At 62.3% G+C, this 454,121-nt stretch carries 440 protein-coding genes, 4 tRNA genes, 1 pseudogene and 4 riboswitches (2 of these 449 only partly in view); of the genes and pseudogenes, 208 read left to right on the forward strand and 237 right to left on the reverse strand.

Annotation, left to right across the window (positions count from 1 at the left end; all coding sequences use genetic code 11):
- A protein-coding gene (locus ACVZUB_RS22630; RefSeq protein WP_003940252.1) for a hypothetical protein crosses the window boundary here: on the reverse strand, positions 1-12 show its beginning. The gene continues 405 nt to the left of window position 1, outside the view; 12 of the gene's 417 nt are visible here — the first part of the coding sequence; it begins with the start codon at positions 10-12; its stop codon lies beyond the left edge, outside the window.
- 109 nt (positions 13-121) lie between these two features.
- On the opposite strand from ACVZUB_RS22630, the gene ACVZUB_RS22635 reads away from it, so the two are divergent.
- The 6 genes from ACVZUB_RS22635 (at position 122) to ACVZUB_RS22660 (ending at position 5,732) form a co-directional block, all read left to right on the forward strand.
- Positions 122-445, forward strand: coding sequence for a helix-turn-helix transcriptional regulator (locus tag ACVZUB_RS22635; protein ID WP_003940147.1), 324 nt, complete (start codon positions 122-124; stop codon positions 443-445).
- Positions 438-983, forward strand: a complete 546-nt coding sequence (locus ACVZUB_RS22640; RefSeq protein WP_003939943.1) for a hypothetical protein — start codon at positions 438-440, stop codon at positions 981-983. Before ACVZUB_RS22635 ends, ACVZUB_RS22640 begins: the two co-directional genes overlap by 8 nt.
- Positions 984-1,026: 43 nt before the next feature.
- Entirely contained in the window at positions 1,027-1,923 is an 897-nt protein-coding gene (locus ACVZUB_RS22645) for an ABC transporter ATP-binding protein (RefSeq protein ID WP_003939757.1), read from the forward strand.
- The gene (locus tag ACVZUB_RS22650; protein ID WP_003940506.1) at positions 1,920-3,113 is read left to right on the forward strand and encodes an ABC transporter permease; all 1,194 of its coding nucleotides are present in this window, start codon (positions 1,920-1,922) and stop codon (positions 3,111-3,113) included. Before ACVZUB_RS22645 ends, ACVZUB_RS22650 begins: the two co-directional genes overlap by 4 nt.
- A 94-nt stretch (positions 3,114-3,207) precedes the next feature.
- Positions 3,208-4,695, forward strand: coding sequence for an acetyl-coenzyme A carboxylase carboxyl transferase subunits beta/alpha (locus ACVZUB_RS22655; RefSeq protein ID WP_217017744.1), 1,488 nt, complete (start codon positions 3,208-3,210; stop codon positions 4,693-4,695).
- Positions 4,692-5,732: a hypothetical protein gene (locus ACVZUB_RS22660; RefSeq protein ID WP_007733419.1), complete on the forward strand. Its 1,041-nt coding sequence runs from the start codon at positions 4,692-4,694 to the stop codon at positions 5,730-5,732. Before ACVZUB_RS22655 ends, ACVZUB_RS22660 begins: the two co-directional genes overlap by 4 nt.
- A gap of 4 nt (positions 5,733-5,736) precedes the next feature.
- Here ACVZUB_RS22660 and ACVZUB_RS22665 read toward each other — a convergent pair whose 3' ends face one another.
- A complete protein-coding gene (locus ACVZUB_RS22665; RefSeq protein WP_482627785.1) occupies positions 5,737-7,008 on the reverse strand; it encodes an MFS transporter in 1,272 nt (423 codons plus the stop codon).
- Between the two features lie 178 nt (positions 7,009-7,186).
- On the opposite strand from ACVZUB_RS22665, the gene ACVZUB_RS22670 reads away from it, so the two are divergent.
- The 3 genes from ACVZUB_RS22670 to ACVZUB_RS22680 all read left to right on the forward strand — a co-directional run bounded on the left by ACVZUB_RS22670 (position 7,187) and on the right by ACVZUB_RS22680 (position 10,852).
- Positions 7,187-9,103: a propionyl-CoA synthetase gene (locus ACVZUB_RS22670; protein ID WP_482627786.1), complete on the forward strand. Its 1,917-nt coding sequence runs from the start codon at positions 7,187-7,189 to the stop codon at positions 9,101-9,103.
- Positions 9,104-9,195: 92 nt separating this feature from the next.
- A complete protein-coding gene (locus ACVZUB_RS22675; protein ID WP_165639099.1) occupies positions 9,196-10,041 on the forward strand; it encodes a mycofactocin-coupled SDR family oxidoreductase in 846 nt (281 codons plus the stop codon).
- A gap of 301 nt (positions 10,042-10,342) precedes the next feature.
- Positions 10,343-10,852, forward strand: a complete 510-nt coding sequence (locus tag ACVZUB_RS22680) for a hypothetical protein (RefSeq protein WP_223304422.1) — start codon at positions 10,343-10,345, stop codon at positions 10,850-10,852.
- Positions 10,853-10,859: 7 nt separating this feature from the next.
- Here ACVZUB_RS22680 and ACVZUB_RS22685 read toward each other — a convergent pair whose 3' ends face one another.
- A complete protein-coding gene (locus tag ACVZUB_RS22685; protein ID WP_003939752.1) occupies positions 10,860-11,246 on the reverse strand; it encodes a DUF1304 domain-containing protein in 387 nt (128 codons plus the stop codon).
- Positions 11,247-11,333: 87 nt separating this feature from the next.
- On the opposite strand from ACVZUB_RS22685, the gene ACVZUB_RS22690 reads away from it, so the two are divergent.
- Positions 11,334-11,918 (forward strand): TetR/AcrR family transcriptional regulator, encoded by a 585-nt coding sequence (locus ACVZUB_RS22690; RefSeq protein WP_482627787.1) that lies wholly within the window; start codon positions 11,334-11,336, stop codon positions 11,916-11,918.
- A 57-nt stretch (positions 11,919-11,975) separates the two neighbouring features.
- Positions 11,976-12,596 (forward strand): GNAT family N-acetyltransferase, encoded by a 621-nt coding sequence (locus ACVZUB_RS22695; protein ID WP_482627788.1) that lies wholly within the window; start codon positions 11,976-11,978, stop codon positions 12,594-12,596.
- On the opposite strand, the gene ACVZUB_RS22700 is transcribed toward ACVZUB_RS22695, so the two are convergent.
- Positions 12,554-13,144 (reverse strand): TetR/AcrR family transcriptional regulator, encoded by a 591-nt coding sequence (locus ACVZUB_RS22700; protein ID WP_007733425.1) that lies wholly within the window; start codon positions 13,142-13,144, stop codon positions 12,554-12,556. The two genes, ACVZUB_RS22695 and ACVZUB_RS22700, sit on opposite strands and share 43 nt — an antisense overlap.
- Positions 13,145-13,257: 113 nt before the next feature.
- Between ACVZUB_RS22700 and ACVZUB_RS22705 the strand changes: the two genes are divergently transcribed.
- From ACVZUB_RS22705 to ACVZUB_RS22715, 3 genes are all read left to right on the forward strand, one after another.
- Complete coding sequence (locus ACVZUB_RS22705) at positions 13,258-14,496, forward strand: MFS transporter (RefSeq protein ID WP_003940229.1); 1,239 nt, start codon at positions 13,258-13,260, stop codon at positions 14,494-14,496.
- Between the two features lie 134 nt (positions 14,497-14,630).
- Positions 14,631-15,077, forward strand: coding sequence for a hypothetical protein (locus ACVZUB_RS22710; RefSeq protein WP_047270917.1), 447 nt, complete (start codon positions 14,631-14,633; stop codon positions 15,075-15,077).
- 156 nt (positions 15,078-15,233) lie between these two features.
- Positions 15,234-15,602: a VOC family protein gene (locus ACVZUB_RS22715; RefSeq protein ID WP_003939994.1), complete on the forward strand. Its 369-nt coding sequence runs from the start codon at positions 15,234-15,236 to the stop codon at positions 15,600-15,602.
- Between the two features lie 4 nt (positions 15,603-15,606).
- Here ACVZUB_RS22715 and ACVZUB_RS22720 read toward each other — a convergent pair whose 3' ends face one another.
- Both ACVZUB_RS22720 and ACVZUB_RS22725 read right to left on the reverse strand, forming a co-directional pair.
- Complete coding sequence (locus ACVZUB_RS22720; protein WP_482627789.1) at positions 15,607-16,953, reverse strand: cryptochrome/photolyase family protein; 1,347 nt, start codon at positions 16,951-16,953, stop codon at positions 15,607-15,609.
- 10 nt (positions 16,954-16,963) lie between these two features.
- A complete protein-coding gene (locus ACVZUB_RS22725; RefSeq protein ID WP_047270920.1) occupies positions 16,964-17,551 on the reverse strand; it encodes a TetR/AcrR family transcriptional regulator in 588 nt (195 codons plus the stop codon).
- A gap of 76 nt (positions 17,552-17,627) precedes the next feature.
- Between ACVZUB_RS22725 and ACVZUB_RS22730 the strand changes: the two genes are divergently transcribed.
- Positions 17,628-18,005 carry a DUF952 domain-containing protein gene (locus tag ACVZUB_RS22730; protein WP_482627790.1) on the forward strand — a complete coding sequence of 126 codons (378 nt, stop codon included), beginning with the start codon at positions 17,628-17,630 and terminating at the stop codon, positions 18,003-18,005.
- Here the strand turns inward: ACVZUB_RS22730 and ACVZUB_RS22735 are convergent.
- Entirely contained in the window at positions 18,002-18,997 is a 996-nt protein-coding gene (locus tag ACVZUB_RS22735) for an ABC transporter permease (RefSeq protein WP_482627791.1), read from the reverse strand. The two genes, ACVZUB_RS22730 and ACVZUB_RS22735, sit on opposite strands and share 4 nt — an antisense overlap.
- An 89-nt stretch (positions 18,998-19,086) precedes the next feature.
- On the opposite strand from ACVZUB_RS22735, the gene ACVZUB_RS22740 reads away from it, so the two are divergent.
- The 3 genes from ACVZUB_RS22740 to ACVZUB_RS22750 are packed head-to-tail and all read left to right on the forward strand — an operon-like array spanning position 19,087 to position 21,747.
- A complete protein-coding gene (locus ACVZUB_RS22740; RefSeq protein WP_029256004.1) occupies positions 19,087-19,662 on the forward strand; it encodes a TetR/AcrR family transcriptional regulator in 576 nt (191 codons plus the stop codon).
- 40 nt (positions 19,663-19,702) lie between these two features.
- Positions 19,703-20,407 carry a response regulator transcription factor gene (locus tag ACVZUB_RS22745; RefSeq protein ID WP_003939853.1) on the forward strand — a complete coding sequence of 235 codons (705 nt, stop codon included), beginning with the start codon at positions 19,703-19,705 and terminating at the stop codon, positions 20,405-20,407.
- Complete coding sequence (locus ACVZUB_RS22750; protein WP_003939972.1) at positions 20,404-21,747, forward strand: sensor histidine kinase; 1,344 nt, start codon at positions 20,404-20,406, stop codon at positions 21,745-21,747. Before ACVZUB_RS22745 ends, ACVZUB_RS22750 begins: the two co-directional genes overlap by 4 nt.
- A 5-nt stretch (positions 21,748-21,752) precedes the next feature.
- Here the strand turns inward: ACVZUB_RS22750 and ACVZUB_RS22755 are convergent, their stop codons facing one another.
- Positions 21,753-24,029 (reverse strand): SulP family inorganic anion transporter, encoded by a 2,277-nt coding sequence (locus ACVZUB_RS22755; protein ID WP_482627792.1) that lies wholly within the window; start codon positions 24,027-24,029, stop codon positions 21,753-21,755.
- A 324-nt stretch (positions 24,030-24,353) separates the two neighbouring features.
- Between ACVZUB_RS22755 and mgrA the strand changes: the two genes are divergently transcribed.
- Complete coding sequence (mgrA, locus tag ACVZUB_RS22760) at positions 24,354-25,385, forward strand: L-glyceraldehyde 3-phosphate reductase (RefSeq protein ID WP_007733451.1); 1,032 nt, start codon at positions 24,354-24,356, stop codon at positions 25,383-25,385.
- A gap of 13 nt (positions 25,386-25,398) precedes the next feature.
- Here mgrA and ppk2 read toward each other — a convergent pair whose 3' ends face one another.
- On the reverse strand, positions 25,399-26,364 hold the full coding sequence (gene ppk2 / locus ACVZUB_RS22765; protein WP_003940295.1) for a polyphosphate kinase 2: 966 nt from the start codon (positions 26,362-26,364) through the stop codon (positions 25,399-25,401).
- A gap of 210 nt (positions 26,365-26,574) precedes the next feature.
- Here ppk2 and ACVZUB_RS22770 point away from each other — a divergent pair, with 210 nt between their 5' ends.
- Positions 26,575-28,992, forward strand: a complete 2,418-nt coding sequence (locus ACVZUB_RS22770; protein ID WP_007733454.1) for a lysylphosphatidylglycerol synthase transmembrane domain-containing protein — start codon at positions 26,575-26,577, stop codon at positions 28,990-28,992.
- Positions 28,993-29,001: 9 nt separating this feature from the next.
- Here ACVZUB_RS22770 and ACVZUB_RS22775 read toward each other — a convergent pair whose 3' ends face one another.
- The 4 genes from ACVZUB_RS22775 to ACVZUB_RS22790 all read right to left on the reverse strand — a co-directional run bounded on the left by ACVZUB_RS22775 (position 29,002) and on the right by ACVZUB_RS22790 (position 31,873).
- Positions 29,002-29,292, reverse strand: coding sequence for a hypothetical protein (locus ACVZUB_RS22775; protein ID WP_063315916.1), 291 nt, complete (start codon positions 29,290-29,292; stop codon positions 29,002-29,004).
- Positions 29,293-29,303: 11 nt separating this feature from the next.
- Entirely contained in the window at positions 29,304-29,753 is a 450-nt protein-coding gene (locus tag ACVZUB_RS22780) for a flavin reductase family protein (protein WP_007733458.1), read from the reverse strand.
- 49 nt (positions 29,754-29,802) lie between these two features.
- Positions 29,803-30,969: an LLM class flavin-dependent oxidoreductase gene (locus ACVZUB_RS22785; RefSeq protein WP_007733459.1), complete on the reverse strand. Its 1,167-nt coding sequence runs from the start codon at positions 30,967-30,969 to the stop codon at positions 29,803-29,805.
- Positions 30,970-31,063: 94 nt separating this feature from the next.
- Entirely contained in the window at positions 31,064-31,873 is an 810-nt protein-coding gene (locus tag ACVZUB_RS22790; protein ID WP_007733461.1) for a helix-turn-helix transcriptional regulator, read from the reverse strand.
- Between the two features lie 85 nt (positions 31,874-31,958).
- On the opposite strand from ACVZUB_RS22790, the gene ACVZUB_RS22795 reads away from it, so the two are divergent.
- Positions 31,959-33,170 carry a low temperature requirement protein A gene (locus ACVZUB_RS22795; protein ID WP_482627793.1) on the forward strand — a complete coding sequence of 404 codons (1,212 nt, stop codon included), beginning with the start codon at positions 31,959-31,961 and terminating at the stop codon, positions 33,168-33,170.
- A 10-nt stretch (positions 33,171-33,180) separates the two neighbouring features.
- Here the strand turns inward: ACVZUB_RS22795 and ACVZUB_RS22800 are convergent, their stop codons facing one another.
- The 7 genes from ACVZUB_RS22800 to ACVZUB_RS22830 all read right to left on the reverse strand — a co-directional run bounded on the left by ACVZUB_RS22800 (position 33,181) and on the right by ACVZUB_RS22830 (position 40,761).
- Positions 33,181-34,419, reverse strand: a complete 1,239-nt coding sequence (locus ACVZUB_RS22800) for a helix-turn-helix domain-containing protein (RefSeq protein WP_482627794.1) — start codon at positions 34,417-34,419, stop codon at positions 33,181-33,183.
- Between the two features lie 106 nt (positions 34,420-34,525).
- Complete coding sequence (lpdA, locus tag ACVZUB_RS22805; protein WP_042451192.1) at positions 34,526-35,923, reverse strand: dihydrolipoyl dehydrogenase; 1,398 nt, start codon at positions 35,921-35,923, stop codon at positions 34,526-34,528.
- Positions 35,924-35,929: 6 nt separating this feature from the next.
- Positions 35,930-37,447, reverse strand: a complete 1,518-nt coding sequence (locus tag ACVZUB_RS22810) for a 2-oxo acid dehydrogenase subunit E2 (RefSeq protein ID WP_161120138.1) — start codon at positions 37,445-37,447, stop codon at positions 35,930-35,932.
- 2 nt (positions 37,448-37,449) lie between these two features.
- Entirely contained in the window at positions 37,450-38,499 is a 1,050-nt protein-coding gene (locus ACVZUB_RS22815; RefSeq protein WP_007733466.1) for an alpha-ketoacid dehydrogenase subunit beta, read from the reverse strand.
- 10 nt (positions 38,500-38,509) lie between these two features.
- A complete protein-coding gene (locus tag ACVZUB_RS22820; RefSeq protein ID WP_051649553.1) occupies positions 38,510-39,433 on the reverse strand; it encodes a thiamine pyrophosphate-dependent dehydrogenase E1 component subunit alpha in 924 nt (307 codons plus the stop codon).
- A gap of 236 nt (positions 39,434-39,669) precedes the next feature.
- Complete coding sequence (locus tag ACVZUB_RS22825) at positions 39,670-40,131, reverse strand: hypothetical protein (RefSeq protein ID WP_058226115.1); 462 nt, start codon at positions 40,129-40,131, stop codon at positions 39,670-39,672.
- 63 nt (positions 40,132-40,194) lie between these two features.
- Positions 40,195-40,761, reverse strand: coding sequence for a hypothetical protein (locus ACVZUB_RS22830; RefSeq protein WP_058226116.1), 567 nt, complete (start codon positions 40,759-40,761; stop codon positions 40,195-40,197).
- A 253-nt stretch (positions 40,762-41,014) separates the two neighbouring features.
- Here ACVZUB_RS22830 and ACVZUB_RS22835 point away from each other — a divergent pair, with 253 nt between their 5' ends.
- The 4 genes from ACVZUB_RS22835 to ACVZUB_RS22850 are packed head-to-tail and all read left to right on the forward strand — an operon-like array spanning position 41,015 to position 44,191.
- Complete coding sequence (locus ACVZUB_RS22835; protein ID WP_233272331.1) at positions 41,015-41,671, forward strand: hypothetical protein; 657 nt, start codon at positions 41,015-41,017, stop codon at positions 41,669-41,671.
- Positions 41,664-42,227 (forward strand): hypothetical protein, encoded by a 564-nt coding sequence (locus ACVZUB_RS22840; protein ID WP_007733471.1) that lies wholly within the window; start codon positions 41,664-41,666, stop codon positions 42,225-42,227. Before ACVZUB_RS22835 ends, ACVZUB_RS22840 begins: the two co-directional genes overlap by 8 nt.
- 12 nt (positions 42,228-42,239) lie before the next feature.
- Positions 42,240-42,917, forward strand: coding sequence for a response regulator transcription factor (locus ACVZUB_RS22845; RefSeq protein WP_003939990.1), 678 nt, complete (start codon positions 42,240-42,242; stop codon positions 42,915-42,917).
- Positions 42,914-44,191: a HAMP domain-containing sensor histidine kinase gene (locus ACVZUB_RS22850; RefSeq protein ID WP_333823396.1), complete on the forward strand. Its 1,278-nt coding sequence runs from the start codon at positions 42,914-42,916 to the stop codon at positions 44,189-44,191. Before ACVZUB_RS22845 ends, ACVZUB_RS22850 begins: the two co-directional genes overlap by 4 nt.
- 67 nt (positions 44,192-44,258) lie before the next feature.
- On the opposite strand, the gene ACVZUB_RS22855 is transcribed toward ACVZUB_RS22850, so the two are convergent.
- The 3 genes from ACVZUB_RS22855 to ACVZUB_RS22865 all read right to left on the reverse strand — a co-directional run bounded on the left by ACVZUB_RS22855 (position 44,259) and on the right by ACVZUB_RS22865 (position 48,423).
- Complete coding sequence (locus ACVZUB_RS22855; protein ID WP_058037824.1) at positions 44,259-45,974, reverse strand: glycerol-3-phosphate dehydrogenase/oxidase; 1,716 nt, start codon at positions 45,972-45,974, stop codon at positions 44,259-44,261.
- Between the two features lie 48 nt (positions 45,975-46,022).
- A complete protein-coding gene (gene glpK / locus ACVZUB_RS22860; RefSeq protein WP_003939742.1) occupies positions 46,023-47,531 on the reverse strand; it encodes a glycerol kinase GlpK in 1,509 nt (502 codons plus the stop codon).
- Positions 47,532-47,595: 64 nt separating this feature from the next.
- Positions 47,596-48,423, reverse strand: coding sequence for an MIP/aquaporin family protein (locus tag ACVZUB_RS22865; RefSeq protein ID WP_003940085.1), 828 nt, complete (start codon positions 48,421-48,423; stop codon positions 47,596-47,598).
- 239 nt (positions 48,424-48,662) lie between these two features.
- Here ACVZUB_RS22865 and ACVZUB_RS22870 point away from each other — a divergent pair, with 239 nt between their 5' ends.
- On the forward strand, positions 48,663-49,646 hold the full coding sequence (locus ACVZUB_RS22870; protein WP_007733475.1) for a sugar-binding transcriptional regulator: 984 nt from the start codon (positions 48,663-48,665) through the stop codon (positions 49,644-49,646).
- On the opposite strand, the gene ACVZUB_RS22875 is transcribed toward ACVZUB_RS22870, so the two are convergent.
- Complete coding sequence (locus ACVZUB_RS22875) at positions 49,581-50,384, reverse strand: TetR/AcrR family transcriptional regulator (protein WP_007733476.1); 804 nt, start codon at positions 50,382-50,384, stop codon at positions 49,581-49,583. The two genes, ACVZUB_RS22870 and ACVZUB_RS22875, sit on opposite strands and share 66 nt — an antisense overlap.
- 93 nt (positions 50,385-50,477) lie before the next feature.
- On the opposite strand from ACVZUB_RS22875, the gene ACVZUB_RS22880 reads away from it, so the two are divergent.
- Positions 50,478-51,431: an ATP-binding cassette domain-containing protein gene (locus tag ACVZUB_RS22880; RefSeq protein ID WP_482627795.1), complete on the forward strand. Its 954-nt coding sequence runs from the start codon at positions 50,478-50,480 to the stop codon at positions 51,429-51,431.
- Positions 51,428-52,189: an ABC transporter permease gene (locus tag ACVZUB_RS22885; protein ID WP_007733480.1), complete on the forward strand. Its 762-nt coding sequence runs from the start codon at positions 51,428-51,430 to the stop codon at positions 52,187-52,189. Before ACVZUB_RS22880 ends, ACVZUB_RS22885 begins: the two co-directional genes overlap by 4 nt.
- A gap of 92 nt (positions 52,190-52,281) precedes the next feature.
- On the opposite strand, the gene ACVZUB_RS22890 is transcribed toward ACVZUB_RS22885, so the two are convergent.
- From ACVZUB_RS22890 to pdxH, 5 genes are all read right to left on the reverse strand, one after another.
- Positions 52,282-52,644 carry an FKBP-type peptidyl-prolyl cis-trans isomerase gene (locus ACVZUB_RS22890; protein ID WP_003940440.1) on the reverse strand — a complete coding sequence of 121 codons (363 nt, stop codon included), beginning with the start codon at positions 52,642-52,644 and terminating at the stop codon, positions 52,282-52,284.
- 38 nt (positions 52,645-52,682) lie between these two features.
- Positions 52,683-53,981, reverse strand: coding sequence for a citrate synthase (locus ACVZUB_RS22895; protein ID WP_020908786.1), 1,299 nt, complete (start codon positions 53,979-53,981; stop codon positions 52,683-52,685).
- Between the two features lie 358 nt (positions 53,982-54,339).
- Positions 54,340-55,287: an aldose 1-epimerase family protein gene (locus ACVZUB_RS22900; protein ID WP_003939677.1), complete on the reverse strand. Its 948-nt coding sequence runs from the start codon at positions 55,285-55,287 to the stop codon at positions 54,340-54,342.
- A gap of 41 nt (positions 55,288-55,328) precedes the next feature.
- The gene (locus ACVZUB_RS22905) at positions 55,329-56,594 is read right to left on the reverse strand and encodes an MFS transporter (RefSeq protein ID WP_021332219.1); all 1,266 of its coding nucleotides are present in this window, start codon (positions 56,592-56,594) and stop codon (positions 55,329-55,331) included.
- Positions 56,591-57,304: a pyridoxamine 5'-phosphate oxidase gene (gene pdxH / locus ACVZUB_RS22910; protein ID WP_007733483.1), complete on the reverse strand. Its 714-nt coding sequence runs from the start codon at positions 57,302-57,304 to the stop codon at positions 56,591-56,593. Before pdxH ends, ACVZUB_RS22905 begins: the two co-directional genes overlap by 4 nt.
- Positions 57,305-57,548: 244 nt before the next feature.
- Here pdxH and ACVZUB_RS22915 point away from each other — a divergent pair, with 244 nt between their 5' ends.
- From ACVZUB_RS22915 to ACVZUB_RS22930, 4 genes are all read left to right on the forward strand, one after another.
- Positions 57,549-58,676, forward strand: a complete 1,128-nt coding sequence (locus ACVZUB_RS22915) for a citrate synthase 2 (RefSeq protein WP_003940025.1) — start codon at positions 57,549-57,551, stop codon at positions 58,674-58,676.
- A gap of 63 nt (positions 58,677-58,739) precedes the next feature.
- Positions 58,740-59,861 carry a phosphoserine transaminase gene (gene serC, locus ACVZUB_RS22920; RefSeq protein WP_482628548.1) on the forward strand — a complete coding sequence of 374 codons (1,122 nt, stop codon included), beginning with the start codon at positions 58,740-58,742 and terminating at the stop codon, positions 59,859-59,861.
- A gap of 200 nt (positions 59,862-60,061) precedes the next feature.
- On the forward strand, positions 60,062-61,021 hold the full coding sequence (gene sepH / locus ACVZUB_RS22925; RefSeq protein WP_058037820.1) for a septation protein SepH: 960 nt from the start codon (positions 60,062-60,064) through the stop codon (positions 61,019-61,021).
- 52 nt (positions 61,022-61,073) lie between these two features.
- A complete protein-coding gene (locus ACVZUB_RS22930) occupies positions 61,074-61,859 on the forward strand; it encodes a DUF6928 family protein (protein WP_482627796.1) in 786 nt (261 codons plus the stop codon).
- Between the two features lie 20 nt (positions 61,860-61,879).
- Here ACVZUB_RS22930 and ACVZUB_RS22935 read toward each other — a convergent pair whose 3' ends face one another.
- The 4 genes from ACVZUB_RS22935 to ACVZUB_RS22950 all read right to left on the reverse strand — a co-directional run bounded on the left by ACVZUB_RS22935 (position 61,880) and on the right by ACVZUB_RS22950 (position 64,699).
- Entirely contained in the window at positions 61,880-62,140 is a 261-nt protein-coding gene (locus tag ACVZUB_RS22935) for a DUF2537 domain-containing protein (protein ID WP_003940569.1), read from the reverse strand.
- Complete coding sequence (locus ACVZUB_RS22940) at positions 62,137-62,943, reverse strand: TrmH family RNA methyltransferase (protein WP_482627797.1); 807 nt, start codon at positions 62,941-62,943, stop codon at positions 62,137-62,139. Before ACVZUB_RS22940 ends, ACVZUB_RS22935 begins: the two co-directional genes overlap by 4 nt.
- Positions 62,944-62,991: 48 nt before the next feature.
- The gene (locus ACVZUB_RS22945; RefSeq protein ID WP_482627798.1) at positions 62,992-63,999 is read right to left on the reverse strand and encodes an IS481 family transposase; all 1,008 of its coding nucleotides are present in this window, start codon (positions 63,997-63,999) and stop codon (positions 62,992-62,994) included.
- A gap of 109 nt (positions 64,000-64,108) precedes the next feature.
- Positions 64,109-64,699: a TetR/AcrR family transcriptional regulator gene (locus ACVZUB_RS22950; RefSeq protein ID WP_482627799.1), complete on the reverse strand. Its 591-nt coding sequence runs from the start codon at positions 64,697-64,699 to the stop codon at positions 64,109-64,111.
- A gap of 70 nt (positions 64,700-64,769) precedes the next feature.
- Here ACVZUB_RS22950 and ACVZUB_RS22955 point away from each other — a divergent pair, with 70 nt between their 5' ends.
- A complete protein-coding gene (locus tag ACVZUB_RS22955; RefSeq protein WP_003940103.1) occupies positions 64,770-65,318 on the forward strand; it encodes a hypothetical protein in 549 nt (182 codons plus the stop codon).
- Here the strand turns inward: ACVZUB_RS22955 and ACVZUB_RS22960 are convergent.
- The 3 genes from ACVZUB_RS22960 to ACVZUB_RS22970 form a co-directional block, all read right to left on the reverse strand.
- Positions 65,302-66,609 (reverse strand): MFS transporter, encoded by a 1,308-nt coding sequence (locus tag ACVZUB_RS22960; RefSeq protein ID WP_007733487.1) that lies wholly within the window; start codon positions 66,607-66,609, stop codon positions 65,302-65,304. The genes ACVZUB_RS22955 and ACVZUB_RS22960 overlap by 17 nt on opposite strands.
- A gap of 104 nt (positions 66,610-66,713) precedes the next feature.
- Positions 66,714-67,145 carry a MarR family winged helix-turn-helix transcriptional regulator gene (locus tag ACVZUB_RS22965; protein ID WP_003939901.1) on the reverse strand — a complete coding sequence of 144 codons (432 nt, stop codon included), beginning with the start codon at positions 67,143-67,145 and terminating at the stop codon, positions 66,714-66,716.
- A 65-nt stretch (positions 67,146-67,210) separates the two neighbouring features.
- Positions 67,211-68,665 (reverse strand): NCS2 family permease, encoded by a 1,455-nt coding sequence (locus tag ACVZUB_RS22970; protein ID WP_003940242.1) that lies wholly within the window; start codon positions 68,663-68,665, stop codon positions 67,211-67,213.
- 102 nt (positions 68,666-68,767) lie between these two features.
- Between ACVZUB_RS22970 and ACVZUB_RS22975 the strand changes: the two genes are divergently transcribed.
- Both ACVZUB_RS22975 and ACVZUB_RS22980 read left to right on the forward strand, forming a co-directional pair.
- Positions 68,768-69,025 (forward strand): DUF2530 domain-containing protein, encoded by a 258-nt coding sequence (locus ACVZUB_RS22975; protein ID WP_007733492.1) that lies wholly within the window; start codon positions 68,768-68,770, stop codon positions 69,023-69,025.
- Between the two features lie 90 nt (positions 69,026-69,115).
- On the forward strand, positions 69,116-70,156 hold the full coding sequence (locus tag ACVZUB_RS22980; RefSeq protein ID WP_482627800.1) for an iron-siderophore ABC transporter substrate-binding protein: 1,041 nt from the start codon (positions 69,116-69,118) through the stop codon (positions 70,154-70,156).
- Here the strand turns inward: ACVZUB_RS22980 and ACVZUB_RS22985 are convergent.
- The 3 genes from ACVZUB_RS22985 to ACVZUB_RS22995 all read right to left on the reverse strand — a co-directional run bounded on the left by ACVZUB_RS22985 (position 70,146) and on the right by ACVZUB_RS22995 (position 74,266).
- Positions 70,146-70,697, reverse strand: coding sequence for a phosphatase PAP2 family protein (locus tag ACVZUB_RS22985; RefSeq protein WP_030535362.1), 552 nt, complete (start codon positions 70,695-70,697; stop codon positions 70,146-70,148). The two genes, ACVZUB_RS22980 and ACVZUB_RS22985, sit on opposite strands and share 11 nt — an antisense overlap.
- A 6-nt stretch (positions 70,698-70,703) precedes the next feature.
- Positions 70,704-73,376, reverse strand: coding sequence for a sacsin N-terminal ATP-binding-like domain-containing protein (locus tag ACVZUB_RS22990; protein ID WP_116057981.1), 2,673 nt, complete (start codon positions 73,374-73,376; stop codon positions 70,704-70,706).
- Between the two features lie 68 nt (positions 73,377-73,444).
- Positions 73,445-74,266, reverse strand: coding sequence for a DUF3027 domain-containing protein (locus ACVZUB_RS22995; RefSeq protein WP_030535360.1), 822 nt, complete (start codon positions 74,264-74,266; stop codon positions 73,445-73,447).
- 38 nt (positions 74,267-74,304) lie between these two features.
- Between ACVZUB_RS22995 and ACVZUB_RS23000 the strand changes: the two genes are divergently transcribed.
- The 3 genes from ACVZUB_RS23000 to ACVZUB_RS23010 all read left to right on the forward strand — a co-directional run bounded on the left by ACVZUB_RS23000 (position 74,305) and on the right by ACVZUB_RS23010 (position 77,393).
- On the forward strand, positions 74,305-75,135 hold the full coding sequence (locus tag ACVZUB_RS23000; protein ID WP_073512664.1) for a glutaminyl-peptide cyclotransferase: 831 nt from the start codon (positions 74,305-74,307) through the stop codon (positions 75,133-75,135).
- A 69-nt stretch (positions 75,136-75,204) separates the two neighbouring features.
- Entirely contained in the window at positions 75,205-76,899 is a 1,695-nt protein-coding gene (locus ACVZUB_RS23005) for an MFS transporter (protein WP_223304424.1), read from the forward strand.
- Complete coding sequence (locus ACVZUB_RS23010) at positions 76,899-77,393, forward strand: DUF2771 domain-containing protein (RefSeq protein ID WP_207624414.1); 495 nt, start codon at positions 76,899-76,901, stop codon at positions 77,391-77,393. Before ACVZUB_RS23005 ends, ACVZUB_RS23010 begins: the two co-directional genes overlap by 1 nt.
- Before the next feature lie 88 nt (positions 77,394-77,481).
- On the opposite strand, the gene ACVZUB_RS23015 is transcribed toward ACVZUB_RS23010, so the two are convergent.
- Positions 77,482-77,895: a cold-shock protein gene (locus ACVZUB_RS23015; protein WP_007733502.1), complete on the reverse strand. Its 414-nt coding sequence runs from the start codon at positions 77,893-77,895 to the stop codon at positions 77,482-77,484.
- A gap of 215 nt (positions 77,896-78,110) precedes the next feature.
- Between ACVZUB_RS23015 and ACVZUB_RS23020 the strand changes: the two genes are divergently transcribed.
- Together ACVZUB_RS23020 and ACVZUB_RS23025 are read left to right on the forward strand one after the other, a co-directional pair.
- Positions 78,111-78,338, forward strand: coding sequence for a hypothetical protein (locus ACVZUB_RS23020; RefSeq protein ID WP_003940194.1), 228 nt, complete (start codon positions 78,111-78,113; stop codon positions 78,336-78,338).
- Positions 78,339-78,371: 33 nt separating this feature from the next.
- The gene (locus ACVZUB_RS23025; RefSeq protein WP_003939919.1) at positions 78,372-78,761 is read left to right on the forward strand and encodes a YccF domain-containing protein; all 390 of its coding nucleotides are present in this window, start codon (positions 78,372-78,374) and stop codon (positions 78,759-78,761) included.
- 94 nt (positions 78,762-78,855) lie between these two features.
- Here ACVZUB_RS23025 and ACVZUB_RS23030 read toward each other — a convergent pair whose 3' ends face one another.
- A complete protein-coding gene (locus tag ACVZUB_RS23030; RefSeq protein WP_482627801.1) occupies positions 78,856-80,253 on the reverse strand; it encodes a YncE family protein in 1,398 nt (465 codons plus the stop codon).
- Positions 80,254-80,648: 395 nt separating this feature from the next.
- Positions 80,649-80,858: riboswitch (cyclic di-AMP (ydaO/yuaA leader) on the forward strand.
- Positions 80,859-80,866: 8 nt separating this feature from the next.
- Between ACVZUB_RS23030 and ACVZUB_RS23035 the strand changes: the two genes are divergently transcribed.
- A complete protein-coding gene (locus ACVZUB_RS23035; RefSeq protein WP_003939675.1) occupies positions 80,867-81,430 on the forward strand; it encodes a transglycosylase family protein in 564 nt (187 codons plus the stop codon).
- A gap of 83 nt (positions 81,431-81,513) precedes the next feature.
- Here the strand turns inward: ACVZUB_RS23035 and ACVZUB_RS23040 are convergent, their stop codons facing one another.
- Complete coding sequence (locus ACVZUB_RS23040) at positions 81,514-81,702, reverse strand: hypothetical protein (protein WP_019744939.1); 189 nt, start codon at positions 81,700-81,702, stop codon at positions 81,514-81,516.
- A gap of 60 nt (positions 81,703-81,762) precedes the next feature.
- Between ACVZUB_RS23040 and ACVZUB_RS23045 the strand changes: the two genes are divergently transcribed.
- Together ACVZUB_RS23045 and ACVZUB_RS23050 are read left to right on the forward strand one after the other, a co-directional pair.
- Entirely contained in the window at positions 81,763-84,087 is a 2,325-nt protein-coding gene (locus ACVZUB_RS23045) for a helicase-associated domain-containing protein (protein WP_030535357.1), read from the forward strand.
- Positions 84,088-84,174: 87 nt separating this feature from the next.
- A complete protein-coding gene (locus ACVZUB_RS23050) occupies positions 84,175-84,300 on the forward strand; it encodes a hypothetical protein (RefSeq protein ID WP_003940363.1) in 126 nt (41 codons plus the stop codon).
- 423 nt (positions 84,301-84,723) lie between these two features.
- Here the strand turns inward: ACVZUB_RS23050 and ACVZUB_RS23055 are convergent, their stop codons facing one another.
- Positions 84,724-85,374 (reverse strand): TetR/AcrR family transcriptional regulator, encoded by a 651-nt coding sequence (locus tag ACVZUB_RS23055; protein WP_065455299.1) that lies wholly within the window; start codon positions 85,372-85,374, stop codon positions 84,724-84,726.
- A 54-nt stretch (positions 85,375-85,428) separates the two neighbouring features.
- Complete coding sequence (locus ACVZUB_RS23060; protein ID WP_030535356.1) at positions 85,429-85,740, reverse strand: hypothetical protein; 312 nt, start codon at positions 85,738-85,740, stop codon at positions 85,429-85,431.
- A gap of 215 nt (positions 85,741-85,955) precedes the next feature.
- Here ACVZUB_RS23060 and ACVZUB_RS23065 point away from each other — a divergent pair, with 215 nt between their 5' ends.
- The 5 genes from ACVZUB_RS23065 (at position 85,956) to ACVZUB_RS23085 (ending at position 92,979) form a co-directional block, all read left to right on the forward strand.
- On the forward strand, positions 85,956-87,149 hold the full coding sequence (locus tag ACVZUB_RS23065; protein WP_054781685.1) for an LLM class flavin-dependent oxidoreductase: 1,194 nt from the start codon (positions 85,956-85,958) through the stop codon (positions 87,147-87,149).
- On the forward strand, positions 87,146-88,222 hold the full coding sequence (locus ACVZUB_RS23070; protein WP_030535354.1) for an alcohol dehydrogenase catalytic domain-containing protein: 1,077 nt from the start codon (positions 87,146-87,148) through the stop codon (positions 88,220-88,222). The genes ACVZUB_RS23065 and ACVZUB_RS23070 overlap by 4 nt, the downstream gene beginning before the upstream one ends.
- A gap of 180 nt (positions 88,223-88,402) precedes the next feature.
- Positions 88,403-90,061: a DNA repair helicase XPB gene (locus tag ACVZUB_RS23075; protein ID WP_003940219.1), complete on the forward strand. Its 1,659-nt coding sequence runs from the start codon at positions 88,403-88,405 to the stop codon at positions 90,059-90,061.
- A gap of 102 nt (positions 90,062-90,163) precedes the next feature.
- Positions 90,164-92,242, forward strand: a complete 2,079-nt coding sequence (locus tag ACVZUB_RS23080) for an amidohydrolase family protein (protein WP_081558299.1) — start codon at positions 90,164-90,166, stop codon at positions 92,240-92,242.
- Between the two features lie 74 nt (positions 92,243-92,316).
- Positions 92,317-92,979 (forward strand): DUF3239 domain-containing protein, encoded by a 663-nt coding sequence (locus tag ACVZUB_RS23085; RefSeq protein ID WP_007733514.1) that lies wholly within the window; start codon positions 92,317-92,319, stop codon positions 92,977-92,979.
- A 9-nt stretch (positions 92,980-92,988) separates the two neighbouring features.
- Here ACVZUB_RS23085 and ACVZUB_RS23090 read toward each other — a convergent pair whose 3' ends face one another.
- From ACVZUB_RS23090 to ACVZUB_RS23115, 6 genes are read right to left on the reverse strand one after another with little or no spacing between them, the layout of a single operon-like run.
- The gene (locus ACVZUB_RS23090; protein WP_064073973.1) at positions 92,989-93,975 is read right to left on the reverse strand and encodes an LLM class F420-dependent oxidoreductase; all 987 of its coding nucleotides are present in this window, start codon (positions 93,973-93,975) and stop codon (positions 92,989-92,991) included.
- A 13-nt stretch (positions 93,976-93,988) separates the two neighbouring features.
- Positions 93,989-95,221, reverse strand: a complete 1,233-nt coding sequence (locus ACVZUB_RS23095) for an MFS transporter (protein WP_482627802.1) — start codon at positions 95,219-95,221, stop codon at positions 93,989-93,991.
- A complete protein-coding gene (locus tag ACVZUB_RS23100; protein WP_482627803.1) occupies positions 95,218-96,564 on the reverse strand; it encodes an LLM class flavin-dependent oxidoreductase in 1,347 nt (448 codons plus the stop codon). The genes ACVZUB_RS23095 and ACVZUB_RS23100 overlap by 4 nt, the downstream gene beginning before the upstream one ends.
- A gap of 31 nt (positions 96,565-96,595) precedes the next feature.
- A complete protein-coding gene (locus tag ACVZUB_RS23105; protein ID WP_007733521.1) occupies positions 96,596-97,468 on the reverse strand; it encodes an ABC transporter permease in 873 nt (290 codons plus the stop codon).
- On the reverse strand, positions 97,461-98,282 hold the full coding sequence (locus tag ACVZUB_RS23110) for an ABC transporter ATP-binding protein (protein WP_064114452.1): 822 nt from the start codon (positions 98,280-98,282) through the stop codon (positions 97,461-97,463). Before ACVZUB_RS23110 ends, ACVZUB_RS23105 begins: the two co-directional genes overlap by 8 nt.
- Positions 98,279-99,358 (reverse strand): ABC transporter substrate-binding protein, encoded by a 1,080-nt coding sequence (locus tag ACVZUB_RS23115; RefSeq protein WP_003940132.1) that lies wholly within the window; start codon positions 99,356-99,358, stop codon positions 98,279-98,281. The genes ACVZUB_RS23110 and ACVZUB_RS23115 overlap by 4 nt, the downstream gene beginning before the upstream one ends.
- Before the next feature lie 277 nt (positions 99,359-99,635).
- Here ACVZUB_RS23115 and ACVZUB_RS23120 point away from each other — a divergent pair, with 277 nt between their 5' ends.
- On the forward strand, positions 99,636-100,598 hold the full coding sequence (locus tag ACVZUB_RS23120; protein WP_482627804.1) for a sigma-70 family RNA polymerase sigma factor: 963 nt from the start codon (positions 99,636-99,638) through the stop codon (positions 100,596-100,598).
- Here ACVZUB_RS23120 and ACVZUB_RS23125 read toward each other — a convergent pair.
- A complete protein-coding gene (locus ACVZUB_RS23125; RefSeq protein ID WP_482627805.1) occupies positions 100,574-102,295 on the reverse strand; it encodes an FUSC family protein in 1,722 nt (573 codons plus the stop codon). The two genes, ACVZUB_RS23120 and ACVZUB_RS23125, sit on opposite strands and share 25 nt — an antisense overlap.
- A gap of 187 nt (positions 102,296-102,482) precedes the next feature.
- Here ACVZUB_RS23125 and ACVZUB_RS23130 point away from each other — a divergent pair, with 187 nt between their 5' ends.
- Entirely contained in the window at positions 102,483-103,661 is a 1,179-nt protein-coding gene (locus ACVZUB_RS23130) for an acyl-CoA dehydrogenase family protein (protein WP_054781686.1), read from the forward strand.
- Between the two features lie 4 nt (positions 103,662-103,665).
- Here the strand turns inward: ACVZUB_RS23130 and ACVZUB_RS23135 are convergent, their stop codons facing one another.
- Together ACVZUB_RS23135 and ACVZUB_RS23140 are read right to left on the reverse strand one after the other, a co-directional pair.
- Entirely contained in the window at positions 103,666-104,292 is a 627-nt protein-coding gene (locus tag ACVZUB_RS23135; protein ID WP_030535343.1) for a TetR/AcrR family transcriptional regulator, read from the reverse strand.
- Positions 104,289-104,945 carry a TetR/AcrR family transcriptional regulator gene (locus ACVZUB_RS23140; RefSeq protein ID WP_231782463.1) on the reverse strand — a complete coding sequence of 219 codons (657 nt, stop codon included), beginning with the start codon at positions 104,943-104,945 and terminating at the stop codon, positions 104,289-104,291. The genes ACVZUB_RS23135 and ACVZUB_RS23140 overlap by 4 nt, the downstream gene beginning before the upstream one ends.
- 183 nt (positions 104,946-105,128) lie before the next feature.
- Between ACVZUB_RS23140 and ACVZUB_RS23145 the strand changes: the two genes are divergently transcribed.
- From ACVZUB_RS23145 to fadD11, 7 genes are read left to right on the forward strand one after another with little or no spacing between them, the layout of a single operon-like run.
- Positions 105,129-106,685, forward strand: coding sequence for a flavin-containing monooxygenase (locus ACVZUB_RS23145; RefSeq protein ID WP_482627806.1), 1,557 nt, complete (start codon positions 105,129-105,131; stop codon positions 106,683-106,685).
- On the forward strand, positions 106,685-107,617 hold the full coding sequence (locus ACVZUB_RS23150) for a metal-dependent hydrolase (protein ID WP_256082628.1): 933 nt from the start codon (positions 106,685-106,687) through the stop codon (positions 107,615-107,617). Before ACVZUB_RS23145 ends, ACVZUB_RS23150 begins: the two co-directional genes overlap by 1 nt.
- A complete protein-coding gene (locus tag ACVZUB_RS23155; protein ID WP_312638184.1) occupies positions 107,614-108,705 on the forward strand; it encodes a 2Fe-2S iron-sulfur cluster-binding protein in 1,092 nt (363 codons plus the stop codon). Before ACVZUB_RS23150 ends, ACVZUB_RS23155 begins: the two co-directional genes overlap by 4 nt.
- Positions 108,702-109,202, forward strand: a complete 501-nt coding sequence (locus ACVZUB_RS23160) for an SRPBCC family protein (RefSeq protein WP_312638185.1) — start codon at positions 108,702-108,704, stop codon at positions 109,200-109,202. The genes ACVZUB_RS23155 and ACVZUB_RS23160 overlap by 4 nt, the downstream gene beginning before the upstream one ends.
- Positions 109,199-110,632 (forward strand): aldehyde dehydrogenase family protein, encoded by a 1,434-nt coding sequence (locus tag ACVZUB_RS23165; RefSeq protein WP_482627807.1) that lies wholly within the window; start codon positions 109,199-109,201, stop codon positions 110,630-110,632. Before ACVZUB_RS23160 ends, ACVZUB_RS23165 begins: the two co-directional genes overlap by 4 nt.
- Positions 110,633-110,636: 4 nt before the next feature.
- Positions 110,637-111,599, forward strand: a complete 963-nt coding sequence (locus ACVZUB_RS23170) for an SDR family oxidoreductase (protein WP_030535339.1) — start codon at positions 110,637-110,639, stop codon at positions 111,597-111,599.
- Complete coding sequence (fadD11, locus tag ACVZUB_RS23175; RefSeq protein WP_063315895.1) at positions 111,596-113,398, forward strand: fatty acid--CoA ligase FadD11; 1,803 nt, start codon at positions 111,596-111,598, stop codon at positions 113,396-113,398. Before ACVZUB_RS23170 ends, fadD11 begins: the two co-directional genes overlap by 4 nt.
- On the opposite strand, the gene ACVZUB_RS23180 is transcribed toward fadD11, so the two are convergent.
- The 5 genes from ACVZUB_RS23180 to ACVZUB_RS23200 form a co-directional block, all read right to left on the reverse strand.
- Positions 113,374-114,459 carry a sulfate/molybdate ABC transporter ATP-binding protein gene (locus ACVZUB_RS23180; protein ID WP_231782467.1) on the reverse strand — a complete coding sequence of 362 codons (1,086 nt, stop codon included), beginning with the start codon at positions 114,457-114,459 and terminating at the stop codon, positions 113,374-113,376. The two genes, fadD11 and ACVZUB_RS23180, sit on opposite strands and share 25 nt — an antisense overlap.
- Complete coding sequence (locus tag ACVZUB_RS23185; RefSeq protein ID WP_231782468.1) at positions 114,456-115,265, reverse strand: ABC transporter permease; 810 nt, start codon at positions 115,263-115,265, stop codon at positions 114,456-114,458. Before ACVZUB_RS23185 ends, ACVZUB_RS23180 begins: the two co-directional genes overlap by 4 nt.
- Positions 115,262-116,071, reverse strand: coding sequence for a molybdate ABC transporter substrate-binding protein (gene modA, locus ACVZUB_RS23190; RefSeq protein ID WP_231782469.1), 810 nt, complete (start codon positions 116,069-116,071; stop codon positions 115,262-115,264). Before modA ends, ACVZUB_RS23185 begins: the two co-directional genes overlap by 4 nt.
- Before the next feature lie 25 nt (positions 116,072-116,096).
- On the reverse strand, positions 116,097-116,492 hold the full coding sequence (locus ACVZUB_RS23195) for a TOBE domain-containing protein (RefSeq protein WP_003940157.1): 396 nt from the start codon (positions 116,490-116,492) through the stop codon (positions 116,097-116,099).
- A 125-nt stretch (positions 116,493-116,617) separates the two neighbouring features.
- Positions 116,618-117,196 (reverse strand): carboxymuconolactone decarboxylase family protein, encoded by a 579-nt coding sequence (locus ACVZUB_RS23200; protein WP_482627808.1) that lies wholly within the window; start codon positions 117,194-117,196, stop codon positions 116,618-116,620.
- 135 nt (positions 117,197-117,331) lie between these two features.
- Between ACVZUB_RS23200 and ACVZUB_RS23205 the strand changes: the two genes are divergently transcribed.
- Together ACVZUB_RS23205 and ACVZUB_RS23210 are read left to right on the forward strand one after the other, a co-directional pair.
- On the forward strand, positions 117,332-118,522 hold the full coding sequence (locus tag ACVZUB_RS23205) for a pyridoxal phosphate-dependent aminotransferase (protein ID WP_231782470.1): 1,191 nt from the start codon (positions 117,332-117,334) through the stop codon (positions 118,520-118,522).
- Positions 118,519-119,529 (forward strand): AraC family transcriptional regulator, encoded by a 1,011-nt coding sequence (locus ACVZUB_RS23210; protein WP_030535335.1) that lies wholly within the window; start codon positions 118,519-118,521, stop codon positions 119,527-119,529. Before ACVZUB_RS23205 ends, ACVZUB_RS23210 begins: the two co-directional genes overlap by 4 nt.
- Here ACVZUB_RS23210 and ACVZUB_RS23215 read toward each other — a convergent pair.
- The gene (locus tag ACVZUB_RS23215) at positions 119,526-119,951 is read right to left on the reverse strand and encodes a VOC family protein (protein ID WP_003940409.1); all 426 of its coding nucleotides are present in this window, start codon (positions 119,949-119,951) and stop codon (positions 119,526-119,528) included. The two genes, ACVZUB_RS23210 and ACVZUB_RS23215, sit on opposite strands and share 4 nt — an antisense overlap.
- A 57-nt stretch (positions 119,952-120,008) precedes the next feature.
- On the reverse strand, positions 120,009-120,449 hold the full coding sequence (locus ACVZUB_RS23220; protein ID WP_020970517.1) for an Lrp/AsnC family transcriptional regulator: 441 nt from the start codon (positions 120,447-120,449) through the stop codon (positions 120,009-120,011).
- A 79-nt stretch (positions 120,450-120,528) separates the two neighbouring features.
- Between ACVZUB_RS23220 and ACVZUB_RS23225 the strand changes: the two genes are divergently transcribed.
- From ACVZUB_RS23225 to nicT, 3 genes are all read left to right on the forward strand, one after another.
- Complete coding sequence (locus tag ACVZUB_RS23225) at positions 120,529-121,266, forward strand: AzlC family ABC transporter permease (RefSeq protein WP_003940360.1); 738 nt, start codon at positions 120,529-120,531, stop codon at positions 121,264-121,266.
- Complete coding sequence (locus ACVZUB_RS23230) at positions 121,259-121,588, forward strand: branched-chain amino acid transporter permease (RefSeq protein ID WP_003940007.1); 330 nt, start codon at positions 121,259-121,261, stop codon at positions 121,586-121,588. The genes ACVZUB_RS23225 and ACVZUB_RS23230 overlap by 8 nt, the downstream gene beginning before the upstream one ends.
- A gap of 140 nt (positions 121,589-121,728) precedes the next feature.
- A complete protein-coding gene (gene nicT, locus ACVZUB_RS23235; RefSeq protein ID WP_211920778.1) occupies positions 121,729-122,874 on the forward strand; it encodes a Nickel transporter NicT in 1,146 nt (381 codons plus the stop codon).
- Between the two features lie 22 nt (positions 122,875-122,896).
- Here nicT and ACVZUB_RS23240 read toward each other — a convergent pair whose 3' ends face one another.
- On the reverse strand, positions 122,897-123,265 hold the full coding sequence (locus tag ACVZUB_RS23240; RefSeq protein WP_030535333.1) for a hypothetical protein: 369 nt from the start codon (positions 123,263-123,265) through the stop codon (positions 122,897-122,899).
- A gap of 136 nt (positions 123,266-123,401) precedes the next feature.
- Between ACVZUB_RS23240 and ACVZUB_RS23245 the strand changes: the two genes are divergently transcribed.
- Positions 123,402-123,776, forward strand: a complete 375-nt coding sequence (locus ACVZUB_RS23245) for a hypothetical protein (RefSeq protein WP_118603315.1) — start codon at positions 123,402-123,404, stop codon at positions 123,774-123,776.
- 53 nt (positions 123,777-123,829) lie between these two features.
- Here ACVZUB_RS23245 and ACVZUB_RS23250 read toward each other — a convergent pair whose 3' ends face one another.
- Complete coding sequence (locus tag ACVZUB_RS23250; RefSeq protein WP_447000763.1) at positions 123,830-124,294, reverse strand: hypothetical protein; 465 nt, start codon at positions 124,292-124,294, stop codon at positions 123,830-123,832.
- 83 nt (positions 124,295-124,377) lie between these two features.
- Complete coding sequence (locus ACVZUB_RS23255) at positions 124,378-125,169, reverse strand: MerR family transcriptional regulator (RefSeq protein ID WP_151098135.1); 792 nt, start codon at positions 125,167-125,169, stop codon at positions 124,378-124,380.
- A 248-nt stretch (positions 125,170-125,417) separates the two neighbouring features.
- Between ACVZUB_RS23255 and ACVZUB_RS23260 the strand changes: the two genes are divergently transcribed.
- On the forward strand, positions 125,418-125,645 hold the full coding sequence (locus ACVZUB_RS23260; protein WP_020970523.1) for a hypothetical protein: 228 nt from the start codon (positions 125,418-125,420) through the stop codon (positions 125,643-125,645).
- Between the two features lie 94 nt (positions 125,646-125,739).
- On the opposite strand, the gene ACVZUB_RS23265 is transcribed toward ACVZUB_RS23260, so the two are convergent.
- Positions 125,740-126,156 (reverse strand): DUF7144 family membrane protein, encoded by a 417-nt coding sequence (locus ACVZUB_RS23265; protein ID WP_151098136.1) that lies wholly within the window; start codon positions 126,154-126,156, stop codon positions 125,740-125,742.
- Positions 126,157-126,303: 147 nt separating this feature from the next.
- On the opposite strand from ACVZUB_RS23265, the gene ACVZUB_RS23270 reads away from it, so the two are divergent.
- Positions 126,304-126,936: an alpha-ketoglutarate-dependent dioxygenase AlkB gene (locus tag ACVZUB_RS23270; protein WP_007733562.1), complete on the forward strand. Its 633-nt coding sequence runs from the start codon at positions 126,304-126,306 to the stop codon at positions 126,934-126,936.
- Here ACVZUB_RS23270 and ACVZUB_RS23275 read toward each other — a convergent pair.
- Both ACVZUB_RS23275 and ACVZUB_RS23280 read right to left on the reverse strand, forming a co-directional pair.
- Positions 126,929-128,467 (reverse strand): AMP-binding protein, encoded by a 1,539-nt coding sequence (locus ACVZUB_RS23275; protein WP_047270979.1) that lies wholly within the window; start codon positions 128,465-128,467, stop codon positions 126,929-126,931. The genes ACVZUB_RS23270 and ACVZUB_RS23275 overlap by 8 nt on opposite strands.
- Positions 128,464-129,291 (reverse strand): crotonase/enoyl-CoA hydratase family protein, encoded by an 828-nt coding sequence (locus ACVZUB_RS23280; protein WP_047270980.1) that lies wholly within the window; start codon positions 129,289-129,291, stop codon positions 128,464-128,466. The genes ACVZUB_RS23275 and ACVZUB_RS23280 overlap by 4 nt, the downstream gene beginning before the upstream one ends.
- Positions 129,292-129,396: 105 nt before the next feature.
- Here ACVZUB_RS23280 and ACVZUB_RS23285 point away from each other — a divergent pair, with 105 nt between their 5' ends.
- Positions 129,397-130,170, forward strand: coding sequence for a hypothetical protein (locus ACVZUB_RS23285; RefSeq protein ID WP_065351305.1), 774 nt, complete (start codon positions 129,397-129,399; stop codon positions 130,168-130,170).
- Positions 130,171-130,192: 22 nt separating this feature from the next.
- On the opposite strand, the gene ACVZUB_RS23290 is transcribed toward ACVZUB_RS23285, so the two are convergent.
- The gene (locus ACVZUB_RS23290; protein WP_161120130.1) at positions 130,193-130,885 is read right to left on the reverse strand and encodes an SDR family NAD(P)-dependent oxidoreductase; all 693 of its coding nucleotides are present in this window, start codon (positions 130,883-130,885) and stop codon (positions 130,193-130,195) included.
- Positions 130,886-131,019: 134 nt separating this feature from the next.
- Here ACVZUB_RS23290 and ACVZUB_RS23295 point away from each other — a divergent pair, with 134 nt between their 5' ends.
- The 8 genes from ACVZUB_RS23295 to ACVZUB_RS23330 all read left to right on the forward strand — a co-directional run bounded on the left by ACVZUB_RS23295 (position 131,020) and on the right by ACVZUB_RS23330 (position 140,834).
- Entirely contained in the window at positions 131,020-131,937 is a 918-nt protein-coding gene (locus ACVZUB_RS23295; RefSeq protein ID WP_050654836.1) for a LysR family transcriptional regulator, read from the forward strand.
- A 139-nt stretch (positions 131,938-132,076) separates the two neighbouring features.
- Positions 132,077-133,453, forward strand: coding sequence for an MFS transporter (locus tag ACVZUB_RS23300; RefSeq protein WP_003939851.1), 1,377 nt, complete (start codon positions 132,077-132,079; stop codon positions 133,451-133,453).
- Positions 133,454-133,516: 63 nt separating this feature from the next.
- A complete protein-coding gene (locus ACVZUB_RS23305; RefSeq protein ID WP_482627809.1) occupies positions 133,517-134,398 on the forward strand; it encodes a shikimate dehydrogenase in 882 nt (293 codons plus the stop codon).
- A gap of 44 nt (positions 134,399-134,442) precedes the next feature.
- The gene (locus ACVZUB_RS23310; RefSeq protein ID WP_234551915.1) at positions 134,443-136,395 is read left to right on the forward strand and encodes an oxidoreductase; all 1,953 of its coding nucleotides are present in this window, start codon (positions 134,443-134,445) and stop codon (positions 136,393-136,395) included.
- Positions 136,392-137,216, forward strand: coding sequence for an aldo/keto reductase (locus tag ACVZUB_RS23315; RefSeq protein WP_234551913.1), 825 nt, complete (start codon positions 136,392-136,394; stop codon positions 137,214-137,216). The genes ACVZUB_RS23310 and ACVZUB_RS23315 overlap by 4 nt, the downstream gene beginning before the upstream one ends.
- Positions 137,216-138,310, forward strand: a complete 1,095-nt coding sequence (locus ACVZUB_RS23320) for a Gfo/Idh/MocA family protein (protein WP_161120126.1) — start codon at positions 137,216-137,218, stop codon at positions 138,308-138,310. The genes ACVZUB_RS23315 and ACVZUB_RS23320 overlap by 1 nt, the downstream gene beginning before the upstream one ends.
- A complete protein-coding gene (locus ACVZUB_RS23325; protein WP_042451278.1) occupies positions 138,307-140,034 on the forward strand; it encodes an FAD-dependent oxidoreductase in 1,728 nt (575 codons plus the stop codon). The genes ACVZUB_RS23320 and ACVZUB_RS23325 overlap by 4 nt, the downstream gene beginning before the upstream one ends.
- A complete protein-coding gene (locus ACVZUB_RS23330) occupies positions 140,031-140,834 on the forward strand; it encodes a sugar phosphate isomerase/epimerase family protein (RefSeq protein WP_042921750.1) in 804 nt (267 codons plus the stop codon). Before ACVZUB_RS23325 ends, ACVZUB_RS23330 begins: the two co-directional genes overlap by 4 nt.
- Positions 140,835-140,888: 54 nt before the next feature.
- On the opposite strand, the gene ACVZUB_RS23335 is transcribed toward ACVZUB_RS23330, so the two are convergent.
- Positions 140,889-141,977 carry a 3-deoxy-7-phosphoheptulonate synthase gene (locus ACVZUB_RS23335; protein WP_030535319.1) on the reverse strand — a complete coding sequence of 363 codons (1,089 nt, stop codon included), beginning with the start codon at positions 141,975-141,977 and terminating at the stop codon, positions 140,889-140,891.
- Positions 141,978-142,350: 373 nt separating this feature from the next.
- On the opposite strand from ACVZUB_RS23335, the gene ACVZUB_RS23340 reads away from it, so the two are divergent.
- The 3 genes from ACVZUB_RS23340 to ACVZUB_RS23350 all read left to right on the forward strand — a co-directional run bounded on the left by ACVZUB_RS23340 (position 142,351) and on the right by ACVZUB_RS23350 (position 144,354).
- Complete coding sequence (locus ACVZUB_RS23340) at positions 142,351-143,400, forward strand: ABC transporter substrate-binding protein (RefSeq protein WP_482627810.1); 1,050 nt, start codon at positions 142,351-142,353, stop codon at positions 143,398-143,400.
- A gap of 166 nt (positions 143,401-143,566) precedes the next feature.
- Positions 143,567-143,857: a CD225/dispanin family protein gene (locus tag ACVZUB_RS23345; protein ID WP_003940575.1), complete on the forward strand. Its 291-nt coding sequence runs from the start codon at positions 143,567-143,569 to the stop codon at positions 143,855-143,857.
- A gap of 50 nt (positions 143,858-143,907) precedes the next feature.
- On the forward strand, positions 143,908-144,354 hold the full coding sequence (locus tag ACVZUB_RS23350) for a DUF2752 domain-containing protein (RefSeq protein ID WP_165639070.1): 447 nt from the start codon (positions 143,908-143,910) through the stop codon (positions 144,352-144,354).
- A gap of 11 nt (positions 144,355-144,365) precedes the next feature.
- On the opposite strand, the gene ACVZUB_RS23355 is transcribed toward ACVZUB_RS23350, so the two are convergent.
- From ACVZUB_RS23355 to ACVZUB_RS23365, 3 genes are read right to left on the reverse strand one after another with little or no spacing between them, the layout of a single operon-like run.
- Complete coding sequence (locus tag ACVZUB_RS23355) at positions 144,366-145,466, reverse strand: DNA alkylation repair protein (protein ID WP_064688104.1); 1,101 nt, start codon at positions 145,464-145,466, stop codon at positions 144,366-144,368.
- Positions 145,466-145,783 carry a nuclear transport factor 2 family protein gene (locus ACVZUB_RS23360; protein WP_007733586.1) on the reverse strand — a complete coding sequence of 106 codons (318 nt, stop codon included), beginning with the start codon at positions 145,781-145,783 and terminating at the stop codon, positions 145,466-145,468. The genes ACVZUB_RS23355 and ACVZUB_RS23360 overlap by 1 nt, the downstream gene beginning before the upstream one ends.
- On the reverse strand, positions 145,780-147,450 hold the full coding sequence (locus ACVZUB_RS23365; RefSeq protein WP_047270998.1) for a PucR family transcriptional regulator: 1,671 nt from the start codon (positions 147,448-147,450) through the stop codon (positions 145,780-145,782). Before ACVZUB_RS23365 ends, ACVZUB_RS23360 begins: the two co-directional genes overlap by 4 nt.
- A gap of 195 nt (positions 147,451-147,645) precedes the next feature.
- Here ACVZUB_RS23365 and pruA point away from each other — a divergent pair, with 195 nt between their 5' ends.
- Together pruA and ACVZUB_RS23375 are read left to right on the forward strand one after the other, a co-directional pair.
- Entirely contained in the window at positions 147,646-149,307 is a 1,662-nt protein-coding gene (pruA, locus tag ACVZUB_RS23370) for an L-glutamate gamma-semialdehyde dehydrogenase (protein ID WP_058037794.1), read from the forward strand.
- Complete coding sequence (locus ACVZUB_RS23375; protein ID WP_482627811.1) at positions 149,307-150,272, forward strand: proline dehydrogenase family protein; 966 nt, start codon at positions 149,307-149,309, stop codon at positions 150,270-150,272. The genes pruA and ACVZUB_RS23375 overlap by 1 nt, the downstream gene beginning before the upstream one ends.
- Here the strand turns inward: ACVZUB_RS23375 and ACVZUB_RS23380 are convergent.
- Positions 150,269-151,567: an NtaA/DmoA family FMN-dependent monooxygenase gene (locus ACVZUB_RS23380; RefSeq protein ID WP_042921756.1), complete on the reverse strand. Its 1,299-nt coding sequence runs from the start codon at positions 151,565-151,567 to the stop codon at positions 150,269-150,271. The two genes, ACVZUB_RS23375 and ACVZUB_RS23380, sit on opposite strands and share 4 nt — an antisense overlap.
- A 113-nt stretch (positions 151,568-151,680) precedes the next feature.
- A complete protein-coding gene (locus tag ACVZUB_RS23385) occupies positions 151,681-152,226 on the reverse strand; it encodes a CGNR zinc finger domain-containing protein (protein ID WP_482627812.1) in 546 nt (181 codons plus the stop codon).
- A gap of 68 nt (positions 152,227-152,294) precedes the next feature.
- Here ACVZUB_RS23385 and ACVZUB_RS23390 point away from each other — a divergent pair, with 68 nt between their 5' ends.
- The 7 genes from ACVZUB_RS23390 (at position 152,295) to metE (ending at position 160,176) form a co-directional block, all read left to right on the forward strand.
- Positions 152,295-153,242, forward strand: coding sequence for an EamA family transporter (locus ACVZUB_RS23390; protein ID WP_209909687.1), 948 nt, complete (start codon positions 152,295-152,297; stop codon positions 153,240-153,242).
- Between the two features lie 45 nt (positions 153,243-153,287).
- Positions 153,288-154,244 (forward strand): ABC transporter ATP-binding protein, encoded by a 957-nt coding sequence (locus ACVZUB_RS23395; protein WP_482627813.1) that lies wholly within the window; start codon positions 153,288-153,290, stop codon positions 154,242-154,244.
- Complete coding sequence (locus ACVZUB_RS23400) at positions 154,244-155,038, forward strand: ABC transporter permease (RefSeq protein ID WP_019745005.1); 795 nt, start codon at positions 154,244-154,246, stop codon at positions 155,036-155,038. Before ACVZUB_RS23395 ends, ACVZUB_RS23400 begins: the two co-directional genes overlap by 1 nt.
- The gene (locus ACVZUB_RS23405; RefSeq protein ID WP_054831249.1) at positions 155,039-156,163 is read left to right on the forward strand and encodes a sensor histidine kinase; all 1,125 of its coding nucleotides are present in this window, start codon (positions 155,039-155,041) and stop codon (positions 156,161-156,163) included. It begins immediately after the preceding gene.
- Positions 156,160-156,789 (forward strand): response regulator transcription factor, encoded by a 630-nt coding sequence (locus ACVZUB_RS23410; protein WP_054827155.1) that lies wholly within the window; start codon positions 156,160-156,162, stop codon positions 156,787-156,789. The genes ACVZUB_RS23405 and ACVZUB_RS23410 overlap by 4 nt, the downstream gene beginning before the upstream one ends.
- A gap of 219 nt (positions 156,790-157,008) precedes the next feature.
- The gene (locus ACVZUB_RS23415; RefSeq protein ID WP_482627814.1) at positions 157,009-157,446 is read left to right on the forward strand and encodes a helix-turn-helix domain-containing protein; all 438 of its coding nucleotides are present in this window, start codon (positions 157,009-157,011) and stop codon (positions 157,444-157,446) included.
- Between the two features lie 81 nt (positions 157,447-157,527).
- Positions 157,528-157,752, forward strand: a riboswitch (cobalamin riboswitch).
- Between the two features lie 159 nt (positions 157,753-157,911).
- Entirely contained in the window at positions 157,912-160,176 is a 2,265-nt protein-coding gene (gene metE / locus ACVZUB_RS23420) for a 5-methyltetrahydropteroyltriglutamate--homocysteine S-methyltransferase (protein WP_482627815.1), read from the forward strand.
- Between the two features lie 58 nt (positions 160,177-160,234).
- On the opposite strand, the gene ACVZUB_RS23425 is transcribed toward metE, so the two are convergent.
- Positions 160,235-161,833, reverse strand: coding sequence for an ABC transporter substrate-binding protein (locus tag ACVZUB_RS23425; RefSeq protein ID WP_063315878.1), 1,599 nt, complete (start codon positions 161,831-161,833; stop codon positions 160,235-160,237).
- 173 nt (positions 161,834-162,006) lie between these two features.
- Entirely contained in the window at positions 162,007-162,621 is a 615-nt protein-coding gene (locus ACVZUB_RS23430; protein ID WP_003939912.1) for a TetR/AcrR family transcriptional regulator, read from the reverse strand.
- Positions 162,622-162,725: 104 nt separating this feature from the next.
- Here ACVZUB_RS23430 and ACVZUB_RS23435 point away from each other — a divergent pair, with 104 nt between their 5' ends.
- From ACVZUB_RS23435 to ACVZUB_RS23455, 5 genes are all read left to right on the forward strand, one after another.
- The gene (locus tag ACVZUB_RS23435; RefSeq protein WP_312638089.1) at positions 162,726-163,277 is read left to right on the forward strand and encodes a MarR family winged helix-turn-helix transcriptional regulator; all 552 of its coding nucleotides are present in this window, start codon (positions 162,726-162,728) and stop codon (positions 163,275-163,277) included.
- A 108-nt stretch (positions 163,278-163,385) separates the two neighbouring features.
- Positions 163,386-164,585 carry a homogentisate 1,2-dioxygenase gene (locus ACVZUB_RS23440; protein ID WP_030535304.1) on the forward strand — a complete coding sequence of 400 codons (1,200 nt, stop codon included), beginning with the start codon at positions 163,386-163,388 and terminating at the stop codon, positions 164,583-164,585.
- Positions 164,582-165,451, forward strand: a complete 870-nt coding sequence (locus tag ACVZUB_RS23445) for a hypothetical protein (protein WP_482627816.1) — start codon at positions 164,582-164,584, stop codon at positions 165,449-165,451. The genes ACVZUB_RS23440 and ACVZUB_RS23445 overlap by 4 nt, the downstream gene beginning before the upstream one ends.
- A complete protein-coding gene (fahA, locus tag ACVZUB_RS23450; RefSeq protein ID WP_003940530.1) occupies positions 165,448-166,638 on the forward strand; it encodes a fumarylacetoacetase in 1,191 nt (396 codons plus the stop codon). The genes ACVZUB_RS23445 and fahA overlap by 4 nt, the downstream gene beginning before the upstream one ends.
- A 78-nt stretch (positions 166,639-166,716) precedes the next feature.
- Positions 166,717-166,810: riboswitch (SAM riboswitch) on the forward strand.
- Positions 166,811-166,814: 4 nt separating this feature from the next.
- Positions 166,815-168,707, forward strand: a complete 1,893-nt coding sequence (locus tag ACVZUB_RS23455; protein ID WP_223304426.1) for an FAD/NAD(P)-binding protein — start codon at positions 166,815-166,817, stop codon at positions 168,705-168,707.
- A gap of 50 nt (positions 168,708-168,757) precedes the next feature.
- On the opposite strand, the gene ACVZUB_RS23460 is transcribed toward ACVZUB_RS23455, so the two are convergent.
- The 4 genes from ACVZUB_RS23460 to ACVZUB_RS23475 all read right to left on the reverse strand — a co-directional run bounded on the left by ACVZUB_RS23460 (position 168,758) and on the right by ACVZUB_RS23475 (position 173,922).
- Positions 168,758-171,181 (reverse strand): ATP-dependent Clp protease ATP-binding subunit, encoded by a 2,424-nt coding sequence (locus ACVZUB_RS23460; RefSeq protein ID WP_007733608.1) that lies wholly within the window; start codon positions 171,179-171,181, stop codon positions 168,758-168,760.
- A gap of 114 nt (positions 171,182-171,295) precedes the next feature.
- Positions 171,296-171,811 carry an Rv2253 family sensor-like surface protein gene (locus ACVZUB_RS23465; RefSeq protein WP_019745018.1) on the reverse strand — a complete coding sequence of 172 codons (516 nt, stop codon included), beginning with the start codon at positions 171,809-171,811 and terminating at the stop codon, positions 171,296-171,298.
- Positions 171,812-171,823: 12 nt separating this feature from the next.
- Positions 171,824-173,023 carry an MFS transporter gene (locus ACVZUB_RS23470; protein ID WP_482627817.1) on the reverse strand — a complete coding sequence of 400 codons (1,200 nt, stop codon included), beginning with the start codon at positions 173,021-173,023 and terminating at the stop codon, positions 171,824-171,826.
- The gene (locus ACVZUB_RS23475) at positions 173,020-173,922 is read right to left on the reverse strand and encodes an NAD(P)-dependent oxidoreductase (protein ID WP_003939725.1); all 903 of its coding nucleotides are present in this window, start codon (positions 173,920-173,922) and stop codon (positions 173,020-173,022) included. The genes ACVZUB_RS23470 and ACVZUB_RS23475 overlap by 4 nt, the downstream gene beginning before the upstream one ends.
- A gap of 108 nt (positions 173,923-174,030) precedes the next feature.
- Here ACVZUB_RS23475 and ACVZUB_RS23480 point away from each other — a divergent pair, with 108 nt between their 5' ends.
- The gene (locus tag ACVZUB_RS23480; protein WP_482627818.1) at positions 174,031-174,609 is read left to right on the forward strand and encodes a CGNR zinc finger domain-containing protein; all 579 of its coding nucleotides are present in this window, start codon (positions 174,031-174,033) and stop codon (positions 174,607-174,609) included.
- Here ACVZUB_RS23480 and ACVZUB_RS23485 read toward each other — a convergent pair.
- Positions 174,606-175,235, reverse strand: a complete 630-nt coding sequence (locus ACVZUB_RS23485; protein WP_003940262.1) for a TMEM175 family protein — start codon at positions 175,233-175,235, stop codon at positions 174,606-174,608. The genes ACVZUB_RS23480 and ACVZUB_RS23485 overlap by 4 nt on opposite strands.
- A 216-nt stretch (positions 175,236-175,451) precedes the next feature.
- Between ACVZUB_RS23485 and ACVZUB_RS23490 the strand changes: the two genes are divergently transcribed.
- From ACVZUB_RS23490 to ACVZUB_RS23500, 3 genes are all read left to right on the forward strand, one after another.
- Positions 175,452-176,702: an MFS transporter gene (locus tag ACVZUB_RS23490; RefSeq protein WP_007733614.1), complete on the forward strand. Its 1,251-nt coding sequence runs from the start codon at positions 175,452-175,454 to the stop codon at positions 176,700-176,702.
- A gap of 16 nt (positions 176,703-176,718) precedes the next feature.
- Positions 176,719-178,386 (forward strand): amidohydrolase, encoded by a 1,668-nt coding sequence (locus tag ACVZUB_RS23495; RefSeq protein ID WP_482627819.1) that lies wholly within the window; start codon positions 176,719-176,721, stop codon positions 178,384-178,386.
- 93 nt (positions 178,387-178,479) lie between these two features.
- The gene (locus ACVZUB_RS23500) at positions 178,480-179,139 is read left to right on the forward strand and encodes an LppP/LprE family lipoprotein (RefSeq protein WP_003940243.1); all 660 of its coding nucleotides are present in this window, start codon (positions 178,480-178,482) and stop codon (positions 179,137-179,139) included.
- A gap of 94 nt (positions 179,140-179,233) precedes the next feature.
- Here the strand turns inward: ACVZUB_RS23500 and ACVZUB_RS23505 are convergent, their stop codons facing one another.
- The gene (locus tag ACVZUB_RS23505) at positions 179,234-182,689 is read right to left on the reverse strand and encodes an indolepyruvate ferredoxin oxidoreductase family protein (protein WP_042921773.1); all 3,456 of its coding nucleotides are present in this window, start codon (positions 182,687-182,689) and stop codon (positions 179,234-179,236) included.
- Positions 182,690-183,010: 321 nt separating this feature from the next.
- On the opposite strand from ACVZUB_RS23505, the gene ACVZUB_RS23510 reads away from it, so the two are divergent.
- The gene (locus tag ACVZUB_RS23510) at positions 183,011-183,766 is read left to right on the forward strand and encodes a MerR family transcriptional regulator (RefSeq protein ID WP_030535291.1); all 756 of its coding nucleotides are present in this window, start codon (positions 183,011-183,013) and stop codon (positions 183,764-183,766) included.
- 6 nt (positions 183,767-183,772) lie between these two features.
- Here the strand turns inward: ACVZUB_RS23510 and ACVZUB_RS23515 are convergent, their stop codons facing one another.
- On the reverse strand, positions 183,773-186,292 hold the full coding sequence (locus ACVZUB_RS23515) for a helix-turn-helix transcriptional regulator (RefSeq protein WP_482627820.1): 2,520 nt from the start codon (positions 186,290-186,292) through the stop codon (positions 183,773-183,775).
- Between the two features lie 364 nt (positions 186,293-186,656).
- On the opposite strand from ACVZUB_RS23515, the gene ACVZUB_RS23520 reads away from it, so the two are divergent.
- Complete coding sequence (locus ACVZUB_RS23520; protein ID WP_322942293.1) at positions 186,657-187,658, forward strand: AraC family transcriptional regulator; 1,002 nt, start codon at positions 186,657-186,659, stop codon at positions 187,656-187,658.
- A gap of 50 nt (positions 187,659-187,708) precedes the next feature.
- Positions 187,709-188,017 (forward strand): hypothetical protein, encoded by a 309-nt coding sequence (locus ACVZUB_RS23525; RefSeq protein WP_482627821.1) that lies wholly within the window; start codon positions 187,709-187,711, stop codon positions 188,015-188,017.
- Positions 188,018-188,290: 273 nt separating this feature from the next.
- Here ACVZUB_RS23525 and ACVZUB_RS23530 read toward each other — a convergent pair whose 3' ends face one another.
- Both ACVZUB_RS23530 and sthA read right to left on the reverse strand, forming a co-directional pair.
- The gene (locus ACVZUB_RS23530; protein ID WP_003940348.1) at positions 188,291-189,193 is read right to left on the reverse strand and encodes a hypothetical protein; all 903 of its coding nucleotides are present in this window, start codon (positions 189,191-189,193) and stop codon (positions 188,291-188,293) included.
- Positions 189,194-189,344: 151 nt separating this feature from the next.
- The gene (gene sthA, locus ACVZUB_RS23535; protein ID WP_007733953.1) at positions 189,345-190,757 is read right to left on the reverse strand and encodes a Si-specific NAD(P)(+) transhydrogenase; all 1,413 of its coding nucleotides are present in this window, start codon (positions 190,755-190,757) and stop codon (positions 189,345-189,347) included.
- A gap of 470 nt (positions 190,758-191,227) precedes the next feature.
- Between sthA and ACVZUB_RS23540 the strand changes: the two genes are divergently transcribed.
- The 6 genes from ACVZUB_RS23540 to ACVZUB_RS23565 all read left to right on the forward strand — a co-directional run bounded on the left by ACVZUB_RS23540 (position 191,228) and on the right by ACVZUB_RS23565 (position 197,474).
- The gene (locus tag ACVZUB_RS23540; protein WP_064073509.1) at positions 191,228-192,724 is read left to right on the forward strand and encodes a condensation domain-containing protein; all 1,497 of its coding nucleotides are present in this window, start codon (positions 191,228-191,230) and stop codon (positions 192,722-192,724) included.
- Entirely contained in the window at positions 192,657-194,123 is a 1,467-nt protein-coding gene (locus ACVZUB_RS23545) for a condensation domain-containing protein (protein WP_042922229.1), read from the forward strand. The genes ACVZUB_RS23540 and ACVZUB_RS23545 overlap by 68 nt, the downstream gene beginning before the upstream one ends.
- Positions 194,123-195,505 (forward strand): condensation domain-containing protein, encoded by a 1,383-nt coding sequence (locus ACVZUB_RS23550; protein WP_003940563.1) that lies wholly within the window; start codon positions 194,123-194,125, stop codon positions 195,503-195,505. The genes ACVZUB_RS23545 and ACVZUB_RS23550 overlap by 1 nt, the downstream gene beginning before the upstream one ends.
- 78 nt (positions 195,506-195,583) lie before the next feature.
- A complete protein-coding gene (locus tag ACVZUB_RS23555; RefSeq protein ID WP_042451335.1) occupies positions 195,584-196,045 on the forward strand; it encodes a MarR family winged helix-turn-helix transcriptional regulator in 462 nt (153 codons plus the stop codon).
- Positions 196,042-196,470: an organic hydroperoxide resistance protein gene (locus tag ACVZUB_RS23560; protein ID WP_003939720.1), complete on the forward strand. Its 429-nt coding sequence runs from the start codon at positions 196,042-196,044 to the stop codon at positions 196,468-196,470. Before ACVZUB_RS23555 ends, ACVZUB_RS23560 begins: the two co-directional genes overlap by 4 nt.
- Positions 196,467-197,474, forward strand: a complete 1,008-nt coding sequence (locus ACVZUB_RS23565) for an NADP-dependent oxidoreductase (RefSeq protein WP_019745038.1) — start codon at positions 196,467-196,469, stop codon at positions 197,472-197,474. Before ACVZUB_RS23560 ends, ACVZUB_RS23565 begins: the two co-directional genes overlap by 4 nt.
- A gap of 78 nt (positions 197,475-197,552) precedes the next feature.
- On the opposite strand, the gene ACVZUB_RS23570 is transcribed toward ACVZUB_RS23565, so the two are convergent.
- The 3 genes from ACVZUB_RS23570 to ACVZUB_RS23580 all read right to left on the reverse strand — a co-directional run bounded on the left by ACVZUB_RS23570 (position 197,553) and on the right by ACVZUB_RS23580 (position 199,826).
- A complete protein-coding gene (locus ACVZUB_RS23570) occupies positions 197,553-198,428 on the reverse strand; it encodes an oxidoreductase (protein WP_042922232.1) in 876 nt (291 codons plus the stop codon).
- A 50-nt stretch (positions 198,429-198,478) separates the two neighbouring features.
- Complete coding sequence (gene yidC, locus ACVZUB_RS23575; RefSeq protein ID WP_003939695.1) at positions 198,479-199,432, reverse strand: membrane protein insertase YidC; 954 nt, start codon at positions 199,430-199,432, stop codon at positions 198,479-198,481.
- A 112-nt stretch (positions 199,433-199,544) separates the two neighbouring features.
- A complete protein-coding gene (locus ACVZUB_RS23580) occupies positions 199,545-199,826 on the reverse strand; it encodes a DUF6412 domain-containing protein (RefSeq protein ID WP_003939922.1) in 282 nt (93 codons plus the stop codon).
- Between the two features lie 414 nt (positions 199,827-200,240).
- Between ACVZUB_RS23580 and ACVZUB_RS23585 the strand changes: the two genes are divergently transcribed.
- A complete protein-coding gene (locus tag ACVZUB_RS23585) occupies positions 200,241-200,780 on the forward strand; it encodes a C40 family peptidase (RefSeq protein WP_482627822.1) in 540 nt (179 codons plus the stop codon).
- 190 nt (positions 200,781-200,970) lie between these two features.
- Entirely contained in the window at positions 200,971-201,207 is a 237-nt protein-coding gene (locus ACVZUB_RS23590) for a PhlB family protein (RefSeq protein ID WP_058226163.1), read from the forward strand.
- Here ACVZUB_RS23590 and ACVZUB_RS23595 read toward each other — a convergent pair.
- Positions 201,182-203,539: an ATP-binding protein gene (locus ACVZUB_RS23595; protein ID WP_058226164.1), complete on the reverse strand. Its 2,358-nt coding sequence runs from the start codon at positions 203,537-203,539 to the stop codon at positions 201,182-201,184. The genes ACVZUB_RS23590 and ACVZUB_RS23595 overlap by 26 nt on opposite strands.
- A gap of 196 nt (positions 203,540-203,735) precedes the next feature.
- Between ACVZUB_RS23595 and ACVZUB_RS23600 the strand changes: the two genes are divergently transcribed.
- The 3 genes from ACVZUB_RS23600 (at position 203,736) to ACVZUB_RS23610 (ending at position 206,878) form a co-directional block, all read left to right on the forward strand.
- Positions 203,736-204,461, forward strand: a complete 726-nt coding sequence (locus ACVZUB_RS23600; protein ID WP_007733938.1) for a GntR family transcriptional regulator — start codon at positions 203,736-203,738, stop codon at positions 204,459-204,461.
- 108 nt (positions 204,462-204,569) lie between these two features.
- Entirely contained in the window at positions 204,570-206,144 is a 1,575-nt protein-coding gene (locus tag ACVZUB_RS23605; RefSeq protein WP_007733936.1) for an NCS1 family nucleobase:cation symporter-1, read from the forward strand.
- A 5-nt stretch (positions 206,145-206,149) separates the two neighbouring features.
- The gene (locus ACVZUB_RS23610) at positions 206,150-206,878 is read left to right on the forward strand and encodes an aspartate/glutamate racemase family protein (RefSeq protein WP_007733934.1); all 729 of its coding nucleotides are present in this window, start codon (positions 206,150-206,152) and stop codon (positions 206,876-206,878) included.
- Here the strand turns inward: ACVZUB_RS23610 and ACVZUB_RS23615 are convergent.
- Positions 206,845-208,020, reverse strand: coding sequence for an MFS transporter (locus ACVZUB_RS23615; protein ID WP_482627823.1), 1,176 nt, complete (start codon positions 208,018-208,020; stop codon positions 206,845-206,847). The two genes, ACVZUB_RS23610 and ACVZUB_RS23615, sit on opposite strands and share 34 nt — an antisense overlap.
- Positions 208,021-208,118: 98 nt before the next feature.
- Entirely contained in the window at positions 208,119-208,430 is a 312-nt protein-coding gene (locus ACVZUB_RS23620) for an ArsR/SmtB family transcription factor (RefSeq protein ID WP_007733929.1), read from the reverse strand.
- A 338-nt stretch (positions 208,431-208,768) separates the two neighbouring features.
- Here ACVZUB_RS23620 and ACVZUB_RS23625 point away from each other — a divergent pair, with 338 nt between their 5' ends.
- Both ACVZUB_RS23625 and ACVZUB_RS23630 read left to right on the forward strand, forming a co-directional pair.
- Entirely contained in the window at positions 208,769-210,019 is a 1,251-nt protein-coding gene (locus tag ACVZUB_RS23625; RefSeq protein WP_202425829.1) for an MCE family protein, read from the forward strand.
- Positions 210,020-210,101: 82 nt separating this feature from the next.
- Positions 210,102-210,857 (forward strand): class I SAM-dependent methyltransferase, encoded by a 756-nt coding sequence (locus tag ACVZUB_RS23630; RefSeq protein WP_030535277.1) that lies wholly within the window; start codon positions 210,102-210,104, stop codon positions 210,855-210,857.
- A gap of 43 nt (positions 210,858-210,900) precedes the next feature.
- Here ACVZUB_RS23630 and ACVZUB_RS23635 read toward each other — a convergent pair whose 3' ends face one another.
- From ACVZUB_RS23635 to ACVZUB_RS23670, 8 genes are all read right to left on the reverse strand, one after another.
- Positions 210,901-211,653, reverse strand: a complete 753-nt coding sequence (locus ACVZUB_RS23635; protein ID WP_030535276.1) for a MerR family transcriptional regulator — start codon at positions 211,651-211,653, stop codon at positions 210,901-210,903.
- A gap of 75 nt (positions 211,654-211,728) precedes the next feature.
- Positions 211,729-213,216, reverse strand: coding sequence for a flavin-containing monooxygenase (locus ACVZUB_RS23640; protein ID WP_007733920.1), 1,488 nt, complete (start codon positions 213,214-213,216; stop codon positions 211,729-211,731).
- Positions 213,213-214,133, reverse strand: coding sequence for a hypothetical protein (locus ACVZUB_RS23645; protein WP_003939862.1), 921 nt, complete (start codon positions 214,131-214,133; stop codon positions 213,213-213,215). The genes ACVZUB_RS23640 and ACVZUB_RS23645 overlap by 4 nt, the downstream gene beginning before the upstream one ends.
- Position 214,134: 1 nt before the next feature.
- A complete protein-coding gene (locus ACVZUB_RS23650; protein WP_007733918.1) occupies positions 214,135-215,046 on the reverse strand; it encodes an SDR family NAD(P)-dependent oxidoreductase in 912 nt (303 codons plus the stop codon).
- Between the two features lie 169 nt (positions 215,047-215,215).
- Positions 215,216-216,145: an allantoinase PuuE gene (gene puuE / locus ACVZUB_RS23655; protein ID WP_003940421.1), complete on the reverse strand. Its 930-nt coding sequence runs from the start codon at positions 216,143-216,145 to the stop codon at positions 215,216-215,218.
- Between the two features lie 16 nt (positions 216,146-216,161).
- Positions 216,162-217,148, reverse strand: a complete 987-nt coding sequence (gene alc, locus ACVZUB_RS23660; protein ID WP_081558344.1) for an allantoicase — start codon at positions 217,146-217,148, stop codon at positions 216,162-216,164.
- A gap of 3 nt (positions 217,149-217,151) precedes the next feature.
- Positions 217,152-218,396 (reverse strand): DUF6986 family protein, encoded by a 1,245-nt coding sequence (locus ACVZUB_RS23665; protein WP_054780992.1) that lies wholly within the window; start codon positions 218,394-218,396, stop codon positions 217,152-217,154.
- Between the two features lie 62 nt (positions 218,397-218,458).
- Positions 218,459-220,486: a CocE/NonD family hydrolase gene (locus ACVZUB_RS23670; RefSeq protein ID WP_312637951.1), complete on the reverse strand. Its 2,028-nt coding sequence runs from the start codon at positions 220,484-220,486 to the stop codon at positions 218,459-218,461.
- 140 nt (positions 220,487-220,626) lie between these two features.
- Between ACVZUB_RS23670 and ACVZUB_RS23675 the strand changes: the two genes are divergently transcribed.
- From ACVZUB_RS23675 to ACVZUB_RS23685, 3 genes are all read left to right on the forward strand, one after another.
- On the forward strand, positions 220,627-221,550 hold the full coding sequence (locus ACVZUB_RS23675; protein WP_312637950.1) for a pseudouridine synthase: 924 nt from the start codon (positions 220,627-220,629) through the stop codon (positions 221,548-221,550).
- 75 nt (positions 221,551-221,625) lie between these two features.
- A complete protein-coding gene (locus tag ACVZUB_RS23680) occupies positions 221,626-223,161 on the forward strand; it encodes a CYTH and CHAD domain-containing protein (protein WP_007733905.1) in 1,536 nt (511 codons plus the stop codon).
- A 49-nt stretch (positions 223,162-223,210) separates the two neighbouring features.
- Positions 223,211-224,101 (forward strand): universal stress protein, encoded by an 891-nt coding sequence (locus ACVZUB_RS23685; protein WP_063315860.1) that lies wholly within the window; start codon positions 223,211-223,213, stop codon positions 224,099-224,101.
- A 54-nt stretch (positions 224,102-224,155) separates the two neighbouring features.
- Here the strand turns inward: ACVZUB_RS23685 and ACVZUB_RS23690 are convergent, their stop codons facing one another.
- The gene (locus tag ACVZUB_RS23690) at positions 224,156-224,896 is read right to left on the reverse strand and encodes a VIT1/CCC1 transporter family protein (RefSeq protein WP_007733901.1); all 741 of its coding nucleotides are present in this window, start codon (positions 224,894-224,896) and stop codon (positions 224,156-224,158) included.
- 131 nt (positions 224,897-225,027) lie between these two features.
- Here ACVZUB_RS23690 and ACVZUB_RS23695 point away from each other — a divergent pair, with 131 nt between their 5' ends.
- Entirely contained in the window at positions 225,028-225,786 is a 759-nt protein-coding gene (locus ACVZUB_RS23695; protein ID WP_341513723.1) for an SDR family NAD(P)-dependent oxidoreductase, read from the forward strand.
- 3 nt (positions 225,787-225,789) lie between these two features.
- On the opposite strand, the gene ACVZUB_RS23700 is transcribed toward ACVZUB_RS23695, so the two are convergent.
- From ACVZUB_RS23700 to ACVZUB_RS23745, 10 genes are all read right to left on the reverse strand, one after another.
- On the reverse strand, positions 225,790-226,422 hold the full coding sequence (locus tag ACVZUB_RS23700) for a TetR family transcriptional regulator (RefSeq protein ID WP_422662720.1): 633 nt from the start codon (positions 226,420-226,422) through the stop codon (positions 225,790-225,792).
- A gap of 115 nt (positions 226,423-226,537) precedes the next feature.
- Complete coding sequence (gene ftsW / locus ACVZUB_RS23705) at positions 226,538-227,914, reverse strand: putative lipid II flippase FtsW (protein ID WP_434738604.1); 1,377 nt, start codon at positions 227,912-227,914, stop codon at positions 226,538-226,540.
- Between the two features lie 224 nt (positions 227,915-228,138).
- The gene (locus tag ACVZUB_RS23710; RefSeq protein WP_482628549.1) at positions 228,139-229,500 is read right to left on the reverse strand and encodes an MFS transporter; all 1,362 of its coding nucleotides are present in this window, start codon (positions 229,498-229,500) and stop codon (positions 228,139-228,141) included.
- 69 nt (positions 229,501-229,569) lie between these two features.
- Complete coding sequence (locus ACVZUB_RS23715) at positions 229,570-230,964, reverse strand: NtaA/DmoA family FMN-dependent monooxygenase (protein WP_054780994.1); 1,395 nt, start codon at positions 230,962-230,964, stop codon at positions 229,570-229,572.
- A gap of 29 nt (positions 230,965-230,993) precedes the next feature.
- Positions 230,994-232,073 carry an LLM class flavin-dependent oxidoreductase gene (locus ACVZUB_RS23720; protein WP_312637944.1) on the reverse strand — a complete coding sequence of 360 codons (1,080 nt, stop codon included), beginning with the start codon at positions 232,071-232,073 and terminating at the stop codon, positions 230,994-230,996.
- A gap of 4 nt (positions 232,074-232,077) precedes the next feature.
- A riboswitch (SAM riboswitch) is annotated at positions 232,078-232,173 on the reverse strand.
- A gap of 179 nt (positions 232,174-232,352) precedes the next feature.
- Positions 232,353-233,981 (reverse strand): ABC transporter substrate-binding protein, encoded by a 1,629-nt coding sequence (locus ACVZUB_RS23725; protein ID WP_165639053.1) that lies wholly within the window; start codon positions 233,979-233,981, stop codon positions 232,353-232,355.
- Between the two features lie 241 nt (positions 233,982-234,222).
- Positions 234,223-234,299, reverse strand: a tRNA-Phe gene (locus tag ACVZUB_RS23730).
- 70 nt (positions 234,300-234,369) lie between these two features.
- A tRNA-Asp gene (locus ACVZUB_RS23735) sits at positions 234,370-234,443 on the reverse strand.
- Positions 234,444-234,578: 135 nt separating this feature from the next.
- Positions 234,579-234,651 (reverse strand) — tRNA-Glu (locus tag ACVZUB_RS23740).
- A gap of 112 nt (positions 234,652-234,763) precedes the next feature.
- Entirely contained in the window at positions 234,764-235,417 is a 654-nt protein-coding gene (locus tag ACVZUB_RS23745; RefSeq protein ID WP_003940323.1) for a TetR/AcrR family transcriptional regulator, read from the reverse strand.
- A 405-nt stretch (positions 235,418-235,822) separates the two neighbouring features.
- Between ACVZUB_RS23745 and ACVZUB_RS23750 the strand changes: the two genes are divergently transcribed.
- From ACVZUB_RS23750 to ACVZUB_RS23760, 3 genes are all read left to right on the forward strand, one after another.
- A complete protein-coding gene (locus ACVZUB_RS23750; RefSeq protein ID WP_007733882.1) occupies positions 235,823-236,314 on the forward strand; it encodes a MarR family winged helix-turn-helix transcriptional regulator in 492 nt (163 codons plus the stop codon).
- Positions 236,311-237,702, forward strand: a complete 1,392-nt coding sequence (locus ACVZUB_RS23755) for an MFS transporter (RefSeq protein ID WP_054780995.1) — start codon at positions 236,311-236,313, stop codon at positions 237,700-237,702. The genes ACVZUB_RS23750 and ACVZUB_RS23755 overlap by 4 nt, the downstream gene beginning before the upstream one ends.
- A gap of 12 nt (positions 237,703-237,714) precedes the next feature.
- Positions 237,715-237,787, forward strand: a tRNA-Lys gene (locus tag ACVZUB_RS23760).
- Positions 237,788-237,875: 88 nt separating this feature from the next.
- Here the strand turns inward: ACVZUB_RS23760 and ACVZUB_RS23765 are convergent.
- From ACVZUB_RS23765 to ACVZUB_RS23775, 3 genes are all read right to left on the reverse strand, one after another.
- Positions 237,876-238,727, reverse strand: coding sequence for an alpha/beta fold hydrolase (locus tag ACVZUB_RS23765; RefSeq protein WP_054780996.1), 852 nt, complete (start codon positions 238,725-238,727; stop codon positions 237,876-237,878).
- A 62-nt stretch (positions 238,728-238,789) separates the two neighbouring features.
- Positions 238,790-239,098 carry a hypothetical protein gene (locus tag ACVZUB_RS23770; RefSeq protein ID WP_136470805.1) on the reverse strand — a complete coding sequence of 103 codons (309 nt, stop codon included), beginning with the start codon at positions 239,096-239,098 and terminating at the stop codon, positions 238,790-238,792.
- A gap of 219 nt (positions 239,099-239,317) precedes the next feature.
- Positions 239,318-239,860 (reverse strand): TetR/AcrR family transcriptional regulator, encoded by a 543-nt coding sequence (locus ACVZUB_RS23775; protein WP_030535258.1) that lies wholly within the window; start codon positions 239,858-239,860, stop codon positions 239,318-239,320.
- A 121-nt stretch (positions 239,861-239,981) separates the two neighbouring features.
- On the opposite strand from ACVZUB_RS23775, the gene ACVZUB_RS23780 reads away from it, so the two are divergent.
- The 3 genes from ACVZUB_RS23780 (at position 239,982) to ACVZUB_RS23790 (ending at position 242,857) form a co-directional block, all read left to right on the forward strand.
- Positions 239,982-240,455: a DUF4334 domain-containing protein gene (locus ACVZUB_RS23780; protein ID WP_047271067.1), complete on the forward strand. Its 474-nt coding sequence runs from the start codon at positions 239,982-239,984 to the stop codon at positions 240,453-240,455.
- 29 nt (positions 240,456-240,484) lie between these two features.
- On the forward strand, positions 240,485-241,573 hold the full coding sequence (locus ACVZUB_RS23785; RefSeq protein ID WP_047271204.1) for an NAD(P)-dependent alcohol dehydrogenase: 1,089 nt from the start codon (positions 240,485-240,487) through the stop codon (positions 241,571-241,573).
- Positions 241,574-241,657: 84 nt separating this feature from the next.
- Positions 241,658-242,857, forward strand: a complete 1,200-nt coding sequence (locus ACVZUB_RS23790) for a low temperature requirement protein A (protein WP_075834255.1) — start codon at positions 241,658-241,660, stop codon at positions 242,855-242,857.
- 1 nt (position 242,858) lies between these two features.
- Here ACVZUB_RS23790 and ACVZUB_RS23795 read toward each other — a convergent pair whose 3' ends face one another.
- Positions 242,859-243,443 carry a hypothetical protein gene (locus tag ACVZUB_RS23795; RefSeq protein WP_003940111.1) on the reverse strand — a complete coding sequence of 195 codons (585 nt, stop codon included), beginning with the start codon at positions 243,441-243,443 and terminating at the stop codon, positions 242,859-242,861.
- Positions 243,444-243,488: 45 nt separating this feature from the next.
- Positions 243,489-243,866, reverse strand: a complete 378-nt coding sequence (locus ACVZUB_RS23800; RefSeq protein ID WP_020908916.1) for an MmcQ/YjbR family DNA-binding protein — start codon at positions 243,864-243,866, stop codon at positions 243,489-243,491.
- Between the two features lie 99 nt (positions 243,867-243,965).
- Between ACVZUB_RS23800 and ACVZUB_RS23805 the strand changes: the two genes are divergently transcribed.
- Positions 243,966-244,412: a hypothetical protein gene (locus ACVZUB_RS23805; RefSeq protein ID WP_054780998.1), complete on the forward strand. Its 447-nt coding sequence runs from the start codon at positions 243,966-243,968 to the stop codon at positions 244,410-244,412.
- A gap of 99 nt (positions 244,413-244,511) precedes the next feature.
- Positions 244,512-245,102 (forward strand): DUF937 domain-containing protein, encoded by a 591-nt coding sequence (locus ACVZUB_RS23810; protein ID WP_003940105.1) that lies wholly within the window; start codon positions 244,512-244,514, stop codon positions 245,100-245,102.
- A gap of 56 nt (positions 245,103-245,158) precedes the next feature.
- Here the strand turns inward: ACVZUB_RS23810 and ACVZUB_RS23815 are convergent, their stop codons facing one another.
- Positions 245,159-246,343 carry an MFS transporter gene (locus tag ACVZUB_RS23815; protein ID WP_198035717.1) on the reverse strand — a complete coding sequence of 395 codons (1,185 nt, stop codon included), beginning with the start codon at positions 246,341-246,343 and terminating at the stop codon, positions 245,159-245,161.
- Positions 246,344-246,490: 147 nt separating this feature from the next.
- Between ACVZUB_RS23815 and ACVZUB_RS23820 the strand changes: the two genes are divergently transcribed.
- From ACVZUB_RS23820 to phoU, 5 genes are all read left to right on the forward strand, one after another.
- Entirely contained in the window at positions 246,491-247,366 is an 876-nt protein-coding gene (locus ACVZUB_RS23820; RefSeq protein ID WP_081558351.1) for a LysR family transcriptional regulator, read from the forward strand.
- A 131-nt stretch (positions 247,367-247,497) separates the two neighbouring features.
- Positions 247,498-248,457, forward strand: coding sequence for an acyl-ACP desaturase (locus ACVZUB_RS23825; RefSeq protein WP_003940492.1), 960 nt, complete (start codon positions 247,498-247,500; stop codon positions 248,455-248,457).
- An 81-nt stretch (positions 248,458-248,538) separates the two neighbouring features.
- On the forward strand, positions 248,539-249,681 hold the full coding sequence (gene dusB / locus ACVZUB_RS23830; protein ID WP_003939756.1) for a tRNA dihydrouridine synthase DusB: 1,143 nt from the start codon (positions 248,539-248,541) through the stop codon (positions 249,679-249,681).
- 150 nt (positions 249,682-249,831) lie between these two features.
- Positions 249,832-251,862 (forward strand): LCP family protein, encoded by a 2,031-nt coding sequence (locus tag ACVZUB_RS23835; protein ID WP_042451384.1) that lies wholly within the window; start codon positions 249,832-249,834, stop codon positions 251,860-251,862.
- A 72-nt stretch (positions 251,863-251,934) separates the two neighbouring features.
- Positions 251,935-252,630, forward strand: coding sequence for a phosphate signaling complex protein PhoU (gene phoU / locus ACVZUB_RS23840; protein WP_003940130.1), 696 nt, complete (start codon positions 251,935-251,937; stop codon positions 252,628-252,630).
- Positions 252,631-252,705: 75 nt separating this feature from the next.
- On the opposite strand, the gene ACVZUB_RS23845 is transcribed toward phoU, so the two are convergent.
- The 13 genes from ACVZUB_RS23845 to ACVZUB_RS23905 form a co-directional block, all read right to left on the reverse strand.
- Positions 252,706-253,452, reverse strand: coding sequence for an SDR family oxidoreductase (locus ACVZUB_RS23845; RefSeq protein WP_081558352.1), 747 nt, complete (start codon positions 253,450-253,452; stop codon positions 252,706-252,708).
- Positions 253,453-253,542: 90 nt separating this feature from the next.
- Positions 253,543-254,280 carry an urease accessory protein UreD gene (locus ACVZUB_RS23850; protein WP_232329909.1) on the reverse strand — a complete coding sequence of 246 codons (738 nt, stop codon included), beginning with the start codon at positions 254,278-254,280 and terminating at the stop codon, positions 253,543-253,545.
- Positions 254,280-255,023, reverse strand: coding sequence for an urease accessory protein UreG (gene ureG, locus ACVZUB_RS23855; RefSeq protein ID WP_003939705.1), 744 nt, complete (start codon positions 255,021-255,023; stop codon positions 254,280-254,282). Before ureG ends, ACVZUB_RS23850 begins: the two co-directional genes overlap by 1 nt.
- Positions 255,016-255,705: an urease accessory protein UreF gene (locus tag ACVZUB_RS23860; RefSeq protein ID WP_007733855.1), complete on the reverse strand. Its 690-nt coding sequence runs from the start codon at positions 255,703-255,705 to the stop codon at positions 255,016-255,018. Before ACVZUB_RS23860 ends, ureG begins: the two co-directional genes overlap by 8 nt.
- Positions 255,706-255,709: 4 nt before the next feature.
- Complete coding sequence (locus ACVZUB_RS23865) at positions 255,710-257,419, reverse strand: urease subunit alpha (protein WP_030535249.1); 1,710 nt, start codon at positions 257,417-257,419, stop codon at positions 255,710-255,712.
- Positions 257,416-257,886 (reverse strand): urease subunit beta, encoded by a 471-nt coding sequence (gene ureB, locus ACVZUB_RS23870; protein WP_007733849.1) that lies wholly within the window; start codon positions 257,884-257,886, stop codon positions 257,416-257,418. Before ureB ends, ACVZUB_RS23865 begins: the two co-directional genes overlap by 4 nt.
- Positions 257,883-258,185, reverse strand: coding sequence for an urease subunit gamma (ureA, locus tag ACVZUB_RS23875; RefSeq protein ID WP_003939800.1), 303 nt, complete (start codon positions 258,183-258,185; stop codon positions 257,883-257,885). The genes ureB and ureA overlap by 4 nt, the downstream gene beginning before the upstream one ends.
- Positions 258,186-258,465: 280 nt before the next feature.
- A complete protein-coding gene (gene pstB / locus ACVZUB_RS23880) occupies positions 258,466-259,242 on the reverse strand; it encodes a phosphate ABC transporter ATP-binding protein PstB (RefSeq protein ID WP_003939968.1) in 777 nt (258 codons plus the stop codon).
- 58 nt (positions 259,243-259,300) lie between these two features.
- Complete coding sequence (gene pstA / locus ACVZUB_RS23885; protein WP_081558356.1) at positions 259,301-260,209, reverse strand: phosphate ABC transporter permease PstA; 909 nt, start codon at positions 260,207-260,209, stop codon at positions 259,301-259,303.
- 3 nt (positions 260,210-260,212) lie between these two features.
- Positions 260,213-261,304: a phosphate ABC transporter permease subunit PstC gene (gene pstC / locus ACVZUB_RS23890; protein WP_007733846.1), complete on the reverse strand. Its 1,092-nt coding sequence runs from the start codon at positions 261,302-261,304 to the stop codon at positions 260,213-260,215.
- Positions 261,305-261,366: 62 nt separating this feature from the next.
- The gene (gene pstS / locus ACVZUB_RS23895; RefSeq protein WP_482628550.1) at positions 261,367-262,485 is read right to left on the reverse strand and encodes a phosphate ABC transporter substrate-binding protein PstS; all 1,119 of its coding nucleotides are present in this window, start codon (positions 262,483-262,485) and stop codon (positions 261,367-261,369) included.
- Between the two features lie 193 nt (positions 262,486-262,678).
- Entirely contained in the window at positions 262,679-263,578 is a 900-nt protein-coding gene (mshD, locus tag ACVZUB_RS23900; RefSeq protein WP_073512762.1) for a mycothiol synthase, read from the reverse strand.
- 1 nt (position 263,579) lies between these two features.
- Entirely contained in the window at positions 263,580-264,332 is a 753-nt protein-coding gene (locus ACVZUB_RS23905) for a winged helix-turn-helix transcriptional regulator (RefSeq protein WP_003939728.1), read from the reverse strand.
- Between the two features lie 141 nt (positions 264,333-264,473).
- On the opposite strand from ACVZUB_RS23905, the gene ACVZUB_RS23910 reads away from it, so the two are divergent.
- From ACVZUB_RS23910 to ACVZUB_RS23945, 8 genes are all read left to right on the forward strand, one after another.
- A complete protein-coding gene (locus ACVZUB_RS23910) occupies positions 264,474-265,253 on the forward strand; it encodes an LmeA family phospholipid-binding protein (protein ID WP_003939847.1) in 780 nt (259 codons plus the stop codon).
- The gene (locus ACVZUB_RS23915; protein ID WP_073512761.1) at positions 265,250-265,726 is read left to right on the forward strand and encodes a thioredoxin family protein; all 477 of its coding nucleotides are present in this window, start codon (positions 265,250-265,252) and stop codon (positions 265,724-265,726) included. The genes ACVZUB_RS23910 and ACVZUB_RS23915 overlap by 4 nt, the downstream gene beginning before the upstream one ends.
- Positions 265,727-265,736: 10 nt before the next feature.
- Positions 265,737-265,823: a putative leader peptide gene (locus ACVZUB_RS23920; RefSeq protein WP_350318872.1), complete on the forward strand. Its 87-nt coding sequence runs from the start codon at positions 265,737-265,739 to the stop codon at positions 265,821-265,823.
- Positions 265,824-265,954: 131 nt separating this feature from the next.
- Complete coding sequence (locus ACVZUB_RS23925; RefSeq protein WP_073512792.1) at positions 265,955-266,425, forward strand: DUF4395 domain-containing protein; 471 nt, start codon at positions 265,955-265,957, stop codon at positions 266,423-266,425.
- A 74-nt stretch (positions 266,426-266,499) separates the two neighbouring features.
- Complete coding sequence (locus tag ACVZUB_RS23930; RefSeq protein WP_003939859.1) at positions 266,500-267,333, forward strand: sulfurtransferase; 834 nt, start codon at positions 266,500-266,502, stop codon at positions 267,331-267,333.
- Between the two features lie 2 nt (positions 267,334-267,335).
- A complete protein-coding gene (locus tag ACVZUB_RS23935; RefSeq protein ID WP_003939797.1) occupies positions 267,336-267,641 on the forward strand; it encodes a DUF1416 domain-containing protein in 306 nt (101 codons plus the stop codon).
- A 291-nt stretch (positions 267,642-267,932) separates the two neighbouring features.
- Positions 267,933-268,538, forward strand: a complete 606-nt coding sequence (locus ACVZUB_RS23940; protein WP_172827035.1) for a heme-binding beta-barrel domain-containing protein — start codon at positions 267,933-267,935, stop codon at positions 268,536-268,538.
- Positions 268,539-268,682: 144 nt separating this feature from the next.
- On the forward strand, positions 268,683-269,705 hold the full coding sequence (locus ACVZUB_RS23945) for a hypothetical protein (protein WP_482627824.1): 1,023 nt from the start codon (positions 268,683-268,685) through the stop codon (positions 269,703-269,705).
- Between the two features lie 251 nt (positions 269,706-269,956).
- Here ACVZUB_RS23945 and cydC read toward each other — a convergent pair whose 3' ends face one another.
- The 5 genes from cydC to ACVZUB_RS23970 form a co-directional block, all read right to left on the reverse strand.
- Positions 269,957-271,645, reverse strand: a complete 1,689-nt coding sequence (cydC, locus tag ACVZUB_RS23950; RefSeq protein ID WP_482627825.1) for a thiol reductant ABC exporter subunit CydC — start codon at positions 271,643-271,645, stop codon at positions 269,957-269,959.
- Positions 271,635-273,323: a thiol reductant ABC exporter subunit CydD gene (gene cydD, locus ACVZUB_RS23955; RefSeq protein ID WP_118606518.1), complete on the reverse strand. Its 1,689-nt coding sequence runs from the start codon at positions 273,321-273,323 to the stop codon at positions 271,635-271,637. Before cydD ends, cydC begins: the two co-directional genes overlap by 11 nt.
- Positions 273,324-273,381: 58 nt before the next feature.
- A complete protein-coding gene (gene cydB, locus ACVZUB_RS23960) occupies positions 273,382-274,425 on the reverse strand; it encodes a cytochrome d ubiquinol oxidase subunit II (protein ID WP_003939727.1) in 1,044 nt (347 codons plus the stop codon).
- Positions 274,426-274,434: 9 nt separating this feature from the next.
- A complete protein-coding gene (locus ACVZUB_RS23965; RefSeq protein WP_065351344.1) occupies positions 274,435-275,934 on the reverse strand; it encodes a cytochrome ubiquinol oxidase subunit I in 1,500 nt (499 codons plus the stop codon).
- Positions 275,935-276,088: 154 nt separating this feature from the next.
- Entirely contained in the window at positions 276,089-276,952 is an 864-nt protein-coding gene (locus ACVZUB_RS23970) for an aminodeoxychorismate lyase (protein ID WP_007733829.1), read from the reverse strand.
- 79 nt (positions 276,953-277,031) lie between these two features.
- On the opposite strand from ACVZUB_RS23970, the gene ygfZ reads away from it, so the two are divergent.
- From ygfZ to ACVZUB_RS23990, 4 genes are all read left to right on the forward strand, one after another.
- A complete protein-coding gene (ygfZ, locus tag ACVZUB_RS23975; protein ID WP_007733828.1) occupies positions 277,032-278,153 on the forward strand; it encodes a CAF17-like 4Fe-4S cluster assembly/insertion protein YgfZ in 1,122 nt (373 codons plus the stop codon).
- Positions 278,150-278,818, forward strand: coding sequence for an MOSC domain-containing protein (locus ACVZUB_RS23980; RefSeq protein ID WP_030535239.1), 669 nt, complete (start codon positions 278,150-278,152; stop codon positions 278,816-278,818). The genes ygfZ and ACVZUB_RS23980 overlap by 4 nt, the downstream gene beginning before the upstream one ends.
- A complete protein-coding gene (locus ACVZUB_RS23985) occupies positions 278,815-279,768 on the forward strand; it encodes an asparaginase (RefSeq protein WP_003940365.1) in 954 nt (317 codons plus the stop codon). Before ACVZUB_RS23980 ends, ACVZUB_RS23985 begins: the two co-directional genes overlap by 4 nt.
- A 202-nt stretch (positions 279,769-279,970) precedes the next feature.
- Positions 279,971-280,174: a DUF3073 domain-containing protein gene (locus tag ACVZUB_RS23990; protein ID WP_003940337.1), complete on the forward strand. Its 204-nt coding sequence runs from the start codon at positions 279,971-279,973 to the stop codon at positions 280,172-280,174.
- A 150-nt stretch (positions 280,175-280,324) separates the two neighbouring features.
- Here the strand turns inward: ACVZUB_RS23990 and purM are convergent, their stop codons facing one another.
- The 9 genes from purM to purL form a co-directional block, all read right to left on the reverse strand.
- Complete coding sequence (purM, locus tag ACVZUB_RS23995; protein WP_482627826.1) at positions 280,325-281,404, reverse strand: phosphoribosylformylglycinamidine cyclo-ligase; 1,080 nt, start codon at positions 281,402-281,404, stop codon at positions 280,325-280,327.
- A 207-nt stretch (positions 281,405-281,611) separates the two neighbouring features.
- Positions 281,612-282,358, reverse strand: a complete 747-nt coding sequence (locus ACVZUB_RS24000; protein WP_165639040.1) for an AIM24 family protein — start codon at positions 282,356-282,358, stop codon at positions 281,612-281,614.
- Between the two features lie 13 nt (positions 282,359-282,371).
- A complete protein-coding gene (locus ACVZUB_RS24005) occupies positions 282,372-283,049 on the reverse strand; it encodes an AIM24 family protein (protein WP_003939918.1) in 678 nt (225 codons plus the stop codon).
- 3 nt (positions 283,050-283,052) lie between these two features.
- Positions 283,053-283,661 (reverse strand): AIM24 family protein, encoded by a 609-nt coding sequence (locus tag ACVZUB_RS24010; protein WP_003940441.1) that lies wholly within the window; start codon positions 283,659-283,661, stop codon positions 283,053-283,055.
- Positions 283,662-283,805: 144 nt separating this feature from the next.
- A complete protein-coding gene (gene purF, locus ACVZUB_RS24015) occupies positions 283,806-285,383 on the reverse strand; it encodes an amidophosphoribosyltransferase (RefSeq protein ID WP_003940541.1) in 1,578 nt (525 codons plus the stop codon).
- A 170-nt stretch (positions 285,384-285,553) separates the two neighbouring features.
- Positions 285,554-285,943 (reverse strand): sterol carrier family protein, encoded by a 390-nt coding sequence (locus tag ACVZUB_RS24020; RefSeq protein WP_007733822.1) that lies wholly within the window; start codon positions 285,941-285,943, stop codon positions 285,554-285,556.
- Positions 285,943-286,599: a CPBP family intramembrane glutamic endopeptidase gene (locus ACVZUB_RS24025; RefSeq protein ID WP_007733821.1), complete on the reverse strand. Its 657-nt coding sequence runs from the start codon at positions 286,597-286,599 to the stop codon at positions 285,943-285,945. Before ACVZUB_RS24025 ends, ACVZUB_RS24020 begins: the two co-directional genes overlap by 1 nt.
- Positions 286,596-288,380, reverse strand: a complete 1,785-nt coding sequence (locus ACVZUB_RS24030; RefSeq protein WP_162114540.1) for an alpha/beta hydrolase — start codon at positions 288,378-288,380, stop codon at positions 286,596-286,598. Before ACVZUB_RS24030 ends, ACVZUB_RS24025 begins: the two co-directional genes overlap by 4 nt.
- Positions 288,381-288,383: 3 nt before the next feature.
- On the reverse strand, positions 288,384-290,672 hold the full coding sequence (gene purL / locus ACVZUB_RS24035; protein WP_003940379.1) for a phosphoribosylformylglycinamidine synthase subunit PurL: 2,289 nt from the start codon (positions 290,670-290,672) through the stop codon (positions 288,384-288,386).
- A gap of 250 nt (positions 290,673-290,922) precedes the next feature.
- On the opposite strand from purL, the gene ACVZUB_RS24040 reads away from it, so the two are divergent.
- Positions 290,923-291,900, forward strand: a complete 978-nt coding sequence (locus ACVZUB_RS24040; protein ID WP_064073430.1) for a Dyp-type peroxidase — start codon at positions 290,923-290,925, stop codon at positions 291,898-291,900.
- Between the two features lie 25 nt (positions 291,901-291,925).
- Here the strand turns inward: ACVZUB_RS24040 and ACVZUB_RS24045 are convergent, their stop codons facing one another.
- The gene (locus ACVZUB_RS24045; protein ID WP_063315841.1) at positions 291,926-293,245 is read right to left on the reverse strand and encodes a M18 family aminopeptidase; all 1,320 of its coding nucleotides are present in this window, start codon (positions 293,243-293,245) and stop codon (positions 291,926-291,928) included.
- Between the two features lie 73 nt (positions 293,246-293,318).
- The gene (locus ACVZUB_RS24050) at positions 293,319-293,672 is read right to left on the reverse strand and encodes a VOC family protein (RefSeq protein ID WP_020970627.1); all 354 of its coding nucleotides are present in this window, start codon (positions 293,670-293,672) and stop codon (positions 293,319-293,321) included.
- 67 nt (positions 293,673-293,739) lie between these two features.
- Between ACVZUB_RS24050 and ACVZUB_RS24055 the strand changes: the two genes are divergently transcribed.
- The gene (locus ACVZUB_RS24055) at positions 293,740-294,345 is read left to right on the forward strand and encodes a hypothetical protein (RefSeq protein ID WP_064073431.1); all 606 of its coding nucleotides are present in this window, start codon (positions 293,740-293,742) and stop codon (positions 294,343-294,345) included.
- Positions 294,346-294,357: 12 nt separating this feature from the next.
- Here the strand turns inward: ACVZUB_RS24055 and ACVZUB_RS24060 are convergent, their stop codons facing one another.
- The 3 genes from ACVZUB_RS24060 to ACVZUB_RS24070 all read right to left on the reverse strand — a co-directional run bounded on the left by ACVZUB_RS24060 (position 294,358) and on the right by ACVZUB_RS24070 (position 297,703).
- On the reverse strand, positions 294,358-294,954 hold the full coding sequence (locus ACVZUB_RS24060; RefSeq protein WP_042451521.1) for a CatB-related O-acetyltransferase: 597 nt from the start codon (positions 294,952-294,954) through the stop codon (positions 294,358-294,360).
- Between the two features lie 126 nt (positions 294,955-295,080).
- Positions 295,081-296,310, reverse strand: a complete 1,230-nt coding sequence (locus ACVZUB_RS24065; protein WP_007733810.1) for an acyl-CoA dehydrogenase family protein — start codon at positions 296,308-296,310, stop codon at positions 295,081-295,083.
- A 91-nt stretch (positions 296,311-296,401) separates the two neighbouring features.
- A complete protein-coding gene (locus ACVZUB_RS24070) occupies positions 296,402-297,703 on the reverse strand; it encodes an alpha/beta hydrolase (RefSeq protein WP_030535234.1) in 1,302 nt (433 codons plus the stop codon).
- Positions 297,704-297,772: 69 nt separating this feature from the next.
- Between ACVZUB_RS24070 and ACVZUB_RS24075 the strand changes: the two genes are divergently transcribed.
- Positions 297,773-298,384: a phosphoribosylanthranilate isomerase gene (locus ACVZUB_RS24075; RefSeq protein ID WP_058037744.1), complete on the forward strand. Its 612-nt coding sequence runs from the start codon at positions 297,773-297,775 to the stop codon at positions 298,382-298,384.
- On the opposite strand, the gene ACVZUB_RS24080 is transcribed toward ACVZUB_RS24075, so the two are convergent.
- Positions 298,372-299,283 (reverse strand): hypothetical protein, encoded by a 912-nt coding sequence (locus ACVZUB_RS24080; RefSeq protein WP_058037743.1) that lies wholly within the window; start codon positions 299,281-299,283, stop codon positions 298,372-298,374. The two genes, ACVZUB_RS24075 and ACVZUB_RS24080, sit on opposite strands and share 13 nt — an antisense overlap.
- A 209-nt stretch (positions 299,284-299,492) precedes the next feature.
- Between ACVZUB_RS24080 and ACVZUB_RS24085 the strand changes: the two genes are divergently transcribed.
- Positions 299,493-300,266, forward strand: a complete 774-nt coding sequence (locus ACVZUB_RS24085; RefSeq protein ID WP_058037742.1) for an SDR family oxidoreductase — start codon at positions 299,493-299,495, stop codon at positions 300,264-300,266.
- A gap of 18 nt (positions 300,267-300,284) precedes the next feature.
- Here ACVZUB_RS24085 and ACVZUB_RS24090 read toward each other — a convergent pair whose 3' ends face one another.
- Both ACVZUB_RS24090 and ACVZUB_RS24095 read right to left on the reverse strand, forming a co-directional pair.
- Positions 300,285-300,716 (reverse strand): nuclear transport factor 2 family protein, encoded by a 432-nt coding sequence (locus ACVZUB_RS24090; RefSeq protein ID WP_003940510.1) that lies wholly within the window; start codon positions 300,714-300,716, stop codon positions 300,285-300,287.
- Complete coding sequence (locus ACVZUB_RS24095) at positions 300,713-301,636, reverse strand: alpha/beta fold hydrolase (protein ID WP_058037741.1); 924 nt, start codon at positions 301,634-301,636, stop codon at positions 300,713-300,715. The genes ACVZUB_RS24090 and ACVZUB_RS24095 overlap by 4 nt, the downstream gene beginning before the upstream one ends.
- Before the next feature lie 111 nt (positions 301,637-301,747).
- On the opposite strand from ACVZUB_RS24095, the gene ACVZUB_RS24100 reads away from it, so the two are divergent.
- Entirely contained in the window at positions 301,748-302,749 is a 1,002-nt protein-coding gene (locus ACVZUB_RS24100; protein WP_003939765.1) for an NADP-dependent oxidoreductase, read from the forward strand.
- 54 nt (positions 302,750-302,803) lie between these two features.
- Here ACVZUB_RS24100 and ACVZUB_RS24105 read toward each other — a convergent pair whose 3' ends face one another.
- Both ACVZUB_RS24105 and ACVZUB_RS24110 read right to left on the reverse strand, forming a co-directional pair.
- Positions 302,804-303,952 carry a CaiB/BaiF CoA transferase family protein gene (locus tag ACVZUB_RS24105; RefSeq protein WP_482627827.1) on the reverse strand — a complete coding sequence of 383 codons (1,149 nt, stop codon included), beginning with the start codon at positions 303,950-303,952 and terminating at the stop codon, positions 302,804-302,806.
- A complete protein-coding gene (locus ACVZUB_RS24110; protein WP_003939770.1) occupies positions 303,949-305,121 on the reverse strand; it encodes an acyl-CoA dehydrogenase family protein in 1,173 nt (390 codons plus the stop codon). Before ACVZUB_RS24110 ends, ACVZUB_RS24105 begins: the two co-directional genes overlap by 4 nt.
- A gap of 159 nt (positions 305,122-305,280) precedes the next feature.
- Between ACVZUB_RS24110 and ACVZUB_RS24115 the strand changes: the two genes are divergently transcribed.
- Positions 305,281-306,351 (forward strand): LacI family DNA-binding transcriptional regulator, encoded by a 1,071-nt coding sequence (locus ACVZUB_RS24115; protein ID WP_482627828.1) that lies wholly within the window; start codon positions 305,281-305,283, stop codon positions 306,349-306,351.
- A 4-nt stretch (positions 306,352-306,355) separates the two neighbouring features.
- Here ACVZUB_RS24115 and ACVZUB_RS24120 read toward each other — a convergent pair whose 3' ends face one another.
- From ACVZUB_RS24120 to ACVZUB_RS24130, 3 genes are read right to left on the reverse strand one after another with little or no spacing between them, the layout of a single operon-like run.
- Entirely contained in the window at positions 306,356-306,907 is a 552-nt protein-coding gene (locus ACVZUB_RS24120) for an SRPBCC family protein (RefSeq protein WP_003940599.1), read from the reverse strand.
- A 50-nt stretch (positions 306,908-306,957) separates the two neighbouring features.
- Positions 306,958-307,617 (reverse strand): alpha/beta hydrolase family protein, encoded by a 660-nt coding sequence (locus ACVZUB_RS24125; protein ID WP_482627829.1) that lies wholly within the window; start codon positions 307,615-307,617, stop codon positions 306,958-306,960.
- Positions 307,614-308,378 carry an MBL fold metallo-hydrolase gene (locus ACVZUB_RS24130; RefSeq protein ID WP_482627830.1) on the reverse strand — a complete coding sequence of 255 codons (765 nt, stop codon included), beginning with the start codon at positions 308,376-308,378 and terminating at the stop codon, positions 307,614-307,616. The genes ACVZUB_RS24125 and ACVZUB_RS24130 overlap by 4 nt, the downstream gene beginning before the upstream one ends.
- A gap of 19 nt (positions 308,379-308,397) precedes the next feature.
- On the opposite strand from ACVZUB_RS24130, the gene ACVZUB_RS24135 reads away from it, so the two are divergent.
- Complete coding sequence (locus tag ACVZUB_RS24135; RefSeq protein WP_228232235.1) at positions 308,398-309,522, forward strand: alpha/beta hydrolase; 1,125 nt, start codon at positions 308,398-308,400, stop codon at positions 309,520-309,522.
- On the opposite strand, the gene ACVZUB_RS24140 is transcribed toward ACVZUB_RS24135, so the two are convergent.
- Positions 309,458-310,048 carry a TetR/AcrR family transcriptional regulator gene (locus ACVZUB_RS24140; RefSeq protein WP_030535226.1) on the reverse strand — a complete coding sequence of 197 codons (591 nt, stop codon included), beginning with the start codon at positions 310,046-310,048 and terminating at the stop codon, positions 309,458-309,460. The two genes, ACVZUB_RS24135 and ACVZUB_RS24140, sit on opposite strands and share 65 nt — an antisense overlap.
- A gap of 130 nt (positions 310,049-310,178) precedes the next feature.
- On the opposite strand from ACVZUB_RS24140, the gene ACVZUB_RS24145 reads away from it, so the two are divergent.
- The 6 genes from ACVZUB_RS24145 to ACVZUB_RS24170 all read left to right on the forward strand — a co-directional run bounded on the left by ACVZUB_RS24145 (position 310,179) and on the right by ACVZUB_RS24170 (position 314,840).
- On the forward strand, positions 310,179-311,183 hold the full coding sequence (locus tag ACVZUB_RS24145) for a patatin-like phospholipase family protein (protein ID WP_042451435.1): 1,005 nt from the start codon (positions 310,179-310,181) through the stop codon (positions 311,181-311,183).
- 13 nt (positions 311,184-311,196) lie between these two features.
- On the forward strand, positions 311,197-312,729 hold the full coding sequence (locus ACVZUB_RS24150) for a flavin-containing monooxygenase (protein ID WP_482627831.1): 1,533 nt from the start codon (positions 311,197-311,199) through the stop codon (positions 312,727-312,729).
- Positions 312,726-313,604, forward strand: a complete 879-nt coding sequence (locus ACVZUB_RS24155; protein WP_007733788.1) for an SDR family oxidoreductase — start codon at positions 312,726-312,728, stop codon at positions 313,602-313,604. Before ACVZUB_RS24150 ends, ACVZUB_RS24155 begins: the two co-directional genes overlap by 4 nt.
- Positions 313,605-313,623: 19 nt before the next feature.
- A complete protein-coding gene (locus tag ACVZUB_RS24160; RefSeq protein WP_050654796.1) occupies positions 313,624-314,142 on the forward strand; it encodes a GNAT family N-acetyltransferase in 519 nt (172 codons plus the stop codon).
- Between the two features lie 90 nt (positions 314,143-314,232).
- On the forward strand, positions 314,233-314,652 hold the full coding sequence (locus ACVZUB_RS24165) for a hypothetical protein (protein WP_007733786.1): 420 nt from the start codon (positions 314,233-314,235) through the stop codon (positions 314,650-314,652).
- Entirely contained in the window at positions 314,652-314,840 is a 189-nt protein-coding gene (locus tag ACVZUB_RS24170; protein WP_003940277.1) for a helix-turn-helix transcriptional regulator, read from the forward strand. Before ACVZUB_RS24165 ends, ACVZUB_RS24170 begins: the two co-directional genes overlap by 1 nt.
- A gap of 40 nt (positions 314,841-314,880) precedes the next feature.
- On the opposite strand, the gene ACVZUB_RS24175 is transcribed toward ACVZUB_RS24170, so the two are convergent.
- From ACVZUB_RS24175 to ACVZUB_RS24195, 5 genes are all read right to left on the reverse strand, one after another.
- Positions 314,881-315,108 carry a hypothetical protein gene (locus tag ACVZUB_RS24175; protein WP_030535223.1) on the reverse strand — a complete coding sequence of 76 codons (228 nt, stop codon included), beginning with the start codon at positions 315,106-315,108 and terminating at the stop codon, positions 314,881-314,883.
- An 81-nt stretch (positions 315,109-315,189) separates the two neighbouring features.
- Positions 315,190-316,017: an ABC transporter ATP-binding protein gene (locus tag ACVZUB_RS24180; protein WP_234551870.1), complete on the reverse strand. Its 828-nt coding sequence runs from the start codon at positions 316,015-316,017 to the stop codon at positions 315,190-315,192.
- Positions 316,001-317,101: a taurine ABC transporter substrate-binding protein gene (locus ACVZUB_RS24185; RefSeq protein ID WP_234551869.1), complete on the reverse strand. Its 1,101-nt coding sequence runs from the start codon at positions 317,099-317,101 to the stop codon at positions 316,001-316,003. The genes ACVZUB_RS24180 and ACVZUB_RS24185 overlap by 17 nt, the downstream gene beginning before the upstream one ends.
- The gene (locus ACVZUB_RS24190) at positions 317,098-317,955 is read right to left on the reverse strand and encodes an ABC transporter permease (protein WP_064073443.1); all 858 of its coding nucleotides are present in this window, start codon (positions 317,953-317,955) and stop codon (positions 317,098-317,100) included. The genes ACVZUB_RS24185 and ACVZUB_RS24190 overlap by 4 nt, the downstream gene beginning before the upstream one ends.
- Before the next feature lie 244 nt (positions 317,956-318,199).
- Positions 318,200-319,111 carry a class I SAM-dependent methyltransferase gene (locus tag ACVZUB_RS24195; protein ID WP_482627832.1) on the reverse strand — a complete coding sequence of 304 codons (912 nt, stop codon included), beginning with the start codon at positions 319,109-319,111 and terminating at the stop codon, positions 318,200-318,202.
- An 88-nt stretch (positions 319,112-319,199) separates the two neighbouring features.
- Between ACVZUB_RS24195 and ACVZUB_RS24200 the strand changes: the two genes are divergently transcribed.
- From ACVZUB_RS24200 to ACVZUB_RS24215, 4 genes are all read left to right on the forward strand, one after another.
- Positions 319,200-320,045, forward strand: a complete 846-nt coding sequence (locus ACVZUB_RS24200; RefSeq protein WP_482627833.1) for an LLM class F420-dependent oxidoreductase — start codon at positions 319,200-319,202, stop codon at positions 320,043-320,045.
- 105 nt (positions 320,046-320,150) lie between these two features.
- Complete coding sequence (locus ACVZUB_RS24205; RefSeq protein ID WP_064113504.1) at positions 320,151-320,723, forward strand: flavin reductase family protein; 573 nt, start codon at positions 320,151-320,153, stop codon at positions 320,721-320,723.
- A complete protein-coding gene (locus tag ACVZUB_RS24210; protein WP_333823074.1) occupies positions 320,716-321,342 on the forward strand; it encodes a superoxide dismutase in 627 nt (208 codons plus the stop codon). Before ACVZUB_RS24205 ends, ACVZUB_RS24210 begins: the two co-directional genes overlap by 8 nt.
- 185 nt (positions 321,343-321,527) lie before the next feature.
- A complete protein-coding gene (locus ACVZUB_RS24215) occupies positions 321,528-322,619 on the forward strand; it encodes an alpha/beta fold hydrolase (protein ID WP_333823073.1) in 1,092 nt (363 codons plus the stop codon).
- Between the two features lies 1 nt (position 322,620).
- Here the strand turns inward: ACVZUB_RS24215 and ACVZUB_RS24220 are convergent, their stop codons facing one another.
- Positions 322,621-323,889 (reverse strand): vWA domain-containing protein, encoded by a 1,269-nt coding sequence (locus tag ACVZUB_RS24220; protein ID WP_064113501.1) that lies wholly within the window; start codon positions 323,887-323,889, stop codon positions 322,621-322,623.
- A 174-nt stretch (positions 323,890-324,063) separates the two neighbouring features.
- Here ACVZUB_RS24220 and ACVZUB_RS24225 point away from each other — a divergent pair, with 174 nt between their 5' ends.
- Positions 324,064-325,026 carry a sensor domain-containing diguanylate cyclase gene (locus ACVZUB_RS24225; RefSeq protein WP_482627834.1) on the forward strand — a complete coding sequence of 321 codons (963 nt, stop codon included), beginning with the start codon at positions 324,064-324,066 and terminating at the stop codon, positions 325,024-325,026.
- A 90-nt stretch (positions 325,027-325,116) separates the two neighbouring features.
- On the opposite strand, the gene ACVZUB_RS24230 is transcribed toward ACVZUB_RS24225, so the two are convergent.
- Positions 325,117-326,427 carry an HNH endonuclease signature motif containing protein gene (locus ACVZUB_RS24230; RefSeq protein WP_482627835.1) on the reverse strand — a complete coding sequence of 437 codons (1,311 nt, stop codon included), beginning with the start codon at positions 326,425-326,427 and terminating at the stop codon, positions 325,117-325,119.
- Between the two features lie 158 nt (positions 326,428-326,585).
- Between ACVZUB_RS24230 and ACVZUB_RS24235 the strand changes: the two genes are divergently transcribed.
- From ACVZUB_RS24235 to ACVZUB_RS24250, 4 genes are all read left to right on the forward strand, one after another.
- Entirely contained in the window at positions 326,586-327,089 is a 504-nt protein-coding gene (locus tag ACVZUB_RS24235) for a MarR family winged helix-turn-helix transcriptional regulator (protein WP_007731489.1), read from the forward strand.
- Positions 327,090-327,100: 11 nt separating this feature from the next.
- A complete protein-coding gene (locus ACVZUB_RS24240; protein WP_021332078.1) occupies positions 327,101-328,159 on the forward strand; it encodes an LLM class flavin-dependent oxidoreductase in 1,059 nt (352 codons plus the stop codon).
- An 8-nt stretch (positions 328,160-328,167) separates the two neighbouring features.
- Positions 328,168-328,734 carry an FMN reductase gene (gene msuE / locus ACVZUB_RS24245; RefSeq protein WP_007731485.1) on the forward strand — a complete coding sequence of 189 codons (567 nt, stop codon included), beginning with the start codon at positions 328,168-328,170 and terminating at the stop codon, positions 328,732-328,734.
- 179 nt (positions 328,735-328,913) lie between these two features.
- Positions 328,914-329,246: a CD225/dispanin family protein gene (locus ACVZUB_RS24250; RefSeq protein WP_054827127.1), complete on the forward strand. Its 333-nt coding sequence runs from the start codon at positions 328,914-328,916 to the stop codon at positions 329,244-329,246.
- A gap of 36 nt (positions 329,247-329,282) precedes the next feature.
- On the opposite strand, the gene ACVZUB_RS24255 is transcribed toward ACVZUB_RS24250, so the two are convergent.
- Positions 329,283-330,437, reverse strand: a complete 1,155-nt coding sequence (locus ACVZUB_RS24255; RefSeq protein WP_042452699.1) for an alpha/beta hydrolase — start codon at positions 330,435-330,437, stop codon at positions 329,283-329,285.
- Positions 330,438-330,475: 38 nt separating this feature from the next.
- On the opposite strand from ACVZUB_RS24255, the gene ACVZUB_RS24260 reads away from it, so the two are divergent.
- On the forward strand, positions 330,476-330,934 hold the full coding sequence (locus ACVZUB_RS24260; RefSeq protein WP_482627836.1) for a DUF5990 family protein: 459 nt from the start codon (positions 330,476-330,478) through the stop codon (positions 330,932-330,934).
- A 76-nt stretch (positions 330,935-331,010) separates the two neighbouring features.
- Positions 331,011-332,492 (forward strand): flavin-containing monooxygenase, encoded by a 1,482-nt coding sequence (locus tag ACVZUB_RS24265; protein WP_341513728.1) that lies wholly within the window; start codon positions 331,011-331,013, stop codon positions 332,490-332,492.
- Positions 332,493-333,015: 523 nt separating this feature from the next.
- Here the strand turns inward: ACVZUB_RS24265 and ACVZUB_RS24270 are convergent.
- Together ACVZUB_RS24270 and ACVZUB_RS24275 are read right to left on the reverse strand one after the other, a co-directional pair.
- Positions 333,016-333,786 carry an ABC transporter permease gene (locus ACVZUB_RS24270; protein WP_042452705.1) on the reverse strand — a complete coding sequence of 257 codons (771 nt, stop codon included), beginning with the start codon at positions 333,784-333,786 and terminating at the stop codon, positions 333,016-333,018.
- A 50-nt stretch (positions 333,787-333,836) separates the two neighbouring features.
- A complete protein-coding gene (locus ACVZUB_RS24275; protein ID WP_020908979.1) occupies positions 333,837-334,274 on the reverse strand; it encodes a GtrA family protein in 438 nt (145 codons plus the stop codon).
- Between the two features lie 141 nt (positions 334,275-334,415).
- On the opposite strand from ACVZUB_RS24275, the gene ACVZUB_RS24280 reads away from it, so the two are divergent.
- On the forward strand, positions 334,416-335,123 hold the full coding sequence (locus ACVZUB_RS24280) for a TetR/AcrR family transcriptional regulator (RefSeq protein WP_007731468.1): 708 nt from the start codon (positions 334,416-334,418) through the stop codon (positions 335,121-335,123).
- Between the two features lie 49 nt (positions 335,124-335,172).
- Here the strand turns inward: ACVZUB_RS24280 and ACVZUB_RS24285 are convergent, their stop codons facing one another.
- Positions 335,173-336,669, reverse strand: a complete 1,497-nt coding sequence (locus tag ACVZUB_RS24285; protein ID WP_003940566.1) for an MFS transporter — start codon at positions 336,667-336,669, stop codon at positions 335,173-335,175.
- A 99-nt stretch (positions 336,670-336,768) separates the two neighbouring features.
- On the opposite strand from ACVZUB_RS24285, the gene ACVZUB_RS24290 reads away from it, so the two are divergent.
- On the forward strand, positions 336,769-337,428 hold the full coding sequence (locus ACVZUB_RS24290) for a TetR/AcrR family transcriptional regulator (protein WP_080712681.1): 660 nt from the start codon (positions 336,769-336,771) through the stop codon (positions 337,426-337,428).
- A gap of 9 nt (positions 337,429-337,437) precedes the next feature.
- Here ACVZUB_RS24290 and ACVZUB_RS24295 read toward each other — a convergent pair whose 3' ends face one another.
- The 6 genes and pseudogenes from ACVZUB_RS24295 to ACVZUB_RS24320 form a co-directional block, all read right to left on the reverse strand.
- The gene (locus ACVZUB_RS24295; RefSeq protein ID WP_003939828.1) at positions 337,438-337,641 is read right to left on the reverse strand and encodes a PspC domain-containing protein; all 204 of its coding nucleotides are present in this window, start codon (positions 337,639-337,641) and stop codon (positions 337,438-337,440) included.
- A gap of 190 nt (positions 337,642-337,831) precedes the next feature.
- On the reverse strand, positions 337,832-338,680 hold the full coding sequence (locus ACVZUB_RS24300; protein ID WP_020970664.1) for an alpha/beta fold hydrolase: 849 nt from the start codon (positions 338,678-338,680) through the stop codon (positions 337,832-337,834).
- A gap of 543 nt (positions 338,681-339,223) precedes the next feature.
- Entirely contained in the window at positions 339,224-340,186 is a 963-nt protein-coding gene (locus tag ACVZUB_RS24305; protein WP_482627837.1) for a DUF389 domain-containing protein, read from the reverse strand.
- Between the two features lie 175 nt (positions 340,187-340,361).
- A pseudogene (locus tag ACVZUB_RS24310) lies at positions 340,362-340,706 on the reverse strand (transposase); the annotation flags it as partial.
- Positions 340,707-340,729: 23 nt separating this feature from the next.
- Complete coding sequence (locus ACVZUB_RS24315; protein WP_155277909.1) at positions 340,730-340,897, reverse strand: hypothetical protein; 168 nt, start codon at positions 340,895-340,897, stop codon at positions 340,730-340,732.
- 155 nt (positions 340,898-341,052) lie between these two features.
- Positions 341,053-341,406: a winged helix-turn-helix transcriptional regulator gene (locus ACVZUB_RS24320; RefSeq protein WP_007731459.1), complete on the reverse strand. Its 354-nt coding sequence runs from the start codon at positions 341,404-341,406 to the stop codon at positions 341,053-341,055.
- Positions 341,407-341,515: 109 nt separating this feature from the next.
- Between ACVZUB_RS24320 and ACVZUB_RS24325 the strand changes: the two genes are divergently transcribed.
- From ACVZUB_RS24325 to ACVZUB_RS24345, 5 genes are all read left to right on the forward strand, one after another.
- Positions 341,516-342,136, forward strand: coding sequence for a malonic semialdehyde reductase (locus tag ACVZUB_RS24325; protein WP_007731458.1), 621 nt, complete (start codon positions 341,516-341,518; stop codon positions 342,134-342,136).
- A 300-nt stretch (positions 342,137-342,436) separates the two neighbouring features.
- On the forward strand, positions 342,437-343,084 hold the full coding sequence (locus ACVZUB_RS24330; protein ID WP_019745160.1) for an ABC transporter permease: 648 nt from the start codon (positions 342,437-342,439) through the stop codon (positions 343,082-343,084).
- Complete coding sequence (locus ACVZUB_RS24335; RefSeq protein WP_007731456.1) at positions 343,081-344,292, forward strand: ATP-binding cassette domain-containing protein; 1,212 nt, start codon at positions 343,081-343,083, stop codon at positions 344,290-344,292. Before ACVZUB_RS24330 ends, ACVZUB_RS24335 begins: the two co-directional genes overlap by 4 nt.
- Positions 344,293-344,294: 2 nt before the next feature.
- On the forward strand, positions 344,295-345,113 hold the full coding sequence (locus tag ACVZUB_RS24340) for an ABC transporter permease (protein ID WP_003939758.1): 819 nt from the start codon (positions 344,295-344,297) through the stop codon (positions 345,111-345,113).
- On the forward strand, positions 345,110-346,105 hold the full coding sequence (locus tag ACVZUB_RS24345; protein WP_475844337.1) for a glycine betaine ABC transporter substrate-binding protein: 996 nt from the start codon (positions 345,110-345,112) through the stop codon (positions 346,103-346,105). The genes ACVZUB_RS24340 and ACVZUB_RS24345 overlap by 4 nt, the downstream gene beginning before the upstream one ends.
- A 27-nt stretch (positions 346,106-346,132) precedes the next feature.
- Here ACVZUB_RS24345 and ACVZUB_RS24350 read toward each other — a convergent pair whose 3' ends face one another.
- Positions 346,133-346,909, reverse strand: a complete 777-nt coding sequence (locus tag ACVZUB_RS24350) for a trans-aconitate 2-methyltransferase (RefSeq protein ID WP_482627838.1) — start codon at positions 346,907-346,909, stop codon at positions 346,133-346,135.
- A 75-nt stretch (positions 346,910-346,984) separates the two neighbouring features.
- Entirely contained in the window at positions 346,985-348,022 is a 1,038-nt protein-coding gene (locus tag ACVZUB_RS24355; RefSeq protein ID WP_482627839.1) for a phosphatidylinositol-specific phospholipase C domain-containing protein, read from the reverse strand.
- Between the two features lie 190 nt (positions 348,023-348,212).
- Here ACVZUB_RS24355 and ACVZUB_RS24360 point away from each other — a divergent pair, with 190 nt between their 5' ends.
- On the forward strand, positions 348,213-349,751 hold the full coding sequence (locus tag ACVZUB_RS24360) for an acyl-CoA synthetase (RefSeq protein WP_209447942.1): 1,539 nt from the start codon (positions 348,213-348,215) through the stop codon (positions 349,749-349,751).
- 19 nt (positions 349,752-349,770) lie between these two features.
- Here ACVZUB_RS24360 and ACVZUB_RS24365 read toward each other — a convergent pair whose 3' ends face one another.
- The 4 genes from ACVZUB_RS24365 to ACVZUB_RS24380 form a co-directional block, all read right to left on the reverse strand.
- Complete coding sequence (locus ACVZUB_RS24365) at positions 349,771-350,835, reverse strand: acyl-CoA dehydrogenase family protein (RefSeq protein ID WP_030535203.1); 1,065 nt, start codon at positions 350,833-350,835, stop codon at positions 349,771-349,773.
- Complete coding sequence (locus ACVZUB_RS24370) at positions 350,832-351,959, reverse strand: acyl-CoA dehydrogenase family protein (RefSeq protein ID WP_030535202.1); 1,128 nt, start codon at positions 351,957-351,959, stop codon at positions 350,832-350,834. The genes ACVZUB_RS24365 and ACVZUB_RS24370 overlap by 4 nt, the downstream gene beginning before the upstream one ends.
- 58 nt (positions 351,960-352,017) lie before the next feature.
- Positions 352,018-353,166, reverse strand: a complete 1,149-nt coding sequence (locus ACVZUB_RS24375; RefSeq protein ID WP_030535201.1) for a TetR/AcrR family transcriptional regulator — start codon at positions 353,164-353,166, stop codon at positions 352,018-352,020.
- 122 nt (positions 353,167-353,288) lie between these two features.
- Positions 353,289-353,843 carry a TetR/AcrR family transcriptional regulator gene (locus tag ACVZUB_RS24380; RefSeq protein WP_007731448.1) on the reverse strand — a complete coding sequence of 185 codons (555 nt, stop codon included), beginning with the start codon at positions 353,841-353,843 and terminating at the stop codon, positions 353,289-353,291.
- A 185-nt stretch (positions 353,844-354,028) separates the two neighbouring features.
- On the opposite strand from ACVZUB_RS24380, the gene ACVZUB_RS24385 reads away from it, so the two are divergent.
- On the forward strand, positions 354,029-355,252 hold the full coding sequence (locus ACVZUB_RS24385) for a cytochrome P450 (protein ID WP_234551322.1): 1,224 nt from the start codon (positions 354,029-354,031) through the stop codon (positions 355,250-355,252).
- A 6-nt stretch (positions 355,253-355,258) separates the two neighbouring features.
- On the opposite strand, the gene ACVZUB_RS24390 is transcribed toward ACVZUB_RS24385, so the two are convergent.
- The 11 genes from ACVZUB_RS24390 to ACVZUB_RS24440 all read right to left on the reverse strand — a co-directional run bounded on the left by ACVZUB_RS24390 (position 355,259) and on the right by ACVZUB_RS24440 (position 366,755).
- A complete protein-coding gene (locus tag ACVZUB_RS24390) occupies positions 355,259-356,644 on the reverse strand; it encodes a lipase family protein (RefSeq protein ID WP_482627840.1) in 1,386 nt (461 codons plus the stop codon).
- A complete protein-coding gene (locus tag ACVZUB_RS24395; protein ID WP_482627841.1) occupies positions 356,644-357,927 on the reverse strand; it encodes a hypothetical protein in 1,284 nt (427 codons plus the stop codon). The genes ACVZUB_RS24390 and ACVZUB_RS24395 overlap by 1 nt, the downstream gene beginning before the upstream one ends.
- 297 nt (positions 357,928-358,224) lie before the next feature.
- Positions 358,225-359,292: a hypothetical protein gene (locus tag ACVZUB_RS24400; RefSeq protein ID WP_230793104.1), complete on the reverse strand. Its 1,068-nt coding sequence runs from the start codon at positions 359,290-359,292 to the stop codon at positions 358,225-358,227.
- Position 359,293: 1 nt separating this feature from the next.
- A complete protein-coding gene (locus ACVZUB_RS24405) occupies positions 359,294-359,905 on the reverse strand; it encodes a signal peptidase I (RefSeq protein WP_482627842.1) in 612 nt (203 codons plus the stop codon).
- Positions 359,902-360,507 carry a SipW-dependent-type signal peptide-containing protein gene (locus ACVZUB_RS24410; RefSeq protein WP_021332053.1) on the reverse strand — a complete coding sequence of 202 codons (606 nt, stop codon included), beginning with the start codon at positions 360,505-360,507 and terminating at the stop codon, positions 359,902-359,904. The genes ACVZUB_RS24405 and ACVZUB_RS24410 overlap by 4 nt, the downstream gene beginning before the upstream one ends.
- Positions 360,508-360,516: 9 nt before the next feature.
- The gene (locus tag ACVZUB_RS24415; RefSeq protein ID WP_223304718.1) at positions 360,517-361,188 is read right to left on the reverse strand and encodes a signal peptidase I; all 672 of its coding nucleotides are present in this window, start codon (positions 361,186-361,188) and stop codon (positions 360,517-360,519) included.
- A gap of 65 nt (positions 361,189-361,253) precedes the next feature.
- A complete protein-coding gene (locus ACVZUB_RS24420) occupies positions 361,254-361,796 on the reverse strand; it encodes a hypothetical protein (protein WP_019745195.1) in 543 nt (180 codons plus the stop codon).
- A gap of 15 nt (positions 361,797-361,811) precedes the next feature.
- On the reverse strand, positions 361,812-362,321 hold the full coding sequence (locus ACVZUB_RS24425) for an alternate-type signal peptide domain-containing protein (protein WP_019745196.1): 510 nt from the start codon (positions 362,319-362,321) through the stop codon (positions 361,812-361,814).
- Positions 362,322-362,539: 218 nt separating this feature from the next.
- Complete coding sequence (locus ACVZUB_RS24430) at positions 362,540-363,481, reverse strand: Ig-like domain-containing protein (protein WP_003939877.1); 942 nt, start codon at positions 363,479-363,481, stop codon at positions 362,540-362,542.
- Positions 363,482-364,203: 722 nt separating this feature from the next.
- Positions 364,204-365,799 carry an amidohydrolase gene (locus ACVZUB_RS24435; protein WP_482627843.1) on the reverse strand — a complete coding sequence of 532 codons (1,596 nt, stop codon included), beginning with the start codon at positions 365,797-365,799 and terminating at the stop codon, positions 364,204-364,206.
- Entirely contained in the window at positions 365,796-366,755 is a 960-nt protein-coding gene (locus ACVZUB_RS24440) for an EamA family transporter (RefSeq protein WP_165638895.1), read from the reverse strand. The genes ACVZUB_RS24435 and ACVZUB_RS24440 overlap by 4 nt, the downstream gene beginning before the upstream one ends.
- A gap of 51 nt (positions 366,756-366,806) precedes the next feature.
- Here ACVZUB_RS24440 and ACVZUB_RS24445 point away from each other — a divergent pair, with 51 nt between their 5' ends.
- Together ACVZUB_RS24445 and ACVZUB_RS24450 are read left to right on the forward strand one after the other, a co-directional pair.
- Complete coding sequence (locus ACVZUB_RS24445) at positions 366,807-367,364, forward strand: TetR/AcrR family transcriptional regulator (RefSeq protein WP_021332048.1); 558 nt, start codon at positions 366,807-366,809, stop codon at positions 367,362-367,364.
- A 208-nt stretch (positions 367,365-367,572) separates the two neighbouring features.
- Positions 367,573-369,213 (forward strand): ATP-binding cassette domain-containing protein, encoded by a 1,641-nt coding sequence (locus tag ACVZUB_RS24450; protein WP_165638896.1) that lies wholly within the window; start codon positions 367,573-367,575, stop codon positions 369,211-369,213.
- Between the two features lie 68 nt (positions 369,214-369,281).
- Here the strand turns inward: ACVZUB_RS24450 and ACVZUB_RS24455 are convergent, their stop codons facing one another.
- From ACVZUB_RS24455 to ACVZUB_RS24480, 6 genes are all read right to left on the reverse strand, one after another.
- Positions 369,282-369,770, reverse strand: a complete 489-nt coding sequence (locus ACVZUB_RS24455; protein WP_030535188.1) for a nuclear transport factor 2 family protein — start codon at positions 369,768-369,770, stop codon at positions 369,282-369,284.
- A 26-nt stretch (positions 369,771-369,796) separates the two neighbouring features.
- Positions 369,797-371,110, reverse strand: a complete 1,314-nt coding sequence (locus tag ACVZUB_RS24460) for an MFS transporter (RefSeq protein WP_007731424.1) — start codon at positions 371,108-371,110, stop codon at positions 369,797-369,799.
- 76 nt (positions 371,111-371,186) lie between these two features.
- Positions 371,187-372,644 (reverse strand): FAD-dependent oxidoreductase, encoded by a 1,458-nt coding sequence (locus ACVZUB_RS24465; protein WP_482627844.1) that lies wholly within the window; start codon positions 372,642-372,644, stop codon positions 371,187-371,189.
- The gene (locus tag ACVZUB_RS24470; protein WP_482627845.1) at positions 372,641-373,423 is read right to left on the reverse strand and encodes an SDR family NAD(P)-dependent oxidoreductase; all 783 of its coding nucleotides are present in this window, start codon (positions 373,421-373,423) and stop codon (positions 372,641-372,643) included. Before ACVZUB_RS24470 ends, ACVZUB_RS24465 begins: the two co-directional genes overlap by 4 nt.
- Positions 373,416-374,252: an SDR family NAD(P)-dependent oxidoreductase gene (locus ACVZUB_RS24475; RefSeq protein WP_007731420.1), complete on the reverse strand. Its 837-nt coding sequence runs from the start codon at positions 374,250-374,252 to the stop codon at positions 373,416-373,418. Before ACVZUB_RS24475 ends, ACVZUB_RS24470 begins: the two co-directional genes overlap by 8 nt.
- 49 nt (positions 374,253-374,301) lie before the next feature.
- Positions 374,302-374,751, reverse strand: coding sequence for a nuclear transport factor 2 family protein (locus ACVZUB_RS24480; RefSeq protein WP_007731417.1), 450 nt, complete (start codon positions 374,749-374,751; stop codon positions 374,302-374,304).
- A gap of 138 nt (positions 374,752-374,889) precedes the next feature.
- Between ACVZUB_RS24480 and ACVZUB_RS24485 the strand changes: the two genes are divergently transcribed.
- The 6 genes from ACVZUB_RS24485 (at position 374,890) to ACVZUB_RS24510 (ending at position 380,362) form a co-directional block, all read left to right on the forward strand.
- Entirely contained in the window at positions 374,890-375,612 is a 723-nt protein-coding gene (locus ACVZUB_RS24485) for an IclR family transcriptional regulator (protein ID WP_003939719.1), read from the forward strand.
- A 114-nt stretch (positions 375,613-375,726) separates the two neighbouring features.
- Positions 375,727-376,692, forward strand: coding sequence for a pirin family protein (locus ACVZUB_RS24490; RefSeq protein ID WP_482627846.1), 966 nt, complete (start codon positions 375,727-375,729; stop codon positions 376,690-376,692).
- Position 376,693: 1 nt separating this feature from the next.
- Entirely contained in the window at positions 376,694-377,440 is a 747-nt protein-coding gene (locus tag ACVZUB_RS24495; protein WP_003939960.1) for a pirin family protein, read from the forward strand.
- 115 nt (positions 377,441-377,555) lie between these two features.
- Positions 377,556-378,338 carry a pirin family protein gene (locus tag ACVZUB_RS24500; protein ID WP_003940511.1) on the forward strand — a complete coding sequence of 261 codons (783 nt, stop codon included), beginning with the start codon at positions 377,556-377,558 and terminating at the stop codon, positions 378,336-378,338.
- 44 nt (positions 378,339-378,382) lie between these two features.
- The gene (locus tag ACVZUB_RS24505; protein ID WP_064443751.1) at positions 378,383-379,309 is read left to right on the forward strand and encodes a PaaI family thioesterase; all 927 of its coding nucleotides are present in this window, start codon (positions 378,383-378,385) and stop codon (positions 379,307-379,309) included.
- A 66-nt stretch (positions 379,310-379,375) separates the two neighbouring features.
- Entirely contained in the window at positions 379,376-380,362 is a 987-nt protein-coding gene (locus ACVZUB_RS24510; protein ID WP_042452745.1) for a peptidase associated/transthyretin-like domain-containing protein, read from the forward strand.
- Positions 380,363-380,375: 13 nt separating this feature from the next.
- On the opposite strand, the gene ACVZUB_RS24515 is transcribed toward ACVZUB_RS24510, so the two are convergent.
- From ACVZUB_RS24515 to ACVZUB_RS24525, 3 genes are read right to left on the reverse strand one after another with little or no spacing between them, the layout of a single operon-like run.
- A complete protein-coding gene (locus tag ACVZUB_RS24515; protein ID WP_063315807.1) occupies positions 380,376-382,736 on the reverse strand; it encodes an ATP-binding cassette domain-containing protein in 2,361 nt (786 codons plus the stop codon).
- Between the two features lie 52 nt (positions 382,737-382,788).
- Positions 382,789-383,199: a VOC family protein gene (locus tag ACVZUB_RS24520; RefSeq protein WP_003940539.1), complete on the reverse strand. Its 411-nt coding sequence runs from the start codon at positions 383,197-383,199 to the stop codon at positions 382,789-382,791.
- 5 nt (positions 383,200-383,204) lie between these two features.
- On the reverse strand, positions 383,205-383,654 hold the full coding sequence (locus ACVZUB_RS24525; RefSeq protein ID WP_030535180.1) for a helix-turn-helix transcriptional regulator: 450 nt from the start codon (positions 383,652-383,654) through the stop codon (positions 383,205-383,207).
- 112 nt (positions 383,655-383,766) lie between these two features.
- Here ACVZUB_RS24525 and ACVZUB_RS24530 point away from each other — a divergent pair, with 112 nt between their 5' ends.
- Entirely contained in the window at positions 383,767-385,725 is a 1,959-nt protein-coding gene (locus ACVZUB_RS24530) for a M13 family metallopeptidase (protein WP_283568745.1), read from the forward strand.
- Between the two features lie 67 nt (positions 385,726-385,792).
- Here the strand turns inward: ACVZUB_RS24530 and ACVZUB_RS24535 are convergent, their stop codons facing one another.
- From ACVZUB_RS24535 to ACVZUB_RS24595, 13 genes are all read right to left on the reverse strand, one after another.
- Positions 385,793-386,119, reverse strand: coding sequence for a YnfA family protein (locus ACVZUB_RS24535; RefSeq protein WP_482627847.1), 327 nt, complete (start codon positions 386,117-386,119; stop codon positions 385,793-385,795).
- A 16-nt stretch (positions 386,120-386,135) separates the two neighbouring features.
- The gene (locus ACVZUB_RS24540; protein ID WP_007731405.1) at positions 386,136-387,221 is read right to left on the reverse strand and encodes an ABC transporter ATP-binding protein; all 1,086 of its coding nucleotides are present in this window, start codon (positions 387,219-387,221) and stop codon (positions 386,136-386,138) included.
- A gap of 15 nt (positions 387,222-387,236) precedes the next feature.
- On the reverse strand, positions 387,237-388,568 hold the full coding sequence (locus ACVZUB_RS24545; RefSeq protein WP_003940485.1) for an ABC transporter substrate-binding protein: 1,332 nt from the start codon (positions 388,566-388,568) through the stop codon (positions 387,237-387,239).
- 37 nt (positions 388,569-388,605) lie between these two features.
- Positions 388,606-389,508, reverse strand: coding sequence for a carbohydrate ABC transporter permease (locus ACVZUB_RS24550; protein ID WP_042452747.1), 903 nt, complete (start codon positions 389,506-389,508; stop codon positions 388,606-388,608).
- A complete protein-coding gene (locus tag ACVZUB_RS24555) occupies positions 389,505-390,479 on the reverse strand; it encodes a carbohydrate ABC transporter permease (RefSeq protein WP_003940557.1) in 975 nt (324 codons plus the stop codon). The genes ACVZUB_RS24550 and ACVZUB_RS24555 overlap by 4 nt, the downstream gene beginning before the upstream one ends.
- 74 nt (positions 390,480-390,553) lie before the next feature.
- Complete coding sequence (locus ACVZUB_RS24560) at positions 390,554-391,477, reverse strand: L,D-transpeptidase (RefSeq protein ID WP_007731397.1); 924 nt, start codon at positions 391,475-391,477, stop codon at positions 390,554-390,556.
- Positions 391,478-391,693: 216 nt separating this feature from the next.
- Positions 391,694-393,376, reverse strand: coding sequence for an FAD-dependent oxidoreductase (locus ACVZUB_RS24565; protein WP_007731395.1), 1,683 nt, complete (start codon positions 393,374-393,376; stop codon positions 391,694-391,696).
- 81 nt (positions 393,377-393,457) lie between these two features.
- The gene (locus ACVZUB_RS24570; protein WP_042924996.1) at positions 393,458-394,339 is read right to left on the reverse strand and encodes a hypothetical protein; all 882 of its coding nucleotides are present in this window, start codon (positions 394,337-394,339) and stop codon (positions 393,458-393,460) included.
- Between the two features lie 10 nt (positions 394,340-394,349).
- Positions 394,350-394,568, reverse strand: a complete 219-nt coding sequence (locus tag ACVZUB_RS24575) for a dodecin (RefSeq protein WP_003939815.1) — start codon at positions 394,566-394,568, stop codon at positions 394,350-394,352.
- A gap of 15 nt (positions 394,569-394,583) precedes the next feature.
- A complete protein-coding gene (locus ACVZUB_RS24580) occupies positions 394,584-395,795 on the reverse strand; it encodes a serine hydrolase domain-containing protein (protein WP_003940004.1) in 1,212 nt (403 codons plus the stop codon).
- A 108-nt stretch (positions 395,796-395,903) separates the two neighbouring features.
- A complete protein-coding gene (locus ACVZUB_RS24585) occupies positions 395,904-396,419 on the reverse strand; it encodes a DUF6764 family protein (RefSeq protein WP_039973227.1) in 516 nt (171 codons plus the stop codon).
- Positions 396,420-396,497: 78 nt separating this feature from the next.
- A complete protein-coding gene (gene ligD, locus ACVZUB_RS24590; RefSeq protein ID WP_003940248.1) occupies positions 396,498-397,538 on the reverse strand; it encodes a non-homologous end-joining DNA ligase in 1,041 nt (346 codons plus the stop codon).
- A complete protein-coding gene (locus ACVZUB_RS24595; protein ID WP_230359054.1) occupies positions 397,538-398,584 on the reverse strand; it encodes an ATP-dependent DNA ligase in 1,047 nt (348 codons plus the stop codon). Before ACVZUB_RS24595 ends, ligD begins: the two co-directional genes overlap by 1 nt.
- A gap of 109 nt (positions 398,585-398,693) precedes the next feature.
- Here ACVZUB_RS24595 and lppU point away from each other — a divergent pair, with 109 nt between their 5' ends.
- Entirely contained in the window at positions 398,694-399,311 is a 618-nt protein-coding gene (lppU, locus tag ACVZUB_RS24600) for an LppU family putative lipoprotein (RefSeq protein ID WP_007731384.1), read from the forward strand.
- Positions 399,312-399,399: 88 nt separating this feature from the next.
- On the opposite strand, the gene ACVZUB_RS24605 is transcribed toward lppU, so the two are convergent.
- Together ACVZUB_RS24605 and ACVZUB_RS24610 are read right to left on the reverse strand one after the other, a co-directional pair.
- Positions 399,400-400,551 (reverse strand): magnesium and cobalt transport protein CorA, encoded by a 1,152-nt coding sequence (locus tag ACVZUB_RS24605; RefSeq protein ID WP_007731382.1) that lies wholly within the window; start codon positions 400,549-400,551, stop codon positions 399,400-399,402.
- 302 nt (positions 400,552-400,853) lie between these two features.
- On the reverse strand, positions 400,854-401,471 hold the full coding sequence (locus ACVZUB_RS24610; RefSeq protein ID WP_007731377.1) for a TetR/AcrR family transcriptional regulator: 618 nt from the start codon (positions 401,469-401,471) through the stop codon (positions 400,854-400,856).
- A 100-nt stretch (positions 401,472-401,571) separates the two neighbouring features.
- Between ACVZUB_RS24610 and ACVZUB_RS24615 the strand changes: the two genes are divergently transcribed.
- From ACVZUB_RS24615 to ACVZUB_RS24670, 12 genes are all read left to right on the forward strand, one after another.
- Complete coding sequence (locus ACVZUB_RS24615; RefSeq protein ID WP_007731375.1) at positions 401,572-402,486, forward strand: SDR family NAD(P)-dependent oxidoreductase; 915 nt, start codon at positions 401,572-401,574, stop codon at positions 402,484-402,486.
- A gap of 49 nt (positions 402,487-402,535) precedes the next feature.
- A complete protein-coding gene (locus tag ACVZUB_RS24620) occupies positions 402,536-404,137 on the forward strand; it encodes a PucR family transcriptional regulator (protein ID WP_482627848.1) in 1,602 nt (533 codons plus the stop codon).
- A gap of 144 nt (positions 404,138-404,281) precedes the next feature.
- The gene (locus tag ACVZUB_RS24625; RefSeq protein WP_064687688.1) at positions 404,282-405,880 is read left to right on the forward strand and encodes an ABC transporter substrate-binding protein; all 1,599 of its coding nucleotides are present in this window, start codon (positions 404,282-404,284) and stop codon (positions 405,878-405,880) included.
- Between the two features lie 227 nt (positions 405,881-406,107).
- On the forward strand, positions 406,108-407,709 hold the full coding sequence (locus ACVZUB_RS24630) for an ABC transporter substrate-binding protein (protein ID WP_003940335.1): 1,602 nt from the start codon (positions 406,108-406,110) through the stop codon (positions 407,707-407,709).
- 62 nt (positions 407,710-407,771) lie between these two features.
- The gene (locus ACVZUB_RS24635; RefSeq protein ID WP_003940249.1) at positions 407,772-408,785 is read left to right on the forward strand and encodes an ABC transporter permease; all 1,014 of its coding nucleotides are present in this window, start codon (positions 407,772-407,774) and stop codon (positions 408,783-408,785) included.
- A gap of 1 nt (position 408,786) precedes the next feature.
- Positions 408,787-410,667: a dipeptide/oligopeptide/nickel ABC transporter permease/ATP-binding protein gene (locus ACVZUB_RS24640; protein WP_225320135.1), complete on the forward strand. Its 1,881-nt coding sequence runs from the start codon at positions 408,787-408,789 to the stop codon at positions 410,665-410,667.
- Positions 410,664-411,455, forward strand: coding sequence for an ABC transporter ATP-binding protein (locus tag ACVZUB_RS24645; RefSeq protein ID WP_482627849.1), 792 nt, complete (start codon positions 410,664-410,666; stop codon positions 411,453-411,455). Before ACVZUB_RS24640 ends, ACVZUB_RS24645 begins: the two co-directional genes overlap by 4 nt.
- A complete protein-coding gene (locus ACVZUB_RS24650; protein ID WP_230359056.1) occupies positions 411,452-414,811 on the forward strand; it encodes a serine hydrolase in 3,360 nt (1,119 codons plus the stop codon). Before ACVZUB_RS24645 ends, ACVZUB_RS24650 begins: the two co-directional genes overlap by 4 nt.
- On the forward strand, positions 414,808-415,971 hold the full coding sequence (locus ACVZUB_RS24655; protein WP_075834356.1) for a M20/M25/M40 family metallo-hydrolase: 1,164 nt from the start codon (positions 414,808-414,810) through the stop codon (positions 415,969-415,971). The genes ACVZUB_RS24650 and ACVZUB_RS24655 overlap by 4 nt, the downstream gene beginning before the upstream one ends.
- Positions 415,949-416,770, forward strand: a complete 822-nt coding sequence (locus ACVZUB_RS24660) for a GNAT family N-acetyltransferase (protein WP_007731362.1) — start codon at positions 415,949-415,951, stop codon at positions 416,768-416,770. Before ACVZUB_RS24655 ends, ACVZUB_RS24660 begins: the two co-directional genes overlap by 23 nt.
- Positions 416,760-417,893 (forward strand): o-succinylbenzoate synthase, encoded by a 1,134-nt coding sequence (menC, locus tag ACVZUB_RS24665; RefSeq protein ID WP_030535169.1) that lies wholly within the window; start codon positions 416,760-416,762, stop codon positions 417,891-417,893. Before ACVZUB_RS24660 ends, menC begins: the two co-directional genes overlap by 11 nt.
- Positions 417,894-418,016: 123 nt before the next feature.
- Positions 418,017-418,697, forward strand: a complete 681-nt coding sequence (locus tag ACVZUB_RS24670; RefSeq protein ID WP_003940028.1) for a 3'-5' exonuclease — start codon at positions 418,017-418,019, stop codon at positions 418,695-418,697.
- A gap of 28 nt (positions 418,698-418,725) precedes the next feature.
- On the opposite strand, the gene ACVZUB_RS24675 is transcribed toward ACVZUB_RS24670, so the two are convergent.
- Both ACVZUB_RS24675 and ACVZUB_RS24680 read right to left on the reverse strand, forming a co-directional pair.
- Positions 418,726-420,153, reverse strand: a complete 1,428-nt coding sequence (locus ACVZUB_RS24675) for an amidase (RefSeq protein ID WP_003940167.1) — start codon at positions 420,151-420,153, stop codon at positions 418,726-418,728.
- A gap of 115 nt (positions 420,154-420,268) precedes the next feature.
- Positions 420,269-421,135 (reverse strand): helix-turn-helix transcriptional regulator, encoded by an 867-nt coding sequence (locus tag ACVZUB_RS24680; RefSeq protein WP_030535167.1) that lies wholly within the window; start codon positions 421,133-421,135, stop codon positions 420,269-420,271.
- 131 nt (positions 421,136-421,266) lie between these two features.
- Here ACVZUB_RS24680 and ACVZUB_RS24685 point away from each other — a divergent pair, with 131 nt between their 5' ends.
- From ACVZUB_RS24685 to ACVZUB_RS24710, 6 genes are all read left to right on the forward strand, one after another.
- Positions 421,267-422,871, forward strand: coding sequence for an acyl--CoA ligase family protein (locus ACVZUB_RS24685; protein ID WP_003940122.1), 1,605 nt, complete (start codon positions 421,267-421,269; stop codon positions 422,869-422,871).
- A 28-nt stretch (positions 422,872-422,899) separates the two neighbouring features.
- The gene (locus tag ACVZUB_RS24690; protein ID WP_003939674.1) at positions 422,900-423,592 is read left to right on the forward strand and encodes a TetR family transcriptional regulator; all 693 of its coding nucleotides are present in this window, start codon (positions 422,900-422,902) and stop codon (positions 423,590-423,592) included.
- Between the two features lie 159 nt (positions 423,593-423,751).
- Positions 423,752-424,909, forward strand: a complete 1,158-nt coding sequence (locus ACVZUB_RS24695) for an acyl-CoA dehydrogenase (RefSeq protein WP_003939784.1) — start codon at positions 423,752-423,754, stop codon at positions 424,907-424,909.
- Positions 424,910-424,996: 87 nt separating this feature from the next.
- On the forward strand, positions 424,997-425,845 hold the full coding sequence (locus ACVZUB_RS24700) for a 3-hydroxybutyryl-CoA dehydrogenase (RefSeq protein ID WP_020909078.1): 849 nt from the start codon (positions 424,997-424,999) through the stop codon (positions 425,843-425,845).
- 164 nt (positions 425,846-426,009) lie between these two features.
- Positions 426,010-426,903 (forward strand): oxygenase MpaB family protein, encoded by an 894-nt coding sequence (locus tag ACVZUB_RS24705; RefSeq protein WP_063315802.1) that lies wholly within the window; start codon positions 426,010-426,012, stop codon positions 426,901-426,903.
- 24 nt (positions 426,904-426,927) lie between these two features.
- Complete coding sequence (locus ACVZUB_RS24710; protein WP_029256216.1) at positions 426,928-427,320, forward strand: RNA-binding S4 domain-containing protein; 393 nt, start codon at positions 426,928-426,930, stop codon at positions 427,318-427,320.
- A gap of 3 nt (positions 427,321-427,323) precedes the next feature.
- Here ACVZUB_RS24710 and ACVZUB_RS24715 read toward each other — a convergent pair whose 3' ends face one another.
- On the reverse strand, positions 427,324-427,953 hold the full coding sequence (locus ACVZUB_RS24715) for a GyrI-like domain-containing protein (protein WP_007731353.1): 630 nt from the start codon (positions 427,951-427,953) through the stop codon (positions 427,324-427,326).
- A gap of 123 nt (positions 427,954-428,076) precedes the next feature.
- Between ACVZUB_RS24715 and ACVZUB_RS24720 the strand changes: the two genes are divergently transcribed.
- Positions 428,077-429,261: a metallophosphoesterase gene (locus tag ACVZUB_RS24720; RefSeq protein ID WP_064687691.1), complete on the forward strand. Its 1,185-nt coding sequence runs from the start codon at positions 428,077-428,079 to the stop codon at positions 429,259-429,261.
- A 6-nt stretch (positions 429,262-429,267) separates the two neighbouring features.
- Here ACVZUB_RS24720 and ACVZUB_RS24725 read toward each other — a convergent pair whose 3' ends face one another.
- The 9 genes from ACVZUB_RS24725 to ACVZUB_RS24765 all read right to left on the reverse strand — a co-directional run bounded on the left by ACVZUB_RS24725 (position 429,268) and on the right by ACVZUB_RS24765 (position 438,924).
- Positions 429,268-429,954 (reverse strand): TetR/AcrR family transcriptional regulator, encoded by a 687-nt coding sequence (locus tag ACVZUB_RS24725; RefSeq protein WP_007731351.1) that lies wholly within the window; start codon positions 429,952-429,954, stop codon positions 429,268-429,270.
- A 25-nt stretch (positions 429,955-429,979) separates the two neighbouring features.
- Complete coding sequence (locus tag ACVZUB_RS24730; RefSeq protein ID WP_099697547.1) at positions 429,980-430,732, reverse strand: potassium channel family protein; 753 nt, start codon at positions 430,730-430,732, stop codon at positions 429,980-429,982.
- A 46-nt stretch (positions 430,733-430,778) separates the two neighbouring features.
- Positions 430,779-431,696, reverse strand: coding sequence for a diacylglycerol kinase (locus tag ACVZUB_RS24735; RefSeq protein WP_007731349.1), 918 nt, complete (start codon positions 431,694-431,696; stop codon positions 430,779-430,781).
- Complete coding sequence (locus ACVZUB_RS24740; protein ID WP_042452763.1) at positions 431,693-433,273, reverse strand: FAD-binding oxidoreductase; 1,581 nt, start codon at positions 433,271-433,273, stop codon at positions 431,693-431,695. The genes ACVZUB_RS24735 and ACVZUB_RS24740 overlap by 4 nt, the downstream gene beginning before the upstream one ends.
- 92 nt (positions 433,274-433,365) lie before the next feature.
- The gene (locus tag ACVZUB_RS24745; RefSeq protein WP_003940638.1) at positions 433,366-433,905 is read right to left on the reverse strand and encodes a DinB family protein; all 540 of its coding nucleotides are present in this window, start codon (positions 433,903-433,905) and stop codon (positions 433,366-433,368) included.
- 154 nt (positions 433,906-434,059) lie between these two features.
- Positions 434,060-435,988, reverse strand: a complete 1,929-nt coding sequence (gene htpG, locus ACVZUB_RS24750) for a molecular chaperone HtpG (RefSeq protein WP_054781209.1) — start codon at positions 435,986-435,988, stop codon at positions 434,060-434,062.
- A 130-nt stretch (positions 435,989-436,118) separates the two neighbouring features.
- Positions 436,119-437,252: an acyl-CoA dehydrogenase family protein gene (locus ACVZUB_RS24755; protein ID WP_482627850.1), complete on the reverse strand. Its 1,134-nt coding sequence runs from the start codon at positions 437,250-437,252 to the stop codon at positions 436,119-436,121.
- 9 nt (positions 437,253-437,261) lie between these two features.
- Positions 437,262-438,434 carry an acyl-CoA dehydrogenase family protein gene (locus tag ACVZUB_RS24760; RefSeq protein WP_285182080.1) on the reverse strand — a complete coding sequence of 391 codons (1,173 nt, stop codon included), beginning with the start codon at positions 438,432-438,434 and terminating at the stop codon, positions 437,262-437,264.
- Positions 438,435-438,462: 28 nt separating this feature from the next.
- Positions 438,463-438,924 carry a MaoC family dehydratase gene (locus ACVZUB_RS24765; protein ID WP_042453553.1) on the reverse strand — a complete coding sequence of 154 codons (462 nt, stop codon included), beginning with the start codon at positions 438,922-438,924 and terminating at the stop codon, positions 438,463-438,465.
- A 96-nt stretch (positions 438,925-439,020) separates the two neighbouring features.
- On the opposite strand from ACVZUB_RS24765, the gene ACVZUB_RS24770 reads away from it, so the two are divergent.
- Positions 439,021-439,674 (forward strand): TetR/AcrR family transcriptional regulator, encoded by a 654-nt coding sequence (locus tag ACVZUB_RS24770; RefSeq protein WP_214924381.1) that lies wholly within the window; start codon positions 439,021-439,023, stop codon positions 439,672-439,674.
- Positions 439,675-439,680: 6 nt separating this feature from the next.
- On the opposite strand, the gene ACVZUB_RS24775 is transcribed toward ACVZUB_RS24770, so the two are convergent.
- Complete coding sequence (locus tag ACVZUB_RS24775) at positions 439,681-440,127, reverse strand: MarR family winged helix-turn-helix transcriptional regulator (RefSeq protein WP_003940281.1); 447 nt, start codon at positions 440,125-440,127, stop codon at positions 439,681-439,683.
- Between the two features lie 12 nt (positions 440,128-440,139).
- Positions 440,140-440,544, reverse strand: a complete 405-nt coding sequence (locus tag ACVZUB_RS24780) for an EVE domain-containing protein (RefSeq protein WP_030535154.1) — start codon at positions 440,542-440,544, stop codon at positions 440,140-440,142.
- A gap of 145 nt (positions 440,545-440,689) precedes the next feature.
- Here ACVZUB_RS24780 and ACVZUB_RS24785 point away from each other — a divergent pair, with 145 nt between their 5' ends.
- Positions 440,690-441,367, forward strand: coding sequence for a TetR family transcriptional regulator (locus tag ACVZUB_RS24785; RefSeq protein WP_333836956.1), 678 nt, complete (start codon positions 440,690-440,692; stop codon positions 441,365-441,367).
- Positions 441,364-442,284, forward strand: coding sequence for a TIGR01777 family oxidoreductase (locus tag ACVZUB_RS24790; protein ID WP_050656413.1), 921 nt, complete (start codon positions 441,364-441,366; stop codon positions 442,282-442,284). The genes ACVZUB_RS24785 and ACVZUB_RS24790 overlap by 4 nt, the downstream gene beginning before the upstream one ends.
- Here ACVZUB_RS24790 and ACVZUB_RS24795 read toward each other — a convergent pair.
- A complete protein-coding gene (locus ACVZUB_RS24795; protein WP_037125744.1) occupies positions 442,242-443,210 on the reverse strand; it encodes an NAD(P)/FAD-dependent oxidoreductase in 969 nt (322 codons plus the stop codon). The genes ACVZUB_RS24790 and ACVZUB_RS24795 overlap by 43 nt on opposite strands.
- A gap of 94 nt (positions 443,211-443,304) precedes the next feature.
- Between ACVZUB_RS24795 and ACVZUB_RS24800 the strand changes: the two genes are divergently transcribed.
- Positions 443,305-443,814, forward strand: a complete 510-nt coding sequence (locus tag ACVZUB_RS24800; RefSeq protein WP_058037691.1) for a MarR family winged helix-turn-helix transcriptional regulator — start codon at positions 443,305-443,307, stop codon at positions 443,812-443,814.
- A 6-nt stretch (positions 443,815-443,820) separates the two neighbouring features.
- Here the strand turns inward: ACVZUB_RS24800 and ACVZUB_RS24805 are convergent, their stop codons facing one another.
- The 6 genes from ACVZUB_RS24805 to prpD form a co-directional block, all read right to left on the reverse strand.
- Positions 443,821-444,294, reverse strand: a complete 474-nt coding sequence (locus tag ACVZUB_RS24805) for a MerR family transcriptional regulator (RefSeq protein ID WP_482627851.1) — start codon at positions 444,292-444,294, stop codon at positions 443,821-443,823.
- A gap of 10 nt (positions 444,295-444,304) precedes the next feature.
- Positions 444,305-445,165 (reverse strand): SDR family NAD(P)-dependent oxidoreductase, encoded by an 861-nt coding sequence (locus tag ACVZUB_RS24810; RefSeq protein ID WP_042925046.1) that lies wholly within the window; start codon positions 445,163-445,165, stop codon positions 444,305-444,307.
- Positions 445,166-445,225: 60 nt separating this feature from the next.
- Positions 445,226-446,008: an enoyl-CoA hydratase gene (locus ACVZUB_RS24815; protein ID WP_054781517.1), complete on the reverse strand. Its 783-nt coding sequence runs from the start codon at positions 446,006-446,008 to the stop codon at positions 445,226-445,228.
- Positions 446,009-446,197: 189 nt separating this feature from the next.
- A complete protein-coding gene (locus tag ACVZUB_RS24820) occupies positions 446,198-447,319 on the reverse strand; it encodes a bifunctional 2-methylcitrate synthase/citrate synthase (protein WP_020909098.1) in 1,122 nt (373 codons plus the stop codon).
- Positions 447,316-448,233 carry a methylisocitrate lyase gene (gene prpB / locus ACVZUB_RS24825; RefSeq protein WP_042448311.1) on the reverse strand — a complete coding sequence of 306 codons (918 nt, stop codon included), beginning with the start codon at positions 448,231-448,233 and terminating at the stop codon, positions 447,316-447,318. The genes ACVZUB_RS24820 and prpB overlap by 4 nt, the downstream gene beginning before the upstream one ends.
- A complete protein-coding gene (prpD, locus tag ACVZUB_RS24830; RefSeq protein WP_063315793.1) occupies positions 448,233-449,735 on the reverse strand; it encodes a 2-methylcitrate dehydratase PrpD in 1,503 nt (500 codons plus the stop codon). Before prpD ends, prpB begins: the two co-directional genes overlap by 1 nt.
- A gap of 167 nt (positions 449,736-449,902) precedes the next feature.
- Between prpD and ACVZUB_RS24835 the strand changes: the two genes are divergently transcribed.
- Together ACVZUB_RS24835 and ACVZUB_RS24840 are read left to right on the forward strand one after the other, a co-directional pair.
- On the forward strand, positions 449,903-451,324 hold the full coding sequence (locus tag ACVZUB_RS24835; RefSeq protein ID WP_003939891.1) for a short-chain fatty acyl-CoA regulator family protein: 1,422 nt from the start codon (positions 449,903-449,905) through the stop codon (positions 451,322-451,324).
- A gap of 67 nt (positions 451,325-451,391) precedes the next feature.
- Complete coding sequence (locus ACVZUB_RS24840; protein WP_063315792.1) at positions 451,392-452,387, forward strand: endonuclease/exonuclease/phosphatase family protein; 996 nt, start codon at positions 451,392-451,394, stop codon at positions 452,385-452,387.
- 70 nt (positions 452,388-452,457) lie between these two features.
- Here the strand turns inward: ACVZUB_RS24840 and ACVZUB_RS24845 are convergent, their stop codons facing one another.
- Both ACVZUB_RS24845 and ACVZUB_RS24850 read right to left on the reverse strand, forming a co-directional pair.
- A complete protein-coding gene (locus ACVZUB_RS24845; protein WP_063315791.1) occupies positions 452,458-453,696 on the reverse strand; it encodes an HNH endonuclease signature motif containing protein in 1,239 nt (412 codons plus the stop codon).
- 114 nt (positions 453,697-453,810) lie between these two features.
- On the reverse strand, positions 453,811-454,121 hold the end of the coding sequence (locus ACVZUB_RS24850; RefSeq protein WP_063315790.1) for an alkyl/aryl-sulfatase. Its footprint extends 1,597 nt past the window's final position; only the last 311 of its 1,908 coding nucleotides appear in the window; its start codon lies beyond the right edge, outside the window — the gene reads right to left on this strand; it ends in the stop codon at positions 453,811-453,813.

Below are 454,121 nucleotides of genomic sequence, written 5' to 3' on the forward strand. Positions count from 1 at the left end.
CTGTTCGACCACTATGCCAAGCCCCTTCCGTTGCCCGAACCTTATCCGCCGGCACGCCCCAGAAGCGGAACAATCGCGGTTCGTGTTGACAAACTGTTGGGTTTTCACAACACTTTGATGCATGAGCCCAGTCCGGCGGGGAGACGCGCTCCCAATCTTCAATCGCATCGGAGTGCTTCGCGCCGAGCGGAAGATGAGCCGGGCACAGCTTGCGCAACTCGTCGACGTGAATCCGCAGACGGTGGGGGCACTCGAACGCGGTGACCACTACCCCAGCCTGGATCTTGCATTCCGAATCTGCTGGGTGTTCGACCTCCCGGTGGAGGCGGTGTTCTCCCGGACGGAGTTCGGGCCGCTGTCGACGGAGGTCTACCGGAATGCACCGTCGACGGAGGTCTACCGATCTGACCGCACTACCGAGGGGAGTGAAAAGCCAAGTGCCTGAATCAAATCTGATCGACCGCTACCAGGCCCACCGCACTCGGCGGTTCCTGCAGAACGAGGAGACGTTCCGACATTGGCTCCCGAATTGGCGAACCCGTCGACGTCGGCGCGTACTCGTCGTCGCCCTGGCGGTCCTGTTCACCACGATGGTTGCCGTCAGCACAGCATGCCTGTTCAATCCGCTCTTCGCCGTGGCATGGCCGGTCCTCACCCTGCTGTTCCTGCCGACGTGGTCCTCACTTCAAATCGTGTCGGGCCGGCAAGGGGATGCTCCGCGGCAGGCGTTGGACGAATGGGAGATCCAGCAACGCAACGACGCTCGCTCCGTCGGGCTCAGCGTGACCCAAACGTTGGTCTTCATTGTCGCCATTTTCCTCATTTTCACCTCGTCGGTGCAGTGGAATGTAGAGAGGCTGCCTTACACGGGAGGTTTATTGGCACTGACTGCAATGCTGATCGGCGCGTGCACGCCCGCGATGATTCTCTCGTGGACCAATCCAGACCCGGATCCGATTGATTCGGAAGAGTTCGATCTCTGACCCGTATTACCGAAGCGCACCACTCGACCGATGGGAAGGACCCATGTCAGCCACCCTCACGATCGACGGCATCTCGAAACGCTACGGCGACGTCGTCGCACTCGACAACCTGAGTTTCGAAGTGCGCCCAGGCGAGATCTTCGGATTCGTCGGCAGCAACGGCGCCGGCAAGACGACCACGATGCGCATTGCGCTGGGTGTGCTCGGAGCAGATTCGGGAGAAGTTCGCCTCGGCGGCAAACCCGTCGACCTCGACGTGCGTCGCACTATCGGATACATGCCGGAGGAACGCGGCCTCTACCCCAAGATGAAGGTGGGAGCGCAACTTTCCTATCTGGCCGAGCTACACGGACTGTCGAAGGCCGACGCGCACGCGGCCACTGAGCGGTGGACCGAACGTCTGGGCATCGCCGAACGCGTCAAGGACACCGTCGATTCCCTGTCCCTCGGTAATCAGCAACGTGTGCAGCTCGCGGCGGCGCTGGTTCACGACCCATCGGTACTCGTTCTGGACGAACCGTTTTCGGGCCTTGACCCCGTAGCGGTCGATGTCATGAGTGACGTGTTGGTCGAGAAGGCTCGCACCGGTGTTCCCGTAATCTTCTCCAGCCATCAGCTGGATCTGGTGGAGCGCTTGTGCGATCGCGTGGGCATCATCAGCCGCGGCAGCATGCGGGAGATCGGAACCGTCGACGAGCTACGAGGCAAGGGCGACGGCCGAATCGAAGTCTTCGCCCCTGACGCGCCGGTCGGTTGGGCACACCATCTGATCGGTGTCACCACACTGAGCCACCTCGACGGTCGAACGCTCCTGAGCGTCGACGGAACCGCCGACGATCAGCAGATCCTGCATGCAGCGTTGAAAACCGGGCCGGTGCACGAGTTCACGCTACGACGTCCGTCACTGACCGATCTGTTCCGAGAGGTAGTAGCCGCATGAGCAACCAGTTGAGCGGAGGTCGAGCCATCGGGTTGGTCGCCCGACGCGAATTCATGACGCAGATCTCGAAGAAGAGTTTTGTGATCAGCAACGTCATCATTCTGGTCGCGATCATCGGCGGCATCATCGCCTTCTCGCTCTTCTCCGGCGGCGACGAGGACAAGTCGAAGATCGGCTTGGTCGGCAACCAATCACTCAGTGCCACGATGGTGTCCATCGGCGACACCCTCGGAAATCCGGTGACGGTGACGGAGGTTTCCGACGACGGCACCGCGCGTGATCAAGTCAAGGACGGCGACCTCGACGTGGCCGTGATTGCCGGATCGGGCGGCGGCGTCACTGTCGTGACCAAGAAGGAAGTGCCCACGAATCTGCGCGCTGTCATCGAGAGTTCCGTTGCACAGCAGGCACAATCGAATGCGCTGTCCGCTGCGGGGATCGACCCGGCTCAGCTCGCCGAAGCCACGTCCACCGCAGTGGTCACCATCGATGCCATCGATCCCCCGGATCCCGAACAAGGCCAACGTATAGCGATGTCGATCGCTGCTGTGGTGCTCCTGTACATGCAGATCCTGCTGTTCGGAACGTACGTGGCGATGGGCGTCGTCGAGGAGAAGTCCAGTCGCGTGGTCGAGCTGCTGCTCTCCACTCTCCGTCCACTGCAGTTGTTGTGGGGCAAGGTTCTCGGAATCGGTGCTGTCGGCCTGATGCAGATGGCTGCCTATGCCGTCGCGGGCGTCGCCACCGGACTGGCGACGGGCGTCCTGACCGTGACGGGCACCGCAATCGGCGTTCTGTTCGGCACTCTCGGGTGGTTCATTCTCGGCTTCCTCTTCTTCGCCGTGCTGTATGCCGCGGCCGGGTCCATGGTCTCGCGACAGGAGGACGTCAACGCCACCGCGATGCCTCTCGCGCTGCTCGTCATGGCAATGGTCAGCGTGGCTTTCGTTTCGGTGAGCAATCCAGAAGGAACCCTGAGCAACGTGTTGAGTTGGATTCCGCCGTTCTCGGCAATCCTCATGCCCCTGCGCATTTCCGCCGGTGTTGCTTCTCCGTTCCAGATCGTGGGAACGATTCTGCTGATGCTGGTGGTGACCGCTGCGCTGTCGATGATCGCGGCAAAGATCTACCAGCGCTCCATCCTTCGCATCGGCAAGGTCGTTTCGTGGAAAGAGGCGTTCGGACGCTGATTTATCCGGCACACAACTGACGCCACACGATCCCGGCAGCACCCCGTCCAGGTAGGTTCATCCTGGACGGGGTGCTGCTTACTTGGAGGACGTTGTGCGAATCTCGGCCGAAGAACTACTCACTGCGGTACTCGATCCCGAGAGCTTCGTCTCTTGGGACTCCCCGCCCGTCGACGTCGGACCTGGCGCGAAATACGCGGAAGACCTGGCGAAGGCCCGCGAGAAGAGCGGAGTTGACGAGTCCGTCGTCACCGGTGTCGGTACGGTTCGGGGCCGTCGGGTCGCGGTAATTGCCTGTGAATTCAGCTTTCTCGCCGGTTCCATCGGAGTCGCCGCGGCCGAGCGGATCGTGACCGCCGTCGAACGTGCTACGGCAGAACAACTCCCGCTGCTCGCCTCGCCCACCTCCGGCGGAACGCGGATGCAGGAGGGCACCGTCGCCTTCGTTCAGATGGTGAAGATCGCTGCGGCAGTGGCTGTTCACAAAGCGGCACACCTGCCCTACCTGGTTTACCTGCGCAATCCCACCACCGGCGGAGTCTTTGCCTCGTGGGGATCCCTCGGCCACATCACCGTCGCGGAACCCGGTGCTCTGGTGGGATTCCTCGGACCCCGTGTCTACGAATCGCTGTACGGCGAAAAGTTTCCCGACGGTATCCAGACGTCCGAAAACTTGTATCGCAACGGCGTGATCGACGGCGTCGTCCCCGTCGACCGCCTCCGTCTGCTGGTCAATCGAGCGTTGTGCGTGCTCACCGATCCCCCGGCCCCGGCGGCCACGGAGCCGATTCCCTCACCCGAGATTCCCGATGTTCCTGCCTGGCAGTCGGTGATGCTCTCGCGCCGGGCCGATCGACCCGGCATTCGGCAGTTGCTCCGCCATGCCGCAACTGAACAGGTACCGCTCAGCGGCACCGGGCAGGGTGAAACCGACAAGACGATCTTGCTCTCGCTCGCCCGCTTCCGAGGCTTTCCGTGCATCCTGCTCGGCCAGGACCGCAGCGGCCAATCCGCGCTCACCACGATGGGACCGGCAGCGCTCAGGGAAGCGCGACGGGGCATGAAACTTGCCGAAGAACTACAACTCCCGCTTGTCCTCGTGATCGACACTTTGGGCGCGTCGCTGTCCAAAGAAGCTGAAGAACGTGGACTGGCCCCTGAGATCGCCCGTTGCATCGCCGACCTCGTGACGCTGAAGACCCCGACAGTGTCGGTGTTGCTCGGCCAGGGAACAGGCGGCGGGGCGCTCGCGCTGCTGCCCGCCGATCGGGTACTCGCGGCACAGAACGGGTGGCTCGCTCCCCTGCCGCCGGAAGGCGCAAGCGCGATCGTCCATCGCGACATCAGTCACGCACCGGAGATGGCGGCAGCGCAGGGCATTCGTTCGTTGGATCTGCTTCGAGACGGCGTGATCGACGCGATCATTCCCGAAACGCCTGACGCGGCCGACGAACCCGTGGAATTCTCCAAGAGGGTAGGGGCTGCGATAGCGCACGAACTCTTCGTGCTTGCCGAAGAGTCGGACACCGATCGCCAGTCCTCCCGTATCGCGCGCTATCGAAACCTGGGAGTTCCGCAATGACGACGAAGGACCGGAATGCGCTGACGCTGCCGCACAGTTACGACCGCGCGGCACTCGCTCGTTTCGAATTGTTCCTGTTCGCGGGCATCGCCACCGTGCTGATCACCCGCGCATATCTGGCGGCAACGGGCTATCCCCAGATCGGGGGCGGCGCCCTCCACATCGCACACGTTCTCTGGGGCGGATTGCTGATGGCCGTAGCCATCGTGGCGACCGCCATCACCGAAGGCTCTCGCACGCGTGACCTGGCCACGCTCGTCGGCGGAATCGGGTTCGGTCTCTTCATTGACGAGGTCGGAAAATTCGTCACCGCCGACGTCGATTACTTCTACCAGCCTGCCATCGCGATCATGTACGTCGTCTTCGTTCTCTTCTATCTTGCCGCGCGCGAGGTGGTGATTCGGCGCGGAATGAATGATCGTCATCGGCTCGCCATCGGGGCGCGAGCGCTCTCGGACCTCGCTCTCGGTCAGCTCGACGAGATCCAGTACAACCACGCCCTCCGCGTACTCGACGGCGTCGAAGACCGCAGCCTCACCGACCTCGTCGATTCGATCAAAGCCGGCCTGCATTCACAGACTCCGCCGACCGGCGGTATCGAATCGAAGATCACTCGTGGCCGCAACGCGTTCTTCCACCGTGCCGAGGAACTGCTCCGGCACCGGGTCGTCCGCCGACTGGTACTGACCCTGTTCGTACTGCAGGCTCTTCTGGCGATTGTCCAGGTGATCTACGCGTTGGTTTCCGAGAACGTCGTCGAGGCCGACGACGTCTCCGACCTGGTGGTCCAGATCTCCACCGTCGCAACCGGAGTTCTTGTGGTTCTGGGAGTGTGGTTCCTCTTCCGAGGTCCGTACCTGCGAGCATTAAGGCTCCTGCGTGCATCCCTCATCGTGAGCCTCCTGGTGACGCAGGTTTATCTGTTCACACAGGACCAGTTCGGCGCGCTTTTCGGATTCGCGGTGTCACTGTTCATGCTCGCGACTCTCCGCATCGCGATTCGAAGCGAAGAGTCCGCCGCAGCTCTACCGCAGTAATCCTCTACCGCAGTGGGACCGCAGGCCGACTCGGTAGATCGCGGATCCCGCGGAGCGGGCTGAAGAGCAGGACCAATCCGCACGGCGCGATCAGGCAGGCCATGATCCACATCGTCCCGCGCGGATCCACTGCGTCGCCGAGGTAGCCTGCCGTCAGCGCACCGAGCGGAATGCTGCTGTGCAGCAGGAACATACTCGTTGCCACCACTCGTCCGAGGCGGTCCGGCGGACAGTAACTTTGACGGAAACTGCCGAGCACCACGTTGCACGACACGACGCCCGCAACCATCACCATGCCGCCGATGCAGAACCAGAACAGGCCGGCACCGTACGTCGTCAGAGGTGCTAACAGGATGAACGGTCCCGTCACCAACTGACAGATGAGAACGCTTCGGGCAGTGCCGGATCTGCGGCCGAGCGGGCGCGCGATCATCGATCCGACAATTCCGCCCACCCCGGCAATCGCCAAGAGAAGCCCGAGTCCGAACTCCCCCACGCCAAGCGTCTTTTCCAGGAACACGATCTGGATCGTGGAGTACCCGGTGAGACCGAAATTGAGCAGAGTGCCGTAGACGACGATCGACCGCAGATACGGATCACCGGCGACGAATCGCAGTCCGAGCGCAATCTGGCGTCGCAACGGTTCTCGCTGATTCTGTCCGCGATGGACGGTCTCCTGCACACGAATCAGCCAGATGCATACAAAGCAGAAGGCGAACGTGAACGCGTCGACAACCAGACCGGCCGCGAGCCCGACAGTTGCAACCACCAGCCCACCGACGCTTGGGCCGATCACCCGAGTTGCGGCCTCAGCGCCCTGAATCTTCGAGTTCCCTTCGACAAGATCCGCTTCGGCGAGCACCGTGGGGAGATACGAGTGATAGGCCGCCTGGAAGAAGACGGTGGCTGTACCGGTGAGCAGCGCGACCAGGAGCAGGTGGCCGTATGTCATCGCCTCCAGGAAGCCGGCGATCGCGAGGCTCGCGAAGAACAGAGCGCACGCAGCGTTCGCGATCATCATGATCGGGCGCCGAGGCAGCCGGTCGATCCAGGCACCGGCTGGTAGTTCGACGATCAACCACGGCAACCACACTGCTGATGCCAGCACACCGATCTGGAAGCTACTCGCGTCCAGTTCGCGAAGCGCGATCAGCGGCAGTACGACGGTCGTGACACCGTTTCCGATACCGCTGACTGCGTCGCCGGTCCACAGAAGTCGGAAGTCACGCAGAGCGAGGACTCCCCAGAAGCCTGCGCGTTGCGCTGCACCTGTCACATCGATCCCCCCTTTCAGTCCCTGCCCTATCCCACCCCTGCGCGCCACTGGCCGACGGGACAGGCCCGCCCGGCGCAAAGGGACGGTACCCGCACCGCTACTGAGGCGCACCGCACTGACGGTGACCTAAGGTGTTTCAGGTCACCGGTAAGCGAAGTTCACGAGAGGACACACGTCGATGAGCTCTTCCGAGCAGGCGTCCCACACCACGTATGCCGACGCATATCGCGAGAGCATGGATCAGCCGGAGAAGTTCTGGCTCGACGCTGCGCGGGCCGTCGACTGGGATGTCGCCCCCACGAGGGCTCTCGACGATTCTGCCGCGCCGATCTATCGCTGGTTCCCGGATGCTTCGCTCAACACCAGTTTCAATGCCCTCGATCGGCACGTCCGCGACGGCCGCGGCGATCAGACCGCGTTGATCTTCGACTCCGCGATGGTCCCCACCAAGGCCACGTACACCTACGCCGAATTGCTCGAGCAGGTCTCACTCTTCGCCGGCGTCTTGAAAGATCAGGGTGTGGTGGCGGGCGACCGCGTGATCATCTACATGCCGATGATCCCCGAGGCTGCGATCGCGATGCTCGCGTGTGCGCGAATCGGCGCGGTGCATTCGGTGGTGTTCGGCGGCTTTGCGGCCAAGGAGCTCGCAACCCGTATCGACGACGCCGGTCCAGTGGTGCTCGTGACGGCGTCCGGCGGCCTCGAACCCGGACGAACAATCGAGTACCTGCCGATGGTCGAGAAGGCTCTGCAACTGTCCGCCACTCCCGCGCACACCGTGATCGTGAAGAATCGCGAGCAGATTCCCGGTGCAGCTTCCGACTACAAGTCAAGTGCCGCAGCCTGGTTCGACTGGGACGAGCTGATCGCCGACGCCACCCCGGCCGACCCGGTGTCGGTCGCCGCGACGGATCCGCTCTACATCCTCTACACCTCGGGAACGACCGGTAAGCCCAAGGGCGTCGTCCGGGACAACGGTGGCCATGCCGTTGCGCTGACGTGGACCATGAAGAATCTGTACGACATCAGCCCAGGACAGGTGTGGTGGACCGCCTCCGACGTCGGCTGGGTGGTCGGCCACTCCTACATCGTCTACGGACCGTTGCTCGCCGGAGCCACGACGGTCATGTACGAAGGCAAGCCCGTCGGCACCCCCGACGCCGGTGCGTTCTGGCGCATCATTTCCGAATACAACGTGTCGGCACTCTTCACCGCTCCGACAGCGATCCGCGCGGTCCGCAAGGCCGACCCGGACGCAAAAGAGCTTGCCAAGTACGACATCTCGTCGCTCGACACACTGTTCGCGGCCGGCGAGCGCTTGGATCCCGACACCTACGAGTGGGCTACTCGGATTCTCGATCGCCCGGTGGTCGATCACTGGTGGCAGACCGAAACCGGTTGGGCCATCTGCGCGAATCTGCGCGGCCTCGAACCCATGGAGATCAAAGCAGGCTCACCCACCGTCGCCTGCCCCGGATACCGCGTCGAAATCGTCGACGGCAAGGGCGAACTCGTGGGTCCGGGCGCCGAGGGCAACATCGTGATCGGCCTGCCGCTTCCTCCCGGAACACTCGCCGGACTGTGGCGTGACGAGGACCGGTACGTGAAGTCCTACCTGTCGACTTTCGAAGGCTATTACCTCACCGGCGACTCCGGGTACATCGACGAGGACAACTACGTCTTCGTGCTCGGACGAAGTGACGACGTGATCAACGTTGCCGGACATCGCCTTTCGACCGGAAGCATGGAGGCCGTCGTCGCCGGCCACCCGGCTGTCGCCGAATGCGCGGTCATCGGCATTCACGACGAACTCAAGGGGCAACGGCCGAGCGGTTATGTCGTGCTCAAGTCCGGCGTCGACATCGATCCCGAAACACTCCGACAGGAACTGGTCGCGCGGGTGCGAGACCAGATCGGTGCCGTCGCCACGTTCCGGGACGTCACCGTCGTCGCCGCACTACCGAAGACTCGTTCCGGCAAGATCCTCCGCAAGACCATGCGGCAGATCGCCGACAACGAGGAGTACACGGTCCCGTCGACCATCGAGGACGCGAGCGTATTGGACGAGTTGTCCAAACTCCTTCGCGGATAAGGATTCAGCGAATTCCCCTGTCTGTCTGCCTCCGGACGTAGCAGTATGAACACGTTCCAGTTTCGGCGATTCACACGGACAGGGGAAGTTCGATGGGCAATTTGGACGGTCAGGTCGCATTCATCACCGGAGCGGCGCGTGGTCAAGGGCGCGCGCATGCCGTCAAGCTCGCGTCCGCGGGCGCGGACATCATCGCGGTGGATCTCTGCGCGCCGGTCGCAACGGCGGGGTACGACATGGCCACCGAAGCCGACCTCGCCCAGACCGTCGCCCTGGTCGAAGCTCAGGGCCGGCGTATCGTCGCATCCGTCGCGGACACTCGCGACCTCGATGCCCTGAAATCAGCGGTCGACGCCGGAGTCGAGAAACTCGGCCGACTGGACATCGTGATCGCCAACGCGGGAATCGCGGCGTCGGCGAAATTGTCCTGGGACCTGAGCGCCGAAGAGTTCCGCGAGCTGATGGACATCAACGTCACCGGCGTCTGGTTGACGACCAAGGTGTCGATTCCGCACATCATGAACGGCAATCGAGGTGGATCCATCGTGTTGATCAGCTCGATGGCCGGGCTTCGAGGCGTGCCGGGGATTGCACATTACTCGGCGTCCAAGCACGCCGTTCGGGGGTTGGCGAAGTCTCTGGCCAACGAACTCGGCTGGGCAGACATCCGAGTCAACTCCGTACACCCGGGCAATGTGCGTACGACGATGATTGACAACGAACCGATGGTTCGTGCGTTCCGTCCAGACTTGGAGAATCCTGTCCTCGCCGATACCGCTCCGATCATGTCGAAGCTGAATCTGCTGCCCCACCCGTGGGTCGACCCCGAGGTGATTGCGGATGCGGTGTTCTATCTGGTGGGGCCGGCCGGCCGCGGGATCACCGGCATCGCGTTGCCGATCGATCTCGGCACCTCGGAAAAATTCGCCGGCGGCTGAAGGCCCGAACTGATGCAGAATTGCCTCTGCCGGATGGGTCTCGAGCACCATCCGGCAGAGGCAATTCCGGCTTGATCAAGCCTTCGTAGCAACAGAACAAGTAGTCGACAACCTCATAGGCGCTCCTCGTCTGGTGTGGGAAAAACCGTTGTGGGATGCGCAACAAACCCAAGACCCAGCGTAGAAGCATTTGGCCGCAAACGCGCGTCATTCGGCACTATTTTTTTGGATTCGGGCATACTGGACAACGCTCCCACCACGTATTATGGACCCGAGTTCACACTTACAGGGGGTAGGCACAGTGACGGTCAAATACGCCGTAATGGACCCGATTCACGGAAAAGTCGAGATCTCGTTCGATGTCGACACGGGGGTCGTCGACGTCCGAAACGGCAACTCACACGCTCTGTTGACGCGTCGAGTCGATGCCCCGCGCCGTGAAGGCACACCTATCGGAACGCGCGCCGCCGCCGACTTGTTCTTCACTGTCGGTGGCGACGAAGTCGAACTCACTGTCGGCAAAGGGTTTCTGTCCCGTCGCTCGTACTCTGTCTCGGCACTCGTCGACGGCGTGAGTTTGAACTTCGCCCCAGTCGACGACGCGAACAGTGCATTCACCCGCGACGGATTGCGGATCGGGCACTTCTCCAAGAACGAGGAATCCGATCCCAGACAGACCGACGCAGTCTGGTCGAGCACGCCGAGCACCGACGAACTTGTCATCGGTTACGCCCTGGCCGAAGCCTTCGATTGCGGAGCACTCAACGGGGCTTTTGCGTTGATCGAATCACTGGTGCTCGGCGGCGGATAGAGACCACTCAAAGCAGGTGGATTACCAGCAGAACAACGGCAATAGCTGGGAAAAGCATCTGCACGACGGCTGCGCGGGCTTTGTCGGGAGACGAGAGAATCAGCACCAATCCCGCGGCAACCATCGATCCTGTGCCTGCCAGTACGAGGGCAATTCCGACCGACGCGGAGCCGGTCGCCGCAATCACGATGCCGACCGCCGACACGATCGCCAAGAAAAGGTTGTAAAAGCCCTGGTTGAAGGCGAGCGGCTGCGTGGTGATCGCCTCTTCCTCGGACTTCACGCCGAACGTGGCGCGGGTCTTCGGGGCCGTCCAGAGAATCGATTCGAGGACAAAAATGTACACGTGCACTGCTGCGGCCAGTCCCGCGAAGATGTAGCCGGCTACGTTCATCGGTGAGCTCCTGTTGCTTCGAGTGAATTCTGTATCGTTCGGTCCAATATATACTGGACCGAACGATACAGAAAGAGCGAGGCTTTGATGGGCAGATCACAAGAATTCGACACAACAGCCGTGGTCGCTGCCGCTTTGGACGTTTTCTGGGCACGCGGATACGAAGGCGCCTCACTCGGCGACCTCGAATCCGCGACGGGGCTGAGTCGGTCAAGTCTCTACAACTCGTTCACCAACAAGCGCGGATTGTTCGACGCCGCCGTGCAGCTGTACCTCGAACATGTCATCCGGCCACGTCTGCGCAGCCTCACGACAAATCCCGGGGCAGACGCCGTCGACGACTACCTTTCCTCGCTTGCGCACGCGATCGGCACCATGACCGCCGACTCACCTCGGCGCGGTTGCCTACTTCTCAATACGGCTGCCGGACTCGGCGCGCACGACGATGCGGTGGCCGCAGTGATCCGCGCTTACCGCCGAGAGCTCGCCGACGCGATCAACAGTGGATTACACGCCGCGTTTCCAACCGAGACAGACGCCACGCTCTCAGATCGCACTCGAATCCTTCTCTCCTGCAAGGTAAGTGCATTGGTACTCGCACGAGTTGACACCGAAGAGGCCATCGCAACTCTGGAATCTGCGCGCCGACTGAACGCAGAGTGGCAGGGATAATGACCGGAAAGCTCACGCCATTGCCCGCCATCAGGCGGGTAGGCGATGATGCTTCACGTGCCCAAGTTGACCACGCCCGCTATCGCCGCTGGATATCTCCGGGGAATGGACCAACCCTCGATCCACGTCGGGACTTTCGCGATTCTCCGACCCTGGACCCGCGACGACGCACCGGCCGTCATGGAAGCCTTTCGCGATCCGTCGATTCAGCGTTGGCACATCCGCCGCGCCGACTCGATCGACGAAGCACGGGGTTGGCTCACCCAGTGGAGAGACGGGTGGGCAAGCGAATCCGAATACCATTGGGCGATCGCCGCTCCCGAGACAAATGAACTCCTCGGTCGAATCGCAGCAAAGGGGGTGAATTTGTGGGACGGCACTGCCGAGCTCGCGTATTGGGTGACCCCAGCGGCGCGCGGCCGCGGACTGTGCACCCAGGCTGTAACCGCACTGTCCGAGTGGGCATTCCGCGAAGCAGGGTTTCATCGACTGGAACTCGAGCACTCGATCCACAACCCACGATCGTGCCGAGTCGCCACCAAAGCAGGGTTCAGCGAAGAAGGTGTTCGACGAAGCTCCGCCAGGCACGCCGACGGCTGGCACGACATGCACGTCCACGCCCGACTACGTAGCGATCAGCCTTCGGCAACGACTCGCGCCGCGAGGGCAAGCGTCTGATCCACCAATTCCGCAACTCGCTGCGGCACGACCGGTTCGAGGTCGAACAGAATTCGGTAGATGATCGGCGCCACTACATGGTCGACCACCGAATCACCATCCACGCCGGCAGCTTCCGGCCAACGCGCGAGGATCACGTCGATCTGCGTCCGACAGAAGAAGGCACACTTGAACTTCTTCGTACCGTCCGGTGCATGCGTCTGATCGTCGCTCATCAACACGTCACGCAACGAAGCACGACCGACAGGCGCAGACATCTCCTCGAGGTACTCCTGCGCCCAAATCGTCAGATCCCCTCGGAGCGAGCCCGTTTCACGCGGGTCGGCGTCCGGGCGCAATCTCTCGATCGAGACGTCGGCAAAGACTTCGTTGATGTCACCCCACCGCCGATAGATGGTCGACGGGGTCACTCCCGCATCGGTCGCGATCATCGGCACCGTGATCTCGGCTCGATCACGCTGTTCCAACAACTTGCGCGCCGACGCATGCACGGCCTGTTGGATGCGCGCACTACGGCCACCGGGGCGCGGACCTGCGGACGGACTCATAAATCCAATACTAACGCAAAGATGTTGCATTAGGCTACGGCCAGGCGTAGCGTCCCAAACGCAAAGTATTTGCGTTTGAAGTCTTCACCACCCGCACGGGAAGCGCTACGACAATGACAACGACCGTTTCACCACAGACCGAGAGCACTTCACGCCCACGCCTTGGGCGAGGCGTCGCTTTCACACTCATCGCCGTCATCATCGCCACGTTCCTGGGCGCATCCGCGACCCCGACACCGTTGTACGAGCACTATCAACAGTTGTGGGGATTCTCCTCGCTCGCGTCGACGCTCGTGTTCGGCATCTACGCTCTCGCATTGCTCGCCACGCTCCTGACCGCCGGATCCCTGTCCGATCACATCGGCAGGCGCCCGGTCCTGCTCGGAGCACTCGCGCTCGAGGCAGTCTCGCTCGCACTGTTCGCCTCGGCCGACGGTTTGACCATCCTGCTCATCGCCCGGGTCGTACAGGGTGTTGCCACCGGCGCTGCAATCAGTGCTCTGGGTTCGGCATTGATCGACCTCGAACGCACTCCGGGCCGAGGATCGATCATCAACAGCGTCGCTCCGACGATGGGGCTTGCAGTCGGAGCAGTGGGTTCGAGCCTCATCAGCGAGCACCTGCCCCGGCCCACCAGCACTGTCTACCTGGTCCTTCTCGTGCTTGTCATTCTCGAGATCTTCGGAGTATGGGCCGCTCCCGAGACTTCGGGCGGACGCCCCGGAGCCTGGCAGTCCCTGCGCCCCACACTGGCCGTTCCTCGTCAGGCGCGCACGATGATTGCCCTGACCGCACCGTGCCTGATCGCGGTCTGGGCGCTGGGAGGTTTCTACCTCTCACTCGGACCTGCATTGGCGCGCAACGCACTTGACGTTCACAGCTCCCTCATCGGTGCCATCATGGTTGCAACACTGACAGGATTCGGAGCGGCAGCAGTACTCACCTTCCGCAAACTCGGCGGCCGGACCGTGATGCTGATCGGAACCACCGCCTTGGTGCTCGGGGTGGCCGTCACACTCATCGGTGCTGAAACATCCTCTGCCGTATTGATTCTGGTCGGTACGGCTGTTGCAGGTATCGGCTTCGGAGCAGGATTCCAAGGAACTATCCTCACCGTCATGCCGCTGGCCGAGAACCACGAACGCGCGGGTTTGTTGTCCACCGTCTACGTCATCGCATATCTGGCCAACAGTCTTCCCGCCTTGCTGGCCGGCTACCTGGTCGGCAAGGTCGGATTGGTGGATACGACGCGTGGTTACGGAGCACTCGTCATGGTGCTCGCGGCGGCCGCACTGATCGGACTGCTGGTCACCGGCGAGCGAAAGGTCGAAGCCGTCTCGGTGTCGGAGTAGGTGTCCCCCGATCGGTGGACACACCGTTCCGCCTGCACAGGGTCCGGGGAGTGGACATACGACATCGATCTGCTCCGACATAGTTGTCTTCGAGAGAGCCAACCGAACGCTCACCCGGACAAAGGACACCGACGATGACGAACCCACGCTACGTAGTTGCCGCAATCACAGCTCTGGCCGCCGGCGCCCTCACTTTGGGATTGAGCGGAATCGCCAGTGCCGGAACCCTTCCCACAACCGGCAACAGCATCACGATGACGATCAGCAACGACACCGAACAGACAATTCATCTCGAAGGCGCCGACAACCCCTACGGACAGTGGATGCAGAGCCCACGCCAGTCGCTCGCGCCTCACGAGACCGAGATCGTCACGGCATACAACCAGGACCCGCGCGGCCTGACGGTCGACGTCGTCTATTCCACTCCCGACGGCGGACAAGCAGTCTTCATGGCCAACGACTATCCGCAGTTCGACACCGACGGAACTCGCACCACCGACCCTGATCACTACTTCATCTCGAGCTACATCGACGGCTACTACCCGAACCTGAGCGTCGGGTACCACCTCAGTGTGGTGTGACTGCAGCAGTCGTCATAAGTAATCCATCTGCCACTCAGACACACTTGTTCTTGGACATTCGTCCGGCGCGCGGGGATTGTTGAACGCAACCCCGCACGAGCAGGGACACGCCCCGCTGCCGGTGGCCCGAACATCAACGGGAGAGGGAAAACCACAGTGCGACTACCCAACCAGTTTCTGATCTACGTCAGCGATGCCGCCTCCGCAGCAGCGTTCTACGGCGAATTGTTCGACGCGAAGCCTGAGGTCCTCAGCCCTCGGTACATGACCTTCGACCTCGGCGGCGGTGTGGTCCTTGCACTGTGGAGCGGCAAGTCCCGCGACCTCGATCCCGCGACACCGCGCAATTTCGAAGTCGGCATCTTGGTCGACGGTGGGAGCAACGAAATTCGGGCGATCCACGACGAGTGGGTGGCCAAGGGAGTCGAGGTCGTCGAAGAACCCAACGAAGATGTCTTCGGTCTGACGTTCGTCATTTCAGATCTGGACGGAAACCGCGTCCGCGTAGCGCCCGCAGATCACTGAGCACTCAGCCTTTGATCTCGCCGTACCGGCGCAAGGCCTCCTCACGCTCGTGCGCGTGATCGACGATCGGGTCCGGGTAGTCGACTGGGCGCATCGCCTTCAACGAGTGGACGGCCTTCCCGGGAACATCGCGAAGTTCGGGGACCCACCGACGGACGTATGTGCCGTCGGGATCGAACTTCTCCCCTTGCGTGATCGGGTTGAAGACGCGGAAGAAAGGCGAAGCATCCGTACCCGACCCGGCAGTCCACTGCCACCCGTGCTGATTGGAGGCCAAGTCACCGTCCACCAGTTGCGACATGAAGTACCGTGCGCCGCGCCACCACGGAATGTGCAGGTCCTTCACCAGGAATGACGCGACGATCATTCGGACCCGATTGTGCATCCAGTTCTCGGCGGCGAGTTGCCGCATGCCGGCATCCACGATCGGGAAGCCGGTCTTGCCTTCACACCAGGCCGTGAAGGCGGCGTCTGCGTCGACTCCCCCGTCGTGACGTAAACGGTCGAACTTGTCGTCGTAGTTCTTCCGCGCGCTGTCGGGGCGCTGAAACAGGATGTCTGCGTAGAAGTCTCGCCAAGCAAGCTGGCGACGGTACGCCTGAGCGCCGTCTCCGAGTCGCTTGGAGAGATCTGCCAACATGGTTCTCGGATGAATCGTGCCGTACTTGAGCGGGATCGACATCCGACTCGCGGTGTCGAGGTCGGGTCGATTTCGTTCGTCGTCGTACCGGTCAAGATCGTTCTCGCAGTATTCTTTCCACTGTTCGAGCGCACCGGCCTCACCGACGACATCGCTGACGGTGCCGGACGGCGCGGGGATACTCACCCGGCGCGGGCCACCGTCCTTCTCGCTCGGATCGAACCAACGGACCGTCCCCGCATCGGTCGACGCGGGGCCCCGCCAACCATGTTCCATCCACTGACGGAAGTACGGCGTGAACACCTTGTACGGATCACCGTCCGCCTTGGTGACGCGTCCGGGCGCCACGGCATATGGTGACCCGGTGGCGATCAACTCCACCTTCTCGGCCACGGCCGCGTCGCGCCGTCGGCCGTAGGGCCCGTAGTCGGCACTGATGTGAACTTCTTCGGCGCCAACGGATTCCGCCACGCGGGGCACCACGTCTGCCGGATCACCTCGAACAACCATCAGTTTTCCGTCGAGCTGGTTGTCGAGTGCCGACAAGTTGGCGAACAGTTGATTCTGGCGGGGTGAGCCTGCCGGTCCGAGCAACTTCTCGTCGAGGACGAACAAACCCAACGTCTGTCCGCCGGCATCCGCCGCTGCAGTCAGAGTCGGAAGATCACCGACCCTCAGATCGCGTCGAAACCAGATCACAGAGTTACTCACCCAGTCGAGCCTACCGATCAGATCTCAGAACGCATCCCACCGCACGGGCCGCCAGTTGCGCCGCTCTTTCGGCTGTCGGTTCGGAGGTGAGCCCGAGCAGTCGCCGCCGGTGCTCCTCCCCGAGCAGCAAGGTGTACAACTGATCCGCGCACAGCGCAGCCTTCTGGCCGTGCTGATCGATCAATATCTTCTCCAGAAAGGCAATCGACTTGGCCGGGCCGGATTCGTAGAACGCTGCGGCCAATTCAGGGAACTGCACTGCCTCGCCGATCATCATGCGGTGCAGCGCAATCGAGTTGTCGCTGTGCAGGGCGATGACGATGTCCACTGCAGCGGCGAGCAGGTCGGACTGGCCCTCGCCGGCATTGTCGACGTACGCGTGCTGACGCGCAACCGCAGCTGCAAAGACCGCAGACTTGTCGCCGAAGTAGCTGTACACGGTGCGCTTGGCCACGCCGGCCACCGTGGCAATGCCCTCGATGGTCGTTCGGGCGAACCCGACATCTCGAAACGAGTCGACAGCGACGTCGAGAATCTCGTTGCGTCGTTCGGCGCGCTCGGCGTCACTGGTTCTCCCACGTCTGCGCGGTTGCTCCATCAAGTCCCCTGTTACCGTGCCGGTGAATTAATGCTACGTTGGCGTTTCATTAATTCGAATACTACAGGAGCACTGCATGACCGGACAACGACTCGTCCACGTCGCCATCGCCGACGACTGGGAAGCATGCAAGCGTTTCGGTGAGTACGAGGTCTCGACGCGCGGAATCAGTTACGACGAGGCAGGATTCATTCGCGCAACGACCCCGGACGCACTCGCTTCGGTGCTCGATCTGGTGTTCGGCGACCTCACATTGCCACTGGTCGTCGCCGTTATCGATCAGGACGCCCTGACCTCCGCAGGCATCGACGTCGAATGGGAGGCGGGACAGCCCCGAATCCTCCGACCTCTACCGATGGACGAGGACACCGTGGTCGCCGAACTGGCCGTGGAACGCGTTGACGGGGTCTGGCCGATTCCCGACCTGACCCCGTACGCAAGCTGCGCCGACTAGACCAGCGCAGCCTCCGGTTCGATAACCGGCGCCGACGCCTTCTTCCGGCCGGCAGCCACGCACAGCGCGATCCCGACGGCAATCCAGCACACCAGCACCAGAAGTGGCGTGGTGGCGCCATGGCCGTCGAAGAACGCCATCGAACGGACGGATGCTCCTGCGGCGCCGGGTGGGAGCAGCTGCCCCAATGCGCCCCAGCCTGCGGGCAACCACGCGGCAGTTGTCGCCATCCCCGAGAGTGGGTTTCCGATGAACATCATCGTGACGGCGCCCAACGCGAACCCCTTCATCCCGAGCAGGGATTCGAGCCCCAAAATGGGAAGCGAGATGGCCGACATGCCCATGGTGAGTGCGAGCGCGGTGAGCAGGTAGTTTCCGTCAAGACTGTTGGTGCCGAACTGCAGAATGGCAGTCAGTGCAAAACCCGCGACCACCGCGACGCCGGCAGCGCCCAACACTCGCTTGACGATGCTGCGCGGAAACAGTTGCACGAGAACAACAGCGGGCATGATTCCGCCGAACACCAAGGGCAAGGCCAATGCCGTGAGCCCAGCACCTGTCGGGTCGTCCGCAGTCAGCGGCACAACGTCTTCGACGGGCACCTTTGCCCCCGAGGCCTCCGAGAGGCCGTTGGCCACCCCGGTCAGGGTCTGGGCGATCGGGGTTCCGCCTGCAGTCGCGATCAACACGTGAGGACCGTTGGCATCAACGGCGATTCCGCCGACCACGTCGCGATTCCGAATCGCGTCACGCAGGGCGTCGGCGTCGGCGAATTCTCGAGTATCGAAGGCGCCTTGCTTACTCGCCTCGAGCGAGGTGCTGATCTGTTCGGTTGCCGCAGCTGGACCGGTGATGCCCAACTTCAGTTCGTGCGGGCCACTGTTGACCGAGGGCAGCACGAAGGCAAGCAGCATCAGCCCGATCACGGCGGACAAGCCCAACACCACAGCCACCAACTTCTTGCGGTCCCGTGCTTCGACTTCGGCGTTCATAACTACCCTCCCTAAGTGGAAGTTTTTCCTCCACTATTTGTGGAAGATATTCCTCCGGTTATGATGAACTGTCAATACCGGAGGTGGATGTGCGAGCCGATGCACGTGAACGCAGAAACGCAATAGTCGACGCCGCACGAGCGGTGTTCACCGAACGCGGGCACGACGCGCCGCTCGATGCAGTCGCAGAACTCGCGAAAGTGGGCATCGCCACGCTGTATCGAAACTTTCCGACGCGCGAGGACCTCGTGACCGCCGTCGCCGTCGCAACACTGACCGATGTCCGCGAGGCTGCCGACATCGCACTCACGGCAATGTCCACCGATCCGACAAACGCGTGGCACACGCTGGTGGACCGCCTCGTGGAACTGCGCCTGGGTGCGCTCATTCCTGCGCTGGTGGAACGCAGTTTCACCGAGCTGGCGCCCGAAGTTCTGGCGGTGCGTGAGGTGACGAAAACGAAGATGACCGCGACGATCGGCGCCGCTCAGAGCGCCGGACTGGTTCGCGCCGATCTGCAACCGCTCGAATTCGTCATGGCTCTGGCCAAACTGACGCGCCCGCAAATCGAGTTGTCCGACGAGGCCATGCCGAACCTGGTCCCGCGGTTGGTCGCGGTGTTCATGGCCGGTCTGCGTCCGGACGGTACCGACTTGCCGGTCTGATCGGCGAAACCCGACGTACCAGGCAAGGCACAATGGGGCTGTGACCGAGATACCGAAAATCCTCGTAGTCGACGACGACGCAGACGTCCTGACCTCACTCGAACGCGGATTGCGGCTCTCGGGATTCACCGTACTGACGGCGGTGGACGGCGCCGACGCGCTCCGAGTGATCTCCGACAAGCGACCGGACGCGGTAGTCCTCGACATCAACATGCCGGTGCTCGACGGCACCGGTGTGGTGACGGCGCTTCGTGCCGCCGGCAACGAAATCCCGATCTGCGTGCTCAGTGCGCGCAACTCGGTCGACGATCGCATCGCCGGACTCGAATCCGGTGCAGACGACTACATGGTCAAACCGTTTGTTCTTGCCGAACTGGTTGCCCGGATCCGCGCAATGCTCCGTCGCAGCAACACTCCGGCCGGCGATCACTCCGAGGGTACGAATACCCTGCGGGTCGGAAACCTCGACATCGATCTCTCCGGTCGCCGGGTTCGTGTCGACGGCAAGGAAGTACCGCTCACCAAACGCGAATTCGAGCTACTCGAAGTGCTCGCACACAATTCCGGCATCGTGCTCACTCGCGAACGTCTCCTCGAACTGGTGTGGGGCTACGACTTCGTCGCCGACACGAACGTCGTGGACGTCTTCATCGGCTATCTGCGTCGAAAGTTCGAATCCGGCGGTTCACCTCGTCTGCTGCATACCGTTCGCGGCGTCGGGTTCGTGCTTCGGGAGAACCCGTGAAGCGTCGCCGCTTCTCACTACGAACTCGCGTTGCCGCGGCCGCGGCACTGGGGGCGACGTTCATCGTCATCGCACTCGGTGTGGTCGTTGCACTGGCTATCGCACGAAACAATTTGGCGCAGTTGGACCGTCGATTGGAGACGGCATCGACGGTCATCGTGGCCAATGCGGCTACAGCGGGACCTTTTCTCGGCGCGTTCGGAGACGGCGGCGCCTTTTCCGTGACCATCCGCTCCGACACCGACGGAACCGTCAAATCCAGTACCCCGACGCGACTGCCCGAACTACCGGTCGGCTCGGCGACCGTCGACGTGGACGGTACGAAGTACCGGGCATATACCGCCGAGGCCGACGGGATCAATGCCCTTGTCTCGCTGGCGGTTCCCTATGCCGAAGCGCGAGACATCACAGTCGACCAACAGCGACAGGTTGCGTTCTTCGGCGTCGGGGCCGTAGCGGCCGCAGCTGCGTTGGGATGGTTGTTCGGTGGCCCGGCGGTGCGCCCCCTCGTGGAGTTGACCCGCCGGATCGCCAGGCGCGATCCCGATCTCGCCACCGAGGTTTCCGGAATCCGTGAAGCGGACGAGCTTGCCGCAGCAGCAGAATCGATGCTCAGCGACGTCGCTCGAGCGCAAGCCGCAACCAACTCCGCCCTTGCCGCCGCCCGAGATTTTGCGTCCGCCTCGGCTCACGAACTCCGAACTCCGTTGACAGCAATGCGAACCGACATCGAAGTGTTGTCCATTCACGACCTCGATCACGAACAAAGACGCGAGATCCTCACAGATCTGGCCCGCGCGCAGGGCCGCGTCGAGTCAACTCTGAGAGACCTCGAGCGCCTGGCGAAGGGTGAACTCTCGACGGCCGAGGATTTCAAGGACACCGATTTGACCGAGGTCTGCGACATCGCCGCCGACGACGCACGCCGACATCATCCTGGGCTCGACGTCGGCGTCGTCACGGTGGATTCCCCACTCCCCTATTGCATCCGGGCCCTTCCCGGCGGAATCCGGTTGATCCTCGACAACGCGATCACCAATGCAGTCCGCCACGGCGGCGCGAGCGCGGTGCGCATCACCCTCGCTCGCCCGGCAGATTCACCGGACACCGTCACGATCACGATCGACGACAACGGTTGCGGAATACCGGCCGAGGAACGCTCGAGCGTGTTCGAGCGCTTCACTCGCGGATCGACAGCAGGCAAGACAGGCTCCGGTTTGGGCCTGGCGCTGGTGGCGCAGCAGGCGGCCCTGCACGGCGGACGGACGACATTTCACGACAGTCCACTCGGCGGGGCTCGCCTGCTGGTCGAACTCAGGGATCAGCCCGGACCCGAATAGCCCCTTCAGGTCTCGATCAACTGGCCGATCCCCGACGCTGTCACTTCGATGACCCGAGCCGAGCCGATGTCGAAGAACAGTCCGGCGATACGCAGGCGACCATCCACACGGGCCTGACCGACGAGAGGATGGCGTTCGAGAGTCTGCAATTGGACTGCGACATTGACCATTCCGAGCTGATCGACCTCCGAGAAACCTGCCTCGGCCGCAGCACGCGCGACCGGATGGCCACTCGTATAGGCCTGCAAGCTCGTCTCCGCATGCCGCAGCCATTCCCCGACGACTCCCGATTCCGACGGACCGTTGGTCAGGAGTGCTTGCATCGCGCCGCAGCCCGAATGTCCGCACACGACCACCGAGCTGACACCCAACTCGTCGATCCCGAAGGCCAGTGCCGCTTCCACCGACGTATCGCGGCCGCCGGCAGGAACCAGGTTTCCGACATTGCGCACGGTGAACAGGTCGCCGGGGCCACTGCTCGTGATGATGTTCGGCACCACTCGCGAATCTGCGCAGGTAAGGAAAAGAGAGTCGGGGTTCTGCCCGTCGCGCAACTGATCCATGTGCGGCCGTATCGCTTCGGCGCGATGGCGATGATAGTTGGACACCCCGTCGAGAATGGGCCGCAAGGCCGGCGGGCTGCTCAGATTCCTCCCCGAAGACTGTGGTTGCCAACTGCCCCACGGCGCGAGCAAGCCGCGCAGGTCGGTGACTGCGGCGCCGCGCTTCGGCGGACCGGTGGTCGCGCTCTCCATACTCACCGAGCCGACTTCGTCGATGATCACCGAACCACCTGCCAACTCGTACTGCCTCGCCCACTCTTCGATGACGTCGAAGACGGCATGGTCGAGGAAGTCGACTGACAGCTCGACGGTGACGTCCGACCGCGGTGGGATTCCGGCGAGCACCGACGTCAGCTTGGGCAGCACCAGGAAGGTGCACGAGCCTTCGACCAGGACGCGCCACCTCCCGGAATCGTTGTCGCCCAACTCTTCTGCGGTGACAGTTGCGCGGATGACACGCCACACCAGGAGGGCGATGGCCAGCGCCAACCCGATCAGGACGCCCTCGAGCAGATTCAAGAACACGACGCCGACCACCGTGATGCCGTACACCCACAGATCACCGGTCCGTCGCGCCAACCGAATGTGCGCCAGCTTGACCAGTTGAATACCGATGACAATCAACAGTCCGGCCAGTGCAGACTTCGGAATCTGCTGGACCAACCCGGCGAGCGCAGCCGAGAACAGCAGAATCCACAGGCCGTGCATGATCGACGACGCGCGGGACTTCGCCCCGGCCTCGACATTGGTCGCACTGCGCACGATCACCCCGGTGACCGGAAGGCCGCCGATGGCCCCGGACACCATGTTCGCGGTGCCCTGGCCGAGCATCTCGCGATCGAAGTTCGACCGCGGGCCCGAGTGCATCTTGTCCACGGCCACGGCCGAGAGCAGACTCTCCACACTGGCGATCAGGGCGATGGTGAGGATGCCGGTTGCGACGCCGAGCCACTGGCCGTCGGGCAGAGCGGGGAGTCCGATCGAGTCCAGCAAAGATCCGTCGAGAGCAATACGCTCGACGTCGATCGGCAGCGCCAGCGAAGCGAGAGTTGCCAATACGATGCCCACCAACGCCGCCGGAACCTTGCGGACACCGGCAGGGAGATAGCGCCACCCGAGAAGGATGGCGATGACGACGAGTCCGATCATCAGGTCCTCGACATGCAAGGCACCGATCTGTGCGGGCAACTGCCGTAGATTGTCCAGCGCCGAGCTGGCCGAGCTTCCACCCAACAACACGTGAACCTGTTGTAGCGCAATGGTGATGCCGATACCGGCAAGCATCGCATGCACCACCACTGGAGCAATAGCCAGCGCCGCACGGGCAATTCGGCTGAGCCCGAACACGATCTGCAGAATTCCGGCGCCGACGGTGATCAGGCAGGTGACTTTCCACCCGAACTTGCCGATCAGTTCGGCGACCACCACGGTCAGGCCGGCTGCGGGACCACTGACTTGCAGCGGTGAACCTCCCACAGCTCCGGCCACCACTCCGCCGACGATTGCGGCGATCAGACCTGCCATGATCGGCGCCCCGGAGGCGATAGCAATTCCCAATGACAGGGGAAGCGCAACCAGGAAGACGACCAGCGACGCCGGCACGTCGTATCTGATCAGTTGCTCGAGATATCGCCGGCTTCCACCACCCGGCGGAGACGAATCCCCCACGACGCTCTCGTCTGCGGATGATTGTGCGTGCACTACGGACTGCGTCGACATAGATCTCCTCGCCGGACCCCGGATCCGGCTGCTGGGCAACATGTTCGAAGCGAATCGGCGATCGGTATCGCCGATCGACTGTGACCATGGTAACCGCGATTCCTTACCGTTCCCTTAGATGCGAGCCCAGACGTGGTCGACGTCACCGCCGCCCGGCACTGTGACTCGAACCTGAACATCGGTCCAAAAGATCGATCGAATTGCTTTAAACCGCAAGCATTTTGACTGACACACCTCCAGCGGCCGGCACACCTGAGCGCCGTCGGCGATAATGGTCGGGAGTGAACGCTCAACCGCAGACACAACGATGTGAAGGCAGGCACCATGTCCGATCAGTACGTCGCCGCGCAGGACCGCTACGAAGCCATGCCGTACCGCCGAACCGGTCGGAGCGGTCTCAAACTCCCGGCCATCTCGCTGGGCCTCTGGCACAACTTCGGCGACGACGTACCGATCGAGAACCAGCGCGCAGTTCTGCGGCGGGCATTCGATCTCGGAATCACCCACTTCGATCTTGCGAACAACTACGGACCCCCGTACGGAAGCGCCGAGACGAACTTCGGCAGGATCCTGCGTGAGGATTTCTCTTCGTACCGCGAGGAATTGGTCATCTCGTCCAAAGCCGGCTGGGACATGTGGCCCGGCCCCTACGGATTCGGTGGGTCCCGCAAGTATTTGCTGTCGTCCCTCGATCAGTCGCTCGGACGACTCGGCGTCGACTATGTCGACATCTTCTACAGCCATCGCCCTGACGCCGAAACTCCGATCGACGAGACCGCAGGCGCCCTGATCAGCGCTGTCCAGCAGGGCAAGGCCCTGTACGCGGGTATCAGTTCGTACTCGCCGGAGCGCACCCGTGAAATCGCCGCACTGCTCGCCGCTGCGGGGGTTCCGCTCTTGATCCACCAGCCGAGCTATTCGATGCTGAACCGCTGGATAGAGCAGGACCTGCTGTCGGCTGTCGACGATCTCGGCGTCGGCGTCATCGCGTTCTCACCACTCGCTCAAGGCATGCTCACCGATCGCTATCTGAACGGCGTCCCCGAGGATTCCCGTGCAGCTCAAGGTAAGTCACTGGATCCGTCGTGGTTGACCGACGACGCTCTCACCCACATCCGCGCGCTCAACGACATCGCGGCAGACCGCGGCCAGTCGCTGGCTCAGCTGGCACTGAGCTGGGCACTCCGCGATTCGCGGGTCACCTCGGTACTGATCGGTGCGTCCAGTGTCGCCCAACTCGAAGCCAACGTCGGCGCGCTCGACAATCTCGAATTCAGCGCAGCCGAACTGGCCTCCATAGATCAGCACGCCAAGGACAGCGGCATCAATCTGTGGGCAGAGGCCAGTTCGATCTGAGCGATCACCTGCGCTAGAGCTGAGGCAACTCCACGTTCACGTGCTCGCCCTCTTCGAATACGGCCGACGCCGGCCCGACGATCAAGGGATCCGGAGTACCGACAGCCCGGTGATCCTTGTTGGGATAGTCGAAGCTGGCGAGCACGTGACGCATCGCCTCGAGGCGAGCGCGCTTCTTGTCGTTGCTCTTGATCACCGTCCAGGGCGCATCCCCGGTATCGGTGTAGAAGAACATGGCTTCCTTGGCCTGGGTGTAGTCGTCCCACTTGTCGAGCGAAGCCAGATCGGTCGGTGAGAGCTTCCACTGACGCACCGGGTCCGTTCGGCGGGCCGCGAACCGCGCCAACTGCTCTTCGCGGCTGACCGAGAACCACAGCTTGTGCAGATGAATCCCGGAGTTGACGAGCATCCGCTCGAAGTCCGGGGTCTCTCTCATGAACTCGAGATACTGCGTCGGCGTGCAGTAACCCATCACTCGTTCGACGCCGGCGCGGTTGTACCAGGACCGGTCCATCATCACTATCTCGCCGCCGCTGGGTAGGTGTGCGACATAGCGTTGGAAATACCACTGCGTCCGCTCGATGTCGGTGGGCTTCTCGAGCGCGACCACGCGGGCTCCACGGGGATTGAGATGCTCGGTGAATCTCTTGATCGACCCGCCCTTACCGGCAGCATCGCGACCTTCGAAGATGATGAGCACCTTCTGACCGGTTTCCTTGACCCACAGCTGCAGCTTGAGCAACTCGATCTGCAGACGCCGCTTCTTCCGCTCGTACTCGCGGCGCGACATCTTCTTCTCGTACGGATAGCCCTGCTTCCAGGCATCCGCGAACTCCGAAGGCTCCAGCACGCCGAGCTTGTGCTTGAGACTCGACAGCTCGTCGATCTCGGCCGCGTAATCCTCGGTGACGGAAATTCTGGTCGACGGGGTCGGCAGGTCAGGAACCCGACCGTCCACACCGCTGGCGTCGGGGCTCATGAATACGCACTCCCTGTCGTCGAAATGAACGAACGTCCGGAAAGTGAATTTTACGCGCCGAAGCCCGCTCCCGCGGGTCCGAAGAGAATGTTGCTTGGCATCGAGGAGGTAACGACAGGTCCGGCTTCCCAGTCGCCGAACCCTCACGCGGTACCTTGATCGAGGTAACTGAGACGGTCGGTAACCCCGAGAGAAGAGAGTTCTGGCGAGATGCGAGTAGACGGACGGGAGATCCCGGTAACGGGAAGCCTCCTGCCACCACTGCACCGCCGTACGAGCGACATCATGCGGGTTGCGATCGCTGCTGTGCTGCTCGGCGGCGTGATCGCGGGATCTCTGATCACTCGAAGTCAGTGGGACGCCCTCGAAACGTCGGTGTCCAACATCGTCGGTGTTCTCTCGCCGAGCCTGTCCGACACTGTGTACCTGCTCTACGGCATCGCAATTCTGGCGCTACCGTTCGCCATCCTGATCGGCCTGATCGTCGGGCGCCGGTGGAAGTTGCTGGCCGGATACGCCGCCGCCGGACTGTGCGCCGGTGTCGCGCTGTCCTTCACCGGAACAGGCCTGGCGGCACCGAAATGGCACCTCGACGTGCCGGACCGACTCGACGCCACCTTCCTGTCTCAATTCCTCGACGATCCGCGATGGATCGCGATGCTCGCGGCGGTGCTCACCGTCTCGGGCCCGTGGCTTCCGAAGAAGTGGCGACGAGCCTGGTGGACGCTGCTTCTGCTCTTCGCTCCCATCCATCTGATCGTCAGCTCGATCGTTCCCGCACGATCGATGCTGGGTCTCGCCGTCGGTTACCTGATCGGCGCGGTGATCGTTCTCGCCGTCGGCACCCCTGCCCTCGAAGTGCCATTGGACTCGGCAGTACGCGTACTCGCGCGGCGCGGTTACCGCGTCACCGCATTCCGCGTCGTGAGTCCCTCGGGAATCGGGCCTCTTGTCATGTCCGCAGCCATCGACCAAGCACCGGACGACGAACCTTTCGACGAACTCGTCGTCGAGTTGTACGGACAGAACCAGCGAAGCAGCGGAGCAATTCGACAGACGTTCCGTTGGATCTCGTTCCGGAACCGTGAAACTCCGCCGCCCTACGGATCACTTCGTCGCGCCGTCGAACACCGAGCGCTCATGGGTATCGCGTTCGCCGACATCGGTCTGGCCAGTTCCAAGGCCGTCGCAATCTCGGTACTCGATCGCGGGTGGGAGATGTACGCGCGCCCGAGTCCTCGTGGCATCCCCCTTGCCGTCGCCGTCGAGAACCAGGCGGGCGAGGAAGAATCCACCAAACTGATCGACGCGCTGTGGCAAACACTGCATACCGCTCACGTGCACCAGATGGCGCACGGCGACCTGCGCGCTTCCGAAATTCGTGTCGAAGGCGGAACCATCCTCTTCGGCGGGTACGCGTACTCCGAATTCGGCGCCACCGAAGTTCAGATGCAGTCCGACAACGCACAACTTCTCTTCGCCACCGCATCATTGTTCGGGGTCGATGCAGCGGTGGACGCCGCGATTCGAGCGCAAGGCGCAGACACGATTCTCGCCGCCTCCGGCCGATTGACCACCGCTGCATTGCCCAACCGAATTCGGCGGACGGTCACGGATTCCGCGAAACTGATGACCGAGATCCGAGACGAGGTCGGTGCCAAGAACGGGATCGAAAAGGTCGCTCCCGCACAGGTCACCCGATTCAGTCGCAACCAGCTGATCCAGCTCGTTCTGCTCATCGGTCTGGTCTACGTCGCCTACCCCTTCATCAGCCAGGTCCCCGCGTTCATCACCGAACTGAAGACGGCCAACTGGTGGTGGGCACTGCTCGGCCTCGGCGTCTCCGCACTGACGTACGTCGGCGCGGCAGCGGCCCTGTGGGCCTGTGCGTCGTCGATGGTCAGTTACCGCAACCTCTTGATCATGCAGGTGGCCAACACCTTTGCGGCGACGACAACTCCGGCCGGAGTCGGCGGGCTCGCGCTGAGCGTGCGGTTCCTGCAGAAGGGCGGGCTCGGTACCGTCCGTGCAACGGCCGCAGTCGCGCTGCAGCAGACGGTCCAGGTGGTCACCCACGTCGGCTTGCTGATCTTCTTCTCGATCGTCGCCGGACGTGATACGAACCTCTCGCACTTCATCCCGGGATCCACTGTTCTGTATCTGGCAGGCGGCGTCGCGCTCGGAGTTCTCGGTGCATTCATGTTCATCCCGAAACTCCGTGGGTGGCTACGCGACGATCTGCGTCCTCAGATCACCGAGGTGTTGGGTGAACTGAGCCAACTCGCGCGAAATCCCACGCGCTTCCTCATCATCGTGGGCGGCAGCGCCGCAACAACTCTGGGTGCCGCCCTGGCTTTGTGGGCGAGCGTCGAGGCATTCGGCGGCGGAACGACGTTCATCACCGTCACCATCGTGACGATGATCGGTGGGACGCTCGCCTCGGCGGCTCCGACACCGGGTGGCGTCGGAGCCGTCGAGGCCGCCCTCATCGGTGGTCTGTCCGCATTCGGACTGCCGGCAAGCATCGCGGTCCCGTCGGTCCTGCTCTATCGAGTGCTGACCTGCTGGCTCCCGGTGTTCTGCGGTTGGCCGACGCTGCGATGGCTGCAGAAGAACGACATGGTCTGAGCCGTTCCGCTACTTCTGGCGAACGACGTGGGCCTGCAGTGCTTCGCCGTCCTCGTCCACCCAGCCTTTGCTCTGGGCGTAGTCGACCATCGCGGCAACACCTTCGACGTCCGTGGTGCTCTCGCGAACGCGGGCTACCGAGATGAATGCACTACCACCGCTGACGTATCCGTAATCCTGAAGGCGCAAGAGTTCGTCCAGTTCGGCTTCGGAGATGTCGGCACTCACCTCGACGTGAAAGTCCTTCAGGTTGTCCACATCGTGGATGCTGACGCGGCCGTCGTCCACCAGTACATACATGGCTCTCCTTCCTAGAGCACTGACGTCGGTGCGTGCGTACCGAATACACGCCGGTGGTAGGTCAGTGGATTCGACTCGCGGTGCTCGACCTCGTCCACCGATCCTGTCACGATCTTGTGATCACCACCGTCCACGACGGCATCAACGGTGCACGCGATCCAGATGGATACGTCCGGCAGTCTCGGAACACCGAGATGCTCCGCCCACTCGACACCGTCGAACTTCGCACGGCCCTTCCTCGCAAAGGCAACCGCCAGTGAGCTTTGCGCGGTCCCGAGGACATTGATCGCGAACCTCCGCGTTCCTTCGATGAGGCCGAGAACTTCCGACTGTCGATCCAGAGCCACCGCGGTCATCGGCGGGTCCATCGACAACGACATGAATGCGCTGACCGTCGTGCCGTGCGGCCGGTCGCCGTCCATTGCCGTGACGACGGCGACCGGTGAGCACACGTGCGCCATGGCTTCTCGAAAACGCAACGCCCGGTTGCCCTGTGGGACATTCACGATGTCAGCCCTTGTCTGCCAACTCTTGTGCGTACTTCTTCGTCATGTGGTCGACGGCGTCGAGTTGCGCCTTTGCATGCCCTTCCCTGACAGCGCGCGCGTGAGCTGCCGCGTCGAGCGTCGCCTGCGCCTGCCCTTGGAAGTGCGGAAAGACCTCCTGCGCGAACAACTCTGCCGAACGTCGGGTGTCCTGCGGGTTCGCCCAATCGTGACCCATCTGCAGCATGCAGCCGAAACCACCGGACTGGTCCCACAGCCGTTGTACCTGACGTCTGGCCTGCTCCGGTGTGCCGATGACACCGATCCCGGCCTCGTTGATGAAGTCGATCATCTCGCTCAGACGCGCACCGGAGACCGCCATCTGAGGGAAGGCCGCGACGTGCTGGAAATAGTCGAACCACTCCTCGATGCCGTACTCGACCTGCTTGCGTGCTTCCGCCTCGGTTTCGGCGATGTGGAAAGGTCCGGCAAGAGACCACTGCCGACGATCCACCGTCGTCCCGTTGACCTCAGCGCGTTCCTCCATCACATTCCAGTGGTGCGCCAAGGCGTCGAAACCGTCGGCGGACAAGGTTGCTCCGATGGAGAGCAGACCGAGACCGTGCGTACCGGCCAGGCGAGGTCCTGTCGGGGAGGCCACTGCGGCCACGGTGATTTCGATGCCGTTCTCCGAGTACGGAGCGAGCTGCAGCTTGGCGTCGTACAGCTCGTGGGTTCGTGTCTTCGCGGAAACCGTCTCGCCACGAAGAAGGCGCACGACGATGTCGAGGTTCTCCTGCAACAACTCTCGGGTGTCCGTCGGGTTCAGACCGATCATCGCCGAGTCGGTGGGCAACGAACCGGGCCCGACTCCGAAGATGGTGCGCCCCTGAGTCAGGTGATCCAACTGCATGATTCGATCCGCTGCCCACAGCGGGTTGTGATACGACAACGACGTGACACCCGTGCCGAAACGAATCCGAGGTGCGCGCTGCGAGGCTGCAGCGATCATGATTTCCGGCGACGCGATGATCTCGCTTCCGGCAGAGTGATGCTCACCGAACCACGCCTCGTCGTAGCCCAACCGGTCGAGGTACTCGACCAGTTCGAGATCACGCTGCAGTGCGGCGGTGGGATTGCGTCCGGGGACGTGGAACGGTGCCATGAAATACCCGAAACGAAGCCTACTCATGAGTTCTCCTAGTGCTGTGGGCCAACTCCTGGCCGTGCACCGAAAACGCTATCCGTGCCGTGACCGCGGTCACAGTGCACGAAAGTGGACAATCTCAAGCGCGTTGATCGGCAAGTTTCTGCGCGTAGACCAACTTCACGAACTCGGCACGGTTGCGAACGCGCAGAAGAGCAAGGATGCGGCTTACATACTTCTTCACCGTGTCCGGACTCAGCGACAGGATCACCGCGATCTCGTCGTTGGTATGGCCGTCCGCCAACAACTCCGCGAGATCGATCTGCCGGGGCGTCAGCTTCTCTCGCCATCCCGGCTCGCGTTGCCCGGGCAGCGTCTGACACAACAGCGACAATTGCTTGCCCAGAATGCCCAAGCCCACGATGTCGCGCCCCGACAGATCCTTGCCTTCTGAATCGAAAATCCCCACCAGACCGTGACCGCCGTGGGCCAACTGGAGATGCATCACCGACGCGCTGTGAAGGCGTTTGCGATAGAGGAAATCTCGCAGGTACGTCGCCGACTGTGAAGGGACGTCGGCCAACTGAGTGTGCGTGATGGCGGGAGATGCCAACAGCGTTGCCCGCGATTGCGCCGTCGCAAAAACGTCGTCGAGGTACCAGTGCGCTTGGTACTCGTCGAGGATCGGCGTGATCCGCCCGGTCGTCACCGGATCCGGGTCGGCGAAAGCCGTCGTGAAGGTCGGGCCGGCAAGGAAGGTGGTGTTGGGACAGCGGTAGTGATCATGGAGCGCGACCATGAGGAGATCCTTGAGCTGATCGAGCGTTCTCGCGGCCGAGCAGTAGTCGAAGACAGCGAAGACACGGTCGTAGTCCGCAGCGGACAGAGCGACGTCACCGCTACCGTGCACGTCGACCACCTCACCCGAACTATGATCCAGATCACTCATCGGACAGCATATGCATTACTTCGAGAGAACGGACAACTTCGCCGCCTACCAGCACTGTTGATGCCGATAGCCGATACTGAGCTGTATGTCGGAACTCGGAAATGAACCAGACTCGAAGCAGAAGGCGGTGCTCGAGCGACACGCGTCATGGATCGAATTGTTCTTCGACCTCGTCGTGGTTGCCGGTATCGGTCAGCTGGCTCACCTGCTCCACGGTTCGCCGTCGTGGTCGGATGTCGCGCTCTACGCGTTGCTCTATCTCGCGTTCTGGACCGCGTGGGCGACGTTCACGATGTACGGCAACGTTGCCGGTGACCGTGTCCGGATCCCGAGCATGCTGATCGCCATGTTCGGACTGGCCGTCATGATGGCGGCCGTGGCCGGCATCCACGACAACCATGCGCTGGCCTTCGCTGTCGCCTACGTGGCCGTACGTCTGCTGGCGAGTCGGGTGTGGCACAACGGCCAGATAGTCGTGGACTGGCCGATCGCCCAGATGTCTCTCGGTGTGATCCCGTGGATCGTCTCGTTCTGGTTCGAGGGCGAAACTCGGTTCTGGCTCTGGACCGCCGGTGTGACCATCGACCTGCTGATCATGTTCGTCGTCTCCGGCAGCGCGATCATGGAAGACGCGCAGGAAAAGCTCGACCGCATCATCAAGGTTCGGGGGTTCAAGGACGACCGGATGCCCGAACTCGAAGCCCTGCACTCCGATCGGGCTCACCTTGCCGAGCGCTTGGGCCTGTACGTCATCATCGTGCTGGGCGAGGGTGTGATCCTCGTGATTTCTGCGGCCTCGAAGCTCACCTGGGACTCGACGGTGGTCAGCCTCGCAGTCGGATCGTTTGTCCTGCTCTCGGGCATGTGGGCTCTCTCGCTTCTCTACGGCCACGCCGGTGTTCCGCACCTGCAGCCCGAGAAGTTTCCCGCTCGCATCGACATGGCGCTGCACTGTTTCACCACCGGCGCTATCGCGGTTCTGGTCGCGGGGCTCGGAGCGGCAACCGAACACGGTGCGGAGCACACGCCCGCGAACCTGCGGTGGTTGTTGTGCGGAAGCATCGCAGTCTATTTCGGAATCAGCCTGGTGGCAGGGCTGTTCGCGCGATCGGACCGACGGTGGCTGCTCGGCTGGGCGCTCCCGTGCACCGCCGTCCCCATCGTCATGGGCATCGTCGGCACGCACATGAGCGCCACGTGGATCATCTGGGTGCTGGTGGCCACCGTGACCTGGCAGAACGGCTACGAGTACGCGAAGGTGCGGCGTTCGCGCCGCTCTGCTGTGCGCCTTTATTAACCCCCCGCGGTTAATAAAGGCGCACAGCAGGGGCGGTTTTTACCCTCACCGCCGGGTCGAAGCGATAGGGCTGAGCCAACAGGATTCCGGCCAATCGCTTACGCAACCTCGACATCTCGGCCCGGACGGTCACCGTCTTGCGTGGATCGCCGAACAACTGTGAGGCGAGCTGCGAGGCCGTGAGGCCCTCGGGCGCCTGTGTCAGAGCCACGAGGATCTGCGAATGGCGCGGGCTGAGGTCGATACTCCAGCTCCCCATTGCCGAGGAGTACCGCAATTCCATCGCATTCGGATCTTGCACATCCAATTCGACTTCTGCACAAACCGTTCCGGACGCCGGATCCATCTGAGGGCGGACGAGCCAACCACCCGGAAGCGGCTCGCACATACATAGTCCGAGCGACGGGAGCCAATGCTCGCCGCTGCTCATCACTTTCGGCAGTGCGATTCTGTAGATCGGCGCCATCGAGTCCACCGCCGCGACCCAGCCACTGCGGTCCACGACCACTGTCGGCTGACTCGCGCGAGCCAGCGTCGATGCCGAGATCATCCGGAGCTGATCCAATCCGATTCGATGCTTCTCCCGCAGTGCGGATTCCGCCAGCCTGGCCACACTGTCCACCAGAGCGAGAGTCGACGGGTGGACCGTGTCTGCTGCGCCGGCGACGTTCACGACGGCGATGGCCCGGCGACTACGCGGATCTCGAACCGTCGCCCCGGAGCAGGTCCACGGATGCTGCGAGCGCGAGTAGTGCTCGGCCGAGAACACCTGCACTGCCGAACCTGATGCCAAGGAAGTGCCGATCCCGTTGGTACCAACAGCTTCCTCGGTCCACGACGCACCCTCGATCATCCCGAGCCGTTCGGCCCGATCCAGCATTCGACTGGACCCGTGTCGCCAGAGGATACGTCCGTAGCGGTCCGCCACCACGATCAGATTCGCGTCGTCCGGGCCGACGAGTGGTGCCAGACCGTGCACCGCCTCGCCGAAGATCTCCGCCATGCCGGCTGCGCGTCTGCCTTCTTCGATCTCGGATTCGCGGCCCGTCTCGGTGATCGAGCACCGGTCCGGATCGAGTCCGAGCGCACGCAAACGCGACCACGAATTCGCGATGACGGAGCGCGGACGCGCAGGCGGCTTGCGTCCCGACATCGTTGCTTCGTACACGGATTCGAGAACACGTGCGTACTGCGCCGGGTCTTCACCACTGGCCAGGGCCGGTTCGAGTCGATTCGTTTCGCCGATCACACTCCAGTCCTATGTGACGGGGTCTTCGAAAGCGAGCGTTGCACCCGGTTGCAGAGTTGTTCGCGTGCGTGAACGAAAGGACGGCGTTCACGCACGCGAACGGTACTCACGCGTTGAGGGGTCTCCCCAGCGCCGAGAGCACAGACTCGTGCATTGCCTCCGAGAGCGTCGGATGAGCAAACACGACCTCGGCGAGATCCTCGCCGGTGGCTTCGAGGGATCGAGCGATACCGAAACCCTGAATCTGCTCGGTCACATCCGGACCGACCATGTGCGCGCCGAGAAGTTCCCCGGTATCGGCGTCGAAGATCGTCTTGACGAAGCCTTCGGCCTCGCCGATCGCCAGTGCCTTGCCGTTCGCCTGCAGGTCGAAGTGTCCGACCCGCAGCGCGCGACCAGTACCGGCGCACTGCTTCTCCGTCAGACCCAGGCTCGCCACCTGTGGGCGGGCATACGTGCATCCCGGAACGTAGTCGCGATCGAGCGGATGAACGTCGGGCACGCCTGCCAACTTTTCGACGCACAGGACAGCTTCGTGGCTTGCCTTGTGCGCCAGACATGGAGCGCCCGCGACGTCACCGATCGCATAGATCCCGAAAGCGCTGGTACGGCACCACTGGTCGGTGACGATCGCACCGCGCTCGATCTCGACGCCCAGAGCCTCCAACCCCAGATCCTCGACGTTGCCGGTGATTCCGGCCGCCACCAACACCCGGTCCACGGTCAACGACTCGACACCGTCACTCGTCTGCACATTCACCTGGACGGCGTCGTCGCCGACGGTCACCGCCGACACCGAGGCTCCGGTGTGAATCGTGATGCCACGCTTCTCGAACTGCTTGCGAACGAAGGCCGAGATCTCTTCGTCCTCGACCGGCATGATGTGTGGTGCCATCTCGACGATGGTCACCTCGGTTCCGAGATCGCGGTACAGGCTGGCGAATTCGACTCCGATCGCGCCGGACCCGATCACGAGCAGCGACTTCGGCAGTTCCTTCGGGACGAGCGCGTCGAAGTAGGTCCATACCCGATCACCGTCGGGGGCAACGCCGGGAATCGAACGCGGCCGGGCACCGGTTGCAATGATCACGTGGTCGGCTCGATACGTCTGTCCTCCCACGGATACGACGCCTTTGTCCACCAACTTAGCGGCGCCTGAGATGACGTCGACGCCGTTCTTCTTCATCAGATAGGCAACACCGCCGGACAACCTCTCCGAAACCCCTCGGCTGAACGACACCAACTTCGAGATGTCGAACTGGACAGACGCCGAACTGAATCCGTATGTGTCGAGTTCACTCAAGGTATGCGCGACGTCCGCGCCGTGCAGCATCGCCTTGGTGGGGATACAACCCCAGTTGAGGCAGATACCTCCGAGGCGATCACGTTCTACCAGCGCGACGTTCAACCCCAACTGGGCAGCCCGGATCGCCGCCACGTAACCACCGGGGCCGCCACCGATGACAAGAACGTCGTACTTATGCGACGTATTGTTTTCCACCACAGCCCCTTACACCAACATCAGCGCGGGAGAAGCGACAAAGCGCTGGAGCTCCCGAAGGAAGGTCGCACCCAGGGCTCCGTCGATAACCCGGTGATCGCACGAGAGGGTCACGGTCATCACGGTCCGGGCAGAAACACTGTCACCGACCACCACCGCGCGCTTCTCCCCCGCACCTACGGCAAGGATCGCTCCCTGGGGCGGATTGATGATCGCGTCGAATGCCTTGATCCCGAACATGCCGAGGTTGGACACCGTGAAGGTTCCGCCCTGGAATTCTTCGGGACGAAGTTTGCCGGTCTTCGCCTTGGTGGCCAACGAGAGCACCTCACCCGAGATGTCCGCCAACGACTTGGTATTCGCGCTACGCACGATGGGCGTGATCAGCCCGGTCGGAAGTGCAACTGCCACCGAGACATCCGCCGACGCGAATCGAAGAACCGATTCGTTCGCGGCATCGAACTGGACGTTCACGTCCGGCACCTTCATCAGTGCAGCGGCGCAAGCCTTCACGATGAAGTCGTTGACCGACAGCTTGACCGCCGGGACGGTCGAATTGATCTCCTTGCGCAGAGCGAGGAGCGCATCGAGCTCGAGGTCTGCGGTGAGCCGGAAATGGGGTGCCTGCTGCTTGGACGCCTGCAACCTACCGGCGATTGCCGATCGCATGGGGGTGAAAGGAATTGTGTCGTACTCGGGTTCGGCCGCAACAGATTCGGTCTCAGCCGCCGCCTCGGGCAGGAGCTGCGCGGAACGAGCGGCGTCGTGCACGTCGGCGACGCAGACGCGCCCCCGCGAACCCGTCGGACGACAGTCATGCAGGTTGACGCCCAGTGATCGGGCAGTTCTGCGTGCGACCGGGGTGGCAGGCACGGCACTGTCGTCGGCGGTCGATCGCAGCGGGAGGCCGGATCTCGCGGCCGGCACTACCGGCGCAACAGTGCCACCGGCGTCACGAATCGCGTCGTCGATGTCGCGGACACTGATCCGCCCGAGGGGACCGGTACCCACTACGGCGGCGAGATCGATTCCGAGCGATTCGGCACGTCGGAGTGCGCGAGGACTCGCAAACACATCGTCCTGCGTCGTGCCTTGCAGAACGCTCGGTACGACGGTGGAACCGGTTGGTACAGGTTTCGGTGCGACAACCACCTTCGCAGCCGGTGAAGCCGCAGGTGTCACGGGAGCCGCCGGCGCAGGAGCTGGGGACGGTGCCGGCTCTTTCGCCGGCGCGGTTGCGCCGCGGGCGGCGAGGAACTGCTCGATCTCCGCATCCGTCGCGGACGCATCGGCGGACACACCGATCACGGCGCCGACGGGCAGAGTCTGCCCCGGTGTGCCGACGATCTTGCGGAGAACACCGTCGAACGGCGCCTCCAGCTCGTTGGTGATCTTGCTGGTCTCGATCTCACAGATCAACTGGCCCTTGGTGAACGAGTCACCTTCCTCGATGAGCCACGCGTTGACCAACCCCTCCTCCATGGAGAGCCCCCATTTGGGGATGTCGATAGCTTTGATGTCAGCCATGATCAGGCTCTCACCAGCTTGCGAACCGACTCTTCGATGCGCGCCGCGTCAGGCAGCCAGGCAGTTTCGAGGGTCGGGGAGAACGGAACCGGCGTGTGCGGCGGCGTGATCAGTTCGATGGGCGCTTTCAGGTAGTTGAATCCCTTGGTGGCGATCAGCGCGGCTACGTCGTGCCCGAAACCGCAGCGGGCGGCGGATTCGTCGACGATCACGACGCGTCCGGTCGATGCGACGGATTCGAGGATGCCGTCCTCGTCCAATGGTGAGACGGTACGAGGATCGACAACCTCGACCGAAATACCCTCGGCGGCCAGCTTGTCTGCTACGTCGTTGGCGCGGTTCACCATTGCGGACAACGCGATGATCGTGACGTCGTCGCCCTGCCTGGTGTAGTTGGCGACGCCGAACGGAATCGCGTACGGCTCGTCCGGCACTTCGTCCTTGAGGTCGTAGAGAACCTTGTGCTCACAGAAGACGACGGGATCGTCGTCCCGGATGGCCTGGATGAGTAGGCCTTTGGCGTCGTAGGCATTGGACGGAGCGACTACCTTCAGACCAGGCACCGCCGCGAACACGTTGTACGGAGACTGAGAGTGCTGCGCAGCGGCGGAGAACCCTGCGCCGATCATGCCTCGCACCACCAGCGGGGTTCTGGCCTTGCCACCGAACATGTAGCGGAACTTGGCAGCCTGGTTGTAGAGCGCGTCGTAGGAGACTCCGAAGAAGTCCATGAACATCAGCTCGGCGACCGGCCTCAGTCCGGTCAGTGCGGCTCCGGCAGCCATTCCGATGATCGCGGATTCGGTGATCGGGGTATCGATTACACGCTCCGATCCGAACTCCGTCCACAATCCCTTGGTGACACCCAGGACACCGCCAAATGCCTCGATCTTCTTCGTCTCCAGATCGGGATTGGTACCGGCATGCCCACCCCGTACGTCCTCACCGATGAGAACGACGCTCGGGTCGCGTTGCATTTCTTGGGCGATGGCCTCTTTGACGGCCTCGCGGTAGGTCTTCTTCGACACGTTCTCGGCTTCCACGCTTGTCATCTCGGGCTCCTCAGTACGACACGTAGACATCGGTCAGCAGATTCTCGACGGGTGGATACGCCGCGGCACGCGCCTTCGCTACCGCCTCGTCCACCAGCACTCGCGACTGCTCGTCCACCGCGTCCAGATCAGCGGTGCTGACCTTCTTCACATCCACGCTGCTACGGAAATTCTTGAGCGGATCCTTGGTTTCCCGTAGTTGCGCAACCTGTTCCGCCGTGCGGTACAGCTGCGCGTCACCCTCGAAGTGGCCGTGCCAACGGAATGCGGCCGCCTCGATCGTGGTAGGGCCACCGCCGGTCCTGGCTCGCTCGGATGCTTCCGCCATCGCGTCGTAGACCGCGAAGAAGTCGGTGCCGTCCACCTTGACGGCAGGCATTCCGAAGGATGCAGCGCGGGCGGCGATGTCGGGTGCGCCCACCGCGTAGTCGGTTCCGGTGGCCTCACCGAATCCGTTGTTCTCGATCACGAAGACGATCGGAAGATCCAGCACCACAGCCATGTTCATCGCCTCGAAGACGGTTCCCTGGTTGGATCCACCGTCTCCCGTGAACGACGCTGCGATGACGCCGTTTCGAAGTGTCTTGCCACTCAGTGCAGCGCCGATCGCCAACGACGGGGCTCCGCCGACAATCGCATTGGCACCCAGCATTCCCACGGACAGGTCGGCGATGTGCATCGACCCACCCTTACCGCGACACAGGCCGTCGTCCTTGCCGAAGATCTCGGCCATCATGCCGTTCAGATCGCAGCCCTTGGCGATGCAGTGCCCGTGACCGCGGTGAGTGGATCCGATGTAGTCGGCGTCGCTCAGGTTCTCGCACACTCCCACCGCGATGGCTTCCTGGCCCGAGTACAGGTGAATGAAGCCGGGGATGTCACCGGTTGCATTCTCTTCGTGCAATCGATCCTCGAACGCGCGGATGCGCGACATCTTCTCGTACGCCTTCAGCAATGCATCCCGGTCCAGCCCCGAATGAGGCTTGGCGCCGGTCTTTTTCGATCCTGGGGTTGTCGGCTTCTGCGCCGTCCGTTGAACCACAGTCACACTCCTCGTTCTCGATCACTCGTCGCCATGCAGTGTCGTGCAGGTCACGGGCGAAGGGAAAGAGTTGCGTGAGGTTGCCGGGAGTTGCGAAGGGTTGCAGCTGTTGACTTTCGAGCGTTGATTCAGGCGCCGCTCAGGCTGTCGCGTCTGATCTTGGCCAGCGCGCGGTGTTGGGCGAGTTCGACGGCGCTCGTTGTCGTTCTCAGTGACAGCGCCGTCTCGCGCACGTCGAAGCCGACAACGATGCGAGCTACCAAGACGTTGCGTTCTGCGGCCGACAGATCACCGAAGGGCAGAGTGAGTCGACTGGAGGCGGGTAGCGAATCGATTTCGCGACTGATCGCGTCGTACAGATGCGCGAGGAACGCTTCTCCGGTACGTCTACGTCGCCGAATGTCGGACAGGACGGATCGGCAGATACCGACGGCAATACGATCAGCGTCGAGCGGTCGCAGTTCGGCACGACAGCGCCGCGTCACCAGAGGCACGATGCGTTGAAGGAGTTCTGCAATCGCGTCCCGATCCCCTCGGGACGCATCGTCGGCAACACTGTCGATCGAACGTCCACCTGCCCTGCTTGTCATTCCGATCTCCCCCTGCTTCGGCTCTTGGTCGAATTCCCGACTACTGCTCAGGTTTTGAACTCGCTAGGGGCGTATCGGCTCGGGGCAGATCCCGGTTTGTTCCCCGATGATGTTGATCTCGGCGTTGGAACGAGGGTCAGCGCCGTAGTTGATCTGGTCGGTGCACTTCTCGGAGGGCTCGACGGCATCGGGCGGGAGCGGCGCCGGGCATGAACCCATCTGCTCTCCGATGCTGTTGATCTCCGCATTCGAACGAGGGTCACCCACATAATTGATCTGATCGGTGCACTTGGTCGACTCGGTAGCCGGACCAGGGGCCGCAGGGGCAGCCGCGCTGGTCGAGACCGGGGTCCAGGCCGGCGCAGCTCCGCCCGCCGGGACTCCGGGGGTGGATGCGTCCGTACCGCCGCCCACCGAGTTCGAGCCTTCGACTGTCTCCGAAGTGGTCGCTGCGGTCAGCGGCGGTGGGGTCGTAGACGCCGCAACCACCGATGTAGTCGTCGGTTCGTCTCCTGGAGCGCTGTTGTCATCACTCGAACACCCTGTCATCGCGCACACCACCCCGATCGTCAGTACGGCGAGCAGCACTCGCGGACGCCGAGTCTTATTGGTCAGCAATACTTCACGCATTTGCTCTCACACTCCTCGATACGCGGATCAGCTCGTTCCGCCCAAGCGGTGAACACCGACGTGACTCACTCTAGGAGCCTGATTCCATCGGTTTCGTAACAGAATTCCGTCGGTCGCGTACCAACTCTCGACGGTCCTGACATTCATACGATTACGTAACGGTGGGTGGCAAAACTCCGATATCGAGATCACCTGTGATCGTATGAAAACGCACATGCCGATGAGAGGGTTCGCAGCGGCCGGGGAGGGGAACGTGTTGTATCGGAGTGACATCTGCGGCGGTCGATCAGACCGTACTCGCAGCCTGTTCGGTACAGCGCTCGCGGCAGCAACCCTCGGAGCGTCCGTGATCACCGGCTGCGCGTCCACCCAGGGCGTTGTGATCGAAGGCGATGTCGCTTCCACCGGGTTGCCCGTCACACAACCTGCAGACCTGGCCAGACGGGTTGCCGAAAACTCGAGGTTGGGCCGGGCGCTCCTCGACGATCCTGGGGTGTCCGAGGGAGTGAAGACAGAACTTCGGTCGTGCCCTGACTGGTATCCGATCTCGGTCGGGTCCATCCTTCTCGATCCAGGCGCACCGCGTATCGTGCCGGAGACCGAACTCGTCGTCATGAATGTGTATCCGTGCCAACCGGCCCACCAACCCGGGACCGGAGTGTCGATTTCGGTCAACCTTGCCGGCTACGTCTACCGCAGCGGCAAGGCCGGTTCGAGTGAAGACGATCCCGAACTAGGTGAGCGCCTGTTCTCCGTCGAAGAGCGCGGAAAGTTCATCGTCAGCGGTCAACGCGCCGCGAGTTTGTCTGTCCTGGAAACGGATCCGCGGCCACCGGAGTTCGAATGTTGCCCCCGTCCACCGCTGCGGACCGAGTTCTACTGGGATGGAATGGAGTTCATCCGTGATTGATCGCCGTCGGCGCGCGATGCTCGCCGGTGTTTGCCTGCCGGTCGCGTTTGCTCTCGCCTCCTGTTCCACCGAGCCTGAATCAGAACCTACTCCGAATATCGCAGCATCACTCGACCCCTCGGATCTCTCACAGGGCTTGAGCATCGATCCTGTTGCCCTCCTCAGAGCAGACCCGGAAGTGTCCGATGCGGTCAAGGACAGTCTCCGACTGTGCGGTGATGCGAACTTCCCCTTCGAAATCCGGTACTCCCCCGTGACAGGCGCCGTTTGGCAAGATGCCGTCGTCAATGTCTTCACCTGCGAGTCTGTCGGCATCTGGGGACGACCGGCCCCACCGGTCAGCTTCATGGTCGCCGGATTCGTCTACCAGATCGACGAATCGGGCGCTCACAAAGTCTTCGGAGTGCAAGACCCAGGACGCTACGTCGTCGGCTCAACCGGAGGATTGTCGGTCATGGTCGACCTGTGCAAAGACCCCGGCATTCCGGAGTTCTGTCAATCGTCGACTGCATACAAGTGGACCGGTGAAGGGTTTGAGAGTGTTCCGTTCCCATGAAAGCGAAGGCCGATGACCGATCCGTTGATTTTGCTGGTCGAAGACGACGCTGTCATCCGCGAAGCAACGCAATTGAATCTCGAACGCAACGGGTTTCGGGTGATCACCGCATCGGGTGGGTTGACCGGAATGGATATGGCGGTCGACGCCAAGCCGGATATCGCCGTCCTCGACGTGATGCTTCCCGACCTGAACGGAATCAGCCTGTGTCGGCGCATTCGTGAGGAACTGTCGGTGCCGGTCATCATGCTGTCCGCGCGCGACGACCCGGTCGACATCGTTCTCGGATTGGAAGCCGGTGCCGACGACTACGTCACCAAGCCCTTCGACAGCGGTGTCCTGGTGGCCCGTATCCGAAGTGTGCTCCGGCGGGTCGAATCCCATTCCGGTACGGAGAAAGACATCGTGACTCTCGGCGATCTGGAGATCGATCGCGAGTTGGTGACCGTCACGCGTTCGGGCGCCGAAGTGGCTCTCACGCCCACCGAAATGAAGCTGCTCCTGGTCATGGTGAGTGTGCCGCGCAAAGTCTGGTCTCGCTCCGAACTGCTCTCGGACGTCTGGGATTACGACTGGGGCGGCGATACGCGCATCGTCGACGTTCACGTTCAGCGATTGCGCACGAAGATCGGCTCCGAACAGATCCGGACCGTCCGGGGGTTCGGCTACACGATGGACAACCATCGGTGAGATCGCGGGATCTCGCCGCCAAGCTCCCGTCCACCGGGAGGCGGTTGTCGTTTCAGTGGAAGATCGCGGCGGCCATCACGTTCGTGATTGCCGTCGCCTCGATCACGCTCAGTACCGTGATGCATCAAACCTTTTCACACAACCAAGAGGATGCAGCGCGGGCGGCAGCTGATCGCAATCTCCAACTGGTGCTGCAGGACGAAACGGGCAGCATGCGTGCGCTGTTCCGCGCCACCACAGATGGTCTCGACGTTCCGGAAGAGTTGCGTCAGGCCGTGGTGGGCGGCAAACGTGCCACCTACCTTGTCGACAGCGGGGACCAGCCATTTGTCTGGGCTGCTGCCGACGTCAACACTCAGGTGGTGGCGATTCGCGTCCCGTACACCGCGCAGCGGGAATCGATCGCCAGCGTCGATCGGACACTTCGCAACGCCACCATCGCAGTGATCGCAGCGGGTGCCGTCCTGGGTGTGCTGCTTGGACTCGCGATGTCGTATCGATTACGCTCGGCCGCCCGTGCGGCTCGCAAAGTGTCTACCGGAGCGGACATCCGCGTCCGCTCGGTCACCTGGTCGCTTTTCGACGACGAGATCACCGAGCTGGCGGATGCGGTCGACGCGATGTCCGATGCTCTACGGGGACAATTGGACGCCGAGAAGCGCGTGACAGCCAACATCGCGCATGATCTCAGAACACCCATCTCCGGACTGGTCGGCGCCGCAGAGCTCCTGCCACCCGGTAGGCCAACCGAATTGGTGCGCGACGGCGTCCATAAACTCAGGAGGCTCGCCGAGGACGTCATCGAAGTGGCCCGCCTCGACACCACGTCCGAGCAGGCTGACATCCAATCGGTGGAACTGGCACCGGTGGTGCGTCACGCGATTTCCACCACCGGGGTGGAGTGCGAAGTGAGAGTTCACGGGACCCCTGTGTCGCACACCGACGCACGTCGGCTCGAGCGGATCATCGCCAACCTGATCTTGAATGCTCGAAATCACGGAAAGCCGCCGATCAATGTCGACGTCGACCACTCCCGCATCACGGTGTGGGATCGGGGCATCGGGTTCACTGAAGAGTGGCTTCGCCAGGGGCCGAGGAGATTTCAGACCAACTCCGTCGAACGCGGCCCGAACTCAGGCCTGGGTCTCGGCTTGACGATCGTAGTGGGACAAGCGGCGGTCATCGGCGCTCGTATCGACTTCGCGAACCATCCGAACGGGGGCGCGGTGGTGACGATCGACCTCCCCGAATGTTCGGCAGACGAGTTCGATTGACACCGAGGCAGTTCGGTCGATCGGCCGGGACACAGGGTCCCGGCCGATCATTGGTGGTGTCTCGGACTCAAACCTGTCCGACAGCGACTCCGGTGCGAACGTCCGGTGCACCAAGGCGCGCCGCATCAGCGGTCAGGTCATCGGGCTGCTCCTGAGATTCCCGCTCGGCTGCAACACGCAACCGGTAGTGTTCGATCTCCTCGGCAATGTGCTCGGGAGTCCAACCCAGCACCGGCGCAACCAGTTCGGCTACTTCCGCGGCTGCCGCGTCGCCGCGGTCGGTCACCTCGATGGAGATGCGGGTACGACGGGTAAGGATGTCGTCGAGATGCTGCGCACCCTCATGGCTCGCAGCGTAGTGGATCTCCGCCTTGAGGTACTCGGGGGCGGAGTCCAACGGCTGCCCCAGTTCCGGCCTCGCCTCGACGAGTTCGAACAACTCGTCAGCCAGAGTGCCGTACCGACCCAGTAGGTGCTCGATGGTCGAAACGTGCAGTCCCGTGCGCTCAGCGGTGAGATGCCGATTGTTGTGCGCGGCAAAGTAGCCGTCGGCACCCACAAGTTGGATACGCTCGGTGCAGGACTTCGGCACCTTCTGTTCCAATCCGTGCACCGCGGAATCGACAGCGTCCTTGGCCATCACGCGGTAAGTGGTGTACTTGCCACCGGCGACCACCGTCAAACCTCGGACCGGACTCGACACCGCATGCTCACGCGAGAGAGTGCTGGTCGAATCCGATTCGCCGAACAGCAACGGACGCAACCCCGCGTACACACCGACGACGTCCTCGTGCGTCAACTCGTCCTGAAGGAGCTTGTTGACATGTCCGAGGATGTAGTCGATATCGCTTCGGCTCGCTGCCGGATGGGCGAGGTCGAGGTTCCAGTCGGTGTCCGTCGTGCCGATGATCCAGTGGCTTCCCCACGGAATCACGAACAGCAGACTCTTCTCGGTCCGCGTGATGATTCCGGTCGCAGAGTTGATGCGGTTTCGCGGGACGACCAAATGCACACCTTTCGAAGCGCGAACCTGGAATTGCCCTCGCCCACCGACCATTTCCTGAATCTCGTCAGTCCACACACCGGCGGCGTTGATGACCTGACGAGCACGGATCTCGAACGCGCGACCTGTTTCCAGATCCACGGCCTTCACCCCGACTACGCGGTCCTCCTCACGGAGAAAGCCGATTACGCGGGTGCTGTTGACGCACAGCGCGCCGTACTCGGCCGCCGTGCGCGCCAGCATCATCGTGTGGCGGGCGTCATCTACCTGACCCTCGTAGAACTTGACCGAACCCCGGATAGCAGAGCGCTTTCCGGAAGGGAACGACTCGAGAGTCTTCTTCTTGCCCACATGCTTGTGGTGTGAGGGAACCCCGCGGCCTGCGCCCATCACGTCGTAGACGCCGATGCCCAGACCGACGTACGGCCGGTCGATCAACTTCTCGAGTGGGTAGATGAACGGCACCGGCTTCGCGAGATGCGGGCACAGCGAATTCAGAACCAGCGACCGCTCACGCAGTGCCTCGAACACGAGCGCAAAATTGAACTGCTCGAGGTAACGCAGTCCGCCGTGGAACAGCTTGCTCGACCTGCTCGAGGTTCCGGACGCGAAGTCGCGAGCCTCCACCAAGCCCACCTTCAGACCGCGAGTTGCGGCGTCGAGCGCGCTACCCGCTCCGACCACGCCACCGCCGATAACGAGGACGTCGAGTTCGGTTTCTTCCAACTTCTTCAGCGACTCCGCCCGCGAGGACGGACTCAATGCTTGTGCTGTGCTCATGAAAACTGTTCCTTCACTTGAAAATAGGTAGAAATGGGGGCGCCGCGATCAGTCTGCGTCGACCCAGTCGAGTGTCCGAGTGACGGCTTTCTGCCAGCCTGCATACAGGCGCTCACGCTCGGCCGAATCCATCGACGGCGTCCAGCTCTTGTCCTTCGCCCAGTTGCTGCGAATGTCGTCCTCGCTCTCCCAGTACCCGACCGCGAGACCAGCGGCGTACGCAGCGCCCAATGCCGTGGTCTCCGCAACGACAGGGCGGATCACCTCGACGTCGAGCAAATCGGCCTGGAATTGCATGAGGAGTTCGTTCGCGACCATTCCGCCGTCGACCTTGAGAACCTTCAAGTCGACACCCGAGTCGAGGTTCATCGCCTCGATCACCTCACGACTCTGGTACGCAGTCGCTTCGAGCACCGCCCGGGCAAGGTGCCCCTTGTTCACGAACCTTGTCAGACCGACGATCGCACCGCGTGCATCCGCGCGCCAATGCGGTGCAAACAGGCCCGAGAACGCGGGCACGAAGTACGCGCCACCGTTGTCGTCCACAGAGCGCGCGTTCACCTCGATGTCGGCCGCGTTGTCGATCATGCCGAGGTTGTCCCGAAGCCACTGGACCAGCGAACCGGTCACGGCGATCGATCCTTCCAGTGCGTAAACCGTTGGCTGCTCACCGATCTTGTAACAGACCGTCGTCAACAAGCCGTTCTTGCTCATCACCTTTTCGGTGCCGGTGTTGAGGAGCACGAAGTTGCCGGTTCCGTAGGTGTTCTTCGCTTCTCCGGGCGAGAGGCAGGCCTGACCGAAAGTCGCTGCTTGCTGATCGCCGAGGATTCCGGCGATCGGCACGCCGGACAACGTTCCGCGTTCGCGCACGAATCCGAAAGTTTCGGACGAGCTGCGAATCTCGGGGAGCATCGATTCGGGGATGCCCATGTCGGCGCAGATCGCCGAATCCCAAGCGAGAGTGTCGAGATCCATCAACAGAGTGCGCGACGCGTTGGTGGGGTCGGTAGCGTGCACTCCGCCGTCGACGCCGCCGGTCATGTTCCACAGCACCCAGGTGTCCATCGTGCCGAAGCACAACTCGCCTGCTTCGGCCTTCTCACGCGCGCCCTCGACGTTGTCGAGAATCCACTTGACCTTGGGGCCCGAAAAGTACGTGGCCAACGGCAATCCGGTGACTTCGGTGTACTTCCTGGGGCCGTCTTCGCCGGCGAGTGCAGTACAGATTCGATCGGTGCGTGTGTCCTGCCAGACGATGGCGTTGTAAACGGGCTTTCCGGTTGCTCGTTCCCAGACCACTGCCGTCTCACGCTGATTGGTGATGCCGACGGATGCGATGTCGGCCGCGGTCAGATCTGCGTTGGCCAAGGCGCCCGCGGTGACGTTGCGGACGTTGTCCCAAATTTCGATCGGATCGTGTTCGACCCAGCCTGCCTGCGGAAAGATCTGTGTGTGCTCGTGCTGTTCGACAGCGACTACGTGCCCACTGTGATCGAAGATCATGCATCGCGTGGAGGTGGTTCCCTGGTCTATCGCGGCTACGAACTGCGCCATCGTGCTACCCCTTTGGTGTCGAAGAAAGTGCGAAAGATTTACTGTCAGAGATGATGATTCGCCATCAGGCCGGTATCGTGGCCGGCTCCTCGGCTGCCTTCTCCACCGACTCGTCAGGCAGGAATCGACCAATCAGCTTGTCGTAGAGGAACACCCCGATCGGAGCGCCGATCAGCGGCCCCACGATGGGCACCCAGAAATACAGGCTCCCGTACTGATCTCGCCAGGCGCTGCCGTAACCGGTGAGATACGACGCCAGCCGCGGACCGAAGTCACGGGCCGGATTGATGGCGTAACCCGCGTTGGTCGCCCATGCGAATCCGATTGCCACCACGATCAAACCGACGACGAAGGGCGCAAGATTCGCGAGCGGCGGAGTTCCCCGAGTATCGGTCACCGCAACGATGAGGAACAACAGGATCGCCGTGCCGATGATCTGATCTATCAGCGCTGATCCCAGACTGACCGGGAGCGTTCCGTTTCCGGGCATCGTCGAGAAGATCGTCTGAGTCGCCGTTGTGTGTCCGGGATCGATGGCATTGAGCATGTCGTTGTAATTCCACCGGACGATCAGGGCCGCGACAAAGGCTCCAGCGGTCTGCGCCAGCGTGTAGGGCAGGACCTTGCGCCAGGAGAATCCCCGGAAGATCGCAAAGGCGAAGGTCACTGCGGGGTTCAGATGAGCACCCGTCACCCGGCCTGCGACATAGATGCCGAACATGACGCCGAGTCCCCAGGCCCACGCGATACTGTCGTGTCCGCCGAGACCCCCACCGCTCCCGCCGGACACAACCTGCGCCACAACTCCGACGCCGAACAAGATCAAGATCATCGTTCCGGCGAACTCGGCTGCCAACTCGCCTGGAAGCCCTAATCGCTTGGCTTTCTCCATCCCCACCCTCACTCCGTTGTGATGCATGTCATAGTTTGGATTGCTGCACCCGTAGCGTAAGGCCGTTTGCACATTCACGCATAGCTCGTGCACATATGTGCAATTGCCCCATTTGCGCACCGTAACGCGGGTAACAGACACACTTCTGGGACTTTGCGTGATCGAGCGCCTCGGCCTGGGCCTACTCGGATAAGATTCGGTTCAATGCTCTTGCACGTACGTGCAGACAGGACGAACCCATGGAAACTCCCACTTCGGACTCCGCTACCTCCGATCCGGCGGACCCGCGCATCGCCGACGCAGTTCAGGCCGCACGCCTCTACTACTTCCAGGACCAGACCATGGCTGCCATCGGCCGCGACATGGGGGTGTCCCGATCCACCGTCTCCCGATTGATCACCTACGCGCGCACCTCGGGTCTCGTCGAGATCAAGATCAGCACCCCGCACGGCCAGGCTCCTCGCATCGAACGCGAGTTCTCGGAACGGTACGGAGTGCGCGCCCACGTGGTGACCGTGCCGGAACTGGTGGGAGATCTCGAGCGACTCGAAAAGGTCGCAACCTTTGCCGGACGCCTGCTGGCGTCGTTCTTCGACAGCGACATGGTGATGGGGATCGCCTGGGGAACCACTCTCAGTGAAGTCAGCAAGCACCTTGCCCCCAAACGCACGTACAACTCGTACGTCGTGCAACTCAACGGCGCCGCGAATACTCGCACCACCGGGATCTCTTACGCCAGCGACATCATCAGAACCATCGCCGACGCCTACGGTGCTCTGCCACAAGGATTTCCGGTGCCTGCCTTCTTCGACTACCCGGAAACTCGGGAGCAACTGTGGCGCGAACGAAGCATCAAACGCGTCTTGGACATGCAGAAGCGAATGGACCTGGCAGTCTTCAGCATCGGCGTACCGGGCGGCAACGTACCGAGTCACGTCTACACCGCCGGATACCTCGAACCCGATGAAGCAGAAGCACTTCGACGCGACGGAGTGGTCGGCGACATCGCAACCGTCTTCTTCCGGTCGGACGGGAGCTACCGCGGAATCGAACTCAACGAGCGCGCGAGCGGCCCGCGACTGGACCTTTTCGAGAAGGTCGCCAGGCGCGTGTGCATCGTCGCCGGAACAGCAAAACTGCCGGCCCTGGAGGGAGCACTACGGGGCGGGCTGATCACCGATCTGATCATCGACGACGTCAGCGCCACCGCGCTGGTGTCCTGACCGCTGCACCAGCTTCTCGATTCCGTCGAGAAGTAAGCCGAGCGAGAAACTGAAATCGAAGGCATCGTCGCCGGCGGCCTCACCCTCCGGGCTGCCGTCCTCGAAGCCGCCTTCCTCGATTGCGGCACTCAGGTAGGGGAATCCCTCCCGATTGATGACACGAGCAATGAGAGCGCCGTATGCGACGTCGTCGTCTGCCGACTGCGCTGAACGAGAAGCCAGGTCAGCCGAGAATCGAGCGCGGCCGATGACGAACAACGACACGTTGGTCACCACCTGGAACTTCGACGCGGCGCTCAGGGCGACCCCGTCGAGGGCGCTCAGACCCGCGTCGAGCCACGCCATGTTGTTGGGCCCGGTCGGTGGAGCCGTGATGGGCAGCTTGAGCCACCACGGTCGACTCAGCATCGTGGCATACTCCTGATTCGCCCACGCCTCGAGCTTGACGCGCCAGGTCACGCCGTCGGGAATCACCGGCGGCGGCCCGATCACCCGATCCGAAATCAGTTCGATCAGTTCGTCTTTGCTTGCCACGTAGCGGTAGAGCGACATGGTCGTGAACCCGAGCGCTTTGGCCACGCGGCCCATCGACAGAGCGGTGACGCCTTCTGCGTCGGCCAATTCGATCGCGGTGTCGAGAATTTGCTCGAGACTGAGCCCCTTCTTCGGACCCCGCGTTCCCGGCTGGTCCAGTCCCCAGGCCAGTTCAACTGCTCTCGGTAGCGCTCCGCGATCCATAAGCTCCCACTCTTCACTCTTGCCATCATCCTAGAACTGTGTACGCTATAAACACGAGTTTATGACATACACAGTTCTTACTTGGAGGTCTCGATGTCAGGAACGATCCCCGCAATCTCGGTCCGCGGACTCCGTAAGCACTACGGCGATCAACAGGTACTGGCTGGACTCGACCTGTCGGTCCCGGCCGGATCGGTGTACGCCCTCCTCGGCGCAAACGGCGCCGGAAAGACCACGGCCGTAAGAATTCTCACCACCCTCATCCCCTTCGACGGAGGCGAGGTCACGGTCGCGGGGCATTCACTGCCCGGAGATCCACAGAACGTTCGGCGACGCATCAGCGTGACCGGGCAGTACGCAGCCGTCGACACCTTGCTGACCGGATTCGAGAACCTCACCCTACTGGGCGAACTGAATCACCTGGGCCGGAAGAACTCCCGTCGCCGTGCCGAGGAATTGCTCGACCAGTTCGTTTTGACGGACTTCGGCGACAAACGCGCCGGCAACTACTCGGGCGGCATGCTCAGACGACTCGACATCGCAATGAGCCTCGTCGCCCGACCGGACGTCGTCTTTCTCGACGAACCCACCACCGGCCTGGACCCGCGAAGCCGCCACGACATGTGGTCGATCGTTCGAGGACTCACAGCGTCAGGCGTCACCATCTTCCTCACCACCCAATACCTCGACGAGGCAGACGAATTGGCCGATACGGTCGGCGTGCTGAGCGGCGGCCGCATCGTCGCCGAGGGAACACCGGACGAACTCAAACGCCTTGTTCCCGGCGGCCACGTCGCACTGCAATTCGAGAACCTGGCCCAACTCGAACTCGCCGCGGCATCACTGCCGCAGGCGCATTCGAATGCCGAGACCTTGACCCTGCACATCCCTTCCGACGGGGCAGTTCCGTCGATCAAAGCGATCCTCGACTCGATCGACGATCCGTCGATCACCGTCGAGAAGTTCTCCGTTCACACTCCGGATCTGGACGACGTGTTCTTCGCGCTCACCGGATCAGGCCAACCCGAGATTGCGAGCGTTCGATGACCTCCACCATTGCAATCGATTCCGCGGTGATGCTCCGCCGGAATCTCAAACACGTTCTGCGCAGTCCGGATTCGATGATCACCGCGATAGCCCTTCCGGTCATGCTCATGCTGCTGTTCGTCTACGTCTTCGGCGGCGCCATCAACACCGGTAGCGAGTACATCGACTACGTAGTGCCCGGAATCATCCTTCTGTGCGCCGGTTTCGGCGCCTCGACCACCGCGGTCAGCGTCTCGAGCGACATGAAGGACGGGATCATCGACCGTTTCCGGACCTTGGCGATATCTCCGCCGTCGGTCCTGACCGGTCATGTACTGGCCAGCGTCGTCCGCAACGTCCTGACTACGGCGATCGTGGTCGTGGTTGCGCTGATCATGGGATTTCGCCCGACCAGCGATCCGTTGCGCTGGCTCGGCGTCGCCGCTGTGATCGTCGCCTTCGTCTTTGCCATGTCGTACCTCTCGACAGCTTTGGGACTCTTGGCCAAGAACCCGGAGGCTGCAAGCGGATTCACCTTCGCCATCATGTTCCTGCCCTACGTCAGCACTGCTTTCGTACCGGCTGAGACCATGCCGTCCTGGCTGCAGGGGTTTGCCCGGCACCAACCGGTGACTCCGATCATCGAGACTGTGCGCGGACTCCTGATGGGCACGCCGATCGGGAACAGCGCGGCCATCGCCCTCGCGTGGTGCCTGGGCATCGCCGCCGTGGGATTCGTGTGGTCGAACTGGCTCTACCGACGAAAGACCGCGAGCTGACCACACAAGAAAGCCCCACACCTGACGGTGCGGGGCTGCTTGTGCTGTGCGCCTTTATTAACCGCGGGGGGTTAATAAAGGCGCACAGTGGATTACTTGGCGTCCAGCAGATCGATCACGAAGACCAAGGTCTTGCCGGAAAGCTGGTGCCCTGCACCGGCGGGGCCGTATGCCAGCTCCGGCGGAATGGTGAGCTGACGGCGTCCGCCGACCTTCATGCCCGGGATGCCGTCCTGCCAGCCCTTGATCAGGCCACGAAGCGGGAACTGAATGGACTCGCCACGGCTCCAGGAAGAGTCGAACTCTTCGCCGGACTCGAACTCGACACCGACGTAGTGAACGTCGACGGTGCCACCGGGAACGGCTTCGGCGCCTTCTCCGACAACCAGATCCTTGATGACCAGATCGGTCGGCGCGGGGCCTTCCTGGAACTCGATTACGGGCTTGCTACTCATGGGTCCTCCTCGTTGAGGCGAAAATTGGGGGGCAGGGGCTAGCGGGTGGTGATGTCCCGATAGTCACGCTCGGTGTAGCCGGTGTAGATCTGGCGCGGGCGGCCGATCTTCGTAGCCGGATCCTCGTGCATTTCACGCCAGTGCGCAATCCAGCCGGGCAGACGGCCCATGGCGAACAGCACCGTGAACATGCGCGGCGGGAAGCCCATCGCGCGGTAGATGAGGCCGGTGTAGAAGTCGACGTTCGGGTAGAGCTTGCGCTCGATGAAGTAGTCGTCCGTGAGGGCGGCCTCTTCGAGTTGCATTGCGATGTTGAGCAGTTCGTCGTCGCCGCCGAGCTTGGCGAGGATGGTGTGCGCGGTTTCGCGGACCAGCGCAGCGCGCGGATCGTAGTTGCGGTAGACGCGGTGCCCGAAGCCCATGAGCTTCACGCCGTCTTCCTTGTTCTTGACCTTGCGGACGAACTCGGCTGCGGTGCTGCCGCTGGCCTTGATCTCGTCGAGCATCTCGAGCACTGCCTGGTTGGCGCCGCCGTGCAGCGGGCCCCACAGTGCGTTGATGCCGGCCGAGACGGAGGTGAACAGGTTGGCGTCCGACGAGCCGACCATACGCACGGTCGACGTGGAGCAGTTCTGCTCGTGGTCTGCGTGCAGGATCAGCAGCATGTCGAGTGCCTTGGCGACCTCGGGATCACCCTGGTACGGCTCGGCGGGGAAGCCGAACGTCATACGCATGAAGTTCTCGACCAGGTTCAACGAGTTGTCCGGGTACAGGAACGGCTGTCCGACGGACTTCTTGTACGCGTACGCAGCGATGGTCGGCAGCTTCGCGAGAAGACGGATGGTGGACAGTTCCACCTGCTCCGGATCCTCGGGATCGAGCGAATCCTGGTAGTACGCCGACAATGCGTTCACTGCGGACGAGAGAACCGGCATCGGGTGAGCGTTGCGCGGGAATCCGTCGAAGAACCGCTTGAGGTCCTCGTGAAGCAGGGTGTGTCGACGGATGCGGTCCGTGAAGGACTCGAGCTGGGCGTCGGTCGGCAGTTCGCCGTAGATCAGCAGGTAGCTGACCTCGATGAACGTCGACTTACCTGCCAACTGCTCGATGGGATATCCGCGGTAACGCAGGATTCCCTTCTCACCGTCGATGTAGGTGATTGCAGAACTGGTGGATGCAGTGTTCACAAAACCGGGGTCAAGGGTGGTGTACCCCGTTGTGGCCAGCAGCTTTCCCAGCTCGATGCCGTCATTGCCCTCTGTTGCCCTGGCAATGGACATCGTGTACTCACCACCGGGGTAAGTAAGCGTGGGCTTTGTGTCATTGTCAGCGGGCACGAAGGATCCCTCTCAAGCTCGAACCAACGAGTAACTACATGCGATCAACTAGAAACTAGTCGCACGGGAGAGATCGTGCCGAAGGAGGGTCGCTCCACGGCTATTTTTCGGGTACTCACGAACCCGACATACCCACCGAAACTGAAACATGTTCCAGTCTGGGCTTTCCCACTCGCGTGACCGGTACTCCAGTCTACGGAATCGCGCATTTACCCACACTGATCTGCAAATCTCGGCTGCAATTCGCAAATGGGAGCAACGTCGGACCTTCCGGACCACTGACACGGGGTACTGAAAACCGATCGTTATCGGCTGATGCCTACTTGGTGTTACACGATCCCACGGTATGAGAGCCGGATCACAGCGCCTTGATGCCCCAGCTACCCGTCCACGTCTGACCAGGATGAAGCACCAGGAGATCGATGCCCGAGTTGAAGGCGTCAGGCGGGCAGGTCATCGGCTCCAAAGCCAATGCGCGCCCACGGTCGGGATACCCCTTGTCGTTGGCGGGATCTGCGATGAAGGCCTGAATCCACGGGAACTCGCGGTTGGTCCACAGGGCAGTGCCCGTTCCATCCGGAGCCAGCAGCTCGTGTTGCGTGCGACCACTGCCGTCGACGACGTCCAATGCGCTGTACGGAGTGTCCAACTGCACCCCGGCAAGCAGTCTCGGTGTCCGGAAGTCGTAGTCCGTACCGGCGACTGCCTGCGAATACGCGTTCGGCAGCATCCTCGCCGGATCGATCGGCAACCGCGTGCCTGCTGCCAGATGCAGAGCACATTCGTCGAGCGGAAAGTCGCCGGCGCGAATGAAGGTGTGCATTCCGAGCCCGAACGGCGACGAGGTCGCACCCTTGTTCGTAGCCGTGTGCGTGACGGTCAGTCCGTCGGCACCGACCTCGTAGGCGACCGTCAGCTGCAACGGATAGGGCCAACCCTTGTGAAGTCCCACGTCGACCGACAGTTCGACGCGCTCGTACGTGTGGTCCACGAGGCTCCAATTGCGACGCCGGACGAACCCGTGGCTCGCGTTCCCCAGCGCAGGTTCGGTGATCTCGAGTTGATGCTCGATCCCGTCGAACATGAAGTGCCCGTCGCGAATTCGGTTGGGCCACGGCGCGAGAACCAATCCGGCCGACAGCGGTGGCTTCGATCCGAGTGCCCAGGTCTCGGTCAGCGCGCGCTGACCGTTCGGTCCTTCGTGATCGAGTAGCCGCAACCCGGCACCGGCCGCGGCGATCTCGGCTCGATAGCCTCCACCACGGATCTCGAACCCTCCCCTACCCGTGCTGTGCGGCGCAGTCATACGTACCAGTTTCCACCACGAGCGACCGGTTAACCAGGACGTCAGACGGCGCGTCCCACCTTGTAGCGAACGAATGCCGGAAATGCGAGGGCAGAAAGGACAACACCGACAATCACCAGGAAGCCGCCGCCCGCTGCCGCGACACCGGTCCCGAACAGGAAGGCTGCACCGCCGTGCAGCACGTCACCGATACGCGGACCACCTGCCACGACCACGATGAACACGCCCTGCAGTCGTCCGCGCATGTCGTCGGTTGCCACTTGCTGGAGCATCGTGCTGCGGAAAGCCGCCGAGACCATGTCGACGGCTCCGCCGAATGCCAGGAATGCGACCGCCACCCAGAGCAGAATCACACTGGAACCGGGACTCGCGAAGTACACGGCAACGCCGAAGCCGACCATGGACAGCCCCCACAGCGCGATGCAGACCAGAACGGCTCGCCCCTGGTACTGAACCCGTGGCAACCAACCCGAGAAGACTCCGCCCAGAACGGCTCCCACCGACATCGCCGCGAACAGCAGTCCCAGCGCAAAACCGCCGCTGGCGGGGTCACCGAAGGATTCGTGAGCGATCTCCGGGAACAGTGCTCGCGACATCCCGAACACCATCGCGATGATGTCCACCACGAACGACGCGAGCAGAACCTTCTGCGTCGCGAGATACGTGAAACCGCCGAGGACCTCGCTCAATCCGGCTCGCCGAGACGTTCCGGTCGGCGGAATCGCCGGGAGCTTCCATACCGCCCACAGTGTGGCGAGAAGAAAGATCGAGTCGAGCAGGTACAGCAGTTGCAGACCGGCCGACGGTATGAGGACACCCGCCAGTAGCGGGCCGGCTATCGCACCGAACTGCACGACAGTCATGTTCAGCGAGTTCGCGGCAGGTAACTGCCTGCCCGGAATCAACCGAGGGATGATCGCCGCTCGCGTCGGCTGGTTCACCGCGAAGAACGCCTGTTGAACCGAGAACAATCCGAGCACCAACCACACGTTGTTCACGTTCAGGGCAGCCTGGATCCAGAACAGTACCGACGTGACGCCGAGTCCGATCGAGGTGATCATCAACAGCCGTCGTCGATCCATGACGTCGGCCAGTGCGCCGCCCCACAGACCGAAAACGACCAGCGGGACCAGACCGAAGATTCCCGTCAGACCGACGTAGGCCGAGCTTCGGGTGATCTCGTACACCTGTTGCGGTACGGCGACCACGCTGAGCTGAGCGCCGATGACGGTGACGATGCCGGCCGTCCACAGCCGTCGATAGTCGCGATTCTCGAGCGGAGTCGTGTCCGCGAGTAGCCGGCTCACGGCTGGAGACGGACGGCGGACCACTGTCCGTCGACCAGGCTCGTGCGAACTCGATTGTGCATGCGGTTCGCGCGTCCTTGCCAGAACTCGACAGACTCGGGGCGAATCAGAATCCCGCCCCAGTTCGGTGGCACCGGAATCTCACCGTCCACGCCGAATCGAGCAGCGACCTCACGCAGTTGCTCGTCGAGATCGGCACGCGAGTCGATCGGACGAGACTGCGACGACGCCCACGCGCCGAGCTGTGAACCGCGAGGCCTGGTTCGCCAATACTCCTGCGTCAGTTGAGCACTCACCCGCTCGGTGGTGCCGCGGACGATCACCTGCCTGGCAAGGGTCAGCCACGTGAAGTTCGCCGACGCGTACGGGTGGGCGTCGAGGTGACGAGCCTTGTCGGATCCGTAGTTGGTGAAGAAGAGGACGCCGTCCTCGCTGAGCCCTTTGCAGAGCACGGTGCGCGACGCCGGACGGCCACCGTCGTCCACCGTCGACAGAGTCATGGCGTTGGGCTCCGGCGCGTCAGCTTCGACGGCGTCCACGAGCCATTGGCGCATGAGGGGCAGCCAACCGGTTTCGACAACCGAAGTATCCAATTCCGCACTCATGCGGTCCTCGACGGACTCCGATTCGCTGCCTGCTTGCGGATAGCCCACACGCATGGCCGCGAGTTCGTTGTCCACCGCCTGCGGGTCCTGACGTTCATTCGACACAGCCGAGAACGCTACTCCCGGGTACTCACTGGCCAACGGCTACGCGGCACGCGCTAAAGTTTGCCGTGGCTAGACCCGACCCGGACCGCGAGCCGCACCAGCGACAGCGCCGAATCGGGACGAGACGATTGCGCAGTACAAAACACGGTGCGTGCTCATCCCTGCGAGCACCGAGGCGCAGTCACTGAAGCTGAGGCAGTGCGACTGTAGACCTGGCGCACTCGAACGAGGAGAGTCCACGAGAATGGCAGCGAGCGCAGCAATACCGGACGATTTTGTGAGCGGACTCGAAGGCGTCGTCGCCTTCACCAGCGATATCGCAGAACCTGACAAGGACGGCGGCGCACTGCGCTACCGCGGAGTCGACATCGAAGACCTGGTCGGCCAGAGGGTCACCTTCGGCAACGTATGGGCCCTTCTCGTCGACGGCCGCTTCGGCCCCGGCCTCCCGCCGGCCGAGCCGTTCCCCCTCCCCATTCACACCGGCGACGTCCGTGTCGACGTTCAGGCCGGACTGGCGATGCTGGCTCCCATCTGGGGCTACCAGCCGCTCCTCGACATCGATGACGAGACCGCCCGCGACCAGCTCGCCCGCGCATCCGTCATGGCGCTGTCGTACGTCGCGCAGTCCGCTCGCGGCATCTACCAGCCGGCAGTCCCGCAGAGCCGCATCGACGAGGCCAAGACCGTCACCGAACGCTTCATGGTTCGCTGGAAGGGTGAGCCCGATCCGGCACACGTCGAGGCAATCGACGCGTACTGGGTCTCGGCAGCCGAGCACGGCATGAACGCCTCCACCTTCACGGCCCGCGTCATCGCCTCCACGGGCGCCGACGTCGCGGCTTCGCTTTCCGGCGCCATCGGCGCGATGTCCGGCCCGCTGCACGGCGGCGCACCGGCCCGAGTTCTTCCGATGATCGAAGAGACCGAGAAGACCGGCGACGCCCGCGCACTGGTCAAGGGAATCCTCGACCGCAAGGAAAAGCTCATGGGCTTCGGACACCGCGTCTACCGCGCCGAAGATCCCCGTGCACGCGTGCTCCGCGCCACGGCGAAGCGCCTCAACGCTCCCCGCTACGAGGCTGCCGCAGCTCTCGAGCAGGCTGCACTGGCAGAACTGCGTGAGCGTCGTCCCGATCGCGCGATCGAGACCAACGTCGAGTTCTGGGCCGCCGTCATCCTCGACTTCGCCGAGGTTCCCGCGCACATGATGCCCGCCATGTTCACCTGTGGCCGCACCGCCGGCTGGTGTGCACACATCCTCGAGCAGAAGCGTCTCGGTAAGCTGGTACGCCCGGCCGCCATCTACACCGGCCCGGCGCCCCGTACTCCGGAGTCGGTCGAGGGCTGGGACCAGATCAGCCACGCGTAGTACCCCGCTCGAATTCGCCAATCACGGTAGTACAGAACACAAGTGAAGGAACAGAAAGAAGCGATGACCTCCACACCGATCATCCCCGCCGACCTCAAGCCCGCCGACGGACGCTTCGGCTGCGGTCCTTCCAAGGTTCGCCCCGAGCAGCTGCAGTCCCTGGTCGAGGTGGGCGCTTCGGTGTTCGGCACCAGCCATCGCCAGAAGCCGGTCAAGAACGTTGTGGCCAGCATTCGTTCCGGCCTCGCCGATCTGTTCTCACTGCCCGAGGGCTACGAGGTCGTCCTCGGCAACGGCGGAACCACTGCGTTCTGGGATGCGGCCGCATTCGGCCTCATCCGCGAGAAGTCGCTGCACCTGACCAACGGCGAATTCAGCTCCAAGTTCGCTTCGGTCGCCAAGGCCAACCCGTTCATCGGTGACCCGATCGTCGTTTCCGCCGATCCGGGCAGCGCACCGGTGCCGGTCTCCGACCCTTCCGTCGATCTCATCGGCTGGGCGCACAACGAGACCTCCACCGGTGTGTCGATCCCCGTCTCGCGTCCCGCGGGTTCGGAGAACGCACTGATCGCCATCGACGCCACCTCGGGCGCCGGTGGACTTCCGGTCAATGTCGCCGATTCCGACGTCTACTACTTCGCTCCGCAGAAGTGCTTCGCTGCAGACGGCGGACTGTGGATCGCGCTGATGAGCCCGGCCGCCCTCGAGCGCGTCGCGGAGATCAAGGATTCGGGACGCTGGACGCCTGACTTCCTCTCGCTGCCCATCGCCGTGGACAACAGCTCCAAGGATCAGACGTACAACACCCCGGCCCTGGCCACCCTCTTGCTCTTCGCCAACCAGATCGAGTGGATGAACAGCAACGGCGGCCTCGACTGGACCACCGCTCGCACCGCGGATTCGTCCTCGCGCCTGTACAACTGGGCCGAGGCCAGTGACTTCGCAACGCCGTTCGTCGCTGATCCGGCACACCGCTCGCAGGTTGTCGGCACCATCGACTTCAACGACGACGTCGACGCTGCCGAGGTGGCAAAGATCCTGCGCGCCAACGGAATCGTCGATACCGAGCCGTACCGCAAGCTCGGCCGCAACCAGCTGCGCGTCGGCATGTTCCCGGCCATCGACCCCGATGACGTCACCGCTCTCACCAAGAGCATCGACTGGGTCGTTTCTCAGCTCGGCTGATTTTCACATTTGCTTCACCGCTCGGCCCCCGGCATGACGTCGGGGGCCGAGCGTCGTTTGCGCCAGACCTTGTGAGCTACCACACCGGTGGGCGGATCCGAGGTCATCTCGCCCTGCGTGTCCTGCCGAGTCCATGGTCACGAATGAATTACAGTTGAGCGCGGCGCAAAGTCGCGAGCCGGCGCGATAAGGAGGTCAATGTGCGAGAGCTTCGAGTGATCGGACTTGAACCCGATGGATCGCATGTGGTGTGCGCAGATGCTGAAACCGGCCAGAAATTCCGGCTTCCCGCCGATGACAAACTTCGTGCAGCTTCCCGCGGAGACGTGGCTCGACTCGGCCAGATTGAGATCGAAATGGAAAGCCAACTCCGTCCCCGCGAAATTCAGGCGCGCATTCGTTCCGGTGCTTCCGTAGAGCAGGTCGCCGAAGAAGCGAAGATCCCCATCAGCAAGGTCGAGCGCTTTGCGTACCCCGTTCTGCTCGAGCGCTCCCGCGCCGCGGAAATGGCGCAGGGCGGACACCCGGTGCGCGACAACGGTCCGACAGTTCCCACCCTCTCCGAAATCGTGACCCACGCATTCCGCGCCCGCGGCCACAGTATCGACGAGGCCACCTGGGATGCCTGGCGCGACGAGGACAATCAGTGGGTCGCGCAGTTGCAGTGGCAGGCCGGCCGCACCACCAACGCCGCGCACTGGCGCTACCAGCCCGACGCGCACGGCGGAACGATCGTCGCACTCGACGACGCGGCATTCGACTTGATCGATCCCGACTTCGGTCGCCCGCTCCGCGGCCTGGTACCGGTGGTCTCGAACGAGCCGCAGCAGCTCGAACTGTCCCGATTCGACGTCGAACCGGTGGCGGAGATCGAGCCCGAGCCCGCAGCAGTTTCCGAGCGGACAGCAGTTTCCGAGCGGACAGCAGTTTCCGAGCGCACAGTAGTCCCCGAGCGGACGGTGGTGGCGGAACGGATCGTGGCGCCCGAACCGATTGCTGTCGAGCCGGAAACCGTCGTCACCGAAGAGGTTCCCGAACCCGCACCGGATGTGACCCCGAAAACCGCTCCGCAGCAGACGCAGACCAAGGACAAGCGCGGACGGCCTGCTCTTCCCTCGTGGGACGACGTACTCCTCGGGGTCCGCAGCAGCGGTCGCTGACCCGAAGGAAAGTATTCTTCTTTCGAGCGAGGCTGAGGAGAGAGGGCTGCCGGTGGCTGCACGGGTATCGACGATCTGGTTTCTGGGCGGCGCAGACGCTCGCACCGAATTGAGCAGGTACCCACAGCCGGATCAGACCGAGGCCCTGAAAATCGCCATGTCGCTGTACCCGGACAAGGAGTTCGAGTCGCTCGGGCCTCAGCCGCTGTCGATGGCCGCGACGGTGAGCCCCGGCTACGTCTTCGTCGGCGCGTACGGTCGAGTGAGTGTCGTCTGCAGCTCCGAACTCAGCACCTTCGTCCCCTCGAAACTGCCTGATTCCTGGCACCTTTCGGCAGAGGGTGGCTCGACGCTGTTGATCAGCTCCGTCCCCGAAACCGCGCAGGGTTCGTTTGCACTGTGGGAGGACGGCGAGCTACGACGCTCGTTCAGTGCCATCCCGATCGACATCGTCGAAAATCTGGGGATCCCACAGACCTGGGAACTGGAATTCTGGGCCGGCAACCATCCCCTGCGTTACCCGCCCGGGATCCTGCCTGATCCGCAGTCACTTCCGTTCCACCCGCAACAGTTCGCGGAGTCCGCCAACCTCGAGTGGCTGGGATTTCGATACACCGGCGCGCCGCGAGAACACGAACTCGACACAACGCAGATTCTCCTGTGGGGCTTCAAGATTCACCGACCCGGCGAGGCACCCAAACCTGCACCCCCAGCCCCCGCGCCGATGCCCGAGCAGGCGCCGACAGAGGTACCCATGCCCGAAAACATGCCGCCGATCCACGACGCACAGGTGGCCAAGCCGCGCGGCCGCCTCGCTCGGTACTTCGGCTTCAAGTAGCGCCGAGCAGCCTCACAGGTTCACGCGGCTATCGCTGCGATCCACCCGAGCGGTACGCCGACTACCGCGCCGTAGACCACCCATCGCCAGACGGGGACGGCTCGCCAGCGCCAGACGGTCGGCGCAAGTCCGCCTACCGCAATGACATTGACGACAACCGCCAGGAGCACGTTCACGTTGCCCAGCGCGACACAGAACGCCGCGACGGCACTGGTCGAGAGCATGGCTGCGAACACCGACACCGCGATTCCGGTGAACCAGGGCGTGCGGTCCTGAGTCACCGGCCGGTCCTGACACGTTCGTAGAAGGCCATCGCCGCTGCGGTCGCGACGTTGAGCGAGTCGGTGCCGGGCGCCATGGGTATCTTGGCACGAATATCGGTGGCCCGCATCGCATGTTCGGTCAAACCTGGCCCCTCGGCGCCCAGCAGTAGCGCTACCTTCTCCCCCGTCATCGCTTCGGCCAAAGTGACCGCTTCCGGATTCGGAGTCAAGGAAATGAGCTGAAAATCGTTGCCACGCAGCTCATCCAAGTCGTGTGGCCACTTTGCCACATGCGCGAAGGGCACTCGCAGCACGTGCCCCATCGACACACGGACCGACCGCCGGTACAGCGGGTCGGCACAACCCTTCCCGAACAGAACTGCATCGACACCGAGCCCCGCCGCGTTGCGGAACATCGAGCCGAGATTCTCGTGATCGTTGACGCCTTCGAGAACCACGACGGTCTTCGCGTCCTTCAACACGTCCGAGACCGCGAGCGGTGCCGGGCGTGCTGCTGCAGCGAGGACGCCGCGGTTGAGGTGAAATCCGACGACCTCGGCCATCACTTCGGCGCTCGTACGGTAGAACGGCACGTCCACTCCGTCGAGATCGTCAGCGAGCTCCAGGAGCCGTCGTTCGACGCCGAGGAGACTGATCGGCTCGAACCGCGAAGTCAGCAGTCGCTGAGTGACGAACACTCCCTCGGCGATGACCAGTCCCTTGCCCTCCGGGAGGTCGGGGCGCCGATCCGAAGAGTTGAGATCGCGAAAGTCATCCAGCCGGGGGTCGGCGGGATCTGAGATGTCGATGACGTGAACCACGGGTCTATCGTGCCGTACGCACCGCGAGCCCCCACCACTACTCCCGACCTAACTGTAGGAGGAACGGACGTTGGTGACGCGGTGCCGGCGGTAAGCGGCGGGCGGTCGTCCTCCGCGTGCTGAATGCGGTCGGTGATAATTATAGTGAACGTTCCATACCTCGACGGCAATGCGCCGCTGGGCTTCGCTGATGTACTCACGGGAGTACAGCAGTTCTTCGGCGAGGATGCGGTTGTAGCGTTCGACCTTCCCGTTGTGTTTCGGTGTGTACGGCCTGATCCGGTAATGCCGAGCCTCGCGGAGTGAAGCGGTGAAATCTGCTGCGCGATAGCATGATCCGTTGTCGGTGATCACCCGTTCGATACGGGTGATGCCATGTGCAGCGAAGAAGTGTCGGGCGTTGTTCATGAAATCGATGGCTGTTGCGGCGGTTTCGTTATCGCGTGCCTCGGTGTATGCCAAACGGGTGTTGCCGTCGATCGCGGAATGCAGGTATGTGTAACCGATCCGGGGTTGCTTCGCTCGCGCCTTGCGTCGCTGGGATTGTTTGGCCTGTGCGGAGCCGCGGCCGTGAACGCGCCAACCACCACCGTCCGGGATTCGGCCGACTTTCTTGACGTCGACGTGCACCATCTGGCCTGGTCGTTTCGCGACGATGACCTGCGGTTTGCGATTGTTCTCGCCGTTCGGGTCGATGAACCGGCGACGGTGCAATCCCAGGTTCCGCAGAATTTTCGTGACTGTCCGGCGTGCGATGACCGTTCCATCCATTCGGAGTTCGAACGTGATGCGCGCGGCCGACCATTTCCGGGTTCGCCGCATCGCTTCGATCTCGGCCACAAGCCCTGCCGCCGTGGCGGCCGGTTGATGGTGTGGTGTGCTGGATCGATCCTGTAATCCCAGGTCACCGTATTTTCGGTACCGGTTGACCCATTTGGAGGCGCATTGTCGGGAGATGCCCATCTCGGCGGCGACGTGGGTGATCGGACGACTCTGGCACCGCTCGACGAGTCGTCGTCTTCCCTCGACAGTCAGCGGAGCATTACGGTGTGTCACAGGGCTGGTCCCTTTGCTGTTGATGGTCTGTTTCGCAACTTCCATCCTGCCGCGAAGGGCCAGCCCGTCTACTTCAATCCAGCGTCAGCAACGTCCATACCCACAACACCTAACGCAACAGCGTGACAAAATGCGCGTCGAGCACCTGGCTGATCACCTCTGGATTGGTTCGCTCGGGATTGTCGACGCCGTGCGACGCGAGCCCGTCGGCGAGCGCATGCAATCTCATCGCCTCGATGTCGACCGAGGCACCCGGCCGTAGAAAACCCGCTCGATGCGCCGCTTCCACGAACGAACGAAAGTGCTCGAACAAGGTCCGGTCTGTCTCGTCACGCACCGCCGTCAACGCCGAATCGGCCTGGGCGGCAGCAGCAAAGGCCTCCCAAACCTGCATTTCTTCACGCCGATCTTGGTCGAGGGGAACGAACTGATCGGTGAACTGACGGATCGCGCGGCGGATGTCGGGATCGAAGTCGATGCCGGCAATCCTTTGCTCCACCCGGACGGTCACGAGCGTCATCGCGAACAGCAAGAGTTCGGACTGCGTCGCGAAGAAGTGCCGTAGCGACCCCGTCGACATCTTCGCCTCGTCCGCGACCACCCGGACGCTGGCGCTCGCCACACCGTCTCGACGGATCACACGCCACACGGCCTCGGCGATCTCTTCACGCCGCTCATCCGGACTGCTACGTTTCACCACTTCACAAAACTAACACAGCTGTGCTAGTTTTCGATCACTAACACAGTCGTACTAGAAATGAGCTGATGTCATGATCGTCCACTTGATCATCGCGTGCGAAATCATGTTCTGGGTGTTCATCGCCGCAGGTCTCGCGGCCCGCTATCTACTGCGCCGCAAAACGCTGGGCGCCGCACTGCTCATCTGCGCGCCCCTGGTGGATGTCGTACTGCTCGTCGCCACAGCCCTCGATCTTCGTGGCGGTGGCGAGGCGAACTTCACCCATGGGCTTGCCGCGGCCTACATCGGATTCTCCGTCGCGTTCGGACACAGCCTCATCTCCTGGGCCGACGCCAGGTTCGCCTACCGATTCGCCGGCGGCCCGGCTCCCGTCGCACCACCCAAGTACGGGAGTGCGCGAGCACTGCGCGAATGGCGCGAGTTCGGCAAAGCCGCGATCGCCTGGGCCGTCGCGTGCGGACTTCTCGGCGCGGCCATCTTCCTCGTCGACGACCCCACCCGTACTGGAGCCCTCGACGGATGGATCAGCAAGCTGACAGTGGTACTCGCAATCTGGGGAGCAATCGCCCTGAGCTACACGGTGTTTCCCAAGCGTGAGAAGGTCACGGCGCGCGGCTAGCCTCGACTGCCTGTTCGGTCGCGTCGCATACGATCACCGGACGCAGGACGAAAACCGGCAGCCTGCCACCGTCTTCCGGTCGCGCAAGACGAAGTTTCAGCCCTTCGCTGCGTAGCAGGTACACCCCGGCCACAGTGCCCGAGACGAGCGAGATCACTCCGCCCACGATCAAGGGCGCACGTGGGTCCACGGAGTCGGCGAGCCAACCCAGCAACGGGCTTCCCAGCGGTGTGCCACCGAGGAAACTGAGCATGTAGATACCCATCACCCGCCCGCGCATCTCGGAAGGCACCGACATCTGCAGGATGTTCATCGCGGACGTCGTGAACGTCAACGTCAGTGCGCCCGTGGGGATCAACATCAGCGCCACCAACGCGTAGGTGGGCATCAATCCCACCGCGACCTCGAACACACCGAAAGCCACGGCGGCACCGAGGAACGTCCGCAACCGCGGCGCTTCCTTCCGTCTTGCGGCGTACGCAGCGCCGGCAAGGGTGCCCACGGCGAGCGTCGTGGACAGCAATCCGTAACCGTCGGCCTCGAGACCGAACGTGTTGCGCGCCATCACCGCCAGGCTGATCGCGAAGTTCAGGCCGAAGGTCGAGACCATGAAGACCGACACCATGATCACGCGAAGGTCCTTGCGGCCCCATACATATCGGAACCCGTCGCGCACCTGCCCCTTGGTGCGCGGGGCCGGTTCCGACGGGATCAACTCCTTCTTGTTCATCAGGTAGAGCGCGATGAGCACCCCACCGAATGTCGCGACGTTGAGCAGGAACACCCACCCTGTTCCGATCAGGTTGATCAGCACACCCGAGATGGCCGGACCGACGATGCGGGCCGTGTTGAACGTCATGGAGTTGAGCGCGATGGCGTTGGACAGGTGCTCCTTGCCCACCATTTCGATGGTGAACGATTGACGCACGGGTGCGTCGAGCGCCGAGACACAGCCGAGGGCAAAGGCAATCAGGAAGACATGCCACAACGCGACGAGCCCACCGACGTCCAGCAGGCCCAACACGAGTGCGCATACCGCACTCGCCCACTGCGTGAAGATCAGGATCCGACGCTTGTCGTACCGATCGGCCAGCACCCCACCCCACACCGACAAGAACAGCGTCGGGCCGAACTGCAAGGCCATGACGATGCCCACCGCCAGCGCGTTGCCGTCCGAGAGCGTCAGTACCAGCCAGTCCTGGGCGATGCGTTGCATCCACGTGCCGACCAGAGAAACGATCTGTCCGGAAGCCCAAAGGCGGTAGTTGCGGTTGTGGAGCGCGGCAAACATGCCGGAATCGGGGTCTCGGGGCACCCCACTATCTTGCCCCTCGAGTAATTCGTTTGGGCAACGACCTCTGGGTAGCGGAGCTACGCGACCTCTAACTCACGGAGCTACTCCGTCTTGTTGACCATCTCGGTGATGATCTCGACGGCACCGCGCAGCGTCGCGAGTTCTTCGCCACCCAGCCCGGCCAGCTGCTCGTTCATCCACGCCTCGCGCGCATGGGTTTCGTCCGCGAGCAACGCCTGCCCGGCGTCGGACAGATTCACGATGATCTGACGACCGTCCGTGGGATGCGGCGAGCGCTCGACCAGACCGAGCTCGGCGAGAGAAGCAACAACGCGCGTCATCGACGGCGGCTGCACTTTCTCACGTGCTGCGAGTACGCCAGGAGTCATCGGGCCGTACTGATCCAGGCTCGCCAAGGCGGACAGTTGCGTCAGCGATACCTGAGCGTCGACTCTGCGGCCGCGCAGATGCCTGGTGAGACGCACTACAGCCAGGGAAAGATCGCTGGCCAGCGCACGAGTTTCGGTGGTCACGCGTCAGACAATACGTCAAGAGCTGGCCGGTAGCTCACGTAATCGAATACCGGTCAACCCTGATTTCACGTAAGGGCGTCGGTAATGGGTCCGACAGTGAAGTAGGCCACAAAAAGTGCCGCCACGATCCAGAGCAACGGGTGGATCTTCTTGATACCACCGCTGGCAGCGTGCAGGACCACCCATGAAATGAAGCCGACGCCGATGCCGTTGGCGATCGAGTAGGTGAACGGCATGACGATCATGGTCAGGAACGCCGGGAGAGCAACCGAGAACTTGGTGAAATCGATGTCTCGGACCTGCCCGATCATCAGCGCACCGACGACGACGAGGGCAGGCGCAGCTGCCTCGATCGGCACGACGGAGTAGAGCGGCGTCAGGAACATCGCGACGAGGAAGAGCAGTCCGGTCACGACGTTTGCCAGGCCCGTGCGGGCGCCTTCGGCGATACCCGACGCGGATTCCACGAACACGGTGTTCGACGACGCCGAAGCGCCACCGCCCACGATCGCGCCCGCGCCTTCGACGACAAGCGCGCGACCGACGTTGGGGAGGTTTCCGTCCTTGTCGGTCAGGCCGGCTTCCTTACCGAGACCCGTCATCGTGCCCATGGCGTCGAAGAAATTCGCGAGCACGAGGGTGAAGACAAGCAGGCTGGCGGCCAGAACACCGATGCGGGTGAATGCGCCGAAGATGCTGACGTCGCCGACCAGGCTCAGATCAGGCATACCACCGAGCATCTCCGGGATCGCGGGGATGCTGAGGTTCCAGCCCTTGGGGTTGGTTCCGAGCGAGGGTCCGACGTCGGCAACTGCCTCGATGATCGCGGCGAGGATCGTCGTGACGACGATGCCGATCAGCAGTCCACCACGAACCTTGCGCACGACCAGAACACCCATGAGCAGCACACCGAAGATGAACACCACGGTCGGCCACGAAGCGATGGAGCCGTTGATTCCGAGTCCGACGGGAACCGTCGTACCGGCGGCATCGGGGATACGGCGGACGAATCCGGCGTCGACCAGTCCGATGAAGGCGATGAACATGCCGATACCGGCCGCGATCGCGGACTTCAATGCCGAGGGAATCGCATTGAACACCGCAGTTCGGAAACCGGTGAGTGCCAACAGAACGATGATCACACCGTCGATGACCACCAGGCCCATCGCCTCGGGCCAGGTGACCTGAGGTGCGATTGTGACGGCGAGCAGGCTGTTGATGCCGAGACCCGCGGCGATGGCAAACGGATAGTTGGCAACGACACCGAAGACGATGCTCATCAGGCCGGCAACCAGAGCGGTGACCGCAGCCACCTGGTTGACCGGAAGGATGTTGCCGAGAACGTCGGTCTTCGCTGCAGCGTCGTCAGCCGAGAAACTGCCGAGGATCAGGGGGTTGAGGACCACGATGTAGGCCATCGCCACGAAGGTGACGACACCGCCGCGAATCTCGGTCGAGATCGTCGACCCTCGTTCGCTGATCTTGAAATAGGTGTCGAGGATCTTGCCGGGTGCCGCCATGTTTGTTCTTTCCCCATCGCTGTAGGTCGCCGTGTGCCGGCGCACATGAAGCCGGTCGCACTAGGGAGAGTAGGCCACCGGGGTACGGGTAGCGTTAATTTTGTGACGGAGACTCGCAACACAACAGGCCTGATCGGCAAATTGTCCGCACCCGCGCCGGCACTGATCATCGGCACCGCGTTGTGGGTGATCGCCACGATCGTGGTCGCGGTGAGCGGCGATCGTTGGTCGGATGCACTCCCGATCTGTTACGCGGGTATCGGAGTCGGCTTCCTCGGCTTCGCTCTGTTCTCCATTCAACGACGCGCAGCTGTGCGCGGTGACAAGGGCGCACAGCAGGGCGCCGGTCTGGTCGACTGAGCAGGTCGATTCACCCTTTCAGTATGGTAAGCCTACCCTGCACTCCAGTGTCGGTCTTAGCTTGTCAATGCTGAAAGGAACCACGTAGCCGTGAAGATCTCGCACCGAAATCGTTGGAAAAGCCGAGGACGTTGGACGAGACTGACATCCGTTGCTGTGGTCGCCCTGGTCGGCACAGCACTCGTCTCCTGCAGTTCGAACGACGACGCAGCAAGTAGTTCGTCGAGTTCCGGTGGTGGCGCCTTCCCCGTCACGATCGATCACGCTTTCGGCAGCACCACGATCGATTCCGAACCACAACGGATCGTCACCGTCGGTTACAACGACGAGCAGGCTCTGTTGGCTCTGGGCATCAAGCCCGTCGGAATGGTCAACCAGTACCCGGGCGAACCGGACGTCAACCGCACGTGGCCATGGGTCACCGGCCCTTGGGGCGGAACCGAACCGACCGTCGTCGGCAGCAATCCCGAAACCACGATCAGCGTCGAAAAGATCGCTGCGCTCGAGCCCGACCTGATCCTCGCGCTCTACTCGAGCATCGACAAAGACCTGTACAGCACACTTTCCGCGATCGCCCCGATCGTCGCGAAGGATCCGGCCTACGGCGACTACGCAACTCCGTGGCAGATCACGACGAAGACCGCAGCGAAGGCAGTGGGTCGCGAAGCCGACGGCGAGAAGTTGGTCGCCGATATCGACAAGCAGTTCGCCGACGCCAGAAGCGCTCACCCGGAATTTGCAGACCAGACCGCGGTGATCATCAGCGTCGACGCGACCCCGGAGTTCTACGCCTTCTCCTCCGAGGACGCCCGCGGACGGGTTCTCGGCAGTCTCGGATTCAAACCTGCTCCCGCGGTCGAGGCCTTGATGAACGGTGAGTTCTACGCGCCGATCTCCACCGAACGACTGGATCTTCTCGACGTGGACCGTCTCGTTGTCATCGGCAATCCCGATGCCGCACAGGCGGTCCGAAACAACCCTGGCTTCCAGCAACTCGACGTGGTCAAGGACAATCGCGTCGTCTACGTCAACGACGATCAGGCTCCGCAGGTCGGTGCGGCCTTGACCGCAAGCTCGGCACTGAGCTTGCCGTGGGCCACGAGCCAACTACTCGCCGAGCTCACGAAGTAACCAGCGCCCGGCGCTTTCTGATCTGCGCGGTTCCCCAGATCCACACCCCGGCCCACATCATCCCGAACGCCCAACCTGCCAGTACATCGGTCATCCAATGGGCAGCCAGGTAGACGCGGGAGAATCCGACGGCGATCGTGTACAGGCCGAGGCTCGCGAGCATTGCCATCTTCGCGAGCCTCGGCAAGGCAAGACGAAGGATCACGGCGGCAACCGAAGTCGCGAGGATCGCGCTCATCATCGCGTGGCCCGACGGGAACGAATACGAATCGATTTCGATCAACCGCTCCGGCACGGGTGGACGGGTTCGCGTGAAGATGCGCTTCAATCCGCTCATCACGAGCAGACCGGTCAACATCGATCCGGCGATCAGCAGAGCTTCGGTGCGTAGTCCCCGAACCAGAAGCACGATCGTGAGCAGCGTCGCGATCAGCCACGACGCGAGGGTTCCGCCGCTGTCGGTGATGACGTCGACGACGTCCACGAGCCACGCCGTCCGCTGACTCACTGCGCTGTCGAGTACCCACTGATCAAAAGACATCTGCCCTCACATTCCTTGCGGCAGAGTCCACGTACGCATCACGTGATGAACGCCGTCCGAGTCCACCCACCACGGCACGATCACCGTCGTCTCGACCGCCCCCGTCAGTTCCACCGACAGTTCGTGATGGATCACTACCTCGCCGCCGGGAACCTCACGGCCGAGGGCTGCGAAGCCGAGAACTGCCTGCGGTTCGTTCGCCCACGTCGTCACGACGCCGGTGCTGCTCACTCGTCCGTGAACGGATGCAGACGCCGTCGCGACGTCGAGCAGATCTGCCAGTGCGTCGGCCGTCTCGAAGCTGCCGAGCACCACTCGTTGTGCAGGCAGTGCCGCTCCCAGCCACGGTCGGTCGAGAACAAGGGCGTCGCCGGGATCGACCAGATCGCCGGAAAGGCCTCGCACGAACGGCGGCAGGTGCAGTTCCTCCAGGTCGAGAACCCGTCGCTGCGCTGCCTCCCCCAGTAGTCGGTGCGTCCGCGCGACGACGGCGGAGGCCGGCATCCGTAGTGGGTCGGCAAGCCGATCGAGCAGCAGCTGAGCCAGTTCCGGATCGTCGACGGTATCCGATGCCAGCAATCCGGAGAAGAATCCGGCGTCGGGGTGTTCGGCAGCATCGAGCAATCCCTCGAAGGTGCGATCGCCCGGAGCGCGCAGCAAGCCCAGCACCTCACCGCCGAGTTCGGCATTCGAACGCAACCACCACGCCGTGTATCCACGACGGTCGGTGAGCAGCGCCCGCGTCGCCGGCGACTCGACCAGCAGCGACAGCGCCTGCGGCCAGCGGTCTTCGTCCACGAGATCGAGATCGCGCACGGCTTCGATGTATTCGGGGTCCTCGTCGAGGGTGTCCCACCATGCGTCTTCGGCGTCGAGATCGTGATCGGGGCCGGACGGCAATTCCTCACGGACCACCGTGAAACCCCACCCGACACCGACTACCCGTAGCGCCTGCTCCCCCACCCGCTGAACAAAATCAGCGTCGACGATGCCGAAGGGAGAATCCTCGACCAGGACGCTTGCAAGGGGAGCTCCCGGAAGCAGAAGTTGGTCGGCGGACCGCAATTCGCCTTCCGAATCAGGAAGCAGCACTTCACCGATCCACGACGGCAGCGCCCCTGGCGCCACGTGGGCCGCCAATCCGAGCACCACTTGCGCCAACTCCGTCGCTACCGAATCATCTTGGTCCGCAGCATCTTCGATCAATGCGCGCAGCGCCGGATCGGACAGCAGGTCGGTGGCACTCGCGGTCTGCGCTCCCAATCGAGACAGCAACGGGTGAACCGCGACGGGATGAACCAACCTCGTCCACTCCACCGACGGCGCGTCTTCGCCCAGTTCGACGCCGACGACGACGGTCCGCGGCCCGGTCACCGTCCGTCCATCGGAGAGCGGAACCGGCAGTGTTCCAAGCTCTTCCACCGCAAGAGTGTCGATCACCAGAGGCTCGAGAGCCGAATAGAGGCGATTCCACCACTTGGGTTCACGTTCCGAACCGCTGAGCAGTTCGGCGATGCGCGCGAGCCCGATGCGGTGTGTCGACACCGCCGCGAGCGCTCGCTCGTGCTTGGGGCCGGAGAGCTCGGGGACAACCAGGCCACCGATGATGTCGGTGAGCAACTCGGCAAGGTCATCACTGAGCCCGGGCACCACGGACGCTCGCTGCGGCGCGCGGTCGGGCTCACCGACCACCGGAAGCCACTCGTTTTCCTGCAGCTCCTTCAGAAGCGCTTCGCGCAGAAGCGAATCCGTTTCGCTGCGGGCAAAGGCAGGGATCGGAACGAGTGCCGTTCGCTGCCGAGGAGGTAGTGCAGCAAGGAACTTCGCGTACCCCTCGGCAAGCGGAGCGATCGGTGCAGCGGGCATGAGGCGTCGCCGATCGGGTTGCATTGCAATGTCGGCAATGATGATCGCGGGGATCGACAGTTCCTCGTCGGATCGCGTCGGCGCCCGCAGGACGTCGTCTGCGACCGGCTCGACGACCCCGTCGCGGACCGGCACCAACCATCGCGCGTTCGGCGCGGTGTACTGCCACCACGTGCGATCACCGATCGCGATCTCGACGAGGCCGGAATCCAGCACCCGTTCCGATCGCCGAAAAGTCTTCTCACCCAGACGAATTGATCCGAGAGCCGGGAGTTCGAGCAGCAGGTCGACTGCCTCACGTGTCATCTGCGAAAGCAGCGCCGCGGCATCGACGTCCGGCCGAAGCGTCAGCACCACTTCCGAATCAGCACCATCGCTCGGCAATTCGCCAGACGGCCACACCAAACGAAGTACGGGGACACCGGTTTCCGGCACCGGGAGTTCGCGAGACTCGATCTCGCGCAGAGTGTGCGAGGCAGAGAATCGAATCGATCCCGTCGACGAGCGCAGTTCCACCTCGTCACTGACCGAGAGAACTGCCGAGAATCCGACGCCGAACCGTCCCGTCACACCTTCGTCGGCGTCGACCTTGTTCGACGCGCGCAGCGCGGTCAGCGCATGTACACCGGATTCGTCCAGTGGACGGCCCGTGTTCGCCACCGTCAGCGTCCGACCGTCCACATCCACCCACAAAGAGCCCTGGACGCCCTCGCGTGCAGCTGCATCGGCAGCGTTCTGCGCCAGTTCGGTGAGCAGACGGTCGCGGTACCCGGCCTTTGCGAGGTCGGATTCCGCAGCCGCGTCTTCACGCAATCGCGTCGGAGATTCCGACCACGCGCGCAGCGTCGCCTCGCGGAGTGCGTCCGTACCGAACGGATCTTCTACTCGGTGGATACCGAATCCTCAACTGCAACAGCGCTCGACGGGCGAGCGGGCACCGCAATCAGCTCGACGGCCCCGTCGTCGAATGCGTCGAACTGCGGCGAGCCCGCACCGAGCGGCAGGCTGGTGTCCGAGTGCGCGCCACAACCGTAGGACACGCTGACCACACGGCCGTCTGCGGAGAGTTCGTTTCCGCACACACCGAACGCTGCGTGCAGCGAACCGGCGAGTGGAAGGAAGAATCCACACAGTCCACACGTCGACGGCGCGGCCTTCGCCATCTCCGACTCCGGGCCGAAGTCACCGTCGAACCAACGCTGCGCGGCATCGAGTCGGCCCTCGCGGCTCATGACCTGTTTGCGGCCGAGCCCGATTTCGAGAGCTACCTCGTCGACTTCCGGGTCACCGGTGGCGACGTAGCCGGGAACGAGGCGAGGATCCTCGGCCGGCGGGGCGAGTAGGTCACCGACGGACAGATCGCCGGGACGAATCCGCTGATCCCATGGCAGCCATTCCGGCGCAACCAACGCGTCGGGACCCGGCAACAGCGCCAACTCACTGATCGTGGCGTGGGTGTCCTCCGGTCCGGCAGCGACGACAACCGCCCACTGCCAACCGCGGTATCCCGGAATGTCTGCTGCAAATCGATGGGTGGCGGCAAATTCGTCCTCCGACGTCACGCCGAGGTATGCCCCCACACCGCCTTCATGCAGGTCGACGACTGCCTTTCGGGCAAGCTCGACCGCATCGGCCAGTACTGGGCGCGGCACTGCACGCTCTGGAGAAGTAGCAACACTCACTCCTCCAGTTTGCCGCACCACCGCAAGTCCGCAACGCACTGGGCTGCCATGCTGGGCAGATGAGTAGGTCACACGCCAATTCCGTGCGCACTTTTGCAGTGGTCGCCGTGATCGCCTCGGCCTTGGCGGGGTGCTCCGATTCCCCCGGCGCTCCCGACAACCTCACGTCCGAAACCGGCTCCGTCGAGATCGTTCGAGTGTCCGCGCACGATCCCGACGCGTTCACGCAGGGCCTCGAGATCGACGGAAACCGGTTGTACGAAAGCACCGGACGCGTCGGGCAGTCCTGGGTGCGCTCGAGCGAGATCTCCGACGAGCAGTCCCCCGCTTCGGGACCGGAAGTTGCGCGTGCCGATCTCGACCCGCCGTTGTTCGGTGAGGGCATCACGGTCGCCGGAGACACACTGTGGCAACTCACCTGGAAAGACGGCGTTGCCATCGCCCGTGACAAGGACACCTTGACCGAACGGGGGCGGTTCCCACTCGACACCGAGGGATGGGGAATCTGTTCGCTCGGGGATCGGATTGTCTCGAGCGACGGTTCGGCCACGTTGACCTTTCGCGATCCCGAAACCTTTGCGCCGATCTCGACCGTCGACGTCACCAGATCTTCGGAGTCCGTCGGCAAGCTGAACGAATTGGAATGCGCCGAAGACGGCTCCGTCTACGCCAATGTCTGGACCACGGACACCGTCGTCCGAATCGACCCGTCGGACGGCAGCGTCACGAACGTGTACGACGCTTCGCCGCTACGCGAAGAACTCGTCGCGGACGGATCGACCAGCACCGTCGACGTTCTCAACGGCATCGCGCAGATTCCCGGTACCGATCGATTCCTGCTCACCGGCAAGTATTGGCCGCAGATGTTCGAAGTCCGTTTTGTTAACTGAGTCCGACATGACACAGGACTCGCAGGGGTGTGCGTGGTAGCCGCGCCGACACTAGGACAGAATTGAGTGGTGACCGGACCGCGCGAACCCTACGACCCCGAAACTCGGCGAATCCACGACGAGCCGGAGGGGCAACAGGTGCACCCCGGTTACGACAATTACCCACCCGCGGCCCGCCCGGACAATTACCCACCTTCGGCCCGTCCCGCTGCCCGTCGCACGCCTTTGCCACCGCTGCATCCGATTCCCGAATCGCGGGGAGACTCCGAATCCGCGGCCGGTTCGAAGACGCCGGGGGCGGACGCTCCCAAGGCTCCACCGATGCCTCGCAAGCTCACCGTCACTCGCGTCGCAGCGATGCGCAGCCGCGAACTGACGAACAAGGGCATCGCGACCTTCCAGCGCGCGGCGAAGGCCGACGGCGCGGACAAGTCCGGTCTGACCGCTCTCACCTACGCGGTGATGACGAACAACGCGACCGACGCGGCGATCTCCGTCGCTCTGGCCAACACGCTGTTCTTCTCGGCCGCGACGGGCGAGGACAAGACCAAGGTCGCGCTCTATCTCCTGATCACGATCGCACCGTTCGCGGTCATCGCACCGCTCATCGGCCCCATGCTCGACCGGTTGCAGCGCGGACGCCGCATCGCACTCGCGTCGTCGTTCGGAATCCGGACGCTCCTCGCGGTGATCCTGGTCTTCAACTTCGACAGTTGGATCCTCTATCCGGCCGCGCTCGGCATGATGGTGCTCAGTAAATCGTTCTCGGTGCTCAAGAGCGCAGTGACACCACGCGTCCTACCACCGGAAATAGACCTGGTGCGCGTGAATTCGCGTCTGACGGTCTTCGGGCTGATCGGTGGAACGATCGGGGCCGGCGCTGTCGCAGGTGCGCTCGCGCTGGCTTTCGGTTCCACCGGCGCCTTGTGGTTCGCGGTCGCCGTCACCGTGTTCGGCGCATATCTGAGCATGCGAATCCCGTCGTGGGTCGAGGTCACCGAGGGTGAGGTTCCCGCGACCATCACCTACCACCCGGACGAAGCGCATCACGCCGGCAGCGCCCCACCGCAGCCGGACGCCAAACCTGCCAAGGTCCGTCAGCCTCTCGGACGCGCCGTGATCATCGGACTCTGGGGCAACGGCACCATTCGCGTGCTCACCGGCTTCCTGACGCTCTACATCGCGTTCGTCGCCAAATCACGCACCGATCACGAGCCGCTCCAGCAGGCCATGATGCTCGGCCTGGTCGGCGCAGCAGCCGGTCTGGGTAACTTCGCCGGAAATGCCACGGGTGCGCGCCTCAAGCTCGGCCGGCCTGCCTTGATCGTGCTCCGGTGTACTGCGTCGGTGTGGATCATCGCGGTGATCGCAGCTCTGACGGACAACCTCATGACGGCCGCGCTTGCCACGCTCATCGCATCGGCCGCCAGCGCGCTCGCCAAGGTCTCACTCGACGCGTCACTCCAGCACGACCTGCCCGAGGAATCGATCGCGTCCGGATTCGGTAGATCCGAGACGGTTCTGCAGCTGAGCTGGGTACTCGGCGGCGCATTGGGGGTTCTGCTTCCGACCGAATACTGGATCGGGTTCACTGTTGTATCGGTGTTCCTGACGATCGGGCTTCTGCAGACCTTCCTGAGCTACCGAGGAAGCAGCCTCCTGCCCGGCCTCGGCGGGAAGCGACCCGATCTGGCCGAACAAGAAGTGACCGAAGTGATTTACACCGGTAAATCCAACCGAGGACAAGGAAGTACTCCGCAGTGATGATGCGCTCGAGAACAAAGAAGATCGTGGCAGCGATCAGTGTCCTGATGGTGGTGGCACTGGTTGCTTACGTCTCCGTTCTTTTCGTGATCATCAAGAACATCAACGACGACCCCGACAAGCTGCCGGTCATCACTGCATACGCACACGGCAAGACGATCGAAACGAACCCTGCCGGTTTCTGCACCATCGACCTGTCCCAGTGCGCCCAGGTGGGCGACATCTACGCACTCGACGTTCCAGCGGGCTACCCGCTGCAGCTGTCGTTGTCGACGGACGTCTCGGATGCGCAGTGGGCACTGCTCGCCGTCTACGAGGATGCCGACGGCAACCAGACCGGTGAGCCCCGAGTCTTCGAGCCCGGCGAGGCCCTGGCAGTGACGGTCGAGTCTTCGAGCGATCCCGTCAAGCAACTCGTCGGCGTCGAAATCCACCTCGCCGTCGGTGAGGGAAGCGAACAGGGACTGCTGATCTGGTCGATCAAGACCGCCTGATCCCCGGAACGTCGAAAATGCCCTGCACACCGATTGGTGTGCAGGGCATTTTGTTTCGAAGCCGTGTATGGCAGCTCGTATCGAGCGATCAGGTGTCGAGCTCGCGAGCGACGGCCCGGACGACCTCGGAGATCCGCTGAGCGGTCTTGCGGTCCGGGTACTTGCCGTTGCGCAGATCCGGCTGGACCTTCGCCTCGAGCAACGTGATCATGTCCTCGACCATGCCGTGCAACTGATCAGGGGTGTGCTTACGCTCGACGGGCTCACGACGCGTCGCCGTCGCGCCGCGCAACGACGGCGCCGGCTCGAGTACCTTCAGGCTCAGTGCCTGCGGACCGCGGCGGCCCGCAGCCATTCCGAACTCGACGCGCTGGCCGGCCTTCAAGCCTTCGACGCCCTCGGGGAGAGCGGAAGCACGGACGTAGACGTCCTCGCCCTCTTCCTGCGACAGAAAGCCGAAACCCTTTTCGACGTCGTACCACTTCACCTTGCCGGTCGGCACCGCGTTCACCTGCTCATCACTCGACTGGGGCGTCTGCCCCAATGTGCTCGGGAGGCTCTCGGAAGAGCCTCATGGCCTTGCTCGCATCGCTTCCGGTGGAAGAATGCAAAAGAACGCGCCCCACACTTGCTTCAGCGGGGCGCGCAGTCTGTTAACAGTCTACCTGTGACGAACCCGGGTCGGCACCCAGGTTTACAGGCACTATCCTCGTAGGTGTGGACCCTCAACCGAACCCGCGCACTTCCGGCACCGGAAACGGTCTGTTCCGTACGGCGATGGCACTGTTCATCGTCGGATTCCTGGCGATCGTGGCCATCTTCGCAGTCCATATCTTCAGCGACACCCCACCCGGCCTGGCGTTGTACCTGGTAGCACTCGCGTGCCCGATCGGTTTCCTTCTGGCCATCGTCTACACGCTCAGATCCGGTCGACGCGTGCGCTGATCACTCCCGCCTCCAACCGAAAGGTCACTGACCATGAGAATCCTCCTGAACGTGATCTGGCTGGTCTTCGGCGGCTTCTGGCTGGCGTTGGGTTACTTCGCCGCAGGCATCATCTGCTGCATCCTCATCATCACGATTCCCTTCGGAATCGCGGCATTCCGCATCGGCATCTACGCACTGTGGCCGTTCGGTAAGACCGTCGTCGACAAGCCGACCGCTGGTGTCGGTTCGATGATCGGCAATGTCATCTGGGTGATCATCGCCGGTATCTGGTTGGCGATCGGACACATCGTCACCGCCGTCGCGATGGCGATCACGATCATCGGAATTCCGCTCGCGGTCGCGAACCTGAAGATGATTCCGATCTCGCTGATGCCGCTCGGCAAGGAGATCGTCGACGTGGACCGGGTGAATTACGCATAGTCGTGGACCGCGTCGATTACGCATAGCGGGCCCGCGGACCGAAGAACCCGACCACAGCAGTTGCTGTGGTCGGGTTCTCTGGTATCAGGTCGTATCAGCGGCCGAGGCTACCGAGTCCGGGGAGGTTACCGAGCGAACCGGTTCCCGTTCCCGGGTTGCCCGGATCGACGGGGCCGACCGGCCCCTCGGAGACCACGATGATCACGCTCGAAGCACGCGAAAGCACGCTCTTCGCAGTGATCTCGACGGTGACGCTGCCGACAGCGGTGGGGGTACCCGAGATGGTGCCGTCCTGTGCGAGGGACAGTCCGCCGGGCAGAGTGCCACTGGTGAGTGCAAACGTTGCGCGCGCATCGGCGGCAGTGAGCTTCTGCGAATACGCCTTACCTACCTGAGCGGCAGGCAATTCGACGGTCGCGGGTAGCGGGTACGCAGCAACGACTGTCACCTTGCCCCCGTTGGTCGTCGACGCGATGGCGCCGGTCGAGGTGTCGAGCGCGAGGTTTTTGACCTTCTCCAGTGCCGGAACCTTGGTATCGGTCAGAGCGGTGGTGGCGCGGGTCGTCAGATCGACCGACCACAGGTGTCCGTTCATGACGTCCGCGACATATGCAATGCCTGCCGCAGCGTCGACGACCACGCCGTTGGGAATCGCGGTCGGAGACAGCGTGGTCTTCGACAGAACCGCGCCGGCCGGGGTGATCGCCCACAGGTTGGTTGCCCGGGTGTCGGTCATGTAGATGTTGCCGGTGTTCGTGTCGACATCGACGTCGACCGGGTAGAGGTTGTCGGCACGCACGATCGACTTGAGTGCTCCGCCCTTGCGTACGTCCGCCTGCCACAGCGTGCGGCCGTAATTCTCGTCGAAGAAGTTGGTGTCCGCGATGTAGAGGAAGCCGCGGACACTGTCGAAGGCGAGCTTGGTCGGCGTTGCCGACTTGTGGACCAGAATGCTCGACACGGCGTCGGCGGCGTTGGGGTCGACGACTCGGATGTTGCCGGACTTGTAGTCCGAGAAGTACGCGCGGTGTGTTGTGGGATCGACGACGACATCGTTGATCTGCGGACGCGAGCCGTCGGGGTTCTTCTCGCTCAGCGTGACCGTCTTTTCGACCTTCCCGGTCTTCGTGTCGACAATCGAGATCGCGCCGCCGTAGGAGGAGGACACGTATGCGCGTCCGAGGCCTGAGTCGACGGCAAGTGCCGACGGGTAACCGACGACGCCGTCGATGGTGCCGACGGACTTGCCGGTGTTCGTGTCGACGACGGACAACGAGCTGGTCGGTCCGCCGTACTGCGTGATGTATCCGCGGTGGGTTGCCGCGTCGACGACGATGTCGCCGGGCTGGGTTGCGGAATAGCTTCCGACAACACCGTGTGTCGGATCCTCGGGTGAGGCGTGTGCAGCGGGAGCAGTGACGGCCAGGCCGACAGCAGCAGCGGCAACGGCGAGTGACGCGGTGACCGCACGCCGACGGTATTGCAGTTTCATGAGGGGTGCCCTACTTCTTTGGAAGACTCTGCGAAACCTGCCCAAGCGAGGCAAGTCAGGCAAACCTAACCTAAGTTTCATAGTCGATGTTGAGACACGGGCCACAACCTTGGGTCCGGATCGACGCACCTCTCAATCGCCCGAGATTCTATTTCCGCATAACGTGTGACCTTGCTCACATTACGGATGAATAACGGAACGGACACAACCGGACATTCACTCGGGCACCCCCACCTACCTGGGAAGAGTCTCCTGCGCTTTGTGTGACGCGTTGTACGTCTTTCGCCACGCCGCGTTATCAAATGGTGACACGAGCGACTCGAGCCGTTACCGTCGTTTTCGGCCGGGAAACTCGGCCACCTCCGGCCCGCCGCGCCAAGCCTTGTCCCGCGGGTACCGGACTTCCGACAGAGCATTCCAGGGACGAGGACGGGGGACCCAAAGTCCTCTGTGAGAACAGAAAAGTTCTCCAGTGGACACCGGTTCGATCGCAAGACCGAATCTTGGGGTGAAGCCAGACCCTTTCCAGCCAGGAAAGGCGAGGCCGGGCGACCTCTCAGCCCGAACCCGACAGCTGACCTCGCAGGCGCGTGTGGAGAGGATTTCGACCATCATGAGCGGACGCCATCGCAAGCCCACCACCACCGGCCGCACTGTCGCCAAGGTCGCCGTCACCGGCGCCATCATGGGCGTAGCAGGAATTGCAGCCACCGGAACCGCAAACGCTGCCCCCGACTCCGACTGGGATCGTCTCGCCCAGTGTGAGGCCGGCGGAAACTGGGCCATCAACACAGGCAACGGTTACCAGGGCGGACTGCAGTTCTCCCCCAGCACGTGGAACGCACACGGCGGCGGACAGTACGCAGCCACCGCAAACCAGGCCACTCGCGAGCAGCAGATCGTTGTTGCCGAGCGTGTTCTCGCAAACCAGGGTTGGGGCGCATGGCCGTCCTGCTCCTCCAGCCTCGGGCTGAGCAGCGGCGCCACCGAGCGTTCCGCTCCGGCCACGACGGCTCCTCAGGCAGCTCCGGCTCCGGCGCAGCAGGTCGCACAGACCGTTGCACACCCGGTCGCCGACGCCATCGATCAGGCAATCGCATTCGCCGAGGCCAACGGCATCCCGGTCGACCCGCAGATCCTCGCAGTCGCCGACACCGCGAAGTCGTTCCTCAAGTAACACCGGCAAGACTGTCCGCTCGGACGCTCGAACATCAAGAAGGCCCGCACCGATTCGGTGCGGGCCTTCTTCGTGTCGAGTTGTTATCGGTTGATGACGGTGTGCGGGTGTACGTAAGGAAGTGACTCCACCGGAACCGGAAAGGTGGTGTCCTCGCCGAAGGGTGAAAGTCCACCTGCGCGGGTCGATGACAATTCGGTCACTGCGTGATCTCCGTCTGCAGTTTCCGGCCATCCTGGATCTACATAGTGTTGCTTCGAATTGTTGGCCACGAAGTCATTTTGACAGGACGCCGTTACGCCGTACAGACCAGGTCTCTAATCTGATACCTGATGACCGAAACACGTGGCACCCCGGCGGGCAGTTCCGCAGCCGAAAGTCTGACCGATTGGCTCTCGGCGCGCAGTGACGCCGAGTTGACGGAGTTGCTGCGTCTGCGCCCCGATCTGGCCGTACCGCCGCCGAGCACGATGGTGGTTCTCAGCGGTCGGGCACAGCAACGCGCGTCGGTCAGCCGAGCCGCGGACGAACTCGACACCCTCGATTTCGGTCTTCTCGAATTGTTGGCACTGGCCGGCGCCGAGGAAACTCCGATGACGCGGGCGGAGCTCAACAGTGCGATCGCCGAACGCGCCCTGACCGGCAAGGGCAAGGTCACCAAGAAGGCCGTCGACAAGTCTCTGTCGAAGATGCGCGCGTCCGCCCTCATCTGGGGTGTCGATCCCATCAGCGTCGTCCCGGCAGTCATCGGGATGATTCCGTGGCGTGTGGGGCGCGCCCTCGAACCTGCCGAGGCGATGACCGAGACCGAGATCTCGGCTGCGCTCAACGCTCTGGACACCCGCGAGCGGGATCTCCTCGAGACACTCGCCAACTCCAGCCCGATCGGTCGCACCCGCGACGCTGCCCCCGGAACGCCGCCTGAGCGCCCGGTTCAACGACTGCTGGCGGCCGGCCTGCTGCGGTGGCTCGACGAGCAGACTGTCGAGCTTCCGGCGACGGTTCGTCAGGTCATCCGCGGCGAGCCGGTTTTCGATCCGACGACGCTGACCGCACCTGTCATCGGGGGCGACAAACTCAAGCCGGCGGACGTGAACGCCGCAGCAGCCGGCGAGGCGCTCGAGTTGGTACGCCAATGCGAGAACGTGATCGCTGTTCTGGGCGCAGCGCCGGCCCCCGCACTGCGAGCCGGTGGGCTCGGTGTTCGAGAACTACGACGCGTGGCCAAGACGGCCGATCTCGACGAAGCGCGCGTGAGCCTACTTGTCGAGTTGCTCTCGGCAGCCGGACTCATCGCCAGTGGAACACCAGATCCGGCGCCGGTCTCGGACAACGCGGACGAATACTGGACGCCCACGCTTGCGGTCGACGGCTGGCTGAACGCATCCACAGCGCGACGGTGGGAGGTCCTGGCGTCCGCCTGGGTCGACGTACCTCGAGTCCCGTGGATGATCGGGCTGCGCGATTCCACCGACAAGCCGATCGCGGCGTTGTCCGAGGAGGGCCGCGCTCCGGCGGCTCCGCGAGATCGTCAGGCCATTCTGGGGCTGCTCTCCGAACTCGACAGCGGTCAGACCGCGTCGGCCGTCGAGGTAAGTCGGCTGCTGGCGTGGCGACGCCCGCGATGGAGCGGGCGCCTGCGGACGTTCGCGATCGAGCGGACTCTGGACGAGGCCGCCGCGCTCGGACTGGTGGCCCGCGGCGCGTTGTCGTCACCTGGACGAGCCTTGCTGCACGGCGGGGACGCCGAAGCCGAAATGCAGTCCGCGCTACCCGAGCCCATCGACTACATCCTGGTCCAGGCGGATCTGACTCTGGTTGCGCCCGGCCCGCTGGTACCGGACCTGCTCGAGCAGGTGAGCCTGGTCGCAGACATCGAGTCGGCCGGATCGGCGTCCATGTACCGCATCAGCGAGGACAGCGTGCGTCGTGCGCTCGACGCCGGTCTGACGGCCACCGAACTGCATGCGATGTTCGCTTCGAAATCGAAGACTCCTGTCCCCCAATCACTTTCGTATCTGATCGACGATGTCGCCCGTCGACACGGACGACTGCGTGCCGGAGTGGCGGCGTCGTTCATTCGATGTGAGGACGCGTCACTGCTGGCGGAGGTCCTCGCATCCGCAGTGGCTGAGCCGTTGGCACTGCGCGCCTTGGCTCCCACCGTCGCGATTTCGCAGGCCCCTCTCCGCGAAGTCCTGACCGAGCTGCGAGCCGCCGGATTCGCGCCGGCAGGTGAGGACTCCTCGGGCACGTTGGTCGATCTCCGCCCACGTGGGGCACGTGTACCCAACCGTCGCAGCCGACCGGCGTCGAGGATGCCGGCGAGCCCGTCGGCGGATCAGCTGGCGTCGTTGGTCCGCACGATGCGGGCCGGAGACCGTGCTTCCGCCCCCGGCCGCGGCGGAGTGCGAACGGACGGTTCACGGGAGAACAACGCCGCCACCATCGCCTTGCTGGCCACGGCGGCCCGAGACAATTCGAGCGTCAATATCGGCTACGTCGACGCCCAGGGGGTCGCGACGCATCGCATCGTCGACCCCGTCAGCGTGGGCGGCGGACAGCTGGACGCCTTCGACCCCGCGAGCGGCGCGGTTCGCCGTTTCACGTTGCACCGAATTACTTCCGTCAGCCCCGTCGACTCCGGAAAAAAGTAGCAAAAAAGAAGCAACTGGCTTTTTTCTGTAAATGAAGTATGGTCGAGGTCAGTTTGTGATTGCCACTTCGAAAAATGAGGAGCGACAATGGCTGACAAGGCGCCGGGTAAGAACATGAAGAAACCCGCCCAGTCGATCAAGGAACGCCGCGCGGAGAAGCGGGCGAAATCTGCGGAGTCTTCCGAGTTCATCCGTAAGCGGAAGCGGAGCTGACAGCAAAGTCCAGAGAAGACGAGCTGATTGCGAAGCTGACCAATGCCTGCCCCCACCGACACCCTTGTGCACCTGCACGAAACGTTCAACCTGTTCAAGTCACGTAATCGAGGAACTGACGCACGCTCGCGCGGGTACGCAGCGGGCATGACCCTCGCTTCACTCTGCGTCCTCGACGAACACGCTCGGCAATCCGGAATACTTCTATCGGATTTACCGCAGAAAGAGAATCAACCATCGTGAAAAAACAATCCATACCCTGGACCGCATTCAAACGAGACTCGAATCGGAGCTTGATTCCACTCCGGGTGATTCCGAAAAGAATATCGGTTACCGGTCCGGAATTTCCGAAGCTATTACTCATGTAATGGAAATGCGGAAGTCAGTGGTCGCGCAGAAATAGGAGACGCATCGATTAGGCGCTCACCCCAATAACTGCCGCACACCACCGATAAGAAAGACGACCTGGTCCTCGTAGAAGTCGGCAAGCCGCTCCGGCGCGAGCGGCTTGCCACTTCCGCTCCAATCGTCCGCCCGGCTCAACGCCTGGAGGAAGCCCATCAAGGCAATCGCCCAGCGAGTCTCGAGCCGTTCGGGATCGGTAGCAGGAAAAGTACGACGGACCTGGTCGAGAAGATGTTCACGCAAGTGCAGCTCGGTCGCCTCGAGGGCTGGATGGCCCGGTCGTGACATCTGCGGCTGCGAGATCTGCGTGACGATTCTGATCCATCGCATTCCCCGCGTGCGATGGCGAAGGAGCAATGCCTTGTAGGGCGCAGTGACGGCCCGTACCAGCGCCTCCACCGTCGGCGGCGTCTTGTCGGCGGAGAGGGCGTCGACGTTCGCGCTGATCTGATCTCGCACCGACGTTCCCATGTCCAACAGCACCGCTGCGACCAGATCGTCCTTGGTTCCGAAATGGTAGTGGACCGATGACGGCCCGAGACCGGCCGCGGCGTTGACCGAGCGCAGCGAAACTGCATCCAATCCCTCTGTCGCGAAAAGCCGTTCAGCAGTTTTGAGCAAACGCAGACGCGTCGCGTCGCCTTGACGGTTCTGCCGGGAGTCGGTCATACGAACGAGCTTCGCACGGGCTCGACAAACGTCTCAACCGTGGCGAACGCGGAGTCAGAGTGATTCACGGTGTGCTCGCACCCTGTTGTCGCGATCCACCCAGCCGTGGGCGCGTGCGTAGTCCACCATCGCGGAGAACTTCTGTCTCCACTCGGTGTTTCCGATCCGGGCAGCGACGGCTTGCTCCAAGTGGCCGATGTCGAGCCAGACGTGATCCCCCTCGAGTTCCCCCCACGGTTCCAGTACCCGACTCAGAGTCTCGGATCGATCGTCGCCGCCAACGACGACCGAGAGACTGGTGAAGTCGTCGACACTGTTCAGTTCGACGGTCGAGGAGTCGGGGGTGATTGTGACGGCCAGTTGCATACCTCTTCAATACTCCTTCGGAAAGTACTTGGTTCAGTCGATCGACTTGCAACAACGATATCCGACGTCAATGCACCAGATAACGTTGAACTACAGGTGATTACAAATCTCCCACTGTGCGGGAGGCTCAACTTATTGGATCAGTTGATCCATGTTAGACATCTCGATCAGAGCGAGTGATCCAAATCACTCCCCTGTCGACAGGAGTTGTCATCGTGTGGTCCGCATCGTCCATCCGCTTCGGAGCCTTCCTCGCCCCGTACCACCCGCTCGACGCCGATCCCGCCCTGCAACTCAGACGCGATATCGACCTCATGACACACCTGGACCACCTCGGATTCGAAGAAGCGTGGATGGGTGAGCATCATTCGACCGGCGCCGAGATCGTGCCTGCCCCGGACATGTTCATCGCGGCCGCCGCAGAGCGAACCGAGCGCATCCAGTTCGGCACAGGCGTGACGTCTCTGCCCTATCACCACCCGTTGATCACGGCCGACCGCATCACTCAGCTCGATCTGCAGACGCGCGGACGACTCATCTTCGGCACCGGCCCGGGCAAGATCCCCCTCGATGCGCACATGATGGGCATCAACCCGTCGGACCAGCGTCGTCGCCAGGGCGAAGCGCTCGAGGCCATTCTCGCGTTGCTTCGCGGCGAGGTCGTCAACATGGAAACCGACTGGTTCACGTTGCGTGACGCACGCGCACAGCTGCCCACCTACCGCGCGGACGGCATCGAGACAGTGACAGCGTCCACGATTTCCCCCAACGGTTCGGTGCTCGCAGGCAAGAACGGCCTCTCCCTGCTCTCATTGGCGGCGAGTTCACCCAGCGGCTTCGACGCACTGGATCGCAACTGGGATGTGTACGAGAAGGTCTCGGCCGAACACGGCCACCGCGCCGACCGAGCGACGTGGCGTGTGGTCAATCCGATGTTCATCGCCGAGACCCGAGCCGAGGCCGAGCGCGCCGTGAGCCGGCGGATCGGATCGATGGCTTCTTACGTGAATCGACAGACCGGCCAGAACCCGGCCTGGGCAGATACACCTGCCGGAATCATCGATCAGTGGCGAAACGACACGCTCGGCGAGTTCGGTCAGGCGATCATCGGTACCCCCGAAGATGCGATCGCACAGATCGAGCGTCTGATCGAGAAGACGGGAGGGTTCGGCACGTTCTTGATCCTTCACGTCGACATGGCGAGCTGGGAGGACACCAAACGCAGCTACGAATTGTTCGCCTCCGAGGTGGTCCCGCACTTCCGGAAGCGAAATGTCGGGCGTCAGGCGAGCATGCAGTTCGCCGAGGACAATCGCGAATACCTGATCGGCGGGCTGGTCGGAGCGATCACCAAAGCCCATACCGACTACTACGGCCAGCCGGCCGAGACGGGAGCCGTGCGCGCATGAGAGCCGTCCGTTTCCAGCAGGGAGAATTCGCGGTCACCGAGATCGCCGACCCGCCGCCGTTGGCACCCCATCAGATCCGCATCGACGTCGTCGCCTGCGGGATCTGCGGCAGCGACCTGAGCATGTCGAAGGACCCGTGCCGATTCGTCGAGGTCGCGCACGACGGGGGCTACCCGCTCGCCACCTTCGATCCGGACGCGCCAGTGGTACTGGGGCACGAATACGCGGGTATCGTCTCCGAGACCGGTTCTGCAGTAGACGATTTCGCGATCGGCGATCGGGTGGCCGGCATCGGCTTGGCCACCGACACCGCTACCGGGATCCCGACGATCATCGGCTACTCGAACGAGTACCACGGCGCGTTCGGCGATCACATAGTCGTCGACGCGTTCTGGGTCCGCAAAGTTCCCGACCACCTGTCACTCGAGCACGCCACACTTGCCGAACCTCTCCACGTCGGCGAGATGCATCTCCAACAGTCCGGCCTCACCTCGGCCGATTCGGCGCTCGTCATCGGTTGCGGAACGATCGGACTGGGCGCCATCGTCGCCGCGAAAGCGCGCGGAGCGCAGATCGTCATCGCGTCGGAGCCCTCCCCCAAACGACGCGAGCTCGCCGCGAAGATGGGCGCGGACATCGTCGTCGATCCGGCCGAGCAGGATCCGATCGAACTGTGGAATCGAATGATCGCCGAAGGCAACCAGCTTGTCGGCCAGGCCGCGAACGGAGTTCTGATCGCCTACGAATGCAGCGGGCGGGCGGGAGTCATCGGAGAACTTATGCACACTCTGCCGTTCAACTCGCGGATTCAGGTTCTGGCTGCGCCGTTCGGCGACGAGACGATCATTCCCGTCGTCGGGCAGTTCCGGAGGATCTCGATCAACTTCGGTCACGGTCCTTACGAGAATGCCTACGACATCACCCTGCAGAGGCTCGCCGACGGCGAGATCGACGCCGAAGCGATCATCACCGGCAGGGTCGGTCTGGATGGAGTCTCGGACGCTTTCGCAGCTCTGCGCGCACCCGACGAACACGTGAAGATCCTCGTACTACCCGCGGGCCTCCCGGAATAGCAGTCGATCCTGCCCTGTTGACGTAGGGGTGCTCGCACCCGGGCACCTCTACTTCGGGCTGTGCGAGCGTCGCCTGTTGGCGTCTGCGCCCCGATACCAGGACAATGGCAGGGTTGGCGTCAGCCGACAACGCGGCGCAACGCTCTGTGGCTGCCGCGTTTGCTTCACTAGGAGGATTCCGTGACCGACGGACCGTTGATCGTCCAATCCGACAAGACGCTGCTGTTGGAGGTCGACCACGAGCGCGCCGGCGATGCCAGGCAGGCAATCGCCCCCTTCGCGGAACTCGAACGGGCCCCCGAACACGTCCACACGTATCGCATCACTCCCCTGGCCTTGTGGAATGCCCGCGCCGCCGGACACGACGCCGAGCAGGTTGTCGACGCGCTCGTGTCGTACTCACGATTCGCGGTTCCACAACCGCTGCTGGTCGACATCGTCGACACGATGGCCAGGTACGGACGCTTACAGCTGGTCAAGAGCCCGGTGCACGGCCTCATCCTGGTCAGCCTCGACCGCGCAGTCCTCACCGAGGTGATGCGACACAAGAAGATCTCGCCGATGCTCGGTGAGAAGGTCGACGACGACACCGTGATCGTCCACCCGAGCGAACGCGGCCGCCTCAAGCAGATGCTGCTCAAGGTGGGCTGGCCGGCCGAGGACCTCGCCGGCTACGTGGACGGCGAAGCGCACCCGATCGATCTCGCTTTCGAAGAGGGCCACTGGGAACTGCGCGACTACCAGCAGATGGCAGCGGATTCGTTCTGGGCCGGCGGCTCGGGCGTCGTCGTGCTGCCGTGTGGCGCCGGCAAGACGATGGTGGGCGCCGCAGCGATGGCAAAGGCCAAGGCCACCACCCTCATCCTCGTCACCAATACCGTTGCCGGTCGTCAGTGGAAGCGTGAGTTGATCGCGCGTACATCGTTGACCGAGGAAGAAATCGGCGAATACTCCGGCGAGCGCAAGGAGATTCGGCCGGTCACGATCGCCACGTACCAGGTGATCACACGTCGCACGAAGGGCGAGTACAAGCACCTCGAACTTTTCGATTCCCGAGACTGGGGATTGGTGATCTACGACGAGGTACACCTGCTCCCCGCGCCGGTCTTCCGGATGACGGCAGACCTGCAGTCACGCCGCCGTCTCGGCCTGACCGCGACGTTGGTTCGTGAGGACGGACGCGAAGGCGACGTCTTTTCGCTCATCGGACCCAAGCGCTACGACGCTCCGTGGAAGGACATCGAAGCGCAGGGCTGGATCGCACCGGCAGACTGCGTCGAGGTGCGAGTGACGATGACGGACGCCGAGCGCATGTCCTATGCCGTCGCCGAACCGGAGGAGCGCTACAAACTGTGCTCGACGGCTCACACGAAAATTGCGGTCGTGAAGTCGATCCTGGCCAAGCACCCCGATTCTCCGACTTTGGTGATCGGTGCGTATCTCGATCAGCTCGACGAACTCGGCGAAGCCCTGAACGCCCCGGTGATCAAGGGATCCACCAAGAACAAGGAACGCGAGATCCTCTTCGATCAGTTCCGTAACGGTGAGATCCAGACGCTGGTGGTGAGCAAGGTCGCGAACTTCTCGATCGACCTTCCGGAGGCATCTGTCGCCGTGCAGGTTTCGGGAACCTTCGGGTCGAGACAGGAAGAGGCTCAGCGACTCGGACGCCTACTGCGACCCAAGCACGACGGCGGTCAGGCTCACTTCTATTCGGTGGTCTCGCGCGACACTCTCGATGCGGAGTACGCGGCACATCGTCAGCGATTCCTCGCCGAACAGGGCTACGCCTATCGGATCACCGACGCCGATGACCTGCTCGGACCTGCCATCGGCTGAGCATTTCTGCAACACGTTGCAGAATCAAATGGACATACGTCCAGTTATCTGTAGAGTGTCCCCTGTCACAGTTGTGTCCATCGGCCGGGGGTCACCAGCACCATGCGCTCAGTTCCACGTCTACGGGGTCGGCTCGCCGGAACCATCTCGCTGCTGACTGCCGCCGTCGTCGTCGCCGCGACCGGCGTCAGCGCCGCGGCACCGAGTCCTGCTCCTACTGCGCAGAACTCGGTGTACGCACTTGCGAACGGTTGCTTCGCACTTCGTACGGAGTCCGGCGATTTCGTCCGTCGTGACGGGTCGGCGTACCTCACCGACGTAACGAAAGCCGCAGACGCCGAACCGTTCCGACTACATGCGGCCCAGTTGGGTCGATTCATGCTGTACGGCCCGGACGGGTCGATGCTCTCGCACGACGGCGCAGACTCGGTGCTCGCCACTTCCGAAGCAACTCCGTCCACCGACTGGACCGTGATGTCCACTGGCGAGTCCTTCGTTCTGACAGCGACCTCGAACGGCCGACAACTGATCTCGCGAGATTTGATGCTCACGATGTCCGATCCCGGTGACGTTCCCGAATCTGCGTTCACGCTGATCCCGCGCGACGGCTGCGCCGACTTCCCCGAAGCGGAGGTGGGCGCAAACGGCGTTCCGGGAGAAATCGGACCGAACGGTGAAGTCACCGGATTCATCGACACACACGTGCACATGAATGCTTCCGAGTTCATGGGCGGAAACCTGCACTGCGGCCGACCTTTCGATCCTCAGGGCGTCACCGCAGCGCTCGTCGACTGCCCGGACCATCAACCCGACGGGATACCGGCGCTCCTCGAAAATGTTCTGTCGTACGGCAATCCCTTCGAAACTCACGACACCACCGGCTGGCCGAGTTTCACCGACTGGCCGGCGCACGATTCACTGACACACGAGCAGACGTACTACAAGTGGGTCGAGCGGGCCTGGCGTGGCGGTCTGCGAATCTTCACCAACCTCTTTGTCGCCAACCGTGTCCTGTGCGAGCTGTATCCGAGTAAACGAAATCCCTGTGACGAGATGGAGACCGTCCGGATCCAGGCGCAGCAGACACGCGAACTCCAGGACTACATCGACGCCCAGTACGGCGGTCCCGGCCGGGGTTGGTTCCGCATCGTGAGCTCCCCTGAACAGGCCAGGCAGGTGGCCGCCGACGGAAAGCTGGCCGTCACCCTCGGGGTGGAGGTGTCCGAACCCTTCGGTTGCTCTGTGCGCAACGGTATTCCGCAGTGCACCGAGGACGACATCGACCGCGGCCTGGACGAGTTGTACGACCTCGGTGTCCGGCAGATGATCGTCACGCACAAGTTCGACAACGCCCTCGGCGGTGCCCGTTTCGACGGCGGCGTCACCGGAGTGGCCGTCAACATCGGCAACTACCTGGGCACCGGGGAGTTCTGGCAGTCGGAACCATGCACCGGCGTTGCCGAGGACAATGTGCTGCCCACCAAGGTCGACGGCGCACAGAATCTTCTCGCGGTACTCCCACCCGGAGTGACGCTTCCGGTGTACCCCTCTGGTCCGCAATGCAATTCGCACGGCCTGACCGACCTCGGCGCGTACACGATCCGAGGTTTGATGGACCGAGGGATGATCGTGGACATCGATCACATGAGCGTCAAGACCGCCGAAGCGGCTCTCGATATTCTCGAAGCTGCGAATTACTCCGGCGTCGTTTCCAGTCACAGCTGGAGCGACCCGAGCCTGTACAAGCGGATCTACGCACTCGGCGGATTTGTCGCCCTGTACGCCGGACAACTCGACGCATCGGACGAAAAGCCCGAAGAGCGTGGGTTCATCGACCAGTGGCGGGACGCACGGGCGATGCGAAGCGAGAACTACTACTTCGGTTTCGGCTACGGCGCCGACACCAACGGCTTCGGGCCGCAGGCCGCACCGCGCGGCGACGCCGCAGAAAATCCGCTGCAATATCCGTACACCGCCTTCGACGGCACGGTCATGGACCAGCAGCGCGCCGGCACCCGGGTTTTCGACGTGAACACCGACGGCGTTGCCCAGTACGGGATGATTCCCGACTGGATCGCGGACATGCGTATTGCTGCGGGCGCCGACGGCGACACGATCATCGAGGACATGAGCCGTGGCGCCGAGGCTTACCTGCAGATGTGGGAGCGCGCGCGAAACTAGCTACGCTGGTGGACGGTCCCCGGGAGATCGGGGGCCGGTCCTAGATCGTCCGGCACCACCCGAAGGAATTTTTCGTGGCTGACTTCCAGTTCACCGTCGACAAGGCTCACGCCAAGTCGGTCAACGACACACTGGCCGATGTACGCCGCCTGCAGATTTCTGCGGTGATCTTCGCGATCGTCCTCGCCGCGGTCGGGGCCTGGTTGATCAGCATGGGCGAGGTGTGGTCCATCATCATCGGCGCAGTCCTCGCCATCGGTGCGGCCAGTTCCCTGTGGGTTGCCGTGTGGGCACCTCGCAAGGTGGGAAGCGTCGAATCTCTGTATGCGGACAACCCACTGGTTCCCGCGATCGTCACCGAGGTTCACCCTCGAGCGGCGACCTTGACGGCATTGATCGACATCGCGAAGCCTGCGGCCGGAGCACCGCAGTACGCGCTCGTCAGCCGCAACGTTCGACTCAATCCGAAGTGGCGAGTCGGCGACCGCATTCCGTCGGTCGCACTGCGTTCGGATCGTTCCACCCGCAGCAAGGCTGACACGTGGCAGATGGTCAGTCCCATGCCGATCGAGTGGGGGACCAAGGACTCGGCAGTGCTGGCACGCGCGATCGCTGCTGTCAGTGCGAGCGAGTGGAACTTCCTGCAGAGCCGGATTCCCGATTCCGAAGAAGTTCGCACCCACCCCGATCGCCGGGTTCTGATCAACCCGGCCGATCTTCCTGACTCACTGCGCTAGCCCCAACGGTTACGCGAGCGCGGGCAGCACTTCCTTCTCGAACATCTCGATTCCCGACGTGTCGTACGCGGCCTCGGGGAAGTAGAAGATTCCGTACTCGAGTCCCTGTGCCTTGAGCGCCGACAGGTTCTCGATGATCTGCTCGGGTGTACCGACGGCGGGCATTCCGCGGAACGCATCGAGCGACGCATCGGCGGCAGCTTCGCCGACCAACGGCGTCAGTCTGTCCTTCAGTGTCTCCAACCGCTGAGCCACCTCGGATTCCGTCGCGCCGATGGCCACGTTGTAGTTGGCCGAACGGACGATGGCGTCGAAATCGGTGCCGACGGTGTCGCAGTGCTTCTTCAGGATCTCGGACTTGTGCGCGAAGCCGGCCGGGGTGCCGTCGAAGTTCGTGTACTGCGCGTACTTGGCCGCGATCTTGAGTGTGACCTTCTCGCCGCCACCGGCAACCCAGATGGGAATTCCGCCCTCTTGCAACGGAAGTGGACGGCACAGCGCTCCGTCGACCTGGTAGTACTTGCCGTCGAGCGTCGCGCTGCCGGTCGACCACGCCTGCTGCATGATCTGGATTCCTTCGTCGAGGCGGCCCAGACGCTCACCGGCAGAGGGGAAGCCGTAGCCGTATGCGCGCCACTCCTGCTCGTACCAGCCGCCGCCGATGCCCATCTCGACGCGTCCACCCGTGATCAGGTCGGTGGTCGCGGCGACCTTGGCGAGGTACGCCGGGTTTCGGTAACTCATGGCGGTACACATCTGGCCCAGTCGGATACGCGAGGTCGACGCACCGAGTGCGGCCATCAATGTCCACGCCTCGTGAGTCGCTTCTTCCGTCGGCTGGGGAACGGTGTGGAAGTGGTCGTAGACCCACACCGACTCCCACGGCCCTGCCTCCGCGCGCAGCGTGAAGTCCCGCATCACCTCCCACTGCTTCGCGGGGTCGATGCCGACCAGGTCCAGACGCCAGCCTTGAGGTACGAACAGTCCGAATCGCATGTAGCGAGCCTACCTACAGTTTCCCGACGCGCGACCGGGGTGACACCCGCGGAGAGTAGACCGGAATGAAGCGGAACATCATCGCCGCGCCGGCGAACGACGTCGCGCCCAGAGCGGCGAATGCCCACCCGAGTGGGAGCACCGCGGCGAGTAGACCGATCGCGAGCGGCCCACCGAACATGCCGGTGTCGTGCGTCAATCGCCATGCAGCGAGGAACTCGGCGCGTTCTTCGGGCGGGGCGATATCGGCACCGAGGGTCATGATCACGCCGTTGCCCAGTCCGTTGCCGATCCCCATCACGACAGCGACCACGGTCAATCCCACTGCACCCGTCGAGAACGGCAACAGTAGGTACGACACACCGATCACCGTCAGCGAAGGCACCGCGACCAGCCTGCGGCCGTATCGGTCCATGATGTGTCCGGCCGGGTACGAGCACAGCAGGTCCACGGCCGCACCGATACCGAAGATCACACTCACCTGGGCTGCATCCAATCCGAGGTGCAATGCCCACAATGGAAGAACGGCCTCACGCGAAGCGCGGGCGGCGCCCATCAGAAGGGAGCCTGTCCCGAGCGTCGACAGAGCGGCACGATGACGGCGAAGGATCTCCGGGAGCGTAACGTGTCCGTGATCGCTGTTGCCTGCCTGCACCTTTCGTGGCGGGTCGGGAACGCGGGCCATCAGCGCCCCGGCGAGCACGACGCCCACCAACTGGACAAGGAATCCTCCGCGCGCTCCCACCAGGAGAATCACGCCGGCCCCGATGAGCGGTCCCAGGAAGAAACCCAACCGCCACATCGCAGCGAACGACGACATTGCTCGGGCCCGTAGACCGAGTGGCACGGTCTCGGCGAGGTAGCTCTGCCGCGCAAGGCCCCACACCGCATTCGCCAATCCGGTCAACAGTGCGCCGATACCGAGCATCCACGGAGTCTGTGCAAGGAGACAGATCACCACTCCTGTTGCACCCAAGGAACTTCCGCCGATGATCGACCTGCGCTCACCGAAACGCGACACGATCCTGCCGGCGGGGAGGTCACCGAGTACGGCGCCCAAACCACCGAGTGCAACGATCAGGCCGGCGACGGCAACCGAGGCACCCAGGTCGCGCGCGGTGACGGCCATGATGGGGGCAGCCGCACCCTGACCGATCCCGAAGATCGTCGCCGGTACGAAAACCGTTGTGACCAGTGGCTTGAGACCGGCAATCGCCGGCTGTTCCTTGGGCAGTGTTTCCGTCACGCGCTCACTTCTGCCGCGTCAGCGGCCCGCGAGAACCGATTCGCCGGACGATCGAGGCCGTAGTGACCCCGCAGGGTGGATTCCGTGTATTCGGTCCGGAAGAGCCCACGCGCCTGCAGAATCGGCACGACCCGGTCGACGAACACCTCGAGCCCTCCGGGCAGATAGGGCGGCATGATGTTGAAGCCGTCCGCGGCGCCCTTGTCGAACCATTCGGTCAACTCGTCCGCGACCTGCTCCGGTGTCCCGGCAAATGTCCGATGCCCACGGCCACCCCCGAGTTTGCCGATCAGTTCACGGACGGTGAGGTTTTCGCTCTCCGCAAGGTCTTTGACGAGCTGGTATCGACTCTTGTTTCCTTGGATGCGATCGATGTCCGGCAACGGGGGCAACGGGGCATCCAGCGAATGCTCTGTGAGGTCGACGCCCACCATGTTCGAGAGTTGGCGCAGTGAGTACTCAGGTGAGATGAGATCCGTGAACGACTGCTCCAGTGCCTTGGCTTCTTCTTCCGTATCCGCGATGAAGGGAACGATGCCTGGCAGCACCTTGATCTCGTCGGGACTACGCCCGTACTTGATCAGCCGCGCTTTGAGGTCGGTGTAGAAATCCTGCCCCTGCTCGAGTGTTCGTTGAGCGGTGAACACGGCCTCGGCATACTTCGCCGCGAAGTCCTTACCGCTCTCGGAGGAACCGGCTTGCACGAGCAACGGACGTCCCTGTGGAGACCTCGGCGAATTGAGCGGGCCAGCCACCGTGAATCGTTGACCGTCATGGTCGATGCGATGGACACGATCAGGATCGGCGAAGATTCCGGCCTCTTCGTCCAGGACAACTGCCCCCTCTTCCCAGCTGTCCCAGAGTCCGAGCGTCACGTCGAGAAACTCCTCGGCGCGCTCGTAACGACCGCTGTGCGTCGGTACCGCATCGAGGCCGAAGTTCGCGGCCTCGTCGGCGCCGGCCGACGTCACGATGTTCCACCCGCCTCGTCCGCCACTGATGTGATCGAGGGAAGCGAACTTCCTTGCGAGAGTGTATGGATCGCTGTAACTGGTCGACGCGGTTGCAATCAGCCCCACCTTGTCGGTGGCCGCCGCGATCGCCGACAGCAAGGTGACGGGTTCGAAGATCGCCTGGGTGTTGTACTTGACCCGCGGGCCGACTGCTAGACCGTCGGCGAAGAACACCGAGTCCAGCTTTCCACGCTCGGCGATTCTCCCCAATTCCTGGAAGTGCTTGACGTCCAGGAGGTTGGCCGCATTTGTGCGTGGGTGGCGCCACGCCGCCTCATGATGGCCGACGCCCATCAGGAAGGCGTTCAGATGAAATTGTCGTTCGGACATGAGTTCGCAGAATCTTTCCGTGAATGTGTGGTCAGGTGGTGACGCGCCAGCGCGAGAGCCGACGTTCGATCAGGACCAGAATCGCGTTGATTGTCAGACCCAACAACGAGATCGCGACGATGCCCGCGTACATGTTCGGGATCTGGAAGTTGAGTTGTGAAGCGGTGATCAGATACCCGAGACCGGCTTTGGCCCCGACCATTTCGGCGGCGATCAGCACGAGAATCGACGACGCGGCTGCCATGCGGATACCCGTGAAGATCGTGGGAACAGCGGCGGGCAGAACCACCTTCTGGAACAGCCGAATCGAGGAGAACCCCAGCGAGGCAGCGGACTTGATCAGCAGGGGGTCCACTGTTCGCACACCGGAGATCGTGTTGAGCAGAATCGGGAAGGTGCAGGCGTAGATCACCAGGGCGATCTTCGATTCCTCACCGATTCCGAGAATCAGCACGAAGACGGGAAGCAGAGCCAAGGCTGCTGTGTTGCGGAACAATTCGAGAATCGGGTTGAGGAAGTCGGAGACCGGGCGGTACCAGGCGATCGCGATTCCCAACGGAATCGCGATCGCGATGGCCACGAAGAATCCGGTCAGCGCACGCGTCAGACTGGCCGAAACATGCTCTTGCAATTGTCCGTTCTCGGCGAGAGTGAAGAATGCGGACACAACTTCGGTGAAGGGCGGGAGGAAGACCTTGTCCACCAGCCCGAGCCGAGGTGCCGCTTCCCAGATCCCGAGGAAGATCGCGATCGCAATCGACGGCTTGGCAATCCGCCAGGCGGTGGAACGAATGTAGCGCGCCGCCTTGCCGCCGGCCTGGCTCCGCTGCGCAATGTCAGGTGTTTTGTCGGCCAACGGTTTCGGGGTGGCGACCACCTCCGGCGTCGCCAATGCGCTAGACATGTGCAACCTCCTTGGCAGGATCGAGTTCGCCGGCCCGAGCGCGCTCGACTTCACCGTGCAGCAGCGTCCAGATCCGGTGCCGGAACACTCGGAACTCCTCACCTGATCGCACGTCGTCGCCGGACCGGTCGATGTCGATGTCGACGATCGTCTTGACGCGCCCCGGCCGCGAAGTCAGTACTGCAACACGTTGCCCGAGGTAGATGGCCTCGTCGATTCCGTGGGTGATGAACAAGATGGTCTTGCCGGTGGCCTTCCAGATGCGCAGAAGCTCGTCCTGCAGCGACTCTCGCGTCTGTGCGTCCAGCGCAGCAAATGGTTCGTCCATCAGCAACACTTCGGGGTCGAATGCCAGGCTGCGGGCGATCGCGACTCGCTGCTTCATTCCACCGGACAACTCGTGCGGATAGCGATCCGCGAAACCTTGCAGACCGACCAGTTCGAGGTAATGCTCGGCGAGCTCGCGTCGCTCGCTCTTCTTCACGCCCTTCGCTTCGAGTCCGAACTCGATGTTGTGACGTGCAGTTCGCCATGGAAGTAGCGCGTATTGCTGGAAGACGATTCCCCGATCCAAGCCTGGGCCCGTGATCTGCTTGCCGTCCAGAAGGATTCGACCGGAAGTGGGCGAACTGAGTCCTCCGAGGAGGTCCAGCAGAGTCGACTTGCCGCAACCACTCGGCCCGACGAGGACCAGGAACTCCCCCGGCGCCACGTCGATGTTGATGTCCTCGACCGCGGTGAAAACTTCGTCGGCCCCACGAATGTCGAACTGTTTGGTGACGTGCTCGAGCCGTAGTTTCGGTTCTGTGCTCATTTTGCTGCCTCCAGTGCCTGTCCGTCAGCGCCGCTGTCGGGTGAATACGTTCCGTTGGCGTACGGGTTGAATTCGTTGGTGTAGATGTCCGACGGCTTCAACTTTCCTTCTTCGAGTTCGCCGTTACGGGTGAGCCAGTCGATCCACGTGCTGATCTCGGTATCGGTGATCGTTCCGCCTGGACCGGCGACCCCCGGGCTCTTCCAGTAGCTGATGAGCTTGGTGTCCTCGTTGCGTCCGCGGCTGTTGATGATCGACGTCAGCTTCGCGATCACTTCTTCTCGTGGGTGCGTCTGCGTCCAGCGGATGGCCCTCGCTGTTCCCTGCACGAAATCGGCGACCGCCTCCTTGTTCTGCGCGATGTAGTCGTCACGGAACACCAACGTGCCGTAGGTGAACGAGCCGAACAACGATTCGTCCGTGAACAGCTCGCGAAGGCCACCACGTTCGAGCGCGGAGTCACGGAAGACCGAGCCGAGGGTGGCGACGTCGATCTGTCCCTGCCGCAACGCTTGTTCCGTGTTGACCGGCGGAACCACGATCAGTTCCACCTGCTTGATCTCGTCCGGTGTAAGCCCCTCCCGCGCAAGCCATTCACGCACGACGAACTCGTGGTGCGCACCGAGGGTGTTCATCCCGACCTTCTTGCCGATCAGGTCCTTCGCCGATTTGATCGGACTGTCGTCGAGAACGTAGTAACCGTTGAAGCTCTCCTTGTCCGAGCCGTAGTACCCGATGACCGAGGTGATCGGTGAACCCGCGGAAGCCAACTTCACCACCGCACCGTTGAACGCTCCCCCGAACTCGGTTTGACCGGTCGCTGCGTTCTGAATGCTCTGAGGGCCGCTGGTCGTATCGCCGATCCAGTTGAGCTCCACGTCGTTGAAGTAGCCGAGGTCAGCGGCCAGTTCGGGGTAGATGACCTGTCCGGTGCTGCCCTCGTACCGCAGGACGGTCTTGCCGTCGGCGGTCTTGACCACTTCGTCGGAGGAGCCCGAGCAGGCAACGGCAAAACTGGACAGAGTGACAAGAGCGACGACCGCGGCTACCGAGCGCGCGAAACGAGGGCGAATCATGAAGTTGCTTCCTGTAGAAGATGATTGGTTCAGTTCTCGGCTACACCTGTCCGGAGCGCCGTGTGCGGCGCTCGGCACAGGCAGGTGTGGGGAATGTCAGTTCAACGACAACAGTTGAGCGACATGAGCGGGAAAGACCGAAACACGTGAGACTCCAATGAATGTGCAGACAGGATCGAGCCGTGAGCAGTGCCGAAACCATACGTCGGCACCCACTACCTGGGTCAACGGTTACATTCATGCCGGATTTAATGTGTGAGGTCCGTATCATGAGGGCATGCTTTCGCCGACGACTGCGCAGGACTTCGAGCAACACCGTGGCCACCTGACGTCGGTGGCCTACCGTCTCACCGGAAGTTTCAGCGACGCTCAGGATGCGGTGCAGGAAGCGTGGATACGGCTTCAAGTTGCCGAAAACACGCGAGGCGACGAGTTGCAGATCCGCGAACTGCGCGGATGGCTCACCACAGTTGTCGGCCGCATCTGCCTCGATCATCTCAAATCGGCCGCGGTCAGACGAGAAAGCTATGTCGGACAGTGGCTTCCGGAGCCGATCGTCACGCCCGTCGACGCCACCGCGGGCACACCCTCAGCGACACCCGATCCGCTGGAGTACGTCGTGAGGCAGGAACAGAATCGTTTTGCTGCCCTCGTCGTCCTGGACACCCTTACTCCCGCTCAACGCGTTGCCTTCGTCTTGCATGACGGCTTCGACGTGCCCTTCGCCGAGGTAGCGCGCATCCTCGACATCGAAGTAGCCACTGCCCGTCAGTTGGCCTCGCGGGCCCGTAAAGCCGCAGTTTCGGCGCCGGTCCCGGTCAGTAGCGAGGAGCATGCTGCCGCCGTCGAGCGATTGGTGACGGCTATCGCGAGTGGAGATCTGAACGCCGTGATCGATGCACTCGATCCCGATGCCGTCCTGATCGGTGACGCAGGCGGAACTACCCGCACGGCCGTCAACGTCGTTCGCGGCAGTGATCGTGTGGCGCGGTTCTATCTGGGGTTGGCCCGCAAGTACGGACCGGCGGCGTTGTTCTCGATGTCGCCAGTTCTCGTCAACGGACAGCTCGGCGGTGTATTCGCCGGCTCACCGGGGGACGACCAGTACCCGCAGTTCGCCGCTCGCGTTGCCGGCTTCACTGTCCGCGACGGAGTCGTGTGCGCGGCCTACGACATTGCGAATCCAGCCAAGTTCAGCGCTGTGCCGATGCTCGATCACACCGAACCCGAACGCAAGTAGCGAGACTCCCATTCCTCGAGGTGTGATCTGGACACCTGCGTGCCGAACCACAGTCGGTGCAGTACATCCGATCCCAGATGATGCAATTCGGTGTGCGTCCTCCACTGCTGCGACGCCCACTCGGGTTCGTTGTGGGCGGCGTCGATCCCGGCCATCGCGCTACCTCGCAGTTCGAAGTCCAGGTCCCGACGAAGCTCCGAAAGCTCCGACCAATTCGCCTGTGGTGCATAGTGCCTCGCGCGAATTTCGGTCAGCAGCTTGAACAGGACGCTACCCGCCCGTTCGTCGACCCAGATCAGAGTGCGTCGATGCGCACCGCGCCCCACCGTCCACAGGACCACCAACGCCACGACGACGCCGATTGCCGTCTCGAGCATGCGGCTGAGGATCAGATGTCGGACGGTCCCGTGCGCACCACCGGCCGCGCCGAGGAGAATCGCGAGGGCGGTGATGAAGATGACGGCTATCCCGTAATTCCGCACCAGGAACAGCTCGATCCCCGCCATCAGGACTGCAAGTACCGCCACCAACCACAGACCGGTCGGACTCCAGGCGTAGATGGCACCCAACAGAATCAACCCGAGGACGGTTCCGCCGATGCGGTGGATTCCGCGATAGGTGCCCAGTATTCGATCCGGTCCCTGATGAAGGACCATCGCCGCGGCGATCACCGCCCAGTCCGGGCGATCGATGCCGAGCAGGACGGTGAGGGTTCCCGCCGCCATACAGGCAATGGACAGCCGAAGTGCCGTCACCGACGCTCGGCTGGACGGATTGCAGGCGCGGAGGAACCGATATCGGATCGTCGGGTCGGGCAGAGGCGGGTGGGCCCCGACCTCGTCGACGTCGAACGCGGGGTCCGCCATGAGCTCCGGATCGTGGTCGTCGGAGATCGCCCTGGCCATCGAGATCTGCGCTCGTTCGAGTTCACGGGTCAACGGGTGGTCTTTCCCGACGATTGCGCCGCGGTAAAGGCAGTGCCACGCGTCGTGCAGCCGAAGTGCTGCAGCGTGGCGTTTGTCTCGCGTGAGTTCGGGTGGGGCGTACGTCGCCTGAGCGTCCGTGTACTCCGCAACGGCCGAGACGGCTGCCTGTACGGCGCTGCGTTCGACAGCTCTCGGTGCCCACAGGATTCCCGTCATCGAGACGACCACCGCGCTGATCCCACCGATTGCCGTCCACATCGCGACCTCGACCGGCGGCTGACCGGGAGTGGCGATCACGGAACTGATCTCGGTGGTGAGCAACAGAAAGAACGCGCCCGGTGGACCCAATCGAAGCGCGTCGACGGTGAAGGCGCAGGTCGACACCACGACGGCCATGATCAGCACGACAAAGACGAGCAGCACCGTCGGCGCTCCCTCGGCGATGGCTCGGTGGACGGGCTCACCCACCGATGCCCCGACGAAGGACAGGATCGTCAGCGCCGTCGCAGCGATACCGACTGCCTTCCACCTGCTCCGGTACGGACGACCCTCACCGTAGATCGATGCAAATGCACCGAGGCCGACCAGGAGCGAAGCAGACCCGAATCCGAGCAGTGTGGCGATGGCCGCCGGAATCGCCAGGGCGAGGGCGACGCGAACCGCTCCGGGGTACCGGTTTCCCACCGGCGGCAATCCGAACAGGACGCTGCGCGCCGGCCGCGGAGCCGGGAGGTCGGACTCGTGACCCGCTGATGTTTCTTCGGGGTCCACTGCCCATCCTTCGCGCCGGCCTGTTCGTGTCTGTGTCGTCCCATTCTTGCGGGCGGCCGACGTGGAATTCGAGGCGGGTCCGGAGGTCGATTCGACCACCCCTTTATTGACACTATGTCAACAGTGTGGATGATAGGTGGAGTCGGATCCGCTCGCGGGTCGCACTTCATCGATCGGGAGAATCACGATGACGCAAGGATCTACCGCAACCCGGACCGCAGAACGACGGTCCCCGTGGATGGACGACGAATTGGAGGCCGTGGCCGACCTGGCAAGGAACTTCTTCGCCAAACACGTCACACCGCATCAGAAACGCTTCGCGTCCCAAGGTTTTCCCGACAAATCCGCATATCGAGAACTCGGGGCGCTCGGGCTCGCCGGCATGTCGATCCCCACCGAGTACGGCGGCGGAGGAGGAACTTTCGCGCACGACGCCGTGCTGTTCCACGAGCAGGTCATGGCGGGTGATCATTCACTCCAACTCGGCGTGCACTCGGGAATCGTGCCGCACTACCTCAATGCCTACGCCGATCACGAGCACAAACTGCGCTGGCTACCGAAACTGGTGAGTGGCGAGTGGGTGGGCGCAATCGCCATGACCGAGCCCGGCACCGGATCCGACTTGCAGAACATCACCACCCGAGCCGTCCGCGACGGTGACGACTATCTGATCAGCGGCGCAAAGACCTTCATCTCCAACGGTCGCAATTGTGATCTGGTGATCATTGCCGCCAAGACCGATCCCAGCCTCGGAGCGCGTGGAGTGTCGCTCATCGTGGCCGAGGTCGATGACAACACACCGGGTTTCGAGCGCGGGCGAATACTCGAGAAGGTCGGACAGAAGGGCCAGGACACCACCGAGCTGTTCTTCGACCGCTTGCGGGTGCCTGCAACAAACCTGCTCGGGGACCGCGAAGGCACAGGGTTTGCCCAGCTGATGCAGCAGCTACTGCCCGAACGATTGATCTGCGGAGTTGCAGCCACTGCGGCAATGGAGCGTGCAGTCGCCCTCACCGTCGAGTACACCAAATCCCGAAACATGTTCGGGCAAACGCTCTTCGATCTTCAGAACACGCGCTTCGAACTTGCCGAGTGCGCGTCCATCGCTCGTATCTCACGAACGTTCATCGACGACTGCATCGTCAAATACCTTGCCGGCCAGCTCGATGCGACTACCGCCGCGATGGCCAAGTACTGGCTCACCGATCAGCAGTGCGCCGTGATCGACCGCTGCGTGCAACTACACGGCGGGTACGGCTACATACTCGAATATCCCATCGCTCAGATGTATGCCGACGCTCGTATTCAGCGAATCTACGCCGGATCGAACGAAGTCATGAAGGACCTCGTGGCGAGATCACTCTGAGCAATCAGGAATCCGCCTCGCACGCCGGCAGAACGTCACGCACGATGGCGAGCAAACTGCGTACCAGCAGAAGGTGCACCTGTTCGCGGTCGAGCGCTCCCGTCACCAGCCACTGCTTACTGGCGGCCTTCGCCAAGCCTCCGTACGCCACGATCATCGAATGAACAGCAGCCTCACTGCCTTCACTCGGTCGAATCTCGAGCGCATCCATCATGCGTCGCGCAGCAACGTCGTCAGCATCCTGCAGGATCCGATCCATCTCGGGATCACGGCGGAGGTCGTCGGACATGACTGTCGAGATCCACATGTCGCGATGACGCCAGGCGACGTCGAGCCACCGATCGATCACGGCGCCGATCCGCTTCTCCTGGCTCGCCGATCGCGGAATGCGGTCCACCGCCACTTCGGGAATGAAGACGAACCGCCGCACGACGTCGAGATACAACTCCCGCTTGGAGCCGAAATAATGATTGAGCAGCGGACGTCCGACCCCAGCCGCCTTGGCCAACTCGGTCATCGAGACGTCGGCAAAAGACTTCTCCTCGAAAACCTTTGCCGCGCTGACAATGATCTGCTCACGCCGGTCTTCGGGACCGAGACGCCTTCCGCCTGTGGCCGACGCGGACGTCATTCTTTTCTCGCGGGCGTGCTGTTGACCGTCGCCTGCGCCTCGACCATGAGCGAAATGTGCTCCACCAAACGCTTTCGAGAGATCTTGGAGGACGGGGTGTGCGCCTGATAGATGAACGCGAGGGCACCGAACAGCCCCACCGAATTGAGTTCGGAGTTCGCGGAGTCGGTTGCCTCGCCGCCGTACATCAGCTCGAGCGACGCGGAAATCGGATTCGTGAACTCCGCCATCAATTCTCGCCCTCGATCCCACAGCGCAGGTTCCGCCTGGGATTCGACGAACATGATGCGTCCACGTCGAGGATCTTTGAATACGTAGTTGGTGAAGGCCTTCACCACGTGGCGGATCAGGGCCGACGGTTCGGAAGGCGCCGCCTCGAGAGCGTCCAGAATAGTGTCACGCGCACCGAGAACGACCTCGTCGAGCACGGCGACCAGCAGTTCGTCACGGTTGGCGAAGCTCTCGTAGAAGTACCGTTCGGTCAGCGCGGCCTCGCGGCAGGTCGCACGCATGGTCGCGGCGGCCGCTCCCTCGGTGCCCATGATCTGCAACCCGGCTTCGATCAGCTGTGCCCGGCGCGCGGCGCGGCGATCTTCCGGTTCCTGCCCACGCCACCTGCGCGGGCCGGTGCGCCGAGCCTCGGTATCCGTCATGTCCCCATGTTCTCACTGACCGGCAGCGCTCTCGACCTCAGGTTATCGCGGCGACCTCCGCAAGCGAACTGACATCGCCCGATGTCAATCAGTTGAATTCTGACATCAACCGCTGTTGACATCACTTGATGTCAGACTTACTCTTCGTTCAGTTGTTCACGCACCAATCAGGAGGCGTCACACATGGTCGACATCGACCCAACCTCGGGGCCATCTGCCGGTGACGAGGAAACTCGAACTCGCCGAACACGAGTCGTCGTCATCGGAGCCGGTTTCGGCGGCATCGGAACGGCTGTCCGCTTGAAGCAGTCCGGGATCGACGACTTCGTCGTTCTGGAACGTGCCGCGGAGCCCGGGGGGACCTGGCAGGTCAATACCTACCCCGGTGCACAGTGCGACATCCCGTCGATTCTGTACTCGTTCTCGTTTGCGCCCAATCCGAACTGGACGCGGCTGTATCCGCTACAGCCCGAGATCTACGACTATCTCCGGGATTGCGTCCATCGCTTCGGACTGGCCGGTCATTTCCACTGCAACCAGGACGTGACAGAAGCTTCGTGGGACGAGCAAGCCCAGATCTGGCGGGTACACACTGCGGAAACCGTGTGGGAGGCACAGTTCCTGGTCGCGGCCACCGGCCCGTTCAGTGCCCCCGCCACACCCGACCTTCCCGGGCTCGAATCGTTTCGTGGTCAGATGTTCCACACCGCGGACTGGAACCACGACCACGACCTTCGCGGTGAGCGGATAGCCGTGGTCGGCACCGGCGCCTCTGCGGTGCAGATCATCCCCAGACTGCAACCGCTCGCGGACACGTTGACCGTGTTCCAGCGGACACCGACGTGGATCCTGCCGCACCCGGATCAGCCGATGACCGGCTGGCCGAGCGATCTCTTCGAGCGGGTGCCGCTCACCCAACGACTGGCACGCAAGGGACTTGACCTGCTCCAAGAAGCCCTGGTACCCGGATTCGTGTACAAGCCGTCACTGCTCAAAGGGCTGGCCGCACTCGGCCGAGCACACCTTCGCCGGCAGGTGCGGGACCCGGAGCTTCGCGCAAAGCTGCTCCCCCACTACGCATTCGGATGCAAGCGTCCGACGTTCTCGAACACCTACTATCCCGCGCTGGCGTCACCCAATGTGGAGGTGGTGACGGACGGAATCGTCGAGGTGCAGGAGCGCGGAGTCCTCACCGCGGACGGCGCCTTCCTGGAAGTCGACACCATAGTCATGGGAACCGGCTTTCGTATGGGAGACAACCCGTCGTTCGACATCATCCGGGGCAAGGACGGCCGCAGCCTCGCGCAGACGTGGAACGGCAGTGCCGAGGCCTTCCTCGGCACCACCATCAGCGGGTTTCCGAACTTCTTCATGATCCTCGGCCCCAATTCCGTGGTCTACACCTCGCAGGTCGTCACGATCGAAGCGCAGGTCGAGTACATCGTGAGCTGCATTCTTCAAATGGACGAGCGCGGCATCGGCAGTATCGACGTCCGGGCAGACGTGCAGAGAGAGTTCGTGCGCGCGACCGACCGCCGACTCGCCACCAGCGTATGGAACGCCGGCGGGTGCAGTAGTTACTACCTCGTCGACGGCGGCCGCAATTACACCTTCTATCCCGGATTCAACCGATCCTTCCGCACCAGGACCAAACGAGCCGACCTCGCTCACTACGCGCAAGTACAACCCGTCTCGTCCGAATCACTCACCACTGCCCGAGAAACCGTGAGGAGCCGATAATGCTCGGCATCAACGCCTTCCGAGGCACACCCGTCGTCGCACCGTCCGGCGCGCGCCGCTACACCGACGAAGCACATGCGATCGCCGCCCGTGACGTCGAATTCGACTGGGACGGCGTACCACTGCATTACGTGCCGAACGAACCGCTGGTCACCCACGTCATCAACTTCATGCATCTCGTGTTGCCCGAGGGAGAGCGGGCCATGTCCGCAACGCTCGCCGAAGCGCTCCCGCTCATCGAGGACCCCCGCCTGCACGAAGAGGTGGTGGGATTCGTCGGCCAGGAAGCAACACACGCGTCGTCGCACAAAGGTGCACGCGAGCATCTTGCGGACCTCGGCATGGACATGAAACCGATGTCACGCCGGATGGACTGGCTCGTGGACAAGATATTGGGCGACAAAGGATTGACCGGAAAAGCCAAGCACGCCTGGCTCTGTGAACGTCTCGGCTTGTTTGCCGCGATGGAGCACTACACGGCGGTGGTCGGGGAATGGCTGCTCACCGATCCCGCCCTCGAAGATGCCGGCATGCACCCGACGATGCTCGACATGGTCAAGTGGCACGGCGCCGAGGAAGTCGAGCACCGCAACGTGGCCTTCGACGCCTACATGTACGTGGACGGTAGCTACGCCCGCCGCGTTCGCACGGCGCTACTCGCCAGCTTCACGTTGTTCGTGTTGTTCATCGCCTCGATGAACTACCTCTTCCGGCAGGACCCGTCGAAGGCGAAGGGCCGCCTGTGGCCTCTGCAACTGATCAGCGCCACTCGCCGCGGCCTGGTCCCGAACATGAAATTCCTGATCACCGAGATTCCTCCGTATCTGCGGCCGAGCTTCCATCCGTCCCAGATCGGGGACATGGACGTAGCCATGCGCTACCTCGCTCGCTCACCTGCCGCCAATCGTTCTTCCGAAAAGAGTGAAGGATGAACAAGACGACTGCCGACCGTCCTCACGACGCACAAGACTTCACACCGACCCGGTCGTTGAGGATTGCCGCACAGGCGACGAGCGCATACCGTCGAATCTTTGCGTCAAGTCCTGCAGCGCAGATACTTTCGCGTCCCAACCCGGTCCGCTACAGCGGATTCGACATGACGCTGGACGTGAAGTCCGTCCGGTTCGAGTGCGCAGACGTCCTGAGCGTCACCTTGACCCCGAGGGAAGGAATCACCCTGCCGTCGTGGATTCCCGGCGCTCACCTAGACGTCATTCTCCCCTCGGGAAGGCAACGACAGTATTCGTTGTGCGGAGACCCCGACGACTTGACCTCGTATCGGATCGCCGTCCGGCGGATCGACGAGGGCGGGGGTGGCTCCCGCGAGATACACGAGTCGCTGAAACCCGGAATGGTTGTCGACGTACGAGGGCCGCGGAATGCATTTCCTTTTGTCACTGCTCCGTCGTACCTCTTTGTTGCGGGCGGAATCGGGATCACTCCGATACTTCCCATGGTGCAACGCTGTCACCGCCGCGGAGTCCCGTGGCGATTGGACTATCTCGGACGAACTCGGGCAGCTATGCCATTCCTGAACGAGATCGAGGAGTATTCCAGCGGCCGGGTAACCATCCGACCCGACGACGAGCTGGGTCCGACGGATATCGGAACAGTCGTCGCTGCTGCGGATCCCGGTGCCGCGGTGTACACGTGCGGACCGGTTCCGCTGATGAACACGGTGCGTGCGGCAACTTTCGCCGCCAACCCGACCGGATCGGTGCACAGCGAGAGGTTCTCCCCACTCCCGGTAGTCGACGGCAAGGAGTTCACGGTGCATCTGGCGCGCACCGGTCTCACCGTCGATGTGGGCGAGTCCGAAAGCGCCTTGGCTGCAATACGACGCGTACTTCCCGGAGTAGCGTATTCATGCCAACAGGGCTTCTGCGGTACATGCAAGGTCCGGGTGCTCTCCGGGACCGTCGAGCATCGAGACACCCTCCTCACCGAATCCGAACGTACTGGTTCGATGTTGACCTGTCGATCACGTTCCACCGGTGGGTCTTTGGTGGTGGACCTGTGAAGGGAAAATTCTCTCTTTCTGCGGCCGAGGCAGCCTTCATCCGCTCCGCTCCGCTGGTGATCACTCACCGGATCGAATCCGAAGCGACATGTGAAAGCTTGTGGCAGACGTTGACCTCGGACGGAGCGCTCACGTCGTGGGCGCACGGGATCACCGGAGCCGACTGGACCTCGGACAGACCATTCGGCATCGGGACTACGCGAACCGTGCGAGCCGGCGCTTTTGCTGCACTGAACGAGCGATTCTTCCGCTGGGACGAGGGGCGCCGGATGTCGTTCTACGTGGAGTCGGCGTCACTTCCGGGGTTCAAACGCTTCGCCGAAGATCTGGTGTTGGAACCGACTTCGACTGGCAGCCGCCTCACCTGGACGTTCGCTGTGCAAGCGCAGCCGTGGTTCGCCCCCATTCTGACTCTGTCCCGACCGATCCTCCAACGCGTCACCCGCGGCTGGGCCGACGGCGCCGTCCACCACACACTTCAAGGAACTCCACGATGACGGCGACCGAGATCGACACGACCACACAGGCGCCCGACGACACAGTGACACAGGCAGTGCGCGACGCCCGTACTGCTTCCGAATGGTGGGCAGAACTGACATTCGAGCAACGCGCTCGTCGACTGGATCGGTGGCGAGGAATCATCGCTCGTCGCGCATCCGAACTCGCCGACGTCGTGCACCGGGACATGGGCAAGCCGCACCCTGACGCGATGCTCGAAATCGCCATGGCACTAGAACATCTCGCGTGGGCGTCGCAGAATGCCCGAAAGGTACTGGGCAGGCGCAGCGTCCGCTCCAGTTTGTTGACGGTCAATCAGGCCGCCTCGGTGGAGTATCGACCTCTCGGGGTGATCGGTGTGATCGGTCCGTGGAACTATCCGGTCTTCACCCCACTCGGTTCGCTCTCGTTCTCGCTGGCTGCAGGCAACGCCGTGGTCTACAAGCCGAGTGAGTTCGCACCGGCAGTCGGGCAATGGTTGGGCCGCGCCTTCGCCGAGGTCGTCCCTGAACATCCTGTGCTGCAGGTCGTCACGGGCGATGGTTCGGTCGGCGCGGCACTGTGCCTGGCCGGTGTCGACAAGATCGGGTTCACCGGATCGACCGCGACGGGCAAGAAAGTCATGGCAGCGTGCGCCGAGACCCTCACACCGGTGTTGATGGAATGTGGTGGTAAGGACGCGCTCATCCTTGATGCCGACGGAAATGTCGGTGCCGCCGCGGATGCTGCGGTGTGGGGAGCATTGTCCAACTCCGGTCAAACCTGTCTGGGCGTCGAGCGTGTATACGTGCACGAACATGTCTACGGCGAGTTTATCGACAAGACAATCACTTTGGCTGCCCGAGTTCATGCGGGTCCGGATGCCGAAGACAAGATCGGTCCGATCACCATGCCCTCGCAAGTGGCTGTAATCCGGCGCCACATCGACGACGCGATGTCGCGGGGTGGACGTGTCGTTCTCGGAGGGCTCGGCTCGATCTCCGGCCAGTACGTGCAACCGACCATCATGGTCGACGTCCCCGAAGACAGCCTCGCCGTCACGGAGGAAACTTTCGGCCCGACGATGACGATCACCAAGGTCGCCTCGATGGACGAGGCGGTGGAGTTGGTCAATGCGTCGCCATACGCATTGGGAGCAAGCGTGTTCGGCAAGGACGGAGCGGCTGTTGCCGATCGGCTCCGATCCGGAGGAGCGTCGGTGAACTCTTACGTGATGTATGCCGCGGTTCCCAACCTGCCACTGGGTGGGGTCGGAGCATCTGGTTTCGGACGCGTTCACGGCCCAGATGGTCTGAAGGAGTTCACCTACGCTCGTTCGACGACCCGGCAACGATTCCGTTCGCCCCTACCACTGACGACGTTTCGACGGACCGCCCGAATCGACTGGCTGGTCAAGGTTCTCATCCGCGCGCTACACGGAAGGCACTGAAGCAATGACGGGACGCTTGTCCGCAATTGCGGGAACAGTCCGCGATCTGGGCATTCCACTGCCCGGACGCCGAATCGACTACGACGTCGCCGGGAAGGTCGTACTGATCACCGGTGGAGGTGACGGTATCGGTGCAGCGCTGGCGCGCACTCTCCACCGGCGTGGGGCCACCGTCGCACTGGTCGACGTCAACGAGAGTTCATTGGCAACGGCCGAGCGCTCATTCGAGTCACAGCGAGTCGTGACGGTGACGGCCGATGTCCGAGATCGGGACGGTATGAAAGCGGCCGCGCGCACGATCGTCGAGCAGCTGGGCAGAATCGACGTCGTGGTGGCCAACGCCGGAATCACCCCTCCCCCGGCAACATTGCGCCAGATCGATCCCGACGCCTTCGATCGTGTGCTCGACGTCAATCTCACCGGCGTCTTCAACACCGTGCATCCGACCATCGACGAGGTGATCCGCAACAGTGGGCACATCGTCGTCGTGTCATCGGCGGCGTCGTTCGCCCCCGGTTTGGGCGGCGCTTCGTACATGATCAGCAAGGCTGGGGTCGAAGCGCTCGGCCGGGCGCTGCGTCTCGAGGTTGCCGGCTACGGCGCTACTGCCGGCATCGCGTACTTCGGGATGGTGGATACACAACTTGCACGCGCAACACTCGACGACGACGAGATCGGGCGCAAACTCGACGCTCGACTACCTGGTCCCCTCCGTCATCGAATCTCCCCGGACCGTGCCGCCACCGTGATCGCCGACGCGATCGCGCGCCGCGCCGCCCGGACCCTTGCCCCCGCTGCCTGGGAACCCTGGGCGTGGGGACGCGGATTCATCAATGTCCTTGCCGACGGTTACCTGGCAAAAGACAAACAGGCACACGACCTGATCCGCGAACTCGAAGACAGAACCACCGCTGCGGCCCCGACGAATGCATCAGCCCTGCCAAAGGCATCCAGGAGAACATCATGACTACGTTGTGTGCAGCCTTCCAGCGAGTGTCGGCGGTAGCGCCCGACGCGGTGGCTTTGCGAGACATCGGCGATGCGCGAACACTGACGTGGCGCGCGTACGGCGAACAGGTTCGCGATGTTGCCGCGGGATTGGCCGGAATCGGCGTGGGACATGGCGATACGGTTGCATTGATGATGAGTAACCGCATCGAGTTCTACCCGATCGACGTCGGCGCCCAACACCTCGGCGCGACATCCTTCTCCATCTACAACACGTCGGCACCCGAAGCCATCCAGTACATCCTCGCCAATTCCGGTGCGCGAGTGCTCGTCTGCGAGGCCCAGTACGTGGATACCGTTCGCCGATCCGGTGCCACACTCGACACGATCGTGGTCGTCGACGCGCAACCGTCTGCCCAGCAGTCCGGCACCCTGACGCTGGAGCAGATGAAGTCCTCTGCTGCAGCCGATTTCGATTTCGAGAGCACCTGGCGTGCGGTGAAACCGAACGACGTCGCCACGTTGATCTACACCTCCGGCACGACCGGCAACCCCAAGGGCGTCGAGACGACTCATGCCTGTCTGTTGTTCGAAACCACCGCCGTCAGTGCTGTACTCCCCGTCGAGTTCGGTGACCGCATCACCTCGTACATGCCGTCGGCGCACATCGCCGATCGGCTCACCTGCCTGTACATGCAAATGGTGTTCGGCACCCAGATCACTGTCGTGCCGGATCCGAGCCAGGTAGCGGCTGCGCTTCCGGACTGTCGCCCCACGATCTGGGGCAGCGTCCCCCGTGTGTGGGAAAAGCTGAAGGTTGCAGTCGAATCGGCCGTCGCCAACGAACCGGACGACGCGCGGCGAGCGGCATTGCAGTGGGCACTCGACGTCGGTCGCACTCGGCTCGCACACTTGCGAGCCGGTGAAACAGTCCCCGCCGAACTGGAAGCGGACTACGCCCGAGCCGATGCAATGGTCCTCTCCGCTCTGCGTGCGAAACTCGGTTTTGCCGAACTGAAGTGGGCCATCTCTGGCGCCGCACCGATTCCGCCGGACACCTTGGCATTCTTTGCAGCCCTGGGAGTTCCGATCTCGGAGATCTGGGGAATGTCCGAGCTGACATGCATTGCGAGCACCGCACCGGCCGAGCCGACCAAGCTGGGAACGGTCGGAAAGTTGCTTCCAGGCATGGAAATGCGCATCGAGGCGGACGGTGAGCTACTGGTTCGAGGACCGTTGGTCATGAAGGGGTACCGCGGCGAACCGGCAAAAACGGCCGAAGCGATCAGTGCAGACGGTTGGCTTTCGACCGGAGACATCGTCACGGCCGACGCAGACGGATACCTCACGGTGATCGATCGCAAGAAGGAGCTGATCATCAATGCGTCGGGAAAGAACATGTCCCCCGCTGCCATCGAGACCGCAGTGAAGACGTCGTCGTCGTTGATCGGTGAGGTCGTGGCAGTCGGAGACGGCCGAAAGTTCAACACAGCGTTGATCACTCTCAGCGCCGACGCCGCGGTCGGAGCGGCACGCTCACTGGGACTTGCGGCCGAGGCCGCGGTACTCGCCAAGGACGCTCGGATCGTCGACATCGTTGCAACTGCTGTCGCCGAGGGAAACTCGCGTCTGTCGAGGGCCGAGCAGATCAAGCGGTTTCACGTACTCACCACGTTCTGGGAGCCAGGCGGCGACGAGCTGACACCGACGATGAAGCTCAGGCGCAAGCCGATAGCCGAGAAGTACGCGTCCGAAATTGCAGCCCTCTATGCGGATTCGGTCGTAGAGGACGTCTACGAGCCTGCGCCCTGCGCATAGATCAGCGTCTCGGTGGCCTTGACCACAAACGTAGCGGCCGATCCCGGAACCAGATCGAGCTCGGCCGCTGCGCTCGCCGTGATGTCGGCAGACAAGCCCGGCTGGCCGGCTTCGTCCTCGGCTCGGACTCGGACGACATCGCCTCGATTTTCGATCTCCGCGATCGTGACCGCAAACGCGTTTCGTGGGCTCCCGTGAGGCGGATCCAGGTAGACCGACACTGCTCGCGGCTCGAAGACTGCCACGGCGGCACTGCCGGCCGGTAGGTCGGTCTCCGTCTGGCCCGCGATATCCACCCCGACCGGACTTCTGAGCATTCCGTCTCCGGCCATCGTGCCGCTGCGCAAGTTGATCCCTGCGATGCGTGCTGCAAATGCACTACGCGGGCGAGTCAGAACTGTTCGTACGTCACCACGTTCGACGACCCGGCCGCCGTCCAGCACGACAACGGTGTCGGCAAGGGCCAGCGCATCCAGAGCGTCGTGCGTGACGAGCACGGCCGTGCGATCTCCTGTTCGGAGCACTCTACGCAGCAACGACCGCAATGCCGGGGCGGAGGCGACGTCGAGCGCAGACATCGGTTCGTCGAGCAGGAGTAGTTCGGGTTCAGCAGCCAATGCCCTCGCCACTGCGACTCGTTGCGCTTGACCGCCGGAGAGCTGTGACGGCTTGCGGTCAGCCAATTCGGCGGCGTCGACTGCGTCGAGCCAGTGGCGCGCGGAATCGGCGGAATCGCGACGCGACCGCCCTGCACTGCGCGGCGCGAACGCCACGTTCGCGGCCGCACTGAGGTGGGGAAAGAGAAGTGCCTCTTGCGCGAGTAGAGCAGTGCCGCGCCGATGCGGCGCCAACGCGACTCCCCTACCGGTATCGGTGAGAACGCGAGAATTCAGTTCGATCAACCCACGCCGCGGGTGATGTAGTCCGGCAACCGCCGCCAGTACCGTCGACTTGCCTGCGCCGTTCGGTCCGAGGACAGCGGTCACCTCACCGGCCGCGACGTCGAACGCCGCAACGACGTCGCGCTCCGGAATCTCGATGTCGACGTGGAGGCCACTCACAACGAACCCGCCGATCCGCGTCCACGCACCGCAACCACGATGACCACCGCGACTACGACCAACACCAGCGAAAGCGCTACCGCTGCATCCGGATCGGTCTCACGCTGGAGATAGATTTCCAACGGCAGGGTACGCGTGACCCCTTGCAGACTTCCCGCGAACGTCAGCGTTGCACCGAACTCCCCCAGTGCGCGAGCGAAAGCCAGCACTGCCCCTGACGCCAGACCGGGAAGCACCAGCGGCAAAGTCACCCGGCGAAGCACGGTGGTCGGGCGGGCTCCGAGCGTCGAGGCTACGGCCTCGTATCGTGTGCCCGCAGTGCGTAGTGCACCTTCGAGGCTGACGACGAGGAACGGTAGCGCGACAAACGTCTGCGCCAGGACCACCGCGGTTGTCGAGAATGCTATCTGGATGCCGAGCACTTCCAGCTGCTCACCGATCAACCCTTTGCGCCCGAACGTGTACAGCAACGCGATACCGCCCACCACGGGCGGCAGAACCAGCGGGAGCAGGATCAACGATCGAAGAACGGACAGTCCCCGAAAATGACTGCGCGCCAACACCGCGGCCATCGGTACGCCGAACAGGATGCACAGCAGCGTGCTCATCGCTGCTGTCTTCAAACTCAGTTTCAACGCGGCAACCGACGATTCGGAAGTCACGAGTTCCCAGAACTGCGACCACTGCACGGTGGCCAGCATCGCGGCCAAGGGAGCGATGACTAACGCCCCGCCGATCAGCGCGGGAAGGTAAATCCATACCGGCAACCCGAGCGGGGCTCGGGCTGACGGTCGTAGGCGTGTCACGGAGCAGCGAATCCCGCGTCACTCAGAACTGCCAGGCCCTTGGGACCCTTCACGAGATCGACGAACTTGGTTGCCGTTTCCGAATTCTTCGAATCCTTCAGCACCGCAATCTGGTACAGGTTGACCACCGTGGTGGCTTCCGGGAACGCGACGGTCTGAACCTTGTCACCAGCGGACTTCGCGTCGGTGACGTAAACGATGCCGGCATCGGCCTGCCCGGACGTCACCTTGTTGAGAACGTCGGTCACCGACGATTCTTCGCTGACGGGCGAGAGGGTCTCGCCGGTGGCCGTCTCGACCTTCTTCGTAGCCGCGCCACAAGGGACCTGCGGAGCGCAGATCACCAGTTGCGTCCCCTCCTTTGCCAGATCGGCGAACGACGCGATGCCCTTCGGATTGCCCGGCGGTACAACAATCGTCAAGGTGTTGCTCGCGAAGTCCGAGGGCGACCCCGCGACGACACCGGCGTCGGTGGCCTTGGTCATGTTGGCGGCGTCAGCCGAGGCGAACACGTCAGCCGGTGCGCCCTGAGTGATCTGAGCGACGAGGTCCGAGGACCCGGCAAAGCTGAAAGTGACCGATGAACCAGGGTTCTCGGACTCGAATTCCTTGCCGAGTTCGGTGAAGCTGTTCTTGAGTGACGCCGCCGCGAAGACGGTGATGCTTCCCGTGGCACTCTCAGTCGAAGTGGTTGTGGTCGGAGCGGCCGACGACGTCTCCGACGAAGAATTGTCGGAGGAACTACAACCGGTCACCAGGGCAAGCGAAAAGGCACCTGCTGCAACAAGTCCGACTACACGCTTCACGAATTTCCTCCAGTATGTTCAAAAACTACGGCGTTTCCACGATGACCGTGGTGGCCTTCACGATTGCGACTCCGATACTCCCGACCTCGAGTCCGAGCTCCCGAACCGCGTCGGTACTCATCAACGAGACGACAGTGAAGGGCCCACACTGCATTTCGACCTGGGCCATCACCTTGTCGGTGACGACCTTGGTGACGAGGCCGGCGAACCGGTTGCGGGCCGAACTCGCACCCGTGAGCGGATCGGCCGGTGCGGGTCCGGCGTTGGACCGGGCGAAGCCAGCCAACTCGGCACCGTCGATGACCTTGCGGCCGGAGTCGTCCGTCGTCGCGGTGAGAAGCCCACCGTCGACCCACCGCCGGACGGTGTCGTCACTGACACCGAGCAGGCCGGCAGCTTCGCGGATTCGAATGTTGGGCACCAGGTGATCGTAGGTCGCAAGTGCGGACCTAACAAGCCGGAATGCTCCGCAGATGCGTGAACTAGTCAATCATGATCACGTATCTGCGGAGCATTGTCGATAGTTGCCGTAGACGAATCAGCGCATCATTCTTCTGCCCAGGGCACACGGCAGGAGTCGGTGCTGAACCCCTGCTCGGTAATCCCCAACGCCGAATACATCCGGGCGCGCATGTTTTCGAGCCCGATCTGATAGGTCAGTTCCACGACGCCCGCTCGCCCGAACCTGCGCTCGAGATCCGCGACCTGTTCGTCCGTCACCCCGTTCTCCCCATGGGGGTCACCGGTCATGGCGTCGGCGTAGACGATCGCGGCCCGCTCGTCTTCGCTGTACTTCGATGAATCCCGGTAGTTCGCGATCTCTTTCAACTTGTCGATGTCCAAACCGTCCAAGCGCGAGAGCATCGTCCCGAAGTCGACACACCACGAGCAGCCGACAGTCCAGGCGACGCGATAGACGGCCAGTTCACGAATGTTCGACGGCAGCACCTTCGACGCCTTCTGCACAGCCATTTCGTGGCGGGCAGCCGCTACGAACAATTTCCAATGGTTGGCCAGGACGGCAAAGGGCTCGGGGACTTCGTCGTACTGCCTGGCGGCGAATTTGTATGCCACTTTGATCAACGGACTGGCTTCTGACGGTGTCACTGCGGGAATGCGAGTCATGGCAAGCCTCCGTATGTTCTGGGGCACCGGATTCGATGCTCTCTACAGAGTTGGACGATGGCGGCGATTCAAACGTGACAAGCACCGCGTCCGAGCGGATGTGAGGATGCGGTGTCAGCCGACTAAGCTGCAAAGATGCCTTCGACGCCCCGCAACCGCACCGTCTCGCGTCTGCAGCCGTTCGCATCCACGATCTTCGCCGAGATGACAGCGTTGGCCACACTTCACGACGCGGTCAACCTCGGTCAGGGCTTTCCGGATACCGACGGTCCTGCGGCCATGCTCGAGGTAGCGCGCCGAGCCATCGCCGAGGGCGTCAATCAATACCCGCCCGGTCCGGGCATGCCCGTCTTGCGTCAGGCCATCGCGGAGGATCGGCGCATCCGCTACGGACTCGACAGTGATCCCGACTCCGAAGTTCTGGTCACCGTCGGCGCCACCGAGGCGATCAGTGCTGCGATTCTCGGACTGGTCGAACCCGGCGAAGAAGTAGTGCTGATCGAGCCGTACTACGACTCCTACGCTGCATCCGTCGCGTTGGCAGGCGCTGTACGTCGCACAGTTCCGTTGGTAACCGCGGGAGACGGATTTGCGGTCGATCTCGATGCATTGCGCGGCGCGATCACCGCCAAGACGAAGATGCTGATCGTCAACAGTCCTCACAACCCCACCGGCACCGTATTCACCGATCACGAACTTCGAGCGATCGCCGAACTCGCGTGCGAACGCGACCTGATCGTGTTGAGCGACGAGGTCTACGAGCACTTGGTCTTCGACGGCCTCACCCACACACCGATGGCGTCGCTCCCGGGCATGCATGAGCGCACCGTCACGGTGTCCAGTGCCGCAAAGACTTTCAATGTCACCGGCTGGAAAACCGGCTGGGCGATCGGCCCGCGCGAACTCATCGACGGAGTCCGTGCCGCCAAGCAGTTCATGTCATTTGTTGCCGGTGCACCATTCCAACCGGCCGTTGCTTACGCGCTCACCAACGAACAGCCGTGGGTCGTCGAACTTCGACAGAGCTTGCAAGGCAAACGCGACGTACTCGGTAAAGCTCTGACCGACGCCGGTTTCACGGTGCATTCCGGTGGCGGCACGTACTTCCTCCTTGCCGACATCAGACCGTTGGGCGAAACCGATGCGGGAGATTTCTGCCGCGCACTGCCCGAGCGGATCGGCGTCGCGGCCGTTCCGGTCGACGTGTTCGCGGACAACCGCGACGATTGGAAGCACCTGGTGCGCTTCGCCTTCTGCAAGCAGGACCACATTCTGTCCGAAGCTGCACGCCGTCTCCACCTGCTCCAAGGAGCAGCGCACCCATGACAGCGCGGACCATCCCGACCGCATTCGTCCACCGCTATCTCGCGTTCTCGCCGGACAACGACGTCGATTTGTCGGGTGCACTGCGCGCTGCCGGGATCGACCTCGAGACACTGTCCGACCCGCGCGCCCGACTGACCCCGACTCAGGTCACCACGTTCATCCAATCCACGTGGCAGATCACCGACGACGAATTGTTCGGCCTCGGATCCGCCCCGGTCCCCCGTGGCACTTTCCGATTGATCTGCCTGACGTTGATCCATTGCCCTGATCTCGGATCGGCCTTCGCTCGAATGTCCGACGTGATCCGTGCGCTACCGGCTCTGGCCCCACTGTCGATCGAGAAGGGCGAGGAAAGCACTCGGGTGAGTTTCGCTGTCCGAGCTCGCGAAGGCGTCGCCGAACCTGATGTCGCAGAACGTGTCACAACCGATTTCGTCCTGATCTTGCTGCACCGATTTTCCGCATGGTTGATCGGAAAGCGCGTCCGACTTCGGGCGGTCGAATTTCCGTACTCGGCACCGGATGCACGGTTGGCGCAGGACTACGACTACATCTTCGGAGCGCCGGTCACCTTCGGCGCGCAGCGCGCGGCACTGGAGTTCGACAACTCGGCCATGCGTGCACCGATCATCCAAACCGAGGAGACGTTGGAGGAGTACCTCCGAGAATCTCCGATTCAGCTCATGTCCGAACGTGATTACGACAGCACTGCGTCGGCGCAGGTACGACGGGTCCTGGAACTCGGGGTGAAGGGGCGAACCTCCACGGCCGAGGAGATCGCGGAGATGCTCTCGATCAGCGTTCCCCATCTGCGTCGACTGCTGCGGCGTGACGGAACATCACTCAATCAACTACGCGAGGAAGTGCTCCGCGACGTAGCCATCGCTGGTTTGCGGCGCGGAGAATCCGTCGAAGTACTCTCGGCGCGATTGGGGTTCTCCGAGCCCAGCGCCTTCCGTCGGGCCTTCAAACGATGGACCGGCGACACTCCGAGTTCGTACCGCTAGCTGACGCAGAACTCGTTTCCTTCGGGATCGGTCATCGTGATCCACACGCTCGGCCCCTGCGCTCCTCGGTGCAGGATCGTCGCCCCCACCGTCTCGAGGTGCGCTGCGACATCCTCGCGCTTGTCGCCCACTCGTATGTCGAAATGGAGCCGGTTCTTCACCGTCTTCGATTCCGGAACCAGTTGGAACAGAACGCGGGGACGTTCGGGATGCTCCGGATCGCTGATGGCCGCACCTTCGCGCCAGACGAGGACTCCCTCGAATGTCGTGGTGTCGGATTCCTTGGCGTGACCAGCGGCGACGAGGCCCCTGATGAAGTCTTCGTCGCTGGGCTCCGCTGCCCACCCGAGTGCTGCGGCCCACCACTTCGCCTGTTCGTGCGGATGTGCCGAATCTACTGTGACTTGAAATTCGTATCCCATGTTCCGACGTTAACGCCGACCACCGACACCTAGTGAAGGTTCAGCCGAGCCCGGGCATCAGTCGACACTCTTGATGGTCTTCATGGTGATCAACGATGTCACCCGCGAGACAGCCGGAAGCCCGCTGAGCTTGGTGACCATGAAGTTCTCGTACGTCGCGAGATCTTTCACCGCGACGCGAATGAAGTAGTCGGGAATTCCGAACAATCTCCGACATTCGATCACTTCGTCGAAGGCGGCGACCTGGGATTCGAAGTCCTCGATGGTGGCCTGGTCGTTGACTCCGATCTCGGCGGTGACGATCACTTGAAATCCTCGGCCAAGCGCTTCCTGACTGACGATCGCGCGGTACCCGGTGATGATTCCGTCGGCTTCGAGCTTTTTCACGCGGCGCAGGCAAGGGGACGGTGTCAGACCCACCAGATCCGCCAACTCGGTATTGGTCAAACTCGAGTCCTGGCGTAGGTGAAACAAAATTGCGTCATCCATGGCATCCATCGCACTATTATTGCGCACTGTTCAATATGTGGGCATTCTGAGCAATCGATCACCTCGATCTTTGTTATAGATTTGCGTCGTGATCGAACCAGCATCGTCGACGGCCGCACCGGCCGTCGAACTCCCACCGCGAACCCCGGCGTGGCGGCACGCCTTCCAGCTGTCGCTACCGGTTGGATTCGGCCTGCTCCCACTTGGGATCGCACTTGGCGTTCTTGTGGTCCAACAAGGGCTCAGCCCTTGGTGGGCAGTCGCTTTCACCTCGCTGATCTACGCAGGATCGCTGGAGTTTCTCGCGGTCGGAATGGTCGCGGCCATGACACCGCTGCCGTACGTCGCTCTGACCGCACTGCTGGTCAACTTTCGACATGTGTTCTACGCCTTGAGTTTTCCGCTGGAAAAGATTCGCAACCCCTTCGCCCGCTTCTACAGCATGTTCGCGCTGACCGACGAGGCCTATGCGATGTCGGTAACTGCCGATCCCAAGGCACTCACCGGACGCGTCATCGTCTACTCCCAGCTCTACCTGCACGGCTACTGGATCGGTGGCGCGATTCTGGGCGCGACAGCAGGACAGTGGATTCCGGACTCGATCGTCGGCCTCGACTTCGCCCTGACGGCGTTGTTCGTCGTCCTCTCGATCGAAGCGATTCGCGCACAAAACGGATTCGCGGTGCCGGTCGCCGCGGTCACCTGCGCTCTGGTCGCCCGGCTCGCAGCGCCGGACCACATGCTGCCAATTGCGATGGGCGCCTTCGTGCTCTTCCTGATCGGGCGCTTTGTCTACGACTCACGAAAGGCGAAGATCGATGCCTGACACCTCGTACATCTTTGCGGCGGTCGCAGTCATGGCCGTGGTCACCTTCGCGCTGCGCGCAATCCCCTTCGCCGCGCTCATGCCGCTGCGCTCCTCCGCCCTGGTCGGCTACCTCGGCATCTACATGCCGGCAGGCGTCATGTTGATTCTCGTCATGTATTCACTCAAAGGGGTGTCGATCACCGCCCCTTCTCATGGCCTACCCGAACTGATTGCTGTGTGCGCCACGATCGCCGCGCACCTCTGGCGAAAGAATGCCGTCCTGAGCATCGTCGTCGGAACGACGATCTACGTCGCGCTGGTCAATACCGTGTTCGCCTGAGCATTTCCCATCGACGAGCAAAATATCTTTACTCCCGAATGGGCAATTTGTAACCTCCAGGCGCTTATCTGAACAGTTGAACACTTATACGATTTCAGTAGCGTGGCCGCCGGCCGCGACTGAAAGATCGGTGAGGTTCGATGTCCACGACAATGACCACGACGGGCACTCGAATCGCCGGTGCTTGGCACAGTCTGGATCGAGGCCAGCGTCGAAGCATCATCGGGATGACCGTCACCGTCGTAGCGCTCAACGTCGTCGGGTGGGCAGTTCTTCTCGGCCTGGTTGTCCCCGGCCACTACACGATCGAAGGCAGTGTCTTCGGCGTCGGACTCGGTGTCACGGCGTACACGCTCGGCATGCGCCATGCTTTCGACGCCGATCACATCGCCGCTATCGACAACACCACTCGGAAGTTGGTAGCGGACGGCAAGAAACCGATGTCCGTCGGGTTCTGGTTTTCGCTCGGACACTCGACCATCGTCTTCGTACTCGTCGCCCTCTTGGCTTTGGGTGTGCGGCAACTGGCCACCAGCCTTTCCGACGACAACTCCGATCTGGAGAAGTGGACCGGCTTGTTCGGCACCACCATTTCCGGCACGTTCCTGATTTTGATCGGAATCTTGAACCTTGTCTCTCTCATCGGGATTCATCGGGTGTACACGAAGTACAAGGCCGGAACCTTCGACGAGGAACAACTCGAGAAGGAACTCGACAGCCGCGGCGCCTTGAACAAGATTCTGGGCCCGGTGATGAAGATGGTTCGCAAGCCCTGGCACATGTACCCGGTCGGCCTACTGTTCGGATTGGGATTCGACACCGTCACCGAAGTCGGGCTGTTGGTGATCGCCGGCGGCGCGGCGGCGACAGGGCTCCCGTGGTATTCGATCCTCGTTCTGCCGATCCTCTTCTGCGCCGGGATGTCGCTTTTCGACTCGATCGACGGATCGTTCATGAACTTCGCCTACGGTTGGGCATTTGCTCAGCCGGTCCGAAAGATCTACTACAACATGGTGATCACCGGACTCTCGGTGGCAGTGGCACTGCTGATCGGGACCCAGGAAATCATCTCGATTTTCACCGACAAACTCGACATTCACGACGGGTTTATCGGCGCCATCGGGAACTTGGATCTCGGCGCGATGGGCTTCATCATCGTCGGACTCTTCGTCGCCACCTGGCTGATTGCTCTACTCGTGTGGCGGTACGGCCGCATCGAAGAACGGTGGCAGGCTCAGTCCGGTGCAGCAGTAGCACGACGAGCGACAGCAGACGAAGCGATGTGAGTTCGACTCGGTCTACGCAGAATCATGGGCCACCCGAAAGCGAATAGCTGATGTACGTCTCGCCCCATTTCAGGTACGCGCTCGACGTCGCCTGGCCGCGGATCTGGTCGTTCTGCCACTGGTAGACAGCGCGCCACGGAAATACGGAACTCACTTGTTCCAAGGTGTACTGCTCACGATGGCCCTGCGCGAATCGCTGTTCGAGATCTTCACGAGTGCGCGGCGGGAAATTGCTGATCAGGTAGGTCCGGCCGAGAGACTCGATGCGCCCTGGCGGCGCAAAGACATCAGCGCTGCGATAAGTGAAGGCCAGATACAGGTAGGCCGCCACCACAATCGTTGCCAGCGCTACCGCGCCGATCTTGAATGCACGTCGAAGCAGGGTCGGCATGGCTCACAATACAATCCAATTCTCCTGTCGAGCACATTCAGTGCGTTTCTCACATTTATCGAAAGACGCATCCCGCGGAGTTGGCGAGATGCAATAGTGGAGTTCGAACGGGGTCAGCCCCGGCTAGGAGAAAACGGTGCGGATACGTCATGCGGTAGTGGGTGTGGCAATCACGGGACTTGTTCTTGCAGTGGCAGGCTGCGGTAGCGGCGACGGCGAAGCTGCCGAGGGACCAGGGATCGCCGTGGCGGCGGAAACCAAGCAAGTTCCCGACCGGGTGACCGTGCATCGACCTGGCCTCATCGACACCAGCATTTCCCCGTTCGACGTGCCTGCATGGCCAGGGCCGCACCCCTCCGAATTCCTCGAGCCCAACCCGCCGTCGGGCGAGAGCGGTGAGATCGCCGGCGACCAAGCTGCGGCAACGTACGCGGCCTCGCTCGACAACCCCGATGCACTATGGAATGTCGGTGGAACGGTGGAGTGGCTGGTTGTCGAGCCGTTTCCCTGAAGGTCTTCCATCGAGGTCTCCGCTCTGACCGACTCCAGACGATCTTTGCGAGTTCAGTCCCGCGACAACGCTGCACAGAATTCACCGGGTTGATCGACATGCAACCGCAACCCATCGATCAGAGTGGAGCTAGATCCCTTCGACAGCCGTTTCGGGAGCGTGACCGAGACGGGTCGGTCGAAGCCGACGTCCACGACAGTGCCGTCGGGCCCCGGTAGAACCAGGCAGTCGTCGACAATCACGTTTGCGGTCTCACCGAATCTTCGGACCATGCTCACCCGCGAAATCCGTGATCGGTCCACCTCGATACGAACGCCCGTGCCGGAACGAAACACCACCGTTCGAGCGGACACGAGATGTGGGTGCACGACGCGTCCGGCAAGCCAACCGCCAATCGCAATCAGCGACAACACCGTTGCAACGAGCAGCACGACGCGAAGCCACTGCCACGGCACCAGGAAGTGAATCGCCACGGCCTCGATCACACTCGCCGCAACAAATGCCACCGGTATCGACATTGTCCCCCTCGCGTAGCCGAAAGTCGCTGTATCACTGGAACCTCCGTCTCTCCGACCCGTCGAGAGCAACCACAGTGATCGGATCACGCCGTACCGCCTGACATGAGACGTGTTGCGACGCGCGCGACCACTTCACGTTGCGCTGGATCAGGCACCAGATCCGCGATCCCAACCGAGAATCCCACGCCTGCGGAGTCTCCGTCTGCGTACACATCGCCGAGCACCCCGTCCAGTGATTCCTCCAGTTCGTCCGACAAGTACGCGATCTCGTCTACAACCTCGGCTACCTCGCGCCCAGCCAGAGCGGCGAAACGACGGTACAGATCGACAATTCTCTTCCGGTCGCCCTCGTCGGACAGCAATCGCGCAGCCGTGGAGAACAGTTCGTGTGGCGCTGCTCCCGAGATCGCCACCAATTCCCACATGTCGCGTTCACGCTCGAACAGACGCCGAACCGAATCCGTCGGGGACGACGCGATCAACTCGTCGAACGCAGACAGCAACTCCACCGGAAGCGGCGAGACCACCCGGCCGGCGCCACGCGCCGAGAGCATTTCCTGGAGGCGCACTCGCTGGTCTGCGAGGACTCGTTGTTTCCGGTCTATCTCCGCGATCAAGGAGGAAAGATCTTCGGCGAAGTCGTCCGGTTCTCGTGCATCGATCGGCGTCGGTTCGATCATCGCGGCAATGGATCCGAGTGGAACGCCGGCGGCGGTGAGCCAACGAATGCGCATCAGCCTGACCAGATCGGGAAGTTCGTAAGTTCTGTAACCGTTGGACAGTCGTCTCGGCTCGGCCAGCAACCCCAGTCGGTGATAGTGCCGAACGGTCCGCGGAGTGGTGCCTGCCGCACTGGCCACGTCGCTGATTCGCATACGAACAGCATTAACTATGACGCTACGTCATAGTCAAGGCCCGGCATGTCGGGCCTTGAGGCATAAGGTCCTGTTCTTCCTGTGTGGAGTTTCGCAGACGAATTTCGCGGGTATTGATCACTTGCGGCGGCGATTTCCAGAGCGAGGGGTCAGCCGCGCAAGGTCTGCCCCCGGCTGTCACTCGCCGGGCGGCGGGCCGCCAAAACCAGCGGGCCGCCAGAAACTATCTGTGCCAGGCGATGATTTCGATGCAAACGACACGACTCGACACCATCCTGATTCTGATCGTCGGGACGGCAATCGGACTGAGCGTCTGGCTGGCTACGCAGGAACCATTCGCGTCGATCGGACTCGGAATCGCAACGGTAGTGATCTGCTGGATCTCTTGCTCGATGATCCATGGCTTCCCACACCGATCGACGAAGGACATGCGTCCGCGCGAGAACCAGGATCGCGAGTCACCGAAACGGCGCTGACGCCGCGTAGGGATGAGGCCAACCGTGGAGGCCCGGACACAGCGAAGTGAGTGGTTCACCTACCGCAGGTGAACCACTCACTTCGGTCAGAGGATCACACCTCGTCAGGTCGCCAGGTCGTGACGGCCCAGATCACAGCGACGTCGAGGGCGATGATCACGATCGACCACAGCGGGTAGTACGGCATCCACAGGAAATTCGCCACGATCGAAAGTGCCGCGATGACGAATGCCATCCCGCGGGCCCACGCCATGCCGACGAACAATCCCAGCGACACCGCGATGCCAATGATTCCGAGCACGATGTGGATCCAACCCCATGTCGTGACATCGAATTCGAAGGTGTAATTGACTCCGACGATCAGCAGATCGTTGTCCGCGAGAGCCGCGATGCCCTGCAGCAACGCGACGATTCCCGCGACGAAGAGCAGGCATGCTGCCGCCACCGTGGTCCCGATGGCAAAGCCTTGTCGGACAGGGTGGTTCGCATGAGATTGGTGCGGAGCAGTCATGACATCCCCTTCTTCGGCGAAATAGCGTGAGAACAGTATTCAAAGGTTCACGCCGCCGGACATCACCCAGCAAGGATGAACAGCCGTCCAGCACTGCAATCAAATTTCATGGGAACATATGTTCGATTTCGGTGTACGGTGGAGTCTATGACCGCCACGATGCAACCGTCTCTGTTCGACAACGGTGACCTGGGCGTCTCTTTGGGCGATCTCGAGGGCACGGTGCAGAGACGTATCCTCACCGCCGGCGCATGGGTCGACCATCGCCCGGCCTGGCTGACCGGATCGGAGGCCGTGTTCGACAATCTGGAAGCTACGGTGCCGTGGCGTTCCGAACGGCGTCAGATGTACGACCGCGTTGTCGACGTCCCTCGTCTGGTGTGTTTCTACGCAGAGAATCAACCACTGCCGGACGCACTTCTCACCGAAGCCAAAGACGCGCTGAGCAGTCACTACTTCGACGAACTCGGCGAACCATTCGCCACGTCGGGTCTCTGTTTCTATCGCGACGGTTCCGACAGCGTTGCCTGGCACGGGGACGATACGGGACGAAGTCGCACCGAGGACACGATGGTGGCCATCCTGTCTCTCGGTGCGGCTCGCCCGCTCCTATTGCGCCCTCGTGGGGGCGGCGAATCCATCCGCTTCAATCTCGGACACGGAGATCTACTCGTCATGGGCGGATCCTGCCAACGCACGTGGGAACACTGTGTCCCGAAAAGTGCGCGGGCCCTCGGGCCGAGAATCAGCGTTCAATTCCGCACTCGCGGAGTTAGATAGCGTCGCGGAGTTCGTCTCGCAGCGCCTTCCGATTGAGCTTGCCGACGGCCGTCTTCGGTATGGATTCTGCAAAAACAACCCGACGCGGCTTCTTGTACGACGCCAGTCGCTCGCCGACGTGCGCGACCAATGATGCTTGCAGTACGTCGTTTTCGACGGTCCCGTCCTCGAGTACCACCACAGCCGTGACCGCCTCCACCCACTTGGCGTCGGCGGTACCCACCACGGCGACCTCACGGACAGACGGATGCGTCAGGAGTGCATCCTCGACTTCACGGGGGTAGACGTTGTATCCGCCGCTGATGATCATGTCCGAAGCTCGGTCCTTCAAGAACAAGAATCCTTCGGCGTCGAACTGACCGATGTCACGGGTGTGAACCCAGCCGTCTTCGGTGAAGGTGTCCGCATTCAGTTCCGGTGCATTGAAGTATCCGGCGATCGCCGATGGCGAGCGGATCACGATTTCACCCGGTTCTCCCTGGGGCACTTCGTTTCCCTCGCCGTCGAGCAGCCTGATCTCGACGTCGATGGCCGGCTGACCACAGGACAGCAGGCGATCTTCCGTGTGATCTTCGGGCCGTAAGACTGCAATACACAGCGGTGCCTCGGTCTGCCCGTAGTACTGGAGAAAACGGTGTTGCCCCCACGCCTGCATCGCCCGTTCGATGGTGGCCAGCGGCATCGGCGACGCACCGTAGATCACGGATTTCAGACTCGAGATGTCTGCGCTCGCAAAATCAGGGCGTTCGAGGAGCATCTGAATCATCGTCGGCACCAGATTGATTGCCGTAGCCCGATGCTCGGTTATCGAGTCCAAGAAGGTCGACGGGTCGAAACCGGGGAGGATGACGGTCTTACCGCCACGCAGCCAGAACGGAAGCACGAAGACACCGCTGGCATGAATCAGTGATGCCGCGTGCAGCATCGTGTCGTCCTGAGTCGCCGGAAGCAGATTGAGCAGAACATTGCGGCAGATGCCGGCGTAGCTGCGCTGAGTGTGCTGCGCGGCCTTCAATGTTCCCGTGGTCCCGGAGGTGAACAGCGTCAGGATCACATCGTCGGGAGCTAACTCGACGTCCGGTGTGTCCGACGGCATGCTCTGTGCTTGGTCGAGCAGCGAACGCTGCCGCGCCGAACCTGTTTCCAGCCCGATGAACGTACGTTCGGGGAACCTGGCGGACAGTTCAGCGGCGCGGTCGGCGAGGTCACTACCGAAGACGACGTGCGAGGTGTCGGTGTCCTCGAGCATTCTCGCGTGCTCGTCGAGCGAGAGACGCGAGTTGAGCGGAACCCTGTTGATGCCGGCTTTGACACAGGCAAAATCGACGGGGACGCTGGCAAGAGAGTTGTTGACCAGCAATGCAACCCGTGCACCACGCCCGATACCGAGGGCGATGAATGTATGCGCCAATCGGCTGCTGAGTTCGTCCACTTCCGTGAACGTCATCGATCGATCGCCGAAAACGACGGCTGTTCGCGATCCGTGCTGTCGCGCACCACGGGCGATCAGGTCTCTGGTTATGGGCATCATGGTTCAGTTTCCTCGTTCGAATTCGGGTTGTTCTCGAACCGGCCGTGCCGGCCGGCGCCCGCGGCGAACGCAGCAGCGCCGCGCACACCCTCAGCGATGACAATGGGATTTCCCGCGACGCCCTCGGCCCGCAGTGCTTCGGCAAGTGGTAGATCAAAAGATCGGTAGGCCGACGCGCGATCCGCGAGCATGCAGAGTTGAGGGAAAGCGGACAACTGGTGCGCAAGCTCCTTGGCTGCCTGGAGTGACTGCCCCACTGGAACAACACGATTGGCCAGTCCGAAGGCCAGCGCCTCCGGAGCGTCGACCGGGCGACCGGTCAAGATCATGTCGAGCGCTCGCCCCTGCCCGACGATTCGCGGCAGTCGCACGGTCCCACCATCGATGAGAGGAACTCCCCAGCGCCGGCAGAAGACTCCGAACACGGAATCCTCCTCGCAGATCCTCAGGTCCGCGAGCAATGAAAGCTCGAGCCCTCCTGCAACCGCGTATCCGCTGATGGCGGCGATCAATGGCTTGGACAACACCAACCGACTCGGCCCCATCGGGCCGGTGCCGCCGCCTTCCGGATGCAACTCATGCACGCGGGCGGGGTCGGAGACTGCGGTCAAATCCGCACCGGCACAAAATGTGCCGCCCGCGCCCCACAGAATCGCCACCTTCTGACTCTCGTCCGATTCGAACTCCAGGAAGGCATCACGCAACTGCGCCGCCATCGGCCCGTCCACCGCATTCTTGCGATCAGGGCGATTCATCACGATGACGGTGACGCCACCGTCACGCTCCACATAGACATCGCCACCTGGTCGATCGGAGTCGGTCACGATATTTCCTCACTGCTCGCGGATAAGGTTTCCCGGTACCCACCATGTCACTTGTAACAGAATTTGTCAGGAGTTGTTCAAAAGTTGTTACAAACTGATCGAGGAATGTCCGCAACCCGAGTTGTGCTGGACCTCGCAACAGCGAGCCCGGACACCGAGTTCAGCACCGCTGTGCTGACCCGGGCCGGCGAGATCGTCGGCGTCAGCGCATCGAGCATTCGCGTGGCAACGGGCCGCCTGTGCCGCGAGAACAAACTGCGTCGTACCGCTCGTGGAACGTACGTCCTCAACCCGGACGGTATCCCCACCTACAGCGAAGTGGAGGGGTGGCGAACTCGTACCGATCGCATACGCCCCTGGGACGGCACGTGGATAGCCGTCGAGCACTCAGCGCTCAAACGTAGCGACCGCACTGCCGCCCGAAGACACGATCAGGCGCTGCGCCTTGCGGGCTACGAGGAGTGGAAGCCCACACTCGCCGTCCGCCCGAACAATCTGCTCGGCGGCACGGACAGCGCCCGCCGCACTCTCCGCCGACTCGGCGCCGCCCCCGAATCGGCTGTCATGGAAATCGCTCACTTTGCCCCCGAGGATGATTCGACAATCCGCACACTCTGGAACTCGGAAGCACTGTTGGCCGACATCGCCGAGGCCCGTGAAGCACTCACACAGGCGCAAACACGCCTGGCGACAATCAGTCGCGAGGAGGCGGCCCGCGAATCACTTGCTCTGGGCAGCGCGGTGATCGCGGTCATCGTGCGCAATCCGCTCCTTCCGGAAGAACTCGAACCGACACAGCCACTGCGCGAACTGATCTCGCACATGCTCGAGTACCAGGACGCATCTCGCGAACTGTGGCAGTCACTGCTCCGGTTCTGATCGATTTCTCCCAGAAGGTAATTCAGTATGTTGCACGGCCGCCGCTGGCGTCGTACACGGCGCCGGTCGAGTAACTCACCGCCGACGACGACAGCCAGGAGATCAGTTCGGCGATTTCGTCCGCCTTCCCCATCCGTGCCATCGGCGTCAAAGACTGCGAACGGGCGAGGATGGCCGGATCGGTGCCGGCATTCATAGGACTTTCCACGGCCGCCGGAGCTATCGCGTTGACCAGCACACCGGTGGTGGCGACCTCTTTGCCGAGTGATTTCGTCAGCGCGACGACGGCCGCTTTGGACGCGGAATATGCACTCTGATTCGGGTTTCCGTCCTTGGCCGCAATACTTGCGAGGTTGACAACCCTCCCCCACCCCGACGCAACCATCCCCGGCACGAACGCCCGGCACATCAGGAATGTCCCTTCGACGTTGATGCGGAACGTACGCTGCCAAGCCGCGAGGTCGACGTCGACGAGTAGCGCTGATGGTCCGACGATTCCCGCACTGTTGATCAAGATGTCGACTCTGCCGAGCCTGGTTCGAAGCGCATCGACTGCTGTCGGATCACTCACGTCGAGTTGTTCGTCCGCGCCTTCGGCAAGATCTGCCGTTACCACCCGAACTCCCCTCTCCGTCAACAGCTTTGCACTGGCGGCGCCGATTCCGCTCGCACCGCCGGTAACGAGCGCTGTGACACCCTCTGGGTAACCCTGCATCGCATTCACTCCTGAGTTTCTGTGCGCTACGCACTCAATTTATGTTGCAAACAGGCATAATTGCCGTCACACTGTGTAGAAATTCTGAATATATGGCGTTTGTTGTCAACGTCAAATACCTGGAGGCCTTGCCGATGGAAACCCGCTGGTTGCACGCGTTTGTCGCGGTTGCGGAAGAACTTCACTTCGGGCGGGCCGCATCACGGCTCCAGATGGCCCAGTCGCCGCTCAGCCAGATGATCCGAAAGCTCGAAAAGGACATCGGCGTCAAGTTGTTCGAACGAAGCACTCGCAGCGTCGCACTCACATCCGGCGGACATGCCTTTCTCCCCCACGCCTATCGCGTCATCGAGAACATGGAGACGGCACGACACGCTACGCGCGCGTCGTCGGGAGGCGTCTACGGACGAGTCACAATCGGGTTCACCGGAGTGCTCAACTATCAAGCACTTCCGCCACTGACACGCGCGTTGCGTCAGCGTTATCCGGAAGTCGAACTGACACTCCTCGGCCGGATCATGACGCGCGACGCGGTCATCCAACTCGAGAGCGGCGCCCTCGATCTCGCCTTCGTCGGACTACCCGTGGAATCCGCATCACTGTCTACCCGACTCATCCGACGGGAGGCATTCGGCGCTGTGCTTCCGATCGACCATCCCCTCGCAGAGAGGGACGCGATCGACCTCCGCGAATTGGCCGACGACGGATTCGTGACCACCCCGCTCTCGGCCGGCTCGGCCCTCCAGGAAACCGCGATGCGCGCCTGCATGAACGCAGACTTCAGGCCTCGCGTGGTTCAGGAGATCACCGATCCGTACATGATCCTGATGCTCGTTGCCGCCGGCGTCGGTGTAGCGCTGATGACGTCCGGCATGGCTGCTATCACCCCACCTGGCAGTGTGTTCGTCCCACTCACCGGCGAGCCGACGTTCATGAATCACGGAATTGCCTGGTCACCGCGGCACATGTCCGATGCGCTCGCCGTCGCATTGGAGACATCCGAGGAAATTCTGCCGACGCCGGAGATTGAGACCAAAAACGTCATTATCTGAGACTCATTTAGTGTTGGACGCGCCATAGTCCTTCGTGGCACTGTCGTCTCAGCCGCCGAAAGGTGAGGGACGTCACCGATGCGTGGTGCATCTCCAAACGTGCCGCCACGGCCGGCCCATCGGGACGAAAGGACTTCACATGGCACCTCCGATCACCTCCACCGGATCCACGAACTCAACCGAGGAACATCCGAATGCGAACGCGCGCCGCGCCGCCGTTTCGGGCTTCCTCGGCAGCACCCTCGAGTACTACGACTTCTTCATCTACGGCTCCGCGGCCGCGCTGGTGTTCCCCAAGATCTTCTTCCCCGGCGGCGGATCAACGGCAACCCTGCTCTCGATCAGCACCTTAGGTGTCGCCTACGTCGCCCGCCCGCTCGGCGCGGTGCTGTGGGGTCACCTCGGCGATCGGTACGGACGCAAGAACGCGCTTCTCGCCTGCCTGCTCCTCATGGGTGTTGCGACGGTCATCGTCGGTTGCCTGCCGACCTACGACCAGATCGGCATCGCCGCGCCGATCATTCTCGTCTTGCTTCGTCTACTTCAAGGGCTCTCTGCCGGCGGTGAATCACCCGGCTCTTCCGCACTGACGCTCGAACACGCGCCGGATCACCGTCGTTCGTTCTTCACCTCGTTCACCATGAGCGGGATCATGTTCGGCATCGTCGTCTCCAGCCTGGTATTCATCCCAGTGGCGAGCCTGCCCGACGAAGACCTCTACTCGTGGGGTTGGCGAGTTCCCTTCTGGCTCAGCATCATCGTGACCGTCGTTGCCCTGTGGCTACGTCGTGCCCTGGATGAACCCGAGGTATTCGAAGAACTCAAGGAACAGGACGAGACGGCCGGGATTCCCGTCGTCGAGATGTTCCGCTCGCACTGGCGCACCGTGATCCGTATCAGCATGAGCTCGACCTTCGCGATGATCAACACCATCGTCAACGTCTTCGCTCTGGCGTACGCCGTCGAATCCGGCTTCGAGCGCTCCACGATGCTGTGGGCAATCGCGACCGCCAATTTTGTTGCCGTACTGACTCAGCCGCTGTTCGGCATCCTCTCGGATCGCTACGGACGCAAGCCCATCTTCGTCGTCGGCGCGATCGGAGCCGGCCTGATGATCTTCGTCTTCTTCCATTCGATCGGAACCCAAAGCGTCCCCATGGTCTTCGCTTCGGGAATCGTCATGATCGGCATCTTCTACGCCATGCCCAACGGCACGTACCCGGCGTACTTCCCGGAGCAGTTCCCCGCGAAGGTCCGATACACCGGAATGGCCGTCAGCCTCATGCTCGGACTCCTTGTTGCCGGCTTCACACCGGCTATCGCTCAGGCGATTTCAGCCGGAGACAAGAGCAACTGGACACCGGTTGCCTGGATGTGCCTGGGCTTCGCCGTCGTCTCCGCCATCGCGGCAATGACCGGACCGGAAACGTACCGCACGCCCACAGCTGATCTGGGCCAACCGAAGCCGAGCCTGCCGATCAAGCAGGACTCAGAGCTCACCAGCAACAACGCTTGACCGGACCGGCCCCTCGCGCTGAATTGCCGCGAGGGGCCGTCCCCACTTATGCAGGAGAATGTCATGACTACCGAATTCACACGTCACCGAATCGGCCTTGTCGGAGCCGGGATCTCGACTTCCCTCTCGCCCGCGTTGCACGCACACGAAGCAGCAGCACTGGGACTCGACGATTACAGCTACGAACTGGTAGACCTCGAGAACCTGAACATCTCGGTCGAGAAAACCGGTGAGGTGGTGCGTGGCGCCGTCGCGGGCGATTTCACCGGACTGAACATCACCCATCCGTGCAAGCAGGTTGTCGTGGACGCGCTCGACGAGCTGTCCGACAACGCGCGGTTGCTCGGTGCCGTCAACACGGTTGTGGTCGACAACGGCCGTTTGATCGGCCACAACACAGACCACAGCGGATTCCTCACAGCACTGCAGCGCGGTTTGCCCGACGCCGCCTTGGACCGAGTGGTGCTTGCCGGGGCAGGAGGGGCGGGTTCCGCTGTGGCATACGCACTCGCCGCCGCCGGCACCACGGATCTTCGCATCGCAGATATTGATCCCGCTCGCGCTGCCGATGTGTGTTCTCGCGTCGCCTCGGCCTTTCCTGCCACGCGCACAACGGCTTTGGCGATCGATGAGATCGCCGTCAACCTGACGACGTGCGACGGCGTCGTCAACGCATCTCCGATCGGGATGGTCGGCCATCCCGGAACTCCGTTCGACCCCGCGGCGCTCCACGCGGGCTTGTGGGTCGCGGACATCGTCTATCGGCCGATGCGCACCGAATTGCTCGACGCTGCAATTACTCTCGGATGTCGAGTCCTCGACGGTGGCCAGATGCTGGTGGCTCAAGCCTCTGACACCTTCACACTCCTGACGGGTGTCGAAGCCGATACGGATCGCATGCGCAGCCATCTGAGCGAGCTGCTCTCCGAGACGGCATGCGCATGAGCACAACCGAACACCTACTTTCTCGCGAAGTACCAGGAGCACTGATGAATGTGACTGCGCCTTTCGCCGAACCTCTCGATATGGGCAGCGTCCGCCTCCGGAACCGGTTCGTGTCGGCCCCGATGGAACGCAACTACTGCGAAGTCGACGGCACCATGACGGACGAGTACATCGCGTACCTCGCTCGCCGCGCCGAAGGTGGTGCTGCACTGATCTTCACCGAAGCGAGCTACGTGCGTGCCGACGGCAAGGGTCGCATCCGGCAGATGGGCGTCGACGTCGACGAACGGATTCCCGGCATCAAGAAGATGGTCGACGCTATTCACGCGCATGGAGCGCTCGTCGGAGTCGAACTCAACCATGGTGGTCGCACGGCGCAAGGTTCTGTCAGCGGGTTTGTTCCCGTTGCCCCGACACCGATTCCGTGTTTGGTTGTCGGCGGCGAGATGCCAGAACAACTCGACGGCGACGACATCGAGCACATCATCGAGTGTTTCGGTGAAGCCGCAGCGCGCTGCCAGCAGGCCGGCGTCGACGTCATCTCCCTGCACGGTGGCCACGGGTATCTGATCCACCAGTTCCTCTCCCCTGCTTACAATCACCGCGACGACGAGTGGGCCGACCCCACCTTGTTCGTCAACAAGGTCATCGCCTCCGTCCACGAGCACGCACCGGGAATCACTCTGGGACTCCGATTCTCAGCCTTCGAAGGCATCGACGGCGGACTCGACGCCGAGATGACTCGCGCTCGCATCGGCGCCATCGACACCGACCGACTCGATTTCCTCGACGTCTCGGCCGGCAACTACGAAGCGGGACAGTGGATCATCCAGCCCGGTGAATGGTCGCGCGGTCTCCTCGCGCCGTACTCCGAGCAGTACCAGCGCGACTTCGACATCCCGGTGGGAGTGGCCGGACGCATCACGTCGCCGGAGATCGCTGCGCGGATCATCGAATCCGGGCAGGCGAACTTCGTCAGCATGGCTCGTACGCTGCACGCAGATCCGGACTTCCCGAATCGCGCCATCGACGGTGGCCGGTACCGCCCTTGCATTGCCTGCAACTACTGCATCGACAGCCTGGCCGCCGGCCCCATTCCCTGCTCCGTCAACCCGTGGGTCGGCCGCGAACTGGATCAGCCTACAAAGCCGGCTGATGCCACCGTGCGGGTCGCCGTCATCGGTGCCGGGCCGTCGGGAATGGCCGCTGCCCGCGACCTCGCACTTGCCGGTCACCGCGTCGACCTGTACGACGAGCGACCCAGCCTCGGTGGCGACTTCGCTCTGGCATCGAAGCTTCACGAGTATCCCGAATATGGACGGATCGTGGACTGGTACGCCGCGGAACTGGCTGAACTCGGGGTCCACTGCCACACCTCGACCCGGGTAGATGCTGCTTTGCTCTCCGGTGTCGATTTCGACGCCATAGTTCTTGCCGCCGGCGGCGTCGGCCCCGTGGTCGATCTCCCCGGAGCAGCAACCCGTACCGTTCGCGACGTCCGCGAATTCCTCGTCTCCGGCGATCCGGCTCCTGCCGCTGTCACCATCTTCGGCGCCGACCGTGAGGCTGCGGCCGTCGCCGACGATCTCCTTCAGAAGGGCACCCAGGTCGTGATGATCGGCCCGCAGGAAACCATCGCGCACGACGTCGGACGCCGCGGAAAGATCGTGCTGCTGCCGCGCCTGGCCGCAAGTGAGAACCTCACGACCTACCTCAGCTCGATCGTCACCACAGTCGCCGCTGACCGCGTCTCGATTTCGACGGCCGGTGTGCTGAGCGAGGTCGATGCTCCCGGCGAACTGCTGATCTCGCAAGGCGTCGAGCCGCGTTCGGAACTTCTTGCCGAACTCCGTTCACTGGCACCACGACTCGGAGTACATACCGTCGGCGACGCGAGCGGTGACGGCGGGTCCATCCATGCCGCACTCGTGACCGCAGCCGACGTTGCCGTCGCGATCACCGCCGCCGCTGCGGCACGTCAGGAGGTTCACGCATGACCACACAGGCAGCCACACCCGTGGCAACTGCATTGCCGCCCATTGGACTCGGAACCTGGCCCCTGGTCGGTGCCGACGCCACGAACTCGGTTCTCTCCGGCATCGAGGCCGGGTACCGCCTCATCGACACCGCCGCGATCTACGGCAACGAGGGCGCAGTCGGTGTGGCGCTGGCGGAATCAGGTGTGCCGCGAGAAGAACTGTTCGTCACCACCAAACTTCGTGGCAACGACCAGGTTTCCGGCGACATTCGGGGCGCCCTCGAGCAGAGTCTGGAACTACTGGGACTCGACCAGCTGGATCTGTTCCTGATCCACTGGCCACTCCCGCGAATCGATCGCTATGTCGCGTCGTTCGAGTCGATGCTGGCCTGCCGCGACGCCGGACTGGTTCGGTACGTGGGTGTGTCGAACTTCCTGGAGCTCCACCTGCGCCGCGTCGTCGCCGAAACCGGCGAGGCACCGGCAGTCAACCAGATTCAGATGGACCCGTCGCTCGCTCGGATCCCGGTTCGCCGCGCCAACGACGAACTTGGCATCTTCACGCAGTCGTGGAGTCCGCTCGGCCGGGGTGACGTGCTCGACAACGCCGTGGTCGGGGAGATCGCCGGTCGAATCGGTTGCACACCAGCTCAAGTGGTGCTCGCATGGCACGTCGCGCAGGGTGTGGTTCCGGTCGCGCGATCAGCGAACCCGACGCGTCAGGCCGAGAACCTGGCAGCACTCGACGTCACCCTATCCAGCGAGGACATCGAAGCACTGAACAGTCTCGACCGCGGCGAATCTGCGGCGCGGGACGTCGAAGCAGAGGAACATTTCTGATGACGCTGAAAGTCGGAATCGTCGGCTGCGGCAAGATCGCCGGCAACCATGCCCGCGCGCTGCAACAAGTCCCCGGTGTCGAGGTGATCGGCTGCTGCGATCCCGATCTCGGACGCGCCCAGGAGTTCGCGGCAGCGCACGGCATTCCCGCAGCCGTGAGTTCAGTGGAGCAACTTCTCGCCCTCGGACTCGACGCCTGCACCGTTTGCACGCCGCACCCGGTACATGAAGAGGTAGTCGTGGCCGCTGCCGAAGCGGGTGTACATGTTTTGTGCGAGAAGCCCATCGCAGTCGATGTTGCTGCCGCCGACCGCATGATCGAGGCCGCCGACCGCGCCGGTATCACGTTCGGGGTGCTCTTCCAACGCCGATTCTGGCCGGCAGCACGTCGGATCCGCGACGCCATCGACGACGGGCGGATCGGACTACCCATGCTCGGTGAGGCGTCGGTGATCCTGCATCGCCCATCGAGTTACTACTCGGCCGACGCCTGGCGTGGACGCTGGGACACCGACGGCGGTGGCGTGCTCATGACTCAGGCCGTGCACCAGATCGACATGCTGGTCTGGTTCATGGGCGAGGCCGTCTCGGTCAGCGGCTTCATCCGCACCCACACCCACGGTGAGCACATCGAGACGGAAGACAGCGCGTCAGCTGTGATTTCCTTTGCCTCGGGTGGCACCGCCACCGTCACTGCGACAACGGGTGCCAATCACAACCTGGGCAACCGCGTCACGGTGATCGGGCGCACCGGTGCCATCGCCAGTGTCCTCGAGTTCCCCGAGGGGCACGAGGGTGTCAACGAAATCTGGACGGTGCCGGGCGAAGTGGAGTTCCGGTCGCCGTACTCCGCGGACATCGATGCGAATCTTGATGTGGGCGCGGTCAATGCGGCACTGACCGACTTCCACACCCTGCAGGTGCAAGACTTCGCCGACGCCGTCCTGACCGGGCGTGAACCCGCCGTCACCGGCCGGGACGCCCGCGCATCACTTGCCATCATCGCCGCAATCTACGAATCGTCACGAACGGGCAAGGTTGTCGAGCTGACATCGACACCGACCCTCGCAACAACTGCCAAGGAGCAGAAATGAGTAGCAGTACCCCCCTCACCTACGACGTGGTTGTCGTGGGCTCCGGCGCAGGCGGGCTTTCCACAGCAATTGCCGCAGCACATGGCGGCGCGTCGGTACTCGTTGTCGAGAAGGCCGACACCTGCGGCGGCGCAACGGCCTGGTCGGGCGGGTGGATGTGGACCCCACGCAACATGTTTGCCATCGCCGACGGGGTTGTCGAGGATCGCTCGGCACCGCGGACATATCTGGAAAACCGACTCGGCGACAACTTCGACGCCGCCAAAGTTGATGCACTCCTCGACGGCGCCCCGGAGATGGTCGAGTTCTTCGAACGCAAGACTGCTCTGAAGTTCGTGCCCGGAGCCAAGATCGCCGATATTCACGGTGACACACCGGGCGCCGGCACGGGTCACCGTTCCGTCGGACCGAAACCGGTGAGTCTGCGAAAGCTCGGACCCGATGTCGCGGCGCTACTGCGTCGGCAGCTGTACGAAACGTCGTTCCTCGGTATGGGCATCATGGCCGGGCCCGACCTGCAGGCTTTCCTGCACTCGACCCGATCACCAAAAGCCTTTGTGCACTGTGGTGTTCGGGTGACTAAGCACATGTTCGATCTCGCCACCAAGCGTCGTGGTCAGCAACTCGTCAACGGCACTGCGCTTGTCGGCATGATGCTTCGCTCAGCGCTCGATCTCGGCGTCGAGTTTCGGGTGAAGACGTCCGCGACCGCGTTGCAGACCGATGACGACGGCCGCGTTGTCGGCGTCCGCCTCGAAGGTCCGGACGGCGCGTACTCGGTAACTGCCCGACGTGGTGTCGTACTCGCCACCGGCGGCTTCGCACAGGACATCGACCGACGACGCGAACTGTTCCCGCGCACCCCCACCGGCAACGAGCACTGGTCACTCACCCCGAAGACAACCACCGGCGACGGCATCACCCTCGGCGAATCCGTGGGTGGTCGCCTCGACCGCACCCTCGCCTCCCCCGTCGCGTACTGCCCCGTCTCCATCGTTCGCTACCGCAACGGCAAGGAAGGTGTGTTCCCGCACATCCTCGATCGCGGAAAGCCCGGTGTCATCGGAGTTCTCGCGAACGGCAAGCGGTTTGTCAACGAAGCACTCGGCTATCACGACTACACACTCGCGATGGTCGAGCAGGTTCCCGAGGGTGAAGAGGTGTGCTCGTGGTTGATTGCCGATCAACAGTATGTCCGATACCTCCCGCTGGGCATGGCGAAGCCCTTGCCGATCCCGATCCAGCCGTACCTGCGCTCGGGGTACCTCACGCGTGGGCGCACTCTTCGGGACTTGGCCGAGAAGATCGGCGTCGACCCCGTGCAGTTGGAGAAAACCGTCGCAGCTTTCAATATCGGGGCCGTGGCCGGTGAAGACCCCGAGTTCGGTCGCGGTACAACACCGTTCAACCGAGGTTCCGGAGATGCTTCCAATCCGTGGCCGAACCCGTCGCTCGCGCCCTTGCAGAAGGGTCCGTACTACGCGGTGAAAGTCGTGCCAGGGAGTTTCGGCACCTTCGCCGGACTGGTCACGGACTCGTCGTCGCAGGTTCTCGATGACAACGACCGCCCCATCGAGGGGTTGCTCGCCGTCGGCGTCGATCAGGCGAGCGTGATGGGCGGGCACTACCCGTCCGGGGGCATCAACCTCGGACCGGCCATGACATTCGGTTACCTGGCCGGCCGGGAACTGGCCGGAGCCAAGACAGTTGGAGCGCACGCATGACACTCTCACTCGGACTGGCAGCCCTCACAGTGCTCGACACCGCACCGATGCAGCACGTCGCCTTGGCTGAAAAGCACGGCTTCGACACCATCGGTATCCGTCTGATGCCCGCGGCACCAGGTACGACGGCCTACCCTCTGCACGAGGACAAGCAGTCGTTGGACGAACTGGTGCGTCGACTGGGCGATTCACCGGTCGAGGTATTCGACCTCGAAATCATCCGTCTTGCAGCCGACTTCGACCCCACCGACTACGTTCCGCTGCTCGAAGCCGGAGCACAGCTCGGAGCCAAAGCCGTTCTGGTGGGCGGCGACGACCGCGACCGCGCTCGGCTCACGGACTCCTATGCCCGCCTCGCTGAACTGTGCGCGAACTACGGCATCGTCGCTTCCCTCGAGTTCATGCCGTGGACTGCGGTGCCCGATGCGCGTGCGGCCATCGAGATCGTCTCGGCGGCAGACGGTCCGGCTCGCAGTGTCCTCGTCGACGCATTGCACACCGACCGCTCGGCGACAACGCTCGAGGATCTTGCGTCCATCCCGCGCGAGTGGTTGCACTACGCCCAGATGTGCGACGGTTCGACCCCCGCTCCCACTGGGGACGCAGAGCTGATCCGTCAGGCCCGCGAGGAGCGTCTGGTGCCCGGCACCGGCGGCATAGCCCTGGCCGACATCTGGTCGACTTTGCCTGCCGGACTGCCGGTCAGCATCGAACTGCCCAACGAGCCACTGCGTCAGGCCGTCGGCACGGATGCCTGGCTGGAACGCCTGGTCGAGGCCACGCGAGAAGTGTTGGCCTAGCGGCCCTGTGCGCCTTTTTGGTAGTTGGCGCTACCAAAAAGGCGCACGGGGGCGTCAGCCCCTCCGAGCCGCAACGGCCTGCGCCAGACGGTCCAACTGCGCTGCGGTGGTGGACCAGTCGATGCACGCGTCGGTGATCGACTGGCCGTAGGTGAGCTCGTCCGCCTTGCCCAAGGTCAGGTCCTGACGGCCGGCCTCGATGAAACTCTCCAACATGACGCCCGCGATTCCCTGCTCGCCCTCGGTCAGACGTCGGGCAATGTCGTCGAGCACGATGACCTGACGCTCATGGTCCTTGCTGCTGTTACCGTGGCTCGCGTCGATGACCACGCGCTCGGGCAGGTTCGACTTACGCAGGCGGGCAAGGGTGTCCGCGACTGTCTCGGCATCGTAGTTCGGTCCGTCGCTACCGCCACGAAGAATGACATGGCAGTCGGGGTTGCCCGCGGTACGGATCAAGGCAGCCTGGCCGTCGAGGTCCGTTCCGGGGAACACGTGGCTCGCTGCCGCGGCGCGGGTGCCGTCGACGGCTACCTGCACGTCACCTTCGGTGGAGTTCTTGATACCGACGGGCATGGACAGCGCGCTGCACAGCTGACGGTGAACCTGACTGGCGGCGGTCCGGGCGCCGATCGCACCGTAGCTGACCAGGTCGGCAATGTACTGAGGCATGATCGGATCAAGGAACTCGCAGCCGACTGGCAGGCCCAGGCTCGACACGTCCAGAAGCAACTTGCGGCCGATACCGAGCCCGGTGTTGATGTCGAACGTGCCGTCGAGGTGGGGGTCGTTGAGCAGGCCCTTCCACCCGAGTGTGGTGCGCGGCTTTTCGAAGTAGACGCGCATGACGATGTGCAGATCGTCCCGCAGTTCGTCGGCCTTGGCGGCCAACCGGCGGGCGTAGTCCATCGCCGCTTCCGGATCGTGCACAGAGCACGGACCGACTACGACGATCAAACGATCGTCGTCACCGTTGAGGATGTTGATGGTGTCGGCCCGACCGGTGCGCACAGTGGCGGCGGCGACCTCGTCCGGAGCGTGCTGAGCACGAACAGTCGCCGGTGACACGAGCGGACTGATACTCACAGTGCGCTGATCGTCGAGGCTGTCCGAAGCTGTGGTGGTGTCGATGGTGACAGTCATGGGGTTTTCGGTTTCCTGTTCTCAGGCCGACCCCAGAGATGAAGAGAAACTCCAGCGAGCCGGTCTGTAGTCCGGCTCTTGGGTGGAGGTTGTCAGCGCGTGGTTACGCCGGCAGGCCCACCCGGGGCCGGCCTGCTAAACCAGAAATAGACGCGCTGCATGTCGGCCACGATACCTCGAGTTCGGATCAGATGGGCGCGCCCCTCCACGACGAGCCGAATCCGAGGGGAGCGTCCCGTGGCACGAGTCCGTGACGAATGGCCAAATCCGCTGAGCGATTGGCGCTTTCGAGCAAGGCTCCGGCTACGGAATTCGAATACGTTGGTCAGGCACCTGCCAATGCCCGGAACATCAGATGGAGCTGCGCCTTCTCATGCCTGTGATCGAATCGACCGAAACCTTCCACCCGACGGTGTCCCCTTTTGCGACCGATACCCCCTTGCAGTCGACAAGAGATGTGGACGGCGAGTTCACCCGTCTGATCGATTCCTTGACACGACGCGGATTCCTGGCCGGTGCGGCGGCGCTCGGTGCACTAGGCGCGCTCTCTGCATGTTCGAGCGAATCCAGCGGCACCGAAGCCTCGGACGAGTGGGTCGACATCGTCGTCGCGGACCAGGCCTACCGCCTGCCGCGGGACCCCAAGCGTGTCGTGGTGCTCGAAGCTCGAGGTGCCCTCGATTTTGCACTACTTGCCGAGTACCCGATCGTCGCGACCAATTGGGATCCGAAGTCTCAACTCATGCGCCAGGTACCCGCCGGCGCGGCTCGCCTCGGTGGGACGAACAACGAACCGAATGCCGAATCGATACTGAGCCACGACCCCGATCTTTTGGTCGTCGGGAAAGGCTGGTGGAATTACTACCAGGACAAGGGCCTGCTCGGCACTGACATCGCACCGGTGCTCGTCGTCGACGAGGGCACGACGAGCTCGTCGTGGAAGCAGGCCATGACCGCGCAGCTCACGGCTCTCGATCGCCGCGAAGTCGCCGAACGCGTCATCGCCCGATACGACGCCGAACTTGCGCAAGCGCGGGCCAAGATCGGTGGTCTCCTCGAAGGCAAGTCGATTGCGATCGCCGGCGCAGACAGCGGTCAGATCTGGCTGCAGAACAACACGTTCGCCGTGTCGGTTGCGCAGGACCTCGGCTTGAACGTCTTGACCGACGCTGCCCATGCCGCACCTGATCGGAAGGATTCGACTTTCTACAGCCTCGAGGAGCTTGCGATCTTCGACCAGGCCGACTTCGTCTTGCTACAGAACCCCGACGCTGTGGAAGCCGAGTCGCCCACGTGGAAACGAGTCCGCGCTGTCCAGGACGGCCATGTCGGGCATCTGCGATACGACCTCAACAACGGCCTCGCTCTGACTGCGATGGCCCTGGCCGCTGATATCGCCGAGCAGGTACAGGTCATGCGCTGACGTCTTCGGTATCGCCTTCCGAATCAGAAATCAACCGGATTCTCTGTCATACGAACAGTCGATACTGACTCACTCGGAAACGGATTATGTTGTCACCTGCCCGTGCTCTTCGCACGTCAGAGGGTGTTTCTCCGAACGCCCTGTTTCTCCGAACGCTAGGTGACCAATGACGCAGAACCCGTACTACGGCCAGCAACAACCGGTCGGCCCTCCGCCGGACAACAATCTGGTCTGGGCGATTCTCGTGACAGTGTTCTGCTGCCTCCCGCTCGGCATCGTCTCGATCGTCAAATCAAGCCAGGTCAACACTTTGTGGGCGCAAGGTCAGTTCGACGCTGCGCGAAAATCAGCTGACGATGCCAAGAAGTTCGCCTTGTGGTCAGTCGGCGCAGGTGTTGCCGTCGCTGTTCTGTACTTCCTTTTTGTCGTCGTCCTTGCCGGATCGAGTTCCCTGTGACCGCCGACGCCGACCGGCGACACTGATCGACGGCCAAACACCGAACTGCAATGACACCGAATTGTGGTGACACCGAGAACGATGACATATCACGACTCGCCGCACTGAAGGCGCCAGCGGCAGTTGCGTTCACGGCAATTGCGCTGTGCGGCTTCATCTCCTGGAGTGACCCCACCACACCTGGTGGGGTCATTCCCGTTTGTCCGACCAAAGCGCTGTTCAACGTCAATTGTCCCGGTTGCGGTAGCACTCGGATGGTGTACAGCCTCATCCACGGCGATTTCGGTGCAGCGATGCGTTTCAATGCCTTTGGCCTCGTGATGCTGCTTGCACTGGCGTTCACGTACGTCTCGTGGACGACCGCCCGCACCCGTGGAAGACCCGTCGTGCTCTGGCATCAGTTGCGCTGGTCACCGGCTGTGATCTTGACACTCGTGTTGATCTGGACGACGGTCCGCATAGCCCCGATCCCGATATTTGCCAGTCTCCGCGTCTAGGCCGGATCTCCTCACGCGTCCAAACGGAATACACCTCGCACCTGGCGTACGCCGTTGATCTGCACCTCGACGGCATGTTCGCCGGCGTAGTACTTCCGGGTGCTGATCGGTTTGAAGGAATGCCTCTTCGCGATACGGGCCGGCACCCCGGGTTCCAGCGTTCGTGTTGTCAGTTTGAAGACCTTGGGCGTCGTCTGCCCGTTGGCCTTCACGTGGTGGACGATGTAATCGATCACGACGGTGACGGACTCGCTGCCATTGTTCGTGACGGCGAAGTCGAAGGTGAGTTCTCCACCCGCATCAACTGTTTCGCGGTCGATGACGAACCCCTCGACCACGACGTCGGTGGGCGGCGAGAACCCCAAGAGGGACAGAGCATCTGGATCGCCGGCCTTGATCAACGTCCGCAATGCATGTTTGACGATTTTCAGTGTGTTGGCATCCGGTGTCTGCAGCCAACGCTTCGCAGTCGATACTGCGAGCGCAGCGTCAGCACGACTGAGATCGTTGAGATGGTTTGCGACCGAACGTCGTACATATTCCGAATCATCCCGATACAGCTCGTCGAGAATGACGATTGTCGACTCGGGACGCGCCGTCAATTCTTTCACTCGTCTTCCCCAGGGCAAACGAGTACGAGTGCCTTCGGTCGCCAAGCGCCGGACGTGTTCGTCTTCATGGCCGGTCCAGGTGAGTGCGATCGCCAGCGAACGGTCAAGGTTCGTTTCGAGAAATGTGCGAATTGCGAATTCGGCCGTCAGACGCGACGTCAGCTCGGCAAGCAGAGCCATTCCCTCGTCGAAATCCGACTCGGAGCCACTTCGTGTCGCCGTGACGGCGACGGCTTCGGTCACCGGCCAGATCATCCAACCGGTGAAGGTCTCTTCTGAAAGCGCACGGCGGATGATCTCGGCGAAGGCCGGAAGATCCTGAGGCAGTTCGGCAGTCATCGCGTCCCGCACGACGCGCGTACGTTCGCCGAGACTCATACCGTCGAATTCGGATGTACTACCCCGAACGAGGGCGAGGCGTGTGTGACCGGAGGCTCGCTCTAGACAGCCTGCCAGATCGGCGACGACGGATTTCCCGAGCAGTTCGTCAGCGGTGGGCATCAGGGGCACACCGTGAGAGCGGAAATCCGATCACCGTCGAGAGTGAAATGGTGATGTAACTGGACGGGGCTTCCGGGAAAATCACCCTCGACCTTCACCGACACGACAACGGCCGAGCCTGGGGTGTTGACCGACTCGATCTTCTGGGTGAAGGTGAACGCCGTCGACACGGCGGACTTCCACGCCACGATTTCTTCGATCCCGACATACGTCCGGCCGTCGTCACGAACCACTGCGTCTTCGGTGAAAACGCCGCGGACGTCGCCGCCGTCGAAATACGCGCGCGCTGCGCCTGGCACCTTCGCTGAGTCGATCATTCGCGAAGAGTACTGCTGGGGTCCGACAGGTTCGGCGAACTCACTGCCCGAGCAGACGCCGCCAACTGAATCTCCATCAACAGCCTGGCCGACGGCTCGGAGAGGTCGGTATCCGTGATCTCCTCGACCCTCTTGATCCGATACCTGAGGGTGTTCGGGTGAATCCGAAGCTGCTCGGATGCACGTCGGACATCGCCCGAATGTGCGAGGTAAACGGAGATGCTTTCGCGCATGTTCGACCCGTTGCGTCTGTCGTAGACGTCCAGGGCGTCGACTCTCGGATCGTGCAGTTGCTCGTCGGCCGCAATGGTGTCCATGATTTCGCCCAGCAGCACCGGTGTGCGCGAGTCCGCGAGGGTGGTCACACGAACATCACCCGACGTTCCGTCCAAGACCCGATCCACTTCGGCCCGAGCCTGGGCCACCTCCGCAAGCGTCGAAACCGGCGACGAGACCGCGGCCCGTAGCCCCGAAGGCGACACCTTGTCCAAACGCGCGACAACTTCGCGGGTCCACGAGACTGTGGATTTCACGGATTGGGTTCGCGGAAACAGCACATAGATCCGGGTGCCGACGGCACTCACCAGCGATTCACGCTGAAAGGCGCTGGCGTGCAGTCGCAAAGACGACACGAGTTCGCCCGAAGACGGCAGCCCACCGTTTCCGATACTCGCCACTCCGACCACCATCGCCGGTCCGGACATCGGGATGGTCAACGAGGCGGCGAGCGAAGGAACGTCGACACCGCCGCCGCGAACCCCGAGCAACCGCTGAATCTGTATCGCCTCGTTACTCGGCGCGTCTCGGATGCGCGAAATCAGCCGAGCAGCAACGGCCGCGGCACCGCGGAGCACGCTGTCGGCATCGCCGGCAATGGGAACCGGGCCTTCCTGCACCCAGATCGTGCCGAGAAGATCAGAGCTGAAACCGCTCTCCCCCTTGACATTGTCGGATATTCTCCGAATCGGAACCACCAACCGTCGCCTGATCGCAAGGTCGTCGTGAGCGGGCACCTCCACTACGTCGTCGCTTCGCCGCAGGCTCTCGAAGACGCCCCACTCCTGTAGCTTTCGGAGGTATTCGCGAGGTCCTTCGCGGCCGAGGATTGATTGCCGACGTAGCTCGTCCGCAGCATCTCCCGATGCCGAATAGGCCAAGACGTGGGAATGCTCGTCCTCGATGCTGACCATCCCCCGCGTGATTGCGGCGACGTTCTGCGCCAGCTCGAACAAGTCTGTGTCACTACCGAATACGATGTCGTCCGAATCCTGTCGGGACACCGAATGATCGAGCACGCCCCGGATGGTCGTGAACAATCGATCCCAACGAGCATCCGGATGGACCGCTATCAAGGCGATCCCGGCGCGCTGTGCCGCCGCACGCACCGACGTGTCCGAGGCCTCCTTCGACATGACGGCCCGAGGCGCTGATCCCTTCTGATCGAGGCGGTTCAGCCAGGCCGCCAATTCGGCTGCGCCGATACCGACAGCGAGCCAGAGCTCAGAGGATTCGACGGCCGCGGTTCTGGGGCGCGTGAGGTCCCCGACCTCTGCGAACACCACGGAGTCGACGAAGACGTCATCACCTGACGGCGCGAGGACGAGCTCGACAAAAGCTCCGCCCAGCGCCCGAAGGACCGCGTCGAGCCTGACCCCACGGATAGACACGTACCACCCACTCTCCGGACCGTCGCAACGCCTCAACTTCGAGAATAGTGCATTTTCCTGCGAAAACGGTTCAGCCGATCGGACAAACACGGACACCGATGTTTGGCCGCTCAGCGGATTACTCGCCGACGTCTTTCGACTTGACTGGTTCACGACACGACAACTGCCCACTCCTGAGTCTGCCGAAGGATCGTCATGGACGCCGTTACCAATGTCCCCCACCCAGCCAACGAACCGGTGAACAATTACGCGCCGGGAAGCCCGGAACGATCGCGCCTCCGTACGAAACTGACCGAACTGGCCGAATCGCCGACCGACATCAGGCAGGTCATCGGCGGCATCCACCGAACTGCGGAAGGTAAGCGAGAGAGCGTTGTTCAACCACACCGTCACAGTTCGGTGCTCGGATCGTATGCGGGCGCAACCCACTCGGACGTTCGTGATGCCATCGACGCCGCCACACTCGCCGCCCCGGCCTGGCGCGACCTCTCGTTCGACGACCGCGCTGCGGTCTTCCTCCGCGCCGCCGATCTACTTTCCGGCCCGTGGCGCGAAACCATCGCCGCCGCAACAATGCTCGGCCAGTCGAAGACCGCATACCAGGCCGAGATCGACGCGCCCTGCGAACTGATCGACTTCTGGCGTTTCAACGTCGCGTTCGCACGTCAGATACTCGCCGACCAACCCGTTTCCGCTCCGGGAGTGTGGAATCGCGTCGAATATCGTCCACTCGAAGGTTTCGTCTACGCGATCACTCCCTTCAATTTCACCGCCATCGCCGGAAATCTCCCCACAGCACCGGCCCTGATGGGCAACACCGTGATCTGGAAGCCGTCACCCACGCAGGCCGTCGCGGCGTACCTGACAATGCAACTACTCGAAGCTGCCGGCCTCCCGCCCGGGGTGATCAATCTTGTTCTCGGCGACGGCCCCTTGGTGTCCGAGGTCGCGCTTGCCGACCCCCGACTGGCGGGTATCCACTTCACCGGATCCACCGCAACGTTCCAGCGTTTGTGGCGTGAGGTCGGAGCCAACATCTCGAACTACCGGACGTATCCGCGTCTCGTCGGCGAAACCGGCGGCAAGGATTTTGTACTCGCACACAGTTCCGCTGACCCGGACGTACTCACGACGGCATTGATTCGCGGGGCCTTCGACTACCAGGGCCAGAAATGTTCGGCCGCATCACGGGCGTTCATCCCGAAGTCGGTGTGGGCCAAGATGGGCGACACGTTCATCGACACTGTGTCGTCGCTGAAGTACGGAGACGTCACCGACCTGACGAACTTCGGCGGCGCCGTCATCGACCAACGTTCGTTCGACCGAAACGCCGCCGCGATCGTCCGCGCCAAGTCGACCAGCAGCCTCACCATCGCAGCAGGCGGCGACTACGACGACCGCGAAGGATTCTTCATCTCGCCGACGGTCCTGCTCGGTGACGACCCCAGTGACGAGGCCTTCAGCACCGAGTACTTCGGCCCCATCCTTTCGCTTCACGTCTACGACGACTCCGCACCGAATGCCTACGCCGACATCCTCGCTCGTATCGACAGCGGATCCGCTTACGCCCTGACCGGTGCCGTGATCGCCACCGACCGTGCGGCCGTCGATCAAGCTCATCATGGTCTGCGGTTCGCCGCCGGAAACTTCTACGTCAACGACAAGCCGACGGGAGCGGTTGTCGGACAACAACCCTTCGGAGGTGCGCGGGCTTCGGGTACCAACGACAAGGCCGGTTCGCCGCAGAATCTGCTCCGTTGGGCGTCGACACGCACCGTCAAGGAAACCTTCGTTCCTCCCACCGATCATCGTTACCCCCACCAGGACGTCGATCCAGCCGAGAGCGAGAACCGTTGATGAGTGCCGTCTCGCTGAGCAACCCACTGCGCCCGGTGCTCCTCGCGGCGGCACGCTCGTCGCGACTGGAGAAGACAGTCTCCGGGATGACCTTGACCCGCAAGCTTGTAGACAGGTTCGTCGCCGGGGACGCGGAACCCGCAGCGATGTCAGCGGTGCGCGACATCCTCACCAGTGGCCGGTTCGTGACGGTCGACTACCTCGGCGAGGACACCACCGATCCGGCTCAGGCAACAGCTACCGTCGATGCCTATCTCTCCCTTCTCCGCTCGTACGCAACGCTTTCCGAGATTGCCGGGACGCAACACTCCCTGGAGGTTTCGCTCAAGCTCTCCGCGTTGGGGCAGTCACTTCCCGGTGACGGCGAGAAGATCGCCCTGGCGAACGCTCACCGAATCGTCACAGCGGCAGACGAAGTGGGCGCGTGGGTCACCGTCGATGCGGAGGATCACACCACCACCGACTCGACACTGTCCATCGTCGAAGAGTTGCGCCGCGACTTCCCGACGCTCGGCACGGTCCTGCAGGCGTATCTACACCGCACCGAGGCCGACTGCCGGCACTTCTCCGGATCAGGTTCACGAATTCGGCTGTGCAAGGGTGCATACAAGGAACCGGCCGGCGTCGCGTTCCAAAAGGCCGGCGAAGTCGACGCGTCGTACCTGCGTTGCCTGAAGGTCTTGATGGAAGGTGACGGGTACCCGATGGTCGCCTCCCACGATCCCACCATGATCGACGCCGCCCTCGAACTCGCCACATTGACCGAACGCACAGCCGAGGATTTCGAGTTTCAGATGCTCTACGGCATCCGCGACGGCGAACAACGCAGATTGGTAGCCGAAGGCAATCACCTGCGGGTCTACGTTCCCTACGGCAGCCAGTGGTACGGCTACTTCATGCGTCGCCTCGCGGAAAGACCGGCCAACCTCATGTTCTTCATGCGCTCACTCGCTTCCAACAACTAGACACCGGAAACCGGTGGCAGCGGTGGCAACTCGAGGTTTTCGCGAAAGGTACCGCCGACGTAGTCGGATCCCACGATTCCGCGCTTGCGCAGCTCCGGCAGCAGCCCGTTCGTGACGAAATCGCGTGTACGCGGATCGGCAAGGTCACCGAGCGTGATGACGTCGAGTACGCCCGCGTCGTATCGTTCCTCGATCGCGTCCGCGAGCTGTTCCGGGGTGCCCGCCGCTGCCCAGTGGCCGGTGTCCTTGGACGCGATGATCAACTCACGCAGAGTCTTTCCTAGTGATGCGAGCTTGCCGAAGATCTCGACCCGGCCCCGTCGTCGATTCACCGACGACGGGTCCGGCAACAACGACTCCGGGATCGGCCGATCCAGCGGCAATTCCGAGAAATCCACGTCACCGCCGAACATGTCGGCAAGCCTGGTGCGTCCGGCGTCGAAGTCCGTCGATTCCTCGGCTTCTCTGACCAATCGTTCGACTTCGGCTTCGGTAGCGCCGTACGTTGCGTGGAACGAGCTGAAAATCAGTGGCAGTTCGTCCCCACGCCCCAACTCTGCCGCCCTGGCGCGGATCGTCTTCGTGTAGGTGACCGCGTCCTCGAAGGTTGCGAGAGAAGTGAATACGACCTCGGCGAAGCGAGCACCCAGTTCGATACCTCCGGCAGATTGGCCTGCCTGGAATTGGACCGGACGACGCTGCGGCAGGGAGGGGATGTTCAGCGGCCCCTGCACCGTGAAGTACTTGCCTCGGTGCTCGATGGGGACCACCCTCGACGGATCGAGCACCGCTGAGCCCTCTCCCCGGATCAAGGCGCCGGGCTTCCAACTGTCGAAGAGCGCGTTGACCACCTCGAGCGATTCGGCCGCTCGGGCGTACCGCTCCTCCGGACTCGGCAGGTCCAGGTCGCTGTAGTTCTCTTCTCCGAGTGAGGAAGTGACGGCATTCCATGCGGCTCGACCATTGCTGACGTGGTCCAGGGTGCCGAACAACCGTGCCAGGTTGAATGGGTGATGAAACGTCGTCGTGACGGTGGCGATGAGCCCCACATGGGTGGTGACCGCACTCAGCGCGGCAAGGAAGATCAACGGCTCCTGCGCACCGATCGCGCCCTGCGCGCCGAAACTCAGCAGGTCGGCGGCAAACAGTCCGTCGATCTTGTTCGCCTCGGCCGTCTTTGCGACGTCGATCGCGGACGCGACCGTCGACGTCGTCGGATCGATCGCTGCGTCGTAGATACTTACCGCCCCGCTGACACCGGTCACCGTCTTGAGTGGACGCCTACGATCGGCCACCGACCATCCTCCTGGCTTCGCGAAATCTGTTCCGAATTCACAACGCTAGACCGATCCTGGCTCCCGACAAGGAATTCACTCAGCCTGGTTCTATCCCTCCGCACACCGCTTGGTCACGCACCGGATTTACGGGCACGATAGGCGGCGACATGCGCCCTGTTCCCACAGTTTCCGGTGTCGCAGTATCGCTTCGAACGATTGCGCGACAAATCCACGAAGACCGCCTCGCAGTCCGGGGCCTCGCACCATCGCAACCTCGAGAATTCGTCGGTTCGGATCAGATCGAGCACACCCATCGCCGCTTCTGCGGCCATCCGGTCCACCAGTGGCGAATCGTCAGCGGTGACGTGCAGATGCCAGCCGAGGTCGTCGTGCCTGGTGAGCCGCGGCCTCGCGCCCGATTCGAGTAGCAGTGTGTTCACCACCTCGACGGCGTCGTCCACTCCCGCGGCTTCCCAGAACTTTCGCAGTCGTGGACGCAGCGCACGAACCGCCGTCAATTCCTCCTGCGTGCCGTCCCGCCTGCCGGTCCAGCGATCCGCGTCGAGAAACCGTGTCAGCTCCTCTTGATCCGGAAGCAGTTCGGCCCCGCCGCGGGCCGTGTTGACCAACGACGCGGCGAAGACGAGCGCCGATTCCGTGTCACCAGCAAAATGCACTTTGACTCCTGAGCCGTATCAACCTAATGTCAGCATCGTAATCGCTTTTACTCCTGACGGGTGACGACGTGAACTCTCGCAACGGCTTGATCTTCGCTCTGCTGTCCGCGGCAACGTTCGGCGTATCGGGCCCGTTCGCGAAATCTCTCATCGAATCAGGGTGGTCCCCCGGCGGCGCAGTGTTCGCGCGCGTTGCCGGCGGCGCACTGGTGATGATGGTGATCGCCGTAGCCACCCAATGGCCTCGCCTACGACAGGTGAGCACCCACACGCGAACGGTACTGCTGTACGGGGTGTTCGCGATCTCGGGCGTTCAACTGTGCTTCTTCAATGCCGTGCAACATCTTTCGGTCGGCGTCGCATTGCTTCTCGAGTACCTTGCACCGATCATCGTCATCGGGTGGGTGTGGATAACCAAGGGCGCGCGTCCGAGCGTGCAGACGCTTCTCGGTGCGGCGGTGGCCTTGATCGGCGCCGCCGTGGTGATCGACGTCTTCGGATCGGCAGAGATCAGTGCCGTCGGAGTCGCCTGGGGACTGGCCGCCGCGGCATGCCTTGCAGTCTATTTCGTCATTTCCGAACGTGCGGACGGTGATCTCCATCCTGTTGTGCTCGCGGCATCGGGGCTCACGGTCAGTGCAGTGGTCATCGGCGCGCTCGGACTCGTAGGCGTCCTCCCCCTCCAGTTCTCGGCCTCGAACGCCGTCGTGGCAGACCATTCGGCGAACGTGTGGCTGCCGGTGGTGGTCCTGGTCCTGGTCAGCACTGTCATTGCCTATCTCACCGGCATCGCCGCGATCACGCTGCTGGGGCCGACAATCGGGTCTCTGGTAGCGCTGACCGAAGTGCTGTGCGCGGTCGTCGCCGCGTGGATCCTGGTCGGGGAATCCGTCACCGCACTCCAAGCTGTAGGTGGCGCAGCAATCATCGCGGGGTTGGTCCTCGCGCGCCTCGGTCAGGTTGCACCGAAACAGATACCGGCCGACCCGATGACAAATGTCATGGCAGAAGAATGACGGACGGACGAGGGATCACGACCTCGAAGCGAGCAGATTCTATGTATGACCTCAACACAGGCACGGCATTCACCACAGGCACTGCATACACGCACTCAAGGATCGGCACACGACGCCGTCCGGTTGACCGGACTTCGCAAGAGTTTCGGAACCGTCGACGCCGTCAAAGGTATCGACCTGAGCATCCGCCCCGGCGAGATCGTCGCGTTCCTCGGCCCGAACGGCGCAGGCAAGACGACAACCATCGACATGATCCTCGGCCTGTCCCGGCCGACGTCAGGCGAGGTGAGCGTCTTCGGAATGTCACCTCGATCGGCGATTGCCCGCGGACTCGTCTCGGCAGTCATGCAGACCGGCGGACTACTGAAAGAGCTGACGGTTGCCGAGACTGTGCAGCTGACCGCCAGCCTGTACTCCCAATCCCGTCCGGTCGACGAAGTGCTGGGGAGAGCCGGAATCCTCGACATCTCCGATCGCCTGGTCAGCAAATGCTCAGGCGGACAACAACAGCGGTTGCGATTTGCGATGGCGTTGCTGTCGAACCCGCAATTGCTCATTCTCGACGAGCCCACCACCGGCATGGACGTCGAAGGGCGTCGGGACTTTTGGTCCGCCATCCGCGCCGACGCAGATCACGGTCGCACTGTGCTTTTTGCGACGCACTACCTCGAAGAGGCCGATGTCTACACCGACCGCATCATCCTGGTCAGGCAAGGCACCGTGGTCGCAGACGGGACCACCGCCGAGGTCAAGGCGATGGCGTCCGGACGCACCCTGCGCGCGACTGTTCCAGGCATCACCGACGAACTCCTGCGAGCCATACCGAACTCCGACGCCGTCGAGGTGCGCGGTGAGTCGCTGCTCGTGCACTCGGGCGACACCGATGCCGTTGCACGGTTCCTGTTGACCAATACGCAGGCTCGCGATCTCGAAATCGTCTCGCGTGGCCTCGAAGACGCATTCATCGCACTCACGTCGAACAACTCCGAAGGACAGAAGTGATGACCACTGCAACCGAAGCGAATACCTACGGAGCCGAGCGAACCGTCGTACCTCTCGGCGGATTCAACACGACGCTACTGCGACTGGAATTTCGTCGCCTGACTCGCAACCGGCGCACGATGATCTTCACGCTCGTCATGCCGGTTGTCTTCTTCCTCGTCTTCGGTCTCGGTCAAGGCGACGACGACCACGGGATCGGGCACGGCAATGTCGCCGCGTACATCATGATCAGCATGGCCCTGTACGGCGCGATGCTGGCCACCACCAGCGGCGGCGCGATGGTCTCGATCGAACGAGCGTCCGGGTGGAGCCGACAACTTCGGCTGACTCCCCTGACCCCGGTCGCCTACATCGCCGTCAAACTGATCATGGCGATGCTGCTCGGTCTCGTCTCGATTCTCGTGGTCTACGTCGTCGGCGCGTTCACCTCGGCGCAGATGGACGGATCACTCTGGTTCACAACGGCATTGATCGCCTGGCTGGGATCGTCGATCTTCGCGGCCTTCGGCCTGTTCATGGGGTACCTACTCCCCAGTGAGAACGTCATGCAGTTGCTCGGACCGGGACTGGCTCTGCTCGCATTCGGCGGCGGACTCTTCGTACCACTCACCGACGGTTCCGTATGGGCGACCATCGCACAGTTCACCCCGATGTTCGGCATCAACGCCCTCGCCCACGCACCGTTGACGGGCAATAGCATTCACTGGACCTGGATCGTCAATATCCTGGTGTGGTTCGCCATCTTCGCCGGCGGAGCGATCTGGCGGTTCCAACGAGATACGGAGCGTGTGTAGTTGTCGCAAACGACTGACCGAGAAGATTCCGTCGCGCTCCCGCGGCGGAATCGTTTCGGCGTTCTCTTCGCGGCGGTCTGGATGGTATTTCTCGGCGGGCCGCTGATCGAGGGATGGAATCTACGCGACGAACTGCGCGGCTGGACAGGGATTCTCGCGACGATCGCCTTCAGTGCCCTCTACCTCTACACCTTCGCCACAACGCAGCAGCGACGTCGAATGACGATGACTCGGCCGACGATTCGCGAAGCTGCACTGGCTCTGTCCGCCTTGACCGCGTTGGCCGCTGTGATGATCGTGAGCGTCGGGCCGACAGGTTTGGCAGCAGCACCGTACCTCGCGGTGACAGCGGTGACGCTGTTGCCGACCGTCGCCGGCGGCATTCTCGCCTTGGTGTTCGCGGCCTCCGTGGAGATAGTCAGCCTCTCGTCCGGATGGGGAAACTACTCCGGACTCTCACTCGGAGTCTGCGCGGCCGCGTTCGCGACCTGGGGAATCATGTCCCTGATCAGCCGCAACTTCGCCATACTCCATGAACGCGAAGAGCAGGAGCAGCGGGCAATCATGGAGGAGCGAACGAGGATGGCGCGCGATCTGCACGACATCCTCGGGCACTCGCTGACCGTCATCACGATCAAAGCCGAACTGGCCAATCGCCTACTCGATGTCGATATCGAGCGTGCGCGCAACGAACTCGACGACCTCGAAAGACTTTCGCGTGACGCGTTGGCGGACGTGCGCTCGGCCGTCGAAGGATTTCGTGGGATTTCTCTTCCCGTCGAGATAGCCCGAGCGCGAGAGGCATTGCGTGCGGCTGGTATCGAAGACGAGGTGCCGAGCAGTACCGACATGGTTCCCACGCGTCTTCGGGAACTCTTTGCATGGACGATCCGTGAGGGCGTCACCAACGTCGTTCGACACAGCGGTGCGACCCACTGCCGGATCACGGTCGACGAAAATAGTGCGTCGGTCGTCGACGACGGACGAGGGGCCGAGTCGACGTCTTCCGGAAACGGTCTGATCGGATTGCGCGAGCGCGCCGGAGCGTCGGGCGCACGAGTGATCATCACTCATCCCCAGCCGCAGGGGTTTGCACTTCAGGTAGTCGAACAGGAGACAGAGTGAACAGCCAGGGCGATCGAGCAACCATACGGCTGCTCTTGGCGGACGATCAGGCGCTCGTGCGAGGAGCTTTGGCCGCGCTGCTCGATCTGGAATCCGACCTGTCCGTGGTGGCCGAGGTCGGTCGCGGCGACGAGGTGGTGTCCGCCGTTCTCGAACACCGCCCGGACGTCGCGCTTCTGGACGTCGAGATGCCCGGCATGGACGGAATCGCCGCGACGGCGGCCCTTCGCGAGGCAGCACCCGACACCCGGATTCTGATCGTCACCACGTTCGGCCGTCCCGGATTTCTTCGTAAAGCCCTGCACGCCGGGGCCGGCGGGTTCGTCGTCAAGGACACCCCCGCCAGGCAGCTTGCCGACGCGGTCAGGCGTGTCCACGCCGGACTGCGCGTCGTCGATCCCACCCTTGCGGCCGACAGCCTCGTCAGCGGCGAGTCGCCCCTGACGGAGCGTGAGACCCAAGTACTGCGCGCCGCTCACGACGGCGCACCCGTGGCAGCCATCGCAGGGGCGCTCTTCCTGTCTGCCGGGACAGTTCGAAATCATCTGTCATCCGCGATGGGTAAGACGGGTGCGTCGACGCGCGCGGAAGCCGTCAGAATCGCCGAGTCGAACGGCTGGCTCTGATCCGCGCGTCTGGAATCGCCTTCCCCGGCAAATAGTTCGCCGTTCGATTCGTGATGGCGATTTGTCCAGATCACTCAAAGTAGGGACCTTCTACCCTAGGGATTTTCCCTGCAAACGACCGCTTCGCGAGAATCTGAAACAGCTAATCGTTCGATAACTGGCTATGATGCAGTTAATTGAACCGACGGAGCCTGTGCGTAGCGGGGGAAGGGACGTCTCATGTCGAACCAGTTCAACGATCGCTTGAACTCGCTGTTCGAGACTGCCGACTTTCACGTCACCAACGCGATGGTCGTTCGCGGCATGACCGAGTTCGGCTGCCGTATCTCGACGCCGTACCTGTCGCAACTGCGCACCGGCGTCCGAACCAATCCGTCACCCGAAGTGGTTGCCGCCCTCGCCCACTTCTTCAAGGTCAATCCGGACTACTTCTACGCCCCGTCCGATCACACTCCGCCCGCGATCTCAGGTGGCGAGGCAGACCTCTCCCTCCTCGAACAGCTGCACAACGTGCGCCTGCGGAACCTCACCTCCCGTGTCGTCGACCTCTCACCGTCTTCACAGGATCTGCTTGTCGAAATGGCGGAGAATCTACGGTCCTCCGAAAATCTTCCGCGCGTACCACCGGACTCGAATTCCTACATGTCACGCGCATAGCGCCCTTCGCCGACTCTCCTTGACTGCTCAGGGAGGGTTGGCCTTATGCTGGTCGATGCAGCTGGTTCGCCCGGCACGGTCATGAGGAGCCCCGAAGACCGGTCCCGGCGTCGAAGCTCCGTCAGCGCAAGCTGTCGGGGTGAGAGGGAACCCGGTGAAAATCCGGGACTGTCCCGCAGCGGTAAGCAGGAACGACCGCCGTTCATGTGCACTGGGCATCCGCCTGGGAAGCGACGGCCAGTAGGTTCGATCCAACTCGATCGAGTGCCCGCGAGTCCGAAGACCTGCCGACTGTGTCGGGCACGCCGTGCCCGACGGTCCACCGCCTCGTGGAATGGGCGTGTAGATCTCCATCGGACCTCGTGTGCGGTGCGGGCAGTGCTGCCCGCTGAAACTCGGGGTCTCGTGAGGTGTACCCGTCTGCCGGCAGTGGCCATCAATGCATTGGCAATCTGGAGAAACTCCGTGACAACAACATTCACTTCGACCGTGCTGGGCTCACCGCGCATCGGTCCTCATCGAGAACTCAAGCGGGCAACCGAAAGCTACTGGGCAGGGCGCATCGACGCCGACGCCCTGCAGGCTGTCGCCCGTGACCTCCGTCGGCAGGGCTTGGCCGACCTCCGTGACCTGGGCATCGACTCCGTCCCGGTCAATACCTTCTCCTTCTACGACCAGATGCTCGACACCGCAGTTCTTCTCGGCGCGCTGCCCGACCGCGTCGCGTCGGTCGCCGATCCGTTGGACCGCTACTTTGCCGCTGCCCGTGGGACGGACACCATCGCGCCGCTCGAAATGACGAAGTGGTTCGACACCAACTACCACTACCTGGTGCCGGAGATCTCGCCGTCCACCACGTTCGCACTCGACCCGTCCAAGGTCTTGTCCGAACTGGCAGAAGCACTTTCCGACGGTATTGCAGCCCGCCCGGTCGTCATCGGACCGGTCACCTTCCTGCTGCTCTCGAAGGCTGTCGGCACCGACGAGCCGCTGCTCTCGCGACTCGACGAACTACTCCCCCTCTACGCGGATCTACTCGGTCGGCTCGCGAAGGCCGGTGCGAGCTGGGTTCAGCTCGACGAACCGGCCCTCGTAGGCGATCGCACCGACGAGGAAATCGAAGCGGCACGCGCTGCGTACGAACAGCTTTCAGCGCTGTCCGAGCGGCCGTCGATCCTGTTGGCGTCGTACTTCGGTTCGCTGCGTGAGGCGCTGCCCGCGCTTGCGTCCACCGGCGTCGAAGGATTTGCCGTCGACCTGGTGGCCGGTCAGGATTCGATCGGCTCCGTCCCCGAACTCGCCCGCAAACTGGTCGTCGCCGGCGTGGTCGACGGACGAAACATCTGGCGGTCGGATCTGGATTCGGCACTGAGCACGTTGGGTGCTCTGTTGGGCAGCGTGGATAATCTTGCCGTCTCCACATCGTGCTCCCTGCTGCACGTTCCGTACACTCTCGACGCAGAAGCCGATGTCGACAAGGCCCTGCGCTCGTGGCTCGCGTTCGGCACCGAGAAGGTCAAGGAAGTAGTAACTCTCGCAACCGCTCTCACACAGGGCCGGGAGTCGGTGGAAGACGAGTTCGCTCTGGCACGAGCGGCCGCGTCGACCCGCAAGGACGATCGCAGACTCAATGATGCGAGTGTTCGAGGCCGTCTGGACGCGGTGCTGAACTCGGCGACCGGTCGCGCGCCCGCCGCCGAACGTCGCGCTGCCCAGGACGAACTGCTTTCTCTGCCGCCGCTGCCCACGACGACAATCGGTTCGTACCCGCAAACCTCGAAGATCCGCATCGCTCGCGCAGCACTGCGCAAGGGCGAGATCGACGAAGCCGAGTACGTCAACCGTATGCGCGCCGAAATTGCCGAAGTTGTTGCGCTCCAGGAAGAGCTGGACCTGGACGTTCTTGTTCACGGTGAGCCGGAACGCAACGACATGGTCCAGTACTTCGCGGAGCAGTTGGACGGATTCTTCGCCACCGCCAACGGTTGGGTCCAGTCGTACGGCACCCGCTGCGTGCGTCCGCCGATTCTGTACGGCGACGTCTCCCGCCCGAAACAGATGACCGTCGACTGGATCACGTACGCGCAGTCCCTGACCGACAAGCCGGTCAAGGGCATGCTCACCGGACCCGTCACCATTCTGGCCTGGTCGTTCGTCCGCGACGACCAACCCCTCGCCGACTCGGCAAATCAAGTCGCACTGGCCATTCGAGACGAGACCGTCGACCTGCAGGCCGCCGGAATCGGAATCATCCAGGTTGACGAACCGGCTCTACGAGAACTACTCCCACTGCGTGCCGAGGATCAGCGTGCCTACCTGGACTGGTCGGTCGGCGCCTTCCGGTTGGCTACCTCGGGCGTCGCGGATTCCACCGCGATCCACACGCACCTGTGCTACTCCGAGTTCGGAGCGGTGATCGGCGCCATCGCCGGCCTCGACGCGGACGTCACGTCCATCGAGGCGGCGCGCTCACACATGGAGGTCCTCGACGATCTCAGTTCGGTCGGGTTCGACCTCGGCGTCGGCCCGGGTGTCTACGACATCCACTCGCCGCGGGTGCCGAGCGTCGACGAGATTGCCGAATCCCTGCGTGAGGCACTCAAAGCTGTTCCTGTCGAGCGGTTGTGGGTCAACCCGGACTGCGGTTTGAAGACCCGCGGTTCCGTCGAGGTCGAGGCGTCACTGCGTAACCTCGTCGAAGCCGCGAAGTTGGTACGAGCGGAGCTATAGGGGCAAAGCCCCGGTGCGCCTTTTTGGTAGTGGGCACTACCAAAAAGGCGCACAGGGGTCAGCTCAACCACGTATTGCCGAAGAGCAGAATCCCGTCCGCACTCGGGGTCACTCCGTGCACGTTCTCGCGCCACGGGATGAAGACCTTGCCGGAGTTGACCACGGCCATCGGCGCCGTCTCGTTGACCACGGTCTGAATATCGTCGATGACGGCTCGCCGCTCATCCTCGCCCGACGCCGTTTGCAGCTTGCCGAGCAACTCGTCCATCCGAGCGTTCTTGTAACCGAGGATGTTCGACGGCGATTCGCTGAACAGGTTGCCGTACATACGCACGAACGGTGACTCTTCCAGCACGTTGAACGCGAAGTAGGACACGTCGTAGTCATGCTTTGCGTACAGCATGGAAATCAGATCGTTGATGCTGGTTGCGTAGGTGATGTCGACCGTGAAACCCACTGCCTGCAAGAGCGACTGAAACGTCAGTGCGCTGCGCTGCGTCGCCGGATCGTTCATCCCGACGTACGTCAGTTTTCCGTCGTAACCGTCCGCCTTCGCCTCGGCGAGATACTTCTTGGCCGCCTCGGGGTCGAAGCCGTTCCCGGCCACCGATCCGTGCCACTGCGACCACGACGCGAACATGTCGGTGCCGGGTTCGCCGAAGCCGCCCTGAACTCGCTCGTTGAACGTATTCGGGTCCACCGCAGCGACAATCGCCTTACGCACGCGCTCGTCCTTCGCTGCCCGATCGTCGCGCTGATTGATTGCCAGAACTCCGGCCATGCTGGCCGAGTACACAAATCCGGGATCACCGGCTTCGAAAGCCTCGTGAATGAAGTCGGGAGACTTCAGATAGGCAACCTGGATTCCGTCGGTGTGCAATCCTTCCAGTTTGCTCTTCTCGTTGACGATTGCCGGAAAGCGCAACTTCTCGAGGTACGGCGCCCCGTCCCAGTACGTCGGACGGGCAGCGAGCACCAATTCGTCCTGGGAGGCGAACTTCTCGACGGTGAACGGGCCTGCCCCGATCGGGGTGAACGTGCCGGTAGCCATCGACGAGGGCGCGACGATCATGCCGGGACCGGTGGTGAACATGATCGGGAACTCGTCCCACGGCTGCGCCAATGTAAAGACGACCGTACTCGGATCCGGTGAATTCGTCTCGCGCACAGCGGTCTTCCACACCAGCGCGTGAGTTCCCTTCTTCTGCAGATAGTGATCGATGCTCCACAGGACTGCCGCACTGTCCATCGGAGTGCCGTCGCTGAAGGTGACGCCGTCGCGCAATTTCAGTGTCCACACCGTGTTGTCGCCGTTGGCCGACAACGACTGAGCCAAGTGGGGAACATACTCGCCCGCCGACGTATCGAAGCGCATGAGAAGGTCGTAGATGGCTGCCATTTCGCTACCACCGGTAGCGCCGCCGTCCTGACGGTCAGCCGGATCGAGACTGCTGATCCCGTTGTAGGTGGCAAACGACACGGTGCCACCCGATCGCGGCTCTCCCCCGTTGTTCTGGTCACCGACAACTCCGACCGTCACGTCCGATGCATCCGTGGTCGTACCTTGGCTGCTACCGGCGCACCCCGTCACCACCAGCGTCGCCGACGCCAGGACAACCATCCAGATTCGAGCGCGGACTCGGTACGAGCGCTTCATTGCGACTCACTTTCACAGTTCACGGATACGTCGATCCCTGGATCGGACACCCGACATATTTGTAAGTGAATTCTAGGTAAGGTCTCGTCCTGCGTCTTCGTTTTCACAAAGCCGAAGCGATAATTCGCGTTCATGACAGCAGAAACAAGAACTGAATTCTAGGTTGCAACCGTTCAGCGAATTACCAGTCCGATGACGTCTTCGACGTTCCGCTGGGCCTCTGCGAATCCGATCCGGCCACTGGTCCACAGCGCAAGGGCCGTCAACATCGTGCCGCCTATTGCCACGGCCGCAACCCTCGCCGTCTCGGCCGGGACGCCGTCCATCAACTCGAACAGCATTCTCCGATGTGCCGCTGCGCGCAGATCCAACGACTCGATCACGAACTGATCCGAGGACGAATGGAGTTCGATCTCCAACCGAGCGAAGTAGGGCCTACGCTCGAATGCCTTCATCTCGCGGCGATGAAGTGCCAGAACCCGCTCGTACGCGTTGTTCTCACCACCGTCTGCCCGCAACTTCTCAGGACGACGGACCGATTCGAGACCGCTCCACGCCGTCATCGCCGCAGCCAGAAGTTGCTGTTTGGTCGGAAAGTAGCGATACAGCGTTCCGAGTGCGACGCCTGAACGCTCCGAGACGTCTTTCATCTGGATTCGATCCGACGGCATCTCGGCCAGCATCTCGACCACCGCCGTGGTCAGTCGTCCTCTCCGCTCGAGTTGCCCCACCGACATGAGGTCGACGTCCAAGGGAAACTCGTCGCTGCGCGCAGTCACGCGCGTCACGATAGTTCAGAATCCTGACCGCAGTGCCGGGTTGCGAAGTTTCATCGTAACCCCGAGATCTAATACACGGATTAATCAACTGCAGATCGCGCTAGGGTTAGTCCATGACTGACCGGACAACCGATGACCAGCCAACCGTCGGCGTGCTGAACTTCTGGTCGTTCATCGAACTGGCCAACAAGCGACTGGCCACCGAACATGGCTTTCGCGACCAGCTGGCCACCGAGGTACTACTTACACTCAATCGGGCTTCCAACGTGGTCACCTACGATCTCGAGTCGTCGATCCACCGCCCTCGCGGCTGGTCATGGTCCTCCTTCAGGCTGTTGTTCGTCACCTGGCTGGCCGGTCCGATCGAGCCGAAGGCTGCCGCCGAGCTCACCGGCATGAGTAGGGCAGCGGTCTCCAATCTGTCCAAGTCGCTGCTGGCAGACGGATTGATCGATCGTCGGCCCACCGAGAACGACGGCCGTTCCGTCCAGCTGTACCTGACCGCCAAGGGCCGAGGAGCCATGGTCGAAGCCTTTCGCGAGCAGAACGAACGCGAACACGCCTGGGTAAGCGTCCTGAGCGAGGCCGAACAGCGAATTCTTGTCATGCTCCTGGACAAACTGATCACCAACCGCAGCCAGTTCGACGTACGCGGACGTAACTGACATAGACCCGAACCCCTTGGAGGGTTGCACTCATCACATCATTTTAGTTAATGTGTTTACTATCTGGTGGAGGTGAGCCAGGCAGAACAGCACAGAAGGAGCCCCGTCATGGCGTTCTATCGACAACTCGGCAACATCCCACCGAAGCGTCACACCCAACACCGTGACGAGTCCGGCAACCTCTACTACGAAGAGCTGATGGGAGAGGAAGGTTTCTCCTCGGATTCTTCGTTGCTGTACCACCGCGAGATCCCATCGGCCATCGTCGACGCAACGGTCTGGGAACTGCGCGATCAGAGCACAACCCCCAACCATCCCCTCAAACCGCGCCATCTGAAACTCCACACGCTGTTTCCCGAAAGCACCTGGAACGAGACCGACGTGGTAACCGGCCGTCGTCTCATCCTCGGAAATGCCGACGTGCGATTGTCCTACGTCGTTGCGGCAGCGCCATCTCCCCTGTATCGCAACGCAATCGGCGACGAGATGGTCTACATCGAATCTGGCGAGGCGACCGTCGAGACCGTCTTCGGTGCACTCGAGGCCAGTGAAGGTGACTACGTCCTGATCCCGATGTCCACAACGCATCGATGGATCCCCAAGGGTGACAAGCCACTTCGTGCCTACGCCATCGAGGCGAACAGTCATATCGTCCCGCCCAAGCGCTATCTTTCCCGCTTCGGCCAGCTGCTCGAGAACGCACCGTTCTGTGAACGAGACCTGCACGGACCGATCGCGCCCATGATCGCCGAAGGAACCGACGTCGAGGTACTGGTCAAGCACCGAACGTCGGCGGGCATCGTCGGCACCCGAATGGTTTATCCCACGCACCCTTTCGATGTCGTCGGCTGGGACGGCTGCCTGTACCCGTACACCTTCAACATCTCCGACTACGAGCCGATCACGGGCCGTGTTCACCAACCGCCGCCGGCCCACCAGGCGTTCGAGGGGAACAACTTCGTGATCTGCAACTTCGTTCCGCGCAAGGTCGACTACCACCCCCTGTCGATCCCGGTGCCGTACTACCACTCGAACGTCGACTCGGACGAGATCATGTTCTACTGCGGCGGTGACTACGAGGCGCGCAAGGGTTCCGGCATCGGACAGGGTTCGATATCTATTCATCCCGGCGGCCACGCCCACGGACCACAACCCGGCGCCTACGAGCGGAGCATCGGCGCCGAGTTCTTCGACGAGCTCGCCGTGATGGTCGATACGTTCCGGCCCCTCGAATTGGGTGAGGGAGCCCTGGCCTGCGAGGACGAAGCGTACGCCTGGAGTTGGGCAGGGCGGGGGCCTAGGCAATGACGATCATCTCCCCACTCCTGCGCGGCCTGTGCGACGACGCAGCACTTTTCCCACCCGGCAATGCTTCTCTCGCCGAAGCAATTCCGGCCCACGCCGCCTACCTGCAGGCGGACTACGACGCACTGGTCGGGCCTTTCATTTTTCCCGCGCCTCGACTGAGCGAACTGGCTGCGTACGTTTCAGCGGACAGCCCGGTGACGCTGAGTCTGACCGTGCCGGCCGGCCCATCCGATACGGCGGCCGCACTCTCGAACGCGCGAGCCATCCCTGGTGTTCACGTCGCCGCCGTCGAGGTGGGAATTCCAGACGGGTTGGACGCCGATGCGGCCTTCGAGGAACTCTCTCGTGTCCATGCCGCTCATCCCGACGTCGACATTTTTGTCGAGGTGCCTCGAGGTGATCGGCGCGCGGGCTATCTCACAGCTCTCGAAACTGCCGGGCATTCCGCAAAGTTTCGCACCGGCGGGATTGTCGCCGAGGCGTACCCGAACGAGGAAGAGCTCGCCGATGCGGTGATATCCGTTGTCCGAGCGAATATCCCGTTCAAGGCGACTGCGGGACTGCACCACGGTGTGCGCAACACCGATCCGGAAACAGGCTTCGAGCAACACGGCTTCCTCAACATCATGGTGGCCGTCGACGCGGCGAGGCGGGGCGCCGATCGTTCGGAAATTGTTGCTGCACTGTCTCAGCGCGATGGAAAATCGATCGCGCAAGCCCTGGCCGACCTCACCGAGGACGAGGCCGGCGAGGTGCGTCGCCGATTCCTCTCGTTCGGTACCTGCAGCATCTCGGACCCTCTGACCGAGCTGGAAGGCCTCGGGTTGATCGTCCGCTCCGACAAAACCGAAGGAACTCTCGTATGACTGTCACGACCATCGACATTCCCGCCGACTCACTGTTCGGTCTCGACAATCTGCCGTACGGGGTCTTCTCCCCCGCGGGAGGGTTACCGCGTGTCGGTGTGCGCGTCGCCGAATCGGTGGTCGATCTCGCAGCGACACTAGGCGATTCCGTCTTCTCCGAACCGACTCTGAACGCGTTCATGGCTCAGGGACGAGATCAGTGGGTATCGGTGCGAAACCGGATCACGGAGCTCGTGACTAGCGAAATAGACTCGAATGCAGTGTTTTCCGTTGATTCGGTGACAATGCATTTGCCGATCGCAGTGGCCGATTACGTCGACTTCTACGCCTCGGAGAATCACGCAACCAACCTCGGGCGGTTGTTCCGCCCGGACGCAGCCCCCTTGATGCCGAACTGGAAGCATCTTCCCGTCGGATACCACGGGCGCTCCAGCACCATCGTCGTCTCCGGCACCGACATCGTTCGTCCCTGCGGACAGCGGAAGGCACCCGATCAGGAAAGCCCGGACTTCGGACCGTCCCGGCGCCTCGACATCGAAGCCGAGATGGGGTTCATCGTCGGAACTCCCTCGAAGATGGGCGATTCCATCACCCCGGACGAATTTGCCGAGTACGTCTTCGGCGCCGTGGTCGTGAACGACTGGTCTGCCCGAGACATCCAGGCGTGGGAGTACGTGCCCCTCGGTCCGAACCTGGGGAAGAGTTTCGCGACCTCCATCTCACCGTGGGTCGTACCCTTGCTCGCTCTCGAAGCAGCCCGAATCGACACTCCGGTGCAGGATCCCGAACCGCTTTCCTATCTGCGTGGTGAAGAGAAGTGGGGGCTGGACATCGACCTGGCCGTCGAATGGAACGGTCACGTCGTCTCCCGGCCGCCCTACGCCCAGATGTACTGGTCGCCTGCGCAGATGCTCGCGCACACCACCATCAACGGCGCAGCAGCGAGCACCGGCGATCTCTTCGCGTCCGGAACCATTTCCGGACCGGACAAAGATCAGCGCGGCGCCTTCATCGAGCTGACGTGGGGCGGCAAGGAACCCGTAGCTGTGGGCTCCGAGACCCGTACCTTTCTCGAAGACGGCGACACCATCGCCATCTCAGCCACCGCTCCCGGCGTCGGCGGATCACGAATCGGCTTCGGGGATGTTCACGCTCGGATCCTGCCTGCAACGCAAACCGAAAGATAGTGATTGACAACTGTTTGATTCACGCTGATCTGATGTCCGGAATTCCTTGCCTCAAAATTCTCCGAAGATAAGCTGGACTAACCATCCAGAGCGATCGAGAGTCCTGGCTCCGTGACGTCGCAGCAACCCCCTCTGCTGAGGTGCGGGTGCTTTCTGCCAGGTCCGATGGAGGACTCGTGCCAGGCGATCGACCCCGTACCTCAGTGGGGACAGCAGCTGTCATCGTGATCGTGGGCGGTGGACCCCGCGGGACCGGCGTACTCGAGCGGATCCTCGCTCACGAATCGGTGAACGCCGATCCCACACCGATCGACATTCACGTTGTCGACCCGTATCCGGCAGGTGCCGGCCGTATTTGGCGAGGCAGCCAGGCGCCGCTTCTGTGGATGAATTCGACAACAGCGGACGTCACGATGTTCACCGACGAGACCACCGCCGTGATCGGCCCGGTGCTGCCGGGTCCGACCCTCGCGGAATGGGTCGCCGAGCGCTCGGCTGAGCTTGCCGAATTCCCCGAAATCGCAGCAGAAGTTCCGACGCTCACCCCGTCGTCGTTTGCATCGAGGTCACTGCAGAGCCGATACCTGAACTGGGTGTTCGAGACTGCAGTCGACTCCGCGCCAGCGCACGTCGACGTTCGAGTTCATCGACGATCCGTGGTCGACATCGTGAACGTCGGCGAGACACAGACAGTTCATCTGGACGACGGAGCTGTCATCGACGCGACGACCGTCCTTCTCGCACAAGGGCACCCCGATGCGTTGCCTGCCCCACGCGAAACCGCGCTGACCAGCTTCGCGTCCGATCACGGGTTGACGTATGTGGGTCCGGGCTACACTGCCGATCTCGACGCCGATGTCATTCCCGAAGGCGAACCGGTTCTGATCGCCGGACTCGGGCTGGCTTTCATCGACTGGATGGTTCTCCTCGCCGAGAGCCGTGGCGGCATCTTCGAACGCGGTGAAGACGGCGTCCTCACTTACGCTCCCTCGGGTCGGGAACCCCTGTTGTATGCCGGATCTCGTCGCGGAGTGCCGTATCATTCCAAGATTTCGTACTCGATCGCTGACGCGCGGCCACCGCTACCGCGGTTCTTCACCGCTGATCTCGTTCCCGGCGACGGACCGTTGGATTTCCGAAACGACATCTGGCCCTTGGCGTCGAAAGAACTGGCAGGCGCCCACTATTACGAGCTGTTTGCATCTCACCCGGATCGGACAGTGGGCACCTGGGAGGAGTTCGACGCCGAATTCGCCTCGCTGGCTTGGGGATCGCCTCGATTGCAGGAACTGGTCGAGAACGCAGTCCCGAAGCCGGAAGACCGTATCGATCTCGAGCGGCTGAACCGCCCACTCGGCGGTGAGCGCTACGACGGGCTTGCCGAGGTCCAGTCCCGGATCACCGAATACATCTCGGCGGATGTCGCGCGGAGGTCGGACCCGTATTTCAGCGCCGACGCGGCTGTCTTCTCAGCGCTGCTGTCGACGTACATGACCGTCGGAGAATTGTTGCGGCGCGGCAGAATCCCGGCCGAATCCGTCGCCAAGGACGTCGAGGGTTGGCTTCATTCGTTCTTCAGCTTCATCGCCAGTGGTCCGCCGCCCGAGCGTTTGGAACAGTTGGTCGCCCTCAACGAGGCGGGCATCGTCCAGTTCCTCGGGCCGGATTCGGTGTTCTCCACCGAGATCGACCCGGCAACGGGGGCTGGGATCTTTGTCGCGCGCAGTGCGTCGCACACCGACATCGTGGCCGCGAACACCCTCGTCGAAGCACGCTTGCCGGTTGCTTCCATCAGCGCGAGCGGTGACTTGCTCCTGCGGACGCTTCACCGTCGGGGCGAGGCAGTCGAACTTCGTGCGACCGTGGACAGTTCGGCGAAGCTCGCCGTCGACGGTACTTCACGAATTCTCGACCAGAACAACACTGCTCATCCCCGCCGCTTCGCGGCCGGGCCGTGGGTTGCAGGCCATAACTGGTCGGCGGCTTTCCCTCGTCCCCGTACCAATGCAGGGTTCTTCCGGCATAACGATGCCCTGGCGGCGGAGATTTTGGGTGCTACGCGCCTGTGAGCGGTTAGGGAGTCCTGGGACTCCCTAACCGCTCACAGGGGGCTGTGCCCCTAGCTGAACACCAACTCACCCTCGTCAACCGCGACGGTGATACTGCCGCCCTCTTCGAGGAGATCGTCGAGCAGCATGTCGGCGATCTTGTCGTCGACCACACGCTGAATCGAACGACGCAACGGGCGAGCCCCGAACTCGGGTTGATGCCCGTGCTCGGCGATCCAGTCCACCGCGTCGGCAGTGAACTCGATCTCGATGCCCTTGGACTGCAGCCGCTTCCGGCTGTCGTCGAGCAGCAGATCAGTAATCCGGTGCAGTTGCTCGGTGTCGAGCTTGCGGAAGATCACGATCTCGTCGATACGGTTGAGGAACTCCGGCCGCATCGATTCGCGCAACCTGGCCATCACGCGGTCGCGCAGTGGCTTCTCCGCCGACTCTGCGTCACCCGTGGTGAAGCCGAGTCCACCGGACTTGCTCGAGATGATGTCCGAGCCGAGGTTGCTGGTCATGATCACGACGGTGTTCTTGAAGTCCACCGTCCGACCCTGACCGTCGGTCAGACGGCCGTCGTCGAGCACCTGGAGCAAGGTGTTGAACACGTCCGGGTGTGCCTTCTCGATCTCGTCGAGCAGGATCACCGAGTACGGGTTACGACGCACCTGTTCCGTGAGCTGTCCGGCCTCGCCGTAGCCGACGTATCCGGGAGGAGCACCGACCAATCGGCTGACCGTGTGCCTCTCACCGAACTCACTCATGTCGAAGCGCAGCATCTTGTTCTCGTCTCCGAAGAGTGTGGCAGCCAGAGCTTTTGCGAGCTCCGTCTTGCCGACGCCAGTGGGTCCGAGGAACAGGAAGCTACCGACGGGACGATCCGGATCGCTCATACCGGTCCGGCTACGACGCACGGCACGCGCGATGGCGCGAACGGCGTCATCTTGCCCGATGACACGACCGTGCAGTTCCTCTTCCAGACGGCGCAGGCGATCTTTCTCTGCCTGAGTCATCTGGCTTGCCGGAATACCCGTTGCGCGAGCGACAACTTCGGCGATTTGTTCAGCGGTCACGTCCGGCGTTTCCTCGGAAGGAACCGAGGATCCTGCCTTCTCGAGACGCTTTGCGACGCCGTTGATCTCGTCACGCAGGGTCGACGCCTTCTCGTACAACTCGTCGGCGACGGCTTTTTCCTTGTCGCTCTCGAGCTGCTCGAGACGCTGCTGCAGCGCGGCGGTGTCTACCGTGGCCGTCTTCAAGCGAAGCCTGGCGCCGGCCTGGTCGATCAGGTCGATTGCCTTGTCCGGCAAGAACCTGTCGCCGATGTAACGTGCCGACAGCTCCACCGCAGCGGTGATCGCCTCGTCGGTGTAGTGCACCTTGTGGTGATCCTCGTACCGACTGCGCAGTCCGCTCAAGATCGCGATTGCGTCCTCGATCGACGGCTCTCCGACCTGTACGGGCTGGAAGCGCCGCTCGAGCGCGGGATCCTTCTCGATGTTCTTGCGGTATTCGTCGAGCGTGGTGGCGCCGACGATGTGCAGTTCACCGCGAGCGAGCTTGGGCTTGAGGATGTTTCCGGCATCCATCGCACCGTCTGCGCCGCCTCCGGCACCGGCGATGGTGTGCATCTCGTCGATGAAGACGATCAGCTCGTCCTTGTGTGCGGTGATCTCGTCGATCACCTTGGTCAGCCGTTCCTCGAAGTCTCCGCGGTAACGGGTACCCGAGACCATGCTCGAGAGTTCGAGCTGGACGATCTTCTTGCCCACCAACGATTCCGGGACATCCCCGTCGACGATGCGCTGGGCGAGACCTTCGACGATGGCAGTCTTGCCGACGCCGGCCTCACCCACCAGGACCGGGTTGTTCTTGGTGCGGCGGGAGAGGATCTCGATGGTCTGTTCGATCTCGTCGGCGCGGCCGATCACCGGATCGACGCCGCCGTTGCGGGCGCGATCGGTGAGATCGATGCCGTACTTGTCGAGCGTCGGTGTGGTGGACTCGTCTTCGACTGGACCGGCTGCGGGATTCTGAACCGCTGCCTGCAGCTTCTCCGGCGTGATGCCGGCCGAAGCGAGCAGACGACCCGGAACATGATCGGGGTCACCGGCCAGGGCGATGAAGAGATGTTCGGGGTCGATGTACGTCGATCCCAGGGCTCGGGCCAGTTGATGAGCCTCGAGTAGAGCGGTTTTCACGGCACTGCTGAGCGCAGGAGCAGAGTAGGCCCCCTGCTCACGGCCTTGTGGCAGCCGCAGGTCGACGGCGTCGACCACGGATTTCGGGTCGGCTCCGGCGCGCTGCATGAGCGTGCGGACCGGATCCTGCTCCGCCATGACGCGGAGAACGTGCAGTGCATCGAGATCCGAATCACCGCGAGCAGCCGCTACACGTGCAGCGTCAGCCATGAGTTGCTGGGTGGCCCTGCTCATGAGCCGGGAAATATCGATGCGACCGGGACCCTCGGGCCCGAAGAATGCTGGCATTCCGAAGCCTCCTTGCAGAAAGTTGAGCGTTACTGACTCAATTAACGTGCATGGGGCTCGATCAATTCCCGCGGCCTCAGATTTGTTTCAACACCTTCGGGCCACAGATCGTTCTCAACTACCGAAGGATCCGGTAGATCGACCGACCGGGTACGCCTCGACGTGCATGATCACCGATCCCTCGCAGGGACCACTCGCGATGTCGGTACGCCACGAACCTTTCAGACTGCCATCGGGCTGAGGTGTGTAATACGCCTCGGAGTGCGCCGGTGCCCACACCTTGGGCACGCCTTCCCCCTGGTAGCAATCCCACTCCCAGTCATAGGGGTGCACCCAACTGGTTCCGTCCCAGGTGTATCGCGCAGGCTGCGGCAACGTCGGATTGGCGGGAGCCGGACCGCCGACCACTGTGGCGATACAGACTCCGCTCGAGCAATCCGTCTCGAACGTGTATGTATCGGAGAAATCCGGCTCCCACTGGCTGGCGGCCAGACTTGTGCCCGTCTTGGTCGCGGCAAAACGCTTGAGCGAGTAATCACCGGACCAATTCGCATCCGCAGCCCCCGCGGGCATCGCTCCGGCGACAAACCACGTAGCAACGAGAGCAACCACCAACAATGACTTCCGCATGCGTGAAGTGAATCACAAGCTATGTCCGAATTGTCGGATACTGACCACAAGAACACCGACGACGATCAGCACCAGCGAAACCAACGGCAACGCTCCCGCACCCCTGTCCGCCAAGATCAGCCCGCCTACGACGCCGCCCGCTGCGATCGCCGCATTGAAGATCGTCACGAAAACCGATTGCGCAGTGTCCACAGCGTCGCCCGTCGTATCCGCGAGCGCCGTCTGAAGGAGAGTGGGAGCGCCCCCGAATGCCACACCCCACGCCACAACGCTGAGTGCAATCACAGCGAAGCTGTCACCGCCGACGCCCAACGCCGTCAAAGCTGCGGCAAAGACCACCAAGCTCAGCACGGTGAGACTTCGAAGGGCCCGGTCGACAAACACCCCGACCACACCGATGCCCACGAAGGCGAAAAGTCCGAACACGAACAAGACGATTCCCAACCGATCGCCGAAACCGATGCGATCCAGAAACGCCGCCAGATACGTGTACACGATGTTGTGCGCGAGGATCCACAAGAACGCGACAAACAGAATCGGTCGTACGCCAGGCAGGACCAGGACTTTCCGCACCGGCAGCTGCCGATCCGCTTGTTGCCCGGGAAAGTCCGGCATCACCGTGAGTATCCACGCGACCAGAAGTAGCGCAGCAACCGACATCACGGCGAAGACGACGCGCCAATCGGCCAGGGTCCCGAGCCACGCCCCCATCGGAACGCCGATTGCCAACGCGATCGGCTGTCCGACGGAGGCAACCGCAACGGCCCGCCCCTGCAGGTGAGGGGGCGACATCCTGCGTGCGTACCCGGCAAGCAACCCCCACACCACACCTGCCGCCATACCGGCCAGAAACCGAACACCCAAGGTGAGAACAAGATTCGACGAAAGCGCTGTCACCAGATTGAAGACACCGAACCCCAGAATCGCCGACACCAGGACAGCACGCCGTCGCAACCCTCGGGTCAATGCGATCAGTGGTACCGCCCCGACGACGGAACCCAATGCGTATGCGGTAACCAATTGCCCTGCGCCGGAGACTGATACGGACAACCCTGACCCGATCTGCACCAGTAGTCCGGCCGGCATGGTTTCGGTTGTGATCGCTATGAAGCCTGCCATTGCGAGTGCCGACAACCCGGCCAGCGGTAGTGTCCGGACGGAATCGGTCTCCGTCAGTGCCGAAGTCGCCGTCCCGTCCGAGTTCGAGCTCACCTCGTCGGTGTTTCGGGACTGCCTTCACCCGACTGGCCGGAACGGACCAGTTCTGCAATAGACGCCCAGTCCATCTCGCCCTGACCGTTCGCCAGAGCCTGAGCGAGCACGCCTCGAAGTACGCCACCGAACGGCAAATCCAGATCGACGCTGTCGGCGGCGTCGAGCGCAAGCCTCAAATCCTTGAGGCCCAGAGCTGTGGTGAATCCTGCAGGCTCGTACTGACGCGTCGCGACGAGGTTTCCGTAGCTGGAGTAGACCGGCCCCGGGAAGATCGTCGAGGTCAGCAGTTCTACGAGTTGGCTTCCGTCCACACCTGACCTCTCCCCCAATGTGATTGCCTCGCCCAAGGATTGAATCGCGGCGAGGATGAGGTAATTGCCGATGATCTTGACGATGTTGGCCTGCTCCGGACGCTCACCTTGTGGCCACGTGCGAGCACCGATGACGTCGAGGAAGGGTTGCACTCGCTCGAGGAGGGAACTGTCGCCGGCGGCGATGATGTTCAACTGGCCAGCCTGAGCAACAGAAACGCGTCCGAACACCGGCGCCGCGATGTACCCGATACCGTACTCGGCGTGCAGTGCGGCGGCGCGCTTGGCAAGGTCGACGCTGACGGTGGCCATGTTGACGTGCACGGTTCCACTCGGAACGGATGCGAGGACGGCGGGATCCAGAATGGCCGAAGACACGGCCGAATCATCTGCCAACATCGACAGCACAACACCGGACTGGAATGCCTCGGCAACGGTTTTCGCGCCGATCGCCCCTTCCTCGACCAGTTCGGCTACCGCTTCAGGGCTGCGATTCCACACCGTCACGTCGAAGCCTGCGCCCAGTAGATTTCGAGCGATGGGACGGCCCATCGCGCCCAAGCCGACCACGGAAACAGAAGTCATGGATTTCCCTCTCGAAAGTGCTGAACCATCTAAGACGGTTCAAGACTCTCATACGGGTACAGTTGCTGTCGAACCGGTTGAGATGGTTCGCCACGAAGGAGGACGAAAGTGAACGAAGCAGGAGCTGATCAATCCGCTCGGGACGTGTTTCGACTCGACAACGACACGCTCGCCTTCCGCTTCACCGCCACCCTCACCAATCGGAACGGCTCGAGGTTCGAACGACTCACGAGCCCGCAGCGACTCGAATTATGGTTACGCGCCAACGATCTGATGGACGCCCCCGCAACCGCGACAGAAGACGACCTCCTCGGCGCGCAGAATTTACGTGAGGCCATTCATCGCATCGGAACCGCCGTATGCGAGGACCGCCGCGTCTCACGCGCCGATGTCGGGATCGTCAACACCGCATCCGAACTCGGTGATGCCCACCTCGTCCTCGAGAGTGGCCGGGCCCTCTGGAAATCAGCCGGAGACAATCCGATCCGCGACGCTTTGTCGATAGTGGCTGCCGACGCGATCGCGGTGCTCGGTGGACCCGACCGGGACCGCGTCAAAGCCTGCCAGGGCGACGGGTGCACCGGCCTCTACGTCGACACCAGTCGCGGCAACAACCGACGCTGGTGCTCGATGAACATCTGCGGAAACAAAGCCAAGAAATCCGCGATGACCGCTCGCGCCGACTAGCTCATCTCACCTTCACCACGACTCCATTTCGCCGCCACTCGGTTCCACAGCTTCTCGATCGGCGTCGACAGCAGGAGAAGAAACAGCGGGAAGTACGACGTCACCGGAACGAGCACACTGACGAGCAGCGCCACCACCATGATCAGGAAAGTGACGATTTCAGCGGTGAAATGCGGCTTCGCATTCTCTTCGCTCAACGAAGGGTTGCGAACCAGACCCCACGCGACCACCGCCAGGCACGCAGCACTGGCTGCCATTGTCCCGATGTAGAGAGCCCTGGTTCCGAGATCCTGCGACGGCGCTGCAACGAGCGCAGTCGGGAAGGGCAGGAACACGATGGTCATCACCCACAACCCCAGCCCGCGAACGACCACCTTGTCTCCGTCGACCACAAAACGAAGCAGCCGATGCTGCGACCACCAGAGACGGAAGATCACCAGAAAGCTCAGGGCGAACGAATAGAACTGCGCAGCGTGATCGCGCAGGAGTTCCGACGTGGTGCCGTGGTGGTCACTGGTGAGTTCGACCAGCGGCAGGACGAGCAGCGTGATCGCAATGGCGACAATCGCGTCGATGAAAGTGACGTAGCGCTCGAAGTAGCGGGTGCGTTCCGCAATCTCAGCCATTGCGGAAGCATAAGCCTCACAACAGGAAACAGACCGGCGACGCCACTTTCCGGAAGCAGGTATCCGGAAACATACAATTAACGAATCAAATTCGTTAGATCTCTTGACCGTGGCGGAGCTCATCCCCATACTTAACGAATCACATTCATTAAGTGACTCACATCACGACACCAGGGGTCGGTTCAGCCACCCCCTTCAGGACATGGGGTTGCCCTAGTGCCGATCAACGCTTCGACGAATACGCAGTCCGACCGGGTTCCACTCACCGCCAACCGCGGTATTGCCGTCTTCAGTATCGGCGTCATGGGGTTCATTACCGCGAACCTCATCCCCCTGATGATCGTGGCAATGGTCGAGGACCTCGGTGTCACCGAATCCGCTGCCGGTGCCGTTCTGACAGCATCGCTGCTGGTCTGCGCCGTCACCTGCCTCGCCACCACCCGAATCGCCTCGGGCCGGCATCGCCATCTCCTCGGCCGCGTCAGCCTGATCGCGATGGCAGCCGCATTCGGCGTTGCGGCCATCGCACCGTCCACGACGATCGCATGCGCCGCGATCATCGTCGGCGGTATCGGCGCTGGTGGATCCGCATCCGTTGGTGGAGCGGCACTGGCCGCGCTCACGAACCCGGACCGGGCGTCAAGCATCAGCGGCCTCGTGAACCGTGTCGTCGTCACGGCCGTCCTCGCTCTCATACCCATCCTCGGCACACACATGACCAACGCATTCGGCATCGTCGCAGTCCTGGCACTGGCTACCGCAGCAACGGTCACCTGGTTGCCGTCGTCCCCGGTGAAAGAGTCGCCGGAGACGGCGAAGTCCGCCAATACGACCACAGCTCTCCCCGCCGGGGTCAGCGCGAAACGTCTCACTTTTGCCGGAACCGCATTTCTCGCGATGCTTGCAGTCTGGGCGATCAGCGAGGACTCGTTGTGGGCAGTACTCGGCATCATGGGTTCCGAGCACGCCGGGCTCTCGGATCAACAAATGAGTCTCGCACTGAGCGCATCAACGGCGGGTGGTGTGCTCGCGGCTGTTACCTTGACCGCGTTGGGTTCTCGGGTCAGTCGGACAGTATCGATCTCCGTGCTACTGATACTCGGGGCAATTCTGAAGCTGTCTGCCGGCCTCACCACCGATCCCACGATCTACCTGGTAGTGGTCATCGCTTGGAACACGATCTACGCGGCCACGTTCATCGTCCTGGTTGCCATCTCGGCCGCGCTCGACGCGGCCGGCCGATGGTCGGCGCCACTACTGGGCACCTACCTCATCGGCTCCGCGTTCGCGCCGCTGTTCGGAACTTCGGTGACGGCCGGCCTCGGGTATCCGACCTTCGGAGTCATCATCTCGGGGATCAGCTTCGTTCTACTGGTCCCGTTCGCCTTGGTTTCCCGACTCTCCGCACGTACCGAAGGTGCGTATCGTCACCACAGCGCCGCCATCACTACTACCGTCATCGCGTAAGGATCACGTAGAAGTCATGAATGACAGCATCACTCACTACCGCAACGGAAAGATCTTCACGGCTGCCGACGACGGATGGGCCGAGTCGATAGTCGTCGAGGACCACAAGCTCAGATTCGTGGGCGAAACCGTCTATGCCGATATCCTGGCTCCAGACGCCGAGGTGATCGACCTCGAAGGTGCCGTCGTGCTACCCGGTTTCGTCGACGCCCATACACATTTGGTGATGATGGGATTCGCGCTGCAGAAGTTGGATCTGCGTGATGCCACCGATCTCGCCGACATTCAGTCCAGCATCAAGCAATTCGCGGAATCGAACCCGGACGCACCACGACTGCTGGGTCGCAGTTGGTTGTTCTCCGCGCTGGATGGAGGGCACCCGACGCGAGAGATGATCGACGCCGTCGTACCCGATCGCCCGGTGTACCTCGACGCCAACGACGTACATTCGGTCTGGGTGAACACTGCAGCACTGCGAGAACTCGGCATCGACGCGGACACTCCCGATCCGATCGGCGGTCGTATCGGCCGGGATCCGGACACCGGAGAAGCCACCGGAATGCTGTACGAGACCGCCATGATGCTCTACGTCTGGCCGAAACTGGCGGAGCTCGCATCCGACGAAGACCGGGACGCCGCCCTCGCTCTCGCGTTCCGCCACTATCTCGAGGACGGCGTGACCGGTGCGGTCGACATGGCTCTCGGCGCGGACGAATTAGCCTCGCTGGAAAGAGCATTGGACGCAGGAGACGGAATACTGCCGCTGCGCGTCGCGGCTCACTGGCTGATGACCCGCGAGGACAACGAGGCCGACAACGTCCGACAAGTTCACGACGCGATCGAACTCCACGAGCGCGTCCAAGGTCCGTGGCTCCGTATCGCCGGAATCAAGATCATCATCGACGGCGTGATCGACAGCTGCACTGCCGCAATGAAAGAACCGTACTCGGACGGCACCAACGCCGAGCCCATCTGGGATCTCGAATCCTTGATCCCCGTCGTGACAGCCGCCGACGCCGCAGGCCTGCAGATCGCGATGCACGCGATCGGCGACGAGGCGTCGGAGATCGGTTTGACGGCACTCGAGTACGCGATCGCCGCCAACGGAGACATTCCCCGCAGGCACCGAATGGAACACTTGGAGTCCATCACCCGGGACAACGTCGAAAGGCTTGCCCGCCTGGGAATCATCGCCTCGATGCAACCGGTTCACGCTGACCCTGCAATCCAGGAGAACTGGCAGGCGATGCTCGGCGACTACCGGGTCAATCGCGCGTACCCCTGGCCTGAATTCACCGAAGCCGGAGCGGTTCTGGCCTTGGGTTCGGACGCTCCGACCGCTCCCCACCCGCCGCTGCCGAACATGTTCATCGCCACCACCCGTCGATCCGCAATCGATCCGTCGCTGGCACCCAATCTGCCGAAGTACGCTCTACCTCTCGCGGATGCGCTGGCTCACGCAACTCGCGACGCTGCCTACTCGTGCCGGTGGGAAGATGTGACCGGCCAGCTGGTTCGGGGTAAAGCAGCCGATTTTGTCGTACTGAAACAAGATCCGTTCACCGAAGGGGTCGATTCTCTCCTGACCACAGAGATTGCGATGACCGTCGTTGCTGGATCCGTGCGATACGACGCGGCCGGGGCCAAGAGCACCGAAGCACGGAACACCGAGTCCGATAGCTGATCGTTACCGGTTGTTCGATAACGCACGCATGCGGCCCGGCGACAGAACGAAGGAGGGACTTGAACACGTGAACCCATACACTCTGGAGGACGCATGCGCAGGAAAGCTCCGATTTCGGCCGCCGTCGCAGCCGCTGCACTGGTGACGGCCACTGCCCTGACGGTCGCCGGTTGTGGGTCGACCGAAGGAACACCTGAAGCGGCGGCGAGTTCCACGGCAGCCAGTTCAACGGCGTCGGCGACATCGACGGCAAACGAAACCGAGACGACGGTAGCGAGCTCTCCCCCGCCACAATCGAACACCCGCACAAATGCATCCACGACGGCGACTACGACAGCAATCCCCGCTTCGGGTCCCTGTCTCGACGTCGGCTCCTCGCTCGTCACCGACGCCATCGGCACGCTGGGCACCGACATCAACGGGGGCAATTGGATACCGAGATCCGCGAGCGAAGAACAGATCGGGAATTGTCCTGACCTGCTCTGGGTTTCGGTGGACGGCGACGGCGTCGGCGATGCGACTTACCAGTCACACGTCCTGTTCTTCCACGACGGAACATACCTGGGCACGGCTACCAGTGAGCCGTACTCGTACACACACGTCATCGACAGCAACAAGGATTCGGTATCCGTCCAATACCGTTGGCTGCTGGACGACGATGCATTCTGCTGTCCCCAAGGCGGACCGAACATAGTGAACTTCACGTGGAACGGCAGCGCCGTGGTTGCCGACGGCCAGTTCCCACCCTCCTGAACCTGCCTGGGTCCGAGTAGGACCTGAATTCAACTGTGCCCCAGCGACGACGGTCACTGGGGCACAGTCTTGTTCGATCTACTCGCCGGCGCTCCTACTCACCGACACCGAGTTCGCGCAGGCGAGTCTTGTACAGCTCGATGTTGCCGAGCTTGATGTCCTCGTAGCCGCGAACCACGTCCGGCAGTGCCGCGATCTCGACGGCGCGATCGTATCCGTCGGTTGCGAGAGTACGAGAGAGGTCAGCGATCATGGCCTCGTACTCGGCGAGCAGTTCACGCTCGACCTTGCGGACGTGCATGTAGCCGAAGGGGTCGAGCTTGGTACCGCGAAGCTTCTTACCCTTGGCCAGAACCTTCAGTGCAACATGCGACTTGGGTCCGAGACCGATCTTCTTCTTGCGGCCCATCACTCGAAGGATCGGCGGGTGGAGCTTGTAGGTCAGGTTCTCCCCGGCCGGCACCTGAGACTTGACGTCCTCGATGAATGCGGGGTCGACCAGCATACGAGCAACTTCGTACTCGTCCTTGTACGCGGTGAACTTGAACAGGCCGCGGGCAACAGCCTCGCTGAAATCGGTCCGCTCGGTTGCGGCACGTTCTGCGGTCCAGACTGCCTGAACCTGATCGATGTAACGCTGGGCGATCTTGACGGACTGGAACTCGATGAGCTGCGCTGCACGCAGTTCCACCAGTCGCAGGGTTTCACCGGTGAAGGTGGTTCCGGCGAACATGTGAGCCGGTGCGACAACGGGTTCGCGGACGGACTTGGCCGGCGTGGTGACGGCCGAGAACGCTGCGGTGTCGGCAATTGCTGCACGACCCCAACGGAATGCCGCGATGTTCGCGTCCACGGCAACGCCGTTGATGCCGATCGCTTCTTCGATGGCCTCGGCCGGCAGACGAAGTCCACCGCTCTGGTAGGCAGCACCGATCAGCAGGAAGTTGGCCGCTGCGGTGTTACCGAACAACTCCTGTGCCGCGGCGAGTGCGTCGAACGAACGCAGGGTGCGCGACACCTTGTCGAGACGGGCGAGGAGTGACGTCTCCTCGGGGTAGCGAACAGCCTTGTCGTAGACCATGTCTCCGGTCGGCGTCTGCGACGTCGAGGCGATGGAGACCGTCTTCTCGGCGTTGCCGTAGTCGAGGTTCTTGTTGTCCGTCGCGGTCAGCAGGTCGAAGGCGACGATGCAATCCGCGCTGCCCGGAGTGAGGCGGTTGGACGGCTCGAGCGCGCTGGAGCTGAAACGCAGGTGCGAGACAACCGGTCCGGCCTTCTGGCTCAGTCCGATCTGGTCAAGGCTCTCCACCTCGAGGCCGGCGCGCAGTGCAGCCGTTGCGAGCACCTGGTTGACGGTCACGATGCCGGTGCCGCCGATGCCCGCGAGGAAAACGTTCTGCGTGCTGGTGAGCGGTCCGAAATCGGGGTCTGCGACGACGGGCGGGACGGGACGTGCGGCCTTGGGAGCCTTCTTGCCCGGTACCAATTCGACGGTCACGAACGACGGGCAATCGCCGTCCATGCAGGTGTAATCGGTGTTGCAGGACGTCTGGTCGATCTTCGTCTTGCGGCCGTACTCGGTGTCCACGGGCTGGACCGAGAGGCAGTTCGACTTCACACCGCAGTCACCGCAGCCTTCGCACACTGCCTCGTTGATGACGACGCGAGTGTTGCGAGTGGGCAGCGTGCCACGCTTGCGCTGGCGACGAGCGTCGGCCGCACAGTGCTGGTCGTAGATCAACACTGTGACGCCCTTGATCTCGCGAAGCTCCTTCTGGGCCTCGTCGAGGCGATCGCGGTGCCAGAGCTTGGTGCCCTTGGCCAGAGCGCGCTTGTTGTGACGCGAAGGCTCGTCGGCGCAGATGATGATCTGCTTGACGCCCTCGGTGGTCAGCTTGTGGCTGAGCTGAGCAACGGAGAGGGCACCTTCCGCGTCCTGTGCACCGGTCATCGCCACTACTTCGTTGTAGAGCAACTTGTAGGTGATGTTCACGCCTGCGGCGATGCATGCCTGGACAGCCAACTGACCGGAGTGGAAGAAGGTGCCGTCGCCGATGTTCTGGAACAGGTGAGGCACGTCGGTGAACGGTGCCTGCCCGATCCACTGGCTGCCCTCGCCGCCCATCTGCGTCAGGCCGGTGACAGCGCTGTCCTCACGGCCGGACATGGTGACGAGTGTGTGGCAACCGATTCCGCCGCCGCCGATGGAACCCTCGGGAATAGCGGTGGAACGGTTGTGGGGGCACCCGCTGCAGAAGTACGCGGTTCGCTTGGCGGAGAGCACGTTGAGCGACAGCGGGGCCGGGAGGGTGCGCTTGAGTTCGACGTGCGGCTTCAGTACGCGGCGCAACGGGGCGAGCAGCCGGCCTGCGGTCAGTTCACCACTGGCAGGCATGAGCAGACGGCCCTGGCCGTCACGCTTGCCGATGATGCGAGGGGCATCGTCGGTGCCGTACAGGACTTCCCGGATCTGAGCTTCGATGAACGCGGTCTTGTCCTCGACCACGACGATCTGCTCGAGACCTTCGGCGAACTCCTTTATCTTCTCGCCCACGACGGGGTAGCACATTCCGATGCGAAGGAGACGGATCCCGGCGCGGTGCAGCGCGGCATCATCGACGCCGAGGTCTGCCAGAGCTTGTCGGACGGAGTCGAAAGTTGTACCGGTGGCGGCGATACCGATCTTCGCACCGGAGGGGTTGACCTCGATCACATCGAGGTTGTTGGCAGTTCCGTACGCGTGCACAAGATCCCATCGCGGGCCGTACAGATCGGCCTCGGCAATGACACTGTCCGGCGGCGCGGCCATCTGACGCTGCTTGTAGACGAAGGGCTTGCCCTCGAACTGCACTTCCGGAACCACGATGTCGAAGTCCGCGATGCTGCCGTCGATCGTCCAGGCACCGTCTGCGACGTCGGCGACGATCTTCAGCGCTACGACGCAACCGGAGACACGCGAGAGAGCAACGGCGTGCATACCCATCGTGATGATCTCTTCGGCATTGCGTGGGAAGAGAACCGGCACGCCCATCGCGGCAAGCGAGCGCTCGCTGACGGCCGGAACCGTGGAGGACTTCGACGCGGGGTCGTCGCCCACCAGGAGGACGACGCCGCCCTTGGGGTTCACGCCGTACATGTTGGCGTGGCGAATGGTGTCGGTAGCGCGGTCGACGCCGGGGCCCTTGCCGTACCAGACGCCGGTCACGCCGTCGTGGGTCGCGGTTCCGGCGGGGAGATCCGTCTGGCTTCCCCATACCGCCGTGGCGGCGAGCTCCTCGTTGAAGCCAGGGATGAAGGTGATGTCGTGCTCGGCGAGAACCTTGGGCATGCCGTGAAGCATCTTGTCGACGCCACCGAGGGGGCTGCCCTGGTAACCGGAGACGAAGGTGGCAATACGCTTACCTGCCCGAATGTCGCGAACGTGCTGCTCGACGAAGCCGCGTGCAATTGCCTGAACACCGGTCAGCAACACCGGTCCCGATCCCGACCGGTACCGATCATCGAGGTCATAGGGCTTGGCCTGGGCTACGCCCGACACCAGTTCAGTCATCGTGGACCACCGTTCCGTCTGCAGTGCATTTCAACTACCGTGCATTTTCAACAACCGCGTAACTCGATCTGTTCAGATGATCGTGGTCGAGGTATGTGAAAGCGTCAACAGAGGCTTGTTCAACTATTCAAATTGACAATTTGTGAGCCAAATCACGTGACCTAGGTCATCGAATCAATCAGTTGGAGACCCGTTCGTGGCGATACGGCGAAACGGACATAAAACGTTCCCGACAATGCACACCGAGAACTTTCTTGACATTGACGCAACGTCAACTTGCATGCTGAATGAGCACAACCGATCCGAGAGTAGGAACTCCACGTGAGCGAATGGTCCATCCAAGAACTCGCCAAATCCGCAGGTACCACCAGCAGAACGCTGCGTCACTACGGCGATTTGGGACTCCTGGAACCGAGTCGCATCGGCGCCAACGGCTACCGCTTCTACGACGAAGACGCCCTGGTGCGACTGCAACGCATCCTTCTACTTCGGGAACTCGGACTCGGATTGCCGGCCATCGCCGAAGTCCTCACCGGCGAACGCGATACGGCCGCCGCACTGCGTACGCACCTCGAACTCCTCGAGCAAGAGCGCACGCGGATCTCGAGACAGATCGAATCGGTCAACAGGACCTTGAACAAGACGAAGAATGGTGAATCACTCATGCCGGAAGATGTTTTCGACGGGTTCGACCACACCCGATACAAGGACGAGGTCATCGAGCGTTGGGGCAAGGACGCCTACACCAGCGGCGACAACTGGTGGCGGTCGATGTCGGAGCAGGACCGTAAAGCTCATCTGCAAGCTCAAGCCGACATCGCAGCGGCATTCGGAAAAGCACTGACAGCGGGGCTGTCCGCGGAAAGCGACGACGTCCAGACGATTACCCGAAGACAGTTCGAGTGGATAAAGATCGGTTGGCAGGGAAGGACTCCCAGCGCCGACGCCTTCACCGGACTCGGCCAGATGTACGTCGACGATCCCCGCTTCACTGCAAACTACGACAAGTACGGAGAAGGCACCGCTTCACTGGTCCGTGACGCGATGAAGGTCTACGCCGAGCGCAATCTGCACTGACGCCGATCAGTCCTGCCCACTGCCGAGGAGGTTGTGTCGGTGCGCTGCCGCGACAGCCTCTTCCCGGGAATGCGCACCGAGTTTGCGATACAAGGCTCGGAGGTGACTCTTCAGCGTGTTGTTGGATACGAACAACCGCCGCGCGATCTCACCGATCGGAATGCCGAGACCCAGTTCCACGAGAACGTCCATCTCCCGTTTCGTCAATTGGACCCGAACGATGGCCGCCGGATACATCTGCGCCGCTTCGGATTCGAGAAAGGTCGCGACGGCACTGCTCGAGCCCTCGGCCCCATCTTCGAGTTGCCTGATCAGATCACGCGGTATCGTCGCCAGGGCCGACAGGACACCGGAGGTTTCGAGCAGTCCGCGAGCTTCCTCCCATGTACTCGCGGCAGCGGGGATCCTGCCCAGTTCACACAGAGCAGCGCATTCGATCAGCAGGGATTCGAGCCGAAACCTCGTGAGATACTGCCCGCTCCAATCGATTTCGCGGCACAATTCCAATGCCTGGGACGGCGACCCGGTCAGGAGATGCGTCCGCGCCACGGAGACCGTGACAACTGCAAACGTATGTGGCGCAGCGACTGATTCTTCCAGCGCCTTGGTACCCTCCCCGGACGCCAACAGAAGATCGATACGTGCCGCGGTGAGAAGCGCGTCACCGAGCGATCGTTCACACGGATTCACGTGCCCGTGCGTTGCCACTGCGCGCTGGAGGGAAATCAGCCCCGAGAACGGGTCCGATTGCAGCAGTGCAAATCTGGTGTAAGTGTAGGCCGCGAACGCCCACAGGTCGCCCGGCGGTGTGACCTCGGCGAGTGCGTCCATCGCGGCAGCGCCGGCGTGCAGGTCCACGCTGTCGCACGCCACCAGTGCCCGCGCGATCGCTCCCCCCATGTGCGAGGGCGGTCCCAACCATCCCGAAACGTCCGGGTGTGTGCATTCCAGGTGCAGCCAGTCCGTCGCGTGCGCGACGTCCCCGATCAGCGCGGAGTTGAGCGCGGCATTGCCTGCGGCGTGACGCAGGACGAACTCCGGACCATGTTGCACCGCACCTTGATAGGCGAGTCGCAATTCCACCGCGGCATCACCGAGGTCACCGGTCAATTGATGCGAGACCCCCCAGATCAACCGCAGGGCGGGCAGTTGAGACCCCAACGCACCCAACGACTCGTCGCCGAGTCCGTATACGACGTGCGCCAATTTGCGCGTGATCTCGGTAGAGCGTTGGTACTTACCGGACGTTCTCAGCACCACCGATTGGACAGTTCCGACGTTCAACAAGCTGTGCGCATGCGGACTACCACCTATCGCACGCAATTCCGCCGGTTCCGTCGGTAATGAATCGCCGTTGATCAACTGCGGCCGCAGACGTGATTCGAGCAGGTCACGACCCACCAGAATCGAAGGGTTCGAACTGAGTACGTCACCGGGTATGGATTGCAACGCAGTCCGGACCAATCCGGTGTGATCGACCAGAAGATCAGCCCAGTGGCGCTCGAGTATGTCGAGCACCCTGGTCCACTTGCGTCCGTCCAAGGCGTAGTGAACGGCACCGGCTATATCCGAAGTCCCGAGAGCGTGATCGACGAGTACCTGGAAGGGATCTTCGAATCCATCCCCTTGTTCGGCCCGTATCTGTATGAATGCCAGTCGAACTGACGGCGCGAAGTACCAGGACGGTTCTCCCTCGAAACCATTCCGGAAGATCAGACCGAAAGACTCGAGCAAGTCCAGTTTGCCCTCCACGTCAAGATCGTCGGACAAGACACGAGCGATCTCTGGTGTCACCGTGCGGGCAGCGGCGATCGTAGTCGCGAAGTCGAACAACTCGAGCGACTTGCCCGACCGAGGAGCGGTCCGACTGACGTACGCGTGGATCGCCTGGTCCACTCGCTGCTGAACGCGTTCGCGTCCACGGCTCGGTTCACTCAGCCCCGCAACCGCACTCAGAGCAACCTTCATCAGCACGGGAACGCCGGCGACGCGTTCACAGATCGAATGGACGATGCCCGAGGGAAGGTGAATCCCTGCCTCCGCGAACAGAACGGTGGACTCGTCGAGCGTGTATCTGAGGTCGTTCGCGCACAGGTACTCGTCCACGCGGACGTCTTCGAGCAAGTCCGTCGCAGACCGATCCTGCAGCGTGACGATTACTTTCAATCCGGGAAGCCGCACGATCAGATCCACGATTCGGCGTCCCACCTCGTCACCCTCAACCAGGTCGATGCGGTTGAACACCAACACGAATGGTGCGGGCGACGAGTCAAGGAGTGATTCGATCGCGCCCACTGGATCCTCGCGCATTCGTGGCGGGGCCTCGAGTGATTCCAGGGAATCCTGAATTACTGCGAGCGCGGTGTTCCAGTACTCGAGGGGGGTCATCCGATGCGATGGCGCCGGCACCCAGACTACCGGTCTGCTCGGCACCTGCCCGAGAGTCGTGAGCCACAACGCGGCGAGTTCCGTCTTGCCGAACCCAAGCGGCGAATCGATGACAGTCAATCCCGCCGAGCGTTCCATCAATCCGAGGAGGCGGGGACGAATCGCCGTGGCTCCACGCCCGGCAAGCCGCCTTTGCAGCGTGCCCCTTCCTCGAGGATTTCGCTTTGCTCGAGATAGCTGCGATCGATTCGAAGTGGACGTCATGATGGCCGACAAACGAGCAGTCGATCCCCGCCGAACTCGAGATTTCGTTCGAGCATCGAACTCCCAACCTGTCCACCCATAACGAACAACATAGACAGCTTCGCCGCGACACGCGAGCACTGGCCGTCTCACAAATACGCCCGATTTGTCTCATTATGTGGGCTCGGTCACTATTGACGTCTATTTGCGGGAGAGTGACTGCGACCTGCGGGATCTGACATATCATGCCCGCGTGTCGATGAATTCCGCCCGCATCCGCGTGTCGACCCGATCGGTCGATCCTGCGGACGCCGACGACTTCTGGCGCAGTGCCACACGTCCGTTCTTCGTCACCGACCGAATTGACCCTGACACATCTCTCGAAGGCTCGATCACAGCGCTTTCCATCGGAACCTCGTTGATCGGTCAAACTACCTTCAACACACAGAAGTACACCCGAAACAATCGGCTGATCGCCGAGAGCGGACTCGACGATGAATACATGGTCCAGGTCGTCCTCGACGGGCAGTTGAGCGGCAACGCCGACGGAGTCGATTTCGTCGCACGTCCAGGCGATGTCACATTCTTCGACCTCGGGCGTACCTGGACCGCCGACGCGGAGGCGGAATCGACAGGGCGCACCATCACGCTCCTCGCACCGCGTTCCCTCGTCGAGGCCGAGTCGAAGGGTCGTTCTCTACACGGGACGGTACTGCGCGGAGTTCCTGCCGTCGTGCTCGCTCAGTGCATGCAATCGGTCGTACTCGCGCTACCGCATCTCGATCCCGATGCTGCGGCCGGCTACGAGGACGTCGTCGCTTCCCTCCTTCGTGTCAGTTTGGGTATCGCCGAACCTGATCTGTCGCCGCGGCCCGATCACTCTCTCCGCGATCGTGCGTACGCCTACATCGCCGAGCATCTCTCGGAGACCTGGCTCGGCCCGACGAGCATGTGCGCAGCATTGTCCGTCTCCCGGGCACAGCTCTATCGCGCATTCGCATCCGACGGCGGAATAGCTCTTGTCATTCGGCGGAAGCGTCTCGAACTCGTCTACCGCGAATTGACCAGAACCGAGATGCCGAACGAAACGATCGAAGCGTTGGCCCTGCGATGCGGCTTCACCTCGAAATCCCAGTTGGCGCGAGCGTTCAAGGACTTCTACGGGATGACCCCGAGCCAAGCCCGAACCGACGGCAGACGCACGATCGGGGACCCGTCGATCGCACGCCTGCACCGCCGACTCGAGTTCTTCAGCCCCTGAATCCGAGATACTCCACAGCCTCGCGAGCGTGCCTGTGTTCTAGTTGATCCATGAGCTGGGTCGACAAGGAACTGAGTCTGGCTGCACTCACAGGTGCGGTCACAGGTGTCGCCGTGATGATCCCGATAGTCGGCGATGGAGCCTGGTCCTGGGTAGGACTGTTCATGGCGGCTGTCGTCGCTACTGGTGACCCGGTGCGAGATGCCGGAGGATTCCCGACCCCCTTGATCGTACTGGCGGTCATCGCCGCAGTTACGTACGTGTTCTCCTACCTGCTCGCCCCCGCCCAGGCCTCCGAAACCCGTAAGAACCTCTGCTTCATCACGATTCGTCCTCCGAACCGCGGTGGAGATCAATAATTCCATGACAGGCAGCGAGCTCAGATCACTTCAGCTGGAAATGAACCGGAGAACAAACTGCTCGATGCCTTCCGATATGACCTTGGTCAGCGCGGTGAAGTCGTTCGACCAGCGTTGAATATCCAAGCTGCTCATCACTTTCCTCCGTTCTTCGTCCCGCTGCCCGTGACCGCACAACGTATGCGGGACGTTGGGGCGCGCTGGAACTATCTGCGAGAACGCGGTTTCCGTTACCAATTGACCGATCGAACAGCACAGCTTTTCGCTACCGCATCAGACGGTCACTTCTTCGACCGGTTTCTCCTCGTGGCTCGCCGCGCCGAAGACGGCCACGGCGACGGCGCCCGCGATTGCCCCGACGAAGCCGACCACGGCAAGCCATTCCAGGCCCGGTCTCGACGCGTCGCCGAGCACCACGACGCCAACGATTCCCGGAACCACCGTCTCGCCGACAACCAGAGCCGCTGTCGCTCCGTTGACGGATCCCAGTTGCAGCGCCACCGTGTGCAGATAGAAACCGCCCAGGCCCGAAACGAGGATCGCCCAGCCGGCCGGATCGCGGAGCATCGTACCGATTTCGAACGGATCGATTCCGTAGACCACGCGTACGGCAATGGCCAGACAGCCGAACAGCACACCCGAGATCAACCCGGCGACAACTGCTGCGCGTGAGCCCAACCATCGGATCAAACCGATGCCGATCAGCAAGATCAACGCCGAGCCCACGAGGACACCCCAATGGACGACGTCGTTGGAACTCCCACCGCCCGCGTGACCTGACGACAATCCGAGCAGCAGGAGCGATCCGATCACCGCAGCGATCGCGAACCAGTCGCGACGATGCAACTGGATGCCGAGGACCACGGTCCCCAGCACTGCCGTGATGACGAGATTGGCACTGACCACTGTCTGCGACAAGAACAGTGGAATGAGCCGCGCGGAGATGGCACTTCCGGCGAATCCGACCGCATCGAGCACGGTGCCCAGGATGAACGACGCCGTCAGCGCGGCCGCGAACGTCGAACGCAAGGTCGGGCCACCCGACGCCGTCACGTGTCCGGCCTCGCCACGCTGCTCGGCGGCAGCTGCCGACTTGCGCGCGCCGTAGGCTTGCAGCACGGATGCAACGCCGTACCCGACGCAAGCCACGATCGCGGCAATCAGTCCGATCAGCATCGAAATTCCACACGAAGTTCCTGGGCAATGGTCATGGAGATAGACCCTGCCCTATTTCCCCAGGCCTGACATCACCCTCAGGTATTCGAACAAGTGCTACCCGAGAAGTACACCGACCGCCCCTGACCGGTACCTGGGGACACCCCGACCCCTAGTGGAATTGCTTGAGAGCCCTGATCTTGTTCATGACGTCGAGCGCCGCCACCTTGTACGCCTCGGACAGTGTCGGATAGTTGAAGACGGCGTCGACAAGGTATTCGACGGTCCCGCCGCACCCCATCACCGCTTGGCCGATATGCACGAGATCCGTTGCACCCGAGCCGAAGATATGAACACCGAGCAGTTTCAGGTCATCCGTCGACACCAAGATCTTGAGCATCCCGTAGGTGTCGCCTGCGATCTGCCCGCGCGCGAGTTCGCGGTATCGGGAAACGCCAACCTCGTACGGCACCGATTCCTTGGTCAAATCGACCTCGGTGGCGCCCACGTACGACACCTCGGGAATCGAGTAGATGCCGATCGGCTGCAGATCCATCAGCTTCGCGCCTGGTTCGTCGAAGGCATGATAGGCCGCGAGTCGACCTTGATCCATCGACGTCGCCGCCAACGCCGGGAATCCGATGACGTCACCGACGGCGTAGATGTGTTCGACCTTGGTGCGGAAATTGTCGTCGACGTAGATACGGCCACGTTCGTCGGCTTCGAGCCCGGCGTTCTCCAGCGCGAGTGGCGCCGTGAGGCCTTGCCGTCCAGCCGAGTACATCACGGTCTCGGCGGGAATCTGCTTGCCGCTGCGCAGCGTCGTAAGCGTTCCGTTCGCTCCGACGTCGACGGCCGTCACTTCTTCACCGAATCGGAAAGTGACCGCCAGATCGCGTAGATGGAATCGAAGCGATTCGATGACCTCGGGGTCGCAGAAGTCCAGCATCGACGTCCTCTTCTCGACGACGGTGACCTTGGTGCCGAGTGCCGCGAACATCGATGCGTACTCGATACCGATCACTCCCGCGCCCACGACGACCATGGTGGTCGGGATGGAGGTCAGATCGAGGATTCCGTCGGAGTCGAGCACCCGGTGACTGTCGAAGGACACCCCCGCCGGGCGAGCAGGCAACGTTCCGGTCGCGATCACGACGAACTTCGCCGTGATCGTCATCTTGTCTCCGCGCGAGGCGTCCTCGACGAGGATGGTGTGCTCGTCGACGAACGAGCCGACCCCTACCAACAATTCGACGCGGTTGCGCAGGAGCTGAGATCGAACGACTTCGATTTCTTTGGTGATGACATGCTGGGTTCGCGCCAGCAGGTCGGCCGGAGTGATGTTCTCCTTGACGCGGTAACTCGCGCCGTACAGTTCGCGTTGGTTCATCCCGGTGAGGTAGAGAACCGCCTCACGCAACGTCTTCGACGGAATGGTGCCGGTGTTGACGCACACTCCCCCGAGCATGTTGCCTTTCTCGACCATCGCTACCCGTTTACCCAGCTTGGCCGCCGCGATGGCAGCCTTCTGCCCACCCGGGCCGGAGCCGATCACAACCAGGTCGTATTCCATCGGATCAGTCATCGCTTAGAAATACCGTCTGCATACGACCGGCAGATGCCGAGCATGTCAATACTCGGTGAACAATCCGCGCGCCGAAACGACACGACGGCAGTACACGAACCCTGTTGCAATTAAAAGAGATACAGCCGAATCCATACGAAACTTGCTACACATAAACATATTCCGATGTTCGCATGCGCACATGCTTCGTCGCCGACGGAATTCACAACGGTCTGTTGAAATTTGTTTCACCACAGAGTGATTGATCGATCAACTGACAGGTGACCAGGGCCGTAAACCGGATGTCCAGTATTCGAATTGTCCGAAATAACGAGCGGAATGTTCCTCGTCACATCCCGCACCGAAGCAGTTGCGCGGAGCCTCGGGCCGCGTTCTACTTGCCTTGACTAATCATCTGTCACTCTCGGTTACAAACATCCGCCCCGTTCACGATCCCCACCTTTCGCCATCTCGAGAGATCAGGTTTGCCAATGGAATTCACGGAACTTGCCGACTATCCCCTACCTCCAGGGACCGTCACCGAGTGGACTCCCGCCGCGGTGAATCCGCCCGAGCTGTGGCCTGTCGACCAGCGTCCCGCCAGCTACATACACGAGGCACACTTGAAACATGCCCAGCAGGCGAAACGGCAGGTGCACCATCAGACCGACGTGTGCACTCCGTCGTGGCTGGGTACCTCGTTTCGCATCCACGACCGACTCGACCGAAGGATCTGGGCGGCCGCTCTCGATCACTGGATCGATCGCCACGAAGTGCTCCGAACACACGTCGCCGTGGAGGGCGAAACGATAGTCCGACGCACCGCGGCGTCTGGAGACGTCCGGATTCTGGGCACCGAGGTCGGACACCTTGCGTCCTCGATGTCTGTCTTCACGCATCTGCAGCAACTGCTCGACCGATCGACCGATCCACTTGTCTGGCCTGCGTATCAGTTCGCGACGATCGAAGGCCCCAACCACTTCACCGTGGTTTTTGCCGCTGATCATGCTCTGCTGGACGGATATTCGGTGGCGTTGACCGCGCACGAACTGCAGACGATCTACCGATCGTTGAGCGAGGGAAGCCCTCCCTCGCCGCCGGAGACCGGAAGCTACATCGACTTCGGCACCAAGGAACGAGATCTCGTGGGACACGCGGACCGCTCTCACCCGGCAGTGCAGACGTGGCGCGAGTTCTACGCGCAGGGCGAGGCTCCGTACTTTCCAGCGCTACCCGAACCGGTCACCGGACGCCGAGTCCCTCAGCAGAGCCTGTCTGCCTGGCTTCTGAGCGCCCGGGGAGCCGAACGCCTGGCAGAAGCGAGCAAGCGCAGCAACCAAGGATTCCTGGCCGCGATACTCGCGTGCGCGGCCAAGGTGACCGGCGATCTCACCGGTGCAGACGAATTCCGCGTCGTCGTGCCGCAACACACCCGTTCGGAGCTTCGATGGGCCGCGTCGCTGGGATGGTTCATCGGTGTTGTGCCGGTGAGGATTCCGATTGCCCCCGCCGCAACCGTGAGCGATCTGGCCAAGGTTGCCGGCACGGAGATACGGCGCGTCCGCCCCGCCGCGGCACTGCCGTATTCGAAAGTGTGCGAGCTGATCGACTCCCCGCAGCACCTGCCGTTCGTGCTCTCGTACATGGACGTTCGTCACGTTCCTGGTGCCGAGCAATGGACGAGCTGGCAGACCAGGGGCCTTCGTAGTCGAGATCATTCGGGAACCGACGTCTACATCTGGCTCACGCGGACTCCCGAAGGGCTCAATCTGGCCATACGCCACCCGGGCAACGCGCGCACGAGCCGCCACATCCATCAGTTCGCGGGACTCCTACGCCGCGAAATGGAGGACTTTGCCTTCTCGACCGACACTTTCGCACCTCCGACCAAAACCGCTGCACCGATCGAGGAGAACTCTCATGGAAATGACACCCATCGATCTCTGGGCACCGAAAGCCGGGACGCTCACCGAGTTCAGGCCTACTGAACAATCCCTGGCGGCGGCATCCGGGGCACCGCGGAGCGACCAACCGCTCTCGTTCCTACAGGAAGGACACATTCGTACCGCCGATCACAAGCGCGCACAAGGCGTCGACTGGTCACCGTGGATCGGATTCACGTTCACTCTGCCCGGTGATCTCGATCGGGAGGCACTGCGTCGGGCGGTCCAGGCGTTTGTCCTGCGGCACAACACACTGCACAGTTGGTTCGAGGTGAGATCATCCGAAGATCCCGACGGTAGCGGGGTCATCGACCGTCACGTGGTGGATGCGTCGACGATCGAACTCACGCCGCACAGCATCGGTTCTCTGAACACGACAGATGCGGTTCGCGAGCATGTGAGCCGAAGTTTCGCCGGCGATACCAGCCCATTGCAATGGCCCTCGTTCATCAGTGGCGTCGTCGAGCACGGCGCCGGCTTCACCGTCTACTACGGCGTCGATCACTCGCACACCGACGGCCTGTCGTTGATGCTGGGCGTCGAAGAACTTCGTGCGCTGTACATCGCCGAAAGCGCCGGCATCGAGGCTCAACTTCCCTCTCCCGGCAGCTACGTCGAGTACAGCGGCGAGGAACGGACATCCGCGGGGAACCTCGACCTGGCCGCAGCGCCTGTGCAGCAGTGGATTTCGATTCTCGCCGCCAACGCCGGCCAACTCCCGACGTTCCCCCTCGACCTCGGTGTCGCGCGGGGCGAACAGGCCCGGTCGACCCGCACACACATCGACGTTCTCGACAGCGACGAGTCAGCCGCGTTCGCAGCGCTGTGCAAGTCCAATGGCGTCGGCTTCTCCACGGGGATCTTCGCAGCCCTCGCCCTCACCGAGATCGAAGTTGCGGATCGAGCGAACTACTTCGCGCTCAACGCAGTCGGCACTCGCTCCGATCCGAGATACCTCTATTCCCAAGGCTGGTTCATCAATCTCGTCCCGGTCTCGTTCACGCTGAGCGGTGTCACGAACTTTACCGATGCACTCCCCCTTGCCCACGCTGCTCGCGCTGCGGTGAAGGGACTCGCGGACGTGTCCATTCACTCGGTGATCGCCCAGGTGTCGAAGTTGACCGGATCCGACATCGGTGGAACCTCGGTCCCGCCGATGGTGTCGTACATCGACATGCGCCTGATTCCAGGTGCCGAGCACCATGACGAACTCGAGGCGCGGGCACTGGGTGGGCCAGGAACGACGGGTGATCTGTCGATGTGGATCAACCGGAAGGAAGACCGTACGTACGTGATGGTCAGTTTTCCGGACACCGAGCAGGCACACACATCGGTGAATCGGTACCTACGACACCTTCGCAACGTCCTGAGAACGGTCGCTGATACCGGCGACTACCGTGTCGTGCGTCAGGCGGATGCACGTCAGGAAGTGGAGACCGCCTGATGCACATCACGTTTCTCGACAGGTTCGAGGCACGGCCGGGCCGCATTCTGCAGTGGACGCCGAGCGAAATCTCCACCGGAACGACGTATCCGGTTCCCCCGACCTCCAATCAGCAGCTGCATCTTGCCGGCAGCCGCGGCGATACGACTTGGCTCGCTGCCACTTTCGACGTTCCCGGCCCCATCGACACGGACGCACTCAAGGCCAGCTTCGAGGAATGGACGTCCCGTCACGACGCCCTGTCGTGCTCGTTCTCCCAGGCCGAAGAATCGGGTGAATCCTCGGCACTGTTCGTCGACGTCGCCGACGTCGGCGATCTGCGCCTGCGTGAGGAAACAGTGGCTGACGCGCGAACACCGGAGCAGGTGCGAGAACTCTTGGGCGAGCGCTTGGATCGATGGTGCAATCCTTTCGCGTTTCCCGCGTACTTTCTCGGTGCCATCACCCGCGAGGACCAGTCGACAGTGGTCTGCGGGTTCGACCATGCCATCTGCGACGGCTGGTCCATGAGCATCGCAATTACCGAGATCAGCACTCTGTATCGCGAATACACGCGAGCGGACCGTGATCCGATCGCGTCTGATCTCCTTCCGGAGCCCGGGAGTTTCCTCAACTACTGCTTCCGGGAATCGGCAACCGCGGATCCAGAGCCCGGCGACCACCGGATTGCGGGTTGGCGGTCCTTCCTCCGAGCATGCGGGGGTGACACTCCCCATTTTCCCGTAGATCTGGGACTGCCCGCCGGGGCGATGTCGCCCCAGGGCACAGACACCCGAATGCTCCTCGACGCCGACGAAGCAGAGTTGTTCGACCAGAACTGCGCCGATCATCGACACTCGTCGTTCGGTGCAATTCTTGCGTCGATCGGTTTGGCCACAACACAATTGACCGGCAAGAGGGACACGCACCTACTGTTCCCTGTTCACACGCGTCGGGAACCGCGACACAACCACACCTTCGGATGGCTGGTAGCCAATGCGCCCATCACCGTGACGAGCATGGACAATCTTCACAGCACTGCCCGGGCAGTCAATCTCGCTTTCCACGAGTCACTTTCACTGTCGTCCGTGTCGTCGAGGCAGGTTTTGCGGAGCTTGGGGCCCGAGGTTTCGCCCACTCGCAGAGACATCTTCTCGGTGTCCTACGCCGACTACCGAACCATGCCCGGTGGATCTCGCCCCCGTAAATCAAAGTCCAGCGAATCACAGCCTGCGCCGATCAATCCGCAGCAACTCAGTCGCGTCTCGAACGCCGACGACGTTCAGTTCTGGTTCTCACGAACTCACGACGGATTGGCAGTGCGGACCAGGTTTCCTGCGCCCGCTGCCCGGACAGTGCACACCTTCCTCTCGCATGTCTCCGAGATCCTGTCGACGCCGTAGACGAACGGCCGCCTATCCGTAGATCTATTTGACACTTCTTTGTTGTGCACAACTTAACTGTGCGCTACAGTTGTTCTCGTGACCAACCCACTCGCCCTCGAACGCCAGGTCTGCTTCGCCCTCTATTCGGCGTCGCGGGCCACGACGGCCGCGTACCGGGCGATGCTCGACGACCTGGGAATCACGTATCCCCAGTACCTCGTCTTGTTGACACTCTGGGAACGAGACGGCCGCGGGGTGCGTGAGATCTGTGAGGCACTCGATCTCGATACCGGAACTCTCTCGCCGCTGCTCAAGAGGCTCGAGGGTCTGGGATTCATCGAGCGCCGACGCCTCACCACCGACGAGCGTCGCGTCGAGATTCACCTGACCGAGGCGGGTTCCACCCTGCGCAGCAAGGCCGAGGACATCCCAGCCAAACTCGCAGGTGCCACTGGTCTGAGCACCGACGAACTCACCGAACTTCGAGACGTTCTCACTCGTCTCGGCGAGTCGCTCCAAGCATCCAATGCCCACTCCGACGGAAAGAAGAAGTCATGAACATCGTCTACACCGCAGAAGCACTTGCCACCGGCGAAGGCCGCAACGGTCACGCTCGCACCTCGGACGGACGCCTCGATCTCGGCCTCGCCATTCCCAAGGAAATGGGTGGCAGCGGCGAAGGCACCAACCCCGAGCAGCTCTTTGCCGCCGGATACGCAGCATGCTTCCACTCCGCTCTGCAGATGGTCGCCCGTGCCGAGAAGGCCAACGTGGCTGATTCCGCAGTCGGCGCGCGGGTCGGCATCGGCCCCAACGGTGCAGGAGGCTTCGGACTCGCTGTGACGCTGGAGGTTTCACTCCCCCATCTACCCCATGATCAGGCCGTCGAGCTGACGGAGAAGGCACACCAGGTGTGCCCGTACTCCAATGCAACTCGCGGCAACATCGAGGTCACCCTCGAAGTAAGTAAGGACGACGAATGAGCACTACCACTGTCAGCCGGGAAATCCGTCTCGCTTCACGCCCGAACGGTTGGCCCACGTCGGAGAACTTCGCCACCGCCGAAGTAGAACTCCCCGAACTCGAAGACGGCCAGATCCTGGTCCGCAACATCGCCATCTCCGTCGACCCGTACATGCGCGGCCGAATGAACGACGTGAAGTCCTACCTTCCGCCGTTCCAGGTCGGTGCGCCGCTCGACGGTGGTGCCGTCGGCGAGGTCGTCGAATCCAAGTCGGCTGATCGCGCCGTGGGCGACGTTGTCGTCCACGGCCTCGGATGGCGTGAATACGCCATCCTCGACGGATCCGCAGTGACTCCGGCCGACACGTCCATCGCGCCGGCGACGGCCTACCTGGGTGCCCTTGGCATGACTGGCCTCACCGCGTATGCCGGCCTCACCGCGGTTGCGGAGTTCAAGGAAGGCGATACCGTATTCGTCTCCGGCGCAGCAGGTGCCGTCGGATCGCTCGTCGGTCAGATCGCCAAGTTGCTCGGAGCGAAGCGAGTAATCGGTAGCGCCGGTTCACCGGCGAAGGTTGCCCGACTTCTCGAACTCGGATTCGATGCGGCATTCGACTATCACGACGGCCCGATCACCGAACTACTCGCCGCTGCCGCCCCTGACGGCATCGACGTGTACTTCGACAACGTCGGTGGCGAGCATCTCGAAGCCGCCATCGATGCCATGAACCAGGGTGGCCGGATTGCCCTGTGCGGAGCCATCGCTCAGTACAACACCACCGAGAAGCCCACAGCTCCCCACAACCTGGCACTGGTGATCGGCAAGCAGCTCACACTGCGCGGATTCCTCGTGGGCGGCTACCGTCACCTCGGTGGCGAGTTCCGCACCCACATGGCAGGGTGGCTCGCCGACAACAAGATTCAGTGGGACGAGACCATCGTCGAAGGCCTGGAGAATGCACCGCAAGCGTTCATCGACCTGATGCGCGGCGCGAACACCGGCAAGATGGTTGTCACGCTGTAACCCGAACAACATCTTGCTCGAACGGATATGAAAGTGGCCGCGAACTTCTCGAAGTTCGCGGCCACCTTCATATCTGAATCAAATCCCGAACGAGACTCCGGTCAACGTCTCCGACAGTGTCCACAAACCCGAGGCTGTCTTCGTATCGTGTGACTTCTTGTTCGACCCCACGACCTTCGGATACCCTCGCTGCTCGAACGGACCGTCCGGTCCGATGTAACTGCCGCCGAAGGCATCCGGCGCGGTTGCCGCCCACAGTTCGGGAAGGGCGCCCATCTCCGCGGACTGCGCGAAGATCGAATTGCCGATTCCCATCAGCTTGTCCTGGATCGACTCGGTGTGCCCCTGCAGGTTCGTCGACGCGTATCCCGGATGCGAAGCGAGCGCTTTGAGCGAAGATCCCGACGCCGCGAACCTGCGTTGAAGTTCGTACGTGAACAACAGATTGGCAAGCTTGGACTGCCCGTAGGCCAACCATCGGTTGTACTTCCGACGCTCGAAATTGAGATCGTCCAGATCGACAGTTCCGAGCTGATGCAGGGCACTGGACATCGTCACGACACGATCGGTGAGCTTGTCCTTCAGCAATCCGGTCAATGCGAAGTGTCCGAGATGGTTTGTGCCGATCTGCATTTCGAATCCGTCGACCGTCCGGCGGAACGGAACCGCCATCACGCCGGCGTTGTTCACCAGGACGTCGACCTTCTCCGTTGCGTCGGCGAAGGCTCGTACCGACGACAGATCCGAGAGGTCCAATTTGCGGACAACCGCGTTGGGCCCGATCTCGGCGGCTACGGCGTCGGCCTTCGTGGTGTCACGACAGGCGAGGACGACGTCGGCCCCGGCTTTGCCCAGCGCTCGTGCGACTACCTCACCCAGTCCGCTGTTCGCCCCCGTGACGACAAATGTGCGGCCGGTCTGATCGACTACGTCTTCTGCGGTCCATTTGGTCATGCTTTCCAGCGTACGTGCCTTACTCGCCGGTAGGGAGGGGTCGCTTTCCGTCATCGCCTGCGCTTGGCGCGGATGGGCTTGGCGCCCGGCAGCGGCGGTGCAGCCACTCTGGGCGACGGGGGCGCGGTCATTCCGGGAGTCGGCGACGATTCGGCTTCCTTCTGCTCCGCAGCGATGCGTCCGTACACAAAATGCTGTTGTCCCAGCGTCCAGCAGTTGTTACTCACGAAATACAGCAGGATCGCCACAGGCGCGAACGCACCGAAAGCGATCACCCCCACCGGAAACACCCACAATGCGAGCTTGTTCATGATCGCTGTTTGAGGGTTGACGGTTCCGGTGTCCACTTGGCGCGCGATGGATGCCCGCGATGTGAAATGTGTAGCGACGGCGGCAAATATCATCAGCGGTACAGCTACCAGAATGATGGAGATACGGCTGACGTCGCCGAATGCTTCCAGTTGTGCTGCCGGGCTCGAAATCATGGCGGACAACGGTGCGCCGAACAGTTTGGCGTCGAGAAAAGACTGCACATCCGAGGCACTGAAGAAGTAGTTGGCCGTGTTCGCGTTGTCCGCCACCGACATCGGTTCGGTCGGGCTCAGAAACGGGACGTGCGATGCCGCTCCGGTCCGATTGAACGATCGCAGGACGTGATAGAGACCAATGAACACCGGTGCCTGAACCAGCATCGGCAGACAGCCGAGCAACGGACTGTAATTATGTTCTTTCTGCAGCTTGGCCATCTCTACAGTGAGTTTCTGCCGGTCACCCGAATACTTCTTCTGCAACGCCTTGATCTGAGGTTGCAGCTTCTGCATCACCAGTTGAGTGCGGACCTGCTTGACGAAGGGTTTGAACAGCAGGGCTTTGAGCGTGAAGACGAGAAATACGACCGACAACGCCCACACGACGCCGTTGTCGGGTGATCCGGAGACCAGTGAGAAGACCTTGTGCCAGAACCAGAGGATTCCGGACACGGGGTAGTAGACAAAATCGAGCATGACGAATGAACCTCACCGAAAGGCACGCTCAGAGAGATGAGAGCGCGGGAATGGTCGTGGACGCAAGACGTCTGACCGACCTACGACGAGTTCACACCCGTCGACTGCCGATCTACAGACCGATTCCCGGAGCTCGAGGTTGCGGACGACCGGGCGCGTCCGGGCTGCTCTGCCTGCGGAAAGCACCACGCAGGCAGCGTTCGTCATCAGACGGGCCAGTGGCCGAAACCGCGCATAGTTGCAGAAGTTCGTACTTCGAGGAAGTTGCGAGCGCAGCGACCACGAAGACGGCAATCGCAGTTCCCAGCACCGCGGCGCTACCCGAGGAACCAAGCGGAGGCACTGCGAGAAGAGCGATGAACGGCAGCAGAAGCAGCAACAGTGACCGTGTCACCGTTCCTGTGCTCCGCTGTTGCATGACTGCGAGAGTACAGAACGTCTGCCGAATCCAGCCAGACGCTTGCCTCACGTACTTGTTCGCGCAGCCATTTGTGCGCAGGATCGTGGTCCATCCGACCGTGCCACTGTTGAGCGTTCGGCGCTCCCGCTGCGAATCGCCTGACCGGAGCCGGGGGGAGGCCGGCCGCCGTGCCCTCCTTGATTCGGATCACGAAAGTCCGTCGAAGTTCTCGCGATCGATCAACAGACCTTGCACCCACAATGCCACTCGAAACAGGTATGCACCCCGTCCAACTGACCGGTGCGAACACGTCGAGGCGCAACCAGGCTGAGTGTCGCAAGCCGAAGCCCGATCACACCCAGCTGGACACCTGCTTCGGGACGCATCGACGCAAAGGCAACACGAGAAATGTCGCACCACCGATTCACCGACCCCCGCACGAGGAAGCATGCACTCGGAAGGGCGCTTGTTGTCGGTGTTCTTTCCCTGACAACCCTTGCCGTGAGTATCGACACCGCGAACGCTCAGGCCCCCGTGCTTCGGGACTGGAACATCGCCGCAGTTTCCGTCGACACGACTCCGGCGAAGGTGTCAGCTTTCGCTTCCTCGGATACAGGCCGCGTATTGGCAGCCGCAGAGTCCAAGATCGGCACTCCGTACGTCTGGGGCGCGACCGGGCCGGACTCGTTCGACTGCTCCGGTCTCGTTCAATGGGCCTATGCACAAGCGGGCGTTTCGATTCCGCGAGCCAGCTCCGACCAGGCGGTTGGCGGCGCTCCAGTTTCCCGGGACGATCTACAGCCGGGTGACGTGGTCCTGTACTACGGCGGGGAGCATGTGGGGATCTACGCCGGAGGCGGTGAGGTCGTTCACGCCCCGACGTCCGGGGAGTCGGTCGAACGCGCACCCGTGGACTCGATGCCGTACTACCTCGCCCGACGTTACTGACATGAATCCCGCAAGCTCGATGAAACAGCGTGTATCGCGGCGATATTCGAATCGCTCGTCGCGAGCCGAACGATTGACACTCCCCCATTGCGCGGAATGTGATGTCATCCTCTCACCCGCGAGCGCGGTCTGCGCCAGGTGTCGTGGGGCGCGGTTGGACGTGACGAGGTGTTGCGGAGACGGCACTGTCGTGTCCTGGCGAACGGTTCACGGCGACCCCTCGACCGTTCTCGCCATCGTGGAATTGGACGAGGGGCCGTGGCTGTACACTTTCCTCACCGAATCCCCTCGCGCGGATGCGCCTGGACCGCTACGAGTGTCGTTTCAGGGGCGTGAAGAAGGTAAGCGCTACCCGGTGTTCTGCTTGTGCGGCGACGACCGTGGTGAACTGCTATCGGACGTCAACTCCGGCCTGCTGAACCATTGACCTCACGCGAGTCACGCTCCTGCGCGGTCGAGACGTACCACGCTGCGATCTGCGCTCTGGAACTGAATCCCAGTTTTGTCAGTACGTGTTCCACGTGTCCCTGAGCGGTGCGCAGCGAGATTACCAAGTGCTCCGCAATCGCGCGATTGGTCAACCCTTGGGCAACCAGTTCCGCAACTTGTTGCTCACGCGGAGTGAGGTGAGGCCCTTCAGCCGACGACGCAGTCGTGACACTGGAGCGCTTGTCGAGCGCATATGCGACAGCTTCACCTTCGGACATCGCAAACCCGCTGCGAAACGACTTGTCGAAAGCATCGTCACCCATGGCTTTGCGAGCAGTCTCTGCAGCAGTGTCGTGATGAGCTGACAAACCCGGCAGGCCCGCCAGCCGTCCCCCGACCTTCTGCCAATACATGGCTGCCGCGCCGAGCAGAACCGCTGCATGCTTCCAATCACGTTGCGCTGCAGCAATCCACGCCAACGGCTCGATACACCACGCCGAGTTCATCGGGGCATCGAGAATTCTCAGACTTCGAGTCAAATAGTCACTTGCGGCATCCAATTCACCTCGGAGCCAGCTCACGAGCCCGAGAGTTCCCAGCGCAAATGCCTGGAACATCATCTCGTCGGCGGGCACGGTGATCGCGAGAATCTCTTCGTTGCACTCCACAGAGCGATCAAGAGCGCCGGACAGGAAGTACGCGACTCCCAAGGTGTCCAGGCCGATCACCACATGCAGCAGATTCTTGTCGAGTCGAAACAGCGTCAACGCGGATTCCAGCTTGGCCGTAGCGGTATCGAAGTTACCTCTGAAGGTATCGACGTATCCGTCTCCCCACGTCGCCAAGCCGCGCGAGCGCACATCCGCCAAGTCGTTTGCCAGGCGCCAACTCTCGTCGACCAACTCTTCTGCCCGTTCGAGTTCCCCCTGCATCGCGTGATTCACGGCGTCGATGGCCAAGACATCCACTCGGAACGGATCCAGTTCTCGATCCTCTGCATTCAAGGCTCGATCCGTCCAATAACGCGCCTGCACAAGTAATCCACCTGCAAGCCAGAATCTGTACAACGCACCGACCATTCGCGTTGCAGATCGCGCCTCTCCGGCAGTGGAAATCGAGTACTCCAACGCATCGTTGACGTTGCGCTGTTCACGACCGAGCCTTGCGATCCAGGCAGCTTGCCGGCCACTGATCCACTCGGCTTCCGCATGAACGACCAGTGCCTCGAACCAATCACGATGGCTTCGACGCAGAGCGGAATACTCACCGGCGGACTCCAACTTTTCATGTCCGTACTCCCGGAGTAGGTCGAGGAGGTGGTACCGAACATCCCCGTCGGTTTCCTCACGAATCAGGATGGACTTCTCGACCAACGCGGTGACGAGATCGAGCACTTCGGTCGAATTCATGTCCTGCCCACACACGCCCTCAGCGGCGTCGAGGTCGAACCCACCCGAGAACACCGACAACCTCCCCCACAACTGCTGTTCGGTTGGCGAGCAGAGGTCGTAACTCCAATCGATCGACAATCGCAGCGTCTGTTGACGACTCGGAACGTCGCGTCCACCCGTTGTAAGAAGTCGGTATCGATCCGAGAGCCTGTTCATGATCTGCTCAGCAGACATACCACGCAGGCGAGCTGCCGCCAGTTCGATCGGAAGTGGGAGTCCATCCAAGTCGTGACAGATATGCGCAACGGCGCGCTTGTTCTCCTCGGTGAGGGTGAAACCAGGTACGACGGAAGCCGCACGCTCGGTGAACAACGACACCGATTCGTACTGGGCAATTCCCTCGAATTCGGGCGGCTGTTGCTGCGGTGTGGTGAGTGAGGGAACGCGCATCGTCACCTCACCGCCCAGGCCCAGCGATTCGCGGCTCGTCGCCAGGATCTTGACGCCGGCACATCGCCGTAGGATCGCGCCTACGAACACAGCGACGGCATCGACCAGATGTTCACAGTTGTCGAGCACCAACAGCAGACTCCGATCGGCGCAGTAGTCGATCAATGCCTGCAGCGGGTCCGCCGACGAGACCGACCGGACACCAAGGGTCACGGCGACATGATCTTCGAGGAGATCCGAATCTGTCTGCTCCCCCAGTTCCACCAACCAGGCACCGTCTCGAAACACCCTTTGCAACGCGCCCGCAAGTCGGATCGCGAGCCGTGTCTTGCCCACGCCACCGATCCCGGTGAGTGTCAACAAACGGGACGTCTCGAACAATCTCCTGGCGTCGGCCAACTCACGCCGACGACCGACGAAACTCGTCAGCTCCAAGGGCAGGTTGCCGACAACTCGCTGGTCGGCTTCTGAGCGCACAGCGGATGCCATCGACCGACTCGCTTTCTGCCATACCACTACACAACAACGCTACCCCCACGATCGGCCTCCCGAGCAGCACTCACGCGAGCATGTGATCGGAGCCCACTTGTTCTCCCCCGAGTGCGAGATGCACGACGGCCACACCGGTGTCACGCAGACGAAACAACGTATTCCTACTCTGGCAGACAGACGAAGGGAGAGCGACATGCCGCCGCGCCGTAGATCGGTACTGCTGACGCAACTGGTAATCGATGCTCCCGGAAGTCCCCAACAAACGATCCTCGACGAACTGCGGCGAGTGATTCTGTCGGGTTCGGCGCCTCCGGGTACCCCGATTCCTCTCGGCGACGTGGCTGATGTGTTCGGTGTCAGTCGAATACCCGTGCGGGAATCACTGAAAACACTGGTCGGAGAGTCCTTGGTCGACCATCGACATCAATTCGGCTACACCGTTGCTCAGCTGACGCCGGCAGAACTGCGAGAGATGTACATCGTCCGCGAAACTCTCGAATCAGCTGCATTGGCCGTCGCTGTCGAGCAGGCAACCGAAGAGGATCACGAACACGCCGTCGAGGTGAACTCCCGTTTGGAGATCGCATTGCGCTACGACGACTCTCAGTCCTATCACTGCGAGAGCCGAAACTTTCATCTCGCACTGACCCGACCGTCTCAGATGCTTCGACTTCTGCACATGTTCGAAGCTGCCTGGAACATCACCGAACCAGTACAGCCGATGGTCCATGTTGCCGGCGTCGATCGCCAGGTTCTGCACTCCGATCACACCGCGATGCTGGACGCATTCCTGCGTCGGGACGCATCCGCACTTCTGAGCGCTTCCGAAATCCATCATCGCCGACTCGATACCGTGATCGCGACTCTACCGACAGACACCGGTCTATTGGCCGAAAAAGATATACCGATCGCGCAATAGTCGTGCAACACAGCATCGATACCTTTCTCTCAACACAGTTTTCATCACTGACGCTGAGAGCTCGTGGCACCGTCCGCTGATTTCCTGCACTGACGCACAGGAGCTGTCATGACCGACATTCTTCCGTCCCGAACGACCACTACCCCCACTCCCCCAAAGGAAAGCGGATCGGGTGACCTTGTCGAAGCCGCGGGTCACCCTGTCGGAAGCGGCCTGATCAAGCCGGGCTACGACCCTCGTTTGACCAACGAGGACTTGGCGCCGCTTCGCAAGCAGACCTGGTCGTCGTACAACATCTTCGCCTTCTGGATGTCCGACGTACACAGCGTCGGCGGATATGTCACTGCCGGCAGTCTTTTCGCACTGGGATTGGCCAGCTGGCAAGTACTCGTCGCCCTGCTTGTCGGTATCACGATCGTCTACTTCTTCTGCAATCTCGTCGCCAAGCCCAGCCAAGTTACCGGCGTGCCGTATCCGGTGATCTGCCGCAGCGTGTTCGGCGTCCTCGGCGCGAACATCCCGGCAATCATTCGTGGCCTGATTGCCGTGGCTTGGTATGGAATTCAAACCTTCCTCGCTTCAGCAGCCCTCGATGTCGTACTGATTAAACTCTTTCCGTCACTCGCGCCCTATGCCGTCGTCGAAGACTACGGATTCGCCGGACTCTCCGCACTGGGCTGGGGAAGTTTCATGCTCCTGTGGGTACTTCAGGCCTGTGTCTTCTGGCGAGGCATGGAATCGATCCGCCGCTTCATCGACTTCTGCGGGCCGGCTGTGTATGTCGTGATGTTCATGCTGTGCGGCTACCTGATCTACAAGGCAGGCTGGAGCGCCATCGATCTCACGCTCGGCGACGTCAAGTACTCGGGTTTCGACGCCGTGCCGGTCATGCTCGGTGCGATCGCTCTGGTTGTCTCGTACTTCTCCGGACCGATGCTCAATTTCGGCGACTTCTCCCGCTACGGAAAGTCGTTCGCTGCCGTCAAGAAGGGCAACTTCCTCGGTTTGCCGTTGAACTTCCTCGTATTCTCGGTGTTGGTCGTCGTCACTGCATCGTTGACGCTGCCGGTGTACGGCGAACTGATCACCGATCCCGTTGCGACCGTTGCACGAATCGACAGCACCTTCGCCATCGTTCTCGGCGCACTCACCTTCACCATCGCCACGATCGGCATCAACATCGTGGCCAACTTCATTTCCCCGGCCTTCGACTTCTCCAACGTGAGTCCGCAGAAGATCAGCTGGCGCGCCGGCGGAATGATCGCAGCGATCGGCTCGATCCTCATCACGCCGTGGAACTTGTACAACAATCCGGACGTCATTCACTACACACTCGAAACCCTCGGAGCCTTCATCGGTCCGCTGTTCGGAATTCTGATTGCCGACTACTACCTCGTGCGCAAGCAGAAGGTCATCGTCGACGAACTGTTCAGCATGTCGCCGACCGGAACCTACTGGTACAGCAAGGGATACAACCCTGCTGCAGTGATCGCCACCGTGGTGGGAGCCGTCGTCGCGATGGTCCCGGTCCTGGGCAAGGACCTCACCGGGATGTACACCGCAGCGCAGTACAGCTGGTTCATCGGTTGTGGGCTCGGATTCACCGTCTATTACCTACTCGCCGCGCGCTCTTCCTCAGCTGTCCGGAATGCTTCCTCTCCCGACACTGTGACGGTCGACTGATCGTCATGAGAATCAAGGTGATCAACCCCAACACCACGTGGGCGATGACCGCCAAGATCGAGGAATGTGCCCGGACCGTCGCAGGCTCGGGCACATTCGTCGAGGCTGTCAGCCCTGCCATGGGTCCCGCGTCGATCGAAAGCCACTACGACGAAGCTCTCAGCGTCCCCGGAATCCTGACCGAGATCGCCGCCGGAGAAAAGAACGAAGTCGACGGCTACGTCATCGCTTGCTTCGGTGACCCAGGTCTTGATGCAGCCCGAGAGTTGGCCAAGGGCCCCGTCGTAGCTGTTGCCGAAGCGGCAATGAACTACGCAAGTTTCCTGGGTCGCGGATTCAGCATCGTGACCACTCTCGGCCGAACCCGCGGCCGCGCAGCCGATCTGGTGGACCGGTACGGCATGCAGGCTCGGTGCCGGGGTATCCACTCCTGCGAGATTCCGGTTCTGGAACTCGATCGTGATCCCGACGCGCGAAAGGTGATCTTGGAAGCCTGTTTCGACGCATTGGAGCAAGACGACTCGGACGTCCTCGTGCTGGGTTGCGCCGGCATGGCGGACCTGTGCCAGGACTTGTCCGACGAACTGGGTGTCCCGGTAGTCGACGGCGTTGCCGCTGGGGTCACGATGGTTCAGTCGTTGGTCACCCTCGGGCTGTCGACCAGTTCGCGCGGCGAGTTCGCACGCCCACTTCCCAAGAACTACACCGGTACACTGACACCGTTCTCGCTGTGAGCGTGCCTGAGCGAGAGTCGAACACCTGTCACCAGCAGCGCCAGGGTCGCGAACAATACTCCAGCCCAGACTAATTGGCGGGTTTCGAAATGCGCGAGAAACAGTCCACCGACCGCAGTGCCGAGCGTGATCCCCAGGTTGGAGAACGAGATGAAAAGGCTGTTGCCGAATTCAGGCGCGTCGACTGCGTCTCGCCCCATCCAGCTCTGCGAAACCACCAGTCCACCGGAATGCACTACACCCCAAACCAACACGGCTACAACCATCGCGCCGAAGTACGGGCCCGCCAGATAGAGCATCACGTAGACGACGATATACAGCAAGGGAAAAGCCACAACCGTGCGCACCACCCCCTTGGCGAGCAGAGCCCCGAAGACGAAGTTGCCGAAGATCATCACGACACCGAAAGCCAATAGCATCGCGCTGATCCACGATCCGCTCATGCCGGTCACCTCGCCGAGGTATTCGGCAAAGTATCCGTACACCGAGAACATGGCTGCGAAGACGAAGGTGACGGAAAGAATGGTCAACCACACGCGCGGCCGGCGAAGTGTCCCGACCTGTGCACCGTACGACAGGCGTTGTGTCACAGGAGCCGAGGGCAGAAGTACGACAATCCCGAGAAACGCGAGAACGTTGACCACGGCGCCGAACACGAATGCTGTCGACACCGAAAAGTTCTCGGCCAAATAGGACGTCAAGGGCACGCCGAACGCGAATCCGACTGTGACGCCTGCAAATACCTTGGTCACCGCGGCGGTCGCCTGTTCAGGCGATACCAGACGAACCGCACTTGCAAGCGCGACAGCGAAGAAGACCGGATGAACCACGGCGGGGATGATCCGAAATGCAAACATCACCTCGAAACTCGATGTGGTCGCATACACCACATTGGAGACCGCAAAGACTGCAATCGCTACCAACAGAACGGTTCTCCTGTTGATTCCCGAGGTGATCAGCGTTGTGAACGGACCGGTCACCGCCACGACGAGTGCAAACACACCGACCAACCATCCGGCAGTCGACGCGGTGATACCGAACTTTTCGCTGATCTGAGGCAGAACCCCGATAATGCCCATCTCCGTAGTGATGATTCCGAATACACCCAACGCCAGAACCGGTATCAACAATTTCGACTTCACGACACACTCCTCACTACTACGTCACACAAGACAGTTACATATCTAGATATGTAGATATATTTGGTTGAACAAACCGGCCGACGAGGGCAATTCAGCCGCTACAGCTTTTCGCGAACGAATTCCCTGAACTCGCCGATCACGGATTCGTTTCGTCGGTAATACGTCCACTTCCCGATGCGCTCGGACTCGAGCAGACCCACGTCTTTCATGCCCTGCAGGTACCCCGAGATCACCGACTGGGCAAGTCCCGATCGCCCCTGGATGTCACCGACACAGACTCCGATGTGAAACCCGAGATCCTGCTGCGTATACGAGTCCTCGTCGAAATACTTCGCCGGGTGCGCGAGCCACTCCATGATCTGCAGGCGAGTCGGGTTGGACAGCGCCTTGAAGATCGCCAAAGCATCCATGGACCACACCCTTCTGCACGACAACCGGAACGCATCTACTTTTATGGATATGTTTGGCGAAGTCAAGCCCGATCCGGACCGAAAGCCGTCTGCATCACATCGACGCATTCGAAGTGAGCTGCGACACTTACGTTTCGACGACCTGCGGAAATCTCAGCGCCGACTTTCTATCTGTGACGACTTGTTTATAGTTATCGCCAACAACGAATTGCCGGAAGTTTCCGGTTCACCTCAGAACGTCCGTGGGTGAACACAATTCGCTCAACACCAGCCGTACCCGGCTTGTCATTCGGGAGTCGAACCATGAACACACCGCATCAGTTCAGGGTCGTCACCTCATGGTGATGTCGAAGCTCGCCAAATGGCAGCTGGTCGCCCTCGTCGTGGTTGCACTCCTGGGCTTGATCTATGTCGGAGCGAAATACGTACGGCTGGACAATCTTCTGGGATTCGGCCAATACACGGTCAAAACCGAACTGGCGACGTCCGGTGGCATCTTCACCAACGCCGAAGTGACCTATCGCGGTGTACCCGTCGGACGCGTCGGTGACATGTCGCTCACGTCCGACGGAATCGAAGTCGACCTGTTGATCGACAGCAGTGCTCCGCAGATTCCCGCATCCGCGCGGGCCGTGGTGGCCAATCGCTCAGCCATCGGCGAGCAGTACGTCGACCTTCAGCCCGATACCGACCAGGGCCCGTTCCTCGAAGACGGCTCGGTGATCGCCGTGGGCGACACAACCACGCCGATCCCGATCGAGAATGTCTTGACCAGCGCCAACGGTCTGGTGCACTCCGTTCCGGTCGACGCACTCCACACCGTCGCGAAAGAACTCGGCGCGGCATTCAACGGCAAGGGCGAAGATCTGCAGGTACTTGCCGACTCGCTGTCGGGGATCTCCCAGTCGGGCCTCGACACCCTTCCCCAGACCCTCGGACTGATCCGCGACAGCCAGACGGTGCTCACGACCCAGTCCGATCAATCGTCGGCGATCAAGCAGTTCAGCACCGACCTCGACGCACTGACGGCGCAATTGCGCACCAGCGACCCCGACATCCGACGCGTGATCGACAACGGCATACCAGCCAGCGAACAAGTCGGCTCTCTCGTCACCGAAGCCGGCCCCGCGCTCACGACCAACCTCTCCAACCTCTCCGCCGTTGCAGCGGCAGCCGCACCGACACTGCCCTCGCTGCAGCCCTTCCTGCTCTTCCTGCCTGCGCTCGCCGGGGCGGCGCCCACCGTTGCACCGGGAGACGGCACAGTACATCTGGGCTTGGTACTCGAGACCAACAACCCGCTCTCGTGCACCGTCGGTTACGAAGGGACCATGGCGATCCTCGACGAGATGAAGCGCAAGGACCCGAACTTCGACGACACGACGCAGAACTTCCCGTTGAACACTGCCGCCAACTGCCAGGCACCTCAGGGCAGCGAAACGGGGGTTCGTAGCGCCAACCGCATCGCGTTCGCCGACCCGAACACCTCGCAACCGTGGGACGGCAAGCCCAAGGTGGACCCGGACAAGCTCAACCTGAACCCGATTGCCACTCAACTCGCACCGATGCTCGGCGCCACCCCGAAGTAGCCGTAAACAACTGGCACCGTCGACCCTCCGCGACGATGATGATGTGATGTCGGAAGGAACGCCTGAAGGCGAGTCACAGAGCATGTCACGAGGTTTCGACGAACTTGTCGCCGAAGCGGAATCCGCCTCCGTCGACGGGTGGGATTTCTCGTGGCTCGACGGACGCGCCACGGAGCAGCGTCCGTCGTGGGGGTACCAGAGGCTGATGGGTGAACGTCTCGGCCGCGCCGGCGCCGCATTGGACATCCAGACCGGCGGCGGCGAAGTCCTCGCCGCTGCACCGTCACTCCCGCCGGTGATGGCAGCAACCGAATCCTGGCCACCGAACATCGCCAAGGCCACCGCCCTTCTGCGTCCCCGAGGTGTGGTGGTGGTCGCCGATCCGGACGAGCCGCCGCTACCGTTCGCCGATTCGGCTTTCGACCTGGTGACCAGCCGACACCCAGCGACGGTGTGGTGGACCGAAATCGCGCGGGTACTCGAACCGGGAGGAACGTACTTCGCTCAACATGTGGGTCACGCCAGCGTGTTCGAACTGGTCGAGTACTTTCTCGGTCCTCAGCCGCAGGCTCGTCGCGGACGGCACCACGAGGACGAAACTGCCGACGCGATTGAGGCCGGGCTCACCGTCGTCGACCTTCGTTTCGAGCGTCTGCGCATGGAATTCTTCGACATCGGCGCCGTTGTCTACTTCTTACGCAAGGTGATCTGGATGGTTCCGGGATTCACCGTCGCGCAGTATCGGGACCGGCTCCGCGAACTCGATCAGCAGATCCGTCGCGACGGATCTTTTGTCGCGCACTCGAGTCGATTCCTGATCGAGGCACGCAAGAGCTGAGCGCACCGCGACGGGCCGCACATCCCGAACGTGATCGATGCTGCTAGTCGGACTCGTCGGCGTCGCTCCGCGAGCCGATCGCAGCGGCAAGATAGTCGCCGAGTTCACGCTGAAGGTTCGCGTCGAGTGCCCGGGCCAGTGCCGAATGTACCGACGCCACACCGAGTTCACGCATCGTCTGGAGCATCTCGGCTGTTCCGGCAACCTCGTCGCCCTCCGGGAGCCAACCGACCCCGTGCTGATCGACGATGCGATCCTTCGCCGCCTGAATCAGGTCTTTGGCGATCCCGTCCACAGCGTTGTGAAGCTTTTCGTGCACATCGACCAGTTGATCGAGAGTGAAACCGTAGTCGAGGAGACTCGAAAATCCGCTGAGCAAAGCAGGATCGGTGAAAACGCAGTTCTCTCCTTCGATCTGTACCAGTCCGAGATCTACGAGACGATCCAGTTGACCATCTGCATCTCCCCCGAGAAACTCGCGTACGACGGCCATCTCGATACTCACGGTGTCGCTGCGGGACCATGGTTCGGTGACCGCGTGCTGCAGACCCAGCACCTCTGTCAGGTCTTTCCCGCTTTCCCACCCGGTGATGAAGTCGTCGATATGCGCAGTGGTGAAACCTCGTTGAAGAAGCGTGTCGATCAGCTTGAGGCGTTCGAGGTGCGCGTCGCCGTAGATGCCTACCCGCCCACGCTTCTCCGGCGGAGGAAGCAATCCACGTTCCTGATATGCCCGTACATTCCGCGAGGTGGTGCCCGCAGCGCGCGCTAGATCGTCGATGCGGTACTCGGTCACCGCCTCGTCTCCTCTGCCGCGTCGGTCGTCACGATTCCAACTTAGTGGCAACACCAGGCCGATCAGAACCCGGGATCAGGTCTGCGCGGTGTCTTTCTCACGCACAGTGCTCGTGTAGTCCCGAAGATCCACCGATTTCAATTGGTTCACGTACTGGGTCGCGAAACCGGGAAACATAGTGGCATTGAATCCTTCGTCGGTGAGATACCAACTCGAACATCCCGAGTTCCACGTGGTCTTCGACAGCCGACGCTGCAACTCGACGTTGTACGCATCTTCGACATCTTGACGAACATCGAGTGCCTTGAGGTCGCGCTCGAGAACGATCTTGATCGCTTGGGCGAGATAGTCGAGTTGCGCTTCCATGTACACAAGGGCGGAGCTGTGCCCCGGACCCGAGTTGGGTCCGAAGGTGAAATACAGGTTGGGATAACCGGATACCGCAATGCTCTTGTACGCACGCGCCCCGGATTTCCACTCCTGAGCGAGCACACGTCCGTCCCGGCCGATGATCGGGACCGGTGTTCCGGTCTTGCAAACGTCGAAGCCGGTGGCGAAGACGATGCAGTCGAATTGATGCTCGATCCCTTCGACCGTGCGAATGCCATGTGGCGCCAATCTCGCGATCGGCCAGGTCACGAGTGTGCAATTGTCTTGCTGGAGAGCCGGGTAATACTCGCTGGTCATCAGCAACCGCTTGCACCCTGCCCGAAAGTCGGGAGTGAGTTGTCGCCGCAACCACGGGTCCTTCACCTGCATGCGCAGATGAAGACGCCCGACTGTTTCCACCACCCTCGTCAACGGGGATTCCCACACCACCCCGAGAGCTACCGATTCGTGTCCCCAGTACCAAGCCCGACGCGCCAGAGTCTGGACGACCGGATGACGACGGTACAGATCCTTCGTGCGAGATCGGGTGCGTAGGTTTGCTCGCGGCAATGCCCATCCCGGTGTTCGTTGGAAAACCTTCACTGATCGTGCAGTTTTCACGAGTTCAGGGACGATCTGGACGCCACTGGCCCCAGTTCCGATCACTGCGACCCGCTTGTCGGTGAAGTCGTAGTCATGGTCCCAGCGAGCACTGTGAATCTTGTGTCCTTCGTAGCTCTCCAAACCCGGAACAGCGGGAAAGCTGACGTTCGCCAGCGGACCGGACGCCATGACGACGGTCCGGGCAATGACCGCTTCACGGCCCTCGAGCGCGATCGCCCAGACACCTGTCTGCTCGTCCCACTCGACGCCCGTGACGTTGCACCGAAACCGAATCTTCGGCTCGAGACCGAACTCTTTCACCATCGTTCGGATGTAGCCGAGGATCTCCGCGCTGGCCGAGTAGGTGTGCGACCAGTCCGGGTTCGGGGCGAAACTGTACGAGTACAGACGGGACGGAATGTCGCACGCAGCTCCCGGATACGTGTTGTCGCGCCACGTCCCGCCGACCTCCGTGCCGCGTTCGAGAACGACGAAGTCCTCGATACCGTTCTGCTTCAACCGAATCGCCGCTCCGATTCCTGCGAAACCTCCACCGATGATCGCCACTGACAGTGGCTCGGCAGTACTCATGCGAGTGGCTCGTACGTAAGTTCCTTGGCCCAGGTCGGCTCGGAATTTAGCCTGCTGCCGGAAAGTCGGCCAGTGACCTTGACCATCCGATCGGCAAGCAGATGGTAGGGATGGTTGCGATTGATGACCATGTTGCCGTGCCACTTCACCACCCGATACATCGGGACGCGGAGCGCGGCCGGACTCCGTTCGCCTACGTTCCTGAATCGCTTCATCGCGGTGTAGAGCCGTTCCTCGTTCACTCCCATGTCGACGATGTTGTCGCGCATCTTGTTCAGCAGCGGGATGTAGCGAAGTGTCCCGATGATCAACGCCGGATTCATCCAGGCGCCGACGGTTTCGACAACGAGCTTGCGCGTCGTCGAGTGCCCGAGCATCTCGATCACCGCAAAATCGACCGCCAGATGCCTGGACTCGTCTGCATTGATCTTCTTGAACACAGCCTGACAGACCGGATCCTCGATCTCGTCCATGATGAACTTGACCAGGGCTCCGTCGAGCGCCACCTCGAGCATCGGTATGACGGTCCCGAGAATCGAGAGCGACAAACCGTCGGAATGCTTGTCCAGCCAGTCGATGACGAGCTTGACGTTGATGTTGGGCTCGGGCATCTCGTCGCCGTCCAGCATTCCCCAACGACGCATCAGCGCGAGTTCGGCGTTGGCGTGCTTCTGTTCCTCGGCGTGGAAATGCCGATAGATGTCTCGGAGAGTTTCAGTCGGCGCCTTGAGAGCCATCGCAGCGAAGCCACGGGCACCGACGTTCTCGATCCACATCAGGTCCGACATGAACGGTTTCAGCTTCGCATGAAGCTCTGGACTGATCGTCTCGGCGCCCGGAGCATCCCAGTCGATGTCCACCAGAGCCCATTGGCGGTCCTTGATCTTGTGCAGCATGCCGTCGAAATCGAAGGACATGTCACGCTCCTTTCGTGCTCGGCGAGTTCGTCTCCGGCGCCGCCGAAGTTCCAGATGAACCCGACTTCTGTTTCGGTGCAAAGCGATTGAGAACTCCACAGCCCCAGGTGTATGCAACGGGTAGATACCGTTTGAGTCGCCAGATCACCTTCGCATCGAACTGCGGCACCACGTAGAGTCGACCCTTGTCGTAGGCGTCGAGAGTGGTGACGGCGATGCGCTCCGGCGAAAAGCCGGTTCGCCGCATCAACGCTTGCGCCAATTGTGTTGCTTCCGCGGTGATTCGGCCGTCGAGAGCAACATTTGTCTTGACGAAGGTCGGACACAGCACCGTCACCCGCACTCCCGTACCGGCAAGTTCAGCGGACAAGGTCTCCGAGAGCGACATCACGGCGGCTTTACCGACGTTGTAGGGCGCCATCAGTGGCGCAGCCGCAAACCCAGCAGCCGAGGCCACGTTGATGAATCCCCCGGCCCCGCTCGCACGCAGTTGTGGAGCGAATATCTCACAGCCGTGCACGACACCCCACAGATTGATCCCGAGTGCCCACTCCCAATCGTCGAAACCGATCTGGCCCACAGGTTTTCCACCGATACCGACCCCGGCGTTGTTGATCACCAGCGAAAGCGGACCCGCAAGTTCGAGTTCCGCGAACAACGCCAGGTCCTGAACCTGCTCACGAATTGACACATCGCATTTGACGGCGTGCGCGGTACCACCGATCTCATCGATGAGTGCCACTGTTTCCTTGGCCCGTTCCAGCGAGATATCCGCGCAGATCACCTCACCGCCTCTGCGCGCCAACTCCAACGAAAAGGCACGGCCGATTCCGCTGCCGGCGCCGGTCACCACTGCGCGGGCATTGTGGGACACCTTCGATCCGCGGTTCTTGGTCGGTTTCTTGGTCGGCACCGGTCGGCTCACCTTGAAGACGCTTCGACTGCTGTGTGTTTCTCCATCTCCAAAGAGTCATCCACAACCGTGCCAGTTGTCAATGGCCTAGAATTCGATGGCGGAATACGCGGCAGTCGAACCAGTACCCGGACTGCTCGAATGAAGTCTTTTGTCGACCGACCGTGATCTAAACGGGGTGCGCGGTCTTCCAGTGCTCGGCGATGTCGATGCGCCGCGCGATCCAGACCTTCTCGTGTGACTGCACGTGGTCCAGAAATCGCTCGAGAGCGGCCGCACGGGCAGGGCGGCCGACTATGCGGCAGTGCAACCCGATCGAGAGCATCTTGGGCGATCCGGCCGTCCCCTCCGCATACAGCACGTCGAAGGCATCGCGTAGGTGCGCAAAGAACTGATCACCGCTGGGAAATCCTGCGGGAGAGGCGAAACGCATGTCGTTGGTGTCAAGGGTGTACGGAACGACCAGGTGCTTCACCGATTCTGCGCCACGCGGAACGTCGACCCAGTACGGCAGATCGTCGGCGTACGAATCGGAGTCGTAGACGAAGCCGCCGTGCTCGACCACCAATTCGCGGGTGTTCGGTGAATCGCGCCCGGTGTACCAACCGAGGGGCGCCGAACCCGTCAGATCTCGCAGAATCTGCACTGCCTCGGCCATGTCTGCGCGTTCGCGCTCGATGTCCACGGATTGGTAAGACTTCCAACGTAATCCGTGGCACGCGATCTCGTGGCCCAACTCCTGAAAAGCACTGACTGCTTCGGGGTTCCGCTGCATCGCCCGCGCCACCGCAAAGACTGTGAGAGGCAGGTTTCGCCGCTCGAAGGTTCGCAGTACACGCCACAACCCGGCCCGGGAGCCGTACTCGTACAGCGATTCCATGCTCATGTGTCGATTCGGAAATGCCTCTGCCGGAGTCATTTCCGACAGAAATGTTTCCGAAGCCGCGTCCCCGTCCAGGACGTTGTTCTCGGCTCCCTCTTCGTAGTTGAGCACGAACTGAACCGCTATCCGCGCGTCGCCGGGCCAGTGCGGATGCGGCGGATGAGGGCCGTACCCCACCATGTCCCGGGGATAGTCGTCGCGCGGATAGTCGCTCATGCCAACAACTTTACCGTCAGCGCCCGGAGATCACAGCGCGAGCAGCGTCGGTGAGTACGCCGAAGACTCTCAGCCGCGCCAGGCCACCGTCCGGGAAGATGTCCAGACGAACATCGGTGACCTGGACTTCGGAATCGATCGGAAAGCGATGGCGCGTATCCGGACGCAGCGTCGTGCGCGGCAACAGTTCGATCCACTCCCCCTCCGACGTCCGCCCGGTCAGAGCACCCTCACCTGGACTGTTTCCGAGGAAGTACGAGGTGTCGATCTCGACGAAACTCAGTACGCCTTCACCCGCGAGTTGTACTTGCACCCAGTCGTTTCCGTTGTCGCGGCGCCTGGCGGTCTCCCACCCGTCACCCATCGAAGCAGCGCGTCCGGGAAACAGGATGTTCTGCGGTGAGCTGTAGAACATGTTGGAGCAATCGGTCACGCGGCCACCGTTTTCGAGTGCTGCGAGGTCCAACGGCCCGGCATCGAGGAAACGCGGGTCCGGCCGCGCTTCGCCGTGAACACGGAATCTTGCCACGCCGCCGTCCGGGTAAATGGTCAGCTTGACGTGCGTCCACCGCTGCTCCGACGCCACCGCGAACGGATTCTCCGAGTCACCATGCACGATCGAGCGCTCGACGATGGTTGTCCACTCACCGGATCCGGCCAGGTCGGCGGGATCCGGATACCCGTCGACCGAGATTGCTTCCACCGAGATCTCGGGCGGGTAATTGCCCTTGAACCACGCGGTGTCGACCACGACGCCTCGCACCACTCCGGGAACACCGAGTCGGACGATCGCCTCGTCATGGCCTGCCACCCGGCGGCGACGCGTCTCCCAACCGTCGTACACCTGCCCCTTGTGACCGAACGTCGCCGGCTGGTACCCGGCCTTGCCTGGGCGGATCAGGGCCTCACGCTCGGCAAACGCCTCGTCGTTCGCCCAGATGACGGCTCCGCCGAGGGTGCGCAGTGCGAGATCGGGCAGCAAGGTGAATTCGGTGGTGCTCATCGGTCAGTGTTCTCCTGTGATCGGTGTGGTGCGTCCTACGAGGTGACGGAGTGCGTTGGTGTCGGCGCTCGGGGCGAGCCGGAGAACTTCGGATTCCGGATAAGCCCCCGCGTCGAGCCCGCGCAGTACCACCGCTGCGAGCGCCTGGGCGGTTGCAGGTTCGTCCATCACGTCGCCACCTTGGCGCCCCAAGTACGACTGGATGCGCGGGGCAGCGGCGCCGAGCGCGTTGCGATAGAAGCCGAACGTGGCGAGCCAGCGGGTGACCAGATGCCCGGGGTGCATGTCCCACCCCTGGTAGTAACCGCGTTCCAGGGACCGCGTGACGAGGCGATGGTGCCGAGTGATCGCGTCGCGGATCGCCGTAACGCTCCCGACAGGCGCGACCTGAGTCGACCCGTCGCACACCCAGACGCCGGTCTGCGCGGCAGCAGCCAACATGACAGCCTTTGCGTGGTCTGCCACCGGATGTTCGAGCGACTGATGACGCGATGCAATTCCGCAAGCTGCACTGTAATCGTAAGTGCCGTAATGCAAACCGGTCAGACGACCGGCACCGCGATGGATGGCCTGAGCAACTGCCACCGTTCCGTCGGCCGCGATGACCGCCTGCGGGCTCTCGATCTGCAACTCGAACCGAAGCGAACCGAGCTCGAGTCCGTGCGCCTTCTCCAGCTCTTCGCAGAGCAACACCGTCGCCGTGACCTGCTCCACCGCGCGCAGTTTGGGAACGGTGAAGACAAATCCGTCCGGCACTCCGCCGGCCGCGTCGAGCACAAGCTCGAGCGTCCTGATCGAGCGCCGACGCTCACCGGCCGGCAACCCCTTGAACCTGATGCCACTCCAGTTCGGCCCGGCAGGATCAGCGCTGAGCGCGGCAAGCGTCTGTCCGGCCGACGTCGCTGCATCGTCTTCTTCTTCGTCGCTGCGGCGTCCGTACCCGTCCTCGAAATCGATCCGAAAGTCTTGGACCGGCTTGCGGCCGAGTTGAACTCGCACATCAGCGAGCGCATTCTCCGTGTCGAGATCGGCGAACACATGAGCATGGGAATCGAGAAGCGCGATCGCCTGCTCACCCCAGAGTCGAGGGGTGTCGACGGTTGCATCCGCGGCACTGACGTAAATCGTGTGCACGGGTTGGATCTCGTCACGGTTTCCCGGGTACTGCGCCGCGAGCCGCTCGTCCACCGGATCCAGAAGTCCGTCCAGACGATCGTGGACGGCGGCGGAGAGTCGGGATTCTGTCATCGGACGATCTTCTCAGAACGTCCGCGAGCCCGCAGGTTCTCACGCCGCCGATCCAATCCGAGTCAGCGGCCCCCGACGAACGGAACGTTGACGAAGCTCGGCCGGTCTGCAGCCAACTCGATGTGCTGCGGTTTGAGTTGGCTGTCGGCGAGCATCGGGCCGAGCGCCAGGTATCGCGGCACGCTGGCAGCGTAGACGTCGACGCGGAGCCGGTGCCCCGGTTGCAGCACTGCGTCCGTCGGGAGCATGTTGATGTCGACGGTGGTGACCTCACCGGGAACCACCGGCTGACGCGTGTCGATCGTCAGATAGTGGTGCGGTTCACTGTAGTCACCGTTGGCCGAGCGAGTGCTCTTCGAATCGTCGACTGCCCGCAGCGACGCAGTCAAAGCGCCGTTCGTGATCGGTGTCGATGTTCCGTCCGGTGCTACGTCGTTGACCGTCGCTGCCCAGAATCCGTCCGTCGCGTCCAAGACTGTCTCGAGATGGACGTTGATCGGGCCCGAGAGTGAGGTCGGCTCCGTCACTGCCTCACCGGTGAACGTCAGGCCCTCCGCTTCCTGGAATCGGGAATCCTTGGAACACGTCGCACCGAGCACCACGGAGATCCCGGCAGTTCCCTGAGTTCCGTCACCGGAGCAGAAGCCTCGCAGTCCTGGTGCGACTGTCAATCGCGCTGCGGCACTGGGCGGGTCATTCGTCAGCGAACCGTCATACGATGCGTGGGCGGCAGTACCGCTGGGCGCAGAGTTCAGATACATACGTTCGTAGCTCGCACCGGCTCGCGGGAACTGATCGTCCGTGATCCATCCGCCGCCTTGCTGGGACATCGTCACCGGACCGTAACGATCGATTCCGTTGTCGATGCCCTTGAGCCACTTGTCGAACCACGCACGTTCGAGTACGTCGAGGCGCGGTGGCGCACCGTCCTTGCCGAATCCTCCACCGGGAGTGACGTGATAGCCGTTCCCCATGATCAACTGCTTCTGCCCGGGCGGCAGATCGATTCCGTTGTAGATCCGCGGCTCACTGTTGGCGAAGATGTCGTGCCAACCGCCGTAGACCATCGTCGGAACGGCGATGTTGCCGACGTCAGCGGCTCGGTCCTGATAGAACTGCCCGTCTTGCGCGACTTGCAGAGTCGACGGCGACACGTCCTCGATTCTCTGAGCCGTCATCGCTTGCACCAGTTCGGGAATCAGCGTACCGGGATCCTCGAGGCGGCTCGCCAACCACAGGGGATCGAAGTTTCCTTGCAGGATGTCCTGAACGTTCGGGATGAGTTTGAGCCCGTTGACCGCGGTCAACCACAACGGCATGAACCCGACTCCGAGGCCGCCACCGGTTCCGACGATGTCGCGCAGCAGATCGTTGCCAGGTTCGACCGGGAAGATCGCCTTCAGTGCAGATGGATTGTTGCTCGCCGCCTGCACCGAGTTGATCGCGGAGTACGAGATGCCCGCCATCCCTACTTTCCCGTCGGACCATCCCTGCTTGCTCATCCAGTCGATGACCTCGACCGAATCCTGTTGCTCGCGCTTACCGAGCACGTCCCAATTACCTTGGGAGAAGCCGGTTCCACGAGCGTCGACCACTACCTGCGTGTATCCGTTCTGGACCAGATCACGGTTGACGCCGAGAACCCTGGCGCCTCCGCCGGCGATGACGCCCGTCAACTCCGACACGCCGTCGAACGGCGCCGCGAGGTCGAGCGAGTTCGCAACGTCCATCAGCGTCTCACCGACCTGCGGGATCGACAGAGCTGAATCCACCAGTGTGTCCAGCAGTTTCGTGTACGGCGTGATGTTGAGGACCGATGGCGTCTTCGATTCCACGGCCCGCCCGGATGCATCCGCCGGTCGGTACACATTCGCTTGCAGAACTGTGCCGTCACTCATCGTGATGGGCACGTCCCACTCGATCGAGACCCCCGGATACTGCGGCGTCGCCTCCGTTGCCGCGAGCCAGGCCTGCCCGTCCGACCCTCCCGTCGGATCCGCAGAAGCGACGGCGCTCGGCACCGCCAATCCCACGACGCACAGCCCCACCGCAATCGTTGTCGACCTTCGACGTAGAAGTCGTGTCCTCACGAAAACTCCAATTTTCTGTTGTGATGACCCAGCCCTGCCCCCACGACAGTGACCGGTGTCACGAACTTACCGGATAGTAACTTCCGTCCCATATGTCGTCAATAGGTCTGAATGCCGACCGGACGGCTAGCTTTGAAGATGTGTCACGATCACCGCTTCCCGTCCGCGACGGCCTGAACCCCAGTCGCATCCGTCAGCCCGACGACGGCATGTGGGCGACGACGCTCGACTATCTGCTCGAACGGTTTCCCCAGGACGCCGTCCGCCTACGGGAGAAAGTCGCAGCCGGGGAGGTCGTCGACGAGAAGGGTGTCGGAATCACCGAGACGAGCGCTTTTGCTCCCCGGCGGTTCGTCTACCTGTACCGCGACCCTCCCGTCGAAACGCGGGTGCCGTTCGAGATCGACATCCTCTACCGGGACGAGAACATCTTGGTCGTGGACAAACCGCATTTCCTGGCGAGCACCCCGCGCGGGCGATACATCGCCGAATCGGCGTTGGTGCGGTTGCGTCGGGATCTCGATCTGCCGGAGTTGAGTCCAGCGCATCGCCTCGACCGCGTCACGGCAGGACTGCTGCTGTTCACCGTGCATCAGGCGGCCCGGCGCGGCTATCAGACCATGTTCGCCGACCGCCGCGTCACCAAGGAATACGAGGCCATCGCGCGTTACGACGCGCAGGTGAGCACTCCCGTGGTCGTGCGCAGTCGCATCGTGAAAGAACGCGGCGTGCTCAAGGCCGCGGAGATCGAGGGCGAACCCAACAGCGAGTCGCGGATCGAACTGATCGAGACGCGAGACAGCTTCGCGCGGTACCGGTTGACTCCCCATACCGGCAAGACCCATCAACTTCGGCTGCACATGACCTCGCTCGGGCTCCCGATCCACGGCGACAACTTCTATCCCGACTTCTACGACGTTGCCGCGGAAGATTATTCGAACCCGCTGCGCCTGCTGTCGAAGGTTCTCGAGTTCGAGGATCCGAAGACCGGCCGGCTGCAACGGTTCGAAAGTCGGCGGACCCTGTCCTGGCCGGACGAATCAGGCCGTGGCGACTCGCCGTAGGGACCCCGGACCCTTCCACTGCGCCTCCGATACCGGGAGGATGGAAGCGCAGACCGCACCGCAAGAGGAGACCAGATGAGCAAGACCGCCGTCGTACCCGAAGCCGTACGGGAGATCGAGCGCAAGTACGAGGCGCCGGCCGAGCAGGAAGTTCCCGCCTTGGGCGGACTTCCCGGTGTTGTCGGCGAACCGGTCCACGACTCGATACAGCTCTCTGCCACCTACTTCGACACCGCGGACTACCGGTTGCTGGCCGAGAAGATCACGCTGCGCAAGCGTGAGGGTGGCGACGACGCGGGGTGGCACATGAAACTTCCCGCAGGCCAGGACACTCGAACCGAAATCCAACTTCCCCCGGACGAGAGCACCGATGTGCCCTCGCCGCTGTCGAGTCTGATCCGGGCGATCATTCGCGGTCACGATCTGGTGCCGGTCGCCCTGATCATCACCGATCGGGAGCGCACCAGGCTCAACGGCGAAAACGGTGTGCTGCTTGCCGAAGTGGTCTCCGACACCGTCATCGCCTGCAAGGCAGACGGTTCCGGAGAGTCCACGTGGCAGGAAGTCGAGGTCGAACAAGGCGCAGGCGGGCAAGAGCTGGCCGATGCAATCGAGTCGGTTCTACTGGACGCCGGGCTGGAGCGCTCTGCGAGTCCGTCCAAACTCAAACGAGCACTGGGCACGTCGGTCACACCGTACGCCGGTCACGAGGTCACCTCGGGCAAGGCGTCGAATCCGCGGATCTTGTTGCGTAATTACCTCATCGAACAATTGCGCGCACTGGTCGCCGCGGATCTCGGCACGCGTCGGGCCGACGACGAAGCCGTTCACGACTTCCGGGTTGCGGCACGTCGCATCCGCAGCGCTCTGCAGTCGTACGCCGGCCACTCCCCCAAGACCGACGATCTCATCACGGATCTGCGGTGGATCGGTGGAAAGTTCGGTGACGCCCGCGACGTCGAGGTCCAGTGGGAGCGTCTTGTGGAACGCCTCGGCGAAATCGACGAGATGCCCGAGCGAGAAGCTGTGCGAGCTCGAATCGACGAGTTCTTCTCTGCACGTGGTGAAACCGCCCAGGAAACAGCCCTCGAGGCGCTCGATTCCGAGCGATACACCACGCTGCTCGATCGCCTCGACGAGTACGTCGGCGACCTCGAATTCGACACCGCCACCCACCGCGTCGGAAAGAAGGCATCGGCACGAGAGTTGGCCCATACCCTGCGGCACCTGGCACACAAGGTCGGTAAGCGGGTCGATCACGTCTTCGATGCCGATAGCCGCACCGAGCGTGACGAGCGAATGCACCGCGCCCGCAAGGGAGCCAAGCGGATGAAGTACGCGATCGAGGTCATGGAACCCGTGTCGAAGAGCCGAGCGAAGCGTGCACTGAAGCATTTCAGCCACTTCCAGGATGTTCTCGGCGAGCACCAGGATTCCGTTGTCGCCCAACATCATCTACTTGCAATGGCAGCCGAGCAGGAGCATACCTCGCTCACCAGTTTCGGATTGGGCATGGCCTACCGACGAGAACTGGAAATAGCCGACGGGCAATCGACCCTGCTACGCAAGACGTGGAAGGAAGCCGTGAAGTCAGCATCGTCACTCTGGTGACGTCGCTGTAACCAGTCGACCGATCTCGATCATTTCAGAGGGAGTAGACATGAACACACTTGCAGGACACCAGGATGTCGTCGCCGGTATCGACGGATCCGAGGCCTCGACGGCGGCGGCCCGGTGGGCGGCCTCCGTCGCGAACGCGGTGAACTCACGACTGATTCTGGCGCACGCCCTGCCGCAAGAGGGCCCGATCTACAGTCCCGCTGCAGTGATGTTGCAGTCACAGTTCCTCAGCCAGATCCGCGAAGACGGCGAAGCGATCGTCGATGCCGCCGCCGCGGTGATTTCGGCCGAATTCCCCGAACTGACCATCGAATCCGAGATCGCGCCAGGGCCGGCGTCGACGCATATCCTCGAATCCTCGGGTACCGCACGCCTGATCGTGATGGGGTCGACCGGATCGGGTGCACTGCGCTCACGGCTGCTCGGATCGACCGCACTGAAGGTGGCCAATCATGCAACCTGTCCGGTCACCGTGTGGCGTGGTTCGGCGGAGAATCCCGGTCCGGATCAGCGTCCCGTCATCGTCGGAGTCGACGGAAGCGCGTTGAGCAAGAAGGCCGTCGAGTACGCGTTTCGTTATGCCGATCAGTTCGACGCGCCGCTCATCGCGGTCCACACCTGGCAGGGCTCGTCCACCTTCCGCGAAGGCGGAGCGGGAATCCTGATCGACTGGGAGGCTGTCGAGCAGGAGGAATCGGCGCTACTGGCGGAAAATCTAGCCGGTATGGCCGACCAGTACCCGGACGTGCCGGTCACCCGCATCAGTGAACCCGGTGCCGCTGCTCCCGTCATGCTCAAATACGCCGACGACGCACAGTTGATAGTTGTCGGAAGTCACGGCCGCAGTGCGATGGCGGGCGCCGTGATGGGCTCCACCAGCCAGAATCTGCTGCACCATGCGCCAGGGCCGGTCATGATCTGTCGCGCCTGAATTGCTGTGCGCCTTTATTAACCCCCCGCGGTCAATAAAGGCGCACAGCAGGGGTCAGGCGAGACCCGTGCCCACCAACTGACCTACTCCGTACGTCACGGCCATCGCCAGCGCGCCACCGATCACCACGCGTAGCACCGCTCTGGTCTTGCGAGCTCCGCCGAGCGTCGCGCTGATCGTCCCGGTCAGCGCAAGTGCGATCAGCACCGCGAAAAATGCGATGGGGACGCGGATGCCTGTCGGCGGCACCAGAATTGCGACCAACGGGATCGCCGCGCCGATCGTGAACGAGATTGCCGACGAAATCGCTGCATGCCACGGATTGGTGAGATCGTCTGGATCGATACCCAATTCGACTTCTACGTGCGCTGCGAAGGCGTCGTGCTCGGTTAATTCTTCGGCGACGCGGCGGGCCGTCTCCGGACTCAATCCCTTGTTCTCGTAGATCTCGGTCAGTTCCTGAAGTTCAGCCTCCGGGGTCTCGAGGAGTTCCTTCTTCTCCTTCTGCAGGAGTGCGCGTTCGGTATCCCGCTGAGCGCTGACCGAGACGTACTCGCCCAACGCCATGGACACAGCGCCGGCAACCAGTCCAGCAAAACCGGCTGTGAAGATTGCTGAGCGCTCGGTTGTGGCTGCCGCAACACCGACCACGAGGCCTGCGGTCGAGACGATTCCGTCGTTTGCACCCAGAACACCTGCACGCAGCCAGTTCAGGCGATTGTTCAAACTCGGTGCGTGAGGTTCCGATTCTCCACCGGGCGCCCCGTCGGTCAACTGCACACTGTCTCCGGACATGGCAACAGATTAGGACGATCAGTCCGGTTGCGATAGCAATCTGAGCCTGTCCTTCGCGCACTGATATATTCCGATTGGCACCCCAACCAAGCATTTGTTCGGTTTGGAATCGGCAGACATCTGGAGGCATTGTGAGCGCAGTACGCACCGCTTTTGTCAGCGGCGGAACCGGTGGAATCGGGTCGGCGATCGCCCTGACCCTTGCCGAACGCGGACACGACGTCGCCTTCACCTACCGAAACAACAAGGGCGCTGCCGAGCAACTGAGCGAGCAGATTCGAGCGCATGGCGTGCGCGCCCACTCGTACTCTCTCGACTTGACCGACGAGTTGTCGATCAGCGCCGCCGTCAACGATGCGGTCAGTGATCTGGGCACATTGACGACGCTGGTCCACGCTGCGGGACCGCACGTCCCGATGACGCACCTCTCACGTGTGACGCCGGCGTTCTTCACCGAACAACTCAACCAGGAGGCCGCGGCGTTCTTCACCCTCGTCCACACCGCCCTGCCTGCGCTGCGTGCATCCTCGGGTTCGGTGGTGGCGGTGACAACCGCGGCAACGGATCGCTTTCCCGTGCGCGACGGACTCTCCGCTGGCACCAAAGGGGCTGTCGAACAACTTGTTCGCGGATTCGCCGCAGAGGAAGGACGCTACGGCGTCCGGTTCAACGCTGTAGGACCAGGCATGTTGACGGACGGAATGGCGGAGCGCCTGATCAGCTCCGCCGAACTCGACCAGGGCGCGCTCGACGTGACGATGAGCCGAATCCCGTTGAAGCGCTTCGGATCAGCTGCCGACATCGCCGAAGCAGTATGTTTCCTCGCAAGCGACGCGGCCGGATTCATCAGCGGTCAGAAGCTCAACGTCGACGGTGGCTACACCGTCTGAGCGCTATCCGCCCAACTTGCGAAAGACCAGTCGCACGGCAAGTTCCAGGTGCGCCATCACCTCGTCCGTCGTCATCCGGCCCGCAACCCACGAGACGAGACTCGACATCCAGACGTCGTCGATCACCTTCACCGCGTCCAACTGCTGCTGCGAGACTTCCTCGACACCGATCGCCTTCGCGAACATCTCGGTCACGACCCCACCGAGCGCGTTGAGTTCCGGGGTCGCCGACGCGTCCGCGAACATGTACGCCCGAACCAACGCTTCGTAACGGAGGTGATCGGTCTCGAGGACCTCCGTATTCTTGCGCAGCACAAACAGAATTCGGTCCGACGGAGTCTCGCCCGGGATTACAAAGTCCTGGAATCTGTCACGCAAACCCTCGAACATCCACAACAATGCGACGACGAGCATGTGGTTCTTGGACGGGAAATACCGGTAAACAGTGCCGATCGCGACGCCGGCGCGATCGGCGACCGATCGCATCTGCACCGCGTCGTAGCCGCCTTCGGAGGCGGATTCCATTGCGGCGTCGACAATCCGGCGAAAACGCGCTCGCTGCGACGGCGTCGTACGACGTCCGGTCACCGAGCTACGTTCGACCACCGACTGGTCTGTCTTGTCGCCACCTGCCATGTCCACAACCCTTTTTAGACGTCGTTTTGCCGACTCCCAATGTAGCCGCCCAACGCAATTGTCGGGTGCATGACTGCCCGCTTCCGAAACTGCCCGCCAGTGGAACTGGCCCAGATCAGGAAGCGCGCCGCGGCCGATCGGATCGGCCGCGTCTACGTGGATCTTCCGACCAGTCGCGAGAGGGTGCGCGTCGGCCCGGAGCTGGAGTCCGGCGTCTGTCGGGTTGTGGTGCCCGTCGTTCCGGTCGGCGTTGCCCAGTTGGAGCAGGCTGGGCGCGGCGAGCTGGCGGCCTCCGTCGATCGGTCTGTGGCTTCTTGGCAATGCCGAACCGAGGCTTGCCGAAGACCAGCGGTATCCAACCGCGACCGCTGCTCTCGGCCGAGGCGACAGCCTCGGGCTCACGGAAGGCTGCGTGCGCGATGAGCCCGAACATCAGCAGGGTGGTGATCATCGACGTTCCGCCCGCCGAGATGAGCGGTAGTTGCAGACCGGTCACCGGAATCAGGCCGACGACGTAGGCGATGTTGATGAACGCCTGCACGACGATCAACGTCGTTGCCGTCGCTGTCATGACTTTGAGGAACGGATCAGTGGACCGTTTCGCGATCCGCAGCCCGACGATCAGAACCGCGGCAAAGAGAGCGACGACGATCAGCGCGCCGACCAGACCCAACTCTTCACCGATCACGGCAAAAATGAAGTCGTTGTGCGCCTGCGGGAGATAGCTCCATTTGGCGTCGGACTGTCCTAGACCGCGCCCGAAGATGCCTCCGTTCGCCAGTGCGTACTTGGCCTGAGTGCTCTGGAAGTTCAAACCCTGCGGGTCGAGATCAGGATTGAGGAAAGCCTTGATGCGATCCGAGCGGTAACCAGCAGTAAGCCCGAGCACGAGAAATGCGACTGCGGAACCGAGTGTGAGGCTGATGAATGTCTTCATCCGGAACAGCCCGAACCACAGCACCGACATGAAAATGATGCCGATGGTGATGGTGGTTCCGAGGTCCTTCTCCAACACCACCAGAACCAGAACCAGCAACGTCGTACCGCCGATCACCGGCAGCGCGCGGTTGACGTCCATCCGCGCCTTCATGAACGACGCAACCGTCGCTGCGGACCAGATCGCCAGAGCAAGTTTGGCCAGCTCCGACGGCTGGAAGGAAATGCCCGCGATCACGAACCAGCTGCGAGCACCCATCTGTTCCGAGCCGATACCTGGAATCAGCACCAGGACAAGCAGAACAAGACACAGGATCAGCAGCCATGGTGAGGCTCTACGCATCGTTTCGGTCGGCAACCGCACGACCGCCACGAACATCATCAAACCGATCGCTGCGAACATGCACTGGGGCCAGAAGCGGGCGTAGGACGTCCCGGACAGAACATAGGATTCGACGCCCGAAGACGACAGCACCATCAGCAGTCCGAACGCGACGATCAGCACGACCAGACCGACGATCATATGGAAATCGAACAGTGGCCGATTCGTCCACATCGCCGTTCGAGCGCGGAAGGGTGTCGATGTGCGGTCACGTTTGTCCGACGCTCCACGGGGTGAGTTAACTGGCTCTCCACTCCCGCGACCGTTGGGCTTGTCTTCACTGCGACCGGTCACCACACAAGTATCGTCCCACGACTCCTAACCCATGGGTAACACAAGTCCCATGAGTCACACGGGCTCGGCCTCCCGAGGTCCATGGAGACCCACGAAATACCAGGTCACGTCCTTCGCCGGCGTCGGTCTGCCACCGCCCCCGCCAACGAGAGCGTCAACATGACCACGCAGACGGCAAGCGCGATCCCGAACGCACGTCCGTATCCGTCGGGCGAGCATCCGAGTACACCGAGATACAACCCCGATACCGCGGCCAGCGAGATGGTCGCTGACAGGCGCTGAGACAGTTGAAGGAAACCCGCCGCAACACCGTTCGCGCCCGGCGGTGCATATTCGAGAGTCAGCACCCGATTGGGCGCGTCGACCAAACCGCTGGCAACTCCCGACAACACCGCCAGGACCACCAGCACCGGGATCAGATGTTCCCGCGGAATCAGATTGACCGCTGCGATGTACCCGAGGATGACAAGGATCTCGCCGACTATGGCAAAAACCACTGCACTTCGGCCGAACCTGGCAACCAGCCGCCATCCGAGAGCCGACGTCAATGCCATCGCGAGTGAGCTACCGGTCATGATCAACGCCGCACTCAGCGGGGCGAAGCCCAAACCTTCGATCAGATAGAGGCTGAGCACCGCGTTGACGGCGAGGATGGATCCGAACCAGAAGAGTGCAACCGTCGTACCCAGTCGGAAGCCCCGTGAGGCGATCAACGACGGAAGCAGTACCGGCGTCCCGCCGCGCTCGGCGTACCGACGTTCCCAGAACCAGAAGGCAACGGCAGCGCCGAACGCACCGATCAGGAAAGCCGCAGCCACAGTGACACTGGTCCGGGTCACGATGGGCCACAACAGGAGCCCGGTCGTAGTCGCCAGCAGACACAGCCCAACCGGATCGATCGATGCGCCCGATCGGGTAGTTCGATCACGGCGCAGAAAGCGAAACGCCAAAATCAGAGTGATCACGGCAAACGGCACGTTGAGAACGAGAAGCAACCGCCATCCGAAGTCGGCGTCGGAATACTTCAGCAGAACGCCACCGAGGATCGGTCCGGAAACGCCGGCCAGACCACCCGCGGTGCTGTACGCGCCCAACGCCTTCGCCCGAGCCTTTCCGGACACCCGGTCGGTGATGATGCCGAGCACCTGCGAACTGATGGTGCCTGCGCCGATCCCCTGCCCAAGACGAGCCAACACGATCATCGACGGATCCGACGCACATGCTCCGAGGATTCCCATCACAGCGAAAATGCTCAGCCCCGCCAAGAACAAGCGTCGACGCCCGACGACGTCACCGAGTCGGCCCGCCGGCACAAGGGCCAAGCCGAAAGTCAGCGAATAGCTCGCAAGGATCCACTGCACCTCGGAGGTCGACGCGCCCAGCGACGCCCGGATCGACGGAACCCCGATTCCGAGCACCGCCGAATCGAGAAGGGTGGTGAAACCCGCAGCTACGCAGACGACGATTTCCCAGCGGACGGCCGAACCGAGCTTGGTGGATTCGGCCGTCGCTGTGACTGTGTGGGACAGGACCCGTTACCCCGCAGCTTCAGACGTGGCCCGACGCGTGAGCGGCGGTCGCAACCCCAAGTGCTCTCGCAGCGTCGACGTGGAGTACTCGGTGCGGTACGCCCCACGCTCCTGCAGTTCCGGGATCAACCAGTCGACGATCTCGTCGAGCCCGGTCGGCACCAGGTACGGCGAGATGTTGAAGCCGTCCGAAGCTCCGTTGCGCACCCAATGGACCAACTGATCTGCGACCTGCCCCGGAGTGCCCGCAAAACCCGAACGCTGCGAGGTCTCGATAGCGACCTGACGTAGGGACAGATTCTTTGCCTCGGCAAGAGCACGCCATTCACGTGCGATCGCAATGGGGTCGTTGCCGTCCCGCGCGGAACCGCGCGTCTCCGAAACCGGGCGGGCAACCGGATCTTCCTCGGGGAGTGGACCGTCGGGGTCTCGATCGGAAAGGTCCTTACCCCACACCAGTCCGACGAGAGAGAGGGCAGTCTGACCGGTGAACTGGCCTTCGAGGACCCACCGTGCCTTCTCCTCGACTTCGGACTCGTTCTCCGCCAACACGATCTGCGTGCTGGGCAAGATCTTGACGTCGTCCTCCGGTCGCCCGGCTTTACGCAACCGAGCCCGAATGTCGTCGGCGAAGTCGAGCGCGCCGTCGAAATGAGTCCCGTGTCGCGAGAAGATGACGTCGGCATGGGTCGCCGCGAAATCGCGTCCACTCGGGGAATCACCCGCTTGGAAGATGACCGGATGCCCCTGGCGGCTTCGGGGAAGCGTCGGCGTCACGGAGATGTCGAACTGTGAAGTCCGCCTGCGCACGTCGCCGACGGCACCCGGAGTAGACCAGTTCTCGGACGTGCGAGAATCCGAGATCGCGTCGTCGGCCCACGAATCCCACAGTGCCCGTGCAGTTTCGATGAACTGCCCGGCACGCTCGTAACGCAGGGCGTGGTCGAGGAAACCACCGCGACGGAAATTCTCTCCCGTCCAAGCGTTGTCGGTGGTCACCGCATTCCAGCCGGCCCGTCCGTCGGAAAGTAGATCGAGGCCGGAGAGTCGACGGGCGAGGTCGGCCGGTTCGTTGTACGTGGTGTTCTGTGTCGCGACCAGCCCGATCTTGTCGGTGATACCGGCGAGGGCGGCCAACTGCGCAATGGCGTCGGGTCGGCCGGCGATATCCAGATCGAGAATCTTGCCGTTCTGTTCCCGAAGCCGCAGGCCTTCACCGAGGAAGAAGGCGTCGAACAGACCTCGCTCGGCGGTGAGTACCAACCGCCGAAACGTCTCGAAGTCGATCTGGGATCCGCTCGCGGAATCGGACCAGATGGTGGTGTGGTTGACCCCCTGGAAGAAGACACCGAAGTGAACGTGAGCGTCGGGTCGAGGTACGGCGGAGCGTGATGCAGTCATGGCCGAAATATCCTTAGCGCGAAGTCAAGTCAGGAGGAGTGGACGAATCGATTTGCGGGCCGCTGCAGACCGAGGTTGCCCCTCAGAGTCGATCCCGGAACCGGGCGTCGCGTCAACCCGGCCTTGGACAGCGTCGGAAGCACGAATTTGGCCAGCACCGGAAGGTCCTCGTCGATCACGAGAGCATGGAAATGAACACCGTCGAGGTGTCCGGCCAATTCCTTCAGAACCACGGCCGCTTCCCCCGGATCTGCAGCCAGGAGCAGTCGGCCGGTGACGACGGCATTCCCGTACGAGTTCAGCTCGGTCCTCCGCTGCGCCGCAGACAGATTCGGCGTATCGAATGCCACATCGACCTCGGCGAACACCAATGACGCGCCCTCATCGCGCGCCTTGGCAGCCGACTGTGCAATGGTCTCCACCGAATCACCGGAAACGAGAACAACATCCGGCTGGCGTGGATCGATTTCGCCGTAGCGGCCGAACACCACCAACTGGCCTTGAGGCGGCCGCGGAACGATTGCCGGCCCCTTCACCGAGAACGTGTCGCCCTCGAAATTGACGTAATGCAGACGATCACGCTCGAGGAAACGCCCACTGAGATAGTCACGAACGACGGCGTCGTCCTCCCACGAGTCCCAGAGATCGGTCACAACGGTGACCGAATCCCGCTGCTCTTGCTGACGCGCCGACTCCGTTGTTACCGGAGCCCTCCCCCACGCCCTCGCCGCGGCATCGTCTTCGACCGGAACAGCAAGCCAGCCGCCACGCCCACGCGAGGAGTAGTCCAACGTCGCCAATTGCGAGGACGTATGAAACGGTTCGGCGTACGTGGTCCCGACGACGGGGACCAGCCCGATCGTGCTGGTTGTCGCCGCCACGTACGACGCCCTCGAGACGGCATCGATGCGGCCGACGACGTCACCACTCGGGGGGAGGATGGAATCGTCGAACGTCGCGAACGTGAAGCCGGCATTCTCGGCAGCCGCGACGCGATCGCGCACGGCTTTGCCCGTGAGCAGCTGGTCCGGGCGGTGTGAGCTTCGGCGCCAGGCAGCGGGGTGAGTGCCCTCGCCGTCCAGTTCGATACCCACGGCAAATACAGTCATGTGTCCTCCATCGGTCCTGGCGGTAGCACCCACACTGCGGTTAGGTAGCGGGTTGCTGCGGCATCATCGAGCCAGGTCTCTCAGCCACTCTGGATGGTGGATGCAATCTATGCGGGCCACGCTGGGCAAGTCAAATCACGCTTGTCGAATCATATTGACCTACAACATATTTCAATACAATCATCCTGATCGAAAGGGTTGCGCAACGCTAGCCGACGTAGACACGAAAGAGCCCCGCCCGACTCGCGTCGGACGGAGCTCTCGGTGTGCGCTGGAACGCTACTTCGCGCCCATCCATGCCTGATCGAACAGCATGATGCCGGTTGCAGTCGGAACCACACCGTGCACGTTCTTCTGCCAAGCCCAGAACGACGTCAGCCCGCCGATCGGCGCCGACGGAACCGTCTCGTTCCACAGCGTCTGAATTTTGCCGATGATCGCCAGGGTCGACGAATTGTCCTTGGCCTGTTGTAGATCTGCGATCAGCTGATCCATCGCCGGGTTCGCATATCCAGCAGTATTCGCCATCGAGGTGCTGTTGGTCGTGGAGAACAATCCGAGATCGAGAATCGACTCGTACATTCCGATGCCCGCGTGCGCGAGGTCGAAATCGTGCTTGACGTAGACGTTCTGCACGATGTCGCCGGCGTTGTTGGCCAAGATCAAGTTCACCTCGAACCCGACGGCCTGCAACAGTGACTGCACGGCGAGGCCGATCGCGTGGTCCTTCGGCTCACTGAGAACGACGTAGTCGAGGCTGCCGTCGTACCCGTCTGCCTTTGCCTGATTCAGAAGTTCCTTCGACTTTTCGGGGTCGTAGGCAATACCCGGTGTGTCTACATGCCATTGCGACGTCGGACCGAACAACTCCGAGCCCGGCAATCCCTCACCGTTTTCCACTCGCTGATCGATCAACGTGGTGTCCAGCGCGTAGCCGATGGCCTGGCGAACGCGAACATCCGAGCCCGGTCGGCCTTCACGGTTGTTGACGATCTCGGCACTGCCGGCATTGAGCACGTCGATGTAGCCGGGGTAACCAGCGGACTTGGCAGAATTGATCGCCGACGTGAGGCCGCGAATGTAGGCGACATCGAGCTGACCGCTGTTCAATGATTCGAGATTGGCCTGCGGGCCGTTGAGCGCAACCATCCGCAACTTGTCCAGCTTGGGAGCGCCGCCGTAGTAGGACGGGTTGGCTTTGAAGATTCGCTCGACGCTCGGTGTGAAGACATCTTCGGTGAAAGGTCCGGCTCCGACGGCGGTGAACTTGTCGCCTTGCTGCGAACTCGGGGCGACGATCATCCCGTGCCCGAGTGCGAGCATCGACGGAAAGCGCATCCACGGCGTCTTCAGCTTGAATTCCACCGTCGTCGGACCGCTTGCCTGCGCCGATTCCACCGAAGCCAGCCACAGTTCGGCGCCATTGCCCTTGCCCGCGTTGTACCGATCGATGCTCGCGATCACGGCGTTGGCGTCGAGGGTGGTGCCGTCACTGAACTTCACACCGTCGCGAAGTTTCAGCGTCCAGGTGGCTCCGTCGTCAGCTGTCTCGAGCGATTGAGCCAACTTGGGCTCGAACTCGCCGCTCGCAGTGTCGTAACTCATCAGGACGTCGTACACAGCAGCGAAGGCCTCACCGCCGGAACCGCCGCGCGCGGCCGTCTTCGTCGGGTCGAGTGAGGGAACGAGCACCTGTACGCCGTACGTCATGGTCCCGCCGGCCACCGCAGTTCCCGGATCGGGCTGCTCGTTGACCATGCCGGTCACGACGTCCGCCGACGCGGTCGTCGTATCGGTCCCGCTGTCGTCACCGTTGCTCGCGCAGCCCACCAACAGAACCCCGGTGCCGAACAATGCGACGGCGACCCGGCTGACTTTCCCGATGCGCCAAGATCTCGAGTGCGACACGGAGATTCCACCTCACTTTCAGTAGACGCAGCCACGGATCGGCCGCAATCGGCTAATAGTGATGTCCTCTGTGGAGTGACGCCCAGCACGTTCCCGGTGACCGGAAACATTCACGGAGACAAAGGATGCGCATAACTGAGATGATCGGGCCGAGTGGTTGACGGCGACTGACATCCGAATACGAAAAAGCTCCAACCTTATGTTCGAAGAACATGAGATTGGAGCTTGTCGAAAAGAATTATGGTGGCCAGGGCCGGGATCGAACCGGCGACCTTCCGCTTTTCAGGCGGACGCTCGTACCAACTGAGCTACCTGGCCGGACGGCACCCGAACCGAATGCCTATCGCATTGCTTTGTTCTCAACCGATTGATTGAGAACAAAGCTTTGCGACCCTGACGGGACTCGAACCCGCGACCTCCGCCGTGACAGGGCGGCGCGCTAACCAACTGCGCCACAGGGCCTTGCTTTTTCCTTGCTGTGAAACCGTACTACATCTTCGAGCCGCTCCCAAACCACTGTCCTGGCCTGGCATTTGTGCATCTCAAAGCGTGTCGTGCGGGTCAAACCATACTGCATCGTTTCGCCTTCGCAAAACGTACCCCCTACGGGATTCGAACCCGCGCTACCGCCTTGAAAGGGCGGCGTCCTAGGCCGCTAGACGAAGGGGGCCCGCCGGATCTCTCCGAACTAGTACCCCAACGGCGTTCCGTTGGGAGCTTGGATAGCTTATGGCACGGCATTCGGAAATCACAAATCGCCTGTTCACGGGCAGAAAAGTGCACTATTCAGTGTCAGGGAACTCGACTTGGGGCCACCCGTCACGATGGAACGTCTCCAACCACTGCGGCGTAGCCATGGCTTCGAGGACTACTTCGAGAGACTCCTCGAACCACTCGCCCAGATCTCCACTGGAGGCAATCAGGTCTGCCATGTACCGCTGACCGGCAAGGCTCGCTGCCAGTACACGCGTGAATTTGTCCGGGTCGGCGTCCTCTCGGAGCAAACCGTCGTCCTTGGCACGCAATGCCAACTCATAGGCGGTCTTTCCCCAGACCTGCCCACCACCGGACTGCACATCCTTGTAGAACTCGGGCTCGATGATCAGCCGGAATTCCGCCTGCACGATTACCTCGGCACGGAAGACCTCGGCAATGTCGAGCACGAGACCGTGCAAAGCGACGAATGGATCGAGGTCTGTTCTCTTGGCCCAACGATCAGTAATTCCAGTGAAGGTTTCGATAGCCGAGGTCAGAACCGCTCGCGCCAACTCTTCCTTGGACTGGAAATGGAAATACATGGCGCCTTTGGTGGCGCGGGAGCCCTCGAGGATCGTGTTCACCGACGCAGCTGCATAGCCGCGCTTGGCGAATTCGACTGCAGCCGCTTCGACCAGGGCGGCGCGGGTACGCCGCGCACGCTCTTGTTGACGTGCCATTTACGGTGTTGTGCCTCTCGCAGAGTTGGTACGCAGAGCCGCCGTGATCGGCGCCTGTCATCCCCCGAAACTTCACAATATCCCCTCCAACACACCCTACGTAAGGACTAGAGCCATACCCGCCAAAAGTACTAGACGCAATCGGCTGTTCAGGGGACAAGAACCGACTTTATGCCCAAAAGACACCAAGTGGTATGGTTTTGGCCGCTCGGGTGCGCCGCAGGGGGTGCGCATCCGAGCTTTTTCGTGCCCGAGATTCTGATAATTCGACCTCGCAGACGGAACTGCTTCGCCGACCGATGGACAGCAGTCCCAAGGTTTTAAACAACTAGTGCAATTGTTTATTCCCCCTTTTCCGTCGAAACCGTGCTGGCAGCATCGAAACAACACAGTTAGACTGTCTAAATGAACGTTGGAGAGGGTCGCAGCAAGGCTCGAGACGAGATCGACGTACTTTGGGACGATCTGGGTGCCTTCGTCCGACGTCTACGCACCAAACGCAACGACCACAAGCTCACGCCGAGCCAGATCCAGGCCCTCGGCCACCTCGACCGACAAGGTCCGTCGACCGCCAAAGAGTTGGCAAAATTCGAGCGCGTCACACCGCAATCAATCGCAAAGACCGTGGCGGCGCTCGAAGAACAGGGCATGGTGACGCGAAGGGCGGATCCATCGGACGGCCGCGCGGTCTTGGTCACGATGACCGAACTCGGCACATCGACCCTTCACGAAGACCGAACGAAACGAACAGAGTGGCTGGCTGAGGTCATCGACGCCGAGTGCACCGAAGCCGAGCGTGACTTGCTTCTGATCGCCGGCCGAATCCTGCGCAGACTAGGCCAGGGCGAGTCCCCAGCATCGACATCGATATCAGAGGAGTCACTGATGAACTCGTGACCACCGTCGTCGAAACGCCGACCCCCCAAACTCCCGTTCCACTGAAACTGAGTCTTGCTCTCGGCTCCGGAACCGTTCTTCAAGCGCTGAACTCGTCGATGATTGCCGTGGCAATCGTCCCGATCGCCACATACTTCGGTTCCAGTTCAGGCACAGCGTGGGTCATCTCGGCCCTCTACATCGCGACTGCGGTCACGGCGCCGGCGGCTGGTCGACTCGGATCGATCCTCGGCGCCAAACGCGTCTACCTCGCCGGATTGGGCCTGATCGCTGCCGGATCGATCCTCGGCTCGCTCGCCCCGTCGCTGGGCTGGCTGATCGCCGCACGAATCCTGCTCGGAATCGGCACGGCGACACAGTATCCGAACGCAATGACCGTCATCCGCGAATACGCTGACCGCCACCGGACTCAAACCCGTTCAGCTATAGCAACACTCACCATTTGCGCTCAATCGGTCGTCGCGCTGGGGCCCACTCTCGGCGGGTTGTTGGTCGGCACACTCGGTTGGCAATCGATCATGTGGGTGAACCTCCCACTTGTCGTCGTCACTGCCGTATGGGTCTTCTTCGCCGCCCCGAGCGACTCCGCCCTGCCCGACCGGGCCGGCGCCGCTGCGTTGTTCAAATCTCTCGACCCACTGGGCATCACCCTGTTTCTCGCTCTGACGACATCGACGATGCTCTTTCTCCTCTCTCTCGCCGAGCACGCGAAGTGGTACCTCGTCCCGTCGACGGCCCTCTTCGCGTTCCTGTTCGTCTGGTGGGAACGTCGAACGGCCTCGGCGTTCATCGACGTCCGCGCCGTCGTCCGAAACCGCGCACTGAGCATGACTCTCGGCCGGACCCTGCTGACTTACACAGCGTTCTACTGCATCTTCTTCGGACTCCCCCAGTGGCTACAGGTAGCCCGCGGAATGTCACCGATCAGCGCCGGGGTCTTCATGCTGCCTGTCGCTGCGGTCGGGATCTTCGCGACCATGTCCGCGTCCAGGGTGTACGGGAAATTCGGCGCACGGATCACCTTGCTGATCGGCACCGCGGCCTTGGCCGTCGGCGGCGTTCTGATCGCCTTTGTCGAATCGAGCTCGACTCCCCTAGTGGCACTCCTGCTGATTGCGGCGATCCTGGGCATTCCCAACGGCTTCAACAACATGGGAAACCAGAACCTGATCAACTCGGTGACCACCTCCGCCGACGTCGGGACGGCGATCGGTCTGTACCGAACAATCCAGTACATCGGCGCCAACCTTGCTGCCGTCGTCATCGAGTTGACCATGCGCGGAACCATCGACGACGCGGGTCTGCATCGCACGGGCGGGACCATCGCCGTCATCGGAATCGCCCTTCTGGTGGGGGTGGTGTTTTCACGGACTCTGCGGTCCCGTTAGACTCTGCGCCGCGCCCCTATAGCTCAGTTGGTAGAGCTACGGACTTTTAATCCGCAGGTCGTAGGTTCGAGTCCTACTGGGGGCACAAACACAGACCCGGCGCCTCATTCAGAGGCGCCGGGTCTTGTGCGTTCATGCCACATCAATTCGTGCCACATCAATGCATCAGCAGGTCATCGAAGCAGGAACTCGAGGGTCACGCGCTCGAATGCCTCCTTGGCTTCGATCATCACCCAGTGCCCGCAGTTCGGGAATACATGCAGTTCGGCGTTCGGAATCAGTCGCATCGGAATCATCGGCATGTCCGGTGGACACTGCCGATCATCGAGCCCCCATGTCAGCAAGGTCGGGCATTGCACCTTGTGCATCATCGACCAGTACGGCGGCACATCCGAGTTGGACATCATCTGCTGCTGAGCGGCAAAGGCTTTGGATCCGTACATCGCGGTCAATGCCTGGTGCGAGGCCGGATCGTTGGCCGTTTGCCATCGTTCCTCGATCCGCTCCTCGGTGATCACGGATCTGTCGTAAACCATGCACTCGAGCCAGCGAACCAACTTCTCACGGCTGGGAGCGTCGGCGAATTCCTGGAGGAGACGCGTACCTTCGCTCGGGTTCTGACTGAAGATGTTCGGGCCCACGCCTCCGATGGTGACCAATCTGCGGACGCGGTCAGGGAACCTCATCGCGACGTTGACCCCGACAACTCCGCCCTTCGAATTGCCGATCATCGCAGCGGATTCGATTCCCAGCGCATCCATGAATCGAACCACCGCCGAGGTTGCCGTGAGAACTGGATGACCGTCGACGGGATCGCTCACGCCGAACCCCGGGAACTCGAGGAGGTAGCAGTGGAAGTGCTTTGCGAACACCTCGAGGTTCCCCCGGTAATTCCGCCATCCACTCACGCCGATCCCGGAGCCGTGCAACAGGATCAACGGCGGACCATCGCCCGCCTCGTGATAGCGCAAAGTCCCCCTGTCGGTAGCGACTTCGCGTTTGGTCCCTTCGTAAGTCACGTCCATACCGCAAGATTAGAACGTGTTACAGATTTGCGACGGCTGATTGCGGAACTTCGCAATCACTGTCAGAAGCATCCCCCGCTGCCTCGACGCCCACTGCGATTCGTGGACTTCTGCTCGCTCGGTTTCGACTTCCCCGTCCCGGCCTTCACACACCGGTTGGGGCGCCGCACCTGCTCGAAGTGCCCGGCGCTCACCACATGACCGGCCACGCTGACCTTGACCGGCGCATCCGCGCGGGCGGTTCCGACTTGCGCCGATCCCAACGTCAGGGCGCAAGCAGCCACAACGACCAGCGCTACCTTCTTCGAGATCTTCATATGCACGGCCACTTCGACACGGGTCCACTCCAGATGCTGAACAGGTGCGCGCACCGAAGGAACACGCTCGGCGTCGACGATATTCAGTCAGGGTGGCCGGCCGCGATCCTTTTGCTCACCAGCATCTGAACAGTCGACGACAAAAGTTTTGGCGGCACGTCAACATCCCGAGGGCGTCAACGAGCCGACGCCCAACGTACGCACCGTTACTGAGAAATCCGTAAATCCGGGCAACCACACAGCGACGGGCGTGGACGTTCGCGTTTGGACTCGCTACGCCACAATCAAACGCCGAACCGCCTCGACTGCCGCCTCCCGACGTCGAGGGATGGAACGAGACGACTTGAGCGCGAGCATCCGGGCGATATCCGTGATCAGCAGGATCAACTCCGTGGGATTCCACGCGGGGTCGATGTGTCCCTCGAGCTGCCCCTTGCGGATTTCCGCAACTTTAGGCCGGAAGGTCTTGCTTCGTATGTCGTCCTCGCTCATGACGTCCGGCGCTTCGAGATCCGCCCATTGCTGCAATCGGGCGTTCTCGGGATGGGCAACGTAGTTGTCGAAGAGGCGACCTGCATAGCCCGGCAAGTCGTCACCTCGAAGTGCTGTCTCCGCTGTTGTTTCGGACGTCCACTGTTCGGTCACGGCAGCGAACAACTCTTCCTTGCTTGCGAAGTACGCATAGAGGCGGTCTTTGCTGGCACGCGCTTGCGCGGCGATCCGATTGATCCGCGCGCCGGCCAACCCGTACGTGGCAAATTCGTCCTTTGCGGCCGCCAGAATGCGGTCCCTCGTAGCTTCCCCTGCTGAGCGCATGTTCACAGCCTAGAACGAATCGACCGTTGCCGAACCATCCGGTTCGGCGTAGCGTGCAGAGTTGACGAACAATTTGGTTCGCGAACAAGTCGTGCCACTTACCGTCAACTCGAGGAGAGACATGAATCTCGACGAAGCCCGAACTGCTTTCGCCCGGCTCCGTGCTGCGGAAAGTGGTGTATCACCAGCAGAACTCGACGAAGTGTGGGCCGCGCTGGAAACCGTCGCCGCCGAAGAAATCCTCGGCGAGTGGAAGGGTGACGACTTCGCCACCGGTCACCGGCTTCACGAAAAGCTGTTCGCGAGCCGTTGGTACGGCAAGACCTTCAACTCGGTCGAGGACGCCAAGCCGTTGATCTGCCGAGACGAAGACGGCAACCTCTATTCCGACGTCAAGGGCGGCAATGGCGAAGCAAGCCTGTGGAACATCGAGTTTCGTGGCGAAGTCACGGCAACGATGGTCTACGACGGTGCGCCGATCTTCGACCACTTCAAGAAGGTCGACGACTCGACACTGATGGGCATCATGAACGGAAAGTCGGCGCTGGTTCTCGACGGTGGGCAGCACTACTACTTCCTGCTCGAGCGAGCGTGATTCGCGCCGAACAGAATTCGAGATCCTCCATGCAGATGACAGCGGCGCTCTCACACGGCCCGCACTCCCCCTTCACACTCGACACCGTTGAAATCGACGAACCCCGCGCAGACGAGATCCTGGTTCGCATCGTCGCTACCGGCCTGTGCCACACAGATCTGTTCACGAAGTCGGTGCTACCGGAAAGGCTCGGCCCCTGCGTGTTCGGGCACGAAGGGGCGGGGGTGGTCGAGGCCGTCGGCTCGTCGATCGACAGCATTGCGCCCGGTGATCACGTGTTGCTGAGCTACCGCAGTTGCGGTATGTGCAGGCAGTGTCTCAGCGGCCATCGGGCGTACTGCGAAAGCTCACACGGGCTCAACAGCTCTGGCGCACGCACCGACGGCTCGACGCCGGTCCGGCGAAGCGGAACTCCGATACGGTCCGCATTCTTCGGCCAGTCCAGCTTCGCGGAATACGTCATCGCCACTGCCGACAACACCGTCGTCGTCGATCCTGCAGTGGACCTGACCGTCGCGGCTCCCCTCGGCTGCGGATTTCAAACCGGCGCGGGTGCCGTGCTGAATCTACTTCGCCCCGAGCCCGACTCGACGTTTGTCGTCTTCGGAGCCGGCAGCGTCGGACTCGCAGCGCTACTGGCAGCGAGGGCTGCCGGCGTTTCCACCCTGGTCGCCGTGGACCCCGTTGCGCAGCGGCGCGCACTCGCCGAGGAATTCGGCGCCGTCACTGTCGATCCGACCACCGAGGACGCGGTCGAAGCAGTACGCGCCGCCACCGACGGAGGTTCGACACATTCCCTCGACACCACCGGAATCGGCTCCGTGATCAATCAGGCCGTCACATCACTTCGAGCACGGGGAACACTGGCGGTAGTCGGACTCGGAGCGTCCACGGTCGAGATGAACATGGCCGACATCATGCTGAGCGGAAAGACAATTCGAGGATGCATCGAAGGAGAGTCGGAAGTCTCGACGTTCATCCCCGAACTCGTCGAACTCTTCACTGGTGGCCGGTTTCCGATCGACCGCTTGGTGACGCGCTACGCCTTCTCCGACATCAACAAAGCCGTCGAAGATCAAGCGTCGGGGCGCGTCATCAAACCCGTTCTCGTGTGGTGAGGGGCGAAATGTCTCATTCGTCGACCCGACGGAATTCGCCCTAGACTGCGCTCCTGCACTAGACGTCGGAGCAAGGTGGGGACGATGACAGAACACACCAGTACAGGCGCGGGCCACGGCCGGGCCGTAATGCCGATCATCCGGATGCGCGCACGCAGCCGCGACGAGGACCATCGAGCATCGACGCCACTCGAACTGTTCTTCGACCTGTGTTTCGTGGTTGCAGCCGCACAGGCCGGAGTTCAACTGGTGCATGCTGTCGCCGAGGGCCACTACGCCGACGGCATCGCCGGCTATATGTTCGTCTTCTTCGCGCTGTGGTGGGCGTGGGTGAACTTCACCTGGTTCGCGTCTGCCTACGACACGGACGACGTCCCCTACCGGGTCGCGACCTTCGTACAGATTTGTGGCGTGCTCGTCTTCGCCGCCGGAATCCCTGACGCATTCGACGGAACCGACCGTACGACGGCCATCGTCGGCTACCTCATCATGCGAATTGCGCTCACCTGCCAATGGCTTCGAGCCGCCAGCGGTGAATCCGGTGCAGCGCGAACCACTGCTCTGCAATATGCCGCCGGGCTCGTGATCGTCCAGGCCGGCTGGATCGTGCTGCTCCTGATGCCGGCGTCGGCGTGGATTCCGGGCTTCTTCGTTCTCATGATCGCCGAACTCGCGGTGCCGGCGATCGCCGAACGCAACCACCAGACGCCGTGGCACCCGCATCACATCGCCGAACGCTACGGCCTCTTCACCATCATCATGCTCGGCGAAACCATCGCTGCCGCCACCATCGCGGTCCAATCCGGCATCCGGGATTTCGACGCCGCCGATCTACTGATTCCGATTGCCGTCGGCGGAGTTCTGATCGTGTTCTCCGCGTTGTGGATCTACTTCGCCGTCCCGATCCACGAGTACCTCGCAGACCAAGGCAATCGCGCCGTCCTGTTGTGGGGATACGGGCACTACTTCGTATTCGGATCCGCTGCGGCCATCGGCGCCGGCATCGAAGTAGCCGTCGAGGAAGCAGTTGGCGAAGCGCACATTTCGACGTTCGCAGCATCTGCCGCGGTCACGATTCCGGCCGCGATGTTCCTGATCTTCGTGTGGCTCATGCATTCACGCCACTTCAAGCGCGACAGGATCGAGCAGGCCGTTCTACCGGTGAGTGCAATCCTGGTTCTCGCCTGCACATTTGCCGGACACTGGGCTGTCCCGCTCGCCGGACTGGTGGCGGCGGGAACCGTCGGAGTCGGTGTCGGCCTGAGTACTCGGTCGAAGAGCTGACTCAAATTTCCGGAGCCGGAGCCTCGCCCTTGCTCTGCGGCTCGTGCTGCTTGAGCTCACCGCGCATCTTGTCGAGATCCTTTCCACGCTTTTTGTACATGTAGCCGAGCGCGACAAGTCCAAGGAACAACGCAACGCCCAGGACGGCACCGACAACGGATGCTCCGCGGAATCCGGGGCCGTCGACGTCGAGGATCCGCTCGCCGGCATGCGCAGCGTTGTTGTTGCCGAGAACAACTGTCAGAGAGAGCAGATTCGGCAGCGCGAAGATCACACCCAACGCGAGAGCCGTGATCTGCATGATTCGAGCATGCTTGCGCTTGCGCACCTGCCAGACCGCCCGGAAGAAGATGAGCGGGACCAGGGTGCACACGAGACCGAACAGCAGCCCCCACGCGATTCCGGCGCTGAAACTGCCGTTCGCCAACGACGCAATGCGCTGCGCCCACCAACGCGGAAGGAAGGCGGCAAGGATGAAGTAAGCGATGACCAGGACCACCGCCATCACTGCGATCCCGATGGCCTTCTTCGCCCACGGCGGCATGCCCGGTTTTGCGGTGGCCGGTGAAGTTTCCGGTGTCGTCATGACAATTCCTCGTCTAGTCGGCGTCTGTACTGACGAATCTATCCGTTACGGGCGTTCCTCATCCGCATCGAGAACGATCCGGGCAAGCCGCTTCGGCGCAACGAGGGTGAACGAGGTGTAGATCCACTCCTCCAGTTGCGACCATTTCTCCTCGGAAACGTCGGTGCCGATGTCGAGTGCAACCCACCCGTGTCGACCGAGTCCGTAGCCCGCAGCACTTGCGCCTGGTTCGGTGGCCACCACCGCTTCGGCTTCCTCCTTGCTCAGCTTGACGGTCAAGGAGGTGGCTTCGAGGTTGCAGAACACGAAGTTCTTGCCGCGGACCCGGAACGTCGGGTGGCCGTCCCACGCTTCGATGTCGACGCGCTCCGCTTCCGGCAGCGACAGCGAGATCTCTTCGAGTCGACGCATGTTGTCGGGCATGGAGACGATTCTGCACGCTCGATACCGAGCTTGACACCCGCGACACAGCTAGGCTCGGCGACGACCGCGTCACCGAACTCCGAACACAGGGAGACTGGCATGCGCACGTTAGTTCATCTCGTTCTGCTCATTTGTGGAATCGCCGTTGCCGTCGGCTCGTTCACGTACGTACTGGCCGGGGTCAAACCCGACAACGTTCGCCTCGAGGACCTGCGGGACGGCTTTCCGGCAGGGTGGGCAATCGAGCAACTCGGCGATCAGTCCGTGACCTTCTACCGGTCGATGGCGATACTTCTGCTCGCCGCCGCCGTATTGATTCTGATCGCCGCATTGTTCGGTTCTCGCATCGCAGCATGGATCGGAATTATCGTGGGATTGGGGACTCTTGGCACGTTCTACTACCGCGTGAACGATCAGTTCGACAATGTCATCAGGGAAAACTACTCCACGATCCTGACAAATCAGACAGGCTTCATTCTGACGGCCGGCGGACTGATTCTCGCTCTCCTAGCGTGCCTGGTCCCCCGCGAGAAGACCCGAGCCTGACCGCTCGGCAACCAGAGGGTTACCGTCGACGCCGACATTCACTAGTGTCTGCAACAGCCGGGTACTGACGAGTAGTACCCCAGAAGAGGTAGGGCATCAATGGCATCGCTTGACGACCTTCTATCCCAGATCCCCATCGACCAGATCGCGCAGCAACTCGGCGTCGACCAGGCAACTGCCGAATCGGCGGTCAAGACTGCACTTCCGACCCTCGTCGGTGGCCTCGGCGCCAACGCGCAGGATCCCGCCGGTGCAGCCTCGCTGGAAAGCGCGTTGCAGTCTCACGCCGACACCAGCCTTCTCGACGACGGCGTCGACATCAGCAAAGTCGACACCGCTGACGGTCAGAAGATCGTCTCGAACATCTTCGGCGGCAACACCGATCAGGTCGCCAGCGCACTGGGCGGTGTCGGTGGCGGCGGTGGAAACGATCTGGTGAAGCAGTTGCTGCCGATCCTCGCTCCCATCGTCCTGGCCTACCTCGCCAAGCAGTTCACCGGTGGCGGTGCCGGCGCGCAGACTCAGGCCTCCGGTGGCGGCGGGCTCGGGGATCTCCTCGGCGGAATTCTCGGCGGCGGCGGCAATTCCGGCGGCGGCATCGGCGGCGCACTCGGCGGCATCCTGGGTGGATCCGGTGGCGGCGGCCTCGGAGACCTGCTCGGCGGCCTCCTCGGCGGCGGCAAGAAGTAAGACGCTCGACAGAACGCACTGCGGCGATCCCGTTCGGGGTCGCCGCAGTGCTCTGTTCAGTCAATCGTCGAAGATCGAAACATCCTCAGTGACAAGGCAAACGCAACCAACAGCAGCGCGCCCACAAAAGTACTGACCCCGACCCAACCGCCACCCGCGTATGCAAGACCCGCGAGGGCGCCCGCCACGGACGAACCCGCGTAGTAGGCAAACAGATACAACGCCGACGCCTCGGCCCGGTGATCGGTAGCGATCAGCCCCACCCAACCGCTGTCCACCGAATGTGCGGCGAAGAATCCTCCGGTGAAGAGCAGCATCCCCACGAGCGTCAACGCCAGATTGTCCGGAACGGTCAGTGCCAGGCCGATACCGATGACGACAACCGACCCGAGCAGCACGCTGCGCCTACCCAGTCGGTCAGAGGCCCCGCCGGCTACCGCCGAGGTGAAAGTTCCGGCAAGGTAGAAAAGGAACACCAGGCCCACAAGCGCTTCAGGAAGGCCGAAAGGTGCTGCCGTGAGCCGAAACCCGAGGAAGTTGTAAATCGAAACGAAGCCGCCCATCAGGATGAATCCCAAAGCGAAGAGTGTTCGCAGCGACGGGTTCGCAAGGTGGCGTCGTAGATTCGACGCGATCGTGCGCGCCGATATCGGTTGCGGGCGAAAGAACTTCGACGCGGGAAGCCGCCGGATCATGTTGAGCGCGAACAATGCCGACAGCGCGGACGCAGTCAACAGCGCCCAACGCCACGTACTGAAATCGACGACGGCCGACGGCACGAGCCGTCCGATCAGCCCACCGATCGTTGTGCCGGCGACGTACCTTCCCATCGCTGCACCGAGGTTCTTCCGATCGACCTCCTCGGCCAGATAGGCCATCGCCACCGCCGGGACACCGGCCAGAGCCAATCCTTGTGCTGCGCGTCCGACCAGCAGAACCTCGATCGTCGGACTCAGCGGCAGAAGTAAACCGATCACACAGGACGCCGACGCCGACGCGATCATCACCCGCGTGCGACCGAAGCGCTCGGAGAGCGCACTGGCCGGAATGATTGCCAACGCCAACATGCCCGTCGTCGCCGAGACGGACAGCGCAGACACCGCAGGCGAGACGTGGAAGTCTTCGGCGAACGCAGGCAGCAACGCCTGTGCCGCGTACATCGAGATGAACGTCGACAGCCCGGCCGCGAACAACGCAACGGTCACGGTTCGATATCCCGATGTTCCGCGGCGAAGCGGCATCACTTCGGATTCGATCACATTCTCGACAGTCACCACGTACCTCCAGGCATCACTTACCTCCGGCAAGAATCCTCCCGCCCCGACTTGGCAAAAGAAAATGCATAAACTTGGTGTTCTATATGCTCTGGGGGTATATAGATTGGGTTCGTGATGCTGACCGAAGACCTCGAATGGTTTGTCGTGCTCGCCGAAACCCAACAGGTGACCGCTACCGCGAATCTGACTCACCTGTCGCAGCCGACCCTTTCGCGCAAACTCGCTCGCCTCGAACGACAGATCGGCGTGACACTCTTCGACCGTCAGGGACGCCGACTCGAACTGAACCGGTACGGCGAGATCCTCTATCGACATGCTCGCATCGCACTGCGTGCCCTCGACGCCGCGCAGACCGAAATCCAGTCGCTGGCGAGCCCCGAGAGCGGCACGGTCCGACTCGACTTCCTCCACTCGTTCGGCACCTGGTTGGTGCCGCACATGCTGCGCGGATACCGCGTCGAGTATCCCGGAGTGCGATTCGAACTGCATCAGGACAGCGCGCAGTTCCTGGTCGACAGAATCGCCGCCGGCACGTCCGACCTGGCCGTCGTCTCGCCTCAGCCGCGCGATCCGCAGGTGGCGTGGATGCAGATCGCCCAGCAGTCACTGGCATTGGCTGTTCCGGCTGATCATCGCTTTGCGAAGTTGCATTCGGTCGAGCTTGCGGACGCGGCCGACGAACCGTTCATCGGTATGCATCCGAACTTCGGGATGCGAAGAATTCTCGATGAACTGTGCGCGGCCGCAGGATTCACTCCGAATTTCGTCTTCGAGAGCAGCGAGCTGGCAACGGTCGGCGGACTGGTCTCCGCGTCCTTCGGTGTCTCGGTCATGCCGGTTCAGGATCCACCGATCTGGGCCGAAGGAGTCGTCTATGTACCGATCGAAGGAGCACAGCGAAAAATAGGGCTGATCTGGTCGAAGAGTCGCAAGCTGTCCGATCCCGCCCGGACGTTCCGCGACTACGTCGAAAGAACGACTTGGTAGTGAAAGTGCCCCCGGATAACTACGGATCGGTAACATCCCTCGAGGGGAGCAATTTTCATGCCATTCTTTTCAAACCTACGGTGCCGTAGGCTGGGGCGAAGTCGCGCATTCACTCAACATGGAGGCAAGAAATGACGAGGATTCTGACGCAGCTGGAGCTGCTACAAGAGCTGCAGCCGGTTGCCGAGGAGAACGTCAACCGCCACATCTCCATGGCCAAGGAATGGCATCCACACGACTACGTTCCGTGGGACGAGGGCCGTAACTTCGCAGCCATGGGCGGCGAAGACTGGAGTCTCGAACAGTCACAACTCGGCGAGGTAGCTCGCGCCGCGATGATCACCAACCTGCTCACCGAGGACAACCTGCCGTCGTACCACCGTGAGATCGCCGAGAACTTTTCGCAGGACGGTGCCTGGGGAACGTGGGTCGGCCGGTGGACCGCCGAGGAGAACCGCCACGGCATCGTGATGCGTGACTACCTCGTCGTCACGCGCGCAGTCGACCCCGTCGAGCTCGAGCGCTTCCGCATGGAACACATGACAAACGGTTACAGCGCACCCATCGACGAGGGCGACGCCGGCCTGCTGCACTCGGTCGCCTACGTGACCTTCCAGGAACTCGCGACGCGCGTCAGCCACCGCAACACCGGCAAGGCCTGCGACGAGCCGATTGCCGACAAGATGCTTCAGCGCATCGCCGCCGACGAGAACCTGCACATGATTTTCTACCGCAACATCTGCGCCGCCGCGCTCGATCTTGCTCCCGATCAGGCGCTCAAGGCTGTGGCGAACATCGTCCAGAACTTCCAGATGCCCGGTGCCGGCATGCCGAACTTCCGCCGCAACGGCGCCCTCATGGCCAAGCACGGCATCTACGACCTTCGCCAGCACCTCGACGAGGTCGTCTGGCCTGTCCTGCGTAAGTGGAACATCTTCGAGCGCAACGATTTCAGCGCCGAAGGCGAGAACACGCGCGAAGAGTTGGCGGCCTTCCTCGAGACACTCGCCGCCAACGCGACGAAGTTCGAGGAACAGCGCGATCGCATGCTCGCACGCGAAGCCGCCAAGCGCGAACAGCAGGCTTCTTAGTTTCACCAGCTATTCTGTGCCCGGTACCGGATTCGGTACCGGGCACTTCCAATTGTCACAAGTATTTGTTCAGAGGTAGACATGTCATCCCTTCGTATCGGTTCACTCGAGCTGCACAGCCCCGTGGTCCTCGCACCCATGGCGGGCGTCACCAACGTCGCCTTCCGCACGCTGTGCCGTGAACTCGAACTCGAACGTGCAGGCAGCACGTCCGGGCTCTACGTCTGCGAGATGGTCACCGCCCGCGCGCTCGTCGAACGCCAACCCGCCACGATGCACATGACCACGTTCGGTCCGACCGAAACGCCCAGGTCGCTGCAGCTGTACACCGTCGACCCGGATACGACTTACGCCGCGGCCAAGATGATCGTCGACGAGAACATGGCCGATCACATCGACATGAACTTCGGCTGCCCGGTACCCAAGGTGACCCGCAAGGGCGGTGGATCGGCGCTACCGTACAAGCGTCGACTGTTCGGTCAGATCGTCGCGGCAGCCGTGCGCGCCACCGAAGGCACCGACATTCCGGTCACCGTCAAGATGCGCGTCGGCATCGACCCCGAACATCACACGCACCTCGACGCCGGCCGGATCGCCGCAGCTGAAGGCGCCGCTGCCGTCGCACTTCACGCACGTACCGCGTCGCAGCGCTACTCCGGCACTGCTGACTGGAACGAGATCACGCGCCTCAAGGAACACGTCACCGACGTGCCGATCCTCGGCAACGGCGACATCTTCGACGCCTCGGATGCTGCCCGCATGATGAACGAGACCGGCTGCGACGGCGTCGTCGTCGGACGCGGCTGCCTCGGACGGCCATGGCTGTTCGCGGAACTCAGCGCAGCTCTCAACGGACAACAGATCGCCACGCCGCCGACGCTCGGCGAAGTCACCAAGATCATCGCCCGTCACGCCCAACTGCTCGCCGCACATCACGGTGAAATGAAGGGTCTGCGCGAACTTCGCAAGCACGTCTCCTGGTACATGCGTGGGTTCCCGGTCGGATCGGATCTGCGGGTCTCGATGGCTCTGGTCAGCACGTTGTCCGAACTGGACGATCTGCTCGGACAGCTCGACCACGACGTCCCGTTCCCCAAGGACGCCGAAGGCCCGCGCGGACGCCAAGGCTCACCCGGTCAGGTAGCACTCCCGGAAGGTTGGCTCGACGATCCCGAAGACGACCTTGTGCCGGTGGGAGCTGACATGATGCACTCTGGTGGCTAGCGAAAACACGCCGTCGGATTACTCACATCACTTTCTGAGTGAAGCACTCAGGATTCACCAGTAATATGGCTCCAGCTTCGTCGACAACCGGTTGACGCCGGCATCTGAATGACGAGTTACTGACAGTCGACGACGGGACAGGTTGCATCGGTGGGTGATGATCACGATTCGGGCCCACCTCCGCCCGAGAGCCGCGCCCCCTGGGAACGTCCGCTCGCAGACAAGCGCTTCCGCAACGCCCGACCGGACCAACCGGCAACGCCCCAGCGCCCTGCCACACCCCAGCGACCAACACCGCAACCACCCAGTCCCCCGGAGCGTCGCAGCAGTGGACGTACCGGGCGACGGGACTCGCCTCCGACCGACGACTCTGTTTCGGTCGCCGAGTTGGTCCGTCGGGTAGGCGACAAGAAGCCGCCACCAGCCCCGGCTACGCCGCCCAAGCCGGCGCCGAACAAATCCGTACCACCCAAGACTCAATCTTCAGCAGCGTCGTCGCCGCCCCCCGCCCGGCCGATTCCCGCCCGTCCGACCGTTCCGCCCGCCGCTGCGGACTGGATCACCGAAGAACATCCCGTCACCTCCGCAGTGCCGCGGGTAGTCGGTGACACCGGCGCCACTCGTCTGGCGCAAAGCAAGATTCGCCGCCGCCATCGCGCAAAAGTGATCGGCCGATCGGCAGTAGCGTTCCTGGCCGTCATGTCTCTCGCATTGACCGGCGTCGTGTGGGGCTATCTGCGCTCGGTCGAAGGCGGATTCGATCAGATTGCGGCACTCGACACCGAGTCCGACGACATCATCGACGCCGGTGGTCAACTCGGCGACGAGACGTACCTGATCATCGGCACCGATACCCGCGCCGGTGCGAGCGGTGAGATCGGCGCCGGAACCGTCGAAGACGCCGAAGGCGCCCGAGCCGACACGGTAATGCTGGTGAACATTCCCGCGGACCGAAGCCGCGTCGTCGCCGTCTCCTTCCCGCGTGACCTCGACGTCGAACGTCCGATCTGTCAGGGATGGGACAACGACGCCGGCAAGTACACCAGCGAAACCTTCCCGGCAGCGAGCGGCGACAAACTCAATGCGACGTACGCACTCGGTGGCCCCAAATGCCTGGTCAAGGTCATCCAGAAGATGTCCGGCCTGAAAATCGGGCACTTCGTCGGAATGGACTTCGCCGGTTTCGAGCGCATGGTCGACACCGTCGGCGGTGTGAACGTCTGCTCCCCCGGACCGATCGAAGACGGCATCCTCGGAACCGTCCTCGCCTCCGGCGGCACGCAGATGCTCGACGGCCGTACCGCCCTCAACTACGTGCGTGCTCGCCACGTCGAAGCCGAGGGCAACGGCGACTACGGGCGCATCACCCGTCAGCAGAAGTTCCTGTCGGCGCTGCTCCGCTCGGCCCTGTCCAACCAGGTCCTCCTGAATCCGAGCAAGCTCAACGGATTCATCAACGCCTTCACCAGCGACACGTTCGTCGAAAACATCGACACCAAGTCACTGGTCACCCTCGGTCGCTCGCTCCAGAACGTCGACGCAGGCGCGGTCACGTTCTTGACGGTCCCCACGGACGGCACCAACGACTGGGGCAACGAGATTCCTCGCACGGACGAGATCAAGTCCCTCTTCCAGGCGATCATCGACGACGATCCGCTTCCGGGCGAAGAGCGCGAGGACACCACACCGTCGTCGACCAGTTCCACGACAACCGCTCCTACGTCCAGCACGCCGCCGGCCGCCACTTCCGTCGAGGCAATGAGCGCCTACAACATCTCGGTCGACGTCTCCAACGCGTCGGGAATCGCCGGGCAGGCCGCGACGATCGCCGACAGCCTCGCGGCTTACGGTTTCCAGATCTCCACGGTCGGTAACTTCAGCGCAGCCACCGGCCTGGCGAATGCTCAAGCGTCGACCACCGTCGTGCGCTACGCCGCAGGTTACGAGGCTGAAGCGGTGACGGTCGCGTCGTCGATTCCCGGCGCGGTTCTGGTTCTCGCTCCGAGCATGGGAGACATGATCGAGGTCGTCGTCGGAAGCAATTTCGCCGGCACCGTCGTCGCCCCCGCGGACCCGGGAACCATCCTGGCGGCAAATCCGACGTCGGTCGACACCAGCACCTCGACGGCTCTGCCCGCCGACATCGCCAGCGTCAACGCCGGCGACACCACCTGCGACTGACACGCGTTCATTCACCTTGCGTTCACCTGGTGCTTGTGACTTGGTCTTTCACGGCACGTAGGCTCTGACCTCATGCGCGTGGCTTACAACGAACAGATGACCGAGCTTGCAGACACGCTCGGCGAGATGGCAGGACTGGCAGGTGCCGCTATGGAGCGCGCCACCCAGTCCCTGCTCCAGGCAGACCTGTCCCTGGCAGAACAAGTAATCGGCGAACACGACAAGATCACCGAACTCAGCACCATCTGCGAGGAGCGCGCGTTTGCGTTGCTCGCCTTGCAGGCTCCCGTTGCCGGAGATCTGCGCTCGGTGGTCAGCGGAATCCAGATCGTCGCCGACATCGACCGCATGGGCGCACTCGCCCTGCACGTCGCCAAGATCGCGCGCCGCCGACATCCCAACCACGTGCTTCCTGAAGAGGTCAACGGCTACTTCGCCGAGATGGGACGCATCGCTGTCTCCATCGGTGCGGCCGCCAAGGTCGTCCTCGAGACCCGCGACCCCGAGCGCGCTGCCCGTCTGCGCGAAGAAGACGAAGCGATGGACGACCTCCACCGCCACCTCTTCACCGTCCTCATGGACCGTGAGTGGAAGCACGGCGTTGCCGCCGCAGTCGACGTCACGCTGCTCGGCCGCTTCTACGAGCGATTCGCCGACCACGCCGTCGAGGTCGGCCGACGTGTCATCTTCCTGGTGACCGGCAAGCTGCCCGAAGAGCCCGAAACCACCGAGAAGGTCGACAACCTCACCTCGTACCCGGATCTCTGAACTACCCGGATCTCTGAACCCAACCGTCCACGTGAGTAAAAGGCGGCCGCGCACTTGCGCGGCCGCCTTTCCTATTCAGTTCTCGTGCAACCAGGTTTCCAACGTGGGTCCTGCAGTTGTGGATCCCGGCGCGGGCAGCAACGCCCCACCCTTCATCGCCTTACCCGCTCCCGGCATCGAGATCGGGATCAGCCACTTACGTCGGCCACGGTATTTCAAGATCTCGCGCGTCATGGCCGGGATCTCGAGGACCTCGGGCCCGGCCAGGTCCGGAGCCCTCCCGGTCGGACCGTTCTGAGCGCAGGTCACGAGCGCCTCGGCGACGGTCTTCGCTGCCACCGGTTGTGACCGCATCCGGGGAACCATCGCGACCGGCCCCAGCCCGAAGAGCGCGATCGTCTTCTCGCCGAACTCGAACCACTGAGTGGATCGCAGGATCGTGAAGGGAATACTCGACGCTTCCACCGCGCGTTCCTGCGCAGCCTTCCCCTGGTAGTAACCGAAGGACTTCAATCGCGGATCGTCGCAGTTCACGATCGAGAGCAACACGTGGTGCTTCACGCCGGCCCTGGCTTCGGCCGCGGCGATGTTCTTCGCTGCCGTCTCGAAGAACTCGATCGCCTTCCTCGCACCGTTGGTGACATGATCACTCACGTCGACGACCACGTCGGCGCCGGAAAATGCTTCGTCCAACCCGGCACCCGTAGAGATGTCGACTCCCGTCGATCGAGCGGCAGCGACCACGTCGTGGCCCCCTGCCTTTGCCTGCTCGACGACCAGCTTTCCCATCTGGCCGGTTCCGCCCAGAACAACAATTCGCATGATGCCTCCGTCAAACCTGTGCGCCCGGCTCTCTTCGGCCTGGTCACATACTGGACGACGCAGCCTCCCGAAGTGTGACGGTAGGGCGAATCAGTCGGTGTACTCCTGCGAAACTCGCCCACGCCACTGCGACCAGATCGGATCCAACGCTGCGCTCGCCTCGTGTGCGTGATCGGCAACGGCCCGTGCCAGCATCCCTGCTCCCGCCAGCGGCGTCACGTGCCCTTCGACGTCGTCGGTAGTCTTCATCCCCAACAGCATGGTCGTACCGAGCACGCGATGGCCACCGAGAATTCCCGGCAGCGAACGGCCCGGCACGCTACGCAGGTCGAGAGTTTCCACGAGCAGCGCGTCACCGTCGACGGTAATGCGCTGATCCGAGCGAAGGGCACCGCCGGTTTCGCCGGTCCGGCCGAACACGATCATCTCGTCGAGCAGCGCAACCGCATCGGATTCCAGTGAAATATCCACGCGCCTGGTCACATCCGCGCCGCCCGCGACGACAAACGGTGCCGCGCGCCAGATCAGCGCCGCACCGGCGCCGACGCTCGCCGAAGCCGACCACGACGCCCGGCCGCCACGCGCGTTGTACGCGACGGTCCCCGACGGCTCGATCACCTCGAGGCACGTACCCGGAGCGACTACGAATTCGATACGCAGGTCGTCGCCGGCCAGCAGCGTTGCACTGTGCCCTACCAAGGCAATTCGCACGGTGAGCCCGCGAGCGTCGACGAACCGCGGGGCCAAGAAGTCGCCCGAGATCAGCTCTCGCGCAACAGCGGTGTCACCCACTCTCTCGACGACGACCCGCGTAGCTCCAGTGCGCATCAGTGAGCGTGAGAGTGGCTGTGCCCGTGACCGTGACCGTGGTCTTCTTCATCGGCATGGAAGTGCGGCGCCATCGGCCCCGGATCCTGCGGGGTGTGACTACCCGCGCGATGAGATGCGATGACCTGGCGGAGCCACGCACTGAGCTGGTCGATCGTTGAGTGATCCTTCTGGCTGAGCGCGAGAACGGGAAGTCCGTCACGCGCGGCCGTGGCATCGGCAACCATCTGGACCGCGTCGACGTCGACGTACGGGGCCAGGTCGATCTTGTTGACCACCAACAGATCTGCCCGCTCGATTCCGGGACCGCCCTTGCGTGCGACGTCTCCGCCGCCCGCGACGTCGATGCAGAAGATCTGGGCGTCGACCAGTGCCGGGCTGAACGTGGCGGTCAGGTTGTCACCGCCGCTTTCCACGATCACCATGTCGAGGGGATGGAACTGACGCTCGAGGTCTTCGACCGCAATGAGGTTCGGCGTGACGTCGTCACGAATAGCCGTGTGCGGGCACGCACCGGTCTCGACTGCGACGATGCGCTCGATCGGCAGAACGTTGGCCGCGCGCAACAGTCGCGCGTCCTCGTCGGTGTAGATGTCGTTGGTGACCACCGCGATCTCGTACTCCGCCGCGAGTTCGCGGCAGATGGTGGCGATGAGGGTGCTTTTGCCGGTGCCGACGGGGCCGGCAACGCCGAGCCTCAAACCTCTTGCAGCAGTGGTGGTGTTGTTCAGGTTGTCAAGCACGGAAAATCCTCCTGGATCGAGCGTGGTGTTCGAGTGACCATTGTTCGACCAACGGCCCTGTTGTTGCGGGTATATCTGCGACGCCCTCGACGGCTACGGCAGCCGCGGCGACGGTTTCGATGGTCGGGGCTGCTCGGAGCAACCATTCGACCGGTTCTGCCGGATCCACCGGCAGTAGCTTCAATGCCGCCGACGCCACCGTTTGGGCGTCGTCGTACAAACAAGATCTGGCTGCCTGTAGGTCGTCCATCCCGGAGACCGCCGTGAAGACGCCCAACGCGAGCGGACGCATCGGATGCCCAGGCAGCGCCATGAGCATCTGCACCGCGGGGTGCTGCGGCCACAATCGCGACGCCAGTCTCGCCAGCCCACGGCCGAGCTGAATCGACGCCTCACGCAGCGGTGCGCTGGGAGTCCGAGCGAGCAGTTCCCTCGAGATGTCCTCGAGTTCGCCTGCACTACCCTCACTTACGGCCCAGCGGCGCGTGACCACCGTTGAAGCGGCCTCGACAAGTCCGACTGTTTCGAGTCGACCGCGAATGAAGTCAGGGACCTGACTCTGCAGGAGTCCGCCCGCCAGTGCCGGTTCCAACCCCGACGAGTGCGCGTGACCGCCGGTAGGCAGACGCCCATCTGCCAAGAGCATCGATGCTATCTCGGCAGATGCCGTCTCGATCGACATGGTTTCAGAACAGCATGTAGCGCTGAGCCATCGGCACCACGTCAACGGGGTTGGGCGCGATCAGGTCGCCGTTGACCTTGATGGCAAACGTCTCCGGATCGACGTCGATGGACGGCAGCGCCGTGTTGTTCGGCATGTCCGCCTTGGTGAGGTGTCTCGTCGGACGAACACCGGTAAGGGTGCGGGTGAGACCGAGACGATCGGCCAGACCGTCCTCGATGGCCATCGGAGAGACGAACGTCGTGGACAGGTGCGGGGCCGATCCCGGAGTCGCCGCGATGGCCGGGCGAACGAACACCGGCTGCGGGGTCGGGATAGCAGCATTCGGATCACCAAGCGGCGCAGCAACTATCGCCCCGCCCTTGATCACGGCAGAAGGACGGACTCCGAAGAACGCGGGATCCCACAGCACCAGGTCCGCCATCTTCCCGGCCTCGACCGAGCCGATCTCGTGATCGATACCGTGCGCCACCGCGGGGCAGATCGTGTACTTGGCGACGTAACGCCGCGCACGCTCGTTGTCGGCCGGCATGCTGGTGCCCAGCTTGCCGTACTGGGCCTTCATGACGTGAGCCACCTGCCATGTCCGCAGGGTCACCTCACCGATACGGCCCATCGCTTGGGCGTCGGACGAGGTGATCGAGATGGCTCCGATGTCGTGCAGAAAGTCTTCTGCTGCAATCGTTGTCGGCCGGATCCGGGACTCGGCAAAGGCAAGATCCTCCGGAACCCGGGGATTGAGCGCATGACACACGATGAGCATGTCGAGGTGCTCGGCAACCGTGTTGACGGTATGCGGCAACGTCGGATTGGTCGATGCTGGAAGAACGTTCGGCTCACCGGCGGTCACGATGATGTCCGGCGCGTGCCCGCCGCCGGCGCCTTCCGCATGGAATACGTGGATTCCGCGTCCGGCGATCGCGTCCAAAGTGTGCTGTACGTAACCGGTTTCGTTGAGACTGTCCGCGTGCAGCGCTACCTGGAGGCCGAACTCGTCGGCTGCTCGAAGAGCGGCGTCGATCGCGGCCGGAGTGGAACCCCAGTCCTCGTGAACCTTGAATCCGCCTGCGCCCGCGAGAGCTTCCTGGCGCATGGCCTCATGGCTGACGGTGCTGCCCTTGCCGAGAAGAAGGACGTTGAGCGGGATGTGGTCGAGGGCGCGGTGCATCATCGTCAGCGACCAGGCGCCGGGTGTGACGGTGGTTGCCTTGCTTCCCTCGGTGGGACCCGTTCCGCCGCCCGCCACCGTCGTCGTACCGGTCGCGAGCGCCTCCATCATCTCGATTTCACTGAGGAAGTGCACGTGAGTGTCGATCGCACCCGCGGTGAGGATCTTTCCCTCACCGGCGATCACGTCGGTGCTCGGCCCGATGAGCAACTTGGGGTGCACGCCATCCATGATGTCGGGGTTACCGGACTTGCCGATCGCAACGATGCGTCCGTCGCGAATTCCAACGTCTGCCCGGACGATTCCCCAGTGATCGAGAATCACCGTGTTGGTGATGACGACGTCGAGAGCACCCTGGTCGCGAGTGGTCAGGCCCTGGCCCATCGACTCTCGGATGCTCTTACCGCCGCCGAAGACCATCTCGTCGCCGGTCGCGGTGTAGTCGTGCTCGATCTCGATCCACAGATCGGTGTCGGCCAAACGGATCTGGTCACCTGCGGTCGGGCCGTACAGGGAGGCGTAGCCGCGTCGATCGATCCTGCTCATTCGGCTGTCCTCTCAACTGTCGTCGCGGCGTCGTCCGGTGAATCCGCCTCGACTGGAACATCACTCACACGCACGTTCACCGAGGACGCTCGCAAAGGTTCTTCGACCTCGACGCCGGGCGTGCCGAACGGCATGACGGTCTTGGGCTCGCGCGCATGTGTCGGTAGGTCTTCGTCCGGCACGATCTGCAGGCCCGGAACCCTTTTGAGTCCGCCGAGCGCGATCAGTGTCACCGTTCTGCTGACCCCGGGTTCGAACCGAACCGACGTTCCCGAGGGGATGTCGAGCCGGAAGCCGTCTGCCGCTTCGCGATCGAAGGTCAACGCCGGGTTGGCCGCGGGAAGGTGGAGATGTGAACCGATCTGAATGGGGCGATCGCCGTCGTTGACGACGACCATCGTGATCTTCTCCGCGTCCGTGCCGAACTCGAGCGGTTCGGTGGACACACGTACTTCGCCGGGAATCATCGAATGGGCTCCGTCACGGTGACCAGTTTGCGACCGTCCGGGAAAGTGGCCTCCACCTGGACGTTTGCAATCATCTCGGGTACCCCTTCCATCACGTCGTCGCGGGTGAGCACTTGCCGACCGGCGTTCATCAGTTCCGCAACCGTCATTCCGTCACGCGCGCGCTCGAGAATCCAGCACGAGATCAGTGCCATCGCTTCGGGGTAGTTCAGCAGTACCCCGCGCTCGCGGCGGTCACGGGCGACCATGCCCGCGACGCTCAGGAGCAGCTTTTCGGTATCTGAAGGGGTGAGGTGCACTGACAAGCCCTTCCGGTTGTGAAACGACATCGATCGACAGCGTGCTGTCGGGCCGAGATTAGCATTGTCCGAAGCGTCGTCAGTATCCACGAGATTCACGTCGTCGGCTACTTCAGCGCCCACTCGGCGCACTTGCGCTGCTCATCGAATTATTCGGGCGCCCAACGACGCTCAGCTCTGCGCACCGGAGTGGGAACTATCACCACAACCAAAAAGTTTCACCCCCGTCTCCTGTTGGAAACGGGGGTGAAACATGATCGTGCAGGGTTGATCCCGGGACCTATCCGAAGCGGCCGGAGATGTAGTCCTCGGTGGCCTTCTGCGTCGGGTTCGAGAAGATCTTCTCGGTGTCGTCGATCTCGACGAGCTGACCGGGCTTGCCGGTTGCCTCGAGGTTGAAGAATGCCGTCTGGTCACTCACACGCGCAGCCTGCTGCATGTTGTGCGTGACGATGACGATCGTGAAATCCTTCTTCAGCTCGGTGATCAGGTCTTCGATCGCGAGAGTCGAGATCGGGTCGAGCGCGGAGCACGGCTCGTCCATGAGCAGGACGTCGGGCGAGACCGCGATGGCACGCGCGATGCACAGACGCTGCTGCTGACCGCCTGAGAGGCCGCCACCGGGCTTGTCGAGGCGATCCTTGACCTCGTTCCACAGGTTGGCACCGCGCAGCGAACGCTCGGCCACCTCGTCGAGCTTCTTCTTGCTGCGCTCGCCCTGCAACTTCAAGCCCGCGACGACGTTGTCCTTGATGGACATGGTCGGGAAGGGGTTGGGTCGCTGGAACACCATGCCGATGGTCTTGCGAACACCGACCGGATCGACGTTCGAGCCGTAGATGTCCTCGCCGTCGAGCAGCACCGAACCCTCGACGCGCGCACCGGGAATCACTTCGTGCATGCGATTGAGTGAACGGAGAACGGTGGACTTGCCGCAACCGGACGGGCCGATGAAGGCGGTGACGCTCCGGGGCGGGACGGACAGGCCCACATCGGCGACGGCGTGGAACTTGCCGTAGTAGATGTTGACGTCCTTGAGATCCAGACGCTTGGCCATTACCGGCTCCCTACTGAGTTGTTGACGCTGTTGAGTACGAACATGTTCCGAGGCCGCATCACTTACTTCTGACCTGTGAGAAGTGACCGATCAGCTTCGCGACGATGTTGAGGATCGCGATCAGCAGGATCAGGGTCAGTGCTGCGCCCCAGATGCGGTTGGTGCCGGCGTCGGTGGGGTTGTTCATCTCGGCGACCATGACGGAAGGCAGTGTGCCCATTTCGCCGTTGAACAGGTCGAAGTTGATGAACGGTGCGTAGCCGACGAGGATCAGCAGCGGTGCGGTCTCACCGAGCACGCGGGCCAGGGCCAGCATGACGCCGGTGATGATGCCGGGAAGTGCCGTCGGCAGAACGATTTTCGAGATGGTCTTCCACTTCGGCACACCGAGCGCGTACGACGCCTCTCGCAGATCCATCGGGACGATGCGCAGCATTTCCTCGGTGGAGCGGATGACGACCGGGACCATCAGAAGGACCAGAGCCAGTGACACCGCAAACGCGGACTTGGGGAAGCCGAAGGTCGCGATCCACAGGGCGTAGATGAACAGCGCAGCCACGATCGACGGAACACCGCTGAGGATGTCGACCATGAACGTGGTCAGCTTGCCCAGCTTCGACTTCCGGTCGGCGTACTCCACCAGGTAGATCGCGACGAAGATACCGAGCGGGATGGAGAAGACCGCGCACACGATGCCTTGCAGCAGGGTGCCGATCAAGGCGTGATAGATACCGCCGCCGTCGGCCGACGCCGTCAATCCGCTCAGCGAGTTGGTGAACCAGGTAGGCGACGTCAGAGCGGGCAGGCCCTTGGCGATGACCGTGAAGAGCACCCAGACCAACGGGATGAGCGCGATGACGACTGCCAGGCTCACCAGGACGGTCGCGATGACGTCCTTGGCACGACGACGGGCTCCGACGCCTTGGAAAGTGGGGGCCTTGACCGGCCGGTCCAGAGTGGAGGTCATGGGTCAGTCCTTCTTTCCGGCGATCACTGCGCGGGCAGCCGCGTTGACGACGAAGGTCAGTACGAACAGCACCAGTCCGGCTGCGATGTACGCGCCTGCCTGGATGTCGTTGTTGAACTCCGCGTAGCCGAGGGCGATCTTGGAGGCGATGGTCGAGCCGCCGTCGAACAGCGACCAGCCGAAGGCCTGAGAGGTGGTGCGCAGGATCAGGTAGAGCGCCATCGTCTCACCGAGTGCGCGTCCGAGACCGAGCATCGAGCCGCTGATGTAGCCGGACTTACCGAACGGGATGACCGTGGTGCGCACAACTTCCCAGCGCGTGGCGCCGAGGGCGAGTGCGGCTTCGATCTGTGATCGCGGGGTCTGGATGAACACCTCGCGGGTCACTGCGGTGATGACCGGAAGGATCATCACGGCGAGGACGATGCCTGCGGTGAAGATGGTGCCGCCGCCGGTGATCGATCCGCTGCCGTCGGCGAAGAGCGGGAACCAGCCGAGAGTGTCGTTGAGCCACACCGCGACCGGGGTGATCGCCGGAGCGAAGACGAGAAGTCCCCACAGGCCGTAGACGATGGACGGCACAGCTGCCAGAAGGTCGATCGTGTACGACAGTGGCCGCGTGAGCCACTTGGGTGAGTACGAAGTCAGGAAGATCGCGATGCCCAGTGCGATCGGCATCGCGAGCACCAGTGCGAACAGCGAGACCAACACCGTGACCTGGAAAAGATCGAGGACACCGAACGCCATCGCGTTGATGTTCTGCGTGACCCATTCACGGCTGGTCAGGAAGTTGACCTGGTTCCGGCTCAAAGCAGGAACAGCACGCCAGATCAGGAACGCGCCGATCGCCGCGATGACAACCGTGATGAAGATTGCCGAACCGGAGGCGAGCGAGCTGAAGATGCGGTCACCCGGACGGGTCACCGTCTTGCTGTTGCCGCTACCCGGACCGTCACCCTTCGGAGGATGCTCGGTTTCTGGAGCCTTGGTGGAAGTAATCGTGTCCTCCGTGGTGCCGTTCGGACCGCCCACCCCGGCCCCGCTGGTTGCGGGGCCGGGAGAACGAGATGTCGAGGTGATGGGCGCGTCACTCATGCGCGCTCACTTCCTTCACGTCTGAATGTAGATCCATGAGCTTGTCCGCACGAGTCTCTAGGTCAGCTGATTGCCGTGATGGACGCGTTGAGGCGATCCTGGACGTTGGACGGCAGCGGGACGTAACCCTGCTCGGCCAGGTTGGCCTGACCCTCGTTGGCCGCGCTCGTCAGGAACGACTTCACTGCTGCGGAGGTGTCCGCGTCGTAGCCCTTGGAGCAGACGATCGAGTACGTGGCGAGAACCAGCGGGTAGGCGCCGGCTTCGTTGGTCTTGAAGATCGACGCGAGGTCGAGCGTCAGGTCGCCGGTTGCGTCGGACTTGAACTTCGCGCCTGCGATCGACTTCGCGGCCGTGTCGTTGGTCAGTGCGACTGCCTCGGAGCCGGTGTTGATTTCGGCAACCGAGAGCTTGTTCTGATCGGCGAACGACTTCTCGACGTAGGTGATCGAACCCGGTGCCGTGGCAACTGCCTGTGCAACGCCCGCCGAACCCTTGGCGCCCTCACCGACGCCACCGGTGAAGTCGGACCCTGCGCCCGACGTCCAAGCACCGTTCGATGCCGCGTCGAGGTACTTCTGGAAGTTGTCGGTGGTACCCGAGGAATCGGAGCGGATCACGGTGGTGATCTTCTCGTCGGGAAGCGATGCACCGGAGTTGAGCGCGGCGATTGCCGGATCGTTCCACTTGGTGATGCCGCCGTTGAAGATCTTCGCGAGAACCTCTGCGTTGAGAACGAGCTTGTCGACGCCGTCGAGGTTGTATGCAACTCCGATCGGGCCGAAGACGAGGGGAAGGTTCCAGGCTTCGCCGCCGACGCAACGCTCCTTGGCCTTGTCGGCCTGCTCGTCCTTGATGGCCGAGTCGGAGCCGGCGAAGTCGATCTGGCCGGCGATGAACTGTGTACGACCGTCGCCCGAACCGCTGGGGTTGTATGCGACGTTGACCGTCTTGCCCTTTTCCTGGCACACGGAGATGTAAGTGGCGACGAACTGGTCCATGGCGTTCTTCTGTGCCGAGGAACCAGCGGCAGAGAGGTTGCTCTTGCCTTCGCACGTTGCGTTCGATGCGGACGCGTCCACACCCGTCGACGACGAGTTGTTGTCGCTGCCACATGCGGCCAAGGTCATGGCGCCCACGGCCACTACACCGAGCAGGGCACCACTGCGCTTGAGATTCACCAAGATCCTCCGGAAATCGCTACCGCCACGCCCACGATCGGGCGGCGACATGAGACGCAGAATGATTGAAATCTGCATCAGGCAACACGGCGCTGCCCACAGAGAAAAGTAGGCGGGCGCGGTGTCCGGCTGGACCACACATGGTTAACGGAGAATGAACAGACTGGACATTTCTGCGTGTCCGACTGTGACGTCAGAGCGCGCGGGCGTAAGCCATGTCCACGTGGAACCGATCGAAGCCGAGTCGTTCGTACGTGTGGAGGGCGGCCGTGTTGTCGCCTTCGACGTACAGAAGGACGGTTCCGAGGCCGCGATCACGCAGGTAATGCATGCCCGCGAGAGTCAGCACTCGGCCGAGACCTCGTCCCTGCGCCGCGGGATCGATCCCCACGACGTACACCTCCCCCAGCTCCGGATCGTCACCTTCGGGTGCGTGCACCTTGGTCCAGTGAAAGCCGAGAAGAGTATCGGGATCGGTGTCCGCGAACGCCATGAACAGACCAGCAGGGTCGAACCAACCTTCGGCCGTTCTCTCGTCGATCTCCGCCTGGGTCCAGCCACCCTGCTCGGGATGCCAGGAGAAGGCCGCATTGTTGACGCGAAGGATCTCGGAATCGTCTTCGGGTCCACCATACGTCCGAATCGTCACACCTTCGGGCACAACGATTTCCGGAAGCTGCGGAGCATCGAGTGGTCGACGCAGCTGCAGGAGTTCACGAACGCTGACCAGATCGCGGCTCTTGGCGAATTCGACTGCGGCGTCGACGTTTCCGTGCGCCCAGACACGCGTGCCCGGCCGGCCCTCGTCGAATACCGCTGCGGCAAGCCTGGTTCCGATGCCGCGGCGCCGCGCCTGCGGGTCGACCACCAACTCCGCCATGTCGGGATGCTCGTCCGAACCGGCTTGCAGCTGCGCATAACCGACGACTGCATCGCCGTCGAGTTCGAGGAAGTGTCGCGCGCCGCCGCGCCCGGCAACGGCATGGCGCCCCTGTTCCGACACGGGCGCCTTGCCGTCGAACTCGGTTGCGCGATCGAGAAGCGCGGAAACCTGCTCGGCGAATCCAGCCGGCAGTGAATCTGTCCAACCCACGTCAGACCACCGATCCGTCGGCCGCGTCGTAGTCGACGTCCTCGTCGTCCTCGAACTGAACGGGAGCAGCTGCGCCACCCTTGGCCCTGGTCGGACGCACTGCCTTATATCCGACATTTCGGACTGTACCGATCAAGGACTCGTATTCGGTGCCGAGTTTCGCCCGCAGACGACGCACGTGGACGTCGACCGTCCTGGTGCCGCCGAAGAAGTCGTAGCCCCACACTTCCTGCAGCAGCTGCGCCCGGGTGAATACCCGTCCGGCGTGCTGCGCGAGGTACTTGAGCAGCTCGAATTCCTTGTAAGTCAAATCAAGGGGCCGTCCACGCAGTCGTGCCGTGTACGTCCCCTCGTCGATAACCAGTTCGCCCAGCGTGATCTTTCCCGACGCTTCCGGACTGGCCACACCGCCGCTGCGGGCGACCAACAACCGCAATCGGGCGTCCACCTCAGCCGGACCGGTACCGGGAAGCAGGATGTCGTCCAACCCCCAGTCGGCGTTGACGGCAACGAGTCCGCCTTCGGTGAGGACGGCGACCACAGGTACTGCGGATCCTGTGCTTCCGAGCAATCGACACAACCCGCGTGCGGCAGCCAGATCGGTGCGCGCATCCACCAATGCCACGTCCGCGGAACTTGCCTCGAGTAGCGAGGAAACCTCTGTGGGGGCAGGCCGAACCGAGTGCGCCAGCAACGCCAACGCCGGTAGTACAGCTTCCGGGTTGGGGTCGGAGGTGAGGAGGAGCAGTTCCACACGGCCTCCTATCTAGTAGCCCGCGCAACCCGTGAGGGCAACGCTCGAGTAGTTCGACGCTTTTGGTCGGTCCCTACATTAGCGTGCCTGGTACCGGGGCCGTCGCATCGAACCCCGACCGGAGTCCGTCACAATGGTGCGGTGCGCAAACTGATCATCGGCATCGTCTTTCTCCTCGGCCTCGGACTGGTGGCCGATTTCGGCGCGGCCGCGTACGCCGAGTACCGGGTTTCCCGCGAGCTCCGAACCGGCGCATCACTCGAGTCGGATCCGGAGGTCACCTTCAACGGGTTCCCCTTCCTCACCCAGGCACTCGGCGGGAAATACAAGGACGTCTACGTCAGAGCTACCGGCGTCCAGAGCGACGTGGTGGGCGAAGTGACCGTCGAGGCCGATCTGCGCGGGGTCACCGTTCCCTTCTCCGACATCGTGAACGGCAATGTCACCCAACTCCCCGTCGACAAACTCGACGGCCGGATGGGAATCAACGCCACCGACCTCGGAAAGCTGCTCAATATCCCTGACCTGCAGGTATCTTCGCCGCCGGCCAACAAGTCGGATGGCACCGGGGGCAGCGGCGGAACCGGAGCGAGCACCGCGGGCGCCGTCGTGCTGACGGGAACGGTTGCCGTCGGTCCGGTCGAGACTGCAGTGAGCGTGCAGGCCAACCTCGTTCTGGAAGGTGGGCAGGTCAAGATCGTCGCCAGCAATCTGTACTTCGGTCCGGAGGGCAAAGCCGATTTCTCGATCCCCGCAGCACTCGAACCCGTCGTCCTCGGCTTGTTCAGCTACACGATCGATCCGCAGGCACTTCCCTACGGAATTCAGCCGAGCCTGGTCTACGCGGAAGGCGGAAGAATCGTGATCGAGGGCAGCGCCGAAAACACGACGATCGATCTCGCAGAGCTGCAGAACCGATGACCGGGATCACAATTCTGCTGGTCGCGCTGGTGGCCGTCGTCGCGGTCGGGCTCTTTCTCAAGTCGCGCAACGGAAAGGTCCGAGTCACCACGCCGGCCGCGACCGGCGCGGCGGACAGTCGCCTCGAACTGCTCCGCGCCGCTGGAGTCTCTTCGCCGAACGGCGGACCCGTCGTACTGCATTTCTCTGCCGACTGGTGCGGACCGTGCGCCGCAGTACGCCGCGTCGTCGGTCAGGTCGTGATCTCGATGGCCGACGCTCCCCGTCCGCCGGTGGAGATCGAGCTCGACATCGACCAGGAACCGGCTCTGGCACGCGAGATGAGTGTCCTCTCGCTGCCCACCACCTTCATCCTCGACGGTGGCCTGGAGGAACAGTTCCGGGTGTCCGGAGTGCCATCCGCAGCCGATCTGAAAGCTGCACTCGTACCACTATCCGGACCCCACGAGCCAAAATCCGAGAATTCGGGGTAAACTCGCCGACGTGCAAACCCGCCACGAGCTGATGCTCACCCGACGCCGCGCAGTAGACCTGTGCCGCCTCGGGGGCTGTTGCTGTACCTGTTGCTGATCACCACATCCGTCAGATCTCTCTGACCTTCGAGCTTTCGCTCACGTGATCAATCCACCGAGTGGGACTTTGACGTCCCGTTTTCTCGGTCCAGGCACAGCATCATGCAATCCAGCGCAGGAGCACTCCCGATGTCCACAACCACACCCCAGCTCGAGCAGGTCGACGTCCGCGGACCTCGATTCGCCGCGTGGGTCACCACCGGCGTTCTCGTACTCACGCTCATCCTCTCGACCTTCTCACTGCCCGCCGCCACCGTCGTTCTCGCACTGCAGGCCATAGTCTTCGCGGTCGGAGCGGTACTCGGCCCCAAGCGCAGCCCGTACGGCCAGATCTTCGGCAAGCTCGTCGCCCCGCGACTCTCGCCGGTCAGCGAACGCGAACCCGTGGCACCGCTGCGCTTCGCGCAGTTCGTCGGCCTCGTCTTCGCATTGGCAGGCACGGTCGGTTTCCTGGCCGGGTCGACGATCGTCGGCACCGTTGCCACCGGCTTCGCCTTGTTCGCGGCCCTGCTCAACGCCGCGTTCGGCATCTGCCTCGGCTGCCAGATCTATCCACTCGTCGCAAGGCTGCGGAATACCGGCCGCGCTACCACCGCGTGAAAACGCTTGCCCCACAACCCTGCTGAACCCCTGCTAGATAACGACCGATGCAAGACCACATCGAAAGGAACACCATGGCTCGCTCCGACGTCCTAGTCTCCGCTGACTGGGCTGAGCAGAACCTCAACACCCCCAAGACCGTTTTTGTCGAGGTGGACGAGGACACCAGCGCATACGACGGCGGCCACATCGAGGGTGCAGTCAAGCTCGACTGGCGCAAGGACCTCCAGGACGGCGTCCGACGCGACTTCCTGAACCAGGAGCAGTTCTCGGATCTGCTCTCCGCCAAAGGCATTGCGAACGACGACACCGTCGTTCTCTACGGTGGCAACAACAACTGGTTCGCCGCTTACGCGTACTGGTACTTCAAGCTGTACGGCCACCAGGACATCAAGCTGATCGACGGCGGCCGCAAGAAGTGGGAACTCGACGGACGCCCGCTCTCCAAGGACGCAGTCAACCGCGAAGCCACGCAGTACAAGGCCGAGACCCCCGACTTCTCGATCCGCGCTTTCCGCGACGAGGTCATCGACGCCATCGGCAGCAAGAACCTCGTCGACGTTCGTAGCCCTGACGAGTTCTCGGGCAAGATCCTCGCTCCCGCCCACCTTCCGCAGGAGCAGGCGCAGCAGCGTGGCCACGTCCCCGGAGCCATCAACATCCCGTGGAGCACCACCGCCAACGAGGACGGCACCTTCAAGTCGGACGACGACCTCGCCAAGCTGTACGCGGAAAAGGGCTTCGACGACACCAAGGAAACGATCGCCTACTGCCGCATCGGCGAGCGTTCGAGCCACACCTGGTTCGTCCTGCAGGAGATCCTCGGCAAGAACAACGTCAAGAACTACGACGGCAGCTGGGTCGAATACGGCTCACTCGTCGGCGCACCGATCGAATTGGGAGCCTGATCATGTGTGGAGCACCTACCCAGGGCCAGACCCTGCCTGCCGGCGTCGACGTCGAGAAGGAAACGGTCATCACCGGCCGCGTTCTCGCAGCTGACGGCCAGCCCATCGGAGGCGCATTCGTGCGTCTGCTCGACGGCTCCGGAGAGTTCACAGCCGAGGTCGTGGCATCGGGAACCGGCGATTTCCGCTTCTTCGCCGCTCCGGGCGAGTGGACCGTGCGTGCACTGTCCAGCTCGGGCAACGGCACCTCCACCGTCGCTCCCGAGGGCTCGGGCGTGCACAACGTGGACGTGACCGTCAGCAAGTAATTCCTGCTTTGTCAGGCGGCCCCGCACCCCTCCGGTGCGGGGCCTTCTGCATTCCGGCTCCCGATTTTTCCGGTCGGTCGCCGCGGTCTAAGATGTACCCGTGGTCATTTTCTTCGAGGTACTCCTCGCACTCGCATCCGTCATGATCGCTTGGTTCTCCGTGTACGTCGTGTACCGCTTGGTCACCGACGAGTCGTGAGTCAGGCTCCGGATTCAGGGTCCGACGCGACCGCTGACGATTCCGCCGCTGCAGGTGCCGTAAGGCGCGGCAGCGGGGACGAAGCTGTCGCCATCGCCGTCGAGCGCTCCAAGTCGACGGCGTCGCTCAACATTCCGACCCTGCCGGACCTTCCGTTGCCGGAGGACACCGCAAACCTGCGCCTCGGCCCGGACATCAATCCCGAACTCCTCGCGCTTCTCCCCCTCGTCGGTGTCTGGCGCGGCGAAGGTGAAGGACACGACGAGAACGGCGACTACGCCTTCGGTCAGCAGATCGTCATCTCGCACGACGGCGGCCCCTACCTCAATTGGGAGTCCAGATCTTGGCGCCTCGACGCCGAGGGCAAGTACGTGAGCCCCGATCTGCGCGAGAGCGGTTACTGGCGCATGGGCGGCGACGGCATCCCGGGCAGCGTCAACCAGGAAGTGGTCGAACTCCTGCTCAGCCACAGCTCCGGTGTCGTCGAAATGTACTACGGGCGCGCACTCACCCAGGCGTCGTGGGAACTTGCCACCGACGTGGTGATCCGCAGCCAGTCGGGTGCACTGTACGGCGGCGCGAAGCGTCTGTACGGCATCGTCGAAGGCGGCGACCTCGCGTACGTCGAGGAGCGGATCATGTCTGACGGTGGCCTGGAACCGCGTCTCTCGGCCCGCCTGACGCGCTACATCGGCTAGCTCTGCTGTGCGCCTTTATTAACCCCCGGCGGTTAATAAAGGCGCACAGCAGATTTATCCACAGGCACCGACAAATTCCACAGGCGGGCTTCGGAGCGGCATCTTCGACCGATTCTTGTCGGTCCGCGATCTGACGGTATTCGCATGAGCTGCGACTACATCGATCCTGATCTCCGAAGACTCTTCGACTTCCAACACGGACTCGCGACCAATAAACAACTACGCCCTTTCGGCTATTCACCGCGGCGCATCCAACATCTGGTCGAATCGGGTCAATGGACTTCCGTCCTCCACGGCGTTCAATCCAGCACCAACGGCCCGCTCAACCGAGCAATGATTCTCGAGGCCGCCCTTCTGTTCGGCGGCGGAGAGACCTACCTGAGTCACCGGACGGCAGCTGAAGAGTGGGGACTCACGCACATCGAGTCCGAACTGCCGGTCCACATCACGGTCCGATACGGCAGATCCTCGCGCTGTCAGAGTCCGACGGTCAGACCCGAACGCTCCCCGGCGCGCCCCGTTCCGTTGGGGTGGTCCACTGCCCATCCCGGAGTGATCGTTCATCGTTCACGCGCTCAGGCCCACATCGGCGTTGCCACTCAGCCTGCTCGTACTTCGCTGGCCGACACCGCAATTGACCTGGCGGTTGCAGAGCCGTCGGCTCGCGACGCCGCTCGTTCTCTGGTTCGCTCGGCCACGGCGTGCAAAGTGTCACGGATGGAATTGCGCACCCGAATGGAATGCCGACGGCCGAGGCGATATGTCAAAGCGCTGTCCTCGACATTGGACCTGTTGGATCGCGGTGTCCAGTCGGTACTCGAGCATCGCTACGCAATCGAGGTCGAGCGAGCACACGGTTTGCCGGAAGCACGACGGCAATCGCCGGTCCTCGTCGATGGGAGAACTTTCTACGAGGACGTCGACTACCGCAATTGCGGTGTCGCACTGATCGTTCGACTCGACGGATTTGCCTTCCACTCTTCTCGGGCGACTGCGCTGCGGGATCGTCGGCGAGGAAACGCATCCGAACTGTCAGGCAACGCCACACTGGTCTTCGGTTGGGAGGAGGTGGAGGGGGCCTCGTGCCGAACTGCAGCCGAGGTCAGAGCGATCCTCGAGCGCGGTGGATGGTGGGGGCCTAATCCTTGTCCACGCTGTGCGCCTTAATTAACCGCCGGGGGTTGATAAAGGCGCACGGCACGAAGCGACCCCCGAGCCACACCCACGCTTTCGCGCGGATCCCGGTCGGACTGATCGGGGGCTCGGGGGTCGGGTGGCTGCCTGGGATTCGCCGGCCGCTCACGCGGTAAGTGAATTCCATCAGCGATTGCGGCTAGCTGGCAGCCACCTCACGCGTCCGTCTGTACTTCAATTTCAGACCACCTCCTTCCTTGTGTACAGGAGAAAGTACGCCCACTTCACGATGACGGCAACGTATTTTCCACAGAAACTCTTCCGACGCATATCACCTGGTCAGCTGTTGTGCCGTCCGGAAGTTGGTGGGTGACGACAACAACGGTTCGCGAAGAATCGACCAGCGTTGCGTCGCGACTGAGCAACTCGCGGAGCAACTGATCGCCCGCCTCCGCGTCCATGTGCTCGGTCGGCTCGTCGAGCAGCAGCACCTCCGCAGGCGAGACGATCGCGCGCGCCAACAGCAACCGACGACGCTCACCGCCCGAAACCGCTCGCATGCCGCCGACCAGGTAGGTGTCGAGCCCTCCCGGCAGTTCCGACAGCCAGTCGCCGAGACCAACTGCGGCAAGTGCCTTCTCCGCGTCCTCGGCGGTGAGGTCACCCCGCGCAACGCGCAGGTTCTCGAGTACCGACGTCTCGAAGAGGTGTGCGTCTTCGGCGAAGTACCCGACGTGCCTGCGCAGTTCGGCCGGATCGACTTCCGAAACATCCACTCCGCCAACGCGAACTGTTCCCGCGATAGGCGGCAGCAGTCCCGCCATCGTCATCAGCGCGGTGGTCTTTCCGGATCCGCTCTCGCCGACGACGGCAACACGAGCACCGCGAGGAAGATCCACCGACAGCGGTTCGGTCACCTTTCCCCCGGGCCAACCCGCCCGCAACGCGTGCACACTCAGGACCCCGTCCTCCGGCCACGCACGATTTCCTTCAACGTGTTCGGCGTCGGCTCGATCGAGTACCGCCATGATGCGTGCCGACGCCAGCCGCGCCTTGGTCAATGCCACCGCCGCGCTGGGCAGTATCGCGGTTCCCTCGAAAGCCGACAGCGGAAGCAGTACAAGGATTCCCATGGACATCGGTGACATGTCGGTGGTTCCGTACAGCGTAATTCCGATCAACAGGGCACCGAGGACGCTCACGCCGATTGCCAGGGGCGTCGCCGGGGCGGCAAAGGCACTCGGTACCGCCGCGCGATCGGTTGCATCGACCACCTCGTTCTCGGCGGACACAGCCTCGCTCACCGCCTGATCCAAGCGACCCGATACCCGGAGCTCGGCGGAATGGTCGAGGGCGGTCACCGCGGACTCACTGAATCGCGCTGCGGCAGCAGAACTGTCGGCCTCGGCGAGACGAGCAGCACGAGCCGAAAGCCAGGGTGCCGCGATCCCGGACACCGCCAGCGCAACAGCCAGGATGAGCGCGGCCGGAACCGAGATGAACAACAGGATTCCCACCGCAGCAAACGCGAGGACAATCGAGACCGCAATCGGGATCAGTGCTTTGACGACGACGTCGCCCAGTGCATCCACGTCGGCGCCCGTACGTGAGAGCAGGTCACCGCGTCGTAGTCCGGCTGCTGCCGCGGGATCTCCTGCGGCCAACTGCTGGTAGATCCTCGATCGCGCCGCGGTGGTTCCGCGCAACGCGACGTCGTGCGTCGTCAATCGTTCGAGATAGCGGAAGACACCACGTGAGATTCCCAATGCGCGTACGGCAACTACCGCAACACTGAGATCGAGAACGGGGGGCATCTCCCAAGCACGCGTGATCAACCATGCGGACAGCGCGGCCAAGGCGAGTGCGCTACCGAGTGTTGCCACACCCGCCGCTACCGCCGTCAGTACGCGTCGTGGCCGAAGTTCCAGTAGCCGCAGAGCACGCAGAAGCGGATCGTGAGCGTCACTTCTCATGAGCGCGCACCTCGACGATCCGGTCAGCTGCGGCAAGCACACTCGGACGGTGGCCGATCACGACAACGGTGTCGCCACGCTCCGCCCGTGCTCTCAGAGAAGCCAACACTGTCCCTTCCGAATCCGAGTCGAGGTGAGCGGTGGGTTCGTCCAGGACAAGAACTGCGCGGTCCGAGGCAAGCACGCGTGTCAGTGCCAGCCGTTGCCGCTGCCCCAAAGACAGACCTGTACCGCCGACGCCGATCACGGTCTCGACGCCCGCAGGCAGCTCGGCCAGTACCGCGTCGAATCCCGTCGCAGCAGCGGCGTGGGTCAGTGCTTGCGCATCGACGACCCCGGTGAGATCGAGATTTTCACGAACGGTGCCGGGTAGGAGGACCGGATGCTGGGGAAGCCAGGCCAACTGACTCCACCACGCGTGCTCGTCCAGGTCTCGGACATCGACGCCGGCGACCGTCACACGCCCACTGCTCGGTTCGATCAACCCGAGCAGCGCGTGCACTGCCGTCGACTTGCCGCAGCCGTTGGGACCGGTGAGCACGGTGATCGCCCCTGGCGATGCCACGGCGGAAAGTCGAGACGGTGCGACTCCCCCACGAGAGGCCACACCGAGTCCGTCGAAGACGATGTCGGCGCCTCGAGCGACCACCGTCGTGCTACCACCCTCCGGCGCGGCAGAATCCGCCTCGATAACCTCGAATGCCTTGTCGGCTGCCGCCATTCCGTCCTCGGCGGCGTGGAACTGGGTTCCCACCATCCGAAGTGGCAGGTACACCTCGGGGGCGAGGATCAACGCGACTATCCCCGGCTCGAGTGACATGTCGCCGTACACCAGTCGCAAGCCGATACTCACGGCCACCAACGCGACGCAGAGCGTTGCGAGCAGTTCCAGCACCATCGAGGACAGGAACGCGACGCGGAGAGCTGACATCGTCGTTCTCCGATGAGCGTCACCGAGTTCACGGACGCGCTCGGCAGGACCTTGCTGACGACCGAGCGCCCGCAGCGTCGGCAAACCGGCAAGGAGATCGAGCAGTTGCGAAGACAACGTGGTCATCGCTGCCAGCGTCTTCTCCGACTTACCCTTTGTCAGCAGGCCGATCAGAATCATGAAGATGGGGATCAGCGGCAGCGTCACGAAGATGATGACCGCAGACGTCATGTCCTGCACCGCAATGACTATCAGGGTGATGGGTGTCAGCGTCACCGACAAGACCAGGGCCGGAAGGTATCCCGTCAGGTACGGACCAAGGCCGTCGACACCTCGGGTGACCACGGTCGCGATCTCGTCACGCCGCGGATCCAGATCGCGAGGACTCATCGCCGTCGCCGACGTCAGCACGCCGTTCTTGATCTCGGCAACGACGCGAGTCGACGCCCGGTGCGCATACCTGGTCTGCAGCCAGGTCCCCAGAACTCGGACCGCCACAGCTGCGGCGAGAACAACCAATTCGGTTGTCCACGAGGAAACATCCACAGTTCGAGTGGTGATCACTCCGGCCAGCACCCGGCCGATCATGAGCGCCGCGACGATGACCATCACGACGTTCACCATCGACAGAGCAACAGTCAGGATCAGGTAGCCGCGCGCAGAAGCGGAATGTCGCCACAGCCGCGGGTCGATCGGCCCCCGGCGACGCTCCCGAGTGGTGGGAGCGTCGCCTACTTCGATTGTCACGTGAATTCGACCGTCAGTTCTTTCGTGTTTCGAATGTGTCGTGATTCAGGGTTCGTGACTACCACGTCTTCTCCTTGAATCGGAGACCGATCGACGCCGGAATCTGCTTGGAGGAGATGCGCTGTCGGAACACCCAGTACGTCCAGCCCTGGTAGATGATCACCACCGGTGTCATGAATGCCGCGGCCCACGTCATCACCTTGAGCGTGTACGGACTCGACGACGCGTTCTCGATGGTCAGGCTGTACGCCGGATCAAGCGTCGACGGCATGACGTTCGGGAACAGCGAGGCGAACAGCAGCACGACAGTGGCGATGACGGCCACACAGGTGAGAACGAAAGCCCAGCCTTCGCGCTCGGCCCGCGTCAGGAAGACGACGCCGATCAGTGCCGCAGCAGCGGCGGCTACCAGAATCCACGTCCATCCCTTGCCGTAGGCGAGTTGCGTCCAGAGGACGAATCCGCCGGCGACCGGAATAGCCGGAATTGCCAGTCGTGCGGCAATTTTCACGGCGTCTTCACGAACCTCGTCGGCACTCTTGAGTGCCAGGAACACTGCGCCGTGGAGAGCGAACACCAGCGCGGTGGTCAGACCGCCGAGCAGCGCGTACGGATTGAGCAGATCGAAGAATCCCGACTCGACCTGCTTGTCGGCGTTGATCGCCACGCCCCGAACGATGTTCGCGAAAGCCACGCCCCAGAGAACTGCCGGGACCCAGGAGCCGAAGATGATGCCCCAGTCGCAACGCTGACGCCATTTGTCGTCGTCGATCTTGCTTCGCCATTCGATGGCACAGATACGAACGATCAAGGCCACCAGGATGATCAGCAGCGGTAGATAGAACCCGGAGAACAACGTCGCGTACCACTCCGGGAATGCCGCGAACATCGCGCCACCGGCGGTGATCAGCCACACTTCGTTGCCGTCCCACACCGGGCCGATCGTGTTGAGCGCCACCCGTCGACGCGTATCGGCCGGGAGGTCACTGCCTCTGCCGACGATCGGCATGAGCATCCCGACACCGAAGTCGAACCCTTCGAGGACGAAGTACCCGATGAACAGTACTGCGACGAGCACGAACCATACTTCTTGAAGTCCCATGATCGCCTCCTAGTACGCGAACGACAGTTGTTTGGGCTTGTCCGGATCTTCCGGCTCGTCATGATCTGCATCGCCTGGTGGATGCATGTCGTGCTCCAACGGGCCTTCCTTCGCGTACCGCACGATCAGCTTGAACCAGACGACTCCCAGCGCTCCGTACAGCAGGGTGAAGGTGATCAGCGAAGCCCAGACGGTAGCCGACGCGTGGTCCGAAACACCTTGGTCGACAGTAAGTCTGATCATGTCGACGCCGGTCGGGTTGGGATGCACCACCCAGGGCTGACGGCCCATCTCGGTGAAAATCCAACCGGCGCTGTTCGCCATGAACGGAGTGGGGATCGCGACCAGGCTGAGTATTCCGAACCACTTCTGGTCCGGGACCCGCCCCTTACGAGTGACCCACAGTCCCGCGAGAGCCAGTGCTGCCGAACCGGCGGCGAGGCCGATCATGGCGCGGAAAGACCAGTACGTGACAAAGAGATTCGGTCGGTAGTTACCCGGTCCGAAGTCCTGCTCCGCCTGCTCCTGCAGTTGGTTCACGCCTTGCAGTTCGACGCCGGTGAACTTGCCCTCGGCCAACCATGGAAGAACGAACGGCACCTTCAGAACGTGCGTCACGCTGTCACAGTTGTTGTGAGTGCCGATAGTGAGGATCGAGAAGTCCGGATCCATCTCGGTGTCGCACAGCGATTCCGCCGACGCCATCTTCATGGGTTGCTGCTGGAACATGAGCTTGCCTTGGACGTCACCGGTATAGATGATGCCGATTCCGGCCACGATCATGACGAGCAACGCGAATCGTGTTGCCGGGCGGTACATCGTCCGTGCGTCGGCTTCGAGGCGCTCGGCTTCGGCGGCCTCAGCCTGCTTGGCGCGGCGCATGTTCCGCACCATCCACCAACCACTGATGCCGGCGACGAACGTCGCCGCTGTCAGGAAGGCGCCGGCAACCGCGTGCGGGAAGGCAGCGAGAGCGGTGTTGTTGGTCAGCAGCTCCCAGATACTGGTGAGCTCGGCACGACCCGTTTCAGGGTTGTACGTCGCACCGACCGGATGCTGCATGAACGAGTTGGCCGCGATGATGAAGAATGCCGACGCGTTGACGCCGATCGCCACGAGCCAAATGCACGCCAGGTGTACAAGTTTGGGCAGCCTGCCCCAACCGAAGATCCAGAGTCCGATGAAGACGGACTCCATGAAGAAGGCGACGAGGCCTTCCAATGCGAGCGGAGCTCCGAAGACGTCACCGACGAATCGCGAGTACTCGCTCCAGTTCATGCCGAACTGGAACTCCTGCACGATGCCGGTGGCTACACCGAGTGCGAAGTTGATGAGGAAAAGCTTGCCGAAGAACTTGGTGAGCCGATACCAGTGGTCCTTTTTGGTGACCACCCACATCGTCTGCATGATCGCGATCATCGGCGCAAGTCCGATGGTCAGCGGAACAAGGATGAAGTGGTAGACGGTAGTGATACCGAACTGCCACCTGGAGACGTCCAAAGTATCCATTGGCTACTCCGAGAGTAGGGCCCTGGGACAGGCTTCGGGGTTCGAGACGCGGGCAGTCGCTCGGCCCCTGCGGACACGGTACTGCTGTCCGGTTTGGACCGCAGGACTTTGCTACTACCAAATGTAGTAGAGACCTGTCGCGATTCCTATTCGCCTATCGCCCTGCTGAATCCGAATCAATTGCACGTTCAACCAATTCAGCGAATTCCCCGGAGACCTTCGGCTCTGGCAATGTGAGCCCGTCGAGTGTATGGACGCGTGCGGCCAGCGTGACGCTCGAAACCATCCACACTCCGTCGGCCGCAATCAAATCCGCAGGTCGGAGGGTTTCGTATCGGCAATCGAAGCGAGCACTGCCGGCAACGTCGAACAGGGCGCGCTGCGTAGTGCCCATCAAAATGCCCTGTGCGGGAGGCGGTGTGATCAAAGTCCTGTCCCGAACGATCACCACCGTCGAGCGTGGCCCCTCCAACACATTGCCCTCGGAACTGACGAAGATCACATCGTCAGCACCCAAATTCGCCGCATATCGAAGCGCTGCCATGTTGGTTGCGTACGACAACGTCTTCGCGCCCAGTAGCTGCCAGGGTGCCCGGGCAGAGAGATCGACAGAGAAACCTCGCTCGAGAGTCATCACCGACAACCCCGATTCGCGGACCTGTCTGACCCGATCGGCCACCGGACCGACCATCACGAAGGCTGTCGGCTTGTCACCGCTCTCACGGCCGCGGGTCAGAACAAGACGAAGAGCGCCTTCCTTCTCGGTCCCCCACTCCTCGGCAGCCATCTCGATCGCCAGACGCCAATCATCGAGAACGGGAGCGGGCAGACCGAGTGCCCGCGCGCTCAGAACCAGTCGACTCAGGTGTCCCTCGACCACCCGGGCGCGGCCGTCGCGTACCAACAGCGTCTCGAAGACTCCGTCGCCGCGCACCACCGCCAGGTCGTCGGCGTGCAGAAACGGTGCGTCAGCATCGAGCACCTCATGGTCGAGAGTCACCAATACGCGATCAGGCATGCCATCAACCCTAACGATCCGCCAAGCCGCCGGGGCCGCCCTGTAACCGCGATCCCGCCCACACTCCTAGACTGGTCTCGTGGTCGACAACGCTCTTGTGCCCAACAGCCCACTTCTGACTTCCCCCGGCGCGGTCACCGCACCGGACGGTTCGGCCGACATCGGTGTCGCGTGGCACTACGGCGATCCCCTCGGCGAACAGCGAACCGCGCAGCGCGCAGCAGTGGTGGTCGACCGCAGTCACAGATTCGTGATCGCCATTCCCGGCGACGAACGCCTCACGTGGCTGCACACGATTTCGAGCCAGCACATCGCCGCGCTCCCCGACGGCAAGAGTGCCGAGAACTTGAGCCTGGACGTCAACGGACGCGTCGAGCACCACTTCGTGCAGACGGACCTGGCAGGTGTCACCTGGATCGACACCGAGGCGAACCGCGGACCCGACCTTCTCTCCTTCTTGAAGAAGATGGTGTTCTGGTCCAAGGCCGAACCTCGAGACGGCAACGAACTCGCGGTCCTGAGCCTGATCGGACCCGAAGCGTCAACTGTCCTCGCCGCACTCGAGGTTCAGACACCCACCGAGGCCTACGACGCTCACGCCTTGGCCGACGGCGGATTTGTCCGCCGCATGCCGTGGCCTACCGAGAACTCTTTCGATCTTCTCGTCCCACGTGAGCAACTGGCAGCGTGGTGGACCAGGCTGACCGATGCCGGCGCCAAGCCCGCCGGCAGTTGGGCCTTCGAGGCACTGCGCGTCGAAGCGACGAGGCCTCGCCTCGGACTGGACACCGACGAACGGACCATCCCGCACGAGGTCCACTGGATCGGTGGGCCGGCCGAGCACGGCGCCGTCCACCTCGACAAGGGGTGCTACCGCGGTCAGGAAACCGTCGCCCGAGTTCACAATCTCGGCAAGCCCCCGCGCCATCTCGTCATGTTGCACCTCGACGGCAGCGCCGAAGCCGTCCCGGAACCGGGTGACCCGATCACGGCGGGCGGACGGGCCGTCGGACGCGTCGGGACCGTCGTCAATCATCACGAGCTCGGCCCCATCGCACTCGCTCTGATCAAGCGGAACATCCCGGTCGACACCGAACTGATGGCCGGCCCCAGCGCTGCGTCCATCGATCCGGATTCGATCGTCGCGGACGACGCACCCCAGGCCGGACGTGAGGCTGTCAACCGATTGCGCGGAAAGTGACGGGCACGGTCGACGCGGTCTGCGTCGTCCACACCGAACGTGACAGTGGCGTCAGGCGAGTCCCCCGTACCGCGATCGACAAGCGTCCCGTCGACGGCCGCGTCGCGGTAGGACGACTCGGTCTGGGTGGCGACTACGTCTGCGACACCGAGTTCCACGGCGGTGCCTTCCAAGCTGTCTACGCGTATCAGCGCGACGAAGCGCAGCGTTGGTCGGACGAATTGGGCCGACCTCTCGGCCCCGGATGGTTCGGCGAGAATCTTCACATCAGCGGGATGCTCGTCACGGACGCCGTGATCGGCGAGCGTTGGCACATCACCGGAGCCGAGGCGTCGGACGTTCTCGAACTCGAGGTGACCGCGCCCCGCGTCCCGTGCGGCACCTTCGGCATCTGGGCCGCGGAAAAGGGCTGGGTCAAAAGATTCACCGAGCGGACCGACGTCGGCGCCTACCTTCGCGTCAACCGGACCGGCACGATCGCCGCGGGCGATTCGGTCACCCGAGTCCACGTACCGGATCACGGAGTGACTGTTCGAGAGGTCTTCGCCGGAACGGATCCTGAGCGGCTTCGACGGCTCCTCGCAGAACACACCGACCTTGCACCGAACGTCACCGCGCGCGTCCAGAGGTTCATCGAACAAGCAGAAGCGCAGGTGCACTCGTGAGTATCGAATTGGTGGAAGTGGTCCGCTCCGGATTCCGCGAATGCGTGCATCGCGGATCGGCCGTCATTCTCGGCGCCGACGGCGAGGTCGTTGTCGGACTCGGGGAAATTCACACACCCATCTACCCGCGCTCGGCGAACAAGCCGCTGCAAGCCGTCGCTGCGCTTCGTAACGGCTTTGCACCCACCAGCCCGGAAGAGCTGGCCGTCGCGTCGTCCTCACATGCGGGCGAGGCCGATCACATCGAACTGGTCGCAGCGCTTCTCGCTCGCTACCAACTCGGTGTCGACCAGTTGCAGTGCCCCTCCGATCTGCCGGGCAACGAACTGGCCCGAGCCGAACTGATCGCAGCGGGCGAGCTTCCCAGCCCGATCTACATGACCTGCTCGGGCAAGCACTCCGCGATGCTCGCCACGTGCGTCGTGAACGACTGGCCGCTCGAGACGTACATGGAGCCGACTCATCCCCTCCAACTCGCGATCCAGGAGACGATCTTCGATCTCAGCGGCGAGGAAGAGCAGGAACTCGGCATCGACGGTTGTGGTCTCCCGATCGTGCCGCTCTCGCTCACGAACCTGGCTCGGGCATTCGGACGCCTGCCATCGGCTGAGCCCGACTCACCCGAACGAGCTGTGGCCGACGCGGTCCGCGAGAACCCCTTCCTCGTCTCGGGCACCGGCCGCAACGATCAGCGTCTGATGTCCGCAGTGCCGGGTCTGTTCTCCAAGACCGGATACGACGGCATCTACGCCGGAGCGCTTCCCGACGGTTCCGCTTTCGCCCTCAAGATCGACGACGGTCACGAGCGGGCGCTCCTGCCCTTGGCGGCAGCTCTGCTCAAGCGGATGAACACCGAGTGGACCGAGGAGTTGGCGGCTCTCGCATCCGCTCCGGTCTTCGGCGGCGACGCCCGAGTGGGGACGATTCGCGCAATTCCCGGAAACTTCTGAGCAGTTCTCACAAAGTTCTGACGAGTTCTTTCAGCATCCTGGCAGCTCGCGGCCATAGTGAGAGCAATCAGACACGGCGGTGAGGCCTTCGTGGAAGCGGAAGCGACTTTTCCACGCTAGAGTGTGTGTCAGGAAACTTACACACTCAAACGGGGCCGCCAAATTCCCCAGGCCGCCCCGCGAAAGCGCGAGGGGGTCAGCCATGGGCCGCGGCCGGGCTAAGGCAAAGCAGACCAAGGTTGCACGCGAATTGAAATACAGCGTACCGACCACGGATTTCGACAGCCTGCAAAGAGAGCTCGCAGGTGGATCGACCAACTCGCATCGGAGCAGTGTCCGATCGGACCAGACTTCCGATAGGGAAGGGCATGCGCGAGAGGACGACTACGACGACTGGCGGCGTTGACCGCGCACTGCCACCGCGCAGACTGTGAAATGAGGAAGAGCTGATCGCTCTTCCTCATTTTTGCGTTCGATTTTCCGCCTCGCGCCTACTTGTACGGACACACAAAACTGCCCCACCGGATCTCTCCGACGGGGCAGCTGACGTTGCGGTCTAGAAGCGCGGGTGGTCTCCGGCCAGGAACGCACGCTCTGCAGCGGCGTCCGACGCCTTCTTGACGCTACCGAGCGTCCAGCAGTCGATGTGGCGTGCGGTGAGGACGGCAAGTGCGCGGTCGACGTCCTCGGGTGCGACGACGGCGACCATGCCGACGCCCATGTTGAACGTCTGCTCCATCTCGGCGCGCTCGACGCGTCCGCGCTGCGCGATCATGGCGAAGACCGGAGCGGGGCTCCAGGTTCCGCGATCGAGTTCGGCGACCAAGCCCTTGGGCATGACGCGCGCGAGGTTGTTGGCGAGGCCGCCACCGGTGACGTGGCAGAACGTGCGCACGTCGGTCTCGGCAGCGAGTGCCAGGCAGTCCTTGGCGTAGATCTTGGTGGGCTCGAGCAGCTCCTCACCGAGCGTGCGGCCGAACTCGTCGACGTGTGCGCTCAGGTTCATGCGGTCGATCTCGAGCAGGACCTTGCGGGCCAGTGAGTAACCGTTGGAGTGCAGTCCCGAAGAACCCATCGCGATGACGACGTCGCCGGGGCGAACGCGATCCGGTCCGAGCAGCTTCTCTGCCTCCACGACGCCGACACCGGTGGCGGAAAGGTCGTAGTCACCGTCGGCCATGATGCCGGGGTGCTCGGCGGTCTCGCCGCCGAGGAGAGCGCAGCCGGCCTGGATGCAGCCCTCGGCGATTCCGCTGACCAATTCCGCGACGCGCTCGGGGATGACCCGGCCGACGGCGATGTAGTCCTGGAGGAACAGCGGCTCGGCGCCACAGACGACGAGGTCGTCGACAACCATGGCGACGAGGTCGAGTCCGACCGTGTCGTGCTTGTCCATCGCCTGCGCGACAGCGAGCTTGGTTCCGACGCCGTCGGTCGATGCGGCGAGCAACGGCTCCTTGTAGTCACCCTTGAGGGAGAACAAGCCGGCGAAACCACCGAGACCACCCATGACCTCGAGGCGGCTGGCCTTCTTGGCCAGAGGGGCGAAGAGTTCCACCGCCCGGTCGCCTGCGGCGATATCGACTCCTGCTGCCGCGTAGGAGGCGCCTGCGGTGCGGTGACTGTCCTCGGTCATCGGGTTACTACTCCAGCCTTGTATTTCTCGCGAGCACGTATTGCTCGTGCACAGGTAAGTGGTCTTGCAATGTGAAGTGTTTGCAATCCTCGTGACGCGAGATGGATCGTTCGACTCGAGACCCAGAGCGCGCACACAAATACCGACGATTACGCCCATACGCTACCGGACCGGCCCCCTCGGTGAGACCTCGCGTACCCCGAGACGTCAGTTCTGCAGCCGCGCACCGATCGAGGCGTGCAGTGCGCGCAGACTGTTCTGCCCGAGTGCGACCGTCTCGGATTCGATGTGTTTGAGGAGGTGTCCGTCGTGGACGACCTTCTCGCTCGACTGGATCAGTACCGTCCCGGCTCCGGTGAAATCGAACTGGCGTTCTTCGCCGGTATTCGCGCCGAACATGCTTCCGCGAACCGCGCCCAGGAAGCTCTGCATCCAGTCGGCATCGAAGTGGTGGGACGGCGACGGGCAGTCGGCCCAACCCACCAACGCCTGCGGGTCGATGCGCAGCGGCGGCTCCGCGAACATGACCGGGCCATTGGACGACGCCAGGAACTTGCCTGTCCCCAGTAGCGTCAAAAAGCCTGGGACGATGGACTGTTTGAGGTCCAGGCTCGTCTCGAAGGCGAGGAGATTGGCCGCGCGAATCGTGAGGTTGCCGTCGTCGAGGTCGTAGGAATTGATGTTGAATCCGCGGTCCCCGAGGATCAACTTGCCCTGTCCCTGAGCGAGCACCCAGTCGTCCGCGTAGAGCGGTGAAGAAAACCTGGCCGCGACGATCGCCGTCATGCTCGTGCGCCCGAGCGGCTCGAAGTTGATGTTTCCGTAGTACGCGATCATCGCACCCTTGGACGTGAACCACGGTTGTCCGGCCATCTCGACGCAGAAGGCGTAGTCGTTGCCCGGGACGTTGTCGTTGGCGGGCAGAGATGCCGGATTGTGAATTTCGATACCCATGCTCTGTGCCCTCTCAGAACTTCTGCTCGGACGCCTGGACCCAGACGGTGCCGGCGCCGGTCATCTTCAGCTGGATGGACTCCCCCGAGCCCTTGCCGACGGCCTCGCGCCAACCGACGTTCGCGGAGATGTCGACGTTGATCTGACCGATGTGGCACACGTATGCCTGCGGGTCGACGACGACCTGAGGATTGTTCGGACCGACCTGCAACGGAATCGCGCCCCCGTGCGAGAGAACCGCGACGCTTCCCTGGCCGTGCAACTGCGTCGTGAACAGTCCTTGACCGGTCATGGCGCCGCGTACGGCTCCGCGCACACCGCCCTGCGACGTGAGAGCGACTATCGAACTCTGGAGGTAACCGTCGTGTGCGAGGAGTCGGTCGGCTTCGACGGTGAGCATTGACGACCCGTCGAGGTGGATGACCTCGACGTACAAGCCGGCGTGCCCGTAGAAGACCTCACCGTTTCCCTCGGCCGCCATCATGCGTGCGTGTTCGCCGGACATCATGCGGCCGGCCATCCCGGCGATCCCGCCCATGTTCGGCATGGCGCCGGGCCCACCGCCCATGCTGTGCGGGATGAAGCGGACGTCGCCGGTGTAGTAGAGCATCGACCCGGTGCGGGCGAGCACGTTCTGTCCCGGTGCGAGGGTCGACTTGACGACCTTGCTGTTCACCAATTCCAACGGCATGGGTCAGCGCTCCTCAGGCTGGATGTAAACGACACCGGATCCGTCGAATCGCAGCGAGAACGCTTCACCGCTGCCACCGCCGATCGCGGAGCGCCAGGTGACGTCGGTGACGAAGCTCTGGTTCAGCTGACCGCGGTGAGCGACGAAGGCGTCGGGATCGGCAACCAGCGGATACTGCGGGCTGACTTCGAGCGCGATGATCGGTCCGCCCTTCGACAGCACCGCCACCAGACCGGTGCCGCTGACGACCGTCGTGAACAAGCCCTGTCCGGAACCTGCGCCGCGGAGGCCGGCAAATTTCACATCGGTTCGCAGCTGTCCGACCAGTGCGAGCAATTGTGAGGCTTCGACGTGCAAAGCGTCGTTGTTGAGCTCGATGATCGTGATGTCCTGGGCGTCGACCGCGAAGTAGACGGTGCCTTGTCCGCTGACTTCCATCAGGGACAGTGATTCACCTGCCGCCTTCTGTTTCAGCGCGGCACGCAGCCCGCCGCCACCGCCCATTCCGGCGTTCTTGAAGGTGATCGCACCCTCGTACGCCACCATCGAGCCGTTGATCGCTTTGATGGTGTCCCCCACCAGGTCTGCGACCAGGACCCGGTGCCCATCCATTCTCAGTTGCGCCACGGAGGGCACTATGCCAGATGCTCACGACGTATGCCGTGTCGTGGAACAGAAAGTCGTGAACAGAAAATCTGCCGCCCACATGCTGTGGACGGCAGATTCTCGGCTGTCGAATTTCAACGATTCTGATGTTCAGGGGCGGCTGAGCGCGCTCGCATTGTCGTTGTCGCGAGTGGCCGTCGAACCTGCGGTGCTCTCGAGCATCCCCTCGAGGACGTTCTTGCCGATCGAGGTTTCCTTGGGAAGCGCGATCGGGTAGGTCCCGTCGAAGCACGCGGCGCACAGACGGCTGGCCGGCTGCTCGGTGGCGGCGATCATGCCCTCGGTGGAGATGTATCCGAGGGTGTCAGCTCCGATGGAACGACGCACGCCGTCGAGCATTTCCTCGAACGTCGCGTCCTGTCCGCCTGCGCCGTTGGCAATCAACTCGGCCGGTGAGGCGAAGTCGATACCGTAGAAGCAGGGCCACTTGACCGGCGGCGAGGCGATACGGACGTGAATTTCGAGGGCGCCGGCTTCGCGGAGCATCCGGATGAGCGCACGCTGAGTGTTACCGCGGACGATCGAATCGTCCACCACCACAAGCCGCTTGCCGCGGATGACTTCCTTGAGCGGGTTGAGCTTGAGCCTGATACCGAGCTGACGGATCGTCTGCGACGGCTGGATGAAGGTACGGCCGACGTAGGCGTTCTTCATCAAACCCTGGCCGTAAGGAATGCCCGAACCCTGGGCGTACCCGACGGCTGCGGGGGTGCCGGACTCGGGAACAGGGATGACCAGATCACCTTCGGCGGGATGCTCGCTGGCGAGCAGACGGCCGATCTCGACGCGGGTCGAGTGGACCGAACGGCCACCGATGACGCTGTCGGGACGCGCGAGGTAGACGTACTCGAAAACACAGCCCTTGGGAGTCGGATTCGCGAAACGTGAGGAGCGAACGCCGTCGGCGTCGATCGCAAGCAGCTCACCGGGTTCGATGTCGCGAACGAACGACGCACCGACGATGTCGAGTGCTGCCGTCTCGCTGGCGACTACCCAACCGCGGTCGAGTCGACCGAGGCAGAGCGGGCGGATGCCGTGCGGATCGCGCGCTGCGTACAGCGTGTGCTCGTCCATGAAGGTGAGGCAGAACGCGCCCTCCAACGTGGGAAGCAATTCCATTGCGGCCTGTTCGATGGTGCTGTCGCCGGCAGCGTGTGCCAGGAGACCACCGATGAGGTCGGAGTCGGAAGTCGCTGCGTTGGGGCGCTTGTCGTTGACCAGGCCGGCTGCACGGGTGCGGCTCGCGAGTTCAGCGGTGTTGACCAGGTTGCCGTTGTGGCCGAGCGCGATGCCGGTACCGGCAGTGGTGGTACGGAAGATGGGCTGCGCGTTCTCCCACGTCGTGGAACCGGTGGTGGAGTAACGGCAATGTCCGACGGCGACGTGACCTGGCATCGCTGCGAGGGTCTGCTCGTCGAATACCTGGCTGACCAGGCCGAGATCCTTGAACACCAGCACCTGGGAGCCGTCGGCTACCGCAATGCCGGCAGCTTCTTGACCACGGTGCTGAAGTGCGTACAGGCCGTAATAAGTGAGCTTCGCCACATCCTCTCCCGGCGCCCAGACGCCGAATACACCGCATTCTTCGCGGGGCTCGTTCTCGTCCTCGTCGGACGGGTTCGAAGCGAGGAGATTTGGACTGTTGACCGACAGATCGGCACGAGTCACCGGGCGCTCCCTTTGTGGGCAGGGGTTGGGGGGCATCCACAGTCTACGGCCATTTTGGGACTCACTTCCCCTGAGGGCTGCCTTGGGTCTCAGATCACGCCGAAGCGAACCGGATGGTCTCTCTCTGTTACTGCGTCAACCACTCTGTCACTACGCCAACCCCTCTGTTGCTAGGTCAACCGCAGCAGTGGGAGCCAGTGCGCAATTTCGGGAGCGCGGCTACCTGAGGCGTCGACTCGTCCGTCACCTGAGGCCTCGGAGAACTCGAGCAGTCCGGTGACCATCTGCAACCACGTCCGAGCGTCCGTCTCGACGACGTTGGGCGGGGTTCCGCGCGTGTGACGCGGACCTTCGATGCATTGCACCGCAACAAACGGTGGGACCCGCACCTCGACGCTCGATCCGGGGGCGATCTGTTCGAGAGTGCGCGCACTCATCTTCACTGCCGCACCGAGTTCACTGCGCGAAGGCTTCGGCAGTTCCGGATCTCGAAGCCACGGGCCGACGGCCAGGACGGCGGCACGAAATTCGGCGGGGTCGACGGCGCGGCGGGGCGGCATCAGTTCACTCCCTGTCTGCGAGTAGCGATACGAACGGCAAGTGCGCCACCGGCATTCGTGGCCAGGTGCAGCAGGGCGGGGGCAAGTACGCTGCCGCCACGGCGGTGCAGCCACTCGAACAGCAATGCCGAAGCGCCGGTGAACGCCACGGCTGCGGGAACGTTGTCGCCGGCACCGCGGGCGGGGGCGACGTGCCACAGCCCGAAGGTCAGTGCGTGAACAGCCTGCGCGGTCGGCCTGTTCAGTTCGCGGCTCCAGACGGCCGACATCGCGCTACGGAACAACAGTTCCTCGGAGAGCACCGTCCCGAACGGGATGTGCAGGATGATCCATTCGAGGAAGTCTTCGCGGCCGTCTGCTCGCTCGTCGGCAGCGAGAGTCGCGCGCAAGGACGGAACGGCCAAAGCGACGCTGTAGCCGGTGAGGACCGCCCCCGCCGCGGCTCCGCCGAACTGAGCACCACCACGAATGCCGGTGTGCGCCAAGCCGAGTTCCTCGCGGGTGTAACCACGTGCGAGTAGGACTCCGATCGCCGACAGACCGGCCGCGGTGTTGACCACGGCGCGGGCTCGGGGCGAAAGACCGAATGCCGGAAGCACGACGTTGCTCCAGGTGATCGCGGTAGCGGAGAGCGCGATCGAGGCGACTCCCCTCACTTCTCGGGGCCCTCTGATTTCACGGCGACAACCAAAGCCGACCGCACTCGCTCGGTTTCTGCGGCCGTCCATCCCTCGGGCTGGGCGACGCTGATCCAGGCGTCCAGAACGGAGGTTCCGTAATTGTGACCGTGACCGTCGGGAACTCCCGCGGCGTTACCGAGGTCTGCAGACACCTGCCAGAACGTCACGACCGGGAACCATTTCATCGACGGCGAGCGGTCGAAACCGGGTACTTCCTTGAGCCACTCGGGCCGATTGAACATGAGGTCGGGTGACCACCACACCACTGGATCGGAAGGGTGCTGGACAAACAGAACCCGCGGCTGCGGCCACGTCATCCCGTCGGTCGGAATGTCTTCGGAGCGATCCGCGAACCGCACACCGGCCAAGCCGTCCGCGTAGACAGGAGCTACTTCGGGAGTGCCTGGATCGCGCCTCTTCTCGATCGAACGCCACAACTGCGTCGCGTTCGGTGGGCCAACCCACAGAATTCCGTCGGCGGTATCGCGTGCCGCCTGCAGTGTGTCGAAGGCTCCGGCGCCGGCCATGACGCCGAGGCTCTCGCCGTAGACCATGAACTTCGGCCTGGTGGCTTCCGGTTCCTGGAGCCATCTTTCGTGTACCCGCTCGATCAACAGGCGTCCGGCAGCTTGCGCCTTCTCCTGGTCGGCGAGGAACGAGATCCAACTCGGCAGGTACGAGTACTGGCTGGCGACAAGAGCAGTGTCGCCGTCATGCACAAGTTCGATTGCCTGTGCCGCAGTGGGATTGACCCACCCCGTACCCGTCGTCGGAATGACCACGAGGACCTTGCGTTGGAAGGCGCCGGTTCGCTCCAGCTCCTTGATGACCAGATCCATACGCTCTTCGGGATCTTCGGCGCTTTCAAGTCCGGCATATACGCGAATCGGATCCATCGCAGGCTTACCGGTTGCCGCTTCGAGTTCCTGCGCGTCGAGTCCGCGCGAGACGAAGTTTCGTCCCTCGAACCCCAATGTGTCCCAGGGAGCGGCTGATTCGGGGCTACCCGATTTCATCGGATCCTGCGGTTCGACGACGCCGTCGCGAGTGGTCGAGTTCTGCAGACTGAAGATCGAGTTGGTCGCTGCATAGATTCCGCGGACCAGGACGCCGTCGACCAGCATGAAGAACAGGACGGTGACAACCAGGGCACCGACGCCATTGGCCACCGACCGTGACCAGTGGAACCGCCGCATCAGCTGTCGGGCAATCAGTTTCACCAGATCGTGGAGGACCCGCCAGATCGAGATGAGCAGGCCACCGACGAGCAGGCTCAGTCCGAGGGTTCGGATGTAGCCGGAAGTGGTCGTGCCTTCGGCATCGGTCAGTGCCGCGATTTCACGTTGCCACCCGGCCGCGTAGACCAGCATGATGATCGCCGCGACGATGGACGCGACCGGAACGAAGACCTTGATCGCGGAAGGCACCGGCTCGGGCAGTGGCCACCACCGTCGCCCGCTGAGCAGGTATCGCTCGACAGCCCAACCGATCGCAGTACCGACGCCGTAGCCGATGGCCGAGTTGATTCCGCCGATCAGACCTTGGAAAAGCCAATCGCGCGGCAACAGCGAAGGGGTCAACGACCAGCAGAAGAAGAACGCGGCAAACGCGATGCCGGTGAAGTCGAGTTTGAGGAGCCCCCACGCCCACTCGGTGAAGCGGTTGTCGAGCTTCTCGAGGGGTGCGGGAACAGCCAGCCGCAGGTGGTGTTCCTGCGGCTGGCTGTCAGAAGAAGTCAGTTCTCCGGAATCGACCATCTATCACCCGAACAGTGCGGGCAGCGTTCCCTCGAAGGCCTCACGGAGCTTGGCCATCGTGACGGAGAAGTGTCCCTGGACCTCGACGGAGTCGCTGCCCTCGTCGACGACCCCGATACGCGTCCACGGCAAGCCGCGGGCGGTGCACATACCGGTGAAACGAGTCTCCTCGGTACGCGGAACTGCAACGAGGACACGTCCCGACGATTCCGAGAACAGGGTCACGAACGGATCTGCGCCCTCGGGAATCAGGATGCGGCAACCGGTTTCGCCGGCCAGCGCGGCTTCGACGACAGCCTGGGCCAGTCCACCCTCGGAGAGGTCGTGGGCTGCGGTGACGAGACCGTCACGCGAAGAGGCGAGCAGAATGTCGGCGAGCAGTTGCTCACGGGCGAGGTCGACCTTCGGCGGCACGCCACCGAGGTGACCGTGCTCGACCTGCGACCAGATGGAGCCGTCGAACTCGTCGTGGGTGTCGCCGAGCAGGATCAGCGTCTCGCCGGGCTCGAGTCCGAGGCCCGTCGGGATGCGGCGGTGAACGTCGTCGATCACACCGAGGACGGCAACCACCGGCGTCGGCAGGATTGCCGTGGATCCGGTCTGGTTGTAGAAGCTGACGTTGCCGCCGGTGACGGGGATGCCGAGGGTGGCGCAGCCGTCGGCAAGGCCGCGAACGGCCTGCTGGAACTGCCACATGACACCCGGGTCCTCGGGAGAACCGAAGTTCAGGCAGTTGGAGACGGCCTTGGGCGTTGCGCCCGTGACTGCCACGTTGCGGAAAGCCTCGGCCAACGCGAGCTGCGCACCGGTGTACGGGTCGAGCGCGGTGTAGCGGCCCGAAGCGTCGGTGGACAGTGCGATCCCGCGTCCGGTCTTCTCGTCGATGCGGATGACACCGCCGTCGGCGTTCTCGGCCAGGACGGTGTTTCCGCGGACGTAGCGGTCGTACTGCTCGGTGATCCACTTGCGGCTGCACAGGGCAGGCGAGGCGATCATCTTCAGCAGGGTCGCTTCGAGCTCGGCGTCGGTTTCGGGACGCTTCAGTCCGGCGGTCGTATTCGCGATCAAGGCATCCTGCGTTGCCGGACGCTCGACGGGGCGGTGGTAAACCGGACCCTCGTGCGCGACGGTGCGCGGGGGAACGTCGACGACGGTCTCGCCGTGCCAGGAGATGGTGAGGTGCTCACCGTCGGTGACCTCGCCGATGTCGGTGGCCAGGACGTCCCACTTCTTGCAGACCTCCATGAACGCATCGACGTTCTCGGGCGTGACCACGGCGCACATGCGCTCCTGCGATTCGCTCGAGAGCACCTCGGCCGGGGTCATTCCGGTGGCGCGCATCGGAACCTTCTCGAGGTTGATGTGCATGCCGCCGTCGCCGGCCGCAGCCAGCTCGGAGGTGGCGCAGGACAGCCCGGCGCCGCCGAGGTCCTGGATGCCGACGACGAGGCCGGCCTTGTAGAGGTCGAGACAGCACTCGATGAGCACCTTCTCGGTGAACGGGTCGCCGACCTGAACCGCGGGCAGCTTCTTACGTCCGCCGGTGTCTCCACCCTCGTCGTCGAACGTCGCCGACGCGAGGACCGAGACGCCGCCGATTCCGTCGAGACCGGTGCGTGCGCCGAACAGGATGATCTTGTTGCCCGCGCCAGAAGCGAAGGCCAGATGCAGATCCTCGACGCGCATGACGCCGGCAGCGAGGGCGTTGACCAGCGGGTTACCTGCATAGGACTCGTCGAACACCGTCTCGCCGCCGATGTTCGGCAGGCCGAGGGAGTTTCCGTATCCACCGACACCGCGCACGACACCGTCGACGACGCGACGGGTATCAGGGGCGTCAGCAGCACCGAACCGAAGCTGATCCATGACGGCGATCGGACGAGCACCCATGGCCATGATGTCGCGGACGATGCCGCCGACACCGGTCGCCGCACCCTGGTAAGGCTCGACGTACGACGGGTGGTTGTGGCTCTCGACCTTGAACGTGACTGCCCAGCCGTCACCGATGTCGACGACGCCGGCGTTCTCACCGATACCGGCCAGCATGTTGGCGCGCATCTCGTCGGTGGTGGTCTTGCCGAAGTATCCGAGGTGGACCTTGGAGGACTTGTACGAGCAGTGCTCGCTCCACATCACCGAGTACATCGCCAGTTCGGCGTCCGTGGGACGGCGGCCCAGGATCTCCTTGATGCGTGCGTATTCGTCGTCCTTGAGACCGAGCTCCTTGAACGGCTGAGCGGCATCGGGATCAGCCGATGCGTGCGTGACGGTATCGACCTGGTGAGCAGACACTGGAGAGTGGTCCCTTCCCTACGGGAGTCAAGAGGCAAGCCGGCGCGGAGCGGGACACCACGAATGTGCCCAACGAAAGAACGTGCCGGGGGACAGTCTATCGGTGTGGGCCGACGACTTCCGCAGACGGCAGCACCCGCAACACCTCCGGGCCTGCGAAGTATCGCCGGTCACACCCGCCCCGGTTGGGTGATCCGGTCGGTTTTCCTAAAGTCAGGGCCGGTCCACTCTCTCCCTCGAAAGGTCTCGCATGCCCCAGGATGTTCGTCAGTCCGACCTCACGGCACAGTCCCAGTCGGTGACCACTCCCCTCACTCCGGCTGCGATTTTCCTGGTCGCGACCGTGAATCCGGGTGGCGAGAACACCACACGAGAACTACTCGCCGACGTCGCCGGCCTACAGCGCGCCGTGGGGCTGCGCGTCCCCGGATCAGGTTTGGATGTGGTGACAAGCATCGGTTCGTCGGTTTGGGATCGACTGTTCGCCGGTCCGCGCCCCGCGCTACTGCACCCGTTCACCGCTTTGCAGGGCGACGTTCACTGGGCGCCGTCGACTCCCGGCGATCTGCTCTTCCACATCCGCGCGATGAGCATGGATGCGTGTTTCGAGGTGGCTCGGCAGATCACGAAGCGACTGCACGGCGCAGCCACGGTGGTCGACGAGGTTCACGGCTTCCAGTACTTCGAGAACCGCGACCTCATCGGCTTCGTCGACGGCACCGAGAATCCGGTGGGCCGCGACGCCGTCGCCGCCGTGACTGTCGGAGACGAAGATCCTGCGTTCACCGGAGGAAGCTACGTCCATATCCAGCGCTACATCCACAAGATGCGGGACTGGGAAGCAATCACCGTCGACGAGCAGGAACGTGTGATCGGACGCAGCAAGCTCGAAGACATCGAGATGACGTCCGAAGTGAAGCCGGCCAACTCGCACGTAGCCCTCAACGCAATCAAGGACGAGAACGGCAAGGCTCTCGAGATCCTGCGTGCCAACATGCCGTACGGGCGCCTCGGCGACGACGAGATCGGCACCTTTTTCATCGGCTACTGCCGCACGCCGGCGATCACCGAACGGATGCTCGAGAACATGTTTCTCGGCAACCCTCGCGGCAATTACGACCGTCTGCTCGATTTCTCGACGGCCGTGACGGGCTCGATGTTCTTCACTCCGAGCGCCGACTTCTTCGAGGATCTACCGGCTACACCCGCTGGGCTCTCAGCCGTTTGACTGCCCGCTCCCAGCTACCCACCCTCTAACTACGCGGCGTGAGGAACGCACCGAGCGCGTCGGCATACATGCGGACATCTGCCGCGCCCATCAGCTCGCGGGCAGAGTGCATCGCGAGCTGAGGCGCGCCGACGTCGACGGTGGACAGTCCGGTGCGTGATGCCGTGATCGGTCCGATGGTGGAGCCGCACGGCAGATCAGCGCGGTGGACGTAGCGCTGCATCGGCACTCCCGCCTGATCGCACGCGAGCGCGAATTCGCCGGCACCGGCCGCATCGGTGGCGTAGCGCAGGTTCTGGTTCACCTTGAGTACCGGCCCACCGTTGATCTCGATCCGATGAGCGGGCTCGTGGCGGTCCGGGTAATTGGGGTGCGTCGCGTGTGCCATGTCGCCCGACGCGCATACCGAGCCGGCCATCGCCTGCAGGAATTCTTCGCGGCCACCACCGCGTCCCAACACGATCCGCTCGAGCACGGTGTTCAGCAGGTCCGAGAAAGCTCCGCGATCGGACATGCTGCCGACCTCTTCATGATCGAAGAGAGCAAGCACTGGGACCTGCTGACCGGGCGACTCAGCCGCGGCCAAAAGTGCTTGTGTCCCTGCATAACACGTGCCCTGATTGTCGAGCCTGGGGGCGCTGACCAATTCCTTGTCCACCCCCACGACTGCGCTGGGCGCAAGGTCGTGTGTCATCAATTCCCAGCCGAGAACCGACGACGCGGCTACACCCGCACGCTCGGCGACAAAGCCGATGAACGACTTGGGCTTCGAACCCACGCCCCAGATTCCGTTGACGTGCCTCTGCGGATCCAGCGTCACACCCTTGCGATCTTCGGACAGGTGGATAGCCAGCTGCGGAACACGAAGAATCGGGTCGTCGATGCGAACCAGCTTCTGCTCCACAGTGTTTCCCACCCGGACACTCAATCGTCCGGAGATACCGAGATCGCGGTCGAGCCAGGAGTTCAGCCACGCACCGCCATACGGTTCGAGGCCCACCATCTGCCACCCGGCCGAAGTGAGGTCGGGATGCTGTTTGACCCGCAGGTTGGGGCTGTCGGTATGACCTCCGACAATCCGGAACGGAGCGGTACTTCCCACGCCCTCGGTGCTCCAGGCGATCAGCGAACCGCCTCGCATGAGGAAGTACCGTCCGGGCTCGGCTGGCCACGACTGCGTTTCGTGGACTTCGACGAACCCGCCGGCCGTCAGCTCGGTCGCCACCGTCGCGCACACATGGAACGGCGACGGTGACGAATCGACGAAGCTGCACAAGCCGTCTGCGTCGGCCCCGGTCGGAGAAGCCGCCCCGGCCCGAGCCGTCCGAGAAGTCTGAGAAGTCATGCCTCTCATCATGCCCGAACAGGTGTCCGGGATATCAGTGGCCACGAATCAGGTGGGCACAGAATCGGTTAGCTCAGGCGTGAGGACCGGATACGCAGAACTGATTCCCATCAGGATCGAGGAGCGTCACCCAGCGGAAACCGTCCATGTTCTCGCGGTGGTGCTCGGTAGCTCCGGCCTCGACGAGCCGCGCCACCTCGGCGTCGAGATCCGGACTCCCCAAATCGAGATGGATGCGATTCTTGCCGGCGGTGGGGTCCGGGACCTTCTGGAATGCGAAGTTGGTGGCGCTGTCAGGGACCGCGACGATGTAGAACCAACCGTCGTTTTCCTCGACGATGTTTCCGCCCAACTGCGCTGCCCACCACGTTGCGAGCGGACCGGGATCGAGACTGTCGAAGGTGATCATGCCGAGTGTGAGAGTCATGCGCACACGCTAATGGAAGCCACCGACAAAGACTCTCGATCTCGGGCTGAGATGAGACGATCGTCGAATGCGACTCACAACGCTGCGCGACCGTGTTGCAGAACTACTCTTCGCAGTTTTCATCGCGACCGGCTTGCTCCTGAGCATCCTCGGAGTGCTCGCCTGGCGATTTGCCACGCCATCCACGCGAACAGAACATGTCGGAATCCAACCCCCACCACCGCCGCCGATGGAGGACGGCAAGACCGGATACATGTGGGTGATCGACGGCTACAGCTACTCTGACGCGCCACATTGGTTCCCCGCAACTGCGTGGTTTCTGACAGTCGGAACCGCTGTCGCCGTTGCCGTCTCGGCGATACTGAACGCGACGGGATGGCGGCTGGCCCGTGACACACGCGGTAGAAAATTTGCTCTTCCGTTTGCACTTTCAGCTTTCGGCACAGCCTACGGACTCGCGGTCGCCGTTGTCGGACGAATCTGGCCGCCCACCTTCTATTCGGTGGTCCTTCCCGAACCTCGTGACCCGCAGAAGCCCTACCCCGAATCGGCCATCATCCACTTCGACCTCGAGCCGAACCTGATCACCTTCACCGCAACAGGTCTTGCCGTCGGCCTTCTCGCGGCCGCCCTGCTTTATGTCCGGAACTACTCGCTCACACGAACGAACTAGCGGGCGCGGAGATCACTCGACCGCTTCGAGTTCCGCGACACTCCCGTCCGAGATCACCCGGACGTGGCGGGTGATCTTCTCGATCGGCCAGTCCCACCATGCAATTCGCACCAACTTCTCGATGTCTTCGGCACTGAAGCGGCGCTTGATCTCCGTTGCCGGGTTGCCGCCGACAATTGCGTAGTCCGGGACGTCGCGCGTTACGACGGCGCCAGTGGACACGATCGCCCCGTGACCGATCCGGACACCGGGCATGACTGTCACGTTCCCGCCGAACCACACGTCGTTCCCGACGACGGTGTCACCGCGTGACGGCAGATCCTGCACCAAATCCATGTGCCTGGCCCAATCACCGCCCATGATCGGAAACGGGTAGGTGGAGACACCGTTCATACGATGGTTCGCGCCGTTCATGATGAAGGTGACACCGGTGGCCAGGGCGCAGAACTTTCCGATCACCAGTTTGTCGGGACCGTAGTGATGCAACACGTTTCGAGTCTCGAACTCTTCGGCGAACTCCGGATCATCGTAGTAGGTGTACTCCCCTACCTCGATCAACGGGTTGTCGATCAACGGCCTCAGCAACACCACACGCGGTTGCCCGGCCATCGGATGAACATTTGTGGGATCCGGCGCGTTCACTGCTTACTCCGATCCGTCGGCGCGGTGTCGCCGACCGCAGCAAGACTATCTGGTTCCTGCTGCGATCGACCGACAAGCGAAAACGTACCGGTGTCAGCCCAGGAGGCCCTTGGCGATATGGGTGACCTGAATTTCGTTGCTGCCCGCATAGATCATGAGCGACTTGGCATCACGCGCCAACTGCTCGACTCGGTACTCGGCCATGTAGCCGTTTCCACCGAACAGCTGCACGGCTTCCATCGCGACCTCGGTCGCTGCGCGCGAGGAGTACAGCTTCATCGCCGACGCCTCCGCCAGGCTCACTTTGTCTCCGGCTGCGGTGCGCTCGATCGCATTGAAGACCATGTTCTGCACGTTGATTCGAGCGACCTCCATCTCGGCGAGCTTGAGCTGGATGAGCTGGAACTGCCCGATCTCGCGTCCCCACAGTTTGCGGGACTTCGCGTATTCGATACTCAGACGGTGGCATTCGTTGATGATGCCGAGAGACAGGGACGCGATGCCGATGCGTTCGGCGGCAAAGCTCTCCTTGGCGCTGGATTTGCCGTCCGACTTTCCGCTGTCCTCGGTCTCGCCGAGCAGACGGTCCTTGGTGATGCGGACGTTGTCGAAGAACAGCTCACCTGTGGGTGAGGAGTTCATGCCCATCTTCTTGAACGGCGGGCTCTGGGTGAGACCCTCCATGCCCTTGTCGAGGATGAAGGCGAGCACCTTGCGATCGCGACGATCAACCGACGCATCGCCCTCGTCGAGCTTTGCGTACACGATCATCACGTCGGCGTACGGACCGTTGGTGATGAAGGTCTTGTTGCCGTTGAGAATGTAGTCGTCGCCGTCGCGGCGTACGTAGGACTTCATGCCGCCGAAGGCATCCGAGCCGGAGTCCGGTTCGGTGATCGCCCAGGCGCCGACGGTCTCGAATGTCACCAGGCCGGGGAGCCAGCGTTCCTTCTGCGCGAGTGTGCCGCGGCTGCGGATAGTTCCGGCGGCCAATCCGAGGCTGACACCCAACGATGCGACCAGGCCGAGGCTGACTCCGGCCAATTCGCTGTTGAGCACGACGCCCATGCTGCCGGCGCCGCTGAAGGCGCTCGACTTCTCACCGTCACCGGAGGGCGCATCGCCGCGCTCGCGTGCCAGCGACTTCTCGAGGCCCTCGCGTGCCATGTCCGCCAGACCGAAGGTCGAGTACAGCTTGCGAATGATGTCGAACGGCGGCAGCGCACCGCTTTCGAGCTCGTCGACGTGAGGTCGCACCTCTTTGTCGATAAAGCCCCGCAAGGCGTCGCGGAACATCAGGTCGGTGTCGGACCACTCGTACATGTGCCTGAACTCCAGTCGGTGAACGATCGAGAGACTGCCGAACGACAGCCACACACCGAATATAGAACACGTTCCAAAACCGGAACAGGATTCAGCTGATCAGTCCCATTCGCTGCGAGATCCACGTCAGCTCCTGCTCGACGCCGGCCGACCACACCGAAAAGCTGTGACCACCGGGAAGCTCGAGATACCTGGCGTCCATTCCGGCCGCTTTGGCCGCTTCGTACACCTTTTGCTGACCGGGCTTGAACTCATTGTCATCTGTTCCGACGACGAACACTCCGCCCGAGTTCGGGAACTTCCGAGTCGCCAGCAGGTCCATCGGATTCACCTTCACGAACGCCGCTTCGTCGCCGCCGAATATCTCGTCGACGGTTCGCTGTCGGTCACCGAGCGAAGGCTCCAATTGACCGGACAGATCGAGGAATGTCGGGTACACCTCGGGGTAATTGGTCGCCATCTGCAGTGAGCAGGTGCCACCGTAGGAGAGCCCGCCGATTGCCCACGCTCGCGGATTCGTGTCGATCTGGAACGCATTCGCCACCGCAGCGGGCAAGTCCTTTGCCAGATACGTGCCGACCTTGCCCTGTGACGAGTCGGTGCACAGCGGATTGGCCATCTGCGACCCTGTTCCATCGGCTATCACGACGACTGGAGCCAACCCCTCGTGATCTCGTGCAAAGGCATCCATTGTCGCGGTCAGCTTTCCGCCCTGGAGCCAGTCCTCGGGCTTGCCAGGCTGACCTGCCATGAGCACGAGCACGGGAAGAAGCGGACGCGGATTGGTGAAGTACGACGGCGGCAGATACACCTGCGCGTCGCGCGCGGAGAATCCTGAAATCGTCCCGGGGACAGGCAAAGTCGTGACCCGTCCGCGAATCGGCATGCCCTCCGGCGCTTTCCACACAGTGTCGGTGGGATCGCCGGTGACAACAGGATCGGTCGGACCGGGAACTTCACTGAGTGAGATGCGGTCGAAATCGTCGTGTCCGAACGCAATTCCCACAGTCGGATACGCGGCGAAAACCAGATTGATCTGCGTCGCGGCAGTGATGACGACCAGAACCGTCGCGATCACGGACAGGAGCGCTTTCGCGACGGTTCCGCCCGCCTTGATTCGCGGCCCGAGAAGTAGCAGCGCGTAGATACCGAGACCGATCCACACGTAGATCGACATCTCGATGGGATCGGGGAACGGCACGATCACCTTTTCGACGGTGATCCACACGGCGATCATGATCACCAGCGCAATCAGCCCCGCGATCGGCACCGCTCTGCGGTAGTACCAGCGCACGTTCGAACCGAGCAGCCACACGCCACCCAGGACCCCAAGGACAGTCAGGATCACCGGCAGCGGTCCCGAGATCAAACTGATTCGGTAGAGCCAGTCCACGTCAAACCTCTCGCGCGTAGAAATGTCGCACGCACGAGGCTAGACGACGACGCTAGTACTCTGTATCAGGTGACATTCATCAAGGTCTGTGGCCTACGCGACGTTGACACGGTCGACCTCACGGTGGGCCTGGGCGTCGACGCCATCGGTTTCGTCTTCGCCGAGAGCGTCCGCAAAGTCGACCCCACACTCGCAGTCGCTCTGCTCGCGCGAGTTCCCGATCACATCCGTGCAATCGGAGTCTTTCTCGGCAACCCGATCGGACAGATCCTCGAGATCGCGAAGATCACCGGGCTTCGCACCGTACAGGTTCACGATCTTGTCGACGCCGAGCAAGTGCAGCGGCTGCACGATGCCGGCCTCACCGTCATCCGCGCGGTCGTCTCCAGCAACGTCCGCGACGGTTACAATCTCGACCTCGGCGAGGACGAACTCCTGATCGACGGCGCAGACGCCGGATCAGGGGTGCCGTGGAACTGGGCCCAACAGCAATCGCGCCCGCAAGGCAAGTGGATCCTGGCGGGCGGACTGTCCCCGGACAACGTTCGCGACGCACTCGATGCCACCGGAGCCTGGGGCGTCGACGTCTCCAGCGGCGTCGAATCCTCCCGCGGCGTCAAGGACCACGCGTTGATCGAGAAGTTCGTGAGCGCTGTCCGCCAGACCGATCACTCGAAATAGGACGCGTAGTCACTGAAAGCGACTTGACCGGTGGGACTCGCTTTCACGGCGTCGGCAACGGCAGGCGGAATGGGAGCCCAGTGCGCAGGCATGGCCGCCGCCAGTGACGGCTTCAAGATGTAGAGCAGTGCGAAGTTCACTATCCAGAGCGGCGGTGCCATCGACATGCCGACTTCCGAATTCACATCGCCTTTGGTGTTGGCCACCAGCTGCGCTGCTCCCGAAATCTGTTGCGCTGCAAATCCGTAGACTGCCTGCACCGTGTATGCCGACTGATAGAGCGCAATCAGAGTGTGCGTTGCACCGTTGTTGCGCAACCAGGTGCCCACGAAACCGCCAGGGGCGATCAGCGTATTCACCTGTCGCGTCGGCGCATCCGCGTTGGCCGGACTCTCCAGCAATCCGTCGGGATTCACGTACAACCCGTAACTGGCCAGAACCGACGGCGTAGTGCCGGAATAGAGGGGCCGCCCGTTCGTATTGGTGAGAATCCGGGCGCATTCGTCGATCACCTCGGCATCCTCGAGATTGCCACCGACCCCACCACCGGCCATGAGGTCGCGATACTGCTCCTCGGTCAAAGCGTCGGCTGGCTCGAGTCCGATCTGCGCGGCAATCTCTTCCGCAGTCTGCTGACCGAGTGGCTGGTTGAGTTGATCCGGAGTAGTCATCTGCGTGGGCGCGACGCTCTCGTAGACCGGTGCCCCGGCAAAAGGGATCACGAACCCGGTATCGACATTCTCTGCAACCGGTTGCGCGCCGGCCATCTGAGTGGTGGCAAACGAAAGTACGCACACCCCAACCAAAGCCAGAACCGAGACGGTCCCGCGATGAGACCGTGCTCCACGTCTACAGCCCTCGCCTGAGAAAGCCTTGCCTGCAATTCCATTGCCGCGCATAGGTCAACCTCCCGGAACGCAGTCGGGCGAATCAACTCGAGCTTGCATCTCAGTCAAACGCTGTGAACAGCGCCGTGTCAAGACACAGGTCAGGTCGAGGCACGGCGACAGCTCGCTCGATACAGGCGACAGCTCGCCCGCTACAGTGATGCTTCCATCTGAAGTGACCTCACCCCATTTGAATTGCAGGACATCTCTGGAGGCGAGCAGTGTCTGACAAGCGCGGGACCGTATTGATCACCGGTGTCGGTCGGAGCAAGTCGATCGGAGCGGGCCTCGCATTGGGCCTTGCCGAGGATGGTTGGGATCTGGCTATCGGCTACTGGGAGCCTTACGACGAACGCGTCGGGTTCGGGCGCGGAGCGCACGATCCGCAAGACATTGCCGAGAAGTGTCGCGCACTCGGAAGCCGTGTCGACCTCGTTCCCGGAGATCTGGCCTCGCCCGACGTGGCCGATCAGCTCGTTGACGCTGCCGCAGCGCGGAACGACCTCCGTGGGCTGGTGCTCTCACATTGCGAAAGCGTCGACAGCTCGATCCTCGATACCACCGTCGAGAGCTGGGAACGACATTTCGCCGTCAACACTCGCGCCTCCTGGCTGCTGATCAAAGCGTTCGCTGAACGGCTTCCGGAACAGCGCGACGTCAGTCAGGTGGCCGGGCGGATCATCGCACTCACCAGCGACCATGCGGCCCACAATCTTCCGTACGGGGCCAGCAAGGGCGCTCTCGACCGCATCGTCATCGCCGCCGCAGTCGAACTTGGATCACGCGGCATACGAGCCAACGTCGTCAACCCAGGACCTATCGACACAGGATGGATGACACCCGAGATCAGACAGGCCACAACCCTCCAGACTCCTGCCGGCCGGCTGGGTACTCCCGGCGACACTGCAAACCTCGTTCGGTTTCTGATGTCCGACGCCGGAGGCTGGATTACGGGACAACTCCTTCACTCCAACGGCGGATTCAGTACGAACTGAGCCTTGGCCGGACTCAGTTCAGGCTTTGTAGGTCGGTAGCGTCTGCCCGAGCCTCTTACCCATTTCGGCAGCCAAAGCCGCGAGCCCGCTGGCCGGACGCACCATGACCTCGAAATCGACGATCTTGCCGTCCTCGTCGAATTCGACCATGTCGATTCCCTTGAGACTCTTGTCGCCGATGTTCGCACTGAATTCGAGCACGACCTGTCGACCGTTGGCTCCGGCGAACTGACGGTGGTACTCGAAGTTCTCGAACACCTGGATCACCGTATTGAGAATGAGCACAACGGCATCCGCGGACTGGTACGGCTTGAATCCCGTGGGCGATCGGAACTGCGCGTCGGGCGCGACGATCGTCGGTAGCGCCGACAGATCGCCGGTTTCGATCATGGTGTGCCACAACTTCAGTGCAGCTTCGACTTTCGGTTCGAGCGTCAATTCCGTGCTCATGCTTCTACCCTTCCCTCGACGTTACCTGCCGCTTGATCTACCGGCACTTGACTTGCGACGGACCACGCACTCAACACAGTTCGCACCCCGGTCACGAGTTGCAACGGCTGATCGATCATGACGTGATGTCCGGCTTCGGGAATCTCCGCCACGATGGCCTCCGTTCCGAACAATCCGCGCATGTGCTCCATGAGTCGATCGGACACGATGCCGTTCTCGGCTCGGAAATAGGCTACGCGGCAACGTGGTTCGCTGTCGAGGACATCTTCGGCGCCTACTCGGAGAAAGAAATTCGGATCGAACTTCCACGACCAACCGCCCTCGACTTCCTCCATCGACGTGGCCGCCACATGGTCACGCACCGCAGGCAGACCCGAATCCTGCGGCGGAACGAAGCGGAAACGGCCCATCGCGTCTTCCCTGGTGGGATAAACCTTCTTGGGGCCGAACGCATTCTGGCGTCGAGCCGCCTCCTCTTCGGGCGTACGCGCCTTGAGCGGAGAATCGATGATGACAACCCCGTCCAACAGTTCGCCATGCAGATGCGAGGCCACGAAAGAAACAATCCCACCCATACTGTGCCCCACCAGAATCGGCTTGCCGTCGATTCCCCCGGCCTCGGCCGCCGCCAGCACCTCGCGAGCCCACTGGGACATCGCGTAGGCGTCGCGAGTGTCACTGTCGCCGTGGCCCGTCAAGTCGAGAGCGACGACGCGGCGCCCCTCGGCGAACTGCGGCGCAATGTGATCCCACCAGCGACTGTGGGCTGCGCCGCCGTGAATCAGCACGATTCCCGGCCCCGCCGGCCCCCAAGCCCGAAAGTGCACCGAGGCACCCTCGACCTCCACCGACCCCGTCTCGACCGGCGCTGCCAACGCCCGAGTGAACCAACCAGGCGCGTCTTCGACCACATTGCTCATCGATCGAACATACATAGTCGTCAATCGGTTCATCCAACTCTTCCCAGTTCGTGATCCATCACCTATATTGAATCCGGCCTCAAGTTCAATTCGTTTCGCCGAAGGGGAGAGATGACCAACCGCCAAGTACGCCTCGCCGCCCGCCCGACAGGACTTCCCGACGCTTCCACCTGGGAATACGTCGATGCCGAGATCCCGTCCGCCGGACCGGGCGAGTTTGTCGTCAAGGTCGAATACCTCTCCCTCGACCCCGCGATGCGCGGTTGGCTCAACGACGTCAAGTCGTACGTTCCGCCGGTCAAGCTCGGTTCCGTCATGCGCGCCCACGGCGTCGGACGCATCACCGAATCACAGCACCCCGATTACCAGGTCGGGGACATCGTGGCCGGATCCTTCGGCGCTTCCGAGTACGGCGTTTCCGACGGTACAGACGTCACTCGGGTCGACGAATCGATCGCTCCCCTACCGACCTGGCTCGGCGCTCTCGGTTTCCCCGGCGTCACTGCGTATTTCGGATTACTCGACGTCGGAAAGCTGAAAGACGGTGACACCGTCGTCGTGTCCGGTGCCGCGGGTGCGGTCGGCAGTCTGGTCGGCCAGATCGCAAAGCTTCACGGATGCAAGGTCATCGGCATCGCCGGCGGTCCGGAGAAGTGCGCGTGGCTCACCGAGGACCTCGGCTTCGATGTCGCCATCGACTACAAGAACGAATCCGTATACAAGGCGCTCAAGTCCAACGCTCCCGACGGTATCGACGTGTACTTCGACAACGTCGGCGGAGAAATTCTCGACGCCGCTCTCTCCCGTCTGCGCCTCGGAGCTCGGGTGGTCATCTGCGGCGCCATCGCGGGCTACAACGCCACCGAACCTCAGCCAGGCCCTGCTCACTACCTGTCACTTCTCGTCAACCGCGCCACGATGGCCGGCTTCGTGGTCTTCGACTACCTCGATCGCTACGCAGAAGCACAAGAGCAGATCGGAAAGTGGATCAAGAGTGGCGAATTGACTGCTCGCGAGCACGTCGTCGACGGCGGTATCGACGCGTTCGGCGACAGCCTCAATCTTCTCTTCGCCGGAGCGAACACCGGAAAGCTGGTCTTGAAGGTCAGCTGAGTCGGCCACACACGCAGATCGGCCACCGGTATTCCGGTGGCCGATTCGCTTGGGTCAACAGACTCCGGACGGAGTGGGAACGCTGTCCTCCCCCAACCGCGGCGGGGCCGACCGATAGGTTGCCGGCGTGCCGCTCATCCGAATCGGATTGGCTACCTGCCGAGTCGGTGCATCGCGACGCGGGTCGTCGATGGACACCACCGGATCGAGATTCAGCCGTTCCGCCAGCGCTATCGCGTCGGCGATGTCGTTGAGAGGCCCACACGGAACACCTCGCTCGGTCAGTGCCTCGAACCACGAGTCCGCAGAGCCCTTGGCCAATGCAGCAGTGACGGCGTCGAACAGTTCTTCTCGATGCGCAACCCTGTCGCTGTTGGACGCGAAACGCGCATCAGCGGCAAGTTCGGAAACTCCGAGAACCTCTGTCAACGAACTGAATTGCCGATCATTGCCGACCGCGAGGACCAGCGGACGGTCCGCGGTGTCGAATACCTCGTATGGTGCGATGCTCGGATGCCGGTTGCCCATTGCCTGCGGCACCACGCCCGCGGCCACGTAGCCGGACGACTGGTTGGCCAGTGCGGACAGCAACGAGGACAACAGATTGACCTCGACGTGCTGCCCTTCGCCTGTGCGATCGCGATGGCGCAGCGCTGCAAGGATTCCCACGCTGGCATGCAGGCCGGTGATGACGTCGACCACCGCGACACCGACCTTGGTGGGAGTCTCGGGATCGGGTCCGGTGATACTCATCAATCCGCCGACCGCCTGAATCAACAGGTCGTATCCCGGCAGAGAGTTGTTGCCACCGAAGCCGCTGATCGAGCAGTAGACCGCACGCGGATTCATTTCTCGGACAGCGTCGTAGCCCAGCCCCAGACGGTCCATCGTTCCCGGCAGGAAGTTCTGCACCACGACGTCCGCATTGCGAACCAGCTCGCGTGCACTCTCCAGATCCTCGCGCTCGCGCAGGTCCAGAGTGACCGACTTCTTGTTACGGTTCACCGACAGAAAGTAGCTCGACTCGTCCCCCACCCACGGTGGGCCCCAGCTGCGAGTGTCGTCCCCGACACCCGGCCGCTCGATCTTGACGACCTCGGCACCCAGGTCGGCGAGAATCATCGTGGCGTACGGACCGGCGAGGACGCGGCCGAAATCAGCGATCACCAACCCGTCGAGCGCTCCGACAGCGTCTGCCGTCACCGGAAAGCTTCTTCACCGGTGAGAGCGCGGCCGATCACGAGTTGGTGAACCTCGGAGGTGCCCTCGTAGGTGAGAACGGATTCGAGGTTGTTGGCGTGCCGGATCACGGGGTACTCGAGCGTGATGCCGTTGGCGCCCAGAATGGTTCGGCATTCACGGGCGATCTTGATGGCCTCGCGGACATTGTTGAGCTTGCCGGTGCTGACCTGCTCGGGGCGAACCGTCCCGGCGTCCTTGAGGCGCCCGAGGTGGATGGCGAGCAACTGCCCCTTGCCCAATTCGACTGCCATGTCGGCGATCTTGGCCTGGGTGATCTGATACGCGGCGAGCGACTTGTCGAAGACCTTGCGATCACGTGCATATGAGATCGCAGTCTCGAGGCAGTCACGTGCTGCACCCATTGCCCCGAAGATGATGCCGAAGCGTGCCTCGTTGAGGCAGCCGAGCGGGCCGGACAGTCCGCGAGCCTTGGGCAGCATCGCCGAGGCAGGCAGACGCACGTCCTCGAGCACCAGTTCCGAGGTGACCGACGCCCGGAGCGACATCTTGTTCTTGATCTCGGGGGCGGAGAATCCCGGAGTGTCGGTGGGAACGACAAATCCGCGCACGCCGTCGTCGGTTCGAGCCCAGACCACGGCGACGTCCGCGATGGAGCCGTTGGTGATCCACATCTTGGTGCCGTTGAGGATCCAGTCGTCCCCGTCGCGCTTGGCGTTGGTTCGCATACCGCCGGGGTTGGATCCGAAATCGGGTTCCGTGAGACCGAAGCAGCCGATGGCTTCACCCGCCGCCATTCGCGGGAGCCATTCTTCCTTCTGCTCTTCACTTCCGTTGTGGTGGATCGCGAACATGGCGAGCGAGCCCTGGACCGAGACGAGGCTGCGAATGCCCGAATCGACAGCTTCGAGTTCCTGGCAGGCCAACCCGTACGCCGTGGCGCTCATCCCGGCACAGCCGTAGCCCTCGAGGTGCATGCCCAGTACGCCGAGCGCGCCCAGTTCCTTGGCCAGCTCACGAGCCGGCAGTGCTGCCGCTTCGAACCATTCACCTACGTGCGGGCGAATGCGATCGTCGACCATCTTGCGGACCGTGTCGCGGATCGCGATCTCCTCTGCGTCCAGCAGGGTGTCGATGGCAAAAAGCTCGGACAGGGACTGCGGCGTGGTCACGGGGCCTCCAGTGTTCTCGGGCGCAATCCTTTGCGAGAACGATTGCGCAATCGTTTGCATCGCCTAGAGTAGAGCCCGGTTGCGCACCCGTCAATCCCCGAACTGCCGACCGACACCGAATCAACTCAGGACCGACGCACACCAGGAGCCACGACGCAGATGACGCCCGATCCGTCGAACCGCAGCAACGGCCGTCCGCCGACGTTGCGCGAAATCGCCGACCAGGCCGGGGTCCACATCTCGACGGCGTCGCGGGTCCTCCGTCAGCCCGAGCCCGCCGACGGTTGGTCCGACTCCGCACTCCGAGTTCGTCAGGTTGCCGAGGAACTCGGTTACCAACCGAACCTGTGGGCGGCCAGCCTGCGTACCCGCAAGACCACCACTATCGGCGTCGTGATGCCGAGACTGACAGACGTTGTAGTGGCCACCATGTTCCAAGGCATCGAGGAAGCCGCCACCGCAGCCGGGTACTCCGTCTTGCTCTCCAGCCCGCCCGACGATCTGGAAGCGCAACGCAAAGCGGTCGAGTTCCTGGTGAGCCGACAGGTCGACGGTCTCATGCTGAGCAGCATCCACCTGCCGGGTACCGATTTCGTCGACTCGCTCCCCCTGCGCTCACTGCGGATCCTGCTGCTGAACCGGCACATCGACTCGGCGACGTCATCCGTCAACCGAAGCCTTCCCTTTGTCAGCGGCGACGACCGCCTCGGCGGCTACCTCGCGGGGAAGCATCTACTGGACTGCGGCTATCGCGATCTCGGAGTGATCGCGGGGCCGGATCACGCCAGCACGTCGCGGGAACGCGTCGCGGGTTTCCGCGATGCCCTGGCCGAAGCCGGTCTGGAACTGCCGCCGAACCGAATAGTGGCGTCCGAGTTCGAAGTTCAAGGGGGTGTCGATGCGGCGTCCACACTGCTCAGCGGGAACACGCGCCCTGACGCCGTTTTCACGGTGAGCGACACCATCGCGATCGGCGTACTCGGTGTGGCCCGTGATCTCGGGTTGAGCATTCCCGACGATCTTGCGTTGGTCGGCTACAACGACATTCCGGTTGTCTCCCAACTCCCGGTGCCCCTGACGACGGTCAGGTCCCCCGCCCGAAAGATCGGCGCGACCGGGCTCGAGCACCTACTCGCACTGATCTCCGGCAAGAACGTCGAATCCGTGAAGCTTCCCGTCGAACTGATCGCGCGAGCCTCCACCAGAAAGCCTGCCAGTCGCAAACTCTGAGCAGCTACCAGACCTGAGATTCGTCGATGCCCAACTGTCGCGCGTAACCGGAGTTGAGTGCGTCCCAGCCGTACTCGCGCGCCCGTTCACCCACAATCGGTCCGAAGGGCTCGCCTGCCAGAAGGGCATCGAGTACGTCGAAGCACAGATGCCACCCCGCAGCGAGCGCCGACGCCATCCCCTCGGCGCGCGACCTCTGCGTCAGCACGACGCGGGTACCGCCTTCGATCGGGGTCAGGTCCCACACCAATTCGTCCGGGCCCCACTCGTGTTCGAGCCGCCGAGTGGTCTCCACGACGTGAACGGTGACCGGCAGCGACATTTCGGGGGCGCCGTCCTCGGTGAGCATGGTGATCACCGCATCACCGGTACGGCTCAGATTCCGATCGGCGGTGTACGGCGTCCATTGCGCCAACATCTCCGGGTCGGTGATCGCCTCCCACACCTTCTCGACGGAATACGGCAGCACCCGAGGAAAGCTGACGACTGTGTCGTCACCGTCGACGCTCACCGTGACGTCGGACAGGGCACTGGGCTGATACGGCTGGGCACTCATGGTTCGATCTCACCAGGAACCACCGACACGGGCAACCGCCCGCTCGGCGTTCAGAACGCAAACACCGCCGATGCGGCCGCGATTGTCTCCTCCACCACCGGAAATTTCACCACGGACAAGTCGTGTCGAGCTCCTTCGAACTCCACCAGACGAGTCGCGGCGGGAATCAAGGCGAGTGCTGCCCGCATCTCCTCCGTTGTCGCGAACTCGTCCTTCGATCCGTGGACGACAACGGTCGGTGTGTTCAGTTCGGGCAGGTGTTCGGTTCTGAGCTTCTCGGGCTTCTTCGGTGGATGCAGTGGATAGGAGAGAAGGACCAGGCCGTCGACAAGTCCCGGGTTCTCCGCCGCAAGCATCGACGCCTGCCGACCGCCGTACGAATGTCCGCCGAGCAGAACGGGTCCGGGCACCGAGTAGTCCTTGCGAACAGCAGCAATCACCTCGGCAATGCCCGCGCGATCCTCTGCAGCACGCGACGGATGCGGAGGCCCCGAAGCTCGACGCACCCGAAACGCGAGATCGAAGCGCAGAACTTGCGCTCCTGCCGCAGCAAAGCCGTCGGCAACAGCACGCAACAGCACGGTGTCGCAGTTACTTCCCGCGCCGTGAGTCAGTGCAAGCGTGGCGACGGGCGACGCGAAGGACACAGAAGCAGGTCGATGAAGGAAACCGTGCACCGCACCTTCGTCGACCGTTTCGACAGTAGTCATGGACGCATCCTTGTCCGACCCGCTCGGGCCTGTTCGACCGCGGCAGTCATGCTGCCCTCGTAAACCGGACCGTGTCCGGGAAACAGCACGCCGGCAGGTGCACCGGCGATATTGTCCAACGCCTGGTCGGTCGCTTCACGGTCATGATTGAAGGGGCACACCAGAAATTGTGGTCCGGCGACACTCGACGTCGCGTGTCCGGTCACCAGAGCGTCACCCGACGCGATCACTCCTGCGTCGGGAACAAGGTAAGCGCTGTGGCCGTCGGTATGCCCATGAGTGGGAATCGGCACGATCCGACCGGGAACGTCCAGCGCACCACCGGACGCAAAGGACTGTGCCCGAGGCAGTTCCGCACCTTTCAACGCGCCGACTCCGATCACGTCGCGAAGCCATTTCGGAGCACCTCGCCGCCACAACAGCAACGGAACTCCGGCCGGCGACAACTGTTGCAGATACTCCCTCTTCGCATGCGGCACTTCCAACGGATCCATCAGGACCGGAACCTCGAGCCGAGTCACGATGTCCACGATCCCACCGATGTGATCGATGTGCGCGTGAGTGACGAGAATTGCCCGAACATCCCCGAGCTGGTGACCGATCTGTTCGATCGAGCGTTCGACGTCGGTGCCGTTGGCCGGATATCCGCCGTCGATCAAGGTCAGATCGGACCCCTCTTCGACCAGGACCCAATTGGCGTGACCGCACCGAACCAGATGTGTGTTCTCGATCTGCGTGATCGACAGTGCCGCAGTAGTCATGCTTGGTAGTCTGCGCCACGTGTCGGAATCCGTGAAGCAGGCCAGCAGCCGCAGCATTCGAGATCGCGCCGAAGCATCCTTGGTGGCAGCCGCATTCGCACTGCCCAGCGCGGTGAAACGTCGAATCACCGGACCACCCGTCGTCATCGAGGGCAACACGCTCGACGCCGACGCACACCTTCTGCTCACGCTCGCGAAGACGCGGCCACTCCCCTCGCATTCAACCGATCCCCAGTCACTCGCCGCTGCTCGCGCCAATCTCACCCGAACCGCGATCATGATGGGCGGCAGGCCCACGCCCGTCCACACCGAGGAGATCTCCGTTTCGGGTGCCGACGGCCCGCTTCGCGCCCGGCTCTACGTCCCGACAGCCGACACCGGCGCTCTGCTCGTCTACTTCCACGGCGGCGGGTGGGTACAGGGCAGCATCGAATCCCACGATGCCCCGTGCCGCCTGTTGGCCGAAACCTCCGGCGCACGGGTCATCTCGGTCGACTACCGGCTCTCACCCGAATTCGCTTTCCCCACACCGGTACACGATGCCTATGCCGCCTACCTCGATATCGTCGACCGCGCCGACGAGTTCTGCGCAGACCCGACGCGCATCGCTGTCGGGGGCGACAGCGCGGGCGGGCATCTTTCCGCAACGGTCGCGCTGCGTGCCCGCGACGACGGCAAGACCCCACCGGCGGCGCAGCTGTTGATCTACCCCGCGACCGACTTTCACGAGAAGGCCCCCTCGCGAACGACGTTCGGTGAAGGTTTCTTCCTGACCGAGGCCAACATGAACTTCTACGAGTCCAGCTTCCTCGGCAGCAATGCCGATCGACTCGATCCGATGGTGTCGCCGCTACGCGCCCCCGACGCGACCGGACTGCCGCCGGCCATCGTGATCACGGCGGGATTCGATCCACTCCGGGACGAAGGCGAAGCCTACGCAGCTCGATTGCGCGACAACGGTGTTCACGTGACCGATCGACGCTATCGCGGGTTCATCCACGGCTTCGTCAACGTTCTGGGACCGAGCGTGGGTTCGCGCACCGCCGTCGCCGAGATCGGCGGAATGCTCCGCGTTCTACTCACCCACCCAGCAAAATCTCCCGCAACGTATCCACCAGCGGATCAACCGGCAGCTCAGGGCTGATCGCACGCTGTAGCCCCAAACCGATTCCGACGCTGAGTATGCGCAGTGCCGCGGCGTTCGGGTCCAGTGCCGGCGTCACGCCGTTGGACTCGGCAAGATGTTGCACCACTCCGGCAATCAATCCGCGCACCTGATCGGCACCCGTCGCGATCTTTTCGCGGATCTCTTCGCTGTGCCGCGATCGCACCGAGAACTCGACTTCGAGCAACGTCCATCTCTTGTCCCCGATGGTTCGCTCGGCCCATCGCGCGAACTCGGCCACCGCGTCGTCGAGCGTCGAATTGGCTCCGAGCTGTGAGGTGATCTCGCCGACCTTGGTCAACCTGATTCGGCCGAGCACCTCGGCGCACAACTCGTCCTTGTTCTTGAAGTTCGAGTACACCGCACCTTTGGAATAACCGGCATCCTCAGCGATCTGATCGAGCGACGCGGCGGCGTACCCGCGATCGAGGAAATGTTCGACGGCCGTCGCCAACAGGGTCTCGCGGGTCATCGCCTGCGCTTCCTGCCTGGTCAATCGCGCCATCGGAACCTCCTCGCGGTTCTGAGTATCGAGATTCCAACGGTAGCCGAATACCGGAAGCGCACCGCAGGCGCACTCCCGAAACCCCAATTTGGGGTACCCACGTTATTCAGATACTGATAGTCTCCGAAATATGACTTCAGAAGTGACCGGCACCACCGCGCCCGGGTCCGGACGACACAGCGCGCCTAGACGGGGATTGGCAATCGGATGCGGCGGCACCCTCGGTTTCGCCTGGACCGTTGCTGCCCTCGCCTCGGTTCGGGACGCCCTCGACTGGGATCCCCGCGAAGCCACCGCCATCATCGGCACGTCCGCCGGAGCCGAGTTCGTGACAATGCTCGGCAGCGGAGTCGGCGTCGACGAGTTGGTAGCCATGCAACTCGGAGAGCCCGCCGCACGTCCCGAACTCCTCGCCCACACAGCATCGGCGCCCGGAAGAATCCCGCCACTTCCGAGTTTGGGGATCGGCAATCCACGACTGGTGACGCGTCGAGATCTTCCCGTTCTGAGCCGGATGAGCGGTATCGCACCGCGTGGTGGCGGCGACCCGTCCTGGCTCACCACGCTCGCCGAATCTCTTGCCCCTGGCGATTCGTGGCTCCCACATCCGTGCGCGTACATGGTATCCATGGACTACAGAACCGGGCGACGGGTCGCGTTCGGGGCACAGGGGGCTCCGAAAGCGACAGTCGGTGAAGCGCTTCGAGCGTCTTGGGCGATTCCCGGCTGGTTCCCACCTGTCACCATCGACGGCGTCAGGTACATCGACGGCGGCGCGGCGTCCACGGCATCGGTAGACCTCCTGCTCCCCCTCGAACTCGACGAGCTGGTTGTACTGGCGCCCATGGCATCTCGAACACTGAAGCCGGCGCGCGGCGCCGCCCGTATCGAACGCGGCGCCCTGCGGAACTCCATGTCCAAGGGCCTCGACCGGGAAATCGAACTGGTGCGCGCTGCGGGAACCAGGGTCTTGCGCATAGACGCCACCGACGACGATCTCGCCGTCATGGGCGCCAACTTCATGGACGGCCGACGGCGGCTCGCCACCTTCGAATCATCCCTACGTACAACACGTGCGAGCGTGAAACGCGAACTCGATGCGCGCCCGTTCCACTCCACCCCGTCCCACCAGTGAAAGCGCAGACTCAGTGAACAACAGAACTGACCACTTCGAGGTCGTGATCATCGGTGGCGGGATCTCCGGGATCGGTGCAGCAATTCACCTGCAGCGCCTCGGGCTCGACAATTTTGTCCTGCTCGAGAAAGCGGACTCCCTCGGCGGCACCTGGCGCGCCAACACCTATCCCGGTTGTGCCTGCGACGTTCCGTCCGGCCTGTACTCGTATTCCTTTGCCGCCAATCCGGATTGGACCCGACTGTTCGCGGAGCAGCCGGAGATCCGCGAGTACATCGAGGACACGGCCGTCCGCCACGGGGTCGACAAGCACGTTCGCTTCGGGGTAGAAATGCTCTCCGCACAGTGGGACGCATCGCAATCACTCTGGAAGATCACAACTTCCAGCGGTGAACTCACTGCTCGTTTCGTGATAGCCGCCGCCGGCCCGTGGAACGAACCCTTGACGCCGGCGATTCCCGGGCTGGAAACGTTCGAGGGCGAGGTGTTTCATTCCTCGCAGTGGAATCACGACTACGACTTGACCGGAAAGCGCGTCGCCGTCGTAGGTACCGGCGCTTCCGCAGTCCAATTCGTGCCGCGCATCGTCTCCGACGTGTCCGCCCTTCACCTTTACCAACGCACCGCTCAATGGGTCCTTCCCAAACCCGATCACTACGTACCGCGGATCGAAAGGTCCGTCATGCGATTCGTACCGGGAGCGCACAAGGCTCTACGCAGCATCGAATACGGAATCATGGAAGCGCTTGGATTGGGGTTCCGCAATCCGTGGATCCTGCGTATCGTGCAGAAACTCGGGTCGGCCCAATTGCGCTTGCAGGTGCGCGATCCGAAGCTACGCAAGGCGCTGACTCCCGACTACACCCTCGGTTGCAAGCGACTACTCATGTCGAACTCGTACTACCCGGCCCTCGGCAGACCCAACGTGACCGTCCATGCCAACGCAGTCGAAGAGATCCACGGCAACACCGTGATCGGAGCCGACGGAGTGGAATCGGAAGTGGACGCGATCATCTTCGGAACGGGCTTCCACATCCTCGACATGCCCATTGCATCAAAGGTATTCGACGGAGAAGGTCGATCACTCGACGATCATTGGCAGGGAAGCCCGCGGGCGTACTTCGGTTCCGCCGTCAGCGGATTCCCCAACGCGTTCATTCTGCTGGGCCCGAGCCTCGGCACCGGACACACGTCGGCCTTCATGATTCTGGAAGCCCAACTGAACTATGTGGCACAGGCGATCGGCCACGCTCGTCGGCACGGCTGGAAAACCATCGACGTGCGCCCGGAAGTACAGGCAGCCTTCAACTCTCAAGTTCAGGAGGCATTGGGTACCACGGTCTACAACGCCGGTGGTTGCGAAAGCTATTTCTTCGACGTCAACGGCCGCAACAGCTTCAACTGGCCGTGGTCGTCAGGAGCCATGCGTCGACGGCTACGGGCCTTCGATCCATATGCCTACAACCACACGCTGTCCGACAACCCTGCGTCAGACGACACCCCCGCTGAGCCCACCACCACCCCCGAACCGGAGTACACCACATGAGCCTTTTCGGCACCACCTACCCGCCGATCGATCTCGACGGAGCAGTCGTCGTCATCTCCGGAGGTGGCCGCGGAATCGGCCGGGCCACAGCGGAGTTGTTCGCAGCTCGCGGCGCACTCGTCTGCGTCGGCGACCTCGACGAGGAGACGGCCGTCGACACCGCCGCATCCATCGGCGCACGGGCCCGCGGGTACGCTCTGGACGTCACCTCACGCGAATCCTGGGATGTGTTCGTCTCCACAGTGATCGGCGAATTCGGTCACATCGACATTCTGGTCAACAATGCGGGCGTGATGCCGCTCGGCAGCTTCCTCGACGAGTCCGACGCCACCAGTCGAGTAACCCTCGACGTCAATGTCTGGGGCCCGATTCACGGGATGCGCACCGTGCTGCCCGGCATGGTGGATCGGCGACGCGGCCACGTCGTCAACATCGCATCCATGGCAGGCAAGCTACCGGTGCCAGGAATGGCCGTGTACAACGCAAGCAAGTTCGGTGCGGTGGGCCTTTCCGCCTCTGCTCGTGTCGAATTCGCAGATTCCGGCGTCAGCGTCAGCGCCATCCTGCCCAGCGCGGTGCGCACCGGGCTCTCCTCCGGTGTGCCACTCGGAAAGGGCATGCCGACGGTTGAACCCGAGGTCGTGGCCAAAGCTGTCGTCGACACGGTCGCGCACCGGCGAGCCGAAACTACTGTTCCGCGTTACCTTGCGGGCTGGGACCTCATCGACGCTGTAGTACCCGAATGGATGATCAACATCGGACGCCGGGTGATCGACGATCGCCGCGCGCTGACATCGGTAGATCCGAACGGGCGTGCGGATTACGAAAAGCGAGTGGCACGTCAGGCCGAAAACGAGGAGCACGATCGGAGATGAAGCGGGTAGTTTCGTGGCCATGTACATCCGCCGCGAAACTTCTTCCGACCGTGACGCAATCTATTCACTGCTCGGGGCGGCGTTTGCCGACCAAGCGCCGCCCGGCGAGTCTCCCTACGAGATCGAACTGACACGTCAGCTCTTCGCCTCGAACGACTACTTACCGAAGTTGTCCCTTGTCGCCGTCGCCGGTGATGAGATCGTTGGTTTCGTGATCGGAACACGCGGATGGGTCGGTCCCGTTGAGGCGGTTGGCCTCGGCCCGTTGGCAGTCACACCGGACAACCAACGCAGCGGCGTCGGTTCGGCGCTGATGCACGCGGTGATCGGTGCGTCCGACGCTCTGGACGTGCCACTGCTCGCCCTCCTGGGCAGCACCGAGTACTACCCGCAGTTCGGGTTCGTCACCAGCACGGACGCCGGGATCGATTCTCCGGAAGCCGAGTGGGGCGAGCACTTTCAGATCAGGACCCTCACCACGCACCGCCCCGATCAGACGGGGAAGTTTTCATACGCAGCGCCTTTCGGGGTCGCTTGACCCTCAGCGCGATGTAAGAGTTCTTTGACATCCAGCGCACGTAGACCTACGCTCAGGCATGTCAAAGAACTCTTACACCTGGGAGGCTTCATGAGCACCACGGCACGGTGGAGCCTGATCATCGGTATCGGCGTCGCAGCAACGCTAGCCTTCAGCTTTTTCGCAGCATTGACCGCCGATGATCGGAAGACGTTGGCCTTCATCGTCTTCGCAATCGTCATGGCACCGGCTTGTATCGGGTCGGCGTGGGCCCTTTTTCCATCGGATAACGACAAGGCCCCCGCCTACCCCGAGGACACCGTCGAAACAGAATGGAGTCGCAAGGCCGGCTTCGGCGCGTTCACCGACTTGATCACTGCCATGGGGATCGCGCTGATCGCGCACAATGTCTTCGGCGCTCCCGAACTGCCGCTCGTAATGTTTACAGCCCTCGGGCTGGCCGACTTCGGAATCCGGTACTGGGCAGTGTCGAGGGACCGCACCCCACATTCGAGATCTGACGAGATCTGATGCGCAACAACCTTCAAGAACTTCGTACGGCAGCCGGATTGTCACAGCAAGCGTGCGCCGACGCGCTCGGCATCACACGCCAGACCGTCATCTCGATCGAGAAGGGACACTTCGACCCGCGTCTGTCGCTGGCGTTCCGAATCGCCGAGTACTTCGACAAACGCGTCGACGACATTTTCTCCAGCTGACGCCGTCTCGAACTGACGGAAGATCAGTCGAGCTGCGGTTTCAGTCGAACAGAGTTGGCGATCCGTTTTCGTCCTTCCCGTCTTCGACGGCCGTTGCCTTCTTGCCCGAGCCCTTGCGGACGACGGTCAACGTCGTCGTTCGACGCGACAACCTGTGCCCGTCACTGTGTTCGAGCAGCGCCATCCCCTGGCGAACTTCGACTACCGTCCACGGACCCGCATGGCCGGCTGCCTGCACGAGGTCACCGGACTCCACCTCAGTTGCCATGACCACTCCTTGTTCGTCGTGTCCTGCACGTTCTCCTTCCTATTATCGACGCGGCCACCTGGTAGTCGACGCGCAGGGTACCTACGCTGCAGCTGCAACCTTGACCGCATGGCCGACTTCGGCTCGGAATGCCGCGTATTCGGGTGAGCCTCGGAGATCGTCGGGATCGACGCCGGTTCGTGGCAGATCGATTTTCAGGTCGAGCGCGACCTTGCCCGGCCGGCTTGTCAGAACTACGACGCGGGAGCCGAGAAAGGCCGCCTCGTCGGCACTGTGAGTGACGAAGACACTTGTTCGCCCCGATTCGGCACTGACACTGCGCAGGTCCTCCTGCAGACGCTCGCGAGTGAGGGCGTCCAGCGCGGCAAAGGGTTCGTCCAACAGGAGCAACGACGTTTCGGCCGCCAAGGCACGAGCAATTGCCACCCGCTGCTGCTGCCCGCCGGAGATTTCCCAGATACGCCGGTCCGCAGTGCCGACCAGACCGACGCGGTCGAGAAGCTCGTCACGCCTTTGCCCGCGTTCGCTCTTCGCAACGCCGGCGTATTTGAGTGCCAGATCGATGTTGCCGCCCACCGATTTCCACGGAAAGAGCCGTGGCTGCTGAAACACCACTCCCGCACTCGACCCGGGAATCGGGTCGGATCCGGAGACCTGAACCGTTCCACTGGAAGGATTTTCGAAACCCGCGATCAGGCGCAGCAATGTGCTCTTGCCGCAACCCGACGCTCCGACGAGAACCAGAAACTCACCAGGTGTGACGTCGATCGATACGGGCCCGAGTGCCGTGACGGACTCTCGACCGTGGCCGTACCTGTGTGAGACGGTGTCGATTCGGATCGCGCCCGGGCAGTCGGGGGCGAATCCACCCGAGGCCTGCTGCGCGGTCACGCTACTGGTCAAGGACATCGGGAAGCCCCTTCGCATAGAGAGCACTCTGAAAGACCGTCAGGTCAGGCACACTGTCGATCTGCTTCTGCTCGGCCAGGAATTGCGCTGCACTCTGCAGGTTCACTGCCAGATTCCCGGGAGCGCCCTCGGTGCCCAACCATTCCGGCGAGGAGATCTGCTCCGGAGTGAGGAACACACCCTGTTTCAACTGCGCTGCCGCGTCTTCCTTCGAGGCGCCTAATTGTGCGGCAACAGCTTCCGCTGCCGCGTTCGGATCAGTGGCGATCGTCGTGAGCGCGCGGGCCTGAACCTGGCGCCAGGTGTCGACGATCTCGGGGTGATCCTTGGCAAACGCAGTCGACACCACACCAAGATCGAGTGTCGGCTTTCCTGCTGTCGCGAGCTCACGGCTGGCGATCAACTGTGTTCCGTCCTTACGGAGTTCGTCGAGCGTGGGCAGCCAGGTGTAGACGGCATCGATGTCACCGCGCTGCCAGGCTGCGAGGGATGCTTGCGGCTGGAGATCCACCAACTGGACGTCGTCGGCACTGAGTCCGGCCTGGTTCAGCGATGCCAGCAGACTGTAGTGCGCGGTCGAGGAGAATGCCGTGGCCACTTTCTTGCCGCGCAGATCTGCGACGGTCTTGATTCCGGTTGCGTTGCGCGCCACCAGGGCTTCGTTGTCGCCGGCCACGTCGAGAACAAACGCGACCTGGTACGGAATGTTCAGCGGTGCCGAGAGGCCACGAGCAACCGGGCTCGAACCGATTGCGCCGAAATCGATTTCACCAGCGATGAAGGCGGTGTTGATGTCGGCTCCCGAATCGAACTTCGTCCACTTCACGTTGTACTCGGGCAGTGCGTCTTCGAGCCAGCGATTGTTCTTGACTATCAAGTCGCCGCTCGGGAACGACTGGTAAGCGATACGGATTGTTTCCTTGGACGAATCCTGGCCCGAATGATCCACCGAGCACGCACCGAGAACAAGGGCAAGGACGCCGATCAGCACCGTGAACGCCGTCCGGGAAGCCCTTCCTTCATTGCGCGTCGAATTACTGCTGCGCTTCAGATTGCTGCTGGCGTGTTTCTGATTGTCAGTCATACTTTTCCCCTCCAGGGAACGGCGCGGCGCTCTGCAGCCCGCAGCAGTCCGTCGATGATCAGGCCGGAGAATCCGATGGCAAAGATCCCCACCAGCACGACCGGCGTGTTGTTGTAATTGCTTGCATCCTTGACCATTCCGCCGATTCCGGGGATGCCGTTGAACAGTTCGGCCGCGACCACCGACGAGTACGCCATACCCACAGACAGCCGAATGCCCGTGAAAGTTTCCGGTAAGGCCGACGGGATGACGACGTCCCGGATCACTTGCGCCCGTGAGGCTCCCAGGGCCCTGGCCGCTTCGACCAGTCCGACCGGCGCCGCGACCACAGCAGCTGTGGTGGCCACCGCTGCCGGCGGAAGAGCAGCGAGCGCCAGCAATGTAATCTTCGGCGCCTCGTCGATTCCCAGCCAGATCACCAGCAGGAAGAAATACGCCAGGGGCGGCAGTGCGCGCAGGAACGTCAACCACGGTTCGAGCAGGCTCCGCAGCCATGTCACCGATCCCATGGCCAAACCGAGGATCACGCCCAATCCGACGCCGATGATCACACCGACCAGCACCCGTCGCAGCGTCATGTAGAGGTGCTCCCAGAGCAGGTAACCCTGGTAGCCGTGCACTCCGTCGTGCGTGGTCATCGTGTTGACGAAGGCATGCCAGACCGTGCTCGGGAACGGCACGAAGGTCTCACTCCAGGTGCCGCTCGCGGCAGCGACCTGCCACAGGGCCAAGAATGCGATCACGGAAAGCACCGGCAGTCCGACCGTGGTCGCACTCGAAGTCCACGGCCGACGCGGCTCACGGTTCGGTTCCGTGACTGATGTTGGTTCTATTGCTTCGACAGGAGTCGACATCGCTGTTCTTCCTCGACGTACGGAAAATTCCGGCACACATGCAGCAACGGGCGCATATGCAGGGGCGAAGGCGCACAGAGCGGCGCCATTCTCACTCAGGACAGTCGGAAGGAATCAACAGCAACAGCAGTTGGCACCAAGACGGCACAGGTCGACGGCGATGCGTCGTGTCAGTGGCGTCGAGGGCATGGGGGTAATTACTACCTGTGTCTGCAATTACCCGCAAATGCGGGGGAAATAGGCGTCAGTCGGCCAAGCGAACCGACAGCGAATACATGAGCGGGATCTCGGGTCGTCCGGCCGGGACTCCCCAACGCTTGCCGCCGAGTTCAGCCATCTCCTCGAATCCTTGCCAACCGTTGGCGTACGGGTACTCGTCGAAAGACTCGAGCGTCAATCCGGCGCGCCGCAAAGCTCCTAGCACCTCGGAAATGGACCAGTTGAATTCACATGAGGGGAAAGGATTTTCGAAGTTCTCGACTCCGTTTCCCTCAGCGCCTGGCAAGACGAGATCGGCCGAATCTGCCACGTAGTCGCCCACGCCACGGGGTTCGGTCACGGGAGTCCCGCCTCCGTACGGGTATGTCAGCGACCACCTCTCGTCGAAACACATGGCAAACGGATGAAACTCCACCAGAACGAATCGACCGTTCGGCGCGAGAACACCGGCAATCCCCTCGGCCCACTCGTCGAGATCGGGTAACCAGATCACCGTTCCGTACGAAGAAAAGACTCGGTCGAACTTTCTCTGGCCAGCGGCAGCAGCGCGGAGCCACGCAGATACATCGGCACGCTCGAAATCGGCGGCAATATCGGATTCCGCGGACAAGGTTCGGGCGAAGTCGATCGCGGAATCCGCGATGTCGACGCCGGTCACCGCGGCACCGAGAGCGGCCAAACTTAACGAATCCTGACCGGAATTGCACTGCAGATGAAGAATCGAGGAGCCGTCGATCTCGCCGAGCAGCGCCAGTTCTTCCGGATACAAGGTCGACCCGCCGTTGCGAAAGAACTGTGCCTGGTCTCCTTTGTGACTGTTGTGAGCGACGGTCGCCGCATTCCACGACAACCGATTCATCTCCGCTGCATCCATCACTACTGCATCCACTTCTCGACGCACAACAAGTCCGCCCGAGTTCACCACGTCCCCGGTCACGTCGGCAATCGATTTACTGGGCCGGAAACCTATCCGAACGAAGATGCAACAGGTTACAGTTTTTCGACGGACCATCGAAGGAGAACCAGTGCGCTACGGACTCAGCCTGTTCACCAGTGATCGCGGCATCCGCCCTGCCGATGCAGCAAAGGCTGCGGAGGCGAATGGATTCGACGCCTTTTACGTTCCGGAGCACACTCACATCCCCGTCTCGAGGGATTCCGATCACCCCGGAACCCAGTCGGCCGAATTGCCCGACGACCGTTACATGCGCACACTCGACCCCTGGGTTGCCCTCGGCACCGCCGCGTCGGTCACGAACACCATCCGATTGGGCACCTCCGTGGCCCTCCCCCTCGAACACGATCCGATCACTCTCGCGAAAACCATCGCATCGCTGGACCATCTTTCCGGCGGACGCGTGGTCTTCGGCGTCGGATTCGGCTGGAATGCAGAGGAACTCGCCGACCACGGCGTACCGCCCAACAAACGCCGGACCGCACTCCGGGAGTATCTCGAAGCCATGGGTGAACTGTGGTCGAAGGAAGAAGCTTCGTACGACGGCCAATTCGTGAAGTACGGGCCTAGTTGGGCCTGGCCCAAGCCCGTTCAGAAGCCCCGTCCTCCCATCTTGTTGGGCGGCGGCGGCAACGAGAAGACTTTCAAGTGGATCGCAAATTCTGCCGACGGGTGGATCACTACACCCATCGAGCAGGAGATCGACGGAAACGTGGAACTGCTCCGAAAGATCTGGGCCGAAGCAGGTAGAGTCGGCGAGCCTGAAATAACCGTCCTGGCAGGCAAACCCGATTCGGAGAAGCTCGCCCACTGGGAAGACATCGGTGTCACCGAAGCAATGTTCGGCACTCCGGACAAGAGCCCCGAAGAGGTTGTCGGATACATGGAACGCCTGGCAGCCAAGCTCGGACGGTGAGGTCCGCCACAGCATCTTGACCTCAACTGCACTCGAGGTTTTAACGTCGGTATTGCACAAGACAGTGCAACGGCAGCAAAACCCGAGACAGAAGAGGGGCGAGGAGTGACCACAAAACTGGTTGGCACCCAATCTGTTTCGGACGACTCTGTTGATGCGGAGCCGTCCATCCGAAACTCCTTCGTCGAGGCGTTCCGGAACCATCCCGCCGGCGTCTCGATCATCACCGCAACGGGCGATGACGGCCCGGCCGGCATCACGTCATCGTCGGTGATCTCGATCAGCGCCGATCCTGCAGTTCTGGCGTTTTCACTGCAGTCGTTGCGAGGCTCTGCGAGCGTCATCGCTTCCGCCCGCAGTTTTGTTGTTCACCTGGCAAATTCGGCGAACGAACGACTGGCTTCCACGTTCGCAACCCGCGGCGCTGTGCGCTTCGGAGACGATATGCCCTGGTCGTTTCTCTCGACGGGTGAACCGTTCCTACATGGGACAGGCCACGCCCTGCGTGCGGTTCCCTTGAATGCCACTACATGTGGCGCCGCAGTGATCGTCACTGCACGCGTCGTCGACGTCATCGATCCGCAGCACGTGTCAGCGCCGCTCGTCTATCACGATCGAACCTATCGAAATCTCTCGACTCACAACATTTCCTCAAAGGAAGGCATGTCACATGACTGAATACGTTCTCCCCGAACTGGATTACGACTACGCCGCTCTCGAACCGCACATCTCCGGCGAGATCATGGAACTGCACCACAGCAAGCACCACGCCACGTACGTGGCGGGCGCCAACAGCGCAATCGAGCAGTTGGCTGCTGCGCGCGAAGACGGCACGATCACCGCGAAGGCGCCGCTGCTCAGCAAGAACCTCGCCTTCCACCTCGGCGGCCACACCAATCACTCCATCTTCTGGAAGAACCTCTCCCCCAACGGCGGTGAGCGGCCAGAGGGCGAGTTGGCAGCCGCAATCGACGAGCACTTCGGCACCTTCGACGCATTCGTCAACCACTTCTCCGCTGTAGCAACCACTTTGCAGGGGTCCGGCTGGGCGGTACTGGCCTACGACACGGTCGGGCAGCGCCTGGTCATCGAGCAGCTCACCGACCAGCAAGGCAACATCAGCATCGGTATCGTTCCGTTGCTCATGCTCGACATGTGGGAGCACGCTTTCTACCTGCAGTACAAGAACGTCAAGGCCGACTACGTGAAGGCCTACTGGAACGTCATCAACTGGGAAGACGTTGCACAGCGTTACGCAACGGCCACGGCGGCGGCGGGCTTGATCGTCCCCGCCTGATCGTCCCCACCTGATCGTCCCCACCCCGATCACTGCCATATCACCTCGATCACCCCAGCTCGGCACGGTGGCTCCGTTGCCGAGCTGGGTTTCTGCACCCCCGAGATCGATGTATGTGAAGGCAGGTAACATACACCGAGCGCGGCTGACTCGGCCGTCCGCCGATTCGACTCCGAGGGGAACCAGTGCTCGATATCAGTGGTTTGATCGCGGCATGGCGTCCGACGCTGGACACCGCAGCACGCAATGCATGGGGACTCTCGTTCGGCGACGGTGTCGAGAAGCCCGAACGCACCCCGTCCGTAATGATCAGCAAAGGTCCACACCGCGATCTGTATCGCTTCGGCGCATTGTGGACGCCAAGAGGTAGTCCGGTTCTCCTCGTACCGCCCCTCGCGGTTTCAGCCGACTGCTACGACCTTCGTGCAGGCCAAAGCCTCGCCGCGCACCTACTGGATGGGGCGAACACGCCCTACCTCCTCGACTACGGGACCATGCGGTACTCCGACCGCGGAATGGGTTTCGAGGCCTGGGTCGACGACATCATCCCGGAAGCGATCCGTACGATCTCGGACCTACATGACGGCGCACCGGTTTCGCTGATCGGGTGGAGCCTCGGCGGGACCATGTCTCTGCTCACGGGCTCCGCTCACTCCGACCTGCCGATCGCATCGATCACGGCAATCGGAACGCCAATCGATTACACGAAGATTCCCGCTATCAGCCCCTTGAGGCTGATCGGCAAATACACGGGCGACACCCCACTCACGTCCGCGACCAATCTTGTCGGCGGACTACCTGCTCCACTCGTTCAGGCGAGTTACAAGGTGACGGCGTTGCAGCGCGAAGTTCTCAAGCCATGGTTCATCATGCGCAACCTCCACAACACCGAGACACTGGCTCGCATGGAATCGATAGACAAGTTCATGGCAGCCATGCCTGGATACCCTGGCAAGGCTTTTCAGCAGATCTGCGAACAACTCATGCTGGGCAACAATCTCTTCAACGACACCGTCACGCTTGCCGGACGCGAGATCAAACTGTCAGCTCTGAGCGTTCCCGTTCTCGCGGTCGGCGGCACCACTGACGTGATTGCACCCATCGCTTCGGTGGAAGCGATCACGTCGGTCCTCACCGGAGCGCCGTCGGTCCGGTTCGAGAAGGCGCCGGGAAGTCACCTCGGGCTCGTTGCCGGCCCCACCGCGAGAGACTCCACCTGGGCGCACATCGACGAATTCTTGAAAGAGAATGCACCGCAGTTGGTTTCGACCAGCTAAATCACGGCGTTGTGATGCCCGCGGCTACAGCTGCCTTGTGCCAATCCGGGAATTCACTCAGCAAACGGGTGTACAACTGGGCGTCGTCGACGGTGTCGATGTCGTCCAGCGCGAAGAATCCGGCATTGTCGACCACCCTGCCGTCGAGGTCGTCGAGCTTCTCCAGCACTCCGTAGTTGGCCTTGCCGATTCCGACGAACTGCCAAAAGGCCGGGAGCCCAGACGCTTCGCGCATCAATTTCGTGATTTCCTTGCGCTCGCTGAAGCCACCGTCGGTGAAGAACAGGACGAGCGTCGGCGCGGAACCACGTGTCAGGCCGGAAAGAATCTCAGTCATGATCGGCACTTCACGATTTGCGGCGCCGATCTTGTCGTAGTTGAATCCGCCGTGCGAGCCGCGCAAGTGCAGGTAGGTATCCGACCACTCTTCCGCGTCATGGACAGAGATCTCGGGGAGTTTGACGAAGCTGACTGCATACAAGTACGGCTCCAACTTGCCGTCGTCATCGAGTTGGATCGCAACGGGAATCATGCGTTCGACAACACGATGCACCACTCTGGTGCGGTACTGCTTGGCCATACTTCCGGTTTTGTCGATCACCAGGACCACCCGTGCCCGAATTCCGTTGCCACCCTTCGTCAGCAGGACCTTGGCCACTTCGCGCTTTCGGAGGTCCAGCTTCTCCCGCTTCACCATGGAGAGTTTGGCTTCGTCGGGCACGGTCCGAATGCCGTCTGTCGTTTCAGCAGAGCCGGCGGGTCGAGCCTGCGGTTCCTCGTCGACCGACACTCCGAATGCTGTTACCAGGTCCGCCAATCCGCTGTCCCAGCCAGCTGACACGTTTCGCAGCTTCCAGCCCGCGCCGCGGCGATAGATCTCGACGAGAACCGCTGCCCTCTCACTCGTCAACCCCAAAGCCTGAGCCACGATGGCGGTGGAACCAACCTGCTCCACCACGACACCAAGGCCCCCGACAGCAGACAGGGTTCCGTTTGCCGCCGCATCAAGTGCCACGGCAACACTCAGCTGATGGATGTCAGCGGGCAACCTCGCAATGTCGATTTCGATGACGCCGCCGGACTCCAAGCGCACCGCGCCTTCGGGTGAGACCGGCTGATTGAAGAAGACAAAATCTGCGTCGTCCCGTACTTTGTTCCGTTCGTCGAGCTGGAACACCATCAGGTCTACCGTGCCCGGGGCGCTACCGTTCACCGCCACCTTCAGCGAAGTTCCCTCAACGACTGTGTTCGCTCCACGCGCCAGCTCCATACCGGAAGATTAGCTGGCCACCAAAGAATCAACGGCCCCGCGGTCGGAAGAATCACAGCACACTTTCAGCAATCGCGAGGATTCTCGAGGCAGACTGTTCGTGGAAGATTTGTCGCACGCGGGACCAAGAGCCTGAACATCGACAGAATCCTAGGGTCGATCAGGAGGTCAAAAATGCCGCACGGCCAGGCGCGCACCATCCCGATGTTGCCACTCTTGCCACCTCTGACGAATTTCGACGACGCAAGTCGCTCGGTCGTGTCCTACCTCGACGAATATCTTCCGCTGGCACTGTGGTCGATCACGCGGTTCGACGGGTCCAATCAAATCTTTCTCACCGTCTCACCCAACCCACTTCACATCGAAGTCGGCGAGACCCGGGCTTGGCCAAACACCATGTGCAGCGAGGTGGTACTCGGAAATGCGCCGCCAGTCTCATCGAATCGCGCACTCGTGCGCGCACTGTCCCGTGATGGCAGGTGGGAAGGCATTGGCGCATACGTCAGCATCCCAATCCTCCACAACGACGGCAGTCTCTTCGGCACTCTGTGTGGCGCCGACCCGAGTGCGGGCGACTCCGCACTCGAGGACAACCTAGCCCTCCTCAATCTCCTGTGCCGACTTCTCGGAACCATTCTCGATGTCGACTATCAGCGCGCGCAGTCAGTCCGACTGGCCGAAACTGCGCAACTCGATGCCGAGACCGACCCGTTGACAGGTCTTCTCAATCGGCGCGGGTGGAATCGCATCCTCGAGGCCGAGCAAACTCGGTACCGCCAATTCGCCGATCCGGGAGCTATCATCATCGTCGATCTGGACGGCATGAAGACCATCAACGACGAACTCGGCCACGCCGCGGGCGACGAATACGTTCAAAGGGCCGGCAAGATCTTGGCAGCGTGCGCGCACCCTGGTGCGGTGGTTTCACGGTTGGGCGGAGACGAGTTCGGAATCGCTCTGCCCGATACACAGCCGCGCGCCGTCGACTACCTGCTCGAGTGTTTGGAGAAGGCGTTCCGGAATGCCGACGTCTGTTGTTCGATCGGTCGAGCCGACTTTTCCATGACCCAAAGCCTTTCCGAGACTTGGGATACGGCCGATGCGGAGATGTACCGCCACAAGCGTTCGAAGCGCTGATTAGCCTCCCGCACGGCCTGTTGGCACCGCATCGAGGTCTCCTTCGATGCGGTGCTCGGCCGTGTTCTGTTGTGCCCGAGGAGTACTACCTCAGGTTTTGAAGGTGGTGTTCGCCGGTCGCGGGTGCTGCTGCGGGTCGATCGAGGGCGGCGGAATGAACCACGGTTTGTTGTCGACACCGATCCGAATCGCCCACTTCCCGACGAACCCTGATTTCCGGTGCATCAACCGGTGGTGCGAACGGCACAGCAGGACCAGGTTGTTCATCACCGTCGGGCCGCCGTTGGCCCAGTGCCGGATATGGTGTGCATCGGTCCAGGCCGGTACACATGTGCAGCCGGGGAACGCGCAGCCTCTGTCTCGGGCGATCAACGCAGTCCGTTGTTCGGCGGTGACCAGCCTCTTTCCTGGTTGCGCATCCAAGGGCGCGCCGTGATCGTCGAGCAGAACAGTGGACAGGAAACAATCGCACCCGAGGAGTCGGGTCTGCGAGACCGAGAGTGGCCCGAGCCAGGGCATGTGCCCGACATCAAGATCGGACAGCTCCAGTGAGCCGTCATCACCCGAATCCGAAGACTGTGCGGCACAATCCCGATGCTCCGCCAAATCACGAGCATTGATGTGCACGTTCACATGCGGACGCTGACCACCATCGGTACCGGTCTTGGCGCAGTCCAGATAGCGGCGGATCAGTTCGGTGAACCCGTCAGCCGTCCGTTTCGCCGCCGACCGAGCATCCGGCGTCCCATCCGGTGCCGGGGTCGGCATCGTCAGATTCGACAACGCCGACAACAACATTTCACCGGTCAGGGCATCGAAATCCCCACGCACCACCACCCGACCGTTCAACGTCGACGCGATCCGCAACTCATTCCGATCCACATCCTCGGCGGGCGGAATCTCATCCGATTCGAACAACCGCTCCAACGTCGCGATCACGTTCCGCACTTTCGTCGTCGTCGCTTCCACCCCCGACGCAGCAGCCAACAACAAATCGATGCACTTCGGCAGCGCCTCCTCCGGCATGCCCTTCGGTGGTGACTCACAGAACGCCACGATCAACACGGCATGATCGAAGGAGCAGTCCCCGCCATCGAACCGAGCCGCCACCGCCGGAAACGGCCGCAACGCCGCACCCAACGCGGCGATCTTCTTCCCGTCCCGAACCTGCAGCATCGTGTTCGCCGCCAACCACGCACCCACCCCGCGGCTCGCAATCACCTGATCATCCGGCCGCATCGACAACTCGTCCACCACAGCCACTCGAACGGCTTCCAGGCGCAGAATCTCCGCACTCGCCTCGACAGCAGCAGCACGCAACTCGGCAGCAGTCAACCGCCACAGGCGTCCACGTAACCCCACCGCAGAACCCGACACCACATCCGACAACAAGACACTCATTGAATCCCCCGATCCCCTCCCCAAACAATACTCGAACATGCGTTCGAGTCAATACCTCGCTACCAGCGCAAATAAGAGCAGGGAATAGTTCGACGGTCGCACGCGTATTATTTGAGTAAGCAATACTTGCGGTCGCAAATAAATGGAGGGCGTCACCGATGACAACTGATGAACACGTACGTGGTCGTGTGTGGCGCGACCTCGTCGTCTCCCACAGCGTCATCCTCGGCAAGATGGAGGCGGACCTTCGAACCACCACCGGGCTCACCCTTGGCCAGTACGACGTTCTGCTCCGACTGCACGAAGCTCCGGGAAACACGATCCGAATGGGCGATCTGGCCGAACTGGTCCTGGTCACCACCAGTGGCGTGACGCGCGTCGTCGATCGATTGGTCGAGGCCGGATTAGTGGAGCGTGTTAGACCGGACAACGATCGACGCGTCGTGACGGTATCGATGACGCCTGCGGGCAAGAAGACGCTTCGAAAAGCGTCCGCCATACACACGCGAGGGATCGCCGAATACTTCTCCGATCTCATTGAAACCGAGGAGCTTCCGGTACTCGAACGCTTCTTCTCCCGACTTGCCACACATCACACGAATCAAGGCGGCGCATGCGATGCGCACGTAGAACAACTCTCCATCACCCCCACGAACAGATAGCGAGAAACAACATGGCTTTCGAATTGGGCGTCTACCATTTCGGTGAACTCACCCCAGATCCCACTACCGGCGCGATGATGAATCCCGGTGTCCACCTTCGCCATTTGGTGGAGCAGGCAACCGTTGCCGATCAGGTTGGACTCGATGTCTTCGGCGTCGGCGAGCACCATCGCACCGACTTCGCAGTCTCAGCCCCGGCAGTTGTGCTCGCGGCAATGGCTCAGGCTACCGACAACATCAAGCTGTCCAGCGCCGTAACCGTACTCAGTTCCGACGATCCCGTCCGTGTGTTCCAACAGTTCGCGACAGTCGACCTGCTTTCCGAAGGCCGTGCCGAGATCATTGCCGGCCGAGGTTCGTACACGGAGTCATTTCCGCTTTTCGGGTACGACCTGTCCCAGTACAACGAACTCTTCGCCGAAAAGCTCGATCTACTACTGAAACTGCGCGACGAGAACCCGATCAACTGGGAAGGACAACTTCGCGCACCACTGATCGACGGTGACGTGACGCCCCGCCCGGACCGTCAGATTCCGGTGTGGATCGCAGTCGGAGGTACTCCGGCCTCTGTCGTCCGTGCCGCGAAACTGGGCCTGCCCCTCTCACTGGCCATCATCGGTGGAAGCTACCAACAGTTCGAGCCGTTCGTCGATCTGTACCGCAGGGCTGCAGCGGAGTTCGGACACGATCCGAAGAAGCTCGCTGTCTCGATTGCTTCGCCAGGATTTGTCGATACCTCGAAGCAAACAGCACTCGACACGTCGTACCCGTACTTCCAGGCCGGGTGGATGCAGAATCATCATCAGCGGGGAAACGGAGTTCCCATGCCGCGCAGGGCATACGAGGCGCAGGCAACCACCGCGGGTGCGTTCTTCCTCGGCGGCCCGCAGGAAATCATCGACAAGACGATGGCGCAGTACGAACTGTTCCATCATGACCGCATCATGATCCAGATGGGGTTCGGCAACGTGCCACAGAAGGACATGCTGCGTGCGATCGAGATCCTCGGCACCGAAGTAGCCCCCGTTGTGCGTAAGGAAATCGAATCACTGAAGTCGTCCCAAAAATAGGAGTTTCGATGAGCACACCGCTCAAAATTGTTGCCGTTGTCGGCAACCTTCAAAAACCCTCCAAGACTCGTGCCCTCGTCGACCTGATCGTCGAAACCTTGGGAGACTTCGAGCAGATCGACACACGAGTTTTCGAGATCGTGGATCTGATTCCAGGTCTTGCATCTGCTCTGGATCGCGATCACGTCGACTCAGTGACCGCCGAAGCGCTGGCAGCAGTCGAGTCCGCCGATATCGTCATCGCGGCGTCACCGGTGTTCCGAGGCTCGTACACGGGAATGTTCAAGCATTTCTTCGATCTCGTGGACCAGTACGCGCTTGCCAACACTCCGGTGATTCTTGCTGCGACAGGTGGCAGCGACCGCCACGCTCTCGTGTTGGACCATGCCCTGCGTCCACTGTTCGCTTTCTTCCAAGCGCTGACCGCTCCGGTCGGGATCTATCTCAGCTCAGGTGATTTCGACGGAACGACTATCCTCAACCCCGAGGTATTCGAGCGTATCGAGATGGCAGCAAAGGACGTCCTGCCGGTAGCCAGGATGCTCGCGGAGCGGCATCGAGTTGCGCTGACGTGAACGCCCCTCGTCTGCACAACAATGACCCGGAACCACCACCAGCGGTCACGACTGGCAATGCGGCTGATCCAGCACACTTACGCCGCTGATCCACATCGCATCACCGAACACCGTTTTTCAGTGATTCTTCAGCTCCATCGCAGTAGCGTCGAAAGGGCCACCTCATGTCAGGAGCCCCCATGACCACCCCGGATCAACCCACTGTCCAGCAATCCGTTCCTCAGCACCCGATTCGACCACCCGTCAATGCGGGCTGGGCAGTGGTCTCGCTGCTGTTCTTCTGGCCGCTTTCCTTCTCCGCTTTCACGCACGCCTTCAACGTGTATCCGCTGTGGGCTGAAGGCGATGTGGCCGGGTCGCGGTACGCGTCCGATCGAGTGAAACGACTCGGTCAGATCTCGCTGTGGATCGCAGGCGGGCTACTTCTCCTGGTCTGCATCCTGTACGCGATTGCGGCAATCGTGTGGTTCGCCAACGGTGGCCACGATTACGGGCCGCGACGTATGCGCTGAACAACCACACTGAAACAACAACAACACCGCCGAACATCACCTCATCAATCGATCGACGAACTCCATGGTCTGGTCCATCGAAGCGACCGTCGTTTGACCGTGGCTGATTCCGGCGAGTTCTTGATACTCGAACTGCGTTCCCCGCGAACGCATGTCGACCAGTTGCGCCCAGGTAAGGGCGACAGGAACCGTTGTGTCCGACACGCTCTGCACCACGCGCAGTGGACGGTCGTAGCCGTCGACCGGCACCTGCATCATCTCGCGGAACAGGTCGTACATGCGCGGCGTCCATACCGACCGAGAAAACAACGAGCTCAACTGGATTCGTTCGGCTCGAATGTGTCGGCCGAGATCTCCGGCGCACAGTGTCCGAGCCTTTTCCATCCACTCGATCCCCTGCGGCGAGAGAACCTCGCGAATGTTCTCTTCGGGTCGTTGATCGTCGATCCCGGCCAGGACGTACAGCGCATATCCCACCAGCCCGGTGATACCGATGTCGGGAAACAGCGGGCCGCCCAACGGAAACAGCCCTTCCATGTGTGTGGGGCCTGCGACGACAACCGAGCCACGGAAATCCAATTCCGGTGCACGAGTGGTGGCATCGTGTCCCGCGAAGTACGCCGCATGACCACCTTCGGACAAACCCGCGACCATCCACCGCGGACTCAGCACATTGCCGTACAACTCGTGCGCGGCCCGCACGATGTCGACGGCATTCGCCCCGGCGGCATGTCCGTCGAGATAGGCCAGCACCCCGTCGGTACCAACTCCCGAGTAGTCGGTAGCGACCACCGCGTACCCCTGCTCCAACCAGCGTTCGATCGGTTCGATCTCGCCCGGACCGAATCCGGTCGACGAGGGTGCACACTGATCCGCACTGCCCAAAGTTCCGTGGGCATAGGAGATGACGGGCCAACCGCCCGCCGGTGGGGCGCCTTCCGGCAGAAACACGGACCCTGACGACTCTCCCCATCTGTCAGCGGTACGCAGAGTTCGATAGACGACCCGCTGCGTCTCACCGGCGCCGACCGGAAACACTGCGGCCGAGAGTTCGCCATAGGACTCCAGCGCGCCCGCGACTTCCGGTTCGTCCGCCGTCGCCACTGCAACACCTGACCCCCACCCGAGACCCGACAACAGAATGCTCGCCACCACGGCCGCAACAAAGGTTCTACCCGAACGACTCACCACGCCAACCCCTCCCGACCTATGCAGAGCATGATGTCGATATGCAGATCATCATCACCGGTCACAGCCTGCCCGGACGTGAGTGTTCCGAAACCGCAACCTTCGAAGAGCGCAGCAACATCCACGTCGGCGTTCAGCGCCGAGGCAAGCCACACGAAATCCTCGACCTCGTACCGGGAGATACCGAGCCAGTGCGATGGGAACTGACAGCGAGTCTGGAGCGAAAGTCCGGTGCCTGGGACTTACTCGGTCCATACATCCAGGGTCCACCTCGCGGACGCTTCATCTACCTGTCCTGGGTGACGGTATCCGATGACCAGACGTTCGAGATGTTTCGGCGCGCAAAGCTGATGCTCGACGCGATCCCCGAGCACATCGCCGAGGAGGCCGACGCTTCCGGCATGCTCCACGGAGACCTCGGCCTCACCGACGCCTCAGGTAAACCACTGTGTGCGGCTATCCGACCGCCGACGATCACATGGTCATCCTCGCCTTACTGAGCATCGTTCAGTAGTGTGGAGATCGAACACTTAGTCTGCCCGGTGGCCCCACACGATCGATACGGAGTCCGAACTGATGAGCACCGAACACCTCGATGTCCTGATCGTCGGCGCCGGCTTGTCCGGCATCGGTGCTGCGTATCGACTCCAGACCGAGCTTCCCGGCAAGTCGTACGCAATCCTCGAGGCCCGTGCGAACAGTGGCGGAACCTGGGACCTCTTCAAATACCCTGGCATCCGATCGGATTCCGACATGTTCACGCTCGGCTACCCGTTTCGGCCGTGGACAGATGCCAAAGCAATCGCCGACGGTGATTCGATCCTCCGGTACGTGCGCGACACCGCGCGAGAGAACGGGATCGACAAGAAGATTCGGTACAACCGGAAGGTGACGGCCGCATCATGGTCGTCAGCGGACTCGACGTGGACAGTCACGGTCACGACCGGCGACGAAGACGAAACATTGACCTGTAACTTCCTCTATCTCTGCAGCGGTTACTACAGCTACGAGGGCGGATACACCCCCGACTTCCCCGGACGTGAATCGTTTGCCGGCGAGGTTGTGCACCCGCAGTTCTGGCCCGAAGAACTCGATTACTCCGACAAGAAGGTCGTTGTGATCGGAAGCGGCGCCACCGCAGTCACATTGGTCCCCACGATGTCACGGGACGCAAGCCACGTCACGATGCTCCAGCGATCACCGACATACATTCTGGCTCTGCCGTCCAGCGACAAATTATCGGACACCATTCGCGCAGTACTGCCGAATCAACTCGCGCACAGCATCGCTCGATGGAAGAGCATCGTAGTGAACCTGAGTTTCTACCAACTGTGCCGGCGCAGTCCTGCGCGCGCAAAGCGGTTGCTGAACCTCGCGATCAGTCGCCAACTCCCGGAAGAGATCCCACTCGATCCTCACTTCACACCCACCTACGATCCCTGGGATCAACGCTTGTGCGTCGTACCGGACGGCGATTTGTTCAAAGCCCTCCGATCCGGCAAGGCCTCGATCGAGACCGATCGCATCGACACTTTCACCGAGACCGGAATTCGTCTCGCGTCAGGTCGCGAACTCGAAGCTGACATCATCGTCACTGCAACAGGATTGAAGATGGAAGCGTGCGGCGGGATGTCGATCGAAGTGGACGGCGAACCCGTCACCCTCGGTGATCGTTACGTCTACAAGGGCATGATGATCAGCGACGTACCGAACTTCGCGATGTGCGTCGGCTACACCAACGCCTCGTGGACTCTGCGAGCAGATCTCACGTCGATGTACGTCTGCCGACTGCTGACGGAGATGGACAAGCGCGGCTATTCGAAGTGCGTGCCGCACGCGAGCGAAGAGATGGACCAGCGGCCGATCCTGGACCTGGCGTCGGGGTACGTCATGCGTGCTGTGGAACAGTTCCCGAAGCAGGGATCGAAGTCACCGTGGAACATGCGTCAGAACTACATCCTTGATCGTCTTCACTCGACGTTCGGGAGCATCAACGACCACATGACGTTCTCGAAGGCGCCAGCTCGACAGTCGACACCGGTACCGAGCAAGAGTTGAGCGGACCACGAACAACCAGGTAGAGCAATCGGGCGAAGCCACCAATCGATCCGGCGACAAAGAACACACCCGAACCTGCGACTACTGCACAGAGCGCACCGAGAACGATGATCGCCGACGCCTCTACCATTCGACCGGCGGACTCCGATCCGAGAACGTGTATTTCATCAACTCCTTCGTCCATAAAACTATTTTCAGCCAACCGTCCAGCCGGTTTGTAGGGACTTTAGTCGCGAGTCGGATCAAAATGGACTCATAATTGCAGGTCAAGCGTTCAGTTGGCCATTCCGGCCGGATGATCTCCAGTCCGTTCCGTTGTGATGGTCGGCAACAGAGTGCTGGTCGAATACATGGACGATTCACGAATCGACACGGTCGTATCAAATCTCCGTGCCTCTCCACCCACTCTTACGCAGGGTGTGGCCCAGCAGCGTGACCACCAGTGAAAACATCGGCAGGGCAATGATCACCCTCGCGGCAAACACCCCCGATCTTCCCGGCCGCGTCCTTCGCAGCGACAAGATCAACGAACTCGCGCAGGCCTGACAGCTTGACCTCGAAAGACGAAACCGCGGGCGACGAGTTCCAACGCCACGGCCACCGAGCAAGTTTGTGCCAACAACAACCCTGCCAATACAAGAATTTGCACAGCACCGGCCTGAACGGCCGATCCCGTCGCGAGCAACACACCGACAAAGGCTCCGGGCAATGTCACGAGGCCGACGGTGCGCGTCTGGTCGACTCCAGGCAGCAGAGCATCGGAGGCAGCGGTGCGGGCTACCTCCCACCGCGCATCTCGTTGGGAAAATCCAAGGCTCAGTGCTGCTTCCACTTCCCCGTACCGGTCGTCGACGGCGTCGAGTCCGCGTTTGGCTGCCATCGATGTTGCAGTCATCGCGCCACCCAGAACAATGCCGCCGATCGGCACCAGAGCGACGCCTTGCAGCGGAACCACTCCGGACAGCAGCATCAGTGGCAGAACCACACCGATTCCCGACGCCAACGCGATGGTCAGCCAAACTCCGGACGTCCCCGCGTTCGAGCGTCGTGCCGCGGTGAAAGACGCTGCAACGAACATGCCGACGAGCACGAGGAGCGCCGACCAGATGTGGGCCAAGGCGGCGGCAAGGATCAACGAAATCGCAGCCAGCTGAAGAGCGCCACGAGCGAGGGCACCGGGGACCACCCGAACGCTACCGAGATAGGTGAATCGGTAGACGAGCGTGGCGACAAGTGCCATGACGATGCAGAGCACAGCCAGACGGATGCCGGAGTCGGCTATCGAAAGGCTCATGGGTCTCAGTGTTCCCTACGAGCCGAGTCCGATCCGAATTCGAGAACCGCTCAGAACACCCAACCGCGAAGGGCGACGAATCGCAGGCCACCGACAATTCCGCTCACGGCGATCACAAGCCCGGCTTGAAGAAGCCCGTCGGCGCCTGGGAGAAGGAAGCCGAGCGCACTGATGGCGGCAGAACTGGCGATCAACCCGACCAGTGCGAGTCCACCGCCTTCCCACTGCGCGGTGAACCAGTTGACGCGATCCGCGGCGTGGAAGGTGAGCCGGCGATGCAGCTCATTGGCCAGAATGGTGCTCAAGACCGCACCAACTGCGTTGGCGACCAGCGCTCCGTCACCGCGCAGCGCCAGAAAAGCGGCAAAGTACAAGATGTTGCTGGCTCCGCCGACGAGGGCAAAACGAACGAGCTGAGCAAAGGCGCCGTCGCCGGCAAGGGCGCGAAGCCTCGTTGCCGCGAAACCTGCACTCCGCGTACCCACCATCGAGATCGGATTGCTCCCGACCCAGATGTCAGACGTGCTCATATCGGCTTCTCTCATACGGACAATCGGAACCACACGTTCCGCTTAGTAATATAGCATTAACGGAATCGATCATTCCGCTTAGTGCCGTAGACTGTGAGGATGCCGACAACACACCCCGACGCTTCTCATGCGGGGACCTCGGCCGACTGCTCACAGCCGCGCCTTCGGTCCGACGCCAAGGCCAACCTCGAGCGCATCCTCAACTCCGCTCGCGAGGTGTTCGCTGCCCAAGGACTCGACGCCACGCTGGCGGACGTCGCGAAGCACGCCGGCGTCGGCGTCGGCACCGTCTATCGCCGGTTCGCCAGCAAGGACGAACTGATCCAGGCACTGTTCGACACGCGGTGTTCCGAGATCGAAACGATCGCCGCCACCGCCCGAGAGATGCCCGACGCCTGGGAAGGTCTTGTCTACTTTCTCGACGTGATCTCTCTGCGCATGGCAGACAACCGCGGATTCGGCGATCTCCTGATGGACGGACGCTTCACGTCCGACACCTTCGCTCGCGCGCGCGCCGGGATCGCTCGACACACTGCGGTACTTGTCAATCGAGCCAAGGAACAGGGCACCCTGCGCAGCGACTTCGAAGTCAACGACATTCCGCTTCTCATGCAGGTCGTCAAGATGGCCCAGAAGTTCGGTGGCGACGAGGCCCCTCAGGCTTACCGCCGCGCACTCGGGTTCATGATCGACGGACTCTGCGCGTCGCGCACCGACCATCGGGAACTGCCCGTGCCGGCGCTGTCCTCCGAGCAACTCGATCACGTCCTTCATCGGTTTCAGGCAACGCCCGGGAAGAACTGCTGAGTCGATTTCGGGGTCGACGCCATTGCGGCGTCGACCCCGAAATTTGCTGTCAGTGGGCGATTACCGGTTCACCTTCCGGCGAATCCGGAAGCAGTCCACTCCGAAGAACCAGTCCGGTCAAGACCGCGCCGACCGCGAATATGCCTGCGGCCCAATAGAACGTCGTGGTGTAACTCTCGACGGCGGCCTGCGCCTGAGTCAGCGGATTCATCTCGCGGCCCACCAGGTAGTTGGTGGAAGCCGAGGCGGCAATCGTGCTGAGCAGTGCAGTTCCGATCGAGCCGCCCACCTGCTGCATCGTGTTGACCGTGGCAGATGCGACGCCGGCATCTTCGTGATGCACGCCTGAAGTTGCTCCCTGCATCGACGGGGCGAAAATGCTGCCCATGCCGAGTCCGGTGACGACGAGCCCCGGCAGAATGTGGACTGCATAGGTGCTGTCCACCGAGATCTGGGCCAGCAGAGTCATTCCGATCGCCGCGATGACCATTCCGCTCACGATCAGCACTCGCGGACCGACGCGCGGCAGCAAAACCGCTGTCGAAAGCGTTGCCGCTGTCACGATTCCGAACACCATCGGCATGAATGCGAGGCCGGTCATGATCGGGCTGTACCCGAGGATCAGCTGCATGTAGTACGTCAGGAACAGGAAGACTGCGAACATGCCTGCGCCGGAAAGGAAGATCGCCAGGTACGAGCCAGCCCGGATTCGGTCGAGGACCACCCGCAGCGGAAGAAGTGGGTGCTCGGACTTGGTCTGCCAGTAGATGAACGCCGCCATGAACACGACGCCGGCAACGAGCCACGAGATAGTGGGAGTTGCACTCCACCCGTCCGACTCGGCCTTCGAGAATCCGAAGACGATGCTGAACAAGCTGATCGACACCAGGATCGTTCCGGGGATGTCGAGCTTGGGTCGCGAGTCACTGGTGTGCGGCGCGAGCAACAGGACTGCTCCGACCAGAGCGATCGCCGCGAAGAAGAGATTCACGAAGAGGCACCAGCGCCAGTCGACCCACTCGGTGAGTGCGCCGCCGAGCAGCAGTCCGATGGCGCCACCACCGCCGGCAACGGCACCGAAGATACCGAACGCCTTGGCACGCTCACCTGGATCCGTGAATGTCACGGACAGCAGCGACAGGGCTGCCGGGGCAAGGAGCGCACCGAATACGCCTTGGCCGGCACGAGCGGCAACAAGCATTTCGAAGTTGACGGCTGCGCCACCGATGGCGGAAGCGACTGCGAAGCCGATCAGGCCGACGATGAAAGTTCGCCTGCGCCCGAACAAGTCGCTCAATCGACCGCCGAGTAGCAGCAAACTGCCGAACGCCAATGCGTATGCCGTGATGATCCACTGGCGGTCCGAATCACCGAACTCCAGTGAGCGCTGCGCAGCAGGCAGCGCGATGTTGACGATGGTGGCATCCAAGACCACCATCAGCTGCGCAATTCCCAGAACCGCGAGAACCAGCCACCGCTTTGCGTGGTTGTCCCCTGAAGGCGCTGAGGACTGCTCGAATTCAGTCCGTTCAGCAATGTCTGACATAGTCCCTCGCCCAACCTATGCGGAGATGGCTTCTCCGGTTAGCAAAAACGCTACACGAAAACGGAGAGGCTGTCTCCACTTGGCGGGTAGAGTGGGGACATGAGTACCGCAATGGAGCGCCCCCTTCGCGCCGATGCTGCACGTAATCGGCAGTTGATCATCGACGCCGCACGTGAATTGTTCGCCGAAGAAGGGATCGACGTCACACTCGACGACGTCGCCCGGCGCGCGGGGGTCGGAGTCGGAACGGTCTATCGGCGGTTCGCCAGCAAAGAAGAATTGATCGACGGAGTCTTCCAGCAGAACTTCGCCGACATGGCAGCGGCCGCGGACGCGTCACTTGCCAATCCGGATCCGTGGGACGGACTTGTCACCTTTGCCGAATTCGCCTGCAGCCGTATGTCTGTCAACCGCGGACTCAAAGACGTCCTGAACGGAACCGACGAGGGATGCGAGCAAGTCGCATGCCAACGATCCATCATCGAACCGTCGGTCGAGAGGATCTTCTACCGGGCCCAGGAGGCCGGGATGCTGCGCACCGACGCCGTACCGACGGACCTGTTCGGCCTCATCTTCATGGTGGGCGCAGTCACCGAATTTGCTCAGCCCGTCAACCCGACCGTGTGGCGTCGATACCTCTCGGTAATGCTCGACGGCCTACGCACGGAGGGCTTGCACCGTGACGCACTGCCCCTTCCTCCACTGAGTTCGGAGGAATTGCACGAGGCCAAGCAATGCCTGAAAGACCGCCGCCGTTGAGCGGTTCGGTCAGATCTGCTCACGAGGAATGAAAATCCACATCACGATGTAGATCAGAAACTGCGGGCCGGGCAGCAGGCACGAGAGTACGAACAGCAAGCGGACAGTCGACGACTTCCAACCGAAGTACCGAGCGATTCCGGCGCACACCCCACCGAACATTGCTCCCGAGCGGGCGCGGGTGAGCTTGCGGGTATTCATCGGGGAGGTCATGTGTTGTTTCCTTTCAACGGAACTCGCGGTTCATCCGCGTCGACCTCCACTATCCGCTGCCGATCCACCTGTGCGCATCAGGCCATGGACCCATCTTTTCCGACGCGGTGTGTCCTCAGGTACGAGTCCGTCCCCGCGTCGGACTCAGGGTTCTCCCCCACACCCCGGCCTCGGACCTCAGCCTCGCACCTCAGCAGGGAAACATGCGTCGAAGCCGTTTCGGAGCCGCAAAAGGTTGCCAGTTGTCGACGTCCTGCGCCAGACGATCGGCAACGGTCCACAACGCCGACGGGTTGTGGGTCAACCCCATATGACTGCCTTGCACCGCAATGCTTTCCGACAGGCCTGCCGAGGTTTCACAGCACGCTTGCCATGGAACGATACCGTCGTGCCTGGAGTAGACCGACGTGGCGGGAACAGAAATAGGCGATCCCTGTTCGGATTCGATGCCGTCTACCGGAGGCAGTATCGCGTGATTGCCGGACAAACGAGCGTAGAGAGATCCGACTCTCGTCTGCTCCAGACTGGTGAGACCGAAAGGACTTCCGAGTGTCACTACTTGACGCACCGAATCCGGCAGGTCCCTCGCCAGCTTTCGAGCGTAGATACCGCCCAGACTCCAGCCGATCACCGACACCTTCTGCTCGTATCGATCTGCTACCTCGGCCAATGCGGCAGGCAGTCCGTCGACCACCGTCGCCGTCGGACCGGTGTTCAGACCCAGATTCCAACCGTGAACCCGGTAACCGAGAAAGCTCAAGTATGTCCTCAAGGCGAGAGTCGAAACGTCCGAAGTCAGCAATCCGGGGAGAACGAGGACCGGATGCCCGTCCCCACGCGGCGATCGAAGCAACCAGGGAGCCGCGAGAAGCAGTGAAGCGATGTCGACCAGTCCGCGCGTCGGCTCGCTCAGACACATCGCCAAGGATGGTGGCCCCGGAACGAGTGGGTCGACTTCACGAATCAGCGTCGATCGCTGCGCCCAATCGAATTCGGTCTCCGCGAAATCGATCGCCGAGACTTCCGCAACTACGGACACCTGAACTCCTGTCGGCCGGTGCCCTCGTCGGGGCGTGTGGTGGGGCGGTTCCGCGAGCTGTGTGCTCAACCCGCGGAACCTTGTCCTCATCCACCACCGGTAGCGAACCAGGACCCGTTCTGCCCACAGATTCGTGACCAAAGGCCTCTCGACCACACGAACGCTGTGTGATCCAGAACACTAGTTTTGGTTACGTTGCATCTACGTTGCGTAGATGTTTCGTCGCTACCAAGGAGAATCTCGACAAGTCTTGTCAAGCACTGCGGTAGGCCGTTTCCTCCGGCAGAGCCGTCGGCGCTGCAGGTCCGAAGGGTCTGAGTGAAGTCACGCGGCCAATCGGTTGCGTCTCGATTGATCCCCTTTTCCAGTCGCTGCAACCAGCCTGGAAGCCATGATCGGTACAGACAGCGGTACCCAGATCCGACAGTTCGCATGCCGGATCTGTTTGTCGCGGCGTTTGTCGGCGCAGACATTCCCACCGATCCGCAAGACAGCTGTCAGCCTGAAGCCTCGAAAGTCCAGTTCCGGCAGTGGGTCAGGCGCCTACGGCGATGTGCCAGGCCTGGCGTCCCGGCGCGTGACTGATTTCCATTGGCGACCGGATCGGGGCAATGAGAACAGCAGCAGCACAACTACTCCAGCGAGCACGATACCGATCAGATTGACACCGAGCTGAGCCAGCGAACTCAGCACGACATTCCACTTACCTGCGAAGACCGCAACGACCGCCAATCCCGCAGCTGGCACCGTCGTCACCGAGATGAACACCCCCACCAGGACCGTAGAGGTAGAGGTGACCGTTGCCAGCATGCCAGCCGCTCCCGCCAGCAGTGCTACCACCAGTGAGAACGGCCCCACCTCGTAGATGAAGTCGAATGCGCGGGCGTTCTCGACATCGCCGATTCCGACCCAGCCCAGACGAATCCACAGCATGGTAGCCAGGCCGGTGAGGGCCATCGCGGCCGGAAACGAGATCGCGAGGGTACGAATCGAATTTCGCACGAGATCTTTGTCTCGACGTACCAGACCCACTGAAAGCGCTGCCAGCGGCCGGAACTCCGGCCCCACCACCATTGCACCGACCAGGGTGAGCGGCGACGCCGTGGCAACACCGACTGCCGAGAGCAAAAACGCGATCACCAGGAAGGCCAGGAACGCCGGAGTCAGTCGGGCACCTTCGCGCATCTGACCGAGCAACTGCTCCCACACCACTGTCTCGTCGGGTCTTCTCGGGGCCGCAGTGTCCGCCCGTTCTGCGGAGAAGGACAGCATGGTTCCCGCCGGCTCGAACGAAATACCGCCAGCCCTCACCAGGTCCAGAGCAGTCAACGCGGCAAGCACGTCGTTCGCGCATGCGCGGGCTACATCGGCCTCGATCACATCTCCCGGCGGATCGACAGCGGCTCTGAGTGCGAGTGTCACATGAGTAGCCCCAGGTTCGGCGGCCAACATGTTCAGCACATCTCCGGTCCGCTCACTCGGCGAGATGACACGCAGATGCAGCACAGTTCTGTCTCCTTCAGCCGGCGGTGGCCTCGGGTGCAGGCAGCATCGACGGCCGGTCCATCACCGGAAACCATAGCGGGCTCGGACATGTCTCAACACCGTGGATTCTCAGCGCTACGAGCCACACTCCCCCGGCGCACATACATCTACCGCACTGCGTTAGTCGCTAGGGCGCTCACGCAGCCGCGACGGTAGTCGGTCCAAGTTGATAGATCGCGTTATCGCGGAGGAGCGCCCACCACACGTTCAGTCTCCGCCTCCCAACGCAAGAACCGCCTGCGTATGACACTGCCCCTCGGCCCGTTTGCGGGTACAAAAAGCCTACGACTGAGCGTTGTGCCGGATACTGTGCTGCGCGGACAGATAGAAGGCCCGCAACAGCCTGCGGTCGTACCTGCGCGGCCGGCACAGATTTCCACTGACTCGGACCGAATCTCGCGGCACAGGCGCTAGACCCTGAGATGCCGGCCAATCTGTCTGCGCTTCCGAACGCAGACACGTCACCACCCGTGGCGGCGACATCTGCCCAGCCACCCGCACCAACTACCCGTTTGCGGCCTCGACCGCGGCGTCGTCAATCCGAGAGGCGTTGTATGCCTTCTTGTTCCGGAACCACACTTCCGACTTCGTCCGGCCGAATTTTCGAAGTCCGTCAGGCGATTGATAGGTCGAGTCGTCGAGAACACCGGGCGGCCGTTCTCCTTCAGCCATGCGAACAGCAGCACAAAAAGAGCCATACCCGGCGTCCCCAGGCAGCCCCGAACCGACAAATGTTCGGCCAGTATCGCCCGGGAAAAACGGTAAGGAAATAACAACTGGCAGAAACAGGACCCGCGCAGTCGCTGAACTGCCGTTCGAGCTAGCGCTCAGTTCGAGCAACTCTCGGGTGGCAGATTTTCGGCGGCCCACGTTGTCAGTTCACTGAGAGCGGGGAGCAGCGCCTGCCCCGACGCTGTGAGTTCGTACTCCACGGCGATGGGCGGACCTGCATCGACGCTCCTCGTCACCAGGCCTGCCCCTGCCAACTCCGTCAGGCGTTCCGAGAGCACCGAATCACTGATCCCGCCCACCGCGCGCTTGAGTTCGGAGAATCCCGCCGGCCCGTTCAGCAGCGTGCCGAGAATGACGCCGTTCCACCGTTTGCCCAGGAAGCCGAACGCGCGGGCCAGAGCCCCGTCACATGCGCGGGGCTCGTGTCCCGCTTCGCTCTTGCTTGCCACCCCACCATCCTAGCCACAGTGCTAACGTATCCGTAGGCACTATTTTTTTACTAGCAACTAGCTTTACCGGGTGATGCTCGGTCGAGCTACCACGGAACGGAAACCCCCGATGTCTCTCGACGCAGCCACCCCATTCACCGCCCAGCAACTCGACGAAGCCGGCCGCGAGCTCCTCTTCACTGCGGCTCGCACCGCCAACTCCTTCTCGAACGAACCTGTGACCGACGACGAACTGACTGCGATCTGGGAGCTCGCGAAGTGGGCACCGACCGCGGCCAACACCAATCCGCTACGTGTGCTGTTCGTCCGTACCGAGGAGGGCAAAGCACGCCTCGTCGAGCACATGGCAGACGGCAACAAAGCCAAGACCGAGGCCGCTCCTGCAGTTGCCGTACTGGCGGTGGACACCGAGTTCTACAAGCACATCCCCAACCTGTTCCCCATTCGCCCGGAGATGAAGGACTACTTCGAATCCGACGAGGCTGCCGCCAGTTCGACGAGTCGGTTCAATGCCGCACTTCAGGCCGGCTATGTGATCCTCGCGATTCGCGCACAGGGTCTGGTCGCCGGCCCGATGGCCGGGTTCGACGCCGACGGCATCGACGGCGAATTCTTCGCAGACGGACGTTTCAAGACGATCCTCGTGGTGAACATCGGCCATCCCGGTGAGAACCCCTGGTTCGATCGTCTGCCGCGCCTCTCCGATGAGGATGCGCTCAGCTGGGCCTGAGGACAATTCGGACAAATCAAGCAATGCGGGAGAGTTCTGCGGAACTCTCCCGCTTTGCCATCTACAGCGCGTTTCAACTCTGCACGCAGTGGGTACATACCCGCGTCTCGCAAAATCTCACGTCCAGAACAACATCCGACACGCTGCAATCGGAATTAGTTGCAGTATCTCAGTTTTTGGACGACAGTCGAGGGAAACCCCTCGGCCTACGGAGGCTGCGGGGAAAACCCTTGTGCGCCGGTCGGTGTCGAGGGAAGACGTTCGAGCGAGCAGAAGTCCGAAGAAAGTGGGTTCGGAAATATGGGCGCCCTATGGGATTTTGTCGTTGCACGACGACAACAATTGATGACCGACTCGTACCTACATGTTTCAGCAGTTATCCAGTCCGTGATCATCGCGACGATTGCCGCCGTGATCATCGGCATTCTCGTCTACCGGAGCCCGGCGGGATCCTCCATCGCTACGGCGTTGGCCAGCACGATCCTGACGGTTCCTTCATTCGCCCTCCTCGGACTGCTCATTCCGATTCTCGGTCTCGGCGTCGCTCCCACGATCACCGCGTTGATCTTGTATGCCCTGCTCCCGATCATTCGGAACACGATCATCGGTCTGGATGCAGTCAACCCGGCGATCACGGACGCAGCCCGCGGTGTCGGAATGAATCGCATGCACGTACTGAGTCGAATCGAGCTACCGATCGCGTGGCCGTCGATCCTCACCGGCATGCGGGTCAGTACACAGATGCTCATGGGCATCCTCGCCATCGCGGCGTACGCCAAAGGTCCTGGTCTGGGAAACCTGATCTTCTCCGGACTCTCGCGTGTCGGTAGCCCGAATGCTGTTCCGCAAGCGCTGGTCGGCACCGTACTGATCGTCATTCTCGCTCTGATTCTCGACGGAATCTACGTCGTCATCGGTCGTCTCACTACTTCGAAGGGGCTGCAATGACTGAAACCATTCCGTCTGACGTATCCACAGATCAGAAGGTATCCGGGGTCGAGATCGTCCTGGAGTCCGTCACCAAGCGGTACCCGGGCCAGAAAGCTGCAGCGGTGGACAATGTTTCGCTGACTGTTCCGGCTGGTGAGATCGTGGTCTTCGTCGGACCTTCGGGTTGCGGCAAAACAACGACGATGCGCATGATCAACCGCCTGATCGAACCTACCTCCGGCAAGATCACCATCGACGGCAAGGACGCGCTGTCGATCGACCCGGACAAGCTCCGCCGTGGCATCGGGTACTCGATCCAGCAGGCAGGCTTGTTCCCGCACTTCACGATTGCGAAGAACGTCGCGACCGTCCCGGGTCTGATCGGTTGGGACAAGAAACGTATCGCAGCGCGCACCGACGAGATGCTCGACCTCGTAGGCCTCGATCCCGATACCTATCGCGACCGCTACCCTCGCCAATTGTCCGGTGGGCAGCAACAGCGTGTGGGCGTGGCGCGGGCGCTGGCTGCCGATCCTCCGGTGCTGTTGATGGACGAACCTTTCGGTGCCGTCGATCCGATCACCCGCGGCCTGCTCCAGGACGAACTGATGCGTCTGCAGTCGGAGTTGGGTAAGACCATCGTCTTCGTCACGCACGATTTCAACGAGGCAGTCAAACTCGGTGACCGTATTGCCGTGCTGGGCAATCAATCCAGCATCATGCAGTACGACACTCCGGAAGCGATTCTCGCCAATCCCGCAAACGACATGGTCGCCGGATTTGTCGGGGCGGACGCCTCGCTCAAGCAGCTGACCCTGACACGCGTGCGCCAGATCAAACTCAAGCAGTGCCTCACCGCCCGCGAAACCGATTCGGTCGATGATTTGAGAACCGCACTCGCAGCGCGTAAGTGGAAGTGGGCCCTGATTCTCGATCAGCGCGGACGGCCGCTTCGCTGGGTCTCGCCCGGCCACCTCGCCCATGCGTCGACTCTTCGAGGTGTCGGTAACGAGATCGGCGAAGCCGTGTCCATCCAGTCCACCCTGCAGGATGCTTTGGAAGCTCTTCTCGCAGAGAGCAATGCGTCCACCGTGGTCACCGGACGGCGTGGCGAGTACGTCGGTCTCATCACCATCGACACACTGGTCAGCCATCTCTCCGAAATGCGCGAGGAGCATGCGCACGACCACGACGAAGAGCCAGACACCGAGAACGTCGAGGGTTGAACATGACTGCCACGACAGAGGAGCGCGTCTCCGCGCCTGAGATGGAACCGGACGCCCCCGATCTGGGTGCGGCCGAGAACGCCGCCACGCGCCGTGCGGAACGGATGCGACTGTATGTGCAGCCGGTCATCGTCCTGATCCTGGTTGCGGGCGTGTTGATCTGGGCATTCAGCCGAGATCTCAACGCGACGCAGAAGGCGAGCATCAACCTCGACAACATCGTCACTCTGACCTGGCAGCACGTACTGATCACCGCCGCCGTGGTCATCATCGTCGTCGCCATCGCGGTTCCACTCGGAACCCTGCTGACCAGGCCGAAATTCACCCGCCTGGCACCGTTCTTCGTGGGAATAGCCAACATCGGAGCCGCAGCGCCTGCCATCGGCCTGCTCGTGCTGTTCTATCTCGCGACAAGAACGACCGGCTTCTGGATCGGCGTGTTTCCCATTGCGTTCTATTCGTTGCTTCCGGTGCTGCGCAACACCATCCTCGGCTACCAGCAAGTGGACAAGACCTTGATCGATGCGGGGCGCGGGCAGGGAATGTCTTCGCTCACGGTCCTACGTCAACTCGAGTTCCCGATGGCCGTCCCGTACATCCTTGCAGGACTGCGTACTTCGCTCGTTCTGGCCGTCGGTACTGCGACGCTGTGCTTCCTGGTCAGTGCCGGCGGACTCGGCATTCTGATCGACACCGGATACAAGCTCCGCGACAACGTCACCCTCGTGGTCGGTGCCGTACTGGCGGTGTCGTTGGCCTTGCTGATCGACTGGCTCGGCGCGCTCGCCGAAACTTATCTCGGGCCCAAGGGATTGCGATGACCAAGACTTCGATCACCAGAACGTGGGGCTGGAAACTCGCGGTTGCCACGATCGGCCTCACACTTGTCGCTTCGTGTGGTCTCGAGTCCGGTGGCGCACTGCCCCTGGCCGTCGGCCCCGGCAGCATCGAGCCGGTTCCGGAGCTCGAGGGTGTGAAGATGACCGTCGGCTCCAAGGACTTCACCGAGCAGATCGTGCTCGGGTACGTCATCGAATTCGCGATGGCCGCTGCGGGCGCGGATGTTCGAGACCTCACGAACATCCAGGGCTCGAACAGCACCCGTGACGCACAGTTGAACGGCCAGATCGATCTTGCGTACGAATACACCGGAACCGGCTGGATCAACTACCTCGGCAACGAGACACCGCTTCCCGATTCGCAGGCGCAGTTCGAGGCCGTCCGCGATGCGGACCTTGCTGCGAACGACATGGTGTGGACCGATCCGGCGCCGATGAACAATACGTATGCATTGGCGATGAGCAAGGAGACCGCTGAGAAGACCGGTGTCAAGACCGTTTCCGACTACGCGAAGTTGGTCGAATCCGATCCCGGAGCTGCGGTGACGTGCGTCGAGACCGAGTTCAACGTCCGCCAGGACGGATATCCCGGCCTGGCAGCGAAATACGGTTTCGACGCCTCTCGTGCCCAACGCCAGATCCTGCAGACCGGCATCATCTACCAGGCGACAGCCGATGGCGATCAGTGCAAGTTCGGCGAGGTGTTCACCACCGACGGTCGCATCATCGCACTCGATCTCGTTCTGCTCGACGACGATCTCCAGTTCTTCCCGAAATACAATCCGGCACTGGTGATGAAAAAGGACTTCGCGGAGGCACATCCGCAGGTAGCAGAAGTCATGGCACCGATCTCGGAGCGACTGACCAACGAGGTGATGACCGAGCTCAACCGGCAGGTCGACGTCGACGGCAAGGAGCCGGCGGACGTGGCCCGCAACTGGCTGGTCTCGGAAGGCTTTGTCACCGCGCAGTGATCGGCTGACCGCAACCCAGCCGAGTAGTTACCGTTTGTGTCCGACGCAGAACACCCGCCGGAACGGAAAGAGCGTTCCGGCGGCTGTTGCGGGGTAGGCCTCCCTCAGCAGATCGGAATACTGACGCTCGAACTCCGGAGCGTCAGCTTCGCCGAGAACGTCGAGCACGGGCCGTACCCCCGTCCCCCGTACCCATCCGAGCACCGGGTCGGCACCTGCCAGCACGTGTACGTACGTCGTCTCCCAGGCGTCGACGTCGAATCCGTGTTCTTGGAGACGCTGCGCGTACTGAACTGGACTGTCGACGCCTTCCGGGCCGCGTAGGACGCCACCCAGTCGCTCACTCCATTCCGCTGATTCCGCGAGATCTCGCATGAGCGCATGGGACGGAGCATCGAAGTTACCCGGCACCTGCCACGCCAGCCACGATCCGGATTCCAGGGTGTCCGCCCACTGGTCGATCAGCTCGCGATGGCTCGGAACCCACTGCAATGCAGCGTTACTGACGACCACGTCGTAACCGGTGGCGTCGAAGGACATGATGTCCCCCAACTCGACGGTGACGTTTCCCGGTAGGTCTGTAGGGGCCTGCGCGACCATTTCGGGAGACGAGTCGAATCCGGATACCGAGGCGTCCGGCCATCTTTCCCCGAGCATCGCGGTCAGGGTGCCTGATCCGCAGCCGAGGTCGGCTACCCGCGTCGGGTCTTCGGTGGCCACCCGTGACACCAGGTCCACGAACGGGCGTGACCGCTCACCCGAATAGCGGCCGTAGACTTCGGGATTCCACGTGACAGTGCGCATGAACCCATCCTGCACCCTGTTCCTGAGAATTGCCGCCCGTCAGATCTCGCTCTTCACGATCCGGCCATTCGAAAATCACCGACGCGGCACCACGGTGGACAGTACGTTCGGCAACCTCGACCAGTCCGCGGTGATGTAACTTGCGTGCTGCCCGGCCAACAGGTCGAGACGCTCGCTCGCCTCGGTTTCGGTGGCATGGGTTCCGTCGATCTGCGGAGCGACCTTGTGCGCGTCGGTCATGACGAGCAGGTAGCCGCGATCGTGGTACCAACTCGGATCCACGACTCCGGCGGTGTAGTCGAGAGCGTCGCCGTCGAAAATCACGAACCACGGACGGATCCCCGGGTCGGTATAGCGGTCGAGACGTGGGTCTCCCGGTGATGCACGGTGAACAGCGGGAAAGGCGGCGCCGAGTTCGACGAGCCCGGCGGAGGACAGATCTCGCAGGTGCGTCGCATACTGCCGGTCCGTCCACTCCGTATCGAGAGGGTTTCCCTCCTCGATCGTTCCCGGTATCAGCTCGAACAGAAATTTCCCGGTCATTTCGGAATTGCTCGGCCATCCACGCTCGGTGACGGCGGCATCCGGGGTGGAGTAGGACTCCCCCATCAAATCGGCCGGCGTGAAAACCGCGTCTCCGAGTGTCCCGAGAATCAGGGCGTCGAGATCCGCGGGCCCACGTCCGTACCCGGCAGTGAACCCGTCCTTGATTTCCAACTTGATCATCACCGGCGGGTGCTCGGGATTGGCCTCGTGCCACGCCCGCATATTTGCCAGGCATCCACGGAATCCCTGATCTCGTAGACCGCTTCGCAACCCGGATGCGTCCTGAGCGCCGACGCAGTTGCTCTCGCTCGCCACCGGATTCATGTGCGACACACGCCAGTCCGGACCGCCCCCGTTGGTCCACAGGTCCAGCTCGAGCAACGACGCCCCGGAATCCAAAGCGTCGGCGAAGTACGGAAACGTCGCCTTCTCGTAGGAATTGTGGACCCCGACTGACGTGGTCTCGGAAAACGAGCGCACTTGGTTCGTAGTCGTTTCGGCGCCGGCAGAGGGCGCCGAGACGACCGCCACGAACGCACTCATACCGGCTACCAGGATTGCTCGCATGTTCGACACTCTCGCAGAAATCACCCCACGGCAGGATGGAATCGTCAGAGTTAACTGGACAATCGTCTAGATTGCACCGGAGTGGGGCATGATTTCAGGCGGTGGGTGAGGGCAATTGTCAGGCCAATAGCATCAGTGCCGGAACTGATCCGAGTCAGAGCACTCGCCGCACACTCGCAGGAGGAATCGCATGCAGCTGACTCAATTCGTTCACCGATCCCTACGAGCGTCGCCCGAAGCGGTGATGACGATCTCCGACGGCCGAGTGCGCACGTCTCGCGAATCGGTCGACCGGATCAAGAGGCTCGCGGGCGGGCTGCAGACGTTAGGCCTGCGCACCGGTGACAGAGTCGCGATCTTGGCATCGAACTCCGACTACTACCACGAGGCGCTCCTGGCCTGCTGGTGGTTCGGAGCAGTGGCCAGTCCGGTCAATTCTCGCTGGAGCACGGCGGAAATCAGGTACGCCCTGGAAGATTCAGGGTCGACGGTATTACTCGTGGACGAGAATTTTGCTTCCGTCGGATCTACCCTTCGCGAGGCGTGTCCAGGCCTGACCACTGTCGTCTACTGCGGCAACGATCGAGTTCCGGACGGAATGCTCGACTACGAACAGGTGATCGCGGAGGCGATTCCGGTCGACGATCTGCGCGTCGGCGGCGACACGCTTGCACTACTCCTCTACACCGGCGGGACCACCGGAGTGCCGAAGGGCGTGATGATCAGCCATCAAGCGCTGATGACCTCGGCGCTGGGCACTCTCGCGGCAGGCGGCGTGGCAATCAGCAACGGAACGAACCTCGCGGTGAACCCTCTGTTTCACATTGCCGGGATCGTCGGATGGTTGGCTCAGTCGCTGATGGGTGGAACCCAGGTCTTCGTAGCGAACTTCAGCCCACGGACGTTCCTCGAGGCCGTGGACCGCTATCGCCCGACAACCGTGGGTCTGGTGCCGACAATGCTCCAGATGTTGGTCGCCCACAAAAACGAAACGGGCGAAGACGCAACCACCTACGATCTGTCCAGCGTCAGGATCCTGAGATACGGCGCCTCGCCCATATCTCCGACGCTTCTCGGGCAGGTCATGCAAATGTTCCCCAACAGTTCCTTCGCTCAGGGCTACGGGATGACTGAAACCGCGCACATCAGCATGCTGAGTCCAGCCGATCACCTCGAAGGTGGTGATCTCCTCCGCAGCGCTGGTCGCGCGCTCCCTCATTGCGAGGTGAAAATCGTCGATCCGGCCGGCTCGGAACTCCCACCCGGCAAGGTGGGCGAAATCGTCACGTTCGGCAGCCACGTCATGCTCGGATACTGGAACAAACCGAAGGAGACCGCAGAAGTGCTCCGCGACGGGTGGATGCATACCGGCGACGCCGGATACCTCGACGCCCGCGGTTACCTGTTCATCGTCGATCGCATCAAGGACATGATCGTCACCGGTGGCGAGAACGTCTACTCCACCGAGGTCGAAAATGCTCTGGCACAACACGAATCCGTCGCGGCCTGTTCCGTGATCGGTCTGCCCGATGCCCAGTGGGGCGAGCGTGTCCATGCCGTGGTCGTCCTTCGGCATGGTTTCGACGCCGACGCCGACGAACTGCGCGCTCACGTGAAAACGCTGATAGCCGGATACAAATCTCCGCGCACTTTCCAATTCGTCGATGCATTGCCGCTGTCGGCAGCAGGCAAGGTGCTGAAGCGCGATCTTCGTTGCAACGCAACGTAATCCTTTACGACGGTCAGGATTACAGCTTCAATGTCGGTTCTGGGTCGGTGATCAAGCGGTGCAGTGACGGCGACGCCGCTACGGCCTCTCCTAGTTGCGTCGCACTCGCGATTTCGTCGCCGAACTCCGATCGCCAGGCGTGCAGTCGACGCGTCAGTTGTTGCAATCGGTATTCGCGGGTCATGCCGATTGCACCGTGTGCCTGGTGGGCGGCGCGGACGCTCACGAGCGCATTCTGCGAAACCACCAATTTGGTTGCGCTCACTTCGAAGTCGGCGTCGCCTCTGATGAGTGCATGTGCAGTGCGATCGACGGCCAGCGTGGACATCGAAGCCATCTGAGCAAGCGTCACGATATGCTGCTGGACTGCTTGAAACTGCGCGACGGGCCTACCGAATTGCACCCGGTCGGACACATAGCGCCGGGTCAACGTCGACGCCGACTCCATCGCTCCCGACATCTGCACCGAGCGCAAGAACGCGCCGAGCTTGCTGAGAATCCGGGCATCGACCGGGTTGTCGCCGTCAATGGTCCGCGCTTCGGAGAAGGTCAGGCTCTCACGCGGTTGCCCCGCAAGATCCGTCCCGCCACCGATCTCGGCGTCGGAGATGTCAAGGAGTACGACGCGATCACCGAGAACTGCTGCCAGCACTGATGCGGCACTACCCCACGGCACGTCGTGAAAGGTTCCCGACAGGAAACCGTCGTCGGTCCGGCGCACATCGTCGCGCGGCGAACCCGGGGCGACCGTTGCGATTCCGGAGGGCACGGGTAACCCGCCCGCTGTTGCCAGCCTGCCCGCGAGGTACGTCTCGGCGAGCGGCAGCGGCGCAGCGTGCCTCGCCGCCGCGCGCTGGACAGTCACGGCGTCGAGGAGCGAGCCACCGGAACCACCAACCGATTCGGGAAGACCGACCAGAGGTAACCCTAGTTCGACTGCCGCGCTCCATAATCCGGCGGGCAGACCGCCGATCTCCGCCTGCGCTACCACCTCGGTGCCGGACTTCTCGGCGAAAAATTGCTCGACCATCGATTCGAGGTCGGCGTCGAATGTATACGCGTTGATCTGTGACCCCGAATTCATCGGTCCAACCCTTTCACGATCACGGTGCGGAGAATTTCGTTGGTACCGCCGCGAATCGACCACGACGGCGCCACCAGCACGGCCCGGGCGAGCAGCGACTCGTACGGATCGTCGGATGCAAGGTCCGGAGCCCGGCCGAGGTGCCGCGCGACGGTCGCAACACAGTCCTGTTCGAAGCGTGTTGCCATCTCCTTGATCAGCGCGGCCTCCGTGACCGGCGAGCGACCGGCGTCGACCATCCGTGCGATGGACAGCGACATCCCGCGAAAAGCCCAGCAGCGTGCGGTAATCGAGCCCAGATCGGCGAGGGCAGCTGGACCGCCTTGCGCTGCTTGGTTGGCCGCGAAGTTCTCGAGGACCGGCATCAGCGACATCCAACGGTCGACGCCACCTCGCTCGAGTGCGAGTTCACCGGTGTTTTGTCCCCAGCCCGCTCCGACGTCTCCGAGGCGACGCGAATCCGGCACGAAAACATCCTGGAACGACACCTCGCAGAAGTCCTCACTACCGTCGATGAACGGAATGGGTGAGACGGTCAGACCCTCGCTGTCGCGATCGACGATCAGCTGAGTGAGTCCGTTGTGCTTGTCTGCCGAGGTTCGAAGCAGGGCGAGTATGTGTGTGGCGTGGAAGGCGCCGGTGGTCCAGATCTTGGTGCCGTTGACTTTCCAGCCACCATCGACACGTTCGGCGCGAGTGCGCACCGATGCCAGGTCCGAACCCGAGTCGGGCTCACTCATCCCGATCGAGAACGAGAACTCACCGCTCGCGATACCGGGAAGGAAGTACCGCTTCTGTTCTTCCGTGCCGTTGGCGGCGATGCTCGGACCCGACTGTCTGTCTCCGATCCAGTGATAGCCGACCGGCGCTCCCCGCGCGAGAAGTTCTTCGACGACGACCAATCGATCCACTGCTGACCGTCCGCCCCCGCCGTATTCCTTCGGCAGCGACATGCCGAGCCACCCACGTCGACCCAGATCTCGCGAGAACACCGGATCCACCGCCCCGGCCATCCCGAGTCCGAGCGAGTAGGTACCGGGGGTGAGTCGCTTGTCGAGGTACTCCCGCACGTCAGCCTGAAGAGCAAGCTCCTCGATCGTCAGTTCTGTTGCGTCGAAACGCATGACGTCTCCGATCAGTTTCGTGAGTCGATCCGCCGCCCGTGGCGCTTACCCGAATTTTTCATGCGCCCAGCAGCAGGGCGCAGCCGATCTCGAAGAGTCTGTCCGACAGGTCGTCGCGACGGCGAAGCCGGCCGATTCGGACGGCGTTCTCCACAACTGTCAAAGTGGCATTGACGGTGATCCTGGCGGTGGCGGACTCGAGGCCCGGACGGACTTCTTCGAGCATCTTGACCCATAGCGCGACGTACTCACGTTGATTCTGTTCACACGTGCGGCGGAACTTGTCCGGTAATTGGTCGAGTTCGCTGATCAACAACCCGATCAAATGACGCTCGTTGATCGCGAAATCGATATGTGCGGCAAGCAATCCGGACAGCGCGTCCTCCGGGCCGGTTGCGGCGCCGAGAGCCTGTGCAACGCCGAGCCGGCGACGCTCGCCGCCCCTCGCGACCGCGGAGATCAGCAGGTCGATCTTGGCATCGAAGTGGTTGTACACATTCGGGCCTGTCGTCCCTGCAGCCTCACCGATGTCCTCGGTATTGACTGCTTGATATCCACGCTCGTCGAACAGCCGAATTGCTTCGGTCAACAAGAGTTCACGTCTGGGTATCACAACGGGCAGGTGACCCGTTGCCGCCACGACTTTCACTTCTGAGCGACCCAGTTCCGCGTATGCAGCGCGGTCTGCCAACTCGACAAGCAGCAGTTCCATCTGACGCCTCGGCAAGGACACTCGATGCGAAGACACACTGTTGAAGACTGCGATGACAGCCCAGGCGAGCAGATAGCTGTCTTCCTCGTCGAGGTCGGGACGCTCAATTCGGATCAGCGCTGCATCGCGCGAAGCTGCACTCTTGAGGGTCGAACGCATTTCCTCACGTTGCTCGTCAGGCAGATAGCGTGCCTCTCGCTGCCACAGGAGCGACAGACCCCGACGTTTGGACACCGATGCCGCAAGTTCGGTGATCAGTGTTTTCAGATCCTCGGCACCTGCGACCCGATCGTAGAGCGATTCGATGCCTGCGTTGACCGCGGCGTAGAGGAGATCCGGCTTGTTCTTGAAGTGCCGATAGAGCGCAGGTGCCGTGATTCCAACTGCAGCAGCCACCTGAGCGACAGACACGTTGTGATAACCGTGCTCACGGAAAAGCTCACCTGCAGCCGCAAGAATCTGCTGCTTACGGTCGCGGGGCCTGCGTACGACCATCGTGACTCTCTCCTTCGCGGCAGCGGACAAGCTCAGAGTACCGAGCCGAGGAATGAAGCAATGAACCGAACCGTCTACAGCAGCGACGATCCGATGCACCGTTCACGAACACGGAATCCCGCTCAGGAGTAGATGAACGACTCGACCATCCCTCGTTCGGCGGCTCTGTCTGCAAGCGGCCACGCCAACAGCATCAACACGATCCGAACCACCCACTGCGACTCTTGACCTTCAGGATCCAATCCTGCAAGTTCCAGTGCAGTACGCGGGAGCAACGGCGAGGACACGAGATACTCGTCGATTCCGTTGGCCCGCGCTGCCGCAAGGCCGTGGCTCATGGCAGCGTCGGATCTGATCGCGTCGACGGCGACGAGGATCGACTCCACGATGCGCTCGTCGCCGTGCAGTGATTCGACGGCGGTTGCGACCTGGCTCGCCACGGATGCCGCGCCTCGTGACAACAACCCCTCGCGGATCGCGGACTTGCCACCTACGTAGCGGTAGAGCGTTGCCCTCGAACAGCCTGCGCGGGCAGCGACGTCGTCGGCGTTGAACCTATCGAATCCCTGTTCTCGAATCAGCTCTGCCGCAGCCGCGAAGATGCGCTCGGTTGCGAGTTCACGGCGGTTACCGCCGGCCAACCAGTCGGCGGCGCGGCGCTCGTTTGCACCGGTCACTCTCCGTCACCTCGTCTCACTCTGAGACAGATTCAATCAGAAATCTCAAGGCTACGGAAGGCCGCGAGCCTCTGACCTGGGAGAAGTACGATGGGGTTGAAGTGCGTGAGATTTTCTCAAAATGCCAGTTCAGAGGCATTTTCCACCTGTTGACTTCTCCTCGACGGCCGTGAAATCTTCCCTTCGTGACACCATCGACGCTCGACATCAACCCTTTCCTGCCGTCGAACATCGACGACCCGTACCCGCTATACGACGTACTCCGGCGCGAGCACCCCGTGTACCGCATTCCTGATACCGACTTCTATCTGGTGTCCACGTGGGAATTGGTCACCGAAGCCGTTTCCCGTACCGACGACTTCTCCAACAACCTCACCGGCGTGCTGGTTCGTACACCGGACGGTTCGGCAATGACCTTCGACATGAACGGCGGCGGCCAAGCTGTTCACGTTCTCGCGACTGCCGACGAGCCCGACCATCAACACCAGCGCAAACTTGTCTTGCCGACACTGGTCGCCAAACGTATACGAGCACTCGAGCCGGCGATGACCGAGTACACGCAGCAGTTGTGGGACAACGGCTTCGACGGTCGACGGATCGAATGGGTCACGTCGGTAGCGGACACGCTGCCGCTGCAGATGGTTGCCACGCTGATCGGCTTGCCGGCACACGACGTCCCCCAATTGCTGGCGTGGTCGTACGACAGCACCGAACTTCTCAGCGGCATCGTGACCGCAGAACGGTTGACAGGCGTCGTCACCTCGGCGGCCGAACTCACCGGGTACCTCTACAGCAAGTTTCGTGAGGCACGGGCTCACCCGGTGGATGATCTACTCGGAGACCTCGTCCGTTGCTGTGACGCAGGCGAACTCAGCGAAGACGTGGCCGTGCTGATGTTGGTGCAACTCGTCGGTGCGGGTGGCGAATCGACCGCCGGACTGATCGCCAACTCTGCACGGTTGCTCGCCGAGCGCCCTGAGATTCAGACGCAGCTGCGCGAGGACCCTCTACTCGTGGGCGCGTTCCTGGAAGAAACGCTCAGGCTCGAGTCACCCTTTCGCGGACATCACCGACATGTCAACGCGGACACGACACTCGGTGGCATGACACTGGCCGCCGGCAGTCATCTCATACTGCTGTGGGGTTCGGCGAACCGCGACCCCGAGTCGTTCGTCGAACCACGGGTGATGAACCTCGACAGAGTCAATCCCCGAGCACATTTCGCCTTCGGCAAAGGAGCACATTTCTGTGTCGGGGCCGCGCTGGCTCGTCTGGAAGCAAAGATCGCGATCGCAGTCCTTCTCGAAAACAGTGCGCACTTCACAATCGATTCCGAATCCCCACCCCGTTGGGTCCCCAGCATGTTCGTACGCCGCCATCAGAGTTTGCGTCTCGCTGTCACCGGATAGTTTCACTCAGTTGTCGAAATTGTGGGCTATCCAGTCGATCGTCTGCATTCCGAACAGATCAGTTCCCCAACCGTATGGATCCGTGAATGCGCGATCCATACTGCAGTCCGTGGGCTGATAGCTCACGTCCGTCCCTCGGCTTCTGTACGTGTCCGCCAGTTCTCGCGCATCAGCTGCCGGCACAAGTGACATCGGGGAGTCGTCCTTTGCGCACGAAGCTATCAATACCTTCGACGCCGGAGCACCGTGACCCAATACGTTGTCGTCGTACGCGCGCTGGAAACTGGGTTCTGTGATCGGATCGATCCCCGGCTCGAAAAGGCTCGCCAGCGGTACGAACGGAAGCGTGAAGTACGCCGGCATCTGGCACTCATCCCGGTACACGTCGGCAATCGCTCGGCCCACGGGATTGAGTTTGTCGTTCAACTTCATCTCGGGGTACCAGGGTTCGAGGCCAAGGAGCGTCGCAAATCCGAAGCCGGCACCGACCGAGGAATCTGTTGTCTCCATGAATGTTCGGGGCTTGATCACCATTCCCTCGAGGACTGTCGAGACGATGTCGAGTTCCGGTGCGTAGGACTGCGCAGATTCGGCGGCGAATGCAGTACCGACTCCACCACCAGCGATTCCGAACAACGCAATCTCCGCCTCAGGATTCAGCCCGGAATCCTGCACCTGAAATGCTGCACGCACAGCATCCAACTGCGCGTGCCCCGCGAACCTGCCCGCGAAGACGCCGTGAGGATCGCGGTCTCCGTTGTTCCCGACGTCGGATATCACTACGGCATAGCCTTTTCCGAACATCAGTGCCAGCGGACCCAACGCCGACCAGGAGGCGCCGTCCAGCGGATCGCCGCCCGTCCAGTGCGAACTCGGATGACAGTAGCCGCCAACGCTGTCGTTGGCCTCCTGGTAGCTGATGACTTTCTTCTCCGATGCCGGTGTTCCGTCGATCGGGATCATCATGATCCCGGTGCTCACCACCGGCGTCGAACCGTCGATTCCGGTTGTGACGTACATGATCTTGTAGGCGTCGAGCTGTCCCGGTTTGTATCCGGTGAACAGTACATCCACCTTCTTCGACTTCAGGAGATCACCGGGACGCTCGGCGCCGGTCAACACCGGCTCGTCGTAAAACGGATCATCGGGCGTGAGTGCAGTGAAGATCTCCTCTTCGGATGCGAACTCCCCCGAACTGAGAGCACCGACGGTGAACCCGTTGAACACCTCTCCCAGAGTTGGGGTGTCGGTTCGAAACTCCTCGGATACAGGAGTTTGCACGTCTTTCGGGGCATCACTGTCCGGCACCTCAGCTCCAGCCGTTGCTGGCAGGACCAGCGCAACGGTCAGCGCTACCAGCGGCGCCAACCTTCGGAATGTCGCCGACGACATCACTGAACCGTCACTTTCAAACTGGAGAGGGCCGATTCGAGAGTTTGTGGGAGGGTCACCATCGGGCGGTGACTCTCCAATTGAATTTCGTAGGGAACACTCAATGTGGCTACGAGCCGTGGCCAATCTTCTTCGACCATCGCTCGGTACTTCGGCAAGAGCTGTGAGGTGATGTAGTCCCACCGTTCCTCGTACACCGACCAGTTCCAATCCGGGAGGGGCAGTGTCACTGTCGCGGTGCGTCCGTCGGCAAGTGTCGTCGTGAACTCGAGGGGCCGGAACGAGCGAGGCGGGACCACGCCGGCGACCGAGGGCGAGCCGGCAACGGTCGATGCGTAGGTGATCGCTTCTCCCACATCACCTTTGTAGGCGCGCACGGTATCCCACTGGTCGCGGATGATCACCCCTTGCTCACGTTGGAGCAGTGCTACGTTCCCACGTGCAATCCGATTCGAATCGCCGGAAGCTACATCACGCCAGGCGTCCATGACATCCTGACCGAACATTCCAGCACCCTGCATTTCTTCCAGCGCGGGAAGTCCTTCATCCACGTATGCCTGATGCATCGGCATCAGATCCGAGAAGATGTTCTTCTGCATCACCAGGATCATCCCCAGCACATAATCCAAGTCGTCCGCTGTGACGTTCCTGCCCACCGCGGCGAGTGCGCGCAGCCCTGCCGGCAATTGGTTCAGCGCTTGCACGCCAACCTGATACATGACCTGAGAAACTATCGAATTGGCAACATATTGCAGATTCGGAAACGAGTACATGTCCGCCATCAGTTCGAAGTCGATCAGTCCTCCGCCGAAGTCCGCACCAACCTGTCCGCCCATGCCCGCCCACTGCAATTCCGGGTGACCGAGTTGCAGATCCTCGTAGAAGCGGTACGACTTCACCAGGTTCGAGCGATTGGCAAGCACTCCGGCGCGCGGATTCCACGATGAGAGATCGATTCCGGCGGCTTCCGTGGCAGCGACCAATCGATACTGAAACAGCAAGGCCGCATAGGATTCCGGACTGCGACCACTGGCGCGGGCTTCTTTCACAAGGGCTTGCAAGGTGCCGAGATCAGTCGGCAACGCGGGATGGACACCGCCCGGACCGTGTTCGGCATTCCGATTCACCAAAGGCAAATTCACGTACTCGTCCAGCTCGGACGCCGACGCTGAAATCTCTACCGAGAGCAACGCGGACATCGCCAGCGCACATGCCGTCGCGGCTGCGAATACGTCGCGCGCCCAACGACGTCGCCGAACACCTGCCCCCAGGTTCATCCGCATATCGATCCCTGTACTCAGGTCGGCATAGCCCCGATCGACGCCGACACCAAACACTTACTTTGCAGTAAGATAACTCGAGCCCCGAATAAGTGCCAATCCACTGCGAACGCTTCAGGCATCTCTACACGTCGTTGCCGTCTGCAGTTGGTTTATCCAGTTCACGGGCGGCCGAAACCTCTCCAGCGGGCGACCAGCCGGTTACCTGATTGCCCGACACCGTCGGAACATGCGCAGCTACGACTGTGCCCCCGGGTCCGGAAACTCGGGGGCACAGTCCAGACGTCGAGTGATAGGCCGCTACCCGAAGTCAGGCATGTTCTGCCCGCTGTCCTTGTAGAACTTCCACGTGCCGTCCTGCGGCGACTCCATGATGCGGTAGACCTCGGTTGCACCGACAATCCACAACTGGCCGTCGTACCAGTGCAGAGTGGAACCCGATTCGACACGGCCACTTGCGAGTTCGTTGCCGTCGGCGTCGACCACTGCAACCTTGTTACCACCCGCAGTCCAGCCGCCGGTGAGGCCGCCACTCTCGACTGTGTCCGTCAGAACCGGCTTCGGATCAGCCGAGGGGGTGGTCTCCGGCGACGTCGTTTCCGGGGTGGTCGGTGCCGGAGTTGTCGTGCTCGGTGCCGTCGTGGTCGTGGCCTCCGTTGTGCTGGTCGGCTCGGTAGACGTTGTCGGATTGGCGGTCTCGCTCGTGGACGGAGCTTGGGTGGTGGTCGTCTCCAACGCATCAGGCTCGTTCGGCACCATCGCTTCGGCCTGCATCCTGCTCAGAGGGTTCGCCCCGTTGGGTGCCGGTGTCGCCGGATTCCAGGTGGAGACGTTCTCCCAGGCTTGGTTGGCCAACTCCGGACCGGTATTGCCCTGGCATTCGGTCCTGTCAGTAAAGGTGTCCTTGTGGGTGATCTCCACCGAGGTCTTGTAGCCCGACGAGATCACCGAACCATTTACCGTGTGAACGCGGGCATACATCAGGTTCCGATCACCATGGGTGATTCCGGTGATCGACGTCTGATTCGCCGATAGATTGTCCACGCGGACAACATAGTTGGGGTCGGATTTCCTGACGAAGACCACCCTGTATCCGGTGGCACCCGCGACTGGAGGCCAGGAAATAGACACTCGCCTTCCCACCACCGAGTCGTACCAGGGCGCCTCATACCAACAGGAGATCGGACCGGCCGTCAACGGAGTCGGATAGAAGTTGCCCGTCGCCACCTGTGCGCCAGTCGAATTGACCACGTCAGTTGGATTGGCCAGCGTCCCGCTGGCCTGAGCCAGGCCGAACGCCATTGCAGCAGCGCCACCGATTGCGATCAACGACCGCAGCGACTTCATGCGGGTGCTAGCCCGACGCATTTCAATCATTATGAGCCTCCTGAAGCTCCCCGCAGGTTTCGTCAGCATCGACGCGGGCGTCATTTGTAGTGGCGGCGCGGGCATTCTCCAGACGCCGGTCTTTAGTTCGTCCAAATGCGATGACCAGCACCGCGCCTACCAATCCGCCGCCGAGGAAGGTTGCGAGCGGGCTGGAAAGCCAAGCAACGACATAGCCGAGCCCACCGACGCTGATGAACACTCGGTCGGCCTCGGTGATGGTGTAGGGCAGTCGATCAGCCACATTGTTGGCATCGCCCTTGAGCGTGGCGAGCACGGTGTCCGCTCCTGCCGATTCGAGTTCGACTACACGGTGGGTGATGCGCACGCCTTGGTCGTTGTCGACGCTGATCACGTCGCCGATAGCCAGTTCAGTTGCAGGCACGGTCTTCGCCAGCGCCAGCGCACCGGTGGAAATTGCAGGTTCCATCGAACCCGAGCGAAACACCAGCGGTTTGATCCCGAATATCAGGGACGCGAGAGTGGCGATTATGCAGATGAGTCCGGCGACCGCAGCCACATTCAAGGCAATTTCCTTGCCACGACTGCGTCCCACGCTCACCTCCTCATCGGTGCTGTCCATCGCGATGATCACTGCCCCGTTGCGGTGAAGTTGAAGCCCAGATCGGCGATCTTGAACTGCTCCGTCTGACCCGCGGTCGAATCGACGGTCACCTTGATGCACACCTGCTCCGAAACACCGGCAGCGAGTGATCGGCCAGAGACGAGTGTCGGGTTCCCGGAGAACGCTTGCTGCGTCCCGATGATCGGTCCTGAACAGGTACTGCCGTCGTTGGCGCCGGTCTGATGTAGCGAAACCTTGAGCTTCCCGATCAGCGCGGACGAGCCAGTGGCCGTTGCCGATACCGCCCACTGGAAGTTGGCCGTTCCGGTGTTCTGAACCGTCAATGCCCCGGCCTCACTCTGGCCTGGCAGCATGCTGTTGCGCTTGAGTTCGGTGAATTGGTGTGCGGGCCGCTGGTTGTCGACTTTCAGCTGGACCGACGAAGTGCTGAACATGCCGGTGGTCGCAGTAGCGCTGTCGGACCACGCCGCCATCGTGCCGACCGCTCCGAGGCCCAGGACCATGCCCAGTGAGAGCACGGCCCGGGTCCGTATCCAACCGGTCTCGCCCAGACGGCTTCGCATCCGCGCCCCGAGACGCGCGTCGCCGCCCGATTTCTGTTCTGTAGACATTCTGCTGTCCTATTTCGATTCGGAGGTTGGTGCCGATGGATCGGCGGGCAATACCGGCGCGCCGAGTTCAGGGCCGGAAAGAGTCGGGTCTGTGCCACTTTCGTCGTCACCGGCCTTGCCCCGCTTGTCGCGGATGCCACTGACGACCATCCACACGGCATATACAGCCAGGCCCGCAGCTACGCCTGTGGTGAGAATCGAACGCGATTGCCCGTTGATCACCGAGTTCACCCGGCCCAGATACGGCACCGAGTAGATGACCCGACCACGGATCTGCTCGGGCACCAGCGACCACGAGTCGGCGACGGGGTTGTTGTCGCCGCGAGTGTGGATGCGACGCTCCCCTTCGCCCGTGTAATAGATGCCTTCGATGCGGTGGGTGACCACCGCTGGATCGCCGGAGACGGGCTGGAACGTGATCACGTCCCCGGTGGTCAGATCCTCGTTGGGGGTCGGCTTGACCACGATGAGCGTGCCAGGGGGCATGGTCGGTTCCATCGAACCGGTGAGAACCGTGTACGCGGTGGAGCCGGTGAGTCGAGGGATAACGACCATCACCGCGAGAATGCCGACCATCAGCAGCAGCAGTACCCACGAGACGATGGTGCGAGTCCACCACCATAGGGTGGTCTTGTCGTCTCCGCCTTGTTCGGGATCATGTTGCCGCTCAGATGTTTCCACGTGTGCGCTGTGCCGGGGTCGATACTCGGCACGTTCGCCTGCACGCCGGCTTCTCGCGGTGACGGTCATGACTGGCTCACTGAGCTTGCGTCGAAAGTGAACGTCGCGTTGGACTGCTGGCTCGCTGCCGCGCCCTGGCCCAGCGTGGCCCGCAGGCACAACACCTGCATCTGCCCGGCCGGAACCAGCTGTTCGGAAAAGGCCGCGCCGTCCATGGCACCGTTGTAGAGCTCAGTGCCCACGTCGCCAGTGGCGGTGCAGGCCGCCTCGTTGGCTACCTTGGCCACGCGCAGGCTCAGCGGCGGTGGGGTGGCGCCGTTGAGTACAACATCGGAAAGCACGTAGTTCATCTGCACGTTGCCGGAGTTGATCACCGGCAGAGGCATCTGAATGCTGTCGCCCGGGCCCTTGTTGTCCAACTTGAACCCATCGAGGTTGAACTGCTTGACCCCTTCACCGCCGGCAGAGATATCGAGCATGCCTGCCTGGATAGTGCCGCCGGTCGATTCTGCGGTATCGCGCCACAGCGCGCCGGTCTGCTGCACCGAGACGAACCCGATGAGCAGAACCGACGACGCTGCGATCGCCCATTTGTACTGGGTCTTCACGTGACCTTCTTTGGCTTAGTTGAGCGTCTGCTCGAGGGTGACCGCGCCGCCGGCGAGGCTGGCGGTCTTCGTCTGACCGGTGTTGTCGCCCGCGGCCCCCGCGTTGAATGTGATGGTGGTCGTGAACGTTGCCGCCTGATCCAGGCCGGCGGTGTATGTAGTCACGGTGCCACTAGCCGGGGCCACGGTCAGCTGATTCAGCGTGACGAGGTCTCCGGTGACCCCCGTGAGCGAAGGCGTCAACTTCGCCTTCAGGTTCGTGCCAACGAGGTCGATGCTGTAGTTCGCGGTGTAGGTGACGACATCACCGGGCACAATCAGGTCGCTCGCGGGATTGAAGGTACTGCCGTTTGCCCACTTCCACACGCCGGCGCCGACCTGCTCGACCGACAGCGAACCGGCGCCAACCGTCTGCGGAGCGCCACCGTTGGTAGACGAGTTCCACGCGGCCATGGTTCCGGCACCGCCTGCGAGCAGAACGGCAGCCGCACCAGCGGCGATGGCACCCTTTGTGGTCTTGTTCATCTGGTATTCCTCCTGTGCAGTTCGCGGCGGGACATCCGACGCGCTTGGTTGAGCCCGGGCCGTGCGGATGTGCACTCCGGTGAAACAGCCCCAGGAAGGGGCATGGGAAATGAAGCCGCCGAATTGAATTCGGTGACCGAGAAGGTTGGCGATGCGCGGAGATGGTCGAGATCGCCCCGCGCATCGCGAGGTCTAAGTGGCCGGTTGGGCCGGAGTGGTTATCCGCCGAGGCTGCCGAACAGGTCGAGACTTCCGAGCGAACCGGTGCTGCTTCCGAGCGAACCGCTGCTGCTGCCACCTGGATCGGTGGTTTTCGCCGTGACCTTCACCGTCACCGCGGTAGAGGCCGGGCTGGTCCCACCCTCATTTGTCGCAGTGGCGGTGATCGGATGACTGCCGGGCGTGGTGATCGTCAGGTTGCAGCTGAAGTTCCCACTCGTATCCGCGGTGGCGGTGCAGGTGGCGCCGCCTCCGGTCACGGTGACGGTACTGTTCGGCTCTGCCTTGCCGGAGACCTTGACGGGTGTGCCCGCCTCTACTTCGGCCGAACCCAGAGTCAAACCGGTCGGCGCACTGGGAGCAACAACGACGGGCTCGCCCTCCACCAGGACGAGACCCCAGCCGGGGTTGATCTCGTATCCCTGCAAAACTTCGCCGGCAGGGATGCCAATCATGAAACCAGCCATCACGTTGGCGTTCTGTGCGAGAGGCGTTTTCACCAGCTCGATCCGCGTCGACGAATTCGCATTCGGCCCGATCACGAACTGCTGGCCGACCTGGCCGTCGAGCTTGCCCCGCACTGTCGCAGTGCCGCCGCCCGAGACGGACCAGCTCTCACTGAAAAGAGTGAGCGTGGCAGGAAGGTCGCAGACATTACGAACGTTGAAGGCCAACTGCGTGCCCTCGTCACCGGGGATCGGGATGTAGTCGGTTCCACTGGGATCGAAGGCCGCCGGCTTCACCCAGGGTCCACCGTTCTGGGACATCTCCAGGCACTGGTCAGTGATGTCGTCGCCCGGGGCGGCCGCTGCGCTACCAGGTGCAAGCAGCGCACCCGAGGTCGCGAGGAGCAGTGCAGCCGGCAGAGCCGCCAACACAGCAGTGGCGCGCCGGGGGAGACGGGATTCTCGTCCGTCCCCGACCGGGAAAAATCGAGGCATGTGAAGACTCATTTCGTCTGTCCCGTTGCCGGGCATTGGGTGAAGAGATGGCGGAACGAGGTACATCCGCCATCGGTGCCAAACATGTTGCAGAAAGCTTGCGAGCCGAACCGTGACGCTGTGCATGCCCTCGCTCATACATAGCAACCGCTCCGCTTCGGATCAATTTTTATCACACGTATCAGCTTTTGTGGCGGTTTTACTGGTCAAACGTTCAGAAGGAAGTTCGACATCCCTCAAGGGCTAATTCTGCACCCTGACCAGTACCGTTAGAAATAGTTAGCTGTGCATCGCAACTATTTACCAAAAGGTGTTCTGCGATCGAACGGGCGATTCATTCCGATCCAAACAAGAACAAGTTCTAGATACTCTTGGTATGTCCGGGAATCCACGAACGAACTCGCCGAGAACAGCGACCCTCGAGCAAACAGAAGGATCGAGCCGTTTCGAGACCCCCGCATTTCGTCCACTAGCGCCACGGACACGGGCGCCATCGATCGCTGCGCCCCGCCGGATCGGCCGGCCAGGACAAACTCTCGCGCGCTCCGAAACCAGCACTCCACCAATAACTTTGTCCGACCATCGAATCGCGACTGCCCGTTCTGCATCCAAAGCTGTGGGCCGGGAAGCAAATTCGCTCCCCGGCCCACGTGCATCTACAGTTGCGAAGCCGGTAAGGAGTTGACTACCGGCACCCAATCCCAAGGTAAAACGACGAGCATCTACGCCCCGAAGACGGTCTCACCTCCGACAACCGTGCGCAGGACCGACAGTTCATTCAAGTCTGTCGATTCGCTGCGCAGCGGATCTCCGTCGAGCACAACAAAATCCGCCAAAAGTCCCACCGCTATCCGACCTTTGTCCGATGACTCACCGGTGAGACGAGCGGCTGCGCTTGTGTAGCCGGCCAGCGCCTCGGACGCGGAAACCCGTTGCTCCGCACCCAGAACATGACCTTCTCGCGTCACACGATGTACGGCGGTGTTCATCGTGAAGAGCGGGTTCACTGGAGTGACAGGGCAGTCGCAATGCAGCGCGTAGGCAAGCCCCGCCGCCACGACCGACGCCACGGGGCTGATCCGCTCGCCGCGACCCGGTCCGAGAAAACGATCGCGGTGCCGGTCACCCCAGTAGTAGACGTGGTTCACGAAGATCGACGCCACCACCCCGAGTTCGACCATCCGCGCGATCTGATCTTCCCGCAACGTCTGAACGTGCTCGAGGCGATGCGAAACTTCGATGTCCGGGTGCGCCGTCCGTGCCGCTGCAATTGCGTCCAACGCAAAATCGATGGCCTGATCACCGTTGGTATGAATCGCAACCTGTCGGCCGGCGGCGTGATGTTCCTCGACGAGTGCCCCGAGCGCACCTGCCGGGATTGCCATTCCGCCGCAGTGGCATCCGCCCAGATCGTGGTACGGCGCGGTCAGCGCAGCGGTGTGCAACTGAATCGACCCGTCCGAAATGAGTTTGACGCCGCCCACACGAACTCGGTCTGTCGAATCGGCGAGTTCACCCAACTGATCGTGCACCCCGTGGCCGAGATAGAGGCGCGCACGCAGCCTCAAGTCACCATCGGCGTCGAGTTGCCGGTACGCCTCGTACATCTCGGCCGTGACGTACATGTCGTGGAAACTCGTCACGCCCACCGACGCCATGACTTCCTGCGCCCGCAGCATCGCGATCTTGGACGCGTCCGGGTTCATATCCGGAACAAGTCCGTGAACCAGAGACATCGCCGGAACCTCGCACAGTTCACCGGTGGGTACACCGTCGCTGTCCCGAACGATGACACCACCTTCCGGATCGACCGTGGTGGCATCGATTCCGGCCTTCTCCAGTGCGACCGAGTTGACATAGATCCCGTGAGCAGACAAGTGCCGCAACAGGATCGGATGCTCGGTGGAAGCTTTGTCCAGATCAGCTACGGTCAGGCCTCGATCTTCCGCCACGAGGCTGTCGTCGAAGCCCCACGCTTCGATGGGCTCGCCAACTGGTGTGATCGCGGCCCGCGTGGCCAACGCCGTGATCAACTTCTCGATGGTCGGGCACGTATTCGTCGTTGCGTCGACCCCACTGAGCATCAAACCCCACATCATCGGATGAAGGTGCGTCTCGATGAACCCCGGCACAACCACCGCTCCGGCGAGATCGACAACGGAGGTTTCGGAATCGGTCAGCGCCGAGATCTCGGCGTCAGTTCCGAGGGCGACAAATCTGCCGTCCTTGACTGCCACAGCGGTGGCGTTATCGCCGACCGCACCGTCCATGGCCCTGATGTCGCCGTTGATGTAGATGTGGTCAGCCGCCGTGGTCATACGCTTGTCTCCATTCGTTTTCCGACAACAGTCGTCGAGGATTTCTTCGCGGGTATCCGCGTCGCCACAACCACTCCGGCCAAAATCATTCCGGCACCCGCAAGTTGGACGAGAGTTGGGGTCTGTGCAAGCAGCACTGCGCCGAACAACAGTGCTGACGCCGATTGCAACACGAGGCTGGCGGCGACTGCACTGGCAGGCAGACGCTGACTGGCGCTGGCTACCAGCAGCCACCCGATCACCTGAGATACCAACGCGAGCAGCACAAGCCAACCTTGAGCTACGAGTGACGGTGTCAGATCCAAAGTTCCACTCACGAGGCCGTATGCACCTGCCGTGAGGGCAGTGGCTCCCGTCGAGACGAACATCGGCAACGCCGTTCTGCCCGCCGCCCGAGTAGCCAGACCCATCAGGAAGATGTAGACCGCGTACGCGCCTGCGGCGATCACGGCAAACGACACTCCGACAGCAGGATTCGACCCGGTGAGCGTTGTGCTCGCCCCGGCTACCAGAGCAACTCCGACAAAGAGCAACGGAAGGCTGGCGACCAGTTCCCGGCCGATCCGTTGGCGCAGAACAACGTAGCCGAGGATTGCGACGAACAGCACCTGCAAATTCAGGATCACAGTCGAAAGACCTGCCCCGATCGAATGAATCGACTCGTGCCAGAACACCAGATCGATTCCGAGGAACGCGCCGGCAAGTAGAGACTTCACGATCCAGGGCGCCGAGATCGAAGGCCGGGGTGACCGACGACGCTGAACGAGCACGAGCATGCCGAGAGGGATGAGCGCATAGAGACACCGAAAGAATGCACCCGTCGACGGAGACACTCCTGAGAGTTCGTAGAGCACCGAGGTCAACCCGAGGATGCATGCACCGGTGACGACTACGCGCAGGTCACGACGGCGTAGTTGATCGCCGGACAGCTCGCGTGGCGATACTTCATCACTCATGGTGATAATGTATCACCGACGCGAAGCCTGTCATACAGGGAAGATGCGTGCATGAGAACTCCGGTTACCCGTGAACGCGTGATCGCTGCCGCAGCCGATCTGGTCGACAGCAAAGGCGCCGACGCTCTGGTACTGAGTCAACTCGCCGAGACCCTCGACGTCCGGCAGTCAGCGCTGTACAAACACGTCGACGGGGTCGACGACGTCCACCATCAACTCAGCCTCCTCGCACGCAGCCTTCTCGCCGAACAACTGCGTGCCGCCGCGGTCGGTCTCTCGCGCGACGACGCCGTCATGGCGCTCGCGGACGCATGGCGTGCGTTCGTCCGAGTACACCCCGGGCTCTACGCCATCACCGACCGCTACCCCACTGCTCCGCATCCCGATCTGGTCTCCGCCGTCGGCGAGGTGGTCGACGTCATCAACAAGGTGATCGCGGGATACGGTCTGAGCCCGGATGATTCGGAGCAGGCGGCGTGGTCTCTTCGCAGTGCGCTGCACGGCTTCTGCATCCTCGAATCGGTAGAGGGACAACCGGCCGGCACCGACCCGGATCGGGTGTATCGACGACTGGTCGAACTTCTCTGCGCCGGTATTGCTCGTATGTAGATACCGGCTCCTGTTATCGTCGGATGAAACAACACAGACCAAAAAGGATCAGACATGGTTGGTGAACTCGACATCTCCGGATAAAACCGGGCATGACGGCCACCGGCAGACGCCTCGGAGCGCTGCCGTCGTGGCCATGTTGTCGTTCACTTACCCGACTCTTCGCGGAGCAGCGTTGCCGCGCCCGCACAACACCTGAGGTCTATTCATGTCCGATACCTACATCGTTTGCTCGAATCTGTCTTTTGCCTGGCCGGACGACACTCCGGTCTTCGACGAATTGTCATTCACCGTGCCCGGCGGCCGAACCGGGCTGGTGGCCCAGAACGGCGTCGGGAAAAGCACTCTGCTCAGATTGATCGCCGGCCAGTTGCGGCCGCGCGCCGGCAGTGTGTCCGTCGACGGCGTTCTCGGATACCTTCCGCAGGACCTGCCACTGACGAGCGATCTGACCATTGCCGAGGTCTTGGGCATCGCCCCGACGCTCGCTGCGTTGGACGCAGTCGAATCCGGGGACACACGAGAAGAACACTTCACGACAATCGGGTCCGACTGGGATATCGAGGAACGAACGCGAGCCCAACTCGGTCGACTCGGTTTGGCCGACATGACGTTCGATCGTCGCCTCGACACTCTGAGCGGCGGGCAGGTCGTCTCGCTCGGACTGGCGGCGCAACTCCTGCGACGCCCCGATGTCCTTCTCCTCGACGAACCCACCAACAACCTCGACCTGGACGCGCGCCGCAGGCTTTACGACGTTCTCGACGACTGGAGTGGTTGTCTGTTGGTGGTCAGTCACGATCGAGGACTACTCGACCGCATGGACCGCATCGCCGAACTTCACAGCGGCGAGATCAGCTTCTACGGTGGCAATTTCACCGACTACGAAGCCGCGGCACGCTCGGCTCGCGAAGTGGCGGAGAAGAACATCCGCAACGCCGAGCAAGAGGTCAAGCGCGAGAAGCGCGAACTGCAGCAGGCCCGAGAACGTGCTTCGCGACGCGCAAGTAACGCTGCCCGCAATCTCGGGAACGCGGGCTTGCCCAAGATCTTTGCGGGGACCATGAAGCGCAATGCTCAGGAGTCGGCAGGCAAGGCCAACGAGACACACCTCGCCCGGGTCGACGCGGCGAAGGACCGACTCGACAAAGCGGGCCGCGCTCTTCGAGACGACCAGACGATTTCACTCGAATTGCCTGGCACACATGTACCCGCCGGCCGGACGGTGTTCCTCGGTGAGCGAATGCAATTCGCGTTCGGTGATCATGCGATCTTCGCCGACTCCGGAATCGACCTGGCCATTCGAGGACCGGAGCGTATCGCGTTGACCGGGCCGAACGGCGTCGGAAAGTCGACGTTGCTACGCATCGTCAACGGGGATGTGGCGCCGACTTCCGGTGAGATCACGCGAGCCGACGGTCGAGTGGCATACCTGTCGCAGAGGCTCGACCTACTCGACCCCGCACGCACCGTCGCAGAGAACTTTGCCTTGTCTGCTCCAGGCCTACCGGCACCGGAACGCATGAACATCCTGGCGCGCTTCCTCTTTCGGGGTGCGGGTGCTCATCTTCCCGTCGCTGCACTCTCGGGCGGTGAACGACTGCGGGCTACATTGGCGTGCGTTCTCTTCGCCGATCCGGCCCCGCAGCTGCTTCTTCTCGACGAGCCGACCAACAACCTCGACTTGGTGAGCGTTGCTCAACTCGAAAGTGCCCTGAATGCATATCAGGGGGCGTTCGTGGTGGTCAGCCACGACGAGAGATTCCTGGCCGAGGTCAAGGTCGAACGCTGGCTCAGGCTCTCGGACGGCCGTTTGACCGAGGTCGCCGCACCGGGCGCATTGGGCTGACACGAGAAGTGAACAGGCGAAAGGCCTTCACACACGATGTGTGTGAAGGCCTTCGTCTGCACTACTGGTCAAGGCGTCCTGGTGTACACCGGATCGTCGAAGGATCGACGTTGCGTCACCCAGTCCGTGGACAGGATGTTCTCGATCACGTCTTCACGGGATTCGTCGAACACGACAATCCGATCGGCGATTCGCCATTCACCGTGGCGCCTTTCGAACCTGTCGACGTAACGGCATTTGATCGTCGCAAGCGTCTGCACCGTATCCGTACCGGAACGCTCTTGCCGCAGAAAGCACAAACAGTACGACTCGCACTGAGCGACATCGCCGTTGACGTCGATCAGTATGTTGGAAATGCAGTGAATCGACGAGTCGATCGTCTTGTGTCTGAGCTTCATGTCTTCGATCAGCCCGTCGACGGTTCCGATGTAACCGCCGTGGTTGTCTATCGCGTCGTCGAAGTAGCAGAGGGCCACGCTGTCGAAATCCTTCCGATCGACGGCCCGAGCGTAGCGATACAGAACTTCGGTGATTTCTTGCTTGTCAGCGAGGGACACGGTCAGGCTCCTGTTCTACCCGATGATCAATCAACCTGCAGTTCAACACCCTTGGTCTCCTTGATGAAGAAGACCGTGACGAGGGTGATCACCGCACAGAAGACGAAGTATCCAGCCGGAGCGAGAGAGTTACCGGTCAAGCTGATGAGATAGGTGGCGATGAAAGGCGCGGTGCCACCGAGGAACATGTTGGTGACGTTGTTACCCAATGCCAGACCGCTGTACCGCACAGATGCTTTCAGCATTTCGACATAGGTCACGTACGAAGCACCGTTGACAACGGAAACGCAGATGAAGAGCACTGACTGACCGACAACCGCCTGCCAGATGCCAGAACCGGCCATCATCATGAACATCGGGATTCCGAGAACCACTGCGGCGGCACTACCGGCGAACAGCACCGGCCGACGCCCGTACTTGTCTGCCATGTATCCCGAGATCGGCAACGTGATGACGCCGAGAACCAGTGCAAGAGAGGTGGAAAGGAAAGCAACGCGCGACGAATGACCGCCGGTGGTCTGCAGGTACGTCGCGGCATACACCGAGGCGATGTAGTAACCGCCGGTGATGAGTGCGCCCAGCAGGATGATCTTGACGACGCTGCCACCGGAGGTGCTGAGCAACTCACGGATGGGAAGCTTCTTGGTCTCACCCTTGTCCTGCAGTTCTTCGAACTGAGGAGTGTCTTCCATCTGGCTGCGGATCCAGATACCGATGCCACCGATCAGTAGGCTGAGCAGGAACGGGATACGCCAAGCCCATTCGAGGATCTGCTCTTGCGAGAACACCGACGTCAGGCCGAGGGCCATGAGCGAAGCTGCCAGCGAACCCAGGTAGGTGCCGGTATTGACCATCGAGGTCTGCGTCGCACGCCACCGTTTGGGAGCGGACTCGGAGACGAACGCGTTGGCGCCGCCGAGTTCACCGCCGGCCGCGAAGCCCTGCAGGCAACGAGCCAGAACCAGGATGGACGTCGCCCACACACCCAACGTGGCGTAAGTCGGCAGCAGGCCCATTCCGGCTGTCGCGAGAACCATCAGGAGGATGGTCCAGGACAGCGCGTTCTTGCGGCCGTACTTGTCGCCGATGTGGCCGAAGAAGATGCCGCCGGGCACGCGTAGGAAGAAGGCCACGGCGAATGCTGCAAAGGTACCGAGCAGTGCTGCGTTCGGGTCATGGGAAACGAAGAACAGCGCGGCGATCGTCGTGGCCATGTATCCGTAGATACCGAAGTCGTAGTACTCGACGACGGTACCGACGATGGCCGCGCGAATTACCTTCGTCGTCGACTGTCGTTCGGTTGCCACGCTGCTGCCCTCGGTGGATTCGGCTCTCGCCATGGTCTCATTCTCTGACATGTTGTTCCCTGCCTGGATTGGATACTGACTGGATTCGGTGCCGCGCAGACGTCGGACGTCAGGAGTGCGCGATGGAATGGACCGGTGCGCTCTCAGCGCTGGTCCTGGTGTAATTCGCCGCATTACGTCCCGCTACGCGGCCCATGGTCAAAGCGTTGGCAACCGCATTGCCGCCGCCCACGTATCTCAGTCCGAGGATTCCGGCGCCGGCCTCACCTGCGGCGTACAGACCCTCGATAGGTACTCCGGTGCTGCCGAGCACGGCCGCATCGGTGTTGATCTCCATTCCCGCATGCGTACAGACGAGCTCTGCCGGAAGGAGTTTCGCGGCATAGAACGGAGCTGTCGCAATAGGATCCGGATTGCCGACGGCACCCTTGTTCCGCAACGTGCGATGGCGGAGGAAGTCGTCGTCGTGACCGCTGGGCAGTTGGTCGTTCCATCGACGCAGGGTTTGCGCCAACGTCGCAACCGGAACACCCGTAGCCACTGCGAGTTCTTCGATCGTGTCCGCACGAATCGTGCCACCGGCGGCAACTTCTTCCTCGATGCGTTCGGGATTCCAATCCGCATATCCTGGAGCCAGATTCACGCGAGCGTTCTCGTCGAAGATCATCCAACCGTATCCACCCTGATGGTCGATGATGCCGGTCGAGACCGCGTACGAGCTGTCCTCGTCCATGAAACGACGGCCGTCCTGGTTGACGTAGATCCGCGACTTCGGCGGAAAGCCGGCCTGCCAGTGGTGGAATCGCTGGAAGTAGACGGTGGGCAGCATCAGACCCCAGCCGTCGCCCGCCAGGGAAGCACCGAGGTCTTCGGCAAAACGAAGATGGTCTCCGCGGCTCCCCTCGGCTGCGACGACGAACAAGGCCTCTCCGGCCTTGTTCGCGTCCGGGAAGTGGCGTTCCACCAAACCCGGATCTTGCGCGAATCCACCGGAAGCAACAACGACGGCGCCCGCAGGCACCTCGATGTCGTCGGCGACAACGCCGACAACCCGACCGTCTTCCTCGATCAGCTTCTGCACCCGTGTTCCGAAGATGACCTCGATCCCGTGCTTACGACGAGCCTTGTCCAGCACCTGAATCAGTCCGTATCCCTGATCCTTGGGCACGTGGCCGCGCCAGACGTCCTCGACGCCGGCTTGGGCGAGTCCCGGCTGGTGAGCGTTACCTGAGATCGCCGCGGGAATCTCGACGCCGAGTCCGATGAGCCATTCCAGTGTCGGACCGGCGTTTTCGCAGAATGCACGAATCAATCCGGGTGAGAGCATCCACTGGTTGAGGTCCATGTAGTGCTGGAAGAACTTCTCTGCCGAGTCGTCGACTCCGAGGCCGGCCTGCACGCTCGTTCCGGCGGCCGTGAAGATGCCGGCCGACAGCGCGGTGGATCCACCGAGTTCGGTTTCGGATTCGAACAGCAGAACGGATGCGCCTTCTTCAGCTGCCGACACCGCAGCGGCGAGACCTGCTCCGCCGCCACCGATGACAACGACGTCCCAGTGTTCGGTCATGAAAGTTCTCCAGTCTGCGCGATGATGCGGTGGTAAAGACCGTTCGACACCAACCCGCCGTCGACAGTGAGTTCCGTACCGGTGGTGTAGGTGGAACTGTTCGAGAGCAGGAACAGCACTGCTTCGGTGATCTCGTCGAGAGTTCCCATGCGTCCGAAGGGAACCGACTTCAGTGACGCGGCGACGAAGTCGTTCGCGCCGCCGAGCAGCGCCGTACCGACCAGTCCCGGGTGCACCGAGTTGACGCGAATCCCCCACTGCGCGAAGTTGCCTGCGGCCGACTTCGACAGACCGGTCAGACCCCACTTGCTCGACGAGTAAGCCGGAGAGAAGTATCCGATCTGACCGGCGATGGACGAGATGTTGACGATAGATCCGCCACCACTCTCGCGCATCAGCGGCGCCACCGCCTTCATACCGTAGAACGGGCCGAAGAGGTTGATCTTCATGGTCAGTTCCCAGATGTCGTTCGGGGTGTCCATGAATTCGAGCCGACGCGAGATGCCGGCGTTGTTGACCAGTCCGCCGAGTTCCCCACGGGTGGTGCGAATTTCGTCGACAACCCGGTCCCAGGCATCGACATCGGTGACGTCGAGAATATGAGCGGACGCCGATCCGCCTGCGGCGACGATGTCGTCGACCACGCCGGATGAATCCGAAACATCGGCAATGCAGACATGCGAACCGCGCGCGGCGAGAGTGCGCGCGTGATGCGCCCCCATCCCGGCAGCACCGCCGGTAACGAGAACGACGCCGGGATATGTCGTGGACTCAGACATGCCGCGAACCACCGTCCACCGCAATGCTGTGCCCGGTGACGTAACGCGCGCTGTCCGAGAGCAGGAACAGCAGCGGGCCGAAGACCTCTTCGGGCGAGCCCAGACGATGCAGTGGTACTGCGTCGAGTGCGTTCGCGAGCGCGATCGGATCTTCCTGGACCCACTTCGTCATCGCCGTGTCGATGTAGCCGGGTGCAATGGAGTTGACCCGAATACCCTTGTCGCCGAACTCCACTGCGAGAGACTCCGTGAGGTGCGCAACGGCAGCTTTCGACGTGCAGTATGCGCCTCTCCCCTTCCGCACGCGCAGCGCAGACACCGAAGACATGTTGACGATGGCGCCGCCGGGACCGAGGTGACGTGCCGCCGCCTGAGCACCGTAGAGCACTCCCTCGACATTGACACTCAGCGTTGCGCCGATCTGCTCCGGGGTGATCTCCTCGGCCAGCGCAAACGGGAAGATACCCGCATTGTTGATCCAGAAATCAACCCGGCCGAACTCCTTCAACGCCAACTGCGCAAGCAATTCATGCTCGTCGGGCTTGGTGACGTCGACCCGAGCTCCGACGACGCGACCCGGCTTGTCCGCCAGTGCATTCGATTCGAGGTCCGTGTTGATTCGTGCGGCCGTGGCGAGCATCTGCTCTTCGTTGATGTCGGCGCCGACGACATGTACGCCGCGCGTTGCCAGTCCTTCGGCGAACGTCGCACCCATACCCTGAGCCGCGCCGGTCACCACTGCGACCTTGCCTGCCAACTCCGGGTACACCGCCGACATCTGCGTCACAACGGTACGGCCCGGGTTCGTCTGGTCAGAGCTTTCGGTCATGATGTACTTCTCCTACTGAATATTGTTGTGCAAGAAACATTTCGGTACTTCAAGCTTGTTCGGACGCTCGGGGCGCGTCGTCGCGAGAAACGGTGCGGCGGGCGATCTTCCACTCCTCACCGACCCGAACCACGTGATCTGTGACAGTTGTCATCCGCACCAGTCGCGAGTCTCCGCCGCGAGCGGTGGCAACGATCTGCAGGTACCCGTGCACTGTGAGAGCACTCTCGTCCACCGCCTCGACGACGAGATTGGTCAGAACGTGGCGATGCACCTCGTCGGCAGCTTCCGCCGCAGCGAAGAAGCGAGCAGCAAAAGCCGCAAGGTCGTCGAAACCGACCACGGGTTCCGGATAACTGGGGGAATGAAACTCACCGCCATCGGTGAATGTCTGCGCCCAATCCTGCTGGCGCCCAGAGTCTATGCAATGACTCTGGTGGCCGTACAGCTGGTGGATTGCGGCAACGTCCTCCGTTGCCACGACGCTGTAGTTGCTCATGAAGGTTCTCTCCGAACACGCTGCGCTGCATCCACCCGAAGGTTGTGCAGCTTCGTAAAGTGTGCGATAATCGCACACACTGTGCGATATGTTCAAAGCGTAGGTGGCATACCTCACAAACGTCAAGAAAGGGATTTGATGTCAGAGCTGAGCGAGGAACACCGACCGCGCAAAAGTGCAGTTCAAGTGGACTCCAGCATGTCGAAAACGCTGCACCACGGACTCGAGATCCTGGAACTCCTGACGTCTTATCCGCACGGCTTGTCGGTCACCGACATCGCCGACGGAGTGGGAGTCCACCGAACCGTCGCACATCGGTTGATCCGCACGCTCGAGGCTCATCACCTGTGCCGCAAGGACTCCTTCAAGCGCGTCACTCTCGGCGCCGGCCTGGTCACCCTCGCCGAACCGGTGGAGCAAGATTTGCGCACTCTCGCTCGCCCGATACTTCAAGAACTTGCCGAGGCCACCGAGGCGACAGCGCACCTGGTGGTCCGCGAGAGCGATACCGAAGTGCGCGCACTGATGGTGGTCGAACCACGCAGCGCCAAGGTTCACGTCGCGTTTCATCCAGGGCAGGTCGATCCGATCGACCGCGGCTCCGCCGGGCTTTCCATCCTTGCCTCACTCCCGCCGACGAGCGGGGAACGAGAGGAAGTGACGGCGGCACGCGCACGCGGCTACGCAGTGACCGTCGGCGAGGTCATCCCGTCCGTCCTCGGAATCTCGGCAGTCATCCCCGGCAGACGCCGCGACGCCATCTCCAGCCTCGGAATCTCCGTGTTCGACTCCGAGGACCAAGCAGCGCTGGGCGCCGAGGTCATGGCAGCGGCAAAAACCCTCGGCAGCATGTTGCGCTGATCCGAACACCAGTCGAGCCCCGGGAATACCCGGGGCTCGACTTTGTTGACTCCGAATGAGATAGTTGAACAATCAACTACCTGACATCAGCTTCACGGATACAAGGAGTACGACATGCCTGCTGTGACAGTCGAGAACATCTTGGCCCTGCCCCGTCTCGACGAGCCGGCAGAGTCAGCAGTCGACCGCCCCGTCAAGAGCATCACCACCGCACCGGCCGGATACGAAGGTGAAGGCTTTCCCGTTCACCGCGCCTTCGCCGGCATCGACCTCTCCGCCCTCGATCCCTTCATCCACATGGACCAGATGGGCGAGGTCAACTACGCACCCGGAGAACCCAAAGGCACACCGTGGCACCCGCACCGCGGCTTCGAAACCGTGACCTACATGATCGACGGCATCATGGAGCACCAGGACTCCAACGGTGGCGGTGGCATTATCGGCGGCGGCGACACCCAGTGGATGACCGCGGGTGGCGGCATCCTCCACATCGAAACTCCGCCGGAGCACCTCGTCCTCAGCGGCGGCCTTTTCCACGGCGTCCAACTGTGGGTCAACCTGCCTCGCGACAACAAGATGGCATCTCCGCGGTACCAGGACATCACCGGTAACAAGGTGGCCCTGCTTTCCTCGCCGGACGGCGGAGCCTTGGTACGCGTCATCGCCGGAGACATCGCCGGCCACGCCGGACCTGGTTCGACGTACACACCGATCGCGCTCTCCCACACGACTGTGGCCCCGGGTGCGAGCCTGACGCTTCCGTGGAACCCCGAGTTCAACGCGATCGTCTACGTGCTCGCCGGCGAAGGCACGGTCGGGGCAGAGCGTCGGCCCATTCGTGTCGGACAGACAGCTGTCTTCGGACGCGGTGACTCCATCACCGTCGCCGCCTCCGATCGCCAGGATTCACGGACCGAATCTCTCGAGGTATTCATCCTCGGCGGCAAACCGATTCGTGAGCCCATCGCGATGGCCGGGCCGTTCGTCATGAACACCAAGTCCGAGGTCATGCAGGCCTTCGAGGACTTCCAGGCCGGACGCCTGGGATCCATCCCGGCGGCACACGAGACGCTGAGCTGACATGTCGTCGGTAGTCGTCCAGCGAGCTGACGAACGTGCGCATCTCAACTACGGCTGGCTCACGGCGCGTCACAGTTTCCCCTTCGCTGGAAACTTCGATCACGCCGCGTACGCGCATGGACTTCTGTTGGTGAACAACGACGACATCATCGAAGCCGACTACGGTTTCGACACTCATCAGCACCGCGACACCGAGATCGTGACGTGGGTGCTCAGCGGATCTCTGGTTCACCAGGATTCCGCTGGGCACTCCGGGGTCATCCATCGCGGACTCGCGCAGAGAATGAGCGCCGGTACCGGAATCCTGCACTCCGAGCGCAACGATCGCTTCCGGGCCGACGGCTCACGTGTCACCGAGCCCGTTCACCTCGTCCAGATGTGGATACCCCCGGACGAATCCGGAGTGACTCCGAGCTATCAGGAACTCGACATCAACTCCGAACTCGACGGCGGTGGCCTGATCACCCTGGCGTCGGGGATGCCCGCGCATCGCGACCACAGCGCGATCAGCTTGCACAACAAACATGCGGCACTGCATGTTGCTCGCCTCGAGACCGGTGGGTCGGTATCTCTCCCGGATGCGCCGTACGTGCACGGCTTCATCGCCGGTGGCACTGTCGACGTCGAGGGAGTCGGATTGCTCGGTCCGGGAGATTCGTTGCGACTCAAGGATACTGGCGGTCAACGAGTCGAGGGAATCGGCGATGCGGAGATACTCGTGTGGGAGATGCACGCGTCGACGAACTGACGACACCACCGAGTACGCCCAATGTTCGGACTACACAGCAGGTTCGTCGTAGGGTGGATGCCGGTAGTGGCGGATCCCGATTGTGGTGGATCCCGGTGGTACAGAAGGAGGAGCCATGGCATCTGGTCGAGCACAGGCCCCACGGACGACACCGCACATCGATGTGCACCGCTCCGGCGATCGCTTGAAATCCCGCGTCTCCTGGCTGGATTCGAAACATTCGTTCTCGTTCGGACAGCACTACGATCCGGACAACACTCATCACGGATTGCTGCTCGTCAACAACGACGACACCGTACTGGCGGGAACCGGTTTCGACACCCATCCGCACAAGGACATGGAAATCGTGACCTGGGTGCTTCGCGGTTCGCTCGTGCACCAGGATTCCATCGGCCACACCGGCGTCATCTATCCGGGACTCGCCCAGCGCATGAGCGCCGGTACCGGAATCATGCACAGTGAGAAGAACGATTCGTGGCGTATCGGCGGCGAACAGCATTCCGACCCCGTGCATTTCATTCAGATGTGGGTGGTACCGGACGAAGGTGGACTGACCCCCGGTTACGAACAGCTCGAGATCGACGACGAACTGCTGCGCGGCGGTCTGATCCCGGTTGCCTCCGGGATGGAGCGCTACAAGGATCATTCGGCGATTCGCATCAACAACAAGAACGCCGCCATGCATGTCGCACGCATTCTGCCGGGCACCTCCGTGAATCTTCCGGGCGCACGGTTCCTGCACGTCTTCGTCGCGCAGGGCACTGCCGAGATGGAGGGCGTCGGCACACTGTACGAGGGCGATGCTGTCCGGTTGAGCGATTCGGGTGGCCAGCAGCTGACCTCCGACGCCGGGGCCGAAGTCCTCGTCTGGGAGATGCATTCACGTATCGGTGGTTGAGACCCGGTCTCGGCAGGACTCGGCGCGCTGGAGATACTCGACAGATGAGCATCGACAACTCCGCCGCGCCCGTCAAGAAGCTTGACCCACTCAACACATTGATGGGTGTGCGCGCCGTTTCGGTCGAGCCCGGGGACCTGGCCTTCGCGCAGGCCGTCGGCGAGCGATTCCACGATCACCGTGGCAAGACCGTGCTCGGTTCCATCGGAGTCATGATCGACGGTGCCATGGGTGGCGCGGTGTACTCGGGACTGACCTCGGGCCATCAGTCCGTGCTCGCGCAGGTCACGGTCAGTGCGGGCGCCGACATCCCCGACATCGCGGACGTCGGTGCCACCGGAACACTCGTGCATCTCGACGACGGCGTCGGACTCGCATCCGGGCAACTTCGCGACGAGAACGGCACCCTTCTGGCAGTGATGGCCGGTCGCGCCATGGTGGTCTCGCGTCCCCCCGTCGTGGGAATCGACGACTACGTAGAGGGCGAGCCGCTGCCCGTCCCGACGCCGGAGAAGACAAGCAACCTGAGCGGGTTGTCCGGGTCCGACGTCGTCGAAGGAATCCGCGACGGCAAACTCGAACGCGGTCCACTCGCCGGTCTCCTCGATCTTGCTGTCGTCGACGTGACCCCGGGTTCCGTCGTCGGTGAGTTCGCACCCGTGGCCTGGATGGCCAACCCGTTGGGCGCCGTTCAGGGCGGTGTCCTCATCTCGGCAGTCGACGCCATCACTGGCCTGTCTGCCCAGACCCTGACCCGCGTCGACCAGGACTATCGCGTCCTCGACCACAAGATCGACTTCCTGCGCTCACCCGACATCGGCGGGCCGGTCTTGCGCGCCGAGGCCTCCGTGATTCGTGCCGGGCGCAGGCTCGCGCTGATCGAAACTCGCATCGTCGACGCCGGCGGACAGGTCTATGTGCGGGCCACTTCGAGCATTCAGATGCTCTCCCAGCAAGTTCACAGCGGATAACCAGTTCCGCACCAGGTCGCCCGTCCACCATTGAGACAACAGCCCACACTATGGAGGTACAGCGGCGTGAACAAAGACATCGAAGCGAGCAGGCTGCGCGTGAGCCGTCGGCGGGCTCTCGCCCTCGGCGGAACCATCAGTCTCGGCGGGCTCATCGCAGCGTGCTCCGGCAACAGTGGCACCGCCACGACGACTTCGGCTGCGGCTGCGTCGACGACAACCACTTCCGGCACCTCCGCCGCGGCCACGTCCGGTGACGCTGTCACCGCACTTCTGGCCAAAGCACCGCAGTGTGTCATGAGCAAGGAAGAGACGCAGGGTCCCTACTGGTTCGACGTCGACTCCATTCGCGGCGACATCCGCGAGGACCGTCCGGGCACCACGCTGCAGGTTGCGATGCGCGTGCAGGACAACAGCCAGTGCAACGTCGACGGCAGCATCGGCGCGGTCAGTAACGCCGTCGTCGAGATCTGGCACTGCGACGCCGGCGGCGTGTACTCCGGCTTCGAATCCGGTTCGCTGAGCGCCAACGGCGGCGGCGGTGGCGGCGGAACTCCCCCGGCCGGCGGGATGGGTGAACCTCCGTCAGGTGCACCCGGAGGCGGAATGGGCGAACCACCGTCAGGCGCCCCCGGCGGAATGGGCGGCGGCATGGGAGGGTCCGGTGAGACCTCCGACGGTTCGTACAGCGTCGGCGACACCGAAGCCACCACCACCGACGACGGTACCTATCTGCGCGGGGCGCAGACCACCGATGCAAACGGCATCGCACAGTTCACCACGATCTTCCCCGGCTGGTACATGGGCCGCACCACCCACATCCACGTCAAGGTTCACATCGACAAGAAGACGGTCCTCACGTCGCAGACCTTCTTCGACGAGACCCTTCTCGACGAGGTGTACTCGCAGTCCCCGTACAGCGAGCACACCGGTCGTGAGAACAACACGAACAACGCCAGTGACGGCATCTACGACGACACCGGCCTCATGACCGTCGAAAAGCAGTCGGACGGGTCCTACCTCGCCGTCATCAACCTGGGTATCGACGCCTGAGGTAGGAGCCCGGTCAGCTGCCGACGTATGCCGCGAGGTGCTTTCCGGTGAGTGTGGAGCCGTCGGCGACGAGCTCCTCGGGAGTGCCCTCGAAGACGATCCGACCGCCGTCGTGACCGGCACCAGGGCCGAGGTCGATGATCCAGTCTGCGTGTGCCATCACCGCTTGGTGGTGCTCGATCACGATGACTGACTTACCGGAATCGACCAGTCGATCGAGCAGGCCGAGCAACTGCTCGACGTCGGCCAGGTGCAGTCCGGTGGTCGGCTCGTCGAGGACGTACACGCCGCCCTTCTCGCCCAGGTGGGTTGCCAGCTTGATGCGCTGACGCTCACCGCCCGACAGCGTCGTCAACGGCTGGCCGATCGTGAGGTATCCGAGCCCCACGTCGACCAGTCGGACGAGGATCTTGTGCGCAGCGAGGGTCTTGGCCTCACCGTCGCCGAAGAACTCCTCGGCCTCGGCCACCGACATCGTGAGAACCTCGTTGATGTCCTTGCCACCGAATTTGTATTCGAGTACCTCGGCTTGGAAGCGCTTGCCCTCGCACTCCTCGCAGAGAGTGGCAACGCCGGCCATCATCGCCAGGTCGCTGTAGATGACGCCGTTGCCGTTGCACGTCGGGCAGGCGCCCTCGGAGTTGGCACTGAACAGCGCCGGCTTCACGCCGTTGGCCTTGGCGAATGCCTTGCGAATCGGGTCGAGCAGCCCCGTGTACGTCGCCGGGTTGCTCCGACGCGAGCCGCGGATCGCGCTCTGATCGACCGACACCACGTCTTCGCGTTTCGCGAGCGAGCCGTGGATCAGCGAACTCTTGCCCGACCCGGCGACACCGGTGACCACGACCAGGACGCCGAGCGGTACGTCGACGTCGACGTCCTGCAGGTTGTGCGCGTTCGCTCCACGAATCTCGATTGCCCCGGTGGACTCGCGAACGGTCTCCTTGATTGCGGCCCGGTCGTCGAAGTGACGGCCGGTGACGGTGTCGCTGGCACGCAAACCGTCGACGGTGCCCTCGAAGCAGACGTTTCCGCCGGCGCTACCCGCACCCGGACCGAGGTCGACGATGTGATCGGCGATCACGATCGTCTCCGGCTTGTGCTCGACCACGAGCACGGTGTTGCCCTTGTCCCGCAGGCGCAGCAGTAGGTCGTTCATCCTCGCGATGTCGTGCGGATGCAGGCCGGTGGTGGGCTCGTCGAAAACATACGTGATGTCGGTGAGCGAGGAACCCAGGTGACGAATCATCTTGGTGCGCTGAGCTTCACCGCCGGAGAGGGTTCCCGACGGCCGATCGAGACTGAGGTAGCCGAGTCCGATCTCCACGAACGAGTCGAGCGTTTCACCGAGCGTCGTGAGCAACGGCGCGACCGACGGTTCCTTCAGTCCGCTGACCCATTCCGCGAGATCGCTGATCTGCATCGAGCAGGCGTCGGCGATGTTGACGCCCTTGATCTTCGACGACCGCGCCCCCTCGCTCAGTCGCGTCCCGTCGCATTCGGGGCAGGTGGTGAACGTGATCGCCCGCTCGACGAAAGCCCGGATGTGGGGCTGCATCGCGTCGACGTCCTTGGCCAGGAACGACTTCTGAATCTGCGGAATCAGACCCGTGTACGTCAGGTTGATGCCTTCGACCTTGATCTTGGTCGGCTCTTTGTAGAGCAGATCGTTCAGTTCCTTCTTGGTGTACTTCTTGATCGGCTTGTCGGGATCGAAGAAACCGCAGCCGCGGTAGATCCGGCCGTACCAACCCTCCATGCTGTAGCCGGGGACCGTGATCGCACTCTCGTTGAGCGACTTGGTGTCGTCGTACAACGCGGTCAGATCGAAATCGTTGACCGCCCCTCGTCCCTCACACCGCGGACACATGCCGCCGGTGATCTTGAAGCTGCGACGCTCTTTCGTCTGACGTCCGCCGCGTTCCATCGTGACCGCGCCTGCTCCGGAGATCGAGGCCACGTTGAACGAAAACGCCTGAGGCGAACCGATGTGAGGCTTTCCGAGACGGCTGAACAGGATGCGGAGCATCGCGTTGGCGTCGGTGGCGGTTCCGACGGTCGAGCGCGGGTCGACTCCCATCCGCTGCTGATCGACGATGATCGCGGTGGTCAGGCCGTCGAGAACATCGACGTCCGGCCGCGCGAGCGTCGGCATGAATCCTTGAACGAAAGCGCTGTAGGTCTCGTTGATCATCCGCTGCGATTCCGCGGCGATCGTACTGAACACCAGCGAACTCTTCCCCGAACCGGAGACGCCGGTGAATACCGTCAGCCTCCGCTTCGGGATCTCGACACTGATGTCTTCGAGGTTGTTCACCCGCGCGCCTTGCACGCGGATCAAATCGTGGCTGTCTGCGGTGTGCAAGGCAGTCATCGTGTCTCCATCTGTCAGTCGATCGCCGACGGTCTCAGCGCAGTTGACGGGCTCAGCGCAGTTCTTGAATACGGATCAGGTTTCCCGCTGGGTCCCGGACGGCGCAATCGCGAACGCCGTACGGCTGCTCGGTCGGTTCCTGGACGACGTCGATGTCGCCGGCCTGAAGCCGCTCGAACGTGTCGTCCAGATCTTTGGTGGCCAGGAGAAGTCCGCCGTAGGTGCCCTTGGCCATCATCTCGATGATGGTGCGGCGCTCCTCGTCGGTGATTCCGGGATCGACGGCCGGCGGATGCAGCACGATGGAGGTGCCGGGCTGGCCGGGCGGCCCCACCGTGATCCAACGCATCCCGTCGTAGCCGACGTCGTTGCGAACCTCGAAGCCGAGCGTGTCGCGATAGAAGTTCAGGGCGGCTTCAGGGTCGTCCTGCGGAAGGAAACTCGAGTGAATGGTGATGTCCATGGCGATCACGTTAATTGCGGCTGCGCGGTCTGCGCTTCTCGATTCCTGATCGGTCTGGTGACTTGTTTGGACACGCAGGACGGCATTCCTGCCGTCGACTGCTCGGCCTCGCGCCGATAGACACTGGGCGGAACCCCCACCAATTCGGTGAACTTGCTGCTGAAAGTGCCGAGAGAGCTGCAACCGACCTCGAAGCAGACGTCCGTGACACTGAGGTCTCCGCGCCGCAGTAACGCCATCGCTCGCTCGATTCGCCTGGTCATCAGGTAGGCGTACGGCGGTTCTCCGTATGCCTGACGGAATTGGCGACTGAGATGCCCCGCAGACATGTTCACTCCCCGCGCGAGCGCCTCCACGTCCAGAGGCCGCGCGTACTCCCGGTCGATACGGTCTCGCACACGTCGTAGTCGCGCGAGGTCCTGCAGGTGCGGATCTGCGGCAGGTCTGCTGGTCACGTATTCGATCGTGCCATGCCATACCGACGTTGCCCAGCACAAGAGATGAACTCGGCGTGGAGCGATCGCGCACACACCGAGTAGTTCGTCATGATCGTGTAAGGATGGAGAAATGACCACGGCTCATCGCTCAGGCATCGACCTCACCCACCTCGACGGCGACACACGGGCGCAGGACGATCTGTTCGTCCACGTCAACGGAAAATGGCTCGCCGAATACGAGATTCCGGCAGACCGCGCAGTCGACGGGGCCTTCCGGACGCTCTACGACAAGGCCGAAGAAGACGTACAGACCATCATCACCGAAGCCGCGGAGTCCAACTCGGCCGCCGGTACCGATGCACAGCGCATCGGCGACCTGTACTCGAGCTTCATGGACGCCGACGCCGTGGAGGCCGCAGGCCTCGGCCCCATCGACGACGAGCTCGACGCCGTCGCCGATGCGCCGGACCGGTCGTCGCTGGCCACCGTGATCGGACGCCACCAGCGCGTCGGCGTCGGCGGTGCCATCTCGCATTACGTCGACACCGATGCCAAGAACTCCGAGCGGTACCTGATCCACTTCAGCCAGTCGGGAATCAGCCTCCCCGACGAGTCGTACTACCGCGAGGACAACTACGCGGAGATCCGCGAGAAGTACGTCGCGCACATCGACAAGATGTTCACCCTCGCCGGCGTCGGCTACGACGCCCAGCGTGTGTTCGAGCTCGAGAAGAAGATCGCGGCCGGGCATTGGGACGTCGTCAAGCGTCGTGACGCAGATTTGAGTTACAACCTGGTGGGCTTCGAGGAACTGACCGAGCAGAACCCCGGTTTGGACTGGGCGGCATGGCTGTCCGGTCTCGGCGCCGATTCGGAGAAGTTCGCCGAGATCGTGGTCCGCCAGCCCGAATTCCTGCACACCTTCACCGCACTCTGGGCGTCGGAGTCACTGGACGACTGGAAGGCATGGGCGGCGTGGAAGGTGCTTCATGCCCGCTCCCCTTACCTGCATTCGGCCCTGGTCGACGAGACTTTCGCTTTCTACGGCACCACACTGTCCGGGACCGAAGAGAACCGTGAGCGCTGGAAGCGCGGGGTGAGCCTGGTCCAGGATCTGCTCGGCGAGGCCGTCGGCAAGCTCTACGTCGATCGACACTTCCCCGCAGAGGCGAAGACCCGCATGCTGGAACTGGTCGCAAACCTGCAGGAGGCGTACCGCCGCAACATCTCCGACCTCGAGTGGATGAGCCCGCAGACTCGTGAGGCTGCATTGGCCAAGCTCGAGAAGTTCACCCCGAAGATCGGTTACCCCGACAAGTGGCGCGACTACGCCGGACTCGAGATCTCGGCAACCGACCTGGTGGGCAACTACCGTCGCGGATACGCCGCCGAGTACGACCGTGACCTGGCCAAGCTGGGCGGCCCCGTCGACCGTGACGAGTGGTTCATGACACCGCAGACCGTCAACGCCTACTACAACCCGGGCATGAACGAAATCGTCTTCCCCGCAGCCATTCTCCAGCCGCCGTTCTTCGACGCGGCAGCCGACGACGCTGCCAACTACGGCGGCATCGGCGCCGTCATCGGCCACGAGATCGGTCACGGATTCGACGATCAGGGCGCCAAGTACGACGGCGACGGCAACATGGTCGACTGGTGGACCGACGAGGACCGCAGCGAATTCGGCAAGCGCACAAAGGCTCTCATCGAGCAGTACAACGAGTTCGAGCCCAAGGAACTGCCGGGCCACCACGTCAACGGCGAGTTCACGATCGGCGAGAACATCGGCGACCTCGGCGGGCTGTCGATCGCGATCGCGGCGTACAAGATCGCGACCGAAGGTACCGAACCTCCGGTCATCGACGGACTCACCGGCTTGCAGCGCGCGTTCTTCGGGTGGGCGCAGGTATGGCGCACGAAGGCCCGTGAGGCCGAAGCGCTTCGCCGTCTCGCCGTCGACCCGCACTCGCCGCCGGAGTTCCGGTGCAACGGCGTCGTCCGCAACCTCGACACGTTCCACGAGGAGTTCGACGTCAAGCCCGGTGACGCACTGTATTTGGAGCCGGAGAAGCGTGTGAAGATCTGGTAGCAGGGGCAAGCCCCTGTGCGCGCTTAGGGACCCCCTGGACTCCCTGAGCGCGCACGGGGCCGAAGGCCTACCGGGCGTACATGATCACCCCGACGCCGACCAGACAGATCAGCGCACCGGCGATGTCGAAACGATCCGGGCGGAATTCGTCCATCACCACCGCCCACAGCAGTGAACCTGCGACGAAGATCCCGCCGTACGCGGCGAGGATGCGCCCGAAGTTCGCATCGGGTTGCATGGTGGCGACCAGACCGTAGAGGCCGAGCGAGATGACGCCGAGCCCCACCCAGATCCATCCCTTGTGCTCGCGAATTCCCTGCCACACCAACCACGCGCCCCCGATTTCGAGCAGCGCGGCGAGTACGAACAGCAACAGCGAACGTGCGACGGTCATGCCGCACACAGTATCGCTACAGACGTACTCCGGTCTCCGCGGAAAAGAAGTACACCTCGCCGGCCTTGGGCAGCAGATGAAGCGACTCCCCCGGTGCCACCGACATCTTCCGGTCGACGCGAATGACGATTCGACCGGATCGGCTCTGCCACTGCGAATCCGGGGCACCCTTTGCATAGACGAACGATTCGGCTCCCAACTCTTCGAGCAGATCGGCATCCACGGCCAGCGAGCCCTTTCGCCACGCTCCCACCAGATCCCACGATTCCGGGCGCACTCCCACGACGACCCGCTCCCGCTCGGACGCCCCGGTGGGCAGCGGAATCCGCAGATCACCGAGCACTGCGACGGTTCCCTCGACCGGCGCTTCGATCAGGTTCATGCCGGGCGATCCGATGAAGGCGGCCACAAAGGTGTTGACGGGGTTGTCGTAGAGTTCGCGCGGCTTCGCCACCTGCTGCAAGCGACCGTCCAGCATCACCGCCACTCGGTCCCCCATCGTCATCGCCTCGACCTGATCGTGGGTGACGTAGACCGTCGTGGTGCCGAGTCGACGCTGTAGGGCGGCGATCTGCGACCGTGTGCTGACGCGCAGTTTGGCGTCCAGATTACTGAGTGGTTCGTCCATGCAGAACACCTTGGGATGGCGAACGATGGCTCTACCCATGGCAACTCGCTGACGTTGCCCGCCCGACAGCTTTGCCGGTTTCCGTCCGAGCAAGGGTTCGAGTTCGAGCATCCGCGCGGCCTCGAGTACCCGCTCCCGGCGCTCCGTCTTTCCCACTCCGGCATTCTGGAGCGCGAAGCCCATGTTCTGCTCGACGGTCATGTTCGGGTACAGCGCGTAACTCTGAAACACCATGGCGACGTCACGTGCTCGCGGAGCGAGGTGCGTGACGTCCGTGCCGCCGATCTCGATCCGACCGTCCGACGCGGACTCGAGACCGGCGAGCATTCGCAGGCTGGTGGACTTACCGCAACCGGAAGGTCCTACGAGTACCAGGAACTCACCGTCGGCGATGTCGAGGTCGAGACGGTCGACTGCCGGTCGATCAGTTCCTTCGTAGCGGTGCGTGACTCCCGCGAATTGCACGTTGGCCATGAGTGTTCTCTCCTACTACTTCGGCAGCTTGGGGGTGATCTGCCGGTCGATGATCTGCTGCAACTGCGTGGCAACGCCGGCGAATGTCGATGCGACGTCGGCCTTCTGGAGAGCGATCTGCTCGAGTCCGGTGCCGATGATCTGATCCCCACCCGGGACGAACACGCGTGCGTAGTCCTGCGAGCGCGTACGCGAGAGCTGATCCACAGCGGTACGGGAGTTGGGGTTCGCGTCGAGGAACGCCTTCATGCTCGGCTCCGAGGTTGCCGACTTGCGGACCGGCATGTAGCCGACGTTCTGCGAGAAGTACGCCGTGTTCTCACCATTGGTGATGAAGTCGATGAACTTGAGCGCGTTCTTCTTACGCTGATCGGAGATCTTGGACGGGATGGCAAGCCCGGCACCGCCGGTGGGGCAACCGGGAGTTCCGTCCACTGCCGGGAGGAAAGCGGTGCCGAAGTCGAAGTTGGCAGTCTTCTTGATGCCGGACAGATCGCCCGTCGACGCGATGGTCGACGCCAGAATGCCGGTACCGAATTCGTTCGCGATGTCAGTGGAGACCGCGGCGTACTTCTTGTCGTGAATCATGCTGGAGAGGAACTGCCCTGCGGCAATGGTCTTCTCGTTGTCGAGCTGCAGATTCCACTGGTCGGAGTACGAGCCGCCGAACGTCCAGATTGGGCCTTCGTAGGTCCAGCCGAGGTAATCCTTCGCGTTGCCCCACCCGTGTGCCAACTTGCCGTTGCCCACGACCTTCTGCAGCTCGGGTCCCCACTCGTCGAACTCCTGCCATGTCGCCGGCCCACGGTCGGGAAGACCTGCCTGCGACCAGACCGCCTTGTTGTAGTAGAACAACGGCGTCGACCGCGCGTAGGGAAGCGCATAGTGCTTGCCCTGGAACAGGTAGTCGGCGAGCAGTGAATCGACGTAGTCGGCCGAGTCGACCCCCACCTCGGAGAAGAGTCCGTCGAGCGGCTCGATTGCCCCGGCCAGTGCATAGTTGAACCACCAGACATCCGACAGCACAACCACATCGGGCACATCTCCACCGGAGAGGGCAGCGTTGAACTTCTGTGCCACCTCTTCGTAGTTCTTGCCGCCGTCCACCAAGTTGACCTTCAGGTCCGGGTACTTGGTCTGGAAGCGGTTGATCAGTTCCTTCTCCACGTCGGTGGACTTACCCGGATGGTTCGACCAGAAGGTGATGGTGTTGGAATCACCCGACGCACCGGATGTTCCCGCAGCATCAGCGCTCGACCCGCCGGATCCCGCGCACGCGGTCAGTGCGGCGCCGGCGGCGATTGCACCGCCGAGGCTCAAGAATCCGCGCCTGTTCATGTTTGCCATTACTGCTCCTCGAGAAAGAAATGTGACGGGAAAGCTGTCAGCCCTTGACCGCACCGGAGGTGAGGCCCTTGATCATGTGTCTTTGCAGCAGAAGGAAAATCACCAGGATCGGTAGCATCGTCAGCACCGTTCCTGCCATGACCGGACCCCAGTTGGTAAGTCCGTCGTTGTTCTGCAGTTGGGTCAATCCGATCGGCAGCGGCGCCACCGAGGAATCGTCGGACATGAGGAACGGCCACAGGTACTCGTTCCATTCGTTGACCACCGTGATGATGCCGAACGCCACCATCGTGGGTCCGGAAACGGGGAGCACCACGCGCCAGAGCAACCGCCAGTGGCCGGCTCCGTCCATCCGCGCCGCCTCGACGATCTCCGAAGGGATCGAGAGGAAGTGGTTGCGCATGAGGAACGTACCGAAGGCTACACCCGCGAGCGGAACTATGATGCCCTGGAACGTGTTACGCCAGCCCCACTCTGCCACGAGCGCGTAATTCGAGATCACGGTGATCTGGTTCGGAACCATCAATGCGGCGATGATTCCGAGAAAGACGAAGTTCTTCCCCGGGAAGCGCAGGAAAACAAGCCCATAGGCGCTGAGAGTCCCCAGAACGAACTTCGCCGCCGACAGAATCGTCGTGATCACTATCGAGTTCCGCAAGAACATCCAGAACGGGACCGATGTGGTTGCTTCCGAATAGTTTTCGGGATGCAGCGACGACGGCCACCACGTTGCCGGCTGCGTGTAGATCTCCGGGCGCTCCTTGAACGAGGTCATCACGATCCAGTAGAGCGGCAGGACGATGATGACCAACGCGATCACCATTGCCGCATAGCCGAGGATCTTCACACCGACCTCACGCCGGTCCACGTTCTTGCGGTCCGGGCCGGGCCGAACGACGGAAGTCGTAGCAGCGCTTTTCTTTTCCTCTACCGCTGTCATTTCTCTTCTCCCCGATCCATGGCACGAACCTGGTAGACGGTGATGATCAGCAGGATCAGGAACATGATGGTGGCAACCGTCGCACCGTAGCCCGCCCGGAAGTTTCGGAACGTCTCGTTGTACACCTGGTAGACCATCGTTGTCGTCCCTGTCCCCAGCGGACCACCTCGGGTCATGACGTTGATGATGTCGAAGACCTGGAGCGAGTTGAGCATGACGGTGATGGAGAGGAAGAACGTCGTCGGGCGCAACTGAGGTAGGAGCACCCGGCGGAACTTGGTCCACGGCTTGGCGCCGTCGATTTCGGCAGCTTCGTTCAGCTCTTGCCGAACTCCTTGCAGTGCAGCGAGATAGATGACAAACGTGTACCCGAGGTTCTTCCACATGTATGTCACCGTCACCATGAACAGCGCCCAGTGGGGATCCTGATAGAAGTCGGGCGATTGGAGTCCGACACGGTGCAGGAGATCCTGGATCAGGCCGAAGTTGGGGTCGAAGACGAACTGAAACGCGACACCGATCGCTGCACCGGAGATGACGAACGGAGCGAAGATGGCCGACCGGACCAGGTTTCGCCCGACGAGCTTGCGATCGAGCAGCATGGCCAACGCCAAACCGATGACCATCGAACCCACCACTGTGACCAATGTGAATACCACTGTGTTGGTGACGATCTGCCAGGTGTCGCTTCGTCCGAACCACTCGCGGTAATTGCTCAGCCCGATGAACGTCGCCTTCGGGTCCGCAATGTTCCAGTCGAAGAACGAAAGTCGGATGTTGTCCACCAGCGGGCGATAGGTGAACAAGATCAGCAACGCGAGATTGGGACCTACCAAGAGCGCGAACAGCGCGTAATCACGCCATGGTCTGCCCCACAGACCTGGCTTGCCTGATGTGGGCAGCGTTCTTTCCGGACTCGATCTCACTGAGGCAGTCTGACCGCCCGCAACGAATGAATGGTGAACGTACAAGACACTCGAGCTGAACGCGACACGAAAAAGGCCCTGCGCGAATACTTCTCGCGCAGGGCCTTCCTCGTCGATGTCTAGCGGTTCCAGTCGCCCAATCCGTCGGCGCCGCTGAGGACTCCACCTGCGGTGTTCTGCACGATCACCGGGTCACCCTTGCCTGCGTTCTCGAAGAACCACTTGGCGTCCTCGGTGCTGACATTTAGGCAGCCGTGGCTGACGTTGGTGAAACCTTGTTGCGCAACCGACCACGGAGCGGCATGGACGAAGATGCCACTGTAGGAAATTCGTGTCGCGTACTCGACGTAGGTGCGGTAACCCTCGGGAGAATCGATCGGGACGCCGTACGTGGACGAATCCATGTACATGTCGCGCAACTGCTCACCGACGATGTACGTGCCGTTCGGTGTTTCGTGACCCGGCTTGCCGAACGACGTCGGCATGGTGCGCACGACCTCACCGTTGCGGGTGACGGTGACCTGCTTGGTGTTGTCGTCCGCGACGGTGACGAGTGCGTCACCGATGTTGAACGTGGAGTGCGAATCACCGGCGTCGACGGTCACGGAGATGTTCGCCGGCCAGAACTGTGTCGGCTTCCAACGGACCTGGCTGTCGTTGATCCAGTAGAAGCTGCCCTCGACCGGCGGATCGGTGGTCACGCGAATCGCGCGTTCGGCCGTAGCACGGTCGCCGACGGCCTCGTTGAATCGAATGATGATCGGTTGCGCGATACCGACGGTCTCGCCCGCGGACGGATTGAGCGACGGCGCGGAGAAGTTGGGGACGCCGATGGGAGCCTGAATCGGTGTACCCGGGATGCCCGGAACCGGAATCGCCGGATCGAGGTACGGAACGCCGGGAATGACGGGCAACGGAATGTCGGGTCCACCGGGGAAGAGAGGAACAGCCGCGGAGGGTCCGGCCAGAGCCAGGCCGGCGGCCACTGCTCCGACGATTGCCACGGCAACCCGTGACGTCCGACGACCCTGTTTGCTGCCCATGTCACTACCTTCGCTCGACTGACCACGTACTCACGTGGATCGTGCGCGGCCGGCATCGATACCCGCCTGGTACCGATGCCGATGCACCATTCGGACGCACCCGCTCGGAGCACACCTACACACCCGAGCACGCCGAAGAGAGCAAACCGCACATTTCCATAGTCATTAACACACAAAAGCGGCAATCGAGCAATTCGGATGTTCGCCCAAACGTTGCTATCCCTCGCTCCGGGCAGCCGCCAACATGGATTCGATGGAGATGAGTTTGGTTCGCGGCCGTCCGGTTGCGGCACCGGATGCGCGTTCTGCCTTGTCGATCCGCTGCCAACCTTGATAGTCCACCTGATCCGGCGACCGGTCTGCCAACAAAACCTGCAACTTGTCGGCATCCTCGGTCGGGGTGGCGAGGCGCCCACCAGCGAAGTCGTCGAAGATCATCGACACGGTCTCGGCGGAGCAGTACTTGTTGGTGCCGATCACGCCAGTCGGTCCGCGCTTGATCCAACCCGCGACGTAGACACCCGGGATCGGCGTGCCGGTCTCGGTGTCGATTACTCTGCCGTTCTCGTTGGGGATCACGCCGCGAGCGTCGTCGAAGGGCAAGTCGGCCATCGGTGTGCCGCGGTATCCGACCGACCGAAGCACCAGTGAAGTGTCGATCGTCTCCTCGGTTTCGGTAGGCCGGGCGGAGAGCTGACCGGTCGGCGTTGCCACCAATTCGTTTTTCACGATCCGCACCTGTGAGACTGCACCGTCGCCGAGGACCTCGACGGGAGAGGTGAGGAACCGGAGAACGATCCGCTTGCGAGAAGGATCTGCGGTACGCGAAGCAAATTCCTGCGCCTGCTTGACCTTGAGCAGGACGGACGGCTCGGCGGCATCGCTGTCCACGAACGCCTGACTGGCCTCGTCGAGTTCGGCTTCGATCGGGTCGACGACTACGTCCACGTTCGCCATCTGTCCGAGCGCCAACAGTTCGGGATTGGTGTACGCGGCCTGCGCCGGCCCACGACGCCCGAGAATGACCACCTCACGAATCTTGCTGTTCCGCAGCGCTTCCAATGCGTGCTCGGCGAGGTCCGTCTTCGCAAGCTGGTCAGGGTCGGTCACCAGGATGCGTGCGACGTCGAGTGCGACGTTGCCGTTTCCGACGATCACCGCTCGCTCGCCAGACAGATCGAAAGTCCGATCGGCATATCCCGGGTGGCCGTTGTACCAGGCGACGAACTCGGTGGCGGCGTGACTTCCCGGCAGATCCTCGCCCGGGATCTCGAGCTTGCGATCCCCGGCAGCACCCACCGCGTAGATCACTGCGTGGTGATGGTCCAAGAGTTCCGAATGCGAGATGTGGGTGCCCACCTCGACGTTGAAGTGGCAGCGCACAGTCTTCTTCGCGACGACGGCGCGGAACTGATCGGTGACCCCCTTGGTTCCGGGATGGTCTGGCGCCACGCCGGCGCGCACCAAACCGTAGGGAGTGGGAAGTCGATCGAACATGTCGACCTCGACGCGAGGCTTGCCGGTCAGTTCCATCGCCGCGTAGCAGGCGGCCGGGCCGGAGCCGACGATCGCTACTTTCAGCGTTCCCAGTTCGGGATCGATCTTGGCCATCGTGATCGGCTCGGGCCAATCCGGGCCCATCGGATGCTTCTCGAAGTACGACGCGTTCATCTGCAGGTACGGCGCGTCGTCCTCGTCGAGTTCGTTGTCCGGGAAGATCGCCTCGACCGGGCATTCGTCCACACACGCACCACAATCGATGCAGGTGTCGGGATCGATGTAGAGCATTTCGGTGGTCGCGAACGGGGCTTCGTCCGGTGTCGGGTGAATGCAATTGACCGGACACACGTCAACACACGAGGCGTCGTTGCAGCACGGCTGCGTGATCACATACGCCATGACATTCCCCTATCCCTGAAACACGAAGCTCGAACTGGTTCCCAGACTATAACGTGTTCCAATTTGGCGCGAGAATCGTTTTCAGATCACCCCATTGCGCTTCAGCAGCCACACCGCCTGCACGGTGGCGTGACCTCGCCATTCCAACGCCGCGGCGGGTGAATAGCTGTCGAAATCCACCGCCCAACCGCCGTCGCCATGTTGTCGCGCAGCGAGCGCAGACAGTTCGGACTCGATCACTGATGCGTCGAACAACGCGCGGGTCGGGCCGCCGGGAAGCGGTGAGAAATCGAGGGGCCGCATGAATTCGCCCTCGGCTCCCCCGTCCACGTGAACCAAGCCGTCAGCCGGGATACGCGAACCAAGAGTGCTCACCAACGACGACGCTTCGGGACTGTTCCGGTGAACCGCGTCGAGAAACTGCAAGGCAAAGGCCAGCTCGAGGGCATGGAGAGAATCCGCCCCGTCGATCGCGTCGAGGCAATATCGAACGGCAGAGGCGAACCACGGATGTTCGGCGACGGCCTCGTCGAATTCGGCAACGCGAGCCGCTGCAGCACACACGATGCTGGTGATCTGCAACGACGGCGCCAACGGATCCGCATCCACCCAGAAGGGCGCACAACCGGCCGGGTCGGCGATCGGGAAGGCGAACGGCAAACCGCCGTCTGCCAGCGAATTGGTCTGCAACCAGTCGCACAGTTCGACCGCTCTGGGCGTCGGCGTTCCGATGTCGGCAAAGGCTTCGAAGGCATGCAGCGCTCCGCCAGGTTGGCTGGTTGCCGAGCGAAGATCCGGTTCGAGTCCCCAGCCGTACCCACCGTCCGGGTTGCGATAACCGTCCACGGCCGCACAAACCGCGGCCCGGTCACCCTGTCCGAGAATCAAATTCAGCCGATGCCGATCGAGAGTCCTGGCATGTCCCGCCATGAACCCGACGGCCGCCCTGAGATCAACACTCATGAACGACGACTCAAGATTCGTCGCCGTCGAGCCGGAAGCCGACCTTCAACGTGACCTGGAAATGCGCCACGGCGCCGTTCTCGATGTGACCGCGAGTTTCCACCACCTCGAACCATTCGAGGTTGCGCACCGTCTCGTTCGCCCGGGCGATGGCGGTGCGAATTGCCGCGTCACTGCTCTCGGTGGACGAGCCGACGATCTCGGTCACCCGGTACACGTTGCTGCTCATGGCATTCCCTTCGTGTCAGATTCGACGAACCAACTCCTGCGCCTCGGCGCCGAGCCTCGCAAGGCGAAGATCACCGAGAGCTGTCACAGCACTACCCAACCTGTTGGTGGTGAAACCGAGCGAGAGTCCGCTGGACAGGTCCGCATACGCGCCTGAACCGCCGACTCCGTAGTGGCCTATCGCATTCCGCGGCTGCCGCCGCGCGGCAATGATCGGCGGGTGGTAACCGAGAGTCCAGTTGGGCCGCACCGCCAGCACGTAATCCCGATCGCGAGTCTGGATGGTCGACATCTGGTCGATGGTCGATTCCTTCAGGAACCGCTTCCCGTCGATCACGCCGCCGTTCGCGATGGCGCCGTACATCTTCGCGAGAGCACGCGCGCTGAACACTCCGTTCCAGCCCGGCATGACGGCGTCGTGGACAGCCGGGTTGCGCACCATGACGTCGAAACCGTCCGGCATCGCGGCCTCCGCGAGTCCGCGAGTCGGACCGACGTGTGAGAGCACGGTCGACGCGAAGGCCCAGTTCAAGCCGGCAGGGTTGATATGTGGGAACAGCTTCGCGATCCGTGGACGCTCGGTTTCGGGTACGCGGTACCAGAATTCGTCGACTCCGAGGGGCTTCGCTATCTCCGCTTGTACGACGTCGATGAACGGCTGACCGGACACCCTGGCCACAAGTTCGGCTACCAACCAGCCGTAGGTCACAGCGTGATAGCCGGGGCCTCGAAGCCGACGCGGATCCGGTTTCTCGGCAGCCAGGGCGGCAACGACCGCGTCGTAGTCCATCAGGTCGAGAGGATGCGGCATCAAGCCGCGAACTCGGTGAAGGCCCGCGCGATGTGACATCAGTTCGCGGACGGTGATCTTGTCCTTGCCGGCCGCCGCGAATTCAGGCCAGTACCGAGCAACCGGGGCGTCGTAGTCGATCAACCCACGTTCGGCGAGTCGGTGAACGACGGTGCTGGCGACGCCTTTGCCGGTCGAGAACGACAGCGACACCGTGTCGTGGTCCCAGCGCCGATCACGATCGGCATTGCCGGCCCAGATGTCGAGAACTTTCTCGCCGCCCAGGTACACGACCAGCGCGCCGCCGCCTTGTTGCGGTTGGCGATACATCGCGAAGAAGCGGTCGGCCAAGGGAAGGAATCGCCGGTCCACGTACAGCTCGGTGCGCGAAGGCACCTCCACCCGGGCGAGTGAACCCCGTCGTGCACTGGGAGTCATCGCGTCCTCCGATCCCCGCTGATCAAGTTGCCCGGTCACCCGATCGGTGGCAGGAGCTTGACACCATTGTGACCACTGTCACGCAAGAGGCTCAGGGCCGGGGTGCCCTCACGGGGTGACCCACGTCGAAGTGCCATCGCTGAAACATCCCTGACCTGTGGCGATATTGAAAACAAGGGTGGGACCACCTGAGCAGATCGCCCCGACGTCCGCGTCACCCACCGCCGCTCTGCCACCAGGCCCACTGAGCACGACGGCAAATGGTGAGGAGTCGGTGCGACCGAGTGCGAGCGAACCCGGGCCGTACGCGACGGCGGCAAGTAACCCACCGCGCGACTCCGCCGCAGCAACGCCGCCGAAGAGGCCGAGGCCTGCCGACCTGCCGCCGTCTCGAGAATCCGCGACGCCGACGCCGTCGCCCTCGACGTGTGAAATCGCGTAACTGGAGGGATCTGCCACCGCTCGGCACGCGGATGACCCGTCGACGATCGTCTGATCTTGCCCGCGCGCCGAACAATCCAACGTCGCGGCAGACGCTGTTCCGCTACCGAGTGACAATCCGAAGGCGGCAAGAATCACGCCGCCCGCCGCTAAGCTTGCTGCTCGCATTTTCCGGCGATCCATATCCAACCCCCACAGTGCATTCGACGTGACCGTACATTCGACGTCTGATCGAATTACCCGATATGTCCGCCTCTGACGCTACCCGTCTTTGTTCTTCCGATCGCGGTCCTTGCTCGGTTGAACACGTTTGGGTTCACCGGGCATTTTGGGATAGTTCGGCGGGTACGGCAGATCGCCCAGTCCTGCCGCCAGATCCTTCTCCCACATCTCCAACAGAACATCGAGGGCAAAGGCCTTGTCGTGCATGGCTTCCATCGGATCACCACGATCGGCGAGCAAGCCGGGAACCGTGGCGATGGTGCAGTCGTCTGGATGCACGTCGCGCAGTTCGTCCCAGGTCACCGGCGTCGACACAGTTGCGATCGGCGTCTTACGAGCGGAATACGCCGCCGCGATCGTCCGGTCACGGGCATTCTGATTGAAGTCGATGAAGATCCGTTCACCCCGCTCTTCCTTCCACCACGCGGTTGTGGCGCGATCGGCACTACGACGTTCGACTTCACGGGCGAGGGCGATACCCGCGTGGCGGACCTCGACAAAATCCCAGCGCGCCTCGAGCGGGATGTAGACGTGAAGGCCTCGGCCACCGGACGTCTTGGGAAATCCTTCCAATCCCAACTCGGCGAGCAGAGGGCGAAGGACCTCGTCCGCGATGGCAACGGCCTCGTCGAACCCGGTCCCCGGTTGCGGATCGAGATCGATGCGGAGTTCGTCCGGGTGGTCGGTGTCCGGGCACCGCACGGCCCAGGGATGAAACGTGACAGTCCCGAGATTGGCGGCCCACACGATGTTCGCAGCACTTCGCACTCGAAGGACGTCGGCCTTGCGACCCGACGGGAACGTGACCTCGCAGGATTCGACGTGCTCGGGCCGCTTTGCCGGCAGCCGCTTCTGGTAAACCTCTTCGCCCTCGATGCCGTCGGGGAATCGCTGAAGATGCGTGGGCCGATCTTGGAGCGCCCGCAACGCTGCACCCTGCAGCGCCACCGTTCGGTAGTACTCGACAAGATGCCGTTTGGTTCCGCCGTCCTCACCCAACTGCGGATAGTAGATCTTGTCCGGGCTCGACAATCGGACCGCGATCCCGTCGACGTCCAGTTCCTCTGCCGGGCTCGCCATCACTTACCGCCTGCAAGAACATCCGCGAAGTCGTATCGCACCGGAACCTCCAACTGATCGAATGTGCATTCGTCGGGCACCCTGTCCGGACGCCAGCGCAGGAATCGTGCAGCGTGCCGAAAGCGTTCCCCTTCCATCTGGTCGTACGCCACTTCGAGCACCCTCTCAGGACGAAGCGGAATCCAGGAGCGGTCTGCGGCCGATCTCCACCGGCTGGCCTCTCCCTCGGCTACAACGTCGTCCCCGAGGCGCAAAGGTTCGAGTTCGGCCAACAACTCGATCCGCCGCGCCGCGGTGAAAGCAGAAGCGCCACCGACCATCTTCAATTCGGAACCGTCGTACAGACCAAGAAGCATCGACCCGATACCTGGCTGACTCTTGTGGGGACGGTAGCCCAGCAGTACGACATCCGCGGTCCTGGCGTGTTTCACCTTGATCATCTCGCGCTTGTTCGGCAGGTACGGTCCCGCCAGCTTCTTGGCGACAACCCCGTCGAGACCCGCGCCTTCGAAGGTTTCGAACCAGGCCATTGCTTCGGCGCTGTCGGCCGTCGCTGCCGTGACGTGGCAACTCGGCCCGCCACCGACGCAATCGAGGAGCAACGCACGTCGAACCCCGAAGTCCTCGATCGAGACGTCGCGATCCCCGAGCGCCAGTAAATCGAACCCGACAAATTGCGCGGGCGTCTGTTCCGACAACAATGCGACGCGGCTCGCGGCGGGGTGAATCCGCTCGGAGAGCGCTTCCCAACTCAGGCGCGTCACACCGTCGATCTCACGGGGAACCACCAGTTCTCCGTCCACCACACATTTTTCGGGCAATTCAGACTTGACGGCTTCCACCGCCTCGGGAAAGTACCGCGCCAAGTCCTTTCCTCCTCGCGATCCGAGCACCACTTCGTCACCGTCACGAAAGATGATTGCTCGAAATCCGTCCCATTTCGGCTCGTACGACCACGTCGGGTCACCGGACTCGGGCTGACGCGGCACAGTGGCCGCAGCCTTCGCGAGCATCGGGGCAAGCGGCGGCATCAGGGGTAGCTCCACCTACCCATACTGACAGTCCGGTTGGCAATTCGACTACCGATGTATTGGAATAGGTCCCGAACAATCCACGAACCAACAGAATTATCCAAGAATCAACAAAGGGGTCCTTATGTCCGGAATCGTCCGGCGACTTTGCACTGCGGTGATCGCAACTTCTGCAATCGCCGCCTTCACCGTCGGTTGCGGTTCCGACATCGAGCCGAAAGCCATTGCGGAATCATCTTCCTCGGTTGCCGATTCGACCACTACCTCCGCGGCCCCGACCACCTCGAAGATCACCGGCCAGGAAGGCTCGGACGACGGCGGCGACGTCGACATCGACGTGTCGATCGGTGATTGCGTCAAGCTCGGAGGCACCACGACGGCCGCAGAAATCGACAACGCGGACTGCGGTAGCAAGGATTCCAACTACAAGGTGGTCGCCAAGGTTCCCACCTCTGATCTGTGTGCCTCCGACGTCGACTCGTACTACTACGAGACCCTCGCGGGTGACGAGCAGGGCGCTGTCTGTCTCGACGTCGACTGGGTAGTCGGCGGATGCATGGATCTCGGCAGCGGAATGGACGAGCCCGCCCGCATCGAATGCTCGGATACCAGCGGCACCAATGTAGTCGAGGTCGTCGAAATCCTGCAGAACTCCACGTCGATCGACGAATGCGGTTCGGGGGCAGACTCGGGATTCGAGCACCCGGAACGTAAGTTCACGGTCTGCGTCGCAACGCTCTGATTCGAGCGCCCTCCCGAAAAACACCTGTGCGCCTTGACAACCGATCTCGGTTGGCAAGGCGCACAGCGCTTTCTACAGCCGGCACTTTCTACAGCCAGCCCCGACGCTTGAAGATCGTGTAGAGACTTCCACAGGTCAGGAACATCATCGAGAGCGCAAACGGATAGCCCAAGTGCCAGTGCAGTTCCGGCATGTCGTCGAAGTTCATCCCGTACACGGTTCCGATGAGCGTCGGCGCGAAGAGAATTGCCGCCCACGCCGAGACCTTCTTGATCTCCTCGTTCTGCGCGTAGCTTGCCTGCGTCAGATTGCGCATCTCCTCGTTCTGGTTCTGCGACACCAGAGTTGCGTTCACCGTGAGGATGTTTCCGAGCAACTGACGAAAGCCGTCGGCCCGCTCCACCACAGTCGTCGCATGGTCGGTGACGTCGCGCAGGTATCGCTGGAGTTCCTCGTCCGTGTGGTACTTGTCGAACCCTGCCGACAACCCACGCAGCATTCCCAGCAGCGGACGCGTCGCCCGCTGGAATTCGATCACCTCACGGGTCAGTTCGTAGATGCGACGCGAAACTCCGGGATCGCCACTGAATACTTCGGTTTCGATCTCGTCGATGTCGTTCTGCAGTCCGGCCACCACCGGGGCGTACCCGTCGACGACTGCGTCGAGAATGGCATAGAGAACGGCCTCGGTACCCAACCGCAACAGGTCAGGATCGTTCTCCATGCGAGTCCGCACCGCCGACAGATCCGGCGATTCACTGTGACGGACGGTCAGAATGAAGTTCGGACCACAGAAGATGTGCAACTCGCCGAATTCGACCCGCTCGGTCTCGTCGCGGTACCGCGCAGCACGCAGCACCACGAACAGTGTCTTGCCGTAGCGCTCGAGCTTGGGGCGCTGGTGCGCGACGATCGCATCCTCGACCGCCAGTTCGTGGAGGTCGAAATGTTGTGCAGCGGCATACAACTGGGCGTCGTCGGGCCGGTACATGCCGATCCACGCCATCGACTGCGAATCCGGAAGGCATGACAGCGCTTCCGCCAGCGTGGACGGCGACGCTATCCGCTCGCCGTCGCGGTACACGCCGCTGTTGACGACGGTCGATTCGACGGGCGCCACCGCCTCGGGCGGGGCAGCCTTGACGACGGTGCGTGCGGCACGCGAGTGTCCGGGATGTGAGTCACCGAGCCCCGCGGAACGACGTGGCAGTACCGAACGTGAACGACGAAATTCGCGCATGCTGAACAGCTTTCGAGGGAAGAGTGAACGACGACGCTTGCTTCACAGCAAAGCCGAAGCCGATGAACACACGATGAAGCTGCAGCAAAATACCGGATCAACCCGGGCGGCTACAGCTTCAGTTGGTACTCGGAGGTTGGCCACGCACTACAGCCACACCTCCTCTTCCCTGAATTCCTACGCAAGTCCGCGCACGACGCCAACATGCTACCCCGACTGTCAGAGCACGACAAACCGAACGACAAGCCGCAGGACAGCACGAACCGGTCGGAGGAAACCCGCTCGACGAATGCAGCTTTCAGTCAGTTCGCAGCGCGCAATCCGCCGATCAACAGTTCGACGATCTGGTCCGCCAACGACTCCGTCTCCGCCAACGTCTGCCCTTCACGCCTTCGGTACCAGAGGTCGATGCCGTTGAGACTGCTGAGGAGGACTTTTGCCGCCATTCGAGGTGAGCCCGCACGAATGGAACCATCCGCGACACCTTCGGTCATCACGTCGACGAACAGATTCTCGTAATCGAGTCGCAGCGAATTCAGTTCCACGAGGACTTGCTGTTGTCTCGGTTTGAGCGCGGAGTTCATCTGGCCCCGGACGCCTTGGTGGATCGTGTGGTGGTACCCGAGATGTGTCATGAGATTGACCAGGTGGGCGTGCGACATCGCTTCGAGACGCGCGAGGCCGCTTTCTGCCCCGCCCATCCGAGACTCGACCTCAGCGCGGAGCAGGCTCATCCCGCGCTCGTAGATTGCCAGGTAGATGTCGAACTTGGAACGAAAGTGGTAGTAGACAAGACCTTTGGTGGCGCCGATTCGATCGGCCAGTAAATCTACAGTCGTGGCTGCGTAACCGTCTTCGGCAAAGGCGTCGGCGGCGCTGGTGATGATCGCGGATCGCACGTCCGGAAGATCACTACTCATTCGACTTCCACTCCCATTCACACTGCCTGCCCGCCCTTGACTGTTTCCACGCCATCGCATAGTAATACTGAGTAGTATCCCAGATCAGAGAGGTTTTCCAATGTCGTTGGATTTTTCCGGCAAGGTAGCGATCATCACGGGCGCAGGCGGCGGACTCGGCCGTTCACACGCATTGGCCCTCGCCGCACGCGGCGCACGCGTCGTCGTCAACGACATGGGTGGCTCGGTCAACGGCAGTGGCGGCGCTGATACCGCAGCAGCCAAGGTAGTGGCGGAAATCGTCGAGCTGGGCGGCGAGGCCATCGCGGACCACTGCGACATCACCGACGTCGACGCCGTTGCCGCCATGGTCGCGACGGCCGTGGACAAGTGGGGCCGCGTGGACATCCTGATCAACAACGCCGGAATCCTGCGCGACAAGTCGTTCATCAAGGCCGAGCTCGACGACTTCCGCAAAGTCATCGACGTGCATCTGATGGGTTCCGTCATCTGTTCCAAGGCAGTCTGGCCGCACATGGTCGAACAGAACTACGGACGCATCCTCATGACTACGTCGGCATCGGGAATTTACGGCAACTTCGGCCAGGCGAACTACGGCGCCGCGAAGTCCGGCGTCGTCGGCCTCATGAACGTTCTCGCCATCGAGGGCGAACGCAAGGGCATCCGCGTCAACTCGCTGGCCCCGACCGCCGCGACCCGCATGACCGAAGACCTCCTCGACGAGAAGACTCTCGCTCTGCTTGCACCCGAATCGATTTCACCCGGCGCACTCTTCATGGTCTCCGATGACGCACCGACGAAGACCATCCTCAGCGCCGGCGCCGGCGTCTTCGCGATCGCTCGCATGGAGGAGTCGCAGGGCGTCTACATCCCCGAAGGCGCACTCTCCCCCGAGGTCGTCGCCGAACGGTGGTCCGAGATCAGTGACATGACCGATTCCGTCCAGGTGCCCGCGGCGTTCGATCAGACCCGCCGGTTCGTCGAGAAGGCCGTGGCGGAGCAGCCCAGCAACTGAGCAGGGCAACCAGACAACTGATCGACCCCGCTCCCCCTAAGGTGTGGTGGTGACCACACCTACGGGAGTATCGATCGTCGACATCGTCGACAGACTGGGAATGACGTTCCTCAGCGGTGGCGACACCGTCGACGGCGCCCGCACTGTCAGCCGCGTGACCCTGCACGAAGGGTCCGAAGCTATCCAGGACAGTGCGGGCGCCGTCGTACTCGGCGCAGGTCTCGCAGGTTCGGCCGATATCGCAACGGCGGTAAGAGAATACGGCTCGGCAGGTGCGGTAGCGCTGATCGTCAAAGAGCCCCTGGACTTCGACGGCCTCGTCGAGAAGGCGGTGGCCGACACCGACGTCGCACTCCTCGGAATGGTCAAGGATGCAAGCTGGCTGCAAAGCGCGTCGTTGATCAACGAGATCCTCGAATCCGGCAACAACGGGGACCGCACGTCGGCCGCCGACGCCGACCTGTTCGATCTTGCCAACTCGATCGCTCAGGTATTGAACGGCCCGGTCACCATCGAGAATCAGTCGAGCCGGATCCTCGCGTTCTCGGCGGATCAAGCCTTCGGCGACGAGGCACGTAAGCAGAGTGTCCTCGGACATCAAGTGCCGCAGCACTATTCCGATCGGCTCAGGTCAATGGGGTATTTCAACAAGATCTACGGCTCTACCCTGCCGGTATTTCTACCGGGTATCGGGCCGGGCATCAGGCCCCGCGTCGGCATGCGAATACATGCGGCATCGCAGATCCTCGGTTCGATCTGGGTGATCCTGGACGAGGAGCCGAACGAATTGCAGGTCAAAACGCTCGTCGAGGCGGCGGGCGTGGCCGCGATGAGTTTGCTTCGCGCCAAGCTGGCAGCCGATTCGGCACGACGGCTGAGGTTGGGCGAGGTGATCACGTTACTGAGTGGCGGCACTTCAGCCAAGGAAGCGGCCGAGCGACTGGGCTACGGCCGCTCGAAGGCAAACGTACTTGCGGCCGGCTTCCGTAGCGGCGCCGGTGCATCGTTGGAGGCCGAAGCCGATGTCGATCAACTGGCCCTGACACTCAATACCTATCTCGACCAAGTATTTCCGCTGTCGGTGGCGGCAGCGATCGGCGGCACCGTCTACGCCGTCATCCCACACACCCGGCACCAGACCGACGACGACTACGTGCGTCGGATCGCGTCGGAGTTCGCAGACCGTTCCCGTTCGGAAAAGTCGGTGGTCATCGGAATCGGTGCGACAGTGGCCGACGTGATGACGCTGGAGAAGTCACGCGACGAAGCCGACCGAGCACTTCGCGTTCTGAGGTCGACGTGGAATTCTTCGGGCCGGACCGTCGCGCGCGCCGACGACGTGCAGATCAATTCCCTACTTCTGCGCCTCTCCGACGCCCTGGCGGACGAGAACGAGACCGCATCGGGTCCGCTCGCGGTACTGCTTGAGTACGACCGCAGTCACGACATCAACCTTGTCGACACTCTCCGTGCCTGGCTCGACACGTTCGGCGACATTCCGGCTGCTGCGTCCTTGGTTCACATCCACGTCAACACGTTCCGGTACCGCCTCAAGAAGCTTGCCGGGATTGCCGGCATCGATCTCGATGATCCGGAAACTCGATTCAGCCTGATGCTCCAGCTTCGTCTCTTCCATCCGACAATGTTGTAGCGATCTACCAAGTCTCACGAAACATTCGTAAATCCGGACGATGTTCTCGTTCTTTTGTTGGGTGAAGATTCAAGCAATCGTCTTTTGCTCCTGCCCCGACAGACCTCGCGTCACTCGGGCGGGACCACACCTTCCGGAGGCACCATGAAACAACGGTCCTACGCACTACTGGCTGCGGCAACTGGCACCGTTCTTGCCCTGACCGCGTGCTCAACGGGTGGCTCATCGGGTTCGGGTGGGGGTGAACCCGTCACGGACGGCACCTTCAAATTGGCTCTCGTGGCCGACCCTGGCGCTCTGAATCCGCTGATGACCGCCGCTTCGCCGGCGCACCAACTGGCGCGTCTGAGCTACGACTATCTGCTCCATCCGGATCCCGATACCGGCGTAACCAAGCCGTGGCTCGCCGAGAAATGGGAAGAGACAACCACTTCCGCGTCCTTCACCATTCGCGACGGCGTCACCTGTAACGACGGATCCGCTCTGACTGCCCAGACCGTCGCCGACAACGTCAATTTCATCACCAACGCAGCAAACAAATCCGCTCTCCGCGGGGTGTACGCACCGGCAACTGCAACTGCCACCGCCGACCCGGCGGCCCGGACCGTAACGGTCACAACTCCGGAACCCTCTCCGTTCCTGCTTCTCAACCTGGCGCGAATACCGATCATGTGCGAGGCCGGGTTGAAGGATCCGACGGCGGCAAACAAGACGACCTTCGGGTCGGGCATGTTCCAGATGACCGAGGCAGTCGCCAACGATCATTACTCCTACGTTCGGCGCGACGGATACAACTGGGGACCGGACGGCACTACCTCCGACACTGCCGGTGTACCCAAGAATGTCGTCGCATCCATCATCACGAACAACAGCACAGCGGCCAACCAGGTGTTGTCCGGTGATCTGAATGCCGCTGCCGTCTCCGGCCCCGATCAGGACCGCATGAACGCCGCGAACTTGGATACCGTCAAGCAGCCTGCTCCAGCGGGCGAGATGTTCTTCAACCACAGTCCCGGCAATCCGACGAGCGATCCTGCCGTACGCAAGGCGCTGGTCCAGGCTCTCAATCTCGACGACCTCGCCGAGATCTTCACCGCCGGCCGCGGAACCCGATCGACCACAATGGTGTCCATCGAACCGCGGGCCTGCATCTACGACTCTGTCGCCGGAAACCTACCGGACTTCGATACCAGTGCGGCCGCAGCAACTCTCGAGTCTGCGGGCTGGAAGGTCGGCGCGGACGGTAAACGCAGCAAGGACGGCACACCACTCCGAATTCGGATGGTCTACGAGACGTTCGGCGACGCGACCGATGCTGCTGCCGACGTCGCGGTCAACGCCTGGAACGACCTGGGCGCCACCGTTGAACTCACCAGTGGAGACTCGAACAAGATTCTCGATGTCGCACTCAGCGGCAAGGACAACACGGCGTGGGATGTCGCGTGGGAGCCGATCAACGTCGCGCTGCCCAGCATGTTGGTCCCCTTCCTCTCCGGTCCGGTACCCGCTGCGGGAATGAACTTTGCGTCGATCTCCAACCCGGCCTACGACGCAGCCGTCACCAAGGCTTCCGGGCTGACGGGCGAGGACGCTTGTGCCGCTTGGGCAGACGCTGAGTCCGAGATCATCAAAGCAAACTCGGCGGTACCTTTTGCCGACAAGATCACGACTCTCTACTTCAACAATGCGGGTCTTGCATTCGGCCGCAATTTCATCGGTTCGGCCCTGCGCCTGTACCAGTAGACCGCCGGTAGCGACCGGGGAAATCGTCGTGTTTCGCCGGTCGCTGTCGGTATACGGACAGGTATTCACTGATCCTGACGGTTTTCGTGGGAGCGGACGAAAATCGACCCGATTTTCGTGAGGATCGACAGAGATGCGCGTCACGTCATGCGCCAAGATTTAGCAGTCAACACTCAACCGCGCCCTCACGTTTTTCGCTCGGGCCCCTGCTCCATCACGGAGGCACCATGAAACACCGCTTCTATCCAACACTTGCGGCAGCCGCAGGGCTCACGCTTGTGTTGTCTGCTTGTGGCTCGGGAGGCACGTCCTCGGGCGCCAGTGGCGGTGAACCGGCCACCGACGGGACCTTCCGTTTCGCCCTGCAGGCCGATCCGGGTGCACTCAACCCGATCATGTCGGCCGCCTCGGCGACCGCCGAGTTGTCGCGTTTGGCGTACGACTACCTGATCTACCAGGATCCCGATACCAGTGAAGTCGGACCGTGGTTGGCGGAGAAGTGGGAGGAGACCCCGACCTCGGCGTCCTTCACCATCCGTGACGGGGTGACCTGTACCGACGGATCGACGCTGACACCGCAGACCGTCGCGGACAACATCAACTTCGTGGCCAACCCGGACAACGGTTCTCAGTTGCGCGGGTCCTCCGTACCGACCGGCGCCACTGCGACTGCCGATCCGGCAACGCGCAGTGTCACGGTGACCACTCCGGCGCCGAGCCCGTTCCTTCTTCTCAACGTCGGTCGCCTGCCGATCCTGTGCGAGGCCGGATTGAAAGATCCGACAGCGTCGAACAAGAAGTCGCTCGGCACCGGCATGTTCGAAGTCACCGAAGTTGCCGCCAACGACCACTACACGTTCCAGCGTCGCGAGGGCTACAACTGGGGCCCCGACGGCACGACCTCCGACACCCCGGGCGTCCCCAAGACGGTCGTCGCCGCCATGTCGCCGAACGTGAGCACCGCCGCAAATCAGCTGCTCTCGGGTGAACTCAACGCAGCTCCGATCGCCGGTCCGGACAAGGACCGCGTCGCGGCAGCCAATCTGGACTCCGTCGGTCGGCCTCTGCCGGCAGGCCAGATGTACTTCAACCAGATCGCGAGTAATCCCACCAGCGATCCCGCAGTGCGCAAGGCCCTGATCCAAGCGGTCGATCTCGACGACCTCACTCAGGTCATCACCGCCGGACACGGGGTCCGGGCAACCAGCCTCGTCGCCGTCGAACCGCGCGCCTGCGTTTACGACTCTGTCGCAGGCAACATTCCGGACTTCGACCTCACTGCCGCCAAGGCAACACTGGACGGCGCTGGTTGGACCGCCGGCGCTGACGGCAAGCGAAGCAAGGATGGCAAGCCGCTCAATCTCCGCCTCGTGTACGACGGCACCGACGATCCGCGCAACGCGGCGGCCGAACTTGCTCAGTCGGCGTGGTCCGAACTCGGCGCAAACGTCGAGGTGACCGGGGGCGACTCGAACAAGATCATCGACGTCATTCTGAGCGGCAAGGACAACTCTGCCTGGGACATCGCCTGGGTCCAGGTCAACTCCTCGCTGCCCAGCACCTTCACTGCGTACTTTGCCGGGCCGGTTCCCGCAGCAGGCAAGAACTTCGGATCGGTCAGCAACCCCGCCTACGAAGCAGCAGCCACCAAGGCTTCCGGTCTGACCGGTAGCGACGCTTGTGACGCCTGGGCCGACGCCGAGTCGGAGCTCACCAAGACGATCGCGGCCGTGCCCTTCGCAGACTCCGTCATGAACGTGTACTTCAACAAGGCCGGACTCTCATTCGGCAAGTCGCTCAACGGTTCTGCGCTGCGTCTCTACCAGTAGGCCGTCCGCCCACTCTGAAATATCTTCCCGCCCCAGCATCCCGCCCTCCGGAAAGACAGCCCATGAGTCAAACTATTGAAGCCGCGAAACCAGAAGCGGCGCCTCAGGCTCGAGCAAAGTGGCTCGAGTCCGACAGCTGGCCCGCATATCTTCTGCGTCGTTTCGGCACCTTCGTGATTTCACTCTGGGCGCTGGTGACTGCGGCGTTCCTGATGCTCCAACTGATTCCGGGAGACCCGGTTCGGTTGGCACTGGGAATGAACGCACCGGTCGAACTGGTCGAGACAACGAGGTCTCAGCTCGGTTACGACCTTCCCTTGTGGCAGCAGTACTTCCGATTCGTCGGCGGGTTGCTGAGCGGGAATCCCGGTGACTCGATCACCTTGAGGACTCCGGTCTTCGAGGTGATCGCGTCCCGCCTACCGGCAACACTCGAACTGGCTGTACTCACAGTCGTCACGGTGCTGCTAGTGGGCATTCCGATCGGCCTCATCTTCGCTGCACTGACCCGCAACGGTCGACGACGCGGAGTCGAGATCGGTTACACCGCAACGTCGGGCACCATCGCCGTGATCCCCGAGTTCATGTTCGGTACGGCGCTGGTCTACCTCTTTGCCGTCACGTTCCCTGTTCTGCCCGTCGCCGGCCGAGGTGGACCGGAAAGCTACATCCTCCCGGTCGCGGCCATGTCGATCGGTGCCATCGCCTCGATGTCGCGCATCGTCCGTGCAGAGGCGCTCGGCGTGTTGGACATGGACTACATCCGTACGGCGCGCGCCAAGCGAATGCCCGTGGCACGAATCTACTTCCGTCATGCAATGCCCAACCTCATGACGTCGACGCTGACGCTCGCCGGACTCCTCCTGGGTGGTCTGATTGCCGGCACCGTGCTCATCGAGAGCATCTTCGCCTGGCCCGGCATGGGCATGGCGCTGGTCAAGTCCATCACCGAGAAGGACTACCCGCTCGCCCAGACACTGGTCGTGATCTACGGCGCCATCGTCCTTCTCATCAATTTCATCGTCGACGTGGTGCTCGCTCTCATCGACCCACGATCCACAATTCGGGAGAACTGAGTTGAGCACCTCACCTACGGCCCCCACTGCGGCCCCCAAGACGCCCCCGCGACGACACTGGATCGTCGGAACGTTCCGCACCCCATTGGGAATCCTGGCCCTCACCTTCCTGACCGCTCTGATCGCCCTCGTCATCTTCGGACCGATGATCTGGGGTGACGCCGCTGTCGCAGCCAACCCGAAGGCACTCTCTCAGGGACCGAGTTCCGAGCACATCTTCGGCACCGACGCCGGCGGGCGTGACGTCTTCGCCCGCACGATGACCGCCGCGAGACTGTCGGTGCTCATGGCTCTCGGAGCCGTCGCACTCGGTGTCACAATTGGCCTGATACTCGGTACGCTCCCGACGCTCGCTCCCCGCTGGGTCGGACGAATGGTCGTGGCATTCCTCAACTTCGCCATCGCATTCCCCGGACTGCTCCTCGCGATCTTCCTGTTGGTCGTTCTCGGACAGGGTGCTGGCAGCGCGGTGATCGCCATCGGTCTCGCCCTGGCCTCGCCGTTCGCGAGGTTGACGTACGCACTGGCTTCGTCGGTCAACGGACGCGACTTCATCGACGCAGCACGCATCCTCGGGGTTACCAAGCCGGGGCTGCTGTTCCGCCACATTCTCCCCAATATCCGTGAACCACTCATCGTCAATGCCAGCATCGCTGTCGGCAGCGGCCTCGTGGTCTTCGCCGGACTCTCGTTCCTCGGCTTGGGCATTCAGCCGCCTGCATTCGACTGGGGCCGGATGCTCAACGAAGGTCTGTCGAAGATCTTCGTCAACCCGGCCACCGCACTCGCCCCCGGCATCGCCGTCGTGCTCGCCGGCTTGACCTTCACGCTGCTCGGCGAGGCCATTGCTCGCGGCGCGGGAGTTCGCAGCCCGATCAGCAGTCGCCTGCCGAAGTGGAAGCCGATCAACCGGAAAACTGCCCAGGCCGATTCGGCGCCCACCGACGAAGACGCGGTACTGACCGTCCGCAACATGTCCGTCGCAGTCCCCGCGGGTGACGACTGGCGTCGCCCCGTCGACAACATCAGTTTTACAGTTCACCGCGGCGAAACCGTGGGCATCGTCGGTGAATCCGGGTCCGGAAAGTCACTGAGTTGCATGGCAATCGCGCAGCTGACCGACCACCCCACCGTGGTCGACGCCGGGCTCATCGAGTTCGACGGCACCGTGCTGATGAAGGACGGAAAGCGGCCGGACGACGCGGCTTCGCGCAAGGTTGCCCGCCAACTCGGCACACGTATGGCGATGGTGTTCCAGGATCCGATGTCGTCCATGAATCCGTCTCTCAAGGTCGGATACCAGGTCGCCGAGATCGGTTGGCTCCACGAAGGTATGAGCAAGGCCGACGCGAAGAAGGCGGCAGTCGAGCGACTGAACGCCGTCAAGATCCCCGACGCGCCCAGGCGTGCGAAGCAGTACCCCCACGAGTTCTCCGGCGGTATGCGTCAGCGCGCGATGATCGCCATGGGTCTGATGGGTAAGCCCGCTCTGATCATCGCGGACGAACCCACCACTGCGCTCGACGTGACCGTTCAGCGTGAGGTCCTCGGGCTGCTCCACGAGGTTCGCGAAGAAACCGGCGCCGCAATCCTTCTCATCTCGCACGACATGGCCGTCATCACCGGCATGTGCACCCGTGTCCTCGTCATGTTTGCCGGCGAAATCGTCGAAGACATCGCAGTCGACGATCTGATTGCCGGCCGTGCAAAGCATCCGTACACCCGCGCGCTGATCGCCGCGGTCCCCACCATGAGCACCGATCGCGACAAGCCGCTTGCCACCGTCGACGAAGCCTGGCAGGTGGAGAGCCTCGACGCCGAGGAGAGCACCGCCGACATCGAGTTGGAAGAACTGTTGGCTGTTGCAGAGGAGATCCGATGAGCAGACTCGAATTCCGTGACGTCAACGTCCACCTCGGTAGCGGTTCGAAAAAATTCCACGCCGTCAAGAACATCAATCTCGACATCCCCTCCGGATCGGTGGTCGGTCTCGTCGGTGAATCGGGTTCCGGAAAGTCGACACTGGCGCGAGCAACTGTCGGCCTGGCCGAGCCCAGTTCCGGCCAGATCCTTCTCGACGATGTGGACGTCGCTCACGCCCGCGGCGCGACGGCTCGTCTGCGCCACCGGATCCAGATGGTCTTCCAAGATCCGTACTCGTGCCTCGACCCGCGAATGACCATCGGCCAGTCACTCGCCGAGGCGCTGCGGTCCACCGAGCGTCGTGACAAAGCTCGGCGCAGCCGCGGCGACCGCGCTGCCGAGGTCGCTCGACTCCTCACCACCGTCCAACTGCCGGTGGAGAAGGCGCACGAATACCCATCGTCGTTGTCGGGTGGTCAGCGCCAACGCGTTGCCCTCGCGCGGGCTTTGGCAGCCGCACCGGCAGTTCTGCTTGCCGACGAAATCACCTCCGCTCTGGACGTGTCCGTGCAGGGCGCGGTTCTGAATCTGTTGGTGGATCTGCAGAAGCAGCTTGGTCTGACGGTTCTGTTCGTCAGTCACAACCTGGCGGTGATCCGCTACGTCTGTGACCACGTCGCAGTCATGCTCGGCGGCGAGATCGTCGAGCACGGGCCGGTTCTCGACGTGATCGATTCGCCCAAGGAGCCGTACACGGCAAAGCTGTTGTCCGCGATCCCGACATTCGGGGAGCCGATGTTCCAATGACAACGCCAACCACTCTCGACTCTCCCGCAGCCGTAGCCCGTGCCGAAGAACGTCGTTCGGCGAGAATCCAGGATTACGCGTCCGTGGTTACACCGACCAGCATCGCCGTATCGGCGTCGGGACGCATTGCATACGTACGTACCGAATCGAATCCGGCTGCGGATACCAACGAGCACTCGATCTGGTTGGCTTCCCCGCAACTACAGCTCACCGCGGGACCTGCCGACACCTCGCCGGCTTGGCATCCCGTTTCGACGCTGTTGGTCTTCGTTCGGCCGGATTCCTCGGGCACACCACAACTGTGGAAGGTCGACGCCACCGGGGGTCCGGCAACACAGCTGACCACCACGGCGCAGCTCCCGCTCGGCGCGGGGGCACCGGTGTTCTCTCCTGACGGCGCTCGGATCGCCTTCAGCGCCCCCGTCGACCGCACTGCCGCCGGATCGTCATGCCTCTTGGTGGCGAAGCGCCTCAACTACAAGGTCGACGGATCCGGTGTCCGGGGCAGCGTTCGGGCGCACTTGTTCGAGTTCGATCTGGCCGCCGGCTCGCTTCGGCAGCTGACGGACGGCGATTGGGACGCTTCGCATCCCGCGTACAGTCCCGACGGCACCGAACTGGCTTTCACCGCGGCGATGGACGGCGACGCCGATCTGACGCGGGCGAGTTCCGCCTGGACCGTATCGCTGACTGATCTCGCCTCCACTCCGCGGATGTTGGGGCACGCACGCGGCATCGCAGGACCACTTGCATGGACACCTGCCGGCGACGCGGTCGTAGCCGTCGGTTGGCACACACCGATCATTCACAACAACGAACTTCTTGTCCTGCACCGCGACCAGCGAGTGGAAGACCGCAGCCTGACGTCCGGACTCGACCGAAACGTCATGCCGGGCGGAACCGGTTATCCCGGTGGCGCACCGAGTTTCACCGCCGACGGCGACATCGTCTTCTGCATCCGCAACCACGGCTCCACCGAACTGCACAAGGTCGATTTCGGATCAGGCTCCGTCTCACCACTTCTCACCGGCGAGCAGACAGTGGTCTCAGGCCTTGCCCTGACGTCCGGGCGAGCCGTCGTCGCGCTGGCAACGGCGACATCCTTCGGCGAGGTCGCCGTCATCGACCTCGAGACTCGTGCAGTCGAAACGGTCACCGAATTGAACACGGAACTGACAACTTCCGTCGCGTTTCCAGTCGCCTCCGAGCGTTGGTTCGACATCAGCGACGGCACCCGTGTTCAGGGTTGGATCCTGCGCGACCCGAACGTCACGGGCGCCGGTCCGCTGGTTCTGGACGTCCACGGCGGACCACACAATGCCTGGACCGGAACGCCCACCGTGATGCACGCATACCACGCGGAACTGGTCGCGCTGGGATTCACGGTCTTGATGATCAATCCGCGCGGAAGTGACGGCTACGGAAACGACTTCTTCGACGGTGTGCGGGACGGCTGGGGTGAGGCGGATCGTGCCGACCTGCTCGAACCGGTCGAAACCCTTGTCGCCGAGGGGATGGCCGATCCGAAGCAACTGGTACTCACGGGCTACAGCTACGGCGGATTCATGACGTGCGCCCTGACGTCCGTCACCGATCGGTTTGCCGTCGCAGTCGCCGGTGGTCTCGTTTGCGACATCGCGAACACGGCCGGCCCCTCGGACGAGGGCATCTTGCTGCAGACGGTCGAATTCGACCCGCAGTCATCTCGGGTACAGGAACTTTCGCCGCTGGGGCGAGTCTCCCAGGTGACGACACCGACGCTGATCCTTCACGGCGGCAGCGACGTCCGTTGCCCGGTCAACCAGGCCGAACAGTGGTTCGGTGGACTGCGTTTGGCCGGCACCCCGACCGAGTTGGTGGTTTTCCCGGACGCGTCACATGCCTTCGTGTTGACGGGTCGGCCGTCCCACCGACTGGAGTACAGCACTCGTCTCGTCGACTGGATCGAACGGCACCTCTCCCCCAAGCCCGCACTGACCACGGTCGATCCCGACTACTGGCAGTACCGACTCGACACCCTGAGTGCGAAGTACGGGGTGCCCGGCGCCTCACTGGGAATTCTGACCACAACCCGCAGCGGATTCTCCCGCACCGTGGTCACGTCTGGTGTCGTCAGTACCCGCACCGGCGTCGCGGCTACGCCCGACACGCTGTTCCAGATGGGTTCGATCAGCAAGGTCTGGACGGCCACCCTGATCATGCAGCTCGTCGAAGAAGGATTGCTGGATCTCGACTCACCTGTCCGGAACATCCTGCCGGACTTCGCAGTTGCCGACGCGGTAGCCACCGAAACGGTCACGACTCGCCACCTGTTGACTCACACCAGTGGCATCGACGGTGACGTTTTCATCGACGGCGGGCGCGGCGACGACTGCGTCGAGCGATACGTCGCATCACTGAAATCAACGGTGCAGCTCTTCGCCCCCGGCACCGATTGGTCGTACTGCAACACCGGCTTCGTGATCGCCGGACGAATCATCGAGGTTCTCCGAGGTAAGAGTTGGGACGCGGTTCTGCGCGAGCGGATCATCGAACCGCTCGGCCTGACCAAAACCACGACCCTGCCTGAGGAGACGGCACTGCACCGCGCTGCAGTCGGGCACGTCGGCGCTGCCGACGACCTCGAGCAGACACCACAATTCCTCATCCCTCGCTCGATGGGCCCCGCCGGTCTCATCAACAGCACCGCCGAGGACCTTCTTCTGTTCGCGCAGGATTCGATGCGCGAGGATCCGATTCTGCTTCAGCGGTCCACCCATCTGGCGATGCTCGAGGAGCGCCGCCAGATCGGTGACGTGTCGTCAGCGGACATCATGGGAACCACGTGGCTGCTGCATAATTGGGGCGGGGTACTGGCTCATGGCCACAATGGCGGAACTCTCGGCCAGCAGTCGTTCTTGCGAGTGGTGCCGTCGTGCGGTCTAGCCGTGGTCCTGATGGCCAACGGTGGAGCAATGGACGCTCTCTCCGGCGATCTTCTGGCTGAAGTAATCGGTTCCATAGGCGGCGTCAGTGTGACACCGGCATTCTCGCCTGGTGACCCCCACACCCGCGTCACGTCCTCACCTGAAGAACTCGATGCGCTGTGCGGCCTGTACCGCGATGCCGCAGCCGATTTCGTCTTGGAAAGGACCGGCGGTTCCCTGACCGCCCGCCGCACCGATCACATCGACCCTTCGGTCACCGCCGAAAGCGCAGAGTCCGTCTCTCTCAGCCTGATCGAAGTTCACCCTGGAGTATTCGCGACCCAACTACCTCAATCAGCGGGTTGGATCCGGATCACTTTCTCCGACAACGGGAGTACACAATTGCTACACGTCGGAAGCCGCGCGTATCCGCGAGTGAACAACCGATGACCATTCTCCGCGATCTGGCCGAGCGCCAACTTCCTCAGATCCTCGAGGACGCCATCGCGCTCATCGAAGTCGAGTCGCCGTCACACGATCTCGAAGCTGTTGCCCGCAGCGCGAAGTGGACGTCAGACCTTGTCCACGAACGACTCAGCGTGACACCGGAGTCGATAGTGACGGAAGGCCGTACCCATCTGGTGACCCGTTTCGGCAGCTCACCGACGCGGCTGATGCTGCTCGGTCATCATGACACCGTGTGGCCGATCGGCACCCTGACACGCCTGCCCGCAGCCGTCACCGACGGAGCGCTCCGAGGTCCGGGCGGACTCGACATGAAACTTGGTGTCGTTCAGGCAATCCACGCCCTCGCTATCGTCCGGGAGCTGCACGGCGACGATGCACTCGACGGAATCACACTCCTCGTGACCGGTGACGAAGAAATCGGTTCACCCACGTCGCGGTCCCTCATCGAGGAACTTGCGGCAGGCGCGGTACTGGTTCTCGAGGCCGGCGGTGACGGTGGCGAACTGAAGACTATCCGCAAGGGAGTGTCGCTGTATCGGATCCATGTTGCCGGTCGCGCCGCCCACGCCGGGCTGGAGCCGGAAAAAGGCATCAACGCTGCAGTAGAACTGGCTCGTCTCGTGATCGCGATCAACGACTTGTCCTCGCCGGCGCAGGCAACCACCGTCACCCCGACTGTCATTTCAGCCGGAACCACAACCAACACCGTTCCGGCAGAAGCCTTCGTCGACGTGGACGTGCGCGCGACCAGCGCTGCCGAGCAGGAGCGCGTCGATGCGAATATCCGAGCCCTGCAGGCAATCCACCCCGCAGCCGTAGTCACGGTCTCGGGTGGCGTCAACCGTCCCCCTCTCGAAGCGACGATGTCCGCACCGTTGCTGGCGTTGGCGGAACGCGTTGCGCTCGAGCATGATCTGACTCCTCCCGTCGGCCTCGCCGTCGGCGGAGCCTCGGACGGAAACTTCACTGCCGGCATCGGCATCCCCACCCTCGACGGCCTCGGTGGCGTCGGCGGCGGTGCACACGCCGAGACCGAGCATGCGCTCGTGTCCGCAATCGCTCCGAGAACGGCGTTGGTTGCGGGCCTTATTCGTTCGATCACGTCTGAAGGGGGCCCTCGTGTCGAAAAGCAAAGCGGTTGAGTTTCGAGAACTGGTCGATACCCGCGAAATAGCCGATCTATCCGCCGTTTTCGACGAGATCTGGGCTACCAGTCCCGGACCGGCTCATTTCGGCACTGCGATGTTGGTTGCGCTTCACCACGGTGGTCACTACGTGGTGGGAGCCTTTTCCGAAGGCGAAATGATCGGTGGTTGCGTCGGATTCTTCGTCGAGCCTCTCGGCGAGGTTCTGCACTCACACATCGCCGGAGTACTACCGGGACACGCAGGCAAGGGAATCGGCCGCGCCCTCAAGCATCATCAGCGAGACTGGTGCATCGAGCGCGGCGTCAGGACGATCCGGTGGACCTTCGATCCACTGGTCGCACGAAATGCCTATTTCAACATTCAGCGTCTCGGAGCCGAACCGGCCGAATACAACCCGGATTTCTACGGGTCGATGGCAGACGGAATCAACGCAGGCGACGCCAGCGATCGTATGCTCGTCAGTTGGGACCTCGACGTCGATGGGTCTCCGAGTTCTACTGTGGCCGTGAATGATACATTCAAGGTGCTTCAACCCACCGAAGACGGTACGCCTCGAATGCTCCCGATCCCACCCGACTGCGTCGATATCGCAGTCGGAATACCCAGAGACATCGAGCATCTGAGAACAGTCGACCGCGCCTCTGCCTTTGCCTGGCGACACGCGCTTCGCGAGTACCTCGAACCACTGATCGCCTCGAAGGAATGGCAATCGACCGGCTTCGACCCCAGCGGCTATTACATGTTCACGAAAATCTGCGAGACAACCGGAGAAGAGCAAGTCCATGCACATTGAGTCCGTCGAATTGCGCGAACTGCGCATCCCTCTCGTCTCCCCCTTCACCACGTCATTCAGCACCCAGCTCGAGCGCAACACCCTCGTCCTGAAAGTGAGCGGCACCACCGACGGCCCCAACGGTCCGGTGGAGACCGTCGGCTGGGGCGAGTGCGGCTCGCTCAGCGATCCGTACTACAACTCCGAATACACCGCTGGTGCGCGGGCGATGCTTCGCGAGTATCTCGTTCCGACGCTGCGTAAGTCGCAGTCGGATCAGCCGCTCTCGGCCGAGACGGTCGGCAGCGTACTTCACCACGTCGTGGGTCACCAGATGTCGAAGTCGGCTATCGAAATGGCAATCCTCGATGCTGAATTGCGCGCTCGTGGACAGTCTTTCGCTCGGTACCTCGGTGCCACTCGCACTCGGGTGCCCTCGGGAGTGTCCGTCGGCATCCAGGACAGCATTCCGCAGCTACTCGAAACCGTCGGTAATTATCTGTCGCAGGGTTACGTGCGAATCAAACTGAAGATCAAGCCGGGCTGGGACATCGCTCCCGTGGCTGCGGTGCGCAAGGAGTTCGGCTACGACGTTCCTCTGCAGGTCGACGCGAATGCCGCGTACACCCTCGTCGACGCGCAGTTGCTGCGCCGCCTGGACGAATTCGCACTGCTCCTCATCGAACAGCCGCTGGCCGAGGACGATTTGGTGCAGCACGCCAAGCTTGCCCAGTCCCTCTCGACTCCGATCTGCCTCGACGAGTCGGTCGAGTCGGCCAAGGATGCGGCGGATGCCATCACGCTCGGCGCCGCTTCGGTCATCAACATCAAGCCAAGCCGCGTAGGTGGATATCTGGAAGCCAAGCGCATCCACGATCTCGCCTCGGCGCACGGTATTGCGGTGTGGTGCGGCGGAATGCTCGAGACCGGAATCGGCCGCGCCGCCAACGCAGCCCTCGCGGCGCTGGACGGATTCACGCTGCCCGGCGACATCTCGGCGTCCGATCGCTTCTACAAGGAAGACATCACCGAACCTTTTGTCATCGAGGACGGCCACATCGCCGTGCCGCAGGGACCGGGCTTCGGTGTGACTCCGCGCGAAGACGTCATGGATCGCTTCACGGTCGGAACCGAGATTCTGTAGGTCCGTCACACAGTCACGCAGCAGCCACCTCCACCGTCACCCCGGAGGTGGCTGTTCGTCGTTTGTGTCGGTAGGGGGGTGCATAGTGATTCGGACATGACGTTCTGCACCGAAAGGCCCCCGATGAGTAGCTGGTCCGATCGCCCGATCTGCGCGTTCGACCTCGAGACCACGGGGCGGGATCCGTCGACCGCTCGTATCGTCAGTGCCTGCGTCGCGGTGATCGACGGTTCGAGTGTCGAAACACGCACGTGGCTACTCGATCCCGGCGTCGACATCCCCGCCGGCGCCTCGGCTGTTCACGGCATCAGCACCGAGTTCGCGGCGCAACACGGCCAGGATTATTCCGAGGGCTACGAAGAGATTCGCGAGGCTCTGCACAATTCCTGGGCGCGCGATCACGCCGTCGTGGCGTTCAATGCCTCCTATGATCTGACGGTCATGCATGCCGAGGGTCTGCGCATCGGCAAGCCTGCATTCGTTCCGGGGTTGGTGATCGATCCGTACGTGATCGATCGGGCGATGGATACGTTCCGCAAGGGCAAGCGAACGCTTGCGGCCGTGTGCGAGCACTACGGAATTTCATTGGAGTCGGCGCACGAAGCCGAGGCCGATGCCAAAGCTGCGGCAGCGTTGGCCCGCGAGTTGGCCGTGCGGTTCCCCGACATCCTGGGGCTCGATCTCATGGTCGATCAAGCCGATTGGCACGCCGAGCGGCAACGCGATTTCGCCGAGTACCTTCTCAGCCAAGGGAGGGACGTGGCAGATGTGAACGGCCAGTGGCCGATTCGCATCATCGCCTGACGTCCTCCCCGGCTCGGACGACCGCGCGCTACGCCGGGACCGGCGGCCACACCGGCGCAATGGACCACGGACGGGCTGTTTCGAGCTGCGACGCAACCTGAATCAGCAGATCTTCACGGCCGAACGCGCCGACCAACTGCACGCCGATCGGAACGCCGGCCGAGTCATGACCCATCGGCAAGGAAATCGCCGGCTGACCTGAACTGTTGAACGGACTGGTCAAGCCGCTGTACCCGGCCGAATGCTCCCAGATCGACATAGGATTCGCCGTATCGAGCAGACCGAGCGGAGCTGCCGGCCGAGCCATCGTCGGAGTCAGCAACAGGTCGTGATCGACAAAGAACGCACCGATCACCTGGGCGGCCCGCTCGAGTTCCTGCAGCGCCTTGACGACGTTCGTCGCACTTTCGGACTTCGCGCGGTCGTAGATCATCCGCGCCATCGGCTCGAGGTCGTCGTCGCGGATCGCGCGGTTCAGGGCGTCGAGTCGTTCGTCGACCTCGATCGTCATCGGAATGCCCATCAACACCGAAAGCCCGGCAGTGAGCGCATCGAGCGGAAAGTTCGGGGCACTCTCGGTGACATCGTGACCGAGTTCTTCGAGCAGGCCGGCAACACCGGTCGCGACGGCCGAGCACTCCGGGTCCACCGGTGTGCCGTCAGGAAGAGCGTTACTCAGACCGATCCGCAACCGTCCGGGATCGGCACCCACTTCCTCGATGTACGGCCGCTTCGGCGCCAGGATCACGTAAGGATCGCCCACTGTCGGCCCGGCGGACAGATCGAGAAGCAACGCAGTGTCGCGGACACTTCGGGTGAGCGCGTGATGAACACTCATCGGCGACGAGAAGAGCGTGCGCGCCGGTGCCGTCGGAGTACGTCCTCGGCTCGGCTTGAGGCCTACCAGGCCGCAGGCCGATGCGGGAATACGGATCGATCCACCACCGTCGCTGGCATGCCCGCCTGGCACGATCCCGACGGCAACAGCTACAGCCGTGCCACCCGAAGATCCGCCGGGCGAACGATCAAGGGCGTAAGGGTTACGGGTGGGTCCGAACAGCGCAGGTTCGGTACTCGCGTTCTTGCCGAACTCCGGGGTGTTCGTCTTGCCGATGACAACCAGACCAGCCTGGCGGTAGCGCTCGACGAGCGTCGAATCTTTTTCTGCCACAGCGTCGGCGAACAATCGAGATCCATTGGTGCTCGGCAATCCTGCGACGTCCATGCCGAGGTCTTTGATCACGAACGGGACGCCCTGCAGTGGACCATCCGGCAGGCCGCCTGATACCTCGTTGCGCGCTTCCTCTCGGCGCTCACTGATCACCGCGTTGACTGCCGGGTTGCGCTCGTCGAGCCTGTCCAGACTGAACTCGAGGACTTCCTTGGCGGAGACGTCGCCGCTCTTGATCGCTTCGGCCAGGCCGGTCATGTCGTTGTTGTCGAACAAATCCTGCATCGATGCCCTCATCACTCGTGTCGAACTCTGCCGATAGTGAGGTCCGTCATATCAACCGGAGTGGCGACGCAGTTCCGAAATTCCGCTTGGCGGGACCGATCAGAGAATCAAGCCCTCACAGAATCAAACCTTGCCGCCGCGCTTCCACGACCGCTTCGTGACGACTGCGGACGTCGAGTTTTCCCATCAGATTCCTCATGTACGTCTTGATCGTTTCGACGCTCAGGGACAACCTCTCGGCGATCTCGGCATTGCGCAGTCCGAGAGCGACGTAACCCATCACCTCCCGCTCGCGTGGCGACAGGACAACGGTGTTCGCGACTGGAGTGTTCGCGGAAGGTTTCGGCGACGCCAACGCCCGCAACTTTGCCTCGACCGCGAGGACCTGCGCGCTGAGAGCCATGTCCTCGAGGTTCGCCGCGATCTCGCCGAGCGCCAGGACGCTCTCGGTCAACCCTTCGGAAATCTGGGCATCGCGGTTCGAACCATGTTCCACCGCAGCGGTATCGAGCATCGCCACCCGACGATCCACTTCGTCGCGAATCTCGAATTCTCGGGCCAACGCGTACGACGATCGCATCATCGTCTCTGCGATCACGTCGCCGATCGGCAGGTTGGCACGCAGTCCTCCGTAGATCGCTCCGCGAGTAACCCCGCGTACGACGATGGGGACTGCCATCAAGGATTCAATCGCTTCGGTACCCACTTCATAGTCGTAGTCGTGAGTGATGTGCGACGAGTTCGCGTAGTCCTGGACCGCGCCCGGTCGTTGTTCTGCGATCGCCCGACCGCCGAGTCCGCATTCGGCGTCGATCCGCAGGTTTCGCAGGATGTTGCTGCGCGTGCCGACGTGACCGGTGATGGTCAGCGACCGGTCGCTGACGCAGCCGCCGAACAGAACCGGCAACTCGGTTTTGGGGTGCAGCCGACGCAGTTCGGCGCGCAACGCGTCGTCGTCGCTCGGTCTCAGTACCCTGCTCACTCTCACCTCCACGTACCCAATTCAGAGGGTAGCGGCACCTTTGGCTGGGCAATAGCGTGCATCCAGGCCGTTTGTAGTGCCGATCACACTTATCGTGACACCAACCGTGCCACGTCGCCTTCGGAGGAACCGTGTCTGTCCCGACAGCTGTTGCAGCCAACAACACCCCGCTCAGTCCGCTGCGCTTTCTCGAGCGCAGCGCCGCGGTGTTCCCTGAGCGCACCGCCGTCGTTCACGGCGACCGGACCTACTCGTACCGAGAGTTCGGTGACGAGGTCGCGGCTCTGGCCCGCGTCCTGCGTGAACGCATTCAGCCCGGTGACCGCGTTGCATACCTGGCGCCGAACGTACCCGAGATGCTGTTCGCGCATTTTGCCGTCCCCCTCGCCGGCGGGGTCCTGATCGCCCTGAACTCACGCCTCGCCGGTCCCGAACTCGAATACATTCTCGATCACTCGGGAACCACGATCCTGTTCGTGGACTCCGAATTCGTCGGTTCGGTCACCTCGTCCAAGGCAAACGTGGAGAGCCTGCGTGAGATCGTCGAGATCCCGGACTCCACCGTCCCCTATCCGGACGTTCCCACCGGAATCGTCACCGGGCAGTACGCCGATCTGATTGCCGAAGGCGAAGCTCTCTCCGATCAGCCACTGCACTGGGGCGTCGACGACGAGCAGCAGTGCATCGCCATCAACTACACCTCGGGTACCACCGGAAAACCCAAGGGCGTCATGTACTCCCACCGCGGGGCGTACCTGAACTCGCTCGGCGAGACATTCCACAACGGCTTCGACGGAGCGACGAAGTATCTGTGGACACTGCCGATGTTCCACTGCAACGGGTGGTGCACGCCGTGGGCCGTCACTCAGGCCGCGGGCACACACATCTGCCTGCGCGCGGTCCGCGCCGATGCGATCTGGGACGCCATCGACAATCTGGGCGTGACACATCTGTGCGGCGCTCCTACCGTCTGCTCCACCATCGCCGACGCAGACCAGGCCCACAAGGTCGACGCCTTGCGCATCACCACCGCCGGAGCTCCCCCGTCACCGACGATCATCGGAAAACTCGAAGACATCGGTGTCACCGTGGTTCACGTCTACGGCCTCACCGAGGTGTACGGCCCCTACACGATCTGCGAATACCAGGAAGCCTGGGACGACAAGCCGCAGTCCGAGCGCGCCGCACTTCTCTCGCGTCAGGGAGTCGGCATGGTGCAGGCCGAAAATGCTCGCGTTGTCGATGCCGAGATGAACGACGTCCCCGCCGACGGCCAGACCATGGGTGAGATCGTGCTCCGCGGCAACAACGTGATGCTCGGGTACTACCGCGACGAGGCCGCGACAGCCGAAGCATTTGCCGGTGGTTGGTTCCATTCCGGCGACCTCGGCGTCATGCATCCCGACGGATACATCCAGCTCAAGGACCGCGCGAAGGACATCATCATCTCAGGCGGCGAGAACATCTCCACCGTCGAGGTCGAGCAGGCGATCATGAGTCACCCCGCGGTGATCGACGTGGCAGTCGTCGGCGTTCCGGACGAGAAGTGGGGCGAGCGCCCGAAGGCATTCGTGGTGCTGGGCAAGGGATTACAGGCATCCGCCGAAGACATCGTCGAGCACACCCGCACTTTGCTGGCCGGGTACAAGGTTCCCCGCGACATCGTCTTCCCGCTCGACCTTCCTCGCACCCCCACCGGCAAGGTTCTCAAGTTCCAGCTACGCGCCGACAACTGACGCCGACGAAACCTGGATACTTGCATCCATGACCGAGCGCTCCGATGTACCCGGAACTGACCCCGCACAGTTTCGGGTACACGTCGCGTCTCAAGCGATCCGGTTGTTCTCGGAGAACGGGTACGAAGCCACCACCGTCGAGCAGATCGCCGCTGCCGCCGGTGTGTCGCGTCGGACGTTCTTCCGGCAGTTCCGCTCCAAGGAAGACGTGATCTTCGCCGATCACGAGTCCCTCCTCGAACACGTCGCAGAGTTCCTCGCGTCCGATTCCGCCGACCCCTGGGCGTCCGTGTGCGAGGCCGCAGGACTGGTCTTCGATTTCTTCCGCAGGAACCGAGACCTGTCGATGCGGCGATACCGCGTCGTACAGCATGTTCCGGCTCTTCGCGACCGCGAACTCGTCACCGGATTCCGCTACGAGCGCCTCTTCGTCGACTACCTGCGCAGCGCTGTGCCCCGCGAACCTGTCCTCGAGGTTGTCGGTTTTGCCGCAGCTGTCACCGCGTGCCACAACTACCTCTTGCGAAGCATGATCAAAGGCGACGAGGACGCCACAGCTGATGCACTAAGTCAGGCATTGCTCGACGTTCGGCGGACATACGGCGTGGCACCCGGGTCCAAGACCAGCACGCCAGAATCGAAGTCCGTGCTGGTAGTAGCCTTTCCCCCAGGCACGTCCGCTGATGAGATCAGCAGAAAAATCCACGAACAACTCGGCTGACACTGCTCGCGCACCGAAACTTCACACACCCATCCCTTGACCTGGCACTCAGTGCCGTGTTTGACTGGGGTCATGGGCACCGGTCTGTCCGCGAATCTCGCTGGTAACGCCGGAGCCGCACCGACCGCCTTCAAGCCACCTTCACCAAGGAGCGTTCCCATGGCAGGAAACCCGGATTTCAATCTCTTCGCACTGAACGAAGAGCACGACGAACTGCGGGCTGCTATCCGCGGACTCTCCGAGAAGGAAATCGCGCCGTACGCCAAGGACGTCGACGAGAACGCACGTTTCCCCGAGGAAGCGCTCACCGCTCTCAACGCGTCCGGCTTCAACGCCATCCACGTTCCCGAGGCTTACGACGGCCAGGGCGCCGATTCCGTCGCCACCTGCATCGTCATCGAGGAAGTCGCCCGCGTCTGTGGCTCCTCCTCGCTGATCCCCGCTGTGAACAAGCTCGGCACCATGGGCCTGATCCTCAAGGGTTCCGAAGAGCTCAAGTCCAAGGTGCTCCCGGACCTCGTCAACGGCGGAATGGCGTCGTACGCACTGTCCGAGCGTGAAGCCGGATCCGACGCCGCTTCGATGCGTACCCGCGCAAAGGCTGACGGCGACGACTGGATCCTCAACGGCTCCAAGTGCTGGATCACCAACGGCGGCAAGTCCACCTGGTACACCGTCATGGCTGTCACCGATCCCGACAAGGGCGCAAACGGCATCTCCTCCTTCATGGTCCACAAGGACGACGAGGGCTTTGTCGTCGGACCGAAGGAAAAGAAGCTCGGCATCAAGGGCTCCCCCACCGCTGAGCTGTACTTCGAGAACTGCCGCATCCCCGGCGACCGCATCATCGGCGAACCGGGCACCGGCTTCAAGACGGCACTCGAGACCCTCGACCACACGCGTCCCACCATCGGTGCTCAGGCTGTCGGCCTGGCCCAGGGCGCACTCGACGCGGCTCTGGCATACACCAAGGATCGCAAGCAGTTCGGCAAGTCCATCAGCGACTTCCAGGCTGTTCAGTTCATGCTCGCGGACATGGCGATGAAGGTCGAAGCCGCACGTCTGATGGTTTACACCTCCGCAGCACGCGCCGAGCGCGGCGAGAAGAACCTCGGCTTCATCTCCGCTGCGGCGAAGTGCTTCGCTTCGGACGTTGCCATGGAGGTCACCACCGACGCCGTGCAGCTGTTCGGTGGCGCCGGCTACACCACCGACTTCCCGGTCGAGCGCATGATGCGCGACGCCAAGATCACGCAGATCTACGAAGGCACCAACCAGATTCAGCGCGTCGTGATGTCGCGTGCGCTGTTGAAGTAAGGCACTTCGCGCCCCTGTGCGCCTTTCTGGTAGTTCTGACTACCGGAACGGCGCACAGGGGCTTGCCCCTAATTTTTGAGGAGAATTGTGGAACTCGTAGGCGTAATCGGCGGCGGCACCATGGGTGCCGGCATTGCCGAAGTTTGTGCAAAAGCCGGTAGCTCGGTACTGGTGCTCGAAACCAAAGAAGAATTTGCCGCCGCTGCTCGCGAACGGATCGCCAAGTCGATCAACCGCGGCGTCGCCAAGGGCAAGATCACCCAGGAAGACGCCGACGCCGCGATCGCACGCGTCCGCGTCACCTTGGACATGGAAGAGTTCGCCGATCGCGATCTGGTGATCGAAGCTGCTCCCGAGATCGAAGCTCTCAAGTACGAGATCTTCGGCAAGCTCGACAAGATCGTCAAGCCTGCAGGCATTCTGGCGACCAACACGTCGTCGATCCCCGTCATCAAGATCGCCAAGGCCACCTCGCGCCCCGGCCAGGTTGTCGGCGTTCACTTCTTCAACCCCGTGCCGGTCATGCCGCTCGTGGAGATCGTGGTCAGCCTGACGACGTCCGAAGAGACCGTTCTCGCCGTCACCGACTACGCCAAGAACACCTTGCGCAAGAAGACGGTTCGCGCGGGCGACCGTTCGGGCTTCATCGTCAACGCTCTGCTCATCCCGTACCTGTGCCAGGCTGTCCGGATGCTCGAATCCGGCTACGCCACAGCAGAAGACATCGACGAGGCCATGAAGGGCGGCTGCGGCTACCCGATGGGCCCGCTGACGCTGCTCGACACCGTCGGTCTCGACATCGCTCTCGCAGCAGCGGAGTCGCTGTACGCGGAATTCGCAGAACCGCACTACGCTCCGCCGGCGCTGCTTCGCCGCATGGTCGACGCCGGTCGCCTCGGCAAGAAGACCGGTCGCGGCTTCTACGAATACGCCTGAGTCCGACCGCTTCACTCTTCCGGCCCCTCACCTGTTGCAGGTGAGGGGCCGGAGTTGTTTTCGGGCAGATCTAGCCGAATCCATTGACAAATTCGCGCGGCGCAGCAAAAGTCATCATGTGACAACAACCGTTGTCACATGAGCGCAGGCGGAGGGTCAACCAGATGAGCAGCGATCCGGACACCGATACTCGTCGACCTAAGCCCCAGGCGCGACCAGAGCCCCGGGAACTACGAGCCGATCCGATCGGCCCCGGTTCCCTGACGTGGACACACTTCGGCGACGTTCGCGGTCTGCTGTATCTCGGACGCGCAGGCACGCTGCAGAACATGCACCCCGCGGTAAGTGGAGCGCTGCAAGATCATTCGAACTTCTTCGACAATCCGCTCGACCGCCTGTTCCGCTCACTTCCTCCCATCTACGGGGTCGTGTACGACCGGACCGAAGAGGGCACAGGCACGCTCGTTCGCAACTTCCACACCGATCTCAAAGGAACAGACGAAACCGGCGGGCGCTACCACGCCCTCGCTCCTGACACTTTCTGGTGGACTCACGTCACGTTCTTCGAGGTGATACTCGATTTCAACGAACGATTTGCATACAAGAAGTTCACACCGGAGCAGAAGGACCAGCTTGTCCGTGAGGCCGTAACCTGGTGGCGCTGTTACGGACTCACCGACCGACCGGCTTTCGACGACTACGCCAGCTTCCGCACGTATTGGGAAGACATGCTCGACAACCACCTGATCAACACCCACACCACAAAATGGTCGACGCGCATCGCCGAGCACGACATCGCACCGGCTCCGAAGGTTCCGACGTGGCTGTGGCGTCTTAGCTCTCGCCCCACGATGGCCGTGGCGAACTGGATCGGCAAGGCACTGATGCCGGAGAAGGCGCGCAAGACCCTTGAATGGGAATGGACGCCGCGCGACGAACGGATGTACTTCTGGTTCGCCCGCTTCCTGACATTGACAGATCGGTTCTGGCATCTGCTGCCGTTACGACTGCGGTATGCACCGCGCGCCTACTCGGGCATCCGCGCGCAGGGTCTGTGAGCACTCGTCGGTAGGCTGGAGTGCGTGCCAGCCCAACTCCCCTCCGACGCGATCAGTGTCCGCGTGGACAGCTGGACGTGGGCGGTTCGGCTGTTCAAAACACGCTCGCAGGCGGCGACCGCCTGCCGATCGGGACACGTTCGGGTCAACGGAACGTCGGCAAAGGCGGCTCAGCAGGTGAAAGCCGGCGACGAGGTGCGGGTGCGTGTATCCGGCATCGAGCGCATCGTCGTCGTGGTCAAGCCGATCACGAAGCGAGTCAGCGCCGTGCTGGCCGCCGATTGCCTGCAGGACAATTCGCCGCCCCCACCACCGCCCGAACTGATCGCGTCCATTCCGCGACGTGATCGTGGCGCCGGCAGACCGACCAAACGCGAGCGACGCGACCTCGAGAAGTTGCGCGGCCTCGAGCCCTGATTGCTACCTCGAAACAGGCTGACGCAGAACCGTCTTCAGTTTCTCGGGCGGTGTACGGCGAGCGTCGCTGAGATAGATCTCGTGATGATCGCCGTTGAAGCTCAGGCCGTTCGACGGGATGAACGTGTTGTGCAGCCGGTCCAGGGTAGGAGCTTCGTCGTCGTACGAGCCGACGTGAAGAATCTGGACGGACAGACCTTCCTCCAACTCGAGAAACCTGACCTTGTCGAGAGCGGCAATCTCCTTCTTGGCCCGCACTGCCTTGGCCCGGACTGCGTCAATCGACGCAGACAGTTCGGTCTCCGTGATCCACTCCGGTTGCGAGATCATCATCGTCCAATCCCACGACGACTTGTCCCGCGTCACGAACACCTCGGGGTCATCTGCCCGCCACAACCCTTCCAGCGGGCCCACGACGAAGTCGCGATCCAGTTCCTTCTTGCTCGCGAATTTGGTCGCGTAGGACACCGAATACAGCGCTTCGAGCGCCTCGGAGTACTCGGTGGCAGTGTTGGGATCACCGTGACCGTCGACGGCGAAGTAGCCGAAGCGCGGGACGGTCACGAGGGCAAAATCGCGGCGCCCGGGGGAATAGAGATCCTTGTATGCCTTCTTGACGTCGTACTTCTCCATACGCCACCCACCTGATCACTGGCCGAGTTTCAACGTTCGGAAACCTATCCGAGAACACCGACATTCCGATAGCGGACCACCGTCCCCTTGTTAATAGACCAGTGGACCTTTACTCTGGACGGGGTGACTACACCCCAGGCGACCGACGTCGCTCGAGTTCCGCGCCGCAGACCGTTGCGGATCGTTGCCATATCCGCGATTGTCGCGTCGATCTTGGCTCTGTTGTTCGTGTACCCGTGGTGGAGCTTGTTCGTCCGGCCGGACTGGCCGACAGCGGTGGCAGTTTTCGGCACCGTTCTATTTGCCGCCCTCCTGATCACCCTGCCTGCCACCATGATGCTCAGCCACGGACACACTGACCGCGATCCAGTTCGCCTGGTCGGCGACGCCCTCCTCGGAATCATCTGGGTCGTGTTCGTGTGGACCCTGCTCGGTGAAGTCCTGAGGCTCGGATTGCTCGTCGGCGGCGTGGATGACCCGCTTCGATCGAGAATCGTCGCCGTTGCGGCACTGATCACCTCGGCCGTTCTGCTGATCTGGGGCTATCGGGAAGCCATGAGACTGCCACGGATCAAGCACGTCGACGTCACCATCCCCCGCCTTGGTGCGGGGATGGACAAACTTCGGGTAGTCGCGATCACCGACACTCACTTCGGGCCGATCAATCGCGAGAAGTGGTCCGAGCGCGTGATCGCGGCAGTCAACGATCTCGACGCCGACATCGTGGCCCACGTCGGTGACATTGCCGACGGAACGGTAGAGCAGCGCCTCGGCCAAGCCACCCCACTCGCGTCGGTGGAAGCCAGACTCGCTCGTGTCTACGTCACCGGGAATCACGAGTACTTCCACGAGGCTCAGGAGTGGCTCGACTACATGACCTCGATCGGCTGGGATGCCCTGCACAACCGGCACCTCGTCGTCACCAAGGGCGGCGACAACCTGGTCATCGCCGGAGTCGACGACGCCACCGCTCTGGGATCGAAGCTCGACGGTCACGGCGCGAACTTCGATATGGCCCTTGCCGGCACCGACCCCGATTTGCCGATCCTGATGCTCGCCCATCAACCGAAGCAGGTAACTCAGTCCGCTTCCGCGGGAGTGGATCTGCAGCTCGCCGGTCATACCCACGGCGGACAGATCTGGCCGTTCAACCTTCTGGTCAAACTCGATCAACCGTCGGTGCACGGGCTCACCCGTCACGGCGACCGCACGCAGTTGTACACAAGCCGCGGAACCGGGTTCTGGGGTCCACCATTCCGCGTGTTCGCACCGAGCGAGATCACCGTCCTGACGCTGCACAGCGCCTGAACGGGCTCAGCTCGTTCGGGTTGCCGCTCGCGCCGACAGCCCGACGAGCTGATTGATCAGACCTTCACGTAGGCCGGTTGCGAACATGTCGGCAGCAGGGGGCGCCTGCATCTCGTTCAGTACGACGACCATGGATTCGGCAGGCTCGGCAGTCGGCCACAAGCCTGCAACAATCACCAGGGTTACCTTGGCGAATTGAGCCGCGTCGCCCTCCGAGAGGTGAGGCAATTGCGAATGAATCAGCGACGCAAACCTTCCCGAGTTGACCGTTGCCCGCTTCTTGAAGTCACGGGCGAAGTCGACGGAGATGTTTCTTTCGAGGACACCCGCCATGACGCTCATCAACTCACACAGTAAACGCTGTGCGACAAGCGATTCCGCAACCGTCGATGCCACATGGATTTCAGTGGCGAACGGCGAGTCGTCACCGGTCGGGGTCAACGACTCGGACAACCCGTCCAACCACGCAACCCAGTTCTCGTCGAGCACTTCGAGAAAGATGGCTTCGCGACTGTCGAAGTAGCGAAGCACGTTCGACTTCGCCAGTCCGACGCTCTCACTGAGCTCACGCAGGCTGATGTCGGCGACGGGCCTGGACCCGAGCATCGCGCGGGCCGCATCGAGAATCGCGCACCGACGCGCTTCGATCTGCTCAGGCCTGCGCGCGCGCTGAAATCCGTGGGTCGCCACCATCACGCAAGATTATCAGACCATCGTTCTATTGTTCGCTGCGATGCATGTCAGTTGTCCGAAGACGCGTGCTGCGCCACGACAGGTCCGCCACCTGCTTACGCGTCGCGGCCTGGGATGCCTCGTCCTGTTCCGCCACGCGCTCGACCAACCAGGAAGCGAGTGTGGCAGTCACGATGCCCAGCAACGCAATTCCGCCGATCATCAATGCTCCGGCGATCATGCGCCCGGTCGTGGTAACGGGCGCCATGTCTCCGTAACCGACGGTCGTGACCGTCTCCATCGCCCACCACAATGCCGTTCCGTACGACGTGATGGCAGCGCCCTGCGCGTGACGCTCGGCATCGAGCATGGCCAGCGCCGCGACACCGATCAGCAAGGCCGTGGCACCAGTGGCGTAAATAACCACCCGTCCACGCAAGCTTTGCCCGCTCGAGCGGTGAACTATCGCAAGCAGTGTGACCAACCGAAGTAGGCGCAGCGGACGCAGCATGGGCAACACCACCATCGCCAAGTCCAAGAGATGCCTGACGAACCAGCGACCGCGGGCAGGTGCCAACCACAGGCGAACTGCGTAGTCGACGGCAAAAACGACCCACGCAGCCCACATCGTCCATTCGGTCAGACGATGTGGAAGGCCCGTCGGTTGCGCCAGCACTTGGTACGCGTACGCCACCAAGAACAGGCAGGCCGCAGCGGTCAACGGGATGTCGATGGCTAGCTGCCATTTCTCCAACGTCCACGCAGCGCGGCGGTGCGCCGACTTCGTCGATTCGTTCATCCGAGAAGTCTGACACCACCGCTACCTAGTGCCCGGCAGAACCGACTCAGATCCGAGTGTGCGTCAAGATGTTGAGCGCCGTGGGAACTGCCTCGATCGTGATGGGCAACGGCCCCACCCGATCACCGTCCGCGTAGGCGATGATGCCCTCGGAGACCAACCGCACCTTCTTCGACCGATACGTCTGCACCGCATCCAAGGAGACGTGAGTTCCCTTGTACACCCGCGGAAACAGGCGCACCAGACGCAACCTCGAACCGTGCCCGACGACGGTCAGATCCAGCAACCCATCAGACTTCGACGCGCCCGGAGTGATGAGCATGCCGCCACCGTACGAGCGGCCGTTGCCGACAGCCACGAGCGTCGCGTCCACCGTGATGACCTCGTCGTCGAGTTCGATCCGGTACGGCAGCGGCTTCATCTTCGCCAACTCGGCGAGCATCGCCAAGTTGTAGCGCATCGGTCCCTTGGGCCACGACATCCGATTGGCCCGTTCACTGACCAGCGAATCGAATCCGCTCGCGATGATCGTTCCCGACCAGACGACGGAACCGTCGGCCAGCGTGATCTTCGCCAGGTCGGACTGCTGCACGACGCCGTCGGCGATCACATCGGCGGCTGCCTCGGGATCGCCTGTGGGAATGCCGAACTCACGGGCGTGATCGTTACCGGTGCCCGCCGGGATGAGCCCGATAGGAGTATCGGTCAACGCGGCAGCCTGCAATCCGATGCTGATGGCACCGTCACCGCCGACCACCACCAGCGCGTCGGTACCCTCCTCGATCGCACGACGGGCCAATTTCTTGGCGTCGTCGGCGTCGGTTCCGATGATCTCGGTGACGGCAACTCCCCGAGCGCGCAGTCGCGCAACACCTTTGCGTCCTGCCGCAGGCGCGTGACCATGTCCCGCCATCGGATTGATCAGGACGGTAACCTTCTCGATCTGACTGCGGGTTTCGGTCACGGAATCAGCTTTCCAGGATTGAGGATGCCGGCAGGGTCCACTGCATTCTTCACTGCGCGAAGGATGTTCGCGCCCAGTTCACCGATCTCGTCCTTCATCCATGGGCGGTGATCGGCGCCGACAGCGTGGTGATGGGTGATCGTGCCACCGGCGGCGATGATCGCATCGCCAGCGGCAGTTTTCGCCTTGTGCCACTGAGCGATCGGATCCTCGGTCTGCGCGCTGACCACGGTGAAGTACAGCGAAGCACCGGTCTTGTAGGTGTGCGAAATGTGGCACATCACGAGCGGCTGAGTCCCCTGCTCGACGAGAGCCTTGGTCAGCGCCTCGGTGACCGAGGAGCGCAGGTTCGCGAGGTTACCCCAGGTGGTTGCCGTCTCGAGGGTTTCACACAGCGCACCGACATCGAGGAGAGCGTCACGCAGATACGGTGCATCGAATCGCCCGTGTTCCCAGCTATTTCCGGGCTCCTCGCCGAGCGATGTGCCGCCGTGAGCGGTGAGAATTGCTCGGGCCTCCGCCATCCGTTCAGCGGTGTGCGAAGCGGTGCCCTCGTAGGTAGTGATGCCGAGGCAACCACCGGTGAAGGCGTTCTCGCCGATCTTGTCGGTGGTCGCCAAATTCACGCCACTCTCGGCCTCGTCGGACAACCGCAGCACGGTCGGAGCCGATCCTTCCTGGACAAGCTCACGCAATGCAGCTGCGCCGGTGGCGAAGTCGGGGAAGCTCCACCCTTCGCGCACGGTGGTCTCGGGCAGACGGTGAACCCGCACACGCACGTGCGTGATGACGCCGAAGGTGCCCTCGGAGCCGACAAAAAGCTCACCCAGATCGGGGCCTGCAGCGGATGCCGGCGCACGCCCGGTCTCGATCACTCCACTCGGGGTGACAACGGTGAGGCCCTGAACCATGTCCTCGAAGCGCCCGTATCCAGCCGACGCCTGCCCCGAAGACCGGGTGGCGGCAAACCCGCCCAGAGTGGCGAACAGGAAGCTCTGCGGGAAGTGCCCGACCGAGAAACCGTGCTCACGCAGAAGCTCCTCGGCCCGTGGGCCGGTAGTTCCGCCGCCGAACGTCGCAATGCCCGATTCCTCGTCCAACCCGACAAGCTGATCGAACCTGCGCAGATCGAGAGAAAGAACTGCGTCGAACCCGTCACGAATGGGATCGAGCCCGCCGACGACGCTGGTGCCACCACCGAACGGGACCACTGCGATCCGGTTGGCAGAGCAGTATCGGAGAACCTGCTCGACCTCTGCGTCTGTCCCTGGAGTGACGACTGCGTCCGGTGCGTCCTGCGGCTCGACGCTACGACGGCGAAGCAGATCCGGGGTGCTCTTGCCACCGGCCCGAAGGATTCGATCGGAATCCTTGGTACTGACGTACTCGGCCCCGACCAGCCCGGACAGCGCTTCGACATGCGACTGGGCCATAGCGGACGGAGCCACCTGGACGTCTTCGATGGCGAGACGCGATCGAGTCGGTGCGGAGACACCGAGAAATCCGGTCAACAATGATGTGACTGCGTCCGACAGTTCACGCTTCTTGGCCGGATCGCCCCAGGCGTCCCACTGCATCGGCGGTTGCAAGGCAGACTTTTCGGTGCTCATAGACACTAGTGTTACATATTTGTGTGATGTGTAAACATCCCGGTGGATCAATCCATCCATCAACCCATCGTCTTGGAACCGTCGATGGCTTCGCGAAGCATGTCCGCGTGGCCCGCATGCTGGGCCGTCTCGGCGATGATGTGCAGCAATGCGCGCCGCGCTGACCAGCGAGCTCCCGCTTCGAACCACGGCGCCGACGGCAGTGGATGCGAGATGTCGAGGCTGTCCAGCGAGGCCACCAACTCGTCGGTCCTGGCCGCGATCCCCTCGTACTCGGAAACGATGCCTGCCAAGGTTTCATCCTCGACCATCGCGAATTCGTTCGCCCGTTCCTGTTGCATCTCTTCCGACCACTGGGTCGGGTCGAAGTCCCCACCAAGTCCGGCCGGCCCTTCCAGAATGAAGTCGACCCATCCCTTTTCCGCCTGACCCACATGCTTGATCAATCCGCCGAGGCACAGTTCACTCACGGTCGGCCTCGAAGCGGCCTGCTCGTCGGTGAGGTCCTTGACGGTGAAGAGAAGGAATTCACGATGCCGACGCAGGCTCTGGAGGAGATCCGCGCGCTCGCCGGTGACGGTGGTGATCGGTGCGTTCATGATGTTTTCCTTCGCTCGTGGGTTCGTGCCCTGTGAGAACTACGTTAGAAGTTATTGCGGACAGAAACGGTCCTCATTAGAAAGCGATCAAGAAAAAACTTCCGGCACCCACCGATGAAGGTGGGTGCCGGGAGTTCGAGCGAGCTAGACGAGATCAGACTGTGCGGGCCAAACGATCGGCCAGCAGGCGCGTGAAGTGCGCCGGATCGCTCAGCTCGCCGCCCTCGGCAAGCAACGCCATGCCGTAGAGCAACTGAGCCGTCTCCGTCAGGTTCTCTGCATTGTCATTGGCGGCCTGCGCCTCCCGCAGACCCGAGACAAGCGGATGCTCCGGGTTGAGCTCGAGAATGCGCTTGCTGTGTGGAACAGGCTGACCCGAAGCCTTGTACATCTTCTCGAGCGTCGGAGACATGCTGAACGCGTCGCCGACAATGCAGGCAGCCGACGTGGTCAGTCGCGTCGAGAGACGCGTTTCCTTGATGTCGTCGGACAGGGTTTCGGTCAGCCACGTCAGTAGCGCGCCGAATTCCTTTTCCTTCTCTTCGCGCTCGGCCTCGGCCGCCTTCTTCTCGTCCTCGGTGTCCAGGTCGACCTCGCCCTTGGCGATCGACTGGAAGGTCTTGCCGTCGAAGTCCGAGACTGCGTCGACCCACATCTCGTCCACGGGATCGGTAAGTACCAGAACCTCGAGGCCCTTGGCCTTGAAAGCCTCCATGTGCGGCGAGCTTTCGATGAGGTGACGAGATTCGCCGGTCATGAAGTAGATCTGTTCCTGACCGTCCTTCATACGCTCCACGTACTCGGCGAGAGTGGTCACGCCCTCTTCACTGTTGGTCGAGGCGAAGGACGAGATGTCGAGCAGCGTCTTGCGGTTGTCGGCATCGGCCATCAGGCCTTCCTTGAGCGCGCGTCCGAACTCGGTCCAGAAAGTCGAGTACTTCTCCGGCTCGTTCGCCTTCATGTCCTTGATGGTCGAGAGGACCTTCTTGGTCAGACGACGACGGATGGCAGCGATCTGCCGGTCCTGCTGCAGAATTTCACGAGAGACGTTGAGCGAGAGGTCTTGTGCGTCGACCACGCCCTTGACGAAGCGCAGGTAATCGGGCACCAACTCTTCGCAGTCGTCCATGATGAAGACGCGCTTGACGTAGAGGTGGATGCCGGCCTTGCGCTCACGCATGAACAGATCGAACGGCGCCGTCGACGGAATGAACAGCAGCGCTTGGTATTCGAAAGTACCTTCGGCCTTCATCGGGATGACCTCGAGAGGCTCGTCCCAGGCGTGGCTGACGTGCTTGTAGAACTCCTTGTACTCGTCCTCGGACACCTCGTCCTTGGAGCGAGTCCACAGCGCCTTCATCGAGTTGATCGTCTCGGTCTCGATGGTGACCTCGGGCTCCTCGCCCTCGGCCGGCGTCGACGTACGAGCGACATCCATGCGGATCGGCCACGCGATGAAGTCGGAGTACTTCTTGACCAGTTCCTTGATCTTCCATTCCGACGTGTAGTCGTGCAGGCCGTTCTCGGAATCCTCGGGCATCAGGTGCAGGGTCACGGAGCTACCCTGCGGTGCCTCGTTCACATGCTCGAGCGTGTACGTGCCTTCGCCGGTCGATTCCCAGCGCGTCGCGTGATCTTCACCGGCACGGCGGGTCAGCAGCGTGACCTTGTCCGCGACCATGAACGTGGAGTAGAAACCGATGCCGAACTGACCGATCAGTTCTTCCGATGCCGCTGCATCCTTGGCTTCCTTGAGCTTACGACGTACCTCGGCGGTGCCGGACTTGGCGAGCGTGCCGATCAGGTCGACGACCTCGTCACGCGACATGCCGATGCCGTTGTCGCGGATCGTGAGGGTGCGCGCCGCTTTGTCGATGTCGATCTCGATGTGCAGATCGGAGACGTCGACGTTGAGGTCTTTGTCCTGGTACGACTCGAGGCGGAGCTTGTCCAGCGCGTCCGAAGCGTTGGAGATCAACTCACGAAGGAAGCTGTCCTTGTTCGTATAGATTGAATGAACCATCAGATCCAGCAGCTGACGTGTTTCTGCTTGGAACTCGAGCTGCTCGGTATGCGCGGTCACTTCGATCCCTTTCTCTTCTCGGACTGATCACAGGAATTTTACTTGACCGCGAATACCGCGGGTCGGCCCCCGCACAGACAAGGGAGGCCACGCGACCTGCGCGTGACCTCCCGTTATCTTCACCACCGATCTACTCGGTGACGTTCACCATCGAATAGTTCGAGACGCCGGCGGCCAGCACCCTGAGGTGATCGTCAGATGCGCCCAAAGTGTGTTCGATGGCCACCAGCCGCGAGACGTAGTGCCCGACCGGATACTCGGCTGTCATACCGATACCACCGTGCATCTGAATTGCTTCCTGACCGATCTGATGCGCGGCGCGACCGACAGACAGCTTCGCTCGCGACGCGATGGTCGGATCGATCACTCCGTCGGCGATGGCCATGGTGGCGTACAGACTCATGCTGCTCGCCAGTTCGAGCGCCACGTACATGTCGGCCGCACGATGAGTCAGCGTCTGGAACTTCGCGAGCGGAACACCGAACTGCTTGCGCTGCTTCAGGTATTCCGTCGTCAGTCGCAGAGCTTCGGTCATGATCCCGATCGCCTCGGCGCACAGAGCTGCCTGCGCCCGAACCTCTGCTTCGACGATCGCCTCCGTGACATCGCCGCCCTCACCAAGCTGTTCGGCCGCGGCATCGGTGAACGTGAACTGCGCACCGCGACGGCCGTCGTGGGTGGCGTACGTGCTCCGTGTGACACCTGAGCCCTCCGCATCCACCAGGAAGAGCCCGGTGCCGCCGCCTGGAAGTGCGGCGCTGACGATCACGACGTGCGCGCTGTCGCCCTGCAGAACCGGGTTCTTGACGCCGGTGATCGTCCACCCCGATCCCTCCTGCGATGCATTGGTCGTGACAGTGGCGACCGGCCAGCGCGTGCCGGGTTCCGTATGCGCGAAGGCCGACAGAGTGGTCCCGTCGCTGAGCGCCGGCAGGAGCCGCGCCCGCTGATCTGCCGAACCGACAGCCGCGATCAAACCGCCGGGGATCAGAACACCACCCAGATACGGCTCGGGTGCAAGCGCGCGGCCCAGTTCGGTCATCACGACCATGGTCTCGACCGGCCCAGCGCCCATCCCGCCGTCGGCCTCCGCGAATGGCAGGCCGAGCAACCCGAGCTCGGCGAACTGCTTCCACACCGAGGCATTCCATCCCTCGTCAGTAGCCGAGGTGGCGTTGCGCTTCTCCGCGTCGTAGCTGCGGTTGAGCAATTCACGCGTCGTGTCGCGAAGCATCGTCTGCTCGTCGTCGAGTTCGAAATTCATGTCAGATGCTCACAATCCGAGGATCGAGGAGGCAATGATGGAGCGCTGCACCTCACTTGATCCGCTGTAGATGGAAACCTTCCGGTAGTTCAGGTAGCGCGGCGCCGCCTGCTGCGCCCACTCCGGCGAGTCGATCTCGGCCGTGTTCACCGGCAACGAGTCCGGACCCGCAACATCCATCAGCAATTCCGTTGCCGCCTGCTGCAATTCGGAGCCACGGAGCTTGAGCAGCGACGATGCCGGATTCGGCTTTCCGTCTGCCGAACTCGCCACAACTCGCAGTTGAGTCAGATCCAGTGCAAGCAGTTCGTTTTCCAACTCAGCCAACCGAGCCGCGAACAACGGATCCTCGAGGAGTGTGCCTTTTCCGACGCGGACCTCCTGCGCCTTCTCTTTTGCCGTGGCGACAAGGGTTTTGGAGAACCCGACCCGTGTGACCCCCGTGCGTTCGTTGCCGAGCAGGAACTTGGCGTAGTCCCAGCCCTTGTTCTCCTCGCCGACAAGATTCTCCGCAGGTACGCGGACGTTGTCGAAGAACACCTCGTTGACCTCGACGCTGCCGTCGATCAGTTTGATGGGGCGAACCGTGATGCCGGGAGTTGCCAGATCGATGAGCAAGAACGAAATTCCGGCCTGCCGCTTCTGGGCACTGGCATCTGTGCGAACCAGACAGAAGATCCACTCGGCGTGCTGAGCGAGAGTAGTCCACGTCTTCTGACCGTTGACGATGTAATCCGCGCCGTCACGGACAGCGGCCGTCTTGAGTGAAGCGAGATCCGAACCGGCTTCTGGTTCCGAAAAACCCTGGCACCACCAGATATCGGCGTTGGCCGTAGCGGGGAGAAATTTCTCCTTCTGCTCCTGCGAACCGAAGGCAGCGATAACGGGCCCAACCATGCTCACGTTGAACGGCAACGGGTTGGGTACCGACGCCAACTGCATTTCCTCGGAATAGATGTGGCGCTGAACCGGAGTCCAGTCCTTGCCACCCCATTCGACCGGCCAGTGTGGAACCGCCAACCCGTGTGCGTTCAGAATCTGTTGACCCGCAACGATGTCCTCACGAGTCAGCTTTCCGAATCCGGCTGCACGTGCTCGAAGTTCGGGCGAGAATTCGGTGGTGAAGAACTTTCGCATCTCCTCGCGGAACGCAACTTCCTCAGTGGTCAGTTCGAGATTCATGTGGAGTCTGCTTTCTTCTTGCAGGATTTCAGAACAAGATTCGCGCGACGGTCTGCGCAACGACGGCAGGTTTGCCCACGCCTTCGATCTCGACGGTGTTGGTGATCTGACTCTGCAGCGAGCCGTTCGGCAACTCTTCGATCGCGGAGAGCACTGCGGTATTTCGAACCTTGGCCCCGACTGGCACCGGACTCGGGAATCGAACCTTGTCGGACCCGTAGTTGATGACCATTTTCGCGCCGTCGATGCGATACACGGACTTCGACAGAAGCGGCAGGAGTGAGAGCGTCAGATACCCGTGCGCAATTGGTCCACCGAAAGGTGATTCGCGCCTGGCTCTTTCGTCGTCGACATGAATCCACTGATGGTCACCGGTCGCGTCGGCAAATTGATGGACCATCTCGCGGGTGACCTCGACCCACTCGCTCGAGCCCAGCGTTTCACCGACCGCCCCCAGGAGATCGGACTTGTTCTCGAACACCCGTGTCATCTGATCCTCCACGTTCCCGAACACTGTTAGGTTAATTGGATAATAAACTCACAGTGTAAGGTTGTCCAGTACTTTCAGACGAAAGGGTTCTGGCCGATGGCGCGACCGCGGGTTCCACTACTGAGTAAGCCGATCATCAGGGACACCGCCCTGAAACTGGTGGACGAGCACGGTTTGACCGACTTCTCGATGCGCAAACTCGCCACTGTTCTCGGCGTACAGGCACCGTCGCTGTACAGCCATTACGCCAACAAGGACGAGTTACTCGACGACGTCGCGAACGTCATCATGGAGTCCGTCGACGTGAGCGGCTTCGACTCCGACGATTGGCGCGGCGCGCTACGCACGTGGGCGCGGTCCTACCACGCCGCCCTGGGCAAGCATCCCAATATCGTTCCCTACTTGGCCTACGGTCCGAGCGTCAGGCCCATCGCCCTCGATCGCGCGAACGCCATCCACGGCGGCCTGGTGCGCGCCGGATGGCCGCAGCGCACGGCAACGCTGATCGGCGCTTCCGTCAAGTACGTGGTCATGGGTGCTGCGACGGCAACGTTCTCCGGCGGATTCGTGGACGATCCCGCTATCTACGCCGAGCGTTACCCGCACCTCACACGAGCACACCTGTTGCGTGAGCGTGCCACCGAGATCGACGGCGCCAGCTTCGAACTCGCACTGGAATCCCTGCTGGACGGGCTGGACGCCAAATACGCACTGCTGCAGAGAACTACAGAGCAACCTCCTCGAAACTGAGGGTTGTTACCGTCGATCAAGCGCGCCGAGCATCGCGACGAAGGCCGCCTGACGATCCCCCAGAGCGGCGAAGAATTCCCGGTCCGAAGATTCCACCGCGCGGTTCGCCCTGCCGGCCAAGGCCGCACCCACCGGCGTGACGGCAAGCGAGCGAGCACGAGCATCGGTCGGATGTGGCCGTCGTTCGACAAACCCCTTGGATTCGAGGGTCCGAATCACCTGTGACGTCATCATCGCGTCGGTGCGCGCGTACTCGGCAAGACCGCGTTGAGTTATCGGCGTCTCTGCATCCAGCCAGGTCAGTGCTGCGAGCAGAACGAACTGTACGTGGGTCAGGTCGAAAGGTCGCAGCGCCGCGCGAATCGAGGCTTGCCAAGCATTGGTGACACGCCACAACATCAGACCGGGACTCTCGTCCGCGTCCTCGAAGTCGGTTTCCAGTTTCTTCGCCACAGCGCCAGTGTGTCAGCTCGTCGTCGAACGCAGAACCTCGACGTCGTTGTCATCCAACGGAATCAAGCCACGCCGGAGTTGATACCCCCAATTCGGTGCCGAGGTCAGCGCCAATCGACTCCGGACTGCGTCGAGAGGAACGGGGTTGAACTGTTCGTACCGAACTCGCCGCCGAAACGGCTTGAAACACCCCTCGTCCGCCTGCCAGATCTCACCCTCTTCGATCACACCGAGAGCTGTGAACTCGCGCAACGGATCTCGGTCGCCCATGGACTCGACCGGCGAATAATAGACAAGCACGTCACCTGCTTTCATCCGTACCAAACCAGCTCTCTTTCCGTGCCCGATCTGTGCGATACCGAGATCCACTGCGCGACGCACATGTTCGGCAGAGACAACCCCTAACCAGGCATTCATCGCCGGCCCCCTGGCGAACCGAAAGCACATTCATTCATACATTTAGTATGCGCGCTTATTATATTTCACGCAACAGATCCACTCTTGAACGTGTTCAACTCCAGGGCGTACGCTGCACTTGAACATGTTCAAAGAAGGAGTGTCGATGAGTAGTCGCGGGATCGAGACCAGGGAAAAGCTGGTGGAAACAGCATTGCGGCTCTTCCGCGACGAGGGCTTCGCAGCGACGACCATGCGCAAGATCGCAAATGAGGCAGAGGTCTCGCTCGGGAACGCCTACTACTACTTCGCCAGTAAGGACGAACTGGTTCACGAGCTGTATCTCGTCATCCAACGCGATCACCGCGCTCTGGCGCTTCCACTCCTTCGCGAAGGTGGGTCACTGACAGAAAATCTCAGGATTGTTCTGCACACCGGACTCGATGTCATGGGGCCCTATCACGGCTTCGGTAGCGCGTTTCTGCACGTTGCACTGCCCACCGCATCACCGTCCAGCCCGTTCTCGGCCGAGTCGACCGATGCGAGATCGATGGCCGTCGATCTGATGCGTGAAGCACTGGCGGCGTCGAAGCAGAAGACTCCGGCGTCATTGGAGACCCAGCTCCCCACGCTCTTGTGGCTCAGCTATCTGGGCGTGACGCTGCACTGGGTCACCGACTCGTCTCCGGGGCAAACGCGCACCCGATCCCTGGTCGACGGCCTGGTACCGATCATCGCCAAAGCGCTCACACTCGCCCGGCTGCCAGTGGCACGAGGTCTGGTCGGCGATGTCGCCGCCCTGATGACAAAAGTCGTTTCTGCAGAGGGGAACACAAAACCATGAAGACCGTTGTTGTCTGTGGTGCGTCGGGTTACGTAGGCCAACACCTTCTTCGAACGCTCGAATCCAACGGGGTCGACGTTCGGACGATCGGCCGGGGAGGAACGAGCGATGCCACGTGGTCCGACGAGCACGGCGTCGCCGATGTACTCAGCGGCACGGATCTGCTCGTCAACCTCGCCGGCCGCTCCGTGAGCTGCCGCTACAACAAGCGCAATGCCGACGACATCTTCTCCTCCCGAGTGGAAACGACTGCACTGTTGGGTCGTGCGCTGACCCGCACGCCGCAGCCACCCTCACTCTGGGCGAATGCCAGTACCGGCACGATCTACCGAGACGCACGAGATCGACCGATGGACGAGAAGAACGGAGAGCTGGGAAAGGGATTCTCCGTAGCGGTCGCGCGAGCGTGGGAACACGAATTGTTCTCAGCCCCAACGCCTGTTCGCAAAGTGGCACTTCGGATGTCGATCGTCCTCGGAGCCGGCGGTGGGGCGATCAATCCGTTCGTCAACCTCGCCCGAATGGGCTTCGGCGGACGAATGGGCGACGGCCGACAGATGTTCAGCTGGATTCACATCGCCGACGTCATTCGCGCGATCATCCACGTCTACGAGAATCCGGAGATCTCAGGCCCGGTCAATATCGCATCCCCGTATCCGGTAACCAACACCGACATGATGCGGATGGTACGAGCGAAACTTGGCCGACAATACGGGTTTCCGACGCCGGGCTGGATGCTCGAGTTCGGCGCACGAATCATCCGCACCGAGGCTGAACTGGTAACGAAGAGTCGCTGGGTTTCACCAGGGGTGCTCGCGGACAGCGGCTTCCAGTATCAATTTCCGACGTTGGAGTCTGCGCTGAACCAGATCGCTCAAGAGACCCCGCGAGGGTTGCTTCCGGTTTCACTCGGCTGAAGTTCGGCTGCGATCGCAACCGCTCGCACGATATCCTGCTCGAGCAGATAGTGATTCAGTGCAATCGCAGCCTTTGATCCGGCAGCGGCGGCGGTGATCAACTGCGCCGGAGAATCCGACACATTCCCCGCGGCCCAGGCTCCAGGCACACTTGTGCTGCCTGCAGGATCAGTTACCACCCAACCATTTTCGTCGGCTTCACACCCCAGGTCAGTCAACAGATCGCCTCGCGGAACAAACCGTGGGCCGACAAACACTACGCTTCGCGGAATTACCTGACCGGAGGCCAGTTCGACGCCGTCCAATCTACCATCGCCAACCGACACGCCAGCCACATCGCCTTCGACAATGCGAATCCCCCTGGCAATCAGCCGCTCCCGTTCGGCTCCCGTCAGCTCGATACGGTTGGGAAAGAAGACGACATCCTCCGACCATTGACGCACCAACGACGCCTGATGAATGGTGAACGGCCTATTGCCACCACCGAGCACACCGATCGGGGAATCTCGAACCTCGTACCCGTGACAGTAGGGACAATGCAGAACGTCGACGCCCCAGCGATCTTGCAGCCCAGCGATGTTCGGCAGCTCGTCACGTAACCCAGTAGCAACCAGAACAGTCCGTGCCTCCAGCGACGCAGTCGCGTCGGTTTGCACAAGAAACCCACCGTCGTCCGTGCGCTCGATTCGGATTGCGGTGCCAGTCGTCATTTCGCTGCCGTACTCGAGAACCTCCTTGCGGCCGGCCGCAAGTAATTGCGTAGGACTCTCACCATCCCGCGTCAGGTACCCGTGCAGGTGCTCGGAGACACCATTGCGCGGGTTACCTGCATCGACGATCATCACTCGCCGCCGAGCACGAGCCAGAACAAGCGCGGCACTCAACCCCGCCGCACCGCCACCGACAATCACCACGTCGAACCTCATGTGCTCCCCCAGTCCGCAGATCGTCCCACCCGAGACGGTGGGCTATTCTGGCAATCTAGCAAATTTGTTTACCGGTTAACAAAGTTGAGGAATCGTGAACGAACCAACACTCCGCTCCCGTACCTGCAACCTCTGGGCCGAAAACAATCCCGACCTCGACACCTCGCCCATGGAAGTAGTCGCGCAACTCAAACGGATTACGGCGCTTCTCGAACTAGCAGTCGAACCGGTATACCAAACCGCGGATCTCACCGTGTCGGAAGTGGAACTGCTTGTGCCACTTCGATACGCCGAGGAACCGGTCACCGCGATTCGTCTCGCCGAACGCCTCGGTATGTCTCGGGCCGGGGTCAGCAAGGCACTCGCGCGACTCGAGAAGCGAGGATTCGTCTCCCGCACAAGCAATCCCGAAGACAGGCGATCTGCACTGATCACGATGACGGTCCAGGGAAACGCTGTCGTCGACGACGTCTTTCCTCGCGAACTCGCCGCTCACGGTGAATTGTTCACCCAACTCGGCCGGGACCGGGGGAAGGTCCTTGCCGCACTCGAGCGACTGGCAGTATCCATGGAAAGTGGGCTGAATCGAATGCCGGGCAAGTAATCGGGGTTACTCCTGCTCTCCGGTCCGCCCGCCGTACGTCGCAATCTTGTACTCCGTCGCAGCCAAAGACAACGTGAGCTCCTTGATCTGCCGACGAACGGTGTCTCGGCGCTCGAGCAGCATGTCGAGCCTCTCCGGAATTGTCCCTTCACCGGCGTCGACCAGTTCGACGTAGTGCTGCAGGTCGCGAATCGCCATACCCGAGATGCGCATGCGGGTCAGAAACACCAGCCTGCGAACAGATTCCGGACCGTACACACGATGTCCGCTCGAGTCACGATCGACCTCGACCAGACCGATCTTCTCGTAGTAGCGCAGCGTATGTGCCGAGACATCCAGCAGGTCCGAGACTTCGGCGATCGACATCGGCTCCTGAACGTCCCCTGCATCGACGAGTCGGTGAATCACCTCGATCGACATGGGCCCGTCCACTTCCCCAAGTGCCTCGAGTGCCTTACGCATCAAGTCTTCCGTAGCCATGACTCTCAGCCTAGAACGGGCGGACAGGGCCGGCAGCATCCGCGAAGTCTGCACTGCGAGCCAGGTCGGCCCAGACGCATACCTCGGCGAGATTCTTCCGATACGACGCGGAGACACGCTCCACGGCTTCCTTTCCGAGTGGCAGACGAAGTGGCACATTCTCGCTGTGCACAAGCGAGGTGATGATCTCTGCTGCTTTCTCCGGATCACCCTCCTGAACACCGTCTGCGGCCGCCATGTCCCGCAGAACGGGATCCAGCAAATCACGGTATTCCGATGATGATTCGGCGAAGCTCAGAACGCCAGGCGTGTTGAATGCTGTACGGAATCGGCTGGGCTCGACGATCATCACCCGAACGCCGAACTGCGCGACCTCACCGGCGAGAGCCTCCGACCAACCCTCGAGAGCGAACTTCGACGCCGAGTACGCCCCGACACCGGGAAACGACATACGGCCGCCTTGACTGCTCATCTGCACGATCGTCCCGCTGCCCTGCACTCGCATCGACGGGAGGACGGCGCGCACCAACGCGGCGGGTCCGATCAGGTGCAGTTCCATCAGATCCCGCAAGGTCGAATCGTCCACCATCTCCGCCGCGCCGACCATCCCACGACCGGCATTGTTGACCAGCACGTCGATGCGACCGAAGCGCTCGAGCGCATATTCGACGACGCCCGGAGCCGCTGCGGTGTCTCTGACGTCGAACGTCACCGCCGAGAACCGATCCGGATTCGCCGACGCAATATCTGCAACGGACTCGGGACGACGAACTGCAGCGACTACCGCGTCGCCCGATCGAAGTGCAGACAGTGCGAGTTCACGGCCGAAACCCTGAGAAACTCCGGTGATGATCCAGGTCTTTGTTGTCATGGTCGGCAACGCTAGGGGTTAGAGCGCGCTCCAACGCAAGCCTGTGGTTCTACCGCCGAACTACACGCCGGCCCAGAGCGGTCGTTCCCCGCGAAGGAAACCGTCGACGCCGGCTTTGAAGTCGTCACTGCTGTAGATCATGCTCATCAGATCATCGTTGTCGGCAATCACTCGGGTTCTGATGCGTCGCAGGGACTCCCGAATAGTCCAGACGGTCATCGGGGCGGCGGCAAGTAGATCGCGAGATACCTGGGCCGTCAGGGTCGCGAACTCGGACTCTGTTGCACAGTCGCTGAGGAAGCCGCTCCGCAGAGCCTCGCCACTCGACATCACCCCAGCCCGAGCGATCAACGACATCAGACGCGAACTGCCGATCCTGTCCGCCAGCAACGCCACGGAATGGATCGACAACGAGTTTCCGAGTGTGCGCGCGATCGGTAGGCAGAAGCGTGACCCCTGCGTCGCGATCCGCACATCGCACGCTGCCGACAGCAACAGCCCTGCTCCCGCGCACACACCGTCGATGACCGCGAGGGTGGGAACCCTCACTTTCTCGAGTTCGGTCAGTACGCCGACGAACCGGCTTTCGTAGTCGAGCCCGTCCTGAAAGCTCGAGAAGGTTTGAAGGTGGCCAATGTCGGAGCCCGCCGAGAACGCCTCTCCCCCCGCACCTCGGAGAGTGAGTAACCGAATCTCGCGGTCGGAGTCGGCGCGCCGGCAGGCTCCGGCAATGGCGTCGTACATCTGCGGGGTCAATGCGTTGCGCTTTTCCGGCCGGTTGAACACGACGTCGAGGGTCTCGCCACGACGGATGATCAAGATTTCTTCGTGCGTTTCAGTCATGACACTCACGTTATTTCCGGTAGAGAAAAGTCGAAACACATTGCACTTGAATATCTTTGCGAATTCTCGATGCAAAGTTGCAGATAGTGCGAACGGAGAAGCGTCGACGAGGCCAGGAGACGGTGATGCCAGAACCGAACCTCGCCGACGCAGTATCAAAGGGGCGTCATGCCACGACAGCAAAAAGTGTCATGCCACGACTGTGCGCTGTGGCACGCCCGAATACTGGCTCAGCGGCCTGATCAGTGCATTCGACTGCCCCTGCTCGATGATGTGCGCCGTCCATCCGGTGATGCGGCTCATCACGAAGATCGGCGTGAACATCTCGACGTCGAAGCCCATGAGGAAATATGCAGGGCCCGTAGGGAAATCGAGATTCGGCTTGATTCCGGTGGCACTGACCATGGTCTTCTCGAGGATCTCGTACATCTGCACCCACTTCTCGCCGTCGGTCGCTGCCGCGACGTCGAGGAGGGCCTGCTTCATGGTCGGAACACGCGAATCACCGTTCTTGTAGACGCGGTGCCCGAAGCCCATGACCTTCTCCTTGGCAGCCAACTTCTCCGACATCCAGGCTTCGGCGCGGTCGGGGTCGTCGATCTCGAGCATGTCGTGCATGACAGCTTCGTTTGCACCGCCGTGCAACGGGCCCTTGAGCGTGCCGATAGCAGCGGTCACTGCGCTGTAGATGTCCGAAAGTGTGGACGTCACAACACGAGCGGCGAACGTCGAGGCGTTGAAGGAGTGCTCCGCGTACAGGATCAGCGAGACCTCGAAGGCCTTCACGATCGCCGGCTCCGGAACAGCACCGAAGCACATGTTCAAGAAGTTTTCGGCGAAACCCAGGTCCGACTGCGGCGCGATGGGATCCTGACCGCGCCGGCGGCGGAAATCGGCTGCGACGATGGTCGGCAGCACAGCCGTCATCCGCAGCGCCTTGGCCAGATTGGCCTTCTCCGAGTTGTCGTCCTCCGCCGGATCCTCGGCGCCGAGGTAGCTGATCGCCGTGCGGACAACATCCATGGGGTGGCAGTTGTCCGGCATCTTGGTCAGGAGTGAGAGCAGTGAGCGGTCGGCACGACGGGCCGCACGCTCACGCAGGCAGAGTAATTCGAGCTGCTCGGGAGTCGGCAGTTCGCCGTACCAGAGCAGGTGCGCAACTTCTTCGAAGCTGCAGTTCGCGGCAAGGTCCTGCACTGCGTAACCGCGATACGTCAACGAATTCGTCTCGGGCACTACCTTGGAGATAGCCGTCGTATCGACGACAACTCCGGCCAAGCCCTTGTAGATCGTCGGAATCTGTTCGGTCATGTCCTACTCCCCTCCAAGCTGAAATTGAAAATGCCACTGTCGAATTCGTTGTAGCGCTCGTACTCGAGAATCTCGTACAACCTGCTGCGATGCTGCATTTCGCCGAGCAGTCCTTCTTGCGTGCCCTCCGCAAAAATCTCGCGCAGACCCTTTTCGATAGCGAACATCGCCAGCCGAAGGGTGGTCACGGGGTAGATGACGGCGTTGAAACCGATCTCTTCCAACGTCTTCGCCGAAATGAGATTCGACTTCCCGAACTCGGTCATGTTGGCGAGGAGCGGAGTGTCGACCGCTGCGCGGAACTTCTCGAAGTCGGCCTCGGTGGCAAGAGCTTCGGTGAAGATCAGATCGGCACCGGCATCCACATAGGCCTTTGCTCGCTCGATCGCCGCGTCGATACCGTCGATTCCGGCAGCATCGGTGCGCGCGCAGATGACGAAGTTCGGGTCACGACGCGCCGACACTGCAGCACGAACACGGCGAACCATGTCTTCGGTGGGCACAATTGCTTTGCCGTCGAGGTGCCCGCAGCGTTTGGGGTTGATCTGATCCTCGAGGTGCAGACCGGCTATTCCGTCGTCCTCGAAGATCGTGACCGTGCGGGCCGCGCTCATAGGTTCACCGAAACCGGTGTCGGCGTCGACGAGCGTCGGGAGGTCCGTGACGCGCGCGATCTGCTTGCTGTGGCCGGCGACCTCGGTCAAGGTGGTCAGTCCGATGTCGGGAAGCGCCAATCCGGCGGAGTACGCACCACCTGAAACGTAGACACCCTCGAACCCGATTTCCTGAATCAGTCTGGCTGTCAGCGGATTGATCGCACCCGGGAGTCGTTGAATCTTTCCGGACGTCAGCCCCGCCCGGAAGGCAATCCGCTTGTCGGCTGCAGACGTCGCTGCTGCGATGAGGCCCGACATCAGAAAAGTCCCTTGGCGACCTTGGGAGCCCGAGCGAGAACGTCTTCGGAAACGGTGAAGGTCAGCTGATCGAGTTCGCCTGCCTTCAATTCGGCGGTGCGCTGAGCCGCGTCGAGGAAGCGGTCCTGTTCGCTCGGCTCGATGACGCCCTCGGCGAGGGTGCGGAACTTCGCGACGTACTGATCGCGAGCGAACGGACGTGCGCCGAGCGGGTGCGCATCGGCCACCGCAAGCTCGTCGACGATGACTTCGCCGCTCTTCAAGGTGATCTCGGCGCGAGCACCGAAAGCCTTCTCGTCCGGATCCGTCGAGTGGTAACGGCGTGTCCATTCGGGATCTTCGCGCGTGGAGATCTTGTTCCACAGCTCGATCGTGTCCGCGCGCTGTGCACGCTCGGACGCGTAGGAATGTTCGTGGTGCCACGTACCGTCCTGTAGCGCAACGGCAAAGATGTACATCACCGAGTGGTCGAGGGTTTCACGCGAGGCGGTCGGGTCGAACTTCTGCGGATCGCCGGAACCGGTGCCGATGACGACGTGGGTGTGGTGACTGGTATGCAGGACGATCGACGCGATCTGGTCGAGATCACCGACGCGAGAACGCATCCGGCGAGCGAGGTCGATCGGCGCCTGGCTCTGGTACTCCGCGGAGTGTTCCTTCGTGTACGAGTCGAGGATGGCGCGCTTCGCCTCACCCGAACCGGGCAGCGGAACGTGGTACTCCTTGTCCGGGCCACCGAGTAACCAGGCGATGACGCCGTCTTCGCCTTCCCAGATCGGTGACGGTGCGCCCTCACCGCGCATCGCGCGGTCGACCGCCTCTACGGCAACCTTGCCTGCCAGCGCAGGCGCGTACGCCTTCCAACTGGAGATCTCGCCCTTGCGGGACTGACGTGTCGCCGTCGTGAGGTGCAGCGCCTGGCCGATTGCCTGGTAGACCGTCTCGGTGCCCAGGCCCAGCAAAGTTCCGATACCTGCCGCAGCCGAGGGGCCGAGGTGTGCGACGTGGTCGATCTTGTGCTCGTGCAGGCAGATAGCCCGAACCAGGTCGATCTGGATCTCGTAGCCGGTCGCCAGACCACGAATCAGGTCTCGACCGTCACGGCTGGTGTGCTGAGCGACGGCGAGGATCGGCGGGATGTTGTCTCCGGGGTGCGAGTACTCGGCGGCGAGGAACGTGTCGTGGAAATCGAGTTCACGAACCGCGACACCGTTGGCCCAGGCGGCCCATTCAGGCGAGAACGTACCGGGGATACCGAACACGGTGGAGCCCGGCGTATACGGATGCGAGTGTGCTTGCGCCCGCGCATTCACCACGGGACGGCGTACCAGGGAAGCTGCGGCAACTGCCGCGTTGTCGATGATCCGGTTGACGATCATGTCGGATGTGGCGTCGGTGACGTCGACGGAATCCGTCGCAACTTCCGCGATCTTCCACGCGAGGTGGTCTTCCTTGGGGAACTCTTCGGCAGAGCGGTGAGTGCGTACGAGATGCGTCTTCATCGGTCCTCTTCTCACGTTCTTCGGTATCTATTTGCACGCTACGCAGCTCATTCACCTCGGGATAGGCCCTCGCAATTGCCTATTTGTGCAATGACAATGCTGCAATGTTGCGAATGTTGCGAATAGCTTCTCGGTAGGGTGAACGCGATCGGCACCGAGGAGATTCGATGAAGAAGATGTACGCGGGAGCGCGGCTGCGACGGCTGCGGGAGGAACGAAACCTGTCACAGTCCGCACTGGCGAAGGCACTCGAACTCTCCCCCAGCTATGTCAATCAACTGGAGAACGATCAACGACCGCTGACGGTGCCCGTCCTTCTCAAGCTCAACGCCGAGTTCGATCTCGACGTGCAATTCTTCGCCTCCGATTCCGACGCACGCCTGGTTGCGGACGTTCATCACGCCTTGGCCGAAACTTCGGAATCTGGAGACGTATCTCTGGCCGAGGTGGACGAATTGGTGGCCCGCATGCCGGCGGTCGGACGCACCCTCGTGATGTTGCACCGCCGCCTTCACGCCGCGACAGAGCAGTTGGACCAGTTCTCGACGCAGTTGTCCGGCGAACCAGCATCCGATGTGTCACTCGTACCGATGCCCTACGAGGAAGTTCGGGACTTCTTCTACGACCGAAAGAATCACATCGCCGTTCTGGACGACGCTGCCGAACAGATGTTCCTGGACAACGGATTGTCCGTGGGCGCAGTGGATTTGCAACTGGCACGACTACTTCGCGATCAGCACGGCGTCACCGTGACGATCCGTACCGACGAACCCGACAAGCTCGGCCCCAAGCGTTACTACGATCCGAACAAGTCGGTCCTCACACTCGCCCGTCGTCTGTCGGCAGGACAACGCGCGTTCCAGATCGCAATGCAGTTGGCCTTCTTCACGCAGGCCGACGTGATCGATTCCCTTGTCGCCGAGGATGAATCATTGAGCGCCGAGTCCGCAGCGCTGGCTCGCGTCGGACTCGCACACTACTTTGCCGGCGCACTGCTACTCCCGTACACCCAATTCCTGCAATCCGCTGAGGCCTTGCGGTACGACATCGACCTGCTCAGCCTCAAGTTCGAGGTCGGCTTCGAGACCGTCTGCCACCGGTTGTCCACTCTCCAGCGTCATGGCCAACGCGGCATCCCCTTCTTCTTCGTCCGAACCGATCGCGCCGGAAACATCTCGAAGCGTCAGTCTGCTACCGCCTTTCACTTCTCCAGAGTCGGAGGCAGCTGCCCGCTGTGGGTCATCCACGAGGCATTCGCGAGCCCAGGTCGCATCCTCACTCAGGTCGCGAAGATGCCCGACGGCCGGACATACCTCTGGGTGGCGCGCACTACCCACAGCGGCGGACTCGGGTACCTCGCACCCGAGCGCAACTTCGCCGTCGGACTCGGTTGCGACATCGGCTACGCCGATCGCATGGTCTACTCACACGGAATTCAGACGGACGACCCCGCGACCATCGTGCCGATCGGCGCGGGGTGCAAAGTCTGTGACAGGCCAGCGTGCTCTCAACGCGCCTTCCCCCAACTCGGCCGCTCGATCTCCGTCAGTGAGAACAGCAGCAGCCACCTTCCGTATCCGCAACAATAGGGCGCAAACAGTAGGGCACACCGACTCCACCTGCAGTTTCCCGGAGCTACGACGCTCTTCTGCTTCCATGGACGTCATGCAACCCGATGCCGTGACCCCTCGTCGACTGGTTCTTCGCCGCCTTTCGGCCGTGGCCGGTGTGGCCGGCATCGTGACTGGTTTGGTTGCCTTGATCGCAACTCAGTTGGACGTCGATCACAACATCGTGATCGTTCTCGCGTCAGTGGCGCCCTTGTTGATGATTGCTCCGCTGATCGGTGCCGTCGTCTCGGGTATCGGGCGTCAGTGGATCGTGTGCGCCGCCTCGATCCTCGTCCTTGGGTTGTTCGGATGGTCTGTGAGCCCGCTGTACATCGGCGGAACTGGGGAGTCGACGTCTGCGAACGGTCCATCGATTCGAATCATGCAGGCCAACTTGATGGTCGGTGCAGCGGATCCGGAGTCGCTTGTGGCGATGGTCCGCGAACGCGAGGTCGACGTGGTGACGGTCCAGGAGTTGACGTACCAGGAAGCCGACGCGCTCAAAGCCGCCGGGCTTGACGAGGTTCTGAGCCACCAATTCCTCGTCCCGTACACCGACGGTGGTGGCGGGGCAGGAATCTACAGTCGCTTTCCACTCTCCAATCCGCGTAGCCTCGACGGATTCTCACCCGAAACGCTGTCCGCAGAACTGAATGTCGGCTTGGCGCAGCCAGTCACATTGTTCGCCGTGCATCCGGCACCGGCGTACATCTCACCGCCTTCGGTGTGGGCGGACGAGCAGCGAAGGCTTGGGTCTTACATGGACAAAGTCGCCGGACGGGACAACGTGATAGTGAGCGGCGACTTCAACGCGTCGTACTCGAACAAACAGTTCCGGAATCTTCTCACGAACGGATACACCAGCGCCGCCGACCAATTGGGTTCCGGCCTGATCGCGACCTATCCGACCGACAAGCGGTATCCGGCGGTGGTCGGTATCGACCACATCATCACGAAAGGCGCCGTGGCGACATCCTTGGAACGGATCGAGATCGAGGGATCCGATCACCACGGCCTGATTGCCGACATCACGTTGTCTTGAGTAAATACTGGATTGAGCAAGCACCGGGGCATGGTTGTGCCCCGGTGCTCACGTCTTCAGTTGTCGCGATTCACGCCGCGGTGGGCGGACTGTTCCCGCCGATCGGCCGCTGGAACGGATCAATCGACATCGGTGGATAGAACACCGTTTTCCGATCCGGGCCGATCTCCACCCGCCACTCCGTGTGATGCAGCGTCCGATGATGATGACCACACAACAAGACCAGATTATCGAGATCCGTTGGGCCACCATCACCCCAGTGAACAATATGATGGGCATCGCACCACCCCGACGGAGTCCCGCACCCCGGAAACGCACACCCACCATCCCGAACCGCAAGAGCCCGCCGCTGCGGAACCGTCGCCGTTCTCGCTTCCTTGCCGCAGTCGAGCGGAACACCATTCGCATCCAACAAAATCCGCGTCACGGTGCAGTCGCACGCCAACATCCGCGCGGTATCGATACTGATCGGGCCCACCCAATCCGTCCACGCGAAACCCAGTTCTTCGGTGGACGGCAGGAGGTCCTTCAACGCTTTGAGGTCGGTCATGTCTTTCGCCGACGCGGTCACCGTGATGTGCGGTTTCACTCCGCCCTCCATCGGACCCAACCCCGCCCGCTCGTACCGGCGCAACAACTCGCAAAACCCATCCGCACGCCGTAATGCCGGAGTACGCGTGTCCTTCACGCCGTCCTTCTCCGGCGTCGGCGCAGACAGACTCGACAACAACGTGATCAGACGCGCCCCGTTCACAGCATCCAGATCACCCTTCACAGTCACCCGCCCGTACAGGCCCTTCGACGCGTAGAACTCGTTACGCTCCGAATCCTCACCCACCGGAACCCCGTCCTCGCGCTTGCCGTACTGCTTCTCGATTCGACGGATCGCTGCTCGCACCGCATCACAATCGGCGATGTTCTGCGACGCCAGGCCAAGCAGGATCCCGCGAGCCTTGTCCACATCCGCCGGCGTCATGTTCTTCGGCGGATGCTGACAAAACGACGCAACCTGCCGCGCCTTCAACGCATCCACGTCACCACGGTGAAACGCATCGCCCACAACGGGTTCGAGCATCAACAACCGCGCCAACCCGACCAGCAGACTGCACTCACCGATCTCCAGATTCGTCGACCCGTGCAACCACTGCGCGATCGCCCGAAAACCCTTCCCACCGAGAACCTCACGGGAAAACATTTCCACGATCAGCAACACCATCCGCGATTGCAGCTCGTGCCGGACGCGCACCAGAGCCAGAACCTCACTCTTGAGGCCCTCACCGTCCAGCTGCCACGCTCCCCGACTGTCCACACTCAAAGCTTAATCGAACATACTTTCGATAGCCAGAGACAAACCGGACAACTTCAAACAGGTGGGTGGCTCGAGACCTATTGAAGTACAGGCTCGTTCACGACTGATACAGCGCTAGGTCGGAGTGACTATCGCAAAGTTCGGATCCGGCTCGTCGAGGTATCCGGCAAGTTCTGCGAGCTTCGCCGGGTCGCCGGAAACCGAGATGGTTCCATTCGCAATCTCGGCACCCAAGTCCACACCACCGAGCAGCACACCGAGTAAGTCGCGCCGACTCAAACTGAACACCGCATCCACAGACCCAGCATCTGCAGACCCACCTTCCACGTCGAAATGGATCAGAACTCCGTTGCTGAGTTCCGTTCGGTGAACGATGTTTTCGTCAGCGATGTTCCAATCGACGACGATGTGCGAGCCCGCTGCGC

This window comes from Rhodococcus sp. OS5 (genome assembly GCF_056837585.1).

What these genes read in the sequence shown, in the direction of transcription:
- ACVZUB_RS22635 (WP_003940147.1), top strand. Translation starts at nt 122, where the DNA reads ATGAGCCCAGTCCGGCGGGGAGACGCGCTCCCAATCTTCAATCGCATC.
- ACVZUB_RS22645 (WP_003939757.1), top strand. Translation starts at nt 1,027, where the DNA reads ATGTCAGCCACCCTCACGATCGACGGCATCTCGAAACGCTACGGCGAC.
- ACVZUB_RS22650 (WP_003940506.1), top strand. Translation starts at nt 1,920, where the DNA reads ATGAGCAACCAGTTGAGCGGAGGTCGAGCCATCGGGTTGGTCGCCCGA.
- ACVZUB_RS22660 (WP_007733419.1), top strand. Translation starts at nt 4,692, where the DNA reads ATGACGACGAAGGACCGGAATGCGCTGACGCTGCCGCACAGTTACGAC.
- ACVZUB_RS22670 (WP_482627786.1), top strand. Translation starts at nt 7,187, where the DNA reads ATGAGCTCTTCCGAGCAGGCGTCCCACACCACGTATGCCGACGCATAT.
- ACVZUB_RS22675 (WP_165639099.1), top strand. Translation starts at nt 9,196, where the DNA reads ATGGGCAATTTGGACGGTCAGGTCGCATTCATCACCGGAGCGGCGCGT.
- ACVZUB_RS22685 (WP_003939752.1), bottom strand. Translation starts at nt 11,246, where the DNA reads ATGAACGTAGCCGGCTACATCTTCGCGGGACTGGCCGCAGCAGTGCAC.
- ACVZUB_RS22690 (WP_482627787.1), top strand. Translation starts at nt 11,334, where the DNA reads ATGGGCAGATCACAAGAATTCGACACAACAGCCGTGGTCGCTGCCGCT.
- ACVZUB_RS22700 (WP_007733425.1), bottom strand. Translation starts at nt 13,144, where the DNA reads ATGAGTCCGTCCGCAGGTCCGCGCCCCGGTGGCCGTAGTGCGCGCATC.
- ACVZUB_RS22705 (WP_003940229.1), top strand. Translation starts at nt 13,258, where the DNA reads ATGACAACGACCGTTTCACCACAGACCGAGAGCACTTCACGCCCACGC.
- ACVZUB_RS22710 (WP_047270917.1), top strand. Translation starts at nt 14,631, where the DNA reads ATGACGAACCCACGCTACGTAGTTGCCGCAATCACAGCTCTGGCCGCC.
- ACVZUB_RS22725 (WP_047270920.1), bottom strand. Translation starts at nt 17,551, where the DNA reads ATGGAGCAACCGCGCAGACGTGGGAGAACCAGTGACGCCGAGCGCGCC.
- ACVZUB_RS22730 (WP_482627790.1), top strand. Translation starts at nt 17,628, where the DNA reads ATGACCGGACAACGACTCGTCCACGTCGCCATCGCCGACGACTGGGAA.
- ACVZUB_RS22735 (WP_482627791.1), bottom strand. Translation starts at nt 18,997, where the DNA reads ATGAACGCCGAAGTCGAAGCACGGGACCGCAAGAAGTTGGTGGCTGTG.
- ACVZUB_RS22755 (WP_482627792.1), bottom strand. Translation starts at nt 24,029, where the DNA reads ATGTCGACGCAGTCCGTAGTGCACGCACAATCATCCGCAGACGAGAGC.
- mgrA (WP_007733451.1), top strand. Translation starts at nt 24,354, where the DNA reads ATGTCCGATCAGTACGTCGCCGCGCAGGACCGCTACGAAGCCATGCCG.
- ppk2 (WP_003940295.1), bottom strand. Translation starts at nt 26,364, where the DNA reads ATGAGCCCCGACGCCAGCGGTGTGGACGGTCGGGTTCCTGACCTGCCG.
- ACVZUB_RS22770 (WP_007733454.1), top strand. Translation starts at nt 26,575, where the DNA reads ATGCGAGTAGACGGACGGGAGATCCCGGTAACGGGAAGCCTCCTGCCA.
- ACVZUB_RS22775 (WP_063315916.1), bottom strand. Translation starts at nt 29,292, where the DNA reads ATGTATGTACTGGTGGACGACGGCCGCGTCAGCATCCACGATGTGGAC.
- ACVZUB_RS22780 (WP_007733458.1), bottom strand. Translation starts at nt 29,753, where the DNA reads ATGGCGCACGTGTGCTCACCGGTCGCCGTCGTCACGGCAATGGACGGC.
- ACVZUB_RS22785 (WP_007733459.1), bottom strand. Translation starts at nt 30,969, where the DNA reads ATGAGTAGGCTTCGTTTCGGGTATTTCATGGCACCGTTCCACGTCCCC.
- ACVZUB_RS22790 (WP_007733461.1), bottom strand. Translation starts at nt 31,873, where the DNA reads ATGAGTGATCTGGATCATAGTTCGGGTGAGGTGGTCGACGTGCACGGT.
- ACVZUB_RS22795 (WP_482627793.1), top strand. Translation starts at nt 31,959, where the DNA reads ATGTCGGAACTCGGAAATGAACCAGACTCGAAGCAGAAGGCGGTGCTC.
- ACVZUB_RS22810 (WP_161120138.1), bottom strand. Translation starts at nt 37,447, where the DNA reads ATGGCTGACATCAAAGCTATCGACATCCCCAAATGGGGGCTCTCCATG.
- ACVZUB_RS22815 (WP_007733466.1), bottom strand. Translation starts at nt 38,499, where the DNA reads ATGACAAGCGTGGAAGCCGAGAACGTGTCGAAGAAGACCTACCGCGAG.
- ACVZUB_RS22820 (WP_051649553.1), bottom strand. Translation starts at nt 39,433, where the DNA reads ATGTCGCGCATCCGCGCGTTCGAGGATCGATTGCACGAAGAGAATGCA.
- ACVZUB_RS22825 (WP_058226115.1), bottom strand. Translation starts at nt 40,131, where the DNA reads ATGACAAGCAGGGCAGGTGGACGTTCGATCGACAGTGTTGCCGACGAT.
- ACVZUB_RS22830 (WP_058226116.1), bottom strand. Translation starts at nt 40,761, where the DNA reads ATGCGTGAAGTATTGCTGACCAATAAGACTCGGCGTCCGCGAGTGCTG.
- ACVZUB_RS22845 (WP_003939990.1), top strand. Translation starts at nt 42,240, where the DNA reads ATGACCGATCCGTTGATTTTGCTGGTCGAAGACGACGCTGTCATCCGC.
- ACVZUB_RS22855 (WP_058037824.1), bottom strand. Translation starts at nt 45,974, where the DNA reads ATGAGCACAGCACAAGCATTGAGTCCGTCCTCGCGGGCGGAGTCGCTG.
- glpK (WP_003939742.1), bottom strand. Translation starts at nt 47,531, where the DNA reads ATGGCGCAGTTCGTAGCCGCGATAGACCAGGGAACCACCTCCACGCGA.
- ACVZUB_RS22865 (WP_003940085.1), bottom strand. Translation starts at nt 48,423, where the DNA reads ATGGAGAAAGCCAAGCGATTAGGGCTTCCAGGCGAGTTGGCAGCCGAG.
- ACVZUB_RS22870 (WP_007733475.1), top strand. Translation starts at nt 48,663, where the DNA reads ATGGAAACTCCCACTTCGGACTCCGCTACCTCCGATCCGGCGGACCCG.
- ACVZUB_RS22875 (WP_007733476.1), bottom strand. Translation starts at nt 50,384, where the DNA reads ATGGATCGCGGAGCGCTACCGAGAGCAGTTGAACTGGCCTGGGGACTG.
- ACVZUB_RS22880 (WP_482627795.1), top strand. Translation starts at nt 50,478, where the DNA reads ATGTCAGGAACGATCCCCGCAATCTCGGTCCGCGGACTCCGTAAGCAC.
- ACVZUB_RS22885 (WP_007733480.1), top strand. Translation starts at nt 51,428, where the DNA reads ATGACCTCCACCATTGCAATCGATTCCGCGGTGATGCTCCGCCGGAAT.
- ACVZUB_RS22890 (WP_003940440.1), bottom strand. Translation starts at nt 52,644, where the DNA reads ATGAGTAGCAAGCCCGTAATCGAGTTCCAGGAAGGCCCCGCGCCGACC.
- ACVZUB_RS22900 (WP_003939677.1), bottom strand. Translation starts at nt 55,287, where the DNA reads ATGACTGCGCCGCACAGCACGGGTAGGGGAGGGTTCGAGATCCGTGGT.
- ACVZUB_RS22915 (WP_003940025.1), top strand. Translation starts at nt 57,549, where the DNA reads ATGGCAGCGAGCGCAGCAATACCGGACGATTTTGTGAGCGGACTCGAA.
- serC (WP_482628548.1), top strand. Translation starts at nt 58,740, where the DNA reads ATGACCTCCACACCGATCATCCCCGCCGACCTCAAGCCCGCCGACGGA.
- ACVZUB_RS22955 (WP_003940103.1), top strand. Translation starts at nt 64,770, where the DNA reads ATGATCGTCCACTTGATCATCGCGTGCGAAATCATGTTCTGGGTGTTC.
- ACVZUB_RS22960 (WP_007733487.1), bottom strand. Translation starts at nt 66,609, where the DNA reads ATGTTTGCCGCGCTCCACAACCGCAACTACCGCCTTTGGGCTTCCGGA.
- ACVZUB_RS22970 (WP_003940242.1), bottom strand. Translation starts at nt 68,665, where the DNA reads ATGGCGGCACCCGGCAAGATCCTCGACACCTATTTCAAGATCAGCGAA.
- ACVZUB_RS22985 (WP_030535362.1), bottom strand. Translation starts at nt 70,697, where the DNA reads ATGTCTTTTGATCAGTGGGTACTCGACAGCGCAGTGAGTCAGCGGACG.
- ACVZUB_RS23000 (WP_073512664.1), top strand. Translation starts at nt 74,305, where the DNA reads ATGAGTAGGTCACACGCCAATTCCGTGCGCACTTTTGCAGTGGTCGCC.
- ACVZUB_RS23010 (WP_207624414.1), top strand. Translation starts at nt 76,899, where the DNA reads ATGATGCGCTCGAGAACAAAGAAGATCGTGGCAGCGATCAGTGTCCTG.
- ACVZUB_RS23025 (WP_003939919.1), top strand. Translation starts at nt 78,372, where the DNA reads ATGAGAATCCTCCTGAACGTGATCTGGCTGGTCTTCGGCGGCTTCTGG.
- ACVZUB_RS23030 (WP_482627801.1), bottom strand. Translation starts at nt 80,253, where the DNA reads ATGAAACTGCAATACCGTCGGCGTGCGGTCACCGCGTCACTCGCCGTT.
- ACVZUB_RS23035 (WP_003939675.1), top strand. Translation starts at nt 80,867, where the DNA reads ATGAGCGGACGCCATCGCAAGCCCACCACCACCGGCCGCACTGTCGCC.
- ACVZUB_RS23045 (WP_030535357.1), top strand. Translation starts at nt 81,763, where the DNA reads ATGACCGAAACACGTGGCACCCCGGCGGGCAGTTCCGCAGCCGAAAGT.
- ACVZUB_RS23050 (WP_003940363.1), top strand. Translation starts at nt 84,175, where the DNA reads ATGGCTGACAAGGCGCCGGGTAAGAACATGAAGAAACCCGCCCAGTCG.
- ACVZUB_RS23055 (WP_065455299.1), bottom strand. Translation starts at nt 85,374, where the DNA reads ATGACCGACTCCCGGCAGAACCGTCAAGGCGACGCGACGCGTCTGCGT.
- ACVZUB_RS23060 (WP_030535356.1), bottom strand. Translation starts at nt 85,740, where the DNA reads ATGCAACTGGCCGTCACAATCACCCCCGACTCCTCGACCGTCGAACTG.
- ACVZUB_RS23070 (WP_030535354.1), top strand. Translation starts at nt 87,146, where the DNA reads ATGAGAGCCGTCCGTTTCCAGCAGGGAGAATTCGCGGTCACCGAGATC.
- ACVZUB_RS23080 (WP_081558299.1), top strand. Translation starts at nt 90,164, where the DNA reads ATGCGCTCAGTTCCACGTCTACGGGGTCGGCTCGCCGGAACCATCTCG.
- ACVZUB_RS23090 (WP_064073973.1), bottom strand. Translation starts at nt 93,975, where the DNA reads ATGCGATTCGGACTGTTCGTACCTCAAGGCTGGCGTCTGGACCTGGTC.
- ACVZUB_RS23100 (WP_482627803.1), bottom strand. Translation starts at nt 96,564, where the DNA reads ATGTCCGAACGACAATTTCATCTGAACGCCTTCCTGATGGGCGTCGGC.
- ACVZUB_RS23105 (WP_007733521.1), bottom strand. Translation starts at nt 97,468, where the DNA reads ATGTCTAGCGCATTGGCGACGCCGGAGGTGGTCGCCACCCCGAAACCG.
- ACVZUB_RS23110 (WP_064114452.1), bottom strand. Translation starts at nt 98,282, where the DNA reads ATGAGCACAGAACCGAAACTACGGCTCGAGCACGTCACCAAACAGTTC.
- ACVZUB_RS23115 (WP_003940132.1), bottom strand. Translation starts at nt 99,358, where the DNA reads ATGATTCGCCCTCGTTTCGCGCGCTCGGTAGCCGCGGTCGTCGCTCTT.
- ACVZUB_RS23120 (WP_482627804.1), top strand. Translation starts at nt 99,636, where the DNA reads ATGCTTTCGCCGACGACTGCGCAGGACTTCGAGCAACACCGTGGCCAC.
- ACVZUB_RS23130 (WP_054781686.1), top strand. Translation starts at nt 102,483, where the DNA reads ATGACGCAAGGATCTACCGCAACCCGGACCGCAGAACGACGGTCCCCG.
- ACVZUB_RS23135 (WP_030535343.1), bottom strand. Translation starts at nt 104,292, where the DNA reads ATGACGTCCGCGTCGGCCACAGGCGGAAGGCGTCTCGGTCCCGAAGAC.
- ACVZUB_RS23140 (WP_231782463.1), bottom strand. Translation starts at nt 104,945, where the DNA reads ATGACGGATACCGAGGCTCGGCGCACCGGCCCGCGCAGGTGGCGTGGG.
- ACVZUB_RS23145 (WP_482627806.1), top strand. Translation starts at nt 105,129, where the DNA reads ATGGTCGACATCGACCCAACCTCGGGGCCATCTGCCGGTGACGAGGAA.
- ACVZUB_RS23150 (WP_256082628.1), top strand. Translation starts at nt 106,685, where the DNA reads ATGCTCGGCATCAACGCCTTCCGAGGCACACCCGTCGTCGCACCGTCC.
- ACVZUB_RS23155 (WP_312638184.1), top strand. Translation starts at nt 107,614, where the DNA reads ATGAACAAGACGACTGCCGACCGTCCTCACGACGCACAAGACTTCACA.
- ACVZUB_RS23165 (WP_482627807.1), top strand. Translation starts at nt 109,199, where the DNA reads ATGACGGCGACCGAGATCGACACGACCACACAGGCGCCCGACGACACA.
- ACVZUB_RS23170 (WP_030535339.1), top strand. Translation starts at nt 110,637, where the DNA reads ATGACGGGACGCTTGTCCGCAATTGCGGGAACAGTCCGCGATCTGGGC.
- fadD11 (WP_063315895.1), top strand. Translation starts at nt 111,596, where the DNA reads ATGACTACGTTGTGTGCAGCCTTCCAGCGAGTGTCGGCGGTAGCGCCC.
- ACVZUB_RS23200 (WP_482627808.1), bottom strand. Translation starts at nt 117,196, where the DNA reads ATGACTCGCATTCCCGCAGTGACACCGTCAGAAGCCAGTCCGTTGATC.
- ACVZUB_RS23205 (WP_231782470.1), top strand. Translation starts at nt 117,332, where the DNA reads ATGCCTTCGACGCCCCGCAACCGCACCGTCTCGCGTCTGCAGCCGTTC.
- ACVZUB_RS23210 (WP_030535335.1), top strand. Translation starts at nt 118,519, where the DNA reads ATGACAGCGCGGACCATCCCGACCGCATTCGTCCACCGCTATCTCGCG.
- ACVZUB_RS23215 (WP_003940409.1), bottom strand. Translation starts at nt 119,951, where the DNA reads ATGGGATACGAATTTCAAGTCACAGTAGATTCGGCACATCCGCACGAA.
- ACVZUB_RS23220 (WP_020970517.1), bottom strand. Translation starts at nt 120,449, where the DNA reads ATGGATGCCATGGATGACGCAATTTTGTTTCACCTACGCCAGGACTCG.
- ACVZUB_RS23230 (WP_003940007.1), top strand. Translation starts at nt 121,259, where the DNA reads ATGCCTGACACCTCGTACATCTTTGCGGCGGTCGCAGTCATGGCCGTG.
- nicT (WP_211920778.1), top strand. Translation starts at nt 121,729, where the DNA reads ATGTCCACGACAATGACCACGACGGGCACTCGAATCGCCGGTGCTTGG.
- ACVZUB_RS23240 (WP_030535333.1), bottom strand. Translation starts at nt 123,265, where the DNA reads ATGCCGACCCTGCTTCGACGTGCATTCAAGATCGGCGCGGTAGCGCTG.
- ACVZUB_RS23250 (WP_447000763.1), bottom strand. Translation starts at nt 124,294, where the DNA reads ATGTCGATACCGGTGGCATTTGTTGCGGCGAGTGTGATCGAGGCCGTG.
- ACVZUB_RS23255 (WP_151098135.1), bottom strand. Translation starts at nt 125,169, where the DNA reads ATGCGAATCAGCGACGTGGCCAGTGCGGCAGGCACCACTCCGCGGACC.
- ACVZUB_RS23260 (WP_020970523.1), top strand. Translation starts at nt 125,418, where the DNA reads ATGCAAACGACACGACTCGACACCATCCTGATTCTGATCGTCGGGACG.
- ACVZUB_RS23265 (WP_151098136.1), bottom strand. Translation starts at nt 126,156, where the DNA reads ATGACTGCTCCGCACCAATCTCATGCGAACCACCCTGTCCGACAAGGC.
- ACVZUB_RS23270 (WP_007733562.1), top strand. Translation starts at nt 126,304, where the DNA reads ATGACCGCCACGATGCAACCGTCTCTGTTCGACAACGGTGACCTGGGC.
- ACVZUB_RS23275 (WP_047270979.1), bottom strand. Translation starts at nt 128,467, where the DNA reads ATGATGCCCATAACCAGAGACCTGATCGCCCGTGGTGCGCGACAGCAC.
- ACVZUB_RS23285 (WP_065351305.1), top strand. Translation starts at nt 129,397, where the DNA reads ATGTCCGCAACCCGAGTTGTGCTGGACCTCGCAACAGCGAGCCCGGAC.
- ACVZUB_RS23290 (WP_161120130.1), bottom strand. Translation starts at nt 130,885, where the DNA reads ATGCAGGGTTACCCAGAGGGTGTCACAGCGCTCGTTACCGGCGGTGCG.
- ACVZUB_RS23295 (WP_050654836.1), top strand. Translation starts at nt 131,020, where the DNA reads ATGGAAACCCGCTGGTTGCACGCGTTTGTCGCGGTTGCGGAAGAACTT.
- ACVZUB_RS23300 (WP_003939851.1), top strand. Translation starts at nt 132,077, where the DNA reads ATGGCACCTCCGATCACCTCCACCGGATCCACGAACTCAACCGAGGAA.
- ACVZUB_RS23305 (WP_482627809.1), top strand. Translation starts at nt 133,517, where the DNA reads ATGACTACCGAATTCACACGTCACCGAATCGGCCTTGTCGGAGCCGGG.
- ACVZUB_RS23310 (WP_234551915.1), top strand. Translation starts at nt 134,443, where the DNA reads ATGAATGTGACTGCGCCTTTCGCCGAACCTCTCGATATGGGCAGCGTC.
- ACVZUB_RS23315 (WP_234551913.1), top strand. Translation starts at nt 136,392, where the DNA reads ATGACCACACAGGCAGCCACACCCGTGGCAACTGCATTGCCGCCCATT.
- ACVZUB_RS23320 (WP_161120126.1), top strand. Translation starts at nt 137,216, where the DNA reads ATGACGCTGAAAGTCGGAATCGTCGGCTGCGGCAAGATCGCCGGCAAC.
- ACVZUB_RS23325 (WP_042451278.1), top strand. Translation starts at nt 138,307, where the DNA reads ATGAGTAGCAGTACCCCCCTCACCTACGACGTGGTTGTCGTGGGCTCC.
- ACVZUB_RS23330 (WP_042921750.1), top strand. Translation starts at nt 140,031, where the DNA reads ATGACACTCTCACTCGGACTGGCAGCCCTCACAGTGCTCGACACCGCA.
- ACVZUB_RS23335 (WP_030535319.1), bottom strand. Translation starts at nt 141,977, where the DNA reads ATGACTGTCACCATCGACACCACCACAGCTTCGGACAGCCTCGACGAT.
- ACVZUB_RS23340 (WP_482627810.1), top strand. Translation starts at nt 142,351, where the DNA reads ATGCCTGTGATCGAATCGACCGAAACCTTCCACCCGACGGTGTCCCCT.
- ACVZUB_RS23345 (WP_003940575.1), top strand. Translation starts at nt 143,567, where the DNA reads ATGACGCAGAACCCGTACTACGGCCAGCAACAACCGGTCGGCCCTCCG.
- ACVZUB_RS23350 (WP_165639070.1), top strand. Translation starts at nt 143,908, where the DNA reads ATGACACCGAATTGTGGTGACACCGAGAACGATGACATATCACGACTC.
- ACVZUB_RS23355 (WP_064688104.1), bottom strand. Translation starts at nt 145,466, where the DNA reads ATGCCCACCGCTGACGAACTGCTCGGGAAATCCGTCGTCGCCGATCTG.
- ACVZUB_RS23360 (WP_007733586.1), bottom strand. Translation starts at nt 145,783, where the DNA reads ATGATCGACTCAGCGAAGGTGCCAGGCGCAGCGCGCGCGTATTTCGAC.
- pruA (WP_058037794.1), top strand. Translation starts at nt 147,646, where the DNA reads ATGGACGCCGTTACCAATGTCCCCCACCCAGCCAACGAACCGGTGAAC.
- ACVZUB_RS23375 (WP_482627811.1), top strand. Translation starts at nt 149,307, where the DNA reads ATGAGTGCCGTCTCGCTGAGCAACCCACTGCGCCCGGTGCTCCTCGCG.
- ACVZUB_RS23395 (WP_482627813.1), top strand. Translation starts at nt 153,288, where the DNA reads ATGACCTCAACACAGGCACGGCATTCACCACAGGCACTGCATACACGC.
- ACVZUB_RS23400 (WP_019745005.1), top strand. Translation starts at nt 154,244, where the DNA reads ATGACCACTGCAACCGAAGCGAATACCTACGGAGCCGAGCGAACCGTC.
- ACVZUB_RS23415 (WP_482627814.1), top strand. Translation starts at nt 157,009, where the DNA reads ATGTCGAACCAGTTCAACGATCGCTTGAACTCGCTGTTCGAGACTGCC.
- ACVZUB_RS23425 (WP_063315878.1), bottom strand. Translation starts at nt 161,833, where the DNA reads ATGAAGCGCTCGTACCGAGTCCGCGCTCGAATCTGGATGGTTGTCCTG.
- ACVZUB_RS23435 (WP_312638089.1), top strand. Translation starts at nt 162,726, where the DNA reads ATGACTGACCGGACAACCGATGACCAGCCAACCGTCGGCGTGCTGAAC.
- ACVZUB_RS23440 (WP_030535304.1), top strand. Translation starts at nt 163,386, where the DNA reads ATGGCGTTCTATCGACAACTCGGCAACATCCCACCGAAGCGTCACACC.
- ACVZUB_RS23445 (WP_482627816.1), top strand. Translation starts at nt 164,582, where the DNA reads ATGACGATCATCTCCCCACTCCTGCGCGGCCTGTGCGACGACGCAGCA.
- fahA (WP_003940530.1), top strand. Translation starts at nt 165,448, where the DNA reads ATGACTGTCACGACCATCGACATTCCCGCCGACTCACTGTTCGGTCTC.
- ACVZUB_RS23460 (WP_007733608.1), bottom strand. Translation starts at nt 171,181, where the DNA reads ATGCCAGCATTCTTCGGGCCCGAGGGTCCCGGTCGCATCGATATTTCC.
- ACVZUB_RS23465 (WP_019745018.1), bottom strand. Translation starts at nt 171,811, where the DNA reads ATGCGGAAGTCATTGTTGGTGGTTGCTCTCGTTGCTACGTGGTTTGTC.
- ACVZUB_RS23475 (WP_003939725.1), bottom strand. Translation starts at nt 173,922, where the DNA reads ATGACTTCTGTTTCCGTGGTCGGCTTGGGCGCGATGGGCCGTCCCATC.
- ACVZUB_RS23485 (WP_003940262.1), bottom strand. Translation starts at nt 175,235, where the DNA reads ATGGCTGAGATTGCGGAACGCACCCGCTACTTCGAGCGCTACGTCACT.
- ACVZUB_RS23495 (WP_482627819.1), top strand. Translation starts at nt 176,719, where the DNA reads ATGAATGACAGCATCACTCACTACCGCAACGGAAAGATCTTCACGGCT.
- ACVZUB_RS23500 (WP_003940243.1), top strand. Translation starts at nt 178,480, where the DNA reads ATGCGCAGGAAAGCTCCGATTTCGGCCGCCGTCGCAGCCGCTGCACTG.
- ACVZUB_RS23505 (WP_042921773.1), bottom strand. Translation starts at nt 182,689, where the DNA reads ATGACTGAACTGGTGTCGGGCGTAGCCCAGGCCAAGCCCTATGACCTC.
- ACVZUB_RS23515 (WP_482627820.1), bottom strand. Translation starts at nt 186,292, where the DNA reads ATGGAACGCTCGGCGGGATTGACTGTCATCGATTCGCCGCTTGGGTTC.
- ACVZUB_RS23520 (WP_322942293.1), top strand. Translation starts at nt 186,657, where the DNA reads ATGAATTCCGCCCGCATCCGCGTGTCGACCCGATCGGTCGATCCTGCG.
- ACVZUB_RS23525 (WP_482627821.1), top strand. Translation starts at nt 187,709, where the DNA reads ATGAGCTGGGTCGACAAGGAACTGAGTCTGGCTGCACTCACAGGTGCG.
- ACVZUB_RS23530 (WP_003940348.1), bottom strand. Translation starts at nt 189,193, where the DNA reads ATGCTGATCGGACTGATTGCCGCGATCGTGGCTTGCGTCGGGTACGGC.
- sthA (WP_007733953.1), bottom strand. Translation starts at nt 190,757, where the DNA reads ATGACTGATCCGATGGAATACGACCTGGTTGTGATCGGCTCCGGCCCG.
- ACVZUB_RS23540 (WP_064073509.1), top strand. Translation starts at nt 191,228, where the DNA reads ATGGAATTCACGGAACTTGCCGACTATCCCCTACCTCCAGGGACCGTC.
- ACVZUB_RS23545 (WP_042922229.1), top strand. Translation starts at nt 192,657, where the DNA reads ATGGAAATGACACCCATCGATCTCTGGGCACCGAAAGCCGGGACGCTC.
- ACVZUB_RS23550 (WP_003940563.1), top strand. Translation starts at nt 194,123, where the DNA reads ATGCACATCACGTTTCTCGACAGGTTCGAGGCACGGCCGGGCCGCATT.
- ACVZUB_RS23560 (WP_003939720.1), top strand. Translation starts at nt 196,042, where the DNA reads ATGAACATCGTCTACACCGCAGAAGCACTTGCCACCGGCGAAGGCCGC.
- ACVZUB_RS23565 (WP_019745038.1), top strand. Translation starts at nt 196,467, where the DNA reads ATGAGCACTACCACTGTCAGCCGGGAAATCCGTCTCGCTTCACGCCCG.
- ACVZUB_RS23570 (WP_042922232.1), bottom strand. Translation starts at nt 198,428, where the DNA reads ATGACCAAATGGACCGCAGAAGACGTAGTCGATCAGACCGGCCGCACA.
- yidC (WP_003939695.1), bottom strand. Translation starts at nt 199,432, where the DNA reads ATGCTCGATTTTGTCTACTACCCCGTGTCCGGAATCCTCTGGTTCTGG.
- ACVZUB_RS23585 (WP_482627822.1), top strand. Translation starts at nt 200,241, where the DNA reads ATGTCGCACCACCGATTCACCGACCCCCGCACGAGGAAGCATGCACTC.
- ACVZUB_RS23595 (WP_058226164.1), bottom strand. Translation starts at nt 203,539, where the DNA reads ATGGCATCCGCTGTGCGCTCAGAAGCCGACCAGCGAGTTGTCGGCAAC.
- ACVZUB_RS23600 (WP_007733938.1), top strand. Translation starts at nt 203,736, where the DNA reads ATGCCGCCGCGCCGTAGATCGGTACTGCTGACGCAACTGGTAATCGAT.
- ACVZUB_RS23605 (WP_007733936.1), top strand. Translation starts at nt 204,570, where the DNA reads ATGACCGACATTCTTCCGTCCCGAACGACCACTACCCCCACTCCCCCA.
- ACVZUB_RS23610 (WP_007733934.1), top strand. Translation starts at nt 206,150, where the DNA reads ATGAGAATCAAGGTGATCAACCCCAACACCACGTGGGCGATGACCGCC.
- ACVZUB_RS23620 (WP_007733929.1), bottom strand. Translation starts at nt 208,430, where the DNA reads ATGGATGCTTTGGCGATCTTCAAGGCGCTGTCCAACCCGACTCGCCTG.
- ACVZUB_RS23625 (WP_202425829.1), top strand. Translation starts at nt 208,769, where the DNA reads ATGGTGATGTCGAAGCTCGCCAAATGGCAGCTGGTCGCCCTCGTCGTG.
- ACVZUB_RS23630 (WP_030535277.1), top strand. Translation starts at nt 210,102, where the DNA reads ATGTCACGAGGTTTCGACGAACTTGTCGCCGAAGCGGAATCCGCCTCC.
- ACVZUB_RS23640 (WP_007733920.1), bottom strand. Translation starts at nt 213,216, where the DNA reads ATGAGTACTGCCGAGCCACTGTCAGTGGCGATCATCGGTGGAGGTTTC.
- ACVZUB_RS23645 (WP_003939862.1), bottom strand. Translation starts at nt 214,133, where the DNA reads ATGTCCTTCGATTTCGACGGCATGCTGCACAAGATCAAGGACCGCCAA.
- puuE (WP_003940421.1), bottom strand. Translation starts at nt 216,145, where the DNA reads ATGAGCGACTATCCGCGCGACGACTATCCCCGGGACATGGTGGGGTAC.
- alc (WP_081558344.1), bottom strand. Translation starts at nt 217,148, where the DNA reads ATGAGCACCACCGAATTCACCTTGCTGCCCGATCTCGCACTGCGCACC.
- ACVZUB_RS23665 (WP_054780992.1), bottom strand. Translation starts at nt 218,396, where the DNA reads ATGACAGAATCCCGACTCTCCGCCGCCGTCCACGATCGTCTGGACGGA.
- ACVZUB_RS23680 (WP_007733905.1), top strand. Translation starts at nt 221,626, where the DNA reads ATGAGCAAGACCGCCGTCGTACCCGAAGCCGTACGGGAGATCGAGCGC.
- ACVZUB_RS23685 (WP_063315860.1), top strand. Translation starts at nt 223,211, where the DNA reads ATGAACACACTTGCAGGACACCAGGATGTCGTCGCCGGTATCGACGGA.
- ACVZUB_RS23690 (WP_007733901.1), bottom strand. Translation starts at nt 224,896, where the DNA reads ATGTCCGGAGACAGTGTGCAGTTGACCGACGGGGCGCCCGGTGGAGAA.
- ACVZUB_RS23700 (WP_422662720.1), bottom strand. Translation starts at nt 226,422, where the DNA reads ATGGCAGGTGGCGACAAGACAGACCAGTCGGTGGTCGAACGTAGCTCG.
- ftsW (WP_434738604.1), bottom strand. Translation starts at nt 227,914, where the DNA reads ATGTGGACGAATCGGCCACTGTTCGATTTCCATATGATCGTCGGTCTG.
- ACVZUB_RS23715 (WP_054780994.1), bottom strand. Translation starts at nt 230,964, where the DNA reads ATGACTGCATCACGCTCCGCCGTACCTCGACCCGACGCTCACGTTCAC.
- ACVZUB_RS23720 (WP_312637944.1), bottom strand. Translation starts at nt 232,073, where the DNA reads ATGACTGTATTTGCCGTGGGTATCGAACTGGACGGCGAGGGCACTCAC.
- ACVZUB_RS23745 (WP_003940323.1), bottom strand. Translation starts at nt 235,417, where the DNA reads ATGGCACGTCAACAAGAGCGTGCGCGGCGTACCCGCGCCGCCCTGGTC.
- ACVZUB_RS23750 (WP_007733882.1), top strand. Translation starts at nt 235,823, where the DNA reads ATGAACGTTGGAGAGGGTCGCAGCAAGGCTCGAGACGAGATCGACGTA.
- ACVZUB_RS23765 (WP_054780996.1), bottom strand. Translation starts at nt 238,727, where the DNA reads ATGGACGTGACTTACGAAGGGACCAAACGCGAAGTCGCTACCGACAGG.
- ACVZUB_RS23775 (WP_030535258.1), bottom strand. Translation starts at nt 239,860, where the DNA reads ATGCGCTCAGCAGGGGAAGCTACGAGGGACCGCATTCTGGCGGCCGCA.
- ACVZUB_RS23780 (WP_047271067.1), top strand. Translation starts at nt 239,982, where the DNA reads ATGAATCTCGACGAAGCCCGAACTGCTTTCGCCCGGCTCCGTGCTGCG.
- ACVZUB_RS23785 (WP_047271204.1), top strand. Translation starts at nt 240,485, where the DNA reads ATGCAGATGACAGCGGCGCTCTCACACGGCCCGCACTCCCCCTTCACA.
- ACVZUB_RS23790 (WP_075834255.1), top strand. Translation starts at nt 241,658, where the DNA reads ATGACAGAACACACCAGTACAGGCGCGGGCCACGGCCGGGCCGTAATG.
- ACVZUB_RS23795 (WP_003940111.1), bottom strand. Translation starts at nt 243,443, where the DNA reads ATGACGACACCGGAAACTTCACCGGCCACCGCAAAACCGGGCATGCCG.
- ACVZUB_RS23800 (WP_020908916.1), bottom strand. Translation starts at nt 243,866, where the DNA reads ATGCCCGACAACATGCGTCGACTCGAAGAGATCTCGCTGTCGCTGCCG.
- ACVZUB_RS23805 (WP_054780998.1), top strand. Translation starts at nt 243,966, where the DNA reads ATGCGCACGTTAGTTCATCTCGTTCTGCTCATTTGTGGAATCGCCGTT.
- ACVZUB_RS23810 (WP_003940105.1), top strand. Translation starts at nt 244,512, where the DNA reads ATGGCATCGCTTGACGACCTTCTATCCCAGATCCCCATCGACCAGATC.
- ACVZUB_RS23815 (WP_198035717.1), bottom strand. Translation starts at nt 246,343, where the DNA reads ATGCCGCTTCGCCGCGGAACATCGGGATATCGAACCGTGACCGTTGCG.
- ACVZUB_RS23825 (WP_003940492.1), top strand. Translation starts at nt 247,498, where the DNA reads ATGACGAGGATTCTGACGCAGCTGGAGCTGCTACAAGAGCTGCAGCCG.
- dusB (WP_003939756.1), top strand. Translation starts at nt 248,539, where the DNA reads ATGTCATCCCTTCGTATCGGTTCACTCGAGCTGCACAGCCCCGTGGTC.
- phoU (WP_003940130.1), top strand. Translation starts at nt 251,935, where the DNA reads ATGCGCGTGGCTTACAACGAACAGATGACCGAGCTTGCAGACACGCTC.
- ACVZUB_RS23845 (WP_081558352.1), bottom strand. Translation starts at nt 253,452, where the DNA reads ATGCGAATTGTTGTTCTGGGCGGAACCGGCCAGATGGGAAAGCTGGTC.
- ACVZUB_RS23850 (WP_232329909.1), bottom strand. Translation starts at nt 254,280, where the DNA reads ATGCGCACTGGAGCTACGCGGGTCGTCGTCGAGAGAGTGGGTGACACC.
- ACVZUB_RS23860 (WP_007733855.1), bottom strand. Translation starts at nt 255,705, where the DNA reads ATGTCGATCGAGACGGCATCTGCCGAGATAGCATCGATGCTCTTGGCA.
- ACVZUB_RS23865 (WP_030535249.1), bottom strand. Translation starts at nt 257,419, where the DNA reads ATGAGCAGGATCGATCGACGCGGCTACGCCTCCCTGTACGGCCCGACC.
- ureB (WP_007733849.1), bottom strand. Translation starts at nt 257,886, where the DNA reads ATGATTCCCGGCGAAGTACGTGTGTCCACCGAACCGCTCGAGTTCGGC.
- pstB (WP_003939968.1), bottom strand. Translation starts at nt 259,242, where the DNA reads ATGGCCAAGCGTCTGGATCTCAAGGACGTCAACATCTACTACGGCAAG.
- pstA (WP_081558356.1), bottom strand. Translation starts at nt 260,209, where the DNA reads ATGACCTCCACTCTGGACCGGCCGGTCAAGGCCCCCACTTTCCAAGGC.
- pstC (WP_007733846.1), bottom strand. Translation starts at nt 261,304, where the DNA reads ATGAGTGACGCGCCCATCACCTCGACATCTCGTTCTCCCGGCCCCGCA.
- ACVZUB_RS23915 (WP_073512761.1), top strand. Translation starts at nt 265,250, where the DNA reads ATGACCGGGATCACAATTCTGCTGGTCGCGCTGGTGGCCGTCGTCGCG.
- ACVZUB_RS23925 (WP_073512792.1), top strand. Translation starts at nt 265,955, where the DNA reads ATGTCCACAACCACACCCCAGCTCGAGCAGGTCGACGTCCGCGGACCT.
- ACVZUB_RS23930 (WP_003939859.1), top strand. Translation starts at nt 266,500, where the DNA reads ATGGCTCGCTCCGACGTCCTAGTCTCCGCTGACTGGGCTGAGCAGAAC.
- ACVZUB_RS23935 (WP_003939797.1), top strand. Translation starts at nt 267,336, where the DNA reads ATGTGTGGAGCACCTACCCAGGGCCAGACCCTGCCTGCCGGCGTCGAC.
- ACVZUB_RS23945 (WP_482627824.1), top strand. Translation starts at nt 268,683, where the DNA reads ATGAGCTGCGACTACATCGATCCTGATCTCCGAAGACTCTTCGACTTC.
- cydC (WP_482627825.1), bottom strand. Translation starts at nt 271,645, where the DNA reads ATGAGAAGTGACGCTCACGATCCGCTTCTGCGTGCTCTGCGGCTACTG.
- cydB (WP_003939727.1), bottom strand. Translation starts at nt 274,425, where the DNA reads ATGGGACTTCAAGAAGTATGGTTCGTGCTCGTCGCAGTACTGTTCATC.
- ACVZUB_RS23965 (WP_065351344.1), bottom strand. Translation starts at nt 275,934, where the DNA reads ATGGATACTTTGGACGTCTCCAGGTGGCAGTTCGGTATCACTACCGTC.
- ACVZUB_RS23970 (WP_007733829.1), bottom strand. Translation starts at nt 276,952, where the DNA reads ATGCCTGATCGCGTATTGGTGACTCTCGACCATGAGGTGCTCGATGCT.
- ACVZUB_RS23990 (WP_003940337.1), top strand. Translation starts at nt 279,971, where the DNA reads ATGGGCCGCGGCCGGGCTAAGGCAAAGCAGACCAAGGTTGCACGCGAA.
- purM (WP_482627826.1), bottom strand. Translation starts at nt 281,404, where the DNA reads ATGACCGAGGACAGTCACCGCACCGCAGGCGCCTCCTACGCGGCAGCA.
- ACVZUB_RS24000 (WP_165639040.1), bottom strand. Translation starts at nt 282,358, where the DNA reads ATGGGTATCGAAATTCACAATCCGGCATCTCTGCCCGCCAACGACAAC.
- ACVZUB_RS24005 (WP_003939918.1), bottom strand. Translation starts at nt 283,049, where the DNA reads ATGCCGTTGGAATTGGTGAACAGCAAGGTCGTCAAGTCGACCCTCGCA.
- ACVZUB_RS24010 (WP_003940441.1), bottom strand. Translation starts at nt 283,661, where the DNA reads ATGGATGGGCACCGGGTCCTGGTCGCAGACCTGGTGGGGGACACCATC.
- ACVZUB_RS24020 (WP_007733822.1), bottom strand. Translation starts at nt 285,943, where the DNA reads ATGCCGCCCCGCCGCGCCGTCGACCCCGCCGAATTTCGTGCCGCCGTC.
- ACVZUB_RS24030 (WP_162114540.1), bottom strand. Translation starts at nt 288,380, where the DNA reads ATGGTCGATTCCGGAGAACTGACTTCTTCTGACAGCCAGCCGCAGGAA.
- ACVZUB_RS24040 (WP_064073430.1), top strand. Translation starts at nt 290,923, where the DNA reads ATGCCCCAGGATGTTCGTCAGTCCGACCTCACGGCACAGTCCCAGTCG.
- ACVZUB_RS24045 (WP_063315841.1), bottom strand. Translation starts at nt 293,245, where the DNA reads ATGACTTCTCAGACTTCTCGGACGGCTCGGGCCGGGGCGGCTTCTCCG.
- ACVZUB_RS24050 (WP_020970627.1), bottom strand. Translation starts at nt 293,672, where the DNA reads ATGACTCTCACACTCGGCATGATCACCTTCGACAGTCTCGATCCCGGT.
- ACVZUB_RS24055 (WP_064073431.1), top strand. Translation starts at nt 293,740, where the DNA reads ATGCGACTCACAACGCTGCGCGACCGTGTTGCAGAACTACTCTTCGCA.
- ACVZUB_RS24060 (WP_042451521.1), bottom strand. Translation starts at nt 294,954, where the DNA reads ATGGCCGGGCAACCGCGTGTGGTGTTGCTGAGGCCGTTGATCGACAAC.
- ACVZUB_RS24065 (WP_007733810.1), bottom strand. Translation starts at nt 296,310, where the DNA reads ATGTACGAGTGGTCCGACACCGACCTGATGTTCCGCGACGCCTTGCGG.
- ACVZUB_RS24080 (WP_058037743.1), bottom strand. Translation starts at nt 299,283, where the DNA reads ATGCGCGGCAATGGAATTGCAGGCAAGGCTTTCTCAGGCGAGGGCTGT.
- ACVZUB_RS24090 (WP_003940510.1), bottom strand. Translation starts at nt 300,716, where the DNA reads ATGAGCACGGAATTGACGCTCGAACCGAAAGTCGAAGCTGCACTGAAG.
- ACVZUB_RS24095 (WP_058037741.1), bottom strand. Translation starts at nt 301,636, where the DNA reads ATGAGCAATGTGGTCGAAGACGCGCCTGGTTGGTTCACTCGGGCGTTG.
- ACVZUB_RS24100 (WP_003939765.1), top strand. Translation starts at nt 301,748, where the DNA reads ATGACCAACCGCCAAGTACGCCTCGCCGCCCGCCCGACAGGACTTCCC.
- ACVZUB_RS24115 (WP_482627828.1), top strand. Translation starts at nt 305,281, where the DNA reads ATGACGCCCGATCCGTCGAACCGCAGCAACGGCCGTCCGCCGACGTTG.
- ACVZUB_RS24120 (WP_003940599.1), bottom strand. Translation starts at nt 306,907, where the DNA reads ATGAGTGCCCAGCCGTATCAGCCCAGTGCCCTGTCCGACGTCACGGTG.
- ACVZUB_RS24125 (WP_482627829.1), bottom strand. Translation starts at nt 307,617, where the DNA reads ATGACTACTGTCGAAACGGTCGACGAAGGTGCGGTGCACGGTTTCCTT.
- ACVZUB_RS24130 (WP_482627830.1), bottom strand. Translation starts at nt 308,378, where the DNA reads ATGACTACTGCGGCACTGTCGATCACGCAGATCGAGAACACACATCTG.
- ACVZUB_RS24140 (WP_030535226.1), bottom strand. Translation starts at nt 310,048, where the DNA reads ATGGCGCGATTGACCAGGCAGGAAGCGCAGGCGATGACCCGCGAGACC.
- ACVZUB_RS24145 (WP_042451435.1), top strand. Translation starts at nt 310,179, where the DNA reads ATGACTTCAGAAGTGACCGGCACCACCGCGCCCGGGTCCGGACGACAC.
- ACVZUB_RS24155 (WP_007733788.1), top strand. Translation starts at nt 312,726, where the DNA reads ATGAGCCTTTTCGGCACCACCTACCCGCCGATCGATCTCGACGGAGCA.
- ACVZUB_RS24160 (WP_050654796.1), top strand. Translation starts at nt 313,624, where the DNA reads ATGTACATCCGCCGCGAAACTTCTTCCGACCGTGACGCAATCTATTCA.
- ACVZUB_RS24165 (WP_007733786.1), top strand. Translation starts at nt 314,233, where the DNA reads ATGAGCACCACGGCACGGTGGAGCCTGATCATCGGTATCGGCGTCGCA.
- ACVZUB_RS24170 (WP_003940277.1), top strand. Translation starts at nt 314,652, where the DNA reads ATGCGCAACAACCTTCAAGAACTTCGTACGGCAGCCGGATTGTCACAG.
- ACVZUB_RS24175 (WP_030535223.1), bottom strand. Translation starts at nt 315,108, where the DNA reads ATGGCAACTGAGGTGGAGTCCGGTGACCTCGTGCAGGCAGCCGGCCAT.
- ACVZUB_RS24180 (WP_234551870.1), bottom strand. Translation starts at nt 316,017, where the DNA reads ATGTCCTTGACCAGTAGCGTGACCGCGCAGCAGGCCTCGGGTGGATTC.
- ACVZUB_RS24185 (WP_234551869.1), bottom strand. Translation starts at nt 317,101, where the DNA reads ATGACTGACAATCAGAAACACGCCAGCAGCAATCTGAAGCGCAGCAGT.
- ACVZUB_RS24190 (WP_064073443.1), bottom strand. Translation starts at nt 317,955, where the DNA reads ATGTCGACTCCTGTCGAAGCAATAGAACCAACATCAGTCACGGAACCG.
- ACVZUB_RS24210 (WP_333823074.1), top strand. Translation starts at nt 320,716, where the DNA reads ATGACTGAATACGTTCTCCCCGAACTGGATTACGACTACGCCGCTCTC.
- ACVZUB_RS24220 (WP_064113501.1), bottom strand. Translation starts at nt 323,889, where the DNA reads ATGGAGCTGGCGCGTGGAGCGAACACAGTCGTTGAGGGAACTTCGCTG.
- ACVZUB_RS24225 (WP_482627834.1), top strand. Translation starts at nt 324,064, where the DNA reads ATGCCGCACGGCCAGGCGCGCACCATCCCGATGTTGCCACTCTTGCCA.
- ACVZUB_RS24230 (WP_482627835.1), bottom strand. Translation starts at nt 326,427, where the DNA reads ATGAGTGTCTTGTTGTCGGATGTGGTGTCGGGTTCTGCGGTGGGGTTA.
- ACVZUB_RS24235 (WP_007731489.1), top strand. Translation starts at nt 326,586, where the DNA reads ATGACAACTGATGAACACGTACGTGGTCGTGTGTGGCGCGACCTCGTC.
- ACVZUB_RS24240 (WP_021332078.1), top strand. Translation starts at nt 327,101, where the DNA reads ATGGCTTTCGAATTGGGCGTCTACCATTTCGGTGAACTCACCCCAGAT.
- msuE (WP_007731485.1), top strand. Translation starts at nt 328,168, where the DNA reads ATGAGCACACCGCTCAAAATTGTTGCCGTTGTCGGCAACCTTCAAAAA.
- ACVZUB_RS24250 (WP_054827127.1), top strand. Translation starts at nt 328,914, where the DNA reads ATGACCACCCCGGATCAACCCACTGTCCAGCAATCCGTTCCTCAGCAC.
- ACVZUB_RS24260 (WP_482627836.1), top strand. Translation starts at nt 330,476, where the DNA reads ATGCAGATCATCATCACCGGTCACAGCCTGCCCGGACGTGAGTGTTCC.
- ACVZUB_RS24265 (WP_341513728.1), top strand. Translation starts at nt 331,011, where the DNA reads ATGAGCACCGAACACCTCGATGTCCTGATCGTCGGCGCCGGCTTGTCC.
- ACVZUB_RS24270 (WP_042452705.1), bottom strand. Translation starts at nt 333,786, where the DNA reads ATGAGCCTTTCGATAGCCGACTCCGGCATCCGTCTGGCTGTGCTCTGC.
- ACVZUB_RS24275 (WP_020908979.1), bottom strand. Translation starts at nt 334,274, where the DNA reads ATGGTGGGTACGCGGAGTGCAGGTTTCGCGGCAACGAGGCTTCGCGCC.
- ACVZUB_RS24280 (WP_007731468.1), top strand. Translation starts at nt 334,416, where the DNA reads ATGCCGACAACACACCCCGACGCTTCTCATGCGGGGACCTCGGCCGAC.
- ACVZUB_RS24285 (WP_003940566.1), bottom strand. Translation starts at nt 336,669, where the DNA reads ATGTCAGACATTGCTGAACGGACTGAATTCGAGCAGTCCTCAGCGCCT.
- ACVZUB_RS24290 (WP_080712681.1), top strand. Translation starts at nt 336,769, where the DNA reads ATGAGTACCGCAATGGAGCGCCCCCTTCGCGCCGATGCTGCACGTAAT.
- ACVZUB_RS24295 (WP_003939828.1), bottom strand. Translation starts at nt 337,641, where the DNA reads ATGACCTCCCCGATGAATACCCGCAAGCTCACCCGCGCCCGCTCGGGA.
- ACVZUB_RS24315 (WP_155277909.1), bottom strand. Translation starts at nt 340,897, where the DNA reads ATGGCTGAAGGAGAACGGCCGCCCGGTGTTCTCGACGACTCGACCTAT.
- ACVZUB_RS24325 (WP_007731458.1), top strand. Translation starts at nt 341,516, where the DNA reads ATGTCTCTCGACGCAGCCACCCCATTCACCGCCCAGCAACTCGACGAA.
- ACVZUB_RS24330 (WP_019745160.1), top strand. Translation starts at nt 342,437, where the DNA reads ATGGGCGCCCTATGGGATTTTGTCGTTGCACGACGACAACAATTGATG.
- ACVZUB_RS24335 (WP_007731456.1), top strand. Translation starts at nt 343,081, where the DNA reads ATGACTGAAACCATTCCGTCTGACGTATCCACAGATCAGAAGGTATCC.
- ACVZUB_RS24340 (WP_003939758.1), top strand. Translation starts at nt 344,295, where the DNA reads ATGACTGCCACGACAGAGGAGCGCGTCTCCGCGCCTGAGATGGAACCG.
- ACVZUB_RS24345 (WP_475844337.1), top strand. Translation starts at nt 345,110, where the DNA reads ATGACCAAGACTTCGATCACCAGAACGTGGGGCTGGAAACTCGCGGTT.
- ACVZUB_RS24350 (WP_482627838.1), bottom strand. Translation starts at nt 346,909, where the DNA reads ATGCGCACTGTCACGTGGAATCCCGAAGTCTACGGCCGCTATTCGGGT.
- ACVZUB_RS24355 (WP_482627839.1), bottom strand. Translation starts at nt 348,022, where the DNA reads ATGCGAGCAATCCTGGTAGCCGGTATGAGTGCGTTCGTGGCGGTCGTC.
- ACVZUB_RS24360 (WP_209447942.1), top strand. Translation starts at nt 348,213, where the DNA reads ATGCAGCTGACTCAATTCGTTCACCGATCCCTACGAGCGTCGCCCGAA.
- ACVZUB_RS24365 (WP_030535203.1), bottom strand. Translation starts at nt 350,835, where the DNA reads ATGAATTCGGGGTCACAGATCAACGCGTATACATTCGACGCCGACCTC.
- ACVZUB_RS24370 (WP_030535202.1), bottom strand. Translation starts at nt 351,959, where the DNA reads ATGCGTTTCGACGCAACAGAACTGACGATCGAGGAGCTTGCTCTTCAG.
- ACVZUB_RS24375 (WP_030535201.1), bottom strand. Translation starts at nt 353,166, where the DNA reads ATGGTCGTACGCAGGCCCCGCGACCGTAAGCAGCAGATTCTTGCGGCT.
- ACVZUB_RS24390 (WP_482627840.1), bottom strand. Translation starts at nt 356,644, where the DNA reads ATGTCGTCGGCGACATTCCGAAGGTTGGCGCCGCTGGTAGCGCTGACC.
- ACVZUB_RS24395 (WP_482627841.1), bottom strand. Translation starts at nt 357,927, where the DNA reads ATGCGGATGAACCTGGGGGCAGGTGTTCGGCGACGTCGTTGGGCGCGC.
- ACVZUB_RS24400 (WP_230793104.1), bottom strand. Translation starts at nt 359,292, where the DNA reads ATGCGTCGGGCTAGCACCCGCATGAAGTCGCTGCGGTCGTTGATCGCA.
- ACVZUB_RS24410 (WP_021332053.1), bottom strand. Translation starts at nt 360,507, where the DNA reads ATGTCTACAGAACAGAAATCGGGCGGCGACGCGCGTCTCGGGGCGCGG.
- ACVZUB_RS24425 (WP_019745196.1), bottom strand. Translation starts at nt 362,321, where the DNA reads ATGAACAAGACCACAAAGGGTGCCATCGCCGCTGGTGCGGCTGCCGTT.
- ACVZUB_RS24430 (WP_003939877.1), bottom strand. Translation starts at nt 363,481, where the DNA reads ATGCCTCGATTTTTCCCGGTCGGGGACGGACGAGAATCCCGTCTCCCC.
- ACVZUB_RS24435 (WP_482627843.1), bottom strand. Translation starts at nt 365,799, where the DNA reads ATGACCACGGCGGCTGACCACATCTACATCAACGGCGACATCAGGGCC.
- ACVZUB_RS24440 (WP_165638895.1), bottom strand. Translation starts at nt 366,755, where the DNA reads ATGAGTGATGAAGTATCGCCACGCGAGCTGTCCGGCGATCAACTACGC.
- ACVZUB_RS24445 (WP_021332048.1), top strand. Translation starts at nt 366,807, where the DNA reads ATGAGAACTCCGGTTACCCGTGAACGCGTGATCGCTGCCGCAGCCGAT.
- ACVZUB_RS24450 (WP_165638896.1), top strand. Translation starts at nt 367,573, where the DNA reads ATGTCCGATACCTACATCGTTTGCTCGAATCTGTCTTTTGCCTGGCCG.
- ACVZUB_RS24460 (WP_007731424.1), bottom strand. Translation starts at nt 371,110, where the DNA reads ATGGCGAGAGCCGAATCCACCGAGGGCAGCAGCGTGGCAACCGAACGA.
- ACVZUB_RS24465 (WP_482627844.1), bottom strand. Translation starts at nt 372,644, where the DNA reads ATGACCGAACACTGGGACGTCGTTGTCATCGGTGGCGGCGGAGCAGGT.
- ACVZUB_RS24470 (WP_482627845.1), bottom strand. Translation starts at nt 373,423, where the DNA reads ATGTCTGAGTCCACGACATATCCCGGCGTCGTTCTCGTTACCGGCGGT.
- ACVZUB_RS24475 (WP_007731420.1), bottom strand. Translation starts at nt 374,252, where the DNA reads ATGACCGAAAGCTCTGACCAGACGAACCCGGGCCGTACCGTTGTGACG.
- ACVZUB_RS24480 (WP_007731417.1), bottom strand. Translation starts at nt 374,751, where the DNA reads ATGAGCAACTACAGCGTCGTGGCAACGGAGGACGTTGCCGCAATCCAC.
- ACVZUB_RS24485 (WP_003939719.1), top strand. Translation starts at nt 374,890, where the DNA reads ATGTCAGAGCTGAGCGAGGAACACCGACCGCGCAAAAGTGCAGTTCAA.
- ACVZUB_RS24490 (WP_482627846.1), top strand. Translation starts at nt 375,727, where the DNA reads ATGCCTGCTGTGACAGTCGAGAACATCTTGGCCCTGCCCCGTCTCGAC.
- ACVZUB_RS24495 (WP_003939960.1), top strand. Translation starts at nt 376,694, where the DNA reads ATGTCGTCGGTAGTCGTCCAGCGAGCTGACGAACGTGCGCATCTCAAC.
- ACVZUB_RS24500 (WP_003940511.1), top strand. Translation starts at nt 377,556, where the DNA reads ATGGCATCTGGTCGAGCACAGGCCCCACGGACGACACCGCACATCGAT.
- ACVZUB_RS24505 (WP_064443751.1), top strand. Translation starts at nt 378,383, where the DNA reads ATGAGCATCGACAACTCCGCCGCGCCCGTCAAGAAGCTTGACCCACTC.
- ACVZUB_RS24515 (WP_063315807.1), bottom strand. Translation starts at nt 382,736, where the DNA reads ATGACTGCCTTGCACACCGCAGACAGCCACGATTTGATCCGCGTGCAA.
- ACVZUB_RS24520 (WP_003940539.1), bottom strand. Translation starts at nt 383,199, where the DNA reads ATGGACATCACCATTCACTCGAGTTTCCTTCCGCAGGACGACCCTGAA.
- ACVZUB_RS24530 (WP_283568745.1), top strand. Translation starts at nt 383,767, where the DNA reads ATGACCACGGCTCATCGCTCAGGCATCGACCTCACCCACCTCGACGGC.
- ACVZUB_RS24535 (WP_482627847.1), bottom strand. Translation starts at nt 386,119, where the DNA reads ATGACCGTCGCACGTTCGCTGTTGCTGTTCGTACTCGCCGCGCTGCTC.
- ACVZUB_RS24540 (WP_007731405.1), bottom strand. Translation starts at nt 387,221, where the DNA reads ATGGCCAACGTGCAATTCGCGGGAGTCACGCACCGCTACGAAGGAACT.
- ACVZUB_RS24545 (WP_003940485.1), bottom strand. Translation starts at nt 388,568, where the DNA reads ATGGCAAACATGAACAGGCGCGGATTCTTGAGCCTCGGCGGTGCAATC.
- ACVZUB_RS24550 (WP_042452747.1), bottom strand. Translation starts at nt 389,508, where the DNA reads ATGACAGCGGTAGAGGAAAAGAAAAGCGCTGCTACGACTTCCGTCGTT.
- ACVZUB_RS24560 (WP_007731397.1), bottom strand. Translation starts at nt 391,477, where the DNA reads ATGGGCAGCAAACAGGGTCGTCGGACGTCACGGGTTGCCGTGGCAATC.
- ACVZUB_RS24565 (WP_007731395.1), bottom strand. Translation starts at nt 393,376, where the DNA reads ATGGCGTATGTGATCACGCAGCCGTGCTGCAACGACGCCTCGTGTGTT.
- ACVZUB_RS24570 (WP_042924996.1), bottom strand. Translation starts at nt 394,339, where the DNA reads ATGAGTGTTGATCTCAGGGCGGCCGTCGGGTTCATGGCGGGACATGCC.
- ACVZUB_RS24575 (WP_003939815.1), bottom strand. Translation starts at nt 394,568, where the DNA reads ATGAGCAGCAACGTGTACCGGGTGACCGAGATCGTCGGCTCGTCCACC.
- ACVZUB_RS24580 (WP_003940004.1), bottom strand. Translation starts at nt 395,795, where the DNA reads ATGACTCCCAGTGCACGACGGGGTTCACTCGCCCGGGTGGAGGTGCCT.
- ACVZUB_RS24585 (WP_039973227.1), bottom strand. Translation starts at nt 396,419, where the DNA reads ATGGATCGCCGGAAAATGCGAGCAGCAAGCTTAGCGGCGGGCGGCGTG.
- ligD (WP_003940248.1), bottom strand. Translation starts at nt 397,538, where the DNA reads ATGGCGAGCCCGGCAGAGGAACTGGACGTCGACGGGATCGCGGTCCGA.
- lppU (WP_007731384.1), top strand. Translation starts at nt 398,694, where the DNA reads ATGTCCGGAATCGTCCGGCGACTTTGCACTGCGGTGATCGCAACTTCT.
- ACVZUB_RS24605 (WP_007731382.1), bottom strand. Translation starts at nt 400,551, where the DNA reads ATGCGCGAATTTCGTCGTTCACGTTCGGTACTGCCACGTCGTTCCGCG.
- ACVZUB_RS24610 (WP_007731377.1), bottom strand. Translation starts at nt 401,471, where the DNA reads ATGAGTAGTGATCTTCCGGACGTGCGATCCGCGATCATCACCAGCGCC.
- ACVZUB_RS24615 (WP_007731375.1), top strand. Translation starts at nt 401,572, where the DNA reads ATGTCGTTGGATTTTTCCGGCAAGGTAGCGATCATCACGGGCGCAGGC.
- ACVZUB_RS24625 (WP_064687688.1), top strand. Translation starts at nt 404,282, where the DNA reads ATGAAACAACGGTCCTACGCACTACTGGCTGCGGCAACTGGCACCGTT.
- ACVZUB_RS24630 (WP_003940335.1), top strand. Translation starts at nt 406,108, where the DNA reads ATGAAACACCGCTTCTATCCAACACTTGCGGCAGCCGCAGGGCTCACG.
- ACVZUB_RS24635 (WP_003940249.1), top strand. Translation starts at nt 407,772, where the DNA reads ATGAGTCAAACTATTGAAGCCGCGAAACCAGAAGCGGCGCCTCAGGCT.
- ACVZUB_RS24645 (WP_482627849.1), top strand. Translation starts at nt 410,664, where the DNA reads ATGAGCAGACTCGAATTCCGTGACGTCAACGTCCACCTCGGTAGCGGT.
- ACVZUB_RS24650 (WP_230359056.1), top strand. Translation starts at nt 411,452, where the DNA reads ATGACAACGCCAACCACTCTCGACTCTCCCGCAGCCGTAGCCCGTGCC.
- ACVZUB_RS24655 (WP_075834356.1), top strand. Translation starts at nt 414,808, where the DNA reads ATGACCATTCTCCGCGATCTGGCCGAGCGCCAACTTCCTCAGATCCTC.
- menC (WP_030535169.1), top strand. Translation starts at nt 416,760, where the DNA reads ATGCACATTGAGTCCGTCGAATTGCGCGAACTGCGCATCCCTCTCGTC.
- ACVZUB_RS24670 (WP_003940028.1), top strand. Translation starts at nt 418,017, where the DNA reads ATGAGTAGCTGGTCCGATCGCCCGATCTGCGCGTTCGACCTCGAGACC.
- ACVZUB_RS24675 (WP_003940167.1), bottom strand. Translation starts at nt 420,153, where the DNA reads ATGCAGGATTTGTTCGACAACAACGACATGACCGGCCTGGCCGAAGCG.
- ACVZUB_RS24690 (WP_003939674.1), top strand. Translation starts at nt 422,900, where the DNA reads ATGACCGAGCGCTCCGATGTACCCGGAACTGACCCCGCACAGTTTCGG.
- ACVZUB_RS24695 (WP_003939784.1), top strand. Translation starts at nt 423,752, where the DNA reads ATGGCAGGAAACCCGGATTTCAATCTCTTCGCACTGAACGAAGAGCAC.
- ACVZUB_RS24705 (WP_063315802.1), top strand. Translation starts at nt 426,010, where the DNA reads ATGAGCAGCGATCCGGACACCGATACTCGTCGACCTAAGCCCCAGGCG.
- ACVZUB_RS24715 (WP_007731353.1), bottom strand. Translation starts at nt 427,953, where the DNA reads ATGGAGAAGTACGACGTCAAGAAGGCATACAAGGATCTCTATTCCCCC.
- ACVZUB_RS24725 (WP_007731351.1), bottom strand. Translation starts at nt 429,954, where the DNA reads ATGGTGGCGACCCACGGATTTCAGCGCGCGCGCAGGCCTGAGCAGATC.
- ACVZUB_RS24730 (WP_099697547.1), bottom strand. Translation starts at nt 430,732, where the DNA reads ATGAACGAATCGACGAAGTCGGCGCACCGCCGCGCTGCGTGGACGTTG.
- ACVZUB_RS24740 (WP_042452763.1), bottom strand. Translation starts at nt 433,273, where the DNA reads ATGCAGTGGGACGCCTGGGGCGATCCGGCCAAGAAGCGTGAACTGTCG.
- ACVZUB_RS24745 (WP_003940638.1), bottom strand. Translation starts at nt 433,905, where the DNA reads ATGAACGCACCGATCACCACCGTCACCGGCGAGCGCGCGGATCTCCTC.
- ACVZUB_RS24755 (WP_482627850.1), bottom strand. Translation starts at nt 437,252, where the DNA reads ATGAATTTCGAACTCGACGACGAGCAGACGATGCTTCGCGACACGACG.
- ACVZUB_RS24760 (WP_285182080.1), bottom strand. Translation starts at nt 438,434, where the DNA reads ATGAATCTCGAACTGACCACTGAGGAAGTTGCGTTCCGCGAGGAGATG.
- ACVZUB_RS24765 (WP_042453553.1), bottom strand. Translation starts at nt 438,924, where the DNA reads ATGACACGGGTGTTCGAGAACAAGTCCGATCTCCTGGGGGCGGTCGGT.
- ACVZUB_RS24770 (WP_214924381.1), top strand. Translation starts at nt 439,021, where the DNA reads ATGGCGCGACCGCGGGTTCCACTACTGAGTAAGCCGATCATCAGGGAC.
- ACVZUB_RS24780 (WP_030535154.1), bottom strand. Translation starts at nt 440,544, where the DNA reads ATGAATGCCTGGTTAGGGGTTGTCTCTGCCGAACATGTGCGTCGCGCA.
- ACVZUB_RS24785 (WP_333836956.1), top strand. Translation starts at nt 440,690, where the DNA reads ATGAGTAGTCGCGGGATCGAGACCAGGGAAAAGCTGGTGGAAACAGCA.
- ACVZUB_RS24790 (WP_050656413.1), top strand. Translation starts at nt 441,364, where the DNA reads ATGAAGACCGTTGTTGTCTGTGGTGCGTCGGGTTACGTAGGCCAACAC.
- ACVZUB_RS24795 (WP_037125744.1), bottom strand. Translation starts at nt 443,210, where the DNA reads ATGAGGTTCGACGTGGTGATTGTCGGTGGCGGTGCGGCGGGGTTGAGT.
- ACVZUB_RS24805 (WP_482627851.1), bottom strand. Translation starts at nt 444,294, where the DNA reads ATGGCTACGGAAGACTTGATGCGTAAGGCACTCGAGGCACTTGGGGAA.
- ACVZUB_RS24810 (WP_042925046.1), bottom strand. Translation starts at nt 445,165, where the DNA reads ATGACAACAAAGACCTGGATCATCACCGGAGTTTCTCAGGGTTTCGGC.
- ACVZUB_RS24815 (WP_054781517.1), bottom strand. Translation starts at nt 446,008, where the DNA reads ATGACTGAAACGCACGAAGAAATCTTGATCATCCGTCGTGGCGAGACC.
- ACVZUB_RS24820 (WP_020909098.1), bottom strand. Translation starts at nt 447,319, where the DNA reads ATGACCGAACAGATTCCGACGATCTACAAGGGCTTGGCCGGAGTTGTC.
- prpB (WP_042448311.1), bottom strand. Translation starts at nt 448,233, where the DNA reads ATGTCGGGCCTCATCGCAGCAGCGACGTCTGCAGCCGACAAGCGGATT.
- prpD (WP_063315793.1), bottom strand. Translation starts at nt 449,735, where the DNA reads ATGAAGACGCATCTCGTACGCACTCACCGCTCTGCCGAAGAGTTCCCC.
- ACVZUB_RS24835 (WP_003939891.1), top strand. Translation starts at nt 449,903, where the DNA reads ATGAAGAAGATGTACGCGGGAGCGCGGCTGCGACGGCTGCGGGAGGAA.
- ACVZUB_RS24840 (WP_063315792.1), top strand. Translation starts at nt 451,392, where the DNA reads ATGGACGTCATGCAACCCGATGCCGTGACCCCTCGTCGACTGGTTCTT.